357 protein-coding genes, 2 tRNA genes, 1 pseudogene and 1 riboswitch are annotated in these 408,838 nt (G+C 65.5%); of the genes and pseudogenes, 165 read left to right on the top strand and 195 right to left on the bottom strand.

Annotated elements, in window-relative coordinates:
* Window positions 1–688: 688 nt before the first annotated feature.
* A complete protein-coding gene (locus A8950_RS08640; RefSeq protein WP_133613216.1) occupies window positions 689–5,023 on the bottom strand; it encodes an AsmA family protein in 4,335 nt (1,444 codons plus the stop codon).
* Window positions 5,024–5,181: 158 nt separating this feature from the next.
* Here A8950_RS08640 and A8950_RS08635 point away from each other — a divergent pair, with 158 nt between their 5' ends.
* Window positions 5,182–5,436: a DUF4169 family protein gene (locus tag A8950_RS08635; protein WP_133613215.1), complete on the top strand. Its 255-nt coding sequence runs from the start codon at window positions 5,182–5,184 to the stop codon at window positions 5,434–5,436.
* On the opposite strand, the gene A8950_RS08630 is transcribed toward A8950_RS08635, so the two are convergent.
* The 3 genes from A8950_RS08630 to A8950_RS08620 all read right to left on the bottom strand — a co-directional run bounded on the left by A8950_RS08630 (window position 5,433) and on the right by A8950_RS08620 (window position 8,162).
* Complete coding sequence (locus A8950_RS08630) at window positions 5,433–6,803, bottom strand: MgtC/SapB family protein (RefSeq protein ID WP_133613214.1); 1,371 nt, start codon at window positions 6,801–6,803, stop codon at window positions 5,433–5,435. The two genes, A8950_RS08635 and A8950_RS08630, sit on opposite strands and share 4 nt — an antisense overlap.
* Before the next feature lie 52 nt (window positions 6,804–6,855).
* A complete protein-coding gene (locus A8950_RS08625) occupies window positions 6,856–7,539 on the bottom strand; it encodes a COQ9 family protein (protein ID WP_133613213.1) in 684 nt (227 codons plus the stop codon).
* Between the two features lie 65 nt (window positions 7,540–7,604).
* The gene (locus tag A8950_RS08620; RefSeq protein ID WP_133613212.1) at window positions 7,605–8,162 is read right to left on the bottom strand and encodes a peptide deformylase; all 558 of its coding nucleotides are present in this window, start codon (window positions 8,160–8,162) and stop codon (window positions 7,605–7,607) included.
* Window positions 8,163–8,372: 210 nt separating this feature from the next.
* Here A8950_RS08620 and rpsU point away from each other — a divergent pair, with 210 nt between their 5' ends.
* Together rpsU and A8950_RS08610 are read left to right on the top strand one after the other, a co-directional pair.
* Window positions 8,373–8,576, top strand: a complete 204-nt coding sequence (gene rpsU, locus A8950_RS08615; RefSeq protein WP_133613211.1) for a 30S ribosomal protein S21 — start codon at window positions 8,373–8,375, stop codon at window positions 8,574–8,576.
* Between the two features lie 150 nt (window positions 8,577–8,726).
* On the top strand, window positions 8,727–9,248 hold the full coding sequence (locus tag A8950_RS08610) for a PAS domain-containing protein (protein WP_133613210.1): 522 nt from the start codon (window positions 8,727–8,729) through the stop codon (window positions 9,246–9,248).
* A 201-nt stretch (window positions 9,249–9,449) separates the two neighbouring features.
* Here A8950_RS08610 and A8950_RS08605 read toward each other — a convergent pair whose 3' ends face one another.
* The 4 genes and pseudogenes from A8950_RS08605 to A8950_RS08590 form a co-directional block, all read right to left on the bottom strand.
* A complete protein-coding gene (locus A8950_RS08605; RefSeq protein ID WP_133613209.1) occupies window positions 9,450–10,856 on the bottom strand; it encodes an NAD(P)(+) transhydrogenase (Re/Si-specific) subunit beta in 1,407 nt (468 codons plus the stop codon).
* Between the two features lies 1 nt (window position 10,857).
* Window positions 10,858–11,163: pseudogene (locus A8950_RS08600) on the bottom strand (proton-translocating transhydrogenase family protein); the annotation flags it as partial.
* Window positions 11,164–11,206: 43 nt separating this feature from the next.
* The gene (locus A8950_RS08595) at window positions 11,207–12,355 is read right to left on the bottom strand and encodes a Re/Si-specific NAD(P)(+) transhydrogenase subunit alpha (protein WP_133613207.1); all 1,149 of its coding nucleotides are present in this window, start codon (window positions 12,353–12,355) and stop codon (window positions 11,207–11,209) included.
* A gap of 161 nt (window positions 12,356–12,516) precedes the next feature.
* Window positions 12,517–13,875 (bottom strand): ABC1 kinase family protein, encoded by a 1,359-nt coding sequence (locus A8950_RS08590; RefSeq protein ID WP_133613206.1) that lies wholly within the window; start codon window positions 13,873–13,875, stop codon window positions 12,517–12,519.
* A gap of 221 nt (window positions 13,876–14,096) precedes the next feature.
* On the opposite strand from A8950_RS08590, the gene A8950_RS08585 reads away from it, so the two are divergent.
* Window positions 14,097–16,058 carry a methyl-accepting chemotaxis protein gene (locus A8950_RS08585; RefSeq protein WP_133613205.1) on the top strand — a complete coding sequence of 654 codons (1,962 nt, stop codon included), beginning with the start codon at window positions 14,097–14,099 and terminating at the stop codon, window positions 16,056–16,058.
* An 8-nt stretch (window positions 16,059–16,066) separates the two neighbouring features.
* Here A8950_RS08585 and A8950_RS08580 read toward each other — a convergent pair whose 3' ends face one another.
* The 5 genes from A8950_RS08580 to A8950_RS08560 form a co-directional block, all read right to left on the bottom strand.
* A complete protein-coding gene (locus tag A8950_RS08580; RefSeq protein WP_133613204.1) occupies window positions 16,067–17,593 on the bottom strand; it encodes a trimethylamine methyltransferase family protein in 1,527 nt (508 codons plus the stop codon).
* A gap of 17 nt (window positions 17,594–17,610) precedes the next feature.
* Entirely contained in the window at window positions 17,611–19,677 is a 2,067-nt protein-coding gene (locus A8950_RS08575; RefSeq protein WP_133613203.1) for an oxidoreductase, read from the bottom strand.
* Window positions 19,678–19,844: 167 nt separating this feature from the next.
* Entirely contained in the window at window positions 19,845–20,627 is a 783-nt protein-coding gene (locus tag A8950_RS08570; RefSeq protein ID WP_133613202.1) for a trypsin-like serine peptidase, read from the bottom strand.
* Between the two features lie 47 nt (window positions 20,628–20,674).
* Window positions 20,675–21,529 (bottom strand): trypsin-like serine peptidase, encoded by an 855-nt coding sequence (locus A8950_RS08565; RefSeq protein WP_166645070.1) that lies wholly within the window; start codon window positions 21,527–21,529, stop codon window positions 20,675–20,677.
* Window positions 21,519–21,977 carry an Rrf2 family transcriptional regulator gene (locus A8950_RS08560; protein WP_133613200.1) on the bottom strand — a complete coding sequence of 153 codons (459 nt, stop codon included), beginning with the start codon at window positions 21,975–21,977 and terminating at the stop codon, window positions 21,519–21,521. Before A8950_RS08560 ends, A8950_RS08565 begins: the two co-directional genes overlap by 11 nt.
* Window positions 21,978–22,246: 269 nt before the next feature.
* Between A8950_RS08560 and pyrF the strand changes: the two genes are divergently transcribed.
* The 7 genes from pyrF to A8950_RS08525 all read left to right on the top strand — a co-directional run bounded on the left by pyrF (window position 22,247) and on the right by A8950_RS08525 (window position 28,897).
* Window positions 22,247–22,993 carry an orotidine-5'-phosphate decarboxylase gene (pyrF, locus tag A8950_RS08555; protein ID WP_133613199.1) on the top strand — a complete coding sequence of 249 codons (747 nt, stop codon included), beginning with the start codon at window positions 22,247–22,249 and terminating at the stop codon, window positions 22,991–22,993.
* A 46-nt stretch (window positions 22,994–23,039) separates the two neighbouring features.
* Entirely contained in the window at window positions 23,040–23,834 is a 795-nt protein-coding gene (locus A8950_RS08550) for a hypothetical protein (RefSeq protein WP_133613198.1), read from the top strand.
* Window positions 23,835–23,836: 2 nt separating this feature from the next.
* Entirely contained in the window at window positions 23,837–24,481 is a 645-nt protein-coding gene (locus A8950_RS08545; RefSeq protein ID WP_133613197.1) for a phosphoribosylanthranilate isomerase, read from the top strand.
* Window positions 24,482–24,599: 118 nt separating this feature from the next.
* Window positions 24,600–25,826 carry a tryptophan synthase subunit beta gene (trpB, locus tag A8950_RS08540; protein ID WP_133613196.1) on the top strand — a complete coding sequence of 409 codons (1,227 nt, stop codon included), beginning with the start codon at window positions 24,600–24,602 and terminating at the stop codon, window positions 25,824–25,826.
* The gene (trpA, locus tag A8950_RS08535) at window positions 25,823–26,650 is read left to right on the top strand and encodes a tryptophan synthase subunit alpha (protein ID WP_133613195.1); all 828 of its coding nucleotides are present in this window, start codon (window positions 25,823–25,825) and stop codon (window positions 26,648–26,650) included. The genes trpB and trpA overlap by 4 nt, the downstream gene beginning before the upstream one ends.
* A gap of 64 nt (window positions 26,651–26,714) precedes the next feature.
* Window positions 26,715–27,575 (top strand): acetyl-CoA carboxylase, carboxyltransferase subunit beta, encoded by an 861-nt coding sequence (gene accD / locus A8950_RS08530; RefSeq protein WP_133613194.1) that lies wholly within the window; start codon window positions 26,715–26,717, stop codon window positions 27,573–27,575.
* Entirely contained in the window at window positions 27,572–28,897 is a 1,326-nt protein-coding gene (locus A8950_RS08525) for a bifunctional folylpolyglutamate synthase/dihydrofolate synthase (RefSeq protein ID WP_322090929.1), read from the top strand. The genes accD and A8950_RS08525 overlap by 4 nt, the downstream gene beginning before the upstream one ends.
* A gap of 179 nt (window positions 28,898–29,076) precedes the next feature.
* Here the strand turns inward: A8950_RS08525 and A8950_RS08520 are convergent, their stop codons facing one another.
* The 7 genes from A8950_RS08520 to tsaE form a co-directional block, all read right to left on the bottom strand.
* Entirely contained in the window at window positions 29,077–32,262 is a 3,186-nt protein-coding gene (locus A8950_RS08520) for an adenylate/guanylate cyclase domain-containing protein (protein ID WP_166645069.1), read from the bottom strand.
* Between the two features lie 169 nt (window positions 32,263–32,431).
* On the bottom strand, window positions 32,432–32,752 hold the full coding sequence (trxA, locus tag A8950_RS08515) for a thioredoxin TrxA (RefSeq protein WP_133613192.1): 321 nt from the start codon (window positions 32,750–32,752) through the stop codon (window positions 32,432–32,434).
* A gap of 135 nt (window positions 32,753–32,887) precedes the next feature.
* Complete coding sequence (addA, locus tag A8950_RS08510; protein ID WP_166645068.1) at window positions 32,888–36,481, bottom strand: double-strand break repair helicase AddA; 3,594 nt, start codon at window positions 36,479–36,481, stop codon at window positions 32,888–32,890.
* Window positions 36,478–39,552 carry a double-strand break repair protein AddB gene (gene addB / locus A8950_RS08505; RefSeq protein WP_243735568.1) on the bottom strand — a complete coding sequence of 1,025 codons (3,075 nt, stop codon included), beginning with the start codon at window positions 39,550–39,552 and terminating at the stop codon, window positions 36,478–36,480. The genes addA and addB overlap by 4 nt, the downstream gene beginning before the upstream one ends.
* A 31-nt stretch (window positions 39,553–39,583) precedes the next feature.
* The gene (locus tag A8950_RS08500; protein WP_243735567.1) at window positions 39,584–40,321 is read right to left on the bottom strand and encodes a nucleotidyltransferase family protein; all 738 of its coding nucleotides are present in this window, start codon (window positions 40,319–40,321) and stop codon (window positions 39,584–39,586) included.
* 64 nt (window positions 40,322–40,385) lie between these two features.
* Window positions 40,386–41,432: an aminoglycoside phosphotransferase family protein gene (locus A8950_RS08495; RefSeq protein WP_133613190.1), complete on the bottom strand. Its 1,047-nt coding sequence runs from the start codon at window positions 41,430–41,432 to the stop codon at window positions 40,386–40,388.
* Window positions 41,405–41,884 (bottom strand): tRNA (adenosine(37)-N6)-threonylcarbamoyltransferase complex ATPase subunit type 1 TsaE, encoded by a 480-nt coding sequence (gene tsaE / locus A8950_RS08490; protein WP_407644229.1) that lies wholly within the window; start codon window positions 41,882–41,884, stop codon window positions 41,405–41,407. Before tsaE ends, A8950_RS08495 begins: the two co-directional genes overlap by 28 nt.
* Window positions 41,885–42,041: 157 nt before the next feature.
* Between tsaE and A8950_RS08485 the strand changes: the two genes are divergently transcribed.
* The 4 genes from A8950_RS08485 to A8950_RS08470 all read left to right on the top strand — a co-directional run bounded on the left by A8950_RS08485 (window position 42,042) and on the right by A8950_RS08470 (window position 48,481).
* Window positions 42,042–43,055: an NAD(P)/FAD-dependent oxidoreductase gene (locus A8950_RS08485; RefSeq protein WP_133613188.1), complete on the top strand. Its 1,014-nt coding sequence runs from the start codon at window positions 42,042–42,044 to the stop codon at window positions 43,053–43,055.
* A gap of 198 nt (window positions 43,056–43,253) precedes the next feature.
* Window positions 43,254–44,522 carry an ATP-binding response regulator gene (locus A8950_RS08480; protein ID WP_133613187.1) on the top strand — a complete coding sequence of 423 codons (1,269 nt, stop codon included), beginning with the start codon at window positions 43,254–43,256 and terminating at the stop codon, window positions 44,520–44,522.
* Between the two features lie 10 nt (window positions 44,523–44,532).
* Window positions 44,533–47,907 carry a PAS domain S-box protein gene (locus A8950_RS08475; RefSeq protein WP_243735581.1) on the top strand — a complete coding sequence of 1,125 codons (3,375 nt, stop codon included), beginning with the start codon at window positions 44,533–44,535 and terminating at the stop codon, window positions 47,905–47,907.
* Between the two features lie 22 nt (window positions 47,908–47,929).
* Entirely contained in the window at window positions 47,930–48,481 is a 552-nt protein-coding gene (locus A8950_RS08470; RefSeq protein ID WP_133613185.1) for a response regulator, read from the top strand.
* Window positions 48,482–48,515: 34 nt separating this feature from the next.
* On the opposite strand, the gene A8950_RS08465 is transcribed toward A8950_RS08470, so the two are convergent.
* The 11 genes from A8950_RS08465 to A8950_RS08415 form a co-directional block, all read right to left on the bottom strand.
* Window positions 48,516–50,939, bottom strand: coding sequence for a sensor histidine kinase (locus A8950_RS08465; protein WP_166645067.1), 2,424 nt, complete (start codon window positions 50,937–50,939; stop codon window positions 48,516–48,518).
* Between the two features lie 163 nt (window positions 50,940–51,102).
* Complete coding sequence (gene ahcY, locus A8950_RS08460) at window positions 51,103–52,398, bottom strand: adenosylhomocysteinase (RefSeq protein WP_133613183.1); 1,296 nt, start codon at window positions 52,396–52,398, stop codon at window positions 51,103–51,105.
* Window positions 52,399–52,546: 148 nt separating this feature from the next.
* A complete protein-coding gene (locus tag A8950_RS08455; RefSeq protein ID WP_133613182.1) occupies window positions 52,547–53,035 on the bottom strand; it encodes a macro domain-containing protein in 489 nt (162 codons plus the stop codon).
* 68 nt (window positions 53,036–53,103) lie between these two features.
* Window positions 53,104–53,778 (bottom strand): TIGR02117 family protein, encoded by a 675-nt coding sequence (locus A8950_RS08450; protein ID WP_243735580.1) that lies wholly within the window; start codon window positions 53,776–53,778, stop codon window positions 53,104–53,106.
* A gap of 20 nt (window positions 53,779–53,798) precedes the next feature.
* Window positions 53,799–55,649, bottom strand: a complete 1,851-nt coding sequence (gene ptsP / locus A8950_RS08445) for a phosphoenolpyruvate--protein phosphotransferase (RefSeq protein WP_133613180.1) — start codon at window positions 55,647–55,649, stop codon at window positions 53,799–53,801.
* Window positions 55,650–55,655: 6 nt separating this feature from the next.
* Window positions 55,656–55,937, bottom strand: coding sequence for an HPr family phosphocarrier protein (locus tag A8950_RS08440; protein ID WP_133613179.1), 282 nt, complete (start codon window positions 55,935–55,937; stop codon window positions 55,656–55,658).
* Between the two features lie 17 nt (window positions 55,938–55,954).
* On the bottom strand, window positions 55,955–56,362 hold the full coding sequence (locus tag A8950_RS08435) for a PTS sugar transporter subunit IIA (protein WP_133613262.1): 408 nt from the start codon (window positions 56,360–56,362) through the stop codon (window positions 55,955–55,957).
* A 54-nt stretch (window positions 56,363–56,416) separates the two neighbouring features.
* On the bottom strand, window positions 56,417–57,400 hold the full coding sequence (gene rapZ / locus A8950_RS08430; RefSeq protein ID WP_133613178.1) for an RNase adapter RapZ: 984 nt from the start codon (window positions 57,398–57,400) through the stop codon (window positions 56,417–56,419).
* A 42-nt stretch (window positions 57,401–57,442) separates the two neighbouring features.
* Entirely contained in the window at window positions 57,443–57,910 is a 468-nt protein-coding gene (locus A8950_RS08425) for an HPr kinase/phosphorylase (RefSeq protein ID WP_133613177.1), read from the bottom strand.
* Window positions 57,911–57,924: 14 nt separating this feature from the next.
* Window positions 57,925–59,823 (bottom strand): stimulus-sensing domain-containing protein, encoded by a 1,899-nt coding sequence (locus A8950_RS08420; RefSeq protein ID WP_133613176.1) that lies wholly within the window; start codon window positions 59,821–59,823, stop codon window positions 57,925–57,927.
* Between the two features lie 27 nt (window positions 59,824–59,850).
* The gene (locus tag A8950_RS08415; protein WP_133613175.1) at window positions 59,851–60,546 is read right to left on the bottom strand and encodes a response regulator transcription factor; all 696 of its coding nucleotides are present in this window, start codon (window positions 60,544–60,546) and stop codon (window positions 59,851–59,853) included.
* A 347-nt stretch (window positions 60,547–60,893) separates the two neighbouring features.
* On the opposite strand from A8950_RS08415, the gene A8950_RS08410 reads away from it, so the two are divergent.
* Together A8950_RS08410 and A8950_RS08405 are read left to right on the top strand one after the other, a co-directional pair.
* Window positions 60,894–62,093: an MFS transporter gene (locus A8950_RS08410; protein WP_133613174.1), complete on the top strand. Its 1,200-nt coding sequence runs from the start codon at window positions 60,894–60,896 to the stop codon at window positions 62,091–62,093.
* Window positions 62,094–62,130: 37 nt separating this feature from the next.
* A riboswitch (SAM riboswitch) is annotated at window positions 62,131–62,208 on the top strand.
* A gap of 63 nt (window positions 62,209–62,271) precedes the next feature.
* Window positions 62,272–63,192 (top strand): homoserine O-succinyltransferase, encoded by a 921-nt coding sequence (locus A8950_RS08405; RefSeq protein WP_133613173.1) that lies wholly within the window; start codon window positions 62,272–62,274, stop codon window positions 63,190–63,192.
* A gap of 74 nt (window positions 63,193–63,266) precedes the next feature.
* Here A8950_RS08405 and A8950_RS08400 read toward each other — a convergent pair whose 3' ends face one another.
* Complete coding sequence (locus A8950_RS08400; protein WP_133613172.1) at window positions 63,267–63,971, bottom strand: corrinoid protein; 705 nt, start codon at window positions 63,969–63,971, stop codon at window positions 63,267–63,269.
* Window positions 63,972–64,307: 336 nt separating this feature from the next.
* Between A8950_RS08400 and hutH the strand changes: the two genes are divergently transcribed.
* A complete protein-coding gene (gene hutH / locus A8950_RS08395; RefSeq protein ID WP_133613171.1) occupies window positions 64,308–65,834 on the top strand; it encodes a histidine ammonia-lyase in 1,527 nt (508 codons plus the stop codon).
* An 11-nt stretch (window positions 65,835–65,845) separates the two neighbouring features.
* Here hutH and A8950_RS08390 read toward each other — a convergent pair whose 3' ends face one another.
* The 6 genes from A8950_RS08390 to A8950_RS08365 all read right to left on the bottom strand — a co-directional run bounded on the left by A8950_RS08390 (window position 65,846) and on the right by A8950_RS08365 (window position 70,986).
* A complete protein-coding gene (locus A8950_RS08390; protein WP_133613170.1) occupies window positions 65,846–66,346 on the bottom strand; it encodes a PAS domain-containing protein in 501 nt (166 codons plus the stop codon).
* Window positions 66,343–66,831, bottom strand: a complete 489-nt coding sequence (locus tag A8950_RS08385; RefSeq protein ID WP_133613169.1) for a PAS domain-containing protein — start codon at window positions 66,829–66,831, stop codon at window positions 66,343–66,345. Before A8950_RS08385 ends, A8950_RS08390 begins: the two co-directional genes overlap by 4 nt.
* Window positions 66,828–67,436: a 2-hydroxychromene-2-carboxylate isomerase gene (locus A8950_RS08380; protein ID WP_133613168.1), complete on the bottom strand. Its 609-nt coding sequence runs from the start codon at window positions 67,434–67,436 to the stop codon at window positions 66,828–66,830. Before A8950_RS08380 ends, A8950_RS08385 begins: the two co-directional genes overlap by 4 nt.
* A 236-nt stretch (window positions 67,437–67,672) precedes the next feature.
* The gene (locus A8950_RS08375; protein WP_133613167.1) at window positions 67,673–67,882 is read right to left on the bottom strand and encodes a hypothetical protein; all 210 of its coding nucleotides are present in this window, start codon (window positions 67,880–67,882) and stop codon (window positions 67,673–67,675) included.
* Between the two features lie 3 nt (window positions 67,883–67,885).
* The gene (locus A8950_RS08370; RefSeq protein ID WP_133613166.1) at window positions 67,886–68,626 is read right to left on the bottom strand and encodes a hypothetical protein; all 741 of its coding nucleotides are present in this window, start codon (window positions 68,624–68,626) and stop codon (window positions 67,886–67,888) included.
* A gap of 122 nt (window positions 68,627–68,748) precedes the next feature.
* Entirely contained in the window at window positions 68,749–70,986 is a 2,238-nt protein-coding gene (locus A8950_RS08365) for a hypothetical protein (protein WP_133613165.1), read from the bottom strand.
* A gap of 846 nt (window positions 70,987–71,832) precedes the next feature.
* Here A8950_RS08365 and A8950_RS08355 point away from each other — a divergent pair.
* The 3 genes from A8950_RS08355 to msrA all read left to right on the top strand — a co-directional run bounded on the left by A8950_RS08355 (window position 71,833) and on the right by msrA (window position 77,589).
* Window positions 71,833–73,452 (top strand): DNA polymerase Y family protein, encoded by a 1,620-nt coding sequence (locus tag A8950_RS08355; RefSeq protein WP_166645066.1) that lies wholly within the window; start codon window positions 71,833–71,835, stop codon window positions 73,450–73,452.
* A gap of 9 nt (window positions 73,453–73,461) precedes the next feature.
* Window positions 73,462–76,830, top strand: a complete 3,369-nt coding sequence (locus A8950_RS08350) for an error-prone DNA polymerase (protein ID WP_133613162.1) — start codon at window positions 73,462–73,464, stop codon at window positions 76,828–76,830.
* A 99-nt stretch (window positions 76,831–76,929) separates the two neighbouring features.
* Window positions 76,930–77,589: a peptide-methionine (S)-S-oxide reductase MsrA gene (gene msrA, locus A8950_RS08345; protein ID WP_133613161.1), complete on the top strand. Its 660-nt coding sequence runs from the start codon at window positions 76,930–76,932 to the stop codon at window positions 77,587–77,589.
* Here msrA and A8950_RS08340 read toward each other — a convergent pair whose 3' ends face one another.
* The 3 genes from A8950_RS08340 to otsB are packed head-to-tail and all read right to left on the bottom strand — an operon-like array spanning window position 77,590 to window position 81,478.
* Window positions 77,590–78,954 (bottom strand): alpha,alpha-trehalose-phosphate synthase (UDP-forming), encoded by a 1,365-nt coding sequence (locus A8950_RS08340; protein ID WP_133613160.1) that lies wholly within the window; start codon window positions 78,952–78,954, stop codon window positions 77,590–77,592.
* A complete protein-coding gene (locus A8950_RS08335) occupies window positions 78,939–80,732 on the bottom strand; it encodes a glycoside hydrolase family 15 protein (protein WP_133613159.1) in 1,794 nt (597 codons plus the stop codon). The genes A8950_RS08340 and A8950_RS08335 overlap by 16 nt, the downstream gene beginning before the upstream one ends.
* Window positions 80,733–80,734: 2 nt before the next feature.
* Window positions 80,735–81,478 carry a trehalose-phosphatase gene (otsB, locus tag A8950_RS08330; RefSeq protein WP_166645065.1) on the bottom strand — a complete coding sequence of 248 codons (744 nt, stop codon included), beginning with the start codon at window positions 81,476–81,478 and terminating at the stop codon, window positions 80,735–80,737.
* Window positions 81,479–81,765: 287 nt separating this feature from the next.
* Between otsB and A8950_RS08325 the strand changes: the two genes are divergently transcribed.
* Window positions 81,766–82,266, top strand: coding sequence for a PAS domain-containing protein (locus tag A8950_RS08325; RefSeq protein ID WP_133613157.1), 501 nt, complete (start codon window positions 81,766–81,768; stop codon window positions 82,264–82,266).
* Window positions 82,267–82,321: 55 nt separating this feature from the next.
* Here A8950_RS08325 and gloB read toward each other — a convergent pair whose 3' ends face one another.
* A complete protein-coding gene (gene gloB / locus A8950_RS08320) occupies window positions 82,322–83,104 on the bottom strand; it encodes a hydroxyacylglutathione hydrolase (RefSeq protein ID WP_133613156.1) in 783 nt (260 codons plus the stop codon).
* Window positions 83,105–83,217: 113 nt separating this feature from the next.
* Here gloB and A8950_RS08315 point away from each other — a divergent pair, with 113 nt between their 5' ends.
* The gene (locus A8950_RS08315) at window positions 83,218–83,961 is read left to right on the top strand and encodes a class I SAM-dependent methyltransferase (protein WP_133613155.1); all 744 of its coding nucleotides are present in this window, start codon (window positions 83,218–83,220) and stop codon (window positions 83,959–83,961) included.
* Window positions 83,962–84,092: 131 nt separating this feature from the next.
* On the top strand, window positions 84,093–85,151 hold the full coding sequence (locus A8950_RS08310) for an aminotransferase class I/II-fold pyridoxal phosphate-dependent enzyme (RefSeq protein WP_133613154.1): 1,059 nt from the start codon (window positions 84,093–84,095) through the stop codon (window positions 85,149–85,151).
* Here A8950_RS08310 and A8950_RS08305 read toward each other — a convergent pair.
* On the bottom strand, window positions 85,148–86,023 hold the full coding sequence (locus tag A8950_RS08305; RefSeq protein ID WP_133613153.1) for a LysR substrate-binding domain-containing protein: 876 nt from the start codon (window positions 86,021–86,023) through the stop codon (window positions 85,148–85,150). The genes A8950_RS08310 and A8950_RS08305 overlap by 4 nt on opposite strands.
* A 104-nt stretch (window positions 86,024–86,127) precedes the next feature.
* On the opposite strand from A8950_RS08305, the gene A8950_RS08300 reads away from it, so the two are divergent.
* Entirely contained in the window at window positions 86,128–86,814 is a 687-nt protein-coding gene (locus tag A8950_RS08300) for an ureidoglycolate lyase (RefSeq protein WP_208109794.1), read from the top strand.
* On the opposite strand, the gene A8950_RS08295 is transcribed toward A8950_RS08300, so the two are convergent.
* Together A8950_RS08295 and A8950_RS08290 are read right to left on the bottom strand one after the other, a co-directional pair.
* On the bottom strand, window positions 86,798–87,862 hold the full coding sequence (locus A8950_RS08295) for a P1 family peptidase (RefSeq protein ID WP_208109793.1): 1,065 nt from the start codon (window positions 87,860–87,862) through the stop codon (window positions 86,798–86,800). The two genes, A8950_RS08300 and A8950_RS08295, sit on opposite strands and share 17 nt — an antisense overlap.
* Window positions 87,859–88,566 carry a glutathione S-transferase N-terminal domain-containing protein gene (locus A8950_RS08290; RefSeq protein WP_133613152.1) on the bottom strand — a complete coding sequence of 236 codons (708 nt, stop codon included), beginning with the start codon at window positions 88,564–88,566 and terminating at the stop codon, window positions 87,859–87,861. The genes A8950_RS08295 and A8950_RS08290 overlap by 4 nt, the downstream gene beginning before the upstream one ends.
* 133 nt (window positions 88,567–88,699) lie before the next feature.
* On the opposite strand from A8950_RS08290, the gene A8950_RS08285 reads away from it, so the two are divergent.
* Both A8950_RS08285 and trhA read left to right on the top strand, forming a co-directional pair.
* A complete protein-coding gene (locus tag A8950_RS08285; RefSeq protein ID WP_133613151.1) occupies window positions 88,700–89,071 on the top strand; it encodes a YbaN family protein in 372 nt (123 codons plus the stop codon).
* Window positions 89,072–89,148: 77 nt separating this feature from the next.
* Complete coding sequence (gene trhA, locus A8950_RS08280; protein ID WP_166645064.1) at window positions 89,149–89,787, top strand: PAQR family membrane homeostasis protein TrhA; 639 nt, start codon at window positions 89,149–89,151, stop codon at window positions 89,785–89,787.
* 118 nt (window positions 89,788–89,905) lie between these two features.
* On the opposite strand, the gene A8950_RS08275 is transcribed toward trhA, so the two are convergent.
* From A8950_RS08275 to A8950_RS08260, 4 genes are all read right to left on the bottom strand, one after another.
* A tRNA-Met gene (locus A8950_RS08275) sits at window positions 89,906–89,981 on the bottom strand.
* Window positions 89,982–90,130: 149 nt separating this feature from the next.
* On the bottom strand, window positions 90,131–92,119 hold the full coding sequence (gene rpoD / locus A8950_RS08270; protein WP_133613149.1) for an RNA polymerase sigma factor RpoD: 1,989 nt from the start codon (window positions 92,117–92,119) through the stop codon (window positions 90,131–90,133).
* A gap of 116 nt (window positions 92,120–92,235) precedes the next feature.
* On the bottom strand, window positions 92,236–94,137 hold the full coding sequence (dnaG, locus tag A8950_RS08265) for a DNA primase (protein ID WP_133613148.1): 1,902 nt from the start codon (window positions 94,135–94,137) through the stop codon (window positions 92,236–92,238).
* A 13-nt stretch (window positions 94,138–94,150) separates the two neighbouring features.
* Entirely contained in the window at window positions 94,151–94,600 is a 450-nt protein-coding gene (locus A8950_RS08260; protein ID WP_133613147.1) for a GatB/YqeY domain-containing protein, read from the bottom strand.
* A 250-nt stretch (window positions 94,601–94,850) separates the two neighbouring features.
* On the opposite strand from A8950_RS08260, the gene carA reads away from it, so the two are divergent.
* From carA to A8950_RS08240, 4 genes are all read left to right on the top strand, one after another.
* Entirely contained in the window at window positions 94,851–96,041 is a 1,191-nt protein-coding gene (carA, locus tag A8950_RS08255) for a glutamine-hydrolyzing carbamoyl-phosphate synthase small subunit (RefSeq protein WP_133613146.1), read from the top strand.
* Between the two features lie 6 nt (window positions 96,042–96,047).
* Complete coding sequence (carB, locus tag A8950_RS08250; RefSeq protein WP_133613145.1) at window positions 96,048–99,281, top strand: carbamoyl-phosphate synthase large subunit; 3,234 nt, start codon at window positions 96,048–96,050, stop codon at window positions 99,279–99,281.
* 193 nt (window positions 99,282–99,474) lie between these two features.
* On the top strand, window positions 99,475–99,948 hold the full coding sequence (greA, locus tag A8950_RS08245; protein WP_133613144.1) for a transcription elongation factor GreA: 474 nt from the start codon (window positions 99,475–99,477) through the stop codon (window positions 99,946–99,948).
* Window positions 99,949–99,964: 16 nt separating this feature from the next.
* Complete coding sequence (locus tag A8950_RS08240; RefSeq protein ID WP_166645063.1) at window positions 99,965–100,714, top strand: ribonuclease T2 family protein; 750 nt, start codon at window positions 99,965–99,967, stop codon at window positions 100,712–100,714.
* On the opposite strand, the gene A8950_RS08235 is transcribed toward A8950_RS08240, so the two are convergent.
* Window positions 100,647–102,005 (bottom strand): MFS transporter, encoded by a 1,359-nt coding sequence (locus A8950_RS08235; RefSeq protein WP_166645062.1) that lies wholly within the window; start codon window positions 102,003–102,005, stop codon window positions 100,647–100,649. The genes A8950_RS08240 and A8950_RS08235 overlap by 68 nt on opposite strands.
* 103 nt (window positions 102,006–102,108) lie before the next feature.
* On the opposite strand from A8950_RS08235, the gene A8950_RS08230 reads away from it, so the two are divergent.
* Window positions 102,109–102,993, top strand: a complete 885-nt coding sequence (locus A8950_RS08230) for a LysR substrate-binding domain-containing protein (RefSeq protein ID WP_133613141.1) — start codon at window positions 102,109–102,111, stop codon at window positions 102,991–102,993.
* Between the two features lie 66 nt (window positions 102,994–103,059).
* On the opposite strand, the gene A8950_RS08225 is transcribed toward A8950_RS08230, so the two are convergent.
* The gene (locus A8950_RS08225; RefSeq protein WP_133613140.1) at window positions 103,060–103,413 is read right to left on the bottom strand and encodes a hypothetical protein; all 354 of its coding nucleotides are present in this window, start codon (window positions 103,411–103,413) and stop codon (window positions 103,060–103,062) included.
* Between the two features lie 241 nt (window positions 103,414–103,654).
* Between A8950_RS08225 and A8950_RS08220 the strand changes: the two genes are divergently transcribed.
* From A8950_RS08220 to A8950_RS19795, 4 genes are all read left to right on the top strand, one after another.
* Window positions 103,655–104,572 carry an isocitrate lyase/PEP mutase family protein gene (locus A8950_RS08220; protein ID WP_133613139.1) on the top strand — a complete coding sequence of 306 codons (918 nt, stop codon included), beginning with the start codon at window positions 103,655–103,657 and terminating at the stop codon, window positions 104,570–104,572.
* A gap of 246 nt (window positions 104,573–104,818) precedes the next feature.
* On the top strand, window positions 104,819–105,964 hold the full coding sequence (locus A8950_RS08215; RefSeq protein ID WP_133613138.1) for a TRAP transporter substrate-binding protein: 1,146 nt from the start codon (window positions 104,819–104,821) through the stop codon (window positions 105,962–105,964).
* A 115-nt stretch (window positions 105,965–106,079) separates the two neighbouring features.
* Complete coding sequence (locus A8950_RS08210) at window positions 106,080–106,694, top strand: TRAP transporter small permease subunit (RefSeq protein ID WP_208109792.1); 615 nt, start codon at window positions 106,080–106,082, stop codon at window positions 106,692–106,694.
* Window positions 106,691–108,655: a TRAP transporter large permease gene (locus A8950_RS19795; RefSeq protein WP_133613136.1), complete on the top strand. Its 1,965-nt coding sequence runs from the start codon at window positions 106,691–106,693 to the stop codon at window positions 108,653–108,655. The genes A8950_RS08210 and A8950_RS19795 overlap by 4 nt, the downstream gene beginning before the upstream one ends.
* Here the strand turns inward: A8950_RS19795 and A8950_RS08200 are convergent.
* The 9 genes from A8950_RS08200 to A8950_RS08160 all read right to left on the bottom strand — a co-directional run bounded on the left by A8950_RS08200 (window position 108,646) and on the right by A8950_RS08160 (window position 120,017).
* On the bottom strand, window positions 108,646–109,182 hold the full coding sequence (locus tag A8950_RS08200; protein ID WP_133613135.1) for a PAS domain-containing protein: 537 nt from the start codon (window positions 109,180–109,182) through the stop codon (window positions 108,646–108,648). The two genes, A8950_RS19795 and A8950_RS08200, sit on opposite strands and share 10 nt — an antisense overlap.
* 134 nt (window positions 109,183–109,316) lie before the next feature.
* Window positions 109,317–110,642, bottom strand: a complete 1,326-nt coding sequence (locus A8950_RS08195) for an HlyD family type I secretion periplasmic adaptor subunit (RefSeq protein WP_133613134.1) — start codon at window positions 110,640–110,642, stop codon at window positions 109,317–109,319.
* Window positions 110,639–112,387, bottom strand: a complete 1,749-nt coding sequence (locus A8950_RS08190; RefSeq protein WP_133613133.1) for a type I secretion system permease/ATPase — start codon at window positions 112,385–112,387, stop codon at window positions 110,639–110,641. Before A8950_RS08190 ends, A8950_RS08195 begins: the two co-directional genes overlap by 4 nt.
* A 2-nt stretch (window positions 112,388–112,389) precedes the next feature.
* On the bottom strand, window positions 112,390–113,148 hold the full coding sequence (locus A8950_RS08185; protein WP_133613132.1) for a hypothetical protein: 759 nt from the start codon (window positions 113,146–113,148) through the stop codon (window positions 112,390–112,392).
* Between the two features lie 27 nt (window positions 113,149–113,175).
* Window positions 113,176–114,561: a glycosyltransferase family 4 protein gene (locus A8950_RS08180; RefSeq protein WP_243735566.1), complete on the bottom strand. Its 1,386-nt coding sequence runs from the start codon at window positions 114,559–114,561 to the stop codon at window positions 113,176–113,178.
* A 4-nt stretch (window positions 114,562–114,565) separates the two neighbouring features.
* On the bottom strand, window positions 114,566–115,441 hold the full coding sequence (locus A8950_RS19790) for a class I SAM-dependent methyltransferase (RefSeq protein WP_133613130.1): 876 nt from the start codon (window positions 115,439–115,441) through the stop codon (window positions 114,566–114,568).
* Window positions 115,438–117,702: a glycosyltransferase family 2 protein gene (locus A8950_RS08170; protein WP_133613129.1), complete on the bottom strand. Its 2,265-nt coding sequence runs from the start codon at window positions 117,700–117,702 to the stop codon at window positions 115,438–115,440. Before A8950_RS08170 ends, A8950_RS19790 begins: the two co-directional genes overlap by 4 nt.
* Before the next feature lie 117 nt (window positions 117,703–117,819).
* Window positions 117,820–118,614, bottom strand: a complete 795-nt coding sequence (locus A8950_RS08165; RefSeq protein WP_133613128.1) for a calcium-binding protein — start codon at window positions 118,612–118,614, stop codon at window positions 117,820–117,822.
* Between the two features lie 140 nt (window positions 118,615–118,754).
* Window positions 118,755–120,017: a glycosyltransferase gene (locus A8950_RS08160; protein ID WP_243735578.1), complete on the bottom strand. Its 1,263-nt coding sequence runs from the start codon at window positions 120,015–120,017 to the stop codon at window positions 118,755–118,757.
* Window positions 120,018–120,256: 239 nt separating this feature from the next.
* On the opposite strand from A8950_RS08160, the gene galE reads away from it, so the two are divergent.
* The 9 genes from galE (at window position 120,257) to A8950_RS08120 (ending at window position 131,779) form a co-directional block, all read left to right on the top strand.
* The gene (gene galE / locus A8950_RS08155) at window positions 120,257–121,267 is read left to right on the top strand and encodes a UDP-glucose 4-epimerase GalE (protein ID WP_133613126.1); all 1,011 of its coding nucleotides are present in this window, start codon (window positions 120,257–120,259) and stop codon (window positions 121,265–121,267) included.
* Window positions 121,257–121,853 carry a dTDP-4-dehydrorhamnose 3,5-epimerase gene (gene rfbC, locus A8950_RS08150; protein ID WP_243735565.1) on the top strand — a complete coding sequence of 199 codons (597 nt, stop codon included), beginning with the start codon at window positions 121,257–121,259 and terminating at the stop codon, window positions 121,851–121,853. Before galE ends, rfbC begins: the two co-directional genes overlap by 11 nt.
* Window positions 121,854–122,762, top strand: coding sequence for a dTDP-4-dehydrorhamnose reductase (rfbD, locus tag A8950_RS08145; protein WP_133613124.1), 909 nt, complete (start codon window positions 121,854–121,856; stop codon window positions 122,760–122,762).
* Window positions 122,759–123,664 (top strand): glucose-1-phosphate thymidylyltransferase RfbA, encoded by a 906-nt coding sequence (gene rfbA / locus A8950_RS08140; RefSeq protein WP_133613123.1) that lies wholly within the window; start codon window positions 122,759–122,761, stop codon window positions 123,662–123,664. Before rfbD ends, rfbA begins: the two co-directional genes overlap by 4 nt.
* A 251-nt stretch (window positions 123,665–123,915) precedes the next feature.
* A complete protein-coding gene (locus tag A8950_RS08135; protein ID WP_133613122.1) occupies window positions 123,916–125,520 on the top strand; it encodes a DUF6212 domain-containing protein in 1,605 nt (534 codons plus the stop codon).
* Between the two features lie 13 nt (window positions 125,521–125,533).
* Window positions 125,534–128,251, top strand: coding sequence for a glycosyltransferase (locus tag A8950_RS08130; protein WP_166645061.1), 2,718 nt, complete (start codon window positions 125,534–125,536; stop codon window positions 128,249–128,251).
* On the top strand, window positions 128,248–129,414 hold the full coding sequence (locus A8950_RS19430; RefSeq protein ID WP_166645060.1) for a hypothetical protein: 1,167 nt from the start codon (window positions 128,248–128,250) through the stop codon (window positions 129,412–129,414). Before A8950_RS08130 ends, A8950_RS19430 begins: the two co-directional genes overlap by 4 nt.
* Complete coding sequence (locus A8950_RS08125) at window positions 129,411–130,616, top strand: polysaccharide pyruvyl transferase family protein (RefSeq protein WP_166645059.1); 1,206 nt, start codon at window positions 129,411–129,413, stop codon at window positions 130,614–130,616. Before A8950_RS19430 ends, A8950_RS08125 begins: the two co-directional genes overlap by 4 nt.
* Window positions 130,616–131,779, top strand: a complete 1,164-nt coding sequence (locus A8950_RS08120) for an SGNH/GDSL hydrolase family protein (protein WP_208109791.1) — start codon at window positions 130,616–130,618, stop codon at window positions 131,777–131,779. The genes A8950_RS08125 and A8950_RS08120 overlap by 1 nt, the downstream gene beginning before the upstream one ends.
* Window positions 131,780–131,792: 13 nt before the next feature.
* On the opposite strand, the gene A8950_RS08115 is transcribed toward A8950_RS08120, so the two are convergent.
* The 5 genes from A8950_RS08115 to A8950_RS08095 all read right to left on the bottom strand — a co-directional run bounded on the left by A8950_RS08115 (window position 131,793) and on the right by A8950_RS08095 (window position 137,389).
* Complete coding sequence (locus A8950_RS08115) at window positions 131,793–132,695, bottom strand: bifunctional 5,10-methylenetetrahydrofolate dehydrogenase/5,10-methenyltetrahydrofolate cyclohydrolase (protein WP_133613119.1); 903 nt, start codon at window positions 132,693–132,695, stop codon at window positions 131,793–131,795.
* Between the two features lie 96 nt (window positions 132,696–132,791).
* On the bottom strand, window positions 132,792–133,814 hold the full coding sequence (locus A8950_RS08110; RefSeq protein ID WP_166645058.1) for a ferredoxin--NADP reductase: 1,023 nt from the start codon (window positions 133,812–133,814) through the stop codon (window positions 132,792–132,794).
* A gap of 4 nt (window positions 133,815–133,818) precedes the next feature.
* On the bottom strand, window positions 133,819–134,580 hold the full coding sequence (locus A8950_RS08105; protein ID WP_133613117.1) for a class II aldolase/adducin family protein: 762 nt from the start codon (window positions 134,578–134,580) through the stop codon (window positions 133,819–133,821).
* On the bottom strand, window positions 134,577–136,235 hold the full coding sequence (locus tag A8950_RS08100; RefSeq protein ID WP_133613116.1) for a choline dehydrogenase: 1,659 nt from the start codon (window positions 136,233–136,235) through the stop codon (window positions 134,577–134,579). The genes A8950_RS08105 and A8950_RS08100 overlap by 4 nt, the downstream gene beginning before the upstream one ends.
* A 2-nt stretch (window positions 136,236–136,237) precedes the next feature.
* Window positions 136,238–137,389 (bottom strand): aromatic ring-hydroxylating oxygenase subunit alpha, encoded by a 1,152-nt coding sequence (locus A8950_RS08095; protein WP_133613115.1) that lies wholly within the window; start codon window positions 137,387–137,389, stop codon window positions 136,238–136,240.
* Between the two features lie 315 nt (window positions 137,390–137,704).
* Between A8950_RS08095 and A8950_RS08090 the strand changes: the two genes are divergently transcribed.
* The 6 genes from A8950_RS08090 (at window position 137,705) to A8950_RS08065 (ending at window position 144,767) form a co-directional block, all read left to right on the top strand.
* Window positions 137,705–138,712 (top strand): GlxA family transcriptional regulator, encoded by a 1,008-nt coding sequence (locus A8950_RS08090; protein WP_133613114.1) that lies wholly within the window; start codon window positions 137,705–137,707, stop codon window positions 138,710–138,712.
* A gap of 223 nt (window positions 138,713–138,935) precedes the next feature.
* Window positions 138,936–139,985 carry a Ppx/GppA phosphatase family protein gene (locus A8950_RS08085; RefSeq protein WP_243735564.1) on the top strand — a complete coding sequence of 350 codons (1,050 nt, stop codon included), beginning with the start codon at window positions 138,936–138,938 and terminating at the stop codon, window positions 139,983–139,985.
* An 18-nt stretch (window positions 139,986–140,003) separates the two neighbouring features.
* Window positions 140,004–140,759 (top strand): RlmE family RNA methyltransferase, encoded by a 756-nt coding sequence (locus A8950_RS08080; RefSeq protein ID WP_133613112.1) that lies wholly within the window; start codon window positions 140,004–140,006, stop codon window positions 140,757–140,759.
* Between the two features lie 13 nt (window positions 140,760–140,772).
* Window positions 140,773–141,690 (top strand): nucleoside hydrolase, encoded by a 918-nt coding sequence (locus tag A8950_RS08075; protein WP_166645057.1) that lies wholly within the window; start codon window positions 140,773–140,775, stop codon window positions 141,688–141,690.
* Window positions 141,691–141,826: 136 nt separating this feature from the next.
* Window positions 141,827–143,305, top strand: coding sequence for an IMP dehydrogenase (guaB, locus tag A8950_RS08070; RefSeq protein WP_133613110.1), 1,479 nt, complete (start codon window positions 141,827–141,829; stop codon window positions 143,303–143,305).
* A 73-nt stretch (window positions 143,306–143,378) separates the two neighbouring features.
* A complete protein-coding gene (locus A8950_RS08065; protein ID WP_133613109.1) occupies window positions 143,379–144,767 on the top strand; it encodes an RsmB/NOP family class I SAM-dependent RNA methyltransferase in 1,389 nt (462 codons plus the stop codon).
* Here the strand turns inward: A8950_RS08065 and A8950_RS08060 are convergent.
* The 4 genes from A8950_RS08060 to A8950_RS08045 form a co-directional block, all read right to left on the bottom strand.
* Window positions 144,708–145,619 carry a DMT family transporter gene (locus A8950_RS08060; RefSeq protein ID WP_166645056.1) on the bottom strand — a complete coding sequence of 304 codons (912 nt, stop codon included), beginning with the start codon at window positions 145,617–145,619 and terminating at the stop codon, window positions 144,708–144,710. The two genes, A8950_RS08065 and A8950_RS08060, sit on opposite strands and share 60 nt — an antisense overlap.
* A 43-nt stretch (window positions 145,620–145,662) precedes the next feature.
* Window positions 145,663–146,406, bottom strand: coding sequence for a type 1 glutamine amidotransferase (locus A8950_RS08055; RefSeq protein WP_133613108.1), 744 nt, complete (start codon window positions 146,404–146,406; stop codon window positions 145,663–145,665).
* A 111-nt stretch (window positions 146,407–146,517) separates the two neighbouring features.
* On the bottom strand, window positions 146,518–147,387 hold the full coding sequence (locus A8950_RS08050; protein ID WP_133613107.1) for a metal ABC transporter permease: 870 nt from the start codon (window positions 147,385–147,387) through the stop codon (window positions 146,518–146,520).
* Window positions 147,388–147,395: 8 nt separating this feature from the next.
* Window positions 147,396–148,175, bottom strand: a complete 780-nt coding sequence (locus A8950_RS08045) for a metal ABC transporter ATP-binding protein (protein ID WP_133613106.1) — start codon at window positions 148,173–148,175, stop codon at window positions 147,396–147,398.
* 399 nt (window positions 148,176–148,574) lie between these two features.
* Here A8950_RS08045 and A8950_RS08040 point away from each other — a divergent pair, with 399 nt between their 5' ends.
* The 10 genes from A8950_RS08040 (at window position 148,575) to A8950_RS07995 (ending at window position 160,168) form a co-directional block, all read left to right on the top strand.
* The gene (locus A8950_RS08040) at window positions 148,575–150,011 is read left to right on the top strand and encodes a circularly permuted type 2 ATP-grasp protein (protein ID WP_208109790.1); all 1,437 of its coding nucleotides are present in this window, start codon (window positions 148,575–148,577) and stop codon (window positions 150,009–150,011) included.
* 1 nt (window position 150,012) lies between these two features.
* On the top strand, window positions 150,013–150,951 hold the full coding sequence (locus A8950_RS08035; protein ID WP_133613105.1) for an alpha-E domain-containing protein: 939 nt from the start codon (window positions 150,013–150,015) through the stop codon (window positions 150,949–150,951).
* 13 nt (window positions 150,952–150,964) lie between these two features.
* A complete protein-coding gene (locus A8950_RS08030) occupies window positions 150,965–151,864 on the top strand; it encodes a transglutaminase family protein (protein ID WP_133613104.1) in 900 nt (299 codons plus the stop codon).
* A 125-nt stretch (window positions 151,865–151,989) separates the two neighbouring features.
* Window positions 151,990–152,811, top strand: coding sequence for a proteasome-type protease (locus A8950_RS08025; RefSeq protein WP_166645055.1), 822 nt, complete (start codon window positions 151,990–151,992; stop codon window positions 152,809–152,811).
* The gene (locus A8950_RS08020; protein ID WP_133613103.1) at window positions 152,808–154,211 is read left to right on the top strand and encodes an FAD-binding oxidoreductase; all 1,404 of its coding nucleotides are present in this window, start codon (window positions 152,808–152,810) and stop codon (window positions 154,209–154,211) included. Before A8950_RS08025 ends, A8950_RS08020 begins: the two co-directional genes overlap by 4 nt.
* Before the next feature lie 82 nt (window positions 154,212–154,293).
* A complete protein-coding gene (locus tag A8950_RS08015; protein ID WP_133613102.1) occupies window positions 154,294–156,084 on the top strand; it encodes an acyl-CoA dehydrogenase in 1,791 nt (596 codons plus the stop codon).
* 160 nt (window positions 156,085–156,244) lie between these two features.
* Window positions 156,245–157,339: an ABC transporter ATP-binding protein gene (locus tag A8950_RS08010; protein ID WP_133613101.1), complete on the top strand. Its 1,095-nt coding sequence runs from the start codon at window positions 156,245–156,247 to the stop codon at window positions 157,337–157,339.
* Window positions 157,340–157,345: 6 nt separating this feature from the next.
* Window positions 157,346–158,284: an ABC transporter permease gene (locus A8950_RS08005; RefSeq protein WP_133613100.1), complete on the top strand. Its 939-nt coding sequence runs from the start codon at window positions 157,346–157,348 to the stop codon at window positions 158,282–158,284.
* Window positions 158,284–159,087, top strand: coding sequence for an ABC transporter permease (locus tag A8950_RS08000; protein WP_133613099.1), 804 nt, complete (start codon window positions 158,284–158,286; stop codon window positions 159,085–159,087). The genes A8950_RS08005 and A8950_RS08000 overlap by 1 nt, the downstream gene beginning before the upstream one ends.
* A gap of 37 nt (window positions 159,088–159,124) precedes the next feature.
* Window positions 159,125–160,168 carry an extracellular solute-binding protein gene (locus A8950_RS07995; protein ID WP_208109789.1) on the top strand — a complete coding sequence of 348 codons (1,044 nt, stop codon included), beginning with the start codon at window positions 159,125–159,127 and terminating at the stop codon, window positions 160,166–160,168.
* Between the two features lie 60 nt (window positions 160,169–160,228).
* Here A8950_RS07995 and A8950_RS07990 read toward each other — a convergent pair whose 3' ends face one another.
* The 4 genes from A8950_RS07990 to A8950_RS07975 all read right to left on the bottom strand — a co-directional run bounded on the left by A8950_RS07990 (window position 160,229) and on the right by A8950_RS07975 (window position 164,311).
* A complete protein-coding gene (locus tag A8950_RS07990; protein WP_133613098.1) occupies window positions 160,229–161,320 on the bottom strand; it encodes an ABC transporter ATP-binding protein in 1,092 nt (363 codons plus the stop codon).
* A 10-nt stretch (window positions 161,321–161,330) separates the two neighbouring features.
* Window positions 161,331–162,191 (bottom strand): ABC transporter permease, encoded by an 861-nt coding sequence (locus A8950_RS07985; RefSeq protein WP_133613097.1) that lies wholly within the window; start codon window positions 162,189–162,191, stop codon window positions 161,331–161,333.
* On the bottom strand, window positions 162,188–163,072 hold the full coding sequence (locus A8950_RS07980; protein ID WP_133613255.1) for an ABC transporter permease: 885 nt from the start codon (window positions 163,070–163,072) through the stop codon (window positions 162,188–162,190). Before A8950_RS07980 ends, A8950_RS07985 begins: the two co-directional genes overlap by 4 nt.
* An 81-nt stretch (window positions 163,073–163,153) precedes the next feature.
* On the bottom strand, window positions 163,154–164,311 hold the full coding sequence (locus A8950_RS07975; protein ID WP_133613096.1) for an extracellular solute-binding protein: 1,158 nt from the start codon (window positions 164,309–164,311) through the stop codon (window positions 163,154–163,156).
* 206 nt (window positions 164,312–164,517) lie between these two features.
* Here A8950_RS07975 and A8950_RS07970 point away from each other — a divergent pair, with 206 nt between their 5' ends.
* Window positions 164,518–166,089 (top strand): alkaline phosphatase family protein, encoded by a 1,572-nt coding sequence (locus tag A8950_RS07970; protein ID WP_133613095.1) that lies wholly within the window; start codon window positions 164,518–164,520, stop codon window positions 166,087–166,089.
* Between the two features lie 40 nt (window positions 166,090–166,129).
* Here A8950_RS07970 and A8950_RS07965 read toward each other — a convergent pair whose 3' ends face one another.
* The 6 genes from A8950_RS07965 to A8950_RS07940 form a co-directional block, all read right to left on the bottom strand.
* Window positions 166,130–168,337: a N,N-dimethylformamidase beta subunit family domain-containing protein gene (locus tag A8950_RS07965; protein ID WP_133613094.1), complete on the bottom strand. Its 2,208-nt coding sequence runs from the start codon at window positions 168,335–168,337 to the stop codon at window positions 166,130–166,132.
* Between the two features lie 48 nt (window positions 168,338–168,385).
* On the bottom strand, window positions 168,386–168,700 hold the full coding sequence (locus A8950_RS07960; protein WP_133613093.1) for a hypothetical protein: 315 nt from the start codon (window positions 168,698–168,700) through the stop codon (window positions 168,386–168,388).
* A gap of 58 nt (window positions 168,701–168,758) precedes the next feature.
* Window positions 168,759–170,405, bottom strand: a complete 1,647-nt coding sequence (gene pgi, locus A8950_RS07955; protein WP_133613092.1) for a glucose-6-phosphate isomerase — start codon at window positions 170,403–170,405, stop codon at window positions 168,759–168,761.
* Window positions 170,402–172,042, bottom strand: coding sequence for an alpha-D-glucose phosphate-specific phosphoglucomutase (locus A8950_RS07950; RefSeq protein ID WP_133613091.1), 1,641 nt, complete (start codon window positions 172,040–172,042; stop codon window positions 170,402–170,404). The genes pgi and A8950_RS07950 overlap by 4 nt, the downstream gene beginning before the upstream one ends.
* A gap of 7 nt (window positions 172,043–172,049) precedes the next feature.
* On the bottom strand, window positions 172,050–173,396 hold the full coding sequence (gene hisD, locus A8950_RS07945) for a histidinol dehydrogenase (RefSeq protein ID WP_133613090.1): 1,347 nt from the start codon (window positions 173,394–173,396) through the stop codon (window positions 172,050–172,052).
* Between the two features lie 360 nt (window positions 173,397–173,756).
* Window positions 173,757–174,008 (bottom strand): hypothetical protein, encoded by a 252-nt coding sequence (locus A8950_RS07940; RefSeq protein ID WP_133613089.1) that lies wholly within the window; start codon window positions 174,006–174,008, stop codon window positions 173,757–173,759.
* On the opposite strand from A8950_RS07940, the gene A8950_RS07935 reads away from it, so the two are divergent.
* The 7 genes from A8950_RS07935 to A8950_RS07905 all read left to right on the top strand — a co-directional run bounded on the left by A8950_RS07935 (window position 174,007) and on the right by A8950_RS07905 (window position 181,342).
* A complete protein-coding gene (locus A8950_RS07935) occupies window positions 174,007–174,372 on the top strand; it encodes a hypothetical protein (protein WP_133613088.1) in 366 nt (121 codons plus the stop codon). The genes A8950_RS07940 and A8950_RS07935 overlap by 2 nt on opposite strands.
* A gap of 252 nt (window positions 174,373–174,624) precedes the next feature.
* Complete coding sequence (gene rimO / locus A8950_RS07930) at window positions 174,625–175,953, top strand: 30S ribosomal protein S12 methylthiotransferase RimO (RefSeq protein ID WP_133613087.1); 1,329 nt, start codon at window positions 174,625–174,627, stop codon at window positions 175,951–175,953.
* A gap of 195 nt (window positions 175,954–176,148) precedes the next feature.
* Window positions 176,149–177,708 (top strand): ABC transporter substrate-binding protein, encoded by a 1,560-nt coding sequence (locus A8950_RS07925; protein WP_133613086.1) that lies wholly within the window; start codon window positions 176,149–176,151, stop codon window positions 177,706–177,708.
* Between the two features lie 90 nt (window positions 177,709–177,798).
* The gene (locus A8950_RS07920) at window positions 177,799–178,815 is read left to right on the top strand and encodes an ABC transporter permease (protein ID WP_133613085.1); all 1,017 of its coding nucleotides are present in this window, start codon (window positions 177,799–177,801) and stop codon (window positions 178,813–178,815) included.
* A 13-nt stretch (window positions 178,816–178,828) separates the two neighbouring features.
* Complete coding sequence (locus A8950_RS07915; protein ID WP_407644228.1) at window positions 178,829–179,731, top strand: ABC transporter permease; 903 nt, start codon at window positions 178,829–178,831, stop codon at window positions 179,729–179,731.
* Between the two features lie 7 nt (window positions 179,732–179,738).
* The gene (locus A8950_RS07910; RefSeq protein ID WP_133613083.1) at window positions 179,739–180,572 is read left to right on the top strand and encodes an ABC transporter ATP-binding protein; all 834 of its coding nucleotides are present in this window, start codon (window positions 179,739–179,741) and stop codon (window positions 180,570–180,572) included.
* Entirely contained in the window at window positions 180,569–181,342 is a 774-nt protein-coding gene (locus tag A8950_RS07905) for an ABC transporter ATP-binding protein (protein WP_133613082.1), read from the top strand. Before A8950_RS07910 ends, A8950_RS07905 begins: the two co-directional genes overlap by 4 nt.
* A 3-nt stretch (window positions 181,343–181,345) precedes the next feature.
* Here A8950_RS07905 and A8950_RS07900 read toward each other — a convergent pair whose 3' ends face one another.
* Complete coding sequence (locus A8950_RS07900; protein ID WP_133613081.1) at window positions 181,346–182,197, bottom strand: LOG family protein; 852 nt, start codon at window positions 182,195–182,197, stop codon at window positions 181,346–181,348.
* Between the two features lie 89 nt (window positions 182,198–182,286).
* Here A8950_RS07900 and A8950_RS07895 point away from each other — a divergent pair, with 89 nt between their 5' ends.
* The gene (locus A8950_RS07895; RefSeq protein ID WP_133613080.1) at window positions 182,287–182,919 is read left to right on the top strand and encodes an FkbM family methyltransferase; all 633 of its coding nucleotides are present in this window, start codon (window positions 182,287–182,289) and stop codon (window positions 182,917–182,919) included.
* 77 nt (window positions 182,920–182,996) lie between these two features.
* Here the strand turns inward: A8950_RS07895 and A8950_RS07890 are convergent, their stop codons facing one another.
* The 19 genes from A8950_RS07890 to A8950_RS07800 form a co-directional block, all read right to left on the bottom strand.
* Complete coding sequence (locus A8950_RS07890) at window positions 182,997–183,233, bottom strand: hypothetical protein (RefSeq protein ID WP_133613079.1); 237 nt, start codon at window positions 183,231–183,233, stop codon at window positions 182,997–182,999.
* Between the two features lie 23 nt (window positions 183,234–183,256).
* Window positions 183,257–184,660 (bottom strand): ammonium transporter, encoded by a 1,404-nt coding sequence (locus A8950_RS07885; protein ID WP_133613078.1) that lies wholly within the window; start codon window positions 184,658–184,660, stop codon window positions 183,257–183,259.
* 416 nt (window positions 184,661–185,076) lie between these two features.
* Window positions 185,077–185,391, bottom strand: coding sequence for a hypothetical protein (locus tag A8950_RS07880; protein ID WP_133613077.1), 315 nt, complete (start codon window positions 185,389–185,391; stop codon window positions 185,077–185,079).
* The gene (locus A8950_RS07875; protein WP_133613076.1) at window positions 185,388–186,071 is read right to left on the bottom strand and encodes a hypothetical protein; all 684 of its coding nucleotides are present in this window, start codon (window positions 186,069–186,071) and stop codon (window positions 185,388–185,390) included. Before A8950_RS07875 ends, A8950_RS07880 begins: the two co-directional genes overlap by 4 nt.
* Window positions 186,072–186,155: 84 nt before the next feature.
* Window positions 186,156–187,577, bottom strand: coding sequence for an APC family permease (locus A8950_RS07870; protein WP_133613075.1), 1,422 nt, complete (start codon window positions 187,575–187,577; stop codon window positions 186,156–186,158).
* A 13-nt stretch (window positions 187,578–187,590) separates the two neighbouring features.
* Window positions 187,591–187,788 carry a hypothetical protein gene (locus tag A8950_RS07865; protein WP_133613074.1) on the bottom strand — a complete coding sequence of 66 codons (198 nt, stop codon included), beginning with the start codon at window positions 187,786–187,788 and terminating at the stop codon, window positions 187,591–187,593.
* Window positions 187,789–187,805: 17 nt separating this feature from the next.
* Complete coding sequence (locus tag A8950_RS07860; protein WP_133613073.1) at window positions 187,806–188,288, bottom strand: hypothetical protein; 483 nt, start codon at window positions 188,286–188,288, stop codon at window positions 187,806–187,808.
* A 66-nt stretch (window positions 188,289–188,354) separates the two neighbouring features.
* Window positions 188,355–188,633, bottom strand: coding sequence for a hypothetical protein (locus A8950_RS07855; protein WP_208109788.1), 279 nt, complete (start codon window positions 188,631–188,633; stop codon window positions 188,355–188,357).
* 286 nt (window positions 188,634–188,919) lie between these two features.
* Entirely contained in the window at window positions 188,920–190,227 is a 1,308-nt protein-coding gene (gene glnT, locus A8950_RS07850; protein WP_133613072.1) for a type III glutamate--ammonia ligase, read from the bottom strand.
* A gap of 102 nt (window positions 190,228–190,329) precedes the next feature.
* Entirely contained in the window at window positions 190,330–191,661 is a 1,332-nt protein-coding gene (locus tag A8950_RS07845) for an FMN-binding glutamate synthase family protein (protein ID WP_133613071.1), read from the bottom strand.
* A gap of 15 nt (window positions 191,662–191,676) precedes the next feature.
* Entirely contained in the window at window positions 191,677–192,360 is a 684-nt protein-coding gene (locus A8950_RS07840; RefSeq protein ID WP_133613070.1) for a GltB/FmdC/FwdC-like GXGXG domain-containing protein, read from the bottom strand.
* A 2-nt stretch (window positions 192,361–192,362) separates the two neighbouring features.
* Window positions 192,363–193,262: a class II glutamine amidotransferase gene (locus A8950_RS07835; RefSeq protein ID WP_133613069.1), complete on the bottom strand. Its 900-nt coding sequence runs from the start codon at window positions 193,260–193,262 to the stop codon at window positions 192,363–192,365.
* A gap of 186 nt (window positions 193,263–193,448) precedes the next feature.
* Window positions 193,449–194,171, bottom strand: a complete 723-nt coding sequence (locus A8950_RS07830) for a helix-turn-helix domain-containing protein (protein WP_208109787.1) — start codon at window positions 194,169–194,171, stop codon at window positions 193,449–193,451.
* 94 nt (window positions 194,172–194,265) lie between these two features.
* Entirely contained in the window at window positions 194,266–195,258 is a 993-nt protein-coding gene (locus tag A8950_RS07825) for a GlxA family transcriptional regulator (RefSeq protein WP_133613067.1), read from the bottom strand.
* Window positions 195,255–195,989, bottom strand: coding sequence for a sarcosine oxidase (locus tag A8950_RS07820; RefSeq protein WP_166645053.1), 735 nt, complete (start codon window positions 195,987–195,989; stop codon window positions 195,255–195,257). Before A8950_RS07820 ends, A8950_RS07825 begins: the two co-directional genes overlap by 4 nt.
* Window position 195,990: 1 nt before the next feature.
* Window positions 195,991–198,909, bottom strand: coding sequence for a glycine cleavage T C-terminal barrel domain-containing protein (locus A8950_RS19955; RefSeq protein WP_133613065.1), 2,919 nt, complete (start codon window positions 198,907–198,909; stop codon window positions 195,991–195,993).
* Window positions 198,906–199,205, bottom strand: coding sequence for a sarcosine oxidase subunit delta (locus A8950_RS07810; RefSeq protein WP_133613064.1), 300 nt, complete (start codon window positions 199,203–199,205; stop codon window positions 198,906–198,908). Before A8950_RS07810 ends, A8950_RS19955 begins: the two co-directional genes overlap by 4 nt.
* Window positions 199,206–199,218: 13 nt before the next feature.
* Window positions 199,219–200,475, bottom strand: a complete 1,257-nt coding sequence (locus A8950_RS07805) for an FAD-dependent oxidoreductase (RefSeq protein ID WP_133613063.1) — start codon at window positions 200,473–200,475, stop codon at window positions 199,219–199,221.
* Window positions 200,476–200,600: 125 nt separating this feature from the next.
* The gene (locus A8950_RS07800; RefSeq protein WP_133613062.1) at window positions 200,601–201,533 is read right to left on the bottom strand and encodes a LysR substrate-binding domain-containing protein; all 933 of its coding nucleotides are present in this window, start codon (window positions 201,531–201,533) and stop codon (window positions 200,601–200,603) included.
* 204 nt (window positions 201,534–201,737) lie between these two features.
* Between A8950_RS07800 and A8950_RS07795 the strand changes: the two genes are divergently transcribed.
* The 3 genes from A8950_RS07795 to A8950_RS07785 all read left to right on the top strand — a co-directional run bounded on the left by A8950_RS07795 (window position 201,738) and on the right by A8950_RS07785 (window position 205,926).
* A complete protein-coding gene (locus A8950_RS07795; protein WP_208109786.1) occupies window positions 201,738–202,916 on the top strand; it encodes an aromatic ring-hydroxylating oxygenase subunit alpha in 1,179 nt (392 codons plus the stop codon).
* A 62-nt stretch (window positions 202,917–202,978) separates the two neighbouring features.
* The gene (locus tag A8950_RS07790; protein WP_133613061.1) at window positions 202,979–204,700 is read left to right on the top strand and encodes a glycosyltransferase family 4 protein; all 1,722 of its coding nucleotides are present in this window, start codon (window positions 202,979–202,981) and stop codon (window positions 204,698–204,700) included.
* Window positions 204,697–205,926, top strand: a complete 1,230-nt coding sequence (locus A8950_RS07785; protein ID WP_133613060.1) for a flavin monoamine oxidase family protein — start codon at window positions 204,697–204,699, stop codon at window positions 205,924–205,926. Before A8950_RS07790 ends, A8950_RS07785 begins: the two co-directional genes overlap by 4 nt.
* Before the next feature lie 9 nt (window positions 205,927–205,935).
* Here the strand turns inward: A8950_RS07785 and msrP are convergent, their stop codons facing one another.
* The 4 genes from msrP to A8950_RS07765 all read right to left on the bottom strand — a co-directional run bounded on the left by msrP (window position 205,936) and on the right by A8950_RS07765 (window position 209,926).
* Window positions 205,936–206,919, bottom strand: a complete 984-nt coding sequence (gene msrP, locus A8950_RS07780) for a protein-methionine-sulfoxide reductase catalytic subunit MsrP (protein ID WP_133613059.1) — start codon at window positions 206,917–206,919, stop codon at window positions 205,936–205,938.
* A gap of 157 nt (window positions 206,920–207,076) precedes the next feature.
* Entirely contained in the window at window positions 207,077–207,547 is a 471-nt protein-coding gene (locus tag A8950_RS07775; RefSeq protein ID WP_133613058.1) for a Dps family protein, read from the bottom strand.
* Between the two features lie 150 nt (window positions 207,548–207,697).
* A complete protein-coding gene (locus A8950_RS07770) occupies window positions 207,698–208,900 on the bottom strand; it encodes an aspartate transaminase (protein WP_133613057.1) in 1,203 nt (400 codons plus the stop codon).
* Window positions 208,901–209,017: 117 nt separating this feature from the next.
* A complete protein-coding gene (locus A8950_RS07765; protein WP_133613056.1) occupies window positions 209,018–209,926 on the bottom strand; it encodes a DMT family transporter in 909 nt (302 codons plus the stop codon).
* Between the two features lie 126 nt (window positions 209,927–210,052).
* Between A8950_RS07765 and A8950_RS07760 the strand changes: the two genes are divergently transcribed.
* The 3 genes from A8950_RS07760 to A8950_RS07750 all read left to right on the top strand — a co-directional run bounded on the left by A8950_RS07760 (window position 210,053) and on the right by A8950_RS07750 (window position 213,827).
* Window positions 210,053–211,498, top strand: coding sequence for an aminotransferase-like domain-containing protein (locus tag A8950_RS07760; RefSeq protein WP_133613055.1), 1,446 nt, complete (start codon window positions 210,053–210,055; stop codon window positions 211,496–211,498).
* 104 nt (window positions 211,499–211,602) lie between these two features.
* Window positions 211,603–212,694, top strand: a complete 1,092-nt coding sequence (locus A8950_RS07755) for a patatin-like phospholipase family protein (RefSeq protein WP_166645052.1) — start codon at window positions 211,603–211,605, stop codon at window positions 212,692–212,694.
* Window positions 212,695–212,717: 23 nt separating this feature from the next.
* Window positions 212,718–213,827 (top strand): ABC transporter substrate-binding protein, encoded by a 1,110-nt coding sequence (locus tag A8950_RS07750; protein WP_166645051.1) that lies wholly within the window; start codon window positions 212,718–212,720, stop codon window positions 213,825–213,827.
* A 3-nt stretch (window positions 213,828–213,830) separates the two neighbouring features.
* On the opposite strand, the gene A8950_RS07745 is transcribed toward A8950_RS07750, so the two are convergent.
* A complete protein-coding gene (locus A8950_RS07745; protein ID WP_133613052.1) occupies window positions 213,831–214,574 on the bottom strand; it encodes a TerC family protein in 744 nt (247 codons plus the stop codon).
* 280 nt (window positions 214,575–214,854) lie between these two features.
* Here A8950_RS07745 and A8950_RS07740 point away from each other — a divergent pair, with 280 nt between their 5' ends.
* On the top strand, window positions 214,855–215,733 hold the full coding sequence (locus A8950_RS07740) for a DUF2189 domain-containing protein (protein WP_133613051.1): 879 nt from the start codon (window positions 214,855–214,857) through the stop codon (window positions 215,731–215,733).
* Window positions 215,734–215,749: 16 nt separating this feature from the next.
* On the opposite strand, the gene A8950_RS07735 is transcribed toward A8950_RS07740, so the two are convergent.
* Window positions 215,750–216,448 (bottom strand): helix-turn-helix transcriptional regulator, encoded by a 699-nt coding sequence (locus A8950_RS07735; protein WP_133613050.1) that lies wholly within the window; start codon window positions 216,446–216,448, stop codon window positions 215,750–215,752.
* A gap of 115 nt (window positions 216,449–216,563) precedes the next feature.
* On the opposite strand from A8950_RS07735, the gene A8950_RS07730 reads away from it, so the two are divergent.
* The 3 genes from A8950_RS07730 to uvrB all read left to right on the top strand — a co-directional run bounded on the left by A8950_RS07730 (window position 216,564) and on the right by uvrB (window position 220,068).
* Complete coding sequence (locus A8950_RS07730; protein ID WP_133613049.1) at window positions 216,564–217,334, top strand: glutathione S-transferase family protein; 771 nt, start codon at window positions 216,564–216,566, stop codon at window positions 217,332–217,334.
* A 75-nt stretch (window positions 217,335–217,409) separates the two neighbouring features.
* Window positions 217,410–217,808 carry an MAPEG family protein gene (locus A8950_RS07725; RefSeq protein WP_133613048.1) on the top strand — a complete coding sequence of 133 codons (399 nt, stop codon included), beginning with the start codon at window positions 217,410–217,412 and terminating at the stop codon, window positions 217,806–217,808.
* 70 nt (window positions 217,809–217,878) lie between these two features.
* On the top strand, window positions 217,879–220,068 hold the full coding sequence (gene uvrB / locus A8950_RS07720) for an excinuclease ABC subunit UvrB (RefSeq protein WP_133613047.1): 2,190 nt from the start codon (window positions 217,879–217,881) through the stop codon (window positions 220,066–220,068).
* A gap of 3 nt (window positions 220,069–220,071) precedes the next feature.
* Here uvrB and A8950_RS07715 read toward each other — a convergent pair whose 3' ends face one another.
* The 4 genes from A8950_RS07715 to ettA all read right to left on the bottom strand — a co-directional run bounded on the left by A8950_RS07715 (window position 220,072) and on the right by ettA (window position 226,765).
* Window positions 220,072–221,199 carry an ABC transporter permease gene (locus tag A8950_RS07715; protein ID WP_133613046.1) on the bottom strand — a complete coding sequence of 376 codons (1,128 nt, stop codon included), beginning with the start codon at window positions 221,197–221,199 and terminating at the stop codon, window positions 220,072–220,074.
* Window position 221,200: 1 nt separating this feature from the next.
* Entirely contained in the window at window positions 221,201–223,924 is a 2,724-nt protein-coding gene (rbbA, locus tag A8950_RS07710) for a ribosome-associated ATPase/putative transporter RbbA (RefSeq protein WP_133613045.1), read from the bottom strand.
* A 32-nt stretch (window positions 223,925–223,956) separates the two neighbouring features.
* Complete coding sequence (locus A8950_RS07705) at window positions 223,957–224,961, bottom strand: HlyD family secretion protein (RefSeq protein WP_133613044.1); 1,005 nt, start codon at window positions 224,959–224,961, stop codon at window positions 223,957–223,959.
* Between the two features lie 127 nt (window positions 224,962–225,088).
* The gene (ettA, locus tag A8950_RS07700) at window positions 225,089–226,765 is read right to left on the bottom strand and encodes an energy-dependent translational throttle protein EttA (protein ID WP_133613043.1); all 1,677 of its coding nucleotides are present in this window, start codon (window positions 226,763–226,765) and stop codon (window positions 225,089–225,091) included.
* Between the two features lie 177 nt (window positions 226,766–226,942).
* Between ettA and A8950_RS07695 the strand changes: the two genes are divergently transcribed.
* From A8950_RS07695 to ogt, 4 genes are all read left to right on the top strand, one after another.
* A complete protein-coding gene (locus A8950_RS07695) occupies window positions 226,943–227,848 on the top strand; it encodes a DMT family transporter (protein ID WP_133613042.1) in 906 nt (301 codons plus the stop codon).
* Window positions 227,849–227,927: 79 nt separating this feature from the next.
* Complete coding sequence (locus A8950_RS07690; RefSeq protein ID WP_133613041.1) at window positions 227,928–228,296, top strand: hypothetical protein; 369 nt, start codon at window positions 227,928–227,930, stop codon at window positions 228,294–228,296.
* A gap of 89 nt (window positions 228,297–228,385) precedes the next feature.
* On the top strand, window positions 228,386–229,897 hold the full coding sequence (locus A8950_RS07685; RefSeq protein ID WP_133613040.1) for a DNA-3-methyladenine glycosylase 2 family protein: 1,512 nt from the start codon (window positions 228,386–228,388) through the stop codon (window positions 229,895–229,897).
* Window positions 229,898–229,907: 10 nt separating this feature from the next.
* Window positions 229,908–230,432 carry a methylated-DNA--[protein]-cysteine S-methyltransferase gene (gene ogt / locus A8950_RS07680; protein ID WP_133613039.1) on the top strand — a complete coding sequence of 175 codons (525 nt, stop codon included), beginning with the start codon at window positions 229,908–229,910 and terminating at the stop codon, window positions 230,430–230,432.
* Window positions 230,433–230,436: 4 nt separating this feature from the next.
* Here the strand turns inward: ogt and A8950_RS07675 are convergent, their stop codons facing one another.
* Window positions 230,437–232,557: a DUF294 nucleotidyltransferase-like domain-containing protein gene (locus tag A8950_RS07675; protein WP_133613038.1), complete on the bottom strand. Its 2,121-nt coding sequence runs from the start codon at window positions 232,555–232,557 to the stop codon at window positions 230,437–230,439.
* Window positions 232,558–232,760: 203 nt separating this feature from the next.
* Here A8950_RS07675 and A8950_RS07670 point away from each other — a divergent pair, with 203 nt between their 5' ends.
* The gene (locus A8950_RS07670; protein WP_133613037.1) at window positions 232,761–233,462 is read left to right on the top strand and encodes an esterase; all 702 of its coding nucleotides are present in this window, start codon (window positions 232,761–232,763) and stop codon (window positions 233,460–233,462) included.
* Here A8950_RS07670 and A8950_RS07665 read toward each other — a convergent pair.
* The 3 genes from A8950_RS07665 to A8950_RS07655 all read right to left on the bottom strand — a co-directional run bounded on the left by A8950_RS07665 (window position 233,455) and on the right by A8950_RS07655 (window position 236,047).
* Window positions 233,455–233,811, bottom strand: a complete 357-nt coding sequence (locus A8950_RS07665) for a hypothetical protein (RefSeq protein ID WP_208109785.1) — start codon at window positions 233,809–233,811, stop codon at window positions 233,455–233,457. The two genes, A8950_RS07670 and A8950_RS07665, sit on opposite strands and share 8 nt — an antisense overlap.
* Before the next feature lie 136 nt (window positions 233,812–233,947).
* Entirely contained in the window at window positions 233,948–235,777 is a 1,830-nt protein-coding gene (locus A8950_RS07660; RefSeq protein WP_133613036.1) for a sodium:solute symporter family protein, read from the bottom strand.
* A gap of 15 nt (window positions 235,778–235,792) precedes the next feature.
* Complete coding sequence (locus tag A8950_RS07655; protein ID WP_133613035.1) at window positions 235,793–236,047, bottom strand: DUF4212 domain-containing protein; 255 nt, start codon at window positions 236,045–236,047, stop codon at window positions 235,793–235,795.
* A 481-nt stretch (window positions 236,048–236,528) separates the two neighbouring features.
* Between A8950_RS07655 and A8950_RS07650 the strand changes: the two genes are divergently transcribed.
* A complete protein-coding gene (locus A8950_RS07650; protein WP_166645050.1) occupies window positions 236,529–240,293 on the top strand; it encodes a hybrid sensor histidine kinase/response regulator in 3,765 nt (1,254 codons plus the stop codon).
* A 184-nt stretch (window positions 240,294–240,477) separates the two neighbouring features.
* Complete coding sequence (locus A8950_RS07645; RefSeq protein WP_133613033.1) at window positions 240,478–241,353, top strand: sugar phosphate isomerase/epimerase family protein; 876 nt, start codon at window positions 240,478–240,480, stop codon at window positions 241,351–241,353.
* Window positions 241,354–241,426: 73 nt separating this feature from the next.
* On the opposite strand, the gene A8950_RS07640 is transcribed toward A8950_RS07645, so the two are convergent.
* Window positions 241,427–241,852: an organic hydroperoxide resistance protein gene (locus A8950_RS07640; RefSeq protein ID WP_133613032.1), complete on the bottom strand. Its 426-nt coding sequence runs from the start codon at window positions 241,850–241,852 to the stop codon at window positions 241,427–241,429.
* 269 nt (window positions 241,853–242,121) lie between these two features.
* Here A8950_RS07640 and A8950_RS07635 point away from each other — a divergent pair, with 269 nt between their 5' ends.
* The gene (locus tag A8950_RS07635) at window positions 242,122–242,583 is read left to right on the top strand and encodes a MarR family winged helix-turn-helix transcriptional regulator (protein WP_133613031.1); all 462 of its coding nucleotides are present in this window, start codon (window positions 242,122–242,124) and stop codon (window positions 242,581–242,583) included.
* On the opposite strand, the gene A8950_RS07630 is transcribed toward A8950_RS07635, so the two are convergent.
* Window positions 242,584–243,336 carry a response regulator gene (locus A8950_RS07630; RefSeq protein ID WP_243735563.1) on the bottom strand — a complete coding sequence of 251 codons (753 nt, stop codon included), beginning with the start codon at window positions 243,334–243,336 and terminating at the stop codon, window positions 242,584–242,586. It lies immediately after the preceding gene.
* A 315-nt stretch (window positions 243,337–243,651) separates the two neighbouring features.
* Between A8950_RS07630 and A8950_RS07625 the strand changes: the two genes are divergently transcribed.
* The 8 genes from A8950_RS07625 (at window position 243,652) to A8950_RS07590 (ending at window position 250,198) form a co-directional block, all read left to right on the top strand.
* Window positions 243,652–245,535 carry an ATP-binding SpoIIE family protein phosphatase gene (locus tag A8950_RS07625; protein ID WP_133613030.1) on the top strand — a complete coding sequence of 628 codons (1,884 nt, stop codon included), beginning with the start codon at window positions 243,652–243,654 and terminating at the stop codon, window positions 245,533–245,535.
* 3 nt (window positions 245,536–245,538) lie between these two features.
* Window positions 245,539–245,874: an STAS domain-containing protein gene (locus A8950_RS07620; RefSeq protein WP_133613029.1), complete on the top strand. Its 336-nt coding sequence runs from the start codon at window positions 245,539–245,541 to the stop codon at window positions 245,872–245,874.
* A gap of 39 nt (window positions 245,875–245,913) precedes the next feature.
* Complete coding sequence (locus A8950_RS07615; RefSeq protein ID WP_133613028.1) at window positions 245,914–246,711, top strand: MlaE family ABC transporter permease; 798 nt, start codon at window positions 245,914–245,916, stop codon at window positions 246,709–246,711.
* 4 nt (window positions 246,712–246,715) lie between these two features.
* On the top strand, window positions 246,716–247,558 hold the full coding sequence (locus A8950_RS07610; RefSeq protein WP_243735562.1) for an ABC transporter ATP-binding protein: 843 nt from the start codon (window positions 246,716–246,718) through the stop codon (window positions 247,556–247,558).
* 23 nt (window positions 247,559–247,581) lie between these two features.
* Window positions 247,582–248,598: an MlaD family protein gene (locus A8950_RS07605; protein ID WP_133613027.1), complete on the top strand. Its 1,017-nt coding sequence runs from the start codon at window positions 247,582–247,584 to the stop codon at window positions 248,596–248,598.
* Window positions 248,595–249,200, top strand: a complete 606-nt coding sequence (locus A8950_RS07600; protein ID WP_133613026.1) for an ABC-type transport auxiliary lipoprotein family protein — start codon at window positions 248,595–248,597, stop codon at window positions 249,198–249,200. Before A8950_RS07605 ends, A8950_RS07600 begins: the two co-directional genes overlap by 4 nt.
* Window positions 249,201–249,256: 56 nt before the next feature.
* Window positions 249,257–249,736 carry a peptidylprolyl isomerase gene (locus A8950_RS07595; protein WP_133613025.1) on the top strand — a complete coding sequence of 160 codons (480 nt, stop codon included), beginning with the start codon at window positions 249,257–249,259 and terminating at the stop codon, window positions 249,734–249,736.
* 171 nt (window positions 249,737–249,907) lie between these two features.
* Window positions 249,908–250,198, top strand: coding sequence for a hypothetical protein (locus tag A8950_RS07590; RefSeq protein WP_133613024.1), 291 nt, complete (start codon window positions 249,908–249,910; stop codon window positions 250,196–250,198).
* Between the two features lie 35 nt (window positions 250,199–250,233).
* On the opposite strand, the gene A8950_RS07585 is transcribed toward A8950_RS07590, so the two are convergent.
* On the bottom strand, window positions 250,234–251,097 hold the full coding sequence (locus A8950_RS07585) for an EamA family transporter (protein WP_166645049.1): 864 nt from the start codon (window positions 251,095–251,097) through the stop codon (window positions 250,234–250,236).
* A 187-nt stretch (window positions 251,098–251,284) separates the two neighbouring features.
* Between A8950_RS07585 and A8950_RS07580 the strand changes: the two genes are divergently transcribed.
* Complete coding sequence (locus tag A8950_RS07580) at window positions 251,285–252,322, top strand: putative zinc-binding metallopeptidase (protein ID WP_133613022.1); 1,038 nt, start codon at window positions 251,285–251,287, stop codon at window positions 252,320–252,322.
* On the top strand, window positions 252,319–253,341 hold the full coding sequence (locus A8950_RS07575) for a D-alanine--D-alanine ligase family protein (protein ID WP_208109784.1): 1,023 nt from the start codon (window positions 252,319–252,321) through the stop codon (window positions 253,339–253,341). Before A8950_RS07580 ends, A8950_RS07575 begins: the two co-directional genes overlap by 4 nt.
* Window positions 253,342–253,362: 21 nt before the next feature.
* Here A8950_RS07575 and ftsY read toward each other — a convergent pair whose 3' ends face one another.
* The 3 genes from ftsY to dapF are packed head-to-tail and all read right to left on the bottom strand — an operon-like array spanning window position 253,363 to window position 256,424.
* Entirely contained in the window at window positions 253,363–254,301 is a 939-nt protein-coding gene (gene ftsY / locus A8950_RS07570) for a signal recognition particle-docking protein FtsY (RefSeq protein ID WP_133613020.1), read from the bottom strand.
* Between the two features lie 22 nt (window positions 254,302–254,323).
* Window positions 254,324–255,589, bottom strand: a complete 1,266-nt coding sequence (gene mtaB, locus A8950_RS07565) for a tRNA (N(6)-L-threonylcarbamoyladenosine(37)-C(2))-methylthiotransferase MtaB (RefSeq protein WP_133613019.1) — start codon at window positions 255,587–255,589, stop codon at window positions 254,324–254,326.
* Window positions 255,582–256,424, bottom strand: a complete 843-nt coding sequence (gene dapF / locus A8950_RS07560; RefSeq protein ID WP_133613018.1) for a diaminopimelate epimerase — start codon at window positions 256,422–256,424, stop codon at window positions 255,582–255,584. Before dapF ends, mtaB begins: the two co-directional genes overlap by 8 nt.
* Before the next feature lie 243 nt (window positions 256,425–256,667).
* Between dapF and rpsT the strand changes: the two genes are divergently transcribed.
* From rpsT to A8950_RS07525, 7 genes are all read left to right on the top strand, one after another.
* Window positions 256,668–256,931, top strand: a complete 264-nt coding sequence (gene rpsT, locus A8950_RS07555) for a 30S ribosomal protein S20 (protein WP_133613017.1) — start codon at window positions 256,668–256,670, stop codon at window positions 256,929–256,931.
* A 689-nt stretch (window positions 256,932–257,620) separates the two neighbouring features.
* Window positions 257,621–258,049: a rhodanese-like domain-containing protein gene (locus A8950_RS07550; RefSeq protein ID WP_133613016.1), complete on the top strand. Its 429-nt coding sequence runs from the start codon at window positions 257,621–257,623 to the stop codon at window positions 258,047–258,049.
* Between the two features lie 54 nt (window positions 258,050–258,103).
* Complete coding sequence (gene dnaA, locus A8950_RS07545) at window positions 258,104–259,552, top strand: chromosomal replication initiator protein DnaA (RefSeq protein ID WP_243735561.1); 1,449 nt, start codon at window positions 258,104–258,106, stop codon at window positions 259,550–259,552.
* A gap of 339 nt (window positions 259,553–259,891) precedes the next feature.
* Window positions 259,892–261,010 carry a DNA polymerase III subunit beta gene (gene dnaN, locus A8950_RS07540; RefSeq protein WP_133613015.1) on the top strand — a complete coding sequence of 373 codons (1,119 nt, stop codon included), beginning with the start codon at window positions 259,892–259,894 and terminating at the stop codon, window positions 261,008–261,010.
* A gap of 21 nt (window positions 261,011–261,031) precedes the next feature.
* A complete protein-coding gene (gene recF / locus A8950_RS07535) occupies window positions 261,032–262,291 on the top strand; it encodes a DNA replication/repair protein RecF (protein WP_133613014.1) in 1,260 nt (419 codons plus the stop codon).
* A gap of 78 nt (window positions 262,292–262,369) precedes the next feature.
* On the top strand, window positions 262,370–264,799 hold the full coding sequence (gene gyrB, locus A8950_RS07530; protein WP_133613013.1) for a DNA topoisomerase (ATP-hydrolyzing) subunit B: 2,430 nt from the start codon (window positions 262,370–262,372) through the stop codon (window positions 264,797–264,799).
* Window positions 264,800–264,970: 171 nt separating this feature from the next.
* Window positions 264,971–265,570, top strand: a complete 600-nt coding sequence (locus A8950_RS07525) for a Spy/CpxP family protein refolding chaperone (protein WP_133613012.1) — start codon at window positions 264,971–264,973, stop codon at window positions 265,568–265,570.
* 26 nt (window positions 265,571–265,596) lie between these two features.
* On the opposite strand, the gene A8950_RS07520 is transcribed toward A8950_RS07525, so the two are convergent.
* Complete coding sequence (locus A8950_RS07520) at window positions 265,597–266,418, bottom strand: GGDEF domain-containing protein (RefSeq protein WP_166645048.1); 822 nt, start codon at window positions 266,416–266,418, stop codon at window positions 265,597–265,599.
* Between the two features lie 258 nt (window positions 266,419–266,676).
* On the opposite strand from A8950_RS07520, the gene purE reads away from it, so the two are divergent.
* A complete protein-coding gene (gene purE / locus A8950_RS07515) occupies window positions 266,677–267,195 on the top strand; it encodes a 5-(carboxyamino)imidazole ribonucleotide mutase (RefSeq protein WP_208109783.1) in 519 nt (172 codons plus the stop codon).
* Between the two features lie 5 nt (window positions 267,196–267,200).
* On the top strand, window positions 267,201–268,292 hold the full coding sequence (locus A8950_RS07510) for a 5-(carboxyamino)imidazole ribonucleotide synthase (RefSeq protein ID WP_133613009.1): 1,092 nt from the start codon (window positions 267,201–267,203) through the stop codon (window positions 268,290–268,292).
* 59 nt (window positions 268,293–268,351) lie between these two features.
* Here A8950_RS07510 and A8950_RS07505 read toward each other — a convergent pair whose 3' ends face one another.
* From A8950_RS07505 to A8950_RS07400, 22 genes are all read right to left on the bottom strand, one after another.
* Complete coding sequence (locus A8950_RS07505) at window positions 268,352–269,362, bottom strand: ABC transporter substrate-binding protein (RefSeq protein ID WP_133613008.1); 1,011 nt, start codon at window positions 269,360–269,362, stop codon at window positions 268,352–268,354.
* Between the two features lie 40 nt (window positions 269,363–269,402).
* Window positions 269,403–270,257: an ABC transporter permease gene (locus A8950_RS07500; RefSeq protein WP_208109782.1), complete on the bottom strand. Its 855-nt coding sequence runs from the start codon at window positions 270,255–270,257 to the stop codon at window positions 269,403–269,405.
* Window positions 270,254–271,153: an ABC transporter permease gene (locus tag A8950_RS07495; protein ID WP_133613007.1), complete on the bottom strand. Its 900-nt coding sequence runs from the start codon at window positions 271,151–271,153 to the stop codon at window positions 270,254–270,256. Before A8950_RS07495 ends, A8950_RS07500 begins: the two co-directional genes overlap by 4 nt.
* Window positions 271,150–271,992: an ABC transporter ATP-binding protein gene (locus A8950_RS07490; RefSeq protein ID WP_456073075.1), complete on the bottom strand. Its 843-nt coding sequence runs from the start codon at window positions 271,990–271,992 to the stop codon at window positions 271,150–271,152. The genes A8950_RS07495 and A8950_RS07490 overlap by 4 nt, the downstream gene beginning before the upstream one ends.
* Window positions 271,989–273,227, bottom strand: coding sequence for a Zn-dependent hydrolase (locus A8950_RS07485; RefSeq protein WP_133613006.1), 1,239 nt, complete (start codon window positions 273,225–273,227; stop codon window positions 271,989–271,991). The genes A8950_RS07490 and A8950_RS07485 overlap by 4 nt, the downstream gene beginning before the upstream one ends.
* A 217-nt stretch (window positions 273,228–273,444) precedes the next feature.
* Entirely contained in the window at window positions 273,445–274,725 is a 1,281-nt protein-coding gene (locus A8950_RS07480) for an amidohydrolase family protein (protein WP_133613005.1), read from the bottom strand.
* A 4-nt stretch (window positions 274,726–274,729) separates the two neighbouring features.
* The gene (locus tag A8950_RS07475; protein ID WP_133613004.1) at window positions 274,730–275,668 is read right to left on the bottom strand and encodes an ABC transporter permease; all 939 of its coding nucleotides are present in this window, start codon (window positions 275,666–275,668) and stop codon (window positions 274,730–274,732) included.
* A 4-nt stretch (window positions 275,669–275,672) separates the two neighbouring features.
* Window positions 275,673–276,722 carry an ABC transporter permease gene (locus A8950_RS07470; RefSeq protein ID WP_133613003.1) on the bottom strand — a complete coding sequence of 350 codons (1,050 nt, stop codon included), beginning with the start codon at window positions 276,720–276,722 and terminating at the stop codon, window positions 275,673–275,675.
* Window positions 276,712–278,256: an ABC transporter ATP-binding protein gene (locus A8950_RS07465; protein ID WP_133613002.1), complete on the bottom strand. Its 1,545-nt coding sequence runs from the start codon at window positions 278,254–278,256 to the stop codon at window positions 276,712–276,714. Before A8950_RS07465 ends, A8950_RS07470 begins: the two co-directional genes overlap by 11 nt.
* Window positions 278,257–278,261: 5 nt before the next feature.
* Window positions 278,262–279,272, bottom strand: a complete 1,011-nt coding sequence (locus tag A8950_RS07460) for a BMP family protein (RefSeq protein WP_133613001.1) — start codon at window positions 279,270–279,272, stop codon at window positions 278,262–278,264.
* 239 nt (window positions 279,273–279,511) lie between these two features.
* Window positions 279,512–281,206, bottom strand: coding sequence for an MASE1 domain-containing protein (locus A8950_RS07455; RefSeq protein WP_166645047.1), 1,695 nt, complete (start codon window positions 281,204–281,206; stop codon window positions 279,512–279,514).
* A gap of 329 nt (window positions 281,207–281,535) precedes the next feature.
* Entirely contained in the window at window positions 281,536–282,828 is a 1,293-nt protein-coding gene (gene preA, locus A8950_RS07450; RefSeq protein WP_133612999.1) for an NAD-dependent dihydropyrimidine dehydrogenase subunit PreA, read from the bottom strand.
* A gap of 11 nt (window positions 282,829–282,839) precedes the next feature.
* Complete coding sequence (locus A8950_RS07445) at window positions 282,840–284,213, bottom strand: NAD(P)-dependent oxidoreductase (RefSeq protein ID WP_133612998.1); 1,374 nt, start codon at window positions 284,211–284,213, stop codon at window positions 282,840–282,842.
* A 191-nt stretch (window positions 284,214–284,404) separates the two neighbouring features.
* Window positions 284,405–285,496: an ABC transporter ATP-binding protein gene (locus A8950_RS07440; protein ID WP_133612997.1), complete on the bottom strand. Its 1,092-nt coding sequence runs from the start codon at window positions 285,494–285,496 to the stop codon at window positions 284,405–284,407.
* Between the two features lie 108 nt (window positions 285,497–285,604).
* Complete coding sequence (locus A8950_RS07435) at window positions 285,605–287,059, bottom strand: extracellular solute-binding protein (protein WP_133612996.1); 1,455 nt, start codon at window positions 287,057–287,059, stop codon at window positions 285,605–285,607.
* Between the two features lie 59 nt (window positions 287,060–287,118).
* Window positions 287,119–288,147 (bottom strand): carbohydrate ABC transporter permease, encoded by a 1,029-nt coding sequence (locus A8950_RS07430; RefSeq protein WP_133612995.1) that lies wholly within the window; start codon window positions 288,145–288,147, stop codon window positions 287,119–287,121.
* The gene (locus A8950_RS07425; RefSeq protein WP_133612994.1) at window positions 288,144–289,016 is read right to left on the bottom strand and encodes a carbohydrate ABC transporter permease; all 873 of its coding nucleotides are present in this window, start codon (window positions 289,014–289,016) and stop codon (window positions 288,144–288,146) included. The genes A8950_RS07430 and A8950_RS07425 overlap by 4 nt, the downstream gene beginning before the upstream one ends.
* A gap of 7 nt (window positions 289,017–289,023) precedes the next feature.
* Window positions 289,024–289,959, bottom strand: a complete 936-nt coding sequence (gene rbsK, locus A8950_RS07420; RefSeq protein WP_133612993.1) for a ribokinase — start codon at window positions 289,957–289,959, stop codon at window positions 289,024–289,026.
* A gap of 16 nt (window positions 289,960–289,975) precedes the next feature.
* Window positions 289,976–290,434, bottom strand: a complete 459-nt coding sequence (locus A8950_RS07415; RefSeq protein ID WP_133612992.1) for an RbsD/FucU family protein — start codon at window positions 290,432–290,434, stop codon at window positions 289,976–289,978.
* 67 nt (window positions 290,435–290,501) lie between these two features.
* Window positions 290,502–292,889, bottom strand: coding sequence for an aldehyde dehydrogenase family protein (locus A8950_RS07410; protein WP_133612991.1), 2,388 nt, complete (start codon window positions 292,887–292,889; stop codon window positions 290,502–290,504).
* A gap of 5 nt (window positions 292,890–292,894) precedes the next feature.
* Window positions 292,895–293,893: a deoxyribose-phosphate aldolase gene (gene deoC / locus A8950_RS07405; RefSeq protein WP_208109781.1), complete on the bottom strand. Its 999-nt coding sequence runs from the start codon at window positions 293,891–293,893 to the stop codon at window positions 292,895–292,897.
* A 203-nt stretch (window positions 293,894–294,096) separates the two neighbouring features.
* Complete coding sequence (locus A8950_RS07400; RefSeq protein ID WP_133612990.1) at window positions 294,097–294,825, bottom strand: DeoR family transcriptional regulator; 729 nt, start codon at window positions 294,823–294,825, stop codon at window positions 294,097–294,099.
* A gap of 344 nt (window positions 294,826–295,169) precedes the next feature.
* Here A8950_RS07400 and A8950_RS07395 point away from each other — a divergent pair, with 344 nt between their 5' ends.
* Entirely contained in the window at window positions 295,170–295,910 is a 741-nt protein-coding gene (locus A8950_RS07395) for a TetR/AcrR family transcriptional regulator (protein ID WP_243735560.1), read from the top strand.
* Window positions 295,907–296,482, top strand: coding sequence for an NAD(P)H oxidoreductase (locus tag A8950_RS07390; protein ID WP_208109780.1), 576 nt, complete (start codon window positions 295,907–295,909; stop codon window positions 296,480–296,482). Before A8950_RS07395 ends, A8950_RS07390 begins: the two co-directional genes overlap by 4 nt.
* 21 nt (window positions 296,483–296,503) lie before the next feature.
* Here A8950_RS07390 and A8950_RS07385 read toward each other — a convergent pair whose 3' ends face one another.
* Together A8950_RS07385 and A8950_RS07380 are read right to left on the bottom strand one after the other, a co-directional pair.
* Window positions 296,504–298,702 carry a xanthine dehydrogenase family protein molybdopterin-binding subunit gene (locus tag A8950_RS07385; RefSeq protein ID WP_133612989.1) on the bottom strand — a complete coding sequence of 733 codons (2,199 nt, stop codon included), beginning with the start codon at window positions 298,700–298,702 and terminating at the stop codon, window positions 296,504–296,506.
* A 15-nt stretch (window positions 298,703–298,717) separates the two neighbouring features.
* Entirely contained in the window at window positions 298,718–299,170 is a 453-nt protein-coding gene (locus A8950_RS07380; protein WP_133612988.1) for a (2Fe-2S)-binding protein, read from the bottom strand.
* A gap of 396 nt (window positions 299,171–299,566) precedes the next feature.
* Between A8950_RS07380 and A8950_RS07375 the strand changes: the two genes are divergently transcribed.
* The 3 genes from A8950_RS07375 (at window position 299,567) to A8950_RS07365 (ending at window position 301,589) form a co-directional block, all read left to right on the top strand.
* Window positions 299,567–300,001 carry a hypothetical protein gene (locus A8950_RS07375; protein ID WP_133612987.1) on the top strand — a complete coding sequence of 145 codons (435 nt, stop codon included), beginning with the start codon at window positions 299,567–299,569 and terminating at the stop codon, window positions 299,999–300,001.
* Window positions 300,002–300,231: 230 nt separating this feature from the next.
* The gene (locus A8950_RS07370; protein WP_133612986.1) at window positions 300,232–301,104 is read left to right on the top strand and encodes an AraC family transcriptional regulator; all 873 of its coding nucleotides are present in this window, start codon (window positions 300,232–300,234) and stop codon (window positions 301,102–301,104) included.
* Window positions 301,105–301,283: 179 nt separating this feature from the next.
* Window positions 301,284–301,589 (top strand): hypothetical protein, encoded by a 306-nt coding sequence (locus A8950_RS07365; protein WP_133612985.1) that lies wholly within the window; start codon window positions 301,284–301,286, stop codon window positions 301,587–301,589.
* A gap of 68 nt (window positions 301,590–301,657) precedes the next feature.
* Here A8950_RS07365 and hydA read toward each other — a convergent pair whose 3' ends face one another.
* Window positions 301,658–303,118, bottom strand: a complete 1,461-nt coding sequence (gene hydA / locus A8950_RS07360; protein WP_133612984.1) for a dihydropyrimidinase — start codon at window positions 303,116–303,118, stop codon at window positions 301,658–301,660.
* Window positions 303,119–303,516: 398 nt separating this feature from the next.
* On the opposite strand from hydA, the gene A8950_RS07355 reads away from it, so the two are divergent.
* The 11 genes from A8950_RS07355 to A8950_RS07305 all read left to right on the top strand — a co-directional run bounded on the left by A8950_RS07355 (window position 303,517) and on the right by A8950_RS07305 (window position 315,657).
* The gene (locus tag A8950_RS07355) at window positions 303,517–303,750 is read left to right on the top strand and encodes a hypothetical protein (protein WP_133612983.1); all 234 of its coding nucleotides are present in this window, start codon (window positions 303,517–303,519) and stop codon (window positions 303,748–303,750) included.
* A 146-nt stretch (window positions 303,751–303,896) separates the two neighbouring features.
* Window positions 303,897–304,751: a hypothetical protein gene (locus A8950_RS07350; protein WP_133612982.1), complete on the top strand. Its 855-nt coding sequence runs from the start codon at window positions 303,897–303,899 to the stop codon at window positions 304,749–304,751.
* Between the two features lie 95 nt (window positions 304,752–304,846).
* Complete coding sequence (locus A8950_RS07345; protein ID WP_133612981.1) at window positions 304,847–305,854, top strand: DMT family transporter; 1,008 nt, start codon at window positions 304,847–304,849, stop codon at window positions 305,852–305,854.
* Entirely contained in the window at window positions 305,851–307,260 is a 1,410-nt protein-coding gene (locus A8950_RS07340; protein WP_133612980.1) for an amidase, read from the top strand. Before A8950_RS07345 ends, A8950_RS07340 begins: the two co-directional genes overlap by 4 nt.
* 148 nt (window positions 307,261–307,408) lie before the next feature.
* Window positions 307,409–307,855 (top strand): MaoC family dehydratase, encoded by a 447-nt coding sequence (locus A8950_RS07335; protein ID WP_133612979.1) that lies wholly within the window; start codon window positions 307,409–307,411, stop codon window positions 307,853–307,855.
* 10 nt (window positions 307,856–307,865) lie between these two features.
* Entirely contained in the window at window positions 307,866–308,849 is a 984-nt protein-coding gene (locus tag A8950_RS07330; RefSeq protein WP_133612978.1) for a bifunctional riboflavin kinase/FAD synthetase, read from the top strand.
* Window positions 308,850–308,878: 29 nt separating this feature from the next.
* Window positions 308,879–311,737, top strand: coding sequence for an isoleucine--tRNA ligase (ileS, locus tag A8950_RS07325; RefSeq protein ID WP_133612977.1), 2,859 nt, complete (start codon window positions 308,879–308,881; stop codon window positions 311,735–311,737).
* A gap of 3 nt (window positions 311,738–311,740) precedes the next feature.
* Window positions 311,741–312,277 (top strand): signal peptidase II, encoded by a 537-nt coding sequence (gene lspA / locus A8950_RS07320; RefSeq protein ID WP_243735559.1) that lies wholly within the window; start codon window positions 311,741–311,743, stop codon window positions 312,275–312,277.
* 2 nt (window positions 312,278–312,279) lie between these two features.
* Window positions 312,280–312,876, top strand: coding sequence for a DUF3035 domain-containing protein (locus tag A8950_RS07315; RefSeq protein WP_133612976.1), 597 nt, complete (start codon window positions 312,280–312,282; stop codon window positions 312,874–312,876).
* 94 nt (window positions 312,877–312,970) lie between these two features.
* Window positions 312,971–314,293 (top strand): M16 family metallopeptidase, encoded by a 1,323-nt coding sequence (locus tag A8950_RS07310; RefSeq protein ID WP_243735558.1) that lies wholly within the window; start codon window positions 312,971–312,973, stop codon window positions 314,291–314,293.
* The gene (locus A8950_RS07305) at window positions 314,290–315,657 is read left to right on the top strand and encodes a M16 family metallopeptidase (RefSeq protein ID WP_133612974.1); all 1,368 of its coding nucleotides are present in this window, start codon (window positions 314,290–314,292) and stop codon (window positions 315,655–315,657) included. Before A8950_RS07310 ends, A8950_RS07305 begins: the two co-directional genes overlap by 4 nt.
* Before the next feature lie 44 nt (window positions 315,658–315,701).
* Here the strand turns inward: A8950_RS07305 and A8950_RS07300 are convergent, their stop codons facing one another.
* Window positions 315,702–317,747, bottom strand: coding sequence for a transglycosylase domain-containing protein (locus tag A8950_RS07300; protein ID WP_133612973.1), 2,046 nt, complete (start codon window positions 317,745–317,747; stop codon window positions 315,702–315,704).
* Window positions 317,748–317,932: 185 nt separating this feature from the next.
* Entirely contained in the window at window positions 317,933–319,096 is a 1,164-nt protein-coding gene (locus A8950_RS07295) for a DUF2336 domain-containing protein (protein WP_166645046.1), read from the bottom strand.
* A 638-nt stretch (window positions 319,097–319,734) separates the two neighbouring features.
* On the opposite strand from A8950_RS07295, the gene A8950_RS07290 reads away from it, so the two are divergent.
* Window positions 319,735–319,820 (top strand) — tRNA-Leu (locus A8950_RS07290).
* A 157-nt stretch (window positions 319,821–319,977) separates the two neighbouring features.
* Here the strand turns inward: A8950_RS07290 and A8950_RS19425 are convergent.
* Window positions 319,978–320,148 (bottom strand): hypothetical protein, encoded by a 171-nt coding sequence (locus A8950_RS19425; RefSeq protein ID WP_166645045.1) that lies wholly within the window; start codon window positions 320,146–320,148, stop codon window positions 319,978–319,980.
* Between the two features lie 245 nt (window positions 320,149–320,393).
* Entirely contained in the window at window positions 320,394–321,824 is a 1,431-nt protein-coding gene (locus A8950_RS07285; protein WP_133612971.1) for an aldehyde dehydrogenase family protein, read from the bottom strand.
* A gap of 232 nt (window positions 321,825–322,056) precedes the next feature.
* Here A8950_RS07285 and A8950_RS07280 point away from each other — a divergent pair, with 232 nt between their 5' ends.
* Window positions 322,057–322,812, top strand: a complete 756-nt coding sequence (locus A8950_RS07280; protein ID WP_166645044.1) for a helix-turn-helix domain-containing protein — start codon at window positions 322,057–322,059, stop codon at window positions 322,810–322,812.
* Between the two features lie 59 nt (window positions 322,813–322,871).
* The gene (locus A8950_RS07275) at window positions 322,872–324,023 is read left to right on the top strand and encodes a trans-sulfuration enzyme family protein (protein ID WP_133612969.1); all 1,152 of its coding nucleotides are present in this window, start codon (window positions 322,872–322,874) and stop codon (window positions 324,021–324,023) included.
* Between the two features lie 13 nt (window positions 324,024–324,036).
* Here A8950_RS07275 and A8950_RS07270 read toward each other — a convergent pair whose 3' ends face one another.
* Genes A8950_RS07270 through A8950_RS19635 form a run of 3 tightly spaced genes read right to left on the bottom strand, consistent with a single transcriptional unit; the run spans window position 324,037 to window position 326,660 of the window.
* Window positions 324,037–325,389 carry an ATP-binding protein gene (locus A8950_RS07270; RefSeq protein ID WP_133612968.1) on the bottom strand — a complete coding sequence of 451 codons (1,353 nt, stop codon included), beginning with the start codon at window positions 325,387–325,389 and terminating at the stop codon, window positions 324,037–324,039.
* Complete coding sequence (locus tag A8950_RS07265) at window positions 325,386–326,042, bottom strand: response regulator (RefSeq protein WP_133612967.1); 657 nt, start codon at window positions 326,040–326,042, stop codon at window positions 325,386–325,388. The genes A8950_RS07270 and A8950_RS07265 overlap by 4 nt, the downstream gene beginning before the upstream one ends.
* Window positions 326,043–326,054: 12 nt before the next feature.
* Window positions 326,055–326,660 carry a hypothetical protein gene (locus A8950_RS19635; RefSeq protein WP_208109779.1) on the bottom strand — a complete coding sequence of 202 codons (606 nt, stop codon included), beginning with the start codon at window positions 326,658–326,660 and terminating at the stop codon, window positions 326,055–326,057.
* Window positions 326,661–326,884: 224 nt separating this feature from the next.
* On the opposite strand from A8950_RS19635, the gene A8950_RS07255 reads away from it, so the two are divergent.
* On the top strand, window positions 326,885–327,385 hold the full coding sequence (locus A8950_RS07255) for a hypothetical protein (RefSeq protein WP_133612966.1): 501 nt from the start codon (window positions 326,885–326,887) through the stop codon (window positions 327,383–327,385).
* Window positions 327,386–327,443: 58 nt separating this feature from the next.
* Here the strand turns inward: A8950_RS07255 and A8950_RS07250 are convergent, their stop codons facing one another.
* Window positions 327,444–329,057 carry an MBL fold metallo-hydrolase RNA specificity domain-containing protein gene (locus tag A8950_RS07250; RefSeq protein ID WP_208109778.1) on the bottom strand — a complete coding sequence of 538 codons (1,614 nt, stop codon included), beginning with the start codon at window positions 329,055–329,057 and terminating at the stop codon, window positions 327,444–327,446.
* A gap of 1 nt (window position 329,058) precedes the next feature.
* Window positions 329,059–329,694 (bottom strand): TetR/AcrR family transcriptional regulator, encoded by a 636-nt coding sequence (locus A8950_RS07245; RefSeq protein ID WP_133612965.1) that lies wholly within the window; start codon window positions 329,692–329,694, stop codon window positions 329,059–329,061.
* A gap of 271 nt (window positions 329,695–329,965) precedes the next feature.
* On the opposite strand from A8950_RS07245, the gene A8950_RS07240 reads away from it, so the two are divergent.
* The gene (locus A8950_RS07240; protein ID WP_133612964.1) at window positions 329,966–330,904 is read left to right on the top strand and encodes a homocysteine S-methyltransferase family protein; all 939 of its coding nucleotides are present in this window, start codon (window positions 329,966–329,968) and stop codon (window positions 330,902–330,904) included.
* Window positions 330,905–330,955: 51 nt separating this feature from the next.
* Here the strand turns inward: A8950_RS07240 and A8950_RS07235 are convergent, their stop codons facing one another.
* Window positions 330,956–331,939 carry a zinc-dependent alcohol dehydrogenase family protein gene (locus tag A8950_RS07235; RefSeq protein WP_133612963.1) on the bottom strand — a complete coding sequence of 328 codons (984 nt, stop codon included), beginning with the start codon at window positions 331,937–331,939 and terminating at the stop codon, window positions 330,956–330,958.
* Window positions 331,940–332,081: 142 nt separating this feature from the next.
* Here A8950_RS07235 and A8950_RS07230 point away from each other — a divergent pair, with 142 nt between their 5' ends.
* The 3 genes from A8950_RS07230 to A8950_RS07220 all read left to right on the top strand — a co-directional run bounded on the left by A8950_RS07230 (window position 332,082) and on the right by A8950_RS07220 (window position 335,000).
* Entirely contained in the window at window positions 332,082–332,702 is a 621-nt protein-coding gene (locus A8950_RS07230; RefSeq protein ID WP_166645043.1) for a GNAT family N-acetyltransferase, read from the top strand.
* Window positions 332,703–332,885: 183 nt separating this feature from the next.
* Window positions 332,886–333,461 (top strand): DUF2062 domain-containing protein, encoded by a 576-nt coding sequence (locus tag A8950_RS07225; protein WP_166645042.1) that lies wholly within the window; start codon window positions 332,886–332,888, stop codon window positions 333,459–333,461.
* 135 nt (window positions 333,462–333,596) lie between these two features.
* A complete protein-coding gene (locus A8950_RS07220) occupies window positions 333,597–335,000 on the top strand; it encodes a glutamine synthetase family protein (protein ID WP_133612960.1) in 1,404 nt (467 codons plus the stop codon).
* Here the strand turns inward: A8950_RS07220 and A8950_RS07215 are convergent.
* The 6 genes from A8950_RS07215 to A8950_RS07190 form a co-directional block, all read right to left on the bottom strand.
* Entirely contained in the window at window positions 334,969–336,042 is a 1,074-nt protein-coding gene (locus A8950_RS07215; protein WP_133612959.1) for a hypothetical protein, read from the bottom strand. The two genes, A8950_RS07220 and A8950_RS07215, sit on opposite strands and share 32 nt — an antisense overlap.
* Before the next feature lie 22 nt (window positions 336,043–336,064).
* The gene (locus A8950_RS07210; RefSeq protein ID WP_133612958.1) at window positions 336,065–337,969 is read right to left on the bottom strand and encodes a hypothetical protein; all 1,905 of its coding nucleotides are present in this window, start codon (window positions 337,967–337,969) and stop codon (window positions 336,065–336,067) included.
* A 135-nt stretch (window positions 337,970–338,104) separates the two neighbouring features.
* Window positions 338,105–339,904, bottom strand: coding sequence for a single-stranded-DNA-specific exonuclease RecJ (gene recJ / locus A8950_RS07205; protein WP_133612957.1), 1,800 nt, complete (start codon window positions 339,902–339,904; stop codon window positions 338,105–338,107).
* Window positions 339,905–339,906: 2 nt separating this feature from the next.
* Window positions 339,907–340,866 (bottom strand): class II fructose-bisphosphatase, encoded by a 960-nt coding sequence (gene glpX, locus A8950_RS07200; RefSeq protein WP_133612956.1) that lies wholly within the window; start codon window positions 340,864–340,866, stop codon window positions 339,907–339,909.
* Between the two features lie 18 nt (window positions 340,867–340,884).
* Window positions 340,885–342,195 carry a homoserine dehydrogenase gene (locus A8950_RS07195; RefSeq protein ID WP_133612955.1) on the bottom strand — a complete coding sequence of 437 codons (1,311 nt, stop codon included), beginning with the start codon at window positions 342,193–342,195 and terminating at the stop codon, window positions 340,885–340,887.
* 85 nt (window positions 342,196–342,280) lie between these two features.
* The gene (locus A8950_RS07190) at window positions 342,281–343,630 is read right to left on the bottom strand and encodes an OmpA family protein (RefSeq protein WP_133612954.1); all 1,350 of its coding nucleotides are present in this window, start codon (window positions 343,628–343,630) and stop codon (window positions 342,281–342,283) included.
* A gap of 417 nt (window positions 343,631–344,047) precedes the next feature.
* Here A8950_RS07190 and A8950_RS07185 point away from each other — a divergent pair, with 417 nt between their 5' ends.
* The 4 genes from A8950_RS07185 to A8950_RS07170 all read left to right on the top strand — a co-directional run bounded on the left by A8950_RS07185 (window position 344,048) and on the right by A8950_RS07170 (window position 347,636).
* Complete coding sequence (locus tag A8950_RS07185; RefSeq protein WP_133613241.1) at window positions 344,048–345,787, top strand: PHA/PHB synthase family protein; 1,740 nt, start codon at window positions 344,048–344,050, stop codon at window positions 345,785–345,787.
* A gap of 110 nt (window positions 345,788–345,897) precedes the next feature.
* Entirely contained in the window at window positions 345,898–346,557 is a 660-nt protein-coding gene (locus A8950_RS07180) for an aquaporin (RefSeq protein WP_133612953.1), read from the top strand.
* Between the two features lie 266 nt (window positions 346,558–346,823).
* On the top strand, window positions 346,824–347,267 hold the full coding sequence (locus tag A8950_RS07175; RefSeq protein WP_133612952.1) for a hypothetical protein: 444 nt from the start codon (window positions 346,824–346,826) through the stop codon (window positions 347,265–347,267).
* 6 nt (window positions 347,268–347,273) lie between these two features.
* Window positions 347,274–347,636: a hypothetical protein gene (locus A8950_RS07170; RefSeq protein ID WP_133612951.1), complete on the top strand. Its 363-nt coding sequence runs from the start codon at window positions 347,274–347,276 to the stop codon at window positions 347,634–347,636.
* Here A8950_RS07170 and A8950_RS07165 read toward each other — a convergent pair.
* Window positions 347,620–349,053 (bottom strand): sensor histidine kinase, encoded by a 1,434-nt coding sequence (locus A8950_RS07165; RefSeq protein WP_133612950.1) that lies wholly within the window; start codon window positions 349,051–349,053, stop codon window positions 347,620–347,622. The two genes, A8950_RS07170 and A8950_RS07165, sit on opposite strands and share 17 nt — an antisense overlap.
* Before the next feature lie 238 nt (window positions 349,054–349,291).
* On the opposite strand from A8950_RS07165, the gene A8950_RS07160 reads away from it, so the two are divergent.
* The 10 genes from A8950_RS07160 (at window position 349,292) to A8950_RS07115 (ending at window position 358,451) form a co-directional block, all read left to right on the top strand.
* Window positions 349,292–350,119, top strand: a complete 828-nt coding sequence (locus A8950_RS07160) for a MurR/RpiR family transcriptional regulator (protein ID WP_166645041.1) — start codon at window positions 349,292–349,294, stop codon at window positions 350,117–350,119.
* Between the two features lie 69 nt (window positions 350,120–350,188).
* Window positions 350,189–351,331 (top strand): ABC transporter ATP-binding protein, encoded by a 1,143-nt coding sequence (locus tag A8950_RS07155; protein WP_133612948.1) that lies wholly within the window; start codon window positions 350,189–350,191, stop codon window positions 351,329–351,331.
* Entirely contained in the window at window positions 351,328–352,263 is a 936-nt protein-coding gene (locus A8950_RS07150) for an ABC transporter permease (RefSeq protein ID WP_133612947.1), read from the top strand. The genes A8950_RS07155 and A8950_RS07150 overlap by 4 nt, the downstream gene beginning before the upstream one ends.
* 13 nt (window positions 352,264–352,276) lie before the next feature.
* Complete coding sequence (locus tag A8950_RS07145) at window positions 352,277–353,101, top strand: ABC transporter permease (RefSeq protein WP_243735574.1); 825 nt, start codon at window positions 352,277–352,279, stop codon at window positions 353,099–353,101.
* Between the two features lie 21 nt (window positions 353,102–353,122).
* The gene (locus A8950_RS07140) at window positions 353,123–354,229 is read left to right on the top strand and encodes a DmpA family aminopeptidase (RefSeq protein WP_133612946.1); all 1,107 of its coding nucleotides are present in this window, start codon (window positions 353,123–353,125) and stop codon (window positions 354,227–354,229) included.
* A 45-nt stretch (window positions 354,230–354,274) separates the two neighbouring features.
* Window positions 354,275–355,306: an ABC transporter substrate-binding protein gene (locus tag A8950_RS07135; protein ID WP_133612945.1), complete on the top strand. Its 1,032-nt coding sequence runs from the start codon at window positions 354,275–354,277 to the stop codon at window positions 355,304–355,306.
* A 154-nt stretch (window positions 355,307–355,460) separates the two neighbouring features.
* Window positions 355,461–356,303 carry an enoyl-ACP reductase FabI gene (gene fabI, locus A8950_RS07130; RefSeq protein WP_133612944.1) on the top strand — a complete coding sequence of 281 codons (843 nt, stop codon included), beginning with the start codon at window positions 355,461–355,463 and terminating at the stop codon, window positions 356,301–356,303.
* 12 nt (window positions 356,304–356,315) lie between these two features.
* Entirely contained in the window at window positions 356,316–357,404 is a 1,089-nt protein-coding gene (aroC, locus tag A8950_RS07125; protein ID WP_133612943.1) for a chorismate synthase, read from the top strand.
* Between the two features lie 32 nt (window positions 357,405–357,436).
* On the top strand, window positions 357,437–357,895 hold the full coding sequence (locus A8950_RS07120; RefSeq protein ID WP_166645040.1) for a PAS domain-containing protein: 459 nt from the start codon (window positions 357,437–357,439) through the stop codon (window positions 357,893–357,895).
* A gap of 67 nt (window positions 357,896–357,962) precedes the next feature.
* The gene (locus A8950_RS07115; RefSeq protein WP_133612941.1) at window positions 357,963–358,451 is read left to right on the top strand and encodes a PAS domain-containing protein; all 489 of its coding nucleotides are present in this window, start codon (window positions 357,963–357,965) and stop codon (window positions 358,449–358,451) included.
* Here A8950_RS07115 and A8950_RS07110 read toward each other — a convergent pair.
* The 5 genes from A8950_RS07110 to A8950_RS07090 form a co-directional block, all read right to left on the bottom strand.
* Window positions 358,448–359,725, bottom strand: a complete 1,278-nt coding sequence (locus tag A8950_RS07110) for a class I SAM-dependent RNA methyltransferase (RefSeq protein ID WP_133612940.1) — start codon at window positions 359,723–359,725, stop codon at window positions 358,448–358,450. The two genes, A8950_RS07115 and A8950_RS07110, sit on opposite strands and share 4 nt — an antisense overlap.
* Entirely contained in the window at window positions 359,722–360,468 is a 747-nt protein-coding gene (locus tag A8950_RS07105; RefSeq protein WP_133612939.1) for a TlyA family RNA methyltransferase, read from the bottom strand. The genes A8950_RS07110 and A8950_RS07105 overlap by 4 nt, the downstream gene beginning before the upstream one ends.
* Window positions 360,468–361,913, bottom strand: coding sequence for an MATE family efflux transporter (locus tag A8950_RS07100; protein ID WP_133612938.1), 1,446 nt, complete (start codon window positions 361,911–361,913; stop codon window positions 360,468–360,470). The genes A8950_RS07105 and A8950_RS07100 overlap by 1 nt, the downstream gene beginning before the upstream one ends.
* Window positions 361,914–361,926: 13 nt before the next feature.
* Entirely contained in the window at window positions 361,927–362,811 is an 885-nt protein-coding gene (locus A8950_RS07095) for a polyprenyl synthetase family protein (RefSeq protein ID WP_243735557.1), read from the bottom strand.
* Between the two features lie 101 nt (window positions 362,812–362,912).
* Window positions 362,913–363,212: an exodeoxyribonuclease VII small subunit gene (locus tag A8950_RS07090; RefSeq protein WP_133612936.1), complete on the bottom strand. Its 300-nt coding sequence runs from the start codon at window positions 363,210–363,212 to the stop codon at window positions 362,913–362,915.
* A 281-nt stretch (window positions 363,213–363,493) separates the two neighbouring features.
* Between A8950_RS07090 and A8950_RS07085 the strand changes: the two genes are divergently transcribed.
* Window positions 363,494–364,123 (top strand): DUF2062 domain-containing protein, encoded by a 630-nt coding sequence (locus A8950_RS07085; protein ID WP_166645039.1) that lies wholly within the window; start codon window positions 363,494–363,496, stop codon window positions 364,121–364,123.
* 36 nt (window positions 364,124–364,159) lie between these two features.
* On the opposite strand, the gene A8950_RS07080 is transcribed toward A8950_RS07085, so the two are convergent.
* Both A8950_RS07080 and A8950_RS07075 read right to left on the bottom strand, forming a co-directional pair.
* Window positions 364,160–365,101, bottom strand: coding sequence for a histone deacetylase family protein (locus A8950_RS07080; RefSeq protein ID WP_133612934.1), 942 nt, complete (start codon window positions 365,099–365,101; stop codon window positions 364,160–364,162).
* Window positions 365,102–365,169: 68 nt separating this feature from the next.
* The gene (locus tag A8950_RS07075; protein ID WP_133612933.1) at window positions 365,170–365,550 is read right to left on the bottom strand and encodes a DUF423 domain-containing protein; all 381 of its coding nucleotides are present in this window, start codon (window positions 365,548–365,550) and stop codon (window positions 365,170–365,172) included.
* A gap of 45 nt (window positions 365,551–365,595) precedes the next feature.
* Between A8950_RS07075 and A8950_RS07070 the strand changes: the two genes are divergently transcribed.
* Window positions 365,596–366,528, top strand: a complete 933-nt coding sequence (locus tag A8950_RS07070) for an enoyl-CoA hydratase-related protein (RefSeq protein WP_243735556.1) — start codon at window positions 365,596–365,598, stop codon at window positions 366,526–366,528.
* The gene (locus A8950_RS07065; RefSeq protein WP_133612932.1) at window positions 366,528–367,295 is read left to right on the top strand and encodes an MBL fold metallo-hydrolase; all 768 of its coding nucleotides are present in this window, start codon (window positions 366,528–366,530) and stop codon (window positions 367,293–367,295) included. Before A8950_RS07070 ends, A8950_RS07065 begins: the two co-directional genes overlap by 1 nt.
* Window positions 367,296–367,306: 11 nt before the next feature.
* Here the strand turns inward: A8950_RS07065 and A8950_RS07060 are convergent, their stop codons facing one another.
* The 14 genes from A8950_RS07060 to A8950_RS06995 form a co-directional block, all read right to left on the bottom strand.
* Entirely contained in the window at window positions 367,307–368,278 is a 972-nt protein-coding gene (locus A8950_RS07060; RefSeq protein WP_133612931.1) for an L-threonylcarbamoyladenylate synthase, read from the bottom strand.
* Window positions 368,275–369,051, bottom strand: coding sequence for a 3'(2'),5'-bisphosphate nucleotidase CysQ (gene cysQ, locus A8950_RS07055; protein WP_133612930.1), 777 nt, complete (start codon window positions 369,049–369,051; stop codon window positions 368,275–368,277). The genes A8950_RS07060 and cysQ overlap by 4 nt, the downstream gene beginning before the upstream one ends.
* A 157-nt stretch (window positions 369,052–369,208) precedes the next feature.
* The gene (locus tag A8950_RS07050) at window positions 369,209–372,055 is read right to left on the bottom strand and encodes a response regulator (protein WP_166645038.1); all 2,847 of its coding nucleotides are present in this window, start codon (window positions 372,053–372,055) and stop codon (window positions 369,209–369,211) included.
* A gap of 179 nt (window positions 372,056–372,234) precedes the next feature.
* Entirely contained in the window at window positions 372,235–373,602 is a 1,368-nt protein-coding gene (ccmI, locus tag A8950_RS07045) for a c-type cytochrome biogenesis protein CcmI (RefSeq protein ID WP_133612928.1), read from the bottom strand.
* Window positions 373,599–374,078: a cytochrome c-type biogenesis protein gene (locus A8950_RS07040; protein ID WP_133612927.1), complete on the bottom strand. Its 480-nt coding sequence runs from the start codon at window positions 374,076–374,078 to the stop codon at window positions 373,599–373,601. The genes ccmI and A8950_RS07040 overlap by 4 nt, the downstream gene beginning before the upstream one ends.
* Window positions 374,075–374,611, bottom strand: a complete 537-nt coding sequence (locus A8950_RS07035; protein ID WP_133612926.1) for a DsbE family thiol:disulfide interchange protein — start codon at window positions 374,609–374,611, stop codon at window positions 374,075–374,077. The genes A8950_RS07040 and A8950_RS07035 overlap by 4 nt, the downstream gene beginning before the upstream one ends.
* 24 nt (window positions 374,612–374,635) lie before the next feature.
* Entirely contained in the window at window positions 374,636–376,612 is a 1,977-nt protein-coding gene (locus A8950_RS07030; protein WP_133612925.1) for a heme lyase CcmF/NrfE family subunit, read from the bottom strand.
* Window positions 376,609–377,091 (bottom strand): cytochrome c maturation protein CcmE, encoded by a 483-nt coding sequence (gene ccmE / locus A8950_RS07025; RefSeq protein ID WP_133612924.1) that lies wholly within the window; start codon window positions 377,089–377,091, stop codon window positions 376,609–376,611. Before ccmE ends, A8950_RS07030 begins: the two co-directional genes overlap by 4 nt.
* A 13-nt stretch (window positions 377,092–377,104) precedes the next feature.
* Window positions 377,105–377,320 carry a heme exporter protein CcmD gene (gene ccmD / locus A8950_RS07020; protein WP_208109776.1) on the bottom strand — a complete coding sequence of 72 codons (216 nt, stop codon included), beginning with the start codon at window positions 377,318–377,320 and terminating at the stop codon, window positions 377,105–377,107.
* Window positions 377,317–378,054 carry a heme ABC transporter permease gene (locus A8950_RS07015; protein ID WP_133612923.1) on the bottom strand — a complete coding sequence of 246 codons (738 nt, stop codon included), beginning with the start codon at window positions 378,052–378,054 and terminating at the stop codon, window positions 377,317–377,319. The genes ccmD and A8950_RS07015 overlap by 4 nt, the downstream gene beginning before the upstream one ends.
* A gap of 186 nt (window positions 378,055–378,240) precedes the next feature.
* Window positions 378,241–378,969: an OmpA family protein gene (locus A8950_RS07010; RefSeq protein WP_133612922.1), complete on the bottom strand. Its 729-nt coding sequence runs from the start codon at window positions 378,967–378,969 to the stop codon at window positions 378,241–378,243.
* A gap of 342 nt (window positions 378,970–379,311) precedes the next feature.
* Window positions 379,312–379,980: a heme exporter protein CcmB gene (gene ccmB, locus A8950_RS07005; protein ID WP_243735555.1), complete on the bottom strand. Its 669-nt coding sequence runs from the start codon at window positions 379,978–379,980 to the stop codon at window positions 379,312–379,314.
* Window positions 379,977–380,624 carry a heme ABC exporter ATP-binding protein CcmA gene (gene ccmA / locus A8950_RS07000; RefSeq protein WP_243735554.1) on the bottom strand — a complete coding sequence of 216 codons (648 nt, stop codon included), beginning with the start codon at window positions 380,622–380,624 and terminating at the stop codon, window positions 379,977–379,979. The genes ccmB and ccmA overlap by 4 nt, the downstream gene beginning before the upstream one ends.
* A gap of 26 nt (window positions 380,625–380,650) precedes the next feature.
* Window positions 380,651–382,000: a TldD/PmbA family protein gene (locus A8950_RS06995; protein ID WP_133612921.1), complete on the bottom strand. Its 1,350-nt coding sequence runs from the start codon at window positions 381,998–382,000 to the stop codon at window positions 380,651–380,653.
* 163 nt (window positions 382,001–382,163) lie between these two features.
* Between A8950_RS06995 and A8950_RS06990 the strand changes: the two genes are divergently transcribed.
* Entirely contained in the window at window positions 382,164–383,918 is a 1,755-nt protein-coding gene (locus A8950_RS06990; RefSeq protein WP_166645037.1) for a monovalent cation:proton antiporter-2 (CPA2) family protein, read from the top strand.
* Window positions 383,919–383,924: 6 nt separating this feature from the next.
* Here A8950_RS06990 and A8950_RS06985 read toward each other — a convergent pair whose 3' ends face one another.
* Window positions 383,925–385,502 (bottom strand): lysine--tRNA ligase, encoded by a 1,578-nt coding sequence (locus tag A8950_RS06985; RefSeq protein ID WP_133612919.1) that lies wholly within the window; start codon window positions 385,500–385,502, stop codon window positions 383,925–383,927.
* A 122-nt stretch (window positions 385,503–385,624) separates the two neighbouring features.
* Complete coding sequence (locus A8950_RS06980) at window positions 385,625–386,692, bottom strand: endonuclease/exonuclease/phosphatase family protein (RefSeq protein WP_166645036.1); 1,068 nt, start codon at window positions 386,690–386,692, stop codon at window positions 385,625–385,627.
* A gap of 170 nt (window positions 386,693–386,862) precedes the next feature.
* Between A8950_RS06980 and A8950_RS06975 the strand changes: the two genes are divergently transcribed.
* Complete coding sequence (locus A8950_RS06975; protein WP_133612917.1) at window positions 386,863–387,666, top strand: hypothetical protein; 804 nt, start codon at window positions 386,863–386,865, stop codon at window positions 387,664–387,666.
* Between the two features lie 3 nt (window positions 387,667–387,669).
* Here the strand turns inward: A8950_RS06975 and A8950_RS06970 are convergent, their stop codons facing one another.
* Window positions 387,670–388,395 carry a M48 family metallopeptidase gene (locus A8950_RS06970; protein ID WP_166645035.1) on the bottom strand — a complete coding sequence of 242 codons (726 nt, stop codon included), beginning with the start codon at window positions 388,393–388,395 and terminating at the stop codon, window positions 387,670–387,672.
* Window positions 388,396–388,548: 153 nt separating this feature from the next.
* Window positions 388,549–389,436: a bifunctional transcriptional activator/DNA repair enzyme AdaA gene (locus A8950_RS06965; protein WP_166645034.1), complete on the bottom strand. Its 888-nt coding sequence runs from the start codon at window positions 389,434–389,436 to the stop codon at window positions 388,549–388,551.
* A 120-nt stretch (window positions 389,437–389,556) separates the two neighbouring features.
* Here A8950_RS06965 and A8950_RS06960 point away from each other — a divergent pair, with 120 nt between their 5' ends.
* The 3 genes from A8950_RS06960 to A8950_RS06950 all read left to right on the top strand — a co-directional run bounded on the left by A8950_RS06960 (window position 389,557) and on the right by A8950_RS06950 (window position 391,089).
* The gene (locus A8950_RS06960; RefSeq protein ID WP_133612914.1) at window positions 389,557–389,994 is read left to right on the top strand and encodes a DUF1810 domain-containing protein; all 438 of its coding nucleotides are present in this window, start codon (window positions 389,557–389,559) and stop codon (window positions 389,992–389,994) included.
* 69 nt (window positions 389,995–390,063) lie between these two features.
* Complete coding sequence (locus A8950_RS06955) at window positions 390,064–390,642, top strand: biotin transporter BioY (protein ID WP_133612913.1); 579 nt, start codon at window positions 390,064–390,066, stop codon at window positions 390,640–390,642.
* 21 nt (window positions 390,643–390,663) lie between these two features.
* A complete protein-coding gene (locus A8950_RS06950) occupies window positions 390,664–391,089 on the top strand; it encodes a DUF1284 domain-containing protein (protein WP_133612912.1) in 426 nt (141 codons plus the stop codon).
* On the opposite strand, the gene A8950_RS06945 is transcribed toward A8950_RS06950, so the two are convergent.
* Window positions 391,070–391,696: a histidine phosphatase family protein gene (locus A8950_RS06945; RefSeq protein ID WP_133612911.1), complete on the bottom strand. Its 627-nt coding sequence runs from the start codon at window positions 391,694–391,696 to the stop codon at window positions 391,070–391,072. The genes A8950_RS06950 and A8950_RS06945 overlap by 20 nt on opposite strands.
* Before the next feature lie 13 nt (window positions 391,697–391,709).
* Window positions 391,710–392,627 carry an adenosylcobinamide-GDP ribazoletransferase gene (cobS, locus tag A8950_RS06940; protein ID WP_133612910.1) on the bottom strand — a complete coding sequence of 306 codons (918 nt, stop codon included), beginning with the start codon at window positions 392,625–392,627 and terminating at the stop codon, window positions 391,710–391,712.
* Between the two features lie 128 nt (window positions 392,628–392,755).
* Between cobS and cobT the strand changes: the two genes are divergently transcribed.
* From cobT to A8950_RS06920, 4 genes are all read left to right on the top strand, one after another.
* Window positions 392,756–393,781 (top strand): nicotinate-nucleotide--dimethylbenzimidazole phosphoribosyltransferase, encoded by a 1,026-nt coding sequence (gene cobT / locus A8950_RS06935; protein ID WP_133612909.1) that lies wholly within the window; start codon window positions 392,756–392,758, stop codon window positions 393,779–393,781.
* 33 nt (window positions 393,782–393,814) lie between these two features.
* Window positions 393,815–394,999, top strand: a complete 1,185-nt coding sequence (locus tag A8950_RS06930; protein ID WP_133612908.1) for a DNA glycosylase AlkZ-like family protein — start codon at window positions 393,815–393,817, stop codon at window positions 394,997–394,999.
* Window positions 394,996–395,286 carry a hypothetical protein gene (locus A8950_RS06925; protein ID WP_133612907.1) on the top strand — a complete coding sequence of 97 codons (291 nt, stop codon included), beginning with the start codon at window positions 394,996–394,998 and terminating at the stop codon, window positions 395,284–395,286. Before A8950_RS06930 ends, A8950_RS06925 begins: the two co-directional genes overlap by 4 nt.
* An 86-nt stretch (window positions 395,287–395,372) precedes the next feature.
* A complete protein-coding gene (locus tag A8950_RS06920; RefSeq protein WP_133612906.1) occupies window positions 395,373–396,686 on the top strand; it encodes a sensor histidine kinase in 1,314 nt (437 codons plus the stop codon).
* Here A8950_RS06920 and A8950_RS06915 read toward each other — a convergent pair.
* Both A8950_RS06915 and A8950_RS06910 read right to left on the bottom strand, forming a co-directional pair.
* Window positions 396,634–397,434, bottom strand: coding sequence for an ABC transporter permease (locus tag A8950_RS06915; RefSeq protein WP_133612905.1), 801 nt, complete (start codon window positions 397,432–397,434; stop codon window positions 396,634–396,636). The genes A8950_RS06920 and A8950_RS06915 overlap by 53 nt on opposite strands.
* On the bottom strand, window positions 397,431–398,180 hold the full coding sequence (locus A8950_RS06910; protein ID WP_133612904.1) for an ABC transporter ATP-binding protein: 750 nt from the start codon (window positions 398,178–398,180) through the stop codon (window positions 397,431–397,433). The genes A8950_RS06915 and A8950_RS06910 overlap by 4 nt, the downstream gene beginning before the upstream one ends.
* A 165-nt stretch (window positions 398,181–398,345) precedes the next feature.
* On the opposite strand from A8950_RS06910, the gene A8950_RS06905 reads away from it, so the two are divergent.
* From A8950_RS06905 to A8950_RS06895, 3 genes are read left to right on the top strand one after another with little or no spacing between them, the layout of a single operon-like run.
* Window positions 398,346–399,749 carry an ActS/PrrB/RegB family redox-sensitive histidine kinase gene (locus A8950_RS06905; RefSeq protein ID WP_243735553.1) on the top strand — a complete coding sequence of 468 codons (1,404 nt, stop codon included), beginning with the start codon at window positions 398,346–398,348 and terminating at the stop codon, window positions 399,747–399,749.
* A gap of 41 nt (window positions 399,750–399,790) precedes the next feature.
* The gene (locus A8950_RS06900; RefSeq protein ID WP_133612903.1) at window positions 399,791–400,330 is read left to right on the top strand and encodes an ActR/PrrA/RegA family redox response regulator transcription factor; all 540 of its coding nucleotides are present in this window, start codon (window positions 399,791–399,793) and stop codon (window positions 400,328–400,330) included.
* A 26-nt stretch (window positions 400,331–400,356) separates the two neighbouring features.
* Window positions 400,357–400,857, top strand: coding sequence for an NUDIX domain-containing protein (locus tag A8950_RS06895; RefSeq protein WP_166645033.1), 501 nt, complete (start codon window positions 400,357–400,359; stop codon window positions 400,855–400,857).
* A 64-nt stretch (window positions 400,858–400,921) separates the two neighbouring features.
* Here A8950_RS06895 and A8950_RS06890 read toward each other — a convergent pair whose 3' ends face one another.
* A complete protein-coding gene (locus A8950_RS06890; RefSeq protein ID WP_133612901.1) occupies window positions 400,922–401,320 on the bottom strand; it encodes a DoxX family protein in 399 nt (132 codons plus the stop codon).
* A gap of 214 nt (window positions 401,321–401,534) precedes the next feature.
* Here A8950_RS06890 and A8950_RS06885 point away from each other — a divergent pair, with 214 nt between their 5' ends.
* Window positions 401,535–402,299, top strand: coding sequence for an SDR family NAD(P)-dependent oxidoreductase (locus A8950_RS06885; protein ID WP_133612900.1), 765 nt, complete (start codon window positions 401,535–401,537; stop codon window positions 402,297–402,299).
* A 12-nt stretch (window positions 402,300–402,311) separates the two neighbouring features.
* Here the strand turns inward: A8950_RS06885 and der are convergent, their stop codons facing one another.
* The 3 genes from der to A8950_RS06870 are packed head-to-tail and all read right to left on the bottom strand — an operon-like array spanning window position 402,312 to window position 405,857.
* A complete protein-coding gene (der, locus tag A8950_RS06880) occupies window positions 402,312–403,745 on the bottom strand; it encodes a ribosome biogenesis GTPase Der (RefSeq protein WP_133612899.1) in 1,434 nt (477 codons plus the stop codon).
* 54 nt (window positions 403,746–403,799) lie between these two features.
* Window positions 403,800–405,170 carry a PQQ-like beta-propeller repeat protein gene (locus A8950_RS06875; protein WP_166645032.1) on the bottom strand — a complete coding sequence of 457 codons (1,371 nt, stop codon included), beginning with the start codon at window positions 405,168–405,170 and terminating at the stop codon, window positions 403,800–403,802.
* 39 nt (window positions 405,171–405,209) lie between these two features.
* Window positions 405,210–405,857, bottom strand: a complete 648-nt coding sequence (locus A8950_RS06870; protein WP_133612897.1) for a tetratricopeptide repeat protein — start codon at window positions 405,855–405,857, stop codon at window positions 405,210–405,212.
* Window positions 405,858–406,101: 244 nt separating this feature from the next.
* Between A8950_RS06870 and A8950_RS06865 the strand changes: the two genes are divergently transcribed.
* The 4 genes from A8950_RS06865 to A8950_RS06850 all read left to right on the top strand — a co-directional run.
* Entirely contained in the window at window positions 406,102–406,476 is a 375-nt protein-coding gene (locus A8950_RS06865) for a hypothetical protein (protein WP_133612896.1), read from the top strand.
* Between the two features lie 154 nt (window positions 406,477–406,630).
* A complete protein-coding gene (locus A8950_RS06860) occupies window positions 406,631–406,966 on the top strand; it encodes a DUF2794 domain-containing protein (protein WP_133612895.1) in 336 nt (111 codons plus the stop codon).
* 220 nt (window positions 406,967–407,186) lie between these two features.
* Window positions 407,187–407,717, top strand: coding sequence for a GcrA family cell cycle regulator (locus A8950_RS06855; RefSeq protein WP_133612894.1), 531 nt, complete (start codon window positions 407,187–407,189; stop codon window positions 407,715–407,717).
* 519 nt (window positions 407,718–408,236) lie between these two features.
* The coding region (locus A8950_RS06850) for a collagen-like protein (RefSeq protein WP_133612893.1) at window positions 408,237–408,838 on the top strand (602 nt) is incomplete at its 3' end.

Genomic DNA, 408,838 nt, shown 5'->3' with positions numbered 1-408,838 from the left:
CTCACGCCGCGAGGGGCGCGTTCACCGCCATGCCGGGCCTGCCGGCCGGAGGGGGCGATCACGCGCCGCCATCGACCGGCAGGGGCGAACATGGGCATGCCACGCGCCGAGGGGACGCCGGCAACCCGCCGGCCCGGAGGGGAGCCGCTGACCCGCTGGCTCCGGGGGACCGGCTGCTGCCGGCCTGTAGGCGCTGTGGCTCCCCGGGTGCAGGCGCGAGGGGATCTCCCTCGCGGCTGGACCCACAAGCCGTCACCCCCCAGCGCGAGGGTTCCGGGATGCGCCGCCCGCTCTCGAATCTCGGACTCTCGAACCTCGGAGCGCCCCGCTCAATGGCAGGGTTGAAGCCGGCTTGCCCCTGGGACAACCAGGTCATTCCATCCATGGCGGCAAATGCCGCCGGGCCAACTATGGCGGCAAATGCCGCCGGGCCAACTATGGCGGCAAATGCCGCCGGGCCAACTATGGCGGCAAATGCCGCCGGGCCATCTATCGGGCTCTTAGGTTGCGGCGCCGGTGATCAATCGGCCCCGCCTTTGTGTGCACAATGCGTCATATACGCTGTCGGCGTATGAATGTCAAGAACAAAAATGGAACTATTTGTCCCCACCCGGCACAACTGTCATTCCCGGGCAAAGTCCCGGGAATGACGGAGGGGCGTGGATCGGGCCGGAACGGGTGGTGGCGCCTATTGCACCAGGGCGCCCGGCTCCTGCAGCAATTCCTCGATCGGCGATTCCGCCGGTGCCGGCTCGGCAGGGGCGGGTTCTGCCGGCGCAGCCTCGGCAGGCGCCACTTCCTGGACCGGCGCGGTTTCCGCCGGGGCCGCTTCCACCGGCGCAGCTTCAGCCGGTGCAGCTTCAGCCGGCACTGCTTCCGCCGGCACTGCTTCCGCCGGCGCATTCAGCGTGGCGCCGGGTTCGGCCGAAGGCTCGGCCGGAGCCATTTCAGCCGGAGCCATTTCAGCCGGAGCCGCTTCGGCTGGTGCCGCTTCCGCCGGTGCGGCTTCGGCTGGGGCTGCTTCCGCCGGGGCCGCTTCCGCCGGGGCCGCTTCCGCCGGCGCAACTTCAGCCGGGGCGGCTTCGGCCGGCGCATTCAGCGTGGCGCCGGGTTCGGCGGCGGCCGGTGCTTCTGCCGGTGCCGCGGCGGGCGCCTGCTGCTGGCCACCGCCGAGGAGATCGCCGATGCCCGGCACCTGGTTGAGGAGACCACCGGCCGGCGCCGCGGCACCGGGCTCGGCCGAGCCGCCACCCGACCCGCCTAGGCCGGGGATAGTGACGCCGCCGGGCAGCTGGACGCCCGTGCCCTCGCCACCGGCGCCGCCAAGGCCGGGGATCTCGCCGACACCCGGAATATTGAGACCGGGCAGATTGAGGCCGGGGACAAGGCCGCTGGCCGGCCCGGCGGCACCGCTGCCGGAGAAGGCCGGACGCGGGCTGTTCACCGGGCCGGTCAGATTGATGCTCATGAAGGCGGCCTCCGCCTGCTGGCCGAAGAGATCGACCAGCATGTTGAGCGCCCAGGCGCCGAGATCGACCTGGCCCTTGGCCGTGCCGCGGGCGCGCGGGTTGGTGAAGGCGAAATCCTGCGTGTCGAGCACGCCCTGGGTGATGTCGAAGGTGCCGGAGAGCTGGTTGTCGACGCCGGTATAGGAGCTGAGCACGCCGTTGATGCTGTCGGCGATGCCCTTCACCTCCTTCACCTTCTGGCCGAGCACGCCGAGCAATGCCGAGCCCACCGTCTGCTCGACCTTGCCGATGATCATCATCGTGCCGCCGAGATCGCCCTTGCCGGCGAGCGAGCGCACGATGGCGGCCTGGCTTTCGCCGGCGCCGGTCAGGTCGAGGTTGAGCGAGAGCGGGCCCTTGATCTGGTTGCCGGCGATGCCGCCGCCCAGCACCTCGCCCAGCTGGATCTGGTCGATCGCCATCTTGGCGATGATCTGCGGCGTCGCCCGCGCATCGACTGAGGTGCCGGAGAGATTGAAGCCCCCGCCATAGATGCGGCCGGAAAGCGTGTTCATGGTGAGCACGCCGTCCTTCAGCAGGACCTTGGCGACGAGGTCGTCGATGCGCTGGTCCGGCATGATGAGCGAGGCCGCCTTGAAATCGATGTCGGCGTCCTGGGCCTTGAGCGCGGAGAGATCGAGCGGCTCGTTCGACCAGGGCGAGCCGTCGCCACCGCCACCGCCAGCACCTTCACCGCCGCCGCCGGAACCGCCGCCCATGAAAGGCACCAGATTGACGGTGCCGCCCACCAGCGCGGCCGTCACCATCGGCTTGGCTCCGGTGGCGTCGTAATCGGCGCTGCCGGCGAGGCTGGAATCGCCCCAGCGGAAATCGAGCCCGGAAACGGACGCCTTCTGTGTGGTGCCCGCCGCCTTGGCCTGGAGCGCCAGCGGCCCGGCCTTGGCACCCGACGATGGCAGGTCGGCCAGCGCCAGCAATTGCGTGAATTCGGGATGGTTGGCGGTGAGCGAGATGTCGAAGGCCATCGGCTCGGCCTTGGCCTTCACATTGCCGGCGAGCTTGACATCGGCCCCGGCCGCCTGCAGGCCAAGATCGAGATTCATGTCGTCGGCGCCGCCCTTCAGCGAGCCCTTGGCGGCGAGCGCCCCCATCTTTTGCGCCTTCGGCCCGGCGAGGCCGGCCAGTTGCAGCAAGGCAGCCGGCCGGTCGGCGCGGAGATCGAGCGCGGTGTCGACCTGGGGCGTGCCGGCGATGCCGGTGATCTTGCCAGAGAGCTTGCCGGCGCCGCCGATTCCCGACATGGCAAGATCGACGTCATAGGCGAGGTCGTCGGTGCCGCTCTGCGCGTTGCCCTTGAAGCTGACGGCGCCGAGATTGTCGGCCGCCTTCAGCTGGGTCGGATCGGCGGTGCCGCCGAGGGCCAGCAGCGGCGCGAGTTTCGCCACCTTGACGTCGAAGGTCGAGTTGATGCGCGGGATGCCGCCGGAGGTGAGGCCGGCAGCGCCGCCCTTGGCGGTGCCGTCAAGGCCGATCCCGGTCATGGCCAGCGCCACGTCGTAGGAAACCTCGTCGCCGCCACCCAGCGCCTTGCCCTTGAGCGTGAGCGCGCCCAGCTTGCCGGTCGGCTCGCTGCCGGCCATGCGCGCCAGCTTGTTGGCGTCCTTGGCGGTGACATCGAAATCGAGATCGAAGCGCGGATCGCCCTTGAGGTCGGTCACCTGGCCCTTGACCGCACCCTTGCCGCCCATGAGATCACCGACCGAGAGATCCTCGATGGTGAGGGTGCCGTTGGCGAGACCAACCAGGACATGCAGCTTCTGGATCTGCTGCTCGTTGAGGGTGAGGGCACCGGCGCGCAATTCGATATTGGCGTCGAGATCGCCGAGGGGGGCCAGCGCCTTCAACGGATTGCCGCCCGGCTCCGCCCCGGCGGCCGCCGGTTCGGCCGGCGCCGCGGCACCGCCCTGCGGCAGATAGCCGTCGAGATTCATCTTGTCGAGCGAGAGGCCGATTCCGAAGGCCATGCGCTGGCGCAGCTTGCCGTCGGGCAGCGCCACGGTGACGCCGCCGCCGATCCGCGTCGCATCGAGCTTGGCCGCGAGATCGGAGAGTGCCACCTGGGTCGGGGTCACGGTGACGCGGCTGTTGAGCGCGAAGGCGCGCAGCCGATCGCCCGGCACGCCGGCCACGGCACCCTTGGCGAAGGCGTCGATGAGGGCGCGCAGATTGCTGGAATCGACGTCGAGCCCGCCGGCAAAGACCGGCTGGCCGCTCTGCGCCTCGAGCGTGCCGCCAAGCTTGACCGCGGTGGCACCGGGCAATTGCGCCGAGAGCTCCGTCAGGTTGACCTTGGCATCGGCCAGCGCCGCCACCAGCTTGACCTGGTCGATGGCATTTCCCTGCACCACCACCTGGTCGATGGTGACATTGGCGCGCGCATTGATGCCCTCGGGCAGCGTGAAGCCGCCGGCGCCGTTCTGCGGCGTGGCGATGGGCGCAGCCGGTTCCGCCGCCGCGCCGGCCGGCGCCTGGGGCAGCAGCGCGTCGAGATCGAGCCGGCCCATGGCGAGGGTGAGGTCGACATCGGTGGTCTCGCCCATCGACGCGACGACACCGCCACGCGCCGTCATGTCGCCGAGGCTGGCGGTGAAATTGCCGAGCTCGGCACGGGTCTGCGCCGCCGTGATGTCGCCCTCGAGCGCGAAGGCCTGGGCGAGCGGCCCTTCCTGCGCAGGCGCGCCGGACAGGACCGCGATCAGTTTGGCGACGCTGTCGCCCTTGCCGGTCAGCTTGCCAGTGACGATCGGCCGGTCGGCAGTTTCGGCCGCCTTGAGGTCGGCCTGGCCCGAGAAACCCACCGAGGCATTGGCATCGTCGATTCTGAGCGTGACATTGATCGGCATCGGCTGTGCCGGATCGAGGCGGCCGACATCGACCGCAAAGCCCAGGGGCATGCCCATCGCGGTGAGTCCGCCCGTAGCGCTGAACGGTCCCTCGAGGCTTTTCAGCGAGAGATCGACATTGAGGTTCTCGACCCGTTGTTCGGCCGCCGTGGCGAGGTCGCGATAGACGATCGTGCCGTCCTCGATGCTGGCGCCGTCGACCGAGACGTTCATGCCGCCGCCGGCATCGGCCGGTGCGGCCGGTTCCGCGGCAGCGCCACCAGCCGGCGCGATCTCCCAATTGCCGGCACCGCTCGGCAGCTTTTCCAGCACGATCACCGGCTTGACCAGCGAGACCTTCTTGACCTCGACGCTCTTCGACAGCAGCGGCAGCAGCGCCACCTCGACCTCGACCCGCTCGATCTCGGCCATGTTGGCGGCGGCACCTTCCGGCGCATTGCCGAACTTGATCCCCTCGACCGTGACCGAGGGCAGCGGCAGCAGCGACAGCGAGATGTCGCCCTCGATGGCGAGGTCGCGGCCGGTGGCGGCCCTGGCCTGTTCCGCAATCATGCCCTTGTAGCTGTTGAGGTCGATGAAGAAGGGCGCTACCAGCAGTGCAACGATGAGCAGCACCAGTACGCCGCCGACGATTTTCAACGCCATCTTCATGATCCGTCACTCCCGGTCGCGGGCCAGTCCGAAGACCTGGCCATCCATGCGGCAAGATTGTTCATCCGAAAGCCGCTTGCCCGCATTATCGCCTTTGGAAAGAATGGGGGGCAAGGTCGGAATCACCGGCCGCAAGTGACAATTGCGCGAGGCTGGGCGTGGCCGAAATCGTCAATCTGAACCGGTTCCGCAAGACGAAGCAGCGCAGCGAGGCACAGCAGCGCGCGGCGGAAAACCGCGTGCGCTTCGGCCGCAGCAAGGCGGAGAAGGCCAGCGACCGGGACGAAACCGCGCGGCGGGAACAGAATCTGGACGCCGCGCGGCGCCAGGAATCGGGCGGGGACCGGGAGTCGGACAGGAACCTGGAGTCGGGCGCGAACCCGCCGCAGGACGACAGCACGCAGGACGATTAGCCGGGCGCTGCCAGGAGCATCTGCTGCAGCACCGCGCCGGCCGCCGCCGCCAGGGCCATCACCGCAAGGGCGCCGAGGCCCCAGCGCGCGAAGACGCCGCCGCTGCGCGCGACGATCGCCGCCTTGACGATGGTGTTGCTGCCCGCGGCGATCAGGATCGCCGCCACCAGTGGCGTCATGGCGGCACCATTGCCGGCATCGCGCGAAACGGCGATGGTGATGGCGTCGACATCGGCGAGGCCGGCGATGGCGGCGAGGACGAGGAGGCCGCTGGTGCCGAACTGGTCGCTGAGGTATTTCTCGGCAAGACCGATGGCCGCCAGCAGCAGGGCAAATTTGATCGCCTGCCTGAGCTCGAACGGGTTGTCGAGGCCAAGCGATTCGCCGCCCACCTTGCCGGCGCCCTGGCCGTTGCGGCCGAGATGCCACATCAGCACGACCATGCCGAGGGCGGTGAGGACGAACAGCCCCATCGGCAGTGCCAGCGCCATGGCGAGGCTTGGCGCCAGCAGGCCGGTCACCACCAGGATGCGCGCCGCCATGACGGCATTGGCGATGACGACGCCGGTCGCCAGCATGCGTCCCTGCTTGGGCTGGTCGCTGGCCATCCTGGCGAAGGTGATGGTGGTGGCCGTCGACGAGACCAGACCGCCGAAGAGCCCGGTGGCGATGCAGCCCAGCGCCGCCCCCAGATAGCGGATGGCGAAATAGCCGATGAAGGAAAGCGCCGAGATGAGTACCACCAGCAGCCAGGTTTCGCGCGGATTGAAGAAGCGGTAGGGGCCGAAATCCTGGTTGGGCAGGATCGGCAGCACGACCAGCGAGATGACCAGGAAGCGGACGGTCGCCTTCAGCTCCTTGTCGGTCAGCTTGCCCACCGCGCCGTGCAGGATCGGCTTCAGATAGAGCAGCGTCACCACCACCACGGCAGCCGCCACCGCCAGTTCCGCGGCACCGGTCGCGGCAAGAAGGCCGAGCAACGCCGTGGTGATCGCCGCCACCAGCGTCGTCATGTCCTCGGCCAGCGCGCCGAAGCGGGAAGCGCCGTCGGCGCGCCGGTCGGCAACCAGCAGGAGCGTGATGGCGATGAGGGCGGCGGGCGCCAGCCAGGGGCCGAAACTCGCCTGCAGCGTGCCGGCGAGGCCGCCGAACAGGCCGATGATACCGAAGGTGCGAATGCCGATGCGGCCCGCCGCCTCGCCCTCCTCGCCCTGCTTGCGCCATTCGCGCTCCAGGCCGATGAGAAGGCCGATGGCCAGCGCCACCACCAGGTTGACGGCGATGCCGAGGTCGATATGGCTGAGGTCGAGGTCGACCGCCTCGGGCGACGGTCCGCTGGTCAGCGCCTGGTTCAGGGTTTCGTCCATCGGCTCACCGCATCCCGGTCATCGTCCGGCCGCCGCGCGTCAACATTGTGCATCAACGCCGGGCCATGCGCCGGCGGCGCAGCGCCGGGCGGCCGGGCACAGCGTCCCGCTGCAGCAGGGCGAGCGGATTGGGGAGGCGCCCGAAGAGGCCCTTGATGCGCTGCTTCGCCGCCGGGATCTTCATCACCTCGGCGAGGCGCCGGTCGAGAAAGGCCCAGGTGGCGGCATGGCCGGCACTCTTGTCGCCGAGCCAGTGCAGCAGGGTTGCCGAATAGACCGCGGCCAGGATGGCGCGCTTGGAATAGAAGCTGAAATCGGTCGAGCGGTCGCCGACCGCATGCCAGATCGAATCCACCGTGCCGTAGAGCAGCTTCGGCCCCAGCGTCGCGTTCTCCGGCAGCAGCAGGAAGGAGAGGCCGGCGCGGATCGCCTCGCGCTCGCCCTCGACCAGGCTGAGGCGCAGGCGGATTGCATGGGCGATGCGCTCATGCAGGCGCCGGTGCGTGCGCGTCGCCTCGTCGGCCAATGCTGCTTCCATGCGCCGGTCGGCCTGGCGATGGGCAAAGGCCAGCACCTCGGCCATGCCGCCCGGGAAGGCATTGACGGCGCGGGCGAGATCGAGGCCGAGATCGGCCGCCCCCGCCTTCATCGCGGTCTCGCTCCAGCCGTCGAAGGGCACATGCGGCAGGATTGCCGCCGCCAGCCTCTCGCGGTCGTCGTCGCGGTCGTAACTCATGATCTCACCCAACATTCTGCGGTTCTGTCCGTTCCCGGCATTGTGGCGCAGTTTGCCTCTCGACGCTAATCGGCTGCTTCCTGGCCCTGGAAGCGGCGCAATTCCTCGACGAAGCCGAGGCTGGAGAGGTCGCGCATGCGCATGGGATAGAGGATGCCGTCCAGATGGTCGCATTCGTGCTGCACCACCCGGGCATGGAAGCCGGTCGCCTCGCGGTCGATGACGCTGCCATCGGGGGCGAGCGCGCGGTAGCGGATGCGGGTATGGCGCGGCACCCTTCCGCCAAGGCCCGGCACCGAGAGGCAGGCTTCCAGCCCCTCCGCCATCTGGTCGGAGAGGGGCGTGATTTCGGGGTTGATGAGGGCGGTCAGCGGAACGCCTGCGGTCGCCGCCGGATCAGTCCCCTCTTCGGTGGCGATTCTGGCGCCGGGGACATGGAAAATCACCACGCGCAGCGGCACATGGACCTGGGGGGCGGCCAGGCCAGCCCCACCGATATCCGCCAGCGTATCCAGCATGTCGTTGATAAGATTATGTATTTCCGGCGCGGTCGGGTCCGGCACCGGATCCGCCACCCGTTTCAGCACCGGGTGGCCCATGCGCGCGATCTTAAGGATGGCCATGCCTGCTCCACTTTGCTGCCGGGAAGAATATGGCCATAAAACAAGAGTTTAGAAAGAGGGGTCAGCGCGACCGTTTGACCGGCGGGGCTTCACAAGCCCGCGCCCCTGTGCTACAGCATCGCCCCAGACGGGCCGTTTTGCGACGGCCCGACGTTGTTTTTCGTTTTCACTTAAACCAACTCCAACCGGCGAAAGGAGCCGTGGTCAACCGTGCAAGTGCTCGTCCGTGACAACAATGTCGATCAGGCCCTGCGCGCGCTGAAGAAGAAGATGCAGCGCGAAGGGATTTTCCGGGAAATGAAGATGCGCCGTAACTACGAAAAGCCGTCCGAGCGCAAGGCGCGCGAAGCGGCCGAGGCGGTGCGTCGCTACCGGAAGCTGATGCGCAAGCGCATGGAGCGCGAGGGCTTCTAGGCCTCCGTTTCCCGCTCGGAAGAGCGGCCTAATCGACGAGATCACGCACCTTGCTCTCGCCCCTGCCGGCCCCGCCGGCGGGGGCGATGACTTTTGGGGGCACGCATTTCGTCGCCCTTGCAGAACCGGCCGCCCGGCTGTTTCGTAGAGATGATGATTTTGTCCGGCGGCGGGGCTGAGCCGATGGTGAGCGTCGAGAGCATCAACAGGGAGCCGGATTGGCTGCCGGGAGCGGGGCCGCGGCTCCGCGAAATCTACGCCTATTGGCTGGCGCGCTGCCGCGACGGCCGCCCGCCGCGCCGCGCCGATATCGATCCGCTCGACATTCCGCGCCTGCTCTCGCGCCTCATCATCGTCGATCTGGTGCCGGACGAGCGCCGCTTCGTCTATCGCCTGGTCGGCACCAAGGAGGTCGAGGTGCGCGGCTTCGATCCGACCGGCAAGTCGGTTGGCGAGGACTTCATCGGCCCCAGCCGCGAGGACGCGCTCTCCTGGTACGAGCGCACGGTCCGTACGATGACGCCGCAATTCGACGCCCGGCCCTATCTCTCGACCAACTGCAAATGGATCAACGACGCCACCCTGTTCCTGCCCCTCTCCGATGACGGCGAGAGCGTCAACCGCGTCCTCGTCTTCACCGAAAGCACGCCGAATACACGGCGGCGGGGTTAGAAGCCCCCCAAAAAAACCGGGTCGCCCCGGTATCGGCGTCATGTCCGGCTTTGGGCTGGCAGTCCGCGAAATGGTCGACGAACTAAAAGCAACTCGTGGATGCCCCGGCCAAGCCGGGGCATGACAGCGAGGTCGTTATATTGCCGCCAGACACGAAGTGCCTGAACCGACAAACAGGCGCCAGGATCAGTGCCCCCAGCCTCAATGCCCGAAGGCCTTGACCACGTCCTCGCACATCTTCTTGGCGTCGCCGAACAGCATCATGGTGTTGGTGCGGAAGAAGAGCTCGTTGTCTACGCCGGCATAGCCCGATGCCATCGAGCGCTTGATGAAGAGCACGGTCTTGGCCTGTTCGACGTCGAGGATCGGCATGCCGTAGATCGGGCTCTTGGGGTCGGTCTTGGCCGCCGGGTTGGTGACGTCGTTGGCGCCGATGACGAAGGCGACATCGGCCTGGGCAAAGTCGCGGTTGATGTCCTCGAGTTCGAACACCTCGTCATAGGGCACGTTGGCCTCGGCCAGCAGCACGTTCATGTGGCCCGGCATGCGCCCCGCCACCGGGTGGATGGCGTAGGAGACCTTGACCCCCTCGGCCTTCAGAAGATCCGCCATTTCGCGCAAGGCGTGCTGCGCCTGGGCCACCGCCATGCCGTAACCCGGCACGATGATGACGCTGGCCGCGTTCTTCATGATGAAGGCGGCATCGTCGGCACTGCCGGCCTTGACCGGACGGTCGGCACCGCCGCCGCCGGCTGCCGCGGCACCCCCTGAATCCGTGCCGAAGCCACCCAGGATCACGTTGAAGATCGAGCGGTTCATGCCCTTGCACATGATGTAGGAGAGAATGGCGCCCGACGAGCCCACCAGCGCCCCCGTAATGATGAGGAGCGGGTTGGCCAGGGTGAAGCCGATGCCGCAGGCGGCCCAGCCGGAATAGGAATTCAGCATCGAGACGACGACCGGCATGTCGGCGCCGCCGATGGGCAGGATGAGCAGAAAGCCCAAGAGCAGCGAGACGATGACGATCGCCCAGAAGAGCGGCTGCGACTGCGCCATGATGAGGGCGACGATGAGGACGACGATGGCCAGCCCCAAGGCCGCATTGAGCAGATGCTGGCCCTTGAACACCAGCGGCGCGCCGGAGACCAGGCCCTGCAGCTTGGCAAAGGCCACGATCGAGCCGGTGAAGGTGATGGCGCCGATGGCGACACCAAGGCCCATCTCGATCAGGCTGCCGGCATGGATGGCGCCGGGCTGGCCGATATGGAAGGCGTCCGGCGCATAGAAGGCGGCGGCGGCCACGGCGACGGCGGCAAGGCCGACCAGCGAGTGGAAGGCGGCGACCAGCTGGGGGAGTGCGGTCATCTGGATGCGCTGGGCGATCACGGCGCCCACCGCGCCGCCGATCACCAGCGCCACGATGATGCCGAGATAGGCCGAGGCCGGCACTTCGGGCAGCGCCAAAGTGGTGCCGATGGCGATCACCATGCCGACGATGCCGTAGCGCAGACCGCCCTGCGAGGTGGCCGGGCTGGAAAGCCCGCGCAGCGACATGATGAAACAGACCGAGGCGATCAGATAGAGGAAGGCGGCGAGATTCTGGCTCATCTTACTTGCCTTCCTTCTTGGCGGCCGCCTTGGGCGCATCCTTCTTCTTGAACATCGAGAGCATGCGGTAGGTCACCAGGAAGCCGCCGAAGATGTTGACCGCGGCCAGCGCCACGGCGACGAGGCCGAAGCCCTGGGCGAGGCCGAAGGCGACGGCGCCCGAGGCGATGAGGGCACCGACGATGATCACCGACGAGATCGCGTTGGTGACCGCCATCAGCGGCGAATGCAGCGCCGGCGTCACCCGCCAGACCACGTAATAACCGACGAAGCAGGCCAGCACGAAGACCGTGAAAAGCTGCACGAAGGGCATCTGTTCATCCATGGCGTATCCCCTCAGCCTGAATTTTCTATTGGGCCTGGAAGTTGGGATGGATCACCTGGCCGGCGCGCGTAAGGGCGACGCCTTTCACGATCTCGTCTTCCCAATTCACCTTGAGCGACTTGCTGTCCTTGTCGATCAGCAGAGTCACGAAATTGAGCAGGTTCTTGGCATAGAGCGCCGTCGCATCGGCGGCGAGGCGGCTCGGCACGTTGAGATGGCCGACCAGCTTGACGCCGAATTTCTCGACCACGGCACCCGCCTCGGAAAGCGGGCAATTGCCGCCCTGCTCTACCGCCAAGTCGACGATGACCGAGCCCGGTTTCATCGATTTCACCATCTCCTCGGTCACCAGCACCGGCGCCTTGCGCCCCGGAATGAGCGCCGTGGTGATGACGATGTCCTGCTTCTTGATGGTCTCGGCGATGAGGGCGGCCTGCTTGGCCTGATAGGCTTCCGACATCGGCTTGGCATAGCCCGCCGCCGTCTCGGCCTGCTTGAATTCCTCGTCCTCGACCGCGACGAAGGTGGCGCCGAGGCTGGCCACCTGTTCCTTGGCCGCGGGACGCACATCGGTGGCCGAGACGATGGCGCCCAACCGCCGCGCGGTCGCGATCGCCTGCAGGCCGGCGACACCGGCGCCCATGACGAGGACGCGGGCGGGGGCGACCGTGCCGGCTGCCGTCATCATCATCGGGAAGGCGCGGCCATATTCCGCCGCCGCATCCAGCACCGCCTTGTAGCCGGCCAGGTTCGCCTGGGAGGAAAGCACGTCCATGGATTGCGCGCGGGTGATGCGCGGCACCAGTTCCATCGCCATGGCGTCGATGCCGGCGCTCGCATAGGCGGCGATCTGCTCCTTCGCCCCATGCGGGTTGAGGATGGCGATGAGGGTGGCACCCTTGGGCAACCGCGCCAGTTCATCCTCGCCCTCGGCGGCGGTCAGCGGGCGCTGCACCTTCAAGACAACCTCGGCTCCGGCCAGGGCCGCCGCGGCATCGGTGGCGATCTGCGCGCCCGCGGCAGCAAAGGCGGCATCGGGGATCGAGGCACCGATACCTGCCCCGCTTTCCACCGCCACCTCGGCGCCGAGCGAAATAAATTTCTTCACCGTCTCCGGCGTGGCGGCGCAGCGCCTCTCCTGCGCGCGGCGCTCCTTCAGAATCGCGATCTTCATGCCTTCCCCACTTCCGGTAAGAAGCTAAGCCGTTGGTTCGGCTTGTAATTCCTTAAGGGCGGGACGAGTCCGCCCTGCCCCTCGAATGGCGCCAAGATTGCCTGTCCGAGCGAAGAGTGACAAGGCGCTTTACGCAAACGCGGAAAAGTCGGATGACCGCGTCACAACCCGACTTCCTTCAGCGCGGCCTTCTGCCGCTTCGCCAGGGCCTTGTCGTCGAAGTCGCGGATGAGGTCGTGGAAGAGCTGGTACCAGTTGATCTCGGCTTTGAGATGCAGAAAGACGGACCCTAAGCCGATCGCGGCCCGGTCCATGAAGACGAATTCCTTGGGCGGCGTGACGGGGCCCAGTCGGCGCAGGTCGGCATGGACGCCCTCCGCCACCTCGCGGCCATAGATGCCGCTTTCATGCTCCTGGATCTTGCGGGGGCGGTTCTCGAGCAGCGGGCCGTAGACGAAGAGCGCCCAGCGATTGAGCACGTCGATGACCTCGTTGTTGAGGCCCTTGAAGCCCCAGCTTTCATAGGCATGCACGGCGAGATCGCGGTCGTCGCGCTCCAGCGCCCAATAGAGGTCGATGACGCCCTTGACGAATTTGGCCTCGAAGATGCGGATGCAGCCGAAATCCATCAGATTGACCGCACCTTCGTCCGCCGCCCCCCTGGGCCGCACGGTGTAATTGCCGAGATGCGGATCGCCGTGGATGATGCCGTATCCGTAGAACGGCACATACCAGGCGCGGAACATGTTGTAGGCGACCTTGTTGCGCAGGGCGACCGGCGGCTTCTGTTCGAGGAAGCGCATCAGCGGCTCGCCCTCGACCCAGGTCATGGTGAGGAGGCGCTTCGTGGTAAGCTCCGGCAGCGGTTCAGGCAGATTGACCGCCGCCTCGCCCTTCAGCATCAGGCGGTAGAGCGCCATCGCCTTCGCCTCGCGGTCGTAATCCAGTTCCTCGCGCAGGCGGTCGGCGATCTCGGCATGGATCTGCGCCGTGGCGATGGCGCGGTCGTAGCGCTCGTAGAGGCGGAAGATCAGCTTCAATTGCGCAAGATCCGCCTCGACCGCCGATTGCATGTCCGGGTATTGCAGCTTGCAGGCGAGCGCGCGGCCGTCCTTCGCCACGGCGCGGTGCACCTGGCCGAGGGAGGCCGCCGCCGCCGCCTCATGCGCGAAGTCGCGGAAGCGCTTTTGCCAATCGGGGCCGAGTTCGGCCGCCATGCGACGCCTGACGAAGGGCCAGCCCATGGACGGCGCGTTGGCCTGCAGCTGCCGCAGTTCCTCGACATATTCCTTGGGCAGCGCGTCGGGGATGGTGGCCATGATCTGCGCCACCTTCATCAGCGGCCCTTTCAAGCCGCCGAGCGCCGCCTTCAGTTCCGAGGCATGCTCGGCGCGGTCGAGCTTCAGGCCGAGATAACGCTGGCCGGCCACCTTGGCGGCAAGCCCGCCCACGGCGCGGCCCACCCTGGCATAGCGCTTGACCCGTCCGGAGATGGAATTGCTCTCGCTGTCCTTGCTCATGGATATCCGGATTCCGCTGCCGTCATTCCCGTCTGATACCAGCCCGCCGGGGCACGCTACACTCGTTCATACGAGAACATTCCGCGACCAGATTGCACCTTCTACCCCCCGGAATTCAATCCGATACCCGGTCCTGTCCGAAATCGCCCATAGTAGAGGGGGGATTGAGGAAATCGCGTTACCGGGTCCGGGATAGTTTCACACTATGGGGGAGGATTTGCATGGCGACCCAGGCATCCGCAGCCGGCGGCTTCGGCCTTAAATTCATCCACAAGATCCTGCTGGCGGCGACCGCCGTCATCATCATCGCTTTCGCCGGGTTCGGCTTCTACATCTACGGCAACCAGCAGAAGAACATCGCCGCCGCCCTCGACACCCGCATTGCCGAGATCGGCAATCTCACCGCCAGCACCATCGCCAACTGGCTCGGCGGCCGCGTGCTGCTGGTCGAGAACGTGGCCCAGACCCTGGCCAATGACGACAGCCAGGTGAATGTCGACCGCACGGTGCAGCAGAAGGTGCTGAACGACAGCTTCATGTTCACCTATCTGGGCAGCAAGGGCGGCGTCATGACCATGTGGCCGGCCGACGAATTGCCGGAAGGCTATGATCCGCGCCAGCGCCCCTGGTACCAGGACGCCGTCGCCGCCAAGGCCAGCACGCTCACCGAGCCCTATCAGGACGCGGCCAGCGGCAAGCTGATCGTCACCGTGGCGACGCCGCTGTTCCGCAATGGCGAGGCGCTCGGCGTGGTCGGCGGCGATCTCGACATCACCACCCTGGCCGAGATCGTCAACACGCTGGATCTCGGCGGCATCGGCGAGGCCTTCCTGGTCAACGGCGAGGGCGTCATCATCGCCCACAAGGACCCGCAATGGACCCTGAAGCCGATGACCGAGGCCTATCCCGGCAACGCGCCGACGGTCAGCGAAGGCGTGCAGGAACAGGGCGACAGCCTGTTCTCCTTCATCGCCGTCCCCGGCCTGCCGACCGTCAAATGGTATGTCGGCCTGCATATCGACAAGCCGGCGGCCTTTGCCAGCCTGACCCAATTCCGCAATACCGCCATCCTGGCGACCGTGCTGGCGGTGGCCGCGATCCTGGTGCTGCTGTGGCTGGTCGTGCGGCAGCTGGTCTCGAAGCCGGTCGTCGCCATGACCGACGCCATGAACCGCCTCGCCGCCGGCGACAAGACGGTCGACATTCCGGGAACCGACCGCCGCGACGAGATCGGCGCCATGTCGATCGCCGTCAATGTCTTCAAGCAGAATGCGATCGAGATGGAGCGTCTTGCCGCCGAACAGGAACGGATGAAGGCGGAATCGGCCGAGCAGCAGCGCGCGGCGCTCAACCGCATGGCCGACATGTTCGAACAGAGCGTCGGCGGCATCGTCGATGCCGTCGCCAAGGCGGCGGGCGACATGCAGCACGCGGCCGGGCGCCTCTCCAGCACGGCGGAGGAGACCAACCAGCGCGCCGTCGCCGTCTCGGCCGCCGCCGCGGAGACCACCAGCAGCGTGCAGAGTGTCGCCGCCGCCGCCGAGGAACTGGCAGCCTCGATCACCGAGATCAGCCGCCAGGTGACCCATTCCAGCCGCATTGCCGGCGATGCGGTGGCCGGCGTCGACCGCACCAACACCACCGTGCAGAGCCTGGCCCAGGCGGCGCAGCGCATCGGCGAGGTGGTGAGCCTGATCCAGAGCATCGCCGCGCAGACCAACCTGCTGGCGCTCAACGCCACGATCGAGGCGGCCCGGGCCGGCGATGCCGGCAAGGGCTTCACCGTGGTGGCATCGGAGGTGAAGGCGCTGGCCAATCAGACCGAAGGGGCGACCGGCGAGATCAGCACGCAGATCTCGGCGATCCAGGGGGTGAGCAGCGAGGCGGTCACCGCCATGGGCACCATCGCCGGCACCATCCAGCAGATCAACGAGATCGCCAGCGCCATCGCCGCCGCGGTCGAGCAGCAGGGGGCCGCCACCAAGGAGATCGCCGGCAGCGTGCAGCAGGCCGCCGACGGCACCAACGAAGTGTCGCGCAACGTTGCCGCGGTGACCGATGCCTCCGGCCTGGTCGGCCAGTCGGCCGGGCAATTGCTGGCCTCGGCCGAGGATTTGTCGCGCCTGGCCGCTCAGCTGCGCGACGAGGTCGGCGGCTTCCTGGCGAAGGTGCGGACGGCCTAGCGCCGGACCTAACGCGTGGCGTGGATCTCTTCCTTGCGCCGCGCCACATAGGCCTCCAGGGCCTCGTCCACGGCGGGGTCGAGGGGCGGCTGCTCGTAGGATTTGAGCAGCTCCTTCCAGATCGCATTGGCGCGCTCGGTCCCGGTCCGGGCACCGCTGTCGCTCCAGTTTTCGAAATTGCGCCAGTCGGAGAGCAGCGGCTCGTAGAAGGCGTGGTCGAAGCGCGCCAGCGTGTGCTGGGCGCCGAAGAAATGCCCGCCCGGCCCCACCTCCTGCATCGCCTCGAAGGCGAGATTGGCCTCGTCGACCTTGAGCGGCTCGAGGAAGCTGCGCATCAATTGCAGCATCTCGGCATCGAGGATGAGTTTCTCGAAGGAGGCGGTGAGGCCGCCTTCCAGCCAGCCGGCCGCATGCTCGATGAGGTGCACGCCGCCCATGATCGTGCTCCAGAGCGACATGCCGCCCTCATAGGCCGCCTGCACATCGACCGCGTTGGAGGCGGTCACGTTGGAGGAGCGGTAGGGAATGTTGTAGCGCCGGGCCAGCTGGCCGGAGGCGATCTGCGCCTTGGCGTATTCCGGCGTGCCGAAGGCGGGGGCGCCGGTGCGCATGTCCACGTTCGAGGTGAAGCCGCCATACATGACCGGCGCCCCCGGCGCCACGATCTGCGACAAGGCGATGAGGGCCAGCGCCTCAGCGTTCTGCTGGGCCAGCGCCCCGGCGATGGTGACCGGGCTCATGGCGCCGGAGAGCGTGAAGGGCGTCATCGCGACCGGCTGGCCGGCCCGCGCCATGGCGCAAAGCCCCTCGCCCATCGGCACGTCGAGTTTCAGGGGCGAGTTCGAATTGACGATGGTGAGGGTGGCCGGGTTGGCGCGCAGCTGCTCGCGCGTCTGGCCGAGGGCGATCGAGAGCATCTCGATCGCATCCTCGACCCGGTAGCCGCCCAGCGCCCAGCACTGCCAGTTCTTGTCGGTGAGGCGAATGGCAGCCAGGTAAAAATCGAGATGGCGCGAATCCGCCGGCAAATCGGTCGGCTCGCAGGGGCAGCCGCCTTCCTGGTGGATCACGTTCACGCTCTGCACCAGGCGGATATAGTCGCACATGTCCTGGTAATTGCCGGGGCGGCGGCCGCGGTCGAGGTCATGAGCAAAGGCCGGCCCGCCGGTCGCGGCGAAGATGAGACTGCCATCGCCGACCGTCAGGTTCTTGGCGGGATCCCGCGCCTGCAGCGTGAAGCTCGCCGGCACGGTGCGGATCCGCTCCTCGATCAGGGCGGGGTCGAAGCGCACGCGCTGGGTGGCTTCGTCGACCTCGGCACCGGCCGCTTTCAGCAGCCCTCGGCTCTCGTCATGCATCACCTCCATGCCGATCTCGGCGAGAAGGCGGAGCGAGGCATGGTGGATCGATTCCACCTCGTCGGCGCTCAGCATGGCGATCGGCGGATAGCGGTTGCGCACGGCGCCGAAGCGCATCTGGCGCGGCCCGGAACTGGTCGGCCGCCTTTCGCGTCGCCTGGTTGCTTCCCGTGCCATGAGTGACTCCCTGCCTGCTACTTCACGAAGACCAGTTCGCGCTTGAACGGGAACTGGTCCGGATCGATCACCTCGCCGAATTCGCGCGCCGCCTTGTGACCGGCATAGACGGCATGGACGATGGCGCCCGGCACGTCGCTGTCGCCGACGTTGCGGATGGTCTTGATGCCGGCGGCTTCGCGCCCCGCCTCATCGGCCTTCAGCTCCAGGAACAGGGCGTCATTGGCTTGCCGCGAGGTAACACTGACGAGGGTCGCAGCCGCGAGCCGCTTCTGCTCGCCGGTATAGTTGCAGGCAAAGAGGCCGTGATCGCCGGCCCAGGCGGCAAGACGGTGGGTGAGCAGCAGCCTGACCCCCATCTTCATCAGTTTGGCCTGGGTCTTGAACTGCTCGTCGGTGAAGAAGGACCAGTTGGAAACGTCGGTCCCCGGCGTCACCAGGGTCACGTCATGGCCTTCCGCCCGCAGCTTCTCGGCAATGACGCCGCCCATATAGTATTGATCGTCGTCATAGACGATGACCGGCCCTTCGACCGCGGCACCGGCCATGATGTCATCGGGGGTCAGTACGCGCCCCTGATCCATGCCGGGCACGGCGAGGAAATTGTTGTGGCCGATGCCGTCGCGCCGCCAACTCGCCCCCGTCGCCAGGATGACATGCGGGAAGCCCGCCTCGTAGATGGCGTCCCGGTCCATGCGGCTCTCGCGGAAGATCTCGATATTGGAAAGCTTGGCGATCTGGCCGAGGCGATAGTCGCGCACCCGCACCCAGGCAGCGAGGCCGGGCAGCTTCGGCTCGCGGTTGAGGCGGCCGCCCAGCTCGCGCGACGCATCGGCCAAGGCCACGTCATAACCGCGCCGCGCCAGGCTCATGGCGCATTCGAGGCCGGCCGGGCCGGCACCCACCACCAGCACGGCCTCGTCCGCGAAGCCGTTTTTCGGGTTCATGATCTCGGGATGCCAGCCGCGGCGGTATTCCTCGCCGATGGTCGGGTTCTGGGTGCAGCGGATGGGCACGCCGGAATTGTTCTGGGCGCGGCAGATGTTGCAGCCGATGCATTCGCGGATGTCCTCCTCGCGCCCCTCGTTGATTTTGAGCGGGATGAAGGGATCGGCGATGGAAGGCCGCGCGGCGCCGATGAAATCGAGTATGCCGCGCTTGACCTGGTCGACCATGGTGTCGGGCGAGGTGAAGCGCCCCACACCCACCACGGGCTTCGTCGTCAGCTTCTTCACGAAGCCGGTGAACTTTTCCTGATGCGCCTCGGCGCCGAAGCGGGACGACATGGAATCGTTCTCGACATAGGAGATGTTGACGTCCCAGAGGTCGGGCAGTTCGGCGAGGAGCGAGATCACCGCCTCGCCCTCCTCCGCCGCCTGCACGCCATCGGGCCCCATCAATTCGTCGACCGCGAGGCGCACGGCGACGGCGCAGGTATCGCCCACCGCATCCTTGGTATCCTCGATCATCTCGCGGAGCAGGCGCGCGCGGTTCTCGATGGCGCCGCCATATTCGTCGCCACGCTGGTTCCAGCGCTTGGTGATGAACTGGAACGGCAGATAGCCGTGGCCGGCATAGACATAGACGATGTCGAAGCCGGCACGCTTGGCGCGTTTAGCGGCATCGACCTGCCATTTCCTCAAGTTGCGGATGTCCGCGCGGTCCATGGCGCGGGTCTGCATCGGGAAGACCGCGTGTTGGGTGGAACCGGAGGGCGAGAGCGGCGTCTCGCGGCTCCATTTGTTGGGGCTGTGATTGCCGCCATGCCACAATTCGACCCCGGCCAGGGCCCCGTGGCGCTTGATCTTCTCGACGGTCAGCGACTGGGTCTTGACATCGTTCTCGTCCCAGAGGGCGCAGAGCCGGTAAGGCGCGTCCTCGGACGACCAGTGCATCGAGCAGTATTCGGTGTTGACCACACCCCAGAGGCCTTCCGACTTCAGCTCGCGCAGGCGCGAGACCGAATGCGGCAGGTCATAGCCCATGCCGGTGCAATGCGGCACCTGGTAGAAGCGATTGCGGGCCGTCACCGGGCCGATCCTCACGGGTTCGAACAGGATGTCGTAGCGGGGGTTGCGCGGCACGATCGGGTGGCCTCCCAGGCGAGATGTCCGGGCCATGCTGGCAGGCGGACACAGGGGCCCGCCCCGCTGGCGAAAGATCAGGGATCAGGTGATTGATTTAAGCTGTATACAGCTTGGCGAGGAGAGTCAATCGGGCGGCGTCGCAGGCAACACTATGCCCCCAGCCATTATGACCCCAGCCAATGCGAGACCAGCAGGCGGTCGAGATAGGCGGCGAAATTGCCGGCATTGCTGGCAAAGGAAAGCCCGGTCTGGCCGTTGACGCCGAAGCCGGAAAAGATGCCGACGAGGCGTGGGCGTCCATCGGGATAGACGAGGGCGACCGGCCCGCCGCTGTCGCCCACCCGGATGATGCAATCGGTCACCAGCATGCCGGGGTCGCGGCCGAGGCCGTTGGCGGCGCCGTCGATAATGCGGCAGCTGCCATGGGGCTTCAGGGTCTTCTGTGCGCCATAGCCATAGCCGGCGGTGAAGAGCCGGGCACCGCCGGCAAGCTCGGCGATGATCTGCGTCGGGGTCAGGGCCACGACCGGTACCGGCGCCACCCCGGCGACCGGCGGCGCGATGCGCAGCAGCGCCCAATCGGCGGCGACGTCGGCGGCCTTGCGCACCTGGTTCTCGCGGATCGCACCGCCATAGGCGCGCACCGCCTGGATGCCGAAGCGGCCGAGATCGGGCGCCGCGCCGAAATTGAGCCGGAAGGCGATCTGGTCGAAGCGCGCCGGGCTGTTGCCCTGAAACAGGCAATGCGCCGCCGTCACGATGAGGTCCGGCGCCACCAGCACGGCGGTACAGGGACGGGCCCCGGGCCCCATATCGAGCTGACCGATGGCGGCGGTCCAGGGCAGCGTCGGCGGCGGCGGTGCCGGCGGCGGAATGGTGACAGGCGCTCGCGTCGCGCAGGCGGCGAGCCCGGCGAGGAGCAGCAGCGACAGGAAACGGCCGATCATGCGCCGGCCAACCGGCCGCCAACCCGGCCGACCGACAGCGCCATGGGTCACGGGCTGATCTGGCTGTCGCTGGCGGCGGTCGGCAGCGCGCCGCCGGAGGCCGGCAATTCAGCGGCGAAATTGACCGAGCTGGGGCCGAAACTTGCCTGCTGGTCGCCCGATTCCGAGCGCCAGAAATTGGTGATGATGCCCACCACCTTGCGCGTGCCGTCCGGCTCGGTCAGCAGGATCGGACCGCCGCTGTCGCCCTGGATGACCGGGCAGGAATTCTTGATCACGTCACCGCCGACACGGCGATCGTCGAGCAGGCGGCAATTGTCGCGCACCTGCAGGCGCTTGCCAGAGCCAAGGCCATAGACGCCGTAGCCGGCATGGGACAGGGTGGCGCCGGCATCGAGGCGCTTGTCGATCTCGGCCACGCTCAACTTCTCGACCGGCAGCGGCGAGACGAAGTCGATCCTTTGCGTCAGGCGCAGCAGCGCCCAGTCGAGCCGGGGCGGCTCGTTCTCCTCCCAGCCCTTCTCCGGCTGGATCGGCCAGCCCATGGCGATCAGCGACGCGACCTTGACCGGCCGGATGCGCTCGCGCCCGGCATCGAGAGCCGGGGTGAAGGCGAAATCGATGATGCGGACGTTGTCGCCCTGGCCATAGAGGCAATGCGAGGCGGTAAGGATCACGTCGGGCTGCACCAGTGTCGCCGAGCAGGACCCGCCGGCGGCTTCAGAATCCATGCGGCCGATGGCAGCCGACCAGGGCAGCGGTCCGCTCGGCCGGTCGACCATCCTGACCGGCGTGGCACAGGCGGCGAGAGCGGCGAGCAGGACGAACCCGAAGCCGGACCGCCGCAGGAAGGGCCCGAGACCGGCTTGGTCCCCGGGCAACGGATTTCGATCAGGCGCCATAATCATTCTCTTCCACGGGCAGGCGAAGCAAGACGGCCAGTTCCTGCCGGTTCTCCAGCATATCGGCCAGCGAGTAGCGGTCGAGGACCGCGAGAAAGGATTCGACCGCATCGGCAAGGACACGCTGCAGGGCGCAGACCGGGGCGATCGGGCAGGTATTGTGCGCCGGATCAAAGCATTCGACGATGACCATGTTGGTCTCCATCAGCCGGACCGTGGCGCCGACATTGATCCGGGCCGGCTCCTCCTTGAGGCGCATGCCGCCGTTGCGCCCGCGCAGGGTTTCCACCAGCCCCAGCCGACCGAGCCGGTGGGCGACCTTGGTGAGGTGGCTTTCGGATATGCCATAAGCCGAGGCGATCTCCTCGATGGTCGAGACCCGGTCCCGGTGCAGCCCGAGATAAATCAGGACCCGCAGCGAGAAATCCGTGAACTGCGTCAATTGCATCTGGACCGGCCCGGCTCGTTCCGTCTTAAAGGTTTACACTGGCAAGACTGTCCGTTGAGACTATCCGGCGGCGGCGAGCGGTTAAAGAGCCTGATTCGGCGGTTCCGCGCCAGCATTCGGGTGACGCTGGGCGAAACTTAGGATAAAAACCATTGCAGGAGCCGTCTCGGCTCAACGGGGGACCAGTTCGGCGGGGGACCAATCCGGCGAGCAGACTTGGCTTGGCGCCGCTGGCCGGTAGCCGCAGCCAGTATCCGAGGAGAGAGCGCGTGGGCAGCAAAGGGCAGATTCTGGCGGCACTCGACACGGTCAGCATCGACCAGGCGGTGGATTGGGCGCATCGCCTGGACCGCACCGTGGCCGGCGTCAAACTGGGCCTCGAATTCTTCCTGGCCAACGGGCCGCTGGGCTATCGCCGTATCGCCGCGGTCGGCATGCCGATCTTCCTCGATCTGAAGCTGCACGACATCCCCAATACCGTGGCGGGTGCCTTGCGCGCGATCACGCCGCTGTCGCCCAGCATCGTCACCGTCCATGCCGCCGGCGGCCAGGCGATGATGCAGGCGGCGCGCGAGACCGCCGAGGCAGAAGCCGCCAAGCGCGGCGTGAAGAGGCCGAAGATCATCGGCGTCACGGTGCTGACCAGCCTGGACGACAAGGATCTGGTAGCGGTCGGCCAGAGCGGCTCGACCAGCGACCAGGTAAAGCGCCTGGCCACCCTCGCCAAGGCGGCGGGGCTCGACGGCGTCGTCTGCTCGCCGCACGAGATCGAGGCGCTGCGCAAGGAACTGGGCGAGGATTTCCTGCTGGTGGTGCCGGGTGTCCGCCCCGAGGGCAGCGCCAGCGGCGACCAGAAGCGGGTGCGCACCCCGGGCGACGCCGCCAAGGCGGGGGCGGATTACCTCGTCATCGGCCGGCCGATCACCGCCGCCGCCGATCCGCGCGACGCCGCCTGCCGTATCGCCACCGAGATCGACGCCGCCATCGGCCATGCGCCGGCCCAGGCCAGGCGGTAGTGACGTCGCCTTGAGGTCACATTGAGTTCGAGCAACGATTGACAAGATGACTCCTGGAAATCCGACCGAATTGGAGCCGTGGCCACTCGCCATCGGCGCCGTCAGGCGCGTGTGGGAACGGCGCGAGGATTGGCTGCGCCTTGCCGTCGCGCCCGTTATCGCCACCTTTGCCCTCAACATCTGGTTCCAGCCCTATGCCGAGACGTTCTTCGGCGCGCTGCAGCCGGGCCGGGAACCCGACATGGCGCAGATCGCCAGCGTGCAGGGCCCGACCTTCCTGTTCTGGGCCGTCAACTGGCTGATCATCGCCGTGTTCCTGGTCAACTGGATGCGTGCGCTGGCTCTCGGCAATGCCGCGGCGCCGGGCCTCGGCCTCCTGTTCCGGCGGCATCACCTGCGCATGTGGCTGTCCCTGCTGCTATTCCAGGTCGCGATGTTCCTTGCCTTCATGGCGGGCATCTCCGTCGTCCTGCTGATCGTGCCCAGCGTGGCGATCGTCTTCGCCGCCGCCACCATCTTCGCGATCTGGATCCTGATCGTCGCCGTCCGCCTGACGCCGTTCTGGATCGGCATCGCCATCGACGCGCCGATGCGCCCGCGCGAGGCCTGGCAGCGAACCGCCGGCCAGGGCATCCGGCTGGCCGTCGCCTTCATCGTGGTGTCCTTTGCGCTGTTCTTCATGCAGTCGCTGTTCCTCAGCCTGTCCTTCAATCTGGGCGTCGTCGACGCGGCGCCGCTGGCCTTGAGCTTCATCTCGGTGGTGATCCAGTTCGTGATGTTCGCGGCGATCGGCGCGGTCTTCGTGCTGGCCTATCCGCGCTTCGTGTCGGAGACGGTCTAGCCATGGTCGCGGCCAAGATCTGCGGGCTGAAGACGGCGGAGACCGTGGATGCCGCCATCGCGGGCGGCGCCTTCATGATCGGCTTCAACTTCTTTGCCAGGAGCCCGCGCTCGCTGTCGCCTGCCCTCGCCGGCGAACTGGGCCAGCGCGTGCCGCCGACGATCGCCAGGGTCGGGCTGGTGGTGGATGCCGGCGACGACGAGATCGCCGCCATCCTGGCCGAGGCAACGCTCGACCTGCTGCAGCTCCACGGCCACGAGACGCCGGACCGGGTCGCGGCGGTGAAGGCGCGCTTCGGCCTTCCTGTCATGAAGGTGGTAAGTGTGGCCGAGGTGGGGGATGTGGCCGCGGCGCGCGCCTATGAGGATGTGGCAGACCGGCTGCTGTTCGACACCAAGCCGCCGAAATCCCTGGCCAATGCGCTGCCCGGCGGCAATGCCATCAGCTTCGATTGGGGCCTGCTGAAGGGCGCGGCCTTCCGCCTGCCCTGGATGCTGGCGGGCGGGCTCCATGCCGGCAATCTGGCCGAGGCGGTCCAGGCCACGGGGGCCCGGGCGGTCGACACCTCATCCGGGGTCGAGGACCGGCCGGGCGAGAAAAATGTGAACAAGATCAAGGAATTCCTGGCAGTCGCGCATTCCCTCTAGGCTGCCTACCCCGGACTCTCGGCCTTTGACCTTTGCCCGCCGCTATGGTTGATTGCGCGCCTTGAGCGAATCCTGCGCATATCCGCATGATTTCCCAGCTTTTCGGAGCCCTTACACCGTGAGTACCGCCCCCGCCGCGCAGCCCAATTCCTATCGCACCGGACCCGACGAGCATGGCAGGTTCGGCATTTTCGGCGGCCGCTTCGTCGCCGAGACGCTGATGCCGCTCATCCTCGAGGTGGAGAAGGCCTATAAGGCCGCCAAGGCGGATCCCGGCTTCGCCGACGAGATGGAGTATTACCGCAAGCACTATATCGGCCGGCCGAGCCCGCTCTATTTCGCCGAGCGCCTGACAAGGGAACTGGGCGGCGCCAAGGTCTATATGAAGCGCGACGAGCTCAACCATACCGGCTCGCACAAGGTGAACAATTGCCTCGGCCAGGCGCTGCTGGCGCGGCGCATGAAGAAGACCCGCATCATTGCCGAGACCGGCGCCGGCCAGCACGGTGTCGCCACCGCCACCCTCTGCGCCCTCTTTAACCTGCCCTGCACCGTCTATATGGGGGCGACCGACATCGCCCGGCAGCAGCCCAACGTCTTTCGCATGAAACTGCTGGGTGCCGAGGTGATTCCGGTGACCAGCGGCACGGCGACCTTGAAGGACGCCATGAACGAGGCGCTGCGCGACTGGGTCGCCAATGTCGAGAACACCTTCTACATCATCGGCACCGCGGCCGGCCCGCATCCCTATCCCAGCATGGTGCGCGACTTCCAGTCGGTGATCGGAACCGAGACCAAGGCGCAGATGCTGGAGGCGGAAGGGCGCCTGCCCGACACGCTGGTCGCCTGCATCGGCGGCGGTTCCAACGCGATCGGCCTCTTTCATCCCTTCCTCGACGATCGCGAGGTCGAGATCATCGGCGTCGAGGCCGGCGGCGACGGCATCGAGACCGGGCGCCACGCCGCCTCTCTCACCGGCGGGCGGCCGGGCGTTCTGCACGGCAACCGCACCTATCTGCTGCAGAACGATGACGGGCAGATCATCGACGCGCATTCGATCTCGGCCGGGCTCGACTATCCCGGCATCGGGCCGGAACATTCCTGGCTGCATGAGATGAAGCGCGTCAAATACGTCTCGGCCACCGACCAGGAGGCGCTCGACGCCTTCCAGCACCTGGCCAGGGTCGAGGGCATCATCCCGGCGCTGGAGCCGGCGCATGCGCTGGCCCATGTCATGAAGCTGGCGCCGACGCGGCCCAAGGACAACATCATCGTCATGAATCTGTGCGGCCGCGGCGACAAGGACATCTTCGCCGTCGCCGAAAGGCTGGGCACCAAACTATGAGCACGCGTATCGAGCGGCGCTTCGCCGCGTTGCAGGCAGAGGGCCGCGGCGGCCTCGTCGTCTTCGTCACCGCCGGAGATCCCGCCTATGAAACCTCGCGCGAGATCGTGCTCGGCCTGCCGGCAGCGGGCGCCGACGTGATCGAGCTCGGCATGCCCTTCACCGACCCGATGGCCGACGGCCCGGCGATCCAGGCCTCTTCGCTCCGGGCCTTGAAGGCCGGGCAGAACATGAAGAAGACGCTGCAGCTGGTGCGCGACTTCCGGGCCCGGGAGCAGGACACGCCGATCGTCCTCATGGGCTATTACAACCCGATCTATTCCTATGGCGTGGACAGGTTCCTGAAGGATGCCGGCAATGCCGGGGTGGATGGCCTGATCGTGGTCGATTTGCCACCGGAGGAGGATCAGGAATTGTGTCTGCCGGCACTCAAGGCCGGGCTCAATTTCATCCGCCTCGCTACCCCCACCACCGACGACCAGCGCCTGCCCACGGTGCTCAACAACACCTCGGGCTTCGTCTATTATGTCTCGATCATGGGTATCACCGGCACGCGTTCGGCCAGCAGTACCGATATTGGCGCCGCGGTGGCGCGGTTGAAGCGGCATACCGATCTGCCGGTCGCCGTCGGCTTCGGCATCACCGATGCGCAGAGTGCCGCGGCGGTGGCCAGGGTGGCGGATGCCGCGGTGGTCGGCTCGGCCGTGGTCGGGCGCATCGCCGGCTCGCTCGACCGGGATGGAAGACCGCAGGCCGAGACGGTGCGGGCAACACTCGACCTGGTGACGGAACTGGCCGCCGGCGTGCGCGGCGCCCGCGCCTGACGACCTGCGGATTGGGCCTGCGGAACAGGATCGGCCGGGCAGCGGCCGGACGGAGAACAAGAAGATGAGCTGGTTGACCAATTTCGTGCGGCCGAAGATCCGCAAGCTGGTGCAGAAGACCGATGTGCCGGAGAATCTGTGGGACAAGTGCCCCTCCTGCGGCCAGATGATCTTCCACCGCGAGCTCAACCAGAACCAGCGCGTCTGCCCGCATTGCGGCCATCACATGCGCATCGACGTGAAGACGCGCCTGGAATTGCTGTTCGACGAGGGCAAATACGAGCGCGCCGAGACGCCGCGCGTCGCCACCGACCCGCTCAAGTTCCGCGACCGCAAACGCTATACCGAACGCCTGAAGGAAGCCCAGGCCAAGACCGAGGAACAGGACGCCATCGTCGTCGCCTTCGGCACCATGGCGGGCGCCCCCGCCGTGGTGGCCGCGTTCAATTTCGATTTCATGGGCGGCTCGATGGGCATGGCGGTGGGCGAAGGCCTGGTGGCGGCGGCCAACCTCGCGGTCGAGCGCAAGGCGGCCCTCGTCGCGGTGCCCGCCTCGGGCGGGGCGCGCATGCAGGAGGGCATCCTCTCGCTGATGCAGATGCCGCGCACCACCATCGCCGTCGACCAGGTGAAGGAAGCGGGCCTGCCCTTCATCGTGCTGCTGACCGATCCTACCACCGGCGGCGTCTCGGCCTCGTTCGCCATGCTGGGCGACATCCAGATCGCCGAGCCCGGCGCCCAGATCGGCTTTGCCGGCGCCCGTGTCATCGAGGAGACGATCCGCGAGAAGCTGCCCGAGGGCTTCCAGCGCGCCGAATACCTGCTCGACCACGGCATCATCGACATGGTGGTGCCGCGCAAGGAATTGCGCGAGCAGATGGGCCGCATCATCTCGCTCCTCACCAAGCGCGACGAGGCCGCGTGAGCCCGCACGACATGGGTCAAACCAGCGATATCGTCCTCGAACGCCTCAACAAGCTGCATCCCAAGCTGATCGACCTGGAACTTACCCGCGTCCAGAATCTGCTGGCGGCGGTGGGGCATCCGGAGCGGCGCCTGCCGCCCACCATCCATGTGGCCGGAACCAACGGCAAGGGTTCGGTCATCGCCTATCTGCGCGCGATGCTGGAGGCGGCAGGCTACCGCGTCCATGTCTATACCTCGCCGCATCTGGTGCGCTTCCACGAGCGCATCCGGCTCAACGGCGAACTTATCGCGGAGGAGGCGCTGATCGCGCTGCTGGAGGAATGCGAGCGCGCCAATGGCGGCACGCCGATCACCTTCTTCGAGATCACCACGGTGGCGGCTTTCCTCGCCTTCACGCGGCAGCCGGCCGACATCCTGCTGCTGGAGACCGGGCTCGGCGGCGAGTTCGACGCCACCAATGTGATCGACGCGCCGCTCGCCACCGTGCAGATGCCGATCTCGTTCGACCACATGCAGTTCCTCGGCGACAGCCTTGCCAAGATCGCCACCGCCAAGGCCGGCATCATCAAGCGGCATCGGCCGGTGGTGATCTCGCCGCAGCCGGCCGAGGCCATGGCGGTGTTCGAGGCACGCGCCGCCGCATTGCAGGCGCCGCTCTACCGCTTCGGCCGGGAATGGAACTGCGACGGCGACCTCAAATCGCAGCTGCGCTATTTCGATGCGCGGGGCCCGCGCCTCTATCCGGCACCGGGCCTTGCCGGGCGGCACCAGTATCGCAATGCCGGCTGCGCCGTCGCCACCACCGGCGTGCTGGAAGGTTTCAAGATTTCCGACGCCCATATCGCGCAAGGTTTGCGCGACGTCACCTGGCCGGCGCGCATGCAGCGCCTGACCCGGGGACCCTTGGTCGAGATGCTGCCCGACGGCACCTGGGAATTGTGGCTGGATGGCGGGCACAATGCCGAAGCCGGCGAGGTGATCGCCGGCATGCTGGCCGATTGGCGCATCACCGACGGCAAGCCGGCGCATCTCATCTTCGGCATGCTGAACACCAAGGACCCGGTTGCCTTCCTGGCGCAGCTGGCGCCGCATGCCGAGGATCTGGCCGCCGTCGCCATTCCGGGCGACCATGCCAGCCTGTCGGTCGAGGAATGCGTCGCCGCGGCGGCCCAGGTCGGGCTGCTCGCCCATGGCTACCGCTCGGTCGAGGCGGCCCTGCGCGCCATCATCGATGCCCATGACGGCAGTACCGAGCCCAGGCGCATCCTCATCTGCGGCTCGCTCTACCTCGCCGGCACGGTGCTGGCGGAGAATAGCTGAGTCCTAGCGTGTTTCCCGCTCCGATGGAAATGGGGCCATTTTCTCTGTCATGCCCCGGCTTGGCCGGGGCATCCACGAATTGCTTTCTTTGTCGCCAAGCAAACTCGTGGATGGCCCGCCTGAAGCGGGCCATGACAACTTGAACGACTTGCCGTGAATCCGGCTGGGCGTGTTCTGCCCTAGGCGGGAAAGCGCAGCGCGAAACCCAATTCGCCCGTGCGCACGGCCAGCGCCGCCAGGGCTTCGCGCGCCGCTGCCGCGGTCGCGTCGCGCCCGAAACGCGAGAACAGCCGCGCCCGTTCGATCACGATATCGGTATAGGCCGACGGCCGGGACGCGGTGAATGCGGCCAGGCTCTCGGCATGCTGCCCGACCAGCGGCCAATCGCCGGCCGCGATCGCCCAGTCGATGGCAAAGGTCCGGAAAAAGATGTGGTTGTGCGCCATGCTGGTCGCCAGCAGCAGGCGCTCGCCGCGGTCGACGGCGGCGCGCCCGTCGGCCCCCGGGCCGAGGATGCCGGCGCGGATGCTCTCGATGATGGCGCCGGCAAAACCGATGCCGGTCGCCTCGGCCAGTTCCAGGGCCCGCGCCGAGAGGGCCAGCGCCGCATCCCGCTCGCCCGCCTCCAGACGCGCCCGCGCCAGGATCGCCGCGGTGATCGATTCGAAGCGGCGCGCGCCGATCGCGGCGGCGCGTTGCATCGCGGCCTCCGCCGGTGCCGCCGCCTCGGCCCAGCGATGCGCCGCCATCAGGATGAAGGCGCGGCATTCCAGGCCGAACATCTCGCCGAAGCGGTCGCCGATCCGCGCGGCCGCCTCCTGCGCCAGCGCGACATGCTGCAGCGCCTCGTCGAACCGGCAGGCGAAGACGTGGCAATTGCCGATCATGCAGCGATTGACGCAGATGATGCGCAAATGCCCGGCCGCCTCGGCGGTGGCGACACTGGCACTGAAATGTCCTTCCGCCTCGGCATAGCGGCCCAGCATGTAATTGGCGTCGCCGAGGCCGCTTTCGGCCCGCGCCAGCCATTCCGTCGCCCCGGCGCGCCGTGCCGCGGCGAGTGCCATCTCATGCGCCTGCAGGCAGGAATCGGCAGCACCGACGGCAAAATGCAGGTTGCCGCGCAGATAGCTGATCTCGGCCAGCAGGGATGCGTCATCCGCTTGCCGTGCAACCGGCTCGGCCATTGCCAGATTGGCGAGTGCCGCCTCGAGATTGCCGAGCTGCCGGTCGCTGGCGGCAAGGCCGATGAGTGCAAGGCAGCGGTCAAGCGGTGCCATTGCCGCCGCCAGGGCGCGGCCGAAGGCCGCCTGCGCCGGCAGCGCCTCGCCGATGTCGAGATGGCAGCGGCCGGCGACCAGGCCGAGGCGGACCAGCTCCGCGTCGTCCTGCGCCAGTTCGAGGCCGCGCGCCGCCAGGCGCTTGGCAAGGTCGAGATGATACCGGGCGGCTTCATTCTCGGCGGCGCGGGCATAGGCCAGGGCGGCCCCCGCCGCCTCGGCGCGGTCGAGATGCTCGGCATGCAGCACCGGATCGCGCTCGGCAAAGAGCCCGGCCGCCCGGTTGTGCAGGGCGCGGCGCCGCTCTCGCGTCAGGGTCGAATAGATGCCGTGATGCACCAGCGCATGGGCAAAGAGATAGCCGCCGGCAACCGGGCGCAGCAGCTGGCGCCGCAGCATAGGCGCCGGATCGAATGCCGGCCGCTCGAGCAGAAGGGCAAGATCGGCAGCATCGAAATGCTGGCCGAGGACCGAGGCCGCCTGCAAGGCGAGGCGTTCGGATTCCGGTAACTGGTCGAGCCGCGCCAGCACGACATTGCGCAGCGATGCCGGCAGGTCGTCGGCCTCGCCGGTCAGCCGGCTGCGCAGCAACTGCTCGAGGAACAGCGGATTGCCCTCCGCCCGTACCACGCACTGGCGCGCGAAGGCGTCGAGATCGGCGGCGATCTGGCGCGACATCTCCAGCGCCTCCGCCTCGGTCATCGGCGCGAGATCGATCGTGACGATGCGGCCGTCATGGAGGCGGGCCCGCCAGGCGGCATCGATCGGATCGGGGTCGAGGCGGCTGGTGAGCACGATGACGACCGGCAGGCCAGCCACGCGTTCGGTGAGAACCGCCAGGAGATCGAGTACGCCCGCATCCGCCCAGTGTATGTCCTCGACCGCCAGCAGCAGCGGCACCGGCGCGGCCAGGCCGGCCAGCAGGGCGGCCAGCGCCTCGACCCGCAAGCCGGCGCGGGCGGCATGGTCCATGGCCGCGACCAGTTGCTGTTCCTCGGCCGCGAGCGGCCGGTCGGCGAGGTCGCGGATCAGGGCCAATTGCAAGGGGGTGAGGGCGGATGCGGCCGGCGCCAGGTCGAGCAGCACCAGATCGAGCAGCGCCCGGGCCAGCTGGCACATCGGGTCGCGCTCGCGGCCGGCGCCGAAATCGAGGATGCGGACCAGCGCCGGTCGATAGCCCAGCACGCCGGCCTGGCGCAGGGCCTCTTCCAGCAGGCGCGACTTGCCGATTCCGGGGACACCGCGAATGAGAAGGCAGAGGCCGGTCATGGCCTGGCGGCAGGCTGCCAGCAGCCCGGCGATCTGCGCGATCTCAGCACGCCGGCCGACGATGTCGCGCGCATCCTGTCCTTCCACCGGCGCCGCCTCGGCCACCCGGAAGATTTCCACCTCCGCGCCGATGCCCTTGACCGCCTGGCGGCCGAGCGGCGTCACCTGGCAATGGCCGGCCACGGCGGCGGCAATCTCGGCCGAGACCCGGGTCTCGCCCGGCGGCGCCAGTTCCATCAGCCGCGCCGCCAGATTGACCGCATTGCCGATGACCGTATAGCTGCTGTGCGCCGCACTGCCGAGGCCGCTCGCGAGGACGTCGCCGACGGCAATGCCGATATGGACCTTGAGGTCATGGCCGGTTTCCGCCGCCAGGGCCGGCATGGCGGCGTGGATTGCCAACGCCGCGCCGACCGCGCGCCGCGGGTCGTCGCCATGCGCCACCGGCGCCCCGAACAGCGCCATGACATTGTCGCCCATATGCTTGTCGATGCGCCCGCCGAACCTGAGGACGATATCGTCGGCGACCGCGAAGAAACGCGCCAGCAGGGCGTGGACGTCCTCCGGATCGGCGCGTTGCGCCAGGGCCGAATAGCCGGCGAGATCGGCGAACAGGATGCTGACCGGGCGCCGTTCGGCCGGCATCTCGTGCGCGGCGCCGGCACCAAGGAGGCCGCGCCCGCAGCCGCCGCAGAAGCCGTCGCCGGGATCATTGGCAAAGCCGCAGGCGGGACAGGGAAACGGCAGGGGCGCGCCGCAGGCCGCGCAGAAGCGACGGTCCTCCCGGTTCTCGGCATTGCAGGCGCCGCATCGCATGGCCCGACCGCCGTCTTTTTGCCAATCCGTGCCCCGAACCGAGCTTGCGCCGCGCCGGTGCAATCGGCAAGTGGCGGCCGGCAAGCGGCCAAAGCATGCAATCGCCCAAAAACAGAACCCCGCCGGGCCAGTCCCGGCGGGGTTCATTGGCAGCCCGGTATCGGCGCCGTCAGATGTTCGAATTCACCCATTCGAGCAGCTTGCGCTTCGGCTCGGCCCCGACCTTGGTGGCGGCGACCTGGCCGTCCTTGAACAGCATCAGGGTGGGGACACCGCGGATGCCGTATTTCTTCGGCGTCTGCGCATTGCGGTCGATATCGACCTTCACGATCTTGAGCTTGCCGCCCATTTCCTGGGCGATCTCCTCCAGCACCGGCGCGATCGCCTTGCAGGGGCCGCACCATTCGGCCCAGAAATCCACCAGCACCGGCTCGCTGGATTTGAGGACGTCCGCCTCGAAGCTGGCGTCGCTGACATGGGTCGTGCTCATCCCGTCTTCCTTCCCATTGGACCCGGTCGGCGCGAGAGGCACCTTGACCCGTCCGGTTAGACACATGAAGGGCGCCATGATCCCTGTGATTCCGGCGCCCGATCGCTTCGAATCTATGAAGCCCCCCGCCGAGCGTCAAGGCGCGGGCACACTGCCGGACCCCAGGCCTGCGCCCAGCGCATGACTTTCCAGGAGGTGGCCGGGGATCGGCATGAGGCGCGGCAAGGCGCTCCAGAGCAGGTAGCAATGGATTGTATGATTTGGATAAATTCCCTGGATCGCCGATCGGTACAGAGCCAGCTGCCGGAGATACTGCCGCGAGACCTGCTCAGGCTGCATGGCTGGCGGCCGGTTGCTCTTGAAATCGATGATATGGCAGGTCGATTCCGCGACCACCAGGCGGTCAATCTGGCCGGAGAGGATGTCGCGCCCGCCATCGGCGCGCGGCAGGTCGGCCACGATCGGCACCTCGGCGCGGGATCCCGGCGCAAAGAGGAAGGCGAAGACGGGGTCTTCCAGCACGGCCATGACTTCGGCAACGATCGCGTCCAGCACCTCCGCGCCGGCCATCAGGCCACTCGGCCGGTTGACCTGGTCGAGCCAGCGGCGCGCCGCCCCGCGCCGGATTGCGGGATCGATATCCGGCAGCATCTGGAACAGCTTGTGGATGAGGATGCCGCGCTGGAAGCGGCCGCCATCGGCCGCATTGTCGAGCGGCGAGATGACCGGCGGCTCGGCACCCAATACCGCCTCCAGGGCGGCACTGGGCCGGGTCGGGATGAGCGGACGCGGCGGGTCGGGCTCGGCGGCGGCGGGTGCATGCGCCCAGGGCGCCAGTGGGGTAACGAGATCAAGTGCCAGACCTGCCTTGGTTCCAGCCATCTTCGGCGGGTCCTGCTGCGGATTGGCGAAGCGATGGAACGCCCCTTCCCAGCCCGCTTCCGGCCGCCAGGAATCGGCCGGCGCGGTTTCGACACCCGGCAATGCGCCAAGCGCCGCCGCAACATGATCGTGCCAGCATGGATTGCTCCCGCCCCTGAGGCCGCGCCAGCCGCAGACATAGAGCCGGTCCTCGGCGCGGGTGAGTGCGACGTAGAGCAGGCGGTTCTCCTCCTCCTGTGCGCGCTGGTCGATCGCGGCGCGGGCCGCCGCCGTCGCCGCCACATCCAGCTCCTTGCGCTGGACCCAGGCCGGCAGGCCGGCATCCGCCGCACCCAGCCAGAAGACGCCGCTATGCGCCGGCCGCTGGCGCTGCGCATCGGCCAAGAAGACGATCGGCGCCTGCAGCCCCTTGGCGCCATGCACCGTCATGATGCGCACCTGGCCGCCGCCATCCTCGGTCAGTTCGCGCTTCACCACCGCCTCGCCCGCCTCCAGCCATTGCCGGAAGCCCTGCAATGCGGGATGGTTGTTCGCCTCGAAGGCAAGGGCGAGGTTGAGCAATTCGTCGATCGCCTCGCCGACCTGCAGGCCGAGCCGCTGGAACAGCCTGCGCCGTCCGCCACCGGCCGAGAGCAGATCGGCCAGCAGGCCGTAGGGGGTGAGCGTCTCGGCCCGGACCAGATAGCCGGTAAGGAAATCGCGCGCCGCGGCGAAACGCGCATCGCGCGCGGCGGCAGTTTCCAGCCGGCACCAGAGTGACGACTCGCCACGGGCGACGCAGAGTGCGAAGAGGTCATCCTCGCCGAGGCCGACGAGCGGGCTTTTCAGCAGTGAGGCGAGGTTGAGGTCGTCCTCCGGCAGCAGCAGGAAATCGATCATCGCCACCAGATCGCGCACCGCCAGTTCCGAGAGCAGCGCCAGGCGGTCGATGCCGGAGACCGGCACCTCGCGCGCCTTCAGCGCCTTCACCAGGGTCGGCACGAAGCCGGTGCGCGAGCGCACCAGCACCATGATGTCCCCCGGCGCCACCGGGCGATCCTGCGAGGGCAGCATCTCGCCCCGGCGCAGCATCTCGGCCACATGATCGGCGATCGCGTGGGCCACCCGGGTGGCCGGATCGCCGGGATCGGCATCGATGCTGGGGGCCGCCCAGGGTTCGGGCTGGCTGGCGGCGAGCGGTACGGCGCGCGGCCATAATTCGACCAGGCCCGCCGCGCCGGCTCGCGCCGGGATGTGCCGGCCTTGCGTGCCGGGCGCGATCACGCCGGCGCCAGCGGGACCGGCGAAGACGCGATCGACCAGCTGCAGCACCGCCGGGCTGGAGCGGAACGAGACGATGAGCGGAACGTCCTCGAAGCGGGTCCGGGTGTCGCGCTTGTCATCGGCCGGGCGCAGGCGCTCGCGGAAATGCGCGCGCGCCGCGAGAAAGGCCTGCGGCTCGGCCCCCTGGAAACTGAAAATCGATTGCTTGAAATCGCCGACCGCAAAGATCGAGCGTGCCATCGGGGCAACACCATCGGCGCTGCGTTCGGCGCCGCTGCCGGCGATCAGCTCGTCGGTCAGTGCCTTGATGATCTCCCACTGCACCGGGCTGGTATCCTGGCCTTCGTCGATCAGCACATGATCGATTCCGCCGTCGAGCTTGTAGAGCACCCAGGGAGCGACACCGGGCCGCCGCAGGAGATCGCGCGCCGCCAGGATGAGGTCGTCGAAATCCAGCGCCGCCGTCACCGCCTTCAGCTGCTGGAAACGCCGGTAAAGATCACTCCCGAGGGTCACCAGGGCGACGGAATCGGCCAGGATACCGATGGCGTTGAGCTGCGCGGCAACGCCCAGCAGGCGCTGCCCTTCGCTCTTCATCACCTCCTTGATGCCCGGCATGGCCTTGGCGGCCTTTGCCGTCGCCAGAAACTTGTCGTCCTTGACTGCTCCCTTCTGCGTGATGAAAAGCGAGAAATAGGCGTCGAACCGCGCCACACGCCCGGCAATATCCGCCGCCAGGAATTCAGCCAAGATCCGCGCCCGCTCTGCGTCCGAATCGCTGCCCTGCATCAACGCCTGCATCGCCTGACGCAGGCTGGTGGCATCGCATGCCGCGTCGGCCAGCTGGCGTTCGAGAAAGGCGTCGCGGTCGAGAGCGGGATCGATGCCGAGCAGGCCGGCGAGCGCCCGGCGGTAGGCGGGCAGATCGGCCATGCGCTGCATGAAACCGGCAAAGCGCGCGCGGTCGGCAAGCAGCGCGGTGACGGTCTTGTCGAGGCGCATTTCGCCGCTGCCGGCGACGAGATGGGCAAGTGCGGCCGCCAGATCGGCGTCGCCGCTCGCGCGCGCCGCCTCGAACTGGGCCTCGCGCGCCTGGTTGAGCAGGGCAGCGGCATCGCGCTCTTCGATCAGGCGGAAATGCGGTGCTACGCGCGCCTCCAGCGGGAAGCGCCGCAGCAGCGACTGGCAGAAGGCGTGGATTGTTTCGATGCGCATCCCGCCCGGCGCATCCAGCACGCGGGCAAAGAGGCCGCGCGCCACCACCATGTAGCGAGCCAGACCGGCATTGCCCAGCAGGCGGGTGAGCGCCGACTTGAGCTCGGCATCGGGAATGGCCGCCCATTCCGCCAGCGTGGTGGCGATGCGGTTGGCCATTTCCGCGGCCCCCGCCTTGGTGAAGGTGAGGCAGAGGATTCGTTCGGGTGCCGCCCCCTCCAGCAGCAGGCGCAGCACGCGATCGCGCAGCACCTGGGTCTTGCCGGAGCCGGCCGAGGCCGAAACCCAGGCGGAGACCGCCGGATCGGCGGCGCGGCGCTGCTCGGCGGTCGCCAGTTTGATCGGATCGATCGGCGCGGCGTCGTTCATTCGTCCGCCTCGCTGGCCCATTCGGCGATCCGCGCCAGATGGTCGTAGTCGTTGTAGCGCAGGGCGAAGGCGGCGCGCGGCTGCGCCATATAGGCGGCATCATCCCGCCCGTAGGTGGTGACCAGACCGACGAGGCCGGCATAGGCCTCGGCCGCCAGCTGCATCGGGTCGGCCTCGCCGCCGCGATTGGGAAGCTTCAGCCGCTCGGTCCGGCAGCCCTCGCGGCCGCCCTTCAGATGCCAGTATTCCAGTGCCGCCACGCTGGTCACGGCCGGACCCGGGAAGGCACCGCGCAGTGCCATCGCCGCCTCGAGCGGCAATTGCGAAGCGAAGCCGAGAACGACGTCGGGCGATTTCGGCAGGGCGCCGGTCTTGTAATCGATGAGGACGAGGCTGCCATCCGCCAACCGGTCGAGGCGGTCGGCCTTCGCAGTAAGGGTGAAGGGTGGCGTCACTTCGCCAATCTCGAGGCGGCCGCGCGTCTCGGTGGCGATGGCAGCGATGCCGGCTTCGCGTTCCTTCATCTCGGCCACGAACCATTGCGCCACCTGCAGGAAGCGCGGCCACCAGAAGGCCCAGGCGGTGGGTCGCGCGAGGTGCTCAGCGAAATGCTGCCGGCCAAGATCGATCAGCCGCGCCTCGGCATCCGGCGGCAGCGGCAGGCCGACATCGCCCAGAAAGCGATCGAGAATCTCGTGGAACAGCGAGCCGAGGTCGGCGACACCCGGTTCCTGGTCGAGCGGATCGAGCGCGCGCAGCTTCAGGATGTGCCTGGCATAGAGCGCGTAGGGGTCGCGCATCCAGGTTTCGATCTCGGTGACCGAGAGCCGGCTGGGGCGATAGGCGGCGCCGGGCCGGGGTGCCGGCCGCGCGATCGGCACCGCCGGCGCTTCCGGCCGGTCGAGCCGTGCCTGCCAGCCGCGATAGAGGCTGGGCCCCTCGACCGGTAGGACGATGCCGAGCGCGCGCAGGAAGGCGTCGAGCCGGAGCAGCCAGCGCGACGGCACGCTGGGCTTGCCGCCGACGCGCTGCGCCCGCGTCATGACGACGCGCGGGGCACCCAGCGCCTGCTGGAAGTCATGGGCGGCGAGACCGATCTTGCGTTCGGGTGCCGGCAGGCCGAAGGCGCGGCGCATCGGCCGGCTGAGCCAGGGATCGACCGGCACCTCGCCCGGCCAGATGCCTTCGTTGAGACCGCCGAGGATCATCAAATCGACCTGCTGCAGCCGGGCCTCGAGCGGACCCCAGATGAAGAGCCGGGGATGCAGGCCGTAGCGCGGCCGCACGTCGATCGCCTGTGTCAATTCGGCAAGGAGGGCCGCATAGCTCGCCGCCGGCACGGCATCGAGACCGCGGGCGGCGCGGCGCCATTCGTCGACGAAGCCGGCCAGCGCCTCGCCCGCCTCGCCGCGCCAGAGCGCCGCGGCGCCGCTTTCGCCCGGTCGTTCCGCCAGCGCTTCCGCGCAGTGCAGGTGACGTTCGATCCGCAGATCGATGGGAAGATCGCGTTGCCAGTCGCCGAGCCCATCCAGCGCGGCGGCAAGGCGGTCGATGAAGGCGACGATCGCCTGCCGGGTTTCGTCGGCGCATTCGGCGGCGGCGACGGCCGCGCGCAGCCCGGCCATGCCCGGCCCCGGCCGCACGCCGCGCAGCACGTGCCGCTCGAGGAGCCGCACCAGCGCCTGGCATGCGGCGTGATCGAGGCCAAGCGCCGTCAGCGGGTGCTTCAGGAGGGCCAGCAGCGGCACCGGCGCCAGTTCCTCGGCCAGCGCCGCCGCAATCAGGTTGAAATAGAGGCCAGGCGCCGTCTGACCGAGCGGCGTGCCGGCGGAATCGTCGATGACGATGCCCCAGCGCCCGAGTTCCGCTGCCACGCGCCGGGCGAGGCCGCGATCCGGCGTCACCAGGGCGGCGCGATAGGGTGCCGGCTGCGTCACTGCCTCGCGCAGCAGCAGGGCGATGGTGGCCGCCTCCTCCTGCTCGGTCTGGCAGTCGATCCGCGTTACCTCGGCCCAGGCGAGCTGCGCGCGCCCTTCCGGCTGGCGCAGACCGGCCGCGATCTTCGGCCAGTCATGCGTGGCCGTGGCCGGCAGCAGGGCGGCACTGACAATGGCCGCGCGGCTGGCGGGCGCCGCCCGCGCGGCCGTATCCGGCGGCCGATGCGGCCACAGCCAGACATCGCCCGGCGCGGCAGCGAGGCGCTCCAGCAATTGCGCGAGGCCGAATTGCGGATGCGCTGGATCGGCCGCGATGCCGCTCCAGGTTTCCGCCTCGACGGCGAGATCCAGCCCCGGCAGCACGACCAGCCCCCGCGGCAGGGCGGCGATGGTGGCGATGAGATCGGCGCTGGCGGGAATCGAGCCGGTACTGCCGGCGGCGATCACCATGTCGGCGGGCGGCCGTTCGCGCCACAGCCGGGCCTGACGGGCCAGCAGCAGGTTGCGCCGCCGGGCGGGATCAGTGGCCCCCTCCTCGACCAGGATCGCCGGCCAGTGGTCGAGCAGGATGCGCAGGAATTCGAGGGTCAGTTGCCAGTGCTCGGCCAGGTTTCCTTCGAGCGGGCCGACGGCCTCGATCGCCGCGAAATCCAGCCGTTCGGTCTCGACCTGGTCGAGCAGGCGGGCAAGCTCGCCGGCGAGGCGCACCGCCTGCTCGAGCGGCATGACCGTGCCGAGGCTCCTTTCCGCCGCGCGCCGCACCGGCCCGGCCAGCAGCATCTGCCGCCGCAGGGGCGAGATCGCCGGCGGCAACTCGTCCGCCAGCGCGTCGCCGAGGGCGAGATCGAGCGCCAGCCCCTGCAGGCCGATCTCGCTCTCGTCGAGATCGCCGAGCGGCATCAGGCGCGGCAGCATCAGCGGCCGGCCAAGGCCGAACTCGCCGGCGGCACCGAAGCGCAGGAAAGCTTCCTGCATGGCGCGGCAGGCGCGCCGGTTGGGCAGCAGCACGGTAACGCGGGCGAGCGCCAGGGGATCGGCCGCATGTTCGACGAGGAGGCCGTGCGCCAGCGCATCGACGAAGCTGGTGCCGGTCGGAATGCTGCAGATGCGCGAGGGTCGGTCGAACAGAGTCAAGAGGGGCTCCCCATGTCGCGGGAAGCTTGGCCTAGAATCTGATGCCGTGAAAGCTCAAATGCCGCTCGACCTCGGCGAGATGCTGCGGGGTCGAGACGTGATACCACTCGCCGTCATGGCGCAGGCCATAGAGCCGGTCTTGCTCGATGGCGCGGTCCCAGAGAAGGTTGGTCGAGAACTTGCCCTGCGGCGCATCGCGGAACAGACGCGGATGGCAGATCTGGATGCCGGCATAGAGAAAGGGCGCCACCTGCCACTCGCGGCGGCGGCGCACGCGGCCCTCCTGGTCGAGGGTGAAATCGCCGATGCCGTCATAGCCCACCGCCGTCACGGTCGGCTGCAGCAGGAGCAGCGCGTCCATCCGGGCATCGTCCCAGGCGGCGGCAAGGCGATGCAGGGCATCGGTCTTGCCGTTGAGCCAGATGATCTTGGCATTGACCGTGAAGAAGGGATCGTCACCGAGAAGCGGCAGGGCCTGCACGATGCCGCCGCCGGTCTCGAGGATTTCCGTCTCCTCGGAATAGAGGATCTCGAGATCGGCGCGGTCCTTGAGATGCGCCCGGATCTGCTCGCCGAGGTGATGCAGGTTGATGACGACGCGCTTCACACCGGCATCCCGCAAACGGTTGAGCACGACATCCAGCATCGGCACACCCAGCACCGGCACCAGCGCCTTCGGCAGCGAATCGGTGATGGGCCGCAGCCGGGTGGCAAGCCCCGCCGCCATGACCATGGCGGTGTGCGGGACGGTGAAGGATGGTTTGCTCAAGCGGGGAATTCCTTGTCGATCATCACGCGGTCGATCATTGGGCGGTCGATCATCAGGCGGTCGATCATTGGGCGGCGATGGCGCCGCGCTCGCCGGGCGGCAGGTGGCGCGCATACCAGGCGGCGACCGGTGCCATGGCGGGATGCGCGATGTCATGGGCGATCAGTTCCCAGACGCGCGGCATGAAGCGCTGGTACCACTCCTTGCCGTCGCGCTTCAGCAGGCGCGCGAAGGTGCCGGCGATGCGGGTGTTGCGCTGGCCGCCGATGACGGCGTAGGCGGCCATGAACCTCTCCCGCGCGATTGCCGGATTGGCGGCGAGGTAGCGGTCGATCATGCGCCCCATCAGATCCCAGGGCAGGTTGCGGCGCACGTCTTCCAGCAGCGAGACGAGGTCGAAGGTGATCGGCGCCAGCACGGCATCCTGGAAGTCGAGCAGGCCGCAGGCCTCGATCCCCTTGCGCTCCTTCAGCACCAGCAGGTTGTCGACGTGGAAATCGAAGAGGGCGATGCTCTGCGGCACATCGAGGCGCCGTGGCAGGACCTCGCGCCAGGCGGCGACGAACTCGGCACGCACGGCCTCCGGCGCAGGCGCCCCGAAATGGGCCGGCCAGTACCAGTCGAGCAGCAGTTGCACCTCGCGCAAGGCCCGCGCCTCGTCGAAGACCGGCAGCGAATCCAGTTCGACCGGCGGCATCCGGTCGTGCAGCGCGATGAGCGTGTCGGTGGCGAGCGCATAGAGGGCCTCCGCATCGCCGCCGGCATCGAGCTCGCGCGTATAGGTGCGGTCGCCGAGATCCTCCAGCAGCAGGAAGCCGGCCTCGGTATCGGCGGCATAGATCTCCGGTGCGCTGAAGCCGAGATCCTTCAGCAGGCGGCCGATGCGGAGGAAGGGGCGCACATCCTCCATCGGCGGCGGCGCGTCCATCAGCACGCGCGTGCGGCCGTCGAGCGTGAGGCGGTCGTAATGGCGGAACGAGGCGTCGCCCGCCAGCAGCCTGATCTCGGCCTTGCCCCAGCCGGCATCGGCCAGGAAGCGGTCGCGCCGGGCCGCGCGCTCGGAAGCGTTCGGGGTGATCTGGTTCATGCCTGCCTCGCTGCTGTCGCCCATGCCTGTTCGATCCCGGCCAGCCGTTCCCGCCAGTCGCCCGCGCCGGCGAGCAGCAGACGGCGCGACTCGGGACCCACGCCCGGCGCCAGAGTCACGTCGAGGCGGTTGCTTGGCAAGAGCGACCCCAGTCGTTCCGGCCACTCGATTAGCGAGATGCCCGCGGCAAAGGCTTCCTCGATGCCAAGCTCCCAGGCTTCGTCGGCCCGCTTCAGGCGATAGAGGTCGAAATGCCAGATCTCGCCCCGCGCCGAGGGATAGGTCTGCACCAGGGTGAAGGTGGGGCTCGGCACAGCCTCCTCCGCGGGTGCCAGGGCGGCGATAAACCCGCGCGCGAATGTGGTCTTGCCGGCGCCGAGATCGCCATGGAGGGCAATCACGTCGCCGGTCCGGACAAGCTGCGCCAGCAGGGCGGCGGCCCGCCGCGTGGCGGCCTCGTCTGCAAGCGTTATCACGGCGATGGAAGATCCCGGAACTGGCGTCATGGCGCCGGTTTGTAGCCCCCTTGCGACGCCGCCGCAATGCGCATTGTCAGCATGGATTTGCCACGAAAATACATTGTGCTAAAGGAGGCCCGGCCGGGTTTTCGGGCAGTCACTTCGGGAGGATCGCATGAGCGGCATTCAGCAGACGGACGTGGTCATTATCGGCGCCGGACCGGTGGGCCTCTTCGCCGTGTTCGAATGCGGCATGCTGAAAATGCGCTGTCATGTGGTGGACGCGCTGGAATCGACCGGCGGCCAATGCGTCGCCATGTATCCGGAAAAGCCGATCTACGACATTCCGGGCTATCCCGCGATCGATGCCGCCGATCTCATCCGGAAGCTCGAGGAACAGGCAGCCCCCTTCCATCCGGTCTATCACCTTGGCCAGCAGGTCGACAAACTGACTCCCAATGGCGAGCGCTGGCTGGTGGAAACCAGCACGGGGACAAGGATCGACGCCCGCGCCGTCATCATCGCCGCCGGCTGCGGCGCCTTCGGCCCGAACCGGCCGCCGCTGGAGCGCCTGGCCGAATTCGAGGGCCGAAGCGTCTTTTATCTCGTCAAGCGGCGCGAGGATTTCCGCGGCAAGCGCGTGGTCATCGCGGGGGGCGGCGATTCCGCCCTCGACTGGACCATCTCGCTCGCCGAACTGGCCGAGAAGATCTATGTCATCCACCGCCGCCCGAAATTCCGCGGCGCGCCGGAATCGGTCGCCCGCATGGAGGCACTCGCCAAGACCGACAAGGTGGAACTGGTGGTGCCCTATCAGCTGCACTCGCTGGAAGGCGAGAACGGCCAGCTTTCGGCCGTCAACGTCGCCACGCTGGAAGGTGAGATCCGGCGCCTCGAGGCCGACATGCTGCTGCCCTTCTTCGGCCTCGCGATGGATCTGGGGCCGATCGCCAAATGGGGCCTCAACCTGTCGCACAGCCATATCGCGGTCGACCAAAGGAATTGCGCCACCAATACGCCGGGCATCTTCGCGGTGGGCGACATCGCCACCTATCCCGGCAAGCTGAAGCTGATCCTGTGCGGGTTCTCGGAAGCCGCCATGGCGGCCCATGCCGCCCACCCGCTGGTGCATCCGGGCGAGGCCCTGCATTTCGAATATTCCACCTCGAAGGGCGTGCCGGGGAGCTGAAATACAACTGATACCGGCCATTGATGCGGTGATCCGGCGCTCCTGCGGCCGGTTACCGCAGGATTTTCTTCGGTGACAGCCGCCCCCTCGATCCCGCCATTGGCGCAAACGTTTAGTTTGCGTTAACGAACTTTTGCCATCGTAACGGCGGGAGGTCGCCAGCGACCTAGGAAAACAATCAGAGGATTGGACGCGATCTTGAGCGCGGCACTCCAAGACAACTCTGACGCCCGGGACGTCTTTGCCGCCGAACCCGCGGGCGGCAGCGCCGAACCATGGCAGATCCTGATCGTCGACGACGACCAGGACGTTCATCTCTCGACCGAATTCGCCCTCGGCGCCGAACGCATCAACGGGCGCGGGCTCAGTTTCCTGCACGCCTATTCCGCGGCCGAAGCGCAGCGCATGCTGGCAGCACCCAACGAGACGGCCGTCATCCTGCTGGATGTGGTGATGGAGACCGACGATGCCGGCCTGCAGCTGGTGCGCTTCATCCGCGACCAGCTGGGCCTCAGCGTGCCGCGCATCATCCTGCGCACCGGCCATCCGGGCTATGCGCCCGAACGCGACGTCATCCGCGACTACGACATCGACGACTATCGCACCAAGTCGGAGCTCTCCCGCGCCCGGCTGTTCACCTCGGTCGCCACCGCGATCAGGGCCTATGACCGGTTGCGCCAGCTGCAGGAGGCCAACAACCGCCTCGAGGCGATGACGCGCGACCTCGAGATCCTCAATGTCGACTATCTCGAACAGCGCGAGGCGGCGATGGCCGCCGCGCATGCCAAGTCGCGCTTTCTCGCCAATGTCAGCCACGAGCTGCGCACCCCGCTCAATGCCATCATCGGCTTCAGCGAATTGTCGCTGCGCGCCCTCGACAACGGCGAAAAGGTGCCGCCCGCCTATCTCCAGGACGTTCTCGATGCCGGCCGCCGCCTGGCCGCCCTGGTCGATGACATCCTCGAATTCAGCCAGCTCGATTCCCGCCGCCGCCGCCTGGTCTGGGAGCCGACCGACCTCAAGGAATTGCTGGAGTACCAGTGCGAGCTATACACGAACGAAGCGGCCCGCCTTGGCATAACCCTGGTGCTGCATGAGGGCGCGGAGGCGCGCAGCTGCGAACTGGACCGCAGCGCGCTCAGCAAGGTACTCGGCCATGTCATCGCCAACGCGCTGCGCTACTCGCCCAAGGGCGCCAGCGTCGACATTTCCTGGCGCGTCCTGGAGGCCCAGCTGCATATCGAGATCGGCGATCGCGGCCCCGGCGTGCCCGGCGCGATCAAGAGCAATCTCGACCAGCCCTTCTCGATCGGCCAGGAGGTCCTGACCAAGGATGCGAGCGGGCTCGGCCTCGGCCTTACCATCTGCCGGCATCTGATGACGATGATGGGCGGCCGCATCGCCATCGCCGATCGCGAGGGCGGCGGCACGACCGTGTCGGTCATCCTTCCCAGTCAATCGGCCTGACGTGACGCAGATGCGCGCGGCGGATCAGAGCGAGGCCCCCACGGCGCCGCAGGTCTCGGCAGAGACCGTCTCGTTCTTCGGCGAATTGTCGCGGCATCCCGCCGTCCAGGAAGGCGACATCGACACCATCGCCGAGTTCGTGGTCCATCGCGCGGCACAACTGGCGCGCATGGATTTCGTCAGCATCTGGATGTTCGATGCCGAGAGCGCCTCCCTGCGCAGTATCGTGCGCCTGGAAACGCGAACCATGCGCCATTGCCCGCCCGTCGGCATTCCCGCCGCGCAGATGGCGGGGGAGTTCGCGGCCTTGCGCGAGGCGTCGCTGCTCGCCTCCGCGAACGCGCTCGACGATCCGCGGCTGGCCGACATCCGCGATTCCTATCTCGGCCCGAATGGCATCACCTCGATGCTGGACCACGTCATTCGCGCCTCCGGCGAGGATGTCGGCTTGTTCAGCATGGAACGCTGCGGGGACAAATCACCCTGGCTGGAGCCGGAGATGGCCCTGGCGCGCGGCATCTGCAGCTATCTGGCGTTGACCTATGTCAACCAGCAGCGCCGCAAATCGGAAGGCGCCCTGCGGCTGTCCGAGGCGAGGCTGCGCCTGCTGACCGACAACCTGCCGGGTGCTGTCTACCAGCGCCAGCCCGGCGCGACCGGCAAGATCAGCTTTCTCTCCTCCGGAATCGAGATCCTGACCGGTCACCCGCCGGGTACCCTGCTCGGCCCGGCCGCCCCGCCCTGGGACGATTTCATTCATCCCGACGACCGGGAGGCGGTCAAGGCAACCCTGAACCTGGCCGGGGACGGTGCGGAATACAGCCTCGACTATCGCCTGCGCCGCGCCGATGGGGGCGAGGTCTGGGTGCAGGATCGCGGGCGCGCCACGCTCGGCGCCGACGGCAGCCGCCGGCTCGACGGCGTGCTGCTGAACATCACCGAGCAGCGCCTGGCGGAGAAAGCCGCCAGGGCGACCGCGTCGCTGCAGGCGGCGATCCTCAACAATACCGCCTATGCGGTGATCGCCACCGACGCCAAGGGCACCATCACCTTTTTCAACCGCGCCGCCGAGGAAATGCTGGGCTACGGCAGCGCCGAGATGGTCGGCATCCAGACGCCGCTTGCCTTCCACGACCTGGCGCAGGTACAGGCGCGGATCGCGAGCGCCAAGGAAAGGCTGGGCCGCGAGATCCTCTACCCGTTCGAGATCTTCACGCTGGACGCCGTCAGCGGCCAGCAGAACGAAAGCAACTGGATCTATGTGCGCAAGGACGGGCGCAAGCTGACCGTGCGCCTGTCCGTCACGGCCATCCGCGACGGAGCGGGCGAGATCGAGGGCTTCCTCGGCATCGCCGCCGACGTCTCCGAGCAGACCCAGCTGGCAAAGCGCCTGCGCCAGTCGGAGGAGATCGCCGCGCGGGTGCTGCTGCAATCGCCCGACGTCATCCTCATTACCTCGCTGAAGGACGGCCGCATCCTCGAGGCCAACCCGCGCTTCCGCGAGATCACCGGGATCGAGCGCGAGGAGGCGATCGGCCACAGCACCGTCGAGCTCGGCATCTGGGCTGACGTGCGCGAGCGCGAGGCGATGATCGCGGCCATTCGCCAGAGCGGCGAGGTTTCCTCCCTGCCGATCCGGGTCAACCGGCGCAGTGGCGGCGTGCGCCACTGCATGATGTGGGCCCGCTCCTTTACCTATGACGGGGCGCCCGCCCTTCTCTCGGTGGTGCACGACGTGACCGATCTGCGCCTCGCCTCGCAGGCGGTCGAGGAATCACAGCGCATGCTGCGCACGGTGCTTGACGCATTGCCCTCCCATGTCTTCTGGAAGGGGCCCGATTCGCGCTATCTCGGCTGCAATCGGCGCTTTGCCCTCGACAACGGTCTGAACGACCCAGCCGAGATCGTCGGCCTGATCGAGTACGATCTGCTGACCAGCCGCAGTCCGGCCCAATTGGCAGAAGCCGAGAGCGTGCTGGAATCCGACCGACAGATTATCGCCAGCGGTTTGCCGAGCCCGGAGCGAACCAGCCTATTCGTCATGCCGGACGGCAGCCAGCACTGGATGCATGTCATGAAGATGCCCTTGCGCGACAGCGAAGGGAAGATCACCGGCATCCTCGGCCTGCAGCATGACGTAACCGAGCAGAGGGAATCGCACGAAAAGCTTCGTGCCAGCGAGGAAAAGCTGCGCTCGCTGTTCGAGCACAGCCCGCTCGGCGTCACCCTGTCGCGCATCGACGGAAGCTTCGTCGAGGCGAACGACGCCTTCCTGCGCATCATCGGTTATGACCGCGCCGCCTTGCCCACCCTCTCCTACCAGGCGATCTCGGCGCCGGAATATGCGCGGTCGGACCAGGTACATGCCGATATCCTGGCCCAGACCGGCCGCTATGGCCCCTATGAGAAGGAATACATCCGCAAGGACGGCAGCCGGATCTCGGTCAGCCTGAACGGCTCCATGGTGACCGATGCGGACGGCGAACAATATGTCTGGTCGACAATCGAGGACATCACCCTGCGGCGCGCCAGTGAGGACGCGCAGCGTCGCCTCAAGGAGGATCTCGAGCGCCTGGTCGCCGAGCGCACGGCGGAACTGAAATCGGCGATGGAAGGCCTGATGCGGGCCGAGCGCCTCGCCTCGCTGGGCAGCCTCGTCGCCGGCGTCGCCCACGAGATCAGCACGCCGGTCGGCAATGCCAGCCTCGCCACCTCTACAATGAGCGGCAGCATCGCCGATTTCGAGGGCCTGATGGACGGCAAGCTGACGCGGACGGCACTTGAGGCCTTTGTCAGGCAGATCAGGCTCGGTACCGAGATCGCCAACCGCAACATCGAGCGCGTCGCCGGCCTGATCCAGAGTTTCAAGCAGGTGGCGGTCGACCAGACCAGCGCCCAGCGCCGCAGCTTCCACCTGACCGAGATCGTCGACGAGATCGCCACCACGATGCATCCCAGCCTGAAGCGCAGCAAGGTCCACCTCGAGGCTGCCATACCCGGCGACATCGTGCTCGATTCCTATCCGGGTCCGCTCGGGCAGGTGCTCACCAATCTCATCAACAACTGCCTGGTCCACGCCTTTGCCGGCGGTCGCGCAGGTGTCATCCGCCTGAGCGCCGTCCCACGGGCGCCCGCCTCGGTTTCGCTTGCCGTCGCCGATGACGGTATCGGCATTCCGGCCGCCGTGCGCGGCCGCATATTCGACCCCTTCTACACATCGAAGCTGGGCCAGGGTGGCAGCGGCCTCGGCCTGCATATCGTCCACAACATTACGACGGATATCCTGGGCGGCGATATTGCGGTCGCCAGCGAGGAAGGCGCCGGCACGACCTTCACCGTCACGATCCCGCTGGTCGCCCCGCAGGCGAGACAGGTCGACTCATGAATCAACCGGAGCAGAGGAAGCCATGACCACCTCACCGGACAGAACGCAGCAGGCGATGGATACGCCGGCGCAATGGATGGTGCTTTGCCTCAGTGCCCTGTCGCACGGCGACGACCCGCTGTTCGCCGAGGAATCGGCCGAGGAATGCAGTGCGGCCAACCAGCGCCCCTGGAACATCCTGCTGGTCGACGATGACGAGGAAGTCCACCACGCGATGGACCTGGCGCTCGGCAACGCCGTCATTCACGGCCGGGCGCTCAGGATCGAGCATTGCCACTCGGCATCTGCCGCGCATGAAATGCTGGCGGCCGAAAGCCCCAGGGTCGATCTGGTGCTGCTCGATGTCGTGATGGAGACGGAAGATGCCGGGCTCGGCCTGCTCGACGAGATTCGCACCCAACCGGCAACCCGCGACCTGCCGGTCCTGCTGCATACCGGACAGCCGGGCCGGGCGCCGGAAAGCGCCGTACGCCGGCGCTACGACATCAGCGGCTATCTGACCAAGTCGAATGTCACGCGGCCGATCCTGGTGACGGCGCTGGAATCGGCGCTGCTCGGGCGCAAACTGCCCTGACGGCACCGGCCGCCGGAATCGGCGTTCGCAAGCCTCAGGGCGCGTCGGCCGAAATCGGCAGGGCACAGACGATGCGCCGACCCTGCGGCGTGCTTTCGGTGTCCATATGGCCGCCATGCATCTCGACCAGAGTGCGGGCCAGCGCGATGCCGAGACCGCGCGTGGAGGATCGGGCCTGCGCGGAATCCGATTCCGGACCGATGTCGAGGCCGAAATCGTCCGGCGCGCCGCGCACCGCGACGCTGACCGCCAGCTGGTCGGCCGCACGCTCCGCCGCAACCACGACCGAGCGGCCGGCGGGTGCGGCGCCGATGGCGGCGGAAAGCAGGTTGCCGAGCGCCTGCTTGAGGCGTTGCGGGTCGGCGCGAATGACCCCGATATCGGCCGGCACCTCCATCACCAGGTCGATGTTGCGGCTGCGCGCGCGCTGCTGGAACAGGCGCGAGATCGATTCCGTCATCTGCCGGATGTCGACCAGCGCCGGTTCCAGCTGGATATAGCCGGCCTCGATCGCCGCCACGTCGATGACGTCGCCGATCATCAGGATGAGGTTCTGCGCCGAATCGAGGATCGCCGAGGCGTATTCCAGCTGGCGCTCGTTCATCTCGCCGAAATACTGCCGGGCCAGCAGCTCGGCATAGCCGATGATGGCATTCAAGGGCGTGCGGAACTCGTAGGAGACATTGGCGATGAATTCCGACTTCAGCCGGTCGGCCGCCATCAGCGCCTCGTTGCGCTCGGTCAGTGCGCGCTCCATGTTGATGCTGTCGGTGACGTCGGTGTACTTGAAGAGGCGCCCGCCATCGGCCAGGGGAATGGCGGCGATGTCGATGATCTTGCCGTCGATCCGTTCCAGCCGCACGTTCTTGAGGGCGCGGTCGGCAACTTCGGTGATGATGCGCTGGCGCAGTTCCTGCCAGTTCGCCCGGCTTTCGAAATAGGGTTTCACCGCATCGGCGATCTGCGCCACATGCGGCTCGGACGCCAGGATCTCGGGCGACAGGTTCCACAGCTGCTCGAAGGCCGGGTTGTGCAGCTTCAGCCGGCCGTCGCTGCCGAAGACCGCGATGCCTTCATAGAGGTGGTCGATGGTCTCCTTCTGCACCTCGATCAGCGTGTTGTAGTTGCGCTCCAGCGTCAGGTTGTCGGTCACGTCCTCGAAGGTCAGGATGACGCCGCCGAAGGGATGCGGCGCCGCCATCATGCGATAGGTGGCACCGCTCGGCATGTGCATCAGTTCCTCGAACGGCTCGATCACCGACATCACATGCCGGGTCCATTCGTGCTTGAAGGATCGGAAATCGGCCTGTTCCGGAATCTGCCGCCGCTCGCGCAGCTTGTCGAGGAACTGGTCGACCGTCGGCTCCTGACGCAGGAACGGCGCGTCGAGATTGAACAGCTCGCGAAAGGCGCCGTTGAAGAACTTCACCCGCCGGTCGGGCCCGAAGATGACGATGCCGGTAGAGAGCGCCTGCAGCACGTCGTCATGGGCGGCGATGTGGCGGCTGAGCTCGGCATGGCTTTCCTCGAGCTGGGTCTGGTCGAGGGCGAAGCCGATCACCGTGCCGTCCGGCAGCGGCACCTCGGTGAGATCGTAGAGCCTGCGCTGGCCCTTGACGATCAGCTGCTGGCTTTCCGATTGCGGCAGGCCGACGCGCTGGGCGCGCTTGGCCAAAGCCTTGGCGGCGGCGTTTATCTCGCGCCGCTCGCCGATGATGCGCTCCGGGGCCATGTCGAAGATCTGGGCGAAGGCGGGATTGCACCAGGCAATGGCGAGATCCGCCTGCCGGCGCCAGACCGGATAGGGCAGCTGGTCGAGGAGCTGTGCGAGCGAGGCGGCGACCTTGCGGGCATGGGCGCTGGCCGCCTCCACCGGCGCCAGGATGTCGTCGATCTCGGTCAGCCAGATGTGGCGCGACTGGTCGGTGGCGACGCGACCGACCCAGCGCAGCCGCGGATAGCCGGCGGCCGGCTTGGGCATCAGCACGAAATGCGTTCCCTCGCGGTCGAGCGCCGCGAGATTGGCCGCGAACATTTCCCGATCATCGCCATGGATCCCGTCGGCGAGCGCCGCCACGGCCATGCTCTCTTCCGGCAGGCCGAGCGCGAGGCGGGTCTTGTCGTCGGCGATGGCTGCGGCGCCGGGTTGCCAGTGAATGTGGCCGGTGGGCGCCGTCGCCCAATGCTGCAGCGCCCGGTCCAGACGCTGCTCGACCGATTCGCGGCGGCGCCGTTCTTCCGCCAGTTCGGCGGCGAGGTGTCGCTGGCGGCCGGCGCAGCGCCAGACCAGCCAGAAGGCGCCGGCGGCGATTGCAGCGGCCGCCGCCGCGGCCCACCACCCGGCATGCCCCGGCATGGCCGCCGCCTGTTGCGCCAGCGCGGGCGACGGCGCCAGCGCGCCGATCGCGCCCAGCGCGGTGCGCAGCCCCGGCCTCGCCGGCCGCCGCCGAGGCGCCATCCGGCCCGGTTCTGTCCTCACCGGTTCCCCTGCCATCGGGTGTTCGCGTTCCCCCATGAGGAAACAATCTACGTTTCGCCTTACCGCCTGACAAGCGAGCGGCAAAGGAAAGGGGCGCCGCAGCCCTTCCGCCGCGGCGCCCCCAGCCGATTTGATCGCAGGATCAGTAGCGGTAATGTTCCGGCTTGAACGGACCCTGCGGCGTGATGCCGAGATAGGCCGCCTGCTTGTCGGAGAGCTTGGTCAGCCTGGCGCCGACCTTGGCCAGATGCAGCGCCGCCACCTTCTCGTCGAGATGCTTGGGCAGAACATAGACCTCGTTCTTGTAGGCCTTGTGGTTGTTCCACAGTTCGATCTGGGCCAGCACCTGGTTGGTGAAGCTGGCCGACATGACGAAGCTGGGATGGCCGGTGGCGCAGCCCAGATTGACGAGGCGGCCTTCGGCCAGCACCAGGATGCGGCGACCGGTCGGGAACTCGACCTCGTCCACCTGCGGCTTCACATTGTGCCATTTGAAATTGCGCAGGCCGGCGATCTGGATCTCGCTGTCGAAATGGCCGATGTTGCAGACGATGGCGCGGTCCTTCATCTCGCGCATATGGTCGACGGTGATGACGTCGACGCAGCCCGTGGCGGTGACGAAGATGTCGCCGCGGGTGGCGGCGTCTTCCATCGTGGTGACCTCGTAGCCTTCCATCGCCGCCTGCAGCGCGCAGATGGGATCCGCCTCGGTCACCAGCACGCGGCAGCCGGCATGGCGCAGGCTTTCCGCCGAGCCCTTGCCGACATCGCCGAAACCGGCGACTACCGCGACCTTGCCGGCCATCATCACGTCGGTGGCGCGACGGATGGCGTCGACCAGGCTTTCGCGGCAGCCATACTTGTTGTCGAATTTCGACTTGGTGACGCTGTCGTTGACGTTGATCGCCGGCACCTTCAGCGAGCCGTCCTTCTGCATCTGGTAGAGGCGGTGAACGCCGGTCGTGGTCTCTTCCGAGATGCCCTTGATGTCCTTGAGCAGGTCCGGATGCTTGTCGTGCAGCAGGATGGTGAGGTCGCCGCCGTCATCCAGCACCATGTTGGGCACCCAGCCATTGGGGCCGCGCACGGTCTGCTCGATGCACCACCAGAATTCTTCCTCGTTCATGCCCTTCCAGGCAAAGACCGGGATGTTCTTGGCGGCGATGGCGGCCGCCGCGTGGTCCTGTGTCGAGAAGATGTTGCAGGAGGACCAGCGCACTTCGGCGCCCAGTGCCACCAGCGTCTCGATGAGGACCGCGGTCTGGATGGTCATGTGCAGGCAGCCGGCGATGCGCGCACCCTTGAGGGGCTGCTGCTTGCCGAATTCCTCGCGCAGCGCCATGAGGCCCGGCATTTCGGTCTCGGCGATGGCGATCTCCTTGCGGCCCCATTCGGCGAGGCTCATATCCTTGACTTTGAAATCCTGGGCGGCAGCCATTCTCGTTCTCCAATGCGCGTGGAACAGATGAGATAAGGAAATTTTTATGTGCCGCCGTATAGCAGGGTGGCGCAGACGTGGCAAGGCCGGCCTGAGGAACCCAGGCCGGCCTCGGAATTCTGGCCTAATCGCAAGCGGTTAGGCGCGTTCAGGCAGCCTCCAGGGCCGCCGTCCCCTTGTGGTAGACGGCATAGACATAGACCGGGATATCAAGCGCGCCCAGATGCTTCTCGACCAGCGGCTTGACCTCGTCCCAGTCGAGGGCGCCGACGCCGGTGGCGAGACGCGGCAGGGCCAGGCTCTTCACCCCCTCTGCGCGGACGAATTTGGCGAGCGCCTTCAGTGCCGCGCCGACATATTCCGGTGTCGCCTTGCCCGGCTTGCCGCCCTGGCCATAGGCCGCTTCCTGGGTCAGCAGGCTGACGACCAGGCGGTTGTCCGCTCCCTTCCAGGCGAAGATCTCGCCGGCCTCGGGGTGCGATTGCTGGCAATGGTGGCGGAAATCCTTGACCATGGCCGGCCAGTTTTCGCGCAGGGCCAGCGCCAGGCCGGAATTGAAGTGATCCCCCGGCGCCACCCCATGGGCGATGGCATCGGCCTGGCTCATCAGGATGTCGCCGCTCACATACTTGATCATGTCCTGCTCCCGTTGCGTCCGTGATGGGGTCAGCCTAGAGCGGCAGCGGCGCACGGCCTTGACGCAGATCAACCGGGCGCGTCCTGCGACAAACGGTCCATGACCTGGAAGGAAAAAGGCGACCAGAGCCCCGTCGGCGCACCGGCCTGGTGCAGGGCGTCGGCCGACCAGATGTTGCAGGTGCGGAACAGGGAATAGCGACCGACCGCCGCATAGAAGGCGTCGTTGGGGCCATAACCGGGGAGGTCGACGCGCCGCGCCGCGCCGCCCAGTGTCGCATCGATGAAGGCGAAGAGCCGTTCCCGCCCGGCGGCGTCGGCGACCAGGGCCCGGCACCCGGCCGCGCCGGCGGGATTGCCGTGATAGCTGACATGGAGGACGCTCTCGTCCAGCCAGAACAGCGCCTTGAGGATTGGCCACGGGCGCATGTCGCGCCAATGCGGCGTGGTGGCAAAGAAGTCCCGCGCGCCCCAGCCGAAGCCGATATGGCTGGCACCGGCGACATCGCCGGCGAAATCGGCCGGCGGAAAGAACGACCGCCAGTCGCGACCGCCACCCACCACCGGCAGCAGGATGTCGACATGCACGCCGTTGTCGCAGGCGAAATAGCGAAAGTCGTCGATCCCGTGCGGCAGTGCCCGGCGCGGAATCATGGTCAACACAAAAGCGGCGAAGAGATAGGCGAGGCAGAGGCCGAGCAGCGTCGCCAGCAGCATTGCCAGGCCACGCCGCAGGACGCGCATCCCGCTCACACTGCCCACCCTCAGACGGCGAGCGCGTTGAAATCGTCCAGCATCATGGCGATGCGGCCGCTATCCCACTGCTCCATGATGAGCCGGGCGCAGCGCGTCGCGGCGAGATAGTCGATCGAGCGGATGCGCTGCTTGACGCGCGGCAAATTGACCGGCGCCATGGAGAGGTCCTGGATGCCGAGGCCAAGGAGCAACGGCACGAAGCGAGGGTCGCCGGCGATCTCGCCGCAGACGCTGACCGGGATGCGCGCACGCAAGGCGGCCTCGGTCGCGAACTGGATGAGGCGCAGCACGGCCGGGTGCAGCGGGTTGTAGAGATGCGCTACCTGCTCCTCGCCGCGATCGATGGCCAGCGTGTACTGGGTGAGGTCGTTGGAGCCGATGGCGAAGAAATCGGCGACCTGGGCCAGGGCGTCGGCGGCGAGGGCGGCACCCGGCACCTCGATCATGATGCCGATCGGCGGCAACTCGTCGGCCAGCTTCACACCGCGGCGCTTCAGCTTTTTCGCCACCTGGGTGACGATCTCGCGCACCTGGCGCACCTCGGAGAGCGACGAAATCATCGGCAGCAGAATGCGCACCTCGCCATGGGCGGCGGCGCGCAGGATAGCGGCAAGCTGGGTCTCCAGCAGCGCGCGCTCCTGCAGCCCGAGGCGAATCGCGCGCAGGCCGAGGGCCGGATTGGCGGCATCGCCGAGCCGCTCGCGCAAGGACGGCGCCAGTTTGTCGCCGCCGACATCGAGCGTGCGGATGGTGACGGGACGCCCCGCCATGCCCTCGACGATGGCGCGATAGGCCTCGGCCTGCTCGTCCTCGCTGGGCAGGTCGACCCGGTTCATGAAGAGGTATTCGGAGCGCAGCAGGCCGACGCCCTCGGCGCCGGATTTCAGCGCCATGTCCAGTTCGCGCGGCAGTTCCAGATTGGCCAGCATACCGACGCGCTGGCCGTCGCGGGTGATCGCCGGCACCTTGCGGAGCCGCGCCAGGATGCGGTCGGATTTTTCCAGTTCGACCTGGCGGCGCTGCAATTCTGCCAGGCGCGCCGCCGTCGGGTTGACATAGAGCCGCCCGGCGGAGCCGTCGACGATCAGGGTATCGCCCGTCTTCACCGTCTTGGTGAGGCCGGCCACGCCGAGGACGGCGGGCAGCGCCAGCGAGCGGGCCATGATCGCGGTATGGCTTTCGGCGCCGCCGAGTTCGGTGACGAATCCGCGGATGCGCCTGGGGTCGAGCAGCGCCGTATCGGCCGGGGTCAGTTCCTCGGCGATGACGATGGCGCCGTCGGGCAGGTGCTTGAACGCCTCGAACGGCGTCTCGGTCAGGTTGCGCAGCAGCCGGTCGCCCACCTCGCGCACATCCTTGGCGCGAGCCGAGAGATAGGGGTCGTTCAGATTCTCGAATTCGTGGGCAACGGCGCCGATCTCGGCCAGCACCGCCGCCTCGGCATTGCGCCGGTCGCTGCGGATGCGCCGTTCGACCCCGCGCACGACGCGCGAGCCGGAGAGCATCTGCATATGCGCGTCGAGCAGGAATTCCAGCTCCTCGGCCGCGGCACCGTGGAGTTCCGCGCTCTTCTTCTTCAGCTTCTTCAGCTGGCGCTCGGATTTGGCAAGGGCGGAGGCGAAGCGCGCAAGCTCGGCCTCGACGGCGTCCTCGCCGATCTCGTAATCGGGTACGTTGACGACGCCGATCTCGACCAGATGTGCCTCGCCGATGACGATGCCGCTGGAGACAGCCAGACCTTCCAGCAGCTTCTCCGTCCTGGCGCCGGCCTTCTTCGTCGCCGCGGGATTGTCGGTGCCGGCGGGTTTAGCGCCCGACCTGGGCCGGCGCCGCTTCTGCACCGGGCCTTCAGTGCTCATAATGCGTCACTCTTCATCGAATTTCCGCGCGATGAGATCGACCAGCGCGGCGACGGCACGATCGGCTTCCGGGCCGGAAGCCTGGATCTCCAGTTCCGAGCCGATGCCGGCGGCCAGCATCATCAGGCCCATGATCGAGCCGCCGCTGACATCCATCTCGCCCTTGGCAACGCGGATGTCCGCGTCGAAACCACCTGACGTCTTGACGAACTTCGCCGCCGCACGCGCATGCAGACCCTTCTGGTTGCAGATCCGCGCGCGCGCCGTGATCCTGTTCTCCCCCGACATGTCGTGCCCGCGCCCCCTTAGGACTCGCTCGCCTTCAGCAATTGCGAGGCGACATTGATGTATTTGCGGCCGGCCTCCTGGGCCGCCACCACCGCGCCGGCCAGGGGCAGCGTGCCACGGACGCTGGCCAGCTTGATCAGCATCGGCAGGTTGACGCCCGCAACCACCTCGACATTCGCCTTGTCCAGGGTCGAGATGGCGAGATTGGACGGCGTGCCGCCGAACATGTCGGTCAGAAGGACGACACCCTTGCCCTGGTCGCAAGCGGCGACGGCATCGAGAATTTCGCGGCGCCGCATCTCCATGTCGTCCTCCGGACCGATGCAGATTGCCGTGGCGGCAACCTGCCGGCCCACGACATGTTCCAATGCAGCGAGAAATTCGGCGGCCAGTCTGCCATGTGTCACGAGAACGATGCCGATCAACGAAGTATCACCCACCCGTTACCCCCTGGATACGTTTCTTCTTGCGCGACCGCCTCACTTGCGGGCGCCCTGGGTCAGGCCTTGGGTCAGGCTCTGCGCCAGATCACGATGCCGCAGCGTTACCGCACGCCCCCTCTCGCGCAGCCAGGCGGCAAGCCGGCCGGCGACATAGACGGAGCGGTGACGGCCTCCCGTGCAGCCGATGGCGATGGTGAGGTAGCTCTTCCCCTCCGCCTCGTAGCCCGGCAGGAGCGGCCACAATAGGGAAGTCAGCGCCGCAAAGAAACCAGGGAAAGCCGGGTCGCGGGCGATCGCCGCCCCGACTGCCTGGTCCTCCCCTGTCAGTGGCCTAAGGTCCTGATTGTAATACGGATTTTCGAGGAAACGGACATCGAAAACGAGGTCGGCCTCGCGCGGCAATCCCTTGCGATAGGAAAAGGACAGCACGGTGAGGGCGAGGACGGATTCGCGGGCGGAAGCGGCGTGGCGGCCGAAATGCCCGGCCAGCAGCGCCTTCAGATCGCCGATCGCGGTATCGGTCGTATCCAGTACCAGATCGGCCCGGTCGCGCACCGGCGCCATCAGGCTGCGCTCGCGCTGGATGCCGTCTGCCACCGGGCGGTCCGGTGCCAGCGGATGGCGCCGCCTGGTCTCGGTATAACGCCGCTGCAGCACCTCGTCCTCGCAATCGAGGAACAGCAGGCTGACGGTGAAGCCGCGGTCGCCGCGCATCGCCTCGACCAGGTCGATGAAGCGGTCGCGCGAGAATCCGCTGGTGCGGGAATCGATGCCGAGCGCCAGCGGCTTCGCCATCTCGGGCAGGGCGGCCTGGCCCAGCGCGTCCTGGCCGAGGCCGGCCAGCAGCGAGGGCAGCAGGTCGAGCGGCAGGTTGTCGACCGCCTCGAAGCCCAGATCCTCGAGGCATTTGAGTGCCGTCGAGCGGCCGGCGCCGGCGAGGCCCGTCACCAGCAGGATGTGCCGGCTGGCCGGGTTGCTGTCGGCCACCTGCTTTTCCGCGCCGCTCGTGAAGTCATTCATGCCCTTGCCGTCCCGATCCGCCGGTTCATGCCATCCGCCGTTTCACATCCGGCCAAGAATCTGGTCCGGCGCGCAGCGCATGACAAGCCGCAGCCGCGCCGTGGCCGAAACCGCCGCCGGATCGATCCTGACCACCGGTATGGCGACGCCCAGATACGCGGCCTGTTCCGCCGCCGGCATGCGCTCGATCTCGCCCTGCGGCATCAGATCGGCGACCCAGCGCAGCGGCAGTGCCCGCGCCTCATGCGGCAGCGGCACGATGCCGAGGCCGCGCGCCTCCAGTCGGCCGACCAGATGCGGCGGCATGGCCGACGGCACGCCGACCAGCAACGCGTCGCCGGCGCGCCGCAATTCGACCTGCTCGTCGCTGATCAGCAGCGCCCCCTCGTCGACCAGGCGCAGCGCCAGATCCGACCGGCCGCTGCCGACCGGGCCGCGCAGCAGCAGGGCATGCTCGCCGATCGCCACCGCCACACCGTCGATCCTCAGTCTCGGCAATTGCCCGTCCATGCGCGCCCTGCCAACTATGCCCGCAGCAGATCGATGACGAAGCGCGCACCCCGGACGTGACCCTCGGCGTCGGTGCGGTTCTCGGCGCTCAGCTTGCCGCCATAGGCCTCGACGATCTGCTTGGAGATGGACAGGCCGAGGCCGGAATGGGTGCCGAATTTCTCGCCGCGCGGTCGTTCCGAATAGAACCGCTCGAAGATCGCCTTCAGCTTGTCGGGCGGAATGCCCGGTCCCTCGTCCTCGACCGTGATGACGATTCGGTCGGCGCGGCGGCGGGCGGCAAGCGTAATGGTGCCGCCCGGCGGGCTGAACGAGATGGCGTTCGCCACCAGATTGCGCAGCACCTGGCCGAGGCGCCCTTCGGTGCCGAGCACCGCGAGCTTGTCGCCCTCCGGCAGATGGGCGACAAGGCGCGGGCGCAGTTCCGCCTCGCCATGATCGCCGGTAGCGGCGTGGATGTCGACCAGGGCCAGGATGAGGTCGCGCATCGGTACCGGGCCCGCTTCGGCGCGCGAGATCTCCGCATCGACGCGCGACGCATCGGAAATGTCGCTGATCAGCCGGTCAAGGCGCTGCACGTCGTCGAGGATGATGCTCATCAGCTTTTTCTGCTGCAACGGGTCCTCGACGCGGGCCACCGTCTCGACGGCACTCCTGAGCGAGGTAAGCGGGTTCTTGATCTCGTGCGCCACATCGGCGGCAAAGCCTTCGATCGCGTCCATGCGGCGCCAGACCGCCTCGGTCATGTCGCGCAGCGCACCGGAGAGATCGCCGATCTCGTCGCTGCGGCGCGAGAGGTCGGGAATGTTCTGCTGCCTTCCCTTGGCGCGGCGCACGCGGTCGGCAGCATCGGCCAGGCGATGGATCGGCAGGGCGATGGTGCTGGCCAGATAGAGCGAGAGCAGCACGGTAATGCCGAGGGCGACGCCTGAAATGCCGAGAATGGTGAGGCGCGTATCGCGCAGCGTCGCCTCGACGTCATCGCCGCTCTTGGTGAGGAGAAGTGCGCCCAGCACCTGGCGATAGCGCTGCACCGGCACGGCGGAGGAGAGGATCATCTTGCCCTTGCCGGCATCGCGCACGTAGCTCGCCGCCTCGCCGCCCAGCGCCTTGACCACCTCGTTATAGTCGAAGGCGTTCTGCACCGCGGCTTCCTGGTAGGGTTCCAGCACGCGGCTCGATGGCAGGCGATTGAACACCCAGTCATAGGCACCGGAGATCCAGCTCCAGACCAGGCTCTGGTCGGGCTCCAGCGGCGGCAGCGGGGTGATGGTGACGATACCGCCGGGACCGGAGAGCATGAAGGAATCGGCGATCAGGGTACCATCCGGGGTGAACAGGCGCGCCCGCGTCTTGGAAACGTCGACCAGGCGGCGGATGGTCTGGCGCGAGGTCTCGGGCAGCAGCTTCTCGTCGCCCAGCGGCCCGGTAACCACGCCGCTTGCCGCCAGCGCGCCGGAGAACAGCTTGCCCTCGGTCTTCAGCAGTTCCAGCTCCGATTGCACCAGGCTGTCGCGATAGGTCGGCAGATAGAGCAGGCCCAGCACCGGCACCAGCAATGCCATGACGTTGAGGGCGAGAATGCGCCGGGTCAGCGGCGATTGCCACAGCGAGCGGCGCGAGGCCGGCAGGCGCTTGGGCTTTTCAGCGGTTGCGGCGGCAGCTCGGCGCGACTTGGCGGGTGCCGGCCGGGCATCAAGCGGCGCTGCAAGCGATTCGCCCTCGGCGGCACGCACCGCCGGCCGCGACCATTGGCCAGCGCCGGCCTCCTGCCTGCCGGAATCCTGCTTGCCGGAATCCTGCTTGCCGGAATCCGGCTTACCGGAATGCTTCTCGCTTTTGCGCGCATGCCGGTCGGATGACAGCGGCAGGCGCCAGCGATCGGTCTCCGCGTCGCGGGCGGCCTCGCTCATCCAGCCCGCCATGCATGCGGGCCAGGTTCAGCTTTCCTTGTAGCGATAGCCGACGCCATAGAGGGTCTCGATCTGATTGAAATCGTCGACCACCGCCTTGAACTTCTTGCGCAGCCGCTTGATGTGGCTGTCGATGGTGCGGTCGTCGACATAGATGTTCTCGCCATAGGCGGCGTCCATCAGCTGGTCGCGGCTCTTCACATGGCCGGGCCGCTGCGCCAGCGCCTTCAGGAGCAGGAATTCGGTGACGGTCAGCTCGACCGGCTTGCCCTCCCAGGTGCAGAGATGGCGGGTGGGGTCCATCATCAGGGGGCCGCGCAGCAGCGCCTGGTCGCTGGCGCCGGCGGCGGCGCCCCGGCTTTCCTCGCGGCGCAGGATGCTGCGGATGCGCTCGATCAGCAGGCGCTGCGAGAAGGGCTTCTTGATATAGTCGTCGGCACCCATGCGCAGGCCCATCAGCTCGTCCACCTCGTCATCCTTCGAGGTGAGGAAGATGACCGGCAGGGCCGAGGATTTGCGCAGCTTCTCGAGCAGCTCCATGCCGTCCATGCGCGGCATCTTGATGTCGAGCACGGCAAGATCGACCGGCTGGCTGGTGAGGCCGCGCAGCGCCTCGGCACCGTCGCTGTAGGTGCGCACGGCAAAACCCTCTGCCTCCAGGGTCATGGTGACCGAGGTCAGGATGTTGCGGTCGTCGTCAACCAGCGCAATCGTCTGCGGCACGTGGATTCTCCTTGGCGCGGGAACAGATACAGAAATTACCCCTTGATGGCCAGCCTGCGGTCGCGCGCACCCGTCAGCCTGTGGCCGGGCAACCTGCTGCTGGCTAAGCCAGGATCGGCGCCAATGATGACAGAAATGGGGCGCAAAACGCACAATTGCTAGGCCTTTGGCAAAAAAGGCCACTGGTTTCAGGACCTTGGGCCGTATCATCGCCGCCGCCGGATGTACCCGGACAACTTATTGATCGACAAAGGAAACGCCGCAGAAGCAAAATCCGGTCACCGCGGGTCGGGTCCTGCCGTCCGGCCGCGGCTCCAGCCCCCTCCTCAGCCCTTGCCGCCGCAACCATGCCCTATCACCTGATGATCGCCGCCCTTGGTGTGGCCCAGATCGTGTCCTGGGGCATTCTGTTCTACACCTTCCCCCTGCTGGCAGGCCCCATCGGCCATGACCTGACGGCGGCAAAGGACCAAGTCTATGTCGCCGCCACCCTCGCCCTGCTGGTGAGCGGTCTTGCCGCCTATCCCCTCGGCGCGGCGATCGATCGCGGCCATGGCCGGCTGGTACTGCTCGGCGGCTCGGTCCTGGGTGGCGGCATGTTCGCCGCCCTTGCCCTGGTCGACAGCCTGGCCGGCCTCTATCTGGTCTTCGTCGGCGTAGGTCTCGCGCTTGCCATGTCGCTCTACGAGCCTGCCTTCGCCGTGCTGGTGCATCGCCTGGGCGGCCAGGCGCGGGCGGCCATCACGACGCTCACCCTCTGGGGCGGCTTTGCCAGCACGGTCTTCATCCCCTTCGACCAGTTCCTGCTCGACCGACTCGACTGGCGCGAGGCGGTACTGGTCCTGGCAGCAATCCAGATCGTCATCGGCGGCGGCTGCAATGCCCTGGCCGTGCGCGGACCCGCCGCGCCGGCGGTGGCGGAGGCAAGTGCGCATCGCGCCCGCACCGGCTGGCCGGTACTGCGCTGGGCGCTGGGGCGGCGCGCCTTCTGGGGTCTCGTCGTCACCAATGTCTGCTATGCCGCCACCTATATCGCCCTCACCTATCATCTTTATCCGCTGCTGATCGAACGCGGCTTCGACCCGGCGACGGCCGTCGCCGGCATCGCCATCTTCGGTCCCGCCCAGGTGGCCGGGCGGGTCCTGGTCTGGCTGTTCGGGCGCAACCGCCCGGTGCGACTGATCGGCAGCATCGTGATCGCGCTGTTTCCGGCGGCCTTCGCCATCGCCGCCTGGATGCCGGCCGATTTCCGCTGGCTGGCCGCCTTCGCCATCCTGCTGGGCGCCGCCAACGGCATTCTCACCATCGTGCGCGGGCTTGCCGTGCCGGAATTGCTGACCCGCGACGGCTATGGCGCCCTTAACGGGGCCATCAGCCTGCCGGCGACGCTGGCCAAGGGGGCGGCCCCCTTCCTGGCGGCGCAGCTCTGGTCGCTCACCGGTTCCTACCAGCAGCCGCTCATCTATGGCATCGCCGGCACGGCCGTGATGGCAGCCGGGTTCTGGCTGGCCGCCTGGCGCGGCGCGGGGCCGACACCGGGTCGATAAATGCTATTGGCGCCGCGCATCCGGTTCGGCTAGATATGGGGCATCCCGTGGTGATTTGGCCGGCCGGCTTGCAGCCACGTAAAAAAACTCGCTAAAGGGCCGCCTGGGACTTGCCAGTCAAGAACCTCAAGGCCGCGGACCCGAGGCGGGTGATTATCCGATCTTTGGGTGAACGCAGATGCCGATCAAGATTCCAGACAAGCTTCCCGCCTTCCAGGCCCTCCAGAACGAGGGCGTGCGCGTGATGACCGAGGCCGTAGCGATACGCCAGGACATCCGACCGCTGCAGATCGGCCTCCTCAACCTGATGCCCAACAAGATCAAGACCGAACTGCAGATCGCGCGCCTGCTGGGCGCCACGCCGCTGCAGATCGAGCTCTCGCTGATCCGCATCGGCAACCATGTCGCCAAGAACACGGCGGAGGACCATCTGCGCACTTTCTACCAGACCTGGGAGGATGCGAAGCACCGCAAGTTCGACGGCTTCATCATCACCGGCACACCGGTCGAGACGATCCCCTATGAGGACGTGACCTATTGGTCGGAGATGCAGCAGATCTTCGACTGGACCACGACCCACAGCCATTCGACGATCAATGTCTGCTGGGGCGCCATGGCGGCGCTGTATCACTTCCACGGCGTGCCGAAGCATCAGCTGCCGGAAAAGGCCTTCGGCGTCTACGCCCAAAAGATCATGAAGCCGTCATCGCCCTATCTCATCGGCTTCTCCGACGATTTCATGATCCCGATCTCGCGCTGGGCCGAGATCCGGATGACCGATCTGGCCGCCAAGCCCGATGTCGAGGTGCTGGCCTATTCCGACGAGATGGGCCTGTGCATCGCGCAGAGCCGCGGCACGCGGCGGCTCTTCGTGCTCGACCACATGGAATACGATGCGACCTCGCTGGGCGACGAATATGCGCGCGACGTCGCTGCCAATGTGCCGATCAAGCTGCCGCACAACTATTTTCCGGATGACGATCCGACGCGGGAGCCGCTCAACCGCTGGCGCCCGCACGGGCATCTGTTCATCTCGAACTGGATCAACGAGATCTACCAGACGACACCGTTCGACATCGAGAAGATCGGCCGCCAGTAGCGGCGGTTGCCGGAACGAAAAAATCCGCCGGTGTCGCCACCGGCGGATTCTTGCGCAGCTGCGTGGGTGGCAGCCTATTTCTTGGCGAGGGCCGAACCCTGGCGCTTCGACATGAACTGCTTCGCGGTTTCGACGGCGACGGCCGCATCGCGGCAATAGGCATCGGCACCGACCGACTGGGCGAAGGCCTCGTTCAACGGCGCACCGCCGACCAGCACGACGTAATCATTGCGGATGCCCTTTTCGATCATCGCGTCGATCACGACCTTCATATAGGGCATGGTGGTGGTGAGCAGCGCCGACATGCCGAGGATGTCCGGCTGGTGCTCCTCGATTGCTTCCAGGTACTTCTCGACCGGGTTGTTGATGCCGAGGTCGATCACCTCGAAGCCGGCGCCTTCCATCATCATCGAGACCAGGTTCTTGCCGATGTCGTGGATGTCGCCCTTGACCGTGCCGATCACCATCTTACCGACCTTGGGCGCGCCGGTTTCGGCCAGCAGCGGGCGCAGAATGAACATGCCGGCCTTCATAGCGTTGGCGGCTAGCAGCACCTCGGGGACGAACAGGATGCCGTCGCGGAAGTCGATGCCGACGATGCGCATGCCCTCGACCAGCGCCTTGGTGAGGACGTCATAGGGCGTCCAGCCGCGCTTCAGCAGGATGTTGACGCCCTCCTCGATCTCTTCCTTGAGACCGTCATAGAGGTCGTCATGCATCTGCTGGACGAGTTCGTCGTCGTTCAGCGCGTTGAGATCAAGATCGCCGTCGTTGGCCATGGTGACACCTTCGCCTGTGGCAGGTTGTGGCTGCGGAAAGCGGTAATCTCTCACCGCGCTTCCTAAGTCCCGGTTAAGAACGGGCGGTAAACTGCCCCTTCATGCTGAATTTCGCAACAGGCGTAACGACTTTCCGGTTTTCCGGGCCGCGCCGCCGCGACACCGATTATCCGGGGAACGACAGCGGAATGACGCATGCGCGCCCTGCCCCGCCGGTCGATCAGCCGGGATCATCAGCGCAGGAGAAGAATTCATGTAGCCGTCACGCAGACGGTTGCGAGCCGCCCGGCCGACTTGTATATACAAGTAAAGCAGACTGCCAGCCGGAGCCAAGCCATGAGCGATACCTTCACCCTTCAACCAGGCCAACTCGACCTTGCCACCCTGCGGCAGGTCTGGCGCTCGGGTACTGCGCTCACGATCGATCCGGCGGCCTTCGTGGCGATCGACGCCTCGGCGGCGACGGTGCAGGCGATCCTCGACCAGGGGAAAACCGCCTATGGCATCAATACCGGCTTCGGCTCCCTCGCCCATACCCGCATCCCCGACGACCAGGTGACCGAGTTGCAGCGCCGCCTAGTGCTCTCCCATGCCGCCGGGACGGGCCAGCCGCTCGACGACGCCCTCGTGCGCCTCATCATGATCCTCAAGATCAACGGCCTCGCGCGGGGCTATTCCGGCATCAGGCGCGTGGTGATCGAAGCCCTGGTGACGCTGCTCAATGCCGAAATCTATCCGCTGATCCCGGCCAAGGGCTCGGTCGGCGCCTCGGGCGACCTGGCGCCGCTCGCGCATCTGGCGCAGGCCCTGCTGGGGGTCGGCGCCGTGCGCCATCGCGGCGAGGTGATCACGGCCGCGGAAGGCTTGCAGCGCGCCGGCCTGCAACCGCTCGCCCTCGCCGCCAAGGAGGGCCTCGCCCTTCTCAACGGCACGCAGGTCTCGACGGCGCTGGCCGCTGCCGGCCTGTTCGCGGCGGAAGACGTCTTCCTGGCGGCACTGGCCGCCGGCGCCCTCACCACCGATGCCACACTGGGTTCCGATACGCCCTTCGACCCGCGCATCCATGCGGTGCGCGGACAAGCCGGCCAGATCGAGGTGGCGGCAGCCCTGAAGGAGATGATGGCGGGCAGCCCCTTGCGCGCCAGCCATGTCGATTGCGACCGGGTGCAGGACCCCTATTCGCTGCGCTGCCAGCCGCAGGTGATGGGTGCCGTCCTCGACCTGCTGCGCCATGCGGCCAATGTGATCGGCCGCGAGGTCAATGCGGTCTCGGACAACCCGCTGGTCTTCGCGGCGGAGGGCGACGTGCTCTCGGGCGGCAATTTCCACGCCGAGCCGGTGGCCTTCGCCGCCGATTGCATCGCCATGGCGGTGGCCGAGATCGGCGCCCTTTCCGAGCGCCGCATCGCCATGCTGACCGATGCCCGGATGAGCAACCTGCCGGCCTTCCTGGTGCCGGAACCGGGCCTCAATTCCGGCTTCATGATCGCCCATGTGACGGCGGCGGCACTCGCCTCCGAAAACAAGTGCCTGGCGCACCCGGCCAGCGTCGATTCGCTGCCCACCTCGGCCAATCAGGAGGACCATGTCAGCATGGCGACCCATGGCGCCAGGCGCACCCTCGACATGGCCGACAACACCGCCGGCATCGTCGCCATCGAGCTCCTCTGCGCGGCGCAGGGCATCGACCTCAGGAAGCCGGTCGAGACCAGCGCCCCCTTGCGCGACGTAATGGCGGCGCTGCGGTCGCGCGTCGCCTTCTGGTCGAGCGACCGCGAGATGGCGCCCGACATTGCCGCCGCCAAGGAGGTGATCGGCAGCGAACTCTTTCGCGGCGTGACGCCCCTCAGGATCGTCGGTTAGCGGGTGCGGCCTCAATCCCGGCGCGGCTTTACCGGCAGGATCTGGTCGAGTTCCAGCAGGTTGAGGTTGAGGTGCTCGTAGGAGATGGCGTGGTCGACCAGCACGCCATCGCTGGAGAGCGGGAAGACGGCGACCCGGTATGGCCTGGCCACCGCCCTCAGCTTGAACTGGCAGACGCCGGCGATAGGCTTTTTCTCGCGCACCAGTTCGCGGTAGATCGCCGGCCAGTCGGTATCGACCTCGGAATCGAAGGCGAGTTCGTCGAGATAGCGGCCGGTATAGTCGAAACCCGCCGCCTTGGCGCTCGCCGTGCCGACCACCGTGTACTTCACCCGCAGCGGATCGTGCTCGATGCGAGTCAGGATGATCTGCGGCAGCAGGTCCTTGATGTCGGCCGGATCGAGATCGGCCCTGGCCGGCAGCGGCCGCGATCCGCGTTTCTCCAGCCAGTAGGATTCAAGCCGGGAGAGCGGTTCCGATCCCAGCTCGGCGATGCTGGCGACGCGGATCATGACTGTTGGGCGACGACGGTGAAGGTGATCACCTTGTTGACGGTCTCGCCGTCATCCGACAGGGGCAGGAAGATGGTTTCCTGCGATACGTGGAACCCGCTCGCCGTCTTGTAGCGCGCCCAGTCATAAACCATGCTGCGCCCGTCGATCACGAGGCCGTAGTTGCGCAGGGCCTCCTCGCGGCTGACCGCGAAATAGGCATCCCCCACCTCGCGGCCCTGGTGGCTGAAGCCGCGCATCTCGACCTCGACTTCGCCGACCAGACGGTAGACGAGGCGGCGCGGGTTCTCATGCACGTCGATCAGCTGGATGCCGGGCAGCCAGGCCTTCATCTCGACCGGGTCGAGATCGGCGCGGGCCGGCATCAGGCGGCCGGCGCGCTTGGCGTCCCAGTAATCGTAGAAGGCCTGGGTGGCGGGCGTTGCGCGCCGGCGCATCTCGGCGACATCCGTCGTGCGGGGATAGGTGTTTGCTTCGGCGGTCATGCCGCGGCCTGGCGGAGATGATGCTGCAGCAGGATGAGCCGGTCATTGCCCCAGAACACCTCGTCATCCACCACGAAGGTGGGAACGCCGAAGGCGCCGGCCGCGACCGCGTCGGCAATATTGCGCTGATGCAGCGCCATCGTCTCCGCATCGTCGATCAGCGCGACGAGGCGCCGGCCGTCGAGCCCGGCCTCGTGCGCGAGGCGCGCGATGTCGCCATCGCCGATCGCCTTGGCACCGAGGCCGAAGGCGAAGGCGAAAAGGGCGCGCGAACAGGCGGCGACGTCGCCCACCCGTGCGGCCGCCACCGCCGCCAGATTGACCCGGCGCCAGTCGATCGCCGGCCATTCCGGCTCGCGATAGGGAATGCCGTAGAAGGCGGCCCAGCGCGCCGCATCCTCGGAACGGTATTCCGGCAGGTACTGAACCGAGACTGCCTTGTCCTGGAAGGGCGTCAGGCCGCGTGCCCGCATCAGCACCTCGGAGAGGAGCGGCCGCCAGCGCACCACGACATTGCCCAGCGCCTCCAGCTGCGCCACCTGGCTCTGCGCCAGATAGCAGTAGCGGCTGCCGATGGCGTAATAGAAATCGACGATGCGCGCCATGTCTGGATGCGGTCTCCGCTTGCGGGTTTGGCCTCGGCCCGGGGACTCCGCGGGTAGATGGCGGGCCAAATTCTCAGGGTCGCATTTTCACCCCATCGCGCCGGGGGTCAAGCGGGGATGTAACGACGGCGGTCACAGATGCGTTTTGCCGGGCCTGTTTCGGCAGGTCCTTGTTGGTGAGCCCGTTCTCGCCCCACCGGCCGCTCACTTGTCCCGCTGCTCGCTTGTCCGGCCACTCACTTGTCCGGATCGAGATCCGGATATTGCCGCACGATATGCATGACGAGTTCGTAGCCCATGACGCTCATCCCTTCGGCCAGCTTGCGGATGAAACGGCCGCGCTCGTCGGCATCTTCGATCTCCCGGGCGAGGGCATCGATCTCGTTGAAACCCGGCCCTAGCCGCAACAGGGCATCCATCATTTGCTCGGCCAGCGCGCGTTGCATCGTTCAGGGCTCCAACCCCGCCTCGCGCCGGAACGCTGCCCGCACCTCGGGACGCGGGCCCATGACTTCGGGCGGTCTGCCATTTCGATGGCACCACCCGAAATAGGTATGGTCGTTGAGGGAAGCATAGCGAACCATACCGAGACTCCGGCGCTGCGTTGCGTCCTGCCGATTCGGGTTAATGATCTCGTGTGTACAGGGATCATAGCTGGCGAAGTCGCAGGTGGTATTCTGCAAGAGGACGTTTTCCACGTCGTGTAAGAATGACACAACCTCGGCATCTTCGGCGTCATAATGGATACTGATCTTGATGGACGACGTAATGAAACGAAACTCGCAGTCGAGAGTCTCGCCACTGTCGCGGTGCTCCCTGAACCGATGGGGAGAAAATTCGGTATTCCTGCCACTCCAGGAAATCTGAAAGCAGCGTCCCATTCTTCGGTAGTCCTGATGTGATCCACGCCCTATTGCTTCGCGGTCATTCAGCATGCTGTCTTTATCCCCGGTTTCAAATTCGTCCGGCCAGGGGAAGCGAAAGAGGGCATGCGCCTGGTTCGTGGCAAGTCCTGCTTCCATAAACGAGTCGAATCGTTTTCCCTTCACTGAAAATTCGAGATTGTCCTGAATCGGTTGTGCCGCAGATTCCCACTTTGGTGGCGGGTGCATCGGCGCGACATAGATGATCCCGCCTGGAAACTTGCGCTTCAAAGCGACGCCAAAGTCATCGAGTTCGTCGGGCAGCATGCCAACTTCATAGGATACTGCCTGTTTCCAACGTTCTGTGGGGCTGCGTGGGACTGGTACCCAGGTGGATTTGAATCTATCGGGCATTGTACCCCTCTCAATTGGGCACTGCTGGCATTTGCCTACTCGCGGCCTCGCTTGACTGGTTGTGTACGCCAGCACTCTCGTACGATTCTGGAACAGCTAAATACATTTTTCATGAAATCTGCGATGTTCCTGTCGATCTCGGCGTCATCATTTTGAGTTGCTTTTTTTATCCAGTCGTATGCGTAACCGGCCCGCTTTAAGACATCTTCATGTGCAAATCTCCGGCTGATGCTGTCGGACAAGCGATGAATTTTTTCGATATTCTCTCGCATGCGAATAGGCACCTTGCTTTCTCGAGAATTTGGCTGTCCCTTGGCGTTTGTATCAACGCCATTGAGGTGATACATGCATGTGAATGCTCCGTGATTGAAGGTGAAGGAGACATCAAGACTGACGCTGTTTAGGTTGCCTTTTGTCTCGATGTCCTTGATTCGGAACTGCTTCTCTTTTGGCCATCCGCCAGCCTGCTTAATGTCGGTGACATTTCGACATTGATTTAAGGCCTTGGCGACTTCCACAGCAAGTTTCTGGTCGAGATTTCTGGCGGCCTCTCCTCCCAGCATCCCCCCGGGATTGGGCGCTGTCAGCCGCTTTCCATTCAGCCATATCTCCGGCAATTGGCCCTGCAGGATGGCATGGGCGAAATCCTCCTGGAAGTCGCGCATGTCCTGCGAATCCGGATCGAATTTCTCGGGCGGCGTGAAGCCGGGCTCGCTCACCTCATCTGCCAGCAGCCCGGTGGCCACGGTGGCGGCCGTGGTCGCGGTCAGGTTCGGTCCCCGCGACGGGTCGTTGTCGTTTGCCGGGTCGGGCTGATTGTCGTTGACGGCATGCAACGGAACACTGCCCGCTTCTTCGCCTTGATCGGCAGAATCCGGAAATTCCGGCTGGGCGGCATGCCATTGAGCCTCCGTCAACGCTTCCCATATGGCTTCGTGTTCAGGACCAGCCGGTTTTGTCATGGCAACAAGAAGGCCGGCGACTGCGGCAGGCAAGGCTATGGCGCCAGCCGCCGTTCCCTTGACGGCATCGGCAGCAAGAGCCGTGATGGTCCGCGCCGGTATCATCGAACTCCTTCCGAGGTGTGCAGCTTCGGCAATGCTGCCCATCGCAGCGGCACGGGTTACCGCATTGGTGGCGATTTTTTCCTCTTCAGCCGATAGTGGCGCTTCCTGCTCTTCTTCCGAATCTTCCTGGAGATTCATGATGCGGCGCAACCGAGCCGTATCGACGGCAGCCAGGTCGATTTCGAGCCTGTGCTGGGCAAATGACCGATCAACGATTCCCAGGAGCTTGGCCTGTCGGGAAGAAAGGGTAACGCCTTTCTGGTGCTGTTCGATCGCCTGGATCAGTTCTTCGAGACGCGCCCTTGTTTCAACAGCGGCTTGCGTGGGATTTCCGGACGATTTCGTGGGGGAGTCTTTGGTACCATTGCCGTCTCTTGTTTCCGATTGCTGCGCCCCCTCCCGCCAGTAGAACTGCGCCACTTCTTCGTCGATCTCGGGATCGTTGTCGTTGGCAGCGATCGGTTCGGCGCCGCCCATTCGCGCCATCTTTTCCGTGGCGAGGCGGCGGCGCAGTTCCTTGACTGCGGCGCGTTCCTCTGTGCCGCTGTGGGCCAGATAGAAGAAGCCGTCATCCGGGTTGCGGTAAACGCCGGGAATGCCCAGCGGCCGCTCGCGGCCCGCGGCATCGGTCACGGCGCGCTTCAGGCCATCCTGCAGGTGATGCGGGATGGCATCGCCGTCATGGCCGGAGTCGGGATCGATGCCGAGGGCCGCATAGCGACGATAGCGGTCGAGGGCGGCGTCGCCGTCGGGCAGCCTGTCAGGCCGGTTGCCGAGCGGGTGACGCAGAGGCACCTCGCCGACCGGCACCAATTCGGCAACCGGCTTGGGGGCGGCACCGAGATAGACGTCGAGCGCATCCTGACCCTGGGCCCTGGTGGCGGCGATGGCCGGCGTCCGGCGATAGAGCCGGTCGTTGGCGACAAACATCTCCTCCGGCACCTGCCCTGTCTCGCGATAGCGCCGCTGCGCCTCATGGGGCGCCGGGTCCGCCTCCTGCCAGCGGAGCGGGTTGACGCCCTGGCTGTGGAGATGGGACGCCAGATTTAGCTTTTTCTCATAATCCGGATCTGGCTCGGGTGGGGGTTCCACCGACGTTTCCTGGCCCGTTTTCGGGCGATTCAGGTTTTTACTCAGAAGAGAGACACTGGGTATGGGGCGACGCATCGGGAAACGCTCCAGGACTTGTTTTACGTAAAATACCACACGCTTTCTCCATACGTCAACCAGAATGTTCGTTAAATGTTCTCATGACTTGACTCTGCCCAGATAGAGAACAAAAAAAGAATATGAAGCAGCGGCAAGCCCCACCCCAGCCCGAAAAACCGGACCCGGCCGAACGGCCCGGCCTCGCGGCGCTGCGGCGGCGGATCGGGCTGCTGGAGCGGGGAGCGACAGCCGATGCCGGCACGACAGCCGGCATGGCGACGCTCAATTGGGGGGTCGCCGCCATCGACCGGCATCTGCCGGCGGGCGGGCTTGAGCTTGGCGCGCTGCATGAATTCGCCGGGGCGGATGGCGATCTCGAGGAGGCGGGCCTTGCCGCCGGCATCGTCATGCGCCTCCTCGGCCGGGCGCAGGTGGCGCGGCCGGGCCAGACGCTGTGGGTGGCCACGCAGCGCGATCTCTATGCCCGCGCCCTGCCGCAAGGGGGATGCGATCCCGCGCGCCTCGTCCACCTGCTCACCCGGCGTAACGAGGAGACCCTCTGGGCGCTGGAGGAGGCGTTGCGGGTGCCGGGCCTCTGCCTGCTTGTGGGCGAGGTGGGGCCGCTCGACCTCACCCAGAGCCGGCGCCTGCAACTGGCGGCGGAGAAGAGCGGCGTCCCCGCCTGCATCATCCGGCGCGGGCGCTCGGCCGCGCGGATGCGCACCTGGCTCGCCCAGCCGATCGCGGCGCAGACGCGCTGGCGCATCCAGCCGCAACCCTCGGCAGCGCTGTCTTCGGCGACCAACCGGCAGGCGACACTCCCCGGCCCAGCACGCTGGCAGATCGAACTCACGCGCTGCCGCGGCGGGCGGCCGGGCCATTGGCTTCTGGAGGAGACCGAACATGGATGGCGCGAAGCGACGCTATCTCTCCCTCTTTCTGCCGCTCTGGCCGAGCGACCGCTGGTGGCGCCGCCGGATGCGGGAGACGGGCCCCTTGCAGGAAACGGGCCCCTTGCAGGAAACGGGCGCGGCGAACGCCGCCGAACCGGCTGAGACGCGGCCGCTGCTGCTGGTGCGGCGCGATGGCAATCTGCGCCTCATCCATGCCGCCGATGCGCGCGCCCTGGCGCGCGGCCTTGCCCCGGGCCAGCGCCTGGCCGATGCGCTGGCCTGCGTGCCGGAGGCGCTGGTCGAGGCGGCCGACCCCGCCGGCGATCTTGCTGCCCTGCACCAGCTGGCGCATTGGGCGACGCGCTTCTCGCCCCATGCCGCTGCGGATGCGCCGGACGGCATCCTCGCCGACATCACCGGCTGCGCGCATCTGTGGGGGGGCGAGGCCAACCTGCTGCGCGATGCCCTCGCCCGGCTGCGGCGCCAGGGCTTCGCTGCGCGCGGCGCCATCGCGGGGACGATCGGCGCCGCCTGGGCTTGCGCCCGTTTCGGCGGCGAGGAGAGCATCCTGCCGCCGGGCAGTGTGGCGGCGGCGCTGGAAGCCCTGCCGGTGCGGGCGCTGCGCCTCGACGATGCCACCGCCGCCGCCCTCGACCGGCTGGGTTTGCGCCGCATCGGCGCGCTCTATCCGCTGCCCCGCGCCGATATCGTGCAGCGCTTCGGCCCGGCTTTGCTGACCCGCCTCGACCAGGCCCTGGGCCAGGCGGCGGAGACCTTGTCGCCGCTCCTCCCCCAGCCCGACCACCGCGTCAGCCTGGTCTTCGCCGAGCCGATCGCGACGCCGGAACAGGTGGCGCTGGCGGCCGGGAATTTGCTGAAGCGCCTGCTCGCGGATCTGGTCACGCGGGATCTCGGCCTGCGCCGCCTCGGCCTGGTGCTGCATCGCCTGGACGACACGGCGCCGGGCTGCATCATCGGCACGGCGCAGCCCAGCCAGGATGAAAAGCACCTCCTCAAATTGCTGCTGGAGAAGGCGGAAGCCCTCGACCCCGGCCCGGGGATCGAACGCATGAGCCTGGCCGCCCTCGCCACCCAGCCGATGGCGCGGCGGCAGGCAGAGATGATGGGCCGCGCCCTCGGCGAGATGGCGGATATCGCGCCCTTGATCGACCGCCTCGGCAACCGTTTCGGCGCGCAGGCGATCGCGCGGCCGGAGGCGATCGCCGGCCACCTGCCGGAACGGGCCGTTGCCTTCGTGCCGCCCTTGCAGAAGAGAGCAGCGGATTGGCAGGCCGACCTGCCGCCGCGCCCCATCCGCCTGCTCAGCCCGCCGGAGCCGATCGATGCCATGGCGCCAGTGCCGGACGACCCGCCGCTTTCCTTCCGCTGGCGCCATGTGCTGCACCGGGTCGCCCGGGCGGAAGGGCCGGAGCGCCTGCGCCCGGAATGGTGGCAGGCGGCGGATGACGCTGCCGAGACACGTGACTATTACCGGGTCGAAATCGAGGACGGCCGCCGCTTCTGGCTCTATCGCAGCGGGCTTTACCAGGCGGGGCGGGGTCAGGCGGGCCGGGTGCAACCAGGGCGGCAAACGCCGCCGCGCTGGTTCCTGCACGGCATCTTCGCCTGAAGGTGCCGCATGCCGGTCGTGGCCTTTCCGGAAACCCCCGCAGATCGCGGCGGCACGGCGCGCGGCACAGCGTCACCGCCTTACGTCGAGCTATCCGCGATGACCAATTACAGCTTCCTCGAGGCCGCCTCGCATGCCGAGGAACTGGCTCTGGCCGCCGCCGCCCTTGGCATGAATGCGCTGGGCATCGCCGATGGCAATTCCCTCTCCGGCATCGTGCGCGCTTTGGTGGGCTGCGAGAAGGCCGGCATCCGCCTCCTGGTCGGCTGCCGCCTCCGTTTCCGCGACGCGCCCGACATCCTCGTCTATCCGCGCGACCGCGCCGCCTATGGCCGCCTCTCCGAATTGCTGACGCTGGGGCGCCGCCGCGCGCCCAAGGGCGCGTGTCACCTCGATTACGCAGATCTCGCGGCGGCGCGGGAGGGCATGGTCGCGATCCTGGTGCCGCCGGCGAATCTGGCGGACAGCAACCACGATTTCGCCGGTTTCCTGCGCCGCTTCCGCGCGGATTTCGGCGCGGACGGCTATCTCGCCCTCGCCCATCTCTATCGCGGCGACGATCTCCGGCGCCTCATCCTGCTGCAGGGGCTGGCCGATGCGGCCGGGCTGGCGAGCGTCGCCATCAACGAGGTGCGCTATCACGTGCCGGCGCGCAAGGCGCTCCATGACGTGCTGACCTGTGTGCGCGAGGGCTGCACCATCGACAATGCCGGCTACCGGATCGAAAAGAATGCCGAGCGGCACCTGAAGGACGCAGCCGAGATGCGGCGCCTGTTCCGCGGCTTCGAGGCGGCGGTCGCACGCTCGGCCGAGATCGCCGGCAAGCTCGCCTTCTCCCTGCGCGAGCTCAGATACGAATATCCGGAAGAGGTGGTGACGCCCGGCGAGACGCCGCTCGAAAGCCTCAAGCGCTTCACCTGGGAAGGCGCCGCCTGGCGCTATCCGGACGGGGTCACGCCGGCGATCCGCGCCAAGATCGAGCATGAATTCGCCCTCATCGAGGAGATGGATTACGCGCGCTATTTCCTGACCGTGCGCGACATCGTGCGCGAGGCGCGGCGCCTCGGCATCCTGCACCAGGGGCGCGGCTCGGCCGCCAATTCGGTGGTCTGCTATTGCCTCGGCATCACCGCGATCGATCCGGTCAAGTCCGACCTGCTGTTCGAGCGCTTCATCAGCACGGCGCGCAACGAGCCGCCCGATATCGACGTCGATTTCGAGCATGAGCGGCGCGAGGAGATCATCCAGTACATCTATGGGAAATACGGCCGTCACCGCGCCGGCCTCGCCGCCACCATCATCTGCTACCGCTCCCGTGCGGCTTTGCGCGATGTCGGGCGCGTGATGGGCCTGTCCGAGGATGCGATCGGGCGCATCGCCAAGACCATCTGGGGCTGGTCGCAGGCGGCGGTGGGCGACGCGCAGATCCGCGAGGCCGGGCTTGATCCCGCCGACCGGCGCCTGCGCCTCACCCTCGATCTGGCCCGCGAGCTCACCGGCATGCCGCGGCATCTGTCGCAGCATGTCGGCGGCTTCGTCATCTCGAAAGGGCCGCTCTCCCGGGTGGTGCCGATCGAGAATGCGGCGATGGCCGACCGCACCGTCATCCAGTGGGACAAGGACGATCTCGAGGCGCTCGGCCTGATGAAGGTCGACATCCTGGCGCTCGGCATGCTGAGCTGCATCCGCCGCGCCTTCGACTTCCTCCGCCGGCATGAGGGGCGCGTCCTCACCCTCGCCAATGTGCCGGCCGAGGATCCGGCCACCTATGACATGCTGTGCGCCGCCGATTCCGTCGGCGTCTTCCAGGTGGAGAGCCGGGCGCAGATGTCGATGCTGCCGCGCCTCCGCCCCCGCTCGTTCTACGACCTCGTCATCGAGGTGGCGATCGTGCGCCCCGGCCCGATCCAGGGCGACATGGTGCATCCTTACTTGCGCCGCCGCGACGGCAAGGAGCCTTCCGAATCGCCGCAGGGCTTGCAGCACATCCTCAGGAAGACCCATGGCGTGCCGCTGTTCCAGGAACAGGTGATGAAGATCGCCATCGACGGGGCCGGCTTCAGCCCGACCCAGGCCGACGAGCTGCGGCGTTCGATGGCCGCCTTCAAGAAGGTCGGCACGATCCAGACCTTCCGCGACCGCTTCATGGCCGGCATGCTGCGGAACGGCTACGCGCCCGATTTCGCCGATCGCTGCTTCCGCCAGATCGAGGGCTTTGCCAATTACGGCTTCCCGGAAAGCCACGCCGCCAGCTTCGCCCTCCTGGTCTATGTCTCAGCCTGGCTGAAGTGCCACTACCCGGTGATCTTCGCCGCCGCCCTCCTCAACAGCCAGCCGATGGGCTTCTATGCCCCGGCGCAGATCGTCCACGACGCCGACGAGCATGGCGTCGTCATCCGTCCGGTCGATGTCAATGTCAGCGACTGGGACAACGATGTCGTGCGCCTGGATGCCGCGCCCAAACAGCGCCCCTTGCGCGACCGCCAGGACGAGCGCCGCGCACTGGCGGCGCGCGTGCGCCTCGACCGCCATCTCGCCCTGCAACTGGGCTTCCGCCAGATCACCGGCCTCAAGGAGGCGGAGATGCGCCAGCTGGCGGCGCGGCGCGGCACGGGCTATCGCAGCGTCGCCGATCTGTGGCAGCGCGCCCGGCTCTCGCCCGCGACCCTCGCGCGCCTCGCCGAGGCGGATGCCTTCCGCTCGCTCGGCCTCGACCGGCGTCAGGCGCTCTGGGCGGTGAAGGCCCTGGGGACGGCGCCGCTGCCGCTCCTCGGCCAGCTCGACCTGGCGCCCGCACCACCGGCACCGCTGCCCGAGATGCCGCTGTCGCAGCATGTGCTGGAGGATTACCGCAGCCTGCGCCTGTCGCTGAAAAAGCACCCGCTCGCCTTCCTGCGCGAGATCCTGCGGCGGCGCGGCGTCACCCCCTGCCACCAGCTCGGCCATCTCAGGAACGGGCAGAAGGTGTTCGTGGCCGGCCTCGTCCTGGTGCGGCAGCGGCCGGGTACGGCCAGCGGCGTCATCTTCATGACGCTGGAGGACGAATACGGCATCGCCAATCTGGTGGTCTGGCCGCGCCTCTTTTCCGAGGCCCGCGCCATCGTCATGGGGGCGCATCTGGTCGGCTGCCAGGGCCGCGTGCAGATCGAGGGCAAGGCGCCGCACCAGGTGGTACATGTGGTGGCCGAGCGCCTCGTCGACATGACCGGTCTGCTGGACCGGCTGCGCGAGGATGGCGGCAGCGAGAGACTGGCCCACCAGCCGGCCCGGGCCGACGAGGTGACGCGGCCGCAAGGCGGCGACGCCAGGGAGCGCAAAGCCCCACCGGTTTCGCGGGGAAAGCCGGCGCTTGCCAGCCGCAGCCGGGACTTCCACTGACATCCCGTCTGGCCGTAACTTTCGCCGGCGAGCGGCGTATCCCCTTGGCAAGACCGGGATAGAGGCCCATATCAACCCGGCCAGAATGGAGACACCAGCATGTTCGGTTTCGCCCGCAAGAAGATCGAGTTGCCGACACCAGCGACCGCCCTGCCCGGCCGGAACGAGGCCATGCCGATCACCCAGCCGCATCTGGTCAGCGGGCACAGGCTGACCGGCCCCTATCCCGCCGGGATGGCCATCGCCGATTTCGGCCTCGGCTGCTTCTGGGGCGCCGAGCGCAAGTTCTGGCAGGCGCCTGGCGTCCATGTGACCGCCGTCGGCTATCAGGGCGGCATCACGCCCAACCCGACCTATGAGGAGGTCTGCTCGGGCCTTACCGGCCATACCGAGGCGGTGCGCGTGGTCTACGACCCGGCGGCTACCAGCTACGAGGCCCTCCTCAAGCTGTTCTGGGAAAGCCACGACCCGACCCAGGGCATGCGCCAGGGCAATGATGTCGGCACGCAATATCGCAGCGCCATCTACACGCATTCGGATGCGCAGATGCAGGCGGCAACGGCCAGCCGCGATGCCTATCAGGCGGCACTCGCCAGGGCCGGCCATCCCGGCAACATCACCACCGAGATCGCGCCAGCACCAGCCTTCTATTTCGCCGAAGGCTATCACCAGCAATATCTGGCGCGGAACCCGAACGGCTATTGCGGCCTCGGCGGCACGGGCGTCAGCTGCCCCGTGGCCCTCGCCACCGCGGAATAGCTAGCCCTTCAGCACCGCCAGGAAATTGCGGCAATAGGTTTCGGCCGTCACGTCGAAGACGCGGGCGCGCAGATGCGCCATGCGGTCGCGCCGCTCGTCGGCCGGCATGACCAGGGCGGTGTGGATCGCCTCGGCGATCTCGTCGGGATCGTAGGGGTTGACGATGAGCGCCTCGGTCAGATTCTCGGCCGCCCCGGCAAAGCGCGAGAGAATGAGGACGCCGGGGTCGCGTTCGTCCTGCGCCGCCACGAATTCCTTCGCCACCAGGTTCATGCCGTCGCGCAAGGGTGTCACCAGGCCGATCCGGGCCGCGCGATAGAATCCCGCCAGGGTGTTGCGGCTGACGGCGCGGGTCATGTAGCGCAGCGGCACCCAGTCGAACTCGGCGAAACGGCCGTTGATGTTCCCGGCCTTGCGATCGAGCTCGCGCCTGAGCGCCTGGTATTCGCTCACATCCTCGCGACTCCTGGCCGCGATCTGCAGATAACTCACCTTCTGGCGATGCTCGGGAAAGGCGTTGAGCAGGCGGCCGAAGGCGTCGAAACGCGCCGGCAATCCCTTGGTATAGTCGAGCCGGTCGACGCCGATCACCAGCGACCGACCGACCAGGCTTTCCTTGAGACGGCGGGTCTCGGCCGAGCGCTCGCCCTTGGCGGCCAGCGCCGCGAAACCGCGCGCATCGATGCCGATCGGGTTGGCGATCGCGCGCATGGAGACAGCGCCGGCCACGACGGTGCCGTCGCCGCGCACGGTAAGCCCCAGCAGCTGCTCGATGCAGTCGACGAAATCGCGGCGATGCTGCTCAGTCTGGAATCCGACCACGTCATAGGCGCAGAAGGCCCAGAGCAGCGTGTTCCCCTGCGGCAGGGCGGTGAACAGGCTGGCCGGCACGAAGGGGATATGGAGAAAGAAGCCGAGGCGGTTCTTGACGCCCAGCCGGCGCAGTTCCTGGCCCAGCGGAATCAGGTGATAGTCGTGGATCCAGACCAGGTCGTCGGGCTGCAGTTCCCGCGCCAGCGCTGCCGCATAGAGGCGATTGACCTCGATATAGCCCTCCAGATCCTCGCGCCGGAAATCGATCAGGCCAAGCCGGAAATGCAGCAGCGGCCAGAGCGTCGAATTGGCATAGCCGACATAGAAGCGGTCGTAATCCGCCTGGCTGAGGTCGATCGTCGCATAGGTGATGTTGCCGGCTTCCACCCGCTTCACCGTGCCGTCGGCCTGCGCCGATATCTCGCCGCTCCAGCCGAACCAGAGGCCGCCATCCTTCAGTGCGTCGGCGAGGCCGACGGCAAGGCCGCCGGCCCGGGGGCCACGCTCGGTCGGGCTGGGAACGCGATTGGAAACGATTACGATGCGCGCCATAGACCTTCCTCCCATGAGCGGCTCAGCCGCATGGCAGACAAGACCATGCCAACCATTGAAAACGTCTGCGGAAAATTTCCCCAGAGCGCACCATCGCGCGCGTCGACATCCTCGGAGAGGAGACCAAGATGGTTGCGCCTCTCCAGGATGCGCCGGAACATCCCCTCTGCCTCTTCCTTCCGGCCCACCGCCACCAAGGCGTCGATATACCAGAGGCTGCAGACGAGGAAGGCCGTTTCCGGCCGGCCGAAATCGTCCGGCTCGTCATAGCGGATGATGAAGCCGTTATGCATCAGCCGTTCCTCGACCACGCCGAGCGTGCGCAGGAAGCGCGGGTCGTCGTATTTGATGAGGCCGAGTTCCGGCAGCAACAGGACGGCGGCGTCGGCAATCTCGCTCTCGAAGGCGCCGGCGATCCAGCCATCGGTGGCAGCGGTCGCACGGGCGAGGATCGTGGTGCGCAGATCCTCGGCTTCGCCCAGCCACATCTCGCGGTCCGCCGCTTCGCCCACGCGTCCGGCGATGAGGCCGAGGCGATGCAGGGCCGCCCAGCACATGGCGGCGGAATGGGTATGAATGGCCGTGCGTTCGCGATATTCCCAGAGCCCCGCATCGGGCTGCAGCGCCGCCTGCAGCGCCATCTCGCCGATCGGCCTCAGCTGGCGATAGAGGTCGATATCGCCGGGATTGGGCAGGCGCGCGTCATAGAACATCTGTGCAGCCGTCAGAATGACCGAACCGAAGCCGTCATGCTGGCGCTGGACCGCCGCCGCATTGCCCATGCGCACCGGTCCCATGCCCTTGAAACCGGCGAGCGCCGGCGCCTCGCGCTCGGTCAGATTGCCGCCCGGGCCGATCGGATAGAGCGGCATGTCCGGGGTGAGGCCGAGCGCCAGCACGGCATTGAGGATAAAGCGGACATAGTTCTCCATGGTGCGCGGCGCACCCAGGCGGTTGAGCGCCGTCACGGTGAAATAGGAATCGCGCAGCCAGCAGAAGCGATAATCCCAGTTGCGCCCCGAATGCGGCGCCTCGGGAATCGAGGTGGTGAGCGCGGCGACGATGGCGCCGGTATCCTCATAGGTGCAGAGCTTCAACGTGATGGCGGCGCGGATCGCCACGTCCTGCCAGTCGAACGGAACGGCAAGGCCGCGCACCCAGTCGCGCCAATAGGTTTCGGTCTCGGTCAGGAACTCGGCCACCAGGGCGTTGGGGGATTCGGGAAAGGATTCGTCCTGGCCGATGATGAGATTGATCGGCCGATCGAGCAGAAACTCGCCCTCGTCGGCAAGATAGCTGACCGGCATGTCGGTGGTGACGCGGATCGCCGCCTCGCCATGGCGATAGCTGATGTGATGGCTGCCGACCGACCGCTCGGGCTTCGCCGCGCCGTAACCGAAGGTCGGGCGCAGGCGAATCTTGACGCAGCAGCGGCCGCTCAGCGGCTCGATGCGGCGGATGATCATGGCCGGGCAGAAGACCCGGCCGAAGCGGGTGAAGCGCGGCGCGAAATCGATGACGCGGCAGCGCGCGCCGTTGACGGTCGCGATCTCGGTCTCGAGGATCGCGGTGTTGCGGCGATAGGATTGGGCGACAACCTCGCCATCGGCAACGGCCAGATCGAAAAATCCGGCATCCGGCGCATCGCTGTTCACCAGGGCGTTGAACAGCGGGTCGCCGTCGAAGCGCGGATAGCAGAACCATTGATGGCGGCCGTGCCGGTCGATCAGGCTGGCGATGGTGCCGTTGCCGATGACACCGAGATCAAGTTGCGCCATGCCTAGCCTCTCCCTGCAAGTTCACATAGCCAGGCCCGGACCCGGGCCGGCGCGCCGCCGAAATGATCGGGCACGCGCAGGCCGATTCCGCCAAGCGCCTGCGCGGCCGCGATCGCGTCCTCGTCGGTCACGTCGTCGCCGATGAAAAGGGGTCGGCGCGCGGCAAAGGGCATGCGCCGCATCAGCCGCTGCAGGCCGGCACCCTTGTTGGCATCGCGGTGACGGATCTCGCGCGCCATGGCTGCCGGCAGCACCTCGAAAGAACTATCGCCCGCCACCATGGCGGCGAGCGCCGTCGATACCATTTCCTCCAGCGCCGGATTGGCACGGTAGTGCACGGCGATGCCGTTGGGCTTTTCCTCGACCAGGGCACCCGGCCATTGCTGCGCCAGTTGGCGCAACTGCCGGCGCCAGGAAGCGGGCACCGCCATGTCACCACCTGCCTCGGCGGCGTCATGCGCGCCCGCGCGGATCACGGCGCCATGCTCGGCCGCGGCGGCGAGGCGCAACGGCGCCAGCAGGCGGTCAATCACCCCCAGCGAGCGGCCGGAAACGATGGCCAGCGCTCCCGACATCGTTTGCTCCAGAACCGCCAAGGTCTCGATCAGATCCGGCGGAACGACGACCGAATCCGGCGTCGGCGCCAGGTCGATCAGGGTTCCATCGAGGTCCAGAAAGAGCGCCCATTCGCCGAGCGTGGCATGATCGGGCAGCGGCGGGTCAGATATGTCCCGCTGAAATGTCATGGGAAGCATTATTGACGCCATGGAAATGAGGGTCAACCCACGAAATCGGCACCGGATGTCGCACGCCATGGCGACCGTAAGCCGGACACACTGCACGCGTGTTTCCGGCCAGGCGGAAACGCAACACCCGCGGCACCTGCCGGTTCCGCCGATATCGCGGCTTGGAACATCCGCCTTGCTCGGATAGGCTTGCAGCGCGGTGGCCTGCATGTCCGGCGTCCCGGCAGTGGGAGGCGGCCGCGACGGCTGGGAACCGGCGCAAGCCGGTCGCGACAGCAGGAACGAGCATGGCAATCAGCCGAGCATCAGCCGACCGGCCGGCAGGTTTCCCCGCGGCGGATGCCGAATGGGGATCGTTCTGCGACGACGTCCTGGCTTTTCACGGCATCTGGCAGGGAAAGCTGCTGGGCCGCGCCCTGCCCGCCCGCGCCGATTTCGATCCGGCCGAGATGAAGGCGCACCTCCCCGGTATCACGCTGATCGACGTGGTGCCGGATGCGCGCCGCTTCGTCTATCGCCTGGTGGGAACGCGTGAGGTGGCGATGCGCGACAACGACCCGACCGGCAAGGGTGTCGCCGAGGGGTTTTTCGGCACCACGGCGGAGCAGTCGCTGGCGGCCTATCAGGCCGTGGTCGACAAGCGCGCTCCCTGCTTCGAGCGCCGCCGCTTCGTGACGGCGGATGGGCGGGTCGGCAACGAGGAATCGGTCCTGCTGCCGCTCTCCAGCGATGGCGTGACGATCGACATGATCATCGCCTATTCCCACCATTTCCTCGCCCGGGACTGAGCGTCAGGCTGGGCCCTTGGGGCCTCGGAAACGGTTCCTCTGCTTCGGATCCGCTTCAGAAGCGATCCTTGGCGGCGCGGATGGCGCCCAGCACCTCGGCATCCGAACAGCCTGCGCTGCCGAAGCGGCGGCGCAGCGCCGGCTGGTCGGCCCTGAGGAAGGGATTGCAGGCCTTCTCGACGCCGAGTTGGCTGGGAATGGTGAAGCTGCCGACCGCGCGCAGCTGCGCCACGCGCGCGGCCTCGGCCTGCAAGGCGGCGTTGTCCGGTTCCGCCGTCAAGGCGAAGCGGGCATTGGACTGGGTGTATTCGTGGGCGCAATAGACCCGCGTGTCGTCGGGCAGCGCGCGCAGCTTGATGAGCGACGACCACATCTGCTGCGGCGTGCCCTCGAACAGCCGGCCGCAGCCGAGGGCGAAGAGCGTGTCGCCGCAGAACAGTGCCTTGTCCTCGGCGAACCAATAGGCGATATGGCCGCGCGTATGGCCCGGCACGAAGAAGACCCGGGCATGCCGGCCACCGAAATCTGCGCCGCTGGCTTCGTCCACCGCGATGTCGATGCCGGGAATGCGGTCGCGGTCATAGGCCGGGCCGACGACCTTGCAGCCGGTCGCGGCCTTCAGCGCCAGATTGCCGCCGACATGATCGCCATGGTGATGGGTGTTGAGGATATGGCTCAAGCGCCAGCCGCGTTGCGCGCAGGCGGAAAGGGTCGGCTCCGCCTCGGCCGGGTCGACCACCGCCGTCTCGCCGCTCGCCGCATCGTGCAGCAGGAAGCCGTAATTGTCCGACAGCATCGGGAAAACCACGATGTCGAGCGGTGCTGGCTTCGGCGCCATCGCTTTCCCCTTCTCAACCAATTCAGTGACCGGCGGATTGACTGGACCAAGTTAGCAGCGCATATGCCATAATCAAGCCGTCGCCGCGAGCCAGCAGGAGTCCAGCCATTCCCGTGTTCCAGGACGTCGTCGATCTCAGCGATTTCTACCAGACGCCGCTCGGCCATGTGACGCGGCAGCTGCTGCGCCAGCGCATCCGCGAGATGTGGCCTGACCTCAGCGGACAATCGCTGCTGGGCCTCGGCTTCGCCACCCCCTATCTGCGCCAGTTCATGCCGGAGGCCGAACGCGTCCTTGCCATCATGCCGGCAGGCCAGGGGGTTATCCACTGGCCCGGTTCGGCCCCCAACCTGACTGCGCTGGCGGACGAGACCGAATTGCCGCTGCAGGATTATTCGATCGACCGCATCCTGATGGTGCATGCCCTCGAAGGCTCGGACCATCCGGGCGACATGCTGCGCGAGGCGTGGCGGGTGCTGGCCGGCGGCGGGCGCCTGCTGCTGGTGGTGCCCAATCGCCGCAGCCTCTGGGCCCAGGTCGAACGGACGCCCTTCGGTTTCGGCCAGCCCTATTCCTCGGGCCAGGTCTCGCGCCTGCTGCGCAGCCATTCCTTCACCCCGATCCGCAGCATGAGCGGGCTCTATTTCCTGCCCTATCGCAACCGCTCCTGGCTGAAGGCGGCACCGGGCTGGGAACGCCTGGCGCGGCGCTGGCTGCCGGGCTTTGCCGGCGCCATCCTGGTCGAAGCAACCAAGCAGGTCTATGGCGCAAAGCCTGTGCGCGCGCGCAAGAAGCGGCCGGCGCCGCAGATGGTGCCGGTGCCCCAGGGGGCGACCCGCAACCTGCGCCAGGATTAGGCCGGCGCAACTGCACGCTTGCACAGCAATGCGGCCGCCGGCGCGCCAATGACATCCGGCGATTGACAGGCGCCACGGCCACGGCATTCTGGCGCGCCTCACATCCTCCTGCTGGAAAGACCCGCCCATCCATGGATGCCGATTTCCACCGCACCCGGCGCCTGCCGCCCTATGTCTTCGCCGTCGTCAACAAGCTGAAGGCCGAGGCGCGCGCCGCCGGGCGCGACATCATCGATTTCGGCATGGGCAATCCGGACCAGCCGCCGCCCCGCCATGTCAGCGACAAGCTGGTCGAGACGCTGAACGATCCGCGCGCCCATCGTTATTCCAATTCGCGCGGCATTCCCGGGCTGCGCAAGGCGCTGGCCGCCTATTACGCGCGGCGCTTCGATGTCGCGATCGATCCGGAGCGCGAAGCGATCGTCACCCTGGGCTCGAAGGAGGGGCTCGCCAACCTCGCCCAGGCCATCACCAGTCCCGGCGACGTGATCCTGGCGCCCAATCCCTCCTATCCGATCCATGCCTTCGGCTTCATCATTGCGGGTGCTGCGATCCGCTCGATCCCGTTCCAGCCGGGGCCGGAATTCCTCACCGCCATGGACCGCGCCGTGCGGCATTCGGTGCCGAAGCCGCTGGCCGTCATCGTCAACTATCCCAGCAACCCGACCGCCGAGGTGGCGAGCCTCGATTTCTACCGCGAGGTGGTCGAATTCTGCCGCCGGCACGGGATCTTCATCATCTCCGACATCGCCTATGCCGAGGTCTATTTCGACGGCAAACCGCCACCCTCGATCCTGGAAGTGCCGGGAGCGAAGGAGATCGCGGTCGAGTTCAGCTCGCTCTCCAAGACCTATTCCATGCCGGGCTGGCGGATCGGCTTCTGCGTCGGCAACGAGCGGCTGATCGGCGCCCTCACCAGGGTCAAATCCTATCTCGATTACGGCGCCTTCACCCCGATCCAGGTGGCGGCGACCGCCGCCTCGATGTTCGCCTGGGCCGAGATCCCGGCGCGCTATCGCGACATGGGCTCGCTGGATTTCTGCAAACTGCTGATCGAGAAGGCCGGCGTCGCCGCTGCCCCAGGTATCGGCTTCGGCGAATATGGCGACGATCATGTCCGCTTCGCCCTGGTCGAGAACGAGCAGCGCATCCGCCAGGCGACGCGGGCCATCAAGGCGGCGCTGCGCTAGCGTGACTGGCGTTCCGGCCTGCCCGCCAGTTCGATCAGCGCGGCGACGGCACGCCGCCGCCGGCGCGGCTTAAGGTAGACCAGCATGTTGCGGCTGGAACCCTTCAGCTCCTTGAGCGGAATGGCGACGCTGCGCGGGTCGTCGTTCTTCTCGCGGGTGAAGATGAAGCCGAGGCCGATCTTGCGCGAGACGGCTTCCACCATCGCCTCGCGGCTGCCGAGGACGAGGACCGGGCGCAGGGCCAGGCCCATTTTCTTCAGCTTCGCCTCCAGCGTGCGCTGGGTGTTGGAATCGTGTTCGCGGAAGATCACCGGCCGGTCGCCGATCTCGCGCAGCGAGACCTCGCGGCGCCTGGCGAACTCGTGCCCGCGCGGCACCAGCAACATCATGCCCTGGGTGGCGAGCGGCAGATAGCCGAGGCGCGGATCCTCGGGCGGGTTGGCCAGGGCCGCGATGTCGACCACCGATTGCAGCACCGCGTTCCAGGTCTGGGTGGCATTGCCCAGCACCAGTTCCAGCGTGACCGCGGGATATTTCGCGCGATAGGCGGCGACGAGGTCGAGGGCGATATGCGGCGCATCGGCGCCGAAGCGCAGATGGCCGCGCCGGAGCGCCTGCGAGGAGGCGAGGAAATCCTCGATCTCCGCCTCGGCACCGAACATCTGGCGGGTGAGTGCGAACAGCGCCTCGCCGTCGCCGGTGAGCGAAATGCGGCTGCCATGGCGCGCGATCAGATCGGTGCGGTAGGCGCGTTCGAGCGCCGCCACCTGCAGCGAGACGGCAGGCTGCGTCACCCCCAGGATCTCGGCCGCACGCGAGAAGCTGAGGCTGCGGGCGACGGCGTCGAAGGCGCGAAGCTGGCTGTAGCGCATGATGTCATTATAAGTTTCATTTTGAGATTATTACATTGTTTTAAATTTGATTTATGGCGTGCGACACCCGATCCTCGTCGCCAGCCCAGCCCGGAGATGCCGCCATGGACCATGCCGCCGAGACCATTCCGAACCTGCGCCCGGAAGCCCGCGTGATGCCGGATCTGCCGGTGCATCCTGTGCCGCTGGTCCGCGCGACATCCGAGACCGTCAAGGGCTTTGGCATTCTCATCGACCATCCCGATGCCCAGAAGGTCGAGATCGTGCGCTGGCCGGCGCAAGGCTGGCGCCAGGTCGAGCCCGGCACCGGCGATCAGGGCGGCACCACCGAGGGACCCTTCACCTTCCGCTGGAAGGGCAGCGTGCTCCGCGCGCGCAACGACGCGGTCGACGATCATTATGTGCTGGGCTGGTCGCGCCAGCCCTCCCTTGCCCGCGAGGACGAGGCCAATGCGCCGCGCGAAGAATGGCTGATGTGGCGCGCCAATTACCACCCCGATGGCGGGCAGCTGTTCTTTCCGCTGACCCCCGGCCCCTTCGTCACCACCCTCGCCTTGCCCGGCGACGACATCACGCCGGAGAGCTTTGTCGGCTTCTGGTTCGACGGCGGCCAGGGTCTCTACATCCATCCCGGTATCTGGCACGAAGCCCTCTGCCCGGTGGTCGACAGCCTCGATTGCTTCGGCCGCCAGGGCCGCGTGCATGCACGCATCGGCGCCGATTTTCCGAAGGAATTCGGCTGCTACCTGTCGACCCCGCTGACCCGCGACGCGGTCAGGGAGCGGCTCTGACGGCGGTGATGGGAAGCGCGCCGAGGGCAAGCGCGGCGACGCTGGCTTCGCGCCCCTTCGCCGTGTCGAAGCCGGTCATGTCCCCGGCCATGAAGAGGGAGTTGAGGATCGCCTCCTCGGTCGCCTCGATGGCCGCCTCGAAATAGGGCGAGGCCGCCTCGTTGGACAATTCGGCATAGTCGGCGAGGAAGCGGCGCCGCGCCGGCGTGCGGCGCTGGCTTTCGGCGGTCGAGAAGGCCAGCGCATAATCGCCCGAGCCGTTGCTGAGGGCGGCGCCGGTGCGCGCCAATCCGCCGAAGCAGCGCGCGGCGAGCCGGCGCAGGTTGCGGTCGGCGAGCGGCGCATCGGTCGCTGCCACGATCATGATCGAGCCGTCGACGTCACGGGTCGGATCGCCCTCCGGCAGGGTGTGGCCGTCGATGCGAAGCACACCGCCGAAATTCGACTGCACCAGGACGCCCAGATGGTGATCGCCGATGCGGCGCGAGGCGGTGCCGATGCCGCCCTTCACGCCGAAGGCCACCGTGCCGGTGCCGGCCCCCACGGCGCCTTCCGCGACCGGGCCGGTCGCGGCACAATCGATCGCCTGCAGGATCTCCTCGACCGATGGTCGGCCAGCGCGGATATCGTTGAGGCGGCTGTCATTGGTTTCCCCCACCACGGCATTCACCGAGGTGACACGCGCATTGCCGTCTTGCGCCAGAGTCCAGCGATTGACCGCCTCGATGGCGCGGCCCACGGCGAGGGTATTGGTGAGGATGATCGGCGTTTCGATCTCGCCCAGTTCCAGCACCTGGGTCGCACCGGCCAGCTTGCCATAGCCGTTCAGGATGGCGAGACCCGCCGGGATCTTTTCCTGATGGAGATTGCCGCCATGCGGCAGGATCGCGGTGGCGCCGGTGCGGATGCGCGCGCCCTCGATCAGCGTCACATGGCCGATGGCGACGCCCGGTACGTCGGTGATGGCATTGTGGGGCCCGGTCGGGAACCGGCCGATCGTGATGCCGAATTCCCGCACCCGCCCCCGCTGCATGCTGATGCCGCTCATGCCGGCCTTGCCGGAATGTTGAGCCCGCGCTGGACCGCCGGTCGTGCCAGGCCCCGCGCCAGCCAGTCCGGCACATGGCGGAGCCTGTCATAGCCAACGAGATCGCCGGCGCCATAGAAGCCGATCAGATTGCGCACCCAGCCGAGATGGGCGATGTCGGCGATGGTGAAATCGTCGCCCATGATCCATTGCCGCCCGTGCAGCCGTTGCTCCAGCACGCCAAGGAGCCGCTTCGATTCATTGGCATAGCGCTCGAGCGGCCTCTTATCCGGGATGTCGCGGCCGGCGAATTTGTGGAAGAAGCCGACCTGGCCGAAGATCGGCCCGACATTGGCCATCTGGAAATAGACCCATTGCACCGTCTGCCAGCGCAGCGCCGGATCGGCCGGAATGAGCTGGCCGGTCTTCTCGGCCAAGTATTGCAGGATGGCGCCGGATTCGAAGAGGCCCATCGGCTGCCCGCCGGGGCCGGCGGGATCGAGAATGGCCGGGATCTTGCCATTGGGGTTGAGCGAGAGGAAGTCGGGCCCCCAGGTCTCGTCCTGGCCGATGTCGACGAGATGCGCCTCGTAGGGCAAGCCGATCTCCTCCAGCATGATCGACACCTTGACGCCATTGGGCGTCGGGTAGGAATAGAGCTGCAGGCGGTCGGGGTGCCCGGCCGGCCAGCGCCGGGTGATCGGAAAGGCGGAAAGATCGGTCATGCAGGCTTTTCCTCGTCGCGCGGGACTGTCTAGAATGCTCGCGCATGAACCTTAGCCGAACAATCCTTCCCCGCCACTCACTTTGCCGCATGTCGGCCATCGACGCCGTTGATGACATGGCGATGGCTCCCCTGTGACACGGCCGCTCTGGATCGTTTCCGGTCTCACGTCGCTCGCCTGCGGCATCGCCGGCATCGTCCTGCCACTGGTGCCCACCACACCCTTCGTCCTGCTGGCGGCCTTCTGTTTCGCCCGTTCCTCGCCCCGGCTTGAGGCCTGGCTGCTCAATCACCGCAGCTTCGGCCCGATGATCGAAAACTGGCGCCGCCATGGCGGCATCGACCGGCGCGCCAAGCGGATCGCCATCCTGATGATGGCCGCCGCCTTCGCTCTCAGCATCGCCATGCAATTCCCGCTCTGGGTGCTGGCCCTGCAGGGCGCCGTGCTGGTGGCGATGGGCGCCTTCATCCTGACGCGGCCGGATGGGCCGCCGCGGGCACGCTGACCGGTTCGCCAGCATCCTTGCCCGGCCCAGGCAATCTTTTTGCGGGTTCTCGCCGGCCACCGTGTATAATGAGGTCGATGAACATGCCGCGAATGCCGATCGGCAGGGCCCGCCAGGTAAACAGAGCACTCCTGACCGCGACGCTTGGCCTCGGCGTCGTCGCCCTGTTGAGCATCCTCCAGCTGGCGGCAACGCCACACGCCACCGCCGGCCATCTCGCCGCGATCGTCTTTGCGATTTCGCTGCTGATCTGCTCGCTGTTCTCCTTTCTCTACAACATGTACGAGACATCGCGCTTCCGTCCGTTCCTGCGCTATTGCGATCACGGCGCCATCTTTCTGCTGATTGCCGGCACCTACACACCCTTTGTCATCCAGGGCGTCCTCGGCCCCTTCGGCATCGATCTGCTGGTCTGGGTCTGGGCTCTGGCACTGGTGGGCATTGCACTCAAGGTGGTGCTGCGCTGTCGATATGACCGCGCCTTCGTCGGCCTCTACCTGCTGCTGGGCTGGCTGTTCCTCTTCTCGATCGAGCCCTTTGTCGATCTCAATCCGCTGGTCGCGCTGGTGTTCCTTGCCGTCGGCGGCCTTGCCTATACCGTCGGCGCCGTCATCTACGGGCGGCATATCGGCAACTGGACCGACCCGGTGTGGCATGGCTGTGTGCTGGCGGGATCGGGCAGCCATTATGTCGCCGTGCTGTCGCTGATGGGGTAGCAGGCGACGGCCGGAGGGCCACGCCAGGATCGGCACACGGCACGACGCTGACCGGAGTCGCGAGGGCAGCACGGCCCGCCATGAGCCGGGAGCGACAGTTGCTGGCGGCGCAGAGAAATGGTGGGCCCGGAGGGACTCGAACCCCCGACAACACCGTTATGAGCGGCGCGTTCTAACCGCTGAACTACGGGCCCCCGGGGTGGCTTTCGGCTCCCCCATATTGTCATCCCCCGCGCAGGCGGGGGATCCGCGAGTTTCTATCCGGAGATCATGCTGTTGCCAACAAACTCGTGGATGGTCCGCCTTCGCGGACCATGACAAGGGAGGGTGGCAGACTGACCTCTTACGTATCGAGGAAGCTGCGGAGCTTCCGCGAGCGGCTGGGATGCTTCAGCTTGCGGAGCGCCTTCGCCTCGATCTGGCGGATGCGTTCGCGGGTGACCGAGAATTGCTGGCCGACTTCCTCGAGTGTGTGGTCGGTGTTCATGCCGATGCCGAAGCGCATCCTGAGTACGCGTTCCTCGCGCGCGGTGAGCGTCGCCAGCACGCGGGTCGTGGTCTCGCGCAGATTGGCCTGGATGGCGGCATCCAGCGGCAGGATGGCGTTCTTGTCCTCGATGAAATCGCCAAGATGGCTGTCCTCCTCGTCGCCGATCGGCGTTTCGAGGGAGATCGGCTCCTTGGCGATCTTGAGGACCTTGCGCACCTTCTCCAGCGGCATCATCAGCTTTTCCGCCAGTTCCTCCGGCGTCGGCTCGCGGCCGATCTCGTGCAGCATCTGGCGGCTGGTGCGGACCAGCTTGTTGATCGTCTCGATCATGTGCACCGGAATGCGGATGGTGCGCGCCTGGTCGGCGATCGAGCGGGTGATCGCCTGCCTGATCCACCAGGTGGCATAGGTCGAGAACTTGTAGCCCCGGCGGTACTCGAACTTGTCGACCGCCTTCATCAGGCCGATATTGCCTTCCTGGATGAGATCGAGGAACTGCAGGCCGCGATTGGTGTATTTCTTGGCGATCGAGATGACGAGGCGGAGATTGGCCTCGACCATTTCCTTCTTCGCCCGCGATGCCTCGCGCTCGCCCTTCTGCACCGTGTTGACGATGCGGCGGAAGTCGCCGACCGGCAGGTTGACCGCCCCGGCTATGGCGGCGATCTCGGCGCGGATCTTCCTCGCCTCGTCCTTGTGGTCGGTGGCGAACTTCTTCCAGCCCTTGCCGGCGAGCTTGCCGACGCGCGTCATCCATTTCGGGTCGAGTTCGGCGCCGTAGTACTTCTGCAGGAACTCCTCGCGCTTGACGCCGGCCTTCATGGTGAGGCGCAGCAGCTGGCCCTCGAGGGTCATCAGGCGGCGGTTGAGGCCGTAGAGCTGGTCGACCAGCGCCTCGATCTTGTTGTTGTTGAGGCGCACCGAATACATCAGCTCGACCATCTCGGCCTTGAGCTTCTCGTAGGATTTTTCCGAGCGCGGATTGAGATCCTCGCCGCCGAGGATGGATTCCAGGCGCTTCGACTGCGCCTTGTCGATCTTCTTGTGAAGGGCGGCGATCTTGTCGAAGGTCTCCAGCACCTGTGGCAGCAGCTGGGCTTCCATCGAGGCCAGCGAAACGGCGGCTTCCTCGCCCTCATCGCCATCCTGGCTTGCAGCCTCGCCTTCCTTCTTCTCGCCCTCGGCCTCCTCGCCTTCCTCGGCCTCGTCGCCCTCGAGGTCCTCCTCGTTGGCGCGGGCCATCTCCTCTTCCGTGCCGGGCACGCTCGGCATGCTGGCGTCGAGGTCGATGATGTCGCGCAGCAGGATCTCGCCCGCCTTCAGCTTGTCGCGCCATTCGACGATGTTGCGCTGGGTCATCGGGCTTTCACCGATGCCGCCGATCATCATGTCGCGACCGGCCTCGATGCGCTTGGCGATGGCGATTTCGCCCTCGCGCGAGAGCAGCTCGACCGAACCCATCTCGCGGAGATACATGCGCACCGGATCGTCGGTGCGGCCGACCTCGCTGTCGTTGAGGTTGCCGGCGGCCTTGCCCTCTTCCTCTTCGCTCTCGGCCTCGGCCTGGGGCTCGTCCTCGGCTTCCTCGCTGTCGTCGTTCTCGACCACGTTTATGCCCATGTCGTTGAGCATCGCCATGATGTCCTCGATCTGCTCGGAGGACATCTGCTCCTGCGGCAGCACGGCATTGAGTTCGTCGACCGTGACGTAGCCCCGCTCCTTGGCCTTGGCCAGCATCTTGCGGACGGCCGCATTCATCGCGTCCATCAGCGGACCCTCGGCGGTCTCGTCCTTGGACTTGGCGGCATCGGCCTGGGGCTTCGCGGTCGGTTTGGTTGCCATCTACTTCACCTGAGCTCTTTGAGCGTCATCTGGTCGGGGCCGACCGGTCGCCGGCCCGTTCAATTCCTGAAAGCCCGTTCAACTTCTGAAAGGCCGTTCAATTCTCCGCAAGACCGTCACGTTTTCAGCAGGGGGTCGAAATCGGCGAGGTCGAGGTCCCGGCGCCGGCTCTCTGCCTCCAGCTTCTGCTGCTGGGCGGCCTGAAAGCGATCCAGGTTGTCCTGAGACATATCTTCCTCCAGGGCCCGGGCCGCCGCTGCCAGCTCGACCTCGATCTCGGTCTCGCGCAGGATGGCCATAACGTGCAAAAGCCCCGCCTCGGCCTGGGCTAGCCCGGCCGAAGGAAGGGCGAATCTGATCGTTCCGGTGTGCCGGACCAAGGTCTCGATCGCGCCAGAGAAACCTAAGTCCATCAAATGGTTCTTGAACTCGTTGGCGTCAAGGTCCGGATGCCGGGTGGCGAGGTCTAACAAGGCCCCCTTCAGCTTGTCAAGTTGACGGTCGGGAATAGCGATCAGGGCCACACTCTCATGGTGGCGGTGCAGCAGATCGGGATGGTTAATGACGACCGCCAGGAGTACCTCATAGGGCAGCCGCCTGACGCCGGCGGTGCCGCGCCTGGCCGCCTCGCCGCCGGGATTGGGGTATTGGAACGGGGTTCCCACCGTGCGCCCGTCGCCGAACCGGCCAAGCCGGGGCGGCCGGGGTCCACTGCGGAGGGCGGGGCCGCCACCGCCGAAGGCCTGGTCGAGGCGCGCGAGGATTTCCCGGCGGTAATCCTCCTGCACCCCCTTGTCGGCGATGCGGCTGATGGCGGCCAGCAGGTCGCGGCGGAAGCCGCTGCGCCGTTCCGGGGTATCGAGCACCCGTCCGGCCAGCACCTCGGCCCAGAACACGTCCACCAGGGCCTGTGCCTTTTCCAGCACCTGGCGCATGGCGCCGGACCCGTCGCCGAGGCCGGAGGCGCCGCGGATCAAATCGTCCGGATCCTGCCCCTGGGGCAGCCAGGCAAAGCGCAGGGAAAGACCGGGCTTGAGGATGGGGAGCACGCGCTCGACGCTGCGCGCCGCCGCCTTCCGTCCGGCGGCATCACCGTCGAAACAGAGGATCGGCTCGGCGGCAAAGCGCCAGAGCAGCTGGATATGGTCCTCGGTCAGTGCCGTGCCGAGGGGGGCCACGGCATGGGGAAAGCCGCCCTCGGCAAGTGCAATCACATCCATATAGCCCTCGACCACGATGATCTCGTTGCGGTCGCGGGCCGGCTTTTGCGCCTGGTTGAGATTGTAGAGGGTGCGGCCCTTGTGGAAGAGCGGGGTCTCCGGCGAGTTGAGGTATTTCGGCTTCTCGTCACCGAGCGCGCGGCCACCGAAGGCGATGACGCGACCCTTGGCATCCATGATCGGGAACATGACGCGGCCGCGGAAACGGTCATAGATCCGCCCCGTCTCGTCGTTCCTCACCAGCAATCCCGCCTCCAGCGCAAGCGCTTCGGGGATGTTCTCCCTGGCGAGCCTGGCCTTCAGCGCCTCGAAGCCATCGGGGGCGAAGCCGAGGCGAAAGCGCCGGATCGTCTCCGGGTCGAGGCCGCGGCCCTTGAGGTATTCCAGCCCGGCACGGCCGGCGGAACCGCCCAATTGGGATTCGAAGAATTTGGCCGCCAGTTCCATGACGCCGGCCAGCGTGTCCTGCCGTTCGGCACGCGCGCGGGCCTCCGGATTGTCGCGCGGGATCTCGAGCCCGGCCTCGCCCGCCAGCTTCTCGACCGCGTCGCGGAACTGCAGGCCTTCCGTTTCCATGACGAAGGTGATGACGTCGCCATGGGCACCGCAGCCGAAGCAATGGTAATGCGGCTCGTCCGGCCCCTCATAGACGTGGAAGGAGGGGCTTTTTTCGTTGTGGAAGGGGCAAAGCCCGGTCGCCTGAAGGCCGCGGCGGTTGAGACGCACGCGACGACCGATGACGTCGGTGATCGAGACGCGGCGGCGCAGCTCCTCCAGGAATTGCGGCAACAGCGCCATTGGCCTTCAGCCCTCAGCCGAGTTTCGCCTTCACCATGGGGCCGATCTTGGCGAAATCGAGTTGGCCGGCAAAGCGTTCCTTGAGGACGCCCATCACCTTGCCCATGTCCTTGATCGAGGCAGCGCCGGTTTCGGCCACGACGGCGGCGATGGCCGCCGCCGTCTCGGCCTCGGAGAGCTGTTTGGGCAGGTAGTTCTGGATGACGTCGATCTCGGCCTGCTCCTTGGCGGCCAGTTCCGGACGGTTGCCCTTCTGGTACATCTCGATGCTTTCCTGGCGCTGGCGCACCATCTTCTGCAGCATGTCGATGATCTCGGCATCCGAAATGCCGTTCATGTTTCCGGGCCGGGCGGCGATGTCCTTGTCCTTGATGGCGGCCTGGATCAGGCGCAGGCCGGAAAGGGCCGGATCCTTCGCCTTCATGGCCGTTTTCACATCGTCATTGATCCGTTGCCGCAGCATGGCGCCACCCGTTCTGAACCCAAGGGATTGTGGAAAGGTCGGACCATAACGGATTCGCCCCCGTGAGTCCATGCGGCTGATTGCCATCAACCCATTGAAAAGAATTGAAAATCTTTTCGAGAGCCGGCTTGACGCCGAGGCTGTCACGGAATAGAAACTCCCAACTTGCGGCCGGCGCGATCCAGAGCTCGGAGGCGGCTGCCCAGGTTGGCCCGCCTCCTTTCATCGACAGATCAGCAAAGGCCCGCGCATGACCGCCGCCGCCACATCCGCCCACGCGCCCAATCCTGACGAGACCCCGACAGCCACCGCGCTGATCGTGCTGGCCGACGGGACGGTGCTGAAGGGCCGCGGCCTCGGTGCCGAGACCAAGGCGGTCGGCGAGATCTGCTTCAACACCTCGATGACCGGATATCAGGAGATCATGACCGATCCCTCCTATGCCGGGCAGATCATCAACTTCACCTTTCCCCATATCGGCAATGTCGGCGCCAACCCGGAAGACGTCGAGACCCAGATGGTGGCAGCCAGGGGCTGCATCCTCAACCTCGACATCACCGAACCATCGAACTGGCGCAGCGCCCAGCATTTCGACGCCTGGCTGAAGGCCAACAACCTGCCCGCCATCGCCGGCATCGACACCCGCGCCCTCACCCGCCGCATCCGCGATGCGGGGGCGCCCAATGGCGTCATCGTGCACCAGGCCGATGGGCTATTCGACATCCCGGCGCTGGTCGCCGAGGCCAAGGCCTGGCCCGGCCTCGACGGCATGGACCTCGCCAAGGACGTCACCTGCCACCAGACCTATCATTGGGAAGGCGGCCTGTGGCGAATCGCGGGTGGCTACCAGGCGGCACCCAAGCCGCGCTTCAAGGTTGTCGCCATCGATTACGGTGCCAAACAAAACATCCTGCGCTGCCTCGCCGATGCCGGCTGCGACGTCACCGTGGTGCCGGCGACCGCCACCACCGACGACGTGCTGCGCCACCAGCCGGACGGGGTGTTCCTCTCCAACGGCCCGGGCGACCCGGCAGCGACCGGCCAATACGCCGTGCCGGTGATCAGGGACCTGATCGCCAGGGACCTGCCGATCTTCGGCATCTGCCTCGGCCACCAGATGCTGGCCCTGGCGCTGGGCGGCAAGACGCGCAAGATGGGCCTCGGCCATCGCGGCGCCAACCATCCGGTCAAGGATCTGGAAACCGGCAAGGTCGAGATCACCAGCCAGAACCACGGCTTCGAGGTGATGGCGGAAAGCCTGCCGGCGGATGTCGCCATCACCCATCGTTCGCTGTTCGACGATTGCGTCGAGGGCCTTGCCATGAAGTCGAAGCCGGTGTTCTCGGTGCAGTACCACCCCGAAGCCTCGCCGGGGCCGCAGGACAGCCACTACCTGTTCCACCGCTTCGTCGAGAACATCGCGAAGAGCAAGGCGAAGTGATCAATCATGCCCAAACGCACTGACATCAAATCGATCCTCATTATCGGCGCCGGGCCGATCGTCATCGGCCAGGCCTGCGAGTTCGATTATTCGGGAGCGCAGGCGTGCAAGGCGCTCCGGGCCGAGGGGTACCGGGTCATCCTGGTGAATTCCAATCCGGCCACCATCATGACCGACCCGGATCTGGCGGACGCCACCTATGTCGAGCCGATCACGCCGGATGTGGTCGCCAAGATCATCGAGCAGGAAAAGCCGGATGCGGTGCTGCCCACGATGGGCGGGCAGACGGCGCTCAACACCGCGATGGCGCTGCATAAATCCGGCAAGCTGGTGGAACTCGGCGTCGAGCTGATCGGCGCCAACGCCAAGGCCATCGACATGGCCGAGGACCGCTTCCTGTTCCGCGAGGCGATGGACCGGATCGGCCTGGAGAGCCCGCGCGGACGCCTCGTCGCCAACATGGAGGAGGCGCTGGAGGCGCTGGAATATGTCGGCATTCCGGCGATCATCCGCCCTTCCTTCACGCTGGGCGGCACCGGCGGCGGCATCGCCCAGACGCGCGAGGATTTCATCCGCATCGTCGAGGGCGGCCTCAAGGCCTCGCCCGTGGGCGAGGTGCTGGTCGAGGAATCGGTCCTGGGCTGGAAGGAATTCGAGATGGAGGTCGTCCGCGACAAGGCGGACAATTGCATCATCGTCTGCTCGATCGAGAACATCGACCCGATGGGCGTCCATACCGGCGATTCCGTGACCGTCGCACCCGCACTGACCCTCACCGACAAGGAATACCAGGTGATGCGCAACGCCTCGATCGCGGTGCTGCGCGAGATCGGCGTCGATACCGGCGGGTCGAACGTGCAGTTCGCGGTCAATCCGGAAAACGGCCGCCTGGTCGTCATCGAGATGAATCCGCGCGTCTCGCGCTCCTCCGCCCTCGCCTCCAAGGCGACCGGCTTCCCGATCGCCAAGATCGCGGCGAAGCTGGCGGTGGGCTATACGCTGGATGAACTCGCCAACGACATCACCAGGGTGACGCCGGCCAGCTTCGAGCCGACCATCGACTATGTCGTCACCAAGATGCCGCGCTTCACCTTCGAGAAGTTCGCCGGTGCCGAACCTGTCCTCTCTACGTCGATGAAATCGGTGGGCGAGGCGATGGCGATCGGCCGGTCCTTCGCGGAATCGATCCAGAAGGCGCTGCGCTCGATGGAAACCGGCCTCACCGGCTTCAACGAGGTGACGCTGGAGGGCGAGGACAAGCCGACCATCCAGGCGCAACTGGCGAAGCAGACCCCGGACCGGCTGCTGGTGATCGCCCAGGCCCTGCGTGCCGGCCTGACAGTCGAGGAAATCTGCGACGCCTCGAAATTCGATCCCTGGTTCGTCCGCCAGGTCGAGGCGATCGTGGCGGCCGAGGCCGCAGTGAGGAAGAACGGCCTGCCGCAGACGAAACCCGGCCTGATGCGCCTCAAAAAAATGGGCTTCTCGGACGCGCGCCTGGCACAGCTCGTCGGCCGGAAGCCGGCCGAGGTGACGGCGCATCGTCTCGCCCTCGACCTGCACCCGGTCTACAAGCGCATCGATACCTGCGCCGGCGAATTCGCCTCCGACACGCCCTATATGTATTCCTGCTATGAGGGCGACGGCATCGAGCCGGCCGAGAACGAGGCCGGGCCATCCGACCGCAACAAGGTGATCATCCTGGGCGGCGGGCCTAACCGCATCGGCCAGGGCATCGAGTTCGACTATTGCTGCGTCCATGCCGCCTACGCCCTCAAGGAAGCCGGCATCGAGACCATCATGGTCAATTGCAACCCGGAAACGGTCTCGACCGATTACGATACCTCGGACCGGCTCTATTTCGAGCCGCTCACCGCCGAGGACGTGATCGAGATCGCGCGGCTGGAGCAGAGCAAGGGCCGGCTGCTGGGCTGCATCGTGCAGTTCGGCGGGCAGACGCCGCTGAAACTGGCAGCCGCCCTCGAAGCCGCGAAGGTCCCGATCCTCGGCACCTCGCCGGATGCGATCGACCTTGCCGAGGACCGCGAGCGCTTCCAGCAACTGCTGCACAAGCTGAAATTGCGCCAGCCGAAGAACGGCATCGCGCGCTCATCCGAAGAAGCCGAGCGCGTCGCCAGCGAGGTCGGTTATCCGGTGGTCATCCGCCCCTCCTATGTGCTGGGTGGCCGTGCCATGGAGATCGTGCACGAGACCGGGCAGCTCAGGCGCTATATGCGCACCGCCGTGCAGGTCTCCGGCGACAACCCGGTACTGATCGATTCCTATCTCGAGGATGCGATCGAGGTGGATGTCGACGCCATCGCCGATGGCGGGCAGGTCTATGTTGCCGGCATCATGGAACACATCGAGGAAGCCGGCATCCATTCCGGCGATTCCGCCTGCTCGCTGCCGCCCCATACCCTGCCGCTGCAGGTGATCGCCGAGCTGCGCGCCCAGGCGGAAGCGCTGGCCAAGGGTCTCAACGTGGTCGGCCTGATGAACGTGCAGTTCGCGATCAAGGGCGCCGACATCTATGTGCTCGAGGTCAATCCGCGGGCCAGCCGCACCGTGCCCTTCGTCGCCAAGGCCACCGGCCTGCCGATCGCCAAGATCGCCGCGCGCGTGATGGCGGGCGAGAAGCTGGCCGCCTTCGATCTCGATACCAGCCTGCGCCACCATGTGGCGGTGAAGGAAGCCGTCTTCCCCTTCGCGCGCTTCCCCGGCGTCGACATAATCCTGGGGCCGGAGATGCGCTCGACCGGCGAGGTGATGGGGCTCGATTCCAATTTCGCCCGCGCCTTCCTGAAGGCGCAATTGGGCGCCGGCCTCAACCTGCCGAAGAGCGGCACGGTCTTCATTTCGGTGAAGGACAAGGACAAGGCGGCGATCACGCCGGCCGCCAAGCGCCTGCTGGAAATGGGCTTCGACATCTGCGCGACACCGGGCACCGCCGCCTATCTCAGAAACCAGAACCTCAATGTCCGCGCCATCAACAAGGTGCACCAGGGCTCGCCGCATATCGTCGATGCCATGGAACGCAGCGAGATCAAGCTGGTGTTCAATACCGTGGCGGGGAACAAGGCGGTCTCGGACAGTTTCAGCCTGCGCCGCGCCGCCCTGACCGGCCAGATTCCCTATTTCACCACCCTGGCCGGCGCCAAGGCGGCAGTGGATGCCATCGGCGCCCTGGCGGCAGGGGAGCTTGCAGTCGCGCCGCTGCAATCGTACTTTAAGAGTTGAGAGCCGGGGCGGTCGCCATTTACGCGGCGGTCGTCCGGGGCTATTCGGCGGGACCAGAGGTCCCGTGTCCTCTGGACAAATCAGGCCCAACGGGCTGACACGATTGGTTTTTTAGAGCCAGCCGTGCGCCCGGGGGGTTGTTTTGCTTTTTTGGGCCGCGCCGGAAAAGAGCAGCGGCCGGATTGGAACGAGAATGGTGAAGATCCCGATGACGGCGGATGGTTTCGCCCGCCTGGAAGAGGAACTGAAGCAGTTGAAGACGGTCGAGCGGCCGGCGGTCATCCGCGCCATTGCCGAAGCGCGCGAACATGGCGACCTCAGCGAAAACGCCGAGTATCACGCCGCCCGCGAGCGCCAGTCCTTCATCGAGGGCCGTGTCATGGAGCTCGAGGACAAGATCTCGCGCGCGGAAGTCATCGATGTCGCCAAGCTGACCGGCGACCAGGTCAAGTTCGGCGCCACCGTGACGCTGATCGACGAGGATACCGAAGAGGAAGCGGTCTACCAGATCGTCGGCGAGGACGAGGCCGACATCAGCGCGCGGCGCCTCGCCGTGACGGCGCCGCTGGCCCGCGCCCTGATCAACAAATCGGTCGGCGAATCCGTCGAGGTCACGACCCCTGGCGGCTCCAAATCCTATGAGATCGCCAAGGTCCAGTTCAAGTAAACGGGGCGGCACCCGGATGCGACACGGCCGCCGGATCGCCGCGATCCTGGCGGCCGTTTGCTTCTGGACCCAGCCAGCGCCGGCGCAGGAGCCGCGCGACTACACCCTGGCCCTGTCCTGGCAGGCGGGCTTTTGCGCGATGCGGAGCGACGACGCATCCTGCGACGCGCCCGCAGATTGGGCTGGGCGGCATTTCACGCTGCACGGCCTGTGGCCGAATGTCGACCGCAATGGCGATGGCCGGTTCAACGCAGACGACAATTACTGCCTGCTCGAGCCCGATCGCCGGCGCAATATCGACCGGCGCTGGGAGGAGCTGCCGCCGCCCGAATTGAGCGACGCCACCCGGCTGGATCTGGAACGCGTCATGCCGGGAACCGCATCCCTGCTCGAGCGGCACCAATGGGTGAAGCACGGCACCTGTTCGGGATTCAACGCGGAGCGCTATTTCCGCGCCGCCATCGACCGGACCGAAGATCTGGCCGCGACCGAATTCAGCCGTTTCGTCGCCGCGCAGGCCGGCCGCACGGTGAGCCGGCGCGAATTGCTCGACCGGTTCGAACTCGATTTCGGCAAGGGCAGCGGCCGCGCCCTGCGCCTCTTCTGCAAACGGCCGGAGGGTGCCGTCGTCCTGGCCGAGATCCGCCTCGGCCTGCGCAGCCACCGGATCGAACTGCCGATGACGCGCGGCTCGCTCGCTATACCGGTTTACCCCCAGCGCAGCACCTGCCCGACGCAGTTTCTGATTCCGGCGCCGGGTTCCTGAGACCGCCGCGGGCAGCTACCTCGTGCCGGCGCTCGTTTGGCGTCAGCAGGGCGAGCAGCACTTGCAGCAGCGCGGCGGCCAGGATGACGGCGTAGATCGCGGCGAAGCTTCCGGTCGTCTCGCGCAGATGCCCGCCCGCCACATTGCCGACAAGGCCACCGAAACCGAGGGCGATATTGCCGAGACCGAAAAGCAGCGTGGCGGCCCCTGGCGAATGGACCAGGCTGATATAGGCCGGCACCAGCCCGAAGATCGCATAGAAGGCGAGCGCAAAGAGGCTGACGGCCAGCATGGCCGTCATGGCAATAGGCAGGGCCAGGAGCAGAAGCGCCAAGAGCAGTGCCGCGGCACCGGAAAGCAGCAGATAGGCCGCCACCATCGCCCATTTGACCGAAATGCGATCCGCCAGCAGACCGAACAGAAACCCGCTCGCCATGCCGATTGCCCCGATGACGCTCCAGAGTGAACTGGCAAGGGCGAGGCTCGCGCCGAGTTCCTCCCGCAAAGTCGCCACGAGATAAGTCTGGAACGGCATGCAGGCGAGGCCGGTGCAGAACATGGTGATGACCAGCAGGATGGTGCGCGGGAGCGCGATCTCGCCCCAGCGCCCGGCTACTGCGCCAGCCACCGCCCCAGCCTCTGCCCCGGCCTCTGCCGGCCGGCCGGTGCGCTGGACCGCCATGGCCGCAGTGACCGGCAGGCGGCGAAGGCGCAGCAGGCCGACCAGCAACAGGCTACAGGCGGCGATCCCGACCGCGACCCAAACCCCGCGCCAGCCGCCGGTCGCGACAATGGGTGGAATGACGAGGCCGTTGACGAAGACGCCGTAGGCGGTGCCGCTCGACATCAGGCCAAGCGCCTTGGCACGGTGGCGCGCCGGGATCACGTCCTGGGCCACGGCAACCATCGGCACCCAGACAGAAGCGGCACCGGCACCCATCACCGTCAGCAACCCGGTCAGGTGCCAGAGCGCATCCCCCGCCGGTAGCCGGCTCATCAACAGGAGCGACAGCGCCGTTGCCGCCGCGGAGCCCAGAATGACGCGGACGGGCCCCAGCCGCGTGGCCCAGATGCCGCTGAGCAGCGAGGCCGCGAGAAAGCCCGCCTGGGCCACACCCGTGGCGAGGCCGATATCGCCATAGCCGAGGCCGAGATCGCCGCGCATGTCGGCCGCCAGGCTGGCAAAGAGGTAGATGCCGAAGCCATAGGCCGATGCGACGAAAGCGGTGAACAGAAGCGTTGCCTCGACGGGCGACAAAATGCCGCGACCGGTGCTATGGCTGATGGTCATGGGGCGGGGTTCCTGGTTCCTGCATTTGTGCTGCCGCCAGCATGGCCGGGCACACGGAACCGCCACAAACGAGTTAACTCCCGATTTGAGGTGAAATGGAGTCATGCGACGCGATCTTGCGCAGATGACGTTTCCGGGCAGCGCCGCCCTGCGCGCCTTCGAGAGCGCCGGCAGGCTCGGCAGTTTCAAGCGCGCGGCGGTGGAACTGAAACTGACCGAATCGGCGATCAGCCACCAGATCCGTCGATTGGAGCGGGACCTCGGCCACGAGCTGTTTGTGCGGGGCCACCGACAGGTGAAACTGACCCCGGCCGGACGCGCCTATCTCGACGTGGTGCAGCAGGCGCATCGGGACATACTTGGCGCCACGCTGTCGCTGGATGGCTCCGGGTCAGCCCTGGTGCGGCTCAGCCTGCTGCCGGCGCTGGCGCAATACTGGCTGGTGCCACGCCTCGGCAGGCTTCGCGAAAGATTGGGAAGCGTAAATGTCGCCGTCTTCGTCTCCAGCGATCTGGTCGACCTCGACCGGGACGAAATCGACCTCGCCATCCGCTATGGCACCGGCACCTGGCCGCGCGCCCGGGTGCAGCACCTGATGGACGAAATGACCTTCCCAGTCGCCGCTCCGTCCCTGGCCCGGCGGCTCGGCAGGAACGGCATCGCCGCATCCGGCCTGCCGCTCATCCAGAACCTGCAGCACCCCGAGGAATGGGCGCCCTGGCTGGCCGCGACCCTGCCGCGCGACCTGATCCGCCTTGAAAGCTCGCCACTGGTGCTGGAAACGGCCAAGGCCGGGCTCGGCATCGCCATCGGCCGCCGGCCCTTCGTCGACAACCTGCTGCTTGACGGATCGCTGAAAAAGATCGGGCAGGACGAACTGCCAAGCGGCAAGGGTCATTTTCTCCTGAGCGCCGCCGGGCGTGCCGCCAACCGCCCGGCCATCCGGGCTGTGATCGACGCCTTGCTCGAACTCGCCGAAACCCGCTGAGCGGGCGGCAAAAGAAAAGCCCCGCGCCATGCGGCGCGGGGCCCTCGATACCAATCTGCGGAAGACTTAGAGGCTGGCAAGCTCGCTGTCGTAGAGGCCGAGCAATGCACCGACATCCTCGGAATCGCAGCCCTTCTTCTCGACCAGCACGCGGGTGTCGGTCTTGGCCGCTTCGATCAGGGTCAGACGCTGACCGGCCGGGATCTCGTAATTGATCTTCTGGTCGATATAGGTCGACACCTTGCTCCAGGTCGCCGGATCCAGCTTCATATCGCGGCAGACTTCCGCCGCGCGGATGGCCTGATGATACTGGCTGTACATGGCGTTCATATCCTGCGCGGCGGCAAGGCCGGCGGTCCCGAGAACACTGCCGGTCACCAGGGCAGCCGCCGCGAGGCGGGTCACGATGCTCTTCGACATGGTACTTTTCCCTCTGTTGAGCCCATGGATTGAAAAACCGGGGTTAGTCTCCTGCGCCCGGCGGCAGAATTCAACAGGAATTTGCCACAATCCCGGGGGATTAACAGCACATCCGCGGGCCGGTTCCGGGGTGGCTGGAACAAAATCGGTCCGGAAATTCGTACCGGGCCGGGAGGCGACTCGAAAGTGGCGGCTATGATGCCGCACCCTGATCCGCCGCCCCGATTGGACTGAATTGCCCATGCGCCGCACCACCCGCTTCCGCCAGTTGATCGACCGCCCGGAAATCCTGCTGCTGCCTGGCGCCCATGACGCACTGGCTGCGCGCCTCATCGAGCTAGCCGGTTTCGAGGCCTTGACCGCGGGCGGTTATGCCGCCCATGCGACCCTGCTGGGCGCGCCGGATATCGGCCAGCTGGGCCTGGCCGAAATGGCCGACCACTATGCGCGACTGTGCGACGCTACCGACCTGCCCCTGCTGGCCGATGCCGATACCGGCTATGGCACCTCGATCAATGCTGCCCGTACCGTGCGCGCCTATGAGCGCGCCGGCGTCGCCGCCCTTTTCATCGAGGACCAGGTGGCGCCGAAGCGCTGCGGCCATATGGATGGCAAGCGCGTGGTGCCGGTGACCGAGATGATCGCCAAGCTGAAGGCGGCGACCGACGCCAGGGTCGACCAGGATCTGGTCATCATGGCACGGACCGATGCCCGGGCCATCGAGGGGCTGGAAGCGGCGATCGAGCGCGCCCAGATCTACCGCGAGGCGGGCGCCGATTTGATCTTCGTCGAGGCGCCGCTCACCGTCGACGAGATGGCCCGCATCTGCAGCGAAATCCCTGCCCCCTGCATGGCCAACCATGTCGAGGGCGGCAAGACGCCGCTGCTTCCCGCGGCACAGCTCGAGGATATCGGCTATGCCTGCGTCGCCTATCCGGTGGCGGCCACCTATGCGGTCGCGCATCACCTGCGGCACCTCTATACCGCGCTGCGGGAGAGCGGCGACACAGCCTCCCTGCGGGGCGACATGACCAGTTTTGCCGGCTTTCACGACATCGTGCGCCTGCCCGCCTTGCGCGAAATGGAGCGGGCCAGCGATGGTTTCGCGCGCGACCTGATGGAGCGGGTCGCCGCGCGCGGACCAAGTTCCTCGGACTGATCTCCCGGGCCGACGCGATCGATTCCTTGCCGCGCCGCCTGAGCCGGCCCCTGTAAATTGGCCCTGCTAACGGTCCGGGATTGCCCGTGGGGCCGTCTTGCGACGTTAGTCTTAGTGCGGCGGCGCGCAAAGTGTCTCGACCGCACTGTCGCCTTGACCTAGTCTTTTGGCCAGGTCGGGGAAAAACCGGCCTCAAGCATCAATGCGGAAGAATTCGCTCCATGATCCAAAGCCTGGGAGGCATGCATGTCAAAGCGGGAGAAGAGTACCCAGCGTAAGTCCCAAGAAACCGACGCGTCGCGCCGCAAGTTCCTCGGCGCCGCAGCCGCCGCCGGTGTCGGCGCGGCGGCCCTTGCCGCGCCCAATGTGGCGCGCGCGCAGGATCCGGTGGTGATGAAATGGCAGAGCACCTGGCCGGCCAAGGACATCTTCCACGAATACGCCCTGGATTTCGCCGCCAAGGTGAACGCCATGTCCGGCGGGCGCCTGAAGATCGAGGTGCTGCCGGCCGGCGCCGTGGTCAAGGCCTTCGACCTGCTCGATGCGGTCAGCAGCGGCACGCTCGATGGCGGCCATGGCGTCATCGCCTATTGGTACGGCAAGAACTCGGCGCTGGCCCTTTGGGGTTCCGGCCCGGCCTTCGGCATGGACCCCAACATGCTGCTGTCCTGGCACTACTATGGCGGCGGTCGCGAGTTGCAGCAGGAGATCTATTCGAGCCTCAATATCAACGTGGTCTCGCTGCTCTACGGGCCGATGCCGACCCAGCCGTTGGGCTGGTTCAAGAAGCCGGTGGCGAAACCAGAGGACCTGCAGGGGCTGAAGTTCCGCACCGTCGGCCTGTCGATCGACATCTTCACCGCCCTCGGCGCGGCAGTGAACGCGTTGCCCGGCGGCGAGATCGTGCCGGCGATGGATCGCGGCCTGCTGGACGCGGCCGAGTTCAACAACGCCACGTCCGACCGCATACTGGGTTTCCCCGACGTCTCCAAGGTCTGCATGCTGCAGAGCTTCCACCAGTGCTCGGAGCAGTTCGAGATCCTGTTCAACAAGGCGAAGTACGACGCCCTGCCGGAAGACCTGCGCGCCATCATCGACCATGCCGCCGCGGCGTCATCAGCCGACATGTCGTGGAAGGCGGTCGACCGCTATTCCCAGGACTACCAGGCGCTGCAGGCCGACGGGGTGAAGTTCTACAAGACGCCCGACAGCGTCCTGCAAGGCCAGCTCGACGCCTGGTCGAAGATCATCGAGGCGAAATCGGCCGAGAACCCGATGTTCAAGAAGGTGCTGGATTCGCAGCGCGCCTTCGCCGAGCGGACGGTTCGCTGGCAGAGCGACACGCTGGTCAACTTCCGCATGGCCTATAACCACTTTTTCGCCAAGGGCTGAGCGGCATCGGCCGAGCGGGGTCCGGCGAAACCGGGCCGGACCCCGCTTTGCTTTCCCGCCGCGCCGATCACTGCACGGGACGCCGATGCGGACATTTCTCGGATGGATTGACCTGTTGAGCATCTGGTCCGGGCGGCTTTGCGCCTGGTCGATCATTGTGCTTACCCTGATGATCAGCTGGGAGGTCTTTTCACGCTATGTCCTGGGGACACCCCATGCCTGGGTGTTCGACGCGCAGGCGATGCTGTACGGGCTGCTGTTCATGATGGCCGGCGCCTATACCCTAGCCCAGGGCGGGCATGTGCGCGGCGACGTGCTGTATACGTTCTTCCGGCCGCGTGTGCAGGCCTCGATCGACCTCATCCTCTATATCTTCTTCTTCGTGCCGGGCGTCGTCGCCCTGGCCTGGGCCGGCTGGATCTTCGCGGCCGAATCCTGGGCGATCAACGAGCACTCCTCGATCTCGGCCGACGGCCCGCCGATCTATCCCTTCAAGACGGTCATCCCGATTGCCGGCGGCCTGCTGCTGCTGCAGGGTTTCGTCGAAATGGCGCGCTGCGTGGCCTGCCTCAGGCTCGGCAAATGGCCGCCGCGCGCCGGAGATGTCGCCGAGGTCGACGTCGAAAAACTCAAAGAGATGGTCCATGTGAGCGACGCCGACATCGCCGCCCTCGATCGTTATGTCACCGGCGCGGAAACCGGGGAAGACAGGGGCGCGCGCAGCCGATGAGAAAGGAATTGTGGTTCGGCTTCACGCTGATGGCGATCATCCTGATTGGCGCCGCCGTTATCCTGCCGCCGCCGTCGGAGATGGAATCCGGTCATCTCGGCCTCCTCATGCTGGCGCTGATCGTGGTCAGCATCATGCTGGGATTCCCGACCGCCTTCACGCTGATGGGCCTCGGCATGGTTTTCACCTGGATGGCCTTCGACTTCAACACCACCCATACCCTGACATTGATGGTCCAGCGAACCTATGGTGTGATGTCCAACGACGTCCTCATCGCAGTGCCGCTGTTCGTCTTCATGGGTTATCTGGTCGAACGCGCCAACCTGATCCAGCGCCTGTTCACCAGCCTTCATCTTGCCACCGCCTGGCTGCCGGGCTCGCTGGCGGTGGCAACGCTGATCACCTGCGCCATCTTCGCCACGGCGACCGGTATCGTCGGCGCGGTCGTGACGCTGATGGGGCTGCTGGCCTTCCCGGCCATGCTGAAGGCCGGCTATGACATCCGCCTTTCGGCCGGTGCCATCACGGCCGGTGGCTGCCTCGGCATCCTCATTCCGCCATCGGTGCTGCTGATCGTCTATGGCGCCACGGCCGGCGTGTCGGTGGTGCAGCTTTATGCCGGTGCCTTCTTTCCAGGCTTGATGCTGACGGCGCTCTATGTCCTCGCGGTGGTGCTGGTATCCTGGATCTGGCCGAAGCTGGCGCCGCCGCTGCCGCCAGCCGAACGCGAGGTCGTACTGCCACCGCTGCTCGCCAGCCTCTCGGGCGGCCGGCGGCATAGCTGGGCGCCGTTGCGCCTGCTGCGAGCCGCCTTCGGCCAGGGACCGGTCAGCGCCGCGCCGCGGGTCTGGCGGGAGTTGTTGTTGCTGGCCATTCCCGCACTCACCTTCGCGCTGCTGATGGGTCTGGTCTATCGTGGCATCACCGAACCCCCGGAGGCATTCGACAGCGGATTGGTGGAGATGGGCAGCGGCGCCGACAACTGGTCGGATGCCGGCGGTCTCGCCGAACCACCGCTGGCGGACGGTCTCGCGGAGCCGCCCGTCGAGGGCGGATTAGCCGAGCCCCCGCTCGGTGACACCCTGGCAGAGCCGCCGCTTGGCGATGCGCTGGCCGAGCCGCCATTGGCAGTACCCGAACCGACCCTGTCGGAGCCCGTGGCGGAGCAACCGGCATCGACGGAAGCTGCAGACAGTCCGGCGCGCGTTCCGGCACCCGGGATCTATTGGTGGGTATTGGCGGCGGGCATCGCGTGCCTCGGCGTCTTCTATGCGCTGCTCAATTTCCCGCGCTACCAGATCTACCGCCTGCTGCTGCAATCCTTCGTGCCACTCTCGGTGCTGATCCTCGCCGTCCTGGGCTCGATCGTCTTCGGCCTGGCGACGCCGACCGAAGCTGCAGCGATCGGCGCCCTGGGCGGCGCCCTTCTTGCCGTCGCCTATCGGCAGATGAACTGGGTGGTGCTGCGGGAATCGGTCTATCTCACGGCCAAGACCTCGGCCATGGTCTGCTGGTTGTTCGTCGGCTCGGCCATCTTCTCGGCCGCCTTCGCCTTGCTGGGCGGACAGGATCTGATCGAGAATTGGGTGCTGGGCCTCAACCTGACGCCGATCGAGTTCATGCTGCTTTCCCAGGTGATCATCTTCATCCTGGGCTGGCCGCTGGAATGGACCGAGATCATCGTCATCTTCATGCCCATCTTCATACCGTTGCTGAGCCATTTCAATATCGACCCGCTGTTCTTCGGCCTGATGGTGGCGCTCAATCTGCAGACCGCCTTCCTGTCGCCGCCGGTCGCCATGGCCGCCTTCTACCTGAAGGGCGTGGCGCCGCCGCATGTGACGCTTAACCAGATCTTCGCCGGCATGATTCCGTTCATGCTGATACAGGTCGTCGCCATGTTCCTACTCTACATGTTCCCGGCGATCGGCCTGTGGCTGCCCAGCGTCATCTATCGGTGACGCCGCTTTCCGACCGGCTCGAGGTCGGGAATATCGAAGCGGTCGAAGCCTTCATAGGATTCGCTGGCGACGAAACTGCCCGCCGGATCGGCGCCGCGCCAGAGCGGCAGAATGCAGAATTCGTAGGTCGAGACCTTGCCGTCCAGGAAGCTGATCCGATTAGTGCCGATGACCGGTTCCCGGCGGTCATGGACGTGGGCGTAGCAGTCCGACCAGTCGACGCTGTCGCGGGCGCCGTAGTTGAGTTCGTCAAGATACCTGCCGGAGAAGTCGAGGCGGCTGAATTCGGCGACGCTGGTGCCGACCAGGCGGAAGCGCACACGGAACGGCGCGGATTCGATGTCGCCGAGGATGAGGAAGGGCAGGATTTCGACGATCGCCGCCGGGTCGATATCGGTGCGGTGGAACCGCCGTGCGGCACTATTGGCCCGCCAATAGGCGAACAGGCGACGCGTCGCGCGCATCCGCGCCTGGTCGAGATCGACGAACGGACGGAAGCCGCTCGGCATATCCGACGCCTCACTCACGCGTGCCCGCCGCGGGAGAGCTGCATGACTTTTTTCCTCGAAGCCAACCGCCCGGATCGGCGCGGGGCGATGCCACCGCACCCTCCCCGCATGCCGCTATCCTCTCACATCCGACGGAAATGTCGCGCGGGAAGCTATTCCTCGCGGAAGGCGCGGTTCCAGCTGTCGGTGATGGGCGAGATGAAATAGTCGATGGCCCGGCGCTCGCCTGCCGCGATCAGCACCTCGGCCGGCATGCCGGGATAGGGGGCGACGTTCATTTCGGGCGGGAGGGTGGCGAGATCCAGTCGCACCCGGGCGATATAATAGGCAACGCCCGAGGTTTCCTCGACGAAGCGGTCGGCCGAGACGTTGATGACTTCGCCCTTGATCGGCGGCACGCGGCGCTGCTTGTAGGCAAGCAGGCGCACCTCGGCCGGCAGCCCGACATGGACGGTGTCGATGTCATCGGTCTTCACCTTGGCCTCGACCAGCAATTGCTCGTCCTGCGGTACGATGTCGAGCACCGGCTGGCCGGGGGTGAGCACCGCGCCCGGGCCGAAGACCTGCAAATTGACGATCCGGCCGCTCTGCGGCGCCCTGAGATCGAGCCGCCCCAGCACATCGGTGAGGGCTGCATGACGGCCGGCATAGTCCGAGCCCTCGGTCAGCACCTGCTGCAACTCGGACGCCACCTCGCTGGCCCGGGTCGAGCGCAGATTCTCGATCTCGATCCGCAGACCGGCGATGGTCTCATTGGCACCGGCGATCGCGGCCTGCAATTCGCCGATCTTGCCACCCAGCTCGGCGACCTCGCTCTCGAGGCCGCGCAGGCGCGGGATCTGGGCAAGTCCCTTGGCATAGAGGTCGCGCACGGTCACCAGCTGCTTCTCGGCGATCTCGCGCATCTCGCGATTGGCGGCGATCTGGCTTTTCATGCCATTGATCTGGTTTTCGATCTCGCCAATCTTGCGGTGCCGCATGTCGATGCCTTCGACAAAGGCGCTGCGGCGGGCGGCAAACAGGGATTGCTGCGAGGCAATCAGCGCGGCAACAGCCGCGTCGTCCCGGCGCGAGGTCAGTTCGCCCGGGAAGACGACAGCATCCGCGTCGCCCTGCTCGGCCTGCAGCCGCGCGATCCGGGCGAGGCGCGAATAGCGCTCCATGTCGATCTGATCGAGTGACGCCTCCACCTGGACCGGGTCGAGGCGCAGCAGCACGTCGCCCGCCTGGACCAGGTCGCCCTCGCGCACCAGCAATTCCTTGATGATGCCGCCTTCCAGGTGCTGCACGGTCTTGCGGTTGCTTTCGACCACGACGGTACCATCAGCGATGGCGGCACGGTCGAGCGAGGCCAGGAAGCCCCACAACAGGAAGCCACCGAGCCCAAGCGCGATGGCACCAAAGCCGGCAATCACATAGCGGCGCAGGCTGGGTTCTGGCCGCAGCAGGGTGCCGTCGTCGAAATCGATCGCGGTCATGACTTCACCAGCCTGGCGACGCCGCCCTGGCCCGGCACCGCGTTGTTGTCGTTCTTGCTGGCGGCGGTAACCGAACGCAGCACGTCGGCGCGCGGGCCGAACTGCGCCATGCCGCCTTCACGGAGCACCAGCAGCTTGTCACAGACACCGACGATGGAAGGGCGGTGCGTGATGAGAATGATCGTGGTGCCGTCGGCCTTGGCCGCCGCCAGCGCGTTCATCAGCGCCTGCTCGCCGCTCTGGTCGAGATTGGCGTTGGGTTCGTCCAGTACCATGAAGACCGGGCTGCCGAACAGCGCGCGGGCAAGGCCGATGCGCTGGCGCTGGCCGCCGGAAAGCGAGTAGCCCTGTTCGCCGATCTCGGTGTCGTAGCCATGGGGCAGCGCGCCGATGGTCTCGTGCACGTCGGCGCGGCGCGCGGCGGCCACCACCTCGGCCGGGTCAGCTGGCGCCATGTGCGAAATGTTGTCGCGCACCGAGCCGTCCAGCAGCGAGACCGATTGCGGCAGATAGCCGACGGCGCGGCCGAAGGCGGCGCGGTCCCAATTGACCACGTTCTGGCCGTCGAGATAGACGGCGCCGCCGGTCGGCCGCCAGACGCCCACCAGCAGGCGGGCCAATGTCGACTTGCCGGCCGCCGAGGGGCCGATGACACCCAGCACCTCGCCGGGCTCGAGGCTGAAGCTGATATTGCGCAGGACCGGGCGGTCGGCACCCGGCGGCACGAAGGTGAGGCGCTCGACATTGAGGCGTCCCTCCGGATTGGCGAGCGACATGCCGGCATGGCGGGTTTCGCTGCGGCCCACCAGTTCCCGGAGGCGGCGATAGGTGCCGCGCGCCGACACCCATTGCCGCCAGCCTTCGATCAACTGGTCGAATGGCAACAGCATGCGGCCCATGATGATCGAGGCAGCCACCATGGTGCCGGGCGTCGCCTCGCGCTGGATCACCAGGATGGCGCCGATCGACAGCATCGCGATCTGCAGCATGTAGCGGATCGTCTTCGAGGTGGCGGAAAGCGCCCGGCTGCGCTGGTTGCCCTCGTCGAGGCCGGCGAGCACGCGGCGCTGGTCCTTCTCCCAGCGGCCGGCGATGGCTGGCAGCATACCCATGGCCTGGATCACCTCGGCATTGCGCAAGGCGGCGGAGGTGGCGCCCATGCTCTTAACCGCAGCCTCGTTCGCCTCGGCCAGCGGACGCCGCGCCACGATCTCCATCGCAATGCTGAGCGAGATCAGCAGGAAGGCGGCAAACAGGGCCATGAAGCCGTAGACCGGGTGCATCAGGAACATGACGGCAAGGAAGAGCGGCGTGAACATCGCCTCGAACGGCACGTTGATGGCCGAACCGGTGATGAATTGCCGGAGTTCGGTGAGGTCACGCAGGGCCTGGCCGGGATTGCTGGTACGCCCCTCGAGCGCGCCGTCCACGGCTGCCTGCAGGGTCGGCTGCTGCAGGCGGCGCATCAGGCGATGGCCCAGCACGTGATAGACCCGACTGCGGATGTAATCGAGCGACCCCAGCAGCATCAGCCCGCCGGCCGACACCACCACCAGCATGGCGAGCGTGTCCATGTTGCGGCTGCCGAGCACGCGGTCATAGACCTGGATCATGAAGAGCGGCACGATCAGCTGGCAGAGGCAGAGTACGGCGGTGAGGATCGCGACAAATACGAAACCACCGCGCAGGGTGCGGATCGCATCCTCGAAAGCGGTGTTGTCGGTGCGGGATTTGGCGAGAGCCATCTTCAGGCACCCCGCAGCAGCTGATGGGCGACAAGGCCGAAGGCGGCAAGGGTCGCCAGCAGGGCCCACAGCCGGAGCAGCCAGGGCTGGCGCGGCTTCAGCAGCGCCTCCATGCTGCCGAGGCGCTTGTCGGTCTTCTGCAGCAGCGTCTCGAAGCGCAACTCGAAGACCTCGAGCGCGCCCACACGACGCTCGATCTCGGGCAGGGCCAGATCCAGCCTGGCCAATGCGTGGCTCAGGCGGTCATGCATCTCCTGGTCGAGGCCGCCGCGTTCTTGGGCGACGCTCACCAGCTGGCGCAACTGGCCCTGCAGGCGCTGGTCGCGGGCGCGGATCTCGCCCAGCACGGCGGCGCTGACCGGGCCGATGGAATTGCCGCGACCGCTGCCCTCCTGTGCCGGCTGGCGGCGCAACTCCAGCTCGGCACTGCCATCGGCGGTCATGGCGACGACCGATACCGGCGAAGCCCGGTCGATCTCGGCAATCGCCGGAATGTTGGCGATGAAGGCATACCGGCCGTCGCCGATGCCGTTCGCCACCAGATCCGGACGCGGCTGGCTCGCCTCCAGCCGCACGATCAACTGCTCGCCCTGGCGGATCTCGACCGAGAGCCGCTCCGAGGGATCGCTGCTGTTCCAGGCCCAGCCATAGATGCGGTCCGGTTCGATCGCGTCGATATAGCCCTGCAGGCTGGCCGCCTCGCCGGCACGCCCGCTGCGATCGGCCATCTGGCCCAGCAATTTTTCCGCATTCGCCGACATGTCGTGTTCCTGCATTCCTGCTCTGTCTCAGACTTCCGCTACAGCGACGGGGCCCGCCCGCCTCGCGCTGCGCGCCGCCCTTGCCTGTTGCCCAGCCGGCCACTCCTGTTGCCGTGCCGGCTGGGCATCGCGCCCCGCCAGCAGGGCCCGGTAGGTCGCCACGTGATCGGCGGCACACATTTCGATGGTCCGGTGCGGCCGGATCCCTGCGACAAGGCGTTGCCAAAGCTGGGCGTCCGCCGCCGCACCGGCCAATACATCGGCCAGGGCCAGCGCGTCGCCGGCACGAAAAGTGATGCCGTCGGTGCCATGCGCCACCGCCTCGGCCATGCCGCCGATATCGCTGGCGATCACCGGGCGGCGATGGGCAAAAGCCTCGTCGATCACCAGCGGCGCGTTTTCCCACCACAGCGACGGCGTCACCACCCAATCGACCTCGCGCATCAGGCGCGGCAACTCCTCGGCCTGATAGGCGCCGTGCCAACGCGCGACCGGCCCGAGGTGCCTGAGAGCGGCATCGAGATCGGCCTTGAAGCCGTCGCTCTGGAAGGGAGCGCCGCCGAAAATGTCGAGCCGGAAGGAATCCGGCGCCCGCTCCTGCAGCAATCTCGCCGCCTCAAGCAGCACGAGGATCCCCTTGTTGGGGGAGAGATTGCCAAAATAGGCGAAGCGGTTGCGCCGTTGGCCGCGCTTGAGCGGGCGGTGCGGCGCCGCTTCCGCGAGCGGCCGCGCATTGCGGAGGACGGCGATGCGCTCGGGCGCCAGGCCCCAGGCGATGAAGCGCCGGCGCAGGAATTCGGACGGTGCCAGGAACTGGTCGACCACCGAGAAATGCGTCTTCAGATGCCGCTCGCGCAGCACGAACTGTTCCATCTCGAGTTGCGGGAAGCAGCGGCGGCAGGCATCGGGTGATGCCGCCTGGCAGAGTCGCCGTTCGCCGGTCGTCACCATCTGACCGTCATGGGCGCAGATGGCGTAATAGTCGTGCAGCGACAGCAGGATCCGGGTACGCGGCAGCACACGGCGCACCAGGAACAGCATTTCGACGCCCAGCAGCAGGATATGGTGGAAGTGGACGATGTCGGGCTTCAACTCGCGCAGCAGTTCGCTGAACTCCGGCACGATGCCATGAAGATCGATCTGCGACAGGTAGAAATTGTCGAAATGGCCGGTCCACATCAGCATCTCGTCGCGCCTGTGCCCGATGCCCTGGAAAACGGTGCCGGGCCGCTGCGTACGGTGATGCTTGTCGACACAGCCGACGAACATGCTCCCGATCCCCGGTGTCATCGCCAACTGCCGATGCAGGTCGCGGGCAAAGATCTCGGTCCCGCCCGGGTGCAGCGCCGGGTGGTTGTGGCAGAGATGCAGGACCTTGAGGGGTCCAGCCGCCGCGTCGCTGGTATTCGTCAAATCGTCACTCCTTGCCCGCACCGTGGCTGTCGTAAAGGGCGTTGCCGGAACGGGCGCTGCCGGAATGCGGGCTCCGGGTAAACACGCAAATGTCCTGGAAGTTCTCGGCCCGGCGACCGCTCCAATGACCGAAGGCGACCGGCCGCGCGAGGTGGAGGCCGCTGGCGGAAGCCTGTTCCAGGAACCAGCCGTGATCGCAGGCCACCGCCGCCATCGGATGCGCCGGGTCGGAGACATAGGCGGGACCCGGCCCGCCGGGATCGAACGGCGGCCGCGCCCTGCCCGCGGCGGCAAGGTCACGATTGATGGCGTCGAGCAGGAAGGCGGTGACGAACAACCGCCCGCCGGGCCGCAGCAGCCGCGCCGCTTCAGCAAGATAGAAGGCTGTATTGGCCGCCTCGAGATGCGTCACCACAGAGGTCATGAAGACGAAATCGACCGACGCACCCGCATAGGGCAGCGGGTCGCGGCCCTCGCGCAGGGTGCCAGCCGGGTTGTAGAGCGCGTTTTGATAGTCGAGGTGACGGAAGGAAAAGTTGTCGTAGACGGCGGCGATATTGGCCACCGCCCAGGCGATCCCCTCGGCCACCACGTCGAAACCGGTATAGCGGCCGAGCGGCGGTTCCAGATACTGGGTCAGCGGCAGCGCCATGCGGCCGAGGCCGCAGCCGATCTCAAGCACCTGGTGATCCGGCGCAAGTCCACCCAGTTCGACAAAATGGCGCAGGAACTCACAGCCGATGGCGCGGAAGTCGCCGTCGCCGACGAAGTTCCGCTCCTGCGGCGGTACCGGCAGGAATCGGTTGCGCCGCGTCAGGCGCAGCAATTCCGCGAAGGCGATCTCGTCGGGGCGGGCAGCAAAGGCGCGTTCGGCACTCATGCAGCCGGCCTCTTGCCGCGGCGCTCGAAGCGCGTCATTAGATCGGCCATCGCCCCGTCCCAGCGCTGTGCCGCGAGCCAGCGGTTGTAGAGACCGGCGACGCTGCGCTGGTAGCCGGCGTGACGGTTGATCGATTTACGCTCGAAGTGATAGAGCACGGCGTCCGGGCAATAGCAGATCTCGCCGCCTGCCTGGCGCAGCTTGAGGCAGAGATCGGAATCCTCGTAGTCGCCGATGATGTAGTCCTCGGTGAAGCCGCCGACCGCCAGAAAGGCCTCGCGCCGCACCATCAGCGCGGCTCCGGTGACGGCCGGCACCTTGCGTGCCTTCAGGGCCGGCGCGAAATCCCGCGGCGCCCCCTTGTGGTAGTGCAGGTTGAGCCAATGCCCCCCGGCATCGCGGGCGAAGCGCATGCCGGCATGCTGCAGCGACTGGTCGTCGAACAGCAGGCGCGCGCCCGTGGCGACGACATTCTTGCGCCGCAGCGGCGCCGCCTGTCGCTGCATCCAGCCGGGCGCCTCCGGCACGACGTCGGAATTGAGCAGGACCAGTACATCGCCCCGCGCCAGCGCGGCGCCGGCATTGTTGGCGGCCGCATAGCCGAAATTGCCCGACATCACGGCGATGGTCATGGGCAGGCCGTAGAGCTGATGGAGGCCGCTGAGGAAATGCACCAGATCGGCGCGCTGCTCGGGCGAATCCAGCACGAAGATCAGCTCGGCCCGGCGCATCGCGGGATCGGTCGCGAAGGCACCCAGCTGGAAGCGAAGATAGTCGAGATTACGGTAGAGCGGCACGATCAGGCTGAAGCGCGGCGCCGCCACGGGTTCGCCGAATTGCACGATTTCCGGCGCCTGACGGCGGGCGAGGTGCTGCCGGTGCAGCGGCACGGCGGCCGGCGCCACGATGCGGGCGATCGCGTCCGTCGTCAGTTGTTCGGGCGGCACGCCGCCCAGCACCGCGTCGCGCAATTCGGCCGGATGGCCCGCGGCGAAGCGGGCGGCAAGCTCGATGATGCCGCCTGATGAGAGATGGAGCCGCAGGATCGCTTCGCCCGCCGGTTCCAGCAACTGGCCGAGATGGGCGACGAAACCGAAGGCCGCGGGCCGCGCCTTGTAGAGCTTGTCGATGTCGGGTCGCGGGAAACGCAGCCAGACAGGATCCAGCGGCAGCGGCGCCGACCCGCCCGCCTGCAGTTCGGCGCCGGCCACCAGTTGGTGCGGGTCGCGCAGCCAGCCCCTGATGAAGATCCCGCCAGCGCCATCCGCCACCAGCAGTTCGACGGCGGCATTGACCGGGGTGTTGCGCGCCAGCAGGTTGCGCACAGCCGGCGGGCTGAACAGGTCGAGTTCGCGCCGCAGCGCCGCCCCGGATCCGTCCTCGTCCGGCATGTCGGCGAAGGCGCGGGCAAGAAAGGCGCGCATCTGCGCCGCCAGCTGGCGCCGGGCCCCGAGCCAGTCGAGCAACGGCTTCTGCGGCATTGCCGGCAGCTGAAACACGGCATGGCCGGCAGCGCCAAAGACGACAATCAGCGATTCTGCGTCGATGGCGTCGCGTTGCAGCAACAGGAAGGCAGGTCCCTTGCGCAGCTGCAGCGGCCGGCAGGGCGCACGCACGACGCCATTGGCGCCGACCACCACGACATCGGCCACGTCGCCGATACGGCTGTCCAGCGGCATGCCAGCCAGGACAAACTGGCGGTTGACAACTGCCTCCGGCATGGCCGCGCACATGTCGGGGACCAGCAGGCGCAATAGGCGCCGGCAGAAACGGGCATAGCCGGCATCTTTACCGAGGCGGAACAGGCGTGGCCAGGCATCGAGCGCCTGGCGAATGAGGCGCTGGCAGCCCACCGCATCGAGCCCGGCGGCAAGAAGCCCGGGATCCACCGGCCGCTCCCCGCGCGGCGCGACGCGCGCCAGATGGCGCCCCTTGCCGTCACAGCAGAAAACGGCAGCATCCGGGTCGATTGCCATGACCGCAACGACGCGCTCGCCGCCGTCCCGGCGTGGCAGCCTAACGCGGCTGGCTGGGCCGCTTCGCGCCATGCCGGCCGCCGTCACCTTGAGATCCTCCAGCGCGACACCTTCCGGCAGGCAGCCGCCCGGCCAGGCTTGCGCCTCCAGCGCAACCAGCGTGACGCCACCGGCCAGACGAAAGCATGGCAGGACGGGAAGGTCGCGCACCGTCGCCCCGGCTGGAACCGCAGCCGCCGCCTCGCCATGATGCTTGCCAATGCGCTCGATCGGATGAACCAGCATGCTGTCTCGGAATTCCGGTCTGTCCAGGTATCCAGCCCTCCGGCCGGCTTCCCGGCCTTCGCCGGGACAGCGAAGCGCCGCATGCCGGACCACGGCATGCGGCGCTTGCTCCGTCTATCAGCCGATGACGAAAAAGGCGCTGGGGTTCGCCTGAACGTCGGCTGCACTGACTCCGACCAGGGTGATCTGGTCGCCATTGCCGAAGTCGATCACGGCATTGCCGTTGACGTCGGTGACATGACTGGCCACGTCGTCCGCCGTGGTGATGTCGAGGCCGTTGATGTTCTTCGCGATCTGGACGATGTCCTCGCCCTCGTCGAAGTCCATGATGACGTCCTGGCCACCGCCGCCGGCGAAGACGAAGGTATCGGAGCCCTGATTGCCCCACAGCACGTCGTTGCCAGCGCCGCCGGCCAGCAAGTCGTCGCCCCGGCCGCCCGACATGAAGTCGTCGCCGTCGCCACCCTGCAGCTGGTCGTCCCCGTTGCCGCCGCGGAGGGCGTCGTTGCCTTCCCCACCCGACAGCCGATCGTCGCCATTGCCGCCGGTGATGTCGTCATTGCCGAGGCCGCCAACAACGGTATCGTCACCGGCACCGCCGTTCAGCCAGTCATCGCCCTCGCCGCCGTCGACCTGGTCGTCCCCGGAACCACCATTGATGTAATCGGCATCATCGCCGCCGAAGATCTTGTCTTCGCCCGAGCCGCCAACGATGCGGTCCGAACCGGTTCCGCCGTAGATCGTGTCGTCGCCGGAACCGCCGTTGATCCAGTCATGGCCGTCGCCGCCATCGATGAAATCCTTGCCACCGCCACCGGCGATTGCGTCGTCACCGCCACCACCAAGGATGTGATCTCCTCGGCCGGTGCCGACAAGACGGTCGGCAAAGTCACCGCCCGGAATTGTCGCCATCGTCATTCTCCTATTGATCTGAGATTGCTGGTCGTTGGTGCCGAAACCGAACGTACTTGAACAGCAAATATAACGCGGCGCAACATTTGTATTGTTATATAACTATGACCTTAATTCTAAGAATTGTGTTTTATTGGAACCTATACTTGGGTGATACGCGAAGCCGCTGCGCCATCACCTTCGCCAAGCAGCAATGCCTCCCACCTGGGCAGCAGGGTGACTTGAGAAAACCCCGATTCTGCGCGCTTTCTTGCCTGTCTGCGCAAATCTTCGGCAGCCTCCTGCCGTCGCAACGCGCAGGCCATCACTTCTTCCAACTGCAACACGTCGCGAAAGTCGACCAGTTCGGCCGCGTCAGTTCCCGACACCACCTCCCGCACCGGCGCGGTGTCGGCGGCGACGATATGACAGCCGCAGGCCATTGCCTCGACCAGCGACCAGGATGGCACGAACGGCACGGTCAGATAGACATGCAGCGAGGAGATTTGCAGCAGGCTGCGATAGGCCGCCCTCGGCAGCGTGCCAAGGAAGTGCACGCGCTCGAGCGGCAGATCGGGAAGCATGCGCAGCATGCGCTCCCTATATGTCTCGCCATTCGGCAGCGCGCGCGAATAGAACGCCCTATCCTCGCCGGCAATGGCGACATGCACAGATTTGTCACGCCGCAGCAGTCCGTTGATCGCTTGCATGAAGTGCGGAAAACCGCGATAGGGTTCGAGGCCGCGCGTGGCGTAGGTCACCAGTTGCGAGACGCCAGTGAAGTCGACCTCGCCAATGCAGCGCGGTGCAGCCGGATCGGGCCGGAAGAAGTCCGTATCCACACCATCATGCAGGGTCGTCAGTTTGTGCTGATAGCTGTCAGGGAGAACACGGCGCTGAAAATTCGTCGGCACCACACCGTAATCGACGTCTTCCAACGCCATCAGGATCGGGGCGTTTAGCGTTCTGATCCGGCAGGCCTTGTCAGGCGACATGCCGCCCAGCGGCACGCCGAGCAGGGCCAGATCGGTCACCTTCAGATAATCGGCATCGCTGTCATGTGGATGATAGAACCACTCAAAATATCCGATCAGGCGTGCGCGCGGAAAAACCTCGCGCAGATAGAGCGCAACACCCCAGCCACAATGTGCGAGAATCACATCAGGCGTGAACCCGGCGTCGCGCAGCCGCGCACAGGCCATGTAGATTGCCTGCCCCATCAGCACGTCCGCTTCAAAACTGTGCAGATAATGATGCGTCGTCGGCGCTGGACGCCGCCGCGGCTCGGTACGCAACAGGGTGATGTCACCATCGCTTCCGGCCTGCACGGAATTCATGAAGACAACACGATGGTGAGGAGAACGCGCAATTCCCGCTGCAATCGCGCCGAACTGGCCGGGATAGTCGCGGTGGACGAAGAGCACGTTCAATTTTCAGGATCCCACATTCTTGCCGAAAGCGGCGACCGAGCAACCAGGTTCGGCATTGAAATTGCGATGTCACATTGAAGGCGCAAGATCAAGATCGATGCAAGTACAACATCGGAATTATTGGTACGGAGTTTACGAATATTATCATCAATAAGTAATTAGTGCGCCGACACAGCGTGTTTGATAACGTCGCGACGATTTCGAGTACTTGAAAGAGAGGAAGTAAAAACAACATGCGTCATGTACTCGTGACCGGCGGAGCCGGATATGTCGGCAGCCACGCCTGCCGCGCCCTCGCCAAGGCCGGCTATTTGCCGGTGGCACTCGACAATCTTTCGACCGGGCACCGCTGGGCAGTGCGCTGGGGTCCGCTCGAGATCGGCGACGTGGCCGATCACAAGACTGTCTCGGCCGTGATGGCGAAATACCGGCCGCTGGCGGTGATGCATTTCGCGGCCCTGTCGCTGGTGGGTGAGTCGGCGAGCCAGCCAGGGCGCTACTACGACAACAACGTTTCGGGCACGCTGACTTTGCTGCAAGCCATGCGCAGCGCCGGCATCGAGCGCTTCATCTTCTCCAGCACTTGCGCGACTTACGGCCAGCCGGACAGCTGTCCGATCGCCGAGACGGCGCGGCAACAGCCGATCAACACCTATGGCCGCAGCAAGTTGATGGTGGAGACGATCCTGCGCGATTTCGCCACCGCCTATGGTCTGCACGCGATTGCACTGCGCTATTTCAATGCGGCCGGCGCCGCCGCCAATGACGGCATCGGCGAGGCGCATCCTTGCGAGACGCATCTTATCCCGCTGGTGATCGAGGCGGCGCTCGGCCGGCGCGGTCCGGTGCAGATCTTCGGGACCGACTATGCGACGCCGGACGGGACCTGCCAGCGCGACTACATCCATGTCAACGACTTGGCCGATGCGCATGTGCGCGCGCTTGAACTCAGCGCCCAGCAGAGCGGGTTCCAGGCTTTCAATCTGGGTACCGGCCGGCCCTATTCGGTGCGCGAGATCGTGGCGGCGGTGGAAGCGCGTGCCGGGCGGGCGGTGCCGCAGCAGCTGGGGCCGCGCCGGCCCGGCGATCCCGACGCACTGTTCGCCGACCCGGCCCGCGCCCGTGCGGCGCTGGGCTGGCAGGCGCGGGAGTCGGATCTCGACAATATCATCGGCTCGGCCTGGGCCTGGCATGCCTCACTGGCCGGAGCGGTATCGGAGCGGGAGGTGCGCCTTGCCGTTTGATCCCGTGGCAGCCGGGCGCCTGCCCGCCGGCGTGCGCCTGGTCGAAGCCCGGCGCCATGCCGACAAGCGTGGCTGGTTCATGGAGCTGCATCGCGGCAGCCTTGTTGCAGGCGGCGGCGCGGCGGGCGATGCAGCCAATGATGCCCTGCCCTTTTTCTGCCAGGACAATGTTTCGCTGACCGCAGCCCCGGCGGCCGTGCGCGGCCTGCATTTCCAGCGACCGCCCTTCGCCCAGGCCAAGCTGGTCACGGTGCTGGCCGGCGCCATCCAGGATGTGATTGTCGATCTGCGACCCGGCTCGCGCGAATTCGGCCGAGTCACCAGCTTTCACCTGTCCGCGTCCGCCGATCAGCAGCTTTTCGTGCCGGTGGGATTTGCCCACGGCTTCTGTTCGCTGCAACCGGAGACGATCGTGCATTACAAGGTTTCGGCGCCCTACGCACCGGCGGCCGAGGGTGGCATTCTGTGGAACGATCCGGATCTCGGCATCGACTGGCCCTTCACCGCGGCGGAGGTTCTGGTGTCGGAAAAGGATGCCGCGTGGCCCCGCCTGCGCGATCTGGCGCCGATCGAATGGGCCGCTTGAATGGCTGGCAACGTGACCATTCTGGTGATCGGCCGCAACGGCCAGCTGGCACGGGAACTTGCCGCACTGAGCTGGCCCGGCGGTGTCAACGCGGTTTTCCTCGGGCGCCATGACATCTGCCTTGCCAACACACTGGCGGCGAGACGGCAAATCGCGGCACTGGCCCCCTCCGCCATCATCAACACTGCCGCCTTTTCCCGGGTGGATGCCGCCGAAACGGCGATCGATGCCTGCTGGGAGCTGAATGCCCGCCTGCCGGCGCATCTCGCCGGCTTGGCCGATTCGCTGGGCGTGCCACTGCTCCACGTCTCGACCGACTACGTCTTCGATGGCGCAGCCCAGGAGCCATACGGTGAATCGGCGACCACCAATCCGCTTTCGACCTATGGCCTCGCCAAGGAGGCCGGTGACCGGGCCGTTCTGGCCGCTACGGGGCGAGTACTGGTCGTGCGCAGCGCATGGCTGTTCGGGTGGCACGGCGACAATGTCCTGACGCGGATACTTGCCCGATGCCACCAGCTTTCCGGCGCCGCCCTGCGCATGGTCGACGACCAGATCGGTTCGCCGACACCGGCCGCAGCCCTCGCCGGGCTGTTGCAGGCACTTGCCTTCGAGCTGATCGGCGGTCACCGCAGCTTGCCGCGCCTGCTGCATTTTGCCGGCCAGCCGCGGACCAGCTGGCACGGCTTTGCTACCGCGGTCCTGGATACCTGGTCGCGGGCCGGCCATTTCGCGGCGCGCCCCGCCCTTGCCGCCATACCGAGCAGCGCCTATCCCACGGCGGCACGGCGGCCCGCCTTCAGTGTGCTCGACTGCCGGACCGCCACCGCCCTCGGTTTCCCGCCACCCGACTGGCGCGACGCCCTCGACCGGCTCGCCCGCGGCTGGACGGAAAGGCGGGCGGCATGAAGGGCATCGTTCTTGCCGGCGGCAACGGCTCGCGCCTCTATCCGATGACCGCGACCATCACCAAGCAGTTGCTGCCGATCTACGACAAGCCGATGATCTATTATCCCATCGCCACGCTGATGCTGGCAGGAATCCGCGAAATCCTGCTGATCACCACGGCAAAGGATGTCGACCGCTATGACGAATTGCTGGGCGACGGCAGTCGCTGGGGCCTTTCCATCCGCTATGCCGTCCAGGAGCGGCCCGAGGGAATCGCGCAGGCCTATGTGATCGGCCGTGATTTTGTTGGCGGCCGGCCAAGCGCGCTCATTCTCGGCGACAACCTGTTCTTCGGCAGCGGGCTCAGCCGCCGCCTCAACCAGGCCGCGCGCCTCACCCGCGGCGCCCATATCTTTGCCACCCGCGTCGAGGACCCGGAGCGCTATGGCGTGGTCGACCTTGGTGCTGACGGGCGGCCGCTTGCCATTGTTGAAAAGCCGATTCACCCGCCGGGCAACTGGGCGGTCACCGGCCTTTATTTCTATGACGGCAGGGCGTCCGATTTTGCCGCCGAGCTGCGCCCCTCCAGCCGCGGCGAACTGGAAATCACGGACCTCAATGCCCGCTATCTTGCGGCTGGGGAGCTGGTGGTGGACCGGCTTGGCCGCGGTTTCGCCTGGCTCGATACCGGGACGCCGGAATCGCTCAGCGCCGCCACGCAGTTTGTCGGCACGCTGGAGACGCGGCAGGGCGTCAAGATTGCCTGCCTGGAGGAGATCGCGCTAACCCAAGGCTTCATCGATGTCGACAGTTTCGCCCGCATCGCCGCACGCGCGCCGGCCAGCGCCTATGGCCGCTACCTCAAGTCGCTGCTGCAGGATATCGAGATTGACGGCGCGCAATTGCGCGCCATGGCCGGTTGAGGACCAAAGATGACCAGCCATGAATACTGCAACATCCGGGCACATGCGGCTGCCGATACAGTGAATCAACGACAGGGGTCGGCGATGATGCCGTCTTTTTTTGGTCGGTTGTCGTCTTTTTACTTGCCGGGCCCGGGCCAATTCTTTCCGGCAACGCAAGGCGGCAGGGCGGCCGGGCTGACATCAACAAGCCGGCCCGTTCTTTCGCAACGCGACCTGTTCGCATATCTCGTATCGCAAGGGAGTTCAGCGTGATCGGCGCAGCAACAGCTCGGCCACAGGACGTTCGCCACGACAAGATCCGTCCGGAAAAGCCGCCGGCGCGGGTTATCATCGGCCCGGATCGGCCGCAGCGCCTGATGTCGCGCAAGCCGCTCATTCTCTATGGCGGGCGGCTCGGCGAGTGGGCAAAGGCGCTGGCCGGAGAAGGCTGCGTTTTCGCCAAGGTGAAGCGGGTGGCCGACGACCACCTGCTCGTGCGAGACGAGACGGGCAGCGACCGGCGCCTCGTTGAGCCGCCGCTGCTGCTGCTCGGCATTGTCGGTTTCGACCGGAACGAGTTTGACCTGATGACCCGCGCCGCTTCCTGGCTGCAGCGCATTGGTGCGGCGCCGGATGCGTTCCTGGCCCAGGCGGATGACGGCGCCGCATTGTCGGCCTATCTGCTCGGCAATTTTCAGGAGATCCTGAGCGCCCAGGCCGGCAGCAATACGGCGCTTGCCCGGCAGCTCGCCCAATTGCGGCAGGAAAACGAGGACCTGCAGAACCGGTTCGCGGCGCTGGAGAGCTTTATCGACCGGCACGGATTGCAGCCCTTCGAATGCGCCTTCATCAATCCCCCGCCTGGCGACGAAGCGGGCCTCGTGGAACAAGGCGCCGCTTCGCCGACGCCGAATGTCCTCGAGATGGCGACCAACGGCAGGGTCTCGCAGATCCTGCCCGTGGCCAGCCTCGGCGTCAGTGCCATCGCCCTCCATGTCGCCAAGGCGCAGCCGCGAAGCGACGCCACGCTCAACGTGACGCTGCAATCGATCGAGGATGGACGCCAGATCGAACAATGGTCGGTGCCGGCCGCAGACCTGCCCGCCGGCTGGACCACGCTGGGCCTGCGCCAGGCGCTTGCCGGCCTGCGCCGCACCCTGCGGCTGTCGATCGCGGTGGAAGGCGACCGCGCCAGGCTGCCCGCGCTGTCGCTGGGCGGCGCGCAGCCGCTCGACCTCTTCCGCTTGCAGGATCCCGACCTCCAGCAATCGATCGCCGCTTCCTCGCTCGCGATGCGCATCTTCGTTGGCCTGCCCGGCGTGGCCCCGCCCAACCCGGCCGGCGTGGCGCCGCAGGCCGGCAGCGGACAAGGTGGCCAGGGCAGCGGCCTGCTGGAGCGGCCGCTGCCGGCCGACCTGCTGCGCAACGTGCAACAGGCGCGGCTCGATGCCGATGCCAGCCCGTTTGACGGCGTCGCCTATCTGGATGAGGAGCGCATCGTCTCATGCCATCCGCCGGCCTTCGGCATGACCATCGCCAGGCTGCCCCGGGGCTGTCCCGCCGGCACGCTTCGCCTTTCCGCAAACCTGTTGGTCGACCATGCGCAGTCGCGCGATGTCGAGTTCTCGCTGCTGGCGACCGGCGACGAGGGACGCGTCATGCCATTGCTGAGCGGCGTCGCCGAACCGATCGCCGGCGAGGGTTTTTCCGGCTGGGTAAGGGTGCCGGGCAAGCAGCCGCGCTTTGCCTCGCTGTTCATGGCGGGCGATGACACGCCCAGAGACCTCTATCTCGCGACGCGGATGGTCGAGCCCGGCAATCACGACTTTGCCTGGGCCCGGTTCCTCAACCTCCATGCCCTGCTGCAGGGCTGAGGGAGTGCGATCCATGGCGACCGGCACCACCGGCATGGCAGGCGATGCAGCCCTCGCACCCGCGACCCGCGAAGCGGTCGAGTGCCCGCGCCTCGGCATCGTTATCCCGGTCTACAAGCATTCCGTCCTGCTGACGGAAGCGGTGGAATCGGCGCTGGCACAGCAGGCTGATTTCGGCATCGCCGTCATCATCGTTGATGACGGCTGCCCGTTCCCGGAAACGCGGACCATCGGCACCGCCTATGCGCTGGCACATGACAACGTCCATTACCTGCGCAAGCCCAATGGCGGTCTCAGTTCGGCACGCAATTACGGGGTCGACTTCGCGCTCGAGATGTTTCCCTCGATCGAGGCGATCTATTTCCTCGATGCCGACAACCGCATCACCCCGCCGGCCATGCAGGACGTCTTTACGTTCCTGAAGGCGCGGCCGGAGATCTCCTGGGTCTATCCCAATATCGACAAGTTCGGCATTGCCTGGAATGGGGCCTATCACGCGCCCTATTCGCGTCTGCTGCACATCACCTTCGACAATATCTGCGAAGCCGGATCAATGGTGGCGCGCGAGGTGTTCGATGCCGGCATCCGCTTCGACGAGACCATGCGCGCCGGCTTCGAGGATTGGGAGTTCTGGCTGCAATGCATCGCCGCCGGCTTCACCGGGGCCAACCACCCCTTCTTCGGCTTCGACTACCGCCAGCGCGCGGAAAGCATGCTGCGCGATTCGCACCGCACCAAGGCGGCAATCATGTCCTATATCAGGGACAAGCATAAGGCGTTGTTTGCACCGGATACGTTGACCCGCTGGGAGCATGAGGAAAGCCCGCGCTTCGCGGCCATCGCCACCGGCACCTATGCTGTCTCGCTGTTCACCGATCCTGCGGCACCGCATCCGCGCATCGATCTCGAGACCTTCATCGAGCGCTACTGGGCAGCACAAGCCGAGCCCGATTCCCACGGTACCCCGCCCTTCATGTTATGGGCGGCACCGGCGCATTTCGAGGCGATGCGCCGGATCGGCGTGCTGCACAACGTCCTGTGGCACGCCGAGCGCCTCGCCGAGAAGCATCACCTGGTCGCCATCCGTCTGGAACATGATGCCAGCCGCATCTCGCTGGAACGGAACAGCGCCGGCAGTGCCGACTATCTCGGCAAGCGGCCGCAGGCCTGGGTCTGCTCCACCGACCTCTTCAAGGCCTGCGTCGAGGACATCTCCGACGAGTGGATCAGCTCGATCCGCAATCGCCGGCCTTCGCCGGACACGGTGGAACTGGTGGTGCGCGCGCCGTTCAAGGCGCTCGACCTCGACCGCGCCGTGCTGTCGGCCAGCAATTCCCTGCTCTCCACCCTGGCCGCCTTTCGCGATTCCAGCTATCGCCGGTCGCATCACGAACGCTGGACCTGGCGCGGCGGCTATTTTCCGCCAGTCAGGAACCATTACCGGCTGCTGCGCGAGGCACTGGGCGCCGAGCCGGTGATGCCGCGCGTGACGCCACCCGGCAGCCGCCGGCCGCGGATCGGCTTCCTCCTGCCGATCGGCTCCTTCGGCGGGGTCGAGAAGGTGGCCTATGCCATGGCACGCGAGATGACGCGGCAGGGCTACGAGGTCCATCTCTATATTCTCGGCAAGGCCAGCTGCGAGATCGTCTTTGATCCGGCGGATTTTGCCAGCATCAATTTCCTGATGGACGATTACGACCTGTGGGGCGGGCCCCATCATTTCGCCGGCCATGACATCCTGATGGCCCATGACGAGGGGGCGAAGCTCGAGCGGCTGCTCGGACTCCTCGCCGGCCTCGATGTGGTGATCAATTGCCAGGTGGCGCCGGTCAATGCGGTGCTAGGCGAATTGCGCCGGCGCGGCGTCAAGATTCTCTCCCATGTCCATGTGCTGGATCGGACTCGGGCAGGCCGTACTGCCGGGCATCCCTATGTCGGCCTCGCCTACGAACATATCTACGACCTCATCCTCACCTGCTCGGCGCAGATGGCGGATTGGTTCCATGGGATGGGGGTGCCGGAGGCAAAGCTGCTGCATGTGCCAAACGCCCCTTCCTACGAGATGCGCGAGAGCGAGCTGCGCCAGGCGCTGAAGCAGCGTGCCCGGCGCGGGATGCCGGAGCGGCTCCGCCTGCTTTTTCTCGGCCGCCTGGATTCGCAGAAGGGGATCGAGCGGCTCTACGCCGCCGCCAGGCTGGTCAAGCGCCGCAACTTGCCGGTGGAGTTCCGCCTGGTCGGCTCCGAGGTGCTGGCCGACGACTCGCGCGGTTCCTGGACCCGGCAGTTCGCCGATCTCGGCATCACGCTGGAGCCGGCGATCTATGGCAATCGCGGATTGACCGAGGCCTTCGTGAAGGCAGACGTGCTGCTGCTAACCTCGCGCTGGGAGGGGGCGCCCCTCACCATCCTGGAGGCACAGCGCGTCGGCTGCGTGCCGGTGGTGACCGATGTCGGCGCTGTCGCCGAGTTGGTCGAGCACGAGGTGGATGGATTGCTGCTGCGGGCGACGGATGATGCCGCCATCGCCCAGGAACTGGTGGAGGCGCTGGAGCGGCTGCTCGGCGACCCCCATCTGCTGGATCGGCTCGGGAACGGTGCGGCGCAAAGGGCCGCCGGCGTCACCTGGGCCGAAAACCTGTCGCCGCTCATGAGCCGGCTTGGGGCTTGGTTTCCCTTCAGGTCGGAGGAAATCGAGCTACGCCGAACCGTAACCTCGAGTCCGGTTCCATGAGCGGCGGCAACCCATACCGCCTGCGGATGCTCGCCGCGCTGCTGGCGATGCTGCTGGCGATGCCGGTGGCGGCGAGCGAGGCGCCCGGCTTCGTCACCGGCGTCGCCGCCGCCAATATCGCCTGGTCAAAGCCCGCCGCCATTCGGGCCACCATGGCCGAGATCGCGGCAGCCGGCTTCGGCTCGGTCCGTATCGGCTACAAGAACCCGGTCGAGGGGACCTTCCGCGCCCTTGACGCGGCGAAACAGGCCGGGCTTGAAGTCCTCGTCACCGTACCGCTGATCGACGGCGCGGTGGCGGCGGCAGGCGCCCAGCCGCGGCCGAAGAACCGGCATTTCTTCGCGGCCTACGGCCTCAGCCAGATCGATCTCGCCCGCTTCGATGCGCGCCTTGGTCTGTTGCTCGAACGTATCGCCGAGGCGGATCTGCCGGTGATCGGACTGGAGATCGGCAACGAGCCCAACTGGTCGGGCTATAACGGCGATCTCCCGGTTCTGGATGGGGGCCAGGTGGTGGACAGCCCGGCCGCTTGGCCGGCCGAAACCCGGCGTCGCGTCGAGCGCGGCCTCGATCTCTATGCGGCGACGATCGAGCGCACCCAGCAGATGCTGGCCGCAAATCCCCGTCTTTCCCATATCCGCCTGGTGACGGCGGGCCTTGCCGACATCAACACCGACTTCATCCACCGGGTCGGTGCGACCTATGTCGTGCCGGAAGCCTTCAATGCCTGGGTGGCCGGGCGCGGGTTGTTCACCAGGGTGGATGCCATCGGCATACACCTCTACGAGCCGCTGCGCGCCGCCCAGGTCACCGGCGATCGCGACCAGATGATCGCGCGGCAGCTCGACAGTTGCGGCCGGGAGCCTTTCGCGCTGCGTCCCTGTTGGATCACGGAATTCGGTGCGGCGTTGCCCAAGGAGGAATGCGCGCCGGACGATGCCCGGCGTATCGCGCTGATGCAGCCGCTCTTCGGCTATCTCGACCGCGCCGAGAACGCGACGCGCGTGCCGGTCGGGTTCTATTACGACTGGAACGAGGATGCGGGCTTCAGCCTCAAGCGTTGTGGCCAGCCGACCGAGCTAACCAGGAACCTGCCACGCGGTGGCAACGCCCATCAGCCCAACGATACCCATCTGCCTATCGACGGAGGAAACAACCCATGAAACGCCTTTGCTTCGGCCGCCAGCCCGCCGATACGCGCTATCGCTATCATCCGGGCCTGCCCTTCTCGGAGGGCCTGCCGCGCTCGAACAGCACGAGCTTCAGCACGCTGTCGCGGAATTTCTACCTGACCTCGAACAAGGGCAACATGCTGATCGGCGAAGGCTCGTGCCGCATCTTCGACTATGACCGGAATCATTCCTGCATGCTGAGCGTGCATGTCCTCCATGACGCCTATAAGGGCTCGAAGGAGGCGATGGATCTGCTCAACAACAATTTCGACGCCCTGGTACTGCCCATGGCGAACGAGATCCGACCCAACCTCAACCATGCCTCGCTGCTGAAGGTACTGGAGCAGATCAAGATTCCGGTGATCGTCCTCGGCATGGGCATGCAGAACGAAATGGAGGATCTGAGCGTCCTGGAGTCGGCCACCGTCGAGATGCTGCGCTGGATCGACGAGAAGGCGCGTGTTTTCGGCGTACGAGGCACCTATACCGAGGGTTGGCTGAAGAAGATGGGTTTCAAAAATCCGACGGCCCTGGGCTGCCCCAGCATGATGCTCTATCCGGAGAACATCCTCGGCATCAGGGCGCCCACGGGCAAGCCTGCGGACTACCGCTTCGTCACGGCTGGCTACCTGCAGAAGAAATCGGTGCGCGGCAAGCAGCTGGCAAAGTTCTTCGAGGGACAGAAATGCTCCTATGTCTTCCAGGACGAGATCTTCCTGTTCAAGGACGAGTTGCAGGGCCGCGACTTCTTCGACGATTCCCGGAGCCAGCTCAGGCAATCGGTGATCGAGCCGCTGATGAGCGAGGCGATCGGCGCCCGGGCGCCGTTCGACAAGTATTTCTATTTCGATTCGGTCGAGGCGTGGCGGCAATGCTATGGCTGGCACGACATCTTCATCGGCGACCGCTTCCATGGCGGCGTCGCGGCACTGCAGGTCGGGCTGCCCACGGCGATCCTGTTCAAGGATCTGCGCGTCAAGGAGCTCAGCGAGTTCTTCGGCGTACCACATACATCTGTCGACAAGGCCTGCACCATGGGCATTGAGGCGTTCATGGCGGAGTACCTGTCCGAACAGCGCATCGCCGCCTTCCATGACGTCTATCGCACCCGCCTCAGGAACTTCCACCGCCACCTGACCGAGGCCGGCATGGCGATGACCGAGGGCGAGGCCCTGGCGCAGATGGCGGCCTGATGATGCGGTCAGCCCTGCGAACCACGATAATCGGCGGGTCCAATACGGTGATGCAGCCGGGCTATCTCGGCCAGCTCGTCACCATGTCGGCGCAGCGCGGCGTCCCGCTGGAGATCGTTGCCGATCTGGCCATCGGCGGCACCACCAGCGCCTTCGGCCTCTATCAGCTGAAGACCAGCGCGGCGCTGGAGCAATCCGACCTGCTGCTGATCGAATATGTCATCAACGATGCCTTCATCTATGGCGACGAAAGACGGCAATTCAGGCACTGGGCGCGACTCTATGAGGGCATCATCCGCCATGCCCTCGCCCGCAACCCGAAACTGCGGATCTGTACCCTGATCTTCGGGGCGCGGAACGGGTCCTGGCTCAGTAGCGTGCCGGCCATCGATGCCGGCATTCATTACATCTCCGACTACTACGGTACCGATTGCATCGATCTTTCCCGCGCACTCATGCGCCGGTTCGGCCGCGAGGTGGTGAGCGATGCGGGCTTCTATGCCGACCAGGGACACTATGCGCGCCCCGTCGTTACCGGCCTGGTGGCAGATCTGGCAGCCGAGGCGATCCAGCGCCTCGCTGCCGGGCGCTGGCAGGAAATGCCAACTGCCGGCCTGCCGCCGGCGATCGATCCCGATCACTTTGCCGCGGCTGAGGTGATCGATGCCGCAACGCTGTTCGCGGCGGCGAGAGATGCCGGGATGGCGGCCTATCACAACCGGCGCTTCAGCCTGGATGCGGTCGACCTCGCCGAGCATGAGGTGTCGCTCACGCTGGAAGGCGGGCTGCTGCTCGGCATCTTCCATGTGAGCGAGCCGCAGACGGCGCCGCTGGCGCTCTATCGCAACGAGATGGGCTATGCCTGCTCACTGCTGAAGGGTGGGGTGCGCGACGGCAAGTTCAAGTTCCTGGCCGCCATGCTGCCCTGCGAGTTCCTCTATGGCGCCGATCTGCTGAAGCCACTGGGCGTCGAGACGATCCGGCTTGGCCGAGCCATGGCCGGCGACGCGCTGAAGCCCCATATCGCCAAGGACAATGTGGCGCAGGACGCCGCCGCGGAATCGTCGCAGCGCCTGCCGCTGATGGGTATCCTCCACAGCGGCAAGCGCCTTGACCTTGCCATCCGCCGGCGAGACACCGGCGCCGCGCTGGCCGCGGAATAACGGCCGGAGACGCTTAGATTCCGGCCTGGGCGGGGCCGAACAGGCTTTCGTAATGGCGCTTCTGCCGGGTGGCGCCGATGACGGCATTGCGCATCAGCACGGCAACCGTGACCGGGCCGACGCCGCCCGGCACCGGCGTGATCCAGCCGGCGATCTTGGCGACGGAATCGAAATCGACATCACCCACGACCCGGGTGGAATTGTCCGGCAGCGTCACCTGGTTGATGCCGATATCGATCACGGCGGCACCCGGCTTCACCATCTCGGCGGTGATGAGGCCGGGCTTGCCGACGGCGACGAAGAGCGCGTCGGCGCGGCGGGAATGAACCGCGAGGTTGCGCGTCATATGATGGCAGACCGTGACGGTGGCGCCCTCGGCCATCAGCAGGAAGGCGATCGGCTTGCCGACGATCTCGGAATGGCCGACCACCACCACTTCGAGCCCGGCCAGACCGAGGCCGGTCTGTTTCAGCAGCTCGACCGAGGCCATGGCGGTGCAGGGGCCAAGTTCCAGCTCGTTATAGACGATGTTGCCGATCGAGGCCGGGTGCATGCCCTCGACATCCTTGAGCGGGTGGATGGCGGCCTGCAATTGCTTGATGGAAAGGTGGTTCGGCACCGGTCGCTGCAGGATGATGCCGGTGACGCGCGGGTCGGCATTCATGCCGTGGATCGCGGCCAGCAGCTGTTCCTGGTGAATGTCGGCAGGAAAAAGCAGTTCCTCGAACTGGATCTCGGCCTTCCCGGCATTGCGCTTCTGGTTGCGGACATAAAGCTGCACCGCACTGACATCGCCGACCGAGATCGAGCACAGTTTCGGCGCCCAGCCGCCGGCCTTGAGGTCGGCCACCTGTTTGCGGGTTTCGGCCAGCATCGCCGCGGCCACCACGCGGCCATCCAGTTCTGCATGCGACATGACATTCGCTCCGGTTCGCTTCCGGGGCGCTTTTAGCTGCCGCGCAGCCGCCTGTCCACCGCAGCCTTGGCGCAGCCCGGCCCCGGATCGTCAGCCCTATACCAAGCGCACCCGGCAGTCAGGTCCCCTAGGTCTCGCCTGGCAGAGCAGGATAAGGCCGTCCTTGCGTTCCTCCGCCGTCAGAAGGTCGCTTTGCGGCATGGCGACCGAACCGGCCGTCAATTCCGCGATGCAAGCGCCGCAGATGCCCTGGCCGCAGGACCACGGCACCGGGAGGCGCTGGTCGAGCGCTGCCGCCAGGATGGTCTGGTCGGCGCGGCAGGATATTTGGCGGATGCCGACGCCGCAATCGATCGCTATCGTCAGGCTGGCGGCATCACCCAGGGCCGGTACCGCTTCCGGTGCCGGCATGACGAAACGCTCGCTGTGGATTCGCGCGGGATCGAGACCGACCTGCGCCAGCGCCGCCTCGACATTGTTCATGAAGGGGGCGGGACCGCAGACATAGGCAATCGCTGACTCCGCGATCGCATCACCGGTTCCGACAGCAAAATCGGCCAGCCGGGCCATGTCGGGATGGCCATCACGGGAATCATAGTGGCGGTGGAGCGTGAGCCGGTCGGCATGCGCCGCCTGGACCCGGTCGAGGGCGGTGCGGAAAATCTCGGCCTCGGGCGATTGGCTGGCATAGAAGAAGCGGATTGCCGGACCATCGCCGGCCAATGCCTGGCGCAGGATGGCGAAGACGGGGGTGATGCCGCTGCCGCCGGCGAAAAGCAACAAGGGTCGCGGCTCTGGAGCCAGCACGAAGGTGCCGCTGGGCGGCCGCGCCAATATCCGGTCGCCGGGGCGAACATGGTCGATGAGCCAGTTCGAGACAACACCGCCGGCAACGCGCTTCACCGTGATCGCTAGCGGCTCACCGGCCACAGGCGCGCTCGACATGGAATAGCAGCGCAGCACCGGCCGGCCAGCGATCTGCAGGCGCAGGGTGAGGTATTGGCCGGCACGATAGTCGAAGACGTCATCTGCCGGCGTGTCGAACACCAGCGAGGCCGCATCAGCCGTTTCCGGCACCACCGATCGCACGGTCAATGGATAGAAGCCGGCCTGTTCCATCTTTTCAGTCCCGATAATCGGGTTCCTCGGCATCGAGGATCCTCATCACCTCGCGCAGATGGTCGAAGGAGAGCTGGACATAGTCAGCCCACTGGCTGGCTGTCACGCGGGCCACGTTGTCGCTCGCCACGCGCAGCTTCTTCCCCGTCTGATAGCAGGTGATCAGCGTCTCGCAGGCACGCTCGAAGTAGTACATCTCGTCGAAGGCCTGGGCGATGGTGGGCGCCGCCACCAGCACGCCGTGATTGCCCATCATCAATACGCCGCAATTGCCGATCACCCCGGCCAGCCGGTCGCCCTCCTCGTTGGAGAGCGCCATGCCGCCAAAGGCCTCGTCATAGGCGACGCGACCATGGAAGCGCATGGTGTTCTGGTCGATGGGCAGGACCGTGCTGTCGTCCAGCGCGGAGAGCGCCGTCGCGTATTTGGGATGGAGATGCATCAGGCAGCGCGCCTGCGGCAAGAGGCGATGAAGGCGGGCATGGATGAACCAGGCGGTCGGGTCCGGTGCGTCGGGACGATCCAGCGCCGATCTGTCCTCGGCATCAAGCAGGAGCAGGTCGCCGGCCTTCACGCGGGAAAAATGGATGCCGCGCGGATTCATCAGGAAATGCCTGCCATCATCCGATATCGCAACACTGAAATGGTTGGCGACCGATTCATGCATGTTGAGGCGCGCGAACCAGCGGAACGCTGCTGCCAGTTCCATGCGGGCAGTGGCGATCTCGGGCGCTTCCCAGGGCGCGCGCGCGGCGGCAATGCTCATCTCTGTGCCCTTTCCCAATTTTCGGGGGTTCCGACCGGCAGGTTCAGCGCCGGCAGCGGCGCCCTGCCCCGGATCATGTCGGCGGCCTTCTCGGCGATCATGATGGTGGGCGCATTGGTATTGCCGCTGACGATGATCGGCATGATCGAGGCATCCACCACGCGCAGGCCCTCAAGCCCATGCACGCGCAGCTGGTCGTCGACCACCGAGAGCCGGTCTTCCGCGCGCCCCATCTTACAGGTGCCGACCGGGTGATAGCAGGTCTCGATCGCGCGCCGGACGAAGGCGTCGATCTCGTCATCGGTGCGGACATCGATGCCGGGGAAAATCTCGTCGCCGGCGAAGGGCTGCATCGCCTTCTGCGACAGGATCTCGCGGGTGAGGTGCACGCTGGCGCGGAGATCGGCGCGGTCCTGCGGGTCCTTCAAATAATTGAAGCGGATCGCAGGCGGCTGCCGGGGGTCGGCGCTGCGGGCCTTTACATAGCCGAGGCTCTTGGGGCGCATGAGGTCGATATGCACCTGGAAGGCATGGTCCGGCACATTGTCGACCGAGCCCGGTATGACGGCTAGCGGCATGAAGGTCAATTGCAGGTCGGGATGCTCGATCCCGGCACGGCTGCGGATGAAGGCGCCGGCCTCGAAATGATTGGTGGCGGCCGGCCCCTTCTGGTCGAGGAACCAGCGCATGCCCGTCAATATCTTGCGCGGCCCCCGCGTGACCGGATAGAGCGTCACCTTCTGCTTGCACAGATGCTGGATGACGATGTCCGGATGATCATTGAGGTTTTCGCCGACCCCGGGAAGCGCGTGCTTCACGGTGAGCCCAAGCGAGGCCAGGTGATCCGGCGCACCAATGCCCGAAAGCTGCAACAGCTGCGGCGAATTGATGGCACCGCCGCTGACGATCACCTCCAGCGCCGCCGCGGCATATTCGGCGCGACCGTTCACGGCATAGTCCACGCCGCATGCGCGCCGTCCTTCGAGCCGGATGCCGAGGGCGAGCGCACCGGTGACCACAGTGAGATTGGGGCGAGCCATCGCCGGATGCAGGTACGCCCTGGCCGCACTCCAGCGCTTGCCGGCGCGCGTGGTGCGGTCGATGGCGCCAAAGCCTTCCTGCTGGCGGCCGTTGACGTCGGGGGTATAGGGATAGCCCGCCTCGATGCCGGCCTGGATGAAGGCGTTGGCGAGCGGCTGGCGCGAGAGATCGGGCCGCGCGACATGCAGGGGCCCGTCGTCGCCGCGATAATCGTCGCCACCGCCCTCGCGCCCCTCGGCCCGTTTGAAATAGGGCAGCACATCGGCATAGGACCAGCCGCGGGCACCCGCCTGCGACCAGGAATCGTAGTCGCGGGCATGGCCGCGGATATAGACCATGCCGTTGATCGAGGAGGAACCGCCCAGCACGCGCCCGCGCGGATGGGTCAAGCGCCGGTTGTCAAGGAAGGGTTCCGGCTCTGCCTCATAGGACCAGTTGAACTGGGTCGAGGAGAGGAGTTGCCCCATACCGGAAGGCATGTCGATCTTCCAGCTGTTGTCCCGCGGCCCCGCCTCCAGCAGCAGGACGCGGCAGGCCGGATCCTCCGTCAGGCGGGCGGCCAGCACGCAGCCGGCCGAACCCGCGCCGACGATGACGTAATCATATGCCGGCATGGTTACTCGCGGATCGCCTGGTAGCAGAGCTTGTGGAAATGGTGCACCAGATGCTCGCTCTGATTGGGATGCTCCGGGTCGATCAGATAGCGGCCGTGCTGGAAGCCGAGGGAATGCAGGCCCTTCTGGTTGGTGACATTCAGCATGATGTCTTCCGGGCCCAGTTCCTGGTTCATCCACTTGATGGCGGATTTGGTCAGTTCCGGCGTCGGCCGGTTCTCCGGCGCGTAATAGCCGAAGCGCAGCAGCGACTTCTCGGGCTCCAGCGGAATCATGATGAAGGTGCTGACCATGTCCGTGAAGGGGAAGCAGTAGAAGGTCGTGTTGGGCCAGAGACCGATATTGAAGAACCAGTCGGTCTGCCAGGTCGCTCCGGCGATCGGCAGGCCATAGGCCTCCTTGGCGTTCGGATTGGGCGGCGCCATATAGGTCCACCAGCGCTCCCGCGGCGTCAGGCGGTACTGGTTGAAGTCGATCAGCGAGGCCAGATGCTTGTGCACCGGGCCGGAGAGATCGAAGTGATAGCCCTCGATCGAGTTCTCCTGGATCACCTTCCAGTTGGCGTCGACGATGACATCGACCTCTTCGACCAGTTTCACATTGTCGAGGTCGGGCAGGAAACGGCGCATTTCGGCCTCGGCCCCCGGCAGGCTCTCGGCCAGAGACGTCGCCTTGTCATCGAGAGTCACGTAGACGAAGCTGGCGAAGATCTCGAGCCGCACGGGCTTGAGGCCGTAGAGCGCCTTGTCGAAATTCTTCAGGCATTCGGTGCGCGGCGCCGAGCGGAGCGCACCGTCGAGGCCGTAGCACCAGGAATGATACTGGCAGCGCAGCACCGAGGGCAGCTTGCCGCGCCGCTCGTTGACGAGGCGGTTGCCGCGATGCTGGCAGGCGTTGTGGAAGGCGCGGATCTCGCCGTCGCGGCCGGCGACGACCAGGACGCTCTGCTCGAAGATGTCCTGGCAGATGAAATTGCCAGGCTCGCGGAACTCGTTCACATGGCCGACGACATGCCAGCACTTGAAGAAGATGGCTTGCTTCTCGTCCTCGAAGACCTGGCGGTCATAGAAAAAGTGCGCCGGCAGGGAAACGCCGGTGGTGGGGTCGCTGTAATCCCAGGCAAGGTCCTGGGCGGCGGGCTTCTTGTGCAGCATGGCATCCCTCTTTTGCGCAAATCTGCGCCGGCTGTGCTGTTGGTGTGGCGATGGATCGATTGTGGCGGCGGCCGACCCCGTCTATCCGACAAATCCGGTCAAGCCCGCGACTGGCTTTGCAAAGGTCGAGTTCAATTTTATCTAATTGAAATACAATGTTTATTTCAGGATCAACAGAGATACCGCTATTGATTTGTTTTCTGATTTTGACTTTTTGAGACGAAATTTCGGCTAGCATTATCAAATTCACCTGTCTCTGGCAGGTTGGAATTGCGCAGGATCAAGCCTGCCCGCGAGGGCCAACGGAAAGCTCCCATGCCGAACCAAACCGCCGACCCGCCACATCACATCGCTTTCGTCGTGCTGCCGGAATTCTCCAATATGGGTCTGGCTCTGGCGATCGAGCCGCTATTCGTCGCCAACTGGCTGGCGCAGCGCCAGATCTTCCGCTGGTCGATCCTGTCGCTCGACGGCCTGTCGGTGCGCGCCAGCAACGGGATGCACCTGCCGGTCGACGGTGCCCTGGGCGAGATCGGCACCTATCGCACTGTTATCGTGGTGGCAAGTTTCAACGTGAAGGCACATGCCGAGGACCAGCGGTTGCTGAACTGGCTCCGGCGCATGGCCCGTTTCGGCGCCGACATGGGCGCCATCGAGACGGGCAGCGAGATCCTGGCGGCGGCGCATCTGCTGGACGGCCACCCGGCGACGGTACATTGGGACAATCTGGAAGGTTTCCAGGAGCGCTATCCGGATGTCGAGGCGGTGACGCAGCTCTACACGATGGGGCGCGGCCGCATGACCTGTGCCGGCGCCACCACGACGCTGGACATGATGCTGCGCTGGATCGCGGAACAGACCGATACCGGGCTGGCCGACGAGGTGGCACAGCATTTCCTGATGGCACGGCAGCGACCGCCGCACCAGGAGCAGAACGCGCCCGACACGGCGCTTGGCAGCGTCGCCAACCAGAAGGTCCAGCAGGCCCTAGGCATCATGCAGAAGACCACCGACGAACCGCTGCTGTGCCACGAGGTCGCGGCCCGGGTCGGCCTGTCGGAACGCCAGTTGCAGCGCCACTTCCAGCGCCATGTGGGCATGAGCATGGCACAGCAATACCTGCAATTCCGCCTCGCCAAGGCGCACAAGCTGCTGCAGCAGACCGATCTGCCGGTGACCGAGGTCGCGATTTCCAGCGGCTTCGGCTCGCTGGAGAACTTCTCGCGCACCTATCGCCGGCATTTCGGCTGCTCGCCCAGCGCCGACCGCCAGCAATCGACCACCGCCCCGGTGTTCCGCCACCGGACCATGGGCCGGGGGTGAAGCGCGCGATACCGGGCAACTTTATCTCTGGCCGCTTCCCATGTAGGATCAATGGCGATGATACCGGGATCGGCCCGGCCCACTGGCTGCGTTAATATTTTTCGCGCCTTCTCAATGGGTTGCCGGTTCCGGGACAAAGGAGCACTGGCGCGTGAACGGTGGATTATCCGGGTCGCCGGCCGCAGCGCTTTGGCGTATGCGAGCGGCCAGACCCGGGCAGGTCATGGCGGCCTTGGATCTGGGCACCAACAATTGCCGGCTGCTGATCGCCCGGCAAGGCAATGGCAGCTACCAGGTCATCGATGCCTTTTCCCGCATCGTCCGTCTGGGCGAGGGCGTGTCGCAGAGCGGCCGCCTGTCGGACGATGCCATGGATCGCACGATCGAGGCGCTGAAGATTTGTGCGGCGAAAATGGAGCGCCGCGGCGTCACCCTGGCACGTGCGGTCGCCACCGAGGCCTGCCGGCGCGCTGCCAATTGCGGCGGTTTCGTCGGCCGCGCCCAGGACGAGGCCGGGATCGCCCTCGACATCATCACCTCGGGAGAGGAGGCCGAACTGGCCTTCCGCGGCTGTACGCCCCTGCTCGACCGCGACACCCCCTTCGCCATCATCTTCGATATCGGCGGCGGCTCGACCGAACTTGGCTGGCTGCGGCTCGGCGCCCAGCGCCAGCCGGAGATCATCGCCTGGCATTCGATGCCCTATGGCGTCGTCAGTCTGACCGAGGAATTCGGCGCCGAGGCCACGGGCGGCGAAGCGCCGCTCACCTTCTATCGCCGCATGGTCGACAAGGTGGTGCACGAATTGGAGCCGTTCCGCCGCGCGATCGGCGCCGGCCGGCATATCGGCGAGGGCAAGGTGCAGATGCTGGGAACCTCCGGCACGGTAACGACCCTTTCCGGCATCCAGCTCGGCCTGCCACGTTATGACCGCAACGTGGTTGACGGCTCGTTCCTGCGCTTCGGCGACGTCGAGCGCATCAGCCACGACCTCGCCACACGCGACTGCCGGGGGCGGGCGCAGCTGCCCTGCATCGGCATCGAACGGGCGGATCTGGTGCTCTCGGGCTGCGCCATCCTGTCCGCCGTCTGCCGGCTCTGGCCGGTGGGACGCCTCCGCGTCGCCGATCGGGGGGTGCGCGAGGGCATCCTGATGAGCCTGATGACCGGCACGGCGCCCGACAATGTCTATCTCGACGCGGCAGCCCCGATGGCGGCGCCAGCAGCGACCACTGCGCCGGGCCGGCAGTTGCAGGCGGCGGAAGACAGATGAAGAAACGGGGTTTCGATCATGCGCAATAATCGCGGTCCGGGACCGCGGGGCGGGCGTGGCAGTGGTGCCGGCAGAGCGGGCAGCGATGGCGGCCTGACCGGGCGCGGCCTGAAGACCCGCGTCAAGACAGCGGCCAAGCGCAGCTCCTCCTCCACCTGGTGGCTCGAGCGCCAGCTCAACGACCCCTATGTCGCCGAGGCGAAGAAGCGCGGCTATCGCTCGCGGGCCGCCTTCAAACTGCTGCAGCTTGATGAGAAATACCATTTCCTCAAGCCCGGTGGCCGGGTAGTCGATCTGGGTGCTGCCCCCGGCGGCTGGACCCAGGTGGCCGTCGACCGCGTACAAAGTGCCGCGGGTGAGAAGGAAAACCGGCGCGGCAAGGTGATCGGGATCGACCTGCTGGCGGTCGACCCGATTCCCGGCGCCGAGATCATCCAGCTTGATTTCATGGACGAGAGCGCGCCCGACAAGCTTAAGGCGATGCTGGGTGGCGAGGCGGATGTCGTGCTCTCTGACATGGCGGCCTCCTCCACCGGGCATGCGCAGACGGATCATCTGAAGATCATCGGCCTGGCGGAGGCCGCCCTGCAATTCGCGCGCGAGGTGCTGGCCCCTGGCGGCACCTTCATCGCCAAGGTGCTGGCTGGCGGCGCCACCAATGATCTGCTGGCGCCGCTGAAGCGCGACTTCGCCACCGTCCGGCATGTGAAGCCCGAGGCCAGCCGCAAGGAATCGGCGGAAATCTATGTCGTCGCCCAGGGCTTCCGAGGCTAGGTTGCCGTCGGGCATGGCGCTTCCCCTGCTCATCGATACCGATCCCGGCATTGATGATGCCATCGCCATCTGGCTGGCCCTGGCCGCGCCGGAACTTTCAGTGCGCGGCCTGACCGCGGTGCATGGCAATGGGCTGGCCGGCGCCTGCGCCGAAAATGCCATTCGCATCCTGGAGGCTGCCGGGCGCAGCGATGTGCCGGTCCATCTCGGCGCCGGGCAGCCGCTGGCGCGCAAGTTTTCCCGGCAAGGCTGGGGCGTTCATGGCAGTGACGGCCTCGGCGGAATCGGCCTGCCGCCGGCAGGGCGCGGCGTCGATGGCGCAGATGCCGTGGCCTTCCTGGCGGAAACTCTTGTGCAGGCGGCACCCGGCAGCATCGCCCTCGCCCCCATCGGACCGCTCACCAACATCGCGCGGCTGCTGCGCGAACACCCGGAAGCGCGCCAGGGCATTCGCGAGATGGTCGTCATGGGTGGTGCCGCCCGGGAGAATGGCGGCAATGCGACGCCGCATGCCGAGTATAATTTCTGGCTGGATCCGGAGGCGGCCGATATCGTCTGCCAGAGCGGCGTGCCGATGACCCTGGTGACGATCGAGACGGCGCGCTCGGTCGCGGCGACGCCCGCCCGGATCGCACGACTGGCGGCAGCCGGCACCAGGGTAGCTGGCCACGTCGCTGCCCTGCTTGGGGCCTATGTCCATGACGGCAGGTCGGACGCCCTGTTCGACCCCCTGGTCATCGCCTATCTGATTCGGCCCGATCTCTTTGTGCGAATCCCGGCGCAGTGCCGCGTCGCCACCGGCGAAGACTCGCGCCTGGGCGCGCTGCTCTGGCGGGAAGCATCGGAGGGGGCGCCGCACGCTTTGCTGCAAGCCCCTGACCCGGATGTGATTTTCGACCTGCTGGCCCAGCGTTTGCGGCAACTCCCCTAGGCGTCCGGCGCAGGCCCATTTGGCTTGTGGCAAGGCGGGCGATGTGTATGATGAGCCGCCAACCTAGACCGCCCTCCGACGGGGGCGGTTTTTCATATCGAGATCAGGGCCGAAACGGGCCGGACAGGTTGGTATCATGCAGATCCGCGACGCATTCACTTTCGACGACGTACTCCTGGAACCGGCGCATTCCGCCGTGCTGCCGGCCCAGGCGCAGACGCAGACGCGCCTGACGCAGCGGATCACGCTCAACATCCCCCTGCTCTCCTCCGCCATGGACACGGTCACCGAGGCGCGCATGGCGATCTGTATGGCGCAGAATGGCGGCATGGGCGTCATCCACAAGAACCTCGACATCGCCCGCCAGGCCGAGGAAGTGCGCAAGGTGAAGCGCTTCGAATCCGGCATGGTGGTCAATCCGCTCACCATCCATCCCGACCAGACCCTGGCCGACGCCCTGGAACTGATGCAGACGCATTCGATCTCCGGCATTCCCGTGGTGGAAAGCCCGGAGGGCGGCAGGCTCGGCGGCAAGCTGGTCGGCATCCTGACCAATCGCGACGTCCGCTTCGCCACCAATCTGCAGGAACCGGTCGCCAATCTGATGACCAAGGAAAAGCTGGTGACGGTGAAGCCCGGCGTCAGCCGCGACGAGGCCAGGAAGCTGCTGCACCAGTACCGCATCGAAAAACTGCTGGTGGTGGACGAGTTCTATCGCTGTATCGGCCTCATCACCGTGAAGGACATGGAGAAGGCCCAGGCCTATCCGCATGCCAGCAAGGACGAGAACGGGCGCCTGCGCGTCGCCGCGGCGACCGGCGTCGGCGAAGACGGCCTCAGGCGCGCGGAAGCCCTGCTGGAAGCGGGCGTCGACGTGATCGTGGTCGATACCGCCCATGGCCACAGCCAGGGTGTGCTCAATTCAGTGGGCGCGGTGAAGCGCCTTTCCAACGCGGCCCAGGTGATCGCCGGCAATGTGGCGACGGCCGAAGGCGCCCAGGCGCTGATTGATGCCGGCGCGGATGCGATCAAGATCGGCATCGGCCCGGGCTCGATCTGCACGACGCGCATCGTCGCCGGCGTCGGCGTGCCACAGCTGACCGCCATTACCGACGCGGCCGGGCGCGCCCACAAGGCCGGCATTCCCGTGATCGCCGATGGCGGCATCAAGTATTCCGGCGATGTGGCCAAGGCCATCGCCGCCGGTGCCGATTGCTGCATGGTGGGATCGCTGCTGGCCGGCACCGACGAGGCGCCGGGCGAGGTCTTCCTGCTCAACGGCCGCTCCTACAAATCCTATCGCGGCATGGGCTCATTGGGTGCCATGGCAAGGGGTTCGGCCGACCGCTATTTCCAGGAAGAAGTCTCGGACAAGCTGAAACTGGTGCCGGAAGGAATCGAGGGCCGCGTCGCCTATAAGGGCCCGGCCGGGACAGTGATCCACCAGCTGGTCGGCGGCCTGAAGGCGGCCATGGGCTATACCGGCAACGGCACGATCGCCGACATGCAGACCAAGAGCCGCTTCGTGCGCATCACCAATGCCGGGCTGCAGGAAAGCCATGTGCACGACGTGCAGATCACCCGCGAGGCGCCGAACTACCGCCAGAACATGTGACGACGACCAGCTATTGCGACCGAGCCGCGCCCCGCCTCGGCGGGGCGCTGACGTTTCAGACGGAACAAGCAACATGACACCCGGCGCCCGCATCCAGGCGGCAATCGATCTTCTCGCGGCCATCCACGGCGGCTCGGCACCGGCCGACCGCGCGGCCGCCGCCTTCTTTCGCACCCGACGCTATATCGGCGGTTCGGACCGGCGCGCGATCCTGGATGCCGCCTATGCCGTGCTGCGCCAGCTGGCCAAGCTCGACTGGTGGATCGACCGCGCCTATCCGGCACAGCCCGACGGCAGGCGCGAGATCGCCAACCTGGAACGCGTGCGCGTGATAGCGAAGCTGGCGCTGATCGACGGCTGGACCGGCGACAAGATCGCCGGCAGCTTCGATGGCGGCCAATACCGGCCGAAGCAGCTGAGCCGCAGCGAGCGCGCCTTTGCGCGTGAACTCGAAGGCCAGGATCTGCGCCATGGCGATCAGCCGAAATGGGTACGTTTCGAATTTCCGGACTGGCTGGAGCCACTGGTCGCCAAGCAGTTCGGCCCGCATTTCGAGCGCGAGATGGCAGCGCAGGTGGAAGAGGCCGCGACCGACCTGCGCGTCAATGCGCTGAAGGGCGACCGCGACGCGGCGCTGGCAGCGCTGCGGGCGGAGGGCATCGAGGCAGTGCCGACGGCATTGTCGCCGCTCGGCCTGCGCCTGGAGAACCGGCCGCCGCTCGCCAATCTGAAATGCTTCCAGGACGGTCTCATCGAGGTGCAGGACGAAGGATCGCAGCTGGCGGCCCTGTTGGTCGACGCCAGGCCCGGCCAGCGTGTGGTGGATTTCTGCGCCGGCGCCGGCGGCAAGACCCTTGCCATCGCCGCGCAGATGAAGAACAAGGGCAAGATCGTCGCCTGCGATACGCTGAAGGGCCGGGTCGAGCGGGCCGGGGAACGGTTGAAACGCGCCGGCGTCTTCAATGTCGAGCGGCGCGGCCTGGAGAGCGAGCGCGATCCCTGGGTAAAGCGCCATGCCGGGGGCTTTGACCGGGTGCTGGTCGACGCACCCTGTTCCGGCACCGGTACCTGGCGGCGCAACCCGGATGCAAAGTGGAAACTCGAGCAGGAGGATCTGCATCGCCTCATTGCCCTGCAGGCCAGCATCCTGGAAAGTGCGCAGCGTCTGGTGAAGCCAGGTGGCCGCCTGGTCTATGCCACCTGCTCGCTGCTCGACGCCGAGAACGACGCGCAGGCAAGGGCCTTCCTGGAGCGGCACCCGAATTTCGCGCCGCTGCCGGTCGCCGACATCTGGCGCGATGTCATCGGCGGCGATTGCCCGACCGGGGCAGCGACCCTTTCGCTGACGCCGCACCGCCATGGCACCGACGGCTTCTTCGTCGCCGTCATGCAGCGCGTGGCGTCAGCGCAGGATGAGACGCGGCAGCCGGCCATCGATAGCGACGAGACCGAGGGCGATTAGGCCGATGCCGGCCAGGTGGTGCGCGGCGACATTTTCACCCAGCACAGCCCAGCCGAGCAGGATGGCGCTGGCCGGAATCAGCAGGGTCACCAGCGACAGGTTTGTGGCACCCGCCCGGCGCAGGATGCGGAAGAAGATGACATAGGCGAGCGCGGTCGAAAGCGCTGCCAGCGCCAGCACCGCCAGGATCGTTTCGCGCCCAGGCAAGTCCAGCTGCCAGGGTCGGTCCAGCCAGAGCACCGGCAAGGCAAGCCAGCAGGAACTGGCGGATAGCTGCCCCGCCGCGACGGTCATCGGCGGCCGCGCCTTGAAGCGGCGCCCGAACACGCCGGCGATGCCATAGGAGAAGGCAGCACCAAGTACCGCGAATTCGGCCGCAAGGTGATGGCCGAGGCCAGCGAGGACGCCATAGCCCATCATCAGAACGACGCCGGCAACGCCAAGCGCGACGCCAAGCAGCTTCCACCATCCCAAACGCTCGTCAGCAGTGAAGGCATGCGCCACCAGCACGGTGAAAACCGGCGTCATGGCATTGAGGATCGCGGCAAGACCGGCACCGATTCCCTGCTGGCCCCAGAAAATCAGGCTGAAAGGAATCGCATTGTTGAACAGGCCCATCATGGCGATATCGCGCCAGAAGGCGGCATCGCGGGGCAAGGCAATGCCGGCAAGCCGCAGCAATGGCAAGAGCAGCATGGCGGACAAGGCAACCCGACACCAGGCCAGGGTGAGCGGCGGCAACTCGGCAACCGCGATCTTTGCGAACAGGAACGAACCACCCCACAGCGCCGACAGGATGACCAGCAGCAGCCAATCCTCGGCGGCCATGCGCGGCGCGGCGGTCGTATTCATGTCGCTTTCTTCCCGGTCGTTGCGGCGCGGGAAGATGGCTGGGTCAGGCGGCGCCCGCTATCCGGCTCTTGCGCCGCACCAGATCGGCCCAGCGCGAACCGATGGTCCGGCAGAAATCCATCGCCGCATTGCCGTGGCGGGCCAGTTCGCCGCGGGCGCGGTCGATCGCCTTGTTGCCTTCGTCGATTCCCAGCTTCTTGTGGATCACGTGATTGAAATTCTCGATCCAATGCTGGGCCTGCTGGGTCGAGACCTCGAAATGGCATTGGAAGCCATAGGAGGTATCGCCGTAGCGGAAAGCCTGGTTCTCGGTGGTGGCACCGGTCATCAGGCGGACGGCTCCCTCGGGCAGGGAGAAGGTATCCTCGTGCCATTGCATGATGTGATGGCGAGGAGCGAGATCGGCAAACAACGGATCGGCCTGGCCCTCGGCGGTGAGGTCGAGCGGCAGGTAGCCGTATTCGAAGATGTCGTGCACCCGTACGCTGCCGCCAAAGGCGCGCGCCATCAACTGCCCGCCGAGGCAGAGGCCGAGGAGCGGCTTGCCCTCCTCATGGAAGGCCCGGATGAAGTCGCAGACGCGCGGCAGGTTGGGAAAGTCCGTGTCGTCGTTGGCGTGCTGGGCGCCACCCAGGATGATCGCCCCGTCATATCCGGCCGTCGAGGCCGGCAGGTCACCCCCATGATGCGGCAGGACGTTCGAAAGATGGGCACCACCCGCCTGCAGATGGTCGCCCAGGAAAGAAACCGGTGATGTTGGGTCGTTCTGGATGACCAGGATCTTCATCGCGTCGCTGTCTCCCCGTTTCCGTCAGGCGCCGCCGCATGATGCGGAAAGGCGGTGCCGCTGACAAATGCACGGGACGCAGGGCAGCCCCGATTTGACGTGCGGAAAAACTCAGTGCTGCAGGTGCCGGCCGGGGAAAAGACGCCGGACAAGGCCACCGGCCGGTCCGAAAGCGACCGAAAGCAGGTAGGCCATACCGGCACCGAGCACGATGGCCGGGCCAGGCGGCAGATCGAAATGGTAGGAGCCGAGCAGCCCGCCAAGACCGGCTGCAAGCGCCAGCAGCGAACCCAGCGATACCATGGCACCGACACTTCTGGCCCAGAAGCGCGCGGCGGCGGCGGGCAGAATCATCAGGCCGACCGCCATCAGCGTGCCAAGGGCCTGGATCGCCGCCACCAGATTGATCGCCACCAGCACCAGGAAGGCCATGTGCGCGGCCGCCCCGTGGCCGCCGACAGCGCGGAGGAAGGCGGGGTCGAAGCATTCCACCACCAGCGTGCGGTAGATCACCGCCAGAACCAGCAGCGAAAGGATCGCCGTCGCCACCACCAGGGCGAGCCCGTGCGCGCTGATCGAAAGCAGCGAGCCGAAGAGGATGTGGAGCAGGTCGCGCGGGCTGCCCTTCAGCGAAACGATGAGGACACCCAGCGCCAGCGAGACCAGATAGAGGGCGGCAAGGCTGGTATCCTCCTTGATGGCGGTCAGGCGCGAGACCAGCCCGCTCAGAAGCGCCACAGCGAGGCAGGCGACGAGCCCGCCCAGGCTCATCGCCCAGAGGTCGAGGCCGAACAGGAAGAAACCGATGGCCACACCGGGCAGGATGGCATGGGCGAGGGCGTCGCCCATCAGGCTCATGCGCCGGAGTTGCAGAAAGACGCCGAGCGGCCCGGCGATGATCGCAACGGCGATGACAGCGACCAGCGCCCGCCGCATGAAAGCGAAATCGAGGAAGGGCGCCAGGAGATAGTCGTGCAGCATGGCCGGCTTCAGGCAGCACAGATGTCGGCGCCGGGTTGCCAGCCATCGGCCGCCACCCGCGCCCGGCGCAGGTTTTCCGGGGCAAGGACAGCCGCGGTCTGGCCCCAGGCCACCGGCTCGCGTGCCAGCAGCAGGCATTGCGGGAAATGCCGACGCACGAAATCGAGGTCATGCAATGCCGCGATGACGGTCTTGCCGGCCAGATGCCAGCCATCCACCAGCGCCATCAAATCCTCGACCGTGCGCTGGTCGACGGCGTTGAACGGCTCGTCGAGCAGGATGAGTTCGGCGTCGGCGGCGATCAGGCGTGCAAACAGGACACGCTGGAACTGGCCGACCGAGAGGCTGGCGATGGAGCGGCTTTCGAAACCCTTCAGACCCACATCGGCGATGGCATCGCGCGAGCGCTGGCGCAAGGCGGGCGTCAGGCGCCCCAGCGCGCCGATCCGCCGCCAATGGCCGAGATTGACCACATCCAGCACGGACATGGGAAAGGAACGGTCGACATCGGTCACCTGCGGCAGATAGCCGAGGGCGGAACGGTCCGCAATCGTTATGGCGCCGCCATCCAGCGGCAGCAGGCCGACGATCCCCTTCAGCAGCGTACTCTTGCCGGCCCCGTTCGGGCCGACCAGCGCGGTCAGGCTGCCGCGGGTGAAGGCGCCGCTGAGGTGGTGGACCGCCGGATGGCGCTGATAGGCAATGGTGACGTTGTCGAGACGGATGACGCCATCGGCTGTATCTGCCGATGGCGGTGGCACGGTCTCGCAGACTTGTTCATGGGCCATGGCCGGCGCTCGGATATGGGCGTTCAGGCGAGCGCCCAACGCAGCAGCAGGGCGAGGCCGAACCCGAGGGCGGTCGCCAAAGCCAAGCGCTGAACGATACCAAGGGAAAATGCCATATCCGCCAACCTGCTCCCGGGTGCCGCCATGGCGCCCTGCCAACATTCATTCTGTTATAATATAACATTATCTGCGCCAGGAGGGAAAGCACCTGCACCCCCTGCCCAATTTTTGGGCCCAGATATTGGGCATTGATCGAAACACTTTCTCGCCGTCTGGATAAAATTCAATTCTTTCAGTGTACTACCCTGCTATAGGCCATGGCATGGCGCTTGCTGATTTCCTGGTAAAGCAAACCGGCGACACCAAGTCCCGGGTCATAAAGCGCAAGGACACGGAGCCATGGCCTTTGACGAGATGCGCTTTGCCGATGGCGGCATCCGCCCGCCCTATGCGGAAGTGGCGCGCTGGCTGCAGGGCGTCACCTCGGCGCAGCTGGAGCGGCGCAGGGCGGAGGCGGAATTGTTCTATCGCCGCGGCGGCGTCACCTTCGCCGTCTATGGCGATGCGCAGGGGGAAGAGCGAATCATCCCCTATGACATCATCCCGCGCATCCTGTCGGGCGTTGAATGGGCGCGGCTCAAGACCGGGCTGGAACAGCGCATCCGCACGCTCAACCACTATCTCGCCGACATCTATGGCCCGCGCGAAATTCTGAAGGCCGGCATCGTGCCCGAGGACCTGGTCTGGCAGAACCCTGCCTACCGGCCGGAAATGGCCGGCCTTGCCGTGCCGCACGGCATCCACATCCACATCGCCGGTATCGACATTGTGCGCGTCGACGGCGACGACTTCTATGTGCTGGAGGACAATGCCCGCACCCCGTCGGGCGTTTCCTACATGCTGGGCGGGCGCGAGATCTCGATCCGCCTGATGCCGGAACTCTATGCCGCGCATCGCGTGGCGCCGATCGAAAACTATCCCAACGAGTTGCTGGCAACCCTTCAATCGACGGCACCCCGGAACGCCAACAAGGACCCGATTGCGGTCCTACTGACGCCCGGCCAGTACAATTCGGCCTATTACGAGCATTCGTTCCTCGCCGACAAGATGGGCATCGAACTGGTCGAGGGCAGCGACCTTTTCGTGCGCGACAGCGTGGTCTTCATGCGCACGACCGAAGGGCCGAAGCGGGTCGACATCATCTATCGGCGCCTCGACGATGCCTTCATCGACCCGCTGGTCTTCGATCCAGGCTCGATGCTGGGTGTCCCCGGCCTGTTTGCCGCCTATGCCGCCGGCAATGTGACGCTGGCCAATGCGGTGGGTACCGGCGCCGTCGACGACAAGGTGGTCTACTCCTATGTCCCCGACATGGTGCGGTTCTATCTGGGCGAAGAGCCGATCCTCAAGAATGTGCCGACCTGGCGCTGCCGGCAGAAGGACGACCTTGCCTATGTGCTGGATCACCTGTCTGAACTCGTGGTGAAGGAGGTGCATGGCTCGGGCGGGTACGGCATGCTGGTTGGCCCCCACGCAACCGGCGCCGACATCGAGGAATTCAGGCAGCGCCTGCTGGCCGCACCCGCCAATTACATCGCGCAACCGACGCTTTCGCTCTCCACCTGCCCCGCTTTCGTCGACCAGGGCATCGCCCCCCGCCATGTCGATCTGCGCCCCTTCGTGCTGACCGGTGCCGACGGCATCCGCATCGTCCCGGGCGGCCTCACCCGTGTCGCCCTGCGCCAGGGCTCGCTGGTGGTCAATTCCAGCCAGGGCGGCGGCACCAAGGATACCTGGGTGATCGAGGACCCGGAAATGCCGGAGGCACGGGCCTGACATGCTGAGCCGCACCGCTGATTCCCTCTTCTGGCTGTCGCGCTATGTCGAGCGGGCGGATTACCTCGCCCGCGTGCTGGAAGCCGCGACGCGTCTCTCCGCCCTGCCGCGCGCCTATGGCACCGGCACCAATGAATGGGAAAGCGCGCTGGCCACTGCCGGCTGCCGCGATCTGTTCCAGCGCTTCCACGAGACACCGAGCGCGGCCAACGTCACCGATTTCCTGGCCTTTTCCGAGGACAACCCGGCGTCAATCCGAAAGTGCCTGGAGATCGCCCGCACCAATGCACGCGCAGTGCGCACGGCTCTCACCAGCGAGATGTGGGAGGCGATCAACGGCGCCTGGCTGGAATTGCAGCAGATGCCTGCCCATGCCGATGCCGACGGCCTGATGCGGTTTCTCGACTGGGTGAAGGAAATGTCGCTGCGCGTCGACGGTTCCGGCTACCGCACCATGCTGCGGAACGACGCCTATTGGTTTGCGCGCCTTGGCATCTTCATCGAGCGGGCCGACAACACGGCCCGCATCCTGGACGTGAAGTACCATGTCCTGCTGCCGGAACACGCAGTGGTGGGCGGTGGCATCGATTATGCGCAATGGGCGGCGATCCTGCGCGCGGTCTCGGCGCTTACCTCCTACCACTGGGTCTATCGGCAGGGATTGCAGCCCTGGCTTATTGCCGATCTCCTTATCCTCAACCAGCAGATGCCGCGCTCGCTCGCCGCCTGCTACGAGGCAATTGTCGGCAATCTGGAGCGCCTCGGTTCCGATTACGGCCGCCACGGCGAAGCGCAGCGCCTGGCCAGATCCACCTATGTGCAATTGCAGAACAGCCGCATCGAACAGGTCTTCCAGGGCGGCCTGCACGAGTTCATCTCGGCCTTCATCGTCAACAACAACCGGCTGGGCGGTGCCATCGCGGCGCAATACCTGAGTTGAGAGGGCAGAACGGATGTTGATCCATGTGCGCCACCGTACCCGCTATCACTACGAGCAGCCGGTGAAGTCGATCATCCAGGCCCTGCGGCTGATGCCGCGCAACCACGAGGGCCAGTACGTGCGGCGCTGGCAGATCGACCTCGACCACGACGGCACACTGCGGCCGGGCGAAGATGCCTTCGGCAATGTCATGCACATGCTGTCGCTGGATGGACCCATACAGGACCTTTGCCTGACCGTCGAGGGCGAGGTCGACATGCAGGACACCAACGGCATCCTGCGTGGCACCTGCGAGCGCTTTCCGCCGCAGTTCTTCCTGCGCGAGACGCCGCTGACCCGGGCGGATGCGGCGATCACCGAATTTGCGCGCGACCTCTTCGGCCGGCATGGCGGCAATGCGCTGAAGACCCTGCATGCGCTGCTGGCAACGCTGCATCTCGACATGGCCTTCGACACCGAGCCCACCGACACCAGCACCAGTGCCGCCGATGCCTTCGCCCTGAAGCGCGGCGTCTGCCAGGATTTGTCCCATGTCTTCATCGCGGCAGCGCGCGTCCTGAACATTCCGGCGCGCTATGTCGGCGGCTATCTGATGCGTTCGGACGAGGCGATCCACCAGGAAGCGGGCCATGCCTGGGCCGAGGCCCATATACCGGGGCTGGGCTGGGTCGGCTTCGATCCCGCCAACGGCATCTGCCCGACCGAATCCCATATCCGGGTCGGCATCGGCCTCGACTATCTAGGGGCCGCACCGATCCGCGGCGCCCGGTTGGGCGGCGCCAGCGAAAAGATGGCAGTCGAGGTGACCGTAGCCGATTCGCACCTGGACAGCCAGAACGGCCAGGACAACCAGATCCGCTGGCAGCGGCCGCCAGAAACAGCTCGCCAGGCCAGCCAGCAATTCCAAGCATAGGAAGTGGGGACCTGACCCAAGAGCAGCACCAGCGATTGGCAGAACCCCGCTGCAAACGTTATAAGAAGCCAGACGGCACGCCGGAAGCGGCGACGGATGCAATACCTGCGACGAAGAACGCCCACATGACCTATTGCGTCGGATTGAAGCTGCGCGACGGCCTGGTGATGATCTCGGATACCCGCACCAATGCGGGGATCGACAACATCTCCTGCTTCCGCAAGCTGCATCTGTTCTGTGATCCGGGCGAGCGCTGCATGGCGATCGCGAGTTCCGGCAATCTCTCGATCACGCAATCGGTCATCAGCCTGCTGACGGAAGGGTTGACCGATCCCGAATCGGGCAAGAAGCGCACGCTCATGGACATGCCGACCATGTTCAAGGCGGCGCAGCTGGTGGGTGCCGCGGTGCGCGAGGTCTATCGCACCGACGGCCCCAGCCTGGAACAGCACCAGGCCGGCTTCGATGTCGCCCTGTTGCTGGGCGGCCAGATCCGCAACCGGCGCATGCGCCTTTTCATGATCTATTCCGCCGGCAACTTCATCGAGGCGACCGGCGATACGCCCTATTTGCAGATCGGCGAGCACAAATACGGCAAGCCGATCCTCGACCGCGCCATCACCCATGAGACCGACCTGGCCGAGGCGCTGAAGATCGGCCTCATATCGATGGATTCCACCATGCGGTCGAACCTGGCGGTCGGCCTGCCGCTCGACCTCATGGTACTGCGCGAGAATGCCTGCCAGCCGGAACTGGTGCACCGCATCCATGCGGGCGATCCGTATTTCGAGGATCTGCGCCGCAGCTGGTCCGAAGCCCTGCGCGCCAGCCACCAGGCCATCCCGCAGCCGCCCTACAAGGGCATCGCCGGCGCCCCGGGACTCGATAAAAAAACTGCTCGCAAGGTGACCGGGCGCAAACCGCCAAGGCGCAAGGTCACGAAGTGACCGCGTTTCAGGAGCAAGCTGCCGCCCTGCTGGGGCCCAAGGGTTTCCTGACCGATCCGGCGGCGCTCGCCCCCCATATCCGCGACTGGCGCGGCATCTTTCAGGGTGCGGCCATCGGTATGGCCCTGCCGGCGTCGACCGCCGAGGCGGCGGCGCTGGTCAGGCTGTGCCGCGATCACGGTATCAGCATCGTGCCGCAGGGTGGCAATACCGGCCTTTCCGGCGCCGCAACGCCGGATGCCGGCGGCAACAATCTCGTCGTCAACATGCGACGGATGAACCGCATCCGCGCGCTCGACCCGCTCAACAACACGATCGTCGTGGAAGCGGGCTGCATCCTGGCCGACATTCAGTCTGCCGCGGCGCAAGCCGACCGGCTGTTTCCCTTGAGCCTCGCCGCCGAGGGCTCGTGCCAGATCGGCGGCAATCTTTCGACCAATGCCGGCGGCATCAACGTCCTCAGATACGGCAATGCCCGCGACCTCACTTTGGGCCTCGAGGTGGTGCTGGCCGACGGCTCGGTCCTGGATGTACTGGGCGGTCTGCGCAAGGACAATACCGGCTATGACCTGAAGCAGTTCTTCATCGGCGCGGAGGGGACACTGGGCTTGATCACGGCGGCGAGCCTCAAACTGTTTCCGGCACTGCGCCGGCGTGCGACGGCATTGGTCGCCCTCGGCGACATCGCGGCGGCGCCCATGGTCCTCGCCCGCTGCCGCGCGGCGACCGCCGACCAGCTGGTCAGTTTCGAATTGCTGCCGCGCTTCGGTCTCGCCCTCGCCCGCCAGCATGGCGGCGGGCGACTGCCGCTGGATCATCCGGCCGATTGGTTCCTGTTGATCGAGGCCGGCTCGCCATCCGAGGATATCGACATATCGGGATCGCTTGAACGCGCCTTGGGCGAAGGCATGGCGGCGGCGGAGATCGCCGACGGTCTGCTGGCCGAAAGCGAGGCACAGCGGCGGGAATTGTGGCGCCTGCGCGAGGCCATGGTGGAGGCGCAACCGCGGGAGGGCGCCGGTATCAAGCACGACATCTCGGTACCGGTGGCGGCCATCCCGGCCTTTATCCGCGCGGCGACCGAAGCCCTTGCGGCGCACGATTCCAGCCTGCGGCCGCTGATCTTCGGTCATGTCGGCGACGGCAACCTGCATTTCAACGTACTGCAGCCGGCCGGCGCCGACCCTGCCGGCTTCCAGGCGCGGACCGGCGAGATCAACCGCCTGGTACATGATTGCGTCACGGCGCATCAGGGCTCGATCAGTGCCGAGCACGGCATCGGCCAGCTGCGGCGCGAGGAACTGGCCCGCCTCAAATCCCCCGTGGTGCTTGCCGCCATGCGGGCGGTAAAGCAGGCCCTCGACCCCGACGGCCTGTTCAACCCGGGAAAGGTTTTATAAACCATACCGGCGCCATACTCGGCCCGAGCGGCCCCAGGCCGAACGCCCATGCCAGGCGGGGCGGGACCGCGCGGGGGATATCATGAGCGGATACGAAGCGCCTCTGGCCGACATCCAGTTCACCCTGGAATCCGTTGCCGGGCTTCACGACATCGCCGGCCTGCCCGGCTATGGCGAGGCGACGCCAGATACCGTTGCCGACATCCTGGCCGCCGCCAGCACCTTCGCCGGCGAGGTCCTGGCGCCCATCAACCGCCACGGCGACCGCGGCTGCACGCTGAAGGACGGCGCGGTCACCACGCCGGAAGGCTATCGCGACGCCTATCAGCGCTTTGTCGCTGACGGCTGGAATGCGGTCGCCTTCGACCCCGAATATGGCGGCCAGGGCATGCCCTGGCTGCTGACCACGGCACTGCAGGAGATCTGGAACGGCGGCAGCGTCGCCTTCGCCGCCTGCCCGATGCTGACGCAAGGTGCCGTCGAGGCGATCCAGCACCACGGCAGCGCGGCGCAAAAGGCGAAATACCTGCCCAAACTGGTGAGCGGCGAATGGACCGGCACCATGAACCTGACCGAGGCCCAGGCCGGCACCGATCTTGGCGCCATCCGCACCAGGGCCGAGGCGGACGGGAAAGGCGGCTACCTCCTCAAGGGGCAGAAGATCTTCATCACCCATGGCGAGCATGATTTCGTCCCCAACATCATCCATCTGGTGCTGGCGCGCCATCCCGGCGGGCCGGAAGGCCACAAGGGCCTGTCGCTGTTCATCTGCCCGAAATTCCTGGTGAATGATGACGGATCGCTGGGTGCGCGCAACGACGTCACCTGCGTTTCGCTCGAACACAAGCTGGGCCTCCACGGATCGCCCACCTGTGTCATGTCCTATGGCGAAAAAGGCGGCGCCCTGGCCGAACTGGTGGGAGAACCTCTGCAGGGACTGCCGCAGATGTTCACCATGATGAACAATGCGCGCCTGACCGTCGGCGTGCAGGGCATCGGCATCGCCGAACGCGCCCTGCAGCAGGCCGCCGCCTATGCCAGGCAGCGCGTGCAGAGTGCGGTTGTAGGCGCCCCCAAGGACGCCAATCTGCCGATCCTGCATCATCCGGACGTACGCCGGAATCTCGCCACCATGCAGGTCCTCACCCAGGGCGCCCGGGCGCTCGCCTGTTTCACCGCCGGTGCTCTCGACCGGGCAATTCGCCACCCCGATTCCGCCGAACGGGCGCGGCAGCAGGCCCGCCTTGACCTCCTCATCCCGATCACCAAGGCCTGGAGCACGGATCAGGGGATCCGCGTCAGTTCGCTCGGCATCCAGGTTCATGGCGGCGCTGGCTATATCGAGCAGACGGGTGCCGCGCAGCACTATCGCGACGCCCGCATCTTCGCGATCTACGAGGGCACCAACGGGATCCAGGCGATCGACCTCGTCGGTCGCAAGGTGCAACGCGACAATGGCGAGGCGATGCACAGCCTCATCAATGAGTTCACCCGAACGCTTGGCGCGCTCGACGACCAGCATGCCGACCTCGGCGCCCTGCGCGAGCGGCTGCTGCCGGCGCTGCAGCGCCTGGGGCTGGCGACCGATTTCGTCCTGACCGGCGGCCGTGACGACGCGCGCCTGGGCCTCGCCGTGGCTCAGCCCTATCTCAACCTCGCCGGCACGGTCATGGCCGGCTGCCTGCTGGGCCTGGCCGCCGCCGAAGCCGTCCGGCGCCTCGCCGCCGGGACCGGCGATTCCGCCTATCTGGCCCGCAAAATCGGCTTCGCCCGCTTCTATGCCGACAATGTCCTCGGCGAAAGTGCGGCCTATCTGGCTCAGGTCACCGGCGGCGGCGACAGCCTGCTGGCACTCGACCCCGACGCGCTATAGCCGCAATATTCGCTCGGCATAGGCGCAATGTGGTGCGGGAACCATGGGTTCCGCTTGCCAAGGCGGGCGCCAGCCGACACATTTGTATATCAGGGATCGGCGCCGCCAGAGTGCCGACCGGACGTGACAGGCGACGGCAAACAGGACAATCGATCGGATCATGGAAACGCAAGCCCTGCGACGGGATGCTGTCGGCATCGACCAGGTGGTCAAGGTCTATGGCGAAGGGGCAAGCGCCGTAACGGCGCTGAAAGGCGTATCGCTCAGCATCGCGGATAACGAGTTCTTCACCCTGCTGGGTCCGTCGGGCTGCGGCAAGACCACCCTGCTGCGGATCATCGCCGGCTTCGAGCAGGTGAGCGGCGGTCGTGTCTTTCTGTTCGGCGAGGAGATCGAGCAGCTGCCGCCCAACCGGCGGCCGGTCAACACGGTCTTCCAGCATTACGCATTGTTTCCCCACATGACGGTGGAGGAGAACATCGCCTTCGGCCTCCGGCGGCTGAAGCGTTCCGACACAGAGGTGAAGAAGCGCGTCGGCGAGATGATGGAAATCGTCCGCCTCTCGGGCTTCGCCGGCAGGCGGCCAGGCCAGTTGTCGGGCGGCCAGCAGCAGCGCGTGGCCCTGGCCCGCGCCCTGGCCCCGCAGCCCAAGATCCTGCTGCTCGACGAGCCGCTCTCCGCCCTCGATCTCAAGCTCAGGCAGCAGATGCGCCTAGAACTGAAGCAGATCCAGGAGAATACCGGCATCACCTTCATCTTCGTGACGCATGACCAGGAGGAAGCGCTGGCCATGTCCGACCGTATCGCCGTCATGTCGCAGGGCGAGGTCCAGCAGCTGGGCACGGCCGAAGACGTCTATGAGCGCCCCAGCAACCGGTTCGTGGCAGACTTCATCGGCGACACCAATCTGATCGAGGCCACGGTCCTCGGCGAGGACGGTCCGGATCGCCGGCGCTGCCGCACCGCCCAGGGCCTGGAATTGACCGCGAGCGGTTCGGGCGATCCCGGCCAGATGGTCCATCTTTCGATCCGGCCGGAACGCATCAGCCTGGTGGCGGGAATTGGGGGCAGCGGCACCCCCTGTACCATCGATCGCATTATCTATCTCGGCACCAACCGGCAGGTGCTGGTGCGCCTCGCCGACGGCGCGCCGCTGACCCTGCTGGTGCCCAACACCAGCGGCAGCACGCTGGAACCCGGTAGCGCCGCCACCATCAGCGTGGCACCGGGTGCCGCGCGGCAGCTCAGGGATTAGGCGCCGATGGCCGCGCTCATCGCCACCGGCAACAGCCAGCAGGAAAGTGCGGCGGGACTGACCGCACGGCAGCGCGGCCTGCTGCTGCTGCCGGCTCTTCTGGCCATTGCCATCTTCCTGGTTCTGCCGCTGGGCTTCATCCTGGTCTATTCCTTCCTGACCAAGGGCACCTATGGCGGCGTCGTCTGGGAATTCTCGCTTGCCGCCTACGAGCAGTTCCTGTTCGAGCGCGATCTCTTCACCGACGAGCTGGTGTTCCACGCCTCCTATCTGCAGATCTATGGCCGCTCTGTCCTGCAGGCCCTCGTCGCCACCATTGCCTGCCTCGCCATCGGCTTCCCGACCGCCTATTACATCGCGACAAGGCCGGCGGCACAGCGCAACATGTGGGTATTCCTGATTACCGTCCCCTATTGGGTCAATCTCCTCATCCGCACCGTCTCGATGCTGTTCATCATTCGCGATGAGGGACCGCTCAATTCGATCCTGCTGGGTATCGGCCTCATCAGCGAACCGATCCGTCTCGCCTATACCGATTTCGCCATCGGCCTGGGCCTCGTCTACTCCTATCTCCCCTTCATGGTGCTGCCGATCTATGCCGCCATCGAGCGCTTTGATTTCCGCCTCGTCGAAGCCGGGCACGATCTCTATGCCGACCGCTGGACCATCCTGCGGCAGATCATCGTACCGCTGACCAGACCCGGCATCGTCGCCGGCTCGCTGCTAGTCTTCATCCCGAGCCTCGGCTCCTTCATCGCGCCCGATCTCCTCGGCGGCGGCAAGAACCTGATGATCGGCAACACCATTGCGTTGCAGTTCCAGTCGTCGCGCAACTGGCCGTTCGGTTCGGCGGCGGCCGTCATCCTGCTCACACTCGTGCTCATCGTCCTGGTGCTGTTCGCGCGCCGCGCACAGCAGGCCGCGGCCGAGCAAGGGAGGCAGTGATGGCATCCCCGCAGCGGCACGACCTCAAGCGCTATCCCGGCTTCGGCGCCGTCACCTGGGCCTGCATCGTGCTGCTCTATGCGCCGATGCTGGTGATCATGATCTATTCCTTCAACGAGCTGCGCTCGATCACCACCTGGGGCGGGTTCAGCTTCGCCTGGTATCTGAAGGCACTCAACAATCCGCAACTGCATTCGGCCACTTTCAATTCCGTCGTCGTTGCACTGGTCGCAGCCACCCTCGGCACCATTCTGGCCCTGTGCGCTGCCCTCGCCATGACACGGGGGCGGCAGCTGAAGCACCAGAGCGCCAGCTTCGCCCTCCTCAACCTGCCCCTGATGGTACCGGAGATCGTCACCGCCATCGGCAGCCTGGTGTTCTTCCTGGCAATCGGCATCCAGCTTGGCCTTTCCACCATCATCATCGCCCATACGGTCTTCTGCATTCCCTTCGCTTACCTGCCCATCGCCGCGCGGCTGCAGGGGCTGGAAGGGTATTTCGAGGAGGCGGCGCGGGACCTCTATGCCACGCGCTGGGAGACCTTCCGCTACGTCACCCTGCCGCTGACCATGCCCGGCATCATTTCCGGCTACATGCTGGCCTTCATCGTCTCGCTCGACGATTTCATCATCACCAACATGGTGGCAGGCCCCGGCGCCACCACCCTGCCGATGGCGATCTATGGCATGGTGCGGACTGGCTTCACCCCGGAGATCAACGCGATTTCGACCATGATGCTGCTGGTATCGGCGCTGTTCGTCTCGGCGTCCTATCTGATAAGCCGGCGCGGCGCCAGCAGCTGAACGACGACCCATTGCAACAACCAACAGGGAGAGGGACATGACTACCAAGATCAGGCTGCTGGCCGCCGCATCGGCCGCAATCATCACTTTGGGGCTGAGCAGCGGGGCCGAGGCTGCGGGCGAGCTCAAGATCTACAACTGGTTCGACTATATCCCGCAGGACCTGCTCGACAAGTTCGCCAAGGAACACGACGTCAAGGTGACGATGGACACCTACAACTCGAACGAGGACCTGCTGGCGCGCCTCAAGGCCGGTGTCACCGGCTATGACGTGGCGGTGCCGGGCGAGTACATGGTGGCGATCCTGCTCCAGGAAGGCTTGCTGGAAAAGGTCGATGCCTTCGCACTGCCGAACTTCAAGAACGTCCGCGAGGACATGCTGGGCGTGTATTGGGATCCCAAGCGCGAGTATTCGGTGCCCTATCAGTGGGGCTCGACCGCCTTCATGGTGGATAGCGCGGTCTATGGCGGCGACATCAATACCTGGCAGGTGATCTTCGACCCGCCTGCCGAACTCAAGGGCAAGATCAACATGCTGAAGGAGGTGAACGAGGTCCTCAATGCGGGCCTGCGCTACCTCGGCCATCCCCGCTGCAACGACAACCCGGAGCAGCTGAAGGAACTCAACGACCTGCTGCTGAAGGCCAAGGCAGACTGGCTCTCGTTCAACTCGGACGGCGCCAAGGAGGTGCTGGTGACGGGCGATGCCGCGGCGGGGCAGATCTATAACGGCTTCGGCATGCGCGCCCGCGAGGAACGCGCCACGCTGAAATACGCCTATCCGAAGGAAGGCTATACCGGCTGGTCCGACAACATCGTCGTCATCAAGGGGGCGCCCAACATCGAGAACGCGAAGCTCTTCATGAACTTCATGATGGACCCGGAGAACGCGGCCGCCCTTACCAACTTCGCCCGCTATTCCGCCGGCGTGAAGGGTGTCGAGCCGTTCCTCGACAAGGCCCTGGTCGAGGCGCCGGAAGTGAACCCGCCGGCCGACGCACCGAAGGCTGAATTCGTGCCGCCCTGCCCCGAAAACGTGGTGCAGATGTATGACAAGATCTGGACCAATTTGCTGAAGTAGCCTCCCGGCAAATTCTGCTGCCGGACAGGGCGCCGTGGCGACGCGGCGCCCTTCTTGCATTCACTGATGGGCGAGTTCACCCTCCGGCAGCGCAATCGCGGCGCGGGCGGCGAAACTGACCGGAACGCTGGCCATCCGCGCCATCTCGCCGAGGCCGCCGTCATTGGCCATTTGCACCATGATCGGCTGGCGGTTGGGCGCCCGCAGGCGCAGGTTAATGAAACTGCCCTCGAACTCCATTTCAACAAGTTCGGCCTCGATGCGACCGCCATCGCCGCCGAGGGCGATGCTGGAGCGCTCCGGCCGCACGAACAGCATGGCGCGGTCGCCCTGGCGCAGATCGCCGCCGTTGCGCGCCCGCATGCGGCCCAGATCGGTCTCGATCTCCACCTCCTCCGCCGACAGCCCGACGACGCGCCCCTGGAAGATGTTGGCCTCGCCAACGAAACTGGCGGCAAAGGGCGTTGCCGGTTCGTTGTAGACCGCATCCGGTCGCGCCACCTGCTCCAGGCGGCCGCGGCTCATCACGGCGATGCGGTCGGACATGGTGAGGGCCTCGCCCTGGTCGTGGGTGATGTAGATGAAGGTGACGCCGGTCCGCTTCTGGATGGCGCGAAGTTCCGCCCGCATGTGCTGGCGCAGTTTGAGGTCGAGGGCTGACAGCGGCTCGTCCAGCAGCATCACCTTGGGCTCGACGGCGAGTGCCCGGGCAATGGCGACGCGCTGGCGCTGTCCGCCGGAAAGATCGGCGACGCGCTTGTCGCCGGCATTGCCGAGGGCCACCAGGTCCAGCAACTCCTCGGCCCGGCGCCGGCGCGCGGATCGCGCCATTCCGCGCATCTCGAGACCGAAGGCCACGTTCTCCCAGACCGGCATCAGGGGGAAAAGTGCCAAGTTCTGGAAGATGAGCGCCGTCGGCCGCCTGTTGGGGCCAGACCCCCGCATGTCGCGGCCGCCGATCAGCACCCGGCCGGCGCTCGGTTCGTTGAAGCCCGAGATCATGCGCAGAATAGTGGTCTTGCCGCAGCCGGAGGGCCCCAGGAAACTGAAGAATTCGCCCGCCTCGATCTCGAGGCTGACATCGTCGACGGCGGTGAAATCGCCGAAGCGCATGGTGACGTTCTCGAGGTGAACGCTTTCGCCGATGCTCATTCCAGATCTCCTATTCCGCGGGAACCGGCGCCGCCCGGCCGAGCGATGCCTTGGCTGGTACCGGTCTGGCCGCCGGCCTGGCCTCGGCCCGGCGGCGCCATTCAAAGAGCACGGCGGCCGCCACGGTCAGCAGGATGAAGATGACCGATAGCGCATTGACCGCCGGGGTGAGGCCGACGCGCACCTTGCCGGCCAGATAGATGGTGAGGGTCCGGTCGCTGCCATAGACGAACAGCGTGGTGTTGTAGTTCTCGAATGATTGCAGGAAGGCGATGACCGCCGCTCCGATCGCCGTCGGCGCCAGAAAGGGCAGCATGATGCGGCGCATGACCTGGAAATGGCTGGCGCCAAGATCCAGCGCCGCCTCCTCCCAGGTCGGGTCCAGGCGTTGCAGCCGCGCCTGGAACATCATCATGCAATAGGAGGCGATGAAGGTGGTCTGGGCAAGAACGGCAAGATGCCATCCACCGCCGACATCGAAGCCGCGCCAGAAGACCAGGGTTGAAATACCCAGGATGACGCCGGGCATCAGGATCGGCGAGACCATCACCCCATAGGCCAGCGTGCGCACCCGCTTCTGCAGGAGATGCAGCAGCAGCGCCGCATTGAGGCCGATCGGCACCGAGAGTGCCACGACCCCAGCGCCAACCAACAGGCTGTTCCCAAGGCTGGACCACAGCATGGAATCGTTCAGCAGCGCGTCGAACCATTCCAGCGTGAAACCCTGCCATGGCACCGTCGCGGGGAACCGGCTCTGGTTGAAGGCGGCCGCCGACATGTAGAGCAGCGGTAGGAACAGGTAGGCGAAGAAGGCTACCAGATAAAGGAGGATGAAGGAGCGCAGGATAACGCGCGACGACAACCGGTTCATTTCGCCACCTCGCCCAGGCTGACGCGGAACAGTCGCATCATTATGACGATGAAAGTGACGCAGACCAGAAGCAGCAGGAAGGCGAAAGCGGCGCCGCGATTCCAGTTCATGCCCTCGAAGAACTGCGAATAGATAACCTCGGTGAACCAGCGCGACTGCGGGCCGCCAAGGATGGTGGGAACGGCGTAGCTGCCGGCCGCCAGCATGAAAGTCGAGATGCAGCCGACCGCGATTCCGGGCTTGGCATGCGGCAGGGCGATGCGCCAGTGGATGCACCACCAGGGGGCACCCAGATCCCGCGCCGCCTCGACCTGCGCCTTGTCCAGCGTGTCGAGCACGTTGTAGATCGGGAACACCATGAAGAGCACATAGGCGTAGACCATGCCGAGGACGATGGTCGGCGTCTGCCCCAGAAAGACGATCGGCTGGTCGATGACGCCGAGTTCCATCAGCGCCATGTTGATCAGGCCGCCGCGGGCCAGGATCAGCATCCAGGCGAAGGTGCGCAGGATCTCGTTGATCCAGTAGGGAATGATCAGGGCGACAATCAGCAGGCGCGCGCGGCCGATGCTGGTGCCCCGCGCAAGATAGTAGGCGAGCGGATAGCAGATCGCGAAGGCGGCGATCGTCACCAGGATGCTGGACCAGATGGTCTTGGCGAAGATGGTCAGGAAACCGGCATTGCCGAAGAGGAATGTGTAGTTTTCGAGGGTATAGACATCCTTCGGGCCGCCAATTTCTGCCAGCGGCAGGGCGGGACGGAAGGAGTAGTCGATCATGGTGAGTTGCGGCAGCAGCAGGAGCCCCAGCACCCAGACCAGCGAGGTGAAGATCATCAAGGCGGTGATCGGCCCGCCATATCGCGCCACCAGAGCCTGCATCACGCGTTCCGTCTGCCCGGTTTCCGAAGGGATGGGCGGCCCGCCGTACAGGAACGGCGGGCCGCTACCTTTGCCGGCCTGTTACGACGCCAGCAGCTTGTCGCGGTATTCGTTGCGGATGTTGGCGAGCGCCGTATCCTCGGGCGGCCACCACCACAGATTGGCAATGGCGTTGTCGGGATAGGCGGCAGCGAAATTCCTGGCATAGGTCTCGCCGGCGAACTTGTCGGCATCAGCCGTGCATGAATTGTAGCCGGACTTCATGACATGGATCGCCGCATTCTCCGGCGTGTAGTACCAGTTGATCCAGGCATAGGCCTGTTCGACGTTCTCGGCCTGTTTGGGCAGGGCGATGCCGTCGAGCCAGGTGATGGCACCCTCCTTGGCGGCGACATAGGCGAAGCGCTCCGGCTCGTCGGTCATCATGCGCATGCCGGGGCCGTCCCAGATCTGGCCGATGACGCAGCCGTTCTGCTTGAAGGCCGCCTCGGTCTCCTGGGCGTTGGTCCAGAACTGGCCGACGGCGGCCTTGTTCTCGAGCGCGAACTTGACGATCTCGTCATAGACGCGGCGCAGACTGGCCTCGTCCTTGTAGGTGTCGACCATGCGGCCCGACGGCACCTTGCCGGTAGCATCGAGATAGAGGCCGATGCCGGTCATGATGGAGTTGGCACGACAGGTGACCTTGCCGGCATATTCCGGCTGCCACAGGGTGCCGTAGGAAAGCTCGCCATAGCCGCCCTTGACGGCGGTCTTGTCGACGCAGATCGACTCGGTACCCCAGTTGAACGGCAGGTTGTAGCGCTTGCCGCCGATCTCGCCACCCAGGGACCTAGAGGACTCCAGGATCGGCTGGAGGATCTTGTCCATGTTGACCTTCGATTCGTCGATCGGCTGCAGCAGGTCGAATTCAATGTATTGCTGTGTCCGCGTGACCGACGGATTGATGACGTCGTAGCCGGCACCGCCGGAGGCGCGGATGGTATTGAAGACCTCGTCATTGGTGCCATAGGTGGCGAGGTTGACCTTGATGCCGGTCGACTTCTCGAACCCCTCGATCATCTCGGGATAGATGTAGTCGCCCCAGCTGAAGAGGTTGAGCTCGCCGGAGGAAGAAAACGCGTTGCGCACGATCATCGGCGCACCGATTGCGGCGGCGCCCATGAATCCGGCGGTTTTCAGAAGGGTCCGGCGCGTGACGTTGCGCGCCTGCAATGGGGTCGGAAGTGACCGCGTCATGATGTATCTCCCTGAGATGGGCCCGAAAAGGGTGTGGGTGTCAAAAACCGGCGCCAAGCTAGTCGCCGCCAGTGTCAGTTCAATGACGGGAGCGTGGACCTTCCATGTCGACGAGACATCTTCCAGAGGTGGGAGTGGCAGGATAGGATGCCCGCCGATCGCCGGGATGCCGTCCCGGCACGGTAAACCAGCCGGGACCCATCAAGATGACATCACCGCGCAAAATCCTGTTCATTTCCGCCGATCAGTGGCGCGGGGAATGCCTCTCCGCCCTCGGCCATCCCGTCGTGAAAACCCCGCATCTCGATGCGCTTGCTGCCGACGGGGTCCTGTTCAAGCGCCACTACACCGTGGTCGCCCCCTGCGGACCGGCGCGGGCCAGCCTGCAGACCGGTCTCTATCTGATGAACCATCGCTCCGGGCGCAACGGCACGCCGCTCGATTCGCGCCACACCAACATCGCCCATGAAGTCCGCAAGATCGGCTTCGACCCGATGCTCTACGGATATACGGATACCAGTGCCGATCCGCGCGGCCGCGAAAGCAGCGATCCGGCGCTCCGCACATATGAGGGGCCGCTGCCGGGCTATACCGTGGGCCTGCTGTTTCCTGAATACATGCGCCGCTGGATGAGCGACCTCAGGCGCAAGGGTTACAGGTTCGAAGGACGGCACGACGTCTATCAGCCGAAGCCCGGCTTCCAGAAGCCGGCGGATCGCGGCTACCGCTTTATTCCCACCCTGTTCTCGGCCGAGGACAGCGATACCAGCTTCATGGCCAATGAAGTGGTCGACTGGATTGGCGACCACAGCAACCAGGACTGGTTCATGCATTGCGTGTTCCTCCGCCCGCATCCCCCCGTGATCACGCCCGAACCCTATAACGCGCTCTATGACCCGGCCCGGATCGCTCTTCCCGCCCGCCGGGCAACGCCGGAAGAGGAAGCGGCAACGCACCCCCATATCGCCGAATGGATCGACAAGCTGTCGAAGCCCAGTTCCTATGACGAGCACAATCCGCTGAACCTCGTCACCATGCCGGAACTGGAGCTCAGGCAGATGCGCGCCTGCTATTACGGAATGATGAACGAGGTGGACGACGCCGTGGGCCGCATTGTCCAGACTCTCAAGGATACCGGACAGTACGAGAATACCCTTATCGTCTTCACCTGTGACCACGGCGAAATGGGCGGCGACCATTACACCTGGGGCAAGGAATTGCCCTTCGATCCCAGCTTCTACATTCCGCTCATCATCCGCGATCCGCGCAAGGCTGCCGACGCTGCGCGCGGCCGCCATGTCGATGCCTTCACCGAATCGGTTGACGTCATGCCGACCATTCTCGACTGGCTGGGCCTCGACATTCCGGCGCAGGTCGACGGATGTTCGCTGTTGCCGTTCCTGGAAGGGGCGACACCGGCAGACTGGCGGCAGGAAGCGCATATAGAACTGGACTTCCGCGGCGGACCCAATGGCGGTATCGACGGCGAACAGGCATTCGGAATCGCTTCAAACGACTGCCAACTCGCCATCATCCGCGGCCGCAGGTGGAAATACGTGCATTTCGCGGCGCTGCCGCCGCTGCTCTACGACATGGAGAACGATCCGGCTGAACTCAATAACCTGGCCGGCGATCCCGCTCATGCCGGCGTCATGCTGGAAATGGCGCAGAAGATGCTCTCCTGGCGACTCAGGCACCAGGAACATGTGTTGAGCAACCTGCATCTTGGACCCGATGGCGTGGAGAATCGGGAACGAAAAGCGACAGCCGCGGAATGAAGTACTCCCCGCTCGCTCTTGAGGCGGAGCGGGGATTGCGTCAGAACGCCGCCGGATCGATGAAACGACGGATTACATTCTCGGTGAGGCGGCTGACATTGTTGTCATAGTTGTTGTGCGACAGCGAGCCGGCATAGGAGATCGAACCGGTCGAGAACACGGCTCCACCGTTGAGCGTCTCGAAAAACATCATGTCGCAGCGCACACGCGGGCAGGTATCGCCGTTGACCGCGGAGTGGGTGTGGTTCATCTCCTCGTTCACCCAGTGATACGAGTCAGGGAAATCGGTCGCCGTCGCCACCATCAGGGCATGCGGCGGCGTGCCAAGGCGCGTATCGGCGCGGTCGATCTCCCAGCCCGCGGCACCGCCGCCGACAATGCCGAAATCGCCGATCGGCTCGTCACCCAGGCCCTCGAACATGAAGGCGACCCGCGGATCGCGGCTATCCGGCGTGCGGTGGTAGGGCACCGCGTTGATGAAGCCCTGGGCTGCGAATGCATTGCCGACCAGCATGTTGGGCGGGCGACCGTTGCGCGCCCAAAGGCCGGACAATTCGCCGGTGAAGCTCATATGGTACTCGCCCACTTCCGAGAACCAGGCGCGCATGCCGTCCTCGGAACGGCGATGCTCGATGACGCCCGGCAGGCCCGGGTGATAGGCGATGCGCCAGTAGAACCCGTTGGCCCCCATATACATGAGGCGGCCACCGCCATTGGTATAGGATTGCAGCGCGTCCAGCATCTGCTTGGAATAGTATTCCGGATGCGTGCCGGTCATGACGCAGCGATAGGGGCGCAGGCACTCGATCCCCTCGGCATGGAGGTCGTCATCGGTGATGACGTCATAGGGAATTCCCTTCTTCTCCAGCCAGTCGGTCAGATGCGTGTCGGCATTGAACTGCCAAAGATCGGTCTTCGGCCGCATGTTGAGGATCGGCCGGAGGAAGGACGAATGGCACACGCCGCTGCCGTCGGTGTGATCGTCATAGACCGATAGGCCGAAACACTCATGCTCCTCGAGGTAGCGGTCGTATTCGTTGAGGGTGGTGAACTTGCAACTCGACAATTCCTCGAACCACCAGGAGGACGGCATCTGGTGATTGGCATAGGCAAGGTAGCTGGCAGTCGGGATGAGGAGTGCCAGCGGCGCCGTCGCCGTGCCGCGCCGAGGCCGGACGAAGAACGGGATGTAGTCCTCGGTCAGACTGCCGTCAGCCGATTTCTGGCTGACATGGGCGCAATAGATGCCGCTTTTCATCCCGTCGGGGACGGTGAAGGTGAAATCGGTACGCCAGCCGCAATCGTAAAGGTCGTCGTCGTGGAAATGGATGGCACCGTAATGTGCCGGCTTCTTCTGCCAGTTGAACTCACTGCCGTCCCAGTTCCAGCCGGTCATGGCACGGGTCGGCAGGTTGATGGTGCGCCCGTGATGCCGGTTGCCGGAGACGTCGGTTACCTTGACCGTGCCGATGCCGCGCGAGAAATCCCAGGCGGCCACGACATAAGGCGCCAGTTCGACGTCGAGCGGCAAGCCCCGCAAGCGCGCAACCTGTTCCGGCTGCAGGGCGCGCGCCGAGACGCGCGGCGAGTCGATCTTGCCGTTGAAATGGGCGGCGGCGGCCTTGCCGTCGTTCCAGGCGGCGATCAGGAAGCGCCCGCCTTCGCCGGAGGGGGCTGGCACCGCCCCGGTATGCGACACGGTATTGGCCTGGCCATGATAGGGCAGCATCGCCTTGTGTCCGAGGATGACCCGGCCGGTACCCGAATCGAAGCTGGCATGAACCTCGTACCAGTGGCGGGCCAGCAGCTTGACGCCGGTTGAAACCGGCGCGTTGCCGCCGGCGCGGAAGGCCAGGCAGCCATCTTCATCAAGATAGAGGGCATAGCCGCTGCCGGTCGCCGCATCGAAATTGCCGAGGATGCCCTGTGCCTTGCCGTTGCCGGGGAGGGTCGGCCAGATCATCACCTGCAACGTGAAATTGGCGAGTTCAAAGGGATGGCGCGCCGTCACCCAGACAAAGGAGCCGGGCTGCATCGGCTGCTGCCGCGCCTTGTGGCTGCCGGCGAATTCGCTCGCCACATCCTCGACCTTCAGGCCAGGGCCTTCCGGTGAATCGTCGCCGCAGATGAGGCGGACCAGGCGGGCGTCGTATTTTCCAGGCAGCGGCGCGCTGACCTTGAATGCGATGCTGTCGCCCGGCGCTGCACTGAGGCGGTCGGTGTATCCGAGAATGCGTTCATTGATCACGGCGTCAAATCCTGGAAAATCGAACTGAGATGCAGCAGCGGCAGGGGGTCAGGCGACGGGGCAAGGCTTGCCGGTCACTTCCTGCCAGCGGGCGCGGAAGCAGGCCCAGACGGCAGCGCCGTAATCGGTGAACACCGCGCTGTCGTCGATTTCAACCTTCATGCCGCGCTGCGGGCCCATGCGGCCGAGGCGCCATTCGCAATAGGGCCTGGTGCAGACAATGATGGTGCGGCCGCGCGCGTAACCCCAGCGCAGCAATTGCAGGGTTTTCTGCAGATCCGCACTGTAGGGGCCGAATGGCGCCGCCTTGAATTCCTGGGCAATAGCCGCGCCACGCGGCCCGTCGGCATCGATCCTGAGCATGATTCCCCCGTCTCACTTACCGGCATTCGAGGTGGAATTCCGGCTGGCTGCAGCGCCACTACCGGCGCCGGGCGGCAGCATCATATAGGGCCATCAGGCCCGCTGTCGAGGAATCGGCCGGCGCATCACTGCCCGCCAGCAGCGCATTGGCGAGTTCCTTGCCGAGTTCGACGCCCCATTGATCGAAGGGATTAATGCCCCAGATGGTGGCGGCGACGAACACCTTGTGCTCGTAGAGCGCGATGAGAGCGCCCAGATGATAGGCATCCAGCACGGGCAGTACGATTGTGGTCGAGGGCCGGTTGCCGGCAAAGCTGCGGTGCGGGACCAGGCGCTCGATCACGGCCCCGTCCTGGCCGGCGGCGCGCATGGCGGCGGCGACGTCCGCGGCGGAGCGCCCGAAGGCCAGTGCGGCCGATTGTGCAAGACCATTGGCGAACAGCATCTGGTGCTGCGCGGGCAGGCTGGAACGGTCGCGTGCCGCAAGGATGAAATCGCAGGGCACCGGCTCGGTGCCCTGATGCAGCATCTGGTGAAAGGCGTGCTGGCCGTTGGTGCCGGCCTGCCCCCAGATCACCGGCGACGTCTCCCAGGTGACGGGCCCGCCGTCACGGGTCACCGACTTCCCGTTGCTCTCCATCTCCAGTTGCTGCAGATAGGCCGGCAGGCGCCAGAGGTCCTGCGCGTAGGGCAGGATAGCCTGAGTGGCATGGCCGCAGAAATTGCGGTGCCAGACCTGCAGTAGGCCAAGGATGACCGGCAGGTTTTCCTGGAGCGGCGCCTCAAGGAAGTGCCGGTCCATATCGGCAGCGCCGGCCAGCAGGTCACGGAACTTCGCCGGACCGATCGCCAGCACAATCGAAAGGCCGATCGCCGACCAGAGCGAATAGCGCCCGCCAACCCAATCCCAGAACCGGAACATGCGCTGGGGATCGATGCCGAAGGCCCGGACTGCCTCGATATTGGTCGAGACCGCGACGAAGTGGCGATCGACCGCGGCTTCACCCAGCTTTGCCGCGAGCCATTTTCGCGCCGCGCGCGCATTCGCCATGGTCTCGGCCGTGGTGAAGGTTTTCGAGGCAATGATGAAAAGCGTGGTTTCAGGATCGGTGCGTGCCAGCACCGCGTCGAGATGGGCGCCGTCGACGTTGGAAACGAAATCGAGCACCATGCGGCCGTCGATATCCGGACGCAGGGCATCGACCACCAGAGCGGGGCCGAGATCGGAGCCGCCGATGCCGATATTGACCACATGCTGCAGGCGCTTGCCGGTGGCCCCGAGAAAGGCCCCGAGGCGCACTTCCTGCGCGAAGCCGAACATGTGGTCGAGTTCCTGGGTGACATCCGGTGCCACGGCGACACCCGCGGCGGCGAAGACCAGCGGCTTGTCGCGCATTGCCGCCTGGGCGCGGAGCGCCATGTGCAGGGCGGGCCGGTTCTCCGTGTTGTTCACCGGCTTGCCGGCAAAGAGATCGGCACGCGCCTGGTCAAGCCCTGCCTCGCGGGCAAGGTCGAAGAGCAGCGAGAGCGTCACGTCGCTGATCCGGTTCTTGGAATAGTCCAGCACCAGATCGCCGAACCGCGCCGAGAAGTTGCGGAAGCGATCCGGGTCGGCAGCGAACAGCTCCGCGATCGTGGTCGCGCCGAGCTGGGCATGATGCTGACCGAGGGACTGCCAGGCAGGAAGTCGCGTCGGATCGCTCATGTCACCACATCCGGTCGGGTTCGTCCCGAGATACGCCTGATGCCGACAATTTCCTCGGCCAGTTCCGCAAGGGTGCCGAGGGCCTCGGCCGGCTCGCGGTCCAGCCTCCCCGTCCGCGGCTCGAACTGCTCTAGGTAGAGCCGGAGCGTGGCGCCTACCGTGCCGGTACCGGACAGACGCAGGATGATGCGGCTGCCATCGGCGAAGACCAGGCGCAGGCCCTGCCTTTCGCTGACCGAATGGTCGACCGGGTCGACATAGCGGAAATCGTCGGTCAGTTCGATGCGCCGGCCATCATGGCTGCGTCCGGAGAGGTCGCCGAGACGGCCACGCAACCGCGCAACGATGTCATCGGCAAGGTCGCTGTCGACCGCCTCGTAATCATGGCGGGAATAGTAGTGTCGCCCGAAGCGCCGCCAGTGGTCGCCGAGCAGATCGGGCACCGACCGGCCGCTGACGGCGACCAGATTGAGCCAGAACAGCACGGCCCAAAGCCCGTCCTTCTCGCGCACATGGTCGGAGCCGGTGCCGTAGCTCTCTTCTCCGCAGAGCGTCACCCGGCCGGCATCCAGCAAATTGCCGAAGAACTTCCACCCCGTCGGCGTTTCGAACGCTTCAAGCCCGAGTTCCCTGGCGACGACATCGGCGGCGCGACTGGTCGGCATCGAGCGCGCCACGCCGCTGACCCCTTTCGAATAGCCTGGAATTAGGGCGGCATTGGCCAGCATGACGGCGAGGCTGTCGCTGGGCGAGACCGCCATGCGGGGTCCGACGATCATGTTGCGGTCGCCGTCACCGTCCGAAGCGGCGCCCAATGCCGGCGCGTCGGCGGCCCACATCCTTGCCATCAATTCCTCGGCATGGGCCGGGTTGGGATCGGGGTGGTGATTGCCGAAATCCGGCTTCGGCACGGCATTGAGCAGCGCCGACGCGGGCGCGCCGAGGCGCTTCACCAGGATCTCCTCGGCATAGGGCCCGGTCACCGCATGCATCGCGTCGAAGACCAGGCGGTTGGATTTCAGCCAGCGGCGCATGCGCTCGAAATCGAACAGCTGCTCCATCAGGCGCGCATAATCGGCAACGCAGTCCACCACCTCGACCACCAGTTGGCCGAGGCGCTGCTCGCCCGTCCGGTCGAGATCCACCTTCCCCGCCGCTTCACCCAGAATGTCGTAGCCAGCGAGGCTCTGGGAATGACGGAAGATCGCCTCGGTCACCGATTCCGGTGCCGGGCCGCCATTGGCGACATTGTACTTGATGCCGAAATCGCCGTCGGGACCGCCGGGATTGTGGCTGGCAGAGAGGATGATCCCGCCTTTGAGTCCGCGCTGGCGGATGAGGTTGCTGACCGCGGGCGTCGACATCAGGCCGCCCCGCCCGACCACCACGCGGGCGACGCCATGGGCAGCTGCCATGCGCAGGATGATCTCGCTTGCCTCGCGATTGAAGAAACGTCCGTCGCCACCGAGGGCGATGGCGGCGCCGCGGAGATCGCCGACGCCCTCGAAGATCGCCTGGACGAACATGGCGAGGTAATGCGGCGTCTGGAATTGCAGCACCCGCTTGCGCAGGCCGGAGGTTCCCGGTCGTTGATCCCTGAACGCGTGGCACGCGATGCGCTGGATGGCGTCGGTCATGATCTCCTTATCCGGTCTTGCCGTCGCGTTCCTTCATGATCGCGGCGCGGGTCGCTGAGACCGCATTGGCATGGGCGTCGAACCCTTCATAGCGGGCGAGACACTCCGCGGCGCCGGCAAGCTCGTGATAACCCTTGGGCGTCACATGGGCCACGGTCGCGCGCTTCATGTAGTCGAACACCGAGAGCGGCGACATGGTCTTGGCCCAGCCGCTGGTCGGCAGCACGTTGTTGGGACCGATCACGAAATTGGCGAGGGTGTTGGAGGTGTTCTCGCCCAGCAGGATCTCGCCCGCATTGCGGATATGGCCGAGATGCTGATAGGGCTCCCTGGCGTGGATCATCAGGTGTTCCGGGGCGTAGTCGTTGACGAAGTCATAGGCCGATGTCAGATCCGGCGTCAGCACGATGCCGCCGCGCTCGGATGACAACACCGTCATCGTGTAATCGATCCGTGTTGCACTCATGTTTCCAAAGAAGCCCGGAATGGCGGCAATGGCGGCCTCCGCCACGTCGCGCGAATTGGTGACCAGGAAGCCCGAGGAATCGGGCCCGTGCTCGACTTCTACCAGTAGATCGAGGGCGGCGAGTTTGCCATCGGCGGTCTCGTCAGCCAGCACCAGCGCCTCGGAGGGGCCGGCCAGCATGCCGGGATCGATACGGTCGGCCAGCAGCTTCTTGGCGGCGATCAGATAGGGTGCACCCGGACCCACGATCTTGAGGCAATGCGGCACCGATGCCGTGCCATAGGCGACCGCAGCGACGGCCTGGGCGCCGCCGACGCGATAGACTTCGCTGACCCCGGCAAGGCGGGCCGCCACCAGTGTGGCCGCATCGGCGCGGCCATCGGCGCCTGGCGGCGTCAGCATGACCACACGCGGCACCCCGGCCACCACGGCAGGAATCGCGGTCATCAGTGCCACCGACGGGAACGAGCCCTTGCCGCGCGGCACGTAACAGGCGACGGAATCGATCGGCGTCCAGCGCTCGCCGGCAAAGACACCCGGCCGCATCTCCTTCAGCCACATATCCTCGGGCATCTGCGCCAGGTGAAAGCGCCGGATGTTGTCGGCCGCAAAGGCGAGTGCTGCCTTTACCTCGTCCGATACCTGGCGGTCGGCCCAGGCGAAATCTTCCGGCGGCGTAAGGATCTGCGAAAACTCCGCCGGGGCGCCGTCGAAGCGCCGGGCGCAATCGGCCAGCGCCGCATCGCCGCGTGCGGCCACATCGGCCACGATCGGCTTCACCGCCTCGACAAACTGGTCGAGATTTTCCTCCGAGCGCACCAGGAGTCGCGCCCGGGCGGCGTCATCCATCCTGGCCAAATCGTAAAGTCGCACCCTGCGGTCGGTCATCTCTGGTCTCGGCAATGCAGTATCGGCTGAATGCTGCCTGGTTCGGGCTGTCTCCAGGCCCGACCATGTGGCAACGAATTAGCCAATGGGTTTATTGGCTTTTCGGCCCGATTGCAATGCGGCCATCGCGCCTGCAGCATGACGTGCAATCGCGGCAAATGCCGTGCTTTTTCGAGTTGTCGAGGGTAGCGGAAAGAAAGCGCCCGGCCATCGGGAAGAGATGGCCGGGCGGAAGGGGCGATCACGGGATGACCGTTCGGGGGGTAGGTCCTGGGGTTGCTCCCGTGTCGCCGGTCAGTTCAGTGCAACGTAATCATACCGGGCAATCAATCCGGGCAATCGTTCTGGCGCGCCGCCAGATCAATCCGGCAGCAGGAGACCCGCACCGACACCGGCAGCGCCACCGATGGCCGCACCCAAGCCGACGCTGCCGCCGGTAATGGCGGTCAGCGCCGCACCGCCGGCGGCGCCGATGGCACCACCCGAGAGGGCGCGCTGCTGGGTGGGTGTCATATTCGAGCAGGCACCGAGCGCAGCCAGCAGCAAGGCCGCACCGGCAAGCCTGCCAATGCCGGTCGCGCTGCACAGAACGCTGGTTGTCGATCGAAACATGACGTCATCTCCTTGGTTGTTGATACGTGGTAATGTCGATCCGATGGGTCAGACGAGCCAGGAATTGTGCCTCGACAGACGTGCGGCTTTCGCGGAAGGCACCAGCGGCGCCATCGCCAAGGCGAGCGAGATGGCCCACACCAACATCCCGGCCGCTGCCATCGCACTCCAAACCGTCATCTTCCAGGTCCCGTCTCGTCTGCTTCGCGCTCCGGGCCGCCTTGTCCGCCTGATCGGCGGGCTGACCGGCGAACGTCCCGGAGCAGTAGCCTTGGCGGAAGAAACACAATCATCGCGGGGCAGTTCCAAAACAGCACTGGTCCGCAACTCAACCAGACCCCGCACCCGTCCCGGTCAGGTTTAAGTTAGGAAGCGGAACGGCCTTGCACCCCCGACAAGGCGGTGACTTCGGTGACAAGGTTGTGACCGAACAAAACATTCATATTATCAGATAGTTACGAGGTTGCTTGCGAGTCCGGGCAAATCCGGCTAGGTGATGCCGCCAGAACAGCCGGCCATAGCGGTTAATTGGATCGATGCGGCACCTTATCCGCCAGCCGGCGGGAAGGTGGCCGGCAGTGGCGCCGCGCCGGCATTTTTTCGGACCGAATCTGTCATGAGCAAGAGCCAGCCGCGCGTCGGTATTGTCAGCCTGGGCTGCCCCAAGGCCCTGGTCGATTCCGAGCGCATCCTTACCCAACTGCGGGCGGAAGGCTACGCCATTTCCGATTCCTATGCCGGGGCCGATGTCGTCATCGTCAACACCTGCGGCTTCCTGGATTCAGCACGCACCGAGAGCCTGGAAGCGATCGGCGAGGCGCTGAACAAAAACGGCAAGGTCATCGTCACGGGCTGCCTCGGGGCGACGCCGGAATTGATCCGCGGCGAGCATCCCAATGTTCTCGCCATCACCGGGCCGCAGCAATACGAGACCGTGGTCGATGCCGTGCACAATGTGGTGCCGCCGAAGCATGATCCGTTCATGGACTTGGTACCCCCTGCGGGCCTCAAGTTGACGCCGCGTCACTATGCGTATCTGAAGATCTCGGAGGGCTGCAACAACCGCTGCACCTTCTGCATCATCCCGTCATTGCGCGGTGACCTTGCCTCGCGGCCCGCCCGCGACGTGCTGATCGAGGCCGAGAACCTCGTGAAGTCAGGCGTCCGGGAACTGCTGGTGATCAGCCAGGATACCTCGGCCTACGGCGTCGACATCAAATATGCCGAGAGCAAATATCAGGGCCGCATGGTGAAGGCGAAATTCCTGGATCTCGCCCGGGAACTGGGCCAGCTCGGCGCCTGGACCCGCCTCCATTACGTCTATCCCTATCCGCATGTCGACGACGTCATCCCGCTGATGGCGGAAGGGCTCGTCCTCCCTTATCTCGATATCCCCTTCCAGCATGCCAGCCCGAAGATCCTGAAAGCCATGAAGCGCCCGGGCAACCAGGAGAAGGTGCTGGAGCGCATCAAGAAATGGCGCAACATCTGCCCAGACCTCACCATCCGCTCGACCTTCATCGTCGGCTTTCCCGGCGAAACCGAGGATGACTTCAACTACATGCTGGACTGGCTGGAGGAGGCTGAGCTCGACCGGGTGGGCTGCTTCAAATACGAACCGGTCGACGGCGCCAGGGCCAATGATCTGGGCCTCGAGCAGGTCGACGAGGACGAGAAGCACGACCGTTGGGATCGCTTCATGGAGACCCAGCGCGCGATCAGCGAACAGCGCATGCAGCGCAAGGTGGGCCGCACCCTCGACGTGCTGATCGACGAGGCCGACAAGTCGCAGGCCATCGGCCGGTCATCGGCCGACGCGCCCGAAATCGACGGGCAGGTCTTCGTCGGCAACCTCGGCCGCAAGCGCCTCAAGGCCGGCGACATGGTCAAGGTCAAGATCACCCGCGCCGAGGATTACGACCTCTGGGGCGACCTGGTCGGCTGAACATACGCTCTGGCCAGACGGAACAATCTGGCAATCGGAGTGGCCCCACGCGAACTTGGCGCCCCCTTCTGGCCGACCGGACAAAATTCCGTTGCACATTTGTGCGCGCGGTATAGCCTAACTGTCACAAACGGGATGGCGGCGCGCGACCGCGAAGCCCGGGGGTAGAATCAGAAAACTGACAGGAGGCATCGCATGAACATGATTCTGAAGGCTGGCGTCGCCGGCATCGCCCTGCTCGCCGCGGGCAGCTTCACCGCCGCCGCCGACACGCCGAAGGACACGCTGGTGATGGCTTGGGTGTTCGACGACATCATTTCGCTGGACCCGGCCGAGATCTACGAGTTCTCCAGTTCCGAGTATATGGCCAACACCTATGACCGCCTGGTCGTGCAGGACCTCGACAATGCCGGCGCCGTCAAGATGCAGGCCGCCGAGAGCTATTCGGTTTCGGACGACGGCAAGACCTTTACCTTCAAGATGCGCCCGGGCATCAAGTTCTCATCCGGCAACGAACTCACCGCCGAGGATGCCGAATTTTCGATCGAACGCTATGTCCTGATGGACAAGAGCCCGGCCTTCATCATGAACCAGTTCGGCCTCACCAAAGAGACCGTCAAGGACATGGTCCGGGTCGTGGACGCGTCGACCCTGGAGGTTGAACTGGACAATGTCTATGCGCCCAGCTTCTTCCTCAATTGCCTTTCCTTCACCTCGGCCATCGTCGACAAGAAGGAGGTCCTATCGCACGAGGTTGACGGCGATATGGGCTATGACTGGCTGCGCACGAATTCGGCCGGTTCCGGACCCTTCGTCCTGAAGGGATGGAAACCCAATGAATCGCTGATTCTCGAAGCCAACGAGGGTTACTGGGGTGGCGCGCCGAAGATCAAGCGCGTACTGGCCCGCAACGTGACCGAAAGCGCCACCCAGCAATTGCTGCTGCAGAAGGGTGACGTCGACATGGCGCGCAACCTGACCAATGACCAGTTGGCGGCGATTGCCTCGGACAGCAACATCACCATCGCGGCAACGCCCAAGGCGACGCTCTGGTACATGGGCCTCAACACCAAGAACCCGAATCTGGCCAAGCCGGAAGTTCGCCAGGCGATGAAGTACCTGGTCGATTACGACGGTCTCGCCAACACCTCGTTCAAGGGGATCGGCATCAAGCACCAGAGCTTCCTGCCGCAGGGCCAGCTTGGTGCCGACACCGCCACACCCTTCAAGCTGGACGTTGCCAAGGCCAAGGAATTGCTGGCTGCCGCCGGCCTGCCGGACGGATTCAACGTAACCATGGATACGACCAACAAGACCGAGACCCGCCTCCTCTCGGCCTCGATCCAGAACACGATGGCCCAGGCGGGCGTCAACCTGATCATCAAGCTGGCGGACAACAAGACCACGCTGACCAAGTACCGCGCCAGCGAGCACGACATCTATATCGGGCAGTGGGGTTCCGACTATCAGGATCCGCATTCGAATGCAGAGGGTTACCTGATCGCTCCCCTGGCCAAGCGCAACCAGTGGCAGCTGCCGGAGAACGAGGCCGCCGTCCTTGCCGCCCGCGACGAGAAGGACGGAGCCAAGCGCGCGCAGATGTACATGGATCTGCAGAAGAAGGCGATGGAAGACAGCCCCTACATCATCATGTTCCAGCAGGTCGAGACGGCTGCCATCCTCAACAACGTCAAGGGCTTCGTCATCGGCCCGACCTTCGACCTCAACCTTTATGCCAACGTCGTGAAGGAATAGTCCGCCGCAGATGCGGTTGACGACCTTCGTGCCTGTCGCAGCGGCCATTCCGGGAAGTAGTCCCGGAATGGCCCTTGGCCGTCAATTTCCATGACCCAGCAACGCATCCGGTTAGTGGCCGGCGCCCTCGCTTCGATGGCGATCACGCTGTTCGGCCTGTTGCTGGTGACATTCGTCATCAGCCGCCTGTTGCCGGCTGACCCGGTCCTCGCCATCGTCGGCGATCACGCGACGGACGAATATGTCGAACGCGTGCGCGAGGAACTGGGCCTCAACAAGCCCATCCTGGTGCAGTTCTGGATCTACCTTACCAACGTGTTGCAAGGTGATCTCGGGCAGTCCATCCGCAACGGCACGCCGATCATCGAGGAACTGGCGAACGTATTCCCCGCGACGCTTGAGCTGGCAACCCTGGGCACGCTGATCGGCGTCGTTTTCGGCATACCGCTGGGTGTCTGGTCGGCCGTGCGCAAGGACACCCTGATCGACCATGTCGTGCGCTTCGTCGGCCTCATCGGCTATTCCGTGCCGATCTTCTGGCTGGGCCTGATGGGCCTGCTGGTCTTTTATGCCAAGCTAGACTGGCTGCCCGGACCGGGCCGGCTCGATTTCGGCTATGAGGACATCGTGACGCCGGTTACCGGCCTGATGACCGTCGATACGCTGATCGCCGGCGATACCGACCTGTTCTGGAATGCGGTCGGCCACCTGATCCTCCCGGCGGGTCTGCTCGGCTATTTCAGCCTCGCCTATATCAGCCGCATGACCCGATCACTGATGCTGGGCCAGCTCTCCCAGGAATATATCCTGACCGCCCGCGTCAAGGGTGTCAGCGAGACCCGCATCATCTGGAAACATGCCATGGGCAACATCATGGTGCCGCTGCTCACGGTCATTGCCCTCTCCTATGGCAATCTGCTGGAGGGGTCGGTCCTGACCGAAACCGTCTTCGCCTGGCGCGGCCTCGGCCTCTACATTACCGATTCGATCTTCGGCCAGGATATGCCGGCCGTGATGGGAGGCACGATCGTGGTCGGCGCCATATTCATCATCATCAACATGCTGACGGATCTTGCCTATCGCGTGCTCGATCCGCGCGCCAAGTAAGCGAAGGATGTCGATGCTTTCCGCAGCCATGCGCGACTGGCTTCTGTCCGATACACCACATTCCCGCTGGCAGGCGCGGGCGGGTCGTCTCTATCTCGGCTGGCTGGCCTTCGCCCGCAATCCGCTGGCCCTGCTCGGTCTCCTTATCCTGCTGCTGCTGATTGTGATGGCGATCTTCGCCCCGTGGATCGCCCCGCACAATCCGCTTTTCGGCGCTTTGGAGGACCGCCTGCTGCCACCCAGCGGCGAGTTCCTGCTCGGCACCGACGAACAAGGCCGCGACATCTTCTCCCGCATCGTCTACGGTGCCCGGACCACCCTCTACATCGTCTGTCTGGTGGCGATCACCGCGGCGCCGGTGGGTCTCATCATTGGCGCCACCGCCGGATATGTCGGCGGCTGGGTCGAGACCGTGCTGATGCGCCTCACCGATGCCTTCCTGGCATTTCCCAAGCTGATCCTAGCGTTGGCCTTCGCCGCCGCACTCGGCGCCGGCCTCGAGAATGCCGTGCTGGCCATCGCCCTCACCGCATGGCCGCCCTACGCCCGCATCGCGCGCGCCGAGACCCTGAGCGTGCGCAACAGCGACTACATGGCAGCGGCGCGCATGACCGGCGCCGGCCCGGCGCGTATACTATTCGGGCATATCATGCCGATGTGCGTCCCCTCTCTCGTCGTGCGCGTTTCGCTCGACATGGCCGGAATTATCCTGATCGCCGCCGGGCTTGGCTTCCTCGGCCTCGGTGTCGCGCCGCCACAGCCGGAATGGGGTTCGATGGTTTCGGAAGGGCGCGCCCAGATCCTGGAGCAGTGGTGGATCTGCACCTATCCCGGCATCGCCATCTGCATTGTCAGCCTGGGCTTCAACCTGATCGGCGACGGTCTGCGCGACGTGCTCGATCCACGTGGGGCTTGAAATGGCGATGAATGAACCGATTCTCGACGTAGCCGGCCTCAATGTGCGGTTCGATACGCCCAAGGGCGAATTCCACGCCGTGAAGGATGTCAGCTTCCGCATGTGTCGCGAGAAGCTCGCCATCGTCGGCGAATCCGGTTCCGGCAAGACCCAGACCGGCCGCGCCATATTGGGCCTTACCCAGGGGCGTGTCAGCGCCGAGCGCCTGCGCTTCCATGACATCGATCTGCTCGGGCTGGACGCGGGCGGCTGGCGCGGCATTCGCGGCCGGCGCATCTCCATGGTGATGCAGGACCCCAAGTATTCGCTCAACCCGGTCATGTCGATCGGCGACCAGTTGGTGGAGGCGGGGCGTCACGGCCGTTCGCCGGAGAAGGCACGCGGCATGGCGCTCGATATGCTGGCGGCGGTCAAGATTCGCGATCCCCTGCGCGTGTTCCGCGCCTGGCCGCATGAACTCTCCGGCGGCATGGGCCAGCGGGCGATGATCGCCATGATGCTGATGGCCGAACCGGAATTGCTGATCGCCGATGAGCCAACCTCGGCGCTCGACGTTACCGTCCGCCTGCAGGTGCTCGCCATCCTCGATGACCTGGTGAAGACAAGGGATATGGGCCTGATCTTCATCAGCCATGATCTCAACCTGGTGCGCACCTTCTGCGACCGCGTTCTCATCATGTATGGCGGTCGCGTCGTCGAGGAGCGGGCGGCGCGCGACCTGCAATCGGCGACGCATCCCTATACGCGCGGCCTTCTTGCCTGCGCGCCGGAGATCGACCGACCGGTGCCGCGGCTTGCGACGCTGCAGCGCGACTCCGCCTGGGCAGAGGTGACTCCGTGATTTCAATCCAGGACCTTACTGTCCGCTTCGGCGAGGTCCGGCAGCAGGTGACCGCGGTCGACGGGGTCAGTCTTGATGTGGCCGCCGGCGAGAGCTTCGGCCTGGTTGGCGAGTCCGGATCGGGCAAGTCCACCATCCTGCGCGCCGTCGCCGGTCTCATCGACAACTGGACCGGCGCCATTTCAGTGGACGGTCGTCCGGTCACCCGTCGGCGCGACCGCGCCTTCTACCGGCTGGTCCAGATGGTGTTCCAGGATCCGTTCGGGTCGCTGCATCCCAAGCACACGATCGACCGCATCCTCAGCGAGCCGCTCATCGTGCACAGGATTGCCGATATCGAGAACCGCGTGCGCGCGGCGCTGGACCAGGTTCAGCTTGGCGCCCGCTTCCGTTTCCGTTATCCGCATCAATTGTCGGGCGGCCAGCGCCAGCGCGTCGCCATTGCCCGCGCTCTGATCCTGGGGCCGCGCCTCATCCTGCTGGACGAGCCGACCTCGGCGCTCGACGTCTCGATCCAGGCGGAAATCCTCAACCTCCTCAGCGACATCCGCCAGCAATCCGGCGTCACCTATCTGCTGGTCAGTCACGATCTCGGCGTCGTCGCCCATATGTGCGACCGCTTCGCGGTGATGCGCCAGGGAAAAGTGGTCGAGGTCGCAACGCGGGGCGATCTGGCGACAGGTTCCCTCAGCCACGCCTATTCACGCCAATTGCTGCTGGCCAGCCGTGGCTACGACCGCGCCGTGATTGACGCCTTCGCCGACGAATAGACCCTACGAACCGGCGTGGCGGCGCTTCCGGCTGACCGGCTTCAAGCCGCGCGCCTGCAGGGCCGCCCAGGCCTCCACGCCGGAATCCACAATGTCGAAAATGCCGAGATCGGCGGGGTCGATCAGGCCACTCTCGGTCAGGGCCTCGAGATTGAGAATCCTGTTCCAGTAGTCGCGCCCCACCAGTACGACCGGCGTCGCCGTCACTTTCTGGGTCTGCTGCAGGGTCAGGATCTCGAACAATTCGTCCATGGTGCCAAAGCCACCGGGAAATACGGCCAGTGCCGCCGCGCGCATGGCCAGATGCATCTTGCGCATGGCGAAGTAGTGGAACTGGAATGTAAGGTCCGGGGTCGAATAGGCATTGGGCTCCTGCTCGCCGGGCAGCGTTATGTTGAAACCGATCGACGGCGCGCCAGCCTCGTGCGCGCCTCTATTGGCGGCCTCCATGATGCCGGGGCCGCCGCCGGTGGCGATGACGTTGTCGCGCTGGCCCTCGACCGGCTTCAGTGCGCCGCCTTCCTCCGAAACGAGACGGCCGAAGGCCCTCGCCTCCTCGTAGTAGCGCCCCCACCTGGCCGCCCGCTCGATCTTCTCCCGCGCCTCGCCGTTGGACGCCGCCTGCAGCTTTGCCTCGACCTGTTCCGGTGCCGGAATGCGCGCCGAGCCGAATACGATGACCGTCGAGCGGACTCCCCAATCGCGCAGGATCAGTTCGGCCTTGTAATACTCGACCGCAAAGCGCAGGCCGCGCAATTCGTCCCGATTGACCAGGAAGTCGACATCCTCCACCGGCAGGACATAGCTCGGCGCCTCTTTCTGCTGCTTGTTGCTCGGCTTGGCGGGGCTGGTCATCTCGGTTACCTTCCGGGGCGATTCGATCGAATTCTCATCTAGCCGCCGGGAATGGGATTTGCAATGGCGGGCCAAGCAGGGAGGCGGGCATGACCTTTCCCATCGCGAGTTACTCGTCCTTCGGCGAGGATCGGCTGATCCTCAAATACCTCGCCGGGCGGCCGGGCGGCTTCTACGTCGATGTCGGCGCGCACCAGCCGGTCGACTATTCGAACACCTACGCACTCTATCTGGCGGGCTGGCGGGGAATCGCCATTGACCCGGATCCGGAGGCGATCGCCGCTTTCCGGCAGGTGCGACCGCGGGATAGCACGCAGCAATTGGCGATCGGCACCCTCCCCGGCCGGGTAACGCTTCACCTCTTCAACGACCGGTCGATGAACACGATCGACCCTGTCAGTTTCGCGCGCTTCCGCAGCAATTCGCGCAAGCGGCATCTCGGCGACATCGAGGTCGAACGTCGAACGCTGGCCTCCGTTCTGGCGCAATCGGTACCCGCCAGCACGGAGGTCGGCTTCATGAACATCGATTGCGAGGGCGCCGATCTCGACGTGCTGCGCTCTAACGACTGGGCGCGCTTCCATCCCTTCCTTCTGGCCGTCGAGGATCTCGACCTCGATCTGGAGAGGGTCACGGAGAGCCCCATTTTCCGCTTTTTGCGCCCGCTCGGCTATCGCCTCGTCTCGCACCTCCACTACACGTCCATCTATCGCCTCTCCTGAAGCAAGGGCGGAAGGCGGATGAAAACGGAAGCGGCGGCCAATGGCCGCCGCTTCACCTTGCCTGCCGGCAACAGATGCTACATGGAACGCAGGACCTTTTCTCCCTTGAGGGCTCGCTCCATGTTGTCGCCCTTCTTCAGGACTTCCATGTCATCGTTGTAGTTTGCCTCCTCCATGCGCCACTGCAGGACGTGCCAGGCAAGCCAGAACGCGACACAGATGATGAACCAGACCATCTCGGTCCCGACAAAGGGATACAGCGGACCGATATCAAGAACGTTCCCGTTCCAGTTCTCGAATGAACCTGTCGACATGTTTCCGTTCTCCTATCGATTGGTCAGCGCAGAGTGCCGGCGGCGCGAGCCTCGGCAATTTCCGCCGCCAACATCTGATCCTCGTCTTCGTAGCGCGCCGCATATTCCGATAGGTCAAGGCCTACCAGCTCGATCTCGCGCGGCACACGCAGCTTGTTAAACGCCTTCAGGATGCCGGCGACGATATAGGCCGGCAGGAAGCCGAGAACGAAGAACATGATCACGGCACCGGCGAAATTGCCCCACGGCGTGATGATGGCGTCATACTTCTGCGAAGCAGGGTAGCCCCACAGCATGAAGCCGGCGACCACGACGCCGAGGAAGCCGCCATAGCCATGCACCGCCACGGCGCCCACCGCATCGTCGATCTTGAAGCGGCGCTCGACCCAGAAGTGCAGCTTGTAGCAGATCATCGGCACGATCGCGCCGATCACCATGGCCTGCAACGGGTTGTAGAGGTCGTTGCCGGCAGAGGCGCCGATGACACCGCACAGACCCGCCGAATAGGTCCAGAACGCGTCACCCCGCGAAATGAGGTAACCGCCCATGAGACCGCCCGCCAGCGACATCAGGAAGTTGAGCGTGATGGCGGAGAGTGTAGTCGGCGTCAGATAGATGTTCGTCGCCGAGAAGAACACTCCGTCGCCATCCTGCACGTCGATGATCGGGATGTTGCAGGCGACATAGAAGCCCCAGAAGCCGGTATAGATCAGGAACAGGCCGACCGTGATCAGCCAAGGGTTGTGCGGCACGATGTTGCGCGGAGTTCCGTCCGGTGCAAACTTGCCAATGCGCGGCCCGAGGTGGATGAGCACGGCAAGGGCCGCACCGCCAGCGATGGCATGGATCACGCCCGAGGCATAGGCGTCATGATAGCCGAGGACCTGGATCATCCAGCCATCCGGATGCCAACCCCAGGCCGCGTCGATGATCCAGGCAAAGGACCCGATCACCACCGCAACCACCCAGAAGGCGCTGGAGCGGATACGCTCGATCACCGAACCCGAGATGATCGAGGCTGCAGTCCAGGAGAACAGCAGGAAGGCCGCCCAGAAGACGCCGTTGATGCGCGCCCAGTAGGCCGTGTCTTCGGCGGTGAAGGTTGCCGTATCGGCCGGCGCGCCACCCATATGGGCGCCCATCAGTTCGCTCCAGGGCTCCGCCCAGGGGGCCGAAAGGAGCGGTCCGATGATTCCCGGTCCGTTGGGGAAAGCAAAATAGATCCACCAGCCAAAGAAGAAGAACGTGACGGTGACAAGCGGAATCACCATCGTGTTCTTCATCAACGTATGCATGTGGTTCTTGCGCCGCGAGGCGCCGACCTCGTACATGCAGAAGCCGACGTGAATCAGGAACATGAAGACCACCGTCACCCAGTAATAGAACTCGGTGAAGATGATCGTCAGAGCGGTCACTTCATTGTCCATGGTAGACTCCCCTCCCCAAGGTCGTACCCGCAAGGGCACCATTTGACTGTGCAATCATGTCACCAGGGAAAGAGACGTCCCGCTCGCGTCCTCGGCGCGATCCGCCCCCGACAATGCCAATGCTCGGCCCGGTCCTGCCCGGGCCTTCAACTTCCTCCTGGTGATCCTGTCGGCTCTGCCGACCAATCTTTTTCTTGGTAATTGTCGGACCGGGAAAGTGCCCGGCCATCTGCACGTCCATGCCGGCCGCCACCTGGCCAGAACCAGCGTTGCCGCGCCTGCAAGGTTTCCTTGCGACGCAGCAATAATGCCGCACTGCAAACAGGCACTCTGTTGCCTGTGTTGCCTGTCAGTTAATAACTATTCCTAGCATGCTTTGCTTGATTCGAACAGGGATGTCGCACGAAATCGAGCGATCATGTGGAATTGCCGACACGGCCGGCCGTCGGATGGGCATGGCGAAAAATCTCGAAGCGCACCTTGGCCCAGCGATAGGCGTCCATGATGGCGACGGCATAAATGAAGAAACCGCCGGCATAACGACCGACCAGCGACACGTCCGGCCCGGCATATTTCGCGGTGACATAGCCGAGCGCCACGGTGGTGAAGGCAAACAGCAATCCGCGCGTCGCCTGTCCGTTGGCAATCTGCCCCATGCCGGGCAGCAGGACGGCAATGACGAGGACCAACAGCGGATGCAGTGGCGGCTTCAGTGGCTTTTCCTGTGTCATCTCTGCTCCAACTCCCGTGCTGTATCCGCCGCCAGGGCGATGCATCTATCCATGATGTCCGCGAGCGTGGTTGCATCAAGAGCGGCGTCCGGGAAATCGGCGATCCGCAGCACCATGTAATCCGCCCGCTTGCCCTGGCCCAGCATCCGAACAAGGCGCACGCCCTTTGGCGTCAGCAGTACTTCCTTGGCTTCGGGGGAGGCGAAGAAGTCCATATGCGCATCCAGCAAGTCCCGGGATGGCGCGCGGGCTGGATCCTCGGTCTTCACATTGAGGCCCGGCGGCCAGTGCGATGCGCTCGGCAGGTGGTAGGGCAGGTCGTTGGCTGGCGCGTAGAACTCGTTGTTCTGCGCTCTGACCAGAAGATCCGTCATCGCCAGCCCCGGCAGCGGCTGCAACAGCGAGACACGCAGCCACAGGACCGGGATCTTGCGAAATGTCAGCGTGTCGACCACCAGATCTATATGGAAGTCCCGCTCGCGATATCGCCCCCGCAACGATGGGTAATCCTGGCCGGCCTGTTCGACGCGATAGGACTGGAACAAGGGGTAGGCGGGCTCGAACAAGGCGGCGCGTAGCTGGCGTCGCTGCCTGCTCTCACGGCGATAGATCAGGATAAGGCCCGTCAGTGCGAGCGCCACCAGCGCGGCTAGTGTAAGGGCGAAGGAATTGGCAATCATTCCGTTGGCGTCACGGCAGCAATGGGCCGGCGGTGTGACCCGCCGGCCCGAGGAATACCCTGAAAGACAGGTGATATCGTACTATCAATAGCCCCTCGGTCGCGGCCATGCCATGGTGAACTGGTCGCCGCGACGGACAAACTTGTAGCGGAACAGCACGAACCAGACCGAAGCCACGACATAGAACACCATCATGGCCAGGAGCTGCGTGCCGAAACCGAGATAGACGGCGACATAGGTGGCCGCGCACAAGGTGATCAGCACGATCGACGGCAGCGGATGGAAGGGGTGGATATAGCCGCGCTTGATCGTGTCCAGCGGCCACTTGCTGCGGAAGCGGAACATGTTGATCGGCATGAAGGTATAGCCGAGGAGCCCCGACAAGATCGAGAAGGTGATGACGGGCCCAAGCAGCTGCAGGAAGCCGAACGACGCGGCAATCGGGATCAGGAACAGGATTGCACGATAGGGTGTCCGGTACTTCGGATGCACGGCCGCGAAGAACTGCGGCAGGTAACGGTCGCGCCCCATCGAGAACCAGGCGCGGGCGGCATCGTTGATGCAGCCATTGGCCGAGGCAAGGGCGGAGAAGACCGTACCAGTCCACAGCAGGACGATCAGCACCGTGTTGCCGGTCATCAGTGAAGCGTCATAGAGCGGCGCCAGCGTAAGGCCCAGATACTCCCAAGGCATGACGCCCGAGCACACATACCAGGTCAATGCCGCCGCGATAAGCAGCGTGATCATGCCGGTCATGGTACCGAGCGGCAGGGAACGACCGCAGGAGCGCACTTCCTCGGCTGCCTGGCAGGTGCCCTCGATGCCGAGATAGTACCAGATCGCAAACTGGAAAGCGGCGAGGACGCCCATCCAGCCATAGGGCAGCGAGCCCATGCCGAGTTCCTGGTGCTGCAGGTCCTGCCCGGTGCCGATGCCGAACTGATAGGCCACGAACAGGATGACGATCGACGCGAAGGCGACGGCCGTGATCAGGAAGTTGACGCTGAGCGCCATGAACACGCCGCGATAGTTGAGCCAGGCGAGGACCGAGACGGCCAGCAGCACGAACGGACGCGCATCGACGGAGCCGGGTTCCGCCCCGAGGTTCTCTGCAGCGATTCGGACCAGATCGCCGAACACGAAGATGTCGGCGGCTTCCAGCATGGTATAGGCCAGCACCAGATAGAGGCCAACATTAAAGGCCATCAGCGGGCCGGTGGTATGCTTGGCCTGGGTGTACTGGCCGCCAGCGGCGGCCACCGTCGAGGTGACTTCCGAATCGATCATGGCGACGCAGGTATAGAGCAACCCGACGATCCAGCAGGCGATGATAGAGCCGAGCGCACCGCCTTTCTCGATCGACAGGTTCCAGCCCATAAATTCGCCGACCAGAACGATGCCGACGCCCAGCGCCCAGACGTGGATCGGGCCGAGGACCTTGGCAAGGTTGATGGACGGCTTGCCGGCACTATCTGCCTTGGCGCCGCTTGCGGTGATATCGGTCATCTGGCTTTCCCCCTCAGCTCTTCTTGTGCGCGTCTTGCTGCAAGGCAAGCTCGTCGACACCTTCCTGGGAACTGGTCAGCACGTCTTCGCTGTACTGCTTGCTGACCCGGATCGCGTCCCACAGCATCCACAGCAGCAGCGCGATCGACACCACCCAGGCGGCCAGCTGAACCACGTCCCACGGGCCGCGGAATTGCAGAAAATCAAGCATGATACGAACCTCGCCCGTTAAGAACCGTTGCCGAACTTCTCGGCGATGACTTCGCGATACTCACGATCGGACTGGCGGACGAGGAAAATGAAATAGCCCGCGATCGCGGCCAAGGTCGCAAGCAACCCGATCCAGGAGAAGGAATAGTCATAGCGCTTGGTAACCAGACCGGCGGCGTCCTCGATGCCGACGCCGAGCTTCTCCCATTGCGCCTGCATGGCTTCGTTCTGACCGAGATTCTCCCAGGTCAGATTCTCGTAGGTGACGGAACCATCGGCGGCCGTGATCTTGGCCAGTCCGCTGTCGCTGCGCACGATCGAACCGCCCTCGGGGGCCTCGGCAACGGTGACTGTCCCCGGCAGCCAATCGACCTTCTCGGCACCGGCAAGTTCCAGTTCCAGCGGGATCCAGAGCGCCAGAAAGGTCAGTACCAGGATGAACAGCGCGTCGCGCGCCTGTCCTACGCCGCTCTGCTGCGGCGGTTGGTATCGTTTCGCCATAACAATCCTCCCCTGATCGATCACAGGACCGGGTTGCGACGGGTCTTGCTGCCCGTGCGCAACGGCCTAGCGATTGGCGTCCAGATGCTTGATGTCGAGTTCGTAGATGAAGTTCTTGTCGTGGGCGTAATGCGAAATCATCGCCCCGATGGCGGCCGTGTTGAAAATGCCGACCAGAAGGCCGGCAATGCCAAGGACGATCCGCGCCGTGTCGTCCTCGATGTAGCCGCTGACAGAGAAATAGACGAACAGCAAGACGGCCCAGAGCACGATGACGAAGCCCCAGGCCCAGGTGCGATCCATCCGGAACATGGAATCCACGCGCGACTGCATATCACTCGGCATGCCACTCTCCCCTAAGATGGCGGCCATAGCCAGCAAGGCCGCGTCATCCGACTTTGCCCCTCCCCGGGGCCCACTCCCGGTGCGCCTTTTTCGGCGCGCCCCTTTTTCGGGGTTTTTCTTTTTCCGATCAGACTGTTACATCAGATTCGGCGGGCCTCGTTCGACCCTCAGCCCTTGTAGCACAACGGCCGTGCATTCACTACTCTTAAATTAATTTTCCCCGTCGGAAACATCAGAATCCCGAAAAAAGGGCCGCCGGCTGGTCTGCCGGACGGCCCTTCCCTGGTCAGCAATCCAGCGTGTTCTGCCGTTCCCACTCGGTCAGATGCTTGGTGAAACTGTTCCACTCCCCGGTCTTCATCCGCACATAGGAATCGACGAAGGAATCGCCGAGCTGTTCGCGCACCGCCTTGCTGCCGTCGAGCAGGCGCAGTGCGTCGAGGAGGTTGAGCGGCAGCTTCCTGGCGCCCTTCACCGTATGCCCCTCGGTATACATGTTGATATCGAGGCGCTTGCCGGGATCGCGGTTGTTGGCAATGCCGTCAAGCCCGGCGCCGACAATGCCAGCCTGGAGCAGATAGGGGTTGGTTGCGCCGTCGGCGAGTCGCAGTTCGAAGCGGCCGGCATCGGGCACGCGGATCATGTGCGTGCGGTTGTTGCCGGACCAGGTGATGGTATTCGGCGACCAAGTGGCACCCGAAGTGGTGCGCGGCGCGTTGATGCGCTTGTAGGAGTTGACCGTCGGGTTGAAGATCGCGCACAGCGCCGATGCGTTGTGCTGGATCCCGCCAAGGACCTGATAGGCAAGCTTCGAAAGGCCGAGTTCGCCCTTGGCGTCGCCGAACAGGTTCTTCTTGCCGGTCCTGTCCCAGAACGAGATATGCGCATGCGCCCCGTTGCCGGTCAGGTTGGTAAACGGCTTGGGCATGAAGGTGGCGCGCAGGCCATGCTTCTCGGCGATCGCCTTGGTCATGTACTTGAAGAAGACATGGCGGTCGGCCGTCAGCAGCACATCGTCGTAATGCCAGTTCATCTCGAACTGGCCGTTGGCGTCCTCGTGGTCGTTCTGGTAGGGCTTCCAGCCCAGCGTCTGCATGGCGTCGCAGATCTCGGTGATGACGTCATAGCGGCGCATCAGGGCGAGCTGGTCGTAACACGGCTTCTCGGCCGTGTCGGCGGTATCGGCGATGGCCTTGCCATCGGGCGTCACCAGGAAGAATTCGCATTCGACGCCAGCCTTGGCGCGCAACCCCTTCTTGTCCGCCTCGGCGATCTTGCGCTTGAGCAGGTTGCGAGGCGCATCCGCCACCGGCTTGCCGTCCATCCAGAGATCGGAGGCGAGCCAGCCCACCTCCGGCTTCCACGGCAACTGGATGAGGCTGTCGGGATCCGGCCGTGCGAACAGGTCCGGATGGGCCGGCGTCATGTCGAGCCAGGTCGCGAAGCCGGCGAAGCCGGCACCGTCGCGCTGCATGTCGCCGATCGCGGCAGCAGGCACCAGCTTGGCGCGCAGCGCGCCGAACAGGTCGGTGTAGGAGATCAGGAAATACTTGATCTTGCGTTCCTTAGCGACCTTGGCGAGGTCGGTAGCCATCGAAAGCCCCCTATGTGTAAAGCCTCAATTCAATGTAATCGCGTTATTGTTGTTCTTGCCGTCGCCGGACCAGCGACAATTTACGCGACCGGCGACGGTATCTCAGTAGCCGCCCTGACCCGGGATCCAGCTGGTTCCCGCCAGCGGCACCCGCGCCATGGCCGCCGCCTCGACCGTCAGAGCAACAAGATCATCCGGTTCGAGATTGTGCACGTGGCTCTTGCCGCAGGCACGGGCGATGATCTGCGTTTCCATGGTAAGAACGGCGAGGTAATTGGCAAGCCGCTTGCCGGCCTTCACCGGATCGAGCCGGGCCGCCAGCGCCGGATCCTGCGTCGTGATGCCGGCGGGATCCCGGCCCTCGTGCCAATCGTCATAGGCGCCCGCGGTGGAGCCGATCTTGCGGTATTCCTCCTCGAGGGCGGGCGCATTGTCGCCGAGCGCGATCAGCGCAGCCGTGCCGATGGCGACCGCATCGGCACCCAGCGCCAGGCATTTCGCCACGTCGGCGCCGTTGCGAATGCCGCCAGAGACGACCAGCTGCACCTTGCGGTGCATGTCGAGGTCCTGCAGCGCCTGCACCGCCGGGCGAAGGGCGGCCAGGATCGGGATGCCGACATGCTCGATGAAGACTTCCTGCGTCGCTGCCGTGCCGCCCTGCATTCCGTCCAGCACCACCACATCGGCGCCCGATTTCACCGCCAGTGCCGTGTCGTAATAGGGTCGCGTGGCGCCGACCTTGACATAGATCGGCTTCTCCCAATTGGTGATCTCGCGCAGTTCCGTGATCTTGATGGCGAGGTCGTCGGGACCGGTCCAGTCCGGGTGCCGGCAGGCCGAGCGCTGGTCGATACCGACCGGCAGGTTGCGCATCTTCGCGACGCGTTCAGTGATCTTCTGGCCGAGCAGCATGCCGCCGCCGCCCGGCTTGGCACCCTGGCCGACCACCACCTCGATGGCATCGGCCTTGCGCAGATCGTCCGGGTTCATGCCATAGCGCGAGGGCAGCAGCTGGTAGACCAGCTTGGTCGAATGGCCGCGTTCTTCCGGCGTCATGCCGCCGTCGCCGGTCGTCGTGCTGGTGCCCATTGCCGTGGCGCCGCGACCCAAGGCCTCCTTGGCCTGGCCGGAGAGGGCACCGAAACTCATGCCGGCGATGGTCACCGGAATCTTGAGCTCGATCGGCTTCTTCGCAAAGCGGGTGCCCAGCACAACATCGGTGCCGCATTTCTCGCGATAGCCTTCCAGCGGATAGCGCGAGATCGACGCACCCAGGAAAAGCAGGTCGTCGAAATGCGGCATCCTGCGCTTGGCGCCGCCACCGCGGATGTCATAGATGCCGGTCGCCGCCGCGCGCTGGATCTGCGCGATCGAATGCTCGTCGAAGGTTGCCGAGAAACGGGGCGGGGTATGAAAGGGGCTATGGTCGCTCATGATCGTCCCGCTTCCTCAATAGGCGTCGACATTGTCGACATGGAAATTGTAGAGATTGCGCTTCGAACCGAAGCGGCGGAATTTCTTGGGGTCGGCCTCGATTCCGGCCTTCTTCAACAGGCGCTCGAGCTTGGCCAGGTGATGCGGCGTCATCTTTTTCTCGACGCAATCGGAGCCGAGGCTCTCGACCTTGCCCTGGACATAGAGGCGCGCCTCGTAGATCGAATCGCCGAGGCTGGCACCCGCATCGCCGCAGACGACAAGGCTGCCGGACTGCGCCATGAAGGCACTCATGGCGCCGACCGATCCCTTGACCACGATGTCGATGCCCTTCATCGAGATGCCGCAGCGGGTACCTGCGTCGCCCTCAATGACGAGGAGGCCGCCCTGCCCCGTCGCACCTGCGGCGGAGCTGGCGGTGCCCTTCACGCGGACTTCGCCCGACATCATGTTCTCGGCCACGCCCACACCGCACTGGCCGTGGATGATCACGGTCGCGTTCTGGTTCATGCCGGCGCAGTAATAGCCGATATGGCCGTTGACATGGACTTCGATCGGCTGGGTGAGGCCGACCGCACAGGCATGTTCGCCATGCAGGTTGTTAAGGTGCCAGACCTTCTCGTTGGTGTCGGCCGGCAGGCTCTGCAGCTTGGCATTGGCCTCGCGCAGCGGCGTCTTGGTGAGATCAAACGCGTTCATGGTCAGTGCAGGCTCCAGCTGTAGACGGTCGCCGGTGCCGGCTCCCAGATCTTGGCCTTTTCGACATTGGGCAGATAGGCAAGGCTGCGGAACTCGGAGGCCATTGCCACCCAGTCGTCATTCTCGGCCAGGACCGCCGGCTTGCAGGCGATGCCGTCGCGCAGCACGGCAAAGCCGTCCTTGGTGCCCATGGTGAAGGTGAAGAAGCCATCGAGATCGGCCAGGCCGGCCTCCAGCGCCTCGTTGAGGGTCGCACCCTCGGCGAGGCGATGGGCGAAATAGCGTGCCGCCACCTCGGAATCGTTGTCGGTCTCGAACTCCTGACCGTGCCGGCGCAGCCATTTCCGGAGATTGTTGTGATTGGAAAGCGAGCCGTTGTGCACGAGGCACATGTCGGGCGCCGGCGTGAACGGGTGCGAGTGCTCGGTGGTAACCGCACTCTCCGTCGCCATGCGGGTGTGGCCGATGGCGTGGCTGCCCCGCATGCCGGCCAGGCCGTACTTCTTCGCCACCTCGGCCGGCAGGCCCATGTCCTTGTAGACTTCCATCAGCTTGCCGTAGCCCATGATGCGCACATCCGCATGCTTCGCCTTCAGCCAGCGAATGACCTCGGTCTCGGTCGCCGTCGCAGTCAACAGGACGTGGTTGCCGCGCTGCTCGACGTCGATTTCGGCATTGAGCGCGGTCCCCAGATCGCCGGCGAGCGCCCGCCAGGGGTAGCTGGTATCGGCGTTGAACAGGGTCAGCTTGCAACGCTTGTCCGCCACTGGGCTGTGATAGACGGCGATGCCGGCGCTGTCCGGACCACGATCGGTCATGCCGATCAGCATGGTCTCGAGATGCTTGCCGAGTTCGGCCTGCAAGGCCGGGTTTTTCAGAAAAAGGCCAACGATGCCGCACATGACGATCCGCTCCCGGGCAGATGAGGCGTTGACGGGCTGAACCGATACCGGGCGAACGAGGTCCCGCCACCGGATCAGCCCCAGCTTAGACGGTGACGGGGCGTTGTCAAGACAGTGAAACTTTTTTTACCTACAGGAAACAGAAACGCGAACTGGCGCTGCCGGCCGAGCAACCGCCGGTCGGCATCACTCGTTGTCGCGGGTATAGGTGATGATCGAGAGGAACCGGGCCGGCAGCTTGAGCAGCTGTTCGGGCCCGTGCGGCACATCGGAATCGAAATAGAGGCTGTCGCCCGGGCGCATGTGGTAGAGCTTGTCGCCATGGCGATAGCCGACCTCGCCCTCCAGCATGAACAGGAACTCGACGCCGTCATGCTGGAAGATCGGGAAAACGTCGGAATTCTCGGTCAGCGTGACGAGATAGGGTTCGACCGCCAGGCCCCGGCTGAAACCGTGCCCGAGAAGCTGGTATTGGTGTCCGGCGCGGGTGCCGCGCCGCTCGATCGGCAGGCCCTGCCCGGCCAAGACGAAGGTCGCGGAACGCTCTTCCTCGAAGCTGCGGAAGAATGCGGTGACCGGTACCTGCAGGGCGCGCGACAGTTCCTGGAGCGTCGCCAGCGAGGGGGATGTCTGGCCATTTTCGATCTTGGACAGCATGCCGGCGGACATGCCCGATGTCTGGGAAAGCTGTGCCACGGTCATGTTGAGCTGGTGGCGGAAATTGCGCACCTCGCGCCCGATCGCGGATTCGAGCGAGCGGCGCTTGCCGGTGACCTGATGCGGGTCCTGCTCGAGCTGCGAGGACCGGCCGGTACGCGGCGCGCCCTTGCCCCTGCCGGCCGGCGCCTTCTCGACCGCCGACCGTCGGGGAACCGTGCCGCGCCCCGCCACCGACTTTTTTCCTGCCATCCTGCTTTTCTCCATTCGACTCCGGATGTCGATCCTGGAGCATAACCGCTCGCGGGCCCTGCGTCATGCCAGACCCTAGTCGAATATGGCCGAATCAGGCGGTCTGCCGGTCCTGGCGGGGGCTCATGGCGAATTGGCGGCGATAGGCCTTGGCAAAGTGCGATAGCGAGACGAAGCCGCAGGCGATGGCGATCTCGGCAACGCTGAGCTCGGTCTGGCGCAGCATGCGCCGCGCCCGCTGCAGGCGGAGCTGGGCATGGAACTTGGCCGGGGTGCAGCCGAGATAGCGTTTCGAGAGCCGTTCCAGCTGGCGCTGGGAGACGCCCAATTCGCGGGCGAGCCGGGCCGGGGAGACCGGTTCCTCGACCGTCGCCTCCATGCGCTGCACGGCACGTTGGATCATGGTATTGCGCACGGCCGCTCCCAGCAGGACCTGGCGCTGTCCCTCGGCTGCACCCCGGATGCCGCCATGCAGGAACTGGTCGGAGATCTGCCGCGCCAGTTCGCGGCCGTGATGGCACTGCACCAGTTCCAGCATCATGTCGAGGGCGGCTGTCGCACCGGCGCAGGTCAGGATGCGGCCGTCGACCACGAAGAGGTCGTTCAGGAGTTCGACCTCGGGAAAGGCCTCGCGGAACGAATCGGCGTAGTCCCAGTGCACGGTGCAGCGGCGCCCGGCGAGCAGGCCGGCGCGTGCCAGCAGGAAGCTGCCTGTGCTGACCGCCGCCACCGCCAGCCCGCTGCGATGTAGCCGGCGCAGGGCGGATTCCAGCGTCGTGAACTTCTTTGCCTCGGCATGGGTGGCCGCACAGACGATCACCATGTCGAACGCCGCGGCGTCGACCTCGGCGATGGCGCGGGCGGCGACCTCGATGCCGCTGTTGGATTCGACATTGCCGGCGCTGGGGCCGAACAGCTCCCATTCATAGAGCTTGCGCCCGGACAGGCGGTTGGCGCCTCGCGCCGGCTCCACCACCGAGGCAAAGGACATGAGCGCGAAGCCGGGTGCCAGGATGATGGCAAGGCGGAAGGGCGGCGCGCCGATGGTCCGCGCCGCCGCGAAGTCGGCGATGTCGCGGTCGCTCATGCCTCCAGGTCGCGCAAGGCGCGCAGCCCGACCGGCTTGCCGTCGAATTCCGCCGCTGCATCCATGAGACAGGTCCAGAGATACTCCGCCGAGGCGATATCGGCCAGCACATGATAGGCCGGCGTCACGCGCCCGTCCTTCGCCGGGCGATCGGCGCGGATAATGATGGCGCTCATCTTGGCGACCGAGGTCTGGGCGATGGCACCTTCGGCGAAATGCTCGCGCCGGAGATCGACGCCGCAGATCTTGGCGAACATTTCCGGCACGAACGCGCCGGTCGCCATGAACCAGGCGTGGCTGTCCTGGCGCGGCATGGGATAGCCCTGCGCAGGGCGTGGCGCGGCCGCCGCCCATTGCCAGGCGGCATTGAGGCGCTGCAGCAGCGCGCCCGTGCCAGCCAGCGAATCCAGCAGGAAGATCTCGGTCGGCGCCAAGCGCGCCGCCCATTCACCGCCGGCCTGCTTGTAGGCGACATTGCTGTCGGGGCCGATGGCAAGTCCCTGGGCCGTTAGCCATTCGACCGTGCCCTTCCCCTTGAACCCGCCATGCGGCAGGACCGAAAGATCGGCGAGACCCAGGCGCCGCGCGGTCGCCAGTTCCGCCTCGCGGCTGCCGCCGTAATGCAGCGCCACGGCGCCGCCATTCACCTCGCCGAACTCGGCGCCGGAAGCGGCCAGCAGGCGATAGATGAAGCTGCGGCGCAGATGGGATGCCGGTGCGATCGCGTTCATCTCACATCTCCTGCCGCTTGTTGTCGGGATCATAGAAGGGATATTTCGTGACGATACCGGTGATGCGCCGGCCGCCGTCGATCTTGATCTCGAACGACGTGCCCGGCGCGGCGTCATCGGCATGCACATAGGCCAGCCCCAAGACCTTGCCGAGGCTGGGCGAGCGCACGGCCGAGGTGACGCGGCCGACGATTTCCTCGCCCTTCAGCACCAGATGGCATTCCTCCGGACAGGGATCGGCATCGTTTTTCAGCGTGAAGCCGACCAGTTTCCTGAGCTGCTTCTTGGCGCCCATGATCTCGGTCGAGCGGCCGCCGATGAAGAAGGGCTTGGACTTAGCAACCGCCCAGGCCATGTCGGCTTCCCAGATATTGGTGAGGCCGTCGGTATCCTGGCTGACGATGATATGCCCCTTCTCGAGGCGCAGGACACGCTGCGCCTCGACGCCGAAGGGTCGGATGCCTTCCGCCTTGCCGGCCTCCATCAGGGCGTCCCACAGCGCCTCGCCATAGCCGGCCGGCACATGGATTTCATAGCCAAGCTCGCCGACGAAGCCGACGCGCATGAGGCGCGCCGGAATGCCGGCGACAGTGCCCAGCCTGACGCCCATATAAGGAAAGCTTTCCGCCGACAGGTCGATATCGCTGCAGACCTTCTGCAGCACGGCGCGGGATTTCGGCCCGGCGATATTCACGCCGGCATAGGCGGCGGTGACGTTGGCCACGTCGACATCCAGGCGCCATTGCGCGTTCCAGAACAGCATCTGGCGATAGACCGCATCGACGCCGCTGGTGGTCGCCGTCACATAGAAATGCTCGTCGTGGAAGCGGCAGGCGACGCCGTCATCGGTGATGACGCCGGCATTGTCGGTCATCAGCACATAGCGCGATCGGCCGACCGGCTGCTTGACATAGGCAAAGGTATACATGCGGTTGAGGAACTCGGCCGCATCCGGACCACGCACGTCGAGACCGCCCAGGGTCGAGACGTCGATCAGGCCTACATTCTCGCGCACGGCGCGCACTTCGGCATTGATGAGCGCGCTACGCTCGGATTTGGCACCGTAATAGGCGGGCCGCCACCAGATACCGGCCGGCATCATCTGCGCACCCAGTTCCAGATGGCGGTGATGCATCGCCGTCCGCCGCTCGGGATCGAAGACGCGCCCGGCGAGGTGGCCGAACTTCTCCGGCGCATAGGGCGGGCGCTGGGTGGTGACGCTCATCCTGGCGATATCACCGCCGGTTTCGCGCGCCACGATGCGCACCGCCGCCACCGCCGAATGCTTGCCCTGGCTGGGCCCCATGCCGACGGTGGAATAGCGCTTTAGCAATTCGACATTGTCATAGCCGTCGGCGATGCCGTTGACGAGGTCGTGGTATTTGAGATCCTCGTCGAAATCGACGAAATCGAAGCCGCGTTCATGCGGGAAGATCGGCCAGGGATGGGTGCGCCCCACATTGCCCTTTTCGGCGGGTGCAGCCGGGATCTCGGCCACGCCGAGGCCGGCATCCCTGGCGGCGGCGAGGCCGGCGCGGCGGCCATCGGCCAGCACGGCATCGAGATCATAGGTGTTGTTGACCGAGCCTGCCGCATGGACACCCGTCGGCGTCTCTACCGGCTGGAACATGTTGGAGGCATGGCAATAGCCGAACTTCGCCCCGGCATGGTGCAGGATCTGCCCCGCCGGGCTGAAGCCGACCGACATCAGGATGAGGTCGCAGGCCACCTGCGTACCGCCCCTGCCGAAAGTTCCCTCGCCCGCGACCGGCGCCAGCACGGCACCGGAGATATGGCTCTTCTTGGCATAAAGGGCTTCGCTGATGCCATGGCCCTGATGGATGGCGATGCCGCGCGCCTTTACTGCCGCCACCAGCGGCGAGTTCGACGCCGTGGCACGCAGATCGGCGATTGCCACGACCTCGGTGCCGGCATCCAGGAGGTCGAGCGCCGCACCATAGGCGTCGTCATTGGCGGCGAGGATCACGGCCTTGCGGCCCGGCCGGACGCCATAAAGCCGGATCAGCCGCTGCGCCGCACTCGCCATCATCACGCCAGGCAGGTCGTTGTTGCGGAACACCGCCGGCTGCTCCAGCGAGCCCGTAGCGATGACGACCGATTTGGCGCGCAGCTTGTAGAAGCGGTTTCCCTGGATCACCGGCAGCCAGTGGTCGGCGAAATAGCCGGAGCAGATGGCGCCGGTCATCACGCTGAGATTGCCACGTCCCTCTACGCCCTTGACGAGATCATCCAGCACCTGATTGCCGCGTTCGCCCTTCGCATCGAAGCGCGCATAGCCGAGCGAGCCGCCGAGCGCCTCGTTTTCCTCGACCAGGATCACCTCGGCACCGGCATCCGCGGCAGCCCTGGCGGCAGCGAGGCCGGCCGGGCCGCCGCCGATCACCGCCACGTCGGCGAAGAGATACTTCTTGTCATAGTAGCTGTGGTGGAAATCGGCCTTGGGATCGATCTTGCCGAGGCCCGCCATGGCGCGCACCACCGGCTCCCAGAACTTCCAGGACGACTTCTTCTCGTTGAAGGTCTTGTAGTAGAAGCCGACCGGCAGGAAGCGGTGCGCCAGTTCGACCAGCCGCGCCATGTCGTTGTCGAACGAACCGAAATAGTTCTGGGCCATGACCTTGAGCCCGTGCCTGGCGGGATACCTGTCGGCAAGGCAGCTCGGCTCATCGGGCAGCTGCACCAGGGTATTGGCGTCCTGGCCGGCCAGGGTGAGGATGCCGCGCGGGCGGTGATACTTGAACGAGCGCGACAGCATCCATTGTTCATTGGCAGCCAGCGCCGAGGCGATGGTATCGCCGGCGAAACCCTCGATGGCGCGGCCCTCGAACTCGAAGGTCAGCGGCTTCGCGCGGTCGATGAGGCGGCCGAAGGGCGCCGGCAGGCGGTTCAACTGACTCATGACTGCTTCTCCGCCTTTGCGGCAAAATCGACCCGCGACTTGAAAACGTCGCCGGCCGGATAGGTCTTCAGGATTTCGTCGGTCACGGTGTTGCGCTCGGCGATGAACCAGAACGAGGTCGGCACGTGGCACCACCATTCGCGCACGATTCCGGCCTCGTTGTTCTCCAGGAACAGCCATTCGGCCCAATCCTGGTCGCTGGTCGCGGCGGGGTCCGGCATCGGCTTGACCTCGCCGCCCCAGACGAATTCGCTGATGTTCCTGGGGCCGTTGAGCGGGCAGTTCATGATCTTCATGGTTCTTCCCTCCTCAATGGCCGACCGAGGCGGCGCCCTTTTCGCCGACCTGGGCATATTCGACGAAGCGGTCGAGATAGAACGGCTTGATGAGGTCGTGCGGCGAATCGTTGGCGATGGTGTGCGCCATGGTCATGCCGCAGACCGGCGTCGCCTTGAAGCCCCAGGTGCCCCAGCCGCTGTCGATGTAGTAGTTCTTCACCGGAGTGAGACCCATGATGGGGCTGAAATCCGGCGTCATATCGGTCATGCCGGCCCATTGCCGCAGGACCTTCACCTCGCCCAGCATGGGCAGCAATTCCAGCATGTGTCCGAGCAGGCCTTCCTTGAAATCGAGCGTCGAGCGGGTCGAATAGAGACCATAGGGATCGGTCGAGCCGCCCATCACCAGTTCGCCGCGAGAACTCTGGCTGACATAGACGTGGAGCGAGCCGGAGACGACGATCTGGTCCAGGAATGGCTTCAGCGGCACGCTGACGCAGGCCTGCAGCGGGATGGTGCGGATCGGCAGGCGGAAACCCGCCATCTTGGCGACCATCGAGGTATTGCCGGCGACCGCCTGCATTACCCGGTTGGCGTAGACCGTTCCGCGCGGCGTCTCGACGCCCTTCACCGTGCCGTTCTCGACCAGGATCTTCGTGACCGGGGTCTGCTGGTGGATTTCGACGCCCAGTTTCGCCGCCCCGCGGGCATAGGCCCAGGCGACAGCGTCATGGCGCGCGATCGATCCCGGCGGATGATAGAGCGCCCCCATGATCGGGTAGCGCACCTTGTCCGACATGTTGAGATGCGGGCAGAGCCGCGCGATCTCGTCCGGATAGATCAGTTCCGAGTTGACCCCCAATTGCTTGTTCACCTCGGCGCGCCAGCGGCTGGTGCGCACGGCGGCATCGGTATGGGCGAGGGTGAAATGCCCGCGTTCGGAATAGAGGATGTTGAAATCAAGTTCCTGGCTGAACTCGCGGTAGAGTTTTAGCGACTGCTCGTAGAAGCGCACACCTTCCGGCGTCAGGTAGTTGGAGCGGATGATCGCCGTGTTGCGGGCCGTGTTGCCGCCGGCGAGATAGCCCCGCTCCAGCACGCAGACATTGGTGATGCCGTGGGTATGGGCAAGGTAATAGGCGCAGGCGAGCGCATGCCCGCCGCCGCCGATGATCACCACGTCATAGCTCTTCTTGAGGTCCTTGGCCGGCGGAATGAAGCGTTCGGCCGGGTACTTCTTGCGGAAGCCGTAGCGAAGGATCTTCAGGGGGACAAAAGCCGGGATCATGATCGGGAAGCCTCGCTCGATGCATCGCCTTCAGGTCGATGGCGGCAAGGCTATCTCAGCCGTTTCCGGCGCATTGTCAATAATCGACAGACGGTGACGAAAAATCGACCAGGTGGATTTTCCCGCTAAGGCAGGCCGGCCGCCTCGCTCTTGCGCGCTTCCGCCAGCATCCAGTCGCGCAGCAGCGTCGTGGCCGGGCGTGGCCGGGCGCCGATCGGCTCGACCAAATAGAAACCGAGATTGGTGACGATGACCTCCTCGACCGGGCGCACCAGGCTGCCGTCAGCCAGGTAATCGTCGACGAAATAGCGCCAGCCGAGCCCCACTCCCTCGCCTGCCACGGCCGCCTGGACCAGCAACGGATACGAATTGAAGCGGATCCGCGCAGACGGCAGGCGACCCTTTTCGGAATGCGCCTGCATCCATTCTTCCCAGCCCAGCCACCGCGGATCCGGCGATTCCAGTTCGAGCAGCGGCAGGGTGCGCAGATCGGCCGATGCCAGCGGCAGCTTCCGTCCCTTGAGCAGTTTGGGGCTCACCACCGGGAAAACCTCGCCGCCGAACATACGGGTGGCGTTGACCGCGGGCCAGTGACCATCGCCATAGCGGACGGCCATGTCGATGCGCTCGATGGCGGGGTCGCCCAGGGCATCCGAAGCCACCACGCGCAGGTCGATCGACGGGTTGGCGGAGCGGAATTTCGGCAGGCGCGGCATCAGCCAGAACGTGGCAAAGCCCAGCGTCGCGCCAATCGTGACATTGCGCCGGCCCTGGCTCTGGCGCAGCGAACTGGCCGTGTCGGCGATGGCGGTCAGGCTGTTGGTGACCGAGCGATGCAGGATGTCGCCCTCCGGCGTCAGGCGCATGCCGCGCCGCGAACGCGAGAACAGCAGCACGCCGAGATCGGCCTCCAATTGCTGGATCTGCCGGCTGATCGCTGCCTGGGTGAGGCCGAGTTCCCGCCCGGCAGCCGTGAAACTCTCGAGCCGGCCGGCCGATTCGAAGGCGACCAGGGCATTGAGCGGTGGCAGGGCGCGGCGCAGAGTCGGGCGGGCCATCTGGGTTCCTGATCTCCTTGATATCCGGGATTTTCCGGAGAAATCGTGAGGGACTCCGTGGGATCATGACGATCTGTTGCGCTGGCATGCCGGAGCCGCATCATGATCGGGCTGCATGTCGTCATCACGCAACACCGGATTTACATCGCTACGCTGCTCTCCGACACTGCAAAAATGTAAAGCCACTATCGGAAACCCGCCGCCGTGCAGCCACACGCCGATCTCAGCTGCCTGCCTTTCGATCCCGCCGCCATGGCGCGGGTCCTCGAGCCTATTGCCACGGCAAGGGGCCTGCCCAACGAGGCCTATGTGAGTCCGGCCTTCCGCGAGTGGGAACGCGACCGGGTGCTGGCCCGGACCTGGTTCTGCATCGGCTTCGGCCGCGACGTGGCCAATCCCGGCGATGCCTATCCCGCCCAGATCCAGGGCATCCCGCTGCTCATGCTGCGTCGCTATGACGGCAGCATCGCCGTTTTCCACAATGTCTGCTCTCATCGCGGTGCGCAGATCGTGACGGAACCCTGCAGCGTCAAGCGCCGCATCCGCTGCCCCTATCATTCATGGGTTTACGACCTCGACGGCAATCTGCTGGCGACGCCGCATATCGGCGGCCCGCGCATCAACGAGGCAGCGGGATTCGACAAGGCCGAACATGGCCTGAAGCCCGTCCGCAGCGCGCATTTCTGGGACATGGTGTTCGTCAATCTGAGCGGCGACGCTGAGCCCTTCGAGGACTTCATCGCCCCCCTCGCCACGCGCTGGGCGGATTTCGACATGAACCGCATCCACCACCCGGGCGAGGTCGGCAGCCTGAAGCTGACCGTGAACTGCAACTGGAAGCTGGCGGTCGAAAACTACTGCGAGGCCTATCACCTGCCCTCGATCCATCCCGGTCTCAACTCGTATTCGAAGCTGGAAGACCACTACAATATCGAGGTACCCGGCCACTTCTCCGGCCAGGGCAGCCATGCCTATACGCCGCTGCTGGTGAAGGACGGGCCGGGCCTGCCGCAATTCCCGGACCTGCCCCCAAAATGGGACAAGGCGGCGGAGTATGCCTCGCTTTACCCCAATGTCCTGCTCGGCATTCATCGCGACCACTATTTCGCCATCCGCCTGGAGCCGATCGGCAACGACCGGACCGTGGAGCATCTGGAAATCTACTATGTCGGCGAGGAATCGGCGGCACCCGCCTTCGATGCGACCAAGGCCGCCAATCTCGCCGCCTGGCGCGCCGTCTTCGCCGAGGATGTCGAGGTCGTGGAACGGATGCAGCGGGGCCGCGCCTCGCCGGGCTATGACGGCGGCGTGTTCTCGCCCGCCATGGACGGCCCCACTCATTGCTTCCATCGCTGGCTCGCGGAACGTCTCGCCGCCGCCTGAACCCGCGCGTCATCCGCCGATATTGGAATTGCAGGCCGCCATGGCATCGCTATGCTGCGGCCATGACAGAGCCACCTCATAGCGCGACCGCAGCGCCGGCCAATGCCGCGATCCACTACCGCGCGGAAGCGTTCGATACGAACCGGCAGAAATTGATGGGCCGCCATGCCGCCGGGGCCGGTTTTCTGAGGGGCTTCGTTACCCATGCCGGGGTCGATGCCTTCTATTGCTATACGCCCACCAGGGAAATGGCCGCCCATTTCAAGATGGTGGTCGACGGGTCTGGTCCGCCGCGACAGGTAAAGTGGCTCGACGAGAACGATGCGGCACAACCAGGCAGCGTCGGCACCCTCTACCTGTCGGATCCCAATATGGCCCCCGCCGCCTGGCGCCGGCGCGCCCATGACCAGCGGCTCTATTCGATTTGCGGCATCACCCACACCACGGCATCGGCCGGCGCCATGGACATGATCACCGGCCTGCTGACGGCGCCGATCCAGTCCTGGGACGCACTGATCTGCACCTCGTCGGCCGTGCTGGAGACGGTCGGTCGCCTGGTCGCCGCGCAACAGGAATTTCTGGCCTCGCGCCTCGGTGCCGCGACCTGGGTCCTGCCGCAACTGCCGGTCATTCCGCTCGGCGTCGATTGCGCCCAGTTCGCCCCCGATGAATCGCGGCGCGATGCAGCTCGCGCCGCCCTCGGCATCGGCGTCGAGGACATCGCCTTCCTTTTCGTCGGGCGGCTTTCCTTCCATGCCAAGGCGCACCCCCTGCCGATGTACCTGGCCCTGGAGCGCGTGGCCCAGGCCCTGGCACGACAGGGCGGCAGGCGACTGCATCTGATTCAGGCAGGCTGGTTCGCCAACGACTTCATCGAGAGGTCGTTCCGCGATGGTGCGGCACAATTCTGTCCCGGTGTCGTTTGCCATTTTCTCGACGGCCGCAAGGCGGAGTTGCGCGACCGCGCCTGGCGCGCCGCCGACATCTTCACGTCGCTATCCGACAACTTCCAGGAGACTTTCGGCCTCACGCCGATCGAGGCCATGGCGGCGGGGCTTCCCGGTATCGTCAGTGACTGGAACGGCTATCGGGACACGGTCCGCGACGGCATCGATGGCATTCGCGTACCGACCCTCATGCCCCGCGACGGGCTCGGCAGCGAGCTGGCTGACCGCCATGCAGCCGGGCTCGACAGTTATGACGTCTATTGCGGCCTCACCAGCCAGTTCGTTTCGGTTGACGTTAATGCCGTCACGCGCGCTTGCATGACCCTTGCCGAAGACCGCGATCTGCGCCGACGCATGGGTGCGGCGGCAAGGCAGCGCGCCCTGGACAGCTTCGACTGGTCGCGCATCATCGCCAGCTACCAGATGCTCTGGCGCGAGCTCGCCGAGCGGCGCAGGACGGATTCTGAAAGTGCCACCCGCCGCACCGGACCGGCCCATCCGGCCCGCGCCGATCCGTTCCATGCCTTTGCCGGCTATGCCAGTGCGGTCCTTGGCGCCGATCATGTGGTCGCGCCGATGCCGGGCGCCGACGGCGCGCGCCTCAACGCGCTGATGCAATCGCCGCTGATCTCATACGTAAAGCCGATGGCGCCAGATGCCGATGATTGCGCCCGGCTGCTCGCCGCCCTGCAGCGCCAGGGGCCGCAGCGCGTCGCCGATGTGCTGGCCGCTGTTCCGGAAGCCCGGCGCCAGCGCCTGGAACGCGGCCTGGTCTGGCTGGCGAAACTGGGGCTGGTCTCCATCCGGCCCGGCAAGGACGGCTTTGGCCCGCCATGACCGAGATCGACATCGTCGTCATCGGTGCCGGCGCCGCCGGAATCGCCGCGGCGCGGCGCCTCGGCGAATTGCGGGCGACCTGCCTAGTACTGGAAGCGGCGGCTGTCGCCGGCGGCCGCTGCCGCACCGATCACGGGACGCTCGGCATTCCGGTGGATCTCGGTGCGCATTGGCTGCACTCACCGCGCCGCAATCCCCTCATTGGCCTCGCCGCCGCGACCGGCGCCCGCATCGGCCAGCCGCTGGAGACGCGCTATTCGGCCAACGGCAGCTGGCTCTCGGACGAGGACGCGGCTGCCTGCGTCGCCCATGTCGACCATTGTTTCGACCGGATCGCGGCGGCGACGCAGGACGGCGCGGTGGCCGACCTCTTTGCCGACGCAACCTCGCCCTGGCATGCCGCATTCCTGGCCGAATTCGCCGCCAAACAGGGATTGGCGCCGGAACAGTCCTCGATCCTGGATTTCGCACGCTATCCCTGGGAAGGCGACGATCTGCCGGTGCCGGACGGCTTCGGCACACTGCTAGCGGGCCTCGCCAGTGGCCTCAACCTGCACCTCGCGACGCCGGTTCGGCGTGTCGACTGGTCGGAACGAGGGCGGCTGCGCATCGCAACGGACCAGGGCGACATAGCCGCGCGGGCCGTTATCCTGACGGTCTCGCCCCATGTCCTCGGGAGTGGCATCCGTTTCGACCCACCACTGCCGGACTGGAAACGGGACGCCGTCGCCGCCCTGCCGATGGGCCATTGCAACAAGCTGGCATTGCGCTTCGAACGCCCCGTATTCGGCGACCTCGCCCCTTGCCTTGTCATGCCACTGCGTGGTGCGAGGGAGTCGGTCGAGTTTGTACTGCGCGAGGACTGCCGTGACAGCGCGGTCTGCATGGTCAACGGCCCCTTCGCGCGCGAACTCGCGGCGGCGGGCGCCGGGGCGATGCGGGACTATGTCCTGGAATGCCTGGTCGAGATGTTCGGCTCCGACCTGCGCCGCGCTGCAGCGCCGGAATCCGTCTTCGTCAATTGGGATGCGGATCCCTTTTTTGGCGGCTGCTATGCGGTGGCCCGGCCCGGCCGGGCCGACATGCGTGCCGTGCTGGCGCAGCCGGTTGCAGATCGCCTGTTCTTCGCCGGCGAGGCGACGTCGCCGGAGTTCATGGGCGATGTGCACGGCGCCTGGTTCTCCGGTATCGCCGCCGCCGAGGCGGCGGCAGCCTCCGGTCAATAGAGCCGGCCCTCAGTAGAAATAGCGCCGGTCGTTCTGGTCCGGATAGAGCTGGGCGACGAATTCGCCATAGCCGTTGTAGATCTGCGTCGGCACGCGGTCACCCGAACCCAGCAGGCGCTCGGATTCCTGGCTCCAGCGCGGATGGGCGAAGGCTGGATTCACATTGGCATAGAAGCCGTATTCCGAACCCTGGATCGCCTGCCAAAGCCCGACCGGCTGTTCGGCGGTGAAGACGATGCGCTGGATGCCCTTCGACGATTTGAAGCCGTATTTCCAGGGCAGCGCCAAGCGCAAGGGCGCCCCGTTCTGCTTCGGCGCCGGCTTGCCGTACATGCCGGTGACCATGAAGGCGAGCTCGTTGGTGGCTTCCGCCAGCGTCAGCCCCTCGACATAGGGCCAGGGATACCAGGGCTCGCTCTGCCCGTCGGCCACCTCCGGCATGAGAAAGCTCTCGAAGCGCAGGAATTTTGCGTCCGAGGCCGGCTTCGCCAGTTCGACCAGCGCCGCGAGGGGAAAGCCGCTCCAGGGCACCGCCATGGCCCAGGCCTCGACGCAGCGGTGGCGGTAGAGGCGCTCCTCCAGCGGCATCCGCTTCATGAGGTCGTCGATATCGATGGTAAGTGGCTGCTCGACCATACCCTCGATGGTGAGCGCCCAAGGGCGGATCGGCAGTTTCTGCGCCGCCTTGACGATGTTCTTCGACGTGCCGAATTCGTAGTAGTTGTTGTAGCTGGTCGCGTCGGCTTCCGGCGTCAGTTCGCGATCCAGTTCATAACGCGCATTGCGCTCGAACGGATAGAGGCCGGCACTGGGATCGACCTCCGCCAACTCGCCGTCACCCTGGGCCCCCGCCTCCTTTTCGCAGGCCAGCAGGGCCGGTGCGAGTGCCAGTCCAGCCGCGCCCCTCAGGAACCGCCGCCGGCCGCGGAAGACGTGTTCGGGGGTTGCTGCAGACTCGCTGATTTCCCAGCCACGCCGCTTCCTGATCCACATATCGCCAATCCTCTTTTTCGGCCGGTCCGATATGCCTGATACGCAGGTATAGGAGCATAGATTACACCTTCGTCCGCCCCCTCCAAAGCCGCCCCCTGAAAAGCGAAGGGCCGGCACTTCGCAATGCCGACCCCAAGCAACTGATCTGGAACGATTTCTACTTGCTGAGGAGGGCGCGGAGCATCCAGGCGTTCTTTTCGTGGATCTGCATGCGCTGGGTCAGCAGGTCGGCGGTCGGCTCGTCACCCGCCTTTTCGGCGGCCGGGAACACGCTGCGCGCGGTCTTCACCACCGCTTCCTGCCCCGCCACCAGCTGCTTGATCATCTCGGTGGCATTGGGAACGCCCTGCTCTTCCTTGATCGAGGAGAGCTTGGCATAGGCCGCATAGGAACCGGGGGCCGGGTAACCGAGGGCACGGATGCGCTCGGCGATGAGGTCCACGGCCAGCGCCAATTCGTTGTACTGCGTCTCGAACATGAGATGCAGGGTGTTGAACATCGGCCCTTCGACGTTCCAGTGGAAATTGTGGGTCTTCAGGTAGAGCGTGTAGGTGTCAGCCAGAAGACGTGACAGGCCATCGGCGATGGCCTTCCGGTCCTTCTTGGAGATGCCGATATCCATTTCCATCTTGGGGCCCCGATTGTTGGTGGCAGGAAAATTAGACAGATTCAAATGTGGGACCTGGCCCCGCCTCTGGCAAGGGTTTATCGGCATTTTCCCGGGGTGATTTTGTCGCAACCGTCGATCGATGCGATCGACCGCCGGTTACGCCAATCCCTATTTAAGCTTCTGGCAGGCACGGATGATGCGGTTGCAGGCATCCTTCAGCGCCTCGGTCGAGGTGGCGTAGGAGATGCGGAAATGGGGCGACAGGCCGAAGGCCGAGCCCTGCACCGCCGCCACACCCTCGGCTTCCAGCAGATAGGTTACGAAGTCGTCATCCGTCGCGATCTTTTTGCCATCGGGCGTGGTCTTGCCGATCACCCCGGCGCAGGACGGATAGACATAGAACGCGCCTTCCGGCTTGTGGCAATGCAGGCCCGGCGCCTGGTTCAGCATTTCCACCACCATGTCGCGGCGCTGCTTGAAGGAGACGTTGTGCTCGGCAATGAAGCCCTGCGGACCGTTCAGCGCCTCGACCGCCGCCGCCTGGCTGATCGAGGAGGGGTTCGAGGTCGATTGCGACTGGATCTTGGCAATCGCCTTGATCAGCGGCGCCGGGCCGCCGGCGTAGCCGATGCGCCAGCCGGTCATGCAATAGCTCTTCGAGACGCCGTTCATGGTGAGCGTGCGCTCATAGAGCTTCGGCTCGACCTCGGCGATGGTCGCGAACTTGAAATCGTCATAGACGAGGTGCTCGTACATGTCGTCGGTCAGCACCCAGACATGGGGATGCCGCAGCAGAACCTCGGCGAGGGCCTTCAATTCCTCGGCGGTATAGGCAGCGCCAGTCGGGTTGCTGGGGGAATTCAGGATCAGCCATTTGGTCTTCGGCGTGATCGCGGCCTCGAGCATTTCCGGCTGCAGCTTGAACTGGTGGTTCTGCCCGCATTCGACGAAGACCGGCGTGCCTTCCGCGAGGTGCACGATATCCGGATAGGAAACCCAGTAGGGTGCCGGAATGATCACTTCATCACCCGGGTTCACGGTCGCGACCAGCGCGTTGTAGAGCACCTGCTTGCCGCCGGTGCCGACCGTGATCTGGTCGATCTTGTAGTCGAGATTGTTCTCGCGCTTGAACTTGGCGATGATCGCCTTCTTGAGCGCGTCCGTGCCGTCGACATTGGTGTACTTGGTATCGCCGGCCTGGATCGCCTTGATCGCCGCCTGCTTGATGTTGTCGGGCGTGTCGAAATCCGGCTCGCCTGCGCCGAGGCCGATGATGTCGCGACCCTGCGCCTTCAACTCGCGCGCCTTCATGGTCACGGCGATGGTGGGCGACGGCTTGATGCGGTCGAGGCGGTCGGCAAGAAAGGCCATGATCTGGGTCACCTTAAAAGGAGGCTGGGGGCGAAATTCGGCCCGGAACATAGCCCCGCCCCTGCGCCCCCGCAACCCCGGAGCGGGACCGGAACACCCGCAAATGGTGTGCAGATTTCAGGCGAAACGACGTGCCTGGGCAACCGAAATTGTCACCATGACACTGCCCAGGACGACGCCGGCCCCGAGTGCCTCGCCCAGGAACAAGGCGGCAAGGAGCAGGCCGATGAAGGGCTGGAACAACTGGACCTGGCTGACCCGGGCGGTGCCGCCAAGGACCATGCCCCGGTACCAGAACAGGAACCCCACGAACATCGAAAAGACCGTGACATAGCCCAGCCCGATCCAGGATCCGGCCGGTACCGCCATGGGTGCATTGGGCAGGGTCCAGAGCATGGCCGGCAGCGCCAGCGGCAAACTTGCCACCAGCGCCCAGGATATGACCGCCGCCGGCGCCATCGCTTGTGACAGCCGCGCTCCCACGGCGTAGCCGGCACCACAGACCAGAATGGCGGCGATCATCAAGAGGTCGGCCTTGCCGAAACCGCCCCCGCCGGTCAGGACCGCATAGGTGGCAACGCTGGCGGCCCCGAAAACCGCCCAGAACCAGAAGGCGGAGCGCGGCCGCACCGTGCCGATGGCAGCACCCACTAGGCAAGTGGCAAGCGGAATGAGGCCGACAAAAAGGATGCCATGGCTGGCTGGTACCCAGGTCATGGCAAGGCCCGTCAATACCGGAAATCCGATCACGACACTGAAGGCGACGACGAGAAGGTCACGCCACTTGTCCCAGCTTGGCCAACCGGCGCGCTGGACGATCAACCAGCAGATGCCGAGGCATGCCGCGCCGACCGCACGCGCCGAACTCACGAACCAGGGGTCCAATGCCAGCACGGCGGCGCGGGTGGCCGGCAGGGAGCCGGCGAATATCACCACGCCGATGAGGCCATAGAGGAGACCGCGGGCGGGGCTTCCCGGCCGAACCGACTTCGCCACCGCGGGCCGGGAGAGTGAAACGGCGGTCATCTGCCACCTCCGGAAGAATGCCAATGCCGCCACCCTGACGGGCGGGGACTGGTGCAACCAGACACACTTCCGATACAATTCCGCAAACTATACCAATACAATTGCCGATACAGATGGGTGAGGCGGATGCTGGACTTTTCTCTTGAGCCGGAAACCGGCGCCCTTTCCGCCCGGATCGCCGCCGCCATCGGGCGAAAGATCCGCACCGGCGCCGCCGGGCCAGGCGAAAAACTGCCATCGGTCCGGAAGCTCGCCGCCCGCCTCGCGGTCAGCCCCTTCACCATCGTCGCCGCCTATGACCGGCTGGTGGCCGAGGGGTTGGTCATGGCGCGGCCGAAATCCGGTTTCTTCGTCGCAGCGCCAGCGGCAGCGCCGCGGGCGACGCTCAGCCTCGACCCGTTGCCCAGCAGCCGTACCGGCATCAACCCGATCTGGATGATGCGGCAGACCTTGAGCACCGGCTCAGACCGCGAGAAACCCGGCTGCGGCTGGCTGCCCCCGGACTGGCTGCCGGATTCCGCCTTGCGCGCGGCACTCCGCACTGTTGCGCGGACCGGCACCCGGTCGACGGAGGCGGCCGATCTCGTCGAGTACGGCGTGCCGCTCGGTTTCCGCCCCTTGCGCGAGATGCTGGCCCGCCGCTTGAACGAACTCGAGATTCCGGCCGAGACGGATCGGCTGCTGCTGACCGACAGCGCCAGCCAGGCGATCGACCTTGTCTGCCGCTATCTGGTGGCGCCCGGCGATACCGTGCTGGTCGACGATCCCGGCTACTTCAATTTCCATGCCGCGGTGCGCGCCCAGCGCGCGACCTGCCTAGCAGTGCCGCTGACGCCGACGGGGCCCGATCTCGATGTCCTCGAGCGACTGGCGGCGGTTCACCGGCCGAAACTTTATCTCACCAATGCCGGACCGCAGAACCCGACAGGCGCCAGGCTCGGCATCGCTTGCGCCCACCGCCTGCTGGACCTCGCGCGCCGGCACGATTTCCGCATCCTCGAGGACGACATTTTCCGCGACTTCGAGGCGCGTCCGGGCATACGCCTCGCGGCCCTCGACGCGCTGCAGCGGGTCATCCATATCGGCAGCTTCTCGAAAACCCTTTCGGCCGCGATGCGCATCGGCTTTATCAGCGCGGATCCGGCCACGCTGGCCGATCTCGCCGACCTCAAGCTGGCAGCCAGCTTCGGCAACAACGAGGTTTCGGCCCGCGCCATTCACCGCCTGCTTGCCGATGGGAGCTATCGCAAGCATGTCGCGGCCCTGCGGGACCGCCTCGCGCGCTGCCGTGGCCTGGTCATGAAACGCCTCACCCGGATCGGCCTTCGTCCCTGGCTGCCCGCGGCGGCAGAAACCGGCGAGGGCCTGTTCCTCTGGATGGAACTGCCGCTGGGCCAAGATGCACTCCCGGTCGCACACCTGGCCAGGCAGCGAGGCATGATCCTGGCCGCCGGCGCCATTTTCAGCCCGAACGACGAAACTGACGGGCGCTGGTCGACCTATATGCGCTTCAATGTGGCCCAGAGCCAGGATCCGCAGCTTGCCAGCTTTCTGTCGGCAGCACTTTCCTGAGCCTCTGTCGTGCATCCTCCTCCGCGCTTCATCGAATTTAAACCATGTTTGCGGCATAAATGCCGCTGGCAATCCGCCATTACTGGCCCGGATCGGTAGAAGCCATGGATGGAAACGACGGGATGACGCCTTCCGGCGATGCTGCGGCACGGCCGCGCCGCGCGACCCGGCCCGGCGTCAAGCATATCAGCCTGGCCCTGCAGGGCGGCGGCGCCCATGGCGCCTTCACCTGGGGTGTGATGCATCGCCTGATCAGCGAGCCGCGCATCTATATCGACGGCCTCTCCGGTACCAGCGCCGGCGGCATGAATGCGGCCGTCTTCGCCGACGGCTTCCTGAAGGGCAAGCGCCAGGGCGCCATCGACGCGCTGCAGGCTTTCTGGATGGGCGTTTCGCAGCTTAATCCGCTCCCGCGCACCCTGCCGCGCGGTGTTCCTGGAATGCCGGGGGCCGGCCTGTCCGACTGGAACGTCGACGGCGATCCCAGTTTCGTCTGGCTGGATTATGTCACGCGCGTCTTTTCGCCGCTGCAACTCAACCCGATGCGGGTCGATCCGCTGGGTGCTCTGCTGCGCGACCTGGTCGACTTCGACAACCTGCGCGCCCATCCCGAGGTCAAGCTGTTCGTCACGGCCTCAAACGTGCGTACCTGCCGCTCGCGAATCTTCCGCACGCCGGAAATCTCGGCCGAGGCACTGCTGGCCTCGGCCTGCCTGCCGCTGCTGTTCGAAGCGGTCGAGATCGACGGCGAGCACTATTGGGACGGCGGCTATCTCGGCAACCCGGCCATCCATCCCCTGATCCACGAATGCGACAGCAGTGACGTCGTCATCGTCCAGGTCAACCCGATGAACCGTCCGGACGTGCCGCTCTCGGCCCGCGACATCTTGAACCGAATCAACGAGATGACCTTCAACTCCAGTCTCGTCCGCGAGATGGAGGGCTTCGCCACCATCACCCGCCTGATCGAAAGCGGCCAATTGCAGAACGACCGCTATACTGCCGTCCGCTTCCATGAAATCAGCGCCGAGGCCGAACTGGCCGAGATGGGTGCCCTCAGCAAAATGAATACCGAACGCGCCTTTCTGGAACATCTCCACCAATTGGGGTATGAGACGGCCGACAAATGGATCACCGACAATTTCGAACGCATCGGCTGGGAAAGCACCATCGACCTGGCGGAGAAGTTCGGCTGATTTTAAGGCTTTTCGACCCGCTCATGCCCATTCGATTGCTGCTGGCGACGGGAATCTTCCTCGTTGCTCTGAGTGCCACCGCTCTCGCCGAGACGCGGATAGTCTTCATCAATCCCGGTAAGCAGGACGAATTCTTCTGGCCGGCGGTCACCGACACGATGCGGGCCGCCGCCGAGCAGTTCGGCTATGACCTCGATGTCCACTACGCCGAACGCGACGCCCAGGCCATGATCCGGCTGGGACTTGCCGCAATCAAAGGCGAAGAACGGCCCGATATCCTGATCCTGGTGAACGAGTTCCAGGCAGCTCCCGACATCGTCAAGGCAGCGAATGAAGCCGGCATCAGCGTTCTGATGCTGCTCAACGCCTTTGTCGGACAGCAGGCGCAAGAGATGGGTGCACCCGGGGTCAAATACCCGCACTGGATCGGTTCATTGGTCCCCAGCAATCGCGGCGCCGGACTGCGCATGGCGCAATCCCTGTCGCGCTGCATGAATGATCAGCCGGCGCACATGGCCGGTGGCAAGCACCACGTTCTGGTCCTCTCCGGCGACGGCCGCACCCCGGCCTCGCTCGAGCGGACAGCGGGCATGCACGCCGCACTCAACGCCACCCACGATGTCGTGGTCGACCGGCACTATCAGACTAATTGGCAGGCGCCGGATGCCGACCGCCTGACCCGCAACTACCTGGACTGGGCAGCGGCGCATTCAATCGCGCCGGCCGGCATCTGGGCGGCGAACGATGCCCTGGCAATCGGCGCCCTGGCTGTGGTCGAGGAACGCGGCCTCGTCCCCGGCAGGGACATCTGCATTGTCGGCCTCAACTGGTCGCCGGAGGCGGTCGATCTGGTCCGGCAGAACCGGATGGTTGCGACCGATGGCGGCCATTTCCTTGCCGGGGCCTGGGCGATGGTGATGATCAGCGACTATCTGGATAAGCCGCCCGGCTCGCGCCAGCCGATCGGCGATGCAAGCTTCGAGATGGCCCAGATCGACGGCGACAATGTCGAGCGCTTCCTGTCGCGGCTGGCTGATCGCGACTGGCGGCGCATACCGTTCCACATCTTCAAGCGCGGCGCGGCCGGCTACGACTTCTCGCTCGAGCGCATCCTCGATCAGCTGGGCGACTAGCCGCTAGACGCCCCGGCGCACCCGACGAGCTTTCGCCCACATGTTGATGCCCTCCACCAGCGCCGAAAACGCAATGGCGAAATAGAGGTAGCCTTTCGGGATGTGGAAGTGCAGCCCCTCGCCCACCAGCGCCATGCCGATCAGCAGCAGGAAGGAGAGGCACAGCACCTTGACCGACGGGTGCTTGTCGACGAACTCGCCGACCGGCTGCGCCGCCAGGATCATCACCACCATGGCGACGACGACGGCCGTCACCATGACCGAGAGATGCTGGGCCATGCCGACCGCGGTGATGACGCTGTCCAGCGAAAAGACGATGTCCAGCATGGCGATCTGAAAGATCGCCGCGCCGAAGGTCAGGTAACGCCCGGCCTTGTTCGGCCCCTCTCCCGACCCGTCGATATGATGGTGAATCTCGGTCGTCGCCTTGGCCAGCAGGAACAGGCCGCCACCCAGCAGGATGATATCGCGCCAGGAAAGATCGAAGGCATGCTCGGCGCCGAACCAGTCCAGGGTAAGAATTGGCGTTGTCAGGCCCGCCACCCAGGCAATCGAGGCCAGCAGCAACAGCCGCGTGCCGAGCGCCAGCAGCAGGCCAATCCGGCGCGCCGCCATCTGCTTTTCCGGGGCGCAGCGTGATGCCACGATCTGCACGAATAGGAGGTTGTCGATGCCAAGCACGATTTCCAGCGCCGCGAGTGTCAGAAAACTCAGGATCACCTGCGGATCGCTCAACAATTCCAACATGATGTATTTCCCGCTCCCCCGGGGATTTGCTGACATTTGCCTGACTGGCGCGACCCGGCGCCCGGCGCAAGCCCGCGAAAATTGGGCCGGACGCGGAAAATGTCAATCAATCTGCCCCGAAATTCTTTTGCGGTGGCCTGCCCGCAGACAAGGGCGCGGCTCCGGCGTATGCTTATCGGTATCGGACTGCGGTTCCCCCGTCGCCGGCCGGCAATGCGCCGGACCGCGACATGGCCGAGCCACGGAGCCGCGCCGCTTCCACATTGTCGGGAGGGTGACCATGGCAACGACCATCAGAAACCCCATCGAGTGGGGCTGGGACCAGTGCAAGCATGCCGTCGCGGCGCTGGACGCGGTTGGCAGGACCTGGGAGCATGCCGAGGCGCGCGAGCGCGACATCCCCGGGGCCCTGCCGGTGCGCCGGATCGAAATCGCCAGTTTCCGCGACATTTTTGCGAGAGCGGCGGCTGATTTTGGCGCCTACCGTACCGACGTCATATTCCTGTGCGTCATCTATCCCCTGATTGGCATCGTCGTCGCCCGCTTCCTGTTCGGCTATCAGCTGATGGCGATGCTGTTCCCGCTCGCTTCCGGCTTCGCACTGGTGGGCCCGTTCGCGGCCATCGGCCTTTATGAAATGAGCCGCCTGCGAGAAAAGGGCGATGCGGTCACCTGGGTAAATGCTCTGGCGGTGCTGAAGGCGCCCAATCTCGGCGCCATCATCGGCCTCGGCTTGATCCTGGTCGCCCTGTTCCTTGTCTGGATCGCTACCGCCTATGGCATCCAGACGGCGACCCTGGGAGCCGAGCCGCCGCGCGCCGTTGGCGCCTTCCTGGCGGCGGTCTTCACCACGCCCGCCGGCTGGGCCATGATCGGCATCGGCATCGGCGCGGGCTTCCTGTTTGCGCTTTTCGCCATGGCGATCAGCGTGTTCTCGTTCCCATTGCTCCTCGACCGCGATATCGGCCTCGGCACGGCGATCCGCACCTCGGTACGGGCCGTGGCCGCCAATCCGCTGCCGATGGCGGTCTGGGGTTTGATTGTCGCCGTCGGACTGATGCTGGGCTCGCTGCCGCTCTTCATCGGGCTCATTGTGGTGATTCCGCTGCTCGGCCACGCCACCTGGCATCTCTATCGCGCGGTCCTGGGCGCGAGCTGAAGGGCCGGGTCGGCGCTTAGGGCGACGTCGGATGCGTCGCATCCAGTGTCCTGCGCCAGCGCGCCCTGAGCGCCGCCGGCCGGGCGGTGAAGCGCGTATCGAGCACCGTCAGGCTGGCGATGCGGTCGGTCCGGAAGTGCCTGAAGTCATTGCGCAGTTCGCACCAGGCAATCAGCAGGCGCACCGATTCCAGATAGCCGATGGCGATCGGCCAGACGGTGCGAACCGTTTCCCGCCCCACTTCGTCGCGGTAGTCGAGCCTCAGCTTACGCGCATTGTGGATGGCGGCCCGCACTAGGCCGACATCGATCCGGTCGGCCGGCAGTGCTCGACCCGGCGGCGCGATGCTGGCCGGGTCGAGCGCGATGGGTCGCAGGTGCTCCGGCACCACCCCGGCGATCTTGGCGATGAGGTCCAGCGCCGCGCGCGCCAAGCCCGCATCGCCGCGTCCGGCCACCAGCTTTGCCCCGAGGACGGCGGCCTCGATCTCGTCGGCCGTCAGCATCAGGGGCGGCATGTCATGGCCGTCTTCCAGGACATAGCCGACCCCCGCCTCGCCCCGGATGGGCACACGCTGGGCCATCAGCGTGGCGATGTCGCGATAGACCGAGCGCTGCGAAGTCTCCAGTTCGGCGGCAATGGTGGCGGCCGTCACCGGCTGCCGGTGGCGACGCAGGATTTGGATGATCTGGAACAGGCGGTCCGCGCGACGCATGGTTGATCCCCACGATTGTTCCGGGGCGATTTTCCCCATTCGTTCGCTGCTGACACTAGGCTGGCAGCAGGTTGGCAGTAAAGCTTCGGCTCGCGCCCGCCGTCAGGAGGCAGATATGCTGTACCCGGAAACGCCCATCATTCTTTACGCCGCCGGCCCCGGTTTCGGCCTGCCCGAAGCCAGTTCCTATGCCATGAAAAGCGAGATCCACCTGCGCATGGCCGGACTGCCCTACAGGAAGGATTGCCATGGTTTTGCCAAGGCGCCGAAAGGCAAGCTGCCCTATATCCGCGATGGCCAGGCCGTGATCGCGGATTCCACCCTCATCCGGCAGCATCTGGAGTGGTCCTACGGAATCGATTTTGACGTCGGCCACGACCTTGCCGCCCGGGCCATGGCCTGGGCCGTGGAGCGCCTGCTGGAGGATCATCTCGGCTGGGCCGCCTTGCGCATGCGATGGCTGGATCCCGTCAATTTCGCCCGCGGACCTGCCCAGATGATCGGAGCAACACCGCACGCCTCGCGTGACGAGCGGCGCGCCCACGCACAGGCCGAAGTGGCGAGCGAGTTGCACGCCCATGGTATCGGTCGTCACAGCGAGGAAGACATCCAGTTCCTGGCCACCCGCTCGCTCTACAGCTTTTCCGTCCTGCTGGCAGACCGGCCCTTCCTGCTGGGCGAGAAGCCCTGCGGCACCGACGCGACCGCCTGCGGCATCCTTGCCGCGATCCTGACCCCCTTTTTTGCCGGCCCCTTGCGCGAGGCGGCACTCGGCTTCGACAACCTCTATCCTTATGTGTGCCGGATGCTGCGGCGCTATTATCCAGAATTCGATCTCGGGGACTGGCCGACGCCGGATCTCCGCCCCGTGACCGAGCTGGCGTGAGGAGGCGTGATTTCCCGGCGACTCGGCGCCGGGCCTAGCCTGAGCGTATCGCATCCCGCTTCAAGGAGGCTTGCCATGCCGGTTCCACTTTCCCTCGACCTCACCTTGCTCGTCTGGTCGGTCGCCCTTTGCGTGGTGCAGATGCTGGTGGCAGCCAGCGCCAGGGCGCCGCTGGTCGGGCTGCCCGCGCTGGCCGGCAATCGCGACAACCTGCCGGCGGCCACCGGCTTCGCCGGCCGCGCCGGCCGCGCCCATCGCAACATGCTGGAAAATCTGGTGCTGTTTGCGGCACTTGTCCTGGTGGCGCATGTCACCGGGCGCGCCAACGAGATGACCGCCCTCGGCGCACAGCTCTTCTTCTGGGCGCGCATGGCCTATGCCATCGTCTATTTGATCGGGATTCCCTGGCTGCGCACCGGTCTCTGGCTGGTCTCCATGGCGGGGCTGGTTGTCATATTCCTGCAATTGCTCTGACCGTGGCGCATGCCCATATAGCGGGACGGGCCCTTGATCGCTCCCGCCCCTTGCTTGGTATAAACCGGACATGAAACCGCTCGCCGCAGATCCCGTCGTTCAGGAGCGCGCCATCGGTGCCGGCGAAACTCTGCCCGGCCGGCCGTTCAAGCTGGTGTCGGATTACACCCCCGCCGGCGACCAGCCGCAGGCGATCGCCGAGCTTGTGGCCGGGATCGAGGCCGAGGAGCGCGACCAGGTGCTGCTTGGCGTCACCGGTTCCGGCAAGACTTTCACCATGGCCCATGTCATCCAGCAGGTGCAGCGCCCGGCCCTGGTCCTTGCGCCCAACAAGACGCTGGCGGCCCAGCTCTATGGCGAGATGAAGAGCTTTTTCCCGGAGAATGCAGTCGAGTATTTCGTCAGCTACTACGATTATTACCAGCCGGAAGCCTACGTCCCGCGCACCGACACCTATATCGAGAAGGAAAGCTCGCTCAACGAGCAGATCGACCGCATGCGCCATGCGGCGACGCGCGCCCTGTTCGAGCGCCGCGATGTCATCATCGTCGCCTCGGTCTCCTGCATATATGGCATCGGTGCGCCGGAAACCTATTCCACCATGACCATCACCCTGAAGCCGGGTGACAGCGTCGATCTCAACACGCTGCTGCGGCGACTGATCGAACTGCAATACAAGCGCAACGAGACCGCCTTCTATCGTGGCACCTTCCGCCTCAAGGGTGACGTGCTGGAACTCTTTCCGGCGCATATGGAGGATCGGGCCTGGCGCCTCTCGCTGTTCGGCGACGAGATCGAGAGCATCGTCGAGTTCGACCCGCTGACCGGGCAGAAGACCGACGAGTTGGCCGAAATCAAGATCTACGCCAACAGCCATTACGTGACCCCCAAGCCGACCCTCACCCAGGCGGTGAAGCAGATCCGCGAGGAATTGAAAGTACGCCTGAAGGAATTCGAGGCGCAGAACAAGCTGCTCGAAGCGCAGCGCCTCGAGCAGCGCGTCACCTTCGACATGGAAATGATCGAGGCGACCGGCGCCTGTGCCGGCATCGAGAACTATTCGCGTTATCTCACCGGCCGCCAGCCGGGCGAACCGCCGCCAACCCTGTTCGAATACCTGCCGGCCGACGCCCTCATCTTCGTCGACGAGAGCCATGTCACGATCCCGCAGATCGGCGGCATGTTCAAGGGCGACTGGCACCGGAAATCGACGCTGGCGGAATACGGCTTCCGTCTGCCCTCCTGCTGCGACAACCGCCCCTTGAAATTCGAGGAATGGGAGCGCATGCGGCCGCAGACGGTCTCGGTCTCGGCGACGCCCGGCAACTGGGAACTCAACCAGACCGGCGGCGCCTTCGTCGAACAGGTGATCCGCCCGACCGGACTGATCGATCCAGTCTGCATAATCCGTCCGACCGAAACCCAGGTCGACGACGTGGTGGCGGAGTGCAAGGAGGCGGCGCGGCTTGGCCACCGCGTCCTTATCACCACGCTGACCAAGCGCATGGCCGAGGACCTGACCGAATACCTGCACGATGCCGGTGTCCGCGTGCGCTACATCCATTCCGATGTCGAGACGCTGGAGCGGATCGAGATCATCCGCGATCTGCGCCTCGGCGCCTTCGACGTGCTGGTCGGCATCAACCTGCTGCGCGAGGGCCTCGACATTCCGGAATGCGCCCTGGTCTGTATCCTCGACGCCGACAAGGAGGGCTTCCTGCGCTCGCGCACCAGCCTCGTCCAGACCATCGGGCGCGCCGCCCGCAATGTCGAGGGTCGCGTCCTGCTCTACGCCGACAAGATCACCGACAGCCTGCAATACGCCCTCGACGAAACCAGCCGTCGGCGCGAGAAGCAGCAGGCCTACAACGCCGCAAACGGCATCACCCCGGAATCGGTGCGCAAGAACATCGCCGACATCATGGAATCGGTCTATGAGTCCGACCATGTGACGGTCGATACCGGCATCCTCGGCGAGAAGCACTTGCTCGGCCACAATCTCCGCGCAACCATCACCGAACTCGAGAAGAAGATGCGCGATGCCGCCGGCAATCTGGAGTTCGAGGAAGCCGCCCGCTATCGTGACGAGATCAAGCGGCTGGAAGCGCTGGATCTAGAAATTCCGACCACTACGGGCGGGCTCAAGGGCGGGCTCGATGCCGCCGGCAAGCCGCTGCCGGATCGCCCGCGCGCAAGATCCAAGGCCGGCCGTCCCGGCGAAGCGCCGCGCTTCAAGGACAAGAAGAACCGGCGGCGATGATGCTCAGGCCTGCCGCGCCAGCATCGCCTTGAAGCGGGCGAGCGCCAGGGCGAGGAAGACGCTTCCCTGGAAGGCGATCAGCGCCAATTGCGGCCAGATGACGTCGATGCCGGCACCGCGATATAGCACCGCCTGCGACAGTGCCACGAAATGGGTCGAGGGCAGTCCCTTCATCACTATCTGGAAGAACAGCGGCATGGATTCAACCGGTGTGGTCGACCCCGAAAGCAGGTTCATCACCACGAAGCAGGGAATCGCCATCAGGGCAAATTGCGGCATCGAATTGGCGAAGGTCGCCAGCAGGATGCCCATCGCCGTCGTGGCGAACAGATAGAAGGCAGCGCTGCCGAGGAACAGCAGCCTGGAGCCCGCCACCGGGATGCCGAGGCCGAGATTGACCACGAAATGCAGCGACAGGGCGACGGCGAAGAGGATGACAAGGCCATTGGCCCAGATCTTGGCCGCGGCGATTTCCGAGGCGGTCACCGGCATTACCAGCAGGTGCTCGATGGTGCCGCGTTCGCGCTCGCGGATCACGGCCGCCCCGACCAGGATGATCGACAGGATGGTGATGTTCTGCACCACCTGCATCACCGCCATGAACCAGGCGGAGTCGAGATTGGGATTGAAATAGGCGCGGATGACGAGTTCCACCGGCAGGCTTTCGGCGACATTGTGTCGCCCGAGGAAGACGTCGGTTTCACGGCTGACGATCTCGCTGATATAGCGCGTGCCGATGCCGGCCTGGGTCATCGCGGTGGCATCGACGGCAAGCCCGACGATTGGGGTACGGCCGGCCAGCAGATCGGCCTCCATGCCGGGCGGCAGGTCGAGGGCGAAGGTGAACAGCGCTCGGTCAAGCCCGGCGTCCACCTCATGCCGGTCGATCAGCAACGGGCGCAGGAAGTAGGGTGGCTGCAGCGCCTCGATGATGCGGCGGGAAAGCTGCGAGCCATCGCCGTCCACCACGGCAATTGCCGCATTGCGCACCTCGGTGCGCACGCCGTGCGCCACGGTATAGACCGAAACCGTAAAGACGAAGGCCATCAGGCCCAGCAGCACCGGATCCTTGGCCAAGGCGGCCATCTCCTTCAGGCCCAGGCGAAATACGTTGCGCAGCCACAGCCTCATCTCAGCGCTCCTGCTTGCGGACGAATAGGCGCGCCAGAAGGAGGTAGGCGACGGCAAAGGCCGCCAGCATGGCGAACTCCTTGCCGAAGCTGGCAAGTTCCAATCCCTTGGTGAAGACGCCGAGGCTGATAGTCTGATACCAGGAGGCGGGAAAGCCGAGGCCGATCCATTTGGCAGCACCCTCCAGCGTCGCAGTCGGGTAGAGCAGGCCGGAGAAATTGACCGCCGGAATGACCGACAGGATGGCGGCGGCAAAGATCGCCGCAACCTGTGACGAACAGAAGGCCGAGATCAGGAGGCCGAACCCGGTTGCCGCCGCCTGATAGAGAACGACACCTAACGCCAGTGCCAGCAGGCTGCCCTTGGGAAAGATGCCGAAGATCGGCACCGCCATAAGGCTCATCAGCAGGAAGGCGAAGCAGCCGATGGCGATATAGGGCAACTGCTTTCCCATCAGGAATTCGCTGATTCCGGCGGGTGAGGCATAGAGATTGGCGATCGTGCCCAGCTCTTTCTCGCGAACCACGCCGAGTGCTGTCAGCATCGCCGGAATCAGCATGAGCAGCAGCATCATGATCCCGGGCACAATGGCGACGACACTCTTGAAATCCTGATTGTAGCGGAAGCGCGGCACCAGCTCGATACCGACCGGCACCTCGTACCTCCCGACAGTCTGGCGGACGAGTTCCTCGGCATGGACTTGGGCGATGCCCTGAACGTAGCCGCGCGTCGTCTCACCACGGAACGGGAAGCTGCCGTCGATGAAGACACCGATCTGCGGCCGCAGGCCCTGCATGCGCTCACGGCCGAAATCAGACGGGATCTCGATCGCCACCTGGATGTCACCTGATTGCAGGCGCCTGTCAAGATCATTCAAATCCCGGATCGGGTCACCCTCGATGAAATAGGCCGATCCGCTAAAGCCTTCCATGGCGGCGCGACTGTCGAGCGAGCGGTCTCGGTCGAGCACGGCGAAACGCAGGTTCTCGACGTCGAACGACATGCCGAAGCCGAAGCAGATCAGGAGAAACAGCGGCGCCAGCAGGGCAAAGGTCAGGCGCACGGTATCGCGGCGGAGCTCAAGCGCCTCGCGCCGCGCAAAGACGCCGATGCGCCGCAGGGGAGCCGGCAGGTTCCACCTTGCGGCCGGCGGCAGGCGAGGCGCGATCGCGACCGCCGGCGGCGGCGCTTCTACCTCTTCGCGCATAATCAGGCGCACAAAGGCCTCGTCGAGATCGCCGTCGCCATGGGCCTGCGCGAGTTCCTCCGGCATGCCGACTGCGAGGACGCGGCCGCGATGCATGAAGGAGATGCGGTCGCAACGCGCCGCCTCGCTCATGAAATGGGTCGAGACAAAGATCGTGACGCCTTCCTCGCGCGCCAGCCGGCCAATCTGGCGCCAGAAGGCATCCCGCGCCTCGGGGTCGACGCCCGAGGTCGGCTCGTCGAGGATGAGGACGCTCGGCCTGTGCAGGCAGGCGGCCGCCAGCTGCAGGCGCTGGCGCTGGCCCAGCGACAGATCCTTCGGCGTCCGCTCGCCAAAACCGACAAGATCGAAGCGCGCCATCGCCTCGTCCAGGCGGGCGGCAAGCTCCGATACCGGGATCTGGTAAAGCCGGGCGTGCAAATCGAGATTGGCGCGTACGCTGAGCTCCTCGTAGAGCGAGAAACTCTGCGACATATAGCCTATCTGGAGCCGCGTCGTCCGGTCCTGCGCAGCAATGGGTCGGCCCAGCATCCGACCCTCGCCGCTGCTTGCCGGCAGCAGGCCGGTCAGCATCTTCATGGTGGTGGTCTTGCCACAGCCATTGGAGCCGAGGAAACCGAAAATCTCGCCCCGTTCGATGCGGAAACTGACACGATCGACCGCGACGAAATCCCCGAACCTGCGCGTCAGCTCCGACGCCTCGATCACCGGGTCGCCATCGGCGGGGCGGCGCGGCGGCATCTGCCAGGCCGCCTTGGGGGTCGCTGCGTCACCGCCATGGCGCAGCGCCACGAAGGCGTCATCGAGCGAGTTTGTGCCGGTCTTATCGAGAATCTCGGCGAGCGATCCCAGCGCCATCAGACGCCCGTCATCGATCACGGCAATGCGGTCGAAGAGCGCCGCTTCCTCCATATAGGCGGTGGCAACCACCAGAGTGAGCTGCGGCCGCTCGGCACGGATATCCGTGATCAACTGCCAAAACTGTCGCCGCGACAGCGGGTCGACGCCGGTGGTCGGCTCGTCAAGAATCAATAGGTCGGGGTCGTGCACCAGCGCGCAACAGAGGCCCAGCTTCTGCTTCATGCCGCCGGATAGTTTGCCCATCGGCCGATCGGGAAACGGCGCCAGGCCGGTGGCAGCGAGAACGCGCTGGCGCCGCATCTCGAGTTCGCCATCGGCGACACCGAAGAGGCCGGCGAAAAAATCGATGTTCTCCGCCACCGACAGGCTGGGATAGAGGTTCTTGCCGAGGCCCTGCGGCATATAGGCAAGGCGCGGCGCCACCAAGCCACGGTGCCGGCGGCGGCGCATGTCACCACCCAGCACCTCGACCCGGCCGTCCTGGATGCGGCGCGTGCCGGCGATCAGCGAAAGCAGGGTCGACTTGCCGACGCCGTCGGGCCCGATGATGGCGAGCGACGTACCGGCCGGCAGTTGCAGCGAGATGTCGGCGAGGCCGAAATGCCGGTTATGGCGATAGTGAACGCCTTCGAGCCGGATCGCCATGGGCACTGCCATGGGTGGCGTCACGGTCGCTGCCGGCGCCAGCGTCACTGGCTGGCACCGCCATCCGGTGCCGGCGGCAGTTTCGGCGCCAGGAAATCAGGCCATTGCGCGGCGGCATCGACCTTCAGATAGGCGTTGCCGGTCAGCCCCGCCTTCACGTAGTCGCGATAGGTATCGAGGATGTCACGACTGATCTCGACCTTGACACGATAGGTCAGTTTGTCCCGTTCCGCCTTGGTTTCGACGAATTTCGGTGTGAACTGCGCCTCGGCGGCGACAAAGCTGACCGTAGCGGGGATGACATATTCAGGGGCGGCATCGAGGACGATGCGCGCCTCTCCACCAACGCCAATCCGGCCGGCAACGGCGGTCGGAAAGAAAACCACCATATGCACGTCCGCGAGGTCGAGCAGTGTCGCCACCTGGCCGCCTGCGGCCAGCACTTCGCCCGCTTTCACCAGGCGGTACTCGACCCGGCCATCGGTCGGTGCCTTCAGCGTCATATCGGCGATGACGGCCTCGAGGCGCGCCACACGCGCCGCCGCGGCATTGGCAGCAGCCTTGGCATCTTCGACCGAGGCGCGGGTTCCCTTGAGTGCTGCGGCAGCAACGTCGCGCTGGGCGCGCCGGCGGTCGACTTCCGCTACCGGCCCCGCATTTTTCTTCTGCAGCGTGATGGCGCGTTCGAGCTCGATCTCGGCCAGCTTCAGATCCGCCAGGCGGATGCCGACATCCGCCTCGGCCCGGCCGATTCCCTCTACCGCCTGCCGCTCATTGGCCTTGGCCTCAGCCAGTTCCGCCAGCAGTTCCGCGACATCCATCTCGGCGACGATTGAGCCTGTCTTGACGAAATCCCCCTCGACGACCCGGATATCGGCAACGCGGCCGGCATATTTCGTCGCGACCGCCACGCGCTCCACCTCGATGCGGCCATTGGCATAGGCAAATCCGATGAGCGCCGCCTCGGCCTGCTGCTGTTTCCAGAAGACATAGAAGGCGCTGCCGGCACCGACTACCAGCAACGCGAGGACGACATATAAAAGACGCATGCTTGACCGCCGCTTGTCCGAGTTGCGCGCATGGAAAAATGACGATGGGGCCGATTGCCCGGCCCCATCTTCTCATGTCAGCACGTGGCGGCAAGCGCCTTGATTTGGATCAAGTCAGCGCGACGGGTCAGGCCCGCACCAGGGGCTTGTATTTGATGCGGTGCGGCTGGTCGGCATCGGTGCCGAGGCGGCGGTGCCGGTCGGCCTCGTAATCCTGGTAATTGCCCTCGAACCATTCGACATGGCTGTCGCCCTCGAAGGCCAGCATATGGGTGGCGATGCGGTCGAGGAACCAGCGGTCATGGCTGATGACAACGACGCAGCCGGCAAAGTCCAGCAGCGCCTCTTCTAGCGCCCGCAGCGTGTCGACGTCGAGATCGTTGGTCGGCTCGTCAAGCAGCAGGACGTTGGCGCCGGATTTCAGCATTTTGGCGAGATGCACGCGGTTGCGCTCGCCGCCCGAGAGCTGGCCGACCTTCTTCTGCTGGTCGACACCCTTGAAGTTGAAGCCGGCGACATAGGCGCGGCTCGGCATCTTGCGCTTGCCGAGTTCGATCTCGTCATGGCCGTCCGAGATCTCCTCCCACACCGTCTTGTTGGGATTGAGGCTGTCGCGCGACTGGTCGACGTAACCCAGTTTCACCGTCTCGCCGACCTTGAAGCTGCCGCTGTCCGGGGTCTCCTGACCGGTGATCATGCGAAAGAGCGTCGTCTTGCCGGCGCCGTTGGGCCCGATCACGCCAACGATCCCGCCCGGCGGCAGGCGGAAGGAAAGATCCTCGATCAGCAAGCGGTCACCGAAGCCCTTGTTGAGATGTTCCGCTTCGATCACCAGGTCGCCGAGGCGCGGGCCCGCAGGGATATAGATCTGCGCGTTCTCCTGCGCCTTCTCGTTCTGCTGGGCCAGCAAAGCCTCATAGGCGCTGACGCGGGCCTTCGACTTCGCCTGGCGCGCCTTCGGGCTCTGCCGGATCCATTCCAGCTCGCGCTCCAGGGTGCGCTGGCGGGCGCTTTCGGTCTTCTGCTCCTGCTCAAGGCGCTTCGACTTCTGCTCCAGCCAGCCGGAGTAATTGCCCTCGAAGGGAATGCCCTGGCCGCGGTCGAGTTCCAGGATCCAGCCCGCCACATTGTCAAGGAAGTAGCGGTCATGGGTCACGGCAACCACCGTGCCCTTGTAGTCCTCCAGGAAGCGCTCCAGCCAGGCCACCGATTCCGCATCCAGATGGTTGGTCGGCTCGTCGAGCAGCAGCATGTCGGGGCTGGAGAGCAGCAGGCGGCAGAGCGCCACCCGGCGCCGCTCACCGCCGGAGAGCTTGGTGACGTCCGCGTCGCTGGGCGGGCAGCGCAGGGCGTCCATGGCGATCTCGACCTTGCGCTGCACGTCCCAGGCATCGGCCGCGTCGATCTTCTCCTGCAGTTCCGCCTGCTTGGCCAGCAGCGTGTCGAAATCGGCATCGGGATCGGCCATGGCGTTGGAGACCGCCTCGAATTCCTCCAGCAGCTTCGCCGTGGCGCCGACGCCGTCCATCACGTTGCCGAGCACGTCCTTGGCCGGATCGAGATGCGGCTCCTGGGCGAGATAGCCGACCGAGACGCCATCCGCCGCCCAGGCTTCGCCGCCGACATCCTTGTCGATCCCGGCCATGATCTTGAGCAGCGTCGATTTGCCGGCGCCGTTATGGCCGAGCACGCCGATCTTGGCGCCGGGCAGGAAGGACAGCCAGATATTGTCCAGCACCTTCTTGCCACCGGGATAGACCTTGGACAGGCCCTTCATCACGTAAATGTATTGATACGCCGCCATTTTCTGCTCCGAACCAGAGTTGCGAGGGCCCGTTTCAGGACCCGAATACAGGTTTGGGCGCTTTCTTAGACGATTGCCAAGCCGGGCGGAACCCCCGAGCGGGCGCGCCTTCACCAGGTGCCCGTTCCCGGCTAAGGTGCGGCGACAAAAATCCCCTGCCCAGAGTGCACTCTCCGCATGCCCGCCCCCACCACATCCTCGCATCCCCTTCTCGGCATCGGCCTGATGCTGGCCGCCATGGCGATCCTGCCGTTCCTGGACGTGGTGGCGAAGTTCCTGGGGCAGCAGAACATGCCGATTGTCGAGATCGTCTGGGCGCGCCTCTTTTTCGGCATGCTCATTACCCTGCCGGTTGCCTGGAAGTATGGCGGGCCAAGGGGCCTGCTACCGGACCCGTTCTGGATGCATACCTGGCGCGGCATCTTCCTGTGCGGGGCCACGTTCTTCTTCTTCTGGGCGCTGAAGTTCCTGCCCATCGCCGATACGCTGGCGATCTTCTTCGTGCAGCCCCTCATCGTCACTCTGCTGTCGCCGCTGGTCCTCGGCGAAAAGGTCGGCATCCGCCGCTGGATCGCGGTCTTGGTTGGCTTCGTCGGCACGCTGGTCATCATCCGGCCCGGATTCCAGGAGTTCAATCCCGGCATGCTGATGGCGCTCGCCGCCGGCACCTCGCTTGCCATCTACATGCTGCTGACGCGCAAGATGTCCGGCCGCGCCCATCCGATGGTCACCACCTTCCATACCAATGTGGCGGGCTCTGTGCTGATGTCGGTCGCCGTCATCTTCTTCTGGCAGGCGCCGACGCTGGAACAATGGGGCCTGTTCCTGCTGCTGGGGCTCATCGCCACCGCGGGCCACTCGCTCATCGTCAAGGCCTATGACCATGCCGAGGCCTCGCTGCTGGCGCCCTTCGCCTATGCCGAGATGATCATGGCGGTGGTCGCCGGCTGGTACTTCTTCGGTGATTTCCCCGACCGCTGGACCTTCCTCGGCGTCGGCATCCTTATTTCCTGCGCGCTTTACATCTCCTATCGCGAGCGGGTGCGAAGGCTGCCGGCCAGCGTTACCGGCGAGCATTCCTGATCGACATTTTTCAGTTGATCAGGAATGACTGATTATCTAATTTTCAGTTACTGTATTTCGGAAACTGGAGAATCTATCGATGTGGGCTGAGTCGGGACGCAAATTCGTGGCGTTGATCGCCATTCTCGCCGCCATGACCGCTTGCGGTACGCCCGAATCCCTCAGCTATCCACCGGGCAAGACGCTCAAAATAACCAAGAACGTCTGGTCCGCCTATCAGGAATATCTCGGCATGCAGGGTGGCGTGCGCAAGGAAGGGGCATTCCTCGTCGTATTGCATAACGATGTCGGCGTCGGTTCGCGCTGGAGTTATTGCCCGCCGTCGGCCGACTATTGCACCGGTCCCACCATCAATCTTGCCAACGACATGTGCAAGCAGGAGAAGCTGAAATGCGTCCTGTTTGCCCGCGGCACCACAGAGATTCTGCCCTACGAAATCGTCGACTGAGCCGGGCGAAATCCGCGCAGAAACACGGCTGACCTGTCCATGTCCGAAAACCGCGAGCAGCCGGGCTGGCGCCGTGGCATGCTTGGCACATGGATATCGACGAAAATCACCCTCCCGAAGCGCTGAGCGGCGACTGGATCGCCCTCGACCCGCTGGCCTGCTACCGGGCCATTGAAACGCGCGATGCGCGGTTCGACGGGCGGGTTTTTGTCGGCGTGACCTCGACCGGAATCTATTGCCGGCCGGTCTGCCCGGCGCGGACGGCGAAATTCGCGCATTGCCGCTTTTACCCATCGGCCGCCGCGGCACAGGAGGCGGGCTTTCGTCCCTGCCTGCGCTGCCGCCCGGAAACCGCCCCGGAGACCGGTGCCTGGGCCGGGACATCCAGCACCGTTTCGCGTGGCCTCGCCCTCATCGCCGACGGCGCCCTCGACGGAGAGGGCGCCGGTGTAGAGGCACTGGCCGCTCGGCTTGGCATCGGCGAGCGGCAGTTGCGACGCCTGTTCAATGCGCATCTCGGCGCCGTGCCGATCGCCGTAGCCCAGGCGCGGCGGGTGCATTTCGCCAAGCAGCTGATCCATGACACCGATCTGCCGATGACCGATGTGGCACTTGCCGCCGGATTCGGCAGCCTGCGGCGCTTCAACGAGACCTTCCGGCAGATGTATGGCAGGCCCCCCGGTGCCTTGCGACGCCGCAAGACGGCTTCCGGCGAGGGTGGCAGCGTCACCCTGCATTTGCGCTATCGCCCGCCCTATGACTGGGCGGCGATGCTGGCATTCCTGCGCGCCCGCGCCATTCCGGGGCTGGAACTGGTCACGGGCCAAAGCTACAGCCGCGCCGTCCGGATCGGCGGCGGGGCCGGCACCGTCACGATCGATCACCGGCCGGCGCAGGCCAGCCTGCGCGCCCGCATCCGCTTTCCCGACCTGACCGCGCTGCCTGCCATTGTGCGGCGCATCCGGCGGGTCTTCGACCTGGATGCGGATGTGGTCATGATCGGCGCGCATCTGGCACAGGATCCGCTGCTGACACCGCTGATTGCGGCGCGGCCCGGCCTTCGTGTACCCGGCGGCTGGGATGGCTTCGAACTGGCGATCCGCGCCATCCTCGGCCAGCAGGTGACAATTGCCGCCGCGCGCAAGCTGGCGGCACAGCTGGTCGGCTTGTGCGGCAGCGATCTGCCGCCGGAACTGAGGATGGGCGATCTGGCGCGCTGCTTTCCGACCCCGGAGCAGCTCCTGGCGGCGGACCTCTCATCGCTCGGCATGCCGGGTGCGCGCCGGCAAACGCTCGGTGCCATGGCTGCAGCGGCGACGGCCGATGCCGACCTTTTCCGCCCGATGAGCAGCCTCGAGGAGACGGTGGCGCGGTTGTGCCGTATCCGCGGCATCGGCGACTGGAGTGCGCACTATATCGCGCTGCGCGTCATCCGCGAGAGCGACGCCTTCCCGGCGAGCGATGTCGGCCTGCTGCGGGGCGCCACGCCACCCGGTGGCCAGCGACCGACGCCGCAGGCGCTGCTTGCCATGTCGGCCCGATGGCGCCCGTGGCGTGCCTATGCCGCCCAGCATCTCTGGGCCGCCGACCCCGCCGCCTGAAGGGAGCAGCATGCCAGGTTCCGAACAATTGCTCGTCGACCGCATCCCGACACCGATCGGCGAGCTGGTCATCATCGCGGACCAGGCCGGAAAGCTGCGGGCCGTCGACTGGACCGACCACGAGGGGCGCATGCTGGCCTTGCTCGCGCGCCATTGCCGGCACGGCTTCGACCTGCACCCGAGGCGCGACCCGCACGGCCTGTCGCGGGCGCTCAAGGCATATTTCAAGGGCGACCTTGCCGCAATCGAACCGCTGGAAACCGCGACCGACGGCACCCCGTTCCAGCACGCGGCCTGGCGCGAACTGCGCCGCATCCCGGCCGGAAGGGCGATCTCCTATGCCGAACTCGCGCGGCGCATCGGCAGGCCCCGGGCAGTGCGTGCCACCGGCCTTGCCAATGGCGCCAATCCGATCAGCATCGTCGTTCCCTGCCACCGCGTCATCGGCAGCGACGGGTCGTTGACCGGCTATGGCGGCGGCATTCATCGCAAACGCTGGCTGCTGGCTCATGAAGGGTGCGAGACAGCCGAGTAGGCGTTCAGAACATCAGGTCGCGCACCAGATCCGGCAGCAGTTGGATTCGCTTCAGCGCATCGCGCAGCCGATTGGTCTCCGACCGTGAAAGTTCCGACAGCAATATCTCGTTGTTGAGCTTTTCCCCCGACAGCAGCGCACGCGATTGGCGGCGCAGGATCAGCGACAGGCAGAAGGCGTGGTCGTCGGCCAGTGCGCGCAGCAGCGCGGTATCCCCTTCACCCCGCGCCGCCAGCCTGGCGAGGCGCTCGCTGGTGGTATGCGCCGGCAGATTGTGGCGAATCGCGAGCGTGCGGGCAGCGCTGACGATCGGGAACAGCGCATGGAGCTTGAGGTCAAGGCGGCCATCCTCCCCCGCGAGACGGCCCATGAAGCCGAACGGGTTGGCGATGCGGTCCAGCTTTGCCCCCAGCAGCTTGGCGAAGACCGGGTTGGCGCTGCCGGTCGCATAAGCATGGGCGAAGAGGTCATGGGCGAGGCGCCGGGCGCCGAAGACAGCCGCCTGGTCGAAGAAGATATCGACATTGAGCAGGTTTTCCGGCCGCGCACTTGCCACCCAGCCCTCGATGCGCGCGCGCCAGGTGGCGGCAGAGCCGCGCCAGGGCGGATTCTTCGCCATGACGCCGCCATTGCAGAGGGGGATTCCGGCCTGGTCGAGGATGGCCGCCATGCGCGTCCCCAGTTCGGCGAACCAGCGGTCCTGCGGCCCATCCGGATCGCCCTCGGCAAAGACGATGGCATTGTCCTGATCCGGTTTGAGCAGGCTTTCGCCGCGTCCGCCCGAGCCCAGGACCATGACCGCGAACGGACAGGGCGCCTCGCCGAAATCTTCGCTGCGCATCTCCGCCAGCGCCAGTTCCGCAGCGCGCTCGGTCATGCTGCGCAGTTCCTCGGACACGATTCGCGCCGTGGTCCGGGCGTCGAGGCCTTCGTGGGTGAGCGAGCGCACGACTCCGGCAAGCCCCGCCCAGGCGACCGCCATGTCGCCGGCAGATTGCGCCTCCTTGATTGCATCACTGAGTGCGATCGCCGGCTCGCTGCGCAGCTTCAGCAGATCGCGCGCCGAGATCATGCCAACCGCATCGCCGACATCGTCCACCACCACCAGATGCCGCACCTTCAGTCGCCGCATGCGCGAGATGGCGCGATAGACATAGGCTTTTTCGCGAATGCTGATGAGCGGCCGGTTGGCCATGTTGGCGACCGGCCGCTCAAGCGCCGCGGCGCCATCCGCCGCAATCCGGCGCAGCGCGTCGCGCTCGGTCAGGATGCCATAGGCGCCGAGCGGCCGGCCACCCTCCGGCGGGTCGGCGACCAGCACCGAGCTTGCCCCGCGCTCGGCCATCTTCTTCATGGCTTCCCGCAGGCCGGTGTCGCCGCCGACCACCAGTAGCGTGCGCGCCATGATGTCGCCGACCGCGTGGCGGTAGGCATAGGTGTCGTACTGCCCGGCGCTGGCGAGGATCGCCTCGGCATCCGGCGCTGGCGTGGCAACCCAGCCGGCGGCAGCCTCCTTTTCCACCTGCGGTGCACGCGCCAGGACGGCGCGTTCCGCCTCGGCCAGGGTGCGGATCCCGCGCTCGGAGAGCAGCGGCACCATCTTCTGGTAGATCTGCCCGGCCGCCTTGGCATCACCGAGAGCAGAGTGACGCTGGTCGATTTCGATGCCGAGCCAGGACGCCAGCTTGTCGAGCGAAGGATCGTGCAATCCCGGCACGACGATTGCCGCCAGTTTGCGAATGCAGAGCGATCGGGGACGCTGCCAGAGCAGGCCATGGCGCGTCGCCTCGCGCTCCAGCACGGTCAGATCATAGGCGATGGTGTGGCCGACGACGACGCGTCCGGAAAGATAGGCCAGAAGGTCCGGCCACAAATCGCCGACAGCCGGTGCACTTGTGACGGCCGCATCGGTGATACCGTGAATGGCGGCCGATTCGGGCGGAATCGGCAGGCCCGGATTGACCAGCCTGTCGAATGGCGCCGCCGCAGCGGCAGCCTTGGCGCAGAGTTGCACCGCGCCAACCTGCACGATGCGTGCCGTATCGACATTGAGCCCCGTGGTCTCCAGATCGAGCGCCACGGCGGGCAGCGCAAAGAGCGGTACGGCACCAGTGACAGCCTGCATCGGGACCCTGCCTTCTGCTTCGTTCTTGTGACAAGCGCCAATCTACAATAACCCGAATGCCCGGCGCCATCAGCGTGACCACAGCGGACCTGATAGCGGCTTGACCGGCATCAATCGACAGGGCCAAATGAGCGCCCACATCGCGGCCTGGCGCACGGCATCGTCATGGCCCGACCCTTGCCCGACCGTTGAAGGAACCAACGATGAATGCGGCGGCGCCCCGCCCTCTGGAGAAGATCTGGCATCTGCTGCGCCGGCCGCAGGAGATTTGGCCGCTGTTCCGCAGCTATCTCGGGCTCGGCCGCAAACTGCGCCATGAGCCGATTGCCGATGCGGCCGGCCTGGCCCGTTTCCTTGAGACACGAGCGACCTTCGTGGCACAGATGTCGCTCTATACCTATTTGCGCACCCGTGCCGGCCAGCGTTATCCGGTATTGTTCGAGAATCCAGAATTCGTGCGCGCAATCAACATCGCCAAATGGCAGATCTGGCTCGCCTGCCTGGGCGATATCAGCCTCTATGCCGGCGGCCTGCTGGCACGCAACCTGCCCGGCGAAGCTGCGGCAGCCGGCCGTTTCGTGAGCGGGCTGGTCGACGACATCCTGGCGCGTACCGGCCGGCCCGAGGATTCCGGCCCCGAATTCACAGCCGGGTGCGATGCCTTGCGGCAGCGCCTTGCCGGCGCGCTGTGGCATGCCATCCCCGATGATGCCACCATCTTCGTCGAAAGCCCGCCCGCCGTCGTCAAATGGGCGCCGATCGTCGACCACCTCAAGGAACTGGACGAACCGATCGTGCTCAACTCGGTGCGCTTCCGCTGGCAGGAAATCCGCCGCGACCTGAGGGCATCATTGCGCTACGACGAGCTTGCCCCGGCGCTGCGCGAAACGCCGTCCTCTACCTGAACCAGCCGCCGAAGGTGGCGTAGAGCCCCTGCGCAATCTCACTTTCCAGCGGGAAGGAGAGCATGCCCATGACCGAATAACCGAGCAGCCAGGGCATCAGGTAGAAGCGAATCATGAAGAAGAACCAGGCGACATAAAGCGGCACCAGCATCGGCACCAGGAATTTCGGCGTGATCGGCCGGAACAGCCGCAGCAGCGGATCGGTGATGCGCACGAAGAAGCGCATGAAGAAGAATTTACTGTCCTCCGGCAGAAAGATCCTCATGCCGAAGCGGCCGATCAGGGTCCACATGATCATGCCAAGGATGTAGTCGAGGGCGACCGCCCACATCGGAAGTTCGGTCGTCACAATAACTGGTCTCCCCACCCGGTTGCTTGCGCGTCAGCATACACGTGAACGCCCCGCAATAAAAAGGCGGGCAAAAAAGCCGGGCAAAAAAAGCCGGGGAGAGAAACTCTCTCCCCGGCAGATGGACAACAGATGCTTAGTGGCTGGAGCTGAGGATGGTCGCGCCGCTGGGAACGCGGACTTCGTCGACCATGTCCTGGATCTCCTTCTCCGGCTCCTTGGTCATCAGGGTCACCACCACCATCGCGACGGCGCTGCACACGACACCGACGATGCCGAAGCGCAGATCGTCAAGACCGATCCACGGCGTCATCCCGCCCCATTTGACGAGGTAGAGGTAGAGCGAGCCGCTGCCGAGACCGACAATCATGCCGGCGATAGCACCCGGCCGGTTGGCCCGTTTCCACCAGACGCCCAGGACCAGCGGCACGAAGAGACCGGACATCGCGAAGCAGAAGGCCCAAGCCACTGCACCGAGAATGCCGGTAAGCTTCAGGCTGGCCACAAGGGCACCGGCCGCACCAATGATGACCAGCAGGATGCGGGCGACGATAAGACGCTTCTTCGTTTCCGCATGCGGGTCGATCATCTTGTAGTAGAGATCATGCGACAACGCATTGGCGATGGCGAGCAGCAGACCGTCCGCCGTCGACATCGCCGCCGCCATGCCGCCCGCAGCCACGAGGCCGGAGATGACATAGGGCAGACCGGCGATCTCCGGCGTTGCCAGAACCACGATATCCGGACGCAGGAAGAACTCGTTGATCTGCAGGATGCCATCACCGTTGGAGTCGGAGACGGCCAGCATGCCGACGGCACCCCATTTCTGGATCCATTCCAGGGCCTGCACGTCCGCGATGGCCTTGCCGATGATGCTGGTCGCGAGGTTCGGATCCAGGATCTGCAGCTTGGTCAGCGTGGCGAGTGCCGGCGCCGTGAAATAGAGCAGCGTGATGAAGAACAGCGACCACGCCACCGACGACCGGGCCGCCTTGACGGTCGGCGTCGTGAAGTAGCGCATCAGGATGTGCGGCAGCGAGGCGGTGCCGAGCATCATGCAGGCGACCAGCGTCACGAACTTCCAGGCCGCAAGGGCGGAATCGCCGGGATTGGCATGGAGGTTGGTAAGCGCCGCGACACCGGCAATGGTCTCGGTCGGCTTCAGCGTACCCACCTGCAGCATCGGCTCCAATTCCTGGATGCGGGCCACCGCGTCGCCATAGGAAAGCTGCGGGAACCAGCCGAAATCCTGGCGGATCGACATCCAGAAGACCGGGATCAGGTAGGCGATGATGAGCACGATGTACTGCGCCACCTGGGTCCAGGTGACAGCCCGCATGCCGCCCAGCATCGAGCAGAGCAGGATGCCGACGAGGCCGAACCAGACGCCGGCACCGTAGGGAATCTGCAGCACGCGAGAAGCGATCGTGCCGGTGGCGTCGATCTGCGCCGTCACATAGGTGAAGGACGCGACGATCAGCACGACGATGGCGCAAAAGCGCGCCACATTGCCGCCATAGCGGGTGCCGATGAAATCAGGCACCGTGTAGCAGCCGAACTTGCGCAGATACGGCGCCATCAGGATGGCCACCAGCACATAGCCGCCGGTCCAGCCGACGACGAAGGCAAGGTAGGGATGGCCGCCCATATAGATGCCGCCCGCCATGGCGACGAAGGAAGCGCCAGACATCCAGTCCGCCGCTGTCGCCATGCCGTTGAAGACCGGCGGCACTTCGCGGCCAGCGACGTAATAGGCATCGACCTGCATGGTGCGCGACAGCCAGCCGATCAACGCATAGATGAAGATTGTAAAGCCGACGAAGCAAAGACCGATGGTATCGGCGGTCATGCCCATCTGCTCGAAAATGGCCATCAGGACGACGAACGCCAGGAATCCGCCCGTATAGAGAGCGTAGATCTTGACGAGGTTGTCAGTGAACTTGCCTTGCAATCGGAAAAAACTCATGGCGCGTCCTCCCCCTTATTCTTCTGCGACGCCAAATTCACGGTCGATCGCGTCCTGTTGCTTCACGAAGATGAAGAGCTGGATCACGAAGGCGTATAGCGAACCCTGGGCCGCCATGTAGTACCCGACCGGAAAGTCCAGGAAGCGGAACTGGTTGAGGTCGCTCGCGAACCATTGGATCAGATAGGCGAAGACGAACCAGATCGCGAGATGAACGAACATCAGCCTTCTGGTCTTGCGCCAGTGCCCCTGGCGATTTTCTGCGGACATTTGACTCACGGCCAATCCCTCCCGTTTTGACGTAAGTTTAGGCATCAACCGATCGACCACTGCGTGACGCAACTTCGCGCCTGCTGGATTTCCTGCCGGATTCGGGGTGATCCCCCGCTGTGGCCGATGCGGCTACTCCCCCAGTTTGGCGTCGGCACAAGGTGACTTTCTGTGCCGCGGTCGCCGATTAAGCACTTGCTTGACCGTCCCCTTGGGAAGCGGTCTCTCCCGAAGTTCCCGACATGCCCTCGTTCTTCTTATCGACCCAGCCTAGCAGAGCTGACGGAGTCGCGGCACGTTCGATCAGTCCTTGCACGCCGGCGAAGCAGCTGACATGCGACTCGGCCCCATTTACCGATTGGCACCGTGTCCCAGTTTTTGTCATATGCTTACAGTCCTTCGAATGGACCCCCGACTTTCGTCGTAGCGACTTAGGCCGAATAGACAAGGGGAAAGAGACCGTGCGTTAATGAATGGCGTCATGTCGCAGAGCAGCATCATCCTGGCCCTTTCGCTGGCCTATCTCGGCCTGCTCTTTGTCATCGCCCATGCCGGCGAGCGACACGCGGTGCGCTGGTCGCGCGGCCGGCTCGGACCGGTCATCTATGCCCTGTCGCTGGCAATTTACTGCACGTCCTGGACCTATTACGGATCGGTCGGCCGCGCCGTCACGAACGGCCTCGATTTCATCCTGATCTATGTCGGCCCGGCCCTGGTGATCCTGCTCGCCTGGCCGGTGCTGTTGCGCATTGTTGCAGTTGCGAAACAGCAGAACGTCACCTCGGTTGCGGATTTCCTGGGTGCCCGCTACGGCCGCAGCCGCGCCGTCGCCGTCCTGGCAACGCTGATCGCGGTGGTCGGCGCCATGCCCTATATCGCCCTGCAGCTCCAGGCCGTCTCCTTCAGCTTCGAGGCCCTGTCGGGCAAGGAGGTCGATGCGGCGCAGGACCCGGCGCTCCTCCCGATCTGGGAGGACAGCGCGCTCATCGTGACGCTGCTGATGGTGGCGTTCACCATCCTGTTCGGGGTGCGCCATGTCGAAGCCAGCGAACAGCATCGCGGCATGATGCTGGCGATCGCGATCGAATCCCTGGTCAAGCTGGTGGCGCTGCTGGCGGGCGGCGTGTTCGTGGTCTGGTGGATGTTCGAGGGGCCCGGCGATCTCTTTGCCGCGGCTGCGTCGCTGCCGGCCTATCAGGCGATCGTCGAGCCCAGCGTCAACGCCAACTGGGTCGCGCTGACCGTACTTTCCGGCTTTGCCTTCCTGTGCCTGCCGCGCCAGTTCCATGTCGCCGTCGTCGAGCACGATCACCCGGGGAGCCTTGGCCTCGCCCGCTGGACCTTCCCGCTCTATCTCCTGCTCATCAATATCTTCGTCATACCGGTCGCCCTGGCCGGGCTGGTCCGCCTCGACGGCCAATTCGCACCCGATTTTTATGTCCTCACCCTGCCCAATTCAGTCGGCGCCGACTGGCTGACCGCCTTTATCTTTATCGGCGGCCTATCGGCGGCGACCAGCATGGTGGCGGTCGCCTGCATGGCGCTCTCGGGCATGGTCAGCAACGAGTTGGTGATGCCCTGGCTGCTGCGGCGCGGCCGGCCCGGTGGCGCGCATTTCGGCCAGATCGGCCTGCTGGTGCGCCGCCTCGCCGTGGTGGTCGTGCTGCTTGCCGCCTATGCCTATTACCGCACCATCGCCGGTCTGCTGCCGCTGGTGACCATCGGCCTCATCTCCTTCTGCGCCGTCGCCAATTTCGCGCCGCCGCTGCTGATCGGCCTGTTCTGGCGTCGGGCCCATCGCTTTGGTGTGATTGCCGGGCTGATCGGCGGCTTCATCGTCTGGTTCTGGACCATCCTGTGGCCGACCATCCAGCCGAGCGAGATGGCGACGCTGCCACCCTGGGGCCCGCTGGCCTGGTTCGATCCGCTGGTGCGTGGTTTTGTCGTCGGCATGATCGTCAATGTGGCCCTTCTGGTCCTGGGGTCCTTCCTGGCGCGGCCGCTGGCACGGGACCGGCAACAGGCGATAGCTTTCGTCGGCGGCGACGAACCGGCCTCGAAGCGTCCACCGGCCGGCACGCCGCGCAGCGAAATCGACCAGCTTAGGGAACTGGCGGCGCGTTTTATCGGGCCGGAACGGGCCGAGGAGGCCTTCCGCGGCCTCGTGCTCACCGGCGCCGCGGCGGTCGAATTTACCGAGCGGCTGCTGTCGGGTACGATCGGTGCCGCCTCGGCCCGGGTTGTCGTCAATACTGCCCGGCGCAAGAGCCTGTGGATGCCGGGTAGCCTGTGGATGCCAGGCAGTATCCGCGAGATGCTGGACGAGGCGACCGCCGCGATCCGCTACAATGCCGACCTGCTGCGCCGCACGCTGGATCACATGGGCCTGGGCCTCGCGGTGTTCGATTCAACCGGCAAGCTCGAAGTCTGGAACGAGCGCTTTGCCATCTTGACCGACCTCGATCCCGCCAGTCTCGAGGTCGGCGTCAACCTGGCCACCCTGCCCGCCCATATTCCGTCGCTCGCGGCCGCGCTGGACCAGAAACAGCCGACCATGCGCGAATTCAAACTGGCCGATGGCGGTGTCACCGAATTGCGCGTCGATCCGCTGTCGGGTGGTGGCATCGTGGTTACCGCCAACGACGTGACCGAGCGGGTGCGCGCGGCGGAGGCACTGCGCGACAGCGAGCGGCGCATCCGCATCGTCACCGACAACGTGCCGGTGCTCATCGCCTATATCGACCGTGAGCGCCGCTACCGCTTCACCAACCGGCCCTATCAGGCGGCGCTGAAGGTGGCCGCCGGCGAGACCGACGGCAGGCTGGTCTCGGAGATACTGGGCGAGTCTCGCTATCGCCAGCTGAAGCCCTATGTTGACGCGGTGCTGGAGGGTCGGCCGCAGGTATTCGAGATCGAATTCCCGACCAATGACAGCAATATCGAGGTCGCGCGAGGCACCTACATTCCGCATGTCGACGAAAGCGGCCAGGTGCTGGGATTCTTCCTGCTCTATGTCGACATCACCGAGCGTCGCCAGGCCGAGGCCGCGCTGCGCAATGCCAACGAAGGGTTGGAGCGGCGCGTCGCCTTGCGCACGGCCGAACTGGAAACGGCGCGCGCGCGGGCCGAAGAGGCCAATATCGACAAGACGCGCTTCATCGCCGCCGCCAGCCACGACCTGCTGCAGCCGTTGCATGCCGCGCGCCTCTTCGCCGCGGCGCTGGCCGAGCGGCATCCGGAGGACGAGTTGGTCGCCAAGGTTGACCTCGGCCTGTCCTCGGTAGAGGCCCTGCTCGATGCCCTGCTCGACATTGCCAAGCTCGATTCCGGCGCCATCAAGGCGGAGCCGCGCGACATCGCGATCGGGCCGCTGCTGCGGTCGCTCTACGAGGCATTCACGCCTTTGGCCGAACGCGACGGCATGGAACTGCGCATGGTCGAGAGTTCCGCCTGGGTGAAGACCGATGCGGCACTGCTGCGGCGTGTGCTGCAGAACTACCTGTCGAACGCGATCCGCTACGGCCGCGGAAAATCGAGCCGACCGCGCGTTCTCATCGGCTGCCGGCGCCTCGGCAACCAGCTGCGCATCGAAGTGCGCGACAATGGCCCCGGCATCGCCACCGAGCAGCACGGCGTGATCTACCGGGAATTCATCCGCTTGCAGCGGCATTCGGGTACCGGTGACCGCGGCCTTGGCCTCGGCCTTGCCATCGTCGACCGGATCGCGCGCATGCTGGGCCATCGGCGCGATCTGGTGTCGATGCCGGGCAAGGGTGCTGCCTTCTCGATCGACGTGCCGCTGGCGACACCCGGCGCGGCGGCTTCCGCCGCCGACAGATTGCCGAACCCGGTCCAGGCCGGGATCCTTGCGAAATCGCCCTTCGTCGTCTGCATCGACGACGAGGCACAGGTACGCGAAGGCATGCAGATCCTGCTGGAAAGCTGGGGCTGCGAGGTGGTGACCGCGGACAGTGCCGACGACGCCCTCGCACAGACGGCTGCACGCGCGTCCGCGCCGGACCTGCTGCTGATCGACCTGCACCTGGGGGACGAGCAGGCGGACGGCCTTGCCGAGATCGAAAGGTTGCGAGCCGCCTGGGGACCGCATGTACCAAGTGTCCTCATCACCGCCAACCGCGACCCGGCGATGGTGCTGCGCGCGCGCGGACTCGGCCTCGACGTCCTGCACAAACCGGTGAAACCCGCAAAACTGCGCGCCCTCATCGCCCAGCGAGCCGCCGCCTGACAGCGCCGCTCCGGGGGCGTCCATGGGTTTTCTGGAAATGCAACGATGCTCCTCGCCACCGTTCTCGACCATGTCGCCGGGAGCGGACCCTCCCGGATGGAGCGGATGCCCCCAGAACGGGATGGCATGGCCATGGCCGTGGCATTAACGTGCCGCCCTGTTCTACTCAACCGGAGTCGCAGCAATGAACAAGCTTGGGGTGCACGCATTGGTCTGGACCGGCGGCTGGAATCCGCGCGAAGCCGCGCTGGCCGTGGAGCGGACGGCCGAACTGGGTTATGACCTCATCGAAATTCCTGCACTCGACCCCGCCGCCATCGATGTCACCTTGACCCGCAGGCTGGTCGAGGCCAGCGGGCTGGGTATCACGGTCTCGCTGGGCCTCGACGGCGAGGCCGATATCTCGAGCGAAGATGCGGACAAGGTGACGCGCGGCGAGAAGGTTCTCAATGACGCCCTCGCCGTCACGCGCGATATCGGCGGGACGCATATGTGCGGCATCCTCTATTCCGGTTTCCAGAAATATGCCGTGCCGGCGACGCCACGAGGGGTGGAAAACTCGGTCGACGTCCTGCGTCGCATCGCGGGGCGGGCCGCCGCGAGCAGTATCACTATTGGCCTCGAGGTGGTGAACAGATATGAGAGCAATGTGCTCAATACCGCCCGCCAGGCGGTGGATTTCTGCCGCCGGATCGACGCACCGAATGTAAAGGTGCATCTCGACACCTATCACATGAACATCGAGGAGAACGACATCGAGCAGGCGATCCTGACTGCCGGTGCGGATCTCGGCTATTTTCATATCGGCGAGTCAAACCGCGGCTATCTGGGTGCCGGCAACATCGATTTCGACAAGGTCTTCCGTGGCCTTGCCAGGCTCGATTACCGCGGCCCCATCACCTTCGAGAGTTTCTCCTCGACCGTGGTCGACCCGAGGCTGTCCGGCATACTCGCCATCTGGCGGAACTTGTGGGAAGATTCCCGCGACCTCGCCGGCCACGCCCGCGATTTCATCCGCGCCAATCTGAAGGCAGCGCGCGAAGCACAACTGCGCCAATAGGCAGGACGAGGGGGCGCGGCCGTTTGATCCGACCGCGCCCCGCATGTGGCTCAGTTTCACGCCACCAGTCTGCTTACTTCACGCCAAGCTTCACATCGATATTGTTGCGGGTCGCATTCGAGTAGGGGCAAACCTGATGCGCCTTCTCGACCAGCGCCTCGGCTTCGGCCTTGGCCACTCCCGGCAGCGAAATCTCAAGCGCCACCTCAAGGCCGAAGCCCCCGGCTGCCCGTGGACCGATACCGACTTCCGCCGTCACCGTCGCATCGACTGGCACCTTGGGGCCATCTTGCGAGGCCACGAACTTCATGGCGCCCAGAAAACAGGCGGCATAACCCGCGGCGAAGAGTTGCTCGGGGTTGTTGCCGGCACCGCCGGCGCCGCCCAGTTCCTTCGGCGTCGACAGGTTGACGCTCAGCGCCCCGTCGGCTGTCTGGGACTTGCCGTCGCGACCACCCGTCGCGGTCGCCTTGGTCCGATAGAGGACGTTCACGCTCATGATTTTCTCCTGATTGGCGTTGTGAGTGAGGATTTGCTGTCGCGCCGGGCCTCGGCTCCGTCGTCTGCGATATAGATAGATAGCTATTAAATTGTGCACAATGCAATAATCCATGCAGCAACGACATGTCTGGATTGCGCAATTATATTTTGCGCAATATATTACTTCGGTGGTTGCAAGGCATTAGATTGTCCGTTCTGGCGATGCGATCGCCGGGCTGACCGCGCGCAACAATGCGCCACTTCCCCAGCCAAGGATGGCGGTAGATCATGCCCAAGGACCCGCTTCAGCTATCCGAGCAGCTTTGCTTCTCAGTCTATTCGACGGCGCATGCCTTCAACCATTTCTACAAGCGCTTGCTGGCCCCGCTCGGCATTACCTATCCGCAATATCTGGTGATGCTGGTCCTGTGGGAAGCCGACCAGGTGACGGTGAAGGAGATCGGCGGCCGGCTGCAGCTCGATTCCGGTACGCTGACGCCGCTGCTGAAGCGGCTGGAAAGCGCCCGGCTGGTGACCCGCACGCGCGACGCGGCCGACGAGCGACAGGTCCGCATTGGCCTGACACCCGCGGGGCGCACCTTGCGCGAGGCGGCGCACGACATTCCGCGCCAAGTAGCCGAGGCGATCGGCCGGGAGGTACCGGAGATCGCCCATTTGCGCCGCCAGATCAACCTGCTGCGGGACTCGCTCGCCGCGGCCGCCGACACCGCCTCCACCAACCGGCCGTGATCAATCCGGCGCTGTGGCCGTTTGGGCCAAGGGGGTCGGGCCGGGGGCGAGGCGCTGTGCCAGGATCACCGCCTGGGTGCGTGAACTGACCCCGAGCTTTCGCAGGATTTCGGTCACATGAGCCTTTACGGTCGGCTCGCTGATCTGCATCTCGTAGGCGATCAGCTTGTTCGCCTTGCCCTCGACCATCAGCGACAATACGCGATGCTGCTGCGGCGTCAGTTGCGCGGCCCGACGCGCCAGGTCCTGGTCGGGGTCGGCCACCGTCTCGCCATGTGCATCCTCCGGCAGCCAGACGGCACCGGCCAGGATCGCCTGCACGGCTTCGACGAAGCGGTCTGCCGCCGCCAGCTTGGGAATGAACCCGGCCGCCCCCATGGTAATCGCCTGGCGCATCGCCGCCGGGTTGGTCGTTGCCGAGACGATCGCTACCGGTACGCTGGGATGGGCGTTGCGCAAGGCAGCGAGGCCCGAAAGGCCAAGCATGCCCGGCATGTCGAGATCGAGAATGACGAGATCGACCTCGCCGCCAGCGTCCAGTGCCGCCTGGGTCTCCGCCAGGGATCCGGCCTGGGCAATGCGCGCCCCTGGAAAGGCGCCGGCCAGGGCCAGGGCCAGGGCATCGCGCACCATCGGGTGATCGTCGGCGACGACAAAGGACAACCCTGCCGCAGCGGCCGGTCCGACCATCCCGGCGGCGCCCTGCGTTTCCGTGTCGTCTGGCCCGGCCACCTGCATGTCCCCCAATGCCACGCCTCCCACCACGACGCTTGCCGCGTCCGTTCGTCTTGTTGGCATCCAGAATACACAAGTGGTCGCAGATCGAAAGCGCGGACCACCATATGTCGATTTTTGATCTTTTTGCAGCGCAGCATGAAATCAGCGGGCAATGTGACCCCGGTCGCTTGACCGGCAAACCGACACCGCGCTTCCGGCCACCTCGGTTGCTGCGTCGCGGAACTGCACTGTAGAGTGCGCCCGCTGGACCGGCGTGGCACACAGAATCGGGAACAGCAGGCAGAAATACGACTTTGATCCAGCGAGCAGCGACCGGCGGCAAGCAAGCGAATGGCCAGTTCCATATCCGACACGGGCAATAACACGGACCGCACCATCGACGCCGGCAGCGTCCAGCCCGGCGATTCCAGCGCGCTCGATTTCGCCGCATCGCTGGCGCGTTCATTTGCCGCCTCCCTCAATGTCGATGCGACCGTCCGACAGGCCCTCGGTTCCATCATTCAGTTGCTGGAAACGGAAGCCGGCTCGTTGTTTCTGATCGACGATGCCGGAAGCCAGCTGATCTGCCGCGCCAGTGCCGGTCCGGTAAAGATCGACGGCCTCACGGTACCACTGGGCCAAGGCATCGTCGGCCGGACCGTCGCCGAGGATCGCCTGATTGCGGTCGAAGATGCCTATGAGGACAGAAGTTTCTTCAAGGCGGCGGACCAGCGGACCGGCTTTCATACGCGTTCGGTCCTGTGCGCACCGATGCGGGTGGGCGAAAAGCTGATCGGCGCCGTCCAGGTCCTCAACAAGCGCTCCGGCCACCCCTTCGACGCGCGCGACAGCAACATGCTGCAGGTGATGGCGAACGCCGCGGCGCTCGCCATTTCCAATGCACGCCTCGCCGACCAGTTGCTGGAACAGGAGCGCATCAAGCGCGAGCTGGAACTCGCCTCCGAGATCCAGCGCAGCTTGCTGCCCGGCGTCGATTCCGACCTGCCGATCTGCGGCATCAATCGGCCGATCCGCGAGGTATCCGGCGATTTCTATGACTATTTTGAACTGCCCGACGGCACCATCGCATTTGCTCTTGGCGATGTATCCGGCAAGGGCATGAACGCGGCCCTCCTGATGGCCAAGACGGCTAGCCTCTTCCGCTGCCTCGGCAAGACTATCCGCGACCCGGCGCGGCTGCTCTCGATCCTCAATCGCGAGATCTGCGAGACCACCAGCCGCGGCATGTTCTGCACCATGCTGGCTGGCCTCTACGAACCGGCCACGGGGCTCCTGCGCTATGCCAATGCCGGGCATCTGCCGCCCCTGATCAAATTCCCGGACCGGCTATACGAGACGGTGGCGCCGGACGCACCGCCGCTCGGTATCGTCAGCGACGCGCAATTCGTCGATCACGAGATCAACCTCAACGGCGGCCTGTTCGTCGCCTTCTCCGACGGCCTCACCGAGTTCCGCTATGGCGAGGAGGAATTGGGTACCGACGGACTCAACCTGCTGCTCGACAACGCCCAGCACAAGCCGATCGCACAGCGACTGGATGCGGTGCTGCGCGAGCTGGACCAGGGCGGCTGGCAGGCGAGGGACGACCTGACCCTGCTGGCGATCGACGATTGCACTGCCGGCCGCGCCTTTCAGCGCGACCATCGCGGCGACCCGGCGGCGCCGACCGAGGCCGAGTTCCTGTTCGGCCTCAGCTTCATGGCCGAACCCAGCCGCCTGAAGTTGATGCGTGCCTCGCTGCGCGCCGCGGCGCGCGCCTGCCGCTTTGACGAAGATGAAATCCAGGACCTGCTGCTGGCAGCCGGCGAGGCCGTCGAGAACATCATGATCCACGCCTATGGCAGCGGCAAGAAGGGCGAGATCACCCTGGCCGTGCACCGCCTGCCGGATGGAATCATGCTGCGGCTGCGGGATTTTGCACCGCGGGTCGATGCGGCTAAGATAGAGCCGCGGCCGCTCGACGAGGTGCGGCCCGGGGGATTGGGGACGCATTTCATCCGGGCCATCATGGACGATGCCAGTTTCATTCCCCTGCCGGACGGGGAAGGGAATCTGCTGGAATTGGTCAAGCGGCGGCGTACCGGGCCGGAGACGGTGGGCGACAGCCCGGCTGGCGTCCCGCCGGATTCTGGCGTCTCGCCGGATTCCGGGGGCGGGTCGGATTCGCCGCGGGGCAAACCGGGTGTCGGCATGGACAGCAAGGATCGGATCTAGGGGATGACGGTAACCAGTATCAAAGAGGAACAGGGGCGCACTGTGATCGCCCTGTCCGGTGAAATCGACCTCGAGAATGCCGGGGACGTGCGCAAGGCGCTGCTCGCCGCGCTGAAGCACAAGAAGGATGTGCTGGTCGACCTGTCGGCGGTCAGCTACATCGATTCATCCGGCATCGCCAGCCTGGTCGAAGGCCTGCAGGTCGCGCGCAAGCAGAAGAACGAGTTGAGCCTGGTGGCGGTCAGTGCGCGGGCGCTCCGCGTCCTCGAACTGGCGCGGCTCGACAAGGTGTTTTCCATTCACCCCGACATCGCCTCGGCGATCGCGGCCAGGCCCTGATTCCGGGCCTGAGCAGGGACCGGAGCGAGACCGCAGCCAATGGCAAATCCAGCCAAGATATTCGAGCAGATCGGCCGGCGTACGATCGCGGGCCTCGACGAGATGGGCTATGCCGCGGCGCTCTTCTGCGAGGCGATCTACTGGACCCTGACCGGTTGGCGCCAGCGTCAGCCGGTGCGCCTGAATTCCGTCATGGCGGCAATGGCCGAAATCGGCGTCGCCGCCATGCCCATCGCCACCCTGCTCGCCGCCACGATCGGCCTGATGCTGGCAATCCAGAGTCTCTACAGCCTCGGCCTGTTCGGCGCCGAGGCCTATGCCTATATCGGCATCGCCCTCTCGGTGGTGCGCGAGTTCAGCCCGATGATCATGGGCATCCTGGTGGCTGGTCGCTCCGGCTCGGCGATCGCGGCGAGACTCGCCACCATGAACATTAACCAGGAGGTCGACGCCCTGATGGTGATGGGCATCAACCCGGTCCGCTTCCTCGTCTCGCCGGTACTCATCGCGCTTGTCATCATGATGCCGTGTCTGGCCATGTGGGCCAATCTGGTCTCGATCCTCGCCGCCGGCCTCTATGTCTCGGCCGAGCTCAACCAGTCCTTCGGCGCCTATCTCAACGACACGATGGATATCCTCAAGACCGAAGACGTCTGGCACGGCCTCGGCAAGGCGGCGCTGTTCGGCATCATCATCGCCCTGGTCGGGGTGGTGAACGGATCGCTGGTCAAGGGCGGGGCGGAGGGTGTCGGACGCGTCACCACCCGATCGGTCGTCCTCTCGGTGACGCTGATCGTCGTTGCCGACATGGTCTTTGCCTATATGACAACGCGGTGAGCCGATGACGTCGCCCATCATGACCGCCGCCAACCGCCCCAGCGCCGAGGAACTCCGTTCCCGCCCGAAGGTGATCGAGGTCGACCATCTCGACTTTTCCTTCGGCACGCGTCAGGTGCTTTTCGACATCGATCTCGACGTGCGCGAAGGCGAGATCATGGTGATCATGGGCGGTTCCGGCTCCGGCAAGACCACGTTGCTGCGGCACCTGGTCGGCCTGATGCCGCCGCAGCCGGGCCGCGTCCGCCTGCTGGGCCGCGACCTCGGCCAGCTGAAGGGCCGCAAGCTCCTCGACCTGAAGCGCCGCATCGGCGTCGCCTTCCAGTTCGGCGCCCTCTTTTCCTCGCTCTCGGTGGCCGAGAACGTGAAGCTGCCGCTGCGCGAGCTGACCGATCTCGAGGAGCGTACCATGGACATCATGGCCAATATGAAGCTGGAGGTATGTAACCTCTCCGGCTTCGGCCACTTGATGCCGTCCGATCTTTCCGGCGGCATGATGAAGCGCGCCTCGATTGCGCGCGCCATCGTCATGGACCCAAAGCTGGTGTTCCTCGACGAGCCTTCCTCGGGCCTCGACCCCGTCGTCTCCTCGGCGCTCGACGACCTTATCCTGAAACTGCGCGATGCCATGGACATCTCGGTCGTGGTGGTAAGTCACGACGTCGAGAGCGCCTTCAAGATCGCCGACCGCATCACCATTCTCGACAAGGGACACATCCTGATCAGCGACCGTGTCGAGGCGGTGCGCAATTCGCCGAACGAGCGAGTGCAGAACCTGCTGCACCGCCGTTCCGAACAGATCGATCTCGATCCAACCGAATATCTGCGCCGCCTGGCTGGCGATTAGCGCATGGGGGAGTCAGCAGCCAAATGCGAAGCCATTTCCTGAACTACACGGTCGTCGGCGTGTTTGTCGCCGCGATGATCGTCGCCCTGGTCGTGGTGCTGTCGATGCTGGCCGGCCGGACCGGACCGACCGACCAGTACTCCATCGTGCTGGATGACGTCACCGACGTGAAATACGGCACGCTGGTGCGCTATGCCGGCTTCCCGGTCGGGCAGGTCGAGGCGATCAAGCCCGAGCTTGCCGATGGCCGCTATCGCTTCCGCCTGCATATCTCGGTGCAGCAGGGCTGGCAGTTCCCGACGGATTCGGTGGCGCGCATTGCGGCTTCCAGTTTTCTCGCCGCCAAGACCATCGAAATCAGGGGTAGCAATACCGCGACGGCGATCGAGCCGGGTGGCGAGATTGCCGGCGGCCGTTCCGCTGACATGTTCTCGCTGATGGCCGATGTAGCGGCCGAGATCGGCGATCTGTCGCAATCCTCGTTGAAACCGCTGGTCGCCAAGATCGGCGACATCATCGAGCGCGTCGGCAACACCACCGAGACGAATATCAGGGATCTGCTGGGTTCGCTCAACAACATCGCCAGCGAAGTTGAGACCAAGACGCCCGCCATTGTCGGCAATGTCGAGACCTTCACCACGCAGCTAAATGTCGAGATGGCCAAGATCGACCGGCTGCTGTCGGAGAAAAACATGGCCGCGGTCGACAATTCCCTGGCCAATATCGAGCGGACCACCGCCAATGCCGAGGCGGCAAGCCGCGACCTGCAGGCGCTGGGTGCCAGGATCGTCGCCGTCGCCGACCAGATCCACGGCGTTGTGCAGGACAACCGCAAGAACGTCGACAAATCCATCGCCGATCTTGAATATGTCCTGCGCGCGGTAGCGCAGAACATCGATTCCATCACCCGCAACCTCGACGGAACGGCCCGCAACATGAACGAGTTCAGCCGCCTCATCCGCCAGAATCCTGGCCTGCTGCTGTCGGGCGGCAGCCCCGCGGCCGATCCCGGCCTGTCGCCGACGGGAGGCAGCCAATGACCGGGCGCCTTCTTCGCTGCGGCTTTGCCGCCCTGCTGGCGGCGACGCTGGCCGGCTGTTTCGGTGCGGCACCGCCGGTGCCAAAGGAGCAGTATTTCCGCCTGACCGCCAGCAGCGAGGCGGCGCCGATCGGCAATCCGCTGGCTGGTATCATCGAGGTACCGCCGTTGCTGTCGGAGGGCGTGCTGGGCGAGCGGCCGCTGCTGTTCACGGCCAATGGCGGACAGAAGCTCGAGCAGCGCAACTATGCCTATTGGACCGATCCGCCGCCCGCCATGCTGCGCGACCAGCTGGTCGCCTATCTGAGCCGGGCCGGCATCGCGGATCGGGTGGTACCCAGCGAGTTGCGCATCGCCTCGCAATACCGCCTGCAGGGCCGCATCCTGCGCCTGGAGCAGATCGCCGGCGACAGCTATGGCGGCGTGATCGCGCTGGAACTGTCCCTGATCGACAAGTCCGACGACCGCATCCTGGTCCGGGGCCAGTACCAGTCGAACCAGCAAACGGCTGGCGAAAACATCGACGATGCGGTAAACGCCCTCAATACCGGGCTTAACGAGATCCTGGCGGATTTCGTGGCCGATGTGGCACAGCGCTCCTGACATGGGCGCCGCGCCGCCCGACTGACCGAAACCGATTATTCTGAAGGATCAATTTGATGTCCCGTGGCGCCCTCAAGGTTCACGATCTTCCGGCCGACAAGATCAAGTCGCTGACTGCCTGCATAATTTCGACATCCAAGGGCGACATGAAGCTGGAGATGTATCCCGACGCCGCCCCCAATACGGTCGCCAATTTCTACGTCCTGGCCGAGGACAAGTTCTATGACGGGCTCAATTTTCACCGTGTCATCCCGGGATTCGTCGCCCAGGGCGGCTGCCCCCACGGCACCGGCACCGGCGGCCCGGACTGGCGTATCGCCTGCGAAACCAAGGGCAACCCGCACAAGCATGTCGAGGGCTCGCTCTCCATGGCCCATGCCGGGCGCGATACCGGCGGCTCGCAATTTTTTCTGGTTCTGGAACCGCAGCCGCATCTCGACGGCATGCATACGGTGTTCGGTCAGGTGGTCGAGGGTCTCGACGTCCTACAATCCCTAGAGATCGGCGACGAGATCAACCACATCCGCTTCGAATGAGGACAAAATAGGCAAAGATGGATAAAATGCCAGACTTGCCTTTCGCGTCAATGCGTTAGGCCTGAAATCGAAACCACTTGTTAAGAACTCGCCCTTAACCTACCCCCATGAAGGCACCACTGAGCGAGCCGGCACCCTGCCGCGCCTCGCCGCTAGAAACGGGGAAGAAACATGGGGCGCGCGTTGTTGAACTGGCTGCCGTGGCACCGCAACACGAATATCCTGGCCGAGGAGCAGGTGGACCGGGTCGATGTGGGTTCGGTGCTGATCGAGATCTCGGACAAGCTTCCGGCGCACATGTATGCGCATTGGCGGGTCGAAAAGCGCTTTAACGGGCCCGGCGACCGCACCCATGTCGCGCTGCGCAATGTCAGCGATCCATACACGCACAAGCTGATCGCGGTCTCCGCCCTGGTCTCCGCGCGCCGCTTCCAACTGGTTGACGGCATTACTGCCCACTGACCGCCACAGCGGGGGTGCGCCGCGTCCGGGCGCTGCTAATGCAGCAGCACTGCGCCCAGCGCAACCAGGCTGACCGAGGCATAACGCCGGGCGCGGAAGCGTTCCTTCAGCAGATAGGCGCTCATCAGCGCGGCAAAGATGACGCTGGTTTCCCTGAGCGCACTCACATGGGCGAAGGCACCGGATTTCATCGCGAAGATCGCGATGCCATAGGCTCCGGCGGACAGCGTGCCGCCGGCCAGGCCCAGTTTCCAGCCCCGCCCCCAATATCGCATGGCCGGCCCGATACCACGGCGCCACAGGCAATAGGCCACCAGCAGCGGCGCATCGAGGGCGAACAGCCAGGCGATATAGCCGAATTGCTGCGCCTCGGCCGGGCCGGCATGGCGGATGCCGAGGCCGTCGCACAGCGTATAGCCCATGATGCACAGGCCGGTCAGCAGGCCGAACACGATCGGTTCCCATTTGTGGGCGCCGGTCAGCGGCTTCTCGGCGGCAAGGCTGAGAATGCCGAAGGAGATCGCGGCCACGCCCGCGATTTGCCAGCCGGCCAGCACCTCATGCGGCGGCAGCAGCCAGGCCGATACCGCGACCAGCAACGGCGCCGAGCCGCGCGCGATCGGATAGACCAGCGACAATTCGCCGTGCCGATAGGCCAGCACCAGGAACAGGTAATAGCCGAGATGGGTGAGCAGTGAGCCAAGAAGATAGGGCCAGCTTGCCGGGTCCGGGATCGCCGTCACGAAAAGAAAGGGCAAGGCGATGACCCCGGCCAGCCCCATGGTAAGCCCCATGTTGAGCAGCGTGTCGTTGCCGATCTTGACCATGACGTTCCAGCCGGCATGCATCACGGCGGCCAGCAGAACGAGCAGTGTCATCGTGAGGGAAAGGTCGGACATGGCGGCCGGCACCATGCCACAGGCCCCGGCGCCCACCCAATTGCTTGTTTCGATGGCAACATCGGCAAAACCGCATAGGTTGCGGCCCGCTACATCGGAGCGTGGGCGGCGGCGCTCCACGGCTTGCCTCGCGCCGCTGGGCCGTTGCACTATGTCCGGCATCCTGCCGCGCAGCCCCCGGAGTGACATGCCGCGCAAAGCCGTCCGCAAATTCGCCTGGGCAGACCTGCCGGACGACCAGCTCCTGAAGCTCCGCCTCAGGGACCTCAAGGTCACGGTGGAAGGGACCTGGCTCGAAGGCTGCCTCGAGCATCTCTATCAGGAACTGGGGCAGCGCGGCCTCTCGATCCGCCCGCATGCCTGGATCTCGGATGAATGGTTCAGCCCGGACACAACCCCCGGCATCGCGATCCCCTTCTACCTCGCGCATCCCCGTCTGATGCGGCTCGAGCGCAAGAAGATCATCGACGTCGAAGGCGGCACGGTACCGGAATGCATGCGCATCCTGCGCCACGAGGCGGGGCATGTGATCCAGCACGCCTACCAGCTGCACCGCCGCCGCCGCTGGCAGGAGTTGTTCGGCCGTTCATCGACCCGCTATCCCGATTTCTACCGGCCCAACCCGGCCAGCAAGAACTACGTCCAGCATCTTCGCCTGTGGTACGCCCAGAGCCATCCGGACGAGGATTTCGCCGAGACCTTTGCAGTCTGGCTGCGCCCGCGCTCCGACTGGCGCAAGCGCTATGCCGACTGGCCGGCGCTCAAGAAGCTGGTTTATGTCGACGAACTGATGGCCGAGATCGCCGGCGAGAAGCCCCTGCTCACCAGGCGCCACAAGGTCGACCCGCTGAGCCAGATCAACCGGACGCTGGGCGAGCATTACGAAAAGAAGCAGAGTTTCTATGTGGCGGATTCTCCGACCATCTATGACCGCGATCTCAAGCGCATCTTCAGCGACGGCGGCCGCCATCGCCGGGCGCCCACCGCTGCCGCCTTCCTGCGCCGGCACCGCGCCCGCATCCGCCGCTCGGTTGCACAATGGACCGGGGAGTACCAGTTGACCCTGGATGCCGTGCTCGATGCGATGATCGCCCGCTGTCGACAGCTGAAACTGCGTGCGGCCGGGCCGGAACGGCAGATGGTGACGGATTTCACCGTGCTGCTGACCGCCAAGACCGTGCACTCGCTCTATTCGCCTTCGCGCCGGGAATGGTTCGCCCTATGAAGAAGAAACTGCGTGTGCTGGTGCTGATGCACCCCGATTTCCTGCCGCCGGATTCCCTCAAGGGAGTGAGCGAAAAGGAGAAGCATGTCTGGAAAACCGAATATGATGTGGTCTCGACCCTGCGCGGTAGCGGCCATGAGGTCCTGCCCCTCGGCGTGCAGCACGAGTTGAAGCCGATCCGCGACACGATCGAGGAATGGAAGCCGGACGTCGTCTTCAACCTGCTCGAGCAGTTCCATGGCGAAACCGCCTATGACCAGAATGTGGCGAGCTATCTCGAGCTGATGCGCATTCCCTATACCGGCTGCAATTCCAGGGGGTTGATGCTGGCACGCGGCAAGGCGCTCTCGAAAAAGCTGCTGTCCTACCATCGCATCCCGACGCCCGCCTTCGCCGTCTTTCCGATCGGCCGCAAGATACGCCGCCCGGCGCGGCTCGGCTTTCCCCTGATCGTCAAGAGCCTGACCGAAGATTCTTCGGTCGGCATTGCCCAGGCCTCTCTGGTCGACAATGACGAGAAGCTGGCCGAACGGGTCACCTTCATCCACCAGCGGGTCGGCACCGACGCCATCGTCGAGCAGTTCATCGATGGGCGCGAACTTTATGTCGGCGTCTTCGGCAATGACCGGCTGCGCGTCCTGCCGATATGGGAGCTGGAATTCGGCGACACCGGTGGTGCGCGCCGGCGCATCGCCACCGAGCGGGTCAAGCACGACATCGACTACCAGGAACGGCGCGGTATCCTGCAGGGCGCCGCCAGGGACATCTCGCCGGAACTGCGTACCCGCATCCGCCAGACCGTGAAGCGCATCTGCCGTACGCTGGAACTCGATGGCTATGTCCGCATCGACTTCCGCCTCACCGCAGAGGGCGTTCCCTATTTCCTCGAGGCCAACCCCAACCCGGAGATCGCGCGCGAAGAGGAATTCGCCTCCTCCGCCGCCCATGACGGCATCGACTACGCGACGCTGCTCAACAAGATTGTCGCCCTCGGCATCCGGCGCGCGCATTCCGCCTAGCGTAACCGGGCAGCACCTTGCTCAATCCAGGTCCATCAGGGAGCGCGCGAACTCCTGCGGCGTGAAGGGCTTCAGGTCGTCCGGCCCCTCGCCAACGCCGATCGCCACGACCGGCAGCTTGAAGCGCTCGGCCAGGGCCACAAGGACGCCGCCCTTGGCGGATCCATCGAGCTTGGTCAGCACCAGACCGCTGACATCGCAGACCTGCTTGAATATCTCGACCTGCGAATGCGCGTTCTGGCCGACTGTCGCATCCAGCACCAGCAGGCAGTCATTCGGTGCCGTGGCATCGATCTTCCGAATGACGCGGAGGATCTTGGCCAGTTCCTCCATCAGCCCCGCCTTGTTCTGCAGGCGGCCCGCAGTATCGATCAGCAGCAGATCGATGCCCTGCTCCTTTGCCGCCTGAACGGCGTCGAAGGCAAGCCCCGCCGGATCGGCCCCCTCGCCGCGCGCGATCACCGGCACGTTCGCACGCTCGCCCCAGATTTTCAGCTGCTCGACCGCGGCAGCACGGAAGGTATCGCCCGCCGCCAGCATGACCTTCTTGCCCTGCGCCTGATAGAGCCTGGCCAGCTTGCCGATGGTGGTGGTCTTGCCCGACCCGTTGACGCCGACCACCAGGACGACATGGGGCCGGGCCGGGCCGATGGCCAGCGGCTTCGCCACCGGCTCCAGCATCCGGGCGATTTCGCCGGCGAAGATGCCGCGCACCTCCTCGACCGAGACTTCCTTGTCGAAGCGATCGCGCGCCAGGACGGCGGTAAGCCGCGCCGCGGTGGCCGGACCGAGATCGGCGGCGATCAGCGCCTCCTCCAACTCGTCGATCAGCGCCTGGTCGAGCTTCCGCCTGGTGAAAATGCCGGCGAAGCTCTCGGTGATCTTGGCGGAAGAACGGCTGAGGCCAGCCTTGAGGCGCCCGAACCAGCCGCGTTTCTCGACACTCGTATCCTGCGTCATGGGACTCGCAATGTTGGGGATTTCAGGCGGCGATGGCGATCAGGTGCTGCTCGGTCGCCGCCTGCACGCGCGCCGCGACGATGCTCCCTGGCTCGGCGCGGAAGTTGAGGGCAACAGGTGCGAAATGCTCGCTGTGACCGAAGCTTGCGGCATCCTCGGTGCGCTCCACCAGGACGCAAGCCGGCTGCCCGACACGGCGCGCAAAATAGGCGTTCTGCGCGGCAAGACCTGCCGCCCGCAGTCGCTGCGCACGCTCCTTGCGCACCGGACCCGGCACTTGCGGCATCTTGGCTGCCGGCGTACCGGCGCGCGACGAATAGGGAAAGACGTGCAGGAAGGTTAGATTGCATTCCTCGACAAGGCGCAGCGAGTTCTCGAACATCGCCTCGCTCTCGGTCGGGAAGCCGGCAATGAGGTCGGCACCGAAAACGATGTCGGGGCGGCGCGCCTGCATCTCGGCGCAGAAGCGGATGGCGTCGTCGCGCGAATGGCGCCGCTTCATGCGCTTCAGGATCATGTCGTCGCCGGCCTGGAGCGAGAGATGGAGATGGGGCATGAGCCGCTCCTCTTCGGCGATGAGGCGCGCGAGTTCGTCATCCACCTCGACCACGTCGAGCGAGGAAAATCGCAGGCGCGGCAGTTCCGGCACCAGGGTCAGGATGCGCCGGACTAGCGCGCCGAGCCCGCCCCGGCCCGGTAGGTCGCCGCCATAGGAGGTGATGTCGACGCCGGTCAGAACCACTTCCTTCAATCCGCTGGCCACCAACCCGCGAATCTGCTCGACGATGGCGCCGGCCGGAACCGAGCGGGAATTGCCGCGGCCGAATGGTATGATGCAGAAGGTACAGCGATGATCGCAGCCCTGCTGTATCTCGACGAAAGCGCGAGCGCGCTCGGCAAAGCCGGCGATCAGATGCGGCGCCGTCTCGGTGACGTTCATGATGTCGGCGACCGCGACATGCCGGTCATTGGCACGCGCGAGCGCGGCATAGCTCTCGACCTTCAGTTTCTCTTCGTTGCCGAGTACGGCATCCACCTCGGCCATCGCCGCGAATTTCTCGGGCGCGATCTGCGCGGCACAACCCGTGACGATGATGCGCGCCGCCGGATTCTCGCGCCGCGCGCGGCGGATTGCCTGGCGCGCCTGGCGCTCCGCCTCGGAGGTCACGGCGCAGGTATTGATGATGATGGCCTCGCCCAGCCCCGCGGCGCCGGCATGGCCGCGGATCACCTCGCTTTCGAAGGCGTTGAGGCGACAACCGAAGGTGACGAGCTGGGGATCAGCCATGGCGGGCCTCGGCAAGGTCGACCTCGCCGGCGAAGGAAAGTGTCCAGGGCCCGGTCATGCGGACATGGCCATTCGCCAGCCATTCGATGGCGAGACGCCCGCCATCGACCTCGACCACCGCCTTGCGCCCGGTAAGGCCGCGCCGCGCCGCCGCCACCAGCGTTGCGCAGGCGCCGGAGCCGCAAGCCAGCGTGATGCCCGTGCCGCGCTCCCAGACCCGCATGCGGATGTAGCCGGGGTCGATCACCTGGGCGAATTCGATGTTGGCACGGTCCGGGAAGAAGGCGTGGCGCTCCAGCAGCGGCCCGATCTCGGCGATGTCGAGGGCCGCCACGTCTTCGACGAAGAAGACGGCATGGGGCGATCCCACATTGACGCCGACCGGATCGGCGACGGGGCCATGGGCGACCGGCAGGCGCAGTGTGTCGCAGGGTGCCGCCACCGGGATGTCCTGCCAGTCCAGCAATGCCGGCCCCATATCCACGGCGATTTCGCCGCCGGGCTGGACCTCGGCCGGCAGCAATCCTGCCACCGTCTGGATGACGGCATGGCCGTTGCCCTTCTCGCCCATCACCCTGGCGGCGACACAGCGGGTGGCATTGCCGCAGGCGCGCGCCTCGCTGCCATCGGCGTTATGGATGCGCATGAAGACGTCGGCCCGGGAATCGGGGGCGTTCTCCAGGGTAATGAGCTGGTCGCAGCCGATGCCGCGATGCCGGTCGGCCAGCCATTGCCGCTGTTCCGTGGTCAGGTTGAGCGCATGGCGACGCGCATCCAGCACAACGAAATCGTTGCCGAGGCCGTGCATCTTGATGAAGGGCAGCTTGTCGCTCATTCTGTCCGCGCTTGGGTCAAGGTCCTGCGAGAGACGGGACTGGGCTTGGTTATGCCGCCCGACCGCCCTCCCGGTCCAATGTTTTCAGAGGGATGGCACCCTGCCTGGAACGCAGGTCGGGCAGTTTCGGCGGCACCCCCCGATCCTGGCCGGCACCGGGTTTCACCGGTTGACGGCCCCACTCCCCCTCTGTATAACCCGCCGCCAAGCATTTCCTGAAGTTTTTGCAGCAGGTTCCATCCGATGGCTCACCATAAATCCGCGGAAAAGCGCATCCGCCAGACCGAGACGCGCACCGCCCGCAACCGTGCCAACACCAGCCGCCTGAAGTCGGCCGTCAAGAAGGCCGAAACGGCGATCGCTGGCGGCAACAAGGCCGAAGCCGAAGCGGCCCTCAAGGCCGCCCAGCCGGAATTGTCGCGGGGCGTCAACAAGGGTGTCATTCACAAGAATGCTGCGGCGCGCAAGATGTCGCGCCTGACCAAGCGTTTGCGGACCCTCGCCTGACATCGGCGGCCAGCTTACCCGGCGCCTGAAGGCCGACTGGCAATTGCTTGTTTAAGAACGCCGCAGCCGCGGCCCCGCTCCGGGGGCCGCGGTTTGCTTTTGTGCCTCTGGCCAGCCTCCGCCACCATCCGTTGCGTCCCACCCGCTATGGCGTTGCGCGAAATCTGTGTCGATTCAGCCACAGTCAGGTCGGCACGACTCGAAACAGGGGAGTTCCCGATTCGGACTTGTTGCATGCTGTCGGGGTGCCGCGTAGAGTCGCCTTCCGGCCGCGGGACAGGGCGTTGGCCGGGGCCCCGACAAGGGGTTGAATTCGGGAAAATTACCTTAAAAAACAAAGATCTGTGATGCGTATAGCCAGGTCTCATCGGCACCCTTGTCGGACCCCCGGAGCCAGCTCCGGCGGATTGTCGGACAAGTCGGTTGCACGGCCTTTCACGGGCCCTGAATGCGCTGGCCGGGCGTACCTTTTCCCCGAACCTCACCTGTGGCAGCCAAGCCACGACCGCTTCGCGATTGTTGGGCGGTTGATCGCGCTTTGGTTGCAGCTGTGCCACCCCGAACCTGATGGGTTCGGCGGACGGGCTTAGTTTATTTTCGAGCCGCCGCCGATTGGGAGAGCGTGCCGCGCTTTCGGCATGTTGTCCTATGAGTCATGGTTGGTTGCGCAAGAGGGAGTTGGGTTGGACATGGGCAGCAGCGGCACATATGCGGGCGACGTGACGCCCGAGACCGCCTGGCAAGGATTGGCCGGCTCGGCGGAGGCCCGTCTGGTCGACGTCCGCACCCAGCCGGAATGGAGCTTTGTCGGCATCCCTGATCTCGCCAATCTCGGCAAGAAGGTGATTCTCGCCTCCTGGCAGGTTTACCCGGGGATGGCGGTCGATGGCGGGTTCGTCACCAAGGTGGAGGGCCAGTTGGCCGGCAGCCGCGGACCGCTCTATTTCATCTGCCGCTCCGGCGCGCGTTCCCGCGCTGCCGCCATCGCCATGACCGAGGCCGGCTTCGGCCCCTGTTTCAATGTCGCCGGCGGCTTCGAGGGCGACCGGGACGCGGCCGGACATCGCGGGCAGAGCAATGGCTGGAAAGTAGCCGGCCTGCCCTGGATTCAGGATTGATCGGGTGCAGGGGCTGTAGGCGGCAAGATGGGCGGACGAGACGAGTTGAACAGCATGAGTACGGGGGGAAAAGCCATGATCGAGGCGGGTAGTGATTCGCTGTTGAACGCGCAATGGGCCCGCGTGCGCGGTCGCCTGCGTGCGGAGTTCGGCGAGGCCACTTTTCGCTCCTGGCTGAAGCCGCTGACGCTGGCCGGCCGCCGCGGCCAGGACTTGCGCGTCGCGGTGCCGTCGCGCTTCATGCGCGACTGGGTAGCCACGCATTATGCAGACCGCATCAAAGCGCTCTGGACGAGCGAATGCCCGGAGATCCGCTCGGTCGAGGTGATCGTCGACGCCAACGGCACGGCGACGGCGAGCGGTGGCCTCGAATTCGACGACCTGCCGGCGACGGAGTCAGCTCCGGATGACGGCAATGGCGCGAAAACCGAGAGCGATCCGGCGGCAGTGCTCGGCGCCGACCAGGAAGGTCTTGCCGGCGTCAGCGCCACGCTGGATCCGCGCCTCACCTTCGACAATTTCGTGGTCGGCAAGTCGAACGAACTGGCCCATGCCGCGGCGATCCGCGTCGCCGAATCCGATTCCGTGCCGTTCAACCCGCTGTTCCTCTATGGCGGTGTCGGCCTCGGCAAGACGCATCTGATGCATGCCATCGCGCATCACATCAAGAAGAAGCAGCCGCAAAAGCGCGTGATCTATCTCTCGGCCGAGAAGTTCATGTACCAGTTCATCCGGGCGCTCCGGAACAAGAACACCATGGCCTTCAAGGAATTGTTCCGCTCGGTCGACGTGCTCATGGTCGACGACGTGCAGTTCATCATCGGCAAGGAATCCACCCAGGAAGAGTTCTTCCACACCTTCAACGCGCTGTTCGACCAGAACAAGCAGGTGGTGCTCTCGGCCGACAAGTCGCCCTCCGACCTGCAGGGCCTGGAGGAGCGCATGCGTACGCGCTTCGGCTGGGGCCTCGTCGCCGATATCCATCCCACCACCTACGAACTCCGCCTCGGCATCCTGCAGGCGAAGGCCGAACAGGCGCCGATCGAGATCCCGGGGAAGGTGCTGGAATTCCTCGCCCACCGCATCTCCTCCAACGTGCGCGAACTCGAAGGGGCGCTGACCCGCATCATCGCCCATGCGACGCTGGTCGGGCGGCCCGTCTCGGTCGATTCCGCACAGGAACTGCTGAAGGACCTGCTGCGCGCCAACGACCGCTCGGTCACCATCGAGGAGATCCAGCGCCGCGTCGCCGAGCATTACAACATCAAGCTTGCCGACATGAGCTCGCCCCGGCGCGCGCGGCAGGTCTCGCGGCCCCGGCAGATCGCCATGTATCTGGCCAAGCAGCTCACCACCAAATCGCTGCCCGATATCGGCCGCGGCTTTGGCGGGCGCGACCACACGACGGTCATGCATGCCGTGAAAAAGGTCGAGGAACTGGCTGCCGGCGATATTTCCTTTGCCGAGGACATCGATCTGCTGAGGCGCATGCTGGAAGGCTGATTTTCAGCTTTGTTTCAGGTGGTTAAGACGGTCCGCGGCAGCGCTCCTGCGGGCACAATTCCCTGTTGCCCGCAAGCTAACCTGCTATAATCCCTCACTTGCTGGAAACCGATGGCCGATTCGGCCGATTCCGTCCGGGCAGCACGCCCCGGCGCGGGGGACCTTCAGGCAAGCACGGGACTGAATCCGGCGGTCGGCGCCGGATGCCGGAAAGCCGGCTGGCGGGTATACCGCCGGCCGAGGCAGGCCGGCGCGCGGCGCCGAATTTGCTGCCGAGCCCCCGTCGACGGACCGGATTTCAACGAACGGATTTTTGAGACAACAGGGTTGAGTTAGGCCATGAAACTGACCATCGAACGGACCCTCCTGCTGAAGGCTTTGGGGCATGTGCAGAGCGTCGTCGAACGCCGCAATACGATCCCCATCCTCTCCAACGTGCTGGCCGAGGCCAAGGACGGCCAGCTCGGCCTGACCGCCACCGACATGGACCTGGCCGTGGTCGAGAAGGTGGCCGCCGACATCACTGCGCCGGGCGCGGCGACCGTGCCGGCGCATACGCTCTACGACATCGTGCGCAAGCTCCCCGAGGGCGCCCAGGTGCAGATCGAACTCGCCGCCGACGGGCAGCAGGTGACGGTGAAGGCCGGGCGCTCGCGCTTTGCCCTCGCCACCCTGCCAAAGGAGGATTTCCCGGCCATCCATGCCGGCGACCTGCCGCACAAATTCCCCCTCTCGGCCGCCGATCTCAAGGGGCTCATCGACCGCACCAAATTCGCGATCTCGACCGAGGAGACGCGCTACTACCTCAACGGCATCTACATGCATGCCTATGCGGCCGGCAAGCAGACCAGCCTGCGCGCCGTCGCCACCGATGGCCATCGACTGGCCAGGGTCGAGATGCCGCTGCCCGAAGGCGCCGAAGGCATTCCCGGCGTCATCGTGCCCAGGAAAATGGTGAACGAGGTCCGCAAGCTGATCGAGGATTTCGACGGCGCCATCGACGTCTCGCTCTCCGACAGCCGCATCCGCTTCGCCTTCGCCGATATCGTGCTGACCTCGAAGCTGATCGACGGCTCGTTCCCCGACTACCAGCGCGTCATCCCGACCGCCAACGACAAGATCCTGGAGGTGGACCGCAAGGAATTCCGCGACGCGGTCGACCGCGTTTCCACCATCTCCAGCGAAAAGTCGCGCGCCGTGAAGCTCAGCCTGAAGCCGGGTATTCTGACCCTCTCCGCGACCAGCGCCGAGAACGGCAGCGCCTCGGAAGAACTCGAGGTCAAATATGACGGCCAGGCGATGGAGATCGGCTTCAACTCCAAATACCTGCTCGACGTCGCCGACGAGATCGAGGGCGACGGGCTGGAACTGAAACTGGCCGATTCCGTGGCGCCCACTTTGCTGCGTGACATGGCGGATGCCCAGGCGCTCTACGTGCTGATGCCGATGCGCGTATGAGGAATGAACGCGTGTGAGTAGATGGCGATAGCCGAACGCGATTCCGGACTGATCGAGACGGCGCCACGACGGTCGACCCGGGTGGCGAATGGTTTTTCGCATCTCGGCCTGACGCGGTTCCGCAACTTCCGCGAAGCCAGCCTCGAAACCGGCCTCGACGAGGGTTTCGGCGCCGTCGTGCTGACCGGCGGCAATGGCGCCGGCAAGAGCAATCTGCTGGAAGCGCTCTCCTATCTCGCCCCCGGGTCCGGCCTGCGGCAGGCCGGGATCGCCGAGGTGGCATTGCGCCAGCCTGACAATTTCAGCGGCAGCCAGGGCATGGCTTGGGCGGTGCATGCGCGCTATCTGGGCCTGGGCGGCGAACATGCCCTCGGCACCGGACGCGACCCGCTGGCGCCGGCGCAGCAGGGGCGCGAGCGGCGCCTGTCGCGCGTGAACGGCGCCCCCTTGCGCTCGCAGGCGGGCTTTGCCGAGATCCTCAACGTGCTGTGGTTGACACCGCAGATGGACCGGCTGTTCTCGGAAGCCGCAGCCTCGCGCCGGCGCTTTCTCGACCGGCTGGTCTATGGCCTGGATCCCGCCCATGCGTCCCGGGTCAGTGCCTATGAGCAGGCCATGCGCGAGCGTGCCCGTATCCTGCGCGGCGAGGCGCCGGAAAGTACCGGTACTGACCGCGCCGCCTGGCTGGCGGGCCTGGAGCAGGAAATGGCGGCCCAGGCGATTGCCATCGCCGCCGCGAGACAGGATTCCGTGACGGCATTGAACGCCGCCATAGCGGACGCTGTCGGTCCGTTCCCGCAGGCCGGCTTGGCCGTCGCCGGTGCCGTCGAGGAGGCACTGGGCGCCATGACCGCGCTGGAGGCGGAGGAATGGCTGAAGCGGCGCCTCGACGAAGCGCGCATCGGCGATGCCGAGGCCGGCGCTACGCAATGGGGTACGCATCGTTCGGATCTTGTCGTTACCCTGGCCGGCCGGCATCTGGGGGGCGAGAGGCTGAAGGCCGGCGATTGTTCCACCGGCGAGCAGAAAGCGCTGCTGATCTCGGTCATTCTGGCCGAGGCGCGGCTTTCGGCACGGCGCCGGGGCGAGGCGCCGGTCCTGTTGCTGGACGAAGTGACGGCGCATCTGGACGGTACCCGCCGCGAGGCCCTGTTCGCCGAATTGCAGGCGTTGCGGGCGCAATGCTGGCTGACCGGCACCGAGCGCGGGCTGTTCCAGTCGCTGCACGGCTGGGCGCGGTTCGTGACGGTCCAGGACGGACGGCTGACGCCGGAGAATTGACCGGGATTCAAGTTTCGCCGCCCGGCGCCAACACGGGCGGCGGCGATTGCAATTGCAGAGTAGAAACGAGCTGAGACCATGAGCGACGAGAACAAGGGCAACGAGCAGAACGGCAACGGCGAATACGGCGCCGATTCCATTCGCGTGCTGAAAGGCCTGGACGCGGTCAGGAAACGGCCTGGCATGTATATCGGCGACACCGATGACGGCTCGGGCCTGCATCACATGGTCTATGAGGTGGTCGACAACGCGATCGACGAGAGCCTCGCCGGCCATTGCGACCGCGTGCTGGTGACGCTCAACGGCGACGGCTCGGTCACGGTGAACGACAACGGCCGCGGCATTCCGGTCGACATTCACAAGGAGGAAGGCGTTTCGGCGGCCGAGGTCATCATGACCCAGCTGCATGCCGGCGGGAAATTCGACCAGAACAGCTACAAGGTCTCGGGCGGCCTGCACGGCGTCGGCGTTTCGGTGGTGAACGCGCTCTCCGAGCGTCTCGACCTCAGGATCTGGCGCGACGGCAAGGCGCATTTCATGCGCTTCCGCCATGGCGTCCCGGAGGCGCCGCTGGCTTTGGTGGGTGATGCCAACGGCCAGCGAGGCACCGAGGTGACCTTCCTGCCTTCCAAGGAAACCTTCACCCGGACCGAGTTCGACTATGCGACGCTGGAACATCGCCTGCGCGAGCTGGCCTTCCTCAATTCGGGCGTTCGCCTGATCCTCACCGACAGTCGCGGCGTCGAACCGAAATCGGTCGAGCTCCATTACGAGGGTGGCATCGAGGCCTTCGTGCGCTATCTCGACCGCTCGAAGACGGCGCTGCACAGCCCGGCCATCGTGATCGCCGGCGAGAAGGACGGTATCTCGGTCGAACTGGCCCTCGAATGGACCGACGCCTATCACGAGACCATGCTCTGCTTCACCAACAACATTCCGCAGCGGGATGGCGGTACGCATTTGCAGGGCTTCCGCGCTGCCCTCACCCGCCAGATCAACCGCTATGCCGAGGAAAGCGGCATCGCCAAGCGCGAGAAGGTGACCCTCTCCGGTGACGACGCCCGCGAGGGCCTGACCTGCGTGCTGTCGGTCAAGGTGCCGGACCCGAAATTCTCCTCGCAGACAAAGGACAAGCTGGTCTCGTCCGAGGTCCGCCCGGCGGTCGAGAACATCGTCAACGAACGCCTCGCGCAATGGCTCGAGGAACACCCGGCCGATGCCAAGCGTGTGGTCGGCAAGGTGGTCGAGGCGGCGGCGGCGCGCGAGGCCGCGCGCAAGGCCCGCGACCTTACCCGCCGCAAGGGAGCGCTCGACATCTCGTCCCTCCCCGGCAAGCTGGCCGATTGCCAGGAACGCGATCCGGCGCTCTCCGAATTGTTCATTGTCGAGGGCGATTCTGCCGGCGGGTCGGCGAAGCAGGGCCGCCACCGCAAGAACCAGGCAATCCTGCCGCTCCGCGGCAAGATCCTCAATGTCGAGCGGGCGCGCTTCGACAAGATGCTGTCCTCGGCCGAAATCGGCACCCTGATTGCCGCTCTGGGCACCAGCATCGGGCCGGAGGAATTCGACATTGCCAAGGCGCGCTACCACAAGATCATCATCATGACCGACGCCGATGTCGACGGCTCGCATATCCGCACGCTGCTGCTGACCTTCTTCTATCGGCAGATGCCGGAACTGATCGAGAAGGGCTATCTCTATATCGCCCAGCCGCCGCTCTACCGCGCCGCCAAGGGCAAGTCCGAGCGTTATCTCAAGGACGATCGCGCGCGCGAGGATTACCTGATCAGCCTCGGCGTCGAGGGGGCCGTCCTCACCCTGGGCTCCGGCGAACAATTGACCGGTGCCGATCTGCGCCGCGTGGTCGATCTCGCCGCCAATGCCAAGCATCTGATGGAGCCCATGATCCGCAAGGTGGGTGCCGCCGCTGTGGTCGAGCAGGCCGCCATCGCCGGCGCCCTCAACCCGCAGGATGCCGCCAGCCCCGAAATGGCCGCCGCCATCGCCGCCCGCCTCGATGCGCTCGAGCCGGCGACGGCACGCGGCTGGTCGGGCCTCGCCGACCAGCAGGGCGGGCTTGCCTTCAAGCGACGCCTGCGTGGCGTCACCGCCTCCCATGTCATCGACGCAGGTCTCATCCGCGCCGCCGAGGCGCACCGCCTCGACCAGATGAAGAAGGAACTCGCCGAGAATTTCGGCGCCACGGCAACCCTGGTCTCGAAGGACAAGTCCATCGGCATCAACGGCCCCATCGCCCTCATCGACACGATCATCGAACTGGGTGGCAAGGGCATCGACATCCAGCGCTACAAGGGATTGGGCGAGATGAACCCGGAACAGCTCTGGGCCACCACCCTCGACCCCGCCGTCCGCACGCTGCTCCAGGTCAAGGTCAACCATACCGACGAGGCCGAGGAGATCTTCTCGACCCTGATGGGCGACGTGGTCGAACCCCGGCGCGACTTCATCCAGCAGAACGCGCTCAACGTCGCCAATCTGGACGTGTGAGGCCGTTTCGCCGGAAATCCTTGGTTTGACACACCCGTATCTGAGGGTCGTGGCAAATCGCTAGCCGGTAGCAAGCTTCACCGGATCGCCGGCCTTTTGACCTGTATCAAGGCGGCCGATTTTGCGGGCCGTATAATCGGCGCCAACGCCAACTTCCGTTGGGAGGCTGCCATGATGAAGTCACTAGCGGTTGCAGCCGTTATCCTCGCTGCTCTTTCGGCGCCGCTCCAGGCGCAGCAATTCCAGCCCTGCGTGACAGGCACCGATTGCGGCATGTGGTCCGGCAACGGCATGGGCATGGGCATGATGGGTGGTCGCCATGTCGAAGGCCGCCTCGCATTCCTCAAAACCGAACTCAAGATTAACGCCGCGCAGGAAGATGCGTGGCAGGCCTATGCCGACGCCTTGCGCGCCAATGCCGGTCAGCGCCAGCAGATGATGCAGGAAATGATGTCAGGAAACATGCACGGTCAGGGCATGATGGGCCAGGGCATGATGGGCCAGGGCATGATGGGCCAGGGCATGATGGGCCAGGGCATGATGGGCCAGGGCATGATGGGTCAGGGCATGATGGGCCAGAGCATGATGGGTCAAGCGGGCGCGCCGCCGACAATCCCCGAGCGGCTCAATCTCGCCACGCGTCACATGGCGGCACATGTCGAGATGCTGGAGAGGATGAAGGCGCCGACCTTGAAGCTCTATGAGAGCCTCGACCCCGATCAGAAGCAGATCGCCGATCAGCTTCTTATGGGTCCGATGGGCATGATGTGATCATGACGCGCTGAGGGCAATCCGCCTTAACCCGCGGCAGCGTCATCCTCCTCATCGATCGCCGTTTCGGAATCGGCACCATTCCTGCCTTCGTAATGCTTGCGCTTGGCCTGGTACATCGAGGCGTCGGCCTGGGAGAGGGCGTCGTCAGCCGATTGCTGGCCGTGGAATTCGTGCATGCCGACGGCGCAGGAGAGCGTGATCTCGTTCCCTTCCCAGATGAAGGGCGAGCGGGCGATCTGGGTAATCAGCTGGGCCGCCTTTTCCTGGGCCTGGGCGACATCGGCCTGGGCCAGTATGACGCCGAATTCGTCGCCGCCCAATCGCCCTACCACGTCGGAATCGCGCACATTGTCGACCAGCAGCTGGGCGAAATGGCGCAAGGCGGCGTCACCGGCGGCATGGCCGTGCCGGTCGTTGATCTGCTTCATGCCGTTCAAATCGAAATAGAGCACCGAGCCCGGCGAGCCGTAGCGTTCCGAGAACGAGATGATGCGGGTGAGTTCGCGCACGAAGGCGCGGCGGTTGGCGATGGGCAGCATGGCATCCTCATCCGCCACCCGCTCGAGATACTGGATGCGTTTGCGCGTGCGGTCGAGTTCCTCGCGCAGCGAACGCACCTCGTCGAGGAGCGCGGAGAGGGCCGCCTTCACATTGGGCGACAACTCGGTTTCGGTCAGGCCAAGGAAACTGGCCTGGTCGACCGGGGCGGCATGGCCAACCTCGCCGGTCGCGGCGACGCCGGTGGTGGCATCCGCCTTCGTCGCCCTGGCGACCTTGGCAACGGGCCGCGCACCGCCGGCGGGTGTCACCCCGGAGACGCCGCCTGCGCGATCGCGAATCTTCATGCCGTCTCGCTCCTGACCACCGCCCCGGATGTTGGCCATCGCCAGAGACGGCCGCAACCCTTTTCTGGCTCTTGCGGCAGCCGGCCGGCAAGCCGGGTCGGTTCTCGAAAAATAGCGCCGAATCATGATGCTAAGCCGGTTAAGGTCGCGTTAAGACGGCTGCAGCGGCAGCTTGCCAAGGTTGGGGCGCCCCCTATAATCGCCGCCTCCCCGGGTCCCTCGAAAAGGCGTAAGGCCATGGCAGCAAAAGAGAAACGCATGACCCGCCGTAGCGCTGGCGCTAAATCCGGCAAGCCTCTGGTCGGGGTCATCATGGGAAGCCAGTCCGACTGGGCCACGATGCGCTTCGCTGCCGAGATCTTGGAAAATCTCGGCGTAGCACATGAGGTCAGGATCGTTTCGGCCCACCGCACGCCGAAGCGGCTCTTTGACTATGCGCAGAGCGCCAAGGGACGCGGGCTCAAGGTCATCATCGCCGGGGCCGGCGGGGCAGCGCATCTCCCCGGCATGACGGCCTCGCTCACCGAACTGCCGGTCTTCGGCGTGCCGGTGGAAAGTCAGGCGCTGAAAGGCCAGGACAGCCTGCTTTCGATCGTGCAGATGCCGGCCGGCATTCCGGTAGGGACACTCGCCATCGGCAAGGCGGGGGCCATCAACGCAGCCCTTCTCGCCGCCGCCGTGCTCGCACTCAATGACGCGACGCTGGCGAAGCGCCTGGCTGCCCACCGCCAGCGCCAGACCAGTGCCGTCGCCGATATGCCGAACCGGGAGGGCTGACAGGAATGAGCGCGGAAAAGGGCCAGGTCCTGGCACCGGGTTCGGTGATCGGCATTCTGGGCGGCGGGCAGCTGGGCCGCATGTCGGCGCTCGCCGCCGCGCGCCTCGGCTACAAGGTCCATGTCTTCTCGCCGGAAATCGACGGGCCGGCAGCGCAGGTTGCCTGGAAGAATACGGTCGCGGCCTATGACGATCTCGCCGCACTAGAAGCCTTCGCCGACGCGGTCGACGTGGTCACGTTCGAATTCGAGAACATCCCGGCAGCCGCAGCCGAAAAGCTGGCGGCGCGCAAGCCGACCCGCCCCGCTCCGCGTGTGCTGCACATCACCCAGGAACGCCTCCGGGAGAAGCGCTTCCTGGAGGGCATCGGTGTGCCCGTCACCGCCTTTCGCGAAGTAGGCAGCGCCGCCGAGTTGCCGGCGGCAGTCAAGGCGATCGGCACGCCGTCGATCCTGAAATCGGCCAGCTTCGGTTATGACGGCAAGGGCCAGGTGCGGATCGACGCGGGTACCGACCTCGACGCCGCCTGGACGAAGATGGGCGGCAGCGTCGCCATTCTGGAAGGCTTCGTCGATTTCGAATGCGAGATCTCGGTCATCGTCGCGCGCAACCCGCAAGGCGACGTGGCCCTCTATGAGCCGGCGCGCAACCACCACAAGCACCACATCCTGGACACATCGACCGTTCCCGCCGGCATTCCACTGAAAATCGCCCATGCGGCGGAAGCGATCGCGCGGCAGATCGCCGGCGGCATCGACCTCATTGGCCTGCTGGCCGTCGAGATGTTCGTCGCCCGCGACGGTCGCGTCATCGTCAACGAGTTGGCACCGCGCCCGCACAATTCCGGCCACTGGTCACTGGACGGTGCTGTCACCAGCCAGTTCGAGCAGCATGTACGGGCGGTCTGCGGCCTCGCGCTCGGCAATCCGGCGCGCCATTCCGACACGGTGATGACCAACCTCATCGGCGACGAGGTCGAGACCTGGCCGCAATTGCTGGCTGATCCCGACGTGAAGCTGCATCTCTACGGCAAGGCGGAAGCACGGCCGGGCCGCAAGATGGGCCATTGGAACCGGCTGAAGCCGAAAAATACGTGAAGAAAAAACCCCGCCGGTTGCCCGGCGGGGTTTTCACTCGGGAAGATCGGGCGATTGTCTTAGAGCGCGCCGGCCTTTTCCATGACCGCGTGGCTCCAGGCGCCGTCCGGCTTCTTGGTAATGACCGGATCCGAACCGCCGGACATCAGGGTCTCGACCGTCCGATCGGCTGCGGCATCGTCGAGCCAGCCGGTGCCCTTCGGGTTTTCACCCACCAGCTTGGCGATCTCCTGCATCATGGTCTTCTGGTGCCCTTCGGTCTGGGCGCCGGTCTCGTCATTCTCCAGCACGATGGCAACCGCCTCGTCCTGGTTGGCGACGGCATATTCCCAGCCCTTCATCGAGGCCTTCAGGAACTTCGCCAGCTTCTCGACCATGGCCGGATCGGCAAGGTTCTTCTCCAGCGTGTAGAGGCCGTCCTCCAGCGTCGCCACACCCTCATCCTCGTATTTGAAGGTGATGAGCTCGTCCGGCGAAACGCCGGCCTCGATCACCTGCCAGTACTCGTTATAGGTCATGGTGGAGATGCAGGCCGCCTGCTTCTGCAGTAGCGGATCGACATTGAAGCCCTGCTTCAGCACGTTGACGCCGCCTTCGGTGCCGTCGGTCTTGTAGCCAAGCTTGTTCATCCAGTTGAGGAACGGATATTCGTTGCCGCCAAACCAGACGCCCAGGGTCTGGCCGGGGAAATCGGCCGGTGTCGCCACACCGGAATCCTTCCGGCAGGTCAGCATCATGCCGGATTTCTGGAAGACCTGGGCGATATTGACCAGCGGCACGCCCTTCTCGCGCGTGGCGAGGGCCGAAGGCATCCAGTCGACCACGACATCGGCGCCGCCGCCGGCGATCACCTGGCTGGGATTGATGTCGGGGCCGCCCGCCTTGATAGTGACGTCGAGCCCGACCTCGTCATAGAAGCCCTTGTCCTTGGCAACGTAGTAGCCGGCGAACTGGGCCTGGGTGACCCATTTCAACTGCAGGGTCAACTGGTCGGCCGCCGAGGCCGCGTTCGCGGCACCGGCGACCAGCCCCGCCAGGACGACAGAGCGGAAGAGGGATTTGAGCACCATTTTAGCCTCCGTTATTATTGATGTTGGGTTCTTGGTGATGTCATCGCGTGGCGCGGAAGGATGCGTGCCACGACGTTAGATGCCGTTCCAGAAGCGCAATGAGACCATAGGAGAGCGAGCCCGCGAGGGCCGCCACGGCGATGGTTGCCCAGACCACGTCGACATTCATGCGCGCCACCTCGACGCTGATGCGGAAGCCCATGCCGGAGATCGGCGAGCCGAAGAATTCCGCCACGATGGCGCCGATCAGCGCCAGGGTCGAGTTGATCTTGAGCGCATTGAAGATAAACGGCAAGGCGGCCGGCAGGCGCAGCTTGAGGAGGGTCTGCCAGTACCCCGCGGCATAGGAGCGCATGAGGTCGCGGCTCATGGCATCGGTGGCGGCAAGCCCGGCCAGCGCATTCACCAGCATGGGGAAGAAGATCATGAAGACGATTACCGCCGTCTTCGATTCCCAGCCGAAACCAAACCACATGACCATGATGGGAGCGACGCCGATGATCGGCACGGCACTCACCATATTGCCCAGCGGCAGCAGGCCACGCTGCAGGAAGGGAACGCGGTCGACGATCAGGGCGGTGACGAAGCCCAGCAGATTGCCAAGGACAAAACCGGCGATGACGGCCTTGAGGAAAGTCTGCTGGAAATCGGCCATCAACACCGGCAGCGACCGCCAGAAGGCGTCCCAGATCTGAGAAGGTGCCGGCAGCAGTACTGCCGGGATGCCATAGCCGCGGCAGACGATCTCCCAGCCCAGCAGCAGGCCGGCGCCGAAAAGAGCCGGCACCAGCCAGCGCCCCAGCCCCTTGCCGTCCAGCCTGACCAGCCAGGCCATCACTCCCCAGGTCGCCAGGGTGACGGCAACGAGCAGCGCCGTGGCCATCCAATCGCTCATCGCGCACCCGCCGCCTGGCCGCGGGCGCCGAGCGTCAGTCGCTCGATGCCGCCGATGGAATAGACCAGCACCATGCCGAGGAAGGCCGCCATGAAGAGGGCCGACCAGATCTGCACGGTCTGGCCGTAATAGCTGCCGGAGAGCAGCCGCGCGCCGAGGCCCGCCGAGGCGCCGGTCGGCAATTCGCCGACAATGGCACCGGTCAGGCTGATCGCGACCGCAACCTTGAGGCTGGCGAAGAGGAACGGCACCGATGCCGGCAGCCGCAGTTTCCAGAGAATCTGCGCGGCACTGGCATTGTAGGAGCGCATGAGGTCGAGTTGCATCGGGTCCGGCGAGCGCAGCCCCTTCACCATGCCGATGGCGACGGGGAAGAAGCAGAGATACATCGAAATGATCGATTTGGGGACGAGGCCGGTGAGGCCCACATTGCCGAGCACAACGATGATCATGGGGGCGATGGCGAGGATCGGTACGGTCTGCGATGCGATGATCCAGGGCATCAGCGAGCGGTCGAGCACCTTGAGGTGAACGATGCCGATGGCAAGCACGATGCCGAGCACGGCGCCCAGCGCGAAGCCGAGCAAGGTGGCCGAGGCGGTGACACCGGCGTGATAGACCAGCGAGCGCTTGGCCGTGACCCTGGTTTCGAACACGGTTTTCGAGAATTCAGCGGCGATCTGGTGCGGAGCGGGGAGGACCGGCCGCTCCATCTCCCAGGTGCCGGCAACGATCGCCGAAACCGGCGGGTTATCACTCTCCTTCGCCAGCCGTTCTGAGACCTGAGCCCAATTGAGCGCCACGGCCAGCACATACCAGAGCAGGACGATGATAGCGACCACCGTTGCCACCGGCAGCAGCTTGTTGACCATCCAGCCGGCGGGGCCCTGCTTCATCGGACCTCGTCATAGGAATGGCCGGCCTTGAGGCCGAGGCGGATGCGATGGGCAAGTTGCTGCGCCACCGGGGATTCCCGGGTCTCCAGATTGCGTTCGGCCGGCAAGTCGCTGTCGATCACCTCGACAATGCGGCCGGGGCGCGCGCTCATGATGACGATCCGGGTCGAGAGCAGCACCGCCTCGTCAATGGAATGGGTGACGAAGATGACGGTCTTCTTGGTCTCGTGCCAGATGCGCAGCAATTCCTCGTTCATGCGGTCGCGCGTGATCTCGTCCAGCGCACCGAATGGCTCGTCCATCAGCAGGAGATCGGGATCGAAGGAGAGAGCACGGGCGATGGAGGCGCGCTGCTGCATGCCGCCGGAAAGCTGGAAGGGAAACTTCTTCTCGAAGCCCTTCAATCCGACGAGATCGAGATAGCGCCGTGCCTTCTCGGCCCGTTCGGCCTTCGAGACACCCATGATTTCGTGCGGCAGTTCGACGTTCTTCTGGATGTTGCGCCAGGGATAGAGGGCTGCCGCCTGGAAGATGTAGCCATAGGCGCGCTGGAGCCGCGCCTCGTGCGGGGAAACCCCGTTGACCGTGACGGTACCGGAGGTCGGCTGCTCGAGATCGGCGATGATGCGCATCAGCGTCGTCTTGCCACAGCCCGATGGCCCGATGAAGGTCACGAACTCGCCGCGCCGGATCTGCAGGTTGATATCCTTCAGCGCCTCGACCGGTGCGTCCGGCGTCTCGAAGACGAGGCCGAGATCGCGCACATCGATGACGGTATCGGCGACACTCATCAACGTACCCCGTTCAGCGGCGGCTTCGCGCGGCGGCAGGCTGGTCATGCCGCATTGGCACGTTCGACCATGGCGCGCAGCAGGACATCGCAGCCGGCGCCGCAATCCTCCTTGGTCGCATTCTCGATCTCGTTGTGGCTGATGCCGCCCTCGCAGGGGATGAAGACCATCGCGGTTGGCGCCACCCGGTTCATATAGCAGGCGTCGTGGCCGGCGCCGGAAATGATGTCGAGATTGTCGAAGCCGAGTTCCTCGGTGCCCTTCTTGACGGCGGCGACGCAGGAGGCGTCGAACTTCACCGGCGGCGAGTACCAGATTTCCTTGAAATCCATCTCGAGGCGGTTTTTCGCCACCGCTGCGTCGCAGGCGGCCTTTGCCTCGGCCGCCATCTTGGAAAGTACCTCGTCATCGGGATGGCGGAGATCGATGGTGAAGAAGACCTTGCCCGGAATGACGTTGCGCGAATTGGGGCTGGAATTGATCATGCCCACCGTGGCGCAGGCGAAGGGCTGGTTGTCATGGCCGATCTGGTTGATGGCGGCGATCACCTGGGCCGCCCCCACCAGCGCGTCCTTGCGGACCTTCATCGGGGTCGGTCCGGCATGTGCCTCCTGGCCGGTGAAGGTGACCTCGAACCAGCGCTGGCCCTGGGCGCCCTGGACGATGCCGATGGTCTTTTTTTCAGCCTCCAGGATCGGGCCCTGCTCGATATGCGCCTCGAAGAAGGCGTGGACGGGGCGACCGCCCACCTCGTCATCGCCGTAATAGCCGATGCGCTTCAACTCGTCGCCCATGGTCTTCCCCTCCTGGTCGGCGCGGGAAAGACCGTAATCGAGATCGAAGACACCGGCGAAGACGCCGCTGGCCACCATGGCGGGGGCAAAGCGCGAGCCTTCCTCATTGGTCCAGATCGCCGCCTCGATCGGGCGCAGGGTTTCGTATTTCAGGTCATTCAGGGTGCGGATTACCTCGAGCCCGCAGAGCACGCCATAGGCGCCGTCGAACTTGCCCCCGGTCGGCTGGCTGTCGATATGGCTGCCGGTCATGACCGGGGCGAGGCTGTCATCCTTGCCGGGGCGCCGCGCAAAGACATTGCCCATCTTGTCGATGCGGATCGAGCAGCCGGCCTCGCGGCACCATTTGACGAAGAGATCGCGCGCTTGGCGGTCGAGATCCGTGAGGGCCAGTCGGCAAACCCCGCCCTTCTCCGTGGCGCCGATCCGCGCCATTTCCATCAGGCTGTCCCACAGCCGGTCGGCATTGATCTTGAGATTGGTCGCCATGCTCTCCCTCCGGGTCCCGCGCCATGTCAGGCGTCGGCCTGTTGCTCGCCGGGCAGGGAAATGCGCATGCGACTTACCGCCCGCTGAGGCCATGGCGTGATGTACCATGGCGCCGGGGCGAAGCGCAGCCGAAAGCGTCCCTGCCTGTCCTTGCGGATTCGTTCTTAAGTAGCCTTTGCGGCCTTGGGGGAAATCCTGCCCAATCCTGACTGACAGGTCAAGTTTTCTGATGACGGAATGTCACCTCCGGCATCCGGTCGGGAAGGTCGAGGCGCATGGCCCCGCCCGGCCCTTCCGCCACGACGCGGCCGCGCCGCAGGACCTTGAGGCGCGGGGCCTTGAGGCGGATGGCCTCGACCGGGTCGCCGGCATCCAGGATCACCAGATCGGCATGGCAGCCGGGTTCGAGGCCATAGCCGTCGAGATGGAGGATCTTCGCCGGCGTTTCGGTAACAGCGGCGAAGCAGGCGCGCATCGCGTCCTGACCGGTCATCTGGCCGACATGGAGCGCCATTCCGGCCACCTCCAGCATGTCGCCCGAGCCCATCGCATACCAGGGATCCATCACGCAATCATGGCCGAAGGCGACGGGAATGCCGGCCGCCATCAGTTCCGGCACGCGCGTCATGCCGCGCCGCTTCGGATAGGTATCGTGGCGCCCCTGGATGGTGATGTTGATGAGCGGATTGGCGATGGCGGCGACGCCCGCTTCCGCCATCAGCGGGATGAGCTTCGAGACATAATAGTTGTCCATGGAATGCATCGAGGTGAGGTGCGATCCGGTGACGCGGCCCTGCATCCCCAGGCGCTGCGTCTCGGCGGCCAGCGTCTCGATATGGCGCGACATCGGATCGTCGCTCTCGTCGCAATGCATGTCGACCATCAGGCCGCGATCGGCGGCCAGTTCGCAAAGCGCCCTGACCGAGGCAGCGCCATCGGCCATGGTGCGCTCGAAATGCGGGATGCCGCCCACCACCTCGACGCCGCGTTCAAGTGCAGAGCGCAGCAGTTTGACGGCATTTGCCGAGCGGAAATAGCCGTCCTGGGGAAACGCCACCAGCTGCAGGTCGAGATAGGGTGCCACCCGTTTCTTGACCTCGATCAGCGCGTCAACCGCAAGCAGGCGCGGGTCGCAGACATCGACATGGGAACGGATCGCAAGCAGGCCCCGCGCCACCGCCCAGTCGCAATATCTCAGCGCCCGCTCCATGATCGCTTCCTGCGTCAGATGCGGCTTCAACTCGCCCCAGAGCGCAATCCCCTCGAGCAGGGTGCCCGACTGGTTGAGGCGCGGCTGGCCGAGGCTCAGGGTCGAATCCATGTGGAAATGCGCGTCGACGAAGGGCGGCGAGGCCAGGTTGCCGAGCGCGTTGATGGTGGCCTCACCGGCATCCGGCAGATTGTGCTCCACGGCCAGGATGCGACCGTCCTTGATGCCGATATCGATATCCTTGCGGCCATCGGGCAGCGTCGCGTGGCGGATGACGAGATCGAACATTGTATCACCTCTCGCCCTTGCGGTAGGGAATCATCAGTGCCCGGGGATAGCCGGCGCGGCGCGCCATGGTGATCAGCGCCAGGATGGAAAGAACATAGGGCAGCATCAGGAAGAACTGGTAGGGGATGCCGGCGACGATCTGCTGCAGGCGCAGCTGGTAGGCGTCGAAAGCGGCGAAGAGAATGGCCCCAAGGAGCGCCTTGCCCGGCCGCCAGGAACCGAACACGACCAGCGCGATGGCGATCCAGCCGCGGCCGTTGACCATGTCGAAATAGAACGAGTTGAAGGCCGACATGGTGAGGAAGGCGCCACCCACGGCCATGAAGGCGCTACCCACCATGACGGCGCCGATGCGCAGGACGGTGACGTCGATGCCCTGTGCCTCGACCGCTGCCGGATTCTCGCCGACCATGCGGACGGCAAGGCCCAATGGCGTGCGATAGAGCACATAGGCGACCAGCGCCACCGAGACGAAGGCGAGATAGGTGAGCGGCGTCTGGTTGAAGAGGGCCGAGCCGAGGAAGGGAATGTCGGAGAAGATCGGCACCGCCCAGGGCTGGAAGGGGTCGATCTTGGGCGGGCTCGTCACCTCGGGCAGCGCCACGCGATAGACATAGGAGGTGAGTGCCGTTGCCAGCAGCGTGATGCCGATGCCGGTCACGTGCTGCGAGAGGCCAAGGGGAACTACAAGCAGCCCATGCAGCAGGCCGAAGGCCGCCCCGGAGAGTGCGGCCACCATGACCCCGGTCCAGAGGTCGCCGCCCATATAGACGGTGAACCAGCCGGTGAAGGCGCCCACCGTCATGATGCCCTCGATGCCGAGATTGAGGACGCCCGCGCGCTCGCAGATGAGTTCGCCCAGCGTCGCGAAGATCAGCGGCGAGGCGATGCGGATGGCGGCGGCCCAGAGGCTGGCGGTAAAGACGATCTCGATCGCGTCCATCACCTCATCTCCAATGCACGCGGAAGCGGGTGAAGAGCATGCCGACCACCATGGTGAGGAGGGCCGTTGCCACCATGACATGGGCGATATAGTTGGGTACGCCCGCCTGGCGGCTCATGGCATCGGCACCGACGAACATGGCGGCAACGAAGATCGAGGCGGCGACAACTCCCAGGGGGTGGAGCATCGCCAGCATGGCGACGACGATGCCGGAATAGCCGAAGCCGGGCGAAAGATCGAGCGTCAGGTTGCCCTTGAGCCCGGTCACTTCCGAGACGCCGGCCATGGCGGCGAGCCCGCCGGAGAACAGCGCCACCTTCATCATCACCCAATCGACCTTCATGCCGGCGAAACGCGCCGCCTTGGGGTTGAAGCCGACCGCGCGCATCTCGTAGCCATGGGTGGTGCGGGCATTCACGAACCAGACGATCGCCGCCATGGCGATGGCGATGACAAAGCCAAGATGCAGGCGCTTTCCCTCGATAATGCGCGGCAACTGCGCCGCCTCGATGACGCGGCGGGATTGCGGCCAGCCGAGACCCATCGGGTCCTTCAGCGGACCTTCCAGCAGGAACGAGACGAAGAGCAGGATGATGAAATTGAGCAGCAGGGTCGTCACCACCTCGTCAACGCCAAAGCGGGTTTTCAGCATTGTCGGGCCAAGCAGCAGCAGGGCCCCGGCAAAGGCGCCGGCAATGAAGAGCAGCGGCACCAGGACAGGCGCCGGCAGCGGCAGGAAGCCGGTGCCAAGCAATACCGCAAGGACCGCGCCGCCATAGAGCTGCGCCTCGCCGCCGATGTTCCAGAGCCGTGCCCGGAAGGCGATCGCCGCGGCAAGACCTGTGAAGATGAGGGGCGTGGCGCGGGTCAGCGTTTCGAGCAGGGCGAATTGCGAGCCCAGTGCGCCCTTCGCGACAAGGCCGAAGACGGCGAAGGGCTCGGCACCGGCCCACATCACCAGCAGGGCGGCAATGACCAGGCTGGCCGCGATCGCCGCAATGGGGGCGGCTATCCAGAGATAGAAGGGGGTCTCGACCCTCGGCTCAAGCCGCATGGCGGGCCCCGTCGAAGCCGTGACCCGCCATCATCAGGCCGATCCTGCCCACATCGAATTCCGCGCGCGGCAGTGCGGCCGAAAGGCGACCGCGATAGATCACGGAGATTCGATCGCTGAGGCTCAGCAGTTCATCGAGATCCTCGGAGATCAGCAGGATACCGGCACCGCGGCGGCGTGCTGCCAGCAACTGCTCGTGCACATAGGCGACGGCCCCGATATCGAGGCCGCGAGTCGGCTGGGCGGCAAGAATGATGCGCGGCTCGCCGCTGAGCTCGCGGCCCAGGATCAATTTCTGCATGTTGCCGCCGGAGAGAAGCCGTGTCGTTGCCTGCGGCCCCGGACAGCGCACGTCGAAGCCGGCAATGATGTCTTGGGTGAAGCGGCGCGCGGCGCGCCAGTCGATCAATCGGTGGCGGGCGAAGGGCGCCGCGCGGTAGCGTTCGGCGATCATGTTCTCGGTGATCGACATGTCGCCGATGAGTCCCACGGCATGGCGGTCCTCGGGAATGCGCCCCATCAGCCGCGCGATGGACGCTGTCTCGGCCCCAGTCATGTCCTGGTCGAGCAGGCGGAAGGAACCGGCATCGGCCCGGCGCAGGCCGCAGAGGAGATCGGCCAGGGCCGCCTGGCCGTTGCCACTGACCCCGGCCAGACCGTGGACCTCGCCTTCTCGAACTGCCAGCGCCACATCGTCAAGTTCGGCGCGGCCTTCGGGACCGACAAGTCGGACACCCGAAAGGACCAGCAATTCGGCGCCTGCCGCCTGCGGCTCGATCTTCGGCATCGGCACGGCGCGACCAACCATGAGTTCGGCAAGGTCCGCGCTTGTCGCCCCTTGCGTCGGCCGTGTGGCCACCACCCTGCCCTGCCGCAGCACCACGATGCGGTCGCTGACCGCGAGGACTTCGTTCAGCTTGTGCGAGATGAAGATGATGGATAGCCCGTTCGCCACCAATTTCTTGAGTGTCGCGAACAGCGCCTCGCTCTCTTGCGGCGTGAGCACCGCGGTTGGCTCGTCGAGAATGAGGATGCGCGCCTCGCGGTAGAGCGCCTTCAGGATCTCGACCCGCTGCCTTTCGCCGACGGACAGATCGGCGATGCGCTTCGCAGGGTCGACGGCAAGGCCGAAATCGGCTGCCAGGTTGGCGATTCGCGCGCGCGCCCTTGCGGTGTGGCCGCGCCAGGACCACAGCTTCTCGGTGCCCAGCACGATGTTGTCCTGGACGGTGAGGTTGTCGGCCAGCGTGAAATGCTGATGCACCATGCCGATGCCGGCATCGAGGGCGGCGCGCGGGCTGCCCGGCAGCAGCGGGCGCCCGAATGCCTCGATCCTGCCGGCATCGGCCACGTAATGACCGAACAGTATGTTCATCAGTGTCGTCTTGCCGGCGCCGTTTTCGCCAAGCAGGGCCAGCACCTCGCCGCGCCGCAATTCCAGGCTGATGTCGTCATTGGCCCGGAGATCGCCAAAGCGCTTGGAGATGCCGGCCAACCGGAGGACGATGTCCGCCGGCCGACCGTCATCACTCATGGTCATTACGAGGATTTGGGCTCGTTGTCGTCGATCGCGACGGTGAAGGCGCCGGATTTGATCTCGGCTTCGCGCGCCTGGACCTTGGCGACGATGTCGGCCGGCACCTTGCCATCGAATGTGCCAAGCGGCGCCAGGCTGCAGCCGCCGGCCTTCATGAAGGAGAACATGCCGTAATCCTCGGCCGCGAATTTGCCGGCCTTCACCTGGGCAATGGCATGGTCGAGGGTCGGCTCGAAATGCCACAGGGCGGAGGCGACGACGGTGTCGGGGTAATCCGCCTGCGTATCGATCACATTGCCGACGGCGAGGATGCCACGTTCCTTGGCCGCGTCTGAAACGCCGAAGCGTTCGGCATAGAGCAGGTCGGCGCCGGCGTCGATCTGCGCCAGTGCCGTCTCCTTGGCCTTGGGTGGATCGAACCAGGAGCCGATGAAGGCGACCTGGAACTTGGTATCGCCCTTCACTTCCCTGACGCCCGCCATGAAGGCGTTCATCAGGCGGTTGACCTCGGGAATCGGATAGCCACCGACCATGCCGATATTGCCCGATTTTGTCATCGCGCCGGCGATCATGCCGGAAAGATACGAGGCATCCTGGATGTAATTGTCGAAGGTCGCGAAATTCGGCAGCGCCGCATCGGGCTTGAAGCTGGAGCCGATCAGGAAGGCAACGTCGGGATAATCCTTCGCGACGGCACGCGCCGCCTCCTCCACGGCGAAAGCCTCGCCAACGATCAACTTGTAGCCGGCCTCGCAATACTCGCGCATGACACGCTCGTAATCGGTGTTGGAGACCTTTTCCGAGAATACATAATCGATGTCGCCGCGCTCGACCGCCTTGGTGGCGGCAAGATGAATGCGGCTGACCCATTGCTGTTCCACCGGCACGGTATAGATCGCCGCCGTCTTGATCGGATCGGCGGCGCGCGCGAGGCGCGGCGCGGTGGTGGCTGCGGTGACTGCCGCCAATGCGGCTGAGCCATGCAGGAATGCACGTCGAGTTACCCGGACCATTGCCTTCTCCTGATCTAAAGTCGTGTTTTTTGCTTGTTCCCCAGCACGCGAGCCCACCCGACGACCATCATGATGGCGGCCAGGGGGAATGGGTGGCCGAAAAAGGTCGGATGCAAGTACGGCGCCATAGCGGCAATATCTGGCCAGCGCCGTCTATCAAACTCGCGTCATAATAGTTTCACAAGAGCCGGGCCGGATCAACGGCTTTTGCCGGCAGCGAGCGGAAACGACAGCCCTTGCTAGGCAGACTGACCGGCGGGGAAGGAGATGCGCACGACTGTGCCGCGATTCTGGGCAGAGCTGATCGAAAAGCCGGCACCGTGCATCTCCGCGAGGCGATAGACGATGGCGAGACCGAGGCCGGTGCCGCTTTCGCCATGGCGACGGCCGCCGACGCCCTGCTCGAACGGCCGAAGGGCGCGGATAAGTTCTTCCTCATCCATGCCGATGCCGTCATCCGCCACTTCGAGATAGACTCCGCCATCGCTGCCGGCGCCCAGGCGCACCTCGATGCGGCCTTCGACATCGGCGAACTTGATGGCGTTCGACAACAGGTTGAGGATGATCTGGCGCAGCGCCAGTTCGTCGGCATAAAGGCGCACGACGGATTCGGCGGCGACGCCGATGACCTGACGCTTTTCGGCGGCACGACCGGCGACAATGCCGATGCACGCCTCGGCCACCATGCGGGCGTCGACCCAGGCGGGACTGATCTCGCGCTTGCCGGATTCGATCTTGGCGTGATCCAGGATCTCGTTGATCAGGCCCAGCAGGAGCGAGCCGCTGCTGTGGATGTAGCTGGCGTATTCGCGCGTCTGATCGCGACTGTCGCGGTCGCCGCGGATGAGGTCGGCAAACCCGATGATGGCGTTGAGCGGCGTACGCAAGTCGTGGCTGGCGGTCGCCAGCAGCATGCTCTTGGATCGGCTCGCCTCTTCTGCCGCGCGGCGCTCGCGGAACAGTGCCACGATGGTAAGCGTGGTCATGGTAAGGAGAACGATGAGTTCGCCCGCCATCTGCAGGGGATTGGTTGCCGCCGGCGCATGGAACGGGCCGACCCCCGCTGCCGTGCCGGCCATGGCGATGACGGAGGCGAGGCTGACCAGGGTATAGGCAGCGCGCAGCGAGGTCTTGAGCGCAATCCAGGAGAGCGGTACGACCAGTAGGAATGGCAAGGTCGCGAACAGCGCCAAGGGTGCCGGCGGCAGGGCGAAAAGGCCGATGACGACGCAGGCAACCGCGACCCAGACCGTGCGGTCGGTCGAAGTCAGCGGTCGCTTCAACTCCTCCGGCCCGCGCTCGCCACGCAGCCAGAGCAGCAGGCAGGGGGCAAAGCTCAAGGTGCCGCCGCTGTCGCACAGCCACCAGCTGACCCAGGTGCCGGTCAGCGCGGTGAAGTCATGCAGTCCGTCAAGATTGAGCGCTATGGTGCCGCCGGTTGCGGTGATGGCGGGATGCAGGACGACGGCACCGAGGATGAAGATGACCACGCCGGAAAAGCGGCTGAAAATGCCCTCCGCCGGCTCAAGGCGGCGCACCAGCGCAACGGCCAGGATCGGTCCCAGGGTATTGGTGAGCGAGATCAGCGATGCCACGGGCAGGGTCGAGCCGAAATAGCCGTAATTGATCAGCATCGAGCCAAGGAACAGGCCAGGCGCCAGGCGCCAGCCGCCCAGCATGGCGGCAACAACGGCGACGCTTGCCGGCAGCCAGATCGGCGCCGGGAAGAGGCCGTAGGCCGAGAAGTATTTGCCGACGGCAAGGCCAAGGAGGAAATAGAGCAGCGCCGCCACCAGATTGGCGCCGAACCAGTGGAGATGCCCGAGGCGGTCAGGCTGAGCACCCTGCAGATCGAACCGGCGAAACCAGTTCAGCCAATTGACTTCGCGGTGGTTCTTCGCCGGCCTGGCGCCCGAGACAACGGCAAGTGACATTTCCCTGCTGGACTCCGCTCGCTTTGGGACCGGCCCTGCTGCGGTCGTCTCGTGCATGCCGGCCTGAATGCCTATGCTCTAGGCCGAGATTGTTAATGGCGGGTGAACGAATGGCAAAACAGTGTCAATCTTGAGGGTATTTGTCGCAAAACCCGTCAAGGCACATACCATTGTGTAAAATCGAGATATAATTAGAAATACCCCACCCGCCGGCTTCGTGCCAGGAAAAAAGCCGGCGTTGGAACGCCGGCTTGCGGAGGTCCCGGATCTGGCCTGGCCGGCCGACCGGGTCTGGGTTTCTGGGGAGGAAAATCTATGGAGAGAAAAATCTATTCGGCGGCCTTGCGGCGATGGGGGTTCCTCGGATCCTGGGTCCAGTTGAGATAGGGCTTGCCGGTCTGCTGCGGGACCATGGTGATGACATCGGGCACCGGACAGGCGTGGTAGCAAAGATTACACCCGACGCATTCCGCTTCGATCACCTCGTAGCGCCGCTTGCTGCCACCCTTTCCATCAGGGACCCGCTTGGCTGCGATCGCCTGGTGCGAGGTATCCTCGCAGGCAATGTGGCACAGGCCGCACTGGATGCATTTCTCCTGGTCGATCGCGGCAATCGTCTTGAAGTTGATATTGAGGTATTGCCAGTCCGTCACATTGGGGACGGCCTTGCCGCGGAAATCCTCGAGCGTGGCGTAGCCCTTCTGGTCCATCCAATTGGCAAGGCCCGACGCCATCTCCTCGACGATGCGGAAACCGTAATGCATGGCGGCCGTGCAGACCTGCACATTGCCGGCCGACATCGCCATGAACTCGGCGGCGTCGCGCCAGGTGCCGATGCCGCCAATCGCCGAAATCGGCAGGCCGTGTGTCGCGGGGTCGCGCGCGATCTCGGCTACCATGTTGAGGGCAATGGGCTTCACCGCCGGGCCGCAATAGCCGCCATGGGTGCCCTTGCCGTCGACGGTCGGTGTCGGCGCCATCAGGTCGAGGTCGAGCGAGCAGATCGAGTTGATGGTGTTGATGAGCGAAACGGCATCCGCCCCGCCCTTCTTCGCGGCCTGGGCCGGCTTCCTGATGTCGGTGACGTTCGGGGTCAGCTTGACGATGACCGGCATGCGGCTGTGCTGCTTGCACCAGCGCGCGACCATTTCGACATATTCCGGCACCTGTCCCACGGCCGAGCCCATGCCGCGTTCGGACATGCCGTGCGGACAGCCGAAATTTAGCTCGATGCCGTCAGCCTCGGTCTCCTCGACTCGCTTCAGGATGTTCTTCCAGCTTTGCTCCTCGCAGGGGACCATCAGCGAGACGATGACAGCGCGGTCCTTCCAGTCGCGCTTGACCCGCTTGATCTCCTGCAGATTGATTTCCAGCGGCCGGTCCGAGATGAGTTCGATGTTGTTGAAGCCCACCATGCGGTCGGGGCCGAGATGCATGGCCCCGTAGCGCGAGGACACGTTGACCACGGGCGGGTCCTCGCCCAGCGTCTTCCAGACGACGCCGCCCCAGCCCGCCTTGAAGGCTCGCACGACGTTGTATTCCTTGTCGGTCGGCGGGGCCGAGGCGAGCCAGAACGGGTTTGGTGACTTGATGCCGACGAAATTCGCGCGCAGGTCCGCCATGTTTCCCTCCTCTAGCCCTCGCCCCTGAGATAGGCGTCGATCGCCATCGCCGCGTCGCGGCCGTCGGCAACGCTCTGCACGGTAAGGTCGGTACCGCTCGCCACGCAATCGCCGCCGGCGAAGATGCCTTTGAGCGAGGTGGCGAAATCTTCGTTGATCGCGATCTTGCCGCCTGCCATGTCGAGCACCTCGCTGGCCTTGCCGTTCAGCGGATCCTTGACGAGCGCCAGATTCAGCTTTTGCCCGATCGCCTTGAACACGGTGTCGCACAGGATGCCGAAGGTCTCGCCTGTGCCCGTCAGTCGCCCCTGCCCGTCAAGCTGGGTGTATTCAAACTCGATCTCGCGCACCGCGCCCTTGTGGCCGTGGAGTTTCACCGGCCGCGCCCAATGCTTGATCCTGACGCCGTTCACCTGGGCAAATTCCTGCTCGTGATGCGTGGCGCTCATGTTCTCCGGGCCACGGCGATAGACCAGGGTCACGTCCTCGGCACCCAGGCGCTTCGACTGGATGGCGATGTCGATCGCGGTGTTGCCGCCGCCGATGACGACGACCTTGCGGCCGACCTGCAGCGACGCCTTGTCCTTCGCCTGGCGGAGCCGCGCGATATAGGCGACGGCGTCTTCGACCCCGGCCATATTCTCGCCTTCTAGGCCCAGCGCGTTGACACCGCCGAGGCCCATGGCGAGGAATACCGCGTCGTAATCCCGGCGCAGCGCTTCCAGCGTGATGTCGCGGCCCAGCGCCTGGCCGGTCCGGACCGTGATGCCGCCCAGCGCCAGGATAAAGGCAACTTCGGTCTGGGCGAAGTCATGTACGGTCTTGTAGGCGGCGATGCCGTATTCATTGAGGCCGCCCAGTTTCTCGCGCGCCTCGAACACGGTGACCTCATGGCCGAGGCGCGAAAGCCGGTGCGCTGCGGAGAGGCCGGCGGGTCCGCCGCCGACCACGGCGACTTTTTTTCCGCTAGACGCCGCGCGCGCGAAGGGCTGGCCGCCGGCGGCGATCAGCGCGTCGGTGGCATAGCGCTGCAATGCGCCGATCTGGACCGGCTTGTCCTCCGAGTGGTTGCGCACGCAGGCATCCTCGCAGAGGATCTCGACCGGGCAGACCCGGGCGCACATCCCGCCCATGATATTGGCTTCGAGGATCGTCTCGGCAGCACCGATGGCATCGCCCGTCGCAATCGAGCGGATGAAGCTCGGAATGTCGATGGAAGTGGGGCAGGCGTCGATGCAGGGCGCATCGTAGCAATAGAAACAGCGGCTGCTTTCGACCAGGGCCCGTTTGGGATCGAGCGGCGGCTTGACGTCGTCGAAATTGGCCGCCAGTTCGGCGGCGGTGAGGCGGCCCGCACGGATATCGGGTGCGGTGTACTCGCGCATCGGCGTGTCCTCCCGGCTGTAAAAGCACTTCCCTGGGCCGGACCGCCACTGTCGCCCTGTCATGCCGGAAAACCGGCCTGCAGGCGTTTCTATAGGATGGCGATCGGCTACCTATGCCGCGACTTGTATCACGATTTTACCGGTCGGTCAATAAAAGCTGACCGATTGGAAAAGTTTCAGTACGAATGGAGTCAAGGGACCGGAATGACGTCGCCCGTCGCCTTGCGGAAGATATGCATCTTCTCGACATCGACCGGCACGGTGACCCGATCGTCGGGCGCCGCACGGACCGAGGCCGCGACCTGGGCGGTAAAGGTCGCCTCGCCCAGCGCGCCGATGAGGAGCGTGTGGGGGCCAAGCGGTTCGATATCGCGCACCTGCAGGGTCACCTCTGCCGTGCCGCCAGCCCCGCGCACCGTGTGTTCCGGCCGGATTCCGGCGACGACCGGCTCGCCGAGTGCAACTTCATAGGCCGCCGAGCGGTTGACCGGCAGCAGGATGTCGACTCCACCCGCCGCGCGGAAACGCAGGCCGCCGTCGCGCACGATCTCGCCCTCGATGAAATTCATGGAAGGGGCGCCGATGAAGGCGGCGACGAAGAGGTTGCGGGGCCGTTCATAGAGGGTAATCGGATCCGCGGCCTGCTCGATGCGGCCCCCGTTCATGACGACGACGCGGTCGGCCATGGTCATCGCCTCGACCTGGTCGTGGGTGACATAGACCACCGTGGTCTGCAGCCGGCGATGCAGCGACTTGATCTCGGTGCGCATTTCGATGCGCAGCTTGGCGTCGAGATTGGACAGCGGCTCGTCGAACAGGAATACATCCGGGTTACGCACGATGGCGCGGCCGATGGCGACGCGCTGGCGCTGGCCGCCGGACAATTGCTTCGGGCGGCGATCGAGATAGGGGTCGAGGTTGAGGATGCGCGCGGCATCCTTTACCGCGGCGTCGATCTCGGATTTCGGCGTGCCCCGGACGCGCATGCCATAGCCGATGTTCTCCGCCACCGTCATGTGCGGATAAAGGGCGTAGTTCTGGAACACCATCGAGCAGTTGCGCAGGCCCGGGCGCAGATTGGTGACGTCGCGTTCGCCGATACGAACGGTACCGGTGGTGGGCAGTTCCAGCCCCGCAATCATGCGCAGCGTCGTGGTCTTGCCGCAGCCGGAGGGGCCAACCAGCACGACGAACTCGCGCGAGGCGATCTCGAGGTCCAGCGGCGGAATGACGGTGACGTCGCCGAAGGACTTGGTAACGCGTTCGAGGCTGACTCCGGACATGGCTTGCTTCTTCTTGAAAGGATCCGTTCCGGTCTCTCCACGCAGGAAGAGACCGGAACGGAAGTCGACAGGTCTAGGCTAACACTCTGGTCAGGTTCAGCGCCGCCCTTATTTCGGCGGCAGGCCCATCGCCGCGCGGTAGGCGGCGAGCTGGTTCTCCCGGCCGAACTCGTCGGTCAGGCGGTTCCATTCCGCGGCGACCGTGTCGAGCGCCTGTTGGGCGGTCACTTCGCCGGCCAGTGCCTTGGAAAGCTCGATCTCCACCACCTCGGTATAGGAGAAGTAGCCCGGGAGACGCATGTCGAGCACCACGTTCGGTGCCGCCAGCGAATTCGCCTGGCCGGCCAGGTACTCCTTGGCCTCACGCTCGGTGAAGAGCGACTTCCACAGATCCATGTTGGTGGTGTGCGAGATGCGGTAGGGATTGACGCCGGTGCCGCCCGTCACCGCTGCCTTGCCCGAGACCTCCGGGCTGGAGAGGAACTCGATGAAGTTCCAGGCCGCTTCCTGCTGCTGCGAGGTAGCGGGCACCGCCGCCTGCCAGCCGCCGAAGGCCATGAAGGGCGAATGCACGACTTCGTCGAACTTCTTCCAATCCTTGGTCTTGTAGTCATAGATCTCGGTCGAACCGGGGAGGATGTCGGAACCGACATTGCCGGCGATCTTGGATTGCGCCTTGTCGGCGGCAATGACGCCGGTATCGCCCCAGCCGATCGACTGGGCGACCTGACCACCAGCCACCGCCGCATTCACCTCGCCGAAGGAAAAGTTGAGCGCATTGGGCGGTGCAAACTTCGAGGACTTCACATACTCCTCGAGACCGCGCACCCAGCCCGGGTTGTTGATGTTGGCGTCCATCGTATCAGGATCGAAGAACATGGCGCCGGGCTGGCCCGGCACATTGGTATAGGCGGCGGCATGGCTGAAGAAGAACCAGAATTGCTGGCCGCCGCGGCGATAGGCTTCCGCTGTGCCCCACAGGCCCTGGTCCGGCCGGGTGAAGAACTCGGCGATATCGAGATACTGCTGCCAGGTCTTCGGCACGGCCAGGTCATAGCCGTACTTAGCCTTGAAGGCCTCCTGCTCCTTCGGATCCTCGAACAGATCGATGCGATAGGTATAGGTGTGGACGTCGCCATCGATTGTCTGCGACAGGGTCTTGCCGTTCCAGACCATGAGCTGTTCGCGGTAGATCGGCGCGATGTCTTCCCAGGCGGCACCTTGGCGCATGGCTTCGGGCGTTTCGGCCAGGAAGTCGGTGAAGTCCGGCGACCAGGCCGGCGCAAAGGTGATGACGTCGAAGGTCTCCTCGCCCGAGGAGAGCGAGGTCACGATCTTCGGGTAGAGCTCCGACCAGGGAAACTCGACCACGTTGACCTTGCCGCAGGTCTTCTTGGCCCATTCCTCGCCGGCGCTCTGCAGGGCCGAGGCGATATAGGGGCCGGTCTGCGAGGCTGCGGTCAGCGTGACGCCGGAATAATCCGGTTCGCAGGCGGCCTGGGCACCGCCCGCCGCCAGGGTCAGCGCAGCGACAGCCGATGCGCCGAGAAGCATCTTCCTCATGGTATCTCTCCCTTTCGTTTTGCCTGATTTGAGCTTCAATTCTGTGTTCGATAACGCGGTCATTTGATGGCACCAAGCAGCAGGCCGGACCGCATTAACCTGCTCAGGATCGCCGCCATGACCATCATCGGGACGATGGCAATCAGGGCGGCGGCCGAAATCGACCACCATTCGTCGCCGCGCTGGCTGTTCTGCCCGGCGACCAGGATGGGAAGGGTCTGCCACCTGGCGTTGGTGAGGAAAAGGGCGAACAGGAACTCGTTCCACACGAAGGCCAGCGTGATCATGAAGGTTGCGACCAGACCCGGAGTCGACATCGGCACGACGATGCCGGTGAAGATGCGCCAGGAGGGCACATTGTCGACCATCGCCGCCTCCTCGACCTCGACCGGGAGTGCGGCGAAGAAGTCGCGCATCAGCCAGATGACGATGGGCAGCGAGAAGGCGATATAGGCCAGCGTCAGACCGACATAGGTGTCGATCATCTTGAAGCCGAGGCGCCCGATCTCGGAATACATCAGAAAGAGCGCGAAGGCGGCGACGATGGGCGGAAACATGCGCTGGCTGACGAACCAGAAGATGATGTCGTCATTGCCGAGGATCGGTCCCGGCACCCTGACCCGGTTGACCAGCAGCGAGAGCAGCAGGGCGAGACCGAAGGCAGCGAACATGGCGGTGGCGCGGCTCCAGCCGAAGACATTGGCGCCAAGCAGGTAGCCGCCCAGTGCCACGACGAAGAAGACGAGCCCGGCGGCCAGCTTCACCCGGAACGGAAAGCGCACCAGCGCATAGGCTGCCATGGCGCCGATTGCTGTAGCCAGCACGGCGGAACTCAGGCTGACAATGGTGGAAGCGATGAAGGTGTTCATGAACTCGCCGCGCACGCCGCCGAAGAGTTCCTGCCAGGCCAGCAGCGAGGGTTCGAAATCGACAAAGGGAATGAATCTCGCCTGGCCCACCACCGAAAGCGAGGTCTTGAACGAAGTGATGATCACCCAATAGATCGGAAACAGGGTGAAGAGGAACCAGAACAGGCACCCGATCAGCGCCCAGGCCCGAGATCTGCCATTGAGGTTGCGGATGCTCATCGGTGCTTCGCCAGATGCGGTTTCAGGATTGCGAGATAGACCACGCCGATCACGGTGATGGTGATCAGGAACAGGAATGAGAGTGCCGAGGTGTAGCCGAGGTTGAATTTCTTGAAGCCCTCCTGATAGGCAAAGAGGGTCAACGTCTCGGTCGAGATGCCCGGCCCGCCACCGGTCAGCACGAAGACCGTGTCGATGATCTTGTAGCTCTCGATCAGGCGGATGAAGACGACAGCGGCGGAAATCGGCAGCATCATCGGGAAGGTGATGCCCCAGAATTGCTGCCACTTGCTGGCATTCTCGAGTGCTGCCGCCTCGTAGACGTCGTCAGGCAGCGTGGCGAGGCCGGCCAGCAGCATCAGGATGATGAAAGGCGTCCATTGCCAGACCTCGACCGTGATGAGGGCGCCGATCGCCCAATAGGTCTGAGTCAGGAAAGGCAGATTGGGAAAGCCGAAGAAGGTCATCAGCTCGTTGAGTGGTCCGACCGTCGGGTTGAAGATCTGGCGCGCGATCAGCGCCACTGCGACCGGGGCGATCAGCATGGGCAGCAGGAAGGTGACGCGGAACAGTCGCTCGCCCGGCACCTTGGCATGGAGCGCCAATGCGACGGCAAAGCCGATGACATACTGGATCGCCACCGAGACGAAGGCGATGAGCGAAGTGGTCCAGGTCACCTGCCAGAAGCGCGGGTTGGTGAGCAGGCTGGCATAATTGTCGAGGCCGACGAAGCGCGGCGGCGAGGGTGGCACCAGGCGATAGCTCATGAAGCTGGTGGTGAGCGAATAGATCAGCGGAAAGATCGAGATGCCGAGCACGATCAGCAGGGCGGGCCAGATGAAGAAGTACTTGATCGGATCGTTCCGCATCGCGTTCTTACCCGGCCAGAAGTGAATCGATTTCCGCACGCAGCGGCATCGCCGGTGCCGTGCCGCGCCGGGTCACGGAAATTCCCGCCGTGGCGCAGCCGAATTTGACCGCCGCTGGTGCCGACATGCCTTCCGCGATCGCGGCCGCGAAGCCGCCGACGAAGGCATCGCCGGCACCCGCCGTGTCGATCACCTTGCCGCCGGCCGTGGCCGGGATATGGATGGACTGGTCGCTGCCGTGCAGCAGGGCGCCGCGTTCTCCCAAGGTGATCAGGGCGTTCCTGACGCCCTTCCTCAGCAGAACGTCGCCTGCCCGCCTCGCCGCATCGAGGTCTGCGAGTTCGAAGCCGACGATCGCTGCCGCCTCGCTCTCATTGGGCACGATGAAATCGCAGAGCGGATAGATGGCATCGGGAAATTTCTCGGCCGGGGCCGGGTTGAACACGGTCGTGACACCGGCCGCCCGCGCGATCTCGAGCCCGCGCTGAGCCGCCGCCACCGGCTGCTCCAACTGGGTGACGAAAACCCGGGCGCCGCGGATCGCATCGGCCACCGCATCGACATCGGCGGGGGAGATCGTACCGGCCGCGCCGGCATAGACGATGATCGCGTTTTCGCCGGTCCGGTCGTTGACATGAATGAAGGCGACGCCGGAGGGGTCGACGTCGGAGACTCCGACCCGCGCGTCGATTCCCTCGGCGGCCCAGGTCTTCTGCGCGATTTCGCCAAAGGCGTCGCGGCCGATCTTGGAGACGAAGGTCACCTTCGCCCCGGCGCGCGCTGCCGCCACCGACTGGTTCGAGCCCTTGCCGCCCGGCCCCATCTTGAAGCCGGAACCGGCAATGGTTTCGCCCATCTTCGGCATCCGGTCACCCATGAAGGCCAGATCGGCAACAAAGATGCCGAGGACGACCACACCCTGCTGCGACTTAATGGCATTCATGACAACGCCAGTTCCTTCAATACTGCACGTCGGGCGGAATCACGCCCTTGGTGAACATGAAGCAGCCGTAGAAACGGCGCTCGCCGGTGGCGATGACGCAATAGGATTTCTTGGCAAGCTCGTAGAAGGCCATGCGCTCGACGCCGACCAGCGGCCAGGATTTGCCCTCGGCACGGTCGATCTCGGCCTGCACTTCCTGCTGCACCGGCGGCACTTCCTTCGGGTTGCCGACAATCTCCATGCGCATGGCGGCGTCGTCGATGAAGGTGTCGAGCGGAAGCACCGAGAGAACGGCGCGGGTTGCTTCAGCCGTGCTGGTGTTGTCGATGCGCAGCAGACCGCCCAGCGTGGTCTGCTTGGCGATGGAATGCGCCGGGAAATTGGTATCGCACAGCACCAGCCGGTCGCCATGGCCCATGGCGCGCAGCGCATAGAGCACATCCGCATTCAACAGCGGGTTGATGTTCTTCAGCAAATTCCGTCCCTCCCGTCTTCTTCTTTCAGGTGCGGCCGGATCGAGCCGGCCGCTGCGCCGACTTTATTCACTCGCCATAGGGAATCCATATATTCTTCACCTGCACCGCATGCCGCAGCAGGATCGGGCCCTCGGCGGCCGCGCGATCATGCCAATCAATCGCCAGACCGTGATCGACCAGCAGACGCTTCAGATTCCCGACGGAGAGCTTCTCGGCCATCGTCGACAGCTCGGCGGCACCAAAGACCCATAGCCCGTCCACATCGTCATGCTCGGCCAGCGTCTTGGCGAGATCCTTCGCAGTACCGGTCACGATGTTGACGACCCCCGGCGGCACATCCGAGGTCTCCAGGATCTGGTAGAAATCGGTGGCGGCGAGCGGATGGCGTTCCGACGGCACCACGACGACGCGATTGCCCATGGCAATGAGCGGCGCCATCAGGCTGATGAAGCCCAGCAGCGGCGCCTCGTCGGGGCAGACCACGCCGACGACGCCGAGGGGTTCGTTCATGGCGAGGGCCACGCCGCGCAAGGGCGGCTGGTGTACGGCGCCCTCGAACTTGTCGGCCCAGGCACCGTATGAAAAGAGCCGGGCGATCGACGCTTCGACCTCGGCCGCCGCCTTCACCTTCGAGGTACCGGTCATGGCGACGATGCGCTGGGTGAACTCGTCCGCACGGGCGGAGAGGTTCTCCGCGATGTAATAGAGAATCTGGGCGCGGTTATGGGTGGTTGCACGGCTCCAGGCCTCGGCAGCGCGGGCTGCCGCCACCGCATTGCGGATATCCTTGCGGTTGCCCTCGCCCACTTCGCCCAGCTTGCGACCCTTGGGATCCAGCACCACGCGCGCGTAATTGCCATCCGGCCGCGCCTGCTTGCCGCCGATGAAGAGCTTTGCCGTACGGTCGATCTGGGGCAGACCGAATCCGTCGGCTGTCGGCTGTGGTTGCGGCAGCGGTTCTGCGGCGGCGCGCGGCTTGCGCTTCGCCCAGGCGGCGGGCTTCAGGTATTCATGGGCACCCTCGCGGCCACCCTCGCGGCCATAGCCGGATTCGCGATAGCCGCCGAAGCCGACCCCGGCATCGAACAGGTTGGTGGCATTGATCCAGACCACGCCGGCCTGCAGCTTCGGCGCGATGTCCAGGGCCAGGCCGATAGTTTCGCTCCAGATGCTGGCGGCAAGGCCGTAGCGCGTATTGTTGGCCAGCATCACCGCCTCGTCCGGCGTGCGGAAGGTCATCGCGACGAGGACGGGTCCGAAAATCTCCTCGCGCATAACGGTCGCCGCCGATTGCACATTGGCAAGCAGGGTCGGCGGATAGAAGCAGCCATTTTCGGGCAGCGTCATCTTTGGCTGGAAGAGATCGGCCCCCTCGGCGACACCCGTCGCCACCAGCGACTTGATGCGCTCAAGCTGCACCGGTGCCACGATGGCGCCCATGTCGATCGCCTTGTCGAGCGGCTGGCCGACGCGCAAGCTGCCCATGCGGCGCTTCAGGCGCGCGAGGAAGGTGTCGGCAATGCCCTCCTGCAGCAGAAGGCGCGAACCGGCGCAGCAGACCTGGCCCTGGTTGAACCAGATTGCATCGACGACACCCTCGATGGCACTGTCGATATCGGCGTCGTCGAAGACGATAAAGGGCGATTTGCCACCCAGTTCCAGGGTCAGCGACTTGCCCGACCCCGCCGTCTTTTCGCGGATGATCTTGCCGACCTCGGACGAGCCGGTGAAGGCGATCTTGTCGACATCCGGATGGGCGACCAGGGCGGCACCCGTGCCACCATCGCCGGTCACCACATTGAAGACGCCGGCGGGAAGCCCGGCATCGGCCGCGATCTCGGCGAACAGCAAGGCGGACAAGGGCGTGTATTCGGCCGGTTTCAGCACCACCGTATTGCCGAGCGCCAAGGCCGGCGCCACCTTCCAGGCCAGCATCAGGAGCGGGAAGTTCCACGGGATCACCTGGCCGACGACACCCACCGGAACCTGATCGGCGAATTCCGTCTCCTGCAGCTGCGCCCAGCCGGCATGATGATAGAAATGCCGCGCCACCAACGGAATGTCGATGTCGCGCGTCTCGCGGATCGGCTTGCCGTTATCGAGTGCCTCGATAACGGCCAGCAGGCGGCCGTGGCGCTGCACGGCGCGGGCAAGGGCATAGAGATGCCGGGCGCGGGCATGACCGGAGAGCCTGGCCCATCTGGCCTGCGCCGCGCGCGCGGCCTTCACCGCGGCGTCGATATCGGCAGCACTGCCTTGCGCCACGCGCGCCAGCCTGGCATCTGTGGCGGGCTCCATGGTCTCGAAATGCCCGTCATCGGCCGACTTCACGAAGGCGCCGTTGATGAAATGGCCGAAGCCAGCCGCGTGCTTCTTCAGCCAGGCGCGTGCCTCGGCATCGGCCTCCGGCGCCGGGCCATAGGACATTTCGTCGAAATAGCGGGCGACTGACATGCTGCTTATCCCACGGCGTGACGGTTGAAGGCTGAATAGCGCCCTGTCACATGATGTTCCAACTGACGCTCGATATCGGCGAGCAGGCTTGAGGCGCCGATGCGGAAGAGATGCGGCTCGAGCCATTCGCGCCCCAGTTCCTCCTTCATCATGATCTGGTAGTTCAGCACGTCCTTGGCGGCGGAGATGCCGCCCGCCGGCTTGTAGCCCACCTTGAAACCGGTACGTTCCTGATAGGCGCGGATCATGCGGAGCATGACCAGCGTCACCGGCAGGGTCGCATTGACGCCTTCCTTGCCGGTCGAGGTCTTGATGAAATCGGCCCCCGCCATCATGCAGACCAGTGATGCCCGGGCGACATTGCGCAAGGTCTTGATGTCGCCGGTCGCCAGAATGGCCTTCACATGCGCGTCCCCGCAGGCCATGCGGAAATCGCGCATCTCGTCATAGAGCGCCTGCCAATTGCCGGTCAGCACATGCTCGCGGGTGATGACGATGTCGATCTCGGCGGCACCGTCCCGCACCGAAGCCTCGATTTCCTTCAGCTTCAGATCGTGGGGGATGAGACCCGCCGGGAAGCCGGTCGAGACCGCCGCCACGGGAATGCCGCTGCCGGCCAGTGCAGCCACGGCGGTTTTCACGAAGCGATGATAGACGCAGACGGCACCGGTCGTGAGATGGCGGTCGGCCATGCCGAGGGCATCGAGGAGATCGGGTCGTACCGGCGCCTTTGCCTTGGCGCAGAGGCGCTCCACCCGCTGCCGCGTGTCGTCGCCGCTCAGTGTCGTCAGATCGATGCAGGTGATCGCCTTCAGCAACCAGGCCGCCTGGGCGTCCTTCTTGACCGTGCGGCGTCCCGGCAGGGTCGCGGCCCGGCGCTCGACGCCCGAGAGGTTGACTCGCACATCGCGAACCCAGCCAAGATCGAGCGGCATCGCTTCGTTGCGCGGCACCAGATTATGCCCCGCCTGATTGGTCGATCCGCCGATGCTCGCGATCTTCAAATCCGCCATCATCCAGCCACTTCGCCGCCGTTTGCGGGCGGGTATTGCCGATCTGGGGTGCGGCGCTGGAAAGGGTTCGGGCACCCGGCGACGGCGTCGCAGCCGTTGGGTCCGTGCTAGCCTCCCAAAACCACACCGTTTCCCGGCATTTGTTAATATTCTATCAGAATCTGATCAAGTTATGACAGCCACGTTTCGAGGCGTCAAGCATCAACCGGGGCCGCGCGGGCACCCTCTTCCGTCAGGATCGAGCGAAAATCCGATAGCTTGGCAAAGAAGGCCGGTTTCACCAGGCCGAACTTGCTGACATCCACCACCAGATGGCTTTCGATCGCCCCGGCGATGGCCTTCTGCTTGATCGGCACTTCATGGAAATGCGAGCAGCTGGCGCCGCGCTGCACGTCGACGCCGCCGGCCGAGATGAAGGCCTTGTTGATGCCGAGGCGCCCAAGGGGTTCCAGCCATTCGCCACTTGAAAAGGTGGCCGAGGCCGGGTGGTAGATACCGCCCAGCAGGATCATCCGGACATTCGGCTTGGCCGCCAGACAATTGGCGACATTAAGCGAATAGCAGATGGCGGTGAGCGGCAGATCCGCCGGAATTTGCTGGGCAAGGTGCACCAGGGTGGAACCGCAATCGATGAAGATCGTGTCGTCGGGCGCGATCAGGCGGAGCGCATGGCGGCAGGCCGCCAGCTTGGCGCCGGCATGGGAGTCCGCCTCGCGGTCAAGTTCATAGCCGCCGGCGACGTCATCGGCGCTGACGATATGGCCACCAAGATAGGTGAAACGCTCGGGGTGCGCGCCGACATCGCGCCGCACGGTCATTTCCGATACACCGAGGAGGGCTGCCGCCTCGCGCAGGTGCAGCACACCTCGCCGCGCCAAGGCATCGGCCAGCGCATCGATGCGCCCGGTCTTGCGGCTCGACATCCGCCCGTTCTCCCCGACAGATCCCACGCCGCCAGCCGCTTCGTTTGCGCCGGCGGGCTCTGCCGCGGCACCCGGTCGGGCGGACAAGCCAGCATCGCCGCCGCCCGGCGTGACGTCAACCCCGGAATGTGATTATTCTAACATTTTTCGACCGGCCGGTCGGTGTTCCGGAACCCGGAACGGGCAAGGCAAATGTGCCGGTCCAGCCGTCGATTGATTCCCGGCTTGGCCCTTGCCCAGCAGCAATCCTATTCTTTATGACAAGTTCAGGGGTTGGGCGGCTGCATACAGTTGGCGCCCGGCGCTGTTGCGCCGGGAGTCAGGGCATGGGGGGCGAGCAAGACATGAACGGAAGCACCGCCGAGGAAAAGGGCATAGCCCAGCACGGCACAACCGGGGACGGCATGGCCCAAGACGGCATGACCCGGTCGGGCTCGGGCTCCGAAGCGGCTGGAACCGGCGTGCGCGCCCGCACCCGTGCCCGCATCGAGGCCAATATCCGCCGCGCCGCCGAAGAAGTTTTCGCCGAGATGGGCTTCGAGGGGGCCAGCACCAGCCTCATCGCCAAGCGCGCCGGCCTGCCCAAGGCCAACCTGCACTACTATTTCAAGACCAAGAACGACCTCTATCAATTCGTGCTGCGCGACATCATCGAACTCTGGCTCAACACCGCGCAGGAGATCCAGCCCGATGCCGATCCGGCGACGGCGCTCGCCCACTACATCGCGCAGAAGATCGACCTCGCCCGCGACCGGCCGGTGGCCAGCCGGGTTTTCGCCAACGAAGTCCTGCACGGCGCCCCGCGCTTCGACGAATTCATGAAGCGCGACCTCAAGGAATGGGTCGAGGCGAAGGCCGCCATCATCGAGGGCTGGGTGGCACAGGGGTGCATCGACCCGATCGACCCCAAGCACCTCTTCTTCATGATCTGGGCGACCACCCAGACCTATGCCGATTTCACCGTCCAGGTGGCGGCCGTTCTGGGCAAGCGCGAGCTAACCGATGCCGATTTCCGCATCGCGGCAGCTCAGGCTACCCGGATCATCCTCAAGGGCTGCGGCCTCGCCGAGCCCCGCGAAGATTGAGCCCGCAATTGCGCGTCCTCGTCGTCTTCGATCACCCGCGTCGGAACTCCTTCTGCGGCGCGGTGCTCGACCGCTTCGTCGCCGGTCTCGTCGCCGCCGGTCATCAGGCCGAGATCGCCGATTTGCGCGCCGAGAATTTCGACCCGCGCCTGCCCCCGGCGGACGAGCCCGATTGGGAGAAGCCCGGCAAAATCTACAGCGCCGAGGTGTTGCGGGAACAGGAACGCATCGCCCGCAACGACGCGCTCGCCTTCGTCTTTCCGATCTGGTGGTGGTCCTTTCCGGCGACGACCAAGGGCTGGATCGACCGCGTCTGGAACAAGGACTGGGCCTATGACGGCGCCAAACTGCCGCACCAGAAGGCGCTCCTCATCGGCACGGCGGCGGGCGACGAGGCGGGCTATCTGAAGCGCGGCTATGACGAGGCCATGCGCACACAGCTCCTCGTCGGCGTGATGAACTATTGCGGCATCCAGGATGCGTCACTGGAGTTCCTGTTCGACGTGATGCAGAGCCCGGAAACCCGTGCGATCTTGCTGGCGCGGGCGGAAGAATTGGGGGCCGCGTTCTAGAACACCGCGGCCCCGCAAATCTTACACTCCGACACCCTTCGAGAACGGCAGGATGCGGACGGTCTGGCCCGTCGCGGCAGCGAGCGCATTGGCGACCGCCGGGCCGATTACCGGTACGCCGGGTTCGCCCACACCCGTCGGCGGGTTCTCGGAGGGCACGATATGCGTCTCCACCACCGGCATCTCCTCGATGCGCAAGGGCAGGTAGCTGTCGTAATTGGCCTGGTCGACCAGGCCATTGGTAAGGGTCAGTTCCTCGTGCAGGACCGAGCCGAGGCCGAAGCCCACACCCCCCTCGATTTGCGCCCGGATCTGGTCGGGATTGATTGCCGTCCCGCAATCGACGGCACAGGTGACCTTGGTCACCTTGAAGCCTGCCGCCGGATTGGCCGGGTCGTTCAGCTTGATATCGGCGACCGCACCCACCACGGTGCCGAAACTCTCGTGCAGCACGATGCCGCGATAGGTGCCTTCCGGCATGGCCGCACCCCAATTCGCCTTCTCGGCCACCAGGTTGAGCACGGCCAGGTGCTTCGGGTGGTCCTTCAGCAGATCGCGCCGCAACTCGACCGGGTCGCGACCGCCCACCCTTGCCACCTCGTCGATCATGGTTTCCATGACATAGGCGGTATGGGTATGGCCGACCGAGCGCCACCACAGCACAGGTACGCCGGTCTGGGCATTGGTCACCTCGGCGCGGAAGGCGGGGATGGCATATTTCGTGTCGTTGACGCCTTCGACCGAGGTGCCGTCGATACCGTCCTTCACGGCAAAGGATTCGAAGGGGGTGCCCACCAGAATCGCCTGCCCGATCATGCGATGATCCCAGCCGGCGATGTTGCCGGCCGCGTCCAGGCCGACTTTCACCTTGTGGACGAAGAGCGGGCGATAGCGGCCGCCCTTCATGTCGTCCTCGCGGGTCCACAGCAGCTTGACCGGCGCCTTCCAGCCGATCGCCTTGGCGGTCTCCACCACCTCGACCATGATGTCGGCATCGGTGACGGCGCGCCGGCCGAAGCCGCCGCCGGTCTTCATGACGTGCAGCTTGACCTTGTCCGGCGTCACCCCGGCGATCTGCGCGGTGACCGCCTGGTAGAGGTCCGGCATCTGGTGGCCGCCCCAGATTTCCAGCGTGTCGCCATTCATCGCCGCCACCGCATCGAGCGGTTCCAGCCCGGCATGGGCGAGATAGGGGAATTCATAGGTGGCCTCGATCACCTTCGAGGCACCGGCGATGCCTGCCGCCGCATCGCCGCGATTGGCAGCGACGAGGCCCGGCTTCTCCAGCGCCGCCTTGTATTCGGCCAGCAATTCGGCCGAGCCGCGCTTCTCGGCGCCGCTCTCGTCCCAGTCGACGGTAAGGGCCTCGCGCCCCTTCATCGCGGCCCAGGTGTTCTCCGCCACCACGGCGACCCCGCGCGAGACCTGAACCACATCGACCACACCCTTCACCGCCTTGGCCGCACTGGCATCGAAGCTCTTCACCTTGGCGCCGAAGAGCGGCGGATGGGCGATCACGGCGGTCAGCATGCCGGGAAGCTTCACGTCGATGGTGAAATCCTGGCGGCCGGTGGATTTCATGCCGGAATCGAGACGCCGGAAGGTCTCGGAGCCGATCACCTGCCATTGGTCGCGCGATTTCAGCGTGACCTCGGCCGGCAAGGGCTGTTGCGCGGCCGCTTCGGCCATCTCGCCATAGGTCGCACTCTTGCCGCTGGCATGCGAAAGCACGCCCTTCGCCGCCGTGATCTCGACCGCCGGCACGCCCCAGCTTTCGGCAGCCGCGTTCATCAGCATGGTGCGGGCCAGCGCCCCGGCGCGGCGATAGCGGTCGAAGGAGGAAAACATGGCGGATGACCCGCCGGTCCCTTGCGCCACGCCACCCCAGGCAAGATTGCCGTAATATTTGGTGTTGCCGGCGCCGCCCTCGACCACCAGCTGGCCCCAATCGGCCTCCAACTCCTCGGCCACCAACGTGGCGATGCCGTGATAGCAGCCCTGGCCCATATCCATATGGGCGGAGAGGATCGTCACGGTGTTGTCGGGGGCAATCTGGATATAGGCGTCGAAGGGATCGGGATCGGTGCCCTCGGTGGCCAGCGCCTTCCGTGCCGGAAAGGCCAGCTTGAAACCGACACCGGTCGCGGCCGCACCCACCAGGAACTGGCGGCGGCTGGGCTGGAAGCGGGAAACCTGATGGCCAAGATTGCTGATCTTCATGGCGCTGTCCTCCCCTTATCCGATCGCCTTGGCGGCATCGTGGATGCCGGCGCGGATGCGCTGATAGGTGGCGCAGCGACAGAGATTGCCGCTCATGGCGGCGTCGATATCGGCATCGGTGGGCTTCGGATTCTCCTGGAGGAGCGCCGTTGCCGACATAATCTGGCCCGACTGGCAGTAGCCGCATTGCGGCACATCGAGCGCCGTCCAGGCGGCCTGCAGCGCCTCGGCTTCCTTGCCGGCGACGCCTTCGATGGTGGTGATCTCGCTGCCTTCCGCCGCCGAGACCGGCGTGACGCAGGAACGGATGGCAATCCCGTCCTGATGCACCGTGCAGGCGCCGCATTGCGCCATGCCGCAGCCGAACTTGGTGCCGGTCAGGCCGACGATATCGCGAATCGCCCAAAGTAGCGGCATCTCGGGATCGACATCGAGATCGTGGACTTCGCCGTTGATGGATAGTTTCATGAATGCCTCCTGGCTGGATAGCGCCACGCCTCCCGATCCGATGGTCGGTGCTGGCGCGGCGTCGGACTTGGTGTTGTTGGGCCGAAGCCTCTGGCTTGATGAGGGCGCCCGCCGCGACCTGAAACGCCTCCCACACGCCGACGGGCAATGCCGGGAGGATATAGAGCGGCCTGGGCGCGGCTCAAGCGCGCTGGGGGATTAGGCAAGAGATTTGGAGTCCAGCATGTTCCCGACGCATGGCATCTCGCGAAGCATGCACCCGGCGCATGAATTGCGCGGCCAATCTGCCACTTCGCTCTTTCCGCTAGTTTTTGCTTCCCGTGGCGGCGCCCGTCGAATGATATAAAAGACCTCAACGCCTTATTTCTGTCATCCTTCACATCACAGTGTGCCCACATGAGCCCCGATGCCATCCGCGCCTTTTTCGACGGCTATGCCGAGGCCTTCACTGCCCAGGACGCCGCGGCGATCTGCGACCATTACCTCTTTCCGGTGCAGATCCTGTCCGAGGAAACCGGCTATGTCTTCCGCGACCGGGCGGAGATGCTGGCCGACATGACCGGCTTCGTCGCCTTCTATGACAAGGTCGATTTCAAGGCGGCGCGGATCGACAAGTTCAATTTCCAGCCGCTGTCCCCTACTTTCGGTCAGGTCCATATCGACTGGGAACTGATCAACAAGGCGGGCGGGCACATCGTCGGCTTCCACACCACCTATACCCTGCGCCTCGACGGCAAGGGGGTGGCGGGCCGTGGCCCGGCCATCATCGGCATCCTCGCTCATTCCGAGGACAGCGCCTGGCGTGAACGCGGCGTGAGGATCGATTGGTGAGCTTGGCCCCGGTTGTCTTTCCCCGGCCTGGTCGGTGGGCCAAGAGTTTCATTTGACTGACGGATAGGATCTTGGATGGTCCGCCCAGCCGATGCCTGTCGGCCTTCGTCGACGGGCGCGAGCCATGACAATTTTGCGTCCTGGGGAATGCGCGCGCTGCTTTCCTCGGAACTTCGCAAGATCGATCAAATCGAATTGCGGCAGATTACCGGGCGTCGGAGGATCGCGGGATGAAGCCCATCACCAGTCTGGATTACAGCCGCCGCGTCGAGCGGGTGATCCGCCATATCGGCGCACACCTGGACGAGGATCTCGACCTCAATGCCCTGGCCGAGATCGCCTGCCTCTCGCCCTATCACTTTCACCGCGTCTATGCGGGGATTCTGGGTGAAACGGTGGGGGAAACAGTCAGGCGCCTGCGCCTGCATCACGCGGCGGGCGCACTTGTCGAGGGCGAAGGCGCGATCGCGCAGATCGCGGCCCGGGCCGGTTACGGCAGCGTCGCCGCCTTCGGGCGCGCCTTCCAGGCGGCCTATGGCATGGCGCCGGCCGCCTATCGGAGGCGCGGCTTCCTGGTGGCGGATTATCCCGCACTCCATCCGACGACAGCTGGAACCGGATCGGAGCAAGACATGTTTACCGTCACCATTCGCGACACCGCGCCCGTGCGCTTGGCCGCCCTGCGCCACCATGGCCACTATCTGGAAATCGGCCCGGTCTTCGGCCGGCTCTATGCCTGGGCGACCGGGCGCAATTTGATGGGGCCGAAGACCCGCGCCCTCGGCATCTATTATAGCGACACCAATGCGCTGCCCGCCGCGGAATGGAAATCGGATGCCTGCATCAGCGTTGGCCCCGAGGTGAAGGGCGACGAAAACGTGCGCATCATCGATCTGGCCGGCGGCCGCCATGCCGTGTTGCTGCACAAGGGGCCCTATGCGGAACTTCACAAGGCGTACACCTGGCTGTTCGGCACCTGGCTGCCGGCGAGCGGCGAGGAGCCGGCGGATCGACCCTGCTTCGAGGAATATCTCAACAACCCGCAGGGCATTCCACCCGAGGAATGGCTGACCGAGATCAACCTGCCGCTGGTGGCGAAATAGCGCCATGGGGCCGCCGCCTCGTCACGAAGGCGTGAAGGGGCGGGGTCGCGCCGGCAACCTGTGCGGGTTGTCACTGGTATCAGGCCCGCCGCCGCCCACACTTATCCGCAGAACGCGATCCCGGGCGACTGCCGTTGGGGGTTGTCACCTGGAGGGATCGGTTGCTTCGGAGAAGTGCCATGACCAGGTTTTTGCGCAAATCGACGACGACGCTCGCCATCCTCGCCCTCGCCTTCTGCCTGCCGCAACTCGCCCGGGCCGAGGAGAAGCTTGGTCCGCTGGTGCTTGAAACCAAGCCGAAGCTGAGTGCCGGCCAGTTCATCGCCAATTGCCAGTCGATCGGCGGCACGGTCAGCGACGGCGGCTCGACCGGCCATGGCGGCCGTGCGGTCAATTGCCAGAAGGACAACGGCCTCGACGTGTCCTGCGACTTCAACCCGAACCAGCCGGCGCAATGCCAGGGCACAGGCCCCCGGCCGCAGTGATCCGTTAGCAAAAAAACGGCCGGTCCCGATGCGGGGTCGGCCGTTTTCATTTGGCGCAGGAGGAACCGCTATTCCGCCGCCTTCTCCTGCTGGCGCTGGACCGGCTTCAGGGCACGGGCGGCGTTCACCTTGGCCACCGCCTCGAACACGGTCGGGAAGGTCGGCCGGTTGACATAGCGGCCGGCGCCCTTTTCCACCTTCAGCTCGCCCTTTTCATAAACCACCTTGCCGCGGCTGATCGTGGTGCTGGCATTGCCGGTGACGCTCATGCCTTCGAAGATGTTGTAATCGACCTTTTGGTGGTGGGTCTTGGCCGAGATGGTGCGGGTCGCCTTGGGGTCCCAGACCACGATATCGGCATCCGCCCCGACGCTGACCGAGCCCTTCCGGGGATAGATGTTGAAGATCTGCGCCGCCGCCGTGGACGTCACCTTGACGAATTCCTGGCGCGTCAGCCGGCCGGTGCCGACACCGTGATGCCAGAGCACCGACATGCGGTCCTCGACACCGCCGGTGCCGTTGGGGATCTTGGTGAAATCGTTGCGGCCCATTGCCTTTTGATCAGCACAGAAGCAGCAATGGTCGGTCGCCGTCGTGTGCAGGATGCCCGATTGCAGCGCGCGCCACAGTACCTCCTGATGCTCCTTCGGGCGGAAGGGCGGGCTCATCACATGGGCCGCCGCCACATCCCAATCGGGGTGGCGATAGACGCTGTCATCAATGAGGAGATGGCCGGCCAGCACCTCGCCATAGACGCGCTGCCCCTCGAGGCGCGCGCGGGTGATCGCCTCGACCGCCTCGCGGCAGGAATTGTGGACGATATAGAGCGGATTGCCGATCACCTGCGCCACACGGATGGCGCGGTTCGCCGCCTCGCCCTCGACCTCGGGCGGCCGCGACATGGGATGGCCCTCGGGTCCGGTGATGCCCATTTTCAGCACCTCAGCCTGGAGGTGATAGACCAGTTCGCCATTCTCGGCATGGACCGTCGGGATGGCACCCAGTTCCAGGCAGCGCGCGAAGCTCTGCACCAGGTTTTCGTCCGGCACCATGATGGCGTTCTTGTAGGCCATGAAATGCTTGAAGGAATTGACGCCGCGTTCGCGCGCCAATGTTCCCATGTCCTCGCGCACCTGGTCGGACCACCAGGTGACGGCGACATGGAAGGAATAATCGGCGCACGATTTCTCGGCCCATTCGCGCCACTGGTCATATGCGGTGAGCAGCGAGGTATTGGGCGCCGGGATCACGAAATCGATGATCATCGTGGTGCCGCCGGCCAGACCCGCCGCCGTGCCGGTGAAGAAATCCTCGGACGCCACCGTACCCATGAAGGGCAGCTGCATATGGGTATGCGGATCGATCCCGCCCGGCATCACATACTGCCCGCCGGCATCCACCACGCGCGCATCGCGCGGCGCCTCGAGATCCGGGCCGATAGCCTTGATGAGGCCATCCTCGCAATAGACATCGGCCCGCATCTCGCCATCGGCATTGACGATCGTGCCGCCACGAATGAGTAGAGACATCACAACGCTCCCTTCCCGCTGGCCGCCTGGGCTGCCACTGCCCCGGCGCGCTTGCTCTATCGGCTTCCCAAGAGCGGGTTTCGCCCGCCTCAATTCTTGATCATTTGGTCAAACATAATAGGGCAAAATTTCGTCTTGGGGAAGCAATGTCGAATCCTCATCTGGCCGTTACCACCAGGGGATGAAAAGAACACATTAACAACATCTACCTTTTAGTGTATTCTAAAAAGATAAAATACGCAAATCGGAGAATTAAATGTCGCGAGGTGAATTGCCGCGTGGTCGGTCGGAGGAATGGTATCGGCAAGTCTATCGCCAGCGTGTCGACAAGGAGTCTTGGATGACCGCTGAATCGGTTGAAGATCAAACCCAGCGCGCGCTGACACCATGCTGGAGCCATGGTCGCCAACCCGGACGCGACCAAGGGACGCTGCCTCGAAACGCAGATTCGAGACGGAAGAATCGACACTGAAAATGCCTTTGGCAGGCTACCAAAACCAATTCACCGAAGCGAGGAAGCCTTGAAGAAGGTAGTCGACAATCTTCTACCTCACCTGACTTGCGCCAAGATCATCGCCGCCTGCAAGGAGGGAAATGGATTGATCGATACCTCCATCGAATTTGACAAGTGAGAAGCGCGCCATGACGCCGAAACTGGAAGCACATGCGCGAACAATGACGTTGTATGGCGACATGTCACATGCTGATATGACCATCTTCTGCAACCGGTTGCAGGCGCTCTATCCGAACATCATCTACTTCGCCCCATACCACTATTATGCCAGGTGGCCGCGGCCGGACCAGCCCGAAAAAAAATGACAGCGGTCCGCGCGGATCGCAATTTCCGGAAGCCCTGTTTGCCGATCCGGAATCCTGCTTTCAGCTGCTGCGGGACGAGCAATTGCAATACGATCGTGCGCCCGGCGTCCACATGGCTTTGCGAGCCCCCTGGCCGGAAGATGATGCGCATGGGGATGTCATGCAGCGGCGCGCTTGGGAGACCACCGCAATGTCATACACCCTTGATGATGACCCGGCGTATTGGCGCAAGAAGGGACGGTTGCTGGATGTCCTCTTCCCGCCGACAGAGCCGCAGACGGTAGACGGTTTCGAGAATCTTGAAAACCGATGGCTGCGGGATCCCAGGTTTGGCGGCTTCACGCAAGCGCATTTCGGCACTGCGCGACTGCTTCACACATCGATGACCGGCGGGGTGAAGGCCCGCTACAACATCTCTGATCCGGAATGCGCGGCATTCTTCCGCGATGTGAGATCCATTTTCGGAAAGCAGAAGACCATCCGCATGGGCTATTACGCGCCCTCGACGCAGGACTATCTTGGTCCCATCACCGGGAGGTATAAGTCTTCCTGTGGCCGGGATATGCTGCGCTGGCTGTGCCACCATCCGGATGTCTTCACCAGTTTCACGGTCCTGGACAGAAAGGTCGTCGGGAAGGAGATGCGATTGGCCGGTATCGGCCCGGCACCCGAATTCAAGGCGGAGGTATTCCTGGAGGAAGGCCTGTCGATCGACGATGTGGCTGGCCTGACGGAAGCCGACCGGGACCGGCTGAAGCGTCGGTTCGAGAAGAAACAGAAATCTGCCGCCAGGGCGATGCCATCCAAGACTTGACCATTTTCGACATTGCCGAAAATTTACCTGCCGTGCAGAGTGCCGTCTCGGCGGTCCGGCAGCGGGGGTTTCCGTGGGCCCGGCTGGCCGGCAGCATGAGTGCCCCGATCTTGTCGACTTCCGACACGTCACCCAGTTCGATTCCGGATTCCGGCCAGGATTCGCGCCAGCGTAACGCTTCCCTGCCCGGCATCCTGTGCCTCTGTGGCGGGGCTCTGGTCTTCTCGCTGCAGGATGTGGTCATCAAGCTGATGAGCGGCGGTTACCCGCTCTCCCAAGTTCTGGTGATGCGCTGCCTGGTCGCCTTCGTGCCGCTCTATTTCCTGCTGCGTTTCGGCGGCGGCGGGGTGCGCGCCTTGCGCTCCTCTCGGATGGGCCTGCTGCTGTTCCGCGCCGGGCTGCTGCTTTGCGCCTACACCACCTATTACCTTGCTATGGCGACCATTCCGCTCGCCGTCGTGGTGGCACTCTTTTTCGCTGCCCCCCTCTTCATCGTGCTGCTGGCGCAGCCGATGCTGGGCGAGAAGGTGAGCCCCGCCCAGGTGGCCGCGGTATTGGTGGGCTTTGCCGGCGTCGTCGTCATTTGCCGGCCCGGCGGCGAGGTGCTGGATGTGGCCGCCCTCCTCGCCATCTTTTCCGCGCTGTTCTATGGCCTTGCCGCCTTGCTCACCCGCAAGATGGGCGGGACCGAGAGCGGCGCCGTCATGGCGACCTATCAGAACATCATCTTTTTCCTCGGTGCTGTCGTCATCGCCGCAATCACCAATGCCGGCGGCGATCTCAGCACGGCGGTCGAGCACAAGAGTCTCGCCTTCCTGCTGCGGCCCTGGGTGATGCCGGGTACAACCGACTTCCTGCTGATCGCCTCGACCGGCCTGGTCGGCGCATGCGGCTCGTTCCTCCTCACCCAGGCCTATCGCCTGGCGGAAGCCAATGTGGTGGCGCCCTTCGAATATGTTTCGATCCTGGTGGCGACCCTGTTCGGCTGGGCGATCTGGGACGAGGTGCCGGACCTCTATACCGCCCTCGGCATCGGCCTTATCATCGCCGCGGGCCTGTTCGTGATGTACAGCAAGAAGAGTTCGGGAGAGCAAGCAGGATGACCGGGTTGTGGCGCCTCACCGCCGTCGCGGCGGTGGAAAAACTGAAAAAGGGCGAGGTGACGCCGCTCGATCTCATCGACGACGCGCTGGCGCGTATCGCCGCCGTGGGCCCCAGGGTCAATGCCGTGGTGACCCTCTGCCCCGACCGCGCCCGCGACCATGCGAAGAGGCTGATGGCGTTGCCGGTGGAACAACGCGGGCCGCTGGCCGGCCTGCCCATCGGCGTCAAGGAATTGAACGATGTGGCGGGTGTCCGCGTCACCTATGGCTCGCCCATCTTCGCTGACAACGTGCCCGAGAAATCCGATATCATGGTCGAGCGGATCGAGGCCAATGGCGGCATCGTCCTCGGCATGACCAATACGCCGGAATTCGGTGCCGGCGCCAACACCTTCAACGAGGTGCATGGCGAGACGCTCAACCCCTGGAACACGAAACTGAATGCCGGCGGTTCGTCGGGTGGGGCGGCGGTGGCGCTCGCCACCGGCCAGGTCTGGCTGGCCACGGGCTCGGATCTCGGCGGATCCTTGCGCACCCCGGCCGCCTTCTGCTCGGTCGTGGGCCTGCGCCCCTCGCCGGGCCGCGTCGCTGCCGGTCCGGGCGAGCTGCGTTTCGACACGCTGGCAGTCGACGGGCCGATGGCGCGCAATATCGAGGACACCGCCTTGTTCCTGGATGCCATGGCAGGCGACCATGTCGGCATCCCGATCTCCTATCCGAAGCCGGCTGAATCCTTCCTGGCCGCCGCACGGCGCCGGGAAAAACCGGCACGCGTCGCCCTCTGCCTCGACCCCGCCGGCCTGCCGATCGAGCCCGAGGTGCAGGCGATGATCCGTGCCGCCGCCGACAAACTTGCCGCCGCCGGCATCGCCATCGAGGAAGCCGCACCCGATTTCGGCGGCGTCGGCGAGGCCTTCCAGACGCTGCGCGCGGTGGATTACGCCGCCACCATGCGCCCGCTCCTCAACCAGCATCGCGACAAGCTGAAACAGGAGGTCATCTGGAACGCCGAGAAGGGCCTCGCGCTTACTGGCGAGCAGATCGGCAAGGCGCTCATCCGCCGCTCGCGGCTCTATGCCGACATGGTCCGGTTCTTCGGCAGCTACGACCTCCTGCTGCTGCCAGCGGCCCCCATCCTGCCGCGCCACATCAAGGAACGCTGGCCGCGGGAGATCAATGGCGAGACCCTCGACAATTACGTCGAATGGCTCAAGCTGGCGGCCCTCATCACCATGACCGCCTGCCCGGCCCTGTCGCTGCCCTGCGGCTTCTCCGCCGATGGCCGGCCCATGGGCCTGCAACTGGTCGGCCGGCCGAAGGATGAAGGCAGGCTGCTGTCGCATGCCCTGCTTTGCGAGGAGATCCTGGGGCTGCGGAATCTCGTTCCCATGGACCCGCGCTCCTGATCGTTGGCTAACTACCCGATCCGCCGCGTAATTTTCAGTCCCGGCCCGTCCTTGAGGCGTGTCGCCCCCATCGCTATAGTGCCGCGCGATTTTGCCATGCGGAATCCGGGGGGAGATCCGCAGCATTGCAGCCGGGAGAGCCAGGAAAATGAGCGTCGCCTACGCGGATGAGTTGCGCGGCAAATATGCCGATGAAATCGAAACGGGCATGTCGGCGGTCTATTCCAAGACCGTGACGGAAACCGACATCGTGCTGTTTGCCGGCCTGTCGGGCGATACCAACCCGGTCCATCTCGACGAGGATTTTGCCAAGCCCACCCTGTTCAAGGGCCGCATCGCCCATGGCATGCTGACCGCCGGCTTTATCTCGGCCGTGCTCGGCACCAAGCTGCCGGGGCCGGGCTGCATCTATCTCTCGCAGAGCCTCAAGTTCAAGGCGCCGGTCCGCATCGGCGATACCGTGGTCGCGCGCTGCACCGCGACGGCGATCGACAAGGAAAAGGGCCGCGCCACCTTCTCAACCGTTGCCACTGTCGGCGAGACGGTGGTGCTGGAGGGCGAGGCGATGCTGCTGGTGCCGAAGCGGCCGGCATGAGATTGCAGCCATGCGCCTGATCCGACATCTGGGTGATGTGCCGGCGGAAGGCCGCGGCGCCGTGGTGGCGTTGGGCAATTTCGACGGCGTCCATCTGGGCCACCAGGCGGTGATCCTCCAGACGGCGGAGATCGCGCGCGCGCGCCGCGCACCCTTGGGCGTGCTGACCTTCGAGCCGCATCCGCGCAGTTTCTTCCGCCCGGAAGACCCGGTCTTCCGCCTCACTCCCTTCCGCATCAAGACGCGGCATCTGCAGGCGCTCGGCGTTGATCATCTGTTCGAGCTGACCTTCGATGCCGAGATGGCGGGCCGGACGGCCGAGAATTTCGTCGAGGAAATCCTGGTAGCCGGGCTTGGCGTTGCCCATGTCGTGGTGGGTTACGATTTCTGCTTCGGCAAGGGACGCACCGGCAATGCGGCCTTGCTCACCGAGTATGGCGGCCGGCATGGCTTCGGTGTCACCTCGGTCGCCGCGGCGAAATCCGGCGAGGGCCCGGCCTATTCCTCGACCCTGGTGCGCCAGCAGTTGCAGGCGGGCGATCCGAAGAGCGCCGCAGCTACCCTGGGCCGGCCCTGGGAGATTGAGGGCAGGGTCGAACATGGCGAGGCGCGGGGTCGGCTGCTCGGCTTCCCCACCGCCAATGTCGCCATCGGCGAGTATCTGGAGCCGAAGCTGGGCGTCTATGCCATCATGGCGACACTTGCCGACGAGCCCGGCGAGGCCTGGGTCAAGGGGGTGGCCAATCTGGGCCGCCGGCCGACCGTGGGCGGTACCCGGGTGCAGTTGGAGACGCATCTCTTCGATTTTGCCGGAGACCTCTACGGCAAGCATCTGCGCGTGGCGCTGATCGACTTCATCCGGCCCGAGAAGAAATTCGACGGCCTCGATGCCCTGAAGGCGCAGATCGCCGCCGACAGCGCGCAAGCGCGCGACATCCTGGCCGCCTATCGCGGCCCCGCGCCCGGCGGCCATCCGGGCGGCAAGCAGAACTGAATTCCTTTCGAATTGGACGCAAGACGACCATGAGCGCCGACAAGCCCACGCCGGATTACAAGAACACCGTCTTCCTGCCGAAGACCGATTTTCCCATGCGCGGCGATCTGCCGAAGAAGGAGCCGGCAATCCTGGCGAACTGGGAGACGGGCAATCTCTACGGCAGGATGCGCCGGGAATCGAAAGGCCGGCAGCCCTTCGTGCTGCATGACGGCCCGCCTTATGCCAACGGCAACATCCATATCGGCCACGCGCTCAACAAGATCCTGAAGGACGTCATCAATCGCTCGCAGCAGATGCTGGGCAAGGACGCGCATTACGTGCCCGGCTGGGATTGCCACGGCCTTCCCATCGAATGGATGATCGAGGAGCAGTACCGCAAGGCCGGCAAGAACAAGGACGAGGTGGAGATCAACGAGTTCCGCCGCCAGTGCCGCGAATTCGCCGAGAAATGGATCGACGTGCAGCGCGAGGAGTTCAAGCGCCTCGGCGTAGCCGGCGATTGGGACCATCCCTATCTCACCATGAGCTTCGCCGCCGAGGCGCAGATCGTGCGCGAGATCGGCAAGTTCCTGATGAATGGCGGGCTCTATCGCGGGTCGAAGCCGGTGATGTGGTCGGTGGTGGAAAAAACCGCGCTGGCCGAGGCCGAGGTCGAATACCACGACCATGTCAGCAACACGATCTGGGTGAAGTTCCCGGTGGCAGAGGGACCGGCGGCGCTCCAGGGTGCCGCCATCGTCATCTGGACGACGACGCCCTGGACGATTCCCGGCAACCGTGCCATCGCCTTCGGCAACGAGATCGACTATGTCGGCATCGAGGTAACGGCCGTCGGCGAGGGCGCGCATGTGCAGGCCGGCGACCGACTGGTCGTGGCGCGGGCGCTGCTGGAAAGCTTTGCCGCAACGGCAGCCATCAGCGCCCACAAGGAGTTCTGGTCCGGCAAGGGCGCCGATCTCGCCGGCATCGTGGCGCGGCATCCTTTTCACGGATCGGGCTATGATTTCCGGGTGACCGCCCATGCCGGCGAATTCGTCTCGACCGAGGCGGGTACCGGCTTCGTGCATATCGCCCCGGGCCATGGCGCCGACGACTACGAGCTGGGGCTGGCCAACGGCATCGAGGTGCCGCAGACGGTGGGACCGGACGGCGTGTATTACGATCACGTGCCGTTGTTCGCCGGGAAATCCGTGCTGACCCCCTATGGCAAGAAGGGCAACGCCGACGCAGCCGTCACCGACGCGCTGAAGGAGCGCGGCATGCTGGTGGCGGAAGGCAAGGTCACCCATTCCTATCCGCATTCCTGGCGCTCCAAGGCGCCGGTCATCTTCCGCAACACCCCGCAATGGTTCATCTCGATGGAGAAGAACGGCTTGCGCAAGACGGCGCTTGCCGAGATCGAAAAGACGCGCTTCGTGCCGGAAAGCGGCAAGACGCGCCTCTATTCCATGATCGAAAACCGGCCGGATTGGTGCATCAGCCGCCAGCGCGCCTGGGGCGTTCCCATCGCCGTCTTCGTCAACAAGAAGACGCAGGAGCCCTTGCGCGACCAGAAGGTGATCGACCGCATCGCCGAGGCGTTCATGGCCGAAGGGGCCGATGCCTGGTATTCCAGCCACCCCTCGCGCTTCCTCGGCAACGACTACAGCCCGGAGGATTTCGAGCAGGTGAAGGACGTGGTCGATGTCTGGTTCGATTCCGGCTCGACCCATGCCTTCGTGCTGGAAGACGGCACCCGAGCCGACCCGACCTGGGATATGCAGGGCCCGGCGGATCTTTATCTCGAGGGCTCCGACCAGCATCGCGGCTGGTTCCACTCCTCGCTGCTCGAAAGCGTCGGCACGCGCGGCAAGGCTCCCTACAAGGGTGTCCTCACCCATGGCTTCGTGCTCGACGAGCAGGGCCGCAAGATGTCGAAATCGCTCGGCAACGTAGTTGCCCCGCAGAAGGTGATGGAGCAATACGGCGCCGACATCCTGCGCCTCTGGGTGACCGCTTCGGATTACTCCGATGATCTTCGCATCGGCAACGAGATCATCAAGTTCATGGCGGACCATTACCGCCGCCTGCGTAACACCTTCCGCTATGTCCTGGGCGCCCTCGATGGCTGGCAGGAGAGCGAGCGGCTGGCGGCGAAGGAGATGCCGGAGCTTGATCGCTGGGTGCTGCATCGCCTGGCAGAACTGGACCGGAAGGTGCGCCAGACCGCCGAGAATTACGATTTCCACAGCCTCTTCACCGAACTGCACAATTTCTGCGCGGTCGACCTCTCGGCCTTCTATTTCGACATCCGCAAGGACGCGCTCTATTGCGACCGGCCGGACAGCATCCGCCGGCGCGCCACGCGCACGGTGCTTTACGAGGTGTTCAACTGCCTGACCGCCTGGCTGGCACCGATTCTGTGCTTCACGGCCGAGGAAGCCTGGCGCGCGCGACCCTGGACGGATGGCGAGGAGAGCGTGCATCTGCGCATCATTCCCGCCATTCCCGCGGATTGGTACGACGCGGCGCTGGCCGACAAATGGTTAGAACTGCGCGACATTCGCCGGGTCGTGACAGGGGCCCTCGAGAAGGCGCGGGCAGAAAAGAAGATCGGCGCCAGTTTGCAGGCGCATCCGGTGGTGTATCTGACGCCGGAGCGGCAGGCGCAACTGGCCGGCCTCGACCTTGGCGAGATCGCCATCACCTCCGACATCACGCTGAGTGGCGCGGCGGCACCGGCGGACGCCTTCACGCTGCCCGATGTGGCCGGCGTTGCCGCCATGATCAACCTGGCCGAGGGCGAGAAATGCGAGCGCTGCTGGCAGATCCTGCCCGAGGTCGGCAAGGATGAGAGGCACCCGACCCTCTGTGGCCGCTGCACCGACGCGGTGGAGGCGGCCTGACCCATGCCCCTTGCTACCCATATGCGCCTTGCCGCCCCTGCCCTTTTTCGCAATGCCCTGGTGCTGGCAGTCCTCGTCATCCTCGCCGACCAGGCGACGAAATGGTGGATCATGGATGTGGTGATGCAGCCGCCACGCATCATCCCGCTGGTGGCCCTGGGCAATGGCGGACTTAACATCGTCATGGCCTGGAACACGGGGGTTAGCTTCAGCATGCTCTCCGATACCGGGCCGCTGCTGCTGTCCAGCCTCGCCATCCTGGTCAGCCTCGGCCTGCTAGTCTGGCTGATGCGCCTGCCCGATCGACTGCCGGCCTATGGCATCGGCCTCGTCATTGGCGGCGCCATCGGCAATGTGATCGACCGCTTCCGATACGAGGCGGTATTTGATTTTATTGATTTTTTTGTCGGCGAATGGCATTGGCCGGCTTTCAATATGGCCGATACCGCGATCACCATCGGGGTTGTCATGCTGCTGGCCGATGGGTTGTTTCAAGGGGGCGATCGGGGTAAAAATACCTCCCGACCGGAGGCCGATTGACCATGCGGACCAAGCTTTTCATCTGCTCGCTTTCCCTGCTGGCGCTGCCGGCACTGACGGCCGGCTGCAACAACCAGACGCGCGAGGCGCTGGGCCTTACCAAGCGCTCGCCGGACGAGTTCCAGGTGGTGTCCAACGCACCCCTCTCGATGCCGCCCGACTACAATCTGCGCCCGCCGACACCAGGGGCACCACGCCCCATGGAAGGGACCGTGCGCGAACAGGCCGAGCGCATCGTTTTCGCCTATCCGGATGCCGGCGGCGTGCCCAGCCGCCTTCCGGAAATTGGCGTCGGCGAGGCGTCGGCGGCGCAATCGGCCGGTGAGGCATCGCTGTTGCAATCGGCCGGCGTCGCCGGCGTCGACCCCAACATCCGGCAGCTGGTGGATACCGAAACCGCCGCCGACGAGGCGGATTCGCAGCAGCTGATCGACGCGATCGTTTTCTGGCGCAAGCCCGAACCCTACGGCACCGTAGTCGACCCGACCGAGGAACAGCGCCGCCTGCAGGAAAACGCCGCACTTGGCGCGCCGCCGACCCAGGGCAACGTGCCTGTCATCGAGCGCCGGCAGAAGGGCCTGCTCGAAGGGCTGTTCTGATCCGTTGTATCGCCGCATGACATGTCGCCGGCTGCGGTCGGCCGCATTTGCTGCGCCAACCCTGGCAGTCCTGTCGGCGATCGCCTTGTCGGCCATGCTGGCTGCGATCCGGCCCGCATCGGCAGACCTGTTCGAGGCCGAGCAGTTCACCCTGGATAACGGCCTCGAGGTCGTGGTGCTGCCCAAGCACCTCGCCCCCGTCGTCTATCAGATGGTGGTCTACAAGGTCGGCGCCGCGGATGCGCCGGAAGGCAAGAACGGCATTGCCCACTTCCTTGAGCATCTGATGTTCAAGGCGACCGACAAGATGCCGGCCGGCGCCTTTTCCCAGATCGTCGATCGCCTGGGCGGCAGCGACAATGCCTATACCAGCCAGGATGTCACCGCCTATCATCAGGAAGTCGCACGAGAGCATCTCGGCACCATCATGGCGATGGAGGCGGACCGCATGGTCAACCTGCGCCTCGACGATGCCGTCGTGCTGCCCGAGCGCGACGTGATCCTCAACGAGCGCGGCCAGCAGATCGACAACAGCCCGGGGGCGCGTCTTGGCGAGGCGGTCAATGCAGCGCTCTATCGCAACCATCCCTATGGCAAGCCAGTGATCGGCTGGCGCCACGAGATGGAGACCTATTCGACGGCCGACGCGCTGGATTTCTATCGCCGCTGGTACGCCCCCAACAACGCCGTCCTGGTGGTGGCGGGCGACGTCACGGCGGATGAGGTGCGGCGCCTGGCCGCGACCCATTTCGGCCCCCTGCCGCGCCGTGACGTGCCGGACCGCCGGCGCCTTGCCGAGCCGCCAGCGACTGCCGAGCGCCGCCTCGCGCTGCGCAGCGCCGAAGTACGCTATCCCGGCGTGTCACGCGCATGCCTTGCCCCCTCCTATCGCGGCGCCGGATCTGCCGCCTCGGCCCATGCGCTCAGCGTGCTCGCCGAAATCATGGATGGCGGGCTGGTCGGGAGGCTGCATCGCCGACTGGTCGTCGAACAGCAGATCGCCGTCGCGGCAGGTGCCGGCTATGCCGGCGATGCCCGCGACTATGGCCGCTTCAGCTTTTTCGTGTCGCCGCAGGAGCCGGATGATCTGGCGGCGGCTGAAGCGGCACTCGATTCAGAGATCCACCTTCTCCTCGAGAATGGCGTCACGGTCGAGGAAGTGGCCAAGGCCCGCGAGCGCCTCCGCATTGCCTCGGTGAAGGCGCGCGACGGCCTTGCCGGGCCGGCGCGGCTGGTCGCCAATGCGCTGGGCGCCGACCTGCCGCTGGCGGATTTGCAGGCCTGGCCGGAGCGCATTGCCGCGGTCACGCCCGCGGATGTCATGCAGGCCGCCGCCGCCGTACTGACGGCGGAGAATTGCGTCACCGCCGTACTGACGCCGCCACCAGAGGCGCCGATCGACGGGACGGAACCATGAAAATGGCGCTGCCGCGGCCAGTTCTGAAAAGGCCGGGCCTGCTGGCATGGCTCGGCCTGCTGCTCCTGCTGGTGTCGCCGACGGCCGGGGCGGCGGAGATCAGGCGGGTGGTAAGCCCGGGCGGCATCGAGGCCTGGTTGATTGCCGATGACGCAGTGCCGGTCGTCTCGGTCGCCTTCGGCTTCGAGGGCGGGACAGCGCTGGACCCCGCCGGCCGGGAAGGACTGGCGCGGCTGGCCTCGACCATGCTCGATGAAGGCGCCGCCGATCTCGACTCCGCAGCCTTCCAGCAACGCCTGGCGGATCTCGGTATCGATCTGGGCTTCGATGCCGGGCCGGACGATTTCACCGGCCGCCTCGGCATGCTGGCCGAGCACGCCGAGGCGGCAGCCGATCTGCTGGCACTTGCCCTGACGCGACCGCGTTTCGATGCCGAACCGCTGGAACGCATGCGACGCCAGCTCCTCATCAATATCGACAGCGCGATCCGCTCGCCCGGAACGGTGGCGGGGCGCGTGCTCAGGCGCCAGTTGTTCGGCGACGACCCCTATGCCCGGCCGGAGGACGGCTTCCGCGCCGTGATCGAGCGGCTGGGGCCCGATGACCTGCGTGCCTTCGTTGCCGACCGGTTCACCCGCGACCGCCTGTTCGTCGCGGCCGCCGGCGACATCGATCCCGACCGGCTGGGCCGATGGCTGGACCGCGCCTTCGGCGGCCTGCCGGAAAAGGGGCCGTTAGCCGGCCTTGGCGACGCACTGGTCAATGCAACGGGTACGTTGCAGGTCGTCGAGCGGGATATTCCGCAGGCGCGGATCGTTTTTGCGCAACCCGGCCCGCAGCGCGACGATCCGGATTTTTTCGCCGCCTATATCGTGAACTATGTGCTGGGCGGCGGCGGCTTCTCCTCGCGCCTGATGAACGAGCTGCGCGAGAAGCGCGGCCTCACCTACGGGATCTCGACCGACCTTGCCACGATGGAACGCGCCGGACTTTTCACCGGCGGATTCGAGACCGGCAATGCGACGGTTGCCGAGACGCTGTCGATTTTGCGGCGCGAATGGCAACGCATGGCGGAGGCAGGGCCGGACGAAGCCGAATTGCAGGCCGCCAAGGACTATCTGCTGGGCTATTATCCGCGCAACCTGACCACGACCGCACGGGCGGCCGGGACCCTGCTCGGCATCCAGATGGCCGGACTTGGCATCGATTACATCGAGCGACGGCAGGAGGAGATTGCCGCCGTCACCCTGGCCGATGCCCGCCGCGTCGCCGGCAAGTGGCTTGATCCCGCCAGACTGTCCATCGTCGTGGCCGGCAGGCCGCAGGGCCTCGACGCCGCGCCACGCACCGACCTGCCGCAATAACGCGTCTGAATGCGCGCCGCCCGCGCCCATCCATCAGGCCGGGTCTATCTTGGCCGATCCTCCTGCATGCGCCAGGTCGGCGCGCTCTGCTGCTCCGCCGGTGCGCCACCAGCGCCCGAGCTTCCGCCCGAGCCGCCACCGAGAATGCTGTCGAGAAGGGCACCGAAACCCGATTGGTCCGGCTCGGGCGGCGGGGAGGCCGGTGCCGGTACCAGTTCCACCGGTGCCGCAGCAGCGACGGGAATGGCGCCCTGCGGACGCGGTATGTCGCGCGGCGGCGTGCCGGCGAGGGCGTCGCTCATGAAATCGTGCCAGATGCCGACGGGGAGCGAGCCGCCGGTGACCTGATCCATGGCGCGGTTGTCGTCATTGCCGACCCAGATTCCGGTCACCAGATCCGCAGTCAGGCCGATGAACCAGGCATCGCGGAAGTTCTGCGTAGTGCCGGTCTTGCCGTAGGCGGGGCGGTCGATCGCCGCCTTCCGCCCGGTGCCCCAGGCCACGGTGGCGCCCATCACATCCAGCATGGCATTGACGGTGGCGCCATTCACCACCTGGGCGGGGCCGGACCCGCTGCGCTGATACAATACCTCGCCGCTTCGGGTCGAGATGCGGTTGATGCCATAGGGCCAGACGCCGCGCCCCTGATTGGCGAAGACGGTATAGGCCGCCGTCATCTCGAGGAGCGACGCCTCGCTGGTGCCGAGTACGATGGAGGCGTCCTTGCCGATGGGCGAGGTCAGCCCAAGGCGCTGGGCCATGTCGATGACGCGGGCTAGGCCGATCTGTTCCGACAGGCGCACGGCGACCGAGTTCAGCGACCGGGCGAAGGCCTCGCGCAGATCGACATCGCCGAAATACTTGTCGTTGTAATTGCCCGGCTGCCAATTGCCGACCCGGATCGGGGCGTCCATCATGCGCGAAGATGGGCCGAATCGGCCGCTGTCGAAGGCGGCGGCGAAGACGAAGGCCTTGAAGGCGGAACCCGGCTGGCGCTGCGCCTGGGTGGCGCGGTTGAACTGGCTCTGCCGATAGCTGACGCCACCCACCATGGCGGCGACCGCGCCGTCCGGATGCAGCGCCACCAGCGCCGCCTGGCTGGCATTCTGTGCCGGCCCGCTCTCCCGGATGATGCGCGCCAGATGCTGTTCGGCCATGCGCTGGCGGGCGGGATCCAGCGTGGTCTCGATCACCAGATCCGCGTCGGTGAAGCCGACGAAGGAGGAAACCTGGTCCAGCACCCAATCGGCATAGAAGGCGCCGATCTGGCCATGCGCCTCGGTACTGACCGAAGGGGCCGTCATGGTCGCCGCGGCCATGGCGAGATCGGCCTCGATCATGCCCGCATCGACCATGTTCTGCAGCACGAGGCGGGCGCGGTCGCGGGCGAGGTCGCGGTCATTGAGCGGGTTGTAGCGCGAGGGCGCCTTCAGCATGCCGGCCAGCATTGCCGCCTCGAACAGTGTGACCTCGGCGGCGGGCCTGCCGAAATACTTGCGCGCCGCCGCATCGACGCCATAGGTGCCGGCGCCGAAATAGACGCGGTTGAGATAGAGCTCGAGGATCTGATCCTTGGTAAAGGTCTGTTCCAGCCAGAGCGCCAGCAGCACCTCCTGCCCCTTGCGATGCAGCGAGCGTTCCGGGGTGAGGAAGATGTTCTTGGCCAATTGCTGGGTAATGCCGCTGCCGCCCTGGACCAGGCGCCCTTCGCGCAGGTTGACATAGAGGGCGCGGGCAAGGCCCTTGAGGTCGATGCCGAAATGGTCGTAGAAGCGCCGGTCCTCGGTGGCAATCACCGCTTCCGGCAGGTAGTCCGGCAGGTCCCTGAGGGCGACGGCGCTGCCATAGAGGTCGCCATAGGAGGCGATCAGGCTGCCATCGCTGGCCAGCAGGCTGACCGAGGCACGGCGCTTGATCTCGTTGAGGCGCGAGACGTCGGGCAGATCATAGGCGCACCAGGCGACGAAGATGAGGCCGACGAACCCGCCCCAGATCGCGCCGACGAGACCCCATTTCAGGGTGAAGACGGTGAACCGCCAGCGCCAGGAGCGGCCCGGCCGGGAAGCACGCTGCGAATCGGACTGGGTCATGGCCGCCTTGTACCAGATCGAGCCGGACGATCCAGCCTGCGGCCCCCGTGCGGGACCGCCAGGGGCCGGCCGGCGCACCTATGGCGGGAAAATAAGGCGGAATCGCGGCTGCCCGCACGCAATGCTGGATCAAATTTCCGGGATAATCGCGGCAGCAGCGCGAGCCGGGCAAAAGCGGGAGCTTGTCAGCCCGCCTGCGCCTGGCGGCGGCCATAGCCGTGCTGCCCGTCGCCATTGTGATAGCGGGTGGCAAGGCACATCAGGGCCTCGGTGATGCGCTGCTCGAAGGCCTGTTCCGGATTGGTATCGCCGATCACATCGTCGAGCACGGGCCGGACATTGGTCCGCCAGCCCTCGGGCGCGAAGCCGAAGCGGCGCACGCGCTCGTTACGGCCCAGCACGGTCAGTTGCAGGAACAGTTCGCGAAAGGCTGGATCGAGGTCGCAGCGTTCATAGAGTTGTGCCGGGCCGTTGCGGCCCTCGTCGCCGAGCAGCGCCCGCACATTGCTGACCTGGATTCCGGCCTTGAGGCTCAGGGCCGGCAGGGTGAAGGCGAAATTGCCGAGGCAGAAGGCGCGCAGGATCAGGGTCGAGCTCAACAGCCCGTTCTGGTGCAGCGCCTCGATCAGCGCCCGCATCTCCTCGGCGCGCTGGCCCGGGGCGAAGGAGGTCAGCAGGATGTTCTCGCGCCCATGCTCGATGATGGCGGAGACGCGTGCCGGCTCCAGGCTGTATTTGTCGATGAGGCGCTCCAGCATACGGCCGGTCACGATCGTGGTCATGCGCTCGGCCACAGCCATCGGCAGGGCACGACGCTGCACCACCGCCTCTGTGATCGTGGCATGCTCGCCGAAGCGGTCAAGAATGCGGTGATAGGCCTGGGTCGGGATGGCGGCGTTCTCGTTGGCGGCAACGCGCAGCACGATGGTCTCGTCATCGGTGCGGATGAGGGCAGTCGAAAGCTCGGCCGACAATTCGCGCCGCGTCGCGATCACCCGCGCATGCTCAATCGAGCGGTTGTCGATGATGGCGACGAGATCGGCATCGCTCAGCGCCAGGCTCTCGGCCAGGATCGGCCGCGCCACCTCGAGCACATCCTCGGCGAGGCGCCGGGCGATGGCGGCATCCAGCTGCGGTGCGTTCTTGACCATGTCCGCGAGACGCCGGCGGAAATCCAGCTCCGCCTCCGGCAGCACCGCATTGATGATGGCATGGGCGATCTCGCGCTCTTCCGGCGACAGCGCCGCTTCGCGATAGACGCCGGCCACGGCCAGCATGGTGGCACCGCGCCGCGCCGGGCTCGGATCGGCGGCAAGGCGGGCTACATCGGCTTGCGTCAACCTGGCCAAATTTCTCGTCCCTTTTAAAGCACCGTCCCGGTCGCTTTGGACCAGGCCGGCTTCCCATTCCAGGCCGGCCTGGTTTTACCGGCCGGCACCAAATTCGTCTTTTCCACTACGCGGTGCGGAAGAAAAACGACCAGCGGCCGTTAAACAATCCGTCGCGCTGCTGTCGATTCTGTCGCCCTCGCGACGCCCGTCCTGACCCCAGAGCAAGGCATGGTGGCTCGGCGAATCGACCTGCTCTGACAATAGATTTTGCATAGCGGCAAGGTCCAGCGCCGATCTGGTCGGAAACCCCGATATCACCGAAAAATCACGATAATTCGCCCATATGGTGTGAGTCTCCCGACGCCAAGACGCTTGACTTTGTTTAGTTAATTTTGCGTAAAAATCACCTCGAACATGCAGTAAATCGGTGCCGTCGCCACGCGGCATAAATTGCCTAACCGCGCCATCTGCCGGTTTCGCCGCTATCGCTCCCGGCCTGAGGCGAACTGATGCGGCGCATTGATGATGGGCGGGGGCGCAATCGCAATATCAGCCGCGTGATGAAGCCTCGGTCATGTCGGCCGACCCGCCGCTTGCCATCCCGGGCGCTTTGGCTAATATGCCGCGCGCCGCGCAAAAGCGGCCTCCCGCCCAGTGCCCCTGTGGCGAAATTGGTAGACGCGCCTGACTCAAAATCAGGTTCCCAAAAGGAGTGCTGGTTCGAGTCCGGCCAGGGGCACCAGAGCGCGACAGAGATTCGCCAGTCGGCCGCACGCAAGGGTGTTGCCGCGCCTGTTTCGGCAGAAGCCGTAAGCCGGATACCGCCGGTCCTGAAGGTCACCTTGAGTGGACCGCTTCCAAGCAATGGCGTTCATCCTGACCACGCCCGCGCGGTGTCGCTAGTCGTCAGAACTGTATGAGTTCGACTCGCCGACTATCAGCAGGTTGACCAGCGCAATCGGCCAGATCACGAGCGCGTAAAGCCCCCAAAGATAGGGATTGCGCCGGAACTTCTTCGCCAGAAGGCCGATGGCGACGGCCATGACGATCCAGAAGATGACGTAAAACATTCGCGGCGCCCCCGGTCGATCGGTAGTTGGCCGCGTCAGTCTAGCAGACAGGGACCCGCACCGCACCGGGACGAGCCAAGCCGGGCTCTAGGCTCGCCATTTGCAAGAGCCGGAGCCATACCTCGCCACCGGACGTCAGCATTCCTGACCATCACATAGTTTGGGGAACTCAACTGCGCGCAATATCGATCACCACCCCAGCGTACGCTGCCCATACCTTGTGGATACGGGCAGCATGCAGCAGGTCAGGCCGCCTCGTAGCCGCCAATCGCCTTCACTTCCAGGAAATCGTGGATACCGAAATCGGCATATTCGCGGCCGTTGCCCGATTGCTTGTAACCGCCGAAGGGGGCATAGGCGTCCCAGGCCGGATAGTTGATCTTTACCTGGCCGGCGCGCAATTGCCGGGCCACGTCACGGGCGTGGTCTAGGTTGCCCGATTGCACATAGGCGGCAAGGCCATAGACCGTGTCATTGGCGATTTCGATGGCCTGTTCCTCGCTCTGATAGGGCAGGATCGCGAGCACCGGGCCGAAGATCTCCTCGCGCGCGATGGTCATGTCGTTGCTGACATTGCCGAACACGGTCGGGCGCACGTAGTAGCCGCGGTTGAGCCCCTCCGGCCGGCCCGGACCGCCGGCGACGAGGGTTGCACCTTCCCGGATCCCGGTCTCGATCAGGCCTTGGATCTTGTTGAACTGGATCTCGCTCACCACCGGGCCCAGCACGGTATCCTCGGCCTTGGGGTCGCCGACCTTGTGCGCCTCGGCCGCCTTGCGGGCGATCACCAGCGCCTCGTCATGGCGGGCGGCGGGGACCAGCATGCGGGTCGGCGCATTGCAGGACTGGCCGCTATTGCCGAAACAGGCATAGACCCCCTTGGAGACGGCTGTAGCGAGGTCGGCATCGGGCAGGACAATATTGGGCGACTTGCCGCCCAGTTCCTGGGAAACGCGCTTCACCGTATCGGCCGCGGTCTTGGCGACGATGATCCCGGCCCGGGTCGAACCGGTGAAAGAGACCATGTCGACATCCTTGTGGCCGGCGATCACCTGGCCGACCGAGGGGCCGTCGCCATTCACCAGATTGAAGACACCGGCGGGAACACCCGCCGCATGCATCACCTCGGCGAAGATGATAGCGTTCAAGGGCGCCACCTCGGAGGGTTTGAGGACCATGGTGCAGCCGGCGGCGATGGCCGGCGCCACCTTCGCCGCGATCTGGTTCAAAGGCCAGTTCCAGGGCGTGATCAGGCCGACGACGCCCACGGGCTCGCGCAGGATGCGGGTCTTGCCGCGGCTCTCCTCGAGTTCCATCCCTTCCAGCGATTTCAGCGTCGCCTCGAGATGGGCCTTGCCGATGGCGGCCTGGGAATTGCGCGCGAGGGAGATCGGCGCCCCCATTTCGGCCGAAACCGCCTGGGCAATGTCCTCGAGCCGCGCTTCATAGGCGTCGAGGATGCGTTTCAGCAGCGCCACCCGCTCGGCCTTGCTGGTGCGGGAAAAGGCGGGGAAGGCTGCCTTGGCTGCCGCCACCGCCTTGTCCACATCGGCCGCACTGCCCATGGAAATCCGGGCAAAGGCCTCCTCGGTCGCCGGATTGATGACATCCAGCGTCGCCGGCCGCACCGGGTCGACCCAGCTGCCATTGATGTAGAATTTGAGCGCGTTCTGCATAGCGGGGAACCTTCTGAAGTGGCCGCCAGGCGGCCCGGGATGGGCGGATTTCTAGCCCAGCCGCTGCCCAAGGTCACCCCCCGTTCCAGCATTGATTCAGGTCAAAATCACCCGGCCGGCTTGTGGGTAGGATTGCTGGAACGGGAGGTACAGCGTGTCCTTCAATACGTCCATACCAGTCGGCCGTTCCGGCAGCGCGACAGATGCCATGTCCAGGCCACGACGGGCGGGAGTGGTATCGCGGTCCGCGCCCACCACCCCCCTGTCCGGTTTCGACCGGGCCCGGCTGCGGCAATCTCCCGTCCTCTCCGGCCTGCCAGCCGACATTTTCGAACAGCTTCTGGCCGAATGCCGCATTCTGGTCTTGGGACGGGATGCGCCGCTCTTCGAACAGGGCGAGCCGGCCGAGGATCTGCAGATCGTGCTCGAGGGCCGCATTGCGCTCATCGGCAGGACGCCCGACCGACGCACCTGTATCCTGGCCCTGATCGGTCCCGCGGAAGGGATGGTCGATCCGGCAGCGCTGATCCGCGGGCCGCATGCAATCGGCGCACGCACGGTGGAGGCCAGCCGCGTCGCCTGCCTGCCCGCCGCCCTGGCGCTGCAGGCGCTGGATTCCGGGTCGGCCTTTGGCCGCGGCGCCCTCGGTAGCCTGGCCCAGCATTGGCAGTTGTTCCTACGCCGCCTCGCCGACCAGAAGCTGCGCTCGGCGCCACAGCGGCTAGCCAGCTATCTCGCCGAATGCGCGGTCGATTCCGCCCGTCCTGGCGGAGCGCCGCAGCGGGAGAGCGGCCAGCCTCAGCCCGTGCGTTTCGTCCTGGCCGAGGACCGCCGCACACTCGCCAGCCATCTCGGCATGACGCCCGAGAATCTCTCCCGTGTCATCGGCCAGCTGCGCCAGCACGGGGTCGAGTTGAACGGTCGCGCCGTCACCATCGCCGATCTCGACGCCCTGCGTCATTTTGGTTGCGTCGCCACTGAACCCTGATCACTCTGTCGCCCGTCCCGGACCGCGATCGGCGGCATTGACGGCAGGCGGAGCAGGCGATGAGCGACAAAAGGATAGGGATCGACTGGCGGTCGGAATCCCTGGCGGCACAGGCCCTCGGCCGGATCGATGCCGGAACCGGCGCCATCTCGCCCCCGATCCACATGTCCAGCACCTTTCGCCGCAGCCCGGATTACGCGCCGGAGCGGACGTATATCCGTGACGAGAACCCGGCCTTCGACCAGGCCGAGGCCTTGCTCGCCGAACTTGAAGGCGGCGAAGCGGCGATGCTGTTCGCCTCCGGCATGGCGGCGGCCAGCGCCGTCTTCATGAGCCTCAAACCCGGCGACCACGTACTGGCACCGACTCTCATGTACTGGTCGCTGCGCAACTGGCTCACCGGCTACGCCCGCGAATGGGGCCTCGAGGTCGACCTCGTCGACATGACCGATCTCGCCGCGGTACGAGACGGGCTCAAGCCGGGAAGAACGCGCCTTGTCTGGATCGAGACGCCGGGCAACCCGCTGTGGTCGGTGACCGACATCGCCGCCGTGGCGGCACTTGCGCACGAGGCCGGCGCCAGGCTGGCGGTCGATTCCACCGTGGCAACGCCGGTTTTCACCCGGCCGCTTGCACTCGGCGCCGATCTCGTCATGCATTCGGCGACCAAATACCTCAACGGCCATTCCGATCTCTGCGCCGGCGCGCTGGTGACGCGCGCGGTGGATTCCGAATGGTCGCGCCTGCGCCTGGTGCGCGCCAGCCTGGGCGGCATCATTGGTTCGCTCGAGGCCTGGCTGCTGCTGCGTGGTATGCGGACGCTCTTTCCCCGCGTCCGCCAGCAGGCCGCCACGGCGCTTGACCTCGCGCAGCGCCTGGCCGCGCATCCCGCCGTCGCATCGGTCCTTTATCCGGGCCTGCCGGATTTCCCCGGCCATGCCGTCGCCGGCCGGCAGATGGCAGGCGGCTTCGGCGGCATGCTGTCGATCCGCGTCCGCGGCGGGCGCGACGCGGCGCTGGCTGTCGCCGCCAGCGTCTCGCTCTGGCAGCGCGCCACCTCGCTGGGTGGCACCGAAAGCCTGATCGAGCACCGAGCCAGCATCGAGGGGAAGGATAGTCCCGTGCCCGGCGACCTGCTGCGCCTGTCGGTCGGGCTGGAACATGCCGACGACCTTTACGTAGACCTCGACCGGGCCCTGCGCGGCATCTAGCGGCCGGCGCGTCTTACGCTGCCGGCAGGTCAAGCGCGGCGCGCAGCCCGCCCAGCGCGCTGATGTCAAGCTGCAGGCTGCCGCGATATAGCGCGGCGATTTCGCGCACGATGTCCAGCCCGATGCCGGAGCCGGGCATGCTTTCGTCGAGGCGGCGGCCGCGCGCGAGCGCTGCGTCACGTGCGGCACGGGCGATACCAGGGCCGTCATCCTCGACCACGATGTGCAGGCGGTCACCGACCCGGCTTGCGGAGATGGCAACCGTCGCCTTTGCCCATTTGCAGGCATTGTCGGCCAGATTGCCGATCATCTCGGCAAGGTCGTCGGCATCGCCGGCGAAGGTCAGATCAGGTGCAACTTCCGCCGATAGTGCCAAATTGCGTGCGCGGTAAATGACGCCGAGCGAAAACACCAGATCGTCGCAGGTCGCCTTGAGGATCGCGTGCATCGGTCCCGACCCGGTGGGGCCGACCGCGCGGATCCGCTTCAGAATGCGTTCCACCCGTCCGGTAACGGTTTCGACCTGCCGGCTGAGCAGGCGGCGTTGCGCCTCGGGCAATTGCGCGATTTCGTGTGAAATGACCGACAGGGGGTTCTTCAGCGCATGGGCGAGATTGCCGGCCTCGTTGCGCGCCCGCTGCAACAGGTCGCGATTGTGCTCGATGAGCGCATTCACCTCCTCGGCCATCGGTGCGATCTCTTCGGGAAAGGCCCCGGTCAACTGGCGCACGCGACCACTCCGGATCGAGGCGATCTGCCGGCGCATTTCCGAGAGCGGCCGCAGGCCAAAGCCAACCTGCAGGTAGATCGCAACAAGAAAAACGGCACCAAGGACGACGAAGGTTGCCAGGATATGGATGGCGAACTGGTTGAGGTCCCGGTCGATCTCGTCGCAGGGGGCCGCCACCAGAATGGTTACGGGCGAGACCGCTTCCGGCAGCGTCACGGGACTCGAGAGGATGCGCAGCTCGCGTTCCGCAGGACCCGGAATCTCGATGATGCCTGATGTGCTGCTGAGCAATGGCAGGGCGCCGGGGCCGAGCGGACCGGCAGACGGGGATTGTGCGACGATGGTCCCATCCCGTGCGATCTGCCAGTACCAGCCGCTGAGAGGCCGAGCAAATCTTGGATCAGCCGGCTGATAGCGCAGGGTCAGTTCGCCGTTGGCGCCGATCTCTACCGCGGACAACAATTCGCGCTGGAAGGCGATCAGTGCCGCATCCAGCTGCCGCTCGAGATGCGCGAGAAAGGCCCAGTGCAGAAGGACACCGGACAACACCAGCACCGGCATCGCCCACAATGCCGCCGCCGCCACCAGGCGCAACTTGAGCGAGCGCGGCACGGTGATGGGGCCGGGTACGGTCATAGGGTCAGCACATAACCCTGGCCGCGGCGCGTACTGATCACCTCGGTACCCAGCTTCTTGCGCAGGCGATTGATCAGCACCTCGACGACATTGCTGTCGCGATCGAAGCTCTGGTCGTAGATGTGCTCGGTGATTTCGGTCTTCGACACGATGGCGCCACGCTTCATGATCATGTAGGCCGCCAACCGGTATTCCAGTGGCGTCATAGGGACCGGCCGGCCGTCCTTGTAGACCATGCCCTGGGCCATATCGAGGGTCAGCGGGCCAACCGTGACCACGGCGCTCGCCACACCCTTGGCACGCCGTATTAGCGCCTCGAGCCTGGCCGCCACCTCCTCCATCTGGAAGGGCTTGGCGACGTAATCATCGGCGCCGCTCCGCAGGCCCCTCACCTTCTCGGTCCAGGCATCGCGCGCCGTCAGGATGAGAACGGGTGTTGCCACGCCCTCCTTGCGCCACCGTTCCAGCACCGACAGGCCGTCGAGTTGCGGCAGGCCGAGATCCAGCACGATTGCGTCATAGCTCTCGGTGGCGCCCAGATGGTACCCATCCTCGCCATCGGCAGCCTGGTCGACAGCATAGCCGGATGCGGCCAGCGCCACAGCCAGCTGGCGCCGCAGATCGCCGTCATCCTCGACCACTAGCAACCGCATGGCCGGCCAAGGTCAATCATCGTTGCCGCCCTCGCCACCTTCCCCACCGCCTCCGCCACCGTCACCACCTTCGCCTCCGCCGCCATCTCCACCGCCGTCGCCACCCTCTCCGCCGCCGCTATCGCCGCCGCCACCGTCACTGCCACTGTTGCCACCTTCGCCGCCGCCACCGTCACTGCCACTGTTGCCACCGCCGCTGTCACCACCTTCGCCACCGCCACCGTCGCCATCGCCACCGTCGCTGCCGGCGGCGGAACCTTCGCCGCCGGCAGTTGCTTCGCCCGGCTCCCTCGATCCGCCGCCGCGCTCGAGTCGTTCGAACAAGGCGGCAATGTCAGGATCTGTCGCCGGTCCCTCGACCCGTGTCAGGTCCAGATCGTGAATGTCGAAGTCGAGCACAGCGACATTGCCACGGCTGGTCAGGACGCGCACTTCATACACCCAGGCGCAGGTTCCACCCGAGGCGCGCTGCGCGATAGCAACAGCAAGGGGCTCGGCTGCGATCGAACTGGCGAGGGTGCCGTAGAGTGCCGCTGTGCCTGCAGCAGCCCCCGGCTGCCCGCTGCCGGCGCAGTCCGCAGCGCGCGCATTCTGGGCAAACCCCAGGGCACAGGCCATGACAGCCAGCGCAAGGCGCGGCCGCGCTGGCATAAATCCGGGACTGACGAAAAAGCGTAGCGGCACGTTCGGCATGGCCCTAGCAGACGGGAGGCAAGCTTAAGACAAGCTGAAAGGCCGGATAAGCGAAGATTCATCTTGTCGCGGTTATTTTTCCAGGCGCCGGCAACCGGTCCCCGCCGGCCACAGGGTTTCGGAAACGCAAGACGCAAGGAGACAAGAGAATGACCAAGACCACGAAAACGAGCCGGTCGGCCCGTCACGTATTGCTGGGCAGCGCCGCGGGGCTTTCGCTGGCTGGCGCTCTGGCGGCACTGCCGATCGATGCGGCTCAGTTGTTCATGGGCAAGCTGGAACCGGCCATTGCCCATGCCGATGGTGGCGAGGGCGGCGAAGGTGGCGGCGGTGGCGATGGTGGCGATGGTGGCGATGGTGGTGGCGAAGGCGGTGAAGGTGGCGGCAACAGTGACAGCGGCGGCGAAGGCGGCGAAAGCGGCAGCGACGACAGCGGCGGCGAGGGTGGTGAAAGCGGCAGTGACGATAGCGGTAGCGACGACAGCGGTGAGTCGGGCGAAAGCGGCGAGGCAGGTGGATCCGGAGAGTCCGGCGACGACGGCACGCCAGACCAGGGCAGCGGCGACGTGCCCGGCAGCGTCCCCCCGGTAATCCCGCCGCAACAGGGCGACGACGACGGCACACCCGACCAAGGCAGCGGCGACAACTGATATCCGGCGGGCCCGGCATCGGATCCGGGCCCGCCTCGCCTCTTCCGGCAAGGTCGCGTTATTTTTCCGCGACCACCCGCGCCAGTTCGCGGATCAGTTTCAGCCTTTCCTTGTCACCCGGCAATTGCTGCAGGCGGCGGTGCAGATCGAGATTGAGCGCCGACATCTCGTTGTGCCAGTCCCAGCCCTTCTTGAGCGCCTCGGCGCCGCTGTTGACGAGGCGGGCCGGCACCGACTCGTCCAGAAGCAGTGGTCCATCCGCCCGGTCGAGCTGGAACAGCTGGTCAAGCGAAGGCACGAAGATGCGTTCCGGCTCGACACCTTCCATGTCGCCGAGGCCGGCAGCGAGGCCGGCCAGGGCCTCAGGCTCGCCATGGGTCAGGAAGATGCCGCGATGCACCGGCAGGCGCTTGCGCGCCCAGGCCAGCAGGTCCGAGCGGTCGGCATGGCCGGAATAGATGTCGAGGCGGCGGATCCGCGCCTTAACCACCAGTTCCTCGCCCATGATGCGGACCCGATCCGCGCCATCCTCCAGCAGCCGTCCCAGCGTGCCGCGCGCCTGGAAGCCGGTCAGCATAACGGTCGCATCCGGACGCCAGATGTTGTGGCGCAGATGATGGCGGATGCGCCCCGCCTCGCACATGCCGGAGGCGGAGATGATGATGATGCCGCCATTGATGCGATTGAGCTGCTGCGACTGTTCCGCCGAGGCGGTGAAATGGATGTTCGGCGCGCGGAACGGGCTATCTCCGACCGGCTTCACGTCGAGGAGATGGGCATGGCGTTCGAAAACCTCGGTGGCGCGCGTGGCCAGGGGCGAATCTAGGTAGGTCGGCAGTGGCGGCAGCCTGCCGGTCGCCATCAGCGAGATGAGATCGGAGAGCAGCTCCTGCGACCGCTCGACCGCGAAGGCCGGGATGATGATGTTGCCACCGGCGGCGATGGCAGTGCGCATTTCGGCGAGCAGAACCTGCTGGCGTCCCGCATCATCCAGATTGTCGCGCTCGCGGTCGCCATAGGTCGATTCCATCACCAGGTAATCGACGCCACTTGGCGCGCGGGCGATTTCCTGCAGCGCCGGATTGGCCGGACCGATATCGCCGGAAAACAGGATCCTGAGCTGCGGCTGCGCCGGGTTGCCCGTCTCGACCTCCAGCTCGATCGAGGCCGATCCCAGGATATGCCCGGCATTCCACCAGCGCGCCCGCATCCCCGGCGCCACCTGGCGCCACTGATCATAGGGAATCCCCTTGACCTGCTTCAGCGTGCGCGCGGCGTCGATCTCGGTATAGATCGCCTCCACCTCGTCCTCGCCGAAGCGGCGGCGGCGGCGATTGAGCTGGTCCACCTCGCTCTCCTGGATCTGCGCGGAATCGGGCAGCATCCAGTCGAGCAGCTCGCCGGTGCCGATGGTCGCATGGATCGTGCCGCGATAGCCGGCCCGGACCAGCTTGGGCAGCAGGCCGGAATGGTCGATATGGGCGTGGGTCAGCAGAACCGCGTCGAGCTTGCGCGCATCGAACGGGAAAGGCTGGTAGTTGAGCTCCTTGATCGTCTTCGGCCCCTGGAACATGCCGCATTCGACCAGGATCCTGGCCTTGGGCGTCGCCAGCACGAACATCGAACCGGTGACGGTGCCGGCGGCACCATGGAACTGCAATGTGGTGGTCACGTCATACCCGCTCGGCGTTATTGTCCTCGTTGGGGCAATATAGCAGGCGTATGTAACTCCTCAGCAGCAATATCTGCTGCGGCAGAACCAGCGGCGCGCGCAGCACCTTCGACATGACGATGCCACCCTCGACCATGGTCGAGATCATGTCGGCGAGGTGATCGGGATCAATTTCCTCGCGCGGCAGGTAGCGCAGGTTGATGGCATCGATCATGGCGCGGAAGCGGATGCGCCAGGCCAGCACCGCCTGGCGGTTGAGATCGCGCAGGTCCTGGTCGAACAGGCGTTCGTTGTAGCAATAGGTGGCGACGAGGCAACCGGGATGCCCCTCCTTCAGGTCGGCCATCAACTCGGCCAGTAATTTCAGCCCCACCAGGAGGGTATGCAGCGGATCATCGGTGAGTTCGCGCGCGCGGCCGAAAACGTCGTCCAGGATTGTCTCGTCGCGCTGCAGGTGCCGCTCCAGCAGGCGCTGGGCCAGTTGGTTCTTGTCACGGAAATGATAGAAAAACCCGCTTTTGGTGATTCCCGCCTCGGCGATCAGTTCCTCGATCGAGGTGCCGGCAAAGCCCTTCTGCAGGATGGCGGCCTCGGCAATGTCCATCAGCCGCTCGCGCGTGGCTACTCCCTTGCCCATGGCATGACCTCCCGCCTTCTCCCGTTTCCACCTCGTCCGCTGCACCGCAGGTACTGTACCTGAGGTACGGTTTTGCCATCATCGCAGGGCATGGCGCAACCGCCTGTGAAGCGCTTCACAGCGGAAATGGCAGCCCAGCCGCACCTTTCCCGCATCGGCGCCGACCGCACCACGCGTTCACTAGAAGCATCCTGCCCGGCTCCGATAGACCAACGCCACCGGCGCCGACACCGGCGCCCTTCGTTAACGATTTTGGGAAGTGAATCTGATCATGAGCCAATACCGCAGCCTCCTGCCGCAGACCAAGGGCGGCATCTATCTCGCCGATGGCGGGCTCGAGACCACGCTGGTCTTCCACGAAGGCATCGACCTGCCCTGCTTCGCCTCGTTTCCTCTCCTTGACACGGAAAAGGGCCGTGCCGCCCTGCGCGGCTATTTCGCGCGCTATCTGAAGATCGCTGCCGAGAACGGTACGGGCTTCATCCTCGACACGGTGACCTGGCGCGCCAATGCCGATTGGGGCGCCAAGCTGGGCTATGACCCGACCGCGCTTGCCCGCATCAACCGCGATGCGGTCGCCTTTGCCGCGGATCTGCGCGACAATCTCGCCAATGCCGGCAAGCCGATCGTGCTCTGCGGCGTGATCGGCCCGCGCGGTGACGGCTATGTCGCCGGCGAAGCGATGTCGGCGGCACAGGCCGCCGCCTATCACAACCTCCAGGCCGAGGCCTTTGCCGACAGCCCGGCTGACATGATCGCCGCCATCACCATGACCAATGTGCCCGAAGCGATCGGCATCTCCCACGCCGCCAAGGCAGTCGGCATGCCGGTCGTGATCTCGTTCACGGTGGAGACCGATGGCCGGCTGCCGAGCGGCGTCAGCCTCGGCGAGGCGATCACCGCCACGGACAAGGCGACTGGGGCCTATCCGGCCTATTACATGATCAACTGTGCCCACCCCACCCATTTCGAGAAGGAACTGGTCAAGGCGGACTGGATCGGGCGTATCGGCGGCGTGCGGGCCAATGCCTCGGCCAAGAGCCATGCCGAGCTTGACGCCGCGACCGAGCTCGATCCCGGCAATCCGGTGGAACTGGCGGAGCAATACCGCGCGCTGCGCCTGCTGCTGCCCAATGCCAATGTACTGGGCGGGTGCTGCGGCACCGATCACCGCCATGTCGCGCATATCGGGCACGCCTGCGCGGCTTGAACGCCCCGCCGGCCGCCGCATTCAACCCCAAAGGTTGGATGCGGCGGCGGCTCAGGGCAGCAGCACGGCAGCACCCGTGACCGCCCCCGATCGCAGGCGATCGAGCGCCAGGCCGGCATCGCCGAGAGGATGGCGCTCGATGCTGGTTTCGATCCCGGCCTGTGGCACCAGGGCCAGGAATTCCAGTGCATCCTGCCGCGTCAGATTGGCGACCGAGCGGATCTGGCGCTCCTCCCACAGCAGGCGATAGGGAAACTGCGGGATATCGCTCATATGAATGCCGGCACAGACGACCATGCCGCCCGGCCGGGTTGCGGCCAGCGCCAGCGGCACGTGATCGCCAACCGGCGCGAACAGGATCGCGCAATCGAGCGCCACGGGCGGCGATTCGATCGCGGCACCCGTCCAGACGGCACCGAGGCGCCGGGCCAGATCGCGCGCCGCCTGATCCTCCGGCCGGGTGAAGGCGAAAACCTCGCGCCCCTGCCAGCGCAGAACCTGGGCGAGGATATGGGCGGCGGCGCCGAAACCATAAAGGCCGACGCGATGGCCCGGCCCGGCGAGGCGCAGCGCGCGATAGCCGATAAGCCCGGCGCAGAGCAGGGGCGCGGCATGCGCGGCATCGAGCGACGGATCGAGGGGAAAGCAATAGCGCGCATCGGCCAGCATCTCCTCGGCGTAGCCGCCGTCGATGGTGTAGCCGGTGAAGCGCGCGGCGCGGCACAGGTTCTCCCGACCGCCGCGACAATAGTCGCAAGCGCCGCAGGTCCAGCCGAGCCAGGGCACGCCGACCCGGTCGCCCGGCGCCAGCGTGGTAACGCCCGGCCCCAGTTCCGCAACGCGCCCGACAACCTCGTGTCCGGGAACGAGCGGCAGGCGTGGCGATGGCAGATCGCCGTCGACGACGTGGAGATCCGTGCGGCAGACGCCGCAGGCATCGATGGCAATACGGACCTGCCCCGGGCCGGGGGCGCCCAGGTTGATGGTGTCGGCACTCAGTCGCTCGCCGCAACGATGCAGGCGCATGGCGCGCATAGCCGTGACCGCTCCAGGATTGTCGGTTGCGGCCACCAGTATAGCAGCCGTGACCTGCTTCACAGCAGCGCGGCGATTGCGCGCACAAAATGAACCGCAGCCGGCCGACGACCGAACCGGCATGCAAGAGGAGAAGAGAGACATGCTGATGATGACCAGCCGAACCCGGCCGAATTCTGCCACAGGGGCGATCCAACTGCGGCCGGCGCGGCCGGAAGACGCGGAAGCGATCGCCCACCTCACCAATCTCGCGGGTGACGGGCTGCCGATGGCGCTGTGGCAAAGCCTCGCAGGTACCGGCGGCGACGCCATGGTGATCGGCAGCGCGCGAATCCGCCGCACTGGCGGCGCCTATTCCTTCACCCGCACCGAAATTGCGGAACTGGACGGCCGCGTCGCCGGCGCCATCATCGATTATCCGCTGGGGCTGGCGCCGGACCCGATCACGCCCGACACCCCATCCCTGGTAGTCCCGCTCAACGAACTCGAAAACCTCGTCTGCGGCAGCTGGTATGTGAACATCCTGGCGGTGCAGGCGGATTGCCGCCGCCGCGGTATCGGCCACGACCTGCTGGCCGCGGCCGAGATGCGCGCCAAGGCGGCCGGCAAGGAGGAAATCAGCCTCATCGTCTCGGACGCGAATGCCGCCGCCCGGGCGCTTTACCACCGCCACGGTTTTGTCATGAAAGCCGCCGCCCCCATGGTGAAGACCGGGTGGGACGGACCGGGCACCGACTGGCTGCTGCTGCACAAGTGGTTGTGAGCAAGGCCGGCGGTCCGGGTTCCCGCGGCCGCCCGCTGCCGCGGATTTTCTGCTACCTGCCTTTGTCTACTTGCGCCGGCCGGACCGAGTCGCCACATTCTGCCCCGCCCCGGGAGAAACCGGGGCGAGGCAGACGGGGAAAGCAGGACAGGAATGGCGGTGCCGGGGCAGGAATCCAACAAGTTGTTGCGTCGGACCGGATTCTGGCAGCGCCTGTCGCGCCTTCTGCGCTTTCGCCTCGCCATTCCCATGCTGCGCTCGCGCCACAGCCCGGAACATGCCGCGCGCGGCACCATGGTCGGCCTCGTCTGGGCGATGACTCCCAGTGTCGGCATCCAGATGCCCCTGGTCTTCGTCACCTGGATTATCGGCCGCCGCCTGTTCAATTGGGATTTCAGTCTGCTGCTCGGCCTCGCCTGGACCTGGGTCACCAATGCCTTCACCCTGGTGCCGACCTATTACCTCTTTTATCTCACCGGCCAGGTCATGCTGGGCCATTGGGGCGACCTGTCAGGTTACGAGAGGTTTGCCGCTACCTGGGGCGAGGCATTCAGCCCCGACCTCACCCTCTGGCAGCAGGTGGTCATCATGGGCCGGGTACTGCTGCTCGATTGGGGGGTGGCCATGTGGCTGGGTTCCATTCCCTGGGCCATTGTCAGCGGCTGGCTCGGCTATCGCTATAGCCTGAAATTCGTCCGCGCCCATCGCCATGCCCGGGCCGAGCGCATGGCTCGCCGCCACAGCCGGCACCAAGGCTGAACCCGCCGACCGGATCCGGTCGGTACGCTGGCCTAGTCGCCGTGCCGGGCTGTACCCGCCTTGATTTAACCAATTGCGCTGGCATAGCTTCAGCCCCCGACACCATTGGCCCGAACCGAGCGGGGGAAGATCATCATGGCCATCAGCAAGGCCGCCAAGACCACCAGGGGCGCAGCCGAATTCGACGCCTTCCTGAAGCGCCACCCCAAGACCCAGGAAGTGGATGTCTTCGTCCATGATTTGAATGGCTTCCTGCGCGGCAAGCGCTTTCCGGTGGCCGAGGCGAAAAAGATCTGGGAGAGCGGCGTCGAGATGCCGCGCTGCCTGCTCTTCCTCGACCCCACCGGCGACGATCTCGACCCTGGCGGCCGCTCCGAGCGCCTGGGCGATCCCGATGGCACGGCGCAGCCCATCCCGGGCCGCCTCGCCCCGGTTCCCTGGGCCGACCAGCCGACGGCGCAGGTGCTCCTGCAGATGCACGACCCGTTCCTTGATGGCGAGCCCAATGCCGGCAAGCCCTCGAAATTCTGCCCGCGCGCGGCTCTGGCCGGCACGCTGGCGAAACTGCAATCCCTCGGCGTCACGCCGGTGGTGGCGGTGGAGCTCGAGTTCTATCTGCTCGACACGAAGCGCGGGGAAGACGGCGTGCCACTGCCGCCCCGGAATCCGCTGACCGGCCTCACCGAGACCTCGAAGCAGCCCTATTCCATGGATGATCTCGACGCCTATGCGGGCTTCATCCGCCAGACGGCGGCCTATGCCACGGCACAGAACATCCCGGCCTCGGCGGCGATCACCGAATATTCGCCGGGCCAGTTCGAGATCAACCTGAAGCACGAGGCCGATGCAGTCGCCGCCTGCGACAACGCCGTGCTGCTGAAGCGCTGCATCAAAGGGAGCGCGCGGCAGATGGGCTATCAGGCGAGCTTCATGTCGAAACCCTTCCTCAACGCGGCCGGCAGCGGCATGCATGTGCATGTGAGCCTCATTGACAAGGCGGGCAAGAACCTCTTCGGCGAGACCGGCGAAAAGGGCGAGGCCCTGCTGCGCCACGCCATCGGCGGGCTGCAGGCCACCATGGCGGAATCGATGGCGATCTTCGGCGCCAATCCCAATGCCAGCCGCCGCTATGTGCCCGGGGCCAACGTGCCGATGAGCACCGAATGGGGCCGCAACAACCGCACCGTCGCCTTCCGCATTCCGGCGGGCGGGCCCAAGGCCCGGCGCATCGAGCACCGCGTCGCCGGCGCCGACGCCAATCCCTATCTCGTCATGGCGGCGATATTGGCCGGCATCGCCCATGGCCTGGAGAAACGCCTCGATCCCGGCAAGGAAGCCAAGACCGGCGATTTCGCCCGGCCCGCCGACCCGAAGATCCCGTTCAAATTCGCCCCCGCTCTGGAGCGCCTCGCCGAGGCCAAAATCCTGCCCCGCTATATCGAGAAGGAATGCCTCGATCTCTATGTCGATGCCAGGCGCGTCGAGATGGAGAAGTTCCAGGACACGATCAGCCGGCGGGAATACGAGTGGTATTTGTGAGGGGGGTATTCGAGCCGCTCTTGCCACGGCGCGCCTTCGGCCGCGGCCCGATCATGAGCGCCGGCCCTTGCGACTTGCCATCGGCCGGCGTGAAGGCAAAGGCGGCATAGCGCGGCGGCGTTTCCAGCGCGCCGGCCAGGGCTTGTTTTCCGATCGAACGGCGATGGGTCCACTTTTCTGGGTTGGGGACTGGCATGTCTCGCGTGAATCGCGGCCTGAACCCAAGGGCGCGGGAGAGTGGGCCCGGCTCCATCGGCAGAGATCGAGTCCAGTCATCCGGGTCCAGTTCGGCGATGCCACGCGTCACCGGGTCATAGAGCGCTACGTTCTTGGTGCTTATGCGGCGCCAAAGGGCGTGCGCCCGCTTGGCGAATGCCATAGTCTCGGCATCATTGTGGTCGTAGAGTGCGAAGAACTCGCTTTCCACTGTATCAAGCACCTCGAAATCAGGGTAGGAGTCCGGCGCCATTCTGCTGCGGCTATCCAGATCCAGGCGCGGGTTACCCTTGGATGCGCGCGGATCGGAGTAACCACGCGACCTAAAGTGAAAGGAGAACCAGCGCCCTACGTCCCGGTACTGCAAAGCCAGGTCGAACGCATCATCCGGAAACTCCCTGCCGGCGATCAAGCGCTCCGGATCGCCAGAAGCCAATTCCTCCGGCCAGGGCCAGCGCACGAAAATATCCGGGCGATTGAAGTTGGGTCCGTTATAGGCAGGTCGTTCCACCTCGACAACCAACGCCGCCTTGACGGCTTCTTTCAATGACGAAAAGAGCCGAACCGGTACATTGGTGGCAAACTTGTCCGGTGTCGGTGTTCCGCTTTTGTAGTTGGCAAAGAAGTAAACAAGGTCTGGAAACTCCCGCCATAACAGATCGGAATATGCAGCGACGTCATCAAGGTTGATGAAAGCGCCACTTCGCAACCGGCGCACTCGCGCCCTGGGTTCATCCCTCAACAGCATCTGGACTTCATCCAGATGCTGCAAGCCCTTGTCCAACAGGCGAAGGGCTTCTCCGATATGTTGGCGGCGGCGGTTCATATCACATTTCCATTTTATACGTTTACTTCTTGTCGTCGTTTGCAGCGCCCTTTGATGCTCTTCTCATATGGTTTTCAATTCGCACTTTAATCAGAAAGGGCCGTTTACAATTGATCATACTGGCGACGAACTTATCAATATTTCGGAGGTACTCCTCCATAGACTGCTTTGGCCTTCGTTTTGGGAAATATCCAACACCCGCGGCTTCGATTGCGAGGTTACCTTCTCTCATGGCGCGCGCGATGTTTGGAATCAGTTTCCAGATTTGTTTCACTTCGTTCGGCTTCAGCGTGAAACCATCTGCATATGTGGAACTTTGATTGACGAAGACACCCAACGGGCGACCGTTGACAGTGAAGGGTAGAAACCCATCCGCATAACTTCCTCCGGCAACCGTACCTCGGTCACTGTGTATAAATCTTTCCTTTGTACCGTAATAGATTTCTCCCGTAATACTGCCGCCACATGCCTTGATCGCCTCGGACAATTTTTTCATTGTCTCAGCGATAAGTTTCCTGTTTTCACTGCTGCCGGGGCGACCTCCGGATTTCTCCGGAAGATCTTGCGCTATTGCCCGAGCAGCTTGGGAAAAAACGTCGGCAACATCGGATCCAGGCAAGGTAAATGGCTGAATGATTCCAAAGTATAGCTTTGCTTCAGGCTCCCCTCCGGGGCTTTCCTGGCCTTCTGACCAACGCTGTGCCGGGGCGAAGACGACCTGTGCAGCGGCGTCGTCAATCTGCGCAATTTCAACGGCACTGGGCGGTCGATGGTAGCTGGTGAGGAAGTCTCTTTGCGCCACCACCGAGAGCTTTTCCACTTCGGCGGTCATGCTGCGAAAGACCGCTTCCGGGTCGGTCGGAAGCAATCGCGACCACTCGTCCTTCATATCCTCCATATAAGAGAAGCGACCTTCGTCGCTGGCGGCATGGACGGCAAACTCGGCCGGCGCGGGAGCCTCGCCACCATTGCGGCGCCAGTTGAAAAGCCGGTTGGCGATGTTGAACTCAAGTTCTGGCTCTGCCACACCCCCGGATCGAGCACCGCGAGTTCCGGTCGCCTCGATTTGAGGCGCGGGAGAGAGAGCGGCTGCCTCTGTCGGAGCCATGGTTGAGGATCTGCCTTGGCCGGAGTGCTGGTTTTCATTGGCTGCCCGACGACGATTGTCATTGGCCGGCACACCGATCAATTCCTCGACGAACATGCGGCGTCCCTTGAAATCAGGCGCCGGCTTGGCTGGCGGGAGAAATTTCGGCTCAGGCAAGAATCCCTTCGGCAAGCTACCGGGGGTCAACTTGCCGCTGTTCGCCACGAGCACCGGGGAGGATTGCGAAGCCTTGTCCGACGGGAGGCTCCAGGCCTTAGAAACCTCGGCTGGATCGAGGTTGAGTTGCCCGAAGCCGCCAAGCAGCTCACGTTTCGGTTCCGGCAAGGCCCCCATGTCGCGCGCCTTGGTGGCGAAGACTGCCTTGCTTTCCGACCCGTGTGTCGCCAGAGCGATTGCTTCATCTTCACCTGGATGCGGCGCTTCCTGATCATAAGTGCCGAGTTCGGCCCAGGTGACTCCGGAATTGGCGAGTTCCGCAAAGGCGCGCCGGCGAATCCGTGCGACTTCAGGCGCTTCGCGCTGTTCCGGCCCAATCGGGCGATGGCGACCGTCGGGGCCCCGAAAATACTTTCCTTCGACCAGCTCGGGCATGACCTCGAACGCCGCCTCCGTCTGGTCATCGACCGGGTGTTGGTTCTGCCATCCCTGTGCGTTGACGGATTGTCGGTAGGCAGAACGCCGCCAAAGCGCTTCATCTTCTTCCGAGTTGAATTGGAAGCCATCGTTCCCCCATTGTCCCCATCGAGTGCCTGGGTTCGCTGTACGGCGTGGCTGGGCCGGAATGGGTGCGGAGCCTGTGGGGTGACGTGTGTCGGACATTGAGAGTCACTTGTGATATTATGCTTTTAGCATAATATGAAGAAGGCTTGTTGTCAATTTGTTCTTTTTGTTTCTTTGAAATTAGTCATATTTCTCAAACTTACCCTGCGGAAGTACGCTTTTTACGAACCTACGCTACTTCCCCGCCAGCGCCGCATCCTCGACGATGAGCTGAACGCTGTCCCTTCCCTGCCAGGTGTCGCGGCGGAGATGGCCGGCGAGGTGGAGGCGTGACCCCCTTGCGGTGGTGAGCAGGGCGCCGAGCTCGTTCTCGGCGGCGCGGAAGGCGATGGCCTTGAGGCGCTGGCCGTCTGCCCCTTCGACCTGCAGACGCAGATGGGCACCGCCGACGATGTCGGCGAAGGCGAGGCGCACATTGGGAAGCGCGAAGCGGGGTTCCGCATTGCCGGCGCCGAACGGTCCCATGCGCTCGAGGGCGCCGACGAAATCGTTACTGGCGGCACCCGGCTGCAAGGCGGCATCGAGATCGAGCACGGGCTGAAGATGGGCGCCGTTCATGTGGTCGCCGAAGCGGGCGGCGAGGAAGGCCATGAGATCGGGCAGGCGCGGCTCCGGGATCTCGAAGCCGGCCGCCATGGCATGGCCGCCGCCCTTTTCCAGGATGCCGGCCTCGCGCGCGGCGATGATGGCATTGCCGAGATGGAGCCCGGCAACCGAACGGCCGGAGCCCTTGCCCACCCCGTTCTCGATGGCGACGACGCAGGCGGGTCGCTGATAGCGTTCCTTGAGGCGGCCGGCCACGATACCGATGACGCCGGGATGCCAGTCTCGGGCGGCGGCGAAGATGAGATAGGGGGAATCCGCCGCATGGGCTTCCGCCTGGGCGATGGCGGCATCGAGCACGGCTGCCTCGATCTCGCGGCGCTCGGCGTTCAAGGCGTCGAGTTCGGCGGCGAGCGCCCGGGCCTCGGCCGGATCGTCGGTGGTGAGCAGGCGGGCACCGAGATCGGATCGCCCCACCCGCCCGCCGGCATTGACCCGGGGACCGAGCAGGAAGCCGGCGTGATAGGCGGAAGGGCGCTCGTTGATGCGGGCGACATCGGCCAAAGCGGCGAGACCCGGATTGCGCCGGCCCGCCATGACTTTCAGCCCTTGCGCCACCAATGCGCGGTTGATGCCGGTGAGCGGCACCACATCGGCAACCGTGCCCAGCGCCACGATGTCGAGCCATTGCAGCAGATCGGGTTCCGGCCGCTGGCCCGAGTAATGGCCACGCTGGCGTAAGGTCCGGTTGACCGCCACCGCGACGAGATAGGCCACCCCCACTGCCGCCAGCTGGCCGAAACCCGCCTCCTCGTCCAGGCGGTTGGGATTGACCACGGCATGGGCAACGGGCAGGCGCGGCTCGGCCACGTGATGGTCGACCACGATCACCTCGAGGCCGAGATCGTGTGCCGCCGCCAGCGGCTGGAAGGCGGTGATGCCGCAATCCACCGTGATGACGAGGCGCGCACCCTGCGCCTTGAGGGCCGCCATCGCGGCCGCGTTCGGGCCGTATCCCTCCTTCAGCCGGTCGGGCACGTAGAGGATGGGTGGCGGTGCGCCGACGGCGCGCAGGAACCGCGTCAGCACGGCGGTCGAGGTGGCGCCGTCGACATCGTAATCGCCGAAGATTGCCACCTGCTCGCCCGCCGCCACGGCATCGGCCAGGCGGGCGGCGGCTGCCTCCATGTCGCGGAAGCGCGCCGGGTCCGGCATCAGGTCGCGGAGGCGCGGCGCGAGGTAGCTTTCCGCCGTTTCCAGATTCTGGCCGCGCGCGGCGAGGAGTTGGCCCATGAGATCGGAGAGGCCGAGGCGCTGCGAGATGGCGATGCCGAGGCGCTCGTCACAGGGACGCCGGCGCCATAGCCGGCCGGTCGCCGATTTCGCGACACCGAGGAAGGCGTCGCCGTGGAAGGCGTCGCCATCCTGCATCGTCAGATGCCTTGCGGCTTCTTGATGGTCCAGTTGTGCTGCGCCTCGACGAGGCGGACGGTGCCGGTCTTCGAGCGCATCACCATGGATTGCGTGGTGGCCCAGGTACTGCCGCGCCGCACGCCCTTCAGCATCGGGCCGTCGGTGACACCGGTGGCCGCGAACATGACGTCGCCATTGGCAAGGTCGGTGAGGCTGTATTTGCGGTGCAGGTCCTTCACCCCCCAGCGCGCGGCGCGGGCCTTCTCGTCCTCGTTCCGAAAGACGAGGCGGCCCTGCATCTGGCCGCCGATGCAGCGCAGTGCCGCGGCGGCGAGGACACCTTCCGGCGCCCCGCCCTGGCCCATATAGATGTCGACACCGGTGCCGGGTTTCGCCGTCGCGATGACGCCGGCGACGTCGCCATCCGAGATCAGCATGATGCGGGCACCCGTGGCGCGCACCTGGGCTATGAGATCGGCATGGCGCGGACGGTCAAGGATGCAGGCGACCACGTCGCTGATCTCCATGCCCTTGGCCCTGGCGAGGTTCTTCAGGTTTTCGGCCGGCGTCGCGTCGAGATCGACCACGCCATCGGGCAGGCCCGGGCCGACGCTGATCTTTTCCATATAGGTGTCGGGCGCGTTCAGGAAGCCGCCGGCCTCGGCCATGGCGATGACGGCCAGCGCGTTGGTGCCGCCCTTGGCCGTGATGGTGGTGCCTTCCAGGGGATCGAGGGCGATGTCGATCTTGGGTCCGCCGGCGCCGACCTTCTCCCCGATATAGAGCATCGGCGCCTCGTCGCGCTCGCCCTCTCCGATCACCACAGTGCCGTCGATGGGCAGGTCGTTGAGCGCCTTTCTCATGGCGTCCACCGCCGCCTGGTCGGCCGCCTTCTCGTCGCCGCGGCCCATCAGGCGCGAGGCGGCGAGCGCCGCCGCCTCGGTCACGCGCACCGCTTCCAGCGCCAGATTGCGATCCATCCCGCTTACTCCTTCAATTCATTCCAGCGTCTCGATCGGCAGCAGATGCGCCGGCTCGAGCACGGATTTGATCTCGTCGAGGCGCGCCGCCACGCGGGCGATCGCGGCCTCGGTCGTCTCATGGGTGGTGAAAACCAGCGGCACCGGCTCGTCGGGTGAGCGGCCGCGCTGGATCATGGATTCGAGCGACACGTTCTCGTCGCGCATGACACCCGCGATCTCGGCAATGACACCCGGCTTGTCGACCACCATCAGGCGGAGATAATACGAGCCGACGCGCTGGCCGACCGGTGCCTGGACGGCGCGGGCAAGCGTTGCCGCCGGGGCCGAGAAGGCCGGCAGGATGCGGTCGCGGGCGATATCCATGAGGTCGGCAACGACAGCCGAAGCGGTCGGCCCGCGGCCGGCGCCGCGGCCGATGGCGATATTCTCGCCGACGAAATTGCCACTGGTCACGACCGCATTGTAGACCCCGTCCACCTTGGCGATGGTACTGGCGGCGGGCACCATGCAGGCGTGGACCCGCTGCTCGATGCCGCCCGGCGTCTGGCGGGCAAGGCCGAGGAGCTTGATGCGAAAACCCAGTTCCTCGGCATAGGCGATGTCCATGGCGGACACGTTGCGGATGCCGGAAATGCGCACGCCGGCGAAATCGACGGCACAGCCGAAGGCGACCGAGGTGAGGATCGAGAGTTTGTGCGCGGCGTCGATACCGTCAACGTCGAAGCTGGGATCGGCTTCGGCATAGCCGAGCTTCTGCGCCTCTTCCAGCACGTCGGCGAATTCGCGGCCTGTCTCGCGCATCTGCGTCAGAATGTAGTTGCAGGTGCCGTTGAGGATGCCGTAGACGCGGGTGATGCGATTGGCGGCGAGGCCCTCGCGCATCGCCTTGATGACCGGGATGCCACCCGCCACCGCCGCCTCATAGGCCAGCGCAACCTCGGCCTCCTCGGCAGCCAGCGCCAGCGCCGTGCCGTGATGGGCGAGCAGCGCCTTGTTGGCGGTCACCACATGCTTGCCGGCGGCGATCGCCTTTTCGACGACCTCTTTCGCCTTGCCCTCGGACCCGCCGATCACTTCGACCACGACATCGACGTCGTCGCGCGCGGCGAGCGCGGCCGCGTCATCCACCCAGGCAATGCCGGAGAGATCGATGCCCCGATCCCGGCCGCGGTCGCGCGCCGAGACGGCGGTGACCAGGATGGGCCGCGGGCAATGCTTGGAGATGATGTCCGCGTTCTCGCGCAGGACCTCGATGACGCCGGCACCGACCGTACCGATGCCGGCAAGGCCGATCCGAAGCGGCGCCGATTTTCGATCGGCGGCCATCACGCCGCTCCCCAGGGGTGCTGCCGGCGGGGGCGCTGCCAGCAGGGGCGCGCCGGACTCATTACGCAATGCATGATTTCAGAACTCAATAGGCGGACAGGAAAATCTCGACGCGCCGGTTGTTGGCCTCGCCGGCCGGCATGGTTTCGAGCGAAACCGGGTTGACGGCGCCGGCTGCGGCCACCTGCACCAGATGACCGGGCACGCCCGCCTTGGTAAAGGCGCGCGCGACCGAATTGGCGCGATCAGCCGAGACCTTGTAGTTCACCTCGCCCTGGCGGAAATAATCCATGTTGCCGGTACGCTGGCTGGCATGGCCGACGATGCGGATCACGCCACCGTAATAGCGCTGCATCTCGGCCACCTGCTGGATCACCCGGTTGTCGTCGCGTGACAAGCGGGCCGAGCCGTTGTTGAAATAGACGATGCCGACCGGCTGGCCGGCCGGCGGCAGCGGCGGTACCGCGACCGGCGGGGCATAAGGCTGGAAACCCATCGGCTGGTAGCCATAGGCGCCCGGCACGACACCGGGTGTCACACCGGGAACCGCCGGCTGCAAGCCATAGCCGGCAGGCGCTGCACCATAGGGCGAGCGGTAATAGGCCTGGGCCGGGTTCTGGCGCAGATAGCCGCCATAGCTGGCATAGCCATAGGTGCCGCCGGAGGCGACCGAGGAATAGTCCACCATCACCTGACCGCCCGCCGTCGGCACGCTGCTATAGGCGGCCTGCGTGCCGGGCGCATAGGCTGCGCCGCCACCGAAGGGTTTGGATCCGGGCTGCGGCGTGCCGGCATAGCCCTGGAAGGTCTGGCCACCCGCAGGCAGGCCACTGGCCGCCATCTGCGGCGCCTGGATCTGGCCACCCGCGCCCGGCAGGGGTTGCTGGATGACCGCGGGTGCCTGGGGCGCCGGCACGGCGCCGGCCTGGACGGGTGCCGTCTGGGCGGCTGCACCCTGGGTCGGCGCCACGGGTGCGGCGGGCCGCGCCACGCTCTGCTCCGGCGCCGTCAGGGTTTCGTCGGTATATTGTGCATTGGCGCGGTCGGCCACCAGGCCGGGCTGCACACCATCAATGCTGACGTCCTGGGGCTGCGGGATGGTCGTCGGCACCGAATTGATGTCGGGCGATGCGCCGCTACTGGCAGCGGCCGCCCCGGCAGCGGTTCCGGCGGCATCGCCGGCGGATTTCTCGGCACTTTGGGCGGCAGCCTGGCCGGAAGCCTGGCCGGATGCCTGGGCTGAGGCCTGAGCGGAGGGCCGCTGCACGTCGCCGCTGCAACCCGCAACGGCGACGATGGCGGCAACCGCCATGGCCCGCCTCACCGGATGCGCCGCAACGCCGCGCAAGGCAGTGCCGGAGCGCAGCGCCAGCCGCCGCGCCACCTTGCCGGCTGCATAGCCGCGCGACAGCGCCGATTCCGCAAAATCAATCATGCAATCCTCCCCTTGCCCATCGCCGAAAACGCCGCGAACAGGCCATTGCCGGCACCGGTCCCGATCGATCCTTCCCCGACCGATCGCGCCTGACGCCGCTATCGCCTGACCGCCCCCGGCGGCGTCCCGCAGGCTTCCCCGCCGGAACCCGGACGCGTCTTCAGCGGATGGCTGCCATCCTACTGAGGTAAAATAAAACTTCTGATTTCTTAGACTGCGCTACTATAACAAACAAGCAGGATCGTCGACGCGAAAAAAGGTAACCATCTAACCCCTTGTAACATTTGTCCTTTACCGGGAATGCGCATGGCCAAGAAGGACCCCACCGACAATCGCGGCAAAAGCGGTCAAAGCGCTGCCGAGGACGGGCCGGCAACGGCGCCGGGAAGCCCCGAAAGCGCCGCCAACGCGGCCGCGATGGCGCGCATCGCCGAACAGTCGCATCGCCTGCTGCAGGACTTCCTGACCCGCCACGCCCACGACTTCAAGCTCGGCCCGGACGCGTTCAGCCTTGGTCGCGCCTTCATGGAAATGACCACGCGCATGATGGCGGACCCGCAGAAGCTGATCGAAGCACAGGTCTCGCTGTGGCAGGACTACATGAACCTGTGGCAGAGCACAGCCGCCCGCCTGATGGGCCAGGACGTGCCCGCCGTGATCCAGCCGGCCAAGGATGACCGCCGCTTCAAGGACGCGGCCTGGCAGGAGAATCAGGTCTTCGACTACATCAAGCAGTCATACCTGCTGACCGCGCGCTGGATGCAGAACCAGGTGCGCGAGGTCGAAGGGCTCGACGACAAGACCGCCAAGAAGGTCGATTTCTACACACGCCAGTTCGTCGACGCGATGGCACCCAGCAATTTCGTGGTGACCAATCCGGAAGTGCTGCGCACCACCATCGAGAGCGGCGGCGACAATTTGGTCAAGGGCCTGCAGAACCTGCTGGAGGATTTGGAGAAGGGTGGCGGGCGCCTGCGCATCTCGATGACTGACGAGGAGGCGTTCGAGGTCGGCGGCAACATCGCCATCCAGCCGGGCAAGGTCGTCTTCCAGAACGAACTCATGCAGCTGATCCAGTACGCGCCCACCACCGAAAAGGTGGCGAAGCGACCGCTCCTCATCATTCCGCCCTGGATCAACAAGTTCTACATCCTGGATCTGAAACCGCAGAACTCCTTCGTCAAATGGGCGGTCGACCAGGGACATACCGTTTTCATGATCTCCTGGGTCAATCCGGACGAGCGTCTGGCGCAGAAAAGCTTCACCGACTACATGCTGGATGGACCGTTGGCGGCGATCGAGGCGATCCGCGCCGGCCTTGGCGAGGACAGCGTCAACGTGATCGGCTATTGCCTGGGCGGGACGCTGCTGGCCTGCCTGCTCTCCTATCTTGCCGCCAAGAAGAAGAGCAGCCTCGTCGCCAGCGCCACCTTCTTCACCACCATGATCGATTTTTCCGAGGCCGGCGAACTCTCTGTCTTCATCGACGAGGAGCAGCTGACCGCGATCGAGCAGAAGATGAGCGAGCGCGGCTATCTGCACGGCCACGAAATGGCGGCGACTTTCAACATGCTGCGCGCGAATGACCTGATCTGGTCCTTCGTCATCAACAACTATCTGCTGGGCAAGGAGCCGTTCCCGTTCGACCTCCTCTACTGGAACGCGGATTCGACGCGCATGCCGGCAGCCATGCACAGCTTCTATTTGCGCAACATGTACCAGCAGAACCTGCTGATCAAACCGGGCGGGATCGAACTGGACGGTATCGCCATCGATCTCACCCGGATAAAGCAACCCTCCTTCGTCCTGGCGACGCGAGAGGATCACATCGCCCCATGGAAAGCAGCCTATGCCGCGACCCAGACCTATCGCGGACCGCTTACCTTCGTGCTCGCCGCCTCGGGCCATATCGCCGGCGTCGTCAACCCGCCAGCCGCCAACAAGTATTGCCACTGGATCGGCGACGGCCGCTACCCGGCCGCGCCGGACGACTGGCTGGCCACGGCCGAGCAGCGCCCCGGATCGTGGTGGCCGGAATGGGCAACATGGATCAGTGCCTTCCACGATGGCGAAGTACCGGCGCGCAAGCCGGGCAACGGCAAATTGAAGGCGATCGAAGAAGCGCCTGGCGCCTATGTGAAGGTGCGGGCGCAATAGGATTTGCCGCTCCTCCTTCCGTTCAATCGCCGCGTGTATCCAGTGCCGGACCGTTCTGATAGAGTGACCGGCATGCCAACGGAGCAAGACGGGCTGGGGGAGTCGCCATCATGAACAAGCTGCTCGCGGAATTCATCGGCACCTTGACGCTGGTCCTGTTCGGCTGCGGTGCTGCTGTCCTTGCCGGCAGCCAGGTCGGCCAACTCGGCATTGCGCTCGCTTTCGGCTTTGCCATCGTGGCCATGGCCTATGGCATCGGCCCGGTTTCGGGCTGCCACGTCAATCCGGCGGTCAGCCTCGGCGCCTTCGTCGCCGGGCGGATGACGGCGCGCGATATGATGCTCTACTGGGTAGCGCAGGTGCTGGGTGCCATTGCCGGCGCGCTCATCCTCATGATCATCGCCGGCGGCGCGGATTCAGGCCTCGGCGCCAATGGCTGGGGGCCGGGCTATCTCGGCGAATACACATTGCTGCAGGCCCTGGTTTTCGAGATCGTGATGACCGCACTCTTCGTCATCGTCATCCTGGGATCCACCGGCGAGGGATCAAGCCCGGGCTTTGCCGGCCTCGCCATCGGCATCACGCTCGCCGTCATTCACATCGTCGGCATCCAGGTGACCGGCGTTTCTGTCAACCCGGCGCGCAGCATCGGCCCGGCCCTCTTCGCCGGGGGTCAGGCGCTGGCGCAAGTCTGGCTCTTCATTCTGGCGCCCGCGATCGGTGCCGCCATCGGCGGCCTGCTGTTCAAGAGCGGCGCCCTGAAAGCCTGAATTGCCGAACCGGGAGTTCCAGCTGCCTGGACTGGACGCGGGCGGCGTCACGAATGTCGCCATCGCAAATCCGCCGGTTGGGGCGGGACGGCTCCAAGCGGCTTGCGGTTGAACCGACGGGGAACCGCCGCCCCCTTGGCGACGTTTGATCGAAACACCACATATCAGAAGCGGAATTTCCGGAAACTTGCCGCATTTGTTCCGTGGGGATTCTCTTTTCCAAGAGCGTTGTCCTACGGGGTGGTCAGTTGAAAGGAGGCCGGACCATGACCATGGATCTTCTTCAGGGGCGCAATGCCAGCCGATTTGTGCTCCTGCTGAGCGCCTTGATGTATTGCGGCGCGATGGCCGCCGCCGTTATTGCGGCGCCGGCCCTGGCGGTCGAGCCGCAAGCGGTCGGGGCGGACGCAACACAGGTCGCCGCCACGGCCCTTCCGGCCGAGGGTACCAGCGTTCCCGAGATCGTCCGCGTTCCGACGCTGAAGGACCGCCACGCTGAGCCGGTGGCAGGCGATTTCATTCCGCCGCTCGAGTTTTCAGCAGCCGAAGCCCGCCAATGGGTGCTCGATGCCGGCTATGTCAGCGTCTCGCCCCTTGAACTTGTCCACACCGCCGACGGCGTGCCGGTCTATCATGGCACCGCCACCGCGCAGGGCGAGGACTATGCCGTGATCGTCGATTCCTGGGGCAATATCGCCGGCTGGCGATAACGCAAGATGGGCGGCAACCGTACAACCAAATCCCCGGCTGTCGCCCTGGCCGTGCTGCTGTCGGCAAGTGCTGGCTGCCTGCCGCTCGCCCTCGCCGCAACTCCGGCCTTGGCGCAGAACAATACCGCGCCGTTCTCGACCGGGACCAACTGCGCCGATCTGCCGGAGCCACGACGATCGGCCTGCAAGGATGCGTTCGATCCGCGGACCAACCCCCGCGAATGGCAGAAGCGCGGCAATCCGTCGACCTTCTCGCCGCCCGAACCCAGCGCGCTCGGCCGACCGCCCGCCACCATCGCGCCCAAGGCACCTTATCAGCCACTGCTGCACCCGACGCCGGCCCTGCCCCGCTTCAAGCCGCCAGGTTGACGGGCAGGTCGATGCGCAGGCGCAGATACGCGGCCTGCGGCTCGTAATGCAGCTGGCCGTCATGGGCCTCGACGATCGCCTTCGCGATGGGCAATTCCAGGCCGAGGCCATAGGTTTCGCGGGTGAGGCGCAAATCGCCCTGCAGGAACGGATCGAAAGCCCGGCCGGCGGCGTCGGCCCTGATTTCGGCCCTGCGCTCGTCGCTCTCGCGGCGACGGAAGTTCTCGACGTCCGCCACCGCCTCATTGCTGATTTCGATCACGGCACGGCCATCCTGCGTGGCGGCAGCGATGGTTATCGCGCTCCCCTGCGATGACGCCTTGCGGGCATGCAGGATGGCATTGTGCAGGGCCTGCCTCAGCCAGGCTTCGTCCGCCCGGATGATCAGGTCCTGCTCGGGCAGATGCGTCGCCAGTTGGATATTGTGCGCGCCGGATTGAGAGCCTCCGTCATCCGCCAGTGCCATCTCGGCCAGCGCCATCTGGCGCTGCAGGCTGGCGACGCTGTCTTCGATCAACAGGCGCAAGTCGAATTCAGCCGGGGAGAGGGCCAGCTTGCCGGCGGCAATTCGCGACATGTCCAGCGTCTGGTTGATGAGCGTCAGCAGATGCCGACCCGCTGCCAGCACCTCACGAACCCAGGTCGTCATTTCGCGGTCGGTATGGTGATCGGTGCGGGATTTCATCAGCTCGGAAAAGCCGATCACGGCATTGAGCGGCGTGCGCAACTCGTGGGTCACCACGGCGAGGAAGGTGTCCTTGACCCGGCTCGCCTGGTCGATGCGCCAGCGCGCCTCCCGCTCGCGCTCATGGGCAAGTTCGAGCCGCTTGATGAGGCGCAGCAGCAGGACGACCAGTACGATGCCGGCCACGATCGCCACCGCCATCACGCCGGCCGCCTGCATCTGGGCGCGCACCAGATCGTCACGCTGGCGGTCGGGATTGCTCCGCAGCATCACGTCCTGCATCCAGGAGCGGATCGGCGAGTCGAGCCGCGCCAGCTTGTTGAGCGCGGCGCGGCGGACCACCGGATCATCGCTTTGCATCGCAAGGGCGACCGGCGAATCCGGCGCCACCGCCATTTCGAGCTGGCCGATCAGCTGCCGATAGGTGGGGTCGCGGGCGAGTTCGGTCTCCGCCACCTCCTGCTTCAGGTTGCGCACCCGGGTACGGAACATGGAAAGGCGGGTCTCCAGATAGGTCGCCGGCACGCTCTGCGCGACGCCCGCGAAACCCCGGAAGGCGTTTTCGAACTGGAGGAATTCGATTTCGAGCTGAGCAGCCGCCCAGGCCGTGTTCTTCTGGCTGCGCTGGGCATCGAGGGCGCTGGACACCAGGATTTCAACGCTGATCGCCAGCGCTGCCAGGAAGATGATGATGACGGAGCCGACCAGCCAGTATCTGCGCGCGGTGCTCATCTGATGCCGATTGCCCGAGAACCCGGTCGCCCCCGAATCACCCCCGACTCGAGACCGGATAGGACCAATCTCATAGCTACAAATCGAATTTGCGTCAAAATTTAGTCAAATAATCCAGCATTTTCTGCCTCGCGACGATGGGCCGTTGGCACACATTGACACCTGCGATGTTATTTGAATAACATAAATCGTATTGTGTAACTAGAATAACATGACGCTGCCGATGAGCCGGGATTTGGTGTTATCCAGATTGCAGGACGAGGAAGCCGGACGCACGCAGTCCGAGGCGATGCTGGCGCGTTTCTTCGCCGCCCATCTCGACGACCTGCCGTTCGAGACGGCGGCGTCGATTGCCAAGCGGGTCGGGGTCAGTGCCGTTACCGTAGGGCGTTTCCTGCGCAGCCTCGGCTATCAGCGCCTGACCGACCTCACGCAGGAACTGCGCGGCCATGCCCCCTCTTCCGCCTGGCAGCTGAAGGGCAGCGAAAACGGCAATGGCAGCAACATTCAGGCCAAGCAACTCAAGGCCCATGTCGACAACCTGACTCGCGTCTTCGCCCATGTCGATCGGCCGGAATGGCGGGACGCCGTGAAGCTGCTGGCCGAGCAGCCGCAGGTCTTTGTTGCCTCGTTCCAGAACCTGCGCGGCATCGGACATTATTTCGCGTCGCAGCTGGACTATGCCCGCGCCGGCGTGCGCTTCCTCGACGGCCAGGACGGCACCTTCGCCGACCTGTTCGACGCCGAGCGACGCCGGTCCTGCCTGCTGATCATCGATTCGCGTCGCTATGCCCGGAAGGCCGGCCTGCTGGCGGAACGGGCAAAAAGCGCCGGCATCAAGGTCATCGCCGTCACCGACATCTACTGTCCATGGATCGAGACGGCGGATGTAAGACTGACCGATCCCGGCGAAGGCGAGGTGTTCTGGGACAGCGCGGTCAGCACCGTGGCGCTGCTCGAATTGCTGCTGGAGGCGGTGATCGAGCACCTCGGCCCCAAGGTCAGCACCAGGATGGAGTACCTCACCGACCTGCAGGACGGGTTCGGCGATTTCGACGACACGTGATCGGCACGGCAGCGGTCAGCACCCCGATCACGAAGGGTGCGATCGCGCAAGGAGAGGCAGGAGGACGTCATGGGTTATGCGGCGCCGGCGGCGACCGGCGAACGCCACATCATCCGCATCGAGGCGGCGAGCAAGGCCTTCCGAGCACCGGAAGGCGGCGTAGTGACCGCCCTCGACCGGGTGTCGCTTGCCATTCGCGGTAACGAGTTCCTGACGCTGCTGGGTCCATCCGGCTGCGGCAAGACCACCCTGCTGCGCGCCATCGGCGGATTCGAGGATTTCGATTCCGGCGGGCTCTATCTCGACGGTCAATCCATTGCCGGCTTGCCGCCCTATCGCCGTCCGATCAATACGGTATTCCAGAACTACGCCCTCTTCCCGCATCTCTCGGTGGCGCAGAATGTCGCCTACGGCCTGGAGGTGGCCGGTGTGGGCAAGGCCGAACGCGAAGGCCGCGTCGCCGCCGCCCTCGACATGGTGGGTCTTGCCGGCATGGGCCAGCGTAATCCCCGGCAATTGTCGGGCGGCCAGCAGCAGCGCGTGGCGCTGGCCCGCGCCATCGTCAACCGCCCGAAGGTGCTGCTGCTGGACGAACCCCTGTCGGCGCTCGACCGCCAGCTGCGGCAATCGATGCAGATTGAGCTCAAGAACCTGCAACACGAGCTTGGCATCACCTTCGTCTTCGTCACGCACGACCAGGAAGAAGCCCTCACCATGTCGGATCGCATCGCCGTGATGAACCGCGGTACCATCCAGCAGCTGGGCGCGCCCGACGAAATCTATGACCGCCCCGCCAACCGCTTCGTTGCCGGATTCATCGGCATCAGCAACCTATATGCCGGGCGAATCGCCGCCAGCGACAGCGACACCTTGCGCGTCGACTGCGCCGAGGGGATCAGCCTGCTGATGCGGCGGCAGGCTGGAACCGCTGCCCTCGCCGAAGGTAGCGCCGTCGACATCGTGCTGCGGCCAGAGCATCTGTCGCTGACACCAGGCAGCAAGACGGTGCCGATCGACGCTACGATCGAGCAGTCGGTATTCGTCGGCTCGGACCTGCATGTGCTCGCACGCACCGGATCGGGTGCCCCCATTCGCGCCCTCTATCGCCGCTCGCAGGCCGAACATGAACCGGCACTCCAACCAGGCGCGCCGGTGACGCTGCATTACCCGGTGACAGCGCCGCATCTCATGCCGGCGGACGCGGCATCATGAGCATCGCCGCCATCAGCGCCCCCGTGGAACATGCCAGCCAGGCTGCCAGACGGCGGCGCAACCTTGCGCTGATGCTGGCGCCGATCACGCTGCTGCTCGGCATCTTCTTCGTCGTCCCCCTTGGCATCATGGCGCTGTATTCGGTGCTGACGCCCGGCCTCTATGGCGGGGTCGAATGGAGCTTCTATCCCTATTCCTACGGCCGCGTGCTGGGCGCACCGCTGGGCGCCGGCGAGGTGTTTGATCCGGTCTACCTCGAGATCCTGTTGCGCTCGCTGAAGATGGCCTTTCTTACCGTGCTGCTGACATTGCTCATCTCCTATCCGGCAGCCTTCTGGGTCAGCGGCCTCAGCCCGGCGCGTCGCAACCTTGCCATGTTCCTCATCACGCTTCCCTTCTTCGCCAATCTCCTTATCCGCATCTATGCCTGGATGCTGATCCTGCGTCCGTCCGGGGTTATCAACACGGTGCTGAAGGAGCTTGGGCTGATCGACAAGCCGATGATGATGATCTTCAGCGAGGGTGCCGTTGTGATCGGCCTGGTCTATGTACTGCTGCCCTTCATGTTCCTGCCGGTCTATGCCAGCGTCGAGCGTCTCGACCGCTCGCTGGTCCAGGCCTCGGCCGATCTCGGCGCCACGCCCCTGCAGACCTTCCGCCGGGTGATCCTGCCGCTGACGTTGCCCGGCATCATCGGCGGCTCGATCATTGTCTTCATCCCGGCGCTTGGCAATTTCGTGGTCGCCTCGCTGCTCGGCGGCGCCAAGGTGCTGATGTTCGGCAACATCATCACCCAGCAATTCCTGCAGGCGCGCAATTGGCCGTTCGGTGCGGCGCTTGCCATGATGGTGATGGCGACCGTCCTGGTCATGCTGTTCATCTATGTTTTCAAGGTGATGCGCAGCGACCAGCGTACGGCGGGCGGGAGGTGAAGCCGTGATTTCAATGTTCCGCCACCTCGGCCGACGCAGCCTCGGCGCCTATGGCATTCTCTTCCTGCTGTTTCTCTATCTGCCGATCGCCCTCATTGCGGTGTTCTCGTTCAATTCGAACGTAGTCAACATGATGAGCTGGTCCGGCTTTACCTTCGACTGGTACCGCTCGCTCTTCGGTCTGGAGACAAACCTCGCCGCCTCGTCGAACTATGTCGAGACGACGGACCAACTGCTGAGCGCGGTCAAGAACAGCCTGGCCATTGCCCTCGTCACCTCCGCCATATCGACCACCATCGGCACGGTCACGGCCCTAGCCCTGCAACGCTACGATTTCCGCGCCAGGCGCTTCTACCAGATGCTGATCTTCATGCCGATGATCATGCCGGACATCGTTCTCGGCATCGCGCTCCTGATCTTCTTCGTCGGCGCCGGCTTCCAGCTCGGCCTGATGACCATCATCATCGGCCACTGCGTCTTCCTGTCCTCCTACGTCTTCATCATCGTGAGCGCGCGCCTTGCCGGCATGGACCAGGTGCTGGAAGAGGCATCGGCGGACCTCGGCGCCAATCCCTGGGTGACGTTCCGCCGCGTGACCCTGCCGCAGATCATGCCGGGTGTGGCCGGCGGCGCGCTTCTTGCCTTCATCATCTCGCTGGACGATCTCGTCATCACCTTCTTCATCGCCGGCGTCGAGGCGACGACACTGCCGCTCTTCATCTACGCCATGCTGCGCCGGGGCATCAAACCGCAGATCAATGCTCTGGCCGTCATGCTGCTGCTGTTCTCCTTTGCCATTGCCGCCCTCGGCCTTTATCTGCGCTCCCGCCGTCCGTGACCCGATCCCGTGAGCAGACTCATGAACAAGCCGCATTCGAAACCCCGCGCCCGAGATCTCGGCCTGCCCTTCCCGGGCCGGCCCGGCGCCCACAACGCCATCACCGACATTCCGGGTGTCAAGGTCGGCATGACCACGATCAACCAGCCCGACGGTCCGGTCAGAAGCGGCGTTACCGCAATCGTCCCGCGCGGCGATGCCCCGGACCTGATGCCGGTCTGGGCGGGGTTTCATGCTCTCAACGGCAATGGCGAGATGACCGGCACGCACTGGATCAACGATGCGGGATATTTCTGCGGCCCCATCTGCATCACTAATACCCACAGCGTCGGCATTACCCATCACGCCGCGGTGCGCTGGATGATTCGCCGCTTTGGCCACCAGTTCACTGCCGACCACCTCTGGGCCATGCCGGTGGTGGCTGAGACCTATGATGGCGTGCTCAACGACATCAACGGTCAGCACATCACCGAGGCGCATGCCCTGGCGGCACTCGACGGCGCGCAGGCCGGGCCCGTGGCGGAAGGCAATGTCGGCGGTGGTACCGGGATGATCTGCTACGAGTTCAAGGGCGGAACCGGCACCGCCTCGCGCCGGATCGAGATCGGCAAGGATGAACAAGAGCGCAGCGGTCATGTCGGCGTGCTGGTGCAGGCCAATCACGGCATCCGTGACTGGCTCACCATCCTCGGCGTGCCGGTGGGAAAGCACCTGGCCGGCGGAGCCCTGTTCGCGCGCGAGCAGGGCTCGATCATCGTCATCATCGGCACCGATCTGCCGCTGTTGCCCAACCAGCTGAAGCGCGTTGCCAAGCGCGCCGCCATCGGCATCGGGCGCGGCGGCTCGCCGGGCGGCAACAATTCGGGCGACATCTTCATGGCCTTCAGCACCGGCAATGCGATGACGCTGCCACAGGCCGGCCCAGCAATCTGGCGGCTGGAAGCGGTGAACGACGAAATGTTCGACGCGATCTATCTGGCAGCCGTGGAGGCCATCGAGGAGGCGATCGTGAACGCCCTGGTCGCCGCCGAGACGATGATCGCCCTGCGCCCAGCCGGCCTCGAGGTGGCGGCCATCGATCACAGCGCATTGCTGGACGTGATGCGCAGTTACAACCGCCTGGCGTGAAGTACCGGAAGTTCAACCAAGACAAACAGGAGAGGAGCGACCAACATGAAAAAGACCATCACCGGCCTCGGCGCAGCGATCTTGCTGGCATGGGGCGCCCAGGGTGCCGCTGCCGAGGGCAGCCTCGCCGTCTACAATTGGGGCGACTACATCAATCCCGAGGTGCTCGACAAATTCGCCGAGGAGTTCGGCGTCAAGGTGACCCTCGATACCTATGGCAGCAACGAGGAGATGCTGGCCAAGATCCAGGCCGGCGCCACTGGCTACGACATCGTCTTCCCCTCGGTCCATATGCACGACATCATGGCCAAGCTGGACCTCATCGAAAAGACCGACGTCAACCAGATGCCGGGCTGGGAGAACATCGACAAGGCACACCTGCTCTCGAAAACCGATCCCAATGGCGAATACTGCCTGCCCTATGCCTGGGGCTCGGTCGGCATCATGTACAACAAGAACCGCGTGCCGGAGATCAAGTCGTGGAAGGACTATTTCGCCTTCGCGGCCGAGAACCCGGGCAGCGTCATCCTGCTCGACGACATGCGCGAGGTGCTGGGCGTGGGGCTGATTCTCAACGGCAAGTCGGTCAACAGCCGCGACGCGGCCGAGATCGAGCAGGCCGGCGAAACCATCCTCAAGGAGAAGCCCAATGTCGGCGCCTTCTCCTATGACGTCATCCCCCTCATCCAGTCCGGCGACATGGCGGCAGCACATTATTTCGTCGGCGCCATGATGTATGTGCTCGAGGATCCGGAAAACCTCGGCTACGTGATCCCGGAGGAAGGCGCCACCATGTATCAGGAGGATATCTGCGTCCTCAAATCGGCGCCGAACAAGGAGAACGCCAAGAAATTCCTGGAGTTCTACATGCGCCCGGAGATCGCGGCACTCAACGCCGCACAGCAGAAGAACGGCACCACCAACGCCAAGGCCAAGGAATTGCTGCCGGCGGAACTGCGCGACAACCCCTATATCAACCCACCGGCCGAGGTGATGAAGAAGCTGCAGATCTTCGAGGATCTGGGCGAGGACCTGCGCACCTATGACCGCGTCTGGACCAAGGTAAAGACCAACTAGCCACGGTTCTGGCAGATCGCGGGCGGGCCCGGCTGCGTGCCGGCGCCCGCCCTTTTTTCCTCTGAATCAAGCACATCGCCCGAATTGACCCCATCGGGCGATGGTGTAGGATGCGGGATATATCTGGTTTTAAATCAATCAATTGGGGTTCCGTATGAGTGAGTCGAAGGGGCTGATGGCCGGGAAGCGTGGCCTGATCATGGGCGTCGCCAATGACCGGTCCATCGCCTGGGGTATTGCCAAGGCCATCCACGCCCAGGGCGGACAGCTTGCCTTCACCTATCAGGGCGAGGCACTGGAGCGGCGTGTACGGCCGCTGGCCGACTCCGTCGGCGCGGACCTGGTCCTGCCCTGCGACGTGACCACCGACGAGAGCATCGACGCCACCTTTGCCGCCATCGGCAAGAAATGGGACAGCCTCGATTTTGTCGTCCATGCCATCGCCTTTTCCGACAAGGAGGAGTTGAAGGGCCAGTATGTCGACACGTCGCGGGCCAATTTCGCCCGCACCATGGACATTTCCTGCTTCAGTTTCACGGCGGTCGCCCAGCGCGCCAAGGCGATGATGCCCCATGGCGGCTCGCTGATGACCCTGACCTATCTCGGCGCCGAGCGGGTGATGCCGCACTATAACGTAATGGGCGTCGCCAAGGCCGCGCTGGAATGCTCGGTACGCTATCTCGCCGCCGACCTCGGCCATCAGGGCATTCGGGTCAATGCGATCTCCGCCGGGCCGATTAAGACGCTGGCTGCTTCGGGCATCGGCGATTTCCGCCAGATCCTGCGCTGGAACGAGCTCAACGCGCCGTTGACGCGCAACGTCACCATCGAGGACGTGGGCGGCGCCGGGCTCTATCTTGCCTCGGAACTTTCCAGGGGAGTCACCGGCGAGTTGCACCATGTCGACAGCGGCTACAACATCGTCGGCATGTTGCGCCCGGAATCGGCACCGGAACTGACCGAGATGCTGAAGAACTTCTCGAAATCCGAATCCTGAGCGGCCGGCGCGATGTCGCACAACACTTTCGGCCACCTGTTCCGCTTCACCACCTGGGGCGAAAGCCATGGCCCTGCCCTGGGCTGCGTCGTCGACGGGACGCCGCCCGGCCTCGCCATAGAAGCGGCGCGCATCCAGCACTGGCTCGACCGCCGCAAACCCGGCCAGTCACGCTTCGTGACGCAGCGGCGTGAATCGGATACGGTCGAAATCCTCTCCGGCGTGTTCGAGGGCAGATCGACCGGCACGCCCATCTCGCTGATGATCCGCAACGAGGACCAGCGCAGCAAGGATTACGGGCGAATTGCCGAACAGTTCCGGCCCGGCCATGCCGACTACACCTATTGGGCCAAGTATCAGGGTAACCGTGACTATCGCGGCGGCGGCCGATCCTCGGCCCGCGAGACGGCGGCCCGTGTCGCCGCCGGCGCCATCGCACGGGAGGTGCTGAACCATCTCCTCCCCGCGCCGGTGGAGATCAAGGGCGCCCTCATCCAGATCGGCCCGCATCGGATCGACCGCGGCGCCTGGGACTGGGCCGAGGTCGAGAACAATCCGTTCTGGTCGCCCGATGCCGCCACCGCCCTGGTGTGGGAGGAATATCTCGATTCCGTGCGCAAGGCCGGCTCGTCGACCGGTGCCGTGGTCGAGGTGGTGGCGAAGAACGTGCCGGTCGGGCTCGGCGCGCCACTCTACGGCAAATTGGATGCCGACCTCGCCAGCGCCATAATGAGCATCAACGCGGTGAAGGGAGTCGAGATCGGCGCCGGCTTCGAAGCGGCAGCACTTACCGGCGAGGAGAATGCCGACGAGATGCGCATGCAGGACGGCCAGGTTCGATTTCTCGGCAACAAGGCGGGTGGCATCCTCGGCGGCATCTCCACCGGGCAGGACGTCGTCGTGCGCTTCGCGGTGAAGCCGACCTCCTCGATCCTGACGCCGCGCAAGGGTGTCACCACGGGCGGCGAGGAAGTGGACGTCTCGACCACCGGTCGCCACGACCCCTGCGTCGGCATCCGTGCCGTGCCGGTGGGCGAAGCGATGATGGCGGTGGTGCTGGCGGATCATCTGCTGCGGCACCGGGGCCAGGTCGGCCTTTGAGCCCCGCCGACGATCCGGCATCGTGGAAACCGTTGCAGGCGGTGCGTTCGCCGGCATTGCACAAACTGCTGGGCGCCTGGCAGGAATGGGCGCGCGCCGACGGTGGTTTGCCGCGCCGCAGCCGTTTCGACCCCTTCGAATTTCCGCCGCTGCTGCCGCTGATGGTGCTGGCCGAGATCATTGCAGAGCCGAACCCGGTCCGGCCCTATGACGTGCTCTATCGCTATATCGGTAGTGATTTCTCGACTTTCTTCGATTCTGCCAGGGTGACGCGGGCCAGGCTGAGCCAGATCGGGGCTCCCTTCGACGAACGCTGGTTTTCGATCTCTGACGCCGTCATCGCCGCGCAGGGACCCTGCTACTTCACCGGCAGCCCGTTCGGCACGCCCTATTCGCATGTGCCGCTGGAAATGCTGGCCCTGCCGCTGGCGCGGGATGAGGGTGGCAAGGATGAGATCGGCTTCGTGCTTTGCGCGCTGGCGCGGGTCTGATTCCTTGCGGAACTAGCAAGCCGTTCCTATTGACCGCATGACCCGCAAAGTCCTTCATTCGTGATGAATGGCGCAGAATGTCGACGCATCGCTCTGGCACCCGCAACCCGGACCACAGGATTCGGGTCTGCACCATCTGGAGAAGGCTTGGCGCGACTGGGCGCGCGAGGATGGCTTGCCGTTCCGTCCGCGCTTTGACCCGATGGCGTTTCCCAAGCTGCTGCAATGGATGATGCTGGGCGAAATCGTGGATAGGCCAAACGATACGCGTCCATATGACGTGCTGGGGCGCTATCTCGGCAGGGAGATCGAGCATTATTTCGCCACTGCGAACTTCACCCGCCGGCACCTGAGCGAGGTCGGTCCGGTCTATGCCGAACGCTGGTTCGGCGTCATCGACCAGGCTATTGCTGCTCGCGCGCCGATCTGCTTCCACGGCTCGCCGTATCGGACAGGTTTTGATTTCATTCGGCTCGAGATGCTGACCCTTCCCTTTGCGCGCTCCCAACACGAGGTGGGCTACATCCTATTCGCCATGGCGCGGGAAGCACACTAGCGGCGCCGGAGCAGCGCTACCAGTTCGACATGGGCCGACCAGACGAACTGGTTGACGATGGCGAGTTTCTCGAGCGCGAAACCGGCATCCAGCAGGATTCTTGCATCTCGGGCGAAGCTGGCCGGGTTGCAGGACACGGCAACCACCTTGCCCACCCTGCTTTTCGCCAGCATGCGCGCCTGCATTTCCGCCCCGGCACGGGGCGGATCGAACACCACCGCCTCAAAAGGCTTGAGGTCCGGTGGTGGTAGGGGCGACTGTTCGAGATCGCGCGCCATACCCTCGACGCGGCCCGACAATTGTGCGCGGTTGACGGCGGCTGCGAGGGCGGCGATTGCCGGCTTTGCCGCATCGACCGCCAGCACGCGGCCGATCTTCGCCAGCGGGAAGCTGAACGTGCCGCAGCCGGCATAAAGATCGGCGATGCGCCTCGCCTTGCCGACATAGGTCGTGACTGCGGCGACCAGTGCCGCCTCGCCCTCGGCCGAAGGCTGCAGGAAGGAGCCGATGGGAAGATCGACCAGGATGTCGCCGAAGCGCATCTGCGGCACCCGCGCCATGACGATGGGTTCCGGCTGGCGACGCCCATGCTGCCAGGAAAGGCGGGCAAGACCAGCGGCATTGGCGGCGGCAATGACAGCCTGCCGCCTACCCATCGGCAGATCGCCATCCGTGGTCACCAGCACGTCGAGACCCGCGAGGCTGTCGGTGACATGGATGTCCGCCGCCTGTTTCTCGGCCAGTGCCACCCCGGCAAGTTGTCGCAGCCCGCCGAGACCGGCGCTCAACCCCGGCGTCAGCAGCAGACAATCATCGAGCGGCACGATCTCGTCGCTCATGGCGGCATGGAAGCCGAAGGCAATCTCGCCACGCTCCTTGCGCGCCGCAAAGACAGCGCGGCGACGGTTGCCGGCTTCGACCGTCACCATCCCGGTGCCGGCTGGCAGGTCGATGCCGCGCTGGCCGAGGGTCGTCGCTACCTGCTGCTGCTTCCAGGCGCGATAGGCCGGCAGGGAATAGTGCTGCAGGCCGCAGCCGCCGCAGCGCGCGAACAGTGGACAGGGTGGCACGACGCGCTCCGGGGAGGCCGTCACGATTTCCTGCATTCGCCCCGTGAAGGCGTTGCCGCCCTTGGGCGAGAGGCGCGCCCGCACGCGTTCCCCCGGCAGGGCATAGGCGACGAAGACGCCCTTGCCGTCATGCCGCGCGATGCCGTCGCCCTGGGCGCCAAGGCTTTCGATGGTGAGATCGACGAGGGCGGCGGGATCGGTCATGGCGCCCTGTCCTGTCGAGCCGCGATCAGGAATTCCTTGTTGCCTTCCGGCCCCGTGATCGGGCTTTCGGTGATGCCGAGAACGGTCCAGCCGGGCAGCCCGCCCAGCCAGGCGGCGATCCTGACGCAGACGGCCTCGTGCTGGGTCGGGTCGCGCACCACGCCGCCCTTGCCCACCTGGCCCGGTCCGACCTCGAATTGCGGTTTGATGAGGGCGATCGCCCAGGCACCGGGCTTCGCCAGGGCCAATGCTGCCGGCAGCACGGTTTCGAGACCGATGAAGCTGGCGTCGCAGACGACGATGTCGAGCGGGTCGGGAATCTCGACCGTCGTCAGGTGCCGGGCATTGGTCCTTTCCAGCACCACGACGCGCTTGTCCTGCCGCAGCTTCCAGGCCAGCTGCCCGTGACCCACATCGACTGCATAGACCCTGGCGGCCTCATGCGCCAGAAGCACGTCGGTGAAGCCGCCGGTCGAGGCGCCGATATCGGCGGCAATGCGCCCCGCGACGGGGAGGCCGAAATGGGCAATGCCATGCGCCAATTTCAGCCCGCCGCGGCTGACCCAGGGATGGTCCTGGCCCTTGAGGGAAAGCGGCGCATCGACACTGATCTGGTCGCCGGCCTTGCCGATGCGCTTCGTATCGGAATAGACGAGGCCGGCCAGGATAAGCGCCTGCGCCCTGGCGCGAGTCTCGACCAGACCGCGATCCACCAGCAATTTGTCGACCCGTTCCTTCGGCATCAGGCAAGGGTGGCGCGAATGCGCCGCCGCGACAAGTGATCGAAGCGCATCAGCAGCATGAGGCCGGATGCCAGAAGGCCGATGGCAAGCCCCCACCAGAGGCCCGGGCCGCTCAATCCCATGCCATAGGCGAGGGCGACACCACCGCCGATGCCGAGCAGCCAATAGCCGATGAAGGCGATCAGCATGGGCACGCGCGTATCCTTGTAGCCGCGCAAGGTGCCGAGCGCCGTCACCTGTAGCCCGTCGAAGAACTGGAAGATCGCGGCGATCGGAAACAGGCTGGCGGCCGCAGCGATGGCGGCGGCATTGCCGGCGTCGTCGAGGTCGAGATAAAGGCCGGTGAGGAGGACCGGCGCCAGCCACATGGTGACCGCCGCCAGAACCATCCAGGAAAGCCCCAGTCCGATCCCGACATAGCCGGCGAGGCGCGCATCCGCCGGTCTGGCGGCACCCAGGCAATAGCCGACCCGGACCGTCGCCGCCTGGCCGATGGCATAGGGAATCATGAAGGTGATCGAGGTGACGTTGAGCACGGCATTGTGCGCCGCCAGCCAGTCATTGCCGAACCCGCCCATGGCCAGGGTCGAGCCGAAGAACATGCCGCTTTCGAACAGATAGGCCCCGGCAATGGGCGCACCGACCACGACCAGGTCGCGGATCAGGCGCCCGTCGTGGTGAATGAGACCGGAAAAAATGTCGTAGGCGGCAAAGTAGCGGGCGCGCCGGATGTAGATGACGGCCGTCACCAGCTGCGCCCAGGCGACGATCGAGATCGCCATGCCGATCGCCGGCACGCCGAAGGCGGACACGCCGAATTTCCCGAACATCAGCAGCCAGAGAACCAGCGCCAGCAGTGGCAGGCTGAGCACGGCAATGACCGTGACGATGATCGGGCGTCCCAGCACAGTGACAAAATTGCGCAGGGTCTGGAACCAGAGGAAGGCCGGGACTGACGGGACCGACCACCAAAGCAAGCCTTCGATCGCGTCGACATCGACATCGAAGCCTGGATAGGCGGCCTGGATCGCGCGCAGACCGTCATCGGCCACGATGAGGATCGCCATGACCGGGAATGAGAGGAAGAAGGCGAGACGCAGGCCCTGGCGCATGACCTGTACCAGACGGTCGTGATCGTCGGCGCCATGGGCATGCGAGCCCAGGGCGGCGACGCTGTAGAGCGTGCCCATGGCCAGCAGCTTCGGCACATAGACCAGCTGGATGCCGAGCCCGGCCGCGGCAAAGGCAGCGGCACCGAGGGCGCCGGCCATCTTGTATTCTATGAAGCCCAGCGCCATTTCGGCCAGCAGGGCGATGCAGAGCGGTGCCGCGAGAAACACCGTCGCGCGGATCTCGCCGGAAAGGCTTTGCGGGGGCCGATCCGTCCTGGCCTGCCCTCTCCCGGCCGGCCCGCCCGTTTCGGTGCCGACCGGAGGGGTGGGCATCCTGCTGGCTCCGTCAGCTCTTTCGGTTGATCACGAACTCGGTCATCCAGCGCAGGGGGTCGGCCTTGCGCCCGAAGATGTCGAGATGCTCGTTGGCCTGGTCGCCGAGCAGCCGCGCCTGGGTGCGGGCGCGCTCCAGGCCCAGGATCGACACGAAGGTCGCCTTGCCGGCGGCGGCATCGGCGCCGGTTGGCTTGCCGGTCTCGGCGGCATCGCCCTCGGCGTCCAGCAGATCGTCGACGATCTGGAAGGCGAGGCCGAGCTTGTGGGCATAGGCGGTGAGGGCGTGCCGCTGTTCTCTCGAGGCATGGCCCAGGATGGCACCCGCCTCACAGGAAAAGGCGATGATGTCGCCGGTCTTCATGCGCTGCAGGCGCGTGATGGCGCCGATATCGAGTTCCTGGTTCTCGGCCAGGAGATCGATCATCTGGCCGCCCACCATGCCGTTGGCGCCACCCGCCACGGCAAGGGCATGGCAGAGGTCGGCCCGCACCTCGCCGTCGGGATGGGTGTCGCGATGCGACAGCACCTCGAAGGCCATGGTGAGCAGGCCGTCGCCGGCGAGAATCGCCGTCGCCTCGTCGAATTTCTTGTGCGCGGTCGGCTGCCCGCGCCTCAGATCGCTGTCATCCATCGCCGGCAGATCGTCATGCACCAGCGAATAGCAATGCAGCATCTCAACCGCCGCGGCGGCGCGCAATGCGTACTCGCCATGCACGTCGAAGATGGCGGCCGAGTTCAGGACCAGATAGGGGCGAATGCGCTTGCCACCCACCATGGTGGCATAGCGCATCGCCTCGATCACGCGCGCCTCGGCGCCGCTCACCGGCTTTATCAGCTCGTCGAGCTTGCGGTTCACCGAGATTGCTGAATCGTTGAGGGCTTTTTCGATGGACATCTTATCGGCGGGCATTTTTTCGACGGACAAAGTGGAACCTCGGGAAAATCCGGTAGTTGGGTGGCTGAGCCAGTAAGGGCCCTGTTCAGGGAGTCCGGCGCTCAATCAGTCATGCTGGCAGTCATGCTGGCAGTCATGCTGGCAGTCATGCTGGCGGGCGCTGTGCCGACCTTGCCGTCGGCGCCGAGAACGATCTTCTCGACCTTGAGCTGCGCCTCCTTGAGCTTGGCTTCGCAATGCGCCTTGAGGGCGGCACCGCGTTCATAGGCGGCAATGGCATCGTCCAGCTTGTTGTCGCCCCGCTCCAGGCTCTTTACCAGGTCCTGCAATTCGGCCAGCGCCTCCTCGAAACTCATGCCCGAGATATTCGCCGCCTTGCCGCTGTTCTTCGCGTCAGCCATCAATCACACCTGAAAATCACGCCGGCCCTGCCACAATTCGGCCAAACCGGTACTTTATCAGCAAAACGGTGCCGTCGCGGCTATGTGTCGCAAGACTGCCGCGCGGCACCGAAGGGCGCTATTCTACCGGGGGTCCCAGCGTGGGACAATAGAGTGAAAATACCTGAAATCAGTGACTTGGCGATGCATCGCCGGCGATTGGCCCAGGATGTCGATCGGTCCTCGCCATCCCGGGGACGAAATTGCCTCCGCCCGCTGCCATGGCAAGCCAGATCGAGCGCATGACAGACGACAGCAACCGAGAGGCACCCACCGCCGGCCGCCGCAATGGCCGGCCGGCGGGGTTTTTCCGCCGCCTCAACCGCTATATCCGCTATCGCCTGGTGACGCCGATGCTGCGGGCGAAGCATCCCGCAGCCTATAGCGCCCGCTCGGTTCTGGTCGGCGTGGTCTGTGGACTGATGCCGGTCATCGGGCAGTCGACCGTCGTCCTTCTGGTCTGGCTGGTAGCGCGACGGTTCAATTGGGGTTTCAACGTCGTCATGGCCGCCCTCTGGACCTTCATCAGCAATCCGCTGACCACGGCACCGATGTTCTACACGTTTTATGTAACCGGCCAGGTAATGCTGGGCAATTGGAACGATCTTTCCGGCTTTGACCGCTTCAGCGCCTTCACCCATCACCTGATCGCCGACGAACTCGGCTTTCGGGAGCAAGTGAGCCTAGTTTTCCGCATGCTGTTCCTTGATTGGGGCCTCGCCATGTGGACCGGGTTCATCCCTTGGGCGATCCTCTGCGGCTGGCTTGGCTACCGCTGGAGCCTGCGCCTGATCATTGCCTACCGGGCGATGCGGGAGAAGCGCATGGCGAGGCGTCGCGCCCTTGCCGCACAAGGTGTGACCGGCACATAGCGCAGAGACGGCCCAGCCGGCCGCCGATCGGGCAAATCACGCCGCCTGCAGGGCGAGCACATGCGCGGCGGCCGATTCCGCCAGCGCATTGAGGTCGTAGCCACCCTCGAGCGTCGATACCACGCGCCCGTCGCAGAGTTCCTGCGCCAAAGCGCAGAGCTGTTCGGTCACCCAGCCGAAATCCTCGGTCTCGAGTTCAAGTGCAGCCAGCGGATCGGCGCGATGCGCGTCGAATCCCGCGGAAATCAGCAGGAATTGCGGGCCGAACCGCTCGATCGCCGGCAGCACGATTTCCTCCACCGCGTCGCGGAACTCTTCCGAGCCGGAATACGGCGGCAGCGGCGCATTGCAGATATTGCCGACACCCTTCTCCTGCCGCGCGCCGGTGCCGGGATAGAGCGGGCTCTGATGGGTCGAGACATAGAGCACCCTGGGATCGGTTGCGAAGATATGCTGCGTGCCGTTGCCGTGATGGACGTCAAAATCAACGATAGCAACACGCTCCAGGCCGAAACTGGCGAGCGCCTCGGCGGCACCCACCGCGATGTTGTTGAAGACGCAGAACCCCATGGCTAGATCGCGCTCGGCATGGTGACCGGGCGGCCGCACTGCGCAGAAGGCATTCTTAACTTCGCCCGCCATTACCGCGCCGACCGCAGCCGTGACCGCCCCGGCCGCGCGCAGTGCCGCCTCGCCGGAGCCGGGGGACAGCACGGTGTCGCCGTCGAGCTCGGCGCGGCCCATGTGCGGCACGGCGGCGAATACCTCGTCGACATAGCCCGGAGTATGGACCCGCTCGAGCTGCGTACGCGTCGCCTCCGGCGCATCGCGGCGGCTGAGCGCGCCGAACAGCGGATCGTCGAGTACGCGCAGGATCGCGCCCAGACGCTGCATGCGCTCGGGATGGCCCGGCCCGGTGTCGTGCCCGAAACAGGCCTCGTGGGTGAAAAGTGCCGTTGGTAACGAAACTGCCGACATTGCTTCCCGCACCATGCCTTTCGGCATCTTTCCGTCAGATGCCACTGCGTAACCCGCGCCGACCCTGCTCAACCGCAGCCGGGCAGGCGCCGCATCCCTGCGACCAGCAGCAAGAGCCAGCCCAGGATCAGCAGGAGGCCGCCCATGGGCGTCACATGGACCAGCCAGGCCGGGCCACCCAGGGCCACGGCATAGAGACTACATGAAAAGGCGAGCGCGCCAAAACCGAACGCCACAGCAGCCAGCGAGACGAAGCGACCCGGCATGGCTGACGCCAGCGCCGCGACCCCGACCAGCGCCGCGGCATGCCACAATTGATAGGCGCTGGCGGTCCGCACCCATTCCACCGCATGCGGCGGCAGGATGACCGCCGCGCCATGCGCCGCCCAGGCGCCGAAGCCGACCGCCATGGCGCCATGCAGGCCGGCACCCACTATTGCCACGCGCATTCTTTCCTCCGCCTTCCTGTTCTCTGCATACCTCGCAACTATCGCATGGCGCGAGGATTGTGGCATCATCCCGCCGATGCGACGAAACGCCCGGACGCCGGCCCGGACGCCGATGGCGGGCAGGCGATGGCGGACGGGCGATGGGCTGAAGCGAGCGACGAGGCAGGAAGCGTGACCATGCAGAACGACGTGACCCGGGAACCAGCCATCCTGATGCAGCAGGAAGGCGGCATCCATCGCCTGACACTCAACCGGCCGCAGCGCCTCAACGCCCTCACCCGCGCCATGTTGAGCGAGTTGTCCGACCGGCTCGCCGACATAGCCGCCGATGCCACGGCAAGGGTACTGGTGATCACCGGTGCCGGTCGCGCCTTTTCCGCCGGGCAGGATCTTACCGATGCGGGCGCCATTGAAGACGGCCGCGCCTGCCGCAACACGGTCGAGCGCTATTACAACCCGGTCATTCGCCAGATCCACAGCCTCGATCTGCCGGTGATCGCGGGAGTGAACGGTATTGCCGCCGGAGCGGGGGTCAGCCTGGCGCTGGCCTGCGATATGGTCGTCGCGGCGGAGAGCGCCGCCTTCGACATCGCCTTTGCCCGCATCGGCCTCATTCCAGATGCCGGCGGCACGCACCAATTGCAGCGCCTGCTGGGTCCCGCCCGCGCCAAGGCCGCCGCCATGCTGGGCGAGAAGATCGCAGCGCCGGCAGCCGAGCAACTTGGCCTCATCTACCGCGCCGTGCCGGACCAGGAACTGGCCGCCACGGTCGACGCACTGGCTGCCCGTTTGGCAAACGCGCCCACCAAGGCGCTGGCGCTGATGAAGCAGGCCTTCCATGCCGGCGACCACCATTCGCTGGAACAGCAATTGGCGCTTGAGGCCGAATTGCAGTCGCAAGCCGCCGATACAGAGGATTTTGCCGAAGGCGTCGCCGCCTTCCTCGCCAAGCGCGCACCCGGATTCAAGGGTATCTGATGCTCCCCATTGCCGAGCGCTGGTTCGAAACCCGCCGCATCGACGACGACATCACCCTGCTGTGGGAACCGCATGTCATCCCGCTCATGCGCTGCAACATCTGGCATGTGCGGGGGTCGAGCCGCGATCTCGTCATCGATACCGGCATGGGCATCGCCAGCCTGACCACGGCCGCGCGGCACCTGTTCGACAAGGCGGTGACCGCGGTCGCCACCCATACCCACGCCGATCATATCGGCGGCCATCACGAATTCGACCATACACTGGTACACGCGGCCGAAGCGGGCAACCTGGCAGCACCCACCGTCGCCGGCACCCTGCTCTATTCCGATTTCTCGCAGGATGATCTCGTCAAGATCCGCGTCGCCGGCTACGAGATCGACGGCGATCTCATCACGGCGCTGCCGCATCGCGGCTACGATCTGCGCAGCTATCGCATCCGCCCCGCGCGCGTCACCGAGATCGTGGCGGAAGGCGACATGGTCGATATCGGCGACCGGCGCTTCGAGGTTCTGCACCTGCCCGGCCATTCGCCGGGCTCGATCGGCCTCTGGGAAGCCGCCACCGGCACGCTCTTTTCCGGCGACGCGATCTATGACGGCCCGCTGCTCGACGAACTCGACCATTCCGACATCCCGGCCTATGTACGGACGATGAAGCGGCTGCGGCAGCTACCGGTCAATGTGGTGCATGCAGGCCATGACCCGAGCTTCGGCCGGGAGCGTTTGGTCGAACTCTGCGACGCCTATCTGAAGGAACGCGCCTAGCGCGGCCTATATTACCTCGGCGCCGCGGCGCGGCGCAGGCGGTCGTTAATGGCAACGCCGAGGCCGCGCTCGGGGATCGGCATCACGGCAATGCCGGTGATGCCCGGCCGGTCGAGGGTACGCAACATGGCGAACAGATTGGCCGCTGCCTCGGTGAGGTCGCCGGCAGGGCTTAGATTGGCCATGTGCTGGGCAGTCAACGCGGTCGGCCCGAACGCCAACAGGGCCTCACCCGGCCGCATGTCGACCGCCCCGACGCGAACCGGTCGGTCCGGCGCGTAATGGCTGAGCAGGCGGCCGGGACCATGCAGGCCGGCCGCGACATCACCCACCTGCGGCGCCAGCGCCACTCCGCAACCCAGGGCCGCTTCCAGCGACGCCACCTCGATGCCGCCCGGCCGCAGGAGCTGCGGCACGTCCTCGAGGAGCGAAACGACGGTCGATTCCAGGCCGATCCGGCAGGGTCCACCATCAAGGATCATCGCCACCTTGTCGCCGAGCCCGTCGGCCACATGCTGCGCGGTGGTGGGCGAAATGCGGCCAGAAGGATTGGCGCTGGGCCCCGCCAGCGGCAGGTTGCTGGCCGCCAGCAATGCCCGCGCCACCGGATGCGCCGGTACGCGCAAGGCGACCGAATCCATGCCGGCACTGACCAACAGGGAAAGCCGGCAGTTCCTGCGTCTGGGCAGAACGAGGGTCAGCGGCCCCGGCCAGAAGAGCTCGGCCAGGACGAAGGCTGCGGGCGGCAGTTCGGCAAGATCGCCCGCTGCCGCCAGGCCGGTGACATGGACGATGAGCGGATTGAAGCTGGGCCTGCCCTTGGCTTCGTAGATGCGTGCCACCGCCCGATCGCTGCAGGCATCGCCGCCAAGGCCATAGACGGTTTCGGTCGGAAAGGCGACCAGATCGCCCGCCTTCAGTGCTTCCGCCGCCGCCGCGATATGCGCGGCGTCGGCCGGGACGATGCCGCGCAGTTGTGTCATGCCGGGCGCCGCCCCCGGGCGATGAAATGCGGATTGCGGAAACCCGGCTTGCCATAGGCAAGGGCCTTGCCGTCCAGGGTCGCGACCGATCCGCCGGCCGCCAGCAGGATGGCATGCCCCGCTGCCGTATCCCACTCCATGGTGGGGCCGAAGCGTGGATAGAGATCGGCAACGCCCTCGGCGATGCGGCAGAATTTCAGCGAGGAACCGGCAACCATGGTCGCGGCGACATGCTCGCCGAGACCTTCCACCTGCACCAGTTCCCTGGCGGCGTGGGAGCGGCTGATGGCCATGACGGCGCCGCCCGGCGGCAGCTGTCGTGCTGCGATCGGTTCCGCAGCCCCTCCCTGCCGCCAGCGAAAGGCGGCATCGCCATGGCCGGCATACATCTCGTCCAGAGCGGGCAGGAAAACCACGCCGAGGACCGGCGCACCGTGCTCGATCAGCGCGATATTGACGGTGAACTCGCCATTGCGGGCAACGAATTCCTTGGTCCCGTCCAGCGGATCGACCAGGAAAAAGCGCGCTGCCGCCTCGCGCGGCAGGCCGACTGCCGCCGCCTGCTCCTCGGCCACCACCGGAATGCCGGGGGCAAGCTCCGCAAGCGCGTCGATAATGATCTTCTCGGCGGCAAGATCAGCCGCCGTCACCGGCGAACTGTCCTCCTTGCGCGTCGTGACGAAACCGGCGGCATAGACCGCCATGATCGCCTTGCCTGCCTCGTAGGCCGTGGCGATGAGGCCGTCGCGCAATTGATTCATCGATGCCGTCATGTCGTCGTTCCGCACTCCCCCGGGCATGTCTCAGCGCCGGGGATTTCCTTTCCAAGCCGCGTCTTCCTAGCCTGCCGGCGCGCCAATACCAAGCCAAAACCCGGCGGAATAGTGAAACCGGGCCCGGACGGCCGGGTGGACGGCAATGGGGATGGGTTTAGGAGCCGGCAATACCCTGGCGCGGAGGCGCGGGGTCGTCGGCCGTCGCGTCGGTGATCGAGTTGAGCAGGCTTTCCAGGGCGTCCTGCTGTTCCAGCGAGAGCGGCGCAATCGCCGGCGCCGCCTCATGGACAGCAGCACTCGCCCGACCCGCTTCGCCATCGATCAACGCCACCCCGGCATGCAGTCCGATCTTCTGGATGAGTTCATTGGCGTCGATGGGCTTGGCCAGGAAATCATTCATGCCGGCCTCGAGGCAGAGCCGCCGGTCTTCCTGGCTGGCATTGGCGGTAAGGGCGACAATCGGCACCCTTCCGGCGCCCCCCCCCAGTTCGCGAATGCGCCGCGTCGCCGCGAGGCCATCCAATTCCGGCATGCGCATGTCCATGAGTACGATGTCGTAGCTGCGGCTGCGCATCGCCTCAAGGGCTTCCAGCCCGTTTCCGGCCACGTCCGCCCGGGCCCCGGCACGCGCCAGGATGGCAGTGACCAGCATCTGGTTCACCGGGTTGTCTTCCGCCAGCAGGATGCGCAAACCCGACCCGTCGGCAAAAACTGCGGGGGCGGCGGCGTTCTGGCCGCGCCGGCTCACCGGCTGCTGGTCGCCGCTGAGCAGCTTGGCGAGGCAGGCGAGGAAACTGGAACGGCGCACCGGCTTCGGCAATTGCGCGTCGATGCCCTCGTGCAGCTCGTTCTGGTCGATGAACAGGGCGGAGGAGGAGAGCACGATCTTTTCGACCGCCAGCCCCTGCAACTGTCGCAAGCGCCGCGCCAGCTCGACACCGGACATCGTCGGCATGACCTGGTCGATGATCGCGAGCGCGATCGGCTCACCTGGAGGGTTATGCGCCAATTCGTCAAGCAGGACTTCCGGCTCGCTCGCGCTAACGACGCGACCGCCAATGCTGGCGACATAGCGCGCAAAAATTTCTCGATTGACCTGGTTGTCATCGACCACCAGCACGAGGCGATTGGCGAACGCCTTCGCGATCGCGGCGAGGTCGGGAACCTCGCCCATCGGCGCCGCATCGCCGACCGGTCGGCCGAACCGCGCGGTGAACCAGAAGGTCGATCCTGCGCCCTCGCCGATGCGCGATTCGACGCCGATTTCACCCTGCATCAGTTCGACCAGTTGCTTGCAGATGGCCAGGCCCAAACCGGTTCCGCCGAACCGCCTGGTGGTCGACACGTCGACCTGGCTGAACTGATGGAACAACCGCCCCCGTGCCTCGGCCGGAATGCCGATACCGGTGTCGCGTACGACGAATCGCAGACCAATGCCGTCATCATCGTCGCCGTTGGCCTCGACGATCAGGCTGACGCCGCCATGCTCGGTGAATTTGATCGCGTTGCTGAGCAGATTGAGCAGGATCTGGCGCAGCCGGCCGGGATCGCCATTGAGCCGTGTCGGTAGTTCCGGTGCCACGAAGCAGGCGAGTTCGATGCCCTTGCTGTGGGCACGGCTGACCACGAGTTCCAACACTGCCTCGATCTCGGCGACGAGATCGAAGTCGATCCGCTCGATCTCCAGCTTGCCGGTCTCCGCCTTGGCAAAGTCGAGAATGTCGTTGATAATTGCCAGCAACGCCTCGCCGGATTGCTGCAGGACATCGACGTAATGATGCTGTCGTTGATCCAGCCTGGTATCCGCCAGCAGGCCGGCCATGCCAAGGACACCGTTCATCGGCGTACGGATTTCGTGACTCATCATGGCCAGGAACTGCGTCTTGGCGATCGACGCCTGTTCGGCCAGTTCCTTGGCCTGACGCAGATCGCTGGTCATGGACTGGGCCAGCGCCTCGGCCCGGTAACGCGCCGCGACCATGAACCACAGGCCCGCCCCGGTCAGCAGCGAGATGACAACGCCACTGATCAGCACCATGGCCGGCGCATAGTCCGTCATGCGATCGACCGTCACACTGCTGGCGCGATAGGCGACCGTCATGCTCTGGCCGGCCAGGATCATGGTGCGGGAACTGGTGAGGACAGCGCCTACCGCGTCGCTTTCGTTCTTTTCAAAGACCAGGCGCGAACCCTGCACCGTGGCGCCGCTATAGATGCTGACGCCGAGTTCATGGCCGATATCCTCGAGCGCTGCGGCCGCCACGTTGGCGACGCTGATCGGCATCACCACCCAGCCCTTCAGGTCGCGCTGGCGCTCGTCGTGGGTCAGCGGCTCGGTGTCGCGGCGATAGACCGGCGCCACCATCAGCATGCCGACATTGCTCCGCTGGTTGACCACATCGGTGAGCACGCCGCTCATGGTCGGCCTGCCACTCATCATGGCCCATTCGAGCGCCCCCCGCCTGCTCGGCTCGCTGGCGAGGTCGAGGCCGATCGCGGCCGACGTTGTGGAATGTGGCTCGCTGAGGCGCAGCATATAGAGTTCATCCGGCTTGCCAGGCCCCAGCACCTTCACCATGAAGCGCTCGTCGCTCAGCATCTTCGCCTTGCCGAGGAAGGCGGAAAGCTCGGATCGTTTCACCCGCTCGACATAGCCGATGCCGAGCGCGCCACTCATCTCGTTCCAGTTGAGATCGGCGACAAAGCGCTGCCAGTCGCTGCGGGTAATGTCATGGCTGAGGGTCGCCATGCCCTTGCCCATGGTCACCATCAGTTCGAAGGCGTTGAAGCGATCGGCAAAGCGCTTGTCGAAGCGATCGACGACCAGATTGAAGCGGTGCAGCGCGGCAGTCTCCGCCTGGCGATGCAGCAGGTCGGCGACCAGGACCGAAAGCGCGATGCCGATCAGCCCGACGCCGACGCCCCAGGCCCAGGCGCGCGCCCTGATTCCGCGATTACTCGCCAGTCTGTCGGCGGGTGTGATGCTCGTCTGGGTCGCCAATCTCCGCGCCTCGGCTGCCAACTGCGGGTCGCTGCCGATGCAGCCGCCGCTTCCTATTCCATCGCCCCAGAGCATTTTCTGTGAAGATGGTGAAGCAATGGTTAAGCCAGCGACACGATCCTCAGTATTAATATATTGAAAAATTTATGCTTTATGCAGTTGCCAAGTGCCGGCGACACTCAGTTCGCCGCGGGCAGCAGGCTGTCGAACTCGCGTTGCAGCATGGTCCGCTGCGGCGAATCCGCCGGCAGCCGGTCCAGCACCTTCTGCCACAGGCGCTGCGCCTCGGCACGGTTGCCGGCGAGGCGCGCTACCAGGCCGCCGTAATAGAGCCCGAGGGGGTTTTCCGGATCGAGCGTGCGAATGCGCGCCACCGTCTCGATGAATTCCGGCGGCAGATATCGATCGAGGTCGGTGCGGCCGGCGATGATCGCATCGGCATAATCGAGCTGGATGTCGAGCCTGGCCGGCGCCAGCGCCGCCGCCTTTGCAAAGGCATTGCGCGCATCCTCGCCACGTCCAAGCACCTGATAGGCGCGGCCCAGGCGCAGCCAGCCGTCGAGGTCATCCGGCTCGGCGGCGAGGCGCTCGGCCAGGCGCCCGACCATGTCGTTGACGAATTCCTGCCGCTCCTCTGGCGACATCGCTTCCGCCGCGGCGATGTCATCGGCACTCGGCCCGGCGGCACTTGGTCCGGCAGCACTTGGTCCGGCAATGCCCGTATCGGGTCCGGCACGACCAAGTCGCTGCGAGGCCCGGGCAATATGCTCCTCCAGCGTGGCCCGCCAGGGCGCGTCGGCCGGCGAGTCGGCCTCAAGCGCCATCCAGTCCGAGAGGGCACCTTCGAGATCGCCGTCCTGGGCGCGGCCGAGTGCCAGGAAGAAGCGCGCCATGGGATGGCTGGGCTCGGCGGCGAGCGCCCGGCGGAACGCGGCACGCGCCGGCTCGCTCATCTCGCCGTCATTGGCAACCAGAAGGGCACGGCCGTATGCAGCGAGGGTATCCGCCGAAGTGGCGCCCAGCGCCACCGCCTTGCCGAAGGCGGTGGCGGCATCGCGCGCCAAATCGGCATCGGCATAGGCATTGGCGAGAGCGACCCACGCCGCGGAATCATTGGGTTTGGCCGCGACCGCGTCCTGCAGGGCAACAATGGCCGGCGGCAAGGCCGTCGCCTGGGCGGAACTCGCGAAGGGCTGACCCGGCAGGTCCGGCCGACCGACCAGCAGATAGAGGCCAAAGCCCAGCAGCGGCAGCACCACCGCCGCCACCACCAGCATGCCATGGGACGGCAGGCGAGCCGGCCGCCATTGCGGGCCCTCGGTCAAGGCCAGGATCCGGCGCTCGATCTCGACCTGCGCCTGTTTGGCCTGGTCCGGCGCGATCAGGCCAGCAAGCGTGTCGCGATTGAGCTCCTGCAGCTGGTCGCGATAGACCTCCAGGGCGAATTGCGCCTCGTTCTTGAACTTGCGTGTGTTGAAGAGCGGCAGCGCCAGCAGCACCGCCGTGACCAGCGTCATCGCGGCAAGGACGAACCAGATCAGGATCATGCCGCATTCTCCCCGCCGTCTTTCCCGAGCGCGCGGGCAATGCGCTGCCTTTCCTCCGCGTCAAGCGACGACGGCATCGCGACGCTCGGCCGGCGGCGCAGGAAGCGGATCATGAAAGCGAGGCCGAGCCCCAGCACCACGAAGGGGCCGATCCACAGCACCATCGTCTCGGCCCTGAAGGGGGGCGTGAACAGGACGAAATCGCCATAGCGCTCGACCAGGAAGTTGCGAATTTCGTCGTCGCTCTTGCCGGCGGCGATCTCGGCGCGGATCAGGCGGCGCAGATCAACCGCGATGCCGGCGTCGGACTCGCCGATCGATTGCGACTGGCAGACGACGCAGCGCACTTCCCGCATCAGGTGGCGCGCGCGTTCCTCGAGGGCCGGATCGTCCAGCGGCACGTCGACCGCCAGCGCCGGCAGCGCCACAACGAGGCAGATGAGCGGCAACAGCCAGCCGGTTCGCGCCGTCTTCATCTTGTCAGCTCGGCGATGAGAGGAAGAATTTCGTCCGCAAGACGCGCCTCGTCGATCGGCTGCGCCAGGCGGTAGCGCACGATGCCGTCACGGTCGATGACAAACGTCTCGGGCACGCCGGTAAGGCCGAAATCGATCCCGATGCGCCCCGTCTCGTCGGCGCCGATGGCGGCGAACGGATCCCCCAGCTCCGCCAGGAAGCGCAGCGAATCCGCCAACCTGTCCTTGTAGGTGATGCCGACGAGACGGATCTCCGGGACCGCCGCCAGTTCTTTCAGCAACGGATGCTCCGCCCGGCAGGGAGCGCACCACGACGCGAAGAAATTCAGCACCGTCACCTGGCCCCTGAGATCGGCGTCGCCCAGTCCTGGCATCTCCGGCGTCAGGCCGGGCAGGACAAAGGGCGGCACCGGCTTGCCGACCAGGGCCGAGGAGATGCTGGCCGGATTGCGGGCCGGATCCAGGCCACGCCAGAAGACTGCAACCAGGACCAGCACGACAACAAGCGGCAGGATGAAGAAGAGGCGGTGCATTCTAGGTTACGTCTCCTGCCCCGCTCAGGCCTTGGCCGGTTGTGCCGCGGGCTGGCGGCTGGGCGCGCCGACGCGATAGCGCCGGTCGCTCATGGAGACGAAGCCGCCCAGGACCATGACGATTGCACCGGTCCAGATCCACGGCACCAGCGGCTCCTCGTAGATGCGCACTGTCCAGGCACCCGCCCCGTCGCTTTCGCCGATCACGGCATAGAGATCGCCGAAGAAATGGGATTCGATCGCCGCTTCGGTCGTCGGCATCGGCTGCACCATGTATTGCCGGCGCTCGGGATAGAGTCTGGTATAGAATTCACCGTCCTTGAGCACGGTAAAATCGGCCTGCTCGGCAATGTAATTGGGTCCGCGCACGCCACGGACCTCCTCCAGGCGATAGGTGAATCCACCGATTTCGATGGTCTCGCCGGGCCGCATCTGGCGTACCACCTCTTCCTTCCAGGCAGCCGAGGCGGTCATGCCGATGATCGCGATCGCGAGGCCGGCATGCGCCAGTGTCATGCCATAGGCGGCGCGCGGCAGATGGCGCATGCGCCGCCAGCTTTCCGTAAACTCGGTCCGGAACAGCCGCACCCTCTCGGCCCATTCGACGAAGGTGCCGGCCAGCAGCCAGAGTCCGACGCCGATGCCGAGCGCTGCCATTACCTCGGAACCGAAATCGATCCAGGCGGCAACCACGATCCCCGCGACCCCCAGGATGCCGGCACCCCAGAGCCGCTGCAACGCGCCGGAAAGATCGCCGCGCTTCCAGCCCAGCAGCGGGCCGACCGCGGCCAGCAGGATGAGCGGCAGCGAAATCGGGATGAAGGTCCATTTGTAGTAGGGCGGGCCGACCGAGATATCCTGCAGCCCCAGCACGTCGAAGATCAGCGGCAGCAGCGTGCCAAGCAGCACGACGAAGGTAAGCGTGGTGATGAACAGGTTATTGAGCATGAGGGCGGCTTCCCGGCTCACCGGGGCGAACATGCCGCCTGGCTTCAGCACCGGCGCCCGCCAGGCGAAGAGCGTCAGTGCGCCGCCCAGGGCGACACCCAGGATGGCAAGGATGAATACGCCACGCTCCGGGTCCTGCGCGAATGCATGGACCGAGGTGATGACGCCGGAGCGTACCAGGAAGGTGCCGAGCAGCGAACAGCCGAAGGTGAGGATGGCAAGCAGCAGCGTCCAGGCCTTGAGGGCGTCGCGCTTCTCCACCACGATCGCCGAATGCAGCAGCGCCGTGCCCATCAGCCAGGGCATGAAACTGGCGTTCTCGACCGGGTCCCAGAACCACCAGCCGCCCCAGCCAAGCTCGTAATAGGCCCAATGCGCGCCAAGGGCGATGCCCCCGGTGAGGCTGGTCCAGGAGAGCAGGGTCCAGGGCCTGACCCAGCGCGCCCAGGCGGCGTCAACCTTGCCTTCGATCAATGCCGCCACGGCAAAGGAGAAGGCAATCGAAAAGCCGACATAGCCGATGTAGAGCATGGGCGGGTGGAAGGCGAGGCCCGGATCCTGCAGCAGGGGGTTTAGTTCCTCGCCCTCGAACGGGGCCGGGCTGATGCGCGCAAAGGGGTTCGACGTGAACAGCGTGAAAAGGATGAAGGCGATGCTGATCATCGCCTGGACGCTGAGCGTGCGGGCCTTGAGGCGCGGCGGCAGGTTCTCGCCGAAGACCGCTACCAGTGCGCCGAAGAAGGCGAGGATGGTAACCCAGAGCAGCAGCGAGCCCTCGTGATTCCCCCAGGTGCCGGAAATCTTGTAGAGCAGCGGCATCGAAGAATGCGAGTTGAGATAGACGATGACGACGGAAAAGTCGCTGACGACGAAGGCATGAACCAGGGCCAGGAAGGCGACCAGCAGGAAGGCGAACTGGCCGATCGCGGCGGGCTTGGCCAGCAGCATCCAGGAACGAATGCCGCGCTGGGCGCCCACCAGCGGCAGGATGGCCTGGGCAAGCGCCAGGACCAGGGCGAGTACGAGGGCGAAATGGCCAATCTCGATAATCACGGGTCGACACCTTCGCTGCCGTTGATCGCGGTCGCGGCCGCACCTTCCTGCCAGCGCCCGGATTCCTTGAGTGCTTTCACCACCTCGGCCGGCAGGTAGTTTTCGTCATGCTTGGCAAGAACCTCGGCGGCGACAAAGCGGCCGTTATCGTTGAACGAGCCCTCGACCACGACACCCTGACCCTCGCGGAAGAGATCCGGCAGGACGCCGCGATATAGAACCTCGACGCTGTTGCTGAGATCGGTGACGCGAAAGCGGTGGGTGGCGCCGTCATCGAGTTTGCCAACGCTGTCGACCTCTACCAGACCGCCCAAGCGCACGGTGCGCCCCGGTTCCACCGGCTCTTTCGTCACCTGGGTCGGGCTGACGAAATAGGAAATGAGATCGCTGTTGATCGCGGAAAGAACCAGGCCCGTCGCGGTTCCGAGGAGGGCGAGGCTGATAACCAGCAGATAGAGGCGCAAGGTCTTGCGTTTCATGATCCAGATCCGCCTAGGCGTCGTTCCGGCCGGTGTCGCGGCCCTGCGCGTCCTGCCCGCTCCCGTCGCGAGCGAGGCGCTGGAGCGCACGTTCGACCGCGCGGCGGCGTCGGTAGCCATCAAGCCAGATCGCCAGCAGCACAAGGCCCGTGACGCCATAGGCCGGCCAGACGAACTCGGCATAACCGCCCATGGCCAGGAATGCGCCGAACGCCGTCTCCTCCATCATCCCTGCTCCGCCTGCATCGCTTCGAATCGGGCCTGGCGCTGTGCCCGCAGCCTAGCCTCCATCAGCAGGGTTCGCATGCGCTCGAGGAGCGCCGTCAGCAGAAAAAGGTGAAATGCCACCGCCATGGTCAGCAAGGGCCAGAGCATGCTCGGATCAATGCTGGGGCCGTCCATGCGCGTGATCGACGCAGGCTGGTGCAGGGTATTCCACCAATCCACCGAGAACTTGATGATCGGCAGGTTGACGAGGCCAACCAGTGCCAGCACCGCAGCCGAGCGGCGGCCGCGATTGCGGTCGTCGAAGGCATCGAGCAGAGCCATGTGGCCAAGATAGAGGAAGAACAGCAGCAGGAACGAGGTAAGGCGCGCATCCCAGACCCAATAGGTGCCCCACATGGGCTTGCCCCAAAGTGAACCGGTGGCAAGCGCCACCAGGGTAAAGGCAGCGCCGATGGGCGAAAGCGCCTGGGCGGCGATATCGGCCAGCGGATGGCGCCAAATCAGGGAACTGGCGCTGGCGAGGCCGAGCAGCAGATAGGCAAAGAGCGCCATCCAGGCGGCCGGCACGTGGACATACATGATGCGCACGGTCTCGCCCTGCTGGTAATCCGGCGGTGAGGCCAGGAGGGCAAGATACAGCCCGGCCAGAAAGCTCAACGCTGTCAAGCCTTTAAGCCAGGGCAGGACCCGTGTGGCGAGGCGCTGGAAGCGGCCTGGATTGGCGAAACGGTGCATGGGTCAGGTTATACCTTCCCCAACCCGCCGGGGCCAGACTTCGTGTGGGGGCCAGCGTCAGTCTGGCGCAGGCACGCCACTACCCCGCATTATATCCCTAAACACAACAGGGGCGCCGCCTGCTGGCGACGCCCCTGTGCTGCAATCCGATCGGTCGATCAGATCGTGCTGACGGCCAACGCGGGCTTACATGCCCTTGTTGTAGGTGCCGTGCGGCTGCACGATGATGTCGACGCGGCGGTTCTGCTGGTTCTCCACATTGTCCTCGCCTTCGGCTTCGCCGACGGCAATGACGGAGACATCGGCCGCGAGCGGCACGCCGGCTTCGGCCATGGCATTCATGACCGACTTCGCACGGCGCTGAGCCAAGGCCTTGTTGGCATTGGTCGAGCCGACGGTGTCGGTGTAGGCGTTGATCTGAACATGGGCGATCGGATACTGGCTGAGGAAGTTGCCAGCATCGGTCATCGCCGCCGACTCGCTGTCGCGGATCGCGGCGCTGCCGGTGTCGAAGTAGACCGAGGTGGTCTGCGGTCCGACATCCTGCGGGACGTGCAGCGATTCGAGATAGGCAAGACGCGCGCGGATCGGGTCGAGGAAGCGATTGAGCGCGGCCTCGGCGCGGGCGCGGTGTTCAGCCGCTTCCTCGGCGAGACGCACGCCTTCCTGGCGCAGCGGCAGGTTGGTGTAGAGATACGGCGCATCGGCGTCGATGCTCTGCTTGATCTCCTCGGCGCGTTCCGACTTATCGGCGGCAGCGTCGAGATGATAGAGCAGTTCGCCGAAATCGCCTTCACGGGTCTTGTCGACATTCGCCTGAATGTTCGACAGGTCCGGTTCGCGATTGGGCGCCGCGCACGCCGACACGGCAAAGAGAGCCGAGCCGAGCAGCAGGAGCTTTAAGCTACGATTCATGATTGGTTACCCCCTGGGACGTTCACGTGAAAGGGTGCGAATACCGCGGTTCGCATCCGCCCGACACCTGAGAGAGCGTCGGATGATTAACAATAAGCCGATTCAATCTGTGGAATCCATGTTGATTCAGCCTATTTCCCGCACCTGTGTCAAAATGCCCGCATATGTTGCGGATGCGCCACAAACGCCGATCTCGCACTTCTGTCGCCAGCCGGTCTCCCGAGGTTCGACAGCAAGGCAAATATGTGTGTCGAATCACATTTCTTGCTCGAAGATTGGCTGTCGGGCGGTTCTAATAGGCTGAAATACCCAGAAAATTGATGCCAATCCCAGCCTGACCCCTCATTGCAGAACTTGACGCAGCGCGCCGGCCAGCGCCCAGGGACAGGCAGCCAGCAGACCGAGGTCCAGGGCGAGCAGCAGTTGCAGTGCTGCCACGGGACTGTCGCCGCGCGCCACCGCCAGGACCGCCCCCATGCCAAGGATGAGCACGGGCACAAACAGGGGCAGAACGATGAAAGCAAGCAGAATTCCGCCACGGCGGGCACCCAGGGTAAGGCCGGCGCCGAGTCCGCCAAGGAGCGACAGGGCCAGGGTAATGCCGATGAGGGCGAGGAGCAGGATACCGTAAAGTTCACCGGGCAGATGCAGCAGCAGGCCGAGAATCGGCGCCGCCAGCAGCAGCGGCAGACCCGTGGTCAGCCAGTGCACTAGGACCTTGGCCATGGCTGCCAATTCCAGCGGCAGCGGCGAGAGGAAGATCAGGTCGAGCCCGCCATCCTCGAAATCGGCGGCAAATAAGCGATCCAGCGACAGCAAGGCAGCCAGCGCCGCCATGGCGACGACAATGCCGGCAGCGATACGGGCCAGCAGCGCCGGCTCCGGACCGATGGCGAAGGGAAACAGGGCGCCCGCCGCCAGGAAGAACAGGACCACGGCAAGCAGATCGATGCCATGACGGAGCGCCAGCGCCAGATCGCGCCGCAGCAGGGCCATGAAGGCGCGACTCACAGCCGGGCCTCGTTTTTCGGCCCACGGCCGAGGGCGAGAACCGAACCCGGGAGCGCGATTTCGTCGTGACTGGAAATCACCGCTATGCCGCCAGCAGCAAGATGGCGGCCGATCAGGGCCGTCACCATCGCCTGACCCTCGGTATCAAGCGCGGTGGTCGGTTCATCCAGCAGCCAGAGCCGGGATGGGCGCAAGAGCAGGCGCGCAAGGCCGAACCGGCGCCGCTGCCCGGCGGAAAGATACTGCGCCGGCAGGTCGACCGAGGCAGCGAGCCCCACCTCGGCCAGTACCGCCTCGATCTCCACCGTGCCGCCCAGGAGCGCCCGCCAGAAAGCGAGGTTGTCGCGCAGTGTAAGTTGCGGCTTCAGGGCGTCGAGATGCCCGAGAAAGGCGAGTTCCGCCCGAAAAGCGGCGCCCAGGCGGTGGGCATCGCGGCCGCACCAAAGCACTTCGCCAGATTCGGGCGCCAGCAGGCCGGCGATCAGGCGCAGCAGGCTGGTCTTGCCACTGCCGTTCGGCCCGCGCAGGAACAGCGCTTCGCCCGCCGCGACGGCAAAATCGACGCCGCGAAAGAGCAGCCTGTCGCCACGGCGGCAGGCAAGTTGCCGCGCCTGCAATCCGGCAAATGCAGCGGCTGTGCCCAAACCCCCTCCCCGAAGCAAATCCGACGCTAGGCGCCGGCGATGGTCAAACCGTCGATGCGCAATGTCGGCGCGTTGGTGCCATATCTGAAGACGAGATCGTCGGCGGGCGTGAGCGCCTTGAACATGTCCTTCAGATTGCCGGCGATGGTCAGTTCGGATACCGGAAAGGCCAGTTCGCCCTTCTCGATCCAGAACCCGGCGGCCCCGCGGCTGTAATCGCCGGTGACGCCGTTGACGCCGGAGCCGATCAATTCGGTGACATAGAAGCCCTCGGTGATGGCCCCGATCAGTTCCTTCACGCTGGTCCTGCCCGCCGCCATATGGACATTGCTGGGGCTGGGCGAGGGCGGGCCGGAGGTGCCGCGCGAGGCATGACCGTTGGAAACCAGCCCCAATTGCCGGGCCGAGCGGCAATCGAGCAGCCAAGTGGCCAAGCGGCCGCCATCGACCAGTTTTTTCGCCGTCGTCGGCAATCCCTCGCCGTCGAAGGGACGCGAACGCAGGCCGCGCGGTCGGTGCGGATCGTCGACGATATCGAGGCCGTCGGCCAACACCATTTCGCCCATTTTATCCTTGAGGAACGAGGTACCGCGCGCGACGGAGGCACCATTGATGGCGCCGACCAGATGGCCGACGATGGAATTGCTGATCCGCGGGTCGAACACGACCGGAAGCGCCGCCGTCTTCGGTTTCCGCGGATTGAGGCGCCGGACTGCCCGTTCACCCGCTGACCGCCCCAGTTTCACCGGGTCCTCGAGATCGGCGAGATAGACGGTCGAGGAATAGTCGTAGTCGCGCTCCATGCCGGTGCCGCTGCCGGCCAGGACCGAAACGGAGAGGCCAAAATGGCTGGCGGCATAGCCACCCAAGAATCCGTGGCTGGTCGCAAGCATCACTTCCGATCGGCCATAACCGGCCTCGGCGCCCTCTGAATTGGTCACGCCGGCGACGCTGCGCGCGGCATCCTCGGCGGCACGAACGAGTTCGCTGAGCCGGCCCTCGCTGGGCTCGGAGGCGTCGCAGAGGTCGAGCTGCGGCCAATCCCGTGCCAACTGCCCTGCTTCGGCAAGGCCGCAAAAGGGATCTTCCGGCACGGCCCGTGCCATCGCCACGGCACGCTCGGCCAGTTCCTTGAGTGAAGCCGGCGCAAAATCGCTGGTCGAGACGATCGCCTGGCGCTTGCCGACCAGCACGCGCAAGCCGAGATCCCGGGATTCTGCCCGCTCCAGCTTCTCCTTTTTGCCGAGCCGCTCGCCGACCGAAAGTGAAACCGAACGGCCGATGACCGCGTCGGCCGCCTCGGCGCCCGCCTGCCGGGCCATGGTGATGAGGGAATCGAGGATGCTGCTCTGGTCGATCTGGGTCATGTCGCTCATGCCGGGTGATGGCGGAAGGAAACTCGGCCAGACATATGGCCGCTTGCGGCCGGGCGCACAAGCCGGGCCCCGCAAGCTGGGACAAAGCAGCGCAAAACTCAAGCCCCGCTTGCCAAGGGCGGGCGGCCCCGGGCTATTCTGGCGGCAGGAAAATCCATCTGCCGTGGCGATCCACCTTGCTGCGGCGTCGGGACGATCAGCCTTGCACAGCGCCGCCATTACCGATGTCTTGATCATCCTGCTGGCGGCCATCGCGGTGGTGCCGGTATTGCATCGGCTGGGCGTGTCCTCGATTCTCGGCTATCTCGCCGTCGGCATCGTCATCGGCCCCTTCGGCCTCGCCGCGATCGCCGACCCGGAAGAGGCGGCCTGGCTCGCCGAATTCGGCATCGTCTTCATGCTGTTCGCGATCGGCCTCGAACTCCCGCTCGAACGCCTGAAGACCATGCGCTACTACGTTTTCGGACTGGGCGGCGCCCAAGTTGTGGCGACGGCTCTATCGATCGGCCTGCTTGGCTATCTGCTGGGACTCGATCCGGAAACCGCCGTCATCCTGGGCGGCATCCTGGCGCTGTCCTCTACCGCGGCGGTCCTGAAGCTCCTGGTCGATCGCGGCGAAGCGGCGGCGCGGTTCGGCCGCATCGCCGTCGCCGTCCTGCTGCTGCAGGATCTCGCCGTGGTGCCGATGCTGGCGCTTATTCCCCTGATGGGCGGTGACGGGCGCAGCATCTGGCTGACCCTCGGGATGGCCCTCCTCAAGGCGGCGATCGCCCTCGCGATCATTGTCCTGGCGGGTCGATTCCTGGTGCGGCCGCTGTTCCGCCAGATCGCCGCCACCGGAAATGCCGAACTTTTCACCGCAGCAGGGCTCTTCATCCTGCTCGGCCTCGGCTGGGTGACCGAGGCGGCCGGCATGTCGATGAGCCTCGGCGCGTTCCTCGCCGGCATGCTGCTGGCCTCGACACCCTATCGCCACCAGATCGAGGCGGATATCCAGCCCTTTCGCGGCCTGCTGCTGGGCCTGTTCTTCGTCTCGGTCGGCATGGGCTTCGACCTTGCTGCCGTGGCCCGATCGGCGGGCCTGGTGTTCGGGCTCACGCTGGGCCTCGTCCTGGTCAAGGCCGCGGTCATGGTTGCGATCGGCTATGCCTTCCGCCTGAAGGCGGAGACAAGCTGGCGCACGGCGCTGCTGCTCGCCCAGGGCAGCGAGTTCGGCTTCATCCTGACTCTGCTGGCCACCGGCAGCGGCGTGCTGACACCGGATCTCAAGAACCAGGTCAACGCCGCGATCGTGATCAGCATCGCGCTGACGCCGTTGCTGGCGGCACTCGGTGGGCGCATTTCGATCGCGATACGCGATCGCCACGGCCGGCGCCTGAGTTCCATTGCTGCCGAATCCGAGGAATTGGCGCAGCATGTACTGGTGGCCGGTTATGGCCGCGTCGGCCAGGCCGTCTGTCGGTTGCTGGACGATATCGGCCTCTCCTACGTCGCCCTCGATCTTGACGTGCAGCGCGTGATGACGGCGCGCGCGCGCGGTTTCCCGGTCTATTTCGGCGACGCGGCGCGGCTCGACGTGCTGCGCGCCGCCGGCATCGACCGCGCGGCGCTGGCAGTCCTCGCCATCGACAACCCGGCCAAGGCCGAACGCATGGCGGAAGCCCTGCGCGCCGCCGTGCCAACCCTCACCATCGTCGCCCGGGCCTGGGATTCCGGCCATGCCCGGCGCCTTGCCGAAATCGGCGTCGCCGAGGCGGTGCCGGAGGATGTCGAAGTGGGTCTGGCCATGGGCCGGCGCATGCTGGACCGGCTTGGCCGCGGCGACAGCGATCTCGCCGCCCGAATCGCCCAGTTCCGGGTTGCCCATGAGGCCTTCAGCGAACCGACCCGGATCGGCGAGCGCATCAGCAAGGATTGAGGCGGGTCAGCCGATCCTGCCGCTTAGCGCCTGGCGGATGAGGGCTGCAGTCTCCGCCTTGCCGTAGAGGGCGATGAAAGTACCCATGCGCGGCCCTGTCTCCTGGCCCAGCAACACCTCGTAAAGGGTCTTGAACCAGGCACGCAGTTCCGGGAAGGGGTGCTGCTTTCCCACTTCGTAGACGATGTTCTGCAGATCCTCGGCACTGGCATCCGCCGGCGCCGCATCAAGGCGCGCCAGCAGATCCTCAAGCGCCTTCCGCTCCATTGCATCGGGCGCGCGGTACTGCTTATGCGGTTTCACATGGTCGCGGTAGTAGTTGATGGCATAGCCCACCAGCTTGTCCAGGAAAGGCGCCGAAGCGGGCGTCGCCTCCGGCAGATAGCGGCTGATGAAACCCCAGAGCGTCTCCTTCGCTTCGGCATTGGCGACCGAGGCAAGGTTCAGGAGAATGCCGTATGGCAGGCTTGCCCCGGTCGTCGGCGGGTTGCCGTTGTGGATATGCCAGGCGGGGTTCTCGAGGCGCTGCGCTGGCGTTTCCGCCGCAAACTTCTCGGTAAAGGTCAGATAATCGTCGACCGCGCGCGGGATCACGTCGAAATAAAGGCGCTTCGCGGCGCGCGGCTTCTGGTACATGAAGAGGGCAAGGCTTTCGGGCGGCGCGTATTCCAGCCATTCCTCGACCGAGAGGCCGTTACCCTTCGACTTCGAGATCTTCTGACCCTTCTCGTCGAGGAAAAGTTCGTAATTGAAGCCCTCCGGCGCCGGCGAGCCCAATTTGCGGCAGATCTTGCCGGCAAGCTGCACCGAGGGGATGAGATCCTTGCCCGACATCTCGTAATCGACACCGAGCACATGCCAGCGCATGGCCCAGTCGGGCTTCCATTGCAGCTTGCAGCGGCCGCCGGTCACCGGCGTCTCCACCTTCGAGCCGTCCTCGTCCTGATAGACGATGGTACCGGCATCGGCGTTGGTCTCGAGTACCGGCACCTGCAGGACGCGGCCGGTCTTCTGGCAGACCGGCAGGAAGGGCGAATAGCTGGCGGCGCGTTCCTCGCGCAGGCTCGGCAGCATGATGTCCTGCACTTCCTGGTAATGCCGCAGCACATCCAGCAGGCCCTGGTCGAAACGGCCCGACATGTACCAGTCGGTCGAGGATTGGAACTCGTACTCGAAGCCGAAACTGTCGAGAAAGCCCCGCAGCATCGCATTGTTGTGGTGGCCGAAGCTCTCATACTTGTCGAAGGGGTCCGGCACGCGGGTCAGCGGCTTGCCGAGGAACTCGGCCAGCATCTCCTGGTTGGGGACGTTGGTCGGCACCTTGCGCAGGCCGTCCATGTCATCGGAGAAGGCGAAGAGGCGCGTCGGGATGTCACTCAAGCGCTGGAAGGCCTGGCGCACCATGGTGGTGCGCACGACCTCGCCGAACGTGCCGATATGCGGCAGGCCCGAGGGGCCGTAACCGGTCTCGAACAGCACATAGCCCTTTTTCGGCGCACCGGCCTTGTAGCGTTCGACCAGCTTCTTGGCTTCCTCGAACGGCCAGGCGCGGGCGGCTGGGGCATAGGTACGGTCGTCGGTCATCTTCTGTCTCGGGCACCAGATTGTCAAAAAGCCGCCGGAGACTAGGGATTCCGCCACTTTGCCGCAAGAGCGAAAGGCGGGAACGGGCGGGGATCAGGGTTGCGCGGGGCGCGACCTTTGCCTCAGGGCCGCACCAGGCTCACCACCGCCTCAACCGGCAGGTGATCCGAGCCGACATCGGGGCCGGCCGAGAAGGCGTGGATGCGCGCGCGGCCACGGGCAAGGATGTGATCGATCGGCAGGCGGATCGGCCAGGGGCCCCAGGCCGGCCAGGAGGGTGCCGCGAAATCATTGCCGAGCCCGCTCGTCGCGCGCAATTCCCGCTGGATGCGGGACCAGGGCGCGGCGTTGAAATCGCCCATCAGGACGAGGTCTCGCGGCAGACGCGCGAGACCAGCCGCCAGTTGTGCTGCCTGCTCCGCCTGGGCCAGGTGCGGCAAGCCGTCGGCAGGAACGACGGCGTTTGGATCGTCGGCAAGGCCGGGTGGGTCTGCCGGCAGGAGCGGCCAGACCAGGTGCGTGACTGCGACCGTCACCGGCCCGTGTCCGGGCAACGCCAGTTCGCCCCAGGCCAGCACCGGCAATCGGCCGTCTATGCGCCCGGCGCCGGAGCGGGTGAAGGGATGCCTGGAAAGCAGCATTTCCTCGCAGCGGTGATCGGCGCCGATGCAGTCGATGGCATAGGGATAGAGCTCGCGCAGAGTTGCCAGTTCGGTCTTCCAGCGCGGCGTCACTTCGACCAGGCCGACCACGTCGGCATCGCTGGCGGCAAGGTAATCGCGCACTGCCTGATAGCTGTCGCCGCGATACCAGACATTGAGCGAGACGACCTTGAGGCGCCGCTCCTCAGCCATCGGCGTCACCACCAGCCCCGGTGCCGGCCAGTGGGGATGGATGATCCAGAGCTGGATGAGGGCGATCGCCAGGACCGGCAGCAGCCAGTACCAGCGGCGCAGTGCCAGGGCGAGCAATGCCAGAAATACGGCGCCCAGCAGGATCTGGAAGGCGAAATGCTCGGCGACGGAGGCCAGTGGCCACAGGGGGTGGAAGAGCGGCAGCAGTGCTGCTGCACCAAGGCCAAGAACACCCAGCGCGAGCAGCCGGCACGACAGGCGGAACAGCCAAGACGTCGCCACCGGTGCCCGGTTCCCTGGCCGAGCCTGCCGCCCGGCTTCCTCCTTCATCGCCATGCCATCTCCAACGCTATCGCCCAGCCTGCACGCCATCTGCCGGGGCAGCATATGGCGTATCGCGATGGCGGCAATGTGGCATCGGGTGTGCGATTTCGCGGCAGGTTGTACCTGCCGCGCCTCATGCATCCGTGTCATATAGGGAGCAAGGCATGTGGGGTTGCACGAGAATGACGCGACGCAGGTTGGATTGCCCGGCTGGCTCGATATGGCGGCTCGCCCTCTGGCTGGCCGCGGCAGCCGCTGTCGCCGCCGTCCCGGCTGATGCCGCCGACCCCAAGGATGATATCGTGCTCGGTGCCATGCTGGCCGAGTTTCACCTGGCCGTCGCCAGTTCGCTTGCCGCCAAGCAGCAGCTTCCGGCCACCTATACCGAACAGAATCTGGCAGATGCTGCCCAGCTGGCGCGCCTGACTCATCGCCCGAAGGTCGATGGGACGGCTGATTTCGACCTTGCCCTCGGGGCCTTTCTCGCCTTTGCCGGCTCGCTCGACCAGGAGGATAAGGCACCGCTGTCGCCCTCGCAGGCGCGCTTTCTCGCCTGCCAGCTGGTTGGCGCCGACACGCTCGCCTTTGCCGAACTGGGACGGCGGATGCAGATCGATTCCGATGGCGCCGCCGCCTGCATCGACGCGTTCGCGAAGGCGACCGCGTCCTGGAACGAGCGCCTCAGTTCGTTCCGTCTCGGCCCCGGCCTGATCCAGCCCGCCGGGGCCGGGCCGCTCTATGTGGAAATCGCTCCCGTCTTCAACCCGGCCAACGAGGCAATCGCCGCGATGCTGCGGGAAAGCGGTCTCTACGATCTGCTGGCAGACCGTCTCAACGCGCAGATGCTGCTGCCCGGCGCCCGCGTCCTGCTGGCGACCGAATGCGGCGGCACGCAGGGCTTCTATAACCCGGAGCGGCGCGAGATTGGCCTCTGCGACGAGCGCATCGCCGCCTGGATCGCAGCAACCACGGCGAGCGGAGACTAGGACCTAGAACCGGCCATAGCGATAGAGGTCCGTACCGTTGTTCTCGAGCCACAGGCGGGCGGGCTCGACCGACCGGCAGATCTCGCCACACAGCTTCCAGAAGCGGGGGCCGTGATTCATCTCCTTGAGATGCGCCACCTCATGGGCGATGACGTAGTCCATCACATGCTTGGGCGCGAAGATGAGGCGCCAGGAGAAAGCGAGCTCGCCTTCGCTGGTGCAGGAGCCCCAGCGGCTCTTGGTGTCGCGGATGGTGATCTTCTTGATCTTGCGGCCGATCGCCTCCGCCTTGGCCTGGGCGCGCGCCTCGATCTCGCGCTTGGCCTCGATCTTCAGCCAATCCTGCACCCGGCGCGGCACATGCTCTTCGTGGCCGGCGACATGAATCTCCTCCTGCTCGCACCACACCACGCCGCGCGCATTGGGCCGATGGCGGATGCGGTGCGGGTTGCCGAGGAAGGGAATCGTGGCGCCATGGATGAAGGGCACCGGTTCGTGCAACTGATCGAGCCGCTCTTCGATCCAATCCTTGTTGCTTAACGCAAATCGCTTTCCTTCATCGCGCGAAGTGCGTTTCGGCAGCACGACAACAATGCGCGACGTGCCGTAATCGAGGCGCAGGATGATGCGCCGCGCGCGGTTGTTCTGCTTGAACACCAGCGGCACCTTGCGCGTGGGAAAGGCAAGCATGTGGATGTCGCTTGCCTCCGACATCCGCCGCAACGTCACGCGCTTCCTTTGCACCGGAGCGGGAGCCCGCCGGTTTTCAGAATTTGCCTTATTTTTCCGTCCGTTCCGCATGGCCGTCGAGAACAATCCACATATCCCCAGGGTGAAGTTTGGACCCCCGGGGACCACTCTACGGCCCGCTTTGCGTCGCTTTCAACCGCTTACTGTTTTTTTAGAGCGACCGCGCCCTTCGCTGGTTAACGCGGCCGCCTCGGCCGAGATAAGGGCCTGTTTTCGCTGGCTTCCCCAGGCATAGCCGCCAATTGCCCCATCGTTACGCAAAGCACGGTGACAGGGAATGGCAATCGCTACCGGATTGGCGCCGCAGGCCTGGCCGACTGCCTGGGCTGCCCCAGGCTGGCCGATCACCCGGGCGATGGCACCATACGAAAGGGTCTCGCCGGTCGGGATTCGCGACAGAGTCGACCAGACCTTGCGCTGGAAGGCGGTCATGCGGATGTCGAGCGGCAGATCCCGGCGCGGGGTCTGGCCGGCGATGCGACGCAGGATTTCGGCGAGATACCGCCCAAGACCGGAATCATCGCGGGCGATCGACCGGGCGCGGGGAAACTCGGCACGTAGCTGGCCCTCGAGGTCGCCGAGGTCGTCGCCGAGTTCGACCCGGCAGATGCCGCGCGGCGTGGCCGCGACCAGCACCAGACCCAGATGGCTCTCGCCGACGGCATAGCGTATTTCGGCCCCCCTGCCGCCCTCGGCATAGGAGGCGGGGGTCATGCCAAGCGCCGCCCCGGCACGCTCGTAGACCCGGCTGGAGGAGCCGAAGCCGGCCTCGAACGTCGCGGCGGCAACACCCGCCCCGCTGCGCAGCCCCTTCTTGAAGCGCTCGAGACGCAGGCTTTCCTCGTATTCGCGCGGCGACACGCCCATGGCGCGCTTGAACTGGCGCTGCAGGTGCCAGGGGGAAAGGCCGCAATGGCTGGCCAGTTCGTCCAGCGTCACCGGTCCATCCGCCTCGTCGGCCTGGCGGGCCTTGATATAGGCGGCGGCGCGGCCGACCATCTCCATCTGGGTCTCGCTCATCTTGGGGCCCTTCCCTCGCATGCTATACATACCCCGCAGATTTGGCCGAGATTGCCCTTACCCGCTATCCGGGCCTTGCGCACCAGCCTAGCCTGAACCGGCCTGCTTGAGGACCCGACGATGAGCGCCGACCCCTTCGACCTCGAACGCTTCGTCGCCGCCCAGGACCCGCTCCATGAGACGGTCCTTGCGGAGCTGCGCGCCGGGCGCAAGGAAAGCCACTGGATGTGGTTCGTCTTTCCCCAGATCGCCGGCCTCGGCTTAAGCTCCATGTCGCGACGCTATGCCATCGCCAGCCGCGCCGAGGCCGCAGCCTATCTCGCTCACCCGGTCCTGGGGCCGCGCCTGCGCCAATGCACGGCCCTGGTGAACGCCCATGGCGGCGCAGACATCCATGCCATCCTCGGGTCGCCTGACGACATGAAGTTCCATGCCGCGATGACGCTGTTCGAGGACGCTGCCGGGACGGTGGCGGACCGGGCACCGTTCCAGACTGCCCTGCGGCTGTTCTTTGGCGGCAGCCGGCATGCAGCAACCCTTAACAAACTGCGGGCATGACTGCCTCGACAGGCGCGGCCCGGTGAATTATCTAGGCCCTACCAAATATCCCAATGGAAGAGATCTGCCATGACTGAGACTCGCTCGGCCGCCCTGCCCGCTTCCTTCAGCCCGCTGCGCCTGGAAACCCGTTCCCGCGCCTTCCAGATCGGCGCCGTGCTGCTCGGCACCCTCTTCCTGGCGCTGTCCTCCTGGATCGAAGTGCCGATGTTTCCGGTGCCGATGACCATGCAGACCTTTGCCATCACCGTGGTCGGCGCGTTCTATGGCTGGCGTCTTGGCGGCTTGACCATCCTTGCCTGGCTGGGCGAGGCGATGGTGGGCCTGCCGGTTCTGGCCGGCGGCGCCGGTGGCCTCGCGCATTTCGCCGGGCCCACCCTCGGCTACCTCGTCGCCTTCCCGATTGCCGGGGCCCTCGTGGGCTATCTTGCCGAGCAGGGCTGGACCCGCAACATCGCCCTCGGCTTTGCCGCGATGCTGCTCGGCAACGCGCTCTGCCTCGTCATCGGCGGTGCTTATCTGGCCTCGCTGCTCGGGCCCGAGCAGGCAATGGCCCTTGGTGTCACCCCCTTCATCCTGGGTGGCATCCTGAAATCGGCCCTCGCCGCCCTTATGGTGAAGGCGAGCTACCGCCTCGAGCGTCAGTAAAGGGCGGCGGCAAGGCGCTTCGTGACCGTCAGGCTGCGCGCGCATCACCTGCTGTGCATGCTGACCTATGTCGGCAGGGGATACAGCGCCGCCTTCACCGAGAATTTCGACCGTATCTGCGAACGCTTGGGGCGGGGCGAGGAGATCGAACTGGTCGAAGGACCGGACGATGTCTGCGCCCCGCTTCTGTGCACCGCCGATCCGCATTGCCATGAGGCCAGCGTGGTCGCGCGCGACCGTCTCGCGGCCGACGCAGCAGCCTTGCAGCTGAAGCGGCCGGTCACTACCGGCTCGCGCTTGGTGCTGGATGCAGACTTACTTGGCCGATTGCGCACCGCCTTCCGCAGCGGGGCAAGCCGGGCTGCCTGCCGATCCTGCGAGTGGCACGACCTCTGCACCGACGTCGCCGCCGGCGGCTACCGGGAAATCAAACTGCGCGCCGGTTGACGAAGGCGACCCGCCAGGCAGCGCCGAAGCTCTGGCCCTCGATATGGTCAAGGCGCGTCACCGAGCAATTGTCGACCGAGAAGCCGAGCGCGCGCTCCGGCTCGATATTGAGGGCGGCGGCGAGCGCCGCGCGAATGGTGCCGCCATGGGTAACCACGACGATGTCGTTGCCGGCATGGGCCAGGGTCAGGCGCAACAATGCCTTTTCCACCCGGTTGACGACGTCGGCGAAGCTCTCGCCGCCCGGCGGCCGCTCAGTCGCCGGCGCATGCCAGAAGCGGTGATAGGCACCGTCGCGGCTGGCATCGAGTTCGGCATAGGTGAGGCCCTGCCAAGCGCCGAAATGCTGCTCGACCAGATCGCGCTCGATGAGGGGCTCGACCGGCTCCCGCCCCTGGCCGCGATGCAGCGCAGCCAGGGTCTGGTGCGTGCGCCTGAGATGCGTTGCCACCCAGACGGCTTCCTGCGGCAAAAAGCCGGCGAGGCCGCGAAAGAGCGCTTCATCCGAGCAGTCGCAGTCAAAGTCGTCCTGGCCATAGATGCGGCCATGGGCGCCGATCACCGGCGCATGGCGCACCAGCCAGAGTTTGGTTTCGGTATGGTCCATGATCGGGTTCGGTTCAGATCAGCGTCACCAGGTTTATGAGGATCGCCATCTCGGCAACTTGCTCGACGGCGCCCAGCACGTCGCCGGTATAGCCGCCGAACTGCCTTTGCGCCAGCCGCGCCACCAGCCAGGTGGCGGCAAGAGCCGCCAGCAGCGCCACCAGGGCGGCGACCGGCGCCACCGCGATTACGGCGATGACCAGGGCGATGATCAGCGACCAGTAGGCGATTGCGGGGCTCGGCCGACCGGCGCCGGCGGCGAGGCCCTCCTGCCTGGCCAAATCCATCCGGCTCATCACCAGCGGCAGGACGCCGCGCGAGAGGGCATGGGCGGCAATGAGGGCGCCGCCAACCAGTTCGGGCGCTGCCAGCGCGGCCAGGGACGCCACCTTGATCGCCGTTGCAAAGACCAGTGCGAGGCCACCATAGGAGCCGAGGCGGCTGTCGCGCAGTATCTCGAGCCGCTTAGCGAGCCCGCCTCGGGCACCCAATGCATCGCAGACATCGGCAAGGCCATCCTCGTGCAGGGCCCCGGTCACGATCCCCGTCGCGGCCACGGCAAGCAGCGCCGCCAGCAGGGCAGAGAGGCCGATCTGGAATCCGAGATAATAGACCAGCCCGCCGATCAGCCCGACCACCATGCCGGCGAAGGGGAAGGCCCGCCCGGCATCCGCCAGCGACCCTGTCACCGGTTTCACCGGGAGCCGGGTGAAGAAGCCGAGGCAGAGCCAGAAATCGCGCTGCCACGCGGCGAGGCTGTTGACGGTGGGACTGGCCTGCGGTCCGGGTTCCGGTCCAGACCCTGGCGCCGCTACCGATTCTGGCCCGGATTCCCGGCCGGCCGCGCCGACCGCTGGATCCGGGGCCGAAACGGCCGGCTCCTGCGCGGCGGCGACCGTGTCGTCCTGATCGGGTTGGTTGGGGTCGGTCATGATGGATTTTCAGCGAGGCCGTGCTGGCAGGCGACGGGACAGCGGGTTATAGGACTGCCACCGTCGGTCGGGCCGGGCCGGGGCGCGAACATTTTTGCGGACATGCGGCGATTTTGGAGCAAGGCGTGATGTTGGACAACCGATCGATGGCGACTTTTGCGGAAATGCGGCGAATCATCGCCGATTTTCCGGGTCCCGACCAGGAGGCAGCGGCCACAACCGCCCAGCGCGAGGGCCAACTGACCAAGCCGGCCGGCGCGCTCGGCCGGCTGGAAGAACTGGCTGCCTGGCTTGCCACCTGGCAGGGTCGCACGCCGCCCGCAATCAACCATCCGCGTGTCGCTGTCTTTGCCGGCAATCACGGTGTCGCCGCCCTCGGCGTCTCGGCCTTTCCGGCGGCCGTCACCAAACAGATGGTACTCAACTTCACCCATGGCGGCGCGGCGGTGAACCAGCTCTGCCGGAACGCAGATGCGGATCTGCGCGTCTATGAGATGTCGCTGGACGAGCCGACCAGGGACTTCACGCAGGCACCGGCTCTCAGCGAGATCGAGGCGGCGCGCGCCATGGCCTATGGCATGATGGCGGTGGAGCCCGGCGTCGATCTGCTTTGCGTCGGCGAGATGGGCATTGCCAACACGACTGCCGCCGCCGCGATCGCCGCCGCCCTCTTCGGCGGCAGCGGCAGCGATTGGGCCGGGCCCGGCACCGGAATCCACGGCGCGCAACTGCAGCGCAAGGCGGAAGTGATCGATCTCGGCCTCGACCGGCACAAGGCATCCTTCGACGACCCGCTCGCCATCCTGGCCGCCCTCGGCGGACATGAACTGGCCGCCATCACCGGCGCCGTGATTGCCGCCCGCATGGCGCGGGTGCCGGTGCTGCTGGACGGCTTCGCCACCACGGCCGCAGCGGCAATCCTCCTGAAAATTGCCCCGGGTGCGCTCGACCATTGTGTGGTGGCGCATTGCTCGGCCGAACCCGGCCACAAGCGGCTGCTGCAAGCGATTGGCATGCGGCCGCTGCTCGATTTCGGCATGCGACTCGGCGAGGCTTCGGGCGCCGCCCTCTGTATTCCGATCCTCAAGGCCGCCGCCCTCTGCCACAGCGGCATGGCGACCTTTGCCGAAGCCGGCGTCAGTGGTAAGGATTGATTTCCGTTCACCATTGATTCTCATCGGGATGCAATGAGCCAGGAACTTGCCCGTGCCTTTCTGCTGGACCGGTTGGGATTGCGCGGGGCGTTCTGGCCGCGCGAGAGGGCAAAGGCCGGGGCGGTGGGTCTTGGCATGATGCAGATCGACAGCATCCGGTCGACCGGCCTGCGCAATCACGAGATAGCCTGGGCCGCGCGCACGGACGCACCGATCGGCGACCTCTATGACCTTTTTTATGGCGACCGGGCGATGCTGGAAACGCATTACCCACTGTTTGCGACACGGCGCGACTGGGTCCCCTTCTTCCTCAAGGATTTCGCCAAGGCGGTGAATCAAGAGCGCCTCCGGGAAGCGCGGCCGCTGATGCGCAAGGTGAAGAAGCACATCGCCGAAAATGGGCCGGTCTCGCCGGCCGATCTCGAGAGCGAGCGCGTGACAGGCGGCTTCAACACCGTCAAGGCAACGACGCGGGCACTTGAATATCTTTATCACACAGGCCAGGTGCAGATCGCCGGCCGCACCGCCAATTTCCACCGCCTCTTCGACCTCACCGAGCGCGTGGCGCCGGAATTGCTGACGCCGCCCGCCGATTACCGCGCCCGCCACAAGGAGTTCTTCGTTCTCTCCGCCCTCGCAGTCCTCAAGATGGCGACGCCGCAGCAACTGGCGGAACGGGTCGCGCATCATTTCGGCACCTGGCGCGGCGGCGGCCTGCCGGTGGCGCGCAGGCTGATCGAACAGGCGCTCGACCACAACCTCATCGACTGGATCGAGGTATTGGAAGGCGACCGGCATCACCGCTTCCTCGCCCTCAAGGGCGACCTCGACCACTTCCGCGCCCGCTGGCAGGCGGCTGATGAAACCGTCCGCCTGGTCCCGCCGCTCGACAATCTGATGTTCAGCCGACGCCGCTTCACCGAACTGTTCGGCTTCACCTACAAGTTCGAGGCCTATACGCCCGAAGCCCAGCGCCGCTTCTATTTCGCCATGCCGCTGGCTTACCGCGACAATATCGTCGGCCTCATTGACGGCAAGAAGGAGGGCGACGACTGGCGCGTCACCGGCCTCGACCTCTATCGGCCAGTGTCGCCCGATTCCCTGCGCGCCGGCCTGCATCGCTTTGCCCGCATCGCAGGCTGTACACGCGTGACGGCGCCGAGCGGCATCAGACGCGATCTGAAGAAAGCCCTCACCGGCAGGATTGAGGCAGCATGAACGACTCCCTGCCCGCCCAACTCCGGACACGCGACCGGCGCGCGGTCACGGACGTTGCAGCCGATCCCGCGACCGGCGATATCACCGGCATGGTGCCGATGGTCGGCGCCTGCCGCTGGCGCAAGGACGGCCGCATCCTCTCCACCCCGACGATGGCCTTCGGCGGCGAACAGGCCGGGCCACTCGATCTTCTCCTTGCGCCGGTTGAAACCGGGACGGGGCCGCGACGGGCTTCCATGGCAGAGGCCCTGTCCGATCCGGCGGGCCGCAACGCCTGCTGCGACTAAGGAAAACCACCTGAACGCACACCATGGCGTAGGTATATTTGCCCGGTGTCATCCGGCTGTAACACGACCGTGGGACAAGCGCCGTCATGCTGCAGACGAAGGTGAGCATGGGACCGGATATGGTGGAGCGAAGCGAGAGTGAGCTGCGCCCCGCCGCCATTGCCCTGGCCGAACAGACCGATAATGCCCGCGCCTTCACCCTGCTGGCCCGCGATTTGGCAAGCCCGGCAAGGACAGTGCCGCCCGAAGCCACCGGCGCCACGGTGCTCGATCTTTTCCGCGGCAATACCGCGCTCCCCCTCCTCGCCATCACCGATGCCCACGGTGTCATCTATGGCGCGGTCGAGCGCGACCACCTGCTGTCGGTCTTCGCGCAGCCATTGTGGTTCGATGTCTATTTCAAGCGCTCGATCCAGCCGCTGATGAACCGGGCGCCGCTGATCGTCGACGAAATGGTTCCATTGGACGAGATCAAGCGGCTCATCACCCGCGAACACACCGATGCGATCGATTCCGGCTTTCTCGTCACCCGGCATGGACGCTTTCTTGGCATCGGCACCATGGCGCGGCTGCTGGAACTTACCGTCGAACAGGCGCATCGCCGGCTGCAGCAGCTGGACGAGGCACGCACAGCCGCCGAATTCGCCGCCGCCTCGCGCGCCCGCTTTCTCGCCACCATGAGCCATGAATTGCGTACGCCCTTGAACGCCATCATCGGCTTTTCCGAATTGCTGCTAGCTGCCCCCGATTCCGGGCGCCACACACCGCAGCTCGGCGATTACCTGGGCGACATCCGGGGCAGCGGCCAGCATCTGCTCGACCTCATCAACGACATCCTAGACTATTCCAAACTGGAAGCCGGCGCCGTCACCCTGGCCCCGGGCCGGTTCCACCTGGACGAGATGCTGCATTCCGCCATCGGCGTGGTGCGCGGCCAGGCGGCGGCCCGCGCGGTCGAGATCGCCTTCGAGGCGATGTCCGGCATCGATCTTTTCGCCGACGAGCGGCGCCTGCGCCAGGTGGTGATCAACCTGCTCTCCAACGCCGTCAAATTCTCGCCCAGCGGCGGCAAGGTCCTGGTACGGGCACGGCGCGATCTGGCCGGCTCGCCGGTGATCGAGATCGCCGATCACGGCATCGGCATCGCCGCCGCCGATCTTGAGCGCGTGTTCGAGCCTTTCACCCAGGTGGAAAGCCATCTCAACCGGCGCAACGAGGGCACCGGGCTCGGCCTTTCGCTCTCGCGCCAAATCATGACCCTGCATGGCGGTCAGCTGCGTCTCGAAAGCGCACCGGGGGTTGGCACCACCGCCATCATGATGCTGCCCACCGGCAGCCTGGCCGAGCCTATTCGCCCACCTGCAGCAGCAGCCCGAGCTTTCGCGCCCGCGCAAAGCTGAACACATAGACGACGATGCCGACGGCGATCAGCCCGGCATTGAGGGCGCCTGCCGCCAGGAAGTGATCCCAGCGGAAGGTACCGTCGAACAGCACGGCGCGCATCCCCTCAAAGACATGGGTCGAGGGCAGAGCCCAGGCGATCGCCTGGGCCCAGCCGGGCAACACCTCGATCGGGTAATAGACGCAGGAGAAGGGCGCCAGCAGGAAAACCAGGAACCAGGCCATGTTTTCGGCGGCAAGGCCGTAGCGCAGGATCATGGCCGTCACCATCAGGCCGAGGCCGCAGCCCATGATGAGCAGGTTGAAGAAGAAGGCGAGCAGCGGGACGCCCAGCGCGAAGATCGAAAAATCGTAGAACGGGATGGCCAGCAGCATGGCGGGCAGCACGCCGACCGACGCGCGCAGGAAGGCCATGACGATCAGCGCCACGATGTGTTCCAGCGGCGTCAACGGCGAGCAATAGAGGTTGGCGAGATTGCGCGACCACAATTCCTCGATGAAGGACAGCGAGAAACCGAGCTGACCGCGGAACAGCACGTCCCACAACATGACCCCGGCCAGCAGGACGCCGAAGGCATTGGCGATATAGCTGGAATTGGTGGCGAGGAATTGTGACAGGAATCCCCAGATCACCATCTGCATGGTCGGCCAATAGGCCATCTCCACGAGGCGCGGCCAGGATCGCCGCAGCGTGTAAAAATGACGCAGGCACATGGCCGCGACGCGATTGGGTGAAAATGCCGTCATGACAGCACCGGCAGTTCCGCCACGCGGCGGTCACGGGCGATGTCGAGGAAGACCTCCTCGAGATTCTGCCGCCCGAAGCGGTAGATGAGGTCGTCTGGCGTGCCGCGATCGACGATCTTGCCCTTGCGCAGCATCAAGACCTCGTCGGCCAGGCGCTCGACTTCGCCCATATTGTGGGAGGCAAGCAGGATGGCGGCACCGGTCTCCTTCTGGAACACCTCGAGATAATGCCTGATCCAATCGGCGGTATCGGGATCGAGCGAGGCGGTAGGTTCGTCCAGCAACAGCAATTCCGGCTTGTTGAGCAGCGCCTTGGCGAGCGCGACGCGGGTCTTCTGCCCGGCCGAGAGCGACCCGGTGCGGCGGTCGACAAGGGCGCCGAGATCCAGCGCCGTAGTCAGTTCGGCAATTCGCTGTGCCGGATTCCGGATGCCATAGAGCCGGGCGAAGACGGTCAGGTTCTCGCGGGCGGTGAGGCGATGCGGCAGGTCGACATAGGGCGAGGAGAAGTTCATCCGCGGCAGGACCGCAGCCCGGCTGCGCGCGATATCGCTGCCGAACAGACGGATCGATCCGGCGCTGGGCAACAGCAGGCCCAGCAGCATCGAAATGGTCGTGGTCTTGCCCGCGCCGTTGCCGCCCAGCAGCGCCACCGTCTGTCCTGCCGCGACGCGGAAGCTGATGCCGCCCACGGCGCAGACCGCACCGAATCTCTTTTCCAGATTGTCGACGACGACGATATCCATGCTCTCGGCCGAATCTGACGCCGCCCATCATTAGCGCAAGGCGGTTACGGCGGCATAGTACCGCCCGCGCAGGTCTGCCTTGCGCGGGCGGAAGGTGGTGCTTGCCAAATCGGGTGCGGATGCCTTTGATACCCCCGAAACGTGGATAGGGGGCGGCGGCTCGGGATGAGCATCGAATCGGTCAACATGCAGGCGACGCCACATCGCCCGCAGCGTCGCACCACCAGCGGCCGAGTTCGCCTGCAGACCCTGCTGGCGATCCGCTGGGTGGCAGTCGCCGGCCAGGCCGGTTCCCTGCTCTTCGTCGAATTCGTCCTCGGCCATGAACTCTACCTGCTGCCGGCCATCCTGACGGTTGGCGCCCTGGCCGTAGCAACCCTCTGGCCGCAAATCCGACGCAAATCCTCGGCCCGGCTGACCGATCGCGAATCGGCCCTCTATTTCGCCTTTGACATGGTGCAGCTATCGGTCCTGTTGGGCCTCACCGGCGGCCTCCACAACCCCTTCTCGCTGCTGCTGCTGGCGCCGGTCACGGTCTCGGCGGCGGCACTCAGCTTCCGTTCCACGCTGGGGCTTACCGCACTTGCCATCACCTGCATCAATGCGCTGGCCTTCTTCCATTTGCCCCTGCCCTGGCCGGCGGACAGCGCCTTCACCCTGCCGCCGGTCTTCGTCCTCGGCCTCGCCATCGCCCTTGCCCTCGCCGCCGTCTTCATCTCGATCTATGTCTTCAAGGTGGCCGAGGAATCGCGCCGGGTTGCCGACGCGCTGATGGCGGCGCAATCGGCCCTCGACCGCGAGCAGCGCATTTCGTCGGTGGGTGCGCTGGCCGCCGCCGCAGCGCACGAACTGGGCTCGCCGCTGGGCACCATCTCGCTCATCGCCAAGGAACTGACCCGCGACCTGGCGCCGGATTCACCCTATCGCGGCGATGCCGAGCTGCTGCTCTCCCAGGCCGACCGCTGCCGCCAGATCCTGGCCGAGATCGCCGCGCGGCCGGAGGAAAGCTCTAAGGACCATTTTCATGTACTGCCGGCCCCGCTCCTCATCGAAGTGGCGGCCGAGCCGTTTCTGCGCCCTTCGGTCGCCCTGCGGATCGAGGCCGTGCCGGATACGGGGGAACGACAGCCGCCGCTGCTGCAGCGCCGGCCCGAGATCATGCATGGCCTCGGGAATCTGTTGCAGAATGCCATCGAATTCGCCAAGGAAGAGGTCCGGGTCGCCATTGCCTGGAACCGCGCCGAGATCAGCATTACCATCTCGGATGACGGCAGCGGATTTCCGCCCGATCTGCTGGCCCGGTTGGGGGACCCCTACGTCTCGGCCTCGGCCAGCCCGGGGAAACTGCCCGCCAAGCTGGCCGGCCGCTATGGCGCCGGCCGCGGCCAGGCGGCGGCAAAGGCGGAACGGAAGGGGGACCACATGGGCCTTGGCATCTTCATCGCCCAGAATCTACTGGAGCGGGTCGGCGGCCATGTGCAGTTCGGCAACAACCAGTATGGCGGTGCCGAGGTCCGGGTTGTCTGGCCACGTGGCGCCGTCGACGGCGAAGCGCCGGGCGGCCAATAGGGAAACGCAATGCAACTGGCAGCGACAAAGGACAGCGCGGCATGACCGAGACCAGCGACAAGAGCCTCCTGATCATCGATGACGATGCGCCATATCGACAGCGCCTGGCGCTGGCGCTGGAGAAGCGCGGCTTCCAGGTGACGCAGGCGGAGAGCGTCGAGGCGGGCATTGCCGCCGCCAAGGCACGTCCGCCGCGCTATGCCGTGGTCGATTTGCGCCTGGCCGATGGCAGCGGCCTCGATGTCGTGCCGGAGATCAAGAAAAGCCGGCCGGATTGCCGCGCCGTCATTCTGACCGGCTATGGCAATATTGCGACCGCGGTCGCCGCCATCAAATCGGGCGCCGTCGACTACCTGCCGAAACCGGCCGATGCCGACCAGGTGGAAGCCGCCCTGCTCGACCACAAGGACGCGCTGCCGCCGCCGCCCGAACAGCCGATGACGGCAGATCGCGTACGCTGGGAGCATATCCAACGGGTCTACGAGCAATGCGACCGCAATGTCTCGGAAACGGCGCGGCGCCTGCGCATGCATCGGCGAACGCTGCAACGCATCCTGGCGAAATACGCGCCCCGCGGCTGAGCCGGGCGTTGGGCGACGATCAGCCAGTGTCGACACCGACGGGGTTCTGGGACAGCTATCTCGGCAGGCTGCGGCAGAAGATCGGCAGTGATCTGCTGCTGCTGCCCGGTGCCTCCTGTCTGTTCGTGAACGAGGCCGGCGAATTGCTGCTGGAGCGGCGCAGCGATTTCGGCCTCTGGGGCATTCCGGGCGGCAATATGGAACCCGGCGAGGACATCGTCAGCAGCCTCCGGCGCGAGATGCTGGAGGAGACCGGCTGGAATGCCGCCGACTTCATCCCCTACGGTTTTGCCTCGGACCCGGCCACCAAGACCATCACCTTTCCAAACGGCCATCGCTGCCAGTACTTCGTGCTCATGTTCTGGTCGCCCTGGCCGGAAGGGCGCGAACCGGTCGCCTCGGCGGAATCGCTCGCCTTCGGCTGGTTCCGACCCGATGACCTGCCGGACGATGCCATGAAGTCGCTGCCAGCCAGCGTCGCCGCCTATCAGCGCTTCCGCAGCAGCGGCGTCTTCCAGATGACCTGAAGGAAACGACCCGCACCATCACTGGTGCGGGTCGCATCTTCTTCGGGAAAGTGACGCCGCCGGCTCAGCTGTCCTTGCCCATCTTCGCATCCACGCTCCACGGGCCCGGGCCGCTGAAGACGATGTAGAGAAAAACGAAGCAATAGAGGATGGCGGCATCGCCGCCGTTCAGCACCGGGAAGAAGCTCTGCCCGGCATGGCCGATGAAATAGGCAGCGGCCATGGTGCCGGAGGCGAGGAAGGCCGCCGGACGGGTGAACAGGCCGAGGGCTATGAGGACGCCGGTCACCAGCTCGATCCAGCCGGCCCACCAGCCGGGCGAGCCCGGTTCGGGCGACCATTCACCTTGCGGAAAGCCGAGATGCTTCATGGTGCCGTGGGCGAGGAAGATCAGACCCGACATGATGCGCAGGATCGAGAGGAATTTCGGTGCCCAGGGATTGAGCGAATCTTTGAGTGCCATGGGGAGAATCCTTTGCGGCTTGCGGTGACTTGTGCGTAGCAACCAGCGAACAAACCTTGGCAACCACCGGCTGGGTGGGCTTGATGTAGGTTAATTCAGCGACTCGGCAGGTGCCAAGCAGAGGTACTGTGCAGGATTGCAAGATTTGGGGCGGTCCGGCAGCGTGGCATGCAAGGCGAGACCGTCGCCCGTTCGCAAGAAGGAGAGAGCCATCGTGATTACTGCGGATCTCGGCGGCAAGGTGGCACTGGTAACCGGCGGCGCCTCCGGCATCGGTTTGGCCACGGTCGAGTTGCTGGCTGCCAATGGCTGTGCCGTCGCCATCAACGATCTGGCGCGCAACCCGCGCCTGGAGGCAGAGGTTGCGCGCCTCTCTGCATCCGGCCACAGGGTCGCCGCGGCACCAGGCGATGTCGGCAATATGGACGAAGTCGAGGCCATGGTGGCGGCAGTCATCGCCCGTTTCGGGCGGCTCGACTATCTCGTCAACAATGCGGCCACGCCCGGCACGTCGAAACCCATACCGGTCGACGATTTCGCCACCATGGACGAGGCCTTCTGGGCCAAGCTCGTCAACGTCAACCAGATCGGTCCCTATCGCTGCGTTAAGGCGGCGGCGGCGCATCTCAAGGCGGCAAAAGGTGCCATCGTCAATGTCGCCTCGACCGCGGGCCTCGCTTATGGCGCCTCGTCCTCGGTCTACGCCTCGACCAAGGCAGCCATCATCCTGCTGACCAAGGAATGGGCCTATGCGCTGGGACCGGAGGTGCGCGTCAACGCCATCGCTCCCAACGTGGTCGACGGCTCGGGCTGGGATTGCCGCTTCGATCCGCAAGCCATGGCCGCCACCATCGCCCGGATGCCGCTGAAGCGCGCCGGCAAGCCGGCCGATTACGCCGAGACGATCTTCTACCTGCTGGCGGGCGCGCCTTATGTCACCGGCCAGACCATCGTCATGGATGGCGGCGGGGTGCGCTAGGCGCCGCCGCTGCTAATCCCGCTCGGTATCGAACGGATTGTCGGTGCGGCGCAGGATAAGGCGAACCGGCGTGCCGGGCAGGTCGAACACCTCGCGCAGGGACTTCACCAGATAGCGGTGATAGGATTCCGGCAGTTCGTCGGCCTTGGCAGCGAACAGTGCGAAGGTGGGTGGGCGCGTCTTGATCTGCGTCGCGTAGCGCAGCTTGATGCGTCGGCCGCTGACCAGGGGCGGCGGATGCTGCGCTACCACATCGGCCAGCCAGCGGTTTAGCCGCGCCGTGCCGACGCGCTTGTTCCAGGTGCGATAGATGCCGAGCACCGCCCCCATCAGCTTGTCGAGCCCGCGCCCGGTCATGCCGGAGAGGGTGACGACGGGGATGCCCTTCACCTGCGGCAGCGACCAGTCGATGCGTTCGCGCAGCTTCTTCAGCGCCTCGTTCTTGTCCTCGATCGAATCCCATTTGTTGGCGGCAATGACCAGTGCGCGGCCCTCGTCGATCACCTGACGGGCGATGGTGAGGTCCTGCTTCTCCAGCATGTCATTGGCATCGAGCACCAGCACCACGACATGGGCATACTGGATGGCGCGCCTGGTGTCGGCACCGGAGAGCTTCTCCAGCTTTTCGGTGATGCGAGCATGGCGGCGGAGGCCGGCCGTGTCGATGAGGCGGATCGCCTGCTCGCCCCATTGCCAGTCGATGGCGATGGAATCGCGGGTGATGCCGGCCTCGGGCCCGGTCAGCAGCCGGTCCTCGCCGAGCAACGCATTGACCAGTGTCGACTTGCCCACATTGGGGCGGCCGACGATGGCGAGTTGGAGATGCTTCGGCGCCACCGGCTCCGGCAGGTTTTCGTCGTCGCCGGCATCCTCGTCGAGATCGAGCGGCGTCACCTCCTCGAGTTGCGCGTCGCGCGCGGCCGCCGCGTCCAGGCGGCCCTGCGCCACCTTGTCCGCCGCAATCGGCTCCAGCGCATCATAGAGATCACCGAGGCCCTCGCCATGCTCGGCCGAAAGCGGCAGCGGGTGGCCGAGGCCGAGGCGGAAGCCTTCCAGTGCGGCGGCACTGCCGGCATGACCTTCCGCCTTGTTGGCGATCAGGATCACCGGCTTTTTCGATTTGCGGAGGAGGCGCGCGAAATGCTCGTCGAGCGGCGTCACGCCGGCGCGCGCATCGAACACCAGCAGCGAGACGTCGGCTTCGGCGATTGCCGCTTCGGTCTGCTCGCGCATGCGCGCTTCCAGGCTGTCGTCGCTGGCATCCTCGAAACCGGCCGTATCGATCACTGTGAAGGAAAGGCCGCCCAGCGAAGCCTCGCCATAGCGGCGGTCGCGGGTAACGCCCGGCGTGTCATCGACAATGGCGAGCCGCTTGCCGATCAGGCGGTTGAACAGGGTCGACTTACCCACATTGGGGCGGCCGACGATGGCGACGGTCAAAGCCATGGTCTTGGGCGCAATCTCTCACGATGCCGCGAATAGGCACGCGGCGAAAAAATGTCAGCGGAAGGCGGTCAGTTCGGCGTCATCCGACAACATGAACACCATCTCGTTGGCCACCACCGGCGGCAGGTGCGAACGGTCGGGCAGCTGCTGCTGTCCCATCACCTGCCCGGTATAAGGCGAAATCGAGAGAGCGATGCCGTTCGATCCGGTCACCAGCAGCCGGTCACCGGCCAGCACCGGCCCGGACCAGTAGATCGGGTCCTCGCGCTGCTCCAGATCCTCGAAGGGCGGCAGCGGCCGGACCCATTTGATGCGGCCGTCCTCGCGCGTCACGCAGATCACCTCGCTGGAGGAGGTCATCACATAGATGAAGTCGCCGGCCGCCCAGGGCGATTGCGTGCCGCCCAGGTCGCGGCTCCAGTAGCGCTCGCCACGGCGCAGGTCGATCGCCGCCATGACGCCGCCATTGCCGATGGCGATGACGCGATCGCGGTCGATCACCGGTCGGCCGCGAATATCGGACAGCGCGGCAACGGAAGACGCGCGGGCACGGCCGGCAAGACTGTCGGTCCAGAGCGAATTGCCGTTGACCACGTCGAAGGCCAACAACTCACCCGAGGTATAGGCGGCGACGACGACATTGCCGAGAACCGCGGGCGTGGAGCCGCCAAGCAGACCGGCGGCTTCCTCAACACCGGCATTGGACCAGAGGCGACGGCCGTCATCAACAGCATAGGCCAGGAGCTGATTGTCGATCGTGATGACGAAGACGCGTCCGTCGCTCACCGTTGGTGCCGAACGCATCGGCGCCGGTGCCGATGCACGCCAGACGAAGGCGCCAGTCTTGGCATCAAGCGCATATATTTCGGCATAGGGGGTCGTGATGAAGATCTTGCCCTCGGCCACGGCCAAGCCACCGCCGAACAGATCGTCATCCTCGTCATCCGGGGTCATGTCGGCCTGCCAGACACGTTGTCCGGTATCAACCTGGAAGGCGCGCACCAGGGCTTCGGCATCCAGCGTATAGATCATGCCGTCGGCAATCACCGGCTCGGCCAGCAGGCGGTTCGAATCGCCTGCCGAGGCACCGACATCCACGGACCATACTTCGTTGAGCACGTCGGCGCCGGCCTGCAGATGGTACATCGCATGGGTCGGATTGCCGCCGGCCTGCGCCCAGTCGGCGTTGACATAGGGTTTGGGCAGGCGCACCGTGACGTCGGCCAGGGCCGGGTCGGCATTGAGTTCGGTGTTGAGCTGCAGCACCGAGACTCGCTCACCGGGCAGCGGCACCTTCTGCTTGTCGCAGGCGGCGAGAGCCAGCATGCCGATCATCAGGCCGCAAGCCACTGTCAGCCGGCCGATGCCGGTCCGATCGCCACCGCGCGCTGCCACATTCGCCCTCATCTCATCCTCATCCATCATGCGCGGTCCGTCGCGTAACATCTGCCCAGCACGGCCGGCCTATTGAGCAAGGCGGTCGCGCATGATCGTGACCCGGTTGTCGAGGCCGGCAGGTGCCCCCGGCGCAGCCGCCAGCGGTGCCAGATCGTCGAAAATCTGCCGCGCACGTGCATTGTCGCCAGCAGCATGGGCCGCAAGTCCGGTGATCTCGAGGGCGAGCAGCCGATAGGGATTGCCCTCCGCCAACAGCGGTTGCACCAACTCCTCGCCATCCGCCGCCCGATCGATATCGAGGGCGAGGTAACCGCCCATCACCGCGGCGGCACCACGCATGGGCGCGTCCAGCTTCTCGTCGCCGGCCATTGCGGAGAGGATGTCAAGCGCCTGCGGCTTGTCGCCGGCGAGAACGGCGGCACGCGCCATGTCGAAGCGGGCGAGGCCGGAAACCGGTCCCTTCTGCCCGGCGATGCCGGCGAAAATGTCCACTGCGGCCTTCGGGTCCTGCTGGCTGGATTGCAGGGCGGCAAGATATTCCGCCCCCGCCTGTTCCCTGGCGCGGTCATGATAGATCCGCCAAGCGGTCACGCCGGCCGTACCGAGCACCACGAGCGCAACCAGGGCATAAACCAGATTCTGGTATTTTGCCCACAGGGCCGAGGCCTTGTCGCGCCGCAGGTCCTCTTCTACTTCTTGAAAAATATCAGACACTTACTACCCCTGGACAAACCCCGCGCCACAGGCGGGATGTCGTTTCTGCACCGCCAATCCGGGGGGCCGGGCAGCGATTTGCGCGCTAACATACATTCCAGGCTAGGCCCTTGCAAACCGCGGCATGGCACCGGCAAGGCCGCCGGCCGACGCGCATCGCCCGGGCTCTCATTAAGATGGAACGGAACTTGCTTAACCAGAGGGTGATTGGCCGCATGGCGCGGCGGCAAGCGAGGCGATGTCCATGACGAAGCGATACCTTTCGGGAATACTGCTGGGTCTTCCAATGCTGCTGGCGGGCTGCGACACCACAGCCCTGCCGACCTGGGTTTCGGGCGGAACTGCCTATGTCGCGGTCGAGGGCATCGCTCTCAACCAGACCGGCAAGACGGCGTCGGATCACCTCGCCTCGCTGGCGACCGGCAGCGACTGCTCGATCCTGGACTTCACCAAGACCGGGCGATATTGCCGGACCGCGGCGGAGATCGCGCAGGAGCAGGCCGCGCAGAACCGCCCCTATCCCGGCTACTGCTATCGCGGCCGCGCCGAAACCGTCTGCTACGACCAGCAGGATCCGACGGCAAGCAGCGAAGTCGACGTCTATCCGTTCAATCGCTGATCCATTCCGACTCTGATCTGGTGCTGATCTGGCGCCGCGACGGGGTCGGCCAGGCTTGGCCGCGACGAACCGCTTTACCGATGGACGGCTTTCGGCGACACTTTCGTGACGCCGGCATGCAGGCCGAGTCGGGTGAAGCAACGCAAAGGAAAGCATGTCGCAGCTTGTCCTTCTTGCCGATTATCGCCGCCAGGGTCACCGGGTCTATTTCAACCGGGACGAACTCAATCTGCTTCTTGGAATTTACAGCCGCAAGGTGGCGCATGCCGTCTGGCGCGATTATGCCATCGACCACCGCAGCAACATGGCGGTGTTCTCGATCTTTCGGCGCACCCAGGAGCAGCCGAGTTTCACCCTCACCAAGGTACTGCTGCGCGGCGAGAAGGAAGCCAATTACGTGCTCCTGGCCGGCAAGCGGCAGTTGAAATCCTCTCGCCGCCTGGCCGATCTGGTCGATCTCCTGGATCGGCAGTTGAATCCCGTCGATTGAGCCGTCATATTCCCGCCCGCCGGCCCCGCCGGGCGGGACATAGACACTATATGTTCCAAGAAAATTCGCCCTTATCCACAACATTTTGCGGATATCCCCTTGCCTCGCCGTATGTTGTGGGGTGAAATGAAACGCACTCAATATCTTGAGCCGGCCCTGGCTGTTGCAGCCTGCGGTCCGCCAGACATCGCCAGCCTTTGATCCGGTGGGGAGAAGACACATGGAATGGACCGAACAGCGCATTGAAATGCTGCGCAAGCTCTGGGGCCAGGGCCAGACAGCGAGCCAGATCGCGACCCTCCTGGGTGGTGTCACCCGCAATGCCGTGATCGGCAAGGCGCATCGCCTGGGCCTGACCGGGCGGCCGTCGCCGATCAAGCGGGATTCCGGTGACGGCGCCAGCGCGGCCCCCCGTCGCAAGGCGGCAAGCGCGCAGCGCCGGCAGCAGCCGGCCATCGCCCCAATGCCGACCCTGCGGACCGGCACGGCACCGGTAGCGGCCCCGGAAACTGCGCCTGAGGCGGACGCCGCCCTGGCGGCGCCGACAGCACGCGGCAGCGAACCGGTCCTGCCCAAGGCGCCGCCGGCGCCGCGGACCGCCGCCCAGACTGGTTCCAAATCCTGCTCATGGCCGATGGGAGATCCGAAGCAGCCGGGTTTTCATTTTTGCGGCGAATCCGCCGAACCGGGGCGGCCTTATTGCGCTCATCACTGCACCATCGCTTATCATCGCAAGTCTGAAGCGGCCTGATATAGCATTGGCCTGACATAGCGATGCCGGCCTGGGCGCGAGCTTGACGACCGGATATGGATAAGGTTTAGGCCCCGACCGGCCGGTTGCCGGCGACATGCATCAGGACAAGGTGGGGGAAGATCTGGCGGCCGGGCAAACCGGCCGCCATTTTTTTCGCCTTGGTCCGCTGCTTGCGATCAACCCAATGCTATGCAGCGCTGGACGCAATATTCTTGCTTCTTAGCTGCCAAACACATTTCTTAAAAACAATCACAATAAAGTGAGGCCCTATATCATGGGACTACGCCGTCCCAGAAACTCCCACATATAGGGTTAATTAATGGTGAACAGGCACTAAAATTTGAGATAATTGTCCCAAAACGATACGAGTATCACTATTGTATGAGCATTTTGTGTACATAATGTTGCAGCGCGACTCGGCCGTCGCCATTTTCCGCTTAGTCAGATTTCGCGACTCGGGCGCCATGGCACCTCGAAAGCGGACATCTTCAGCCAGTTTTCTCGGGACGGAACGAAATGAACACCACAACCCAAACGGCGGCCGCGAACGACCAGATGCCGCCGGTCGCAATCGACAACACGCTGCGCATTCAGGTCGTGCCCAACAGCGTTGTAGACCTGCCATTCCAGGCCGACCGCGTTGAAGCCCGCCTGGGCGACAACGGCAACCTGGCGCTGCGCCAGGGCGAAACCACGATTATCTTGCTGGGCTATACGGCTGCCAGTGAGGAAGGGACCGTCACCCTGCGGGGCAGCGACGGCGCCGAACTCGACCTGGCCGACATTCTGGCAGCGACCGATCCCAATCTTGACATCAGCACGGCGGCAGGACCGGCCGCGGGTGATGCGGGCGATGCCGTCAATACCGGCGGCGTCTTCGACCCCTTCGCGCCGCGCGCGGGCATTGGCGGTCTGGCCGGCATCGGCGGCTTGCAGGCGACCGAGTTGAACTATCGGACGATCACGCGCGAAGAGCCACTTCTCGTCGATGCGCTCGAAGACGAAGTCGCGGGGCCCACCGGCCCGACGGGCGAGACCGGCCCCACTGGCCCGACGGGCGAAACCGGCCCGACCGGCGAAACTGGCCCGACCGGCGAAACCGGCCCGACCGGCGAAAC

It is taken from the genome of Dongia mobilis, from assembly GCF_004363235.1.
Classification (GTDB): domain Bacteria; phylum Pseudomonadota; class Alphaproteobacteria; order Dongiales; family Dongiaceae; genus Dongia; species Dongia mobilis.
The sequence above is the reverse complement of the archived record's forward strand: the minus strand, read 5'-3'. Positions and strand labels throughout refer to the sequence as shown.

Excerpts from the sequence above, each read along its gene's own strand:
- A8950_RS08640 (WP_133613216.1), bottom strand. The coding sequence starts at position 5,023 with ATGAAGATGGCGTTGAAAATCGTCGGCGGCGTACTGGTGCTGCTCATC.
- A8950_RS08630 (WP_133613214.1), bottom strand. The coding sequence starts at position 6,803 with ATGGACGAAACCCTGAACCAGGCGCTGACCAGCGGACCGTCGCCCGAG.
- A8950_RS08625 (WP_133613213.1), bottom strand. The coding sequence starts at position 7,539 with ATGAGTTACGACCGCGACGACGACCGCGAGAGGCTGGCGGCGGCAATC.
- A8950_RS08620 (WP_133613212.1), bottom strand. The coding sequence starts at position 8,162 with ATGGCCATCCTTAAGATCGCGCGCATGGGCCACCCGGTGCTGAAACGG.
- A8950_RS08610 (WP_133613210.1), top strand. The coding sequence starts at position 8,727 with ATGATGATTTTGTCCGGCGGCGGGGCTGAGCCGATGGTGAGCGTCGAG.
- A8950_RS08605 (WP_133613209.1), bottom strand. The coding sequence starts at position 10,856 with ATGAGCCAGAATCTCGCCGCCTTCCTCTATCTGATCGCCTCGGTCTGT.
- A8950_RS08595 (WP_133613207.1), bottom strand. The coding sequence starts at position 12,355 with ATGAAGATCGCGATTCTGAAGGAGCGCCGCGCGCAGGAGAGGCGCTGC.
- A8950_RS08590 (WP_133613206.1), bottom strand. The coding sequence starts at position 13,875 with ATGAGCAAGGACAGCGAGAGCAATTCCATCTCCGGACGGGTCAAGCGC.
- A8950_RS08585 (WP_133613205.1), top strand. The coding sequence starts at position 14,097 with ATGGCGACCCAGGCATCCGCAGCCGGCGGCTTCGGCCTTAAATTCATC.
- A8950_RS08580 (WP_133613204.1), bottom strand. The coding sequence starts at position 17,593 with ATGGCACGGGAAGCAACCAGGCGACGCGAAAGGCGGCCGACCAGTTCC.
- A8950_RS08570 (WP_133613202.1), bottom strand. The coding sequence starts at position 20,627 with ATGATCGGCCGTTTCCTGTCGCTGCTGCTCCTCGCCGGGCTCGCCGCC.
- A8950_RS08565 (WP_166645070.1), bottom strand. The coding sequence starts at position 21,529 with ATGGCGCCTGATCGAAATCCGTTGCCCGGGGACCAAGCCGGTCTCGGG.
- A8950_RS08560 (WP_133613200.1), bottom strand. The coding sequence starts at position 21,977 with ATGCAATTGACGCAGTTCACGGATTTCTCGCTGCGGGTCCTGATTTAT.
- A8950_RS08550 (WP_133613198.1), top strand. The coding sequence starts at position 23,040 with ATGACTCCTGGAAATCCGACCGAATTGGAGCCGTGGCCACTCGCCATC.
- A8950_RS08545 (WP_133613197.1), top strand. The coding sequence starts at position 23,837 with ATGGTCGCGGCCAAGATCTGCGGGCTGAAGACGGCGGAGACCGTGGAT.
- trpA (WP_133613195.1), top strand. The coding sequence starts at position 25,823 with ATGAGCACGCGTATCGAGCGGCGCTTCGCCGCGTTGCAGGCAGAGGGC.
- accD (WP_133613194.1), top strand. The coding sequence starts at position 26,715 with ATGAGCTGGTTGACCAATTTCGTGCGGCCGAAGATCCGCAAGCTGGTG.
- A8950_RS08520 (WP_166645069.1), bottom strand. The coding sequence starts at position 32,262 with ATGCGATGCGGCGCCTGCAATGCCGAGAACCGGGAGGACCGTCGCTTC.
- trxA (WP_133613192.1), bottom strand. The coding sequence starts at position 32,752 with ATGAGCACGACCCATGTCAGCGACGCCAGCTTCGAGGCGGACGTCCTC.
- addA (WP_166645068.1), bottom strand. The coding sequence starts at position 36,481 with ATGAACGACGCCGCGCCGATCGATCCGATCAAACTGGCGACCGCCGAG.
- A8950_RS08495 (WP_133613190.1), bottom strand. The coding sequence starts at position 41,432 with ATGGGCGACAGCAGCGAGGCAGGCATGAACCAGATCACCCCGAACGCT.
- A8950_RS08485 (WP_133613188.1), top strand. The coding sequence starts at position 42,042 with ATGAGCGGCATTCAGCAGACGGACGTGGTCATTATCGGCGCCGGACCG.
- A8950_RS08475 (WP_243735581.1), top strand. The coding sequence starts at position 44,533 with ATGCGCGCGGCGGATCAGAGCGAGGCCCCCACGGCGCCGCAGGTCTCG.
- A8950_RS08470 (WP_133613185.1), top strand. The coding sequence starts at position 47,930 with ATGACCACCTCACCGGACAGAACGCAGCAGGCGATGGATACGCCGGCG.
- A8950_RS08465 (WP_166645067.1), bottom strand. The coding sequence starts at position 50,939 with ATGGCGCCTCGGCGGCGGCCGGCGAGGCCGGGGCTGCGCACCGCGCTG.
- ahcY (WP_133613183.1), bottom strand. The coding sequence starts at position 52,398 with ATGGCTGCCGCCCAGGATTTCAAAGTCAAGGATATGAGCCTCGCCGAA.
- A8950_RS08455 (WP_133613182.1), bottom strand. The coding sequence starts at position 53,035 with ATGATCAAGTATGTGAGCGGCGACATCCTGATGAGCCAGGCCGATGCC.
- A8950_RS08450 (WP_243735580.1), bottom strand. The coding sequence starts at position 53,778 with ATGCGCGTCCTGCGGCGTGGCCTGGCAATGCTGCTGGCGACGCTGCTC.
- ptsP (WP_133613180.1), bottom strand. The coding sequence starts at position 55,649 with ATGAGCACTGAAGGCCCGGTGCAGAAGCGGCGCCGGCCCAGGTCGGGC.
- A8950_RS08440 (WP_133613179.1), bottom strand. The coding sequence starts at position 55,937 with ATGTCGGGGGAGAACAGGATCACGGCGCGCGCGCGGATCTGCAACCAG.
- rapZ (WP_133613178.1), bottom strand. The coding sequence starts at position 57,400 with ATGAATGACTTCACGAGCGGCGCGGAAAAGCAGGTGGCCGACAGCAAC.
- A8950_RS08425 (WP_133613177.1), bottom strand. The coding sequence starts at position 57,910 with ATGGACGGGCAATTGCCGAGACTGAGGATCGACGGTGTGGCGGTGGCG.
- A8950_RS08420 (WP_133613176.1), bottom strand. The coding sequence starts at position 59,823 with ATGAGCGAGGCCGCCCGCGACGCGGAGACCGATCGCTGGCGCCTGCCG.
- A8950_RS08410 (WP_133613174.1), top strand. The coding sequence starts at position 60,894 with ATGCCCTATCACCTGATGATCGCCGCCCTTGGTGTGGCCCAGATCGTG.
- A8950_RS08405 (WP_133613173.1), top strand. The coding sequence starts at position 62,272 with ATGCCGATCAAGATTCCAGACAAGCTTCCCGCCTTCCAGGCCCTCCAG.
- A8950_RS08400 (WP_133613172.1), bottom strand. The coding sequence starts at position 63,971 with ATGGCCAACGACGGCGATCTTGATCTCAACGCGCTGAACGACGACGAA.
- hutH (WP_133613171.1), top strand. The coding sequence starts at position 64,308 with ATGAGCGATACCTTCACCCTTCAACCAGGCCAACTCGACCTTGCCACC.
- A8950_RS08390 (WP_133613170.1), bottom strand. The coding sequence starts at position 66,346 with ATGATCCGCGTCGCCAGCATCGCCGAGCTGGGATCGGAACCGCTCTCC.
- A8950_RS08385 (WP_133613169.1), bottom strand. The coding sequence starts at position 66,831 with ATGACCGCCGAAGCAAACACCTATCCCCGCACGACGGATGTCGCCGAG.
- A8950_RS08380 (WP_133613168.1), bottom strand. The coding sequence starts at position 67,436 with ATGGCGCGCATCGTCGATTTCTATTACGCCATCGGCAGCCGCTACTGC.
- A8950_RS08375 (WP_133613167.1), bottom strand. The coding sequence starts at position 67,882 with ATGCAACGCGCGCTGGCCGAGCAAATGATGGATGCCCTGTTGCGGCTA.
- A8950_RS08370 (WP_133613166.1), bottom strand. The coding sequence starts at position 68,626 with ATGCTGCCCGACGAACTCGATGACTTTGGCGTCGCTTTGAAGCGCAAG.
- A8950_RS08355 (WP_166645066.1), top strand. The coding sequence starts at position 71,833 with ATGGATGGCGCGAAGCGACGCTATCTCTCCCTCTTTCTGCCGCTCTGG.
- A8950_RS08350 (WP_133613162.1), top strand. The coding sequence starts at position 73,462 with ATGCCGGTCGTGGCCTTTCCGGAAACCCCCGCAGATCGCGGCGGCACG.
- msrA (WP_133613161.1), top strand. The coding sequence starts at position 76,930 with ATGTTCGGTTTCGCCCGCAAGAAGATCGAGTTGCCGACACCAGCGACC.
- A8950_RS08340 (WP_133613160.1), bottom strand. The coding sequence starts at position 78,954 with ATGGCGCGCATCGTAATCGTTTCCAATCGCGTTCCCAGCCCGACCGAG.
- A8950_RS08335 (WP_133613159.1), bottom strand. The coding sequence starts at position 80,732 with ATGGCGCAACTTGATCTCGGTGTCATCGGCAACGGCACCATCGCCAGC.
- otsB (WP_166645065.1), bottom strand. The coding sequence starts at position 81,478 with ATGACATTTCAGCGGGACATATCTGACCCGCCGCTGCCCGATCATGCC.
- A8950_RS08325 (WP_133613157.1), top strand. The coding sequence starts at position 81,766 with ATGGCAATCAGCCGAGCATCAGCCGACCGGCCGGCAGGTTTCCCCGCG.
- gloB (WP_133613156.1), bottom strand. The coding sequence starts at position 83,104 with ATGGCGCCGAAGCCAGCACCGCTCGACATCGTGGTTTTCCCGATGCTG.
- A8950_RS08310 (WP_133613154.1), top strand. The coding sequence starts at position 84,093 with ATGGATGCCGATTTCCACCGCACCCGGCGCCTGCCGCCCTATGTCTTC.
- A8950_RS08305 (WP_133613153.1), bottom strand. The coding sequence starts at position 86,023 with ATGCGCTACAGCCAGCTTCGCGCCTTCGACGCCGTCGCCCGCAGCCTC.
- A8950_RS08300 (WP_208109794.1), top strand. The coding sequence starts at position 86,128 with ATGGACCATGCCGCCGAGACCATTCCGAACCTGCGCCCGGAAGCCCGC.
- A8950_RS08295 (WP_208109793.1), bottom strand. The coding sequence starts at position 87,862 with ATGAGCGGCATCAGCATGCAGCGGGGGCGGGTGCGGGAATTCGGCATC.
- A8950_RS08290 (WP_133613152.1), bottom strand. The coding sequence starts at position 88,566 with ATGACCGATCTTTCCGCCTTTCCGATCACCCGGCGCTGGCCGGCCGGG.
- trhA (WP_166645064.1), top strand. The coding sequence starts at position 89,149 with ATGAACATGCCGCGAATGCCGATCGGCAGGGCCCGCCAGGTAAACAGA.
- rpoD (WP_133613149.1), bottom strand. The coding sequence starts at position 92,119 with ATGGCAACCAAACCGACCGCGAAGCCCCAGGCCGATGCCGCCAAGTCC.
- dnaG (WP_133613148.1), bottom strand. The coding sequence starts at position 94,137 with ATGGCGCTGTTGCCGCAATTCCTGGAGGAGCTGCGCCGCCGCGTCTCG.
- A8950_RS08260 (WP_133613147.1), bottom strand. The coding sequence starts at position 94,600 with ATGCTGCGGCAACGGATCAATGACGATGTGAAAACGGCCATGAAGGCG.
- carA (WP_133613146.1), top strand. The coding sequence starts at position 94,851 with ATGACCGCCGCCGCCACATCCGCCCACGCGCCCAATCCTGACGAGACC.
- carB (WP_133613145.1), top strand. The coding sequence starts at position 96,048 with ATGCCCAAACGCACTGACATCAAATCGATCCTCATTATCGGCGCCGGG.
- greA (WP_133613144.1), top strand. The coding sequence starts at position 99,475 with ATGGTGAAGATCCCGATGACGGCGGATGGTTTCGCCCGCCTGGAAGAG.
- A8950_RS08240 (WP_166645063.1), top strand. The coding sequence starts at position 99,965 with ATGCGACACGGCCGCCGGATCGCCGCGATCCTGGCGGCCGTTTGCTTC.
- A8950_RS08235 (WP_166645062.1), bottom strand. The coding sequence starts at position 102,005 with ATGACCATCAGCCATAGCACCGGTCGCGGCATTTTGTCGCCCGTCGAG.
- A8950_RS08230 (WP_133613141.1), top strand. The coding sequence starts at position 102,109 with ATGCGACGCGATCTTGCGCAGATGACGTTTCCGGGCAGCGCCGCCCTG.
- A8950_RS08225 (WP_133613140.1), bottom strand. The coding sequence starts at position 103,413 with ATGTCGAAGAGCATCGTGACCCGCCTCGCGGCGGCTGCCCTGGTGACC.
- A8950_RS08220 (WP_133613139.1), top strand. The coding sequence starts at position 103,655 with ATGCGCCGCACCACCCGCTTCCGCCAGTTGATCGACCGCCCGGAAATC.
- A8950_RS08215 (WP_133613138.1), top strand. The coding sequence starts at position 104,819 with ATGTCAAAGCGGGAGAAGAGTACCCAGCGTAAGTCCCAAGAAACCGAC.
- A8950_RS19795 (WP_133613136.1), top strand. The coding sequence starts at position 106,691 with ATGAGAAAGGAATTGTGGTTCGGCTTCACGCTGATGGCGATCATCCTG.
- A8950_RS08195 (WP_133613134.1), bottom strand. The coding sequence starts at position 110,642 with ATGACCGCGATCGATTTCGACGACGGCACCCTGCTGCGGCCAGAACCC.
- A8950_RS08190 (WP_133613133.1), bottom strand. The coding sequence starts at position 112,387 with ATGGCTCTCGCCAAATCCCGCACCGACAACACCGCTTTCGAGGATGCG.
- A8950_RS08185 (WP_133613132.1), bottom strand. The coding sequence starts at position 113,148 with ATGTCGGCGAATGCGGAAAAATTGCTGGGCCAGATGGCCGATCGCAGC.
- A8950_RS19790 (WP_133613130.1), bottom strand. The coding sequence starts at position 115,441 with ATGAGTGCCGAACGCGCCTTTGCTGCCCGCCCCGACGAGATCGCCTTC.
- A8950_RS08170 (WP_133613129.1), bottom strand. The coding sequence starts at position 117,702 with ATGCTGGTTCATCCGATCGAGCGCATTGGCAAGCATCATGGCGAGGCG.
- A8950_RS08165 (WP_133613128.1), bottom strand. The coding sequence starts at position 118,614 with ATGGCGACAATTCCGGGCGGTGACTTTGCCGACCGTCTTGTCGGCACC.
- galE (WP_133613126.1), top strand. The coding sequence starts at position 120,257 with ATGCGTCATGTACTCGTGACCGGCGGAGCCGGATATGTCGGCAGCCAC.
- rfbD (WP_133613124.1), top strand. The coding sequence starts at position 121,854 with ATGGCTGGCAACGTGACCATTCTGGTGATCGGCCGCAACGGCCAGCTG.
- rfbA (WP_133613123.1), top strand. The coding sequence starts at position 122,759 with ATGAAGGGCATCGTTCTTGCCGGCGGCAACGGCTCGCGCCTCTATCCG.
- A8950_RS08130 (WP_166645061.1), top strand. The coding sequence starts at position 125,534 with ATGGCGACCGGCACCACCGGCATGGCAGGCGATGCAGCCCTCGCACCC.
- A8950_RS19430 (WP_166645060.1), top strand. The coding sequence starts at position 128,248 with ATGAGCGGCGGCAACCCATACCGCCTGCGGATGCTCGCCGCGCTGCTG.
- A8950_RS08125 (WP_166645059.1), top strand. The coding sequence starts at position 129,411 with ATGAAACGCCTTTGCTTCGGCCGCCAGCCCGCCGATACGCGCTATCGC.
- A8950_RS08120 (WP_208109791.1), top strand. The coding sequence starts at position 130,616 with ATGATGCGGTCAGCCCTGCGAACCACGATAATCGGCGGGTCCAATACG.
- A8950_RS08115 (WP_133613119.1), bottom strand. The coding sequence starts at position 132,695 with ATGTCGCATGCAGAACTGGATGGCCGCGTGGTGGCCGCGGCGATGCTG.
- A8950_RS08110 (WP_166645058.1), bottom strand. The coding sequence starts at position 133,814 with ATGGAACAGGCCGGCTTCTATCCATTGACCGTGCGATCGGTGGTGCCG.
- A8950_RS08105 (WP_133613117.1), bottom strand. The coding sequence starts at position 134,580 with ATGAGCATTGCCGCCGCGCGCGCGCCCTGGGAAGCGCCCGAGATCGCC.
- A8950_RS08100 (WP_133613116.1), bottom strand. The coding sequence starts at position 136,235 with ATGCCGGCATATGATTACGTCATCGTCGGCGCGGGTTCGGCCGGCTGC.
- A8950_RS08095 (WP_133613115.1), bottom strand. The coding sequence starts at position 137,389 with ATGCTGCACAAGAAGCCCGCCGCCCAGGACCTTGCCTGGGATTACAGC.
- A8950_RS08090 (WP_133613114.1), top strand. The coding sequence starts at position 137,705 with ATGCCGAACCAAACCGCCGACCCGCCACATCACATCGCTTTCGTCGTG.
- A8950_RS08085 (WP_243735564.1), top strand. The coding sequence starts at position 138,936 with ATGGCGGCCTTGGATCTGGGCACCAACAATTGCCGGCTGCTGATCGCC.
- A8950_RS08080 (WP_133613112.1), top strand. The coding sequence starts at position 140,004 with ATGCGCAATAATCGCGGTCCGGGACCGCGGGGCGGGCGTGGCAGTGGT.
- A8950_RS08075 (WP_166645057.1), top strand. The coding sequence starts at position 140,773 with ATGGCGCTTCCCCTGCTCATCGATACCGATCCCGGCATTGATGATGCC.
- guaB (WP_133613110.1), top strand. The coding sequence starts at position 141,827 with ATGCAGATCCGCGACGCATTCACTTTCGACGACGTACTCCTGGAACCG.
- A8950_RS08065 (WP_133613109.1), top strand. The coding sequence starts at position 143,379 with ATGACACCCGGCGCCCGCATCCAGGCGGCAATCGATCTTCTCGCGGCC.
- A8950_RS08060 (WP_166645056.1), bottom strand. The coding sequence starts at position 145,619 with ATGAATACGACCGCCGCGCCGCGCATGGCCGCCGAGGATTGGCTGCTG.
- A8950_RS08055 (WP_133613108.1), bottom strand. The coding sequence starts at position 146,406 with ATGAAGATCCTGGTCATCCAGAACGACCCAACATCACCGGTTTCTTTC.
- A8950_RS08050 (WP_133613107.1), bottom strand. The coding sequence starts at position 147,387 with ATGCTGCACGACTATCTCCTGGCGCCCTTCCTCGATTTCGCTTTCATG.
- A8950_RS08045 (WP_133613106.1), bottom strand. The coding sequence starts at position 148,175 with ATGGCCCATGAACAAGTCTGCGAGACCGTGCCACCGCCATCGGCAGAT.
- A8950_RS08040 (WP_208109790.1), top strand. The coding sequence starts at position 148,575 with ATGGCCTTTGACGAGATGCGCTTTGCCGATGGCGGCATCCGCCCGCCC.
- A8950_RS08035 (WP_133613105.1), top strand. The coding sequence starts at position 150,013 with ATGCTGAGCCGCACCGCTGATTCCCTCTTCTGGCTGTCGCGCTATGTC.
- A8950_RS08030 (WP_133613104.1), top strand. The coding sequence starts at position 150,965 with ATGTTGATCCATGTGCGCCACCGTACCCGCTATCACTACGAGCAGCCG.
- A8950_RS08025 (WP_166645055.1), top strand. The coding sequence starts at position 151,990 with ATGACCTATTGCGTCGGATTGAAGCTGCGCGACGGCCTGGTGATGATC.
- A8950_RS08015 (WP_133613102.1), top strand. The coding sequence starts at position 154,294 with ATGAGCGGATACGAAGCGCCTCTGGCCGACATCCAGTTCACCCTGGAA.
- A8950_RS08010 (WP_133613101.1), top strand. The coding sequence starts at position 156,245 with ATGGAAACGCAAGCCCTGCGACGGGATGCTGTCGGCATCGACCAGGTG.
- A8950_RS08005 (WP_133613100.1), top strand. The coding sequence starts at position 157,346 with ATGGCCGCGCTCATCGCCACCGGCAACAGCCAGCAGGAAAGTGCGGCG.
- A8950_RS08000 (WP_133613099.1), top strand. The coding sequence starts at position 158,284 with ATGGCATCCCCGCAGCGGCACGACCTCAAGCGCTATCCCGGCTTCGGC.
- A8950_RS07995 (WP_208109789.1), top strand. The coding sequence starts at position 159,125 with ATGACTACCAAGATCAGGCTGCTGGCCGCCGCATCGGCCGCAATCATC.
- A8950_RS07990 (WP_133613098.1), bottom strand. The coding sequence starts at position 161,320 with ATGAGCATCGGCGAAAGCGTTCACCTCGAGAACGTCACCATGCGCTTC.
- A8950_RS07985 (WP_133613097.1), bottom strand. The coding sequence starts at position 162,191 with ATGAACCGGTTGTCGTCGCGCGTTATCCTGCGCTCCTTCATCCTCCTT.
- A8950_RS07980 (WP_133613255.1), bottom strand. The coding sequence starts at position 163,072 with ATGCAGGCTCTGGTGGCGCGATATGGCGGGCCGATCACCGCCTTGATG.
- A8950_RS07975 (WP_133613096.1), bottom strand. The coding sequence starts at position 164,311 with ATGACGCGGTCACTTCCGACCCCATTGCAGGCGCGCAACGTCACGCGC.
- A8950_RS07970 (WP_133613095.1), top strand. The coding sequence starts at position 164,518 with ATGACATCACCGCGCAAAATCCTGTTCATTTCCGCCGATCAGTGGCGC.
- A8950_RS07960 (WP_133613093.1), bottom strand. The coding sequence starts at position 168,700 with ATGCTCAGGATCGATGCCGACGGGCCGCGTGGCGCGGCTATTGCCCAG.
- pgi (WP_133613092.1), bottom strand. The coding sequence starts at position 170,405 with ATGAGCGATCCGACGCGACTTCCTGCCTGGCAGTCCCTCGGTCAGCAT.
- A8950_RS07950 (WP_133613091.1), bottom strand. The coding sequence starts at position 172,042 with ATGACCGACGCCATCCAGCGCATCGCGTGCCACGCGTTCAGGGATCAA.
- hisD (WP_133613090.1), bottom strand. The coding sequence starts at position 173,396 with ATGACCGACCGCAGGGTGCGACTTTACGATTTGGCCAGGATGGATGAC.
- A8950_RS07935 (WP_133613088.1), top strand. The coding sequence starts at position 174,007 with ATGACGTCATCTCCTTGGTTGTTGATACGTGGTAATGTCGATCCGATG.
- A8950_RS07940 (WP_133613089.1), bottom strand. The coding sequence starts at position 174,008 with ATGTTTCGATCGACAACCAGCGTTCTGTGCAGCGCGACCGGCATTGGC.
- rimO (WP_133613087.1), top strand. The coding sequence starts at position 174,625 with ATGAGCAAGAGCCAGCCGCGCGTCGGTATTGTCAGCCTGGGCTGCCCC.
- A8950_RS07925 (WP_133613086.1), top strand. The coding sequence starts at position 176,149 with ATGAACATGATTCTGAAGGCTGGCGTCGCCGGCATCGCCCTGCTCGCC.
- A8950_RS07920 (WP_133613085.1), top strand. The coding sequence starts at position 177,799 with ATGACCCAGCAACGCATCCGGTTAGTGGCCGGCGCCCTCGCTTCGATG.
- A8950_RS07915 (WP_407644228.1), top strand. The coding sequence starts at position 178,829 with ATGCTTTCCGCAGCCATGCGCGACTGGCTTCTGTCCGATACACCACAT.
- A8950_RS07910 (WP_133613083.1), top strand. The coding sequence starts at position 179,739 with ATGAATGAACCGATTCTCGACGTAGCCGGCCTCAATGTGCGGTTCGAT.
- A8950_RS07900 (WP_133613081.1), bottom strand. The coding sequence starts at position 182,197 with ATGACCAGCCCCGCCAAGCCGAGCAACAAGCAGCAGAAAGAGGCGCCG.
- A8950_RS07895 (WP_133613080.1), top strand. The coding sequence starts at position 182,287 with ATGACCTTTCCCATCGCGAGTTACTCGTCCTTCGGCGAGGATCGGCTG.
- A8950_RS07890 (WP_133613079.1), bottom strand. The coding sequence starts at position 183,233 with ATGTCGACAGGTTCATTCGAGAACTGGAACGGGAACGTTCTTGATATC.
- A8950_RS07885 (WP_133613078.1), bottom strand. The coding sequence starts at position 184,660 with ATGGACAATGAAGTGACCGCTCTGACGATCATCTTCACCGAGTTCTAT.
- A8950_RS07880 (WP_133613077.1), bottom strand. The coding sequence starts at position 185,391 with ATGACACAGGAAAAGCCACTGAAGCCGCCACTGCATCCGCTGTTGGTC.
- A8950_RS07875 (WP_133613076.1), bottom strand. The coding sequence starts at position 186,071 with ATGATTGCCAATTCCTTCGCCCTTACACTAGCCGCGCTGGTGGCGCTC.
- A8950_RS07870 (WP_133613075.1), bottom strand. The coding sequence starts at position 187,577 with ATGACCGATATCACCGCAAGCGGCGCCAAGGCAGATAGTGCCGGCAAG.
- A8950_RS07865 (WP_133613074.1), bottom strand. The coding sequence starts at position 187,788 with ATGCTTGATTTTCTGCAATTCCGCGGCCCGTGGGACGTGGTTCAGCTG.
- A8950_RS07860 (WP_133613073.1), bottom strand. The coding sequence starts at position 188,288 with ATGGCGAAACGATACCAACCGCCGCAGCAGAGCGGCGTAGGACAGGCG.
- A8950_RS07855 (WP_208109788.1), bottom strand. The coding sequence starts at position 188,633 with ATGCCGAGTGATATGCAGTCGCGCGTGGATTCCATGTTCCGGATGGAT.
- glnT (WP_133613072.1), bottom strand. The coding sequence starts at position 190,227 with ATGGCTACCGACCTCGCCAAGGTCGCTAAGGAACGCAAGATCAAGTAT.
- A8950_RS07845 (WP_133613071.1), bottom strand. The coding sequence starts at position 191,661 with ATGAGCGACCATAGCCCCTTTCATACCCCGCCCCGTTTCTCGGCAACC.
- A8950_RS07840 (WP_133613070.1), bottom strand. The coding sequence starts at position 192,360 with ATGAACGCGTTTGATCTCACCAAGACGCCGCTGCGCGAGGCCAATGCC.
- A8950_RS07835 (WP_133613069.1), bottom strand. The coding sequence starts at position 193,262 with ATGTGCGGCATCGTTGGCCTTTTTCTGAAAAACCCGGCCTTGCAGGCC.
- A8950_RS07830 (WP_208109787.1), bottom strand. The coding sequence starts at position 194,171 with ATGGCAGGAAAAAAGTCGGTGGCGGGGCGCGGCACGGTTCCCCGACGG.
- A8950_RS07825 (WP_133613067.1), bottom strand. The coding sequence starts at position 195,258 with ATGAGCGACCGCGACATCGCCGACTTCGCGGCGGCGCGGACCATCGGC.
- A8950_RS07820 (WP_166645053.1), bottom strand. The coding sequence starts at position 195,989 with ATGAACGCGATCGCACCGGCATCCCATCTGCGCCGCAGCTTCATCTAT.
- A8950_RS19955 (WP_133613065.1), bottom strand. The coding sequence starts at position 198,909 with ATGAGTCAGTTGAACCGCCTGCCGGCGCCCTTCGGCCGCCTCATCGAC.
- A8950_RS07810 (WP_133613064.1), bottom strand. The coding sequence starts at position 199,205 with ATGAAGATCATGAACTGCCCGCTCAACGGCCCCAGGAACATCAGCGAA.
- A8950_RS07805 (WP_133613063.1), bottom strand. The coding sequence starts at position 200,475 with ATGATCCCGGCTTTTGTCCCCCTGAAGATCCTTCGCTACGGCTTCCGC.
- A8950_RS07800 (WP_133613062.1), bottom strand. The coding sequence starts at position 201,533 with ATGGCCCGCCCGACTCTGCGCCGCGCCCTGCCACCGCTCAATGCCCTG.
- A8950_RS07790 (WP_133613061.1), top strand. The coding sequence starts at position 202,979 with ATGACAGAGCCACCTCATAGCGCGACCGCAGCGCCGGCCAATGCCGCG.
- A8950_RS07785 (WP_133613060.1), top strand. The coding sequence starts at position 204,697 with ATGACCGAGATCGACATCGTCGTCATCGGTGCCGGCGCCGCCGGAATC.
- msrP (WP_133613059.1), bottom strand. The coding sequence starts at position 206,919 with ATGTGGATCAGGAAGCGGCGTGGCTGGGAAATCAGCGAGTCTGCAGCA.
- A8950_RS07775 (WP_133613058.1), bottom strand. The coding sequence starts at position 207,547 with ATGGAAATGGATATCGGCATCTCCAAGAAGGACCGGAAGGCCATCGCC.
- A8950_RS07770 (WP_133613057.1), bottom strand. The coding sequence starts at position 208,900 with ATGGCCTTTCTTGCCGACCGCCTCGACCGCATCAAGCCGTCGCCCACC.
- A8950_RS07765 (WP_133613056.1), bottom strand. The coding sequence starts at position 209,926 with ATGACCGCCGTTTCACTCTCCCGGCCCGCGGTGGCGAAGTCGGTTCGG.
- A8950_RS07760 (WP_133613055.1), top strand. The coding sequence starts at position 210,053 with ATGCTGGACTTTTCTCTTGAGCCGGAAACCGGCGCCCTTTCCGCCCGG.
- A8950_RS07755 (WP_166645052.1), top strand. The coding sequence starts at position 211,603 with ATGGATGGAAACGACGGGATGACGCCTTCCGGCGATGCTGCGGCACGG.
- A8950_RS07750 (WP_166645051.1), top strand. The coding sequence starts at position 212,718 with ATGCCCATTCGATTGCTGCTGGCGACGGGAATCTTCCTCGTTGCTCTG.
- A8950_RS07745 (WP_133613052.1), bottom strand. The coding sequence starts at position 214,574 with ATGTTGGAATTGTTGAGCGATCCGCAGGTGATCCTGAGTTTTCTGACA.
- A8950_RS07740 (WP_133613051.1), top strand. The coding sequence starts at position 214,855 with ATGGCAACGACCATCAGAAACCCCATCGAGTGGGGCTGGGACCAGTGC.
- A8950_RS07735 (WP_133613050.1), bottom strand. The coding sequence starts at position 216,448 with ATGCGTCGCGCGGACCGCCTGTTCCAGATCATCCAAATCCTGCGTCGC.
- A8950_RS07730 (WP_133613049.1), top strand. The coding sequence starts at position 216,564 with ATGCTGTACCCGGAAACGCCCATCATTCTTTACGCCGCCGGCCCCGGT.
- A8950_RS07725 (WP_133613048.1), top strand. The coding sequence starts at position 217,410 with ATGCCGGTTCCACTTTCCCTCGACCTCACCTTGCTCGTCTGGTCGGTC.
- uvrB (WP_133613047.1), top strand. The coding sequence starts at position 217,879 with ATGAAACCGCTCGCCGCAGATCCCGTCGTTCAGGAGCGCGCCATCGGT.
- A8950_RS07715 (WP_133613046.1), bottom strand. The coding sequence starts at position 221,199 with ATGAGGCTGTGGCTGCGCAACGTATTTCGCCTGGGCCTGAAGGAGATG.
- rbbA (WP_133613045.1), bottom strand. The coding sequence starts at position 223,924 with ATGGCAGTGCCCATGGCGATCCGGCTCGAAGGCGTTCACTATCGCCAT.
- A8950_RS07705 (WP_133613044.1), bottom strand. The coding sequence starts at position 224,961 with ATGCGTCTTTTATATGTCGTCCTCGCGTTGCTGGTAGTCGGTGCCGGC.
- ettA (WP_133613043.1), bottom strand. The coding sequence starts at position 226,765 with ATGGCGGCGTATCAATACATTTACGTGATGAAGGGCCTGTCCAAGGTC.
- A8950_RS07695 (WP_133613042.1), top strand. The coding sequence starts at position 226,943 with ATGCCCGCCCCCACCACATCCTCGCATCCCCTTCTCGGCATCGGCCTG.
- A8950_RS07690 (WP_133613041.1), top strand. The coding sequence starts at position 227,928 with ATGTGGGCTGAGTCGGGACGCAAATTCGTGGCGTTGATCGCCATTCTC.
- A8950_RS07685 (WP_133613040.1), top strand. The coding sequence starts at position 228,386 with ATGGATATCGACGAAAATCACCCTCCCGAAGCGCTGAGCGGCGACTGG.
- ogt (WP_133613039.1), top strand. The coding sequence starts at position 229,908 with ATGCCAGGTTCCGAACAATTGCTCGTCGACCGCATCCCGACACCGATC.
- A8950_RS07675 (WP_133613038.1), bottom strand. The coding sequence starts at position 232,557 with ATGCAGGCTGTCACTGGTGCCGTACCGCTCTTTGCGCTGCCCGCCGTG.
- A8950_RS07670 (WP_133613037.1), top strand. The coding sequence starts at position 232,761 with ATGAATGCGGCGGCGCCCCGCCCTCTGGAGAAGATCTGGCATCTGCTG.
- A8950_RS07660 (WP_133613036.1), bottom strand. The coding sequence starts at position 235,777 with ATGAGTTTTTTCCGATTGCAAGGCAAGTTCACTGACAACCTCGTCAAG.
- A8950_RS07655 (WP_133613035.1), bottom strand. The coding sequence starts at position 236,047 with ATGTCCGCAGAAAATCGCCAGGGGCACTGGCGCAAGACCAGAAGGCTG.
- A8950_RS07650 (WP_166645050.1), top strand. The coding sequence starts at position 236,529 with ATGTCGCAGAGCAGCATCATCCTGGCCCTTTCGCTGGCCTATCTCGGC.
- A8950_RS07645 (WP_133613033.1), top strand. The coding sequence starts at position 240,478 with ATGAACAAGCTTGGGGTGCACGCATTGGTCTGGACCGGCGGCTGGAAT.
- A8950_RS07640 (WP_133613032.1), bottom strand. The coding sequence starts at position 241,852 with ATGAGCGTGAACGTCCTCTATCGGACCAAGGCGACCGCGACGGGTGGT.
- A8950_RS07635 (WP_133613031.1), top strand. The coding sequence starts at position 242,122 with ATGCCCAAGGACCCGCTTCAGCTATCCGAGCAGCTTTGCTTCTCAGTC.
- A8950_RS07625 (WP_133613030.1), top strand. The coding sequence starts at position 243,652 with ATGGCCAGTTCCATATCCGACACGGGCAATAACACGGACCGCACCATC.
- A8950_RS07620 (WP_133613029.1), top strand. The coding sequence starts at position 245,539 with ATGACGGTAACCAGTATCAAAGAGGAACAGGGGCGCACTGTGATCGCC.
- A8950_RS07615 (WP_133613028.1), top strand. The coding sequence starts at position 245,914 with ATGGCAAATCCAGCCAAGATATTCGAGCAGATCGGCCGGCGTACGATC.
- A8950_RS07610 (WP_243735562.1), top strand. The coding sequence starts at position 246,716 with ATGACGTCGCCCATCATGACCGCCGCCAACCGCCCCAGCGCCGAGGAA.
- A8950_RS07605 (WP_133613027.1), top strand. The coding sequence starts at position 247,582 with ATGCGAAGCCATTTCCTGAACTACACGGTCGTCGGCGTGTTTGTCGCC.
- A8950_RS07600 (WP_133613026.1), top strand. The coding sequence starts at position 248,595 with ATGACCGGGCGCCTTCTTCGCTGCGGCTTTGCCGCCCTGCTGGCGGCG.
- A8950_RS07595 (WP_133613025.1), top strand. The coding sequence starts at position 249,257 with ATGTCCCGTGGCGCCCTCAAGGTTCACGATCTTCCGGCCGACAAGATC.
- A8950_RS07590 (WP_133613024.1), top strand. The coding sequence starts at position 249,908 with ATGGGGCGCGCGTTGTTGAACTGGCTGCCGTGGCACCGCAACACGAAT.
- A8950_RS07585 (WP_166645049.1), bottom strand. The coding sequence starts at position 251,097 with ATGTCCGACCTTTCCCTCACGATGACACTGCTCGTTCTGCTGGCCGCC.
- A8950_RS07580 (WP_133613022.1), top strand. The coding sequence starts at position 251,285 with ATGCCGCGCAAAGCCGTCCGCAAATTCGCCTGGGCAGACCTGCCGGAC.
- A8950_RS07575 (WP_208109784.1), top strand. The coding sequence starts at position 252,319 with ATGAAGAAGAAACTGCGTGTGCTGGTGCTGATGCACCCCGATTTCCTG.
- ftsY (WP_133613020.1), bottom strand. The coding sequence starts at position 254,301 with ATGACGCAGGATACGAGTGTCGAGAAACGCGGCTGGTTCGGGCGCCTC.
- mtaB (WP_133613019.1), bottom strand. The coding sequence starts at position 255,589 with ATGGCTGATCCCCAGCTCGTCACCTTCGGTTGTCGCCTCAACGCCTTC.
- dapF (WP_133613018.1), bottom strand. The coding sequence starts at position 256,424 with ATGAGCGACAAGCTGCCCTTCATCAAGATGCACGGCCTCGGCAACGAT.
- rpsT (WP_133613017.1), top strand. The coding sequence starts at position 256,668 with ATGGCTCACCATAAATCCGCGGAAAAGCGCATCCGCCAGACCGAGACG.
- A8950_RS07550 (WP_133613016.1), top strand. The coding sequence starts at position 257,621 with ATGGGCAGCAGCGGCACATATGCGGGCGACGTGACGCCCGAGACCGCC.
- dnaA (WP_243735561.1), top strand. The coding sequence starts at position 258,104 with ATGAGTACGGGGGGAAAAGCCATGATCGAGGCGGGTAGTGATTCGCTG.
- dnaN (WP_133613015.1), top strand. The coding sequence starts at position 259,892 with ATGAAACTGACCATCGAACGGACCCTCCTGCTGAAGGCTTTGGGGCAT.
- recF (WP_133613014.1), top strand. The coding sequence starts at position 261,032 with ATGGCGATAGCCGAACGCGATTCCGGACTGATCGAGACGGCGCCACGA.
- gyrB (WP_133613013.1), top strand. The coding sequence starts at position 262,370 with ATGAGCGACGAGAACAAGGGCAACGAGCAGAACGGCAACGGCGAATAC.
- A8950_RS07525 (WP_133613012.1), top strand. The coding sequence starts at position 264,971 with ATGATGAAGTCACTAGCGGTTGCAGCCGTTATCCTCGCTGCTCTTTCG.
- A8950_RS07520 (WP_166645048.1), bottom strand. The coding sequence starts at position 266,418 with ATGAAGATTCGCGATCGCGCAGGCGGCGTCTCCGGGGTGACACCCGCC.
- purE (WP_208109783.1), top strand. The coding sequence starts at position 266,677 with ATGACCCGCCGTAGCGCTGGCGCTAAATCCGGCAAGCCTCTGGTCGGG.
- A8950_RS07510 (WP_133613009.1), top strand. The coding sequence starts at position 267,201 with ATGAGCGCGGAAAAGGGCCAGGTCCTGGCACCGGGTTCGGTGATCGGC.
- A8950_RS07505 (WP_133613008.1), bottom strand. The coding sequence starts at position 269,362 with ATGGTGCTCAAATCCCTCTTCCGCTCTGTCGTCCTGGCGGGGCTGGTC.
- A8950_RS07500 (WP_208109782.1), bottom strand. The coding sequence starts at position 270,257 with ATGAGCGATTGGATGGCCACGGCGCTGCTCGTTGCCGTCACCCTGGCG.
- A8950_RS07495 (WP_133613007.1), bottom strand. The coding sequence starts at position 271,153 with ATGAAGCAGGGCCCCGCCGGCTGGATGGTCAACAAGCTGCTGCCGGTG.
- A8950_RS07490 (WP_456073075.1), bottom strand. The coding sequence starts at position 271,992 with ATGACCAGCCTGCCGCCGCGCGAAGCCGCCGCTGAACGGGGTACGTTG.
- A8950_RS07485 (WP_133613006.1), bottom strand. The coding sequence starts at position 273,227 with ATGGCGACCAATCTCAAGATCAATGCCGACCGGCTGTGGGACAGCCTG.
- A8950_RS07480 (WP_133613005.1), bottom strand. The coding sequence starts at position 274,725 with ATGTTCGATCTCGTCATCCGCCACGCGACGCTGCCCGATGGCCGCAAG.
- A8950_RS07475 (WP_133613004.1), bottom strand. The coding sequence starts at position 275,668 with ATGGACGCGATCGAGATCGTCTTTACCGCCAGCCTCTGGGCCGCCGCC.
- A8950_RS07470 (WP_133613003.1), bottom strand. The coding sequence starts at position 276,722 with ATGCGGCTTGAGCCGAGGGTCGAGACCCCCTTCTATCTCTGGATAGCC.
- A8950_RS07465 (WP_133613002.1), bottom strand. The coding sequence starts at position 278,256 with ATGAGTGATGACGGTCGGCCGGCGGACATCGTCCTCCGGTTGGCCGGC.
- A8950_RS07460 (WP_133613001.1), bottom strand. The coding sequence starts at position 279,272 with ATGGTCCGGGTAACTCGACGTGCATTCCTGCATGGCTCAGCCGCATTG.
- A8950_RS07455 (WP_166645047.1), bottom strand. The coding sequence starts at position 281,206 with ATGTCACTTGCCGTTGTCTCGGGCGCCAGGCCGGCGAAGAACCACCGC.
- preA (WP_133612999.1), bottom strand. The coding sequence starts at position 282,828 with ATGGCGGACCTGCGCGCGAATTTCGTCGGCATCAAGTCACCAAACCCG.
- A8950_RS07445 (WP_133612998.1), bottom strand. The coding sequence starts at position 284,213 with ATGCGCGAGTACACCGCACCCGATATCCGTGCGGGCCGCCTCACCGCC.
- A8950_RS07440 (WP_133612997.1), bottom strand. The coding sequence starts at position 285,496 with ATGTCCGGAGTCAGCCTCGAACGCGTTACCAAGTCCTTCGGCGACGTC.
- A8950_RS07435 (WP_133612996.1), bottom strand. The coding sequence starts at position 287,059 with ATGAGGAAGATGCTTCTCGGCGCATCGGCTGTCGCTGCGCTGACCCTG.
- A8950_RS07430 (WP_133612995.1), bottom strand. The coding sequence starts at position 288,147 with ATGAGCATCCGCAACCTCAATGGCAGATCTCGGGCCTGGGCGCTGATC.
- A8950_RS07425 (WP_133612994.1), bottom strand. The coding sequence starts at position 289,016 with ATGCGGAACGATCCGATCAAGTACTTCTTCATCTGGCCCGCCCTGCTG.
- rbsK (WP_133612993.1), bottom strand. The coding sequence starts at position 289,959 with ATGAATGCCATTAAGTCGCAGCAGGGTGTGGTCGTCCTCGGCATCTTT.
- A8950_RS07410 (WP_133612991.1), bottom strand. The coding sequence starts at position 292,889 with ATGTCAGTCGCCCGCTATTTCGACGAAATGTCCTATGGCCCGGCGCCG.
- A8950_RS07400 (WP_133612990.1), bottom strand. The coding sequence starts at position 294,825 with ATGTCGAGCCGCAAGACCGGGCGCATCGATGCGCTGGCCGATGCCTTG.
- A8950_RS07395 (WP_243735560.1), top strand. The coding sequence starts at position 295,170 with ATGAACGGAAGCACCGCCGAGGAAAAGGGCATAGCCCAGCACGGCACA.
- A8950_RS07385 (WP_133612989.1), bottom strand. The coding sequence starts at position 298,702 with ATGAAGATCAGCAATCTTGGCCATCAGGTTTCCCGCTTCCAGCCCAGC.
- A8950_RS07380 (WP_133612988.1), bottom strand. The coding sequence starts at position 299,170 with ATGAAACTATCCATCAACGGCGAAGTCCACGATCTCGATGTCGATCCC.
- A8950_RS07375 (WP_133612987.1), top strand. The coding sequence starts at position 299,567 with ATGAGCCCCGATGCCATCCGCGCCTTTTTCGACGGCTATGCCGAGGCC.
- A8950_RS07370 (WP_133612986.1), top strand. The coding sequence starts at position 300,232 with ATGAAGCCCATCACCAGTCTGGATTACAGCCGCCGCGTCGAGCGGGTG.
- A8950_RS07365 (WP_133612985.1), top strand. The coding sequence starts at position 301,284 with ATGACCAGGTTTTTGCGCAAATCGACGACGACGCTCGCCATCCTCGCC.
- hydA (WP_133612984.1), bottom strand. The coding sequence starts at position 303,118 with ATGTCTCTACTCATTCGTGGCGGCACGATCGTCAATGCCGATGGCGAG.
- A8950_RS07355 (WP_133612983.1), top strand. The coding sequence starts at position 303,517 with ATGGTCGCCAACCCGGACGCGACCAAGGGACGCTGCCTCGAAACGCAG.
- A8950_RS07350 (WP_133612982.1), top strand. The coding sequence starts at position 303,897 with ATGCCAGGTGGCCGCGGCCGGACCAGCCCGAAAAAAAATGACAGCGGT.
- A8950_RS07345 (WP_133612981.1), top strand. The coding sequence starts at position 304,847 with ATGAGTGCCCCGATCTTGTCGACTTCCGACACGTCACCCAGTTCGATT.
- A8950_RS07340 (WP_133612980.1), top strand. The coding sequence starts at position 305,851 with ATGACCGGGTTGTGGCGCCTCACCGCCGTCGCGGCGGTGGAAAAACTG.
- A8950_RS07335 (WP_133612979.1), top strand. The coding sequence starts at position 307,409 with ATGAGCGTCGCCTACGCGGATGAGTTGCGCGGCAAATATGCCGATGAA.
- A8950_RS07330 (WP_133612978.1), top strand. The coding sequence starts at position 307,866 with ATGCGCCTGATCCGACATCTGGGTGATGTGCCGGCGGAAGGCCGCGGC.
- ileS (WP_133612977.1), top strand. The coding sequence starts at position 308,879 with ATGAGCGCCGACAAGCCCACGCCGGATTACAAGAACACCGTCTTCCTG.
- lspA (WP_243735559.1), top strand. The coding sequence starts at position 311,741 with ATGCCCCTTGCTACCCATATGCGCCTTGCCGCCCCTGCCCTTTTTCGC.
- A8950_RS07315 (WP_133612976.1), top strand. The coding sequence starts at position 312,280 with ATGCGGACCAAGCTTTTCATCTGCTCGCTTTCCCTGCTGGCGCTGCCG.
- A8950_RS07310 (WP_243735558.1), top strand. The coding sequence starts at position 312,971 with ATGCTGGCTGCGATCCGGCCCGCATCGGCAGACCTGTTCGAGGCCGAG.
- A8950_RS07305 (WP_133612974.1), top strand. The coding sequence starts at position 314,290 with ATGAAAATGGCGCTGCCGCGGCCAGTTCTGAAAAGGCCGGGCCTGCTG.
- A8950_RS07300 (WP_133612973.1), bottom strand. The coding sequence starts at position 317,747 with ATGACCCAGTCCGATTCGCAGCGTGCTTCCCGGCCGGGCCGCTCCTGG.
- A8950_RS19425 (WP_166645045.1), bottom strand. The coding sequence starts at position 320,148 with ATGTTTTACGTCATCTTCTGGATCGTCATGGCCGTCGCCATCGGCCTT.
- A8950_RS07285 (WP_133612971.1), bottom strand. The coding sequence starts at position 321,824 with ATGCAGAACGCGCTCAAATTCTACATCAATGGCAGCTGGGTCGACCCG.
- A8950_RS07275 (WP_133612969.1), top strand. The coding sequence starts at position 322,872 with ATGAGCGACAAAAGGATAGGGATCGACTGGCGGTCGGAATCCCTGGCG.
- A8950_RS07270 (WP_133612968.1), bottom strand. The coding sequence starts at position 325,389 with ATGACCGTACCCGGCCCCATCACCGTGCCGCGCTCGCTCAAGTTGCGC.
- A8950_RS07265 (WP_133612967.1), bottom strand. The coding sequence starts at position 326,042 with ATGCGGTTGCTAGTGGTCGAGGATGACGGCGATCTGCGGCGCCAGCTG.
- A8950_RS19635 (WP_208109779.1), bottom strand. The coding sequence starts at position 326,660 with ATGGCCTGTGCCCTGGGGTTTGCCCAGAATGCGCGCGCTGCGGACTGC.
- A8950_RS07255 (WP_133612966.1), top strand. The coding sequence starts at position 326,885 with ATGACCAAGACCACGAAAACGAGCCGGTCGGCCCGTCACGTATTGCTG.
- A8950_RS07245 (WP_133612965.1), bottom strand. The coding sequence starts at position 329,694 with ATGGGCAAGGGAGTAGCCACGCGCGAGCGGCTGATGGACATTGCCGAG.
- A8950_RS07240 (WP_133612964.1), top strand. The coding sequence starts at position 329,966 with ATGAGCCAATACCGCAGCCTCCTGCCGCAGACCAAGGGCGGCATCTAT.
- A8950_RS07235 (WP_133612963.1), bottom strand. The coding sequence starts at position 331,939 with ATGCGCGCCATGCGCCTGCATCGTTGCGGCGAGCGACTGAGTGCCGAC.
- A8950_RS07230 (WP_166645043.1), top strand. The coding sequence starts at position 332,082 with ATGCTGATGATGACCAGCCGAACCCGGCCGAATTCTGCCACAGGGGCG.
- A8950_RS07220 (WP_133612960.1), top strand. The coding sequence starts at position 333,597 with ATGGCCATCAGCAAGGCCGCCAAGACCACCAGGGGCGCAGCCGAATTC.
- A8950_RS07215 (WP_133612959.1), bottom strand. The coding sequence starts at position 336,042 with ATGAACCGCCGCCGCCAACATATCGGAGAAGCCCTTCGCCTGTTGGAC.
- A8950_RS07210 (WP_133612958.1), bottom strand. The coding sequence starts at position 337,969 with ATGTCCGACACACGTCACCCCACAGGCTCCGCACCCATTCCGGCCCAG.
- recJ (WP_133612957.1), bottom strand. The coding sequence starts at position 339,904 with ATGCAGGATGGCGACGCCTTCCACGGCGACGCCTTCCTCGGTGTCGCG.
- glpX (WP_133612956.1), bottom strand. The coding sequence starts at position 340,866 with ATGGATCGCAATCTGGCGCTGGAAGCGGTGCGCGTGACCGAGGCGGCG.
- A8950_RS07195 (WP_133612955.1), bottom strand. The coding sequence starts at position 342,195 with ATGGCCGCCGATCGAAAATCGGCGCCGCTTCGGATCGGCCTTGCCGGC.
- A8950_RS07190 (WP_133612954.1), bottom strand. The coding sequence starts at position 343,630 with ATGATTGATTTTGCGGAATCGGCGCTGTCGCGCGGCTATGCAGCCGGC.
- A8950_RS07185 (WP_133613241.1), top strand. The coding sequence starts at position 344,048 with ATGGCGCGCATCGCCGAACAGTCGCATCGCCTGCTGCAGGACTTCCTG.
- A8950_RS07180 (WP_133612953.1), top strand. The coding sequence starts at position 345,898 with ATGAACAAGCTGCTCGCGGAATTCATCGGCACCTTGACGCTGGTCCTG.
- A8950_RS07175 (WP_133612952.1), top strand. The coding sequence starts at position 346,824 with ATGACCATGGATCTTCTTCAGGGGCGCAATGCCAGCCGATTTGTGCTC.
- A8950_RS07170 (WP_133612951.1), top strand. The coding sequence starts at position 347,274 with ATGGGCGGCAACCGTACAACCAAATCCCCGGCTGTCGCCCTGGCCGTG.
- A8950_RS07165 (WP_133612950.1), bottom strand. The coding sequence starts at position 349,053 with ATGAGCACCGCGCGCAGATACTGGCTGGTCGGCTCCGTCATCATCATC.
- A8950_RS07155 (WP_133612948.1), top strand. The coding sequence starts at position 350,189 with ATGGGTTATGCGGCGCCGGCGGCGACCGGCGAACGCCACATCATCCGC.
- A8950_RS07150 (WP_133612947.1), top strand. The coding sequence starts at position 351,328 with ATGAGCATCGCCGCCATCAGCGCCCCCGTGGAACATGCCAGCCAGGCT.
- A8950_RS07145 (WP_243735574.1), top strand. The coding sequence starts at position 352,277 with ATGTTCCGCCACCTCGGCCGACGCAGCCTCGGCGCCTATGGCATTCTC.
- A8950_RS07140 (WP_133612946.1), top strand. The coding sequence starts at position 353,123 with ATGAACAAGCCGCATTCGAAACCCCGCGCCCGAGATCTCGGCCTGCCC.
- A8950_RS07135 (WP_133612945.1), top strand. The coding sequence starts at position 354,275 with ATGAAAAAGACCATCACCGGCCTCGGCGCAGCGATCTTGCTGGCATGG.
- fabI (WP_133612944.1), top strand. The coding sequence starts at position 355,461 with ATGAGTGAGTCGAAGGGGCTGATGGCCGGGAAGCGTGGCCTGATCATG.
- aroC (WP_133612943.1), top strand. The coding sequence starts at position 356,316 with ATGTCGCACAACACTTTCGGCCACCTGTTCCGCTTCACCACCTGGGGC.
- A8950_RS07115 (WP_133612941.1), top strand. The coding sequence starts at position 357,963 with ATGGCGCAGAATGTCGACGCATCGCTCTGGCACCCGCAACCCGGACCA.
- A8950_RS07110 (WP_133612940.1), bottom strand. The coding sequence starts at position 359,725 with ATGACCGATCCCGCCGCCCTCGTCGATCTCACCATCGAAAGCCTTGGC.
- A8950_RS07105 (WP_133612939.1), bottom strand. The coding sequence starts at position 360,468 with ATGCCGAAGGAACGGGTCGACAAATTGCTGGTGGATCGCGGTCTGGTC.
- A8950_RS07100 (WP_133612938.1), bottom strand. The coding sequence starts at position 361,913 with ATGCCCACCCCTCCGGTCGGCACCGAAACGGGCGGGCCGGCCGGGAGA.
- A8950_RS07095 (WP_243735557.1), bottom strand. The coding sequence starts at position 362,811 with ATGTCCATCGAAAAAGCCCTCAACGATTCAGCAATCTCGGTGAACCGC.
- A8950_RS07090 (WP_133612936.1), bottom strand. The coding sequence starts at position 363,212 with ATGGCTGACGCGAAGAACAGCGGCAAGGCGGCGAATATCTCGGGCATG.
- A8950_RS07085 (WP_166645039.1), top strand. The coding sequence starts at position 363,494 with ATGACAGACGACAGCAACCGAGAGGCACCCACCGCCGGCCGCCGCAAT.
- A8950_RS07080 (WP_133612934.1), bottom strand. The coding sequence starts at position 365,101 with ATGTCGGCAGTTTCGTTACCAACGGCACTTTTCACCCACGAGGCCTGT.
- A8950_RS07075 (WP_133612933.1), bottom strand. The coding sequence starts at position 365,550 with ATGCGCGTGGCAATAGTGGGTGCCGGCCTGCATGGCGCCATGGCGGTC.
- A8950_RS07070 (WP_243735556.1), top strand. The coding sequence starts at position 365,596 with ATGGCGCGAGGATTGTGGCATCATCCCGCCGATGCGACGAAACGCCCG.
- A8950_RS07065 (WP_133612932.1), top strand. The coding sequence starts at position 366,528 with ATGCTCCCCATTGCCGAGCGCTGGTTCGAAACCCGCCGCATCGACGAC.
- A8950_RS07060 (WP_133612931.1), bottom strand. The coding sequence starts at position 368,278 with ATGACACAACTGCGCGGCATCGTCCCGGCCGACGCCGCGCATATCGCG.
- cysQ (WP_133612930.1), bottom strand. The coding sequence starts at position 369,051 with ATGACGGCATCGATGAATCAATTGCGCGACGGCCTCATCGCCACGGCC.
- ccmI (WP_133612928.1), bottom strand. The coding sequence starts at position 373,602 with ATGATCCTGATCTGGTTCGTCCTTGCCGCGATGACGCTGGTCACGGCG.
- A8950_RS07040 (WP_133612927.1), bottom strand. The coding sequence starts at position 374,078 with ATGAAGACGGCGCGAACCGGCTGGCTGTTGCCGCTCATCTGCCTCGTT.
- A8950_RS07035 (WP_133612926.1), bottom strand. The coding sequence starts at position 374,611 with ATGCACCGCCTCTTCTTCATCCTGCCGCTTGTTGTCGTGCTGGTCCTG.
- ccmE (WP_133612924.1), bottom strand. The coding sequence starts at position 377,091 with ATGAAACGCAAGACCTTGCGCCTCTATCTGCTGGTTATCAGCCTCGCC.
- ccmD (WP_208109776.1), bottom strand. The coding sequence starts at position 377,320 with ATGATGGAGGAGACGGCGTTCGGCGCATTCCTGGCCATGGGCGGTTAT.
- A8950_RS07015 (WP_133612923.1), bottom strand. The coding sequence starts at position 378,054 with ATGCACCGTTTCGCCAATCCAGGCCGCTTCCAGCGCCTCGCCACACGG.
- A8950_RS07010 (WP_133612922.1), bottom strand. The coding sequence starts at position 378,969 with ATGAATCGTAGCTTAAAGCTCCTGCTGCTCGGCTCGGCTCTCTTTGCC.
- A8950_RS06995 (WP_133612921.1), bottom strand. The coding sequence starts at position 382,000 with ATGAGCGACATGACCCAGATCGACCAGAGCAGCATCCTCGATTCCCTC.
- A8950_RS06985 (WP_133612919.1), bottom strand. The coding sequence starts at position 385,502 with ATGACCGACGACCGTACCTATGCCCCAGCCGCCCGCGCCTGGCCGTTC.
- A8950_RS06980 (WP_166645036.1), bottom strand. The coding sequence starts at position 386,692 with ATGGCGATGAAGGAGGAAGCCGGGCGGCAGGCTCGGCCAGGGAACCGG.
- A8950_RS06975 (WP_133612917.1), top strand. The coding sequence starts at position 386,863 with ATGACGCGACGCAGGTTGGATTGCCCGGCTGGCTCGATATGGCGGCTC.
- A8950_RS06965 (WP_166645034.1), bottom strand. The coding sequence starts at position 389,436 with ATGAGCGAGACCCAGATGGAGATGGTCGGCCGCGCCGCCGCCTATATC.
- A8950_RS06960 (WP_133612914.1), top strand. The coding sequence starts at position 389,557 with ATGAGCGCCGACCCCTTCGACCTCGAACGCTTCGTCGCCGCCCAGGAC.
- A8950_RS06955 (WP_133612913.1), top strand. The coding sequence starts at position 390,064 with ATGACTGAGACTCGCTCGGCCGCCCTGCCCGCTTCCTTCAGCCCGCTG.
- A8950_RS06945 (WP_133612911.1), bottom strand. The coding sequence starts at position 391,696 with ATGGACCATACCGAAACCAAACTCTGGCTGGTGCGCCATGCGCCGGTG.
- cobS (WP_133612910.1), bottom strand. The coding sequence starts at position 392,627 with ATGACCGACCCCAACCAACCCGATCAGGACGACACGGTCGCCGCCGCG.
- cobT (WP_133612909.1), top strand. The coding sequence starts at position 392,756 with ATGTTGGACAACCGATCGATGGCGACTTTTGCGGAAATGCGGCGAATC.
- A8950_RS06930 (WP_133612908.1), top strand. The coding sequence starts at position 393,815 with ATGAGCCAGGAACTTGCCCGTGCCTTTCTGCTGGACCGGTTGGGATTG.
- A8950_RS06925 (WP_133612907.1), top strand. The coding sequence starts at position 394,996 with ATGAACGACTCCCTGCCCGCCCAACTCCGGACACGCGACCGGCGCGCG.
- A8950_RS06920 (WP_133612906.1), top strand. The coding sequence starts at position 395,373 with ATGCTGCAGACGAAGGTGAGCATGGGACCGGATATGGTGGAGCGAAGC.
- A8950_RS06915 (WP_133612905.1), bottom strand. The coding sequence starts at position 397,434 with ATGACGGCATTTTCACCCAATCGCGTCGCGGCCATGTGCCTGCGTCAT.
- A8950_RS06910 (WP_133612904.1), bottom strand. The coding sequence starts at position 398,180 with ATGGATATCGTCGTCGTCGACAATCTGGAAAAGAGATTCGGTGCGGTC.
- A8950_RS06905 (WP_243735553.1), top strand. The coding sequence starts at position 398,346 with ATGAGCATCGAATCGGTCAACATGCAGGCGACGCCACATCGCCCGCAG.
- A8950_RS06900 (WP_133612903.1), top strand. The coding sequence starts at position 399,791 with ATGACCGAGACCAGCGACAAGAGCCTCCTGATCATCGATGACGATGCG.
- A8950_RS06890 (WP_133612901.1), bottom strand. The coding sequence starts at position 401,320 with ATGGCACTCAAAGATTCGCTCAATCCCTGGGCACCGAAATTCCTCTCG.
- der (WP_133612899.1), bottom strand. The coding sequence starts at position 403,745 with ATGGCTTTGACCGTCGCCATCGTCGGCCGCCCCAATGTGGGTAAGTCG.
- A8950_RS06875 (WP_166645032.1), bottom strand. The coding sequence starts at position 405,170 with ATGATGGATGAGGATGAGATGAGGGCGAATGTGGCAGCGCGCGGTGGC.
- A8950_RS06865 (WP_133612896.1), top strand. The coding sequence starts at position 406,102 with ATGACGAAGCGATACCTTTCGGGAATACTGCTGGGTCTTCCAATGCTG.
- A8950_RS06860 (WP_133612895.1), top strand. The coding sequence starts at position 406,631 with ATGTCGCAGCTTGTCCTTCTTGCCGATTATCGCCGCCAGGGTCACCGG.
- A8950_RS06855 (WP_133612894.1), top strand. The coding sequence starts at position 407,187 with ATGGAATGGACCGAACAGCGCATTGAAATGCTGCGCAAGCTCTGGGGC.